The organism is Pantoea sp. X-Soil-MYKO-1785, from assembly GCF_059730675.1.
Window position 1 is genome coordinate 287998 of sequence record NZ_AP036000.1, and the last position, 461373, is coordinate 749370.

Consider the following 461373-nt stretch of genomic DNA (forward strand, 5'->3'; position numbering starts at 1 on the left):
TCCGATGCGATTCAGCGTGACGGAACTCAGCGTACAGTTCAGGCAATTCGTCAGGCAGGAGAAGGTTCCGGCACAGATAGTCAGGCAGGAAAGGGTGCAGTTGCAGCGCAGCATCGTTCAGGCACAAAAAAGGCGACCTCACGGGGTCGCCTTTTTACTGCGCAGGGCATTTAGTCGTGGGCCACGGCGCTTTCGATGGTCATGCGTACATCGCTGGTGACCAGATCGGCCAGAATGTGCCATGTTGCCAGGGTCTGCGCGACATCTGCATCACCGCTGTCGCTGATATAACCTTCATCGCGCAGCGTCAGAACCAGTGAGGTGAAGACCGCTTTATCGAAAAACTCCGGCGCGTTGATACCGTGCAGCACTGACAGACGTTGCGCCAGTGTGCGGCTCTCTTTCTCCAGCGTCCCGCGGTTAATGGCCGGTTTGGCGCTGAGAATAGAGAAGGTAATGGCATAGCGCTGGAGCGTTTCACGCACGCCGGCCGCCAGCAGTTGCAGCGTACGGTAGCGCGCCGCGGTAAAGCGCAGCTGACCAGCCTCAAGCGTAATCAGTCCCTGACGCGCCAGCTCCTGACAGAGTTCGGTCAGCAGTTGCGGCAGCTCATCGGTCTGCCAGCGCAGGAACAGTTCGCTCTTCAGCATCGGGTAGATCAGACTCACCTGGCGCAACAACTCGGCTTCGCTCATGGTCTGATGCTGCTGCACAATAGCGGCAATCAGCGACGGCATCACCAGCATGTGGTGAATGTTGTTGCGATAGTAGGTCATCAGCACCGCCTGCTCACGTGGCAGGATGATGATGTCGCCAATGCTGTCTTTCTCGCTCTCAAACTTATTCATGCCCATCGCATGATCCAGCAGCGCCTCTGCGGAGAGATCGGGCACCGTGGCGTTGGCTGAATAAGGCACGTTACGCAGCAGCTGGGTATAGCACTCAAGCTGCTCAATCAGCTGTTCGCGGGTTAGTGAGCGCTGACGTGAGGCGAGTAGCGCGGTGACGCACAGGTTCATGGCGTTGGCCGCACCCGCTTCATTGATACGTACCATTAAGCTCGCCGCAATGTCGTTCACGGTAGGGGTTAACCAGCTTGGACGCTGCGGTTCGATAGGATCGATCGACTCACGCCATTCCGGCACCCGCTTGTTGAGATAGTTAACCAGCGGCAGCGGTTCGCCAAAGTTAACGTAGCCCTGGCCGAGGTTGCGCAGCTTACGTAAGCCATGCAGCATCTGCATGAAGCCCTCTTTCTCTTTCGCCGCACCGCGTAGCTCTTTGGCGTAGGTACCCACTTCCATCACGTGCTCATAGCCGATGTAAATCGGCACCAGGGTGATTGGGCGATTACCGCCGCGCAGCATTGCCTGCAGGGTCATGGCTAAGGTGCCGGTTTTCGGATCGAGCAGGCGACCGGTGCGTGACCGTCCTCCTTCAACAAAATATTCAACTGAGTAACCGCGGGTGAACAGCTCACCGAGATACTCACGGAACACCGTGGCATACAGTTTGTTGCCTTTGAAGGTACGACGAATAAAGAATGCGCCCAGACGACGGAAAATCGGGCCGGCTGGCCAGAAGTTGAGGTTGATACCGGCGGCAATGTGCGGCGGCACCAGTCCCTGATGATAAAGCACGTAAGAGAGCAGCAGGTAATCCATGTGGCTGCGATGGCAAGGCACATAGACGATTTCATGGCCATCCTGCGCCAGCTGACGGACTTTTTCGCCGCCATTAACGTTGATGCCCTGATAGAGCCGGCTCCAGAGCCAGCCCATGACGCGGTCGGTGACGCGAATCGCCTCATAGGAGAAGTTCGCCGCGATCTCTTCCATCATCTCAACCGCATTTTGCTGCGCTTTTTCATGGGAGATTTTTTTGCTGCGCGCTTCGTCTTCTACCGCTTTTTCAATCGCTTTGGATTGCAGCAGACGATTAAACAGATCCTGACGTGCCGGTAAGCGTGGGCCAACTGCCGCCAGCCGCTGACGGGCGAAATGAATGCGCGCCACCCGGGCCAGTTTCTGGGCGATTGATTGGTCGGTGCCGTGTTCGGTTGCCATACGGCGCAGCGAAACAGTCGGCGAGAAACGGACAAAACTGTCGCGTCCATGCCAGATTACCGCAAAGAATTTCTGCACACCGTTCAGCACCCGCAGGTGCGGCGTATCTTCGCCCTGAACCTCACGGCCTGGCGCCCGGCCAAACATCACCGTCACCGGCAGCATCTGGATATCCAGCTTGGGATTATTGCGGTGCAGGTCCAGGTAATCGTGAAAGATTTTCACCGATTCAACGCTGGGGACAAAATAGGGGAACACACGCGGGCCATCGTGGATAAAAACGTGGCGCGGCAGCAGCGAACCATCAATCTCCAGCGGAGAAAGCGGGTCGGGCAGATGATGCCGCAGGCACTGCGCGCGTAAAGTCAGTAAGTCCGCCTTCGAATCGTAAGGCAAAACGTACATAATGGGCCGGGTCGGGTCCAGACCATGTTCAGAAACGGGATCGGCCGGAATGGCCTTACTCTTTACCAAAAAGGACAATGGTAAATTCAGTAATTTGTAATAAAGTTTACGCCAACCTGACATAGACAACATGAAGCCTCTTGTTAGCAAAGCGCCGCAAGCATACCAGAAAGCGCAGCGAAGATCTGTGGTGGTGCCAATTGCACGCAGCCCAGACATTGACGTCAATCCGATGAAAGGGTTCCACTTACTATGGCAAATAATGCCACCGGTTTTGTAAGAATAGTGAAAGCCGCAGGTTATTCATGGCAGGGCCTGCGCGCCGCCTGGCAACACGAAGCCGCTTTCCGCCAGGAGGCGCTGGCCGCGCTGGCCGCCATTATTGTCGCCTGCTGGCTGGATGTCGATATCGTCTCCCGCATTCTGATGATTGGCGCTGTGGTGCTGGTGGTCATTGTCGAAATCCTCAACAGCGCCATTGAGGCGGTAGTGGATCGTATCGGTCAGGAGCGCCACCCTTTGGCCGGACGGGCCAAGGATATGGGCTCCGCGGCGGTGCTGATCAGCATCTTACTGGCACTGTTTGTCTGGATCGCGCTGCTTTGGTCGCATTTGCGATAAGCCTTCCACAACGCGTCAGATGGCGCGTTTTGCCTGAGAATCGGTTTCCATTTCACCAATACCTGTATATACTCACAGCGACTGTATAAACAACCAGGGGGCGGGATGAAAGCATTAACCAGCAGGCAGCAGCAGGTCTATGACCTGATTCGCGACCATATTACTCAAACGGGCATGCCGCCTACGCGTGCAGAAATTGCCGCGCAGCTGGGTTTCCGCTCGCCGAACGCGGCAGAAGAGCATCTTAAGGCACTGGCACGTAAAGGGGTGATTGAGATTGTTTCTGGCGCCTCACGCGGTATTCGCCTGTTGATGGAAGAAGAAGCGTCTGAAGGTCTGCCGTTGATTGGCCGGGTTGCTGCCGGTGAGCCGATCATGGCGCAGGAGCACATCGAAACCCATTACAAAGTGGATCCGGGCCTGTTCAAACCTTCTGCTGATTTTCTGCTGCGCGTCAGTGGAATGTCGATGAAAGATATCGGGATTATGGATGGCGACCTGCTCGCAGTACATAAAACCCAGGACGTGCGTAATGGCCAGGTTGTGGTGGCCCGCATTGATGATGAAGTAACGGTTAAACGCTGGAAGAAGCAGGGTGCTATTGTGCATCTGCTGCCTGAAAACAGTGATTTTGAGCCAATTATCGTCGATACGCGCGCTCAGTCGCTGACGGTCGAAGGTCTGGCGGTCGGTGTGGTTCGCAACGGCGAATGGCTCTGAGTCTGACATAACCACGCATTCGTAGCGTCTGATGCTATTCTGTCTGCCCTAATTTTGTCGCTGCTGCTCCCCTCTCTGCAGCGGCACCGAGCACGGAACTGCGAATGCGTTTTTTAACGGCTACCGACAAAAACCTCTGGCGGCTGGCGCTGCCGATGATCCTTTCTAACATCACCGTTCCTTTACTGGGAGTGGTCGATACTGCTGTCATTGGTCACCTCGACAGCCCGGTCTATCTTGGCGGGGTTGCGGTCGGTACGACAATCACCAGTTTCCTCTTCATGCTGCTGCTGTTCCTTCGAATGAGTACCACCGGCCTGACGGCGCAGGCTTTTGGTGCCGGCGATAAATTGGCACTGGCACGTGCGCTGACCCAGCCTTTAATCATTGCGCTGCTGGCTGGCGTGCTGTTCGTCTGCCTGCGTTCGCCAATCGCTGCGTTGGCGACCGATCTGATTGGCGGCGATGCCAGCGTTCTGCAACAGGCGACGCTGTTTATTCAGATCCGCTGGCTGAGTGCGCCCGCCACTCTGGCAAATCTGGTGATCCTTGGCTGGCTGCTGGGCGTGCAGTACGCGCGTGCGCCGGTCATCCTGCTGGTGATCGGCAATCTGGTCAATATTGTACTCGATCTGTGGCTGGTGATGGGCCTGCACTGGGGTGTGGCAGGCGCGGCAACCGCGACCGCACTGGCAGAGTATATAACGCTGGCCGTCGGTGCGGTGATGGTCTGGCGGGTATTGAAACTGCGTGGCATCACCCCGGCAATGCTGAAGCAGAGCTGGCGCGGTGACATGAAGCGGCTGCTGCGTCTTAATCGCGACATTATGCTGCGTTCGTTAATGCTGCAGCTCTGTTTTGCCTCGCTGACGGTGCTGGGCGCACGCATCGGTCCGCAGGTGGTGGCGGTGAACGCGGTATTGCTGATGTTTATCACCTTTACCGCCTATGCGCTGGATGGTTTTGCCTACGCGGTTGAAGCCTTCGCCGGTGAGGCGCATGGTGCGAAGGATGGCAGCCGGCTGCTGCGCGTCTGGCACTCTGCCTGCCGACAGGCGCTGGTGGTGGCCTTGCTGTTCTCATTGATTTATGCGTGTTTCGGTTCGCACATCGTGGCGCTGCTGACCTCGATCGAACAGCTGCAACAGGCGGCCGATCGCTATCTGATATGGCAGGTGATCCTGCCGCTGGTGGGGGTCTGGTGTTATCTGCTGGATGGCATGTTCATCGGTGCAACCCGCGGCCGGGAGATGCGTAACAGCATGGTGGTGGCGGCACTCGGTTACTTCCTGACGCTACTTAGCGTCCCGCTGCTGGGCAACCATGGCTTGTGGCTGGCAGTTAGCGTTTTCCTGGCGCTGCGTGGTCTGTCGCTATGGCTGATCTGGCGTAAACACTGGCAGCAGAACAGCTGGTTTAACGCCTGATAGCCGGCCTCTGACGCGCTCAGGCTACAGATTATTCTGTATTGTTTCGGCAAACCTAAAATCTTCTACTATAATTAACCGTAAGCAGCGCAGTGAACCAGCGCTTTATATCGTCATTTTGTTTTCTTTCAAGATAAATGATGTAACCAAAGGATGACATAGAGGTCTGCCATGAATAAAGATCAAGCGAGCGGCAACTGGAAGCAATTCAAAGGCACAGTGAAAGAGAAATGGGGCAAGCTGACCGACGATGATATGCAGGTTATCGAAGGCAAACGCGATCAGCTGGTCGGAAAAATTCAGGAACGTTACGGCTATGCCAAAGAAGATGCAGAGCGCGAAGTAACAGACTGGGAAAGTCAGAACAAAGATTACCGCTGGTAATCACACAGATTTACGGATAAAGCTCCTACCCCCCGGTACGCTCATACCGGCACCCGCACAAGGATGTGCACATTACCCGCGTTTTCCCCGCTTTTTACCTTCACTTTGATGATCGTGCTGACAACTTTCATGATGGGTGCAGGCTTCGACTTCGACACAATTCTCACATAATCCATGTGCTTCAATCACGCTGTGACGCAGAGCAAATTGCGCCTCTCCAGCCAGCGTCGCAATAATCTTCTCTACTCCCTGCGCCTGCTTTTCGGTTACTGCCGCACAGCGATCGCACACCAGCATTACTGATGTGTGTGCCGGTGCCTCGAAATGGTGACACATCACATAGCTGTTATTGGACTCTACCCGGTGGATAAAGCCCTGTTCCAGCAGGAAGTCCAGCGCCCGATAGACCGTAGGTGGCTTGGCCTGAGGTTCGCTAACCCGAAGTTGATCCAGCAGATCATAAGCGCTGATCGATCCTGGCTGCTCAGCCATTAATCGTAACACTTCAGCCCGCTGCGATGTCAGACGCACACCGCGCTGCAGGCACAGTTTTTCCGCCTGGGTCATTATTTGCTGTGACGTCATGTTTGACATGGAAACTCTCCGCTGGATAAGTGATGTTATTTTATCACACAAATTTTTGCGGCGCAGAGGTTGGTTGTTGCCTGATAAAACAGCAAATTCTGCTCGGACGTCGATCAAAAACGCGAGTTCATCCGCAGGCGAGGCCGCTATCAGCCCCAAATCAGATCCACTCGTCGACCGGCTAAGGTGGCCTTTGTCGCGCTTTTGCTTTGCATCTCACTGAGTTAAGAAGTAATGTTCAGAAAGACTTAAGAAATGTCTGGTATTATTTTATTTATTATCGGGTATTTTGAACAAAAATAATGTTTTACTGATTGGAAAACGTCCAATCCTTTGAATTAAGCGACTGTTTCCTTTGAATTCACAGCAATAACGCGTTAGCCAGGGTTCACAATAGGGCTAACAAACTATTCAGTCGTTGAATGTTTCAACGGCACTTTCTCAGGTGATGGCAGGCAAATGGTGAAAAAATCCGCTCAACGCTCAGCGCTGAAGTACACCGCTGTAGTGAATGCGCTTTTCCTTTCTTCTTCCGCCATGGCGGCGGGGACCTGGTACGATGCACGCAATGACGCCATGGGCGGAACCGGCGTTGCATCTTCTCTTTATGGCTCAGCCGTGCTGGCCAACCCGGCTTTAATGACACGAGCCAAACCCGACGATAGCGTCAGTATTATTTTCCCTTCCGCCGGTATTCAGGTCACCGATAAAGATCACCTGATCGACAAAGTGGATGACATCACCGATACCGTTGATCGCTACCGCGAGGTGATCGGTAACCTGACCTTCGCCGATTATCTGCGGGGCTATCCTGAAGTGCGCGCTGCCTCAGGCGATGTCGCCAATCAGCTCAGTGATTTGCGCGGCAACAAAGCGGACGGCAACGCCGGGGTGGCGCTGGCGGTCACTATTCCCAACGAGACGCTGCCTTTCGCCTTTATCACCAAAGCCTATGGAACAGCACACGTGCGGGCCAACGTGGTCCAGAGCGATATCGACTATCTGCGTGGTGTTGCTAACGGCACGGTGCTTCCTCGTCCGGGCGACCAGAATAACCTGCGCTCCAGCGCCAACGGTTTAGCGGCGCTGGTCACCGACTATGGCGTCGCACTGGCACATGAGTTCACCATTGCCGGTCAGCCGGTGTCGGTGGGCGTCACGCCGAAAGTGCAAAAAACCTGGCTGTATAACTACACCGCCAGCATTTACAACTATGACAAAAGTGACATCAACAATAGCCAGTATCGCAGTACGGATACCGGCTTTAACGTTGATGCCGGTCTGGCGACCACGTTTGCTGAAAACTGGACGCTGGGCATCACCGGACAAAACCTGGTATCCCGCGATCTGCAGACCAAAGAGGTCAACGGCTTCCGCGATACTTATCAGATCCGTCCACTGGTCACCACCGGTCTGGCCTGGGATAAAGGCCCGTTCACCGTGACCGGCGATGTCGACCTGACCGAAACCAAACGCTTCAAAACGCAGGAAAACAGCCAGTATGCGGCGGTGGGTGCGGAATATCGGGTGCTCGACTGGTTACAGCTGCGTGCCGGTTATCGTGCGGATATGCGTTCGAACGATGAAAATGTCGCAACCGCCGGTTTCGGCCTGTCACCGTTTAACAAAGCGGTGCATCTGGATCTGGCTGGCTCGGTTGGAGCGAATAATACCTGGGGCGCGATGATGCAGCTGGGCTTCAATTTCTGATCTTCTTTCATGCCGCAGTTCGGGGCGGGCGATGCACTATCGCCCGTCCTTGTGTTATCCTTGCACAGAATTCAATCACCCTCATTTACCGGATTGCCTGCGCTTCATGACCGATACTTTTTCTTCGCAACGTTTCTCGATTGCCCCGATGCTCGACTGGACCGATCGCCACTGCCGCTATTTTCATCGTCAGCTGACCGGCGATACGCTGCTCTACACCGAAATGGTGACCACCGGCGCGATTATTCATGGTAAGGGCGATTACCTGGCCTATAGCGAGGATGAACATCCGGTCGCCTTACAGCTGGGTGGCAGCGATCCTGCGGCGCTGGCGCACTGCGCCCGTCTCGCAGAGCAGCGCGGTTACGACGAAGTGAATCTGAACGTCGGCTGTCCCTCTGACCGGGTGCAGAATGGCCGCTTCGGGGCCTGCCTGATGGCAGAAGCCGATCTGGTCGCTGACGGCATCAAAGCGATGCGTGATGTGGTGTCGATTCCGGTGACGGTAAAAACGCGCATCGGGATTGATGAACAGGACAGCTATCAGTTTCTGACCGATTTTGTCGGGACAGTGGCCGAGCGCGGCGGATGCGAGACGTTTATCATCCATGCGCGTAAAGCCTGGCTGTCTGGCCTCAGCCCGAAAGAGAACCGCGAAATTCCACCGCTTGATTACCCACGGGTTTATCAGCTGAAGCGGGACTTCCCACACCTGACGCTGGCGATTAACGGCGGTGTGAAAACGCTGGAAGAGGCGCAAACCCACCTGCAGCATCTTGATGGCGTCATGATGGGGCGTGAAGCCTATCAAAATCCTGGCATTCTGGCGCAGGTAGATCAGCAACTGTTTGGGCGTCAGCATCCGGCGGCCGATCCGGTGGCGGTGGTCCGCGCCATGTACCCCTATATTGAAGCCGAACTGGCGAAGGGCACTTATCTGGGCCATGTGACACGTCATATGCTCGGTCTGTTCCAGGGGATCCCGGGAGCACGCCAGTGGCGACGCCACCTGAGTGAAAATGCCCACAAACCTGGCGCGGATGTGCGCGTACTGGAAGCCGCACTGGCACTGGTGGCGGATAAAATTCCGCAGGAAGCCTGATCGACCTGTACCCAAAGAGACCAGCCGGCAATGGCTGGTTTTTTTTACGCCAGGTTTTGGTTATTTTGACTGTTCACCGGTTAATCAGACTGGCCTGTTATCAGCAAAAACAATCGCTTACAGATTGGCACGCTTCTTGTAAAGATCGTCACAATGAGTCTCAATAAGGAGCGCTAACGTGGAAATTTTATTTGTATTGGGTTTTTTCCTGATGCTGTTGCTAACCGGTGTTTCATTGCTCGGCGTACTGGCTGCGCTGGTGGTCGCCACGCTGGTAATGTTCGTCGGTGGACTGTTTGCACTTGTTATCAAAGTGTTGCCGTGGCTGGTGCTGGCAGTGGTCGCTGTCTGGCTGCATCGCGCCTTTTTCGGCGATCGTAATACGCGAGAATGGCGTAAGCTAAAGCGTAAGATCAATAACTTAGACCGAAAAGGCTGGCGTTAATTGCGGAGATGATCACAATTTGACGTTGTGCTTAGACAATACCTGCATTTAAACATATTTTTTACTTATGTTTTCTGGCAGGATAGTTGTCGTTGAGTCGAAACGAATTCATCGCCGCTGTCCCTACACCAGCGCGAACGAAAATAAAAAAAGAGAAGGGCTTCCTGCGGGAAGCCCTTTTTGTATGCTGAACGGGGTACCGGCTATCAGGGAATCAGCAGGCTCGACCCTTGGGTGGCACGGCTTTCCAGCATCTGATGCGCTTTACCCGCCTCCTTCAATTCAAACTTCTGCTGTTCCGGCACCTCCACTTTAATCGCGCCACTGGCCAGCAGCGAAAAGAGTTCGGCACTGGCGGTTACCAGCTCCTGACGGTTAGTGATGTAACCGAACAGCGACGGGCGGGTAACAAACAGCGAGCCTTTCTTATTCAGGATGCCCAGATCGACCCCGGTCACCGGGCCGGAAGCGTTGCCGAAACTCACCATCAATCCGTGACGACGCAGCGAGTCCAGCGACGCTTCCCAGGTATCTTTACCGACCGAGTCATACACCACGCCGACTTTTTTCCCCTGGGTGAGTTCGCTGACGCGTGCGGCGATATCCTCTTCGCGATAGTTAATCGTTGCCCAGGCGCCGGCATTCTTCGCCAGCGTCGCCTTTTCAGCTGAACCGACGGTACCAATCAGGTGCGCGCCCAACGCTTTTGCCCACTGGCAGGCAATCAGGCCGACACCGCCAGCGGCGGCATGAAACAGGAAGGTCTCATCCGCTTTGACTTTATAGGTCTGGCGCAGCAGATACTGAGTGGTCAGCCCTTTCAGGAAACTGGCGGCGGCCAGCTCAAAACCGATCGCATCGGGCAGGTGCATCAGCCGATCTTCTGCCACGTTGTGCGCTTCACTATAGGCACCGAGGGCTGCCTGACAATAGACCACCCGATCGCCGGGCTTAAACAGCGTCACGTCACGGCCGACCCGGGTAACGACACCCGCCGCCTCAGTACCGAGACCGGACGGGAAGGCTGCCACCGGATAGAGGCCGCTGCGCAGATAGGTATCGATGTAGTTAATGCCGATGGCGCGATTTTCTACCTGCACCTCATTACCGGCAGGATCGGCAAGTTCAAAATCAGCCCACTGTAGAACGTCCGGACCGCCGTGCGCGTTGAACTGAATACGCTTTGCCATTCTGACTCCTGTGATTGTTTCATCATGAGGGTGAGGCGCGCACCCCAACTGAGGTATACTTGCGCGTCCCCACAGAACATCGGTAATGCATTCACTATGGCAGGAAATAAACCCACCAACAAATCGAACGAAACGCAGGATCGCCAGCTGGAAGGCGTGAAAATGCCCCCGCATTCGCTGGAAGCGGAGCAATCGGTGCTCGGTGGGTTAATGCTGGATAACGAGCGCTGGGACAACGTCTCCGAGCGCGTGGTCGCCAATGATTTTTTCAACCGCTCGCATCGGCTGATTTTTTCCGAGATGCAGCGGTTGCTGGAAAACAGCAAGCCAATCGACCTGATCACCCTCTCTGAATCGCTGGAAACCCGCGGCGAGCTGGAGATGGCAGGCGGCTTTGCTTACCTGGCCGAACTGGCGAAAAATACCCCCAGCGCGGCTAACATCGGCGCTTATGCAGACATCGTGCGTGAACGTGCAGTAGTGCGTGAGATGATTTCGGTCGCCAACCAGATTGCCGATGCCGGCTACGATCCGCAGGGCCGCAACAGCGAAGAGCTGCTGGATTTCGCCGAATCCAACGTTTTCAAAATTGCCGAAGCGCGCGCCAGTAAGGATGCCGGCCCGAAAAATATTGAGCAGATCCTTGAGGCGACCGTCTCACGTATCGAATCGCTTTATCAGACGCCGCACGATGGCGTCACCGGCGTGGATACCGGCTATCAGGATCTCAATAAGAAGACCGCGGGCCTGCAGCGCTCTGACCTGATTATCGTCGCCGCGCGTCCTTCAATGGGTAAAACCACCTTCGCGATGAACCTGTGCGAAAACGCCGCGATGCTGCAGGACAAACCGGTGCTGATTTTCAGCCTCGAAATGCCCAGCGAACAGATCATGATGCGTATGCTGGCGTCGCTGTCGCGGGTCGATCAGACCCGTATTCGTACCGGCCAGCTGGATGATGAGGATTGGGCGCGTATCTCCGGTACCATGGGCATCCTGCTGGAGAAGAAGAACATGTACATTGATGACTCTTCTGGCCTGACGCCGACCGAAGTGCGCTCGCGCGCCCGCCGTATCTACCGTGAAAACGGTGGCTTAAGCATGATTATGATCGACTACCTGCAGCTGATGCGCGTGCCTTCCCTGTCGGATAACCGTACGCTGGAGATAGCCGAGATCTCGCGCTCACTGAAAGCGTTAGCCAAAGAGCTGAATGTGCCGGTGGTGGCGCTGTCGCAGCTTAACCGCTCGCTGGAGCAGCGTGCCGATAAGCGGCCGGTGAACTCGGATCTGCGTGAATCGGGCTCGATCGAGCAGGATGCGGATTTGATCATGTTTATCTATCGCGATGAGGTTTACCACGAAAACAGCGATCTTAAAGGGATCGCCGAGATCATCCTCGGTAAACAGCGTAACGGCCCGATCGGCACGGTGCGGCTGACCTTTAACGGCCAGTGGTCGCGTTTTGATAACTACGCTGGCCCGCAATACGACGACGAATAATCTCTTCTTTGTGCTGTCATGCACGATCTGTGCATGACAGCCCCCATCATCAGAAAATAGTGTTGGACAACCCCGCCGATTATCGGGTTATCTGTAACAAAGCGACGCCAATAACGCTGTGGAAACGGAATGACTCACGTAGACGATTACGACCTTAAAATCCTGACTTTATTACAATCTAATGGCCGCCTGACCAATCAGGAATTAAGCGATCTGGTCGGCCTGTCGGCTTCACAATGCTCACGCCGCCGGATTAACCTGGAACAGGCCAATCTTATTCTTGGTTATCACGCCCGGCTGTCGCCGGATGCGATTGGACTGGGTATGGTCGGGCTGATTGAGGTGCGCTTAATTAACCATACTGCTGAATATGTCGACAGTTTTCATCGGATGGTGGAGCAGGAAGAGGCGATCGTCGACGCCTACAAAACCACCGGCGATGCCGACTATCTGTTGAAAGTGGCAGTAGCCGATCTCAATTCGCTCAGCGCCTTAATCAGTCAGCTGGTCGCTGGCCACCAGAGCGTTTCTCATGTAAAAACCTCGGTAGTGCTGGGACGAATGAAAGAGAACGGGCTGATGATGACTCCTGAGCACAAGACGCGCTAAAAAGGTGCGTATTGTGCCGTTTTGGTGCAAACTCGCGGCAAATAATGCAAAGAACGCGCACCAGAACAGATATTTGTGCATGAATTAACGGTTTTACCGAAACTTTTATCACAAAAACCTGCAATAAAGCGCCTTAGTTATCAATGGGATAATCGCTGGCACCATACCGGTGGCCGTCAAAGGCTGCCGGTATGGTGCGTTTTTTGCATCTGAACTGCATCATTTGCACTGAGATAACCCACATGGATAACGTTGCAGAACCCTCCCGCATTCCCCATTCCCGCATTGAAGATGCGCTGGCGATTGTGCTTGGTACCCTGATGGTCTCGTTCGGCGTCATTATGCTGAAACAGGCGGGCGCGCTGACCGGCAGTACTGCAGGCATCGCTTTTCTGATCAGCTACCTGTCGCCGTTATCCTTCGGCAGCGCCTTCTTTCTGATCAATATTCCGTTCTACTGGCTGGCGGTAAAACGCATGGGCTGGGAATTTACCCTGAAAACCTTTTGTGCCGTTGGGCTGGTGTCGTTGTTTACCCATCTGCATCCGCTGTTTGTCCATTTTTCCGCCCTCGATCCGTTCTATGCGACATTGTTCGGTAACGTCATCATGGGAATCGGGTTTATAGTGTTGTTTCGTCATAAAGCCAGCCTGGGCGGCATCAATATCCTGGCGCTGTGGCTACAGGATCGCTTTGGCATTCGCGCCGGCAAGCTGCAAATGGCGGTGGATACCTGCGTGGTGCTGGCCTCCCTGTTTGTGGTGAGCGTACCGATTCTGCTCGCCTCGATTGGCGGCGCGGTTATTCTTAATCTGATTATCGCGATGAACCACCGTCCAGGACGCTACCTGGTTTAATGACACTCTGTTACCCGAAGACCACTCATGGAGACCTACACCGTGTTTCAAAACGTTGATGCCTATGCTGGCGACCCGATTCTGTCGTTGATGGAAGCGTTTAAACAAGACCCACGCGAACACAAAGTTAACCTCAGTATCGGGCTTTACTATGACGAGCAGAGCATCATCCCGCAGCTGAAAGCGGTTGCGACTGCTGAACAGCAGCTGCACGCTGAGCCACAGCAGGCGTCGCTCTATCTGCCAATGGAAGGGCTGAACAGCTACCGCAGCGCGATTGCGCCCCTGCTGTTTGGTGCCGACCATCCGATGCTGCAGGCGGGCCGGATCGCCTCTATTCAGACGGTGGGCGGCTCTGGCGCGTTGAAAGTGGGTGCGGATTTCCTTAAACGTTATTTCCCACAGTCAGCGGTCTGGGTCAGCGATCCGACCTGGGAAAACCACGTGGCGATTTTCAACGGTGCCGGTTTCGAGGTGAATACCTATCCGTGGTATGACGCGGAGACCCACGGCGTGCGGTTCGATGCGTTTATCAGCGCGCTGAAAACCCTGCCGAAGCAGAGCATCGTTCTGCTGCATCCGTGCTGCCATAACCCGACCGGTGCCGATCTGACCGATGCGCAGTGGGATCAGACCGTTGAGGTGCTGAAAGCGCAGCAGCTGATCCCGTTCCTCGACATTGCCTATCAGGGCTTCGGTGCGGGTATGCAGCAGGATGCGTATGCACTGCGCGCCGTAGCTGCCGCGGGCCTGCCAGCGCTGGTCAGCAACTCCTTCTCGAAAATTTTTTCGCTGTACGGTGAGCGCGTCGGCGGCCTGTCTATTGTCTGCGACAGCGCAGAAGAAGCCGGCCGGGTGTTGGGCCAGTTAAAAGCGACCGTGCGCCGCAACTACTCCAGCCCACCGAATTTTGGTGCTCAGGTCGTGGCGCGAGTGTTAAATGATGATGCTCTGAAAGCGAACTGGCTGGCGGAAGTTGAAGCGATGCGCGTACGCATTCTGGCGATGCGTCAGTCGCTGGTAGAGGTGCTGAGCACCGCACTGCCAGGCAAAAACTTTGACTACCTGCTGAAGCAGCGCGGTATGTTCAGCTATACCGGCCTGAGCGCGCAGCAGGTTGATCGCCTGCGCAACGAGTTCGGCATCTATCTGGTCGGCAGCGGCCGGATGTGTGTCGCCGGCCTGAACAGCAAAAATGTGCATCAGGTCGCGGAAGCATTTGCTGCTGTGATGTAATCGCCGTTACGCTGTGTAAAGACCGCCGACCCTGTTCGGCGGTTTTTTATTTGCCCGCAGGGTTTACCTTTCGCCGACATGCTGCACACTTAAACGGGAGACCGTTTCAGGAAAAAGCTATGTGGCATCAACAAATTCTGACGCTTAGCGCGAAACCACGCGGATTTCATCTGGTCACCGATGAGATCGTCGATGCGCTTTCCGCACTGCGTAACATCAACACCGGCCTGTTGCATCTGCTGTTACAGCACACCTCGGCCTCGTTAACCTTAAACGAGAATTGCGACCCGACGGTGCGCAGCGACATGGAGCAGCATTTCATGCGGCACGTTCCGGAAGATGCGCCGTATCAGCACGACTACGAAGGACGTGACGATATGCCGGCGCACATTAAATCATCGACCTTAGGGGTATCATTGCTACTGCCGGTTCAGCGCGGACGTCTGGTGCTGGGCACCTGGCAGGGGATCTGGCTGGGCGAACACCGCATTGATGGCGGTGCGCGGCGAATTGTCGCCACTTTACAAGGGGAATCGTAATGACGAATTCAGACTTACTGACCTATTGCATGAGCAAGCCGGGCGCGGAACAGAGCGTCCACAGTGACTGGAAAGCCACGCAGATTAAAAGCAACGGCGTACTGTTTGCCATGGTGCATGAGGTGAAAGGGCGTCCGGCGGTTTCACTGAAATCGACCCCGGCGCTGGCGGAATTACTGCGTGAAGAGCATAAAGACATTTTTCCCAGCGAGCATCTGAACAAATCTCACTGGAGCACGCTGTATCTTGATGGCTCCCTGAAAGATTCGCAGATCTACTATCTGGTTGATGCCTCATTTGATCAGATTGCGACGGTCAAATAAGCGGCAATAAAAAACCCTCTTCCGGCTGGAAGAGGGTGACAATGTGCAGCGATTATGCGGCGGACTGATTGCGCAAGGTGTTGATATCAATTACGAAACGATATTTCACATCACTTTTCAGCATACGTTCGTAGGCTTCGTTGATCTGATCCATCGCAATCAGTTCGATATCTGAGGTGATGCCGTGCTCACCACAGAAATCGAGCATCTCCTGCGTTTCGGCAATGCCGCCAATCAGTGAACCGGCGATGCTGCGACGCTTGAAGATCAGGTTAAATACCTGCGGAGCAGGGTGATCGTGCTCCGGTGCGCCGACCAGCGTCATGTTGCCATCGCGCTTCAGCAGGGTAATGAACGGGTTGAGATCGTGTTGTGCCGCCACGGTATTCAGAATGAAGTCGAAGCTGTTGGCGTGCTGTGCCATCTGCTCCGGATCTTTCGAAATCACCACTTCATCTGCGCCCAGGCGTTTACCGTCTTCAATTTTAGACGGCGAGGTGGTGAACAGCACCACATGCGCGCCCATCGCATGAGCAATTTTGACGCCCATATGGCCGAGACCGCCCAATCCCACGATGCCTACTTTTTTGCCGGGACCGACATTCCAGTGACGCAGCGGTGAGTAAGTGGTGATACCGGCACACAGCAGCGGCGCAACGCCAGCCAGTTCCAGGTTTTCAGGGATGCGCAGCACAAAGCTCTCATCCACCACCATCGCCGTTGAGTAACCGCCATAGGTAATGGCGCCGGTTTCGCGATCTTCACCGTTATAGGTGCCGACGAAGCCATTTTCACAATACTGCTCTAACCCTTCCTGACAGCTTGGACAGCTGCGGCAGGAGTCGACCATACAGCCGACGCCGACCAGGTCGCCCACTTTGTACTTCTGAGTTTGTGGACCCACAGCGGTGACGCGACCCACGATTTCATGGCCTGGCACCACCGGGAAAATGGTGTTCTTCCACTCATTACGTGCCTGATGCAGGTCTGAGTGGCAGACGCCACAGAACAGGACCTCAAGCTGTACGTCATGAGCACGAAGCTCACGCGGCTGATAATCGAACGGTGCCAGTTTGGATTTAGCATCCTGAGCAGCATACGCATGCGTAATATTCATGGTGTCTCCAGTTTCGATGTGTCGTGCGTGTTGTTCGGTGAAGTGCGGCAGCAGTGTGCTGCAGCGAAAACAGGGCGACGCGCAGGGCGTGCCAAAGAGGAACCGCTTAAGGATAGTCAGCGTAGCGAAAAGCGTATATGCCTATAGATGTCTGAATCTTGCCTGATTCTGCATTTCTCTGGCTGAATGAGCAGCCGGTAAAAAAAAGGCCCGCACGAGGCGGGCCTGACAGATTACTTGTTCAGCAACGGCTTAAGGAAGCGTGCGGTGTGTGATTTTTCACACTCCGCCACGGTTTCTGGCGTGCCGGCCACCAGAATTTCACCGCCGCCGCTGCCGCCTTCCGGACCGAGATCGACAATCCAGTCGGCCGTCTTAATCACGTCGAGATTGTGCTCAATCACCACGATGGTATTGCCCTGGTCGCGCAGCTGATGCAGCACTTCCAGCAGCTGCTGGATATCGGCAAAGTGCAAGCCGGTCGTTGGCTCATCAAGAATATAGAGCGTCTGACCGGTGCCGCGTTTCGACAGCTCACGCGCCAGCTTAACGCGCTGCGCTTCACCACCGGAAAGGGTGGTCGCGGACTGGCCGAGGCGGATATAAGAGAGACCCACATCGATCAGCGTCTGCAACTTACGCGCCAGTGCCGGTACCACATCGAAGAACTCACGCGCTTCCTCAATGGTCATTTCCAGCACTTCGTGGATGCTCTTGCCCTTGTACTTCACTTCCAGCGTTTCGCGGTTATAGCGTTTGCCTTTGCACTGATCGCACGGCACATAAATGTCCGGCAAAAAGTGCATTTCGACTTTCAGTACGCCATCGCCCTGACAGGCTTCGCAGCGTCCGCCACGCACGTTGAAACTGAAGCGGCCCGGGTTGTATCCACGCGAGCGCGCTTCCGGCACGCCGGCAAACAGTTCACGCACCGGCGTGAAGATGCCGGTGTAGGTGGCCGGGTTAGAGCGCGGTGTCCGGCCAATCGGACTCTGGTCGATGTCGATGACCTTATCGAAATGCTCGAGGCCGGTGACCTCGCGATAGGCCGCCGGTTCCGCGATGGTGGCGCCGTTGAGCGCACGCTGGGCAATCGGGAACAGGGTATCGTTGATTAGCGTCGATTTACCTGAACCCGATACGCCGGTGATGCAGGTAAACAGACCGACCGGCAGCGTCAGCGTCACATCCTTGAGGTTGTTGCCGCGTGCGCCCGTCACCTTCAGCACTTTGGCCGGATCGCCTTTAACCCGCTGCGGCGGCACGGCAATTTCGCGTTTGCCGCTGAGGAACTGGCCGGTCAGTGACGCTTCCTGCGCCATGATCTCATCCACGGTGCCTTCGGCCACCACCTGGCCGCCATGTACGCCCGCGCCGGGACCGATATCGATCACGTGGTCAGCCGCCCGAATCGCATCTTCATCGTGCTCAACCACAATCACCGTGTTACCGAGATCGCGCAGGTGAATCAGGGTGCCGAGCAGGCGCTCGTTATCGCGCTGGTGCAGACCAATAGAAGGCTCATCCAGCACGTACATCACGCCCACCAGGCCTGCACCGATCTGGCTGGCCAGACGGATACGCTGCGCTTCACCGCCGGAAAGTGTTTCAGCCGAACGGGACATCGACAGGTAGTTCAGGCCGACGTTCACCAGGAAGCTCAGGCGATCGCTGATCTCTTTCAGCACTTTTTCCGCGATTTGGGCGCGCTGGCCGCTGAGCTTCAGGTTTTCAAAGAACGACATCGCATGGCCGATACTCATCTCCGAGATGGTCGGCAGCGTGGTGTTTTCCACGAAGACGTGGCGCGCTTCACGACGCAGACGCGTCCCATCGCAGGTGGCACAGGCCCGGTTGCTGATAAATTTCGCCAGCTCTTCACGCACCGCTGATGATTCGGTCTCTTTGTAACGGCGTTCCATGTTGTTCAGCACGCCTTCAAACGGATGGCGACGCACTGAAGTGTCACCCCGATCGTTGATGTACTTAAACTCAATGGTCTCTTTACCGGAACCGTACAGGATCACTTTCTGCACGTTATCCGGCAGGCTGCCGAACGACGCTTCGATATCAAAATCGAGATGTTCCGCCAGTGAGCGCAGCATCTGGAAATAGTAGAAGTTACGGCGATCCCAGCCGCGGATTGCACCGCCCGCCAGCGAGAGTTCCGGGTTCTGCACGACCCGATCCGGGTCGAAATATTGCTGCACGCCCAGCCCGTCACAGGTCGGACAGGCGCCCGCCGGGTTGTTAAACGAGAACAGGCGCGGTTCCAGCTCGCTCATGCTGTAGCCACAAATCGGGCAGGCAAAGTTGGCAGAGAACAGCAGCTCTTCAGCCGCGCTGTCATCCATATCCGCCACGATCGCCGTGCCGCCAGAGAGATCCAGCGTGGTTTCAAACGATTCGGCCAGCCGGGTTGCCAGATCGGCACGCACCTTAAAACGATCGATCACCACTTCAATGGTGTGCTTCTTCTGCAGTTCAAGCTTGGGCGGATCGGAGAGATCGCACACTTCACCGTCGATACGCGCACGGATGTAGCCCTGCGTCGCCAGGTTCTCCAGCGTTTTGGTGTGCTCGCCTTTACGATCTTTCACCACCGGAGCCAGCAGCATTAAGCGGCGGCCTTCCGGCTGAGAGAGTACCTGATCAACCATCTGGCTGACGGTCTGCGCCGCCAGCGGCACATCGTGATCCGGACAGCGCGGCTCACCGACGCGGGCAAACAGCAGGCGCAGATAGTCGTGGATCTCGGTGATGGTACCGACCGTAGATCGCGGGTTATGTGAGGTTGATTTCTGCTCAATGGATATGGCGGGCGACAAACCTTCGATATGATCGACGTCCGGTTTTTCCATCAGCGAAAGAAACTGGCGCGCATACGCAGAGAGCGACTCCACATAGCGGCGCTGACCTTCCGCATACAGCGTATCAAACGCCAGTGAGGATTTACCTGAGCCCGACAGGCCGGTAACCACAATGAGTTTGTCGCGTGGGATGGTCAGGTTGATGTTTTTCAAATTATGGGTGCGGGCACCACGAACTTCGATCTTATCCATTCACCTTTCCCGGATTAGCAGCACTCACCGCGCCTTGCCGACACGGCCAGAATAAACGCATCATTATGGCACAAAAAATAGACTGAATAAATATCCAGTACTCTTTGCCTTTTGGCGGCGGATGATTAAAATTGGAACCCCGCTCTAAAGTGGGAAACAGTCAGCAGGACGTGTTAGAATTGATCGTTTAGACTTTCAGCATTAACTCATCGGGAGACAGCAACATGGCCAGTCGTGGCGTTAACAAAGTGATTCTTGTCGGGAATCTGGGTCAGGATCCGGAAGTACGTTATATGCCAAATGGTGGCGCTGTTGCCAACATTACGCTGGCTACGTCGGAAAGCTGGCGCGACAAGCAGACCGGTGAAAACAAAGAGATCACTGAGTGGCACCGTGTGGTGCTGTTTGGCAAACTGGCTGAAGTCGCGGGTGAATACCTGAAAAAAGGGTCTCAGGTCTATATCGAAGGCCAGCTGCGCACCCGTAAATGGCAGGATCAGGGTGGCCAGGAGCGTTACACCACCGAAGTGGTGGTTAACGTCGGCGGCACCATGCAGATGCTGGGCGGCCGTCAGCAGGGCGGTAACGCCGGTGCATCAGCAGGCGGCGCGCAGGGCGGCGGTAACAACAACGGTTGGGGCCAGCCACAGCAGCCGCAGGGCAGCAATAATCAGTTCAGCGGTGGCGCGCAGTCCCGTCCGCAGCAGCAGCCTCAGAGCGCACCTGCCAGCAACAACAACGAACCGCCAATGGATTTTGACGACGATATCCCGTTCTGATCCGCGTAACAGCGTGACGTTGATAGCGAACAGGCCCGGTTTATACCGGGCCTTTTTATTGCCTGTCATAGCGGCTGCACATACAGATCAGCCGCGGGACGCCCATTCGGTCAGGATTGCGTCACAACTCAGCACGCGCGGCACGTTGCCGGGTATCAGCAGCGACGACCACACTTCATTATGCTGGCCTATCAGCTGTTCCGCGCTCACCCAGCGGCGATCGGCGGTGGTATGCGCATCCGCCGCCACGGTGATGCGATAGCCGGCACTGGCACCGACTTTAATGGTGGTGTCCAGGCAGTAGTCTGTGGCACAGCCGCAAACCACAAATTCCTTCACCGCCAGCGTCTGAAGCAACGCAGCCAGGCCGGTCTGCCAGAAGCTGTCACAGGCCGTTTTAATGATAAAATGCGCGCCGGCAGGCTGGTGGATCTCGGGTAACAGCGCAAAAGCATGACTGCCTTCAGGCAGACTCTCTTCGGTGTGCTGGATAAACACCGTGACATCGGCCCGTTCAGTCAGACGATTTATCTGTGCCACTCGTCCCTCCCTGTCAAAACGCGGCGTAGCGAACACGCCATTTTGCATATCTATAACCAACACCACCCGCTGTGCCATGCTTGATCCTGTCGCGATGGAAAAAAGCAGTGTTGCCCGGGGCGCGCTAGATGGATAGCAATATTTTGCATTTTATCGCCCATCACAGGCATGCTGAACCATCTGTCGGTTAAATGAGGAGAGTGAAGTGGAGGGCGTTCCGGCTATTTTTCCCTGCGAGACAGATCGCGCGCAGTTTCAGCAGCTGTCTGAGTTACCCGGTGTGGAACTGTATCAGGCTCACATCTCTCGCTACGCCTTTGAACCGCATACGCATGAAGCCTTTGGTATCGGCACTATAGAAGCTGGCGCGCAGCGCTTTCGCTATCGCGGCACCCAATACACCGCCCCCAAAGATTCGCTGGTGATGATGAATCCGGATGAACTGCATACCGGGGAATCCGCCTGCGCCGAAGGCTGGCGTTATCAGATGATCTATATCCAGCCACAGTTAATGGATGAGCTGACCGGCGATCGCGGCTGGTGGTTTAATGAGGCGCTGCTGACTGATTCCCGCCTGGCCCAGCCGCTGTCGCGCACCCTGGCGGCACTGTGGCAGGCGGACTCGGTGCTGGCACGTCAGGGATTGCTGTCGGAACTGTTGTTGCAGATTCGGCCGCTGGCGCGGATGGCGTCGTCCGCCCGGCTTCAGCCAGCGCATCGCTTCGATAAGGTACGTGATTATCTGCGGGAAAACCTGGCGCAACCGGTGCGTCTTGAGGAGCTGGCGGCGCTGGCAGCGTTATCGCCCTGGCACTTTTTACGTGCCTTTCGTCAGCATTATCATGTGACGCCGCATCAGATGCTGATGGCCTTTCGGCTGTATGATGCCAAACAGCGGCTGGCGCAGGGGGAGAGTGCAGCCAGCGTGGCGGCCGCGGTGGGACTGACCGATCAGGCACACCTGACCCGCGCCTTCGCCAACCGGTACGGCATTACTCCGGTCCGCTATCAGAAACAGGTGCGCCAGGCCTGAGAATCGCAATCTGCTACAAGCCTTTCCTGCCTCATTTCGCCACACTGCGCCAGACAAACGATTAAGGGAAAAATTATGCTCGCTGGCGTACTGTTTGCTGTAACCGCAGGTCTGATGTGGGGACTGATCTTTGTTGGCCCGTTGCTGGTGCCGGACTATCCCGGAGCGTTGCAATCGGCTGGCCGCTATGTCGCCTTTGGCCTGATTGCGCTGCCGCTGGCGTGGCATGACCGCCGTCGATTGCAGCGGCTGGTTGTGGCTGACTGGCGGGAAGCGGTAAAGCTTTCGCTGGTGGGCAACCTTCTTTATTACGCCTTTCTCGCCAATGCCATTCAGCGCACTGGTGCGCCGGTCTCGACCATGATTATCGGTACGCTGCCGGTGGTGATCGCCGTCACCGCGAACCTCTGTTACGGTCACCTTGAAGGGCGCCTGCCGTGGCGGCGGCTGTTTCCTGCCTTGATACTGATGGCGGCCGGGCTGGTGTGCGTGAATGCTGCCGAGTTGCAGGCCCATGGCAGCACGCTGGACCCTGGCCGGTATCTCACCGGGATTGTGCTGGCGATGCTGGCCGTGGTGTGCTGGACCTGGTATCCATTGCGTAACGCGCGCTGGTTGCGCACGCATCCTGAACATCGGCCTTCTACCTGGGCTACAGCGCAGGGGCTGGTCACGTTGCCGATGGCGCTGGTGCTGTATGCGCTGGTCAGCGCTCAGCTCGCCTGGCAGCAGCCTGACTTCACGCTGCCGTTTGGGCCGCATCCTCAGGTCTTCATTCCGCTAATGCTGGCAATTGGTCTGCTCTGCTCCTGGCTGGGGACGCTGTGCTGGAATGCCGCCAGCCAGCGTTTACCCACCGTATTGATGGGGCCATTGATCGTTTTTGAAATCCTCTTTGGCCTTTTGTGGACTTTTCTCTGGCATCAAAGCTGGCCGCCGCTGCTGACCGTGGCCGGCATAATTTTTCTGATGGCGGGCGTGCTGTGGGCGATGCGGATAAAACCGCAACCGCTGGTGGTGGCGATCAACGAGTAACGCTGCCAACGGATAATCTTTGTTCTGTCGCGCGATCAGCGGTCCGTGCGGCTTTTTAAGATTAAGTCGCATTCCGATTCGAACGATTTTGCACCCATTTTCACTACGTAATCGATTTCATAGCTCCCACCAGTCCGGACAGACCGCGTCATCTTTCCGCTGCTGACGACAAGCCCAGGCTAAAAAACAGCCAGGGCGGGTCAGAATCAGATCCTTTTTGTTGTATAACGCCGGGGCGGTGGTTGAAATTCATCCATTAATGAGGCGAATTTCGGCCAGATAATGGCGATTATGTGATTAACCCCCTGCTGTTATTGCCCTATGGACCTGAAGAACGGCGACTAAAAACCACTATTAACTTCATTCATTGATAAAAGAGTAAGAGAATTCCGCCGCTGCGTTTTTATTTAAAGGTTAATGTCTGGCATCATTGATGCGCACTCAGGGTGCAAAATGAGTAGGCACATCACGTTAGTGATAAGCATCAATAAACTATTTATCCTGGATTAATCCTGGGGAAAGTTTTGTCAGATAACACTACTGAGCAATTAAAGCGTAACCGCAAAAATGGCGATTAGATCCATCATTAACTTAAAGGGGGAGAGGGTATTCTTTGCGTGATGTTTAAGTCGGCTTAATGAACCTGACTGTAATTAGTTCCGAAGATTAGCCGAGCTTACCGAACAAATGAGAGATCCCAATCCCGTCGAAACGGGATTGGGAGAGGGGAAAGGTGCGTAGAATGCGAGACTTTTGCTGTTGTGAATCAATTTTACCGCAAAAAAAGAAGCTTAGCCGTGAAGCCATTCATTAGTTATAAATGGAGCGGAAAAGGGTGCCGCAATTGTCCTGTTAAATGATCTTCATCTCTTCTGGTAAGAACAAATCTCAGCGTTAAGTCTAAAAAGCGCGGTAGCATTGGGTTTAACGGTTCTCTGTGCCTGACGGATAATGGTAAACACTGCGGCTGATATCTAATAAACGGCAGCTGCGACGGGTGCCGATGTCGAAAGTGCTCTGCAGGAAGTCGACGGCCTGACGTTTCTCATTCGTGGTAAAGAAGTTCTTCAGGACGCTTTGCAGCATCTCCTTATCCGAGTTCAGGGTTTGCAGTTCACGGGTGAGATTCTGTAGTTTTTCCTCCAGCTCTTTGATTTTTCTGCCTTCTTCAGAAGACAGCCCAGAAAACTTCTTCTTCCAGCTGTAGAAAGTTGCTTCAGAGATACCCAGCTCTTCGCATATCTCTCTGACTTTTACGCCCGATTCAGAAGCTTTAATGGCATTTGTGATTTGATCTTCGCTGTATCGTGACTTTCTCATAAATGCTCTTACCTTTCTTATCGATTAATGGATGAGAATGACTTTAATAATTCCTGGCACTGTAAGTTTCTATTAATGCAGTATTAAAGTGTGCGTATTGAATTGCGAAGGTTAAATTAAGATATTTAGAATAAATATCATCATGGGATAAATCTTATTTTATTCCGATCAGGGGGGCGCGCCTTCCTGGAGGCGGTTTTTTGTTATAAATTCATCGCATCCCAAATACGAAAAAATTCTACGTACGTTGGATATTTAGCATAACCGACTTGATTAATTCAGCGGTTATGTCTCATGAAGATTGCACTATTTTCAGCCTGAAATCGTTTCCAGACGAACCGATTCGCGCCAAATATAATAAGAATTATCCTGAAGTTATTCTCCGGATCATGATTTGATTCTCAATTTTCGGACCAGTTTGGTTTGAAGTCTTACATTTTCGCCAGGCCCACTGAGCGCTTATTAATTCGTTACAGGGATGTTGTACCGAAGCGGTTGTAGTTGAGTAATACTAAGGAAGAGTCGATGAAATTGAGCGTAATGTCGAATGCCGCCTGGATGATGTCTGAGAAGATCATCTCCGTGTTTGGCGTCATCTTTGTGACTTCTTACGTGGCGAAATCCTTTGGCCCAACGGTGTTTGGCCAAATGGCGTTTTCAACCTCACTATTTGCAATGGTGCAAACCGTGGCAATCTTTGGCACCGAAACCATTCTGTTTAAGCGTGTCAGTAAAAATGCGTCGAAAGGCTTACGCCTGATGACCATCGCGCGAACCCTGCGCATGGTGCTATTACTGCTCACCTCGGTGCCAGTCTTAATCTGGGTCTGGTACAACATGCAGGAAAACTTCCTGGCATTTGCACTGGCCTCATTTGTTGCCTCAGTTTTTGTCACTCAGGATACGTTCAGCGTTTACAACAATGCGCGTCTTGCCTCGCGTCTGAACACCATTGCCAATGCGGTCGGCATGCTGCTGAGTTTCGCTATCAGCTTCACCGTCGCCTGGCTGCGTCTCAATCCGCTGTGGCTGACGCTGTCGATTGTGGCGGTGACGCTGGTGCCTTACCTGATCAAGCGGCACAACTTTTATCAGGAACATCAGGATCAGATGCCGCCGCGTGAAAAGCGCACCGCCTATCTGCGCTACCTGATGTATGCCGGCCTGCCGCTGGCGATCTCCAGCATCTTTATTTCTGTGCAGGTTAAAGCGGCGCAGATGTTCCTGGCAGGCACCGCCCCGGCGCGCGATCTCGGGCTGTTTGCCGCGGCCAATACCATTTCCGCCTCGTGGATTTTCATCCCGGTGGCGCTGATTACCTCCTGCTTCACTGAAATCTTCAGAGAACGTGGCGAGGTGGCGATCAAGCTGGCCGCGCGGCTCAATGGCTACGTTATGGGTGTTTCATTGCTGATGCTGCTGGTCATTTCGTTATTCGGCGAACAGATCATTATCGCGTTGTATGGTCCGGAATTTACACAGTCAGGAAGTCTCATAACGTTGCTGTCGATAGCGACCAGCTTTTCGGCAATGGGGACAGTAGCTTATCGCTACATGGTTAAGGAGGGAGGGTTTAACTATCTGCTGAAGAAAATCATTTGTCTGATGGTCATCAGTTTGCCGCTCTCATGGTGGTTGATTCAGGGCCACGGCATCATGGGAGCCGCGTGGAGCGTTTTCCTTTCAGAGCTTTTGTCCCTGACCGTCATGAATTACTTCTTTAAAAACGGCGTCATTCAAAAGATTCAAGTTTCCTCACTCAACTACAAAACCTACAAATGAGGTCCGATATGCTCAAGTTGAAAGAAGAACTCAGAAGAAGTGTGCAGTACTTTATTAAGAAGATGCCCTGGGCGTACCAGGACCGCATCTACTACTTCCACAAGTTCAGAAAGCTGCCCAATCTGCGTCAGCCAAAAGTGTTCAACGAAAAGGTGTTGTACCGTAAATTTGTCTATGGCGATTACCAGAACTATGGCCGCCTGTCGGACAAATATTCGGTGCGTGAATTTATTGCCGAAAAAATCGGTAATGAATACCTGATTCCGCTGGTACACGAAACCACTGACCCGACCACGCTGAACAGCTTACCGTGCTGGAAAGGGACGGTGATTAAGCCGAACCACGCCTCCAACATGGTGGAGATTCTGCTGGAAGAGCCAGACGCGCTGCGCAAACAGCAGATTATTCACGACTGCTACCGCTGGCTGAAGACCGACTTCGCTAACGAAGCACGTGAGATCCACTATCGCTACATCAAGCCGCGTATCCTGGTGGAGAAATACATCGGTGATGGCAAAAGTGCGCCGATCGATTACAAGTTCCACATGTTCAACAAGCGTGATGGCAAGTTCGAATATGTGCTGCAGGTGATCTACAACCGCTGCCAGCCGCTGCTGTCGATGAACTTCTACGTGAATAACCTCAATGAGGCGTTTCACAAGATTCGCGATACCGGTCTGGATGTCTCGCCGATTCTGCCGTCACTGCAACATGCGCTCGATCTGAGCAAAAAGCTGGCCAGTGATTTCGATTACGTGCGGGTCGATTGGTATATCCATGACGAACAGATCTATTTCGGTGAACTCACTTTCACGCCGGGTGCAGGCCTGGTGACCGGATTGGATCGCGGTTTAAACCAGATGATGGGAGATATGTGGATTCAGGACCGCCGCGGAACGCAGAGACCGGGCGTCACAGTGCAGGATGTTAATATCCCTGCCATGTTGAAGAAAGTTTAAGCACACACAGCAATGTAAAAAACCCCGCTAAGCGGGGTTTTTTATTGGCAAAAATCAGGCGATCAACGCAATAGTGTCAGGGTGTCATTCGATCAGGGCATCGGCCATTCAGCAGGCGCCTGACTCATCACGTCGATGAAGGCGTGCTTAGAGATTTCCATGAAGTTATGCACGTTTTCCATGCTCAGGGTAATCCCCATCAGACCGGTGACGAACCAGCAAGTCATGCCTAAACCAATCCCGCCACACATGAACGCCATCACATGGTGACTATCCTGACGCAGTTTGGTTTTCAGGGTGCTGGCGAAAAACATCATTACGGCGCTCAACAATTCCCAACGCATAACAAGAAGACTGGTGGTTAACGTAGCCATCGGCCGGACCTCAATATCAGTAAGTATTCCTGACAGTTTGCGGACATCACCGGCGGCGGAAAAGCGTGTCAGGAAGTGCTTTAGCGCCGTCAACCCAGGTTCATAGTGTGACTTGGCTCACATTATATCACCCGATTTGAAATTTTGAACAAAATTTGACACTGGTATGGCAGGAAATTGTTGCAGATATGAACAGCGAGAAGGGCAAATCAGAGAGGCGATCAGGCACGCCCGAAGACGGGCGTCCTGACAGTTAACGGACCGGGCAGCACTCGCCGGTGGTGCGCTGGGTAAAGCTGGCCATGCTGTCATTGCAGCCGAAGCTAAGCAGGCGAGGGCGCTGAATCGCCTGACGGCGCATGGTGTGACGGTAGGCGGTAGGCGTCTGCGAAAACTGGCGGCGAAACACCCGCGAGAAAGTCTGCTGCGAGTCATAGCCGTACTGCATCGCGATATCAAACACCGGGCGTTGGGTCTGAGACAGCGCTTCGGCTGCCAGCGTCAGGCGGCGTTCACGGATATAGCCGCCAAGCGTCTGTTTGGTGACGGTACGGAACATCCGCTGCAGGTGCCATTTCGAATAACCCGATTTTGCTGCCACTTCATCAATGGACAAACTTTTGTCCAGATTCTGGTCAATCCAGTGCGTCAGGGAATGAATGATCTCTTCTTGCATCATGGCCTCATCCTTCTGGTGCTTAATAAGCGGTAATGGGAGTTTAGTCGTTTTGATGGGATGCGAGTATAATTCCTCAAGTTAACTTGAGGTAAAGAGCCAGATGAAAAAAGATCGCAACTACCCCAAACCGGTATTAACGCCGGGCGAAGTGGCGCGCCGCAGCGGTGTCGCGGTGTCAGCGCTGCACTTCTATGAAACCAAAGGGCTGATATCCAGCACCCGTAACGGCGGTAATCAGCGGCGTTACAGTCGTGATGTGCTGCGACGCGTGGCTATCATCAAAATTGCGCAACGCATCGGTATTCCGCTGGCGACCGTCAGCGACAGCCTTGAGCATATTCCGGCCAATAAGCGGATGTCTGCCCCAGAATGGGACGCCCTGACTCAGCACTGGCGCGAAGAGCTGGATAAGCGTATCGAAACCCTGACCCGGCTGCGCAACGACCTGGATGGCTGCATCGGCTGCGGCTGTCTGTCGATGCGCGACTGTCCGCTGCGCAATCCTGGCGATCGGCTCGGTCAACAAGGGTCGGGAGCGGTGCTGCTCGACCCGGAACAGGACGGCAACCATCCGGACCCGGAGTGACGTCTATACTGGTGGAAGGTCAACACACAGGGAATCATGATGATCACCGTTCACCATCTTGAGCAGTCACGTTCACATCGGGTGCTATGGCTGCTGGAAGAGCTGGAAGTGCCGTATCAGATCAAACGTTATCAACGCGAGCCGACCATGCTGGCGCCCGACGCGCTGAAAAAAGTGCATCCGCTGGGCAAATCACCGGTGATTACCGATGAAAACCGGGTGGTGGCGGAATCCGGGGCGATTCTCGAATATCTGGAACAGAAATATGACCACGAGTTCCGGCTGAAACTCAGTGACGAAGAGTCGTTGTTGCAGTCGCGCTACTGGCTGCACTACGCCGAGGGTTCGCTGATGCCGCTGCTGGTGATGAAGCTGATCTTCGGACAGATGGGGAAAGCGCCGGTGCCCTGGCTGCTGCGCCCGGTTGGCGCGGCGTTTGGCAAAGGGGTGCAGAAGGCCTGGCTCGATAAACAGCTGCAACCGCATATGAAAATGATTGAGCAGCATCTGGCGGCTAATCCGTGGTTCGCCGGTCAGCGCTTCAGTATCGCCGACATTCAGATGAGCTTTCCGCTGCTGGCCCTGGCGCAACGTGTCGGGATGGAGCAGATGCCAGCCAGTCAGAAGTGGCTGCAAACCGTCCAGCAGCGCGCCGCCTGGCAGCGGGCTATCGATCAGGGCGGTGAACTCTCTCTGCCAGGTTAATCCTCCCTCTGCTGGCACTCCGTTTTTTTTTCGTGCGGTGCTGCCAGCCGTTCAGCGTTTAAAAATGCCTGTAACTTCAACGCCTCAGCCGATGCGGCCAGCCGCTGCCTGGCTGAAAACGGCCGTCACCACCTGATCTTTATGCTGATTAATGTCCTTCCGCCAGTTGAAAATGTGCCGGTAAACGCCGGATAATCGTTTGCCTTTTTATCTGGCGGTCCTTTGACTGCCAACTATCTGCGGCAAGGTAAACGTTTGCCTGGCGGAATTACTCCATCAGCGCAGCCGGATTACCCGCTTATTTCAGGGACAGCGACGGTCGCAGAGCGATCCACACTACAAAAAATCTTTGAGGCTCAACTATGTCAATTGAATCACGCCCGGCCAGTGGAAAACTGGACGCCTGGTTCGCGATCTCGGCGCGCGGCAGCAGCGTGCGTCAGGAAATTCTGGCCGGACTGACTACTTTTCTGGCGATGGTCTATTCGGTGATTGTGGTACCAGGCATGCTCGGTAAAGCCGGTTTCCCGCCAACCGCGGTATTTGTCGCCACCTGCCTGGTGGCCAGTTTCGGCTCGATCCTGATGGGGCTGTGGGCTAATCTGCCGATGGCGATTGGCTGCGCCATTTCGCTGACCGCCTTTACCGCCTTTAGCCTGGTGCTGGGCCAGCACATCAGCGTACCGGTCGCGCTCGGCGCGGTGTTCCTGATGGGGTTGCTGTTTACCCTGATCTCGGTGACCGGCATTCGGGCGTGGATCCTGCGCAACCTGCCAATGGGCGTGGCGCATGGCACCGGCGTCGGAATTGGATTGTTCCTGCTGCTGATCGCGGCGGATGGCGTCGGTCTGGTGGTAAAAAACCCGGCACCGGGTTTGCCGGTTGCGCTGGGTCAGTTTGCTACTTTCCCGGTGATCATGACGCTGCTGGGACTGGCGGCGATTTTTGGCCTGGAAAAACGGCGGGTACCGGGCGGCATTCTGATGACGATTATCGCCATTTCGCTGCTCGGGCTGATCTTCGATCCGGCGGTGAGCTACAAAGGATTGTTTGCTCTGCCGAGCCTGCGTGACGCCAGCGGTCAGTCGCTGGTGTTCAGCCTCGACATCATGGGCGCGTTGCAGCCGGTGGTGCTGCCGAGCGTGCTGGCACTGGTAATGACCGCAGTATTTGACGCCACCGGCACCATTCGCGCGGTGGCGGGGCAGGCCAATCTGCTGGATAAGCAGGGCCAGATTATCAATGGCGGTCGCGCCCTGACGACCGATTCGGTCAGCAGCCTGTTTGCGGGCCTGGTCGGCGCGTCACCTGCGGCGGTGTATATCGAGTCAGCGGCCGGTACTGCGGCGGGCGGCAAAACCGGCCTGACCGCCATTGTGGTCGGCCTGCTGTTTATGGTGATCCTGTTTATGTCACCGCTGGCCTGGCTGGTACCGGCTTACGCTACCGCACCCGCGCTGATGTATGTCGGTCTGCTGATGCTGAGTAACGTGGCGAAAATCGACTTTAATGATTTCGTCGACGCGATGTCCGGCCTGTTAACCGCGGTGATTATCGTACTGACCTGCAACATCGTCACCGGCATCATGATCGGTTTTGCCTCACTGGTGGTCGGCCGCATTTTTGCCGGCGAATGGCGCAAGCTGAACCTCGGGACGGTGCTGATCGCCGTGGCGCTGGTGACGTTTTACGCCGGCGGCTGGGCGATCTGACTGTTCAACCGGGCGTGCAGCAGTGCGTCCGGTATTTTTCACTTTTTTCCCGCCAGCCGCACGCGTAGCTGACCCTTCAGGCTTCGGTTTGTTTTACACTTTAGCGCTCAACAATGATTGAAAGATAACGACGCGCCTAAGGAAAGCATGGAAATCTTTTTTACTATTCTCATCATGACGCTGGTGGTGTCGCTCTCTGGCGTCGCTGCCCGTATTTTGCCCTTTCAGATCCCGTTGCCGCTGGTGCAGATCGCCGCTGGCGCACTGCTGGCCTGGCCCACTTTTGGTCTGCATGTAGATTTTGACCCGGAACTTTTTCTGGTGCTGTTTATCCCGCCGCTGCTGTTTGCTGACGGCTGGAAAACGCCCATCAGCGAGTTCCTGCATCATGGCCGCGAGATTATTGGCTTAGCGCTGGTGCTGGTATTGATTACCGTGGTCGGCATTGGCTATCTGATCTACTGGATGGTGCCCGGCATTCCGCTGATCCCGGCCTTTGCGCTGGCGGCGGTGCTGTCTCCGACCGATGCCGTGGCGCTCTCCGGCATTGTCGGCGAAGGGCGTATCCCAAAGAAAATCATGTCGATAGTGCAGGGCGAAGCCCTGATGAACGACGCGTCAGGTCTGGTATCGCTGAAATTTGCGGTCGCCGTCGCGATGGGCACCATGGTATTTACCTGGGGCGGTGCCAGCGTCGAATTCCTGAAAGTGGCGATTGGCGGTCTGATCGCCGGTGTAGCGGTCTGCTGGCTGTACGGTAAATCGCTGCGCCTTCTCAGCCGCTGGAGCGGTGACGACCCGGCCACCCAGACCGTGTTGCTGCTGCTGCTGCCGTTCGCCTCTTACCTGATTGCGGAACATCTCGGCGTGTCAGGTATCCTGGCGGCCGTCGCGGCGGGGATGACCATCACCCGTTCCGGCATTATCCGTCAGGCACCGCTGGCGATGCGCCTGCGCGCCAATAGCGTCTGGCAGATGCTGGAGTTCGTGTTCAACGGCATGGTGTTCCTGATGCTGGGCCTGCAGCTGCCCGACATTCTGCAAACCTCGGTGGATCAGGCCAATGCCGATCCCAACGTCGAGCTGTGGATGCTGTTCGCTGATATCGGGCTGGTCTATCTGGCGCTGATGCTGGTGCGTTTTGGCTGGCTGTTTATCATGCAGCGCTTCAGCAAACGCCTGCTGAAGAAGAAGCCGCTGGAGTTCTCCAACTACTCGCTGCGTGAACTGCTTATCGCGTCCTTTGCCGGCGTCCGCGGGGCGATTACCCTCGCCGGTGTGCTGTCGATTCCGCTGTTCCTCAGCAACGGTGATCCGTTCCCGGCGCGTTATGAGCTGGTGTTTATCGCCACCGGGGTGATCCTGTTCTCACTGCTGGTCGGAGTGGTGATCCTGCCGATTCTGCTGCGCGGTATTGATACCATTGATAAAGGTGCGCATCGTCGTGAGCTGCAAAATGCCCGCGCGGTAATGGCCAGCGTGGCGATTGAGAGCCTGCATAAGATGGAAGCGCGACTGGAAAAAGAGTCGGACCAGAACATCGATCCGGAACTGCTGAAAGAGGTGAGTCTGCGGGTGATCGGCAACTTACGCCGCCGCGCTGAAGGGAAAAACGACCTTGAGCACGCGCTGTTCGCGGAGAACCTGGAGCGCCGCTTCCGCCTGACCGGCCTGCGTGCCGAACGGGCCGAGGTCTACCATCTGCGCGCGACCCAGCAGATCTCCAATGAGACGATGCAGAAACTGCTGCACGATCTCGACCTGCTTGAAGCATTACTGATCGAAAAAGAAGAGTAAGCCTCTGCCGGCCCGCTGCACCGCCTGTGCAGCGGGCCGCCGGTTCAGACCGACAGGCGCGGTGCCTGGTCTGGCCAGTGTTCGCGGCAGCAGGCGATCCACGCCTGGGCGCTGCGCGACAGATAGTTACCTTCACGCCAGATCAACCCAAGACTCCACTTCAGCTCCGATTCCAGCGGTAGCCACAGCAGTGACTGTTTATCCAGTCGCTGACAGATGGGTTCCGGCAGGATCGCCAGCCCCATCTCCGCCTGCACCATCGCCGCCAGAAAATCCCACTGACCGCTGCGAACCGCTACCGTTGGCGTCAGATTCTGACGCTGAAACGCCTGCATCAGCTGTCGGTTCAGCGAAAACTCCTCATTAAAAATCAGCAACGGATGCTGCGCCAGTTCGGCCAGCCCAATCTGGCGGCGACTCAGCCACTCTGGCCGACGCGGCAGCAGCACGCACAGCGGGTGATGCATCAGCGGCAGAGTATTCAACGGCAGTTCTGCATCGACCGGCAGCGCCGTCAGGGCGATATCAAGGCTGCCGGCCAGCACCGCCTGCTGCACGGTCAGGCCGCCGAACTCAGAGATTTTCAGCTTCACGCCGGGATAACGACGGCGAAAGGCGGAGATCGAACCGGCAATCTGCATGCCGACCATTGGCGGAATACCGAGCCGCAGTTCACCGGTCTTCAGCTGGTTAATGTCGCCGATCTCCGCCTCAAGCTGATGGAACTCCTGCAGAATCGCCACGCCACGCTGATAGACCGCCTGGCCGCTGTCGGTCAGGTGCAGGCGACGGCCATCGCGCAGGATCAGGGTACAGCCCAGCTCTTCTTCCAGCTGGCGTAGCATCTTGCTGATGGTCGGCTGGGTGACGAACAGTTTTTGCGCCGCGCGGGTGAAACTCTGCTGGCGTACCACTTCGGTAAAGTAACGCAGGGCACGAACGTCCATAACTATTCCTTTTCGGCATGATTCCAATAATATTAATTCATTTTTTTCACCTTCTGTTGGCGATTTATACTGTCCTCCTGAATTTAAACGGGGAGAAAAGGCGATGGCATTCGCAATCAGTTCACGCAGACCCAGCCGGCTGCACTGGCTCAGCCTGCCGCTTCAGCTGGGGTTGTACATCGGCGTCTTTGTCGCCTGCGAGCAACTGGTCAACTGGCTGCACCTGCCGCTGCCCGCCAATATTGTCGGCATGGTGCTGATGCTGGTGCTCATCGTCACCCGGATCGTGCCGCTGAGCTGGGTTAAAGCGGGCTCCCGCTGGTTACTGGCCGAGATGCTGCTGTTCTTTATTCCGGCGGTGGTGGCGGTGGTGAATTACGGCGACCTGCTGCGGGTGGACGGCTGGCGCATCTGCGTGGTGATTGGCGTCAGCACACTGCTGGTGCTGGCCTCGACGGCGCTGGTGGTTGATCGGCTCTACCGCTATGAAATCGCGCGCGCTGCACGTAAGCAGGCCAGCGATGCGTGATCTGATCATCAGCCTGTTGTGCGTGGCGGTGACGCTGCTGGTCTACGCGCTGAATAAACGGCTTTATCGCCGCTGGCGCACGCTGCTGCTGATGCCGCTGGTGATGACGCCGGTGGTGCTGGTGGCGCTGCTGCTGCTGACCCACATCAGCTGGCAAGACTATATTGCTGAAAATCACTGGTTACTGTGGCTGCTGGGTCCGGCGACGCTGGCGTTTGCGGTACCGGTGTATGAGAACGTAGCCATCATTAAACGCCACTGGCTGTCGCTCAGCGCCGGGGTGCTCACCGCCACGGTGGTCGCGGTGTGCAGCTCAGTGTGGCTGGCGCGTCTGTTAACGCTGCCGGAGTCGATTCAGCGCAGCCTGGCGGTGCGCTCCATTACCACGCCGTTTGCGCTGGCGGCAGCCGGGCCGATAGGCGGTCAGCCGGATCTGGTGGCGCTGTTCGTGGTGATCACCGGCGTGTTTGGCATGGCGGTCGGCGATGTGCTGTTTCTGCGGATCGCCATTACGCAGGGCGTGGCGAAAGGGGCAGGATTAGGCGCCGCCTCGCACGGTGCCGGTACCGCCCGCGCGTATCAGATGGGCCCGCAGGAGGGCGTGGTGGCCAGCCTGGTGATGATGCTGTCCGGCGTGGTGACCGTGGTGCTGGCCCCGCTGATTGGCCACCTGATGTGGGCGATACCGGCCTGACCGGCGTGTCGTGCGGCCAGCCGTGGCGCGACACCGGACCGGTGACACGTATTTTTACGTAAAGCTTGCTAAATAATGTTGTCTCCGCGTTTCAGACTGTTAACCTTGCGGCCGAATTAATTGTCCTTCACGGAGTGGAATCATGTTTAAGCAACTTGTTACCGGGAGCGCACTGGGCCTCGTTTTACTGAGCGGCGCAGCTCAGGCAATCGAAGGCAGTGTTGACGTCAGCGAGCACAACACCAACCTGAATGTCGGTCTCGGCACCACAACCCCAGGCCTGTTTCTGAAAGGCAACTGGCTGCGCAGCGACCATGACGGCAGCACCTACGGTGCCGGTCTGGGCTACAACGTTGATTTCGGACCTCTGCGTCTGGCGCCGACCGCAAAAGCGATCTTCACCCATCCTGAAGATGGAAAAGATGGATTTGCGGTGGCGCTGGGTGGCGCAGCGCAATACAACTTCAACAGCATGTGGGGTCTGTATGGCGAGTATTACTACGCGCCAGAATCTTTCACCGATCAGCTCGACAGCTACCAGGAAGCGGGCGGTGGCCTAAGCTTCACTCCGATTTCACTGCTTAACCTGCGCGTCGGTTATCAGTACATCGAGCTGAACAACAAAGATGGCCGTAAAGATAACGTGCTGGTCGACGGTCCGTACGTCGGCGCATCGCTGCGTTTCTGATTCTGCTGATGCAGAAAAAGGGCGGCACCCTGTGGGGGGCCGCCCTTTTTTTATCTCGCGCTTAACTGAAAACTAGTGCGCTCTGCCCTGATCGATGCCGGAGCCGGTCTGCGAACGGATAAACTGCATCCGGAAGCGTGAACGCTCCTCCGCGCCCTGCTGCGAATGATCGGTCACTGAGAACAGCCAGGTGCCGATAAACGCAATCGCCATGGAGAACAGCGCCGGATACTCATACGGATAGATCGGCTTAGCATGACCCAGCACCTGTACCCAGACCGTCGGTCCGAGGATCATCAGCAGCACGGCGGTAAGCAGCCCCAGCCAGCCACCGACCATCGCCCCGCGCGTGGTCAGCTTTGACCAGTACATCGACAGCAGAATAATCGGGAAGTTACAGCTGGCGGCTATCGAGAAGGCCAGTCCGACCATGAACGCGATGTTCTGCTTCTCAAACAGAATGCCCAGCGCAATCGCCACCACGCCCAGTACCAGCACGGTGATTTTAGAGACCCGCAGCTCATCACGTTCGCTTGCCTGACCTTTACGGTAGACGCTGGCGTAGAGGTCATGCGAGACCGCCGAGGCACCGGCCAGCGTTAAGCCCGCTACCACCGCCAGAATGGTGGCAAAGGCCACCGCCGAAATAAAGCCGAGGAAGGTACTGCCACCCACCGCGTTAGCCAGATGTACCGCTGCCATATTGGTGCCGCCAATCAGCGCGCCGCTGGCATCTTTAAAGGCTGGATTCGCGCCGACCAGCAAAATCGCACCGAAGCCGATAATAAAGGTCAGGAAATAGAAGTAGCCCATAAAGCCGGTGGCCCAGAACACGCTTTTACGCGCCTCTTTGGCATCGGCCACGGTAAAGAAACGCATCAGAATATGCGGCAGGCCGGCGGTACCAAACATCAGTCCCAGACCGAGTGACAGCGCCGAGATCGGATCCTTCACCAGCCCGCCCGGTTGCATAATCGCAATCCCTTTCGGATGGACCGCCATCGCTTCGGTAAACAGCGTATTGAAGCTAAAGCCGGTGGTCTTCATGACCATCACCGCCATAAAGGTGGCACCAAACAGCAGCAGCACCGCCTTGATAATCTGCACCCAGGTGGTGGCCAGCATGCCGCCAAACAGCACATACATCACCATCAGAATGCCGACCAGTATTACCGCCACGTGGTAGTTGAGGCCAAACAGCAGCTGAATCAGTTTACCGGCACCGACCATCTGGGCAATCAGATAGAGCGCCACCACCACCAGCGAGCCGCAGGCGGAGAGGGTACGGATCGGTTTCTGCTTCAGGCGATACGAGGCGACGTCGGCGAAGGTGTAGCGCCCCAGATTACGCAACCGTTCGGCAATCAGAAACAGAATCATCGGCCAGCCGACTAAAAAGCCGAGCGAGTAGATCAGACCGTCATAACCGGAGGTATATACCAGCGCCGAGATGCCAAGGAACGAGGCGGCAGACATAAAGTCGCCTGCCATCGCCAGCCCATTCTGAAAGCCGGTAATATTACCGCCCGCGGTGTAATAGTCGCTGCGCGAACGGGTACGCTTCGACGCCCAGTAGGTAATGCCCAGCGTGGCCCCGACGAAAATCACAAACATGACGATCGCCTGATAGTTAACCGCCTGACGCTGCACCGCGCCGGTAATCGCATCGGCGGCCAGCGCCGAAAACGGCAGCAGCGCCGCCAGTATCCATAAGCAGAGACGCATCATGATTTCACCTCGCTCAGGATCGCTTTGGTCAGCCGGTCAAACTCGCCGTTGGCGCGCCAGACGTAAATGCCGGTCAGCACAAACGACATGACAATCAGTCCGACACCGATCGGAATACCGCGGGTCACGTTGGTTCCTGGGTACAGTGGCGTACCGAGCCAGCCAGGAGCAAAGGCGATCAGCAGGATAAAACCGACATACAGCACCAGCATGATCAGTGATAGCAGCGTGGCGAACGCCTGGCGCTTACCGACTAATTCATGAAAGCGGGGATTACGTTCAATCTGTTGATAGATTGCATCCTGTTTCGAAAGGGCGTCATTCATCACATTTTCTCCAGAGGTCTTGCAGGCATAAACCTCACGCCAGAGCGCGGGTTCGGCTGGTAATTTTATTTGTGACTACAGAAACACACTGCGTAGGGCGGGCAGGGCGGGAAATGATCTTCCCGCCGGATAAGGTGCGCTTAAGGCATTTTGATCGACTGTTTCTCCTCAAGCAGTTTTTCCACTACGCCAGGATCGGCGAGAGTAGAGGTATCGCCGAGATTGCTGGTATCACCGGTGGCGATTTTGCGCAGAATACGGCGCATGATCTTGCCGGAGCGGGTCTTCGGCAGCGAGTCGGTCCAGTGCAGTACATCCGGGGTGGCAATCGGGCCGATCTCTTTGCGTACCCAGTTACGCACTTCGGTATAGAGTTCGGGCGACGGCTCCTCGCCGTGGTTCAGGGTGATGTAAGCGTAAATCGCCTGGCCTTTAATGCTGTGCGGTATACCCACCACGGCGGCTTCAGCAATTTTCGGGTGCGACACCAGCGCCGACTCAATCTCGGCGGTGCCAAGACGGTGGCCGGAAACGTTGAGCACGTCATCCACACGACCGGTGATCCAGTAATAGCCATCCTCATCACGACGCGCGCCGTCGCCGCTGAAGTAGACATTTTTAAAGGTGGAGAAGTAGGTTTGTTCAAAGCGCTCATGGTCGCCATACAGCGTACGGGCCTGACCCGGCCAGGATTCGGTGATCACCAGATTGCCTTCACAGGCGCCTTGCTGCGGCTGGCCTTCATTATCCACCAGCGCCGGTTGTACCCCGAAGAACGGTTTAGTGGCCGAACCCGCCTTGAGTTCGGTCGCGCCCGGCAGCGGGGTGATCATGAAGCCGCCGGTTTCAGTCTGCCACCAGGTATCGACGATTGGGCAGCGGCTGTTGCCGATTTTCTTGTAGTACCACTCCCAGGCTTCCGGGTTAATCGGTTCGCCGACTGAACCCATGATGCGCAGGCTGCTGCGGTCGGTACCCTCGATCGCTTTATCACCTTCGGCCATCAGAGCGCGGATCGCGGTAGGCGCGGTATAAAGCAGCGTCACCTTATGTTTATCCACCACTTCCGCCATGCGGCTCGGGGTTGGCCAGTTCGGCACCCCTTCAAACATCAGGGTCGTCGCGCCACAGGCCAGCGGACCGTAAAGCAGGTAGCTGTGGCCGGTGATCCAGCCGACGTCGGCGGTACACCAGTAGACGTCGTCCTGATGGTAATCGAAGACAAATTTAAAGGTGGTTGCCGCGTAAACCAGATAGCCGCCGGTGGTGTGCAGCACCCCTTTCGGCTTACCGGTCGAGCCGGAGGTATAAAGAATAAACAGCGGATCTTCCGCTCCGACTTCGGCTGGAGAATGGTTGGTGCTGGCATTCAGCATCAGCTCATGCCACCAGCGGTCACGACCTTCGACCCAGCCGATATCATTGCCGGTGCGCTGGAACACCACCACGTTTTTCACGCTGGTGACGTTAGGGTTTTTTAACGCATCATCGACGTTCTTCTTCAGCGGAATGCTGCGACCGGCACGCACTCCTTCGTCGGCGGTAATCACCAGCGAGGCGCTGGAATCAACGATCCTGCCAGCCACGGCTTCCGGCGAAAAGCCGCCGAAAATCACCGAATGGACAGCACCGATACGCGCACAGGCCAGCATCGCCACGGCGGCTTCAGGCACCATTGGCATATAGATCGCCACCACATCGCCTTTCTTTACCTTGAGCAATTCCAGCACGTTGGCGAAACGACAGACTTCAGCATGCAGCTGGCGGAAGGTCAGGGTTTTGCTCTCACTGGCGTCGTCGCCTTCCCAGATAATCGCCGGGTGGTCGCCACGGGTCTGCAAATGCCGGTCAAGGCAGTTTGCCGCCAGATTGAGCGTGCCATCTTCGTACCAGCGAATGTCAATGTTGCCTGGCGCAAATGAGCAGTTTTTCACTTTGCTGTAGGGCTTGATCCAGTCGAGGATTTTGCCCTGTTCGCCCCAGAACGTATCTGGATCGGCGACAGATTGCTGATACATCGACTGATACTGTTCAGCGGTGATCAGCGCGTTTGCTGCAATATTCTCTGGAACAGGATGTTTATGTATTTGGCTCATGGCGGATCTCCTTGAAGTTGTTAATGATATGTCAATCAATGGTTAATTAAAGCCCACCATGAGGCTTTGTTTCTTTTTTGCGCCGTAGATCACGCCCTCAACAGCGCACACAGTAAGGGGGTCATCAAGCAGGAATCAGCGATAAGTCCCTGCTTGATATAGGGAATAAAGGTGTAACTTTTTGTGTTTGGCTGTGTTTAAAAAGCGAGCAAACGCGCCGGGCGAGTTTTTGCGCAATCCTGCATAGCTATGCGTTAATTCATCGAACTAATACTTTTCATAACAGCAGGTTAGGGATTTGCGGCTGGCGCAGCATTTTATGCTACTCAGATGGTGAAGTTTTAAACGAAGACGCCAAGGGTTGCATTTACCACAGTGAAAATGGTACTTATCTCGCCCCTGTTCTGCAGGTATCAACTCAGACCGCGTCTGAAAATGGGTATGGGAATCATCAGATTTTCGTGCGAGGCGCTGTCTCCAAACACCCTCTAATTTACCGGGCTTTTTGCTCACTTCCCTGTGTGTATTGTCTTCTGCACCTTCGCAGTAGAGAGAAACGGGTTTTGACTGAGGAAATTACGCGTTATGAAAGGTTTTAAAATCAGCCTTGCCTGGCAGATTCTGATAGCCCTGGTGCTTGGCATCGTTGTGGGTGCCGTGCTGCATAATCAGCCAGACGATCGTGAATGGTTAGTCACCAATATTCTCAGCCCGGCGGGCGACATCTTTATTCACCTGATAAAGATGATTGTGGTACCGATCGTGATCTCATCACTGATCGTCGGCATTGCCGGCGTCGGCGATGCCAAAAAGTTGGGGCGCATCGGCGTCAAAACGATTCTCTACTTTGAAGTGATCACCACCCTTGCCATTGTGGTCGGGATTACCCTGGCCAACGTATTTCAACCCGGCACCGGCATCGATATGTCAACGCTGGCAACGGTGGACATCTCTAAATACGAAGCCACCACCGCAGAAGTGCAGGGCGGTCCGCACAGCCTGGTCGCCACCATTCTGTCGCTGATCCCGCAGAACATTTTCGCCTCGATGGTGAAAGGTGACATGCTGCCGATTATCTTCTTCTCGGTGCTGTTTGGCTTAGGCCTGTCATCGCTGCCGTCAGAACAGCGCGATCCGCTGGTGAACCTGTTCCGTGGCATCTCTGAAACCATGTTCAAAGTGACGCACATGATCATGCGTTATGCGCCGGTCGGCGTGTTCGCCCTGATTGCCGTCACCATCGCTAACTTCGGCTTCGCCTCGCTGTGGCCGCTGGCTAAGCTGGTGCTGCTGGTCTATGCGGCGATTCTGTTCTTCGCTTTTGTGGTGCTGGGCGGGGTTGCGCGCTTCTGTAAGCTGCGTATCACCACGCTGATGCGCATTCTGAAAGATGAGCTGATTCTCTCGTACTCCACCTCCAGCTCAGAGACGGTATTGCCGCGCATCATGCAGAAGATGGAAGCCTACGGCGCGCCGAAAGCGATCACCAGCTTCGTGGTGCCGACCGGTTATTCGTTTAATCTTGATGGCTCAACCCTGTATCAGAGTATCGCCGCCATCTTTATCGCTCAGCTGTATGGCATCGATCTGTCGCTGAGCGACGAGATTATTCTGGTGCTGACGCTGATGGTCACCTCGAAAGGCATTGCTGGCGTACCAGGCGTCTCCTTCGTGGTGCTGCTGGCGACGCTGGGCAGCGTTGGTATTCCGCTGGAAGGGCTGGCGTTTATTGCCGGTGTCGACCGTATTATGGACATGGCGCGTACTGCCCTGAACGTGATTGGTAACGCCCTGGCGGTACTGGTCATTGCCCGCTGGGAAAACCAGTTCGACGCCGAACAGGCGAAAGAGTATGAACTGCAACTGCGCACTCAGACCGCCAGTTAATCGCACTACTTAATAAAAAAGGCTCAACGAAAGTTGGGCCTTTTTTGTTTTCCGGGCAATGCAGATAACGGCAGCCACGCGTCTCAGCTGCACACCGACCCCGGGAGCTTTTTCAAAGCGACACAAAAGTCCGAAGGAAGAAAAGGTTCACCCGATGAGTAAAGCGTCCCGCGGCAGGGAATGCGCGGGCCGAGCGTTAAAGTTTGGCCTTTTTTATTCTGGTGCAATGCAGAGAACAGCATCATCACGTCTCAGCCGCACACCGACCCCGGGAGCTTTTTCAAAGCGACACAAAAGTCCACAGGAAGAAAAGGTTCACCCGAAGAGTAAAGCGTCCCGCACCAGGGAAGGTGCGGGCCGAGCGTTAAAGTTTGGCCTTTTTTATTCTGGCGTAATGCAGAGAACAGCATCATCACGTTTCAGCCGCATACCAAACCCGGGAGCTTTTTAAAGCGACACAAAAGTCCGAAGGAAGAAAAGGTTCGCCCGAAGAGTAAAGCGTCCCGCGGCAGGGAAGGCGCGGGCCGAGCGTTAAAGTTTGGCCTTTTTTATTCTGGCGTAATGCAGAGAACAGCATCATCACGTTTCAGCCGCATACCAAACCCGGGAGCTTTTTAAAGCGACACAAAAGTCCGAAGGAAGAAAAGGTTCGCCCGAAGAGTAAAGCGTCCCGCGGCAGGGAAGGCGCGGGCCGAGCGTTAAAGTTTGGCCTTTTTATTCTGGCGTAATGCAGAGAACAGCATCATCACGTTTCAGCCGCACACCGAACCCGGGAGCTTTTTCAAAGCGACACAAAAGTCCACAGGAAGAAAAGGTTCACCCGAAGAGTAAAGCGTCCCGCGGCAGGGAAGGCGCGGGCCGAGCGTCAGGGATGACGAATGCGTCTTTACGATCGGGTGAATCTTTTCTGACCTTGCACCCGGTGTAAAGCGCGCTTCTGGCGGTCGTCTTTACGATCGGGTGAATCTTTTCTGCCCCTGCCCCCGGAGTAAAGCGCGCCATGACAAACGCCTTCACCATCGGCTGAATCTTTTCTGACCTTGCACCCGGCGTGAAGCAAGCGCGTTCCTGGCACGATCGGCTGAATCTTTTCTGCCCCTGCATCCGGTGTAAAGCGCGCCATGGCAAACGCCTTCACGGTCGGATGCATCACTCATCCCCATCACCTAACCTGAAGGGGACGCCCGCCCGCCAGAATCCTCGCTTTATTTGATCCCTCTTCGCATCCATGCAAAAAAGATCTCACCCACGAATTAATCATTCGTTATGATGGGCCATCTATTGAATAAATTATTCCTATGCGGAGCCTGTTATGAAAATTGACCTCAGCCAGATGATCACCGAAGGCCGTAATCCTGCCAGTCAGAACATTGACGAGCTGTCGACCGAAGCGATGTTGCGCGTCATTAATGACGAAGATAAGAAGGTGGCACTGGCGGTTGAAGCGATTGTGCCGCAGATAGCCGACGCGGTTGACGCCATCAGCGCTGCGTTTCAGGCCGGTGGACGCCTGATCTATTGCGGTGCAGGAACGTCCGGGCGACTGGGTATTCTGGATGCCAGCGAGTGTCCGCCGACCTTTGGTACGCCGCGGGAACAGGTGGTTGGACTGATCGCCGGCGGCCATCGGGCGATTCTACAGGCGGTAGAAAATGCTGAAGATAACCGGGCGCAGGGCGCACAGGATCTGCGGGATATCAACTTCAGCCGCGAGGATGTGCTGGTCGGTATCGCGGCCAGCGGACGCACGCCTTACGTCCTTGGCGCGCTGGAGTATGCCGGTCAGCTCGGTGCCACCACCGTCGCTCTGACCTGTAATCCCGACAGCCCGATGTCGCAGGCCGCGGCGATTGCCCTGACGCCGGTCGTGGGACCCGAAGTCGTCACCGGCTCGTCACGCATGAAGGCGGGCACCGCCCAGAAGCTGGTGCTTAACATGCTGACCACCGGGGCAATGATCCGCAGCGGTAAAGTCTACGGCAACCTGATGGTAGATGTTGAAGCAACTAATCAGAAGCTGGTACAGCGCCAGGTGAACATCGTCAGGCAGGCAACCGACTGTGATGAGGCCACCGCCAGCACTGCACTGAACGCCTGTGGCGGGCACTGCAAAACGGCCATTCTGATGGTACTGGCCGGGCTGAGCGCTGATGAAGCGCAGGCGCTGCTCGCACAGCATCAGGGCTTTATCCGCCATGCCCTTCAGGCAGCGGGAGCACGCTGATGGCGAAAATTACCGATGCACTATTACGCGACATTTTGCAGGCGGTCGGCGGGGCGCAAAATATCGCCAACTGCGGCAACTGCATGACGCGACTGCGGCTGACGCTCAATCAACCTGAACGGATCGATCTCACCCGGCTGAAAAGCCTGCCGGGTGTGCTGGGGGTGATCGACAGTGACGCCCAGTTGCAGATTGTGCTCGGCCCCGGCAAAGCGCAGACCGCAGCAGAAGGGATGCAGACCTTACTGGCACAGGGTGAAGCACCTGCGCTCAGCGAACTGGCCGCACAGCACAAGCAGCAGATGAAGGCTAAACAGACCAGCGGCCTGCATCAGTTTCTGTCGCGCTTCGCCACTATATTTACCCCACTCATTCCCGGCTTTATCGGCGCGGGCTTACTGCTGGGATTTGCCACTCTGCTTGAACAGAGCCTGCACCTGAATGCGCCGGGCGAGCACGCGCCCTGGCTGCTGCACAGCGTGGCGTACATGAAAGTATTCGGCAAAGGACTGTTCACCTTCCTCAGCATCCTGATCGGCTATAACGCCCAGAAAGCCTTTGGCGGCAGCGGGGTGAATGGCGCGATCATCGCCTCACTGTTTGTTCTCGGCTACGTCCCGACCGCCACGGTCGGCTACTACAGCGGGATGGAAAGCTTTTTCGGCCTGACTATCGACCCGCGCGGCAATATTATCGGCGTGCTGCTGGCGGCCATTATCGGGGCGTGGATTGAAAAGCAGATCCGCAAAATCATCCCGGATAATCTGGATATGATCCTCACCTCGATGTTTACCCTGCTGATCACCGGTGCGATTACTTACCTGCTGATTATGCCGCTGGGTGGCGAACTGTTTAAAGGGATGTCCTGGCTGTTCATCCACCTGAATAACAACCCCTTTGGCTGCGCGCTACTGGCCGGGCTGTTCCTGATCGCGGTGATGTTTGGCATTCATCAGGGCTTTATTCCGGTCTACTTCGCGCTGATGGAAACCCAGGGATTCAATTCACTGTTCCCGATACTGGCGATGGCCGGGGCAGGCCAGGTCGGCGCTTCGCTGGCGCTGTGGTGTAAGGCAGAAAAAGGGGCGCTGCTGCGGGCGCAAATCAAAGGGGCGATTGTGCCAGGGCTGCTCGGGGTAGGCGAACCGCTGATTTACGGCGTCACGCTGCCGCGGCTCAAGCCGTTTATCACCGCCTGTGGCGGCGGGGCGCTGGGCGGTTTCTTTATCGGCCTGGTGGCGTGGCTGGGCTTACCGATCGGCATGAACACCGTGTTTGGCCCGTCGGGTCTGGTCACGCTGCCGCTGATGACCTCCAGCCAGGGCATTTTTGCCGGCATGGCAATCTATCTGGTGGGGCTAATGGTGGCATGGGTCGGAGGATTCCTCCTGACCTGGTGGTTCGGTACCCGTAATGTGGATCTCAGCTGAGCCGGGAATACCGCCGGGTCGCTACCCTCCAGTGACGCTAACGAATGACATGACGCGAAAATGTGAAAGCCGCTGCAAAGCGGCTTTTTTATTACCACTAATTTAACAGAATCGCTAAAGAGAGTAGGAAAGCATGCCGAAAACATAAAAAAAGGTAATCGTTATTTATTCGCCCAACGCTTCCGCGCTGACAGCATCACCCCCAGCGTGCAGGAGAGTGGGTCTTCAAGGACTTTTGAGATGCGTAACAACCAGCCCGTTTCCCAGCGTGAATATCTGTTCGATGATCATGCAACCCTGATGTCGACCACCGATCTCAATAGTTACATCACCTATGCTAACGATGCGTTTATTGAGGCGAGCGGCTTTTCTACCGAAGAGATCAACGGCCAGCCACACAATATGGTGCGTCACCCGGATATGCCGGCAGAGGCGTTTGCCGATATGTGGGCCACGCTGAAACAGGGCGAACCCTGGACGGCATTGGTGAAAAACCGCCGTAAAAATGGCGATCACTACTGGGTGCGCGCCAATGCCATTCCGGTGGTGCGCGACGGGAAGGTGCAGGGGTATATGTCGGTACGCACCAAGCCGGGCGCGGAAGAGGTGCGTCAGGCGGAGGCGCTGTATCAGGATTTCCAGGCAGGGCGTGCGAAAGGACGACGCTTTTATAAAGGCCTGGTGGTGCGCAGCGGCTGGCGGCGACCCGCCTCTATCCTGAAAACGCTGCCGCTTCGCTGGCGCATTCGCAGCACCCTGCTGGCCTTACTGCCGCTATCGGTGGCCGGCGTCTGGGCGCTGGGCGTCACGCCGGCGGCGCTGGGTGGCTTCACGGCGGGGATGGTGGCGCTGCTGACGCTGGCCAGCCTGTGGCTGGAGCAGCAGATCTCACGGCCTATCGAACGGATGTGCAAACAGGCGCTGAGCGTGGCGACCGGGGCCAGCCATAAGGTCGATCAGATGGATCGGGTTGATGAAGTCGGCGTCACGCTGCGCGCCATTGGCCAGCTTGGATTAATGTTCCGCTGGCTGGTGGATGATGTCAGTGGGCAGGCGATAAACGTGCTCAGCGCCAGCGATGCCATCGCCCGCAGTAACAACGAACTGAGCCGCCGTACCGAACAGGCCGCCGCCAACGTGCAGCAAACCGCCGCCACCATGAATGAGATGACCGCGACGGTGAAAAGCAACACCGAAACCGCCCATGAAGTGAACACCCTGTCGTCCGATACCAGTAACGCGGCGATAAAAGGCGGCGACGTAATGAAAGAGATGATGCAGATGATGGGCGAAATTGCTGACAGTTCAAAGCGCATCGCCAACATTACCAGCGTGATCGACGGCATTGCTTTCCAGACCAATATCCTGGCGCTCAACGCCGCGGTTGAAGCGGCGCGGGCGGGCGAGCAGGGTAAAGGGTTTGCGGTGGTGGCAGGCGAAGTCCGCAGCCTGGCGCAGCGCAGTGCTAAAGCCGCCAGCGAGATTAAAACGCTGGTAGAGACCAGCGCCAGCCGGGTCAGCTCCGGCAATCAGCACGCCAGCGCAGCCGGCCGGACGATGCAGGATATCGTCTCGCAGGTGCAGAACGTCACCACACTGATTGCGCAGATCAGCGCGGCCACCGCCGAACAGGCCACCGCGCTGAGCGAAGTCAGTAGCGCGGTGGAAGATCTGGATGACATCACCCACCAGAACGCTGCCCGGGTAGCCGAAAGCGCCGAAGCATCCGGCCGCATGACGCATCAGGCCAACCGCCTGGTGGAAGCGATCAGCGTATTTCGCTAAGAGGCCAGCGCCTGGCTGGCGTCGCGTCCGGCACGCAGCGCGCCAGGTGACTGACCGACAATGCGCTTGAAGGCGCGACTGAAAGCCGCAATCGAGCCGTAGCCGAGATGAAAGGCAACGGCTTCCACCGCTTCACCGTTATTGACAATGCGCTGCACCGCCAGCCGCATCCGCAGCTCGGTCAGGTAACGCAGCGGCGTCATGCCGGTGGCGTTAAGAAAGCGCTCGGCAAATACCGAACGTGAGCAGCCCGCCACGCGGGCCAGCCGCGCCACCGTCCAGTTCTCGCCCGGTTCGCGGTGCATGGCGGCAATTGCCTGACTGAGCCGCGGATCGCGCATCGCCTGTACCAGTCCGCTGCTTTTACCGCAGCCATTCTCCACCCAGCCACGCACAATCAGCGCCGCTACCACATCCGCCAGACGCGAAAGGATGCCAGCGAATCCCGCCTGGCGGGTACGCGACTCGCGTTCCATCGCCTCCAGAATCGGCCGGATCTCCGGGTACTGCGACAGCAGGGTGCTCACCAGCATCACATCCGGCATGGTATTAATCAGCGGCTGCATGCCGCCGAGTTCAAACGCCATACAGGCGCTGAACAACAGCACGCTGTGTTCGTCGTCACCGGCATCGGCCGGGGCGGTGATGGCGCAGACGCTGTCGCAGATCGGTTTGCTCGCCATATTGGCGACACACTGACACTCCACCTCTTCGCTGGAGATCAGGCTGTGCGGTTTGCCGTGCGGCACTAACAGCGCATCGCCACTGTTAAGCTGGAATACCTCGCCGGAGGCGCTGCGCACCTGCAACGTGCCGCGTCCGACAAAGTGAAACTGCGCCCGTCCCGGCGCGTTGTCAAAGCGCAATCCGAACGGAGCACTGACGGCAATGCGCTGATAGTTAACCCCATACAGCCGCATTCCCATCAGCAGTTCACTGGTCAGGTCTTCATAATGGCTCATACGATTCCAGACGAATTATCAAAAATGACGGTGTAAGCATCATAGATCGTCTGGCGGCTGCCCACTATCATCACACTTACTTTTTTTTGCATCCGGAGAAGCAGCATGAGTCTGACAACCGAAGTGGCTGATGAGGTTTCCTCGCCCGCCCGTCCCGCGTGGGGCGCGGTATTTGCAATGGCGTTTGGCGTATTCAGCCTGATCACCGCCGAATTTTTACCGGTCAGTTTACTGACGCCGATGGCCCAGAGCCTTGGCGTCTCCGAAGGTCAGGCGGGTCAGACCGTAACCATTACTGCACTGGTCGCGCTATTTACCAGCCTGATCACCGCCAGCGTCACCCGACGGCTTGATCGCCGCATTGTGATGCTGGTGTTTTCACTGCTGCTGATCGCTTCAGCGCTGATGGTGGCGCTGGCCGGGAACCTGACAACCATCCTGCTGGCGCGCGTGCTGCTGGGCATGGCGATTGGCGGCTTCTGGACGCTGTCGACCGCGATTACCATGCGGCTGGTGCCGGCCGATCAGGTGCCGCGCGCGCTCTCCATCGTCTTTAGCGGTATCTCGCTGGCGACCATTATCGCCACGCCGCTCGGCAGTTATCTCGGTGGGCTGGTCGGCTGGCGCAACATCTTTATGCTGACTGCCGGTCTGGGAGCGGTGGCGCTGTTGTGGCAATTTTTCACCCTGCCCGCGATGCCGGCAGAGAATAAGGCGCGCAGCGGCGGGGTGCTCGATCTGCTGCGGATCGGCGTGATGCGCTGGGGCATGCTGGCTGTCATCATGATGTTTACCGGCCACTTCGCCTTCTTTACCTATCTGCGCCCGTTCCTCGAAGGCGTCGCTCAGCTGAATCTCAATCAGCTGTCGCTGGCGCTGCTGGCCTTTGGCGTGGCGAACTTTTTCGGCACCTCGCTGGCTGGCTACCTGGTGACCCGCAGCGTCTCGCTGACCCTCAGCGGCATGGCGCTGCTGATGAGCCTCACCGCGCTGCTGCTGGTGAGCTTCGGCGACGTCGGCTGGCTGGTGGGCGTGGGTGTGGCGGTATGGGGCATGGCGTTTGGTTCGATGCCAACCGGCTGGTCAACCTGGATTTCGCGCGCGGTGCCGGATGATGCCGAATCAGGCGGGGGTTTACTGGTGGCGACTATCCAGCTGGCGATCACCGTCGGTGCCGCAGCGGGTGGCTGGATGTTTGATTTGCGCGGAGCGGGTGGCGTATTCCTCGCCAGCGGGGTGCTGATGCTGCTGGCGGCGCTGACTATCTTCAGCCGGGTGCGGCATCACGGATAATCGATCAAAGGCAGCTATTTGTGCTGCCTTTTTTATTGGCTGTGGATTATTAACCTTTTGAGCAATAACTATGCGAAATGTGCTTTTCATCATCAGTTTTATTGAAAGAGATAAGCAAAAGTCTCCGCTTTTTACTGATCAATATTCGGCCTAATATATCTATCAACAAGGCAACACGCCTTACCTGATAAAACGTAATCGAGGAATTGACCATGAAATCTATCAAAACTTTTGCAGCAGTTATCGCCCTTTCAGTTTTGCCATTCGCCAGCTTCGCCCAGTCTGTGACCGCTATCGACTCTACGCTTGATGGCGCTGAAGCGAAAATCGCTGCTCAGGCGCAGGAACACGGTGCTTCATATAAAATCACCGAAGCTTACACCAACAACGGCGTTCACATGACCGCTGAGCTGCTGAAATAAGCTGCGCATTCTCCGCTTGTGCTGACAGGACGCCCCCGGGCGTCCTGGCGGCGTTGGTTGCTGACCAATAATAATCCTGTCACTTTCCCACCGAAATAATTATTATTCTCAAAAACATCCTCATCTGATCGCGGTTCAGATGCTTTCTGGTTGCAATGTCGGGCTTTCTTTTCACCGTGTCTGCGGTGGATTTAATATGGAGAAGTTATGAAAGCGATAATCAATACGCGCTGGGCGCTGCGTCCTCTGATGCTGGCAACAGCACTGTTTTCTGCGTCAGGCTTATCGGCGGTGCAGGCAGATGAACTTAATCAGCCGATCGGCAAAGGCGTGTACGAACTGGCCTTCAGCCCGAAAGATAACGCGGTTTTTGTCTCCACGGCGCAGAACAGCAGCGGTAACGGCGGCACGGTTTTCCGTCTCGATCCCACTACGCTGGCGGTGCAGCAGTCGATTAATAGTGACCTGAAAGCGTTTGGCGCAGCGATCAATCCGCAGACTAACGTGCTTTACATTGGCAATACCGTTGAAGGGTCACTGACCGCCATTGATGCCAGTAGCGGAAAAGTGATCAACAGCCTGCTACTCGATGGCCGCAAGCGCAGTGAAACGGTGCGTCCGTTGCAGCCGCGTCAGGTAGCCGTCGATGTGAAAACCAATCGTGTCTATGTTACCGGACTGGGTCGGCAGAGCGTGGTCTGGGTGGTGGATGGCAGTACGCTGCAACTGATCAGTACCGTGCCGAATACCGGCAAAATGGCGACCGGTCTGGCGGTAGATTCCGCGGCGCAGAAAGTTTACGTCACCAACGGCGACGGTGAACTGGTTACCCTTAACGCCCGCACCAACGCGATTGAGAAGAAGCAGAAGATCGACGGCGATAAAGAACACTTTTTCCTGAACATTGCGCTGGATACGCGCGGTCAGCGTGCCTTCCTCAGCGATTCAAAGCAGGCTCAGGTGCTGGTGGTTGATTTGCGCACTCAGCAGGTGATCCAACGGATTGACGTGCCGGAATCGCTGGCGGTGCTGTTCAACCAGGATCGCAATGAGCTTTATGTCACTCACCGTAAAGCGGGCGAAGTCAGCATCATTGACGCCAGCAACTACCGCCTGAAGCGGAGCGTGAAAACCCCGGGTCTGCCGAACAGCCTCGCCTTGTCCGCCGACGGTAACACCCTGTATGTCAGCGTCAAGCAGCCAGGTTCGCGTAAAGCGCCGCCAAAAGATCCCGACAGCGTCATGCGTATTGCCTTGTAAAAAGTGATTGCCGCTTAGCGGCGCAGGGGCGTTTAGCCCCGGTGTTGTGTTATCTGAAGCCATCCTGACGGGTGGCTTTTTGCGATAAAAAAGCCCGCAGACGCGGGCTTTACTGTTCAGAGGTGAAAGGCAACGCTTTTTCCAGTTGGAAGTTCCACATTCAGGCTGAGTTTCCCCCCCATCGCCTCGATATAACGTTTGAGCGTGGCAATCTTAATGTCATTCCCGCGTTGCTCAATCTGAGCAATAGCAGGCTGACGCACACCCATTGCCTCTGCGAGAGTCTTTTGTGATAGCTGAAGCTCTTCACGTATCAACTGAAGACCGACTTCTAATACCATCTCGTCAGACATTTCTTTGATTCGGGCCTGACTCTCAGGTGAGAAGCCAGCAATAACCTCATCCAGGGTTCTCATTATCTACTCTCCTTCTCCTGTTCAGCGAGCCAGGCTGAGAATTCATCATCAGCAATGCGTATCATTCTGTTATAAAAGTGCTTGTCCTGCGTTTTGTCGCCTGCACACAGCACGATAGCCTGACGGATAGGATCAAAGGCATAAAATGCACGGATTGGCTTACCTGAAAACTGTACACGAAGTTCCTTCATATTCCTGTACCGCGAGCCTTTTAGCGTATCAGCATAGGGGCGAGGCAAGTCAGGGCCATATACTTTTAACTTTCCCAGGTCCGCTAACATTTTTTCCTGCAGCGCCTGCTCCTGCTCACGTAACCACGTTTCAAAGCGCTGGCTTAAAAGTACCGTCCACATGACATACCTCCCTGTATCAGTCATGACGTATACGCTAAACAATATAAGCTGTAGCTTATAAATACAAGCTGGCTAATCACCCTGACAGGTGGCTTTTTGCGATAAAAAAGCCCGCAGACGCGGGCCATGAGTTGAGGTCATTCCCGCCCGAGGCGGGAACCGATCACGCTAGCGGCAGCGACGCTATCCTCAATCGATCAGACCTCTTCTGACGCTTCGCGCATCATCTCATCGTGAGGGATATCATCCAGAATCTGCTCAAAGCTGCGCAGACGCTTGTAGATCGACATCAGTTCAACCAGCGTTGACCATGAGGCGATCAGGTACTGGAATGAACCACGTACCTGGTCAAACACGTTAGTAATCTGGTTCAGCAGGCCCAGCGTAATAGTGCCCGCTACAATCGACGGAAACAGCAGGAACAGGCCAAATACATTATCCACCTGCAGATAGAGAATGCGGGTGATGTTGAAGTAGAGATAGTGAAAGTAGAGGCGGAAGTAGTTGAACCGCACCCGACCGAACAGTTCCTGCACCGTCTGTGGCCGGGCGCGGTCTGCATTATCCTCGCCATACACCAGCTCTTTACGGTAAGCCGCTTCCACCCGCTGATTACGAAACTCCAGTCCGGGTAGCTTAATGCCGACTACCGCCAGTAAACCGGTGCCGAATACCGACCACAGTATGGCGGCAATCACCAGCGCATACGGAATATTACCGAGGAACGGCACATCTTTGACATGGTGCGACAGCGCCACCAGCACCGGCAAAAAGGCCACTAAGGTCATGATCGCCTGAATAAAACTGACGCCCCAGTCTTCCAGCGTAGAGGCGAACCGCATGGTGTCTTCCTGCACACGCTGCGCGGCGCCTTCGACATGACGCAGTCGCTGCCAGTTGTGCATGTAGTAATTGTTCATGGCGGTACGCCAGCGGAATACCCAGTGGCTGATAAAGAACGAATTGAGCACGCCAATCACTACCGCGATCAACGCGATGCCGAGAAAGGCGCGCACTTCGTGATAAAACTCAACGATCTGCACCGATCCAGCTTTCGTCAGCGCCTTCTGAATTAAGTCATAAAACGGCCCGTACCAGGCGTTAACCGCTACGCCGACCTGCACCCCAAACCAGGTGACAAAAATAATCAGCGCCGAACCCCAGACAGACCAGCGCTGCCACGGATGATTGTCAATCAGCCGCCAGGCGAGGGCAAAAAGGGCCACCATGACCCAGTAATAGAGATAAAACCACAGCTGGCTGGCGGCAATAAACCGCGCGGCGCTGGTCGGTAACGGCTGTTTCATCGCTGCGTCAAAGGTAGGCCACATGCCGGGCAGATGCGCGGCAAAACCAAACCAGGCAAAAATCGCTAATAAGCTCCAGAGGGCCGCTGAGCTGAAAAACAGCGCTGGCCGCGGGAAAAAAGACTTAAACATAGGCACTCCGCTGTTGTGTGTTGCTTGTTATAACGTTTTGCCTGCCTGATGTCTGTAGTCTGTTGTTTCTGCTGATGACAGAAAAGAAATGGATGTTAATGAAATTGTGCGGTTTTGTTTCCAGGAACTAAATCTTTATCGACAGTGGTGTTACACTAGCGCGCATTGTTACCGGTAACAATGAAGCTGTAACCCTTAATCCGCAAATAAAAATCATAACAACGCACCCATTTACCCTTTCATACCGCCCCTGGCGGGAATGAGGCAATGTCATGTCAGAACAAAAAAAGGGTCATTCACGCAGGGATTTTTTGCTGAAGACTATTACCCTGGCGCCAGCAATGGCGGTAGGCAGTACGGCGATGGGCGCACTGTCGCTGTCGCTGCCGCTGGCGGCACAGGCGGCTGAGACCCCGGCCGCGCCCCAGCAGGCGCGTGACTACCAGCCAGCCTGGTTCACCGCCGAAGAGTTCGCCTTTATCTCTGCCGCGGTTGCACGTCTGATCCCGCGCGATGAGCGCGGCCCGGGTGCGCTGGAAGCCGGCGTACCAGAGTTCATTGATCGCCAGATGAATACCCCATACGCCACCGGCTCCAACTGGTATATGCAGGGACCGTTTAATCCCGACCTGCCAAAAGAGCTGGGCTATCAGCTGCCGCTGGTGCCGCAGCAGATCTACCGCCTGGGCATTGCTGACGCCGATGGCTACAGCAAACAGCAACATGGCAAGGTGTTCGCGCAGCTGAGCGGCGAGCAGCAGGATGCCTTACTGCAGGCGATGGAGAGCGGCAGCGCTGAATTCAGCCAGCTGCCGGCCAAAACTTTCTTTGCGTTTCTGCTGCAAAACACCCGCGAAGGCTTCTTTAGCGATCCTATCCACGGCGGTAATCAGGGAATGGTGGGCTGGAAGCTGATCAACTTCCCTGGCGCACGCGCCGATTTCATGGACTGGGTAGAGCGCGGCGAACGTTATCCGTTCCCGTCAGTGTCGATTCGCGGGGAGAGAGCGTAAGCATGGCAAACGAAATGAAAAAAGTGGATGCGGTGATCGTCGGTTTCGGCTGGGCAGGCGCGATCATGGCGAAAGAGCTGACCGAAGCGGGTCTCAACGTGCTGGCACTGGAACGCGGACCGCATCGCGATACCTATCCTGACGGCTCTTACCCGCAGTCAATTGATGAGCTGACCTACAACGTCCGCAAAAAACTGTTCCAGGATCTCTCTAAAAGCACCGTCACCATTCGTCATGATGCTTCGCAGACCGCGGTGCCTTATCGCCAGCTGGCAGCGTTTCTGCCGGGCACCGGCACCGGCGGTGCCGGCCTGCACTGGTCCGGCGTCCATTTCCGCGTCGATCCGATTGAACTGCGGATGCGTAGCCATTACGAAGAGCGTTACGGCAAGAACTTCATTCCGCAGGGCATGACGATTCAGGACTTTGGCGTCAGCTATGACGAACTGGAGCCGTTCTTCGACAAGGCGGAAAAGGTGTTTGGTACCTCAGGCAGCGCCTGGAGCATCAAAGGCCAGGTGGTGGGGAAAGACAAGGGCGGTAACCCGTTTGCGCCCGATCGCTCAGATAACTTCCCGCTGCCCGCCCAGAAGCGCACTTATTCGGCGCAGCTGTTCGCCCAGGCAGCAGAATCGGTCGGCTATCACCCTTACGATCTGCCGTCCGCTAACACCTCCGGCCCATACACGAATCCCTACGGCGCACAGATGGGCCCGTGCAACTTCTGCGGTTTCTGTAGTGGTTATGCCTGCTACATGTATTCCAAGGCGTCGCCTAACGTCAATATCCTGCCTGCGCTGCGTCAGGAGCCAAAGTTTGAGCTGCGCAATAACTCTTATGTGCTGCGGGTTAACCTTAGCGACGACAAAAAGCGCGCCACCGGCGTGACCTATGTTGATGGTCAGGGCCGCGAGCAGATTCAGCCCGCTGACCTGGTGATCCTCTCCGCCTTCCAGTTCCACAACGTGCACCTGATGCTGCTGTCGGGCATTGGGCAGCCTTACAACCCGATCACCAACGAAGGCACCGTCGGCCGTAACTTCGCCTATCAGAACCTTTCGACGCTGAAGGCACTGTTCGACAAAAACACCACCACTAACCCATTTATCGGTGCGGGTGGCGCGGGCGTCGGGGTTGATGATTTCAATGCCGATAACTTCGACCACGGTCCGCACGGCTTTGTCGGGGGATCGCCATTCTGGGTTAACCAGGCGGGTACCAAACCGATCTCCGGCCTGCCGGTGCCGGCGGGTACGCCGAACTGGGGCAGCCAGTGGAAAGCCGCGGTGGCCGACACCTATACCCATCACCTGTCGATGGATGCCCACGGTGCGCACCAGTCCTATCGCGCTAACTACCTTGATCTCGATCCGAACTACAAAGATGCCTACGGCCAGCCTCTGCTGCGTATGACCTTTGACTGGCAGGAGAACGACATCAAAATGGCGCAGTTCATGGTCGGCAAGATGCATAAAATCGCCGAAGCAATGAACCCGAAAATGATCATTGGCGGCGCGAAAAAGCCGGGCACCCATTTCGATTCGACCGTTTATCAGACCACCCACATCAGTGGTGGGGCGATCATGGGCGACGATCCGAAAACCAGCGCGGTAAACCGCTATCTGCAGAGCTGGGATGTGCCGAATGTGTTTGTGCCAGGCGCTTCCGCCTTCCCGCAGGGACTGGGCTACAACCCGACCGGCATGGTGGCGGCGCTGACCTACTGGTCAGCTAAAGCGATTCGTGAGCAGTACCTGAAGAACCCAGGTCCACTGGTGCAGGCATAAGGAACATGGCGATGAAAAATGGCATTCTGGCCCTGATTTTGGGCACCCTGACCTTCGCCGCGCTGGCGGACGACAACCGCGACGAGCTGGTGAAACGAGGTGAGTATCTGGCGCGTGCCGGTGACTGTGTTGCCTGTCACACCGCGAAAGACGGCGCGGCGTTTGCGGGCGGCCTGCCGATGGCTACGCCGATTGGCACCCTCTATTCCACCAACATTACGCCCGATCCGGCAACCGGCATTGGCGACTACAGCTACGACGACTTCCAGAAGGCGGTGCGTCATGGCGTGGCGAAAAATGGCGATACGCTCTACCCGGCCATGCCGTTTCCCTCTTACGCGGTGGTCAGCGATGAGGACATGAAGGCGCTGTATGCTTACTTCATGCACGGAGTGGCGGCGGTGAAGCAGCCGAATAAAGAGAGCGACATTCCGTGGCCGCTGTCGATGCGCTGGCCGCTGGCGATCTGGCGTACGGTGTTTGCTCCTGAGGTGAAGGCGTTCCAGCCTGCTGCACAGGAAGATCCGGTGCTGGCGCGCGGCCGCTACCTGGTGGAAGGTCTGGGGCACTGTGGTGCCTGCCACACGCCGCGTAGCGTCACCATGCAGGAGAAGGCGCTGACCAACGAGGAAGGCAGTGACTATCTGGCTGGCAGCAGCGCGCCGATTGATGGCTGGACCGCCAGCAATCTGCGTGGCGACAACCGTGATGGACTGGGTCGCTGGAGTGAAGACGATCTGCGGCAGTTCCTGCGCTATGGCCGCAACGATCAGACCGCCGCATTTGGTGGCATGACCGAGGTGGTTGAACACAGCCTGCAGCATCTGAGCGACGCGGATATCACCGCCATTGCGCGTTATCTGAAGTCGCTGGGCGCGAAAGATCCGCACCAGACGGTGTTCAGCGTCGATGACGCCACCGCCAAAGCGTTGTGGAAAGGTGATGACAGCGCGACCGGTGCAGCCACCTATGTCGACAGCTGTGCCGCCTGCCATAAAACCGACGGTAGCGGCTATCAGCGCTTCTTCCCGGCGCTGCGTGGCAATCCGGTGGTGCAGGCCGATGATCCGACCTCGCTGATCCATATCGTGCTGGTGGGCGGACAGTTGCCTGGCGTACAGGGCGCGCCGTCGACCATCACCATGCCGGCGTTTGGCTGGCGTCTGAACGATCAGCAGGTTGCCGACGTGGTCAACTTCGTGCGTAACAGCTGGGGCAACAAGGCGTCTGAACCGGTCAGCGCGAAGCAGGTCGCTGCGCTGCGTAAAGATGAGAAAGATCGTCTGGGCAGCGCCGATATCCGGGTACTGGAAGGCAAATAATCGGCAGTAAAAAAAGGCCGTCATCATCAGGATGACGGCCTTTTCTTTTAGATATTCTCCAGATCGATACCGCGCGTTTTCGGCCCGTAAATCCCTACCGACAGCATCACCATCACCATGCTCAGCACGATAAAGGTAATCACACCTGGCGTGCCGGCATACTGCAGGATCACTCCAATCAGAATACTGCTGAACACCGTAGAGAGGCGGCTGAAGGAGTAGCAGAAGCCGACCGCCCGCGCCCGAATATGGGTCGGGAAAATCTCGGTCTGATAGGCGTGGAAGCTGAAGGTCAGCCAGGCGTTGGACCAGGTGATCAGGAACCCGCAGGCGATCAACAACAGCGGATTGGTCTGGAAGGCGAACAGCGTACCGAACACCACGGTCATCAGCGACGACAGCACGATCTGCCATTTATTCTCCAGCTTATCCGCATAGCGGCTGCAGATCAGCGATCCCAGCGGATAGGCCAGGGTGATAAAAAAGGCATACAGCAAACTGTGGGTCACCGTGGTGCCGCTGCCCGACAGCAGCGCAGGCAGCCAGTTACCGAAACCAAAAAAGCCGATCGCCTGGAAGAAGTTCATCACCACCAGCATCAGGGTGCGCTGGCGATATGCGGGTGACCAGATTTCACGAAAACGCCCCCGTTTTGGCAACTGTGCCGCGGCGTCATCGGGCGGAAAGGGCGCGCCGGGCGTCAGGCCGCAGCGTTGTTCCATGGTGGATAACACCTGGTGTGCCTGCTGATGACGGCCCTGCTGTGCCAGCCAGCGCGCCGATTCGGGCAGGTTCTTGCGGATAAACCAGATCACCAGTGAACAGACGGCACCGGCGATCACCACCCAGCGCCAGCCTTCGAGGTTCAGCAGCGTTTGTGGCACCAGCCACCATGACATCAGGGCCACGGCGGGCACCGACAGAAACTGCACAAAAAAGGAAAAGGCGAACGCCCGGCTGCGCAGATGGCTGGGCACCCACTCCGACAGATAGGTATCGATAGTCACCAGTTCGACCCCGAGACCGATACCGACCAGCAGGCGAAACAGGATGATCATCTCCGCGCTCTGCTGAAACGCCATCAGCAGTGAAAACAGCCCGTACCACAGCAGCGCGCACATAAAGGTCAGACGGCGGCCAAAACGGTCGGCGTAAGGAGCCAGCAGGCTGGCACCGATAAACAGACCGAGAAAGGTGGCGGAGGCAAACGCCGCCTGATCGGAAAACCCGAACACGCCAGCGCCGCCGGTGTGAAACAGTCCGGCCGCCAGCAGGCCGGAGCTGATATAGCCGGTTTCAAACAGATCGTAGAGTTCGAAAAAGCCGCCGAGCGCCAGCAGCGTGATAAACCGCCATAATCCGGCGGAGGAGGGCAGCGCATCAATGCGGCCGGCTAAGCTGGAACGGTCAGCCGATGCGGTGGCAATCGGCGTGATCCCGGTGGTGCAGGTGGTTGTCATGTCAGGTTAAACCTCGGGCAGTGTTTGCAGGTGTCGCAGGGCTGATGCTTATTAAAATAGTTAACCCTTAGCACGCGAAGAAATAGCAGAATAATCAATTCGCCTGCGGTTGCCGAGAGGGATGATGGTGAGTTTTTAGCAACGTATGTTGCACTTTTCGCCGTCCGTGGCGATGTGCCTCAAGGCAGTTGCGGATAGATGCCCGGGCCGATCGGCAGTCCCAGCCAGTACCACACCACCAGCAGCGCTATCCAGCTGATAAAAAACACCAGCGGATAGGGGAAGATCAGCACGTAATAGGTGCCGAGCTGCGCATCCTTCTGGTATCGCTGCAAAAAGGCGAGAAACAGCGGCAGGAACGGTGACATCGGCGCCAGCGGCAGCACCGCTGAATCGGCAATACGGAAAATCATCTGCGCAAAGGCGGGATGAAAGCCGAGCAGCATAAACATCGGTACAAACACCGGGGCCAGAATCGACCAGATAGCCGAGCCGCTGGCGATAAACATACAGAGAAACGCCGACAGGAACATCAGCCCGAGAAAGGCTGGCGCTCCGCTGATTCCCGCGCTTTCCAGCACATCTGTCAGGCCAATCGCCATAAACTTGCCCATGTTGCTCCAGTTAAAGAACGCCACGAACTGCGACAGCGGAAACACCATCACGATAAAGCCCGCCATCCCTTTCATCGGATCGACCAGCAACTGCGGAATATCGTCCGGGCGGCGGATCTGGCGGGTGACCACGCCATAGGCAATCGCCACCACAAAGAAGAACAGGATGATGATCGGCACAATGCCCTGAATAAACGGCGAGGGAATGATCGCCCCGCTGGTGGGGTTACGCAGCGGGGCATTCTCCGGCACCACCAGCAGCGCCATCAGGGCGATAAACAGCAGCGCAGCAATCCCGGCGGCCCGCAGGCCACGGTTCTCCAGCGGCGTGAGCGGGGCCAGCCTTTCACCGTTACCCTGCCACTGTGGCAGGCGCGGCTCGACAAATTTATCGGTCAGCAGCGCCCCGACAAAGGTCAGGACAATCACCGAGGTGGCCATAAAAAACCAGTTATCGATGACGCTGACGTGTACCGTATCGCTGACCGCTTTGGCCGCTTCGGTACTGATGCCGGAGAGCAGCACGTCGGTGGTGACGATTAGCAGATTGGCGGTAAAGCCTGACGCCACACCGGCAATTGCCGCCAGCAGTCCCGCCACCGGATGACGTCCCACCGCCAGAAAGATCAGCGCGCCGAGCGGCGGCATCACCACCAGCGCGGCATCCGAGGATATATGGCTGAAGAAGGCGATAAACAGCACCATGTAACTGGCGTAGCGACGGCTGACGCGCGACGCCATCTTCACCATCAGCGACTGCAACAGGCCGACTTTTTCCGCCAGACCGGCCCCAATCACCAGCGCCAGAATCGATCCCAGCGGAGTAAAGCTGCTGAAGTTCTTGATGATATTCGGCAGGATCCACTGAATACCGGCGACGCTCAGCAGGTTATTTACCCGCACCAGTTCGCCGTTGCTGGGGTTTTTTACCGCCAGATCCAGCGCGCTGATAATGGCGGTGGCCACCATCAGCACCACAATCAAATAGACAAACAGTAAAAACGGATTGGGGACTTTATTTCCCACCCGCTCAACCCAGCTAAAAAGTCGCCCAGGGCTGCGGTTCTCTGATGTTGCTTCCATAGTTTCTGGTCTCGTCTTGTGTCCCGTCATCCACGGCAGCGCGCGCGATACCGGACGTTGAGTAAGGCGTCCGGCAATACATTCACCTGCGGCACGGCGGAATCAGAGAAGGTGTTTGCAATAATATTTTTTATAGCGGTCCGCGCCGGTGACGCGGCCGTTGGCTCATTCGGCCAGTTTTGTTGGTGTGATCCCGGCAGGGATCGGGCAGTGATAAGGTTGTGTGGCGCGGACCCGGTTGAACTCGGCCTGACAGCGGGCCAGCGCCGCCGGATCCTGCAACAGCGTGACGACGGTGGCGGCCATCACTTTGCCCGCCAGCAGCATCCCCTTGTGCCCAATGCTGGTGCGACCCTGCGCCACCAGCTGCCAGGTATGCAGCGGCGTACCGAAGGTGAAGCAGGGCGCAAAGCACTGTGCGGTCGGTGTCACCCAGCTGACATCCCCGACATCAGTCGAGCCATACAGCAGTTCACGGGTCACTGCATAGGGCGCTACCTGATCCATAAACAGCTTGTCACCCAGTTGCTCAACCCAGGCCTGGCCGGCTTCGCCGCCGGTACGGGCTGCGTTGAGTCGCGCATTGCGCAGATCGTCGGCGGTCAGGGTGGCGCGTATCTCTGCTGCGAACGCCCGCTCCTCGTCGCTGTAAGCGGGCAGACCAAACTGATGCAAATAACGCTCCATCACCGCTTCCAGCGCGCGATTAGGCACATAGTCGGAGCAGGCTTTATCAAAACGCACCGTCAGAGTGGTGTCGGTCATCAGCGCGGCCCCGCGGGCGACATTGATTACCCGCTGATAGATATCCTGCGCCTGCTGCAGTTCCGGCGCGCGGATCAGGTAGAGCACTTCCGCGTCGGCCTGCACCACGTTCGGCGAGACGCCGCCGCTGTTGGTGACCGCATAGTGCAGCCGCGCTTCCTGCACGATGTGCTCACGCAGAAAGTTGGCGCCGGTGTTCATCAGGGTGACCGCATCCAGCGCGCTGCGACCGAGGTGTGGTGAGTTAGCAGCGTGCGCCGCCACCCCTTTGAAGCTGAACGCCGCCTGGATATTGGCGAGGGTGCGCAGGTTAAACATCCCGCTGAAGCCTTCGGGATGCCAGGTCACCGCAGCATCGACATCATCAAACAGCCCTTCACGCACCATAAAGGTTTTGCCGGAGCCGCCTTCTTCGCCGGGACAGCCGTAAAACCGTACCGTTCCGCCGGTTGCATGCTGCTGCATCCAGGCTTTTACCGCGCTGGCCGCCGCCACGCCAGCGGTGCCGAGCAGGTTATGGCCGCAGCCGTGGCCGTTGCCGTTGGCCTCCAGCGGTTGCGGTCGGGCGCATCCGGCCTGCTGGCTCAGACCCGCCAGCGCATCAAACTCCCCGAGGATGGCGATCACCGGTTTACCGCTGCCGAAGCTGGCGATAAAGGCGGTATCAAGGCCGCCGACGCCGCGCGCCACGCTGAAGCCCTCATCTGCCAGCGCATCGGCCAGCAGGGCGGACGAGCGGGTTTCGGCAAAGCGGGTTTCCGGTGTGTCCCAGATGGCATCGCTGAGGGCGCTGAAGCGTGCCTGATGACGGTCGATATAATCAGCAATGAAGGTTTCCATCATCGGCCACCGCCAAACTGCGCCTGATTCAGCGCCAGGGTTGCCAGCAGGGCGATCGCCACCGGCATCACCTGCTCATCAAAGTCGAACTTCGCGTTGTGGTGTCCCGCCGCCAGATCGCAGCCGAAAATGGCGTACGAGGCCTGACCGCCGTGCTGCTTGACCCGCTCCATCATGTAGGTGGCATCTTCCGAACCGGCCGCCTGGGCTTTGCGATCGACCACCGAATCGAAAATCCCGAGCGCATCTGCCTGCTGGTGGATGAAGTCCACCCACGGCTGGGTCGGCGTGGAGCTGCGGGCAGCCCCCATCAGCTGCACCTGATGTTCAACGCCATACATCGCCGCCGCGCCGGCAATGACCCGCAGCGCCTGCTGGTAAATGTCATCGTTAACCTGATTGGTAATGCCGCGGGTTTCGACTTTCAGCAGCGCACAGTCAGGTACCACGTTACGACCGGTACCGGCCTGCAATACGCCAACGTTAACCCGGGCCACCCCGCCGCTGTGCTGGGTAAGACCGTGCAGCGCCAGCGTGGCCTGGGCCGCCGCCAGCAGGGCATTGCGACCCTCTTCCGGGCGGCCACCGGCATGCGCGCCGACGCCGGTAAAATTGACGTCGAGTTTGGTGGTGGCGAGGAAACTGTCGCTGCCGCACACCAGTTCACCCGCCGGCACGCCGGTGCCGAGGTGAATGGCAGTAAACAGATCCACATCATCCACCACGCCTGCCGCCACCATCGCTTTGGCACCGCGCACGCCCTCTTCGGCGGGCTGGAAAATGAGTTTAATCGTGCCGCTCAGCTGATCTTTCATCGCCATTAATACCGACGCCAGACCGAGGCCGATGGTGGTGTGACCATCATGACCGCAGGCGTGCATCATGCCGGGATTGCAGGAGGCGAAGCCTTCACGCTGTGGCAGGTGATCTGCGGCCTGGCTCTCGTTGAGATCAAGCGCGTCCATGTCGACCCGAAAGCCGATAACCGGACCGGGACGGCCGGTATCCAGCGTCGCCACGATGCCGCAAAATCCGCCGGAGAAGTGGCTGATCCACTGCGGTAAAGCCCCCTGTTGCAGCGCCCGGGCTTCCTGCTGCTTCAGCACGTCTTCGCTGGGTAAGCCCATGCGCGCGTCGGCATCTATCACCTCACGGCCCAGTTGCAGTTGATAACCCAGCTGGTGCAGTTCGTCAGCCACCCGGGTGGCGGTGCGGAACTCGACCCAGCCAGATTCGGCATAGTGGTGGAACTCCCGTCGCCAGCTTTTTAACTGCGCCAGCCGGGCACTGATATGGTCGGAAAGGGTATTCATCGGCAGGATCCTTACTGTTGGTTTTTTACGCACTGCTTCGAATCTACACAATGGTAATAACCGGCATAAGATGCGAATATCTTGTGACTGATAAACAACGGTTATCACAAAATCTATGTCTGCCAACCTCAAGCTTCATCAGCTGCGCGCCTTTGTCGACGTGGCGCGCCAGGGCAGTATCCGGGCGGCGAGCCGTCTTTCCGGGCTTTCGCAGCCAGCATTAACCAAAGCGATTCAGGAACTGGAGCGTGAACTTGGCGCACGGCTGTTTATCCGTCGTCAGCAGGGCGTGGTCTTAACCGACATCGGTGATAACTTTTTTCGTCATGCCAGTCTGGTTCTGGCCGAGCTGCGGGTGGCGCAGGAGGATATCCAGCAGCGGCTGGGGCTGGGCGGCGGTCAGGTGAACATTGGCGTCGGCGGCAGCGTGGCACGCACCATCATGCCGCAGGTGATTAACCAGTTTCATCGTGAATACCCGCTGGTGAAGGTGCGCATCGTCGAAGGGCAGCTGGTGTCGATGGTACATGAGCTGCGGCAGGGTGCGCTCGATTTCACCATCAATACTTACGATCAAAGCCATCTCGATCAGGAGTTGATGTATGAACGCATGATGGAGCGTGAGTACAAAGTGGTGGTGCGTAAGGGCCATCCGCTGGAAAAAGCCCGTTCGCTGGCCGAATTACAGCAGGCTGACTGGACCATGCCGACGCCCAAGGGCAGCTATTATCGCCTGCTGCACGATCTGTTCGACGAACGCGGCATGGCACCGAAAATCGTGGTGACCTGTGAAACCTTTATGGCCTGTACCAGCCTGGTGGCGCAAAGCGATTTCATCAGTATTTTATCGGTGGATGTGATCGACGATCCGATTCTCGGCCGGTCGCTGGTGGCGCTGACGCTGGATGAGCCGTTGCCCAAAGCGATGTTTTATCTGATTCAGCGTAAGGATACTGCGCTGACCCCGATGAGCAGTTATATGGCGCAGTTATTTCGCCGTTATTGCCAGCGCTGAGCGGCAGCGTTCTTTCATCGTCTACACTTGGTGTATTCGCGTAAACGTGAGTTCAACCCACAATCGGAGGTGACGATGCAAGTCTGTCCATATCTGTTTCTCTATGGTCGCTGTGAAGAGGCAATCGGGTTTTACCTGCAGGCCACAGGCGGGAAACTGCTGGAGAAAATGACCTTTGGCGACATGCCAGAGCAGGGCGAGCAGGTCGGCGATCAATCCGCGCCGCCACAGCCGCCGGAAAAAATCATGCACGCACATCTGCGCATCGGTCAGGGAGAGTTGATGCTGAGCGACGGTAACACCCAGAAGCCGCCTGCGTCCGATCATGCTGGTTACGCGGTCAGCCTCGCCACCACTGACGCGGAGCAGGGTAAAACCTGGTTTGAGAAACTGTCAGTGGGCGGTAAAGTGACGACCCCGTGGCAGGAGACGTTCTGGTCGAATGGATTTGCGATGTTTATCGATAAATTCGGCATTCCATGGCGCATTAACGTGGTGAAACCGCAGGAATAATTGCGTGGATTAGCCGATCGGCGCCGGCAACAGCGGCGCCGTTTTCAGGTCACAGTCACTGTGGCCAGCTTTGCAGCCAGCCACGTGCTTATCAGAAGTTGTAACCCGCTACCAGATAGTAACCCCAGCCGGTCGATTTCACTTCAAACGGACCGTTGCCGAAATTCAGCTCCTGCCCATCCGCCCACTGACCGCCATTGTGGAAATAACGCGCCACGGCCGAAAAGTGCCAGTGATCGTAACCCAGCGACAGGATGTGACTGGAGGCGATAGAGTTGCTGGTGCGCGACGATCCGCCTTTCTCGTTAAGATCGGAGCCCCAGTCAAAGTTGGTAAAGCCTACATAGCCAAGGTTACCGCCCCACAGCGTGGTGATCGGCACGAAATATTTCACCTTGAAGCGATAGCCATCCCAGCTGTTTTCATTCGCGGCGCCGTAGTTTTCCCACTGGTATTTGGCATAAACGTTGAGTGACAGGCCCACATCGCTGTGGGTATCGATATCGGTGCCCAGACCCATGTACCAGGTGTTCTGGCGGTTATCGCTGTTACGGCCCATGTCGTAAATGTAGTTATTGGCGAAATACCACTCTTTGAACGGTCCAAACGCCAGGCTGGTACCGGTCAGTTTGTCGATTGAGAAGCGCGGTTCAATCTCCATAAACATCGGAGAACCGTGGTCAAAGATACCGTTGGCGTTGCTGTTACCGACGCCGAAGAAGTTGGTCAGATCGAGATAACCATAAAAATCGAACCAGTCTTTTTTGGCAAACGCTTCATATTCCAGATAAACGTCGTTGTTGAACTGTGGCCCAAAGCGGGTGTGGTAGCTGCCCACCACGTTTACGCTCTGATGCCACCAGTCGGACAGGTATTGCGGATCGCTATCAGCGGCTTGCGCAACACCTGTCCAGGAACATGCCAGCACGGCACCTGCTATCAACGTTTTGAATTTCATTATCATTAACCACATGCTTTTGACCGCTGCACAGCAGGCGCAGTCAGAGAGAAGTCGATCCCTGGGTGGGGAGTGAGTTATTCAGGACAAAACAGCCAGTTTTCAGCTCGCGTAGCGTGCCTGCAACACAGCGATAGAAAATAGATTTTGCTCACGTTTGTCAAAAAGTGTTGCATTACAATTCAGTGAAAATGTGATGCGCTTCACAATAATGGCAGTAAGCGAACGGAACCAGGCAACCGTTTACGTTGTCTGGTTCGTGATCAAATGGGCGGGATCAGGGAAAAGTGACGCGGACCTGCAAACCACAAATGGCACCCTGTGGCGTCAGGCAATTGGAGAGGGCGACCTGAATCTGATGCTTCTGCGCGACGCTGCGCACAATCGATAAGCCGAGGCCGCTGCCCTGCGCCTTAACGTCAGGCGAACGGGTGAATCGGTCAAAGGCGCGTTCAATAAAGGCTTCCGGCATTCCCGGTCCGTTATCGACGATATCGACCACCGTCCGGCCCGCCACCCGATGCAGCAGAACATCCACCAGGCTGCCTTCCGGGGTGTGCAACATGGCGTTACCAATCAGGTTATCAAACAGGCTGCGCAGTTCAGACCGACTGGCCTGCAGACGATACTGGGTCGAACCATTAAAGCCGATATCAATGCCGCGTTTATCCGCCACCACCATTAACTGTTCAATGCTCTCTTTCAGCAGATCTTCCAGTTCAATTTGCTCAATGCTGGCGACCACACTTTGATCTTCCTGACGTGACACGTTCAGTAACTGGGTTACCAGATGCCGGGTGCGCGTCACGCCCGCTTCGAGCTGACTGAACTGCCGGCTGGCCTCGCCAGGCTGAATATGCTGCCGCAGGTTCTCCAGCTGCAACGTGACAGCGGTGACCGGCGTACGCAGTTCATGGGCGGCATCTTCGAGGAACTGCCGCTGCGACGACCAGGCCTCACGCAGCTTGTTCAGCAACGAGTTATACGCGGCGACCAGCGGCAGGATCTCATCCGGCAGCCCTTCGGGTGAGACATTGTGCGGATGGTGCGTCTCCTGCGCCGCAATCTGCCGCGAGGCGACCTGCAGATCGCGGGTGATCTTGCGGACCACCAGCCAGATCACCAGCAGCGATAGCGGCATCATCAGGATCAATGGAATGATCGCCGCCAGCGCCCGTTTTACCATCAGCGCTTTCATGTAGCTGAGATTGTGCATCACCTGAATGGTCTTGATCTCACTGCCAGGCTGGCCCGGTCGGGTGTAGATGCGCCATTCACAGTCATCACAGTGCCCTACGTCTACATCACGGTAACCGCGCTGGGTTTGCAGCGGCGCGTGCAGTTCCGGCCATGAGCTGGCGCGCAGCCGGCCCTGGTTATCCCACAGCTGTACCACAAAGGCGCTCTTGGCTTTATCAGGCGTGATCAATGGTGTCAGCGCCGGCATCTGTTTGTTGGTGGACCAGGCATCAGCGATTTTCGACAGCTGATCGTCCTTCATGGTGCCCATCATATCGCCGTAGCAGCTGAAGAAATACCAGGTGACGCCGCCGATCATCAGCAGATGAATAATCAGCAGCGTACTGAGTAATTTATTGCGCAATGAGCGCATAAAGGGGAACGATTTCATATTGCCGGCACCCGCCAGCCCAGTCCGCGGACGTTACGAATCGCGTCGTTATCCAGTTTGCGCCGCATCCCGTGAATCAGCACATCGACCGCGTTGCTGCTCACTTCGTCGCCCCAGCCGTAAATGCGATTCTCCAGCTGCTCGCGAGAAAGAATGGCACCCGGACGCTCCAGCAGAGCATAAAGCAGGGCATATTCACGCGCGGTCAGCTGCTCGCGCTGGCCCTTATACAGCACTTCACGGGTCATCATATCCAGCTGCACGTCGCCACTGCCGAGCACCGAGTCGGCCGCACCGTGGCGACGTCGGGTAATCGCCCGCATCCGGGCCAGCACTTCCTGTAAATCGAACGGTTTAAGCAGGTAATCGTCAGCGCCGCTGTCGAGCCCCTGCACCCGCTGCGCCACGGTATCGCGTGCCGTCAGAATCAGCACCGGCGTGGAATCGCCGCGCCCGCGCGCCCGGCGCAACACCTGCAATCCGTCATCACGCGGCAAGCCGAGATCCAGCAACACGCAGCTGTAGCCGCCTTCGCTCCAGGCATTATGGGCAAAAACGCCATCGCGTACCCAATCTACCGACCAGCCCGCGCCCTCTAAAGCCTGCTGCAGGTTCGCGCCGATCATTTCATCATCTTCAACCAATAACACGCGCATGGCTGATCTCCTCTGGAAAGATGGGAGCAGTTTATGCCCGGATAGTTAGCACAGAATTATCCGCCTTCATACTTCGCACTACAGCCGCGTTGGCTGCACTTTTTCGCCCTGGTCACTGACTGATGTCAGCTCCCAGGGACTCCTGCGTTTGCCGCCTTGCTGTAGCACGAATTATTTTGGCGGAAACCGCCTTCATTCTTCGTACTAGAGCCGCGTTGGCTGCACTTTTTCGCCCTGGTCACTGACTGATGTCAGCTCCCAGGGACTCCTGCGTTTGCCGCCTTGCTGTAGCACGAATTATTTTGGCGGAAACCGCCTTCATACTTCGCGTTACAGCAGCGTGGCTGCATTGGTCGGCTTGCTGCAACGTGAATTACTCTGGCGTTATTTAACACAAATTTGCCTGACGGACCCGGCCGTGACTTAACGCAAATTATTTAAATTGTGGCCGCTATGGCTTAACGAATAATAGTTAAATCGACGCTGGCGTGATTTAACACAAATTATTTTACCGGAAGGCCGGTGTCACTTAATGCTTATTATTCAAATGCGTTGTTACCGTTTCCTGACGGGTAAATGCCAGCCGCAGGTCCGAATCTGGCGGTTGCTAATTCTGCGCTAATTTTCTGCTAATTAAGGGATAAATTTAACCGGGTAAAGTGGGTTCACTGCACATCAGCGTAAACCAGGAGGAACCCATGAATCAGCGCGAGTTTATTCGCAGTTTGCTGGAATGGATAGAGAACAATCTAGGACACGATCTGCATCTGGATGAGGTGGCGCGTCGCTCGGGCTATTCCCGCTGGCATCTGCAACGGCTGTTTCGCCAGCATACCGGATTTTCACTGGCTGAATATATTCGCCAGCGGCGCTTAACTGAATCTGCGCTGACGTTGCTGAGCAGCAATGAAGCGATATTGCAGGTCGCGATGAACTATGGCTTCGATACCCAGCAAGCCTACACCCGCACCTTCAAAAACTATTTTATGGTGACGCCAGGCCAGTTACGCCGCCAGCGGCGGGTAGAGCCGGATCGGTTACTGTTTCCACTGGCGATGGCCAGTTGAGGTCGGCGATGACCTTCCCGCCAGGTGAAAAGTGCGGGAAGGTCGATGCGCGCCGCGCCGCTGTCTGATTTCCCCCTTCTTTTTTGCCGATCCGTCGCCGTAAGCTGCCCCGAACATGCTAGTTTGATGCCAGAATCCTCAGGCTATCGGAGCGGTAACGCATGGAAAACAGTGCCAATTTAACCGCCATGCTGGTGTTTGCGCGGGTGGTGGAACTGCAGAGTTTCAGTGAGGCGGCGCGGGCACTTGGCTGGTCCAAATCCCATGTCAGCCGGGAAATTGCCCGTCTGGAGCTGCGGCTGGGCATCCGGCTGTTGCAGCGCACCACCCGGCGGCTGTCACTGACCGAACTCGGCCAGGCTTACTATCCCTACTGCGTACGCATGCTGGCGGAAGTGCAGCGGGCAGATGCGTTTGTCCAGCAGCTGCATCAGCAACCGGCCGGCAACGTGCGGCTACAGGCCCCGGTGACCTACGGCTGTCAGTGCGTGGTGCCGGTGCTTAATCGCTTTCTGCGCCGTCACCTGCATATCAACGTTGATCTGGATCTGACCGATCGTAATCGCGATACGCTGGACGATCAGGTTGATGTGGCGATCGTCATTCGATCCCGGCCACCGCAGCAGGGCAATTTCCGGGTGCTCAGCGATATTGAGTGGGGCCTGTATGCGGCACCGGGTTATCTGGCGCAGCGGCCCGCTATCGACCATCCTGAGATGCTGCCGCGTCACGATCTGCTGCTGTTTCACGGGCCGGCACACACCGCCGCGCTGCCGTTCCGACGCGACAAGCAGCGGCTGGCGCTGGATGTCCGCAGCCGTTTTCGCGCCAACAACAGCATGGCGCTGCTGAATGCGGCGCTGGCGGGCAGCGGCATCGCCTATCTGCCTTCCTATATGGCGCAGGAGGCGGTGAGCCGCGGTGATATTCAGCAGTTGCTGCCGGAGTGGCAGATGGATCGGCTTCAGAGCTATCTGCTGCTGCGTGAGACGCTGCAACCCGCTTCGCCGGTCAGTTTATTATGCGATACGCTGATCGCGGCGCTGGTCAGCGGCTGATTGTTGCAATACGGCAACAATCAGCGCCACTAAGTAACTATCGCGCCGCCACTGTTGTTATCTGACGCGCCTGGTTAGCCTGTATCCCTGATTAATGACGGGATATCTTTATGCAACAGACAGCAGAAAACGCAGAATTTCAGCACTGGAAGCGCAACTTATGGGTCTGTGTGCTGGGCTCTTTCAGCACCATTGTGGCCATGACGCTGTTGCTGCCGTTTTTACCGCTCTATGTTCAGCAACTTGGCGTGCAGCAGCCGGCCGCCATTGCACGCTGGTCGGGGCTGGCCTACGGCGCTACCTTCTTCAGCGCAGCGCTGACCGCGCCGCTGTGGGGCCGGCTGGCCGACCGCTATGGCCGTAAGCTGATGCTGATCCGCGCCAGTCTCGGCATGGCCATCGCCATGTCGCTGATCGGTATGGCGACTGCACCCTGGCAGCTGGTGGCGCTGCGTCTGCTGGCGGGCCTGCTGGGCGGTTACGCCTCCGGCTCGACCATCCTGGTAGCGGCACAAACCCCCAAAGGGCAGACCGGCTGGGCGCTGGGCGTGTTGTCCTCCGGAATTATGGCTGGCAACGTGGTCGGGCCGCTGCTGGGCGGCGTGCTGCCGCCGCTGATCGGTATTCGCCAGACCTTCTGGTTAACCGGCGCGGTTATTTTTCTCGCCTTCCTGGCGACCACCTTTCTGCTGAAAGAGCAGCCGCGTGCTGCCGCCTCGCCCGGTAAAAATCCAGCCTCAGCACCCGCGACACCGCCGGTGAACCAGCGACTGGTGCGGCTGATGTGGCTGTCAGGCATGCTGCTGATCTTCGCCAGTATGTCGATTGAACCGATTATCACCCTCTACGTCGGCGAGTTTGTGCAGGGTAATCACCAGATTACGCTGATCGCCGGGCTGGCGATGTCGGCGGCCGCGCTGGGAACGGTGATTGCCGCGCCGCGCCTCGGACGGCTGGCGGACCGCATTGGTCACTGGCGGGTGCTGACGGCGGGTTTATTGCTGAGTGCGCTGCTGCTGATCCCGCAGGCGTTTATTACCGCCGCCTGGCAACTGGTGCTGCTGCGTTTTCTGATGGGAATGGCGCTGGGCGGGCTGCTGCCGTGCATCACCGCCATTATCCGGCATAGCGTGCCGGGATCGCAGGTCGGTCGGATGCTGGGCTATTCGACGTCGGCCCAGTATATCGGCCAGGTAACGGGCCCGCTGTTTGGCGGCCTGGTCGGGGGAACGTTTGGCATGCGGCCGGTATTTCTGGCCACCAGCGCGGTAATGCTGCTGTGCGGATGGCTCAACTGGCGCGCGATGAAAAAGTAGCGCGATCAAAAAAGGCGGACCGAAGTCCGCCTGAAGTCAGCCCCTGAGGAGGGGGGTTATTTCTGGTCTGGCAGGGCGTAGGCAATCACATAATCGCCCAGTTTGGTGCCAAACGAACCGTGACCGCCGGCTGCGATGACAACGTACTGCTTGCCATTCACTTCATAGGTCATTGGCGTGGCCTGGCCACCGGCTGGCAGACGGGCCTGCCATAACAGCTCACCAGTATCGGTGCTGAAAGCACGCAGGTAGTTGTCAGCGGTCGCGCCGATAAAGAACACTTTACCGGCGGTGGTGATAGGACCACCCAGCATCGGCATACCCATTTTGAACGGCAGTGGCACTGGCGCACTGTCACGTACCGTACCAATACGCTGTTTCCACACCACGTCGTTGGTCTTCAGATCCACCGCAGAGATGTAACCCCACGCTGGCTGTTTACACGGCAGACCAAATGGTGACAGGAACGGATTCAGCTCAACGCCGTACGGTACGCCGTACTGCGGCTGAACGCCGGTTTCAGTACCGGAACCACCCTCAGCGCCTTTCGGCGGTTCGATCGGGTTGCCTGGACCACGCGGTACCAGCTTCGAGACAAACGGCAGCGCCATCGGGTTAGCAATCGCGATCTGACGATGTGGATCGACGGCAATCCCGCCCCATTCGAACATTCCGAGGTTACCCGGGAACACCAGCGTTCCCTGCTCAGACGGCGGGGTGAACGGACCTTCATAGCGCAGGCGCTTGAAGATCACGCGGCACACCAGCTGGTCATACATCGTTGCGCCCCACATGTCCTTGTCCGTCAGATTCTGTTTCGGACGGAAGGTCAGCTCAGAGTAGGGCTGAGTGGCAGAGACGTGGTCGCCTTTCGCCGCACCCTGAGGCACCGGCGTTTCCGGGGCCGGAACGACCGGTTTACCGGTGCGACGATCCAGCACAAAGATGTTACCGGTTTTCGCTGGCGCATAAATCACCGGTACGGTGTTGCCATCTTTATCGGTGATATCAGCCAGCGTCGGCTGCGACGGCAGGTCCATATCCCACAGGTCGTGGTGAACGGTCTGATAAGCCCATACCAGCTTGCCGGTGGTGGCGTTCAGCGCCAGCACGCTGCTGGCATAACGTTCCTGTTCTGGCGTGCGGTTACCGCCCCAGATATCCGGTGTAGAGACGCCCATCGGCAGATAGACCGTATCCAGTTTCGGATCGTAGACCGCCGGTGCCCATGAGTTCGGGGAATTCATGGTGAAGGTGTGCTCATCGGCCGGAATTGCGTTCGGATCTTTCGCGCCCGGATCGAACACCCACAGCAGTTTACCGGTATTCACATCAAAGCCACGGATCACGCCTGACGGCTCGCGGGTTGAGTAGTTATCGGTGACTGCGCCCGCCATCACGATGGTGGTGTTGGTAATCACCGGCGGTGACGTCGGCTCATACTGACCTGGGGTAGTTACAGGCTGTTTGTGTTGCAGATCCAGCTCGCCGTTAACGCCGAAGGACGGGCAACGTTCGCCAGTTTCCGCATCAAGCGCAAACAGACGACCATCGTTGACCGGCAGGTAGATGCGGCGTGAGCACAGCGCAGGCTGGCTGTTGGCTGCATCGGCAGCGGCCGGAACTTCATGATAAGAGACACCGCGACAGGTCACGTGCTGGAACGTCGGGTTGACCTTCATGCCCGGATCAAATTTCCACTTCTGCTTGCCGGTGGCCGCGTCCAGTGCAAACAGGATCTGGTGTGGCGAACAGAGGTAGAGCGTGTCGCGGATCTTAATCGGCGTCACTTCATCGGTGATTTCACCCGGATCGTTAGCGGTTTTTAAGTCGCCGGTCTGGAACTGCCAGGCGACCTGCAGCTCTTTGACGTTCTGGTGATTAATCTGTTTAAGCGGAGAGAAACGGGTCCCTTGCTGATCGCGAGCATAAGCCGGCCAGTCACCGTCCGGAATGTTGCTCAGCGGCTGTGCCTGCGGCGCGTTGTCAGCGGTTTCTGGCAGCGTACCGTTGATGACCTGCGGATCGTTAAACACCGCATAAGCCAGCACGATAGCACTGGCAACCAGCGCCACGGCCATTGCACCCAGTGGGCCTTTGCCAACGTTGTGCAGGCTGCGCCAGACAAACGGCAGCACCAGCCAGACGCCGAAGATCACCAGTACATCGGTACGCGGTGCCAGTGCCCAGAAGTCAGTACCGACTTCCCAGACACCCCATGCCAGCGTAGCCAGCAGCAGCAGGGCGTAAACCACCAGCGCGGCGCTGTTACGACGCCACAGCAGGAAAGCGGTGATCAGCATCGCTGCACCGCCGACGATGTAATACCAGGAACCACCAATGGCGGCTAACCAAATACCGCCAATCAGCATAAACGCGCCCGTCAGCACTGCGAACAGCACCGTCAGGAAACGAATTACGCCAAAAGATGAGGAGTTTTTCCCCATAATATCGACCTCGTTTCGTTGCCATAAAACACACGAAAACAACCAGATAGGTTGTTCTCAGTTATCAAGTACAAATGATGAAGGGTGTTCTTAAATCACTCTTCCACTAAGTCAGACGATCCCTTTGTGTTAAATGTTATAGCAAAAATAGATCAAGTTTTGATTTTTTTAGCTCAAAGCGCTTCACATATGAAGTAATACGACATTTTATGAGGGTTTATGAGACGTTAAGCGCACCGCCATGTGCCCTTAACGCCGGAAGGCAGGATTTGTGCATCAGCAGCTAATAAGTTCGCCATCCGAGCGTTGTTGTTGCCAGCCGCTGATATTTATCTCAGCAAATTGCTCCGCAGTTAAACAAGGCGACTCACTGCGCACGATCACTTCCGCGCCTTTTTCCCGAAACGCAGCCATAAAATAAGGAAAGGTGAATTTTTGATAATTGTCGTTAAAGAACGATTCGCTTAAAACAATACCGGAAAATGGGAACGATTCCATTAATCGCCAGTCGGCACCGGGTGGAGCAAAGTCATACAGCCAGAAACTAAATTTCTTTGCCAATTCAAGCAATGCCGCGCCGTGCGCCACTAAACTACGATAATTAATTCCGACCCGCACCCGCGCATCCTGTAAATGCAAATAGGCATCCGGCACCGCAATCATTCCCTGTAATCGAATATCCCCGACCGGAATAACCATTAATGCTGCTTCAGTGGCAATGTGATTGTGTAATGAAATAATGTTGTGGCTATTAAGTATATTGCTGCTGTCCTGGTTGGGTTGAAGATAAGGAACGCTATAGCAAATGCCAGCGACGTGTCGCTCAACATGATGGATAGGTTCCGTAACATAGGGGTTATATAAGCTATTTTTCATTATCTCTATGAAATGCAATATAAAAGGTGTTGTTGATAATCAGGGATATAAAAATTCGCACTTTTCTGAATGCGTGAATAAATATAGATCAACTGCATATTCTAAATCACCTCTTTATACGCTGGAAAAGTAAATAAAGCCGCTATGAAAGAGAAAATTATTCCTTTGGCATCTGATGATTTCCTGGAATATATTCATCAGTCAGGACCAATAGGCGGATAATAATCATGCCCGTATCAACGGACTGTCGCCAGGCTCAACCCGTTGGCCGCACCGGCAGTGAAGGCCGGCACGGTCAGTCACCGCACCCTGAAGCCCATCGCGCAATCAGGCCAGGTTGTCGGCACCCTCAACACCGCGCAACGACGCGGGAATCATCACTTTAAATGGAACAGAACATGGGATTTATGGCACCTGCTGCAGAAGAGTCGCTGTGGCGACACCGGACGTTTGTCGCGTTCTGGCTGGCCCGCACCTGCTCGTCATTTGGATTTCAGATGTTTTCAGTGGCGATCAGCTGGCAGATTTACGCCCTGACCAACAGTGCGCTGGCGCTAGGCATGATCGGATTGATGCAGTTTATGCCCTCGGTGCTGCTGACATTACCTGCCGGACACCTGGCCGATCAGTACGATCGGCGTCGTATCGTGCTGTTCGGCCAGCTGGTGGAGTTTGCCGCCCTGCTGGCGCTGGTGGTGCTGACGCTGTTTCATTCAGTCGATAAAACCGCCTTGTGGGGGCTGGTGTTTATGATTGCCGTCGCCAAAGCGCTGGAGTGGCCCGCCATGTCCTCGATGCTACCGTCACTGGTGCCGCCCGGCATTCTGGCGCGCGCTATGGCGATGAATTCAGTCGGCGGACAGGCGGCGGTGATTGTCGGACCGACCCTTGGCGGCCTGCTCTACGTGGCAGGCCCGGAAGTGGTGTATGGCGTCTCCGGGCTGTTCTACTTTATCTCGCTGACGCTGGTCAGCCTGCTGCGCTATCAGCGTCCCAGTCAGCCACGGCTGCCGATGAACATGAAGAACCTGTTTGCCGGTATTCACTTCATCCGTGAGCGCAAAGATGTGCTGGGGGTGATCTCGCTTGACCTGTTTGCGGTGCTGCTGGGCGGGGCCACCGCGCTGCTGCCGATCTTTGCTAAAGACATTCTGCATACCGGCCCGTGGGGATTAGGCATGCTGCGCGGTGCGCCGTCGGTGGGTGCGCTGCTGGTGGGTATCTGGCTGAGTCGTCACAAGCTGGATAAGCATGTCGGGATGATTATGTTCGGGTCGGTGGCCGGGTTTGGTGTCGCTACGCTGGTGTTCGCGCTCTCCAGCCAGCTGTGGTTGTCGTTGCTGGCGCTGGCCGCGCTGGGCGGGTTTGATATGGTCAGCATGGTGATCCGCGGAGCGCTGGTGCAGCTCGATACGCCGGATGCGATGCGCGGGCGGGTCAATGCGGTTAACGCCATTTTCATCAACACTTCTAATCAGCTGGGCGAATTTGAGTCGGGACTGCTGGCGGCCTGGCTGGGTGCAGTACCGGCGGTGGCGATTGGTGGTATCGGTACGCTGGTGGTGGTGGCGCTGTGGATGAAATTGTTCCCGCATTTACGCCGGCGTCAGAAGCTGGAGAATGAGGTCGATCCGGTCTAATCACTGGCGTTGGGATTAGGTGAGGGGGGTTTGTGCGGTGGTGGACCACGGCGCAGGCTCAGGGAACATACGCCGTTCGCAAAGACGCAAGAAACGCCATCCCTGGGCCGCGATGCTTTGTTGCAGGCGTATGTTCCCCTCGCTTTGAGTTTGTTTGTGTCCAGAACCTATCTGCGCCCCTTGAGAGTCTTTAAATAAGGCAGGAAAATCTGGAGGTAAAATGATCTCCGTAAGCGAAGTGGTAACTGGCCCGAAGGCCAGTTCAGGAAGCGACCAGTCATACTGCCATTCAAATCACGGGGTCAGAGGGGGAAGCTGACCCGCAGGTGGGGCCATCAGGCCCCGGTTTTTCCCAGGTTGGCGTCAAATGTTAGCCAGCTTTCACGCATATCCACTACGCTGCGGGTTTTGCGGGCCTCATCGATTTTTATGGCGGTGAGGCCCGCTTCCAGCGCGTCCACCACTGAGACCTTCAGCGGCGTTCCCTGTTTAATGTGTTTCACGATCTCTTCCGCCATTAACGCATCAGCGCCGTAGTGGCCATCGTATGCATTGCCGTTGTAGGCGGTATCGACCTCTTTCTCGCCGCTGCGCGCATTGTGAACGCGGAAGTAGTTACGGACGAAATCGCCCTCAGCCATGCCGTCAGTGCCGATCACGCAGAAGCGACGGAACTCATCCGGCACGTTAAGGTTGGCGTGGAAGGCGAGGGTGGCACCACCGGCATACTCAATCAGCGCGGTCTGGTAATCGACAATGTCGGCATCGCTGTCGAATACCGCGTCGGTACTGGACCAGCCGCTGGGCTTAATGTGATAGACCTCTGAGTCGGCGGTCACCGCGCCCTGTGGCGCATGGGCTGGCGTGAAGGATTTGCGGCCGCCAAAGCTGGCGACCCGCACCGGGCGCTGCTGCATTAAGCCCTGATAGAGGTCGATGTCGTGGCAGCACTTTTCCAGAATATAAGGGCCGGCATATTTTTCCAGCCGTCGCCAGTCGCGCTGGAAGAAGGCGCCGTGATAAGGCTTGATATGTTCTGTGGCTTCAATTGAGGTGATCTCGCCCAGCCGGCCGGCGTCACGCGCCGCCAGCAGATCGTGATAGAGCGGTGAATAGCGCAGTACCAGACCGACCAGAATGCGCGCCTCGCCATACTGACGCACCAGCTTCGCCATCTCCATGGTCTGCTGTTCGTTGATCACCACCGGTTTTTCAGTAAACACGGTGTAGCCCGCAGCCAGCGCCTGGCCGACATGCTCAAGGTGCAAAAAGTTGGGTGAACCGACCAGTACCACATCCATCCCGCCGTGCTGCAGCAGGGCTTCAATCGAATCGAACGACTGGCCGGGATCGATAGCAAAACTGTGCAGATTGGGCAGTCCGGCGGGGGCCGGATCGTAATAACCTACCACGGAGAAGGCGTCGTCGGCGTTGTTGAACTCTTTGATAACGTGGGACAGACGAAAGCCGAGACCGATAATGCCTACTTTCATGTTAAACCCCTGATCCTGAAATCGGATAACGCAGAACCCGCCCAAAGCCAGGCGTGGCTGTTGATAATCTGACCACCAACTTATTACGATGGAAAAACTAATGTCAATATCAGCCTGCATGTTTTGCGAAGGCGTTTTTTGTTATCTTTATGTAAAACAAAGCAAAAAAGGCTATCTTTAATTGCCATATTTATTTGTTATTGCGATTTAAGTTTTTTTACCCTATCGTTCGCTGATTATGGCGACAACTCTGAATCAGTGGAGGCGGGAGGAAGCGCGTGCACTCACACTATCTCCTTGGCATTGATGGCGGCGGCACCCAGTGTCGTGCGCGGTTAACCGACCTTCACGGTACGGTGCTGGCGGAAGCCACTGGCGGACCCGCCAACGTCTGGTCGCAGTATGAGGCGGCGCTGAGCTGCGTCACACAGCTGATCGATCAGGTATTTTTACAGGCCGGCTTAGCGCCGCAGGCGCTGGCGCAGACCTCGCTGGTGGCCGGATTAGCCGGTGCCAACGTCGCGTCGGTGCAGGCGCGCCTGTCTGACTGGCAACCGGACTGTGCCGCGTTGCAGGTGGTCAGCGATGTGGAAATCGCCTGCGCAGGTGCGCACGCGGGCCAGCCTGGTGCGGTATTTATCATCGGCACCGGCAGTCAGGGCGCGGCCTGGGATGGCGAACGCTTTACCCTGCTGGGCGGCTGGGGCTTTGCGCTTTCCGATCAGGGATCGGGCGCTGAGCTGGGCCGCCGGGCGCTGCGTCTGGCGCTGCTGGCCCATGAAGCGATGGTCGAACACAGCCCGCTGACCCATCAGCTCATGGCGCAGTTTGATCACAGCCCGGAAACCATGCTGTTGTGGACCCGCACCGCCGCGCCTGCTGACTGGGCGCGCGTGGTGCCGCAGGTGTTTGCTGCGGCCGACGCCGGTGACGGCCATGCGCAGACGCTGCTGCAACAGACCGCGGCTGATATTGGCATGATGGTGCGTCGTCTGACCGCGCTGAGCAGTGGACGCGTGGCGCTGATGGGCGGACTGGCCGTGCCGATTTACCGCTGGCTGGCAGCCGATATTCAGACCCGGCTGGTCACGCCGCTGGGTGACGCGCTGAGCGGGGCACTGACGCTCGCCCGGACGCAGGCTGGCGGTGTGCCGGAGCCCCGCTCGATCCCTTTATCCCGTCACTGACCTGAAGCCTGTTGCCCAGCGTCAGTGCGTCAACCCGAGGAATTTATGACCGCTCCCAACGTGACCGCGCGCATTCTGCGGTTGATTGTTGAAAACGCGCCGATTAGCCAGTCCGATTTGAAAGTACGCAGCGGACTGAGCATGTCGACGGTTTCGCAAGCGACCAATCGGCTGCTGGCACAAGAGATTGTGCAGGAGCTGGGACTGCGTCGCGTGTCGATGGGGCGGCCAAAAACCCTGCTCGGACTCAATCCCGATCGCGCCAGCGTGATCGGCATCCAGCTCAATGCAGAACGCAACCTGATCGTCATGACCGATCTCAGTGGCAACCTGCTCGGTGAACAGCAGATGCCGCCGGGCACCCTGACGCCACGTCAGCTTGGCGATGCGCTGGCGAAATTCCTGCGCGGCGTGGAAGAGAAGCGGGTCGGAGCCATCGGGCTGGCCTTATCGGGGCTGGTGGATGCCGAAAATGGCTACTGCATCCGCTCAAAGGTGCTCGACTGGGATAACGTTCCGATTGCCCGCCAGCTGGAGGAACGCTTTTCGCTGCCGGTGTTTATCGAAAATGATGCCAACGCGATGGCGATGGCGGCGCTGGTGTTTGGCCAGCTTGGCACCGCGCAGTCGGCGGTGATTGCCACCTACGGTAAAGGGATCGGCGCCGGGATTATCCTCAATCGTCAGCTCTATCGCGGTCGCCACGGTAAAGCGGGTGAGATTGGCAACGGGCTGGTCGGTGATGGCTCGCTGCGCCTGCTGGAAGATGTCGCTTCTTCGCGCGCTATTTTGCAACGGGTGGCGGCAGACGAACCGACCACGCTGACCTTACAGGCGCTGGATCAGCGTCCGACGCCTGAGGTGCTGGCGGCGCTGGAAGAGGCGGGCCGTGAACTGGGTATCTCGCTGGCTAACCTGTCGGTGGCCTACGATCCGGACGTGGTCTATCTGGCGATGGAGCCGCATATGGCGTCACGCATTTTGCTCGATCACATCACCCAGAGCTTTCAGGCTTACCGGCTGAAACTGACGCCGCACATGACGCCGCTGCAGTTTCTGACCGAATCCAACCGGATGTGGGCACTCGGTGCGGCGGGCTTTGCAGTTAACCGTCTGCTGGATCTGCTGGCCGCCCAGGCGGATGAAGAGCCGGTCACCTGAGTGCTCCTGCCAGCAAAACGGGCGCCGAAGCGCCCGCTAACCTTACCCTGCGCGCCCTAACGCAGGCGTAATCCCTGCTGATCGAACAGCAGGCAGTGCGCGGCGGAAATCCCCAGTTCGACCTGCGTCCCCAGTTCACGCTGATGCGCCTCACGCTCTTCCACCACCAGCATCTGCTCCCGACCAATATCGAGATAGAGATAGTTGGTGTGGCCGAGCATTTCGCCAAACGACAGCTCACCCTGAAAACGCAGCGCTTCCGGCGTCTGGCTGGCGGGCTGGAAGTGTTCCGGACGGATGCCGAGCGTCACGGTTTGTCCCTCGTGGCACGGGGCGGCAATTTTCAGCACCAGGCCATCAATCTTCAGCTCCGGCAGCCGCAGCTGCACTTCACCTTCACCGACCGCGGCGATCTCCGCCTGCAGGAAATTCATCTTCGGCGAGCCGATAAAACCGGCAACAAACAGGTTGTCTGGATCGTGATACAGCGTCAGCGGCGCGCCAACCTGCTCAATCCGGCCCTGGCGCAGCACCACAATCCGGTCCGCCAGCGTCATCGCTTCCAGCTGATCGTGGGTCACATAGATCATGGTGTTACCCAGCGAGGCGTGCAGCCGGGCGATCTCAATCCGCATCTGCAGGCGCAGTTCGGCATCAAGGTTAGAGAGCGGTTCATCGAACAGGAAGATGCGCGGATGACGGATAATCGCCCGGCCAATCGCCACGCGCTGACGCTGCCCGCCCGACAGCGCGCGCGGCAGCCGGTCAAGCAGTTCGGTCAGATGCAGACGGGCGGCCGTCTGCTCGATCGCCTGGGCGATCTCCGCCTTCGACTTCTCCATCACCTCCAGCGGATAGGCGAGGTTACCGCGCACCGTCATGTTGGGATAGAGCGCATAGGACTGAAACACCATGGCAATGCCGCGCTCGGTGGCGGGCTGCCGGGTCATGTCCTGCTCCTCAATCAGCAACTCTCCGCTGCTGATCTCCTCCAGCCCGGCGATCATCCGCAGCAGCGTCGATTTGCCGCAGCCGGATGGCCCGACAAAGACCACGAATTCCCCGCTGTTAATCGTCAGATCGATGCCATGAATCACGTTAACGTGCTCGTAAGACTTCTTCACATTCTGCAAGCGCAGGCTGGTCATCGGACTACCTCACTCAGAGTAACTGGCCCATGTAAATGGCGTTGCTGCGCAGGATCGGGGTGAAACCCATGCGCTGATAAAAGGCGCAGACCTGCTCGTTTTGCAGGCTGACGCCAAGGTGAACGCCGCTGACGCCCGCTGCCCGCAGCGCCGCCAGTTGGTGCTCAATCATTTTGCGGCCCCAGCCACCTTTTTGCGCCGCCGGCAGCAGATTGATATGCAGATGAGCCGGCCAGCGGCTCACCAGCGCCTCAGCCGCAGCGTCAGGGTGGCGAATGGCGTCGAGTATCTTGTCGTCGAGCGGCGCGTCGGCGCTGCGTTGCTGATATTTCTGCTGTAACTGTGGCCACCATTGCGCAGCTAACTGCGCTTCAAAGGCACGGGTATCCGGCGCTGCCACCACATAGCCCAGCACTTCACCGTCTATCTCCAGCACAAAAGCAAAATCCGGGGCGAAACGCGCATAGGGCACGGCAAACCGCTGGCCGGGATAGTCAGGATCAGAGTAGAGCGCACGCGCATCCCCGCCGGCATCCGCCGTTTCCAGGCAGATGCGGTAGAGCGCCGGATAGTCCGCCGGGGTCGCCGGACGAATGACACCTTGATTCGCCATGGTGAATTCTCGTGAGTGGATGGAGGGGACCGTCACTGACGCGGTCCGCCGATGAAAAGTTACGTTAATGAAAGTGGACTTAGTTTTCAAGATAGAATAATTACCTTATTGCACTAACCCCGGCGGTTCAGCAATCTTTACCGGTTTCTCGTTTCACAACTGTGATCGCCAACACGCCCGGCGCACGCCGCTTGCCTCGCTCCTGACCGCCAGAAAAAACGACAAACTGTGAGCGTGATAGGATTTTCATATGTTTTATCAGGGGGTTATTTTGCGACAATCGGTCTGGAAGATCGTGCTGAGGAAGCGCCGGTTCAGGCTGTTCCGCCGCGGTGGCCAGCCGGCTGTCCAGCGAAGTCTGCTGTTTTTACCCGCAGGTCGCTGTTTATTTGCGCGTGCTCACAGCGTTGCAATTTCACCGGCGGGCTGTTTGACTTTATTTTTTTATTAAAGTAAGTATGAGTGAGTGCATTTTTTATGCGGCTTCAGTCTGCAGGATGGCAGGCGGTGAGATGAAGGGATGCCGATGCTGGTCTGAAGAAGGTGAGCATAATGTCTGTTTCCTCAGTTGGTTCGTTCCGGGTTCGCAGTCTGGGTCGGCTTTTGGCGGCGGGCTTGCTGGCAGGCAGCGTTGCCCACGCCGCGCAGGCTGCCGTTAGCCTGAATGAGTGGGATATCTATAACTATCCGCAGCAGACCGCGGCGGTGGATGAAGGTATCAAAGCGTTCACGCAGCAGAATCCGGGCATCGTGATTAACCGTTCGGTTCACTCGTTTGAAGATACACGTATTCCGCTCAAGCTGGCGCTGACCGCCGGCGACGGTCCGCAGATTGCCCAGGTAAACCAGGGCGGCGGTGATATGGGATCGCTGGTAAAAGATAAGCTGTTGCTACCGCTGGATAGCTACGCCAGCGCCGATGGCTGGACCACGCGCTTCCCCGACTCGATCCTCAAGCGTAACCGCTGGTCAGACAGCGGCGAGTTCGGCAGCGGCAAACTGTACGGCGTTGCCAGCCTCGGCGAGATGGTCGGGCTTTACTACAACAAGGCTCTGCTGGATAAAGCCGGCATTGCGGTTCCCAAAACGCTGGCCGAGCTGGAAAGCGCGATGGCGAAGCTGAAGCAGCAGGGCACCGCGCCGATGATGCTCGGCCTGCTGGATGGCAACATGGGCCAGCAATTGCTCAGCACGCTATGGCAGGCGCAGATTGAAAGCCATGACCGCAAGACGCTGGATAATCTGATCTACGACGTTGGCGGCAGTTTCAAAGATGACAAACTGGTCAAGGCCGCCAGCATGATGAAGAGCTGGACCGATAAAGGTTACTTCTTCCCTGGCTTCCAGGGTATCGGTCACGATGATGCCGCAACGCTGTTTCAGAACAATCAGGCGGCGTTCCTGGTGAGCGGCACCTGGTATCTCGGCCAGTTTAAAGATAACAAAGATATCCACTTTGCCGCGATGCCGGCCGGCGAGGGGGTGAAACAACCGCTGATGGTCGGTGGCACCGATCTGGCCTTCTCGGTGACCAGCACCGCGAAGAGCAAAGAGCAGCAGGATGCGGCGGCGAAATTCATCAATTTTATGGTGTCAGATGCGATGGCTGATCGCTGGCTGAAGGTCGGCTTCCTGCCGGCCAGCACCAACAAAGCGGCGAAAATGCCGGCGGACAATCCGCTGCTGGCCGAAGCGTATCAGGTGTGGCTGACGCTTAATGACTATGACGGTTTAGGCCACTACGTAGACTGGGCAACGCCGACCATGAATGCCGAACTGAATCAGAACGTCCAGTTGCTGCTGGCCGGCCGTCAGACTGCCGATCAGATGGTCACCAATTTCGACAACAACTATCAGCGTTACCTGAAAACCCTGAAACATTAAGCCGGTGGCCCGGCGCATCGCCGGGCCTGAGCGTCGTTCTGAGCCACGAGTACGGTTATGTTGAATTTAAGCGGTTGGCGTAATTTCCTTTATGTTCTGCCGGCGGTGCTGGTCTATGCGGTATTTCTGCTGTTGCCGCTGCTGGCCTCGCTCGGTATCAGCTTTACCGAATGGGACGGCACCTCGCTGCCGGTATTCAGCGGCGTCAGCAACTATCTGCGGATGTTCAGCGATCCGGTGTTCTGGATAGCGCTGGGCAATAACGCCATCCTGATGCTGTTCTACACCCTGTTGCCGATTAGCATCGGTCTGCTGCTGTGCAGTTTTTTGTATGACACGCGCAACAACAGCGAACGCAGCGTGCTGCGCATCCTCTTCTTTCTGCCTTATATCATGCCGATGGCGGTGCTGGGCGTGGTGTGGCGCTGGTTATATAACCCGGCGTTTGGCCCGATCGATCAGCTGTTGCGCGCCATTGGCTTACCGCAGCTGGCGATGTCATGGCTGGGCGATTTTACCTGGGCGCTGCCGGCTGTCGGCCTGGTCGCCACCTGGTACTTCTTCGGTTTCTGTCTGGTGCTGTTTATGGCGGGCCTGCAGCGAATGGATCCCTCGCTGCTGGAAGCGGCCGACCTGGATGGATCGTCGCGTCGTCAGAAGTTTATGCGGATTACCCTGCCGGCCCTGCGGCCTGAGGTGCGGATTGCGCTGCTGCTGACGGTGATTGCCAGCCTGAAAGCCTTTGACCTGGTCTATGTGATGACCCAGGGCGGACCGGGCACCTCCACCATGGTGACCAATATCTTTATGTACAAGCAGGGTTTTGACCTGCACTACTTTGGCTATGCATCGTCAGTGGCGGTGTTCAGCATGCTGATTGTGTTAGGGATTAACTACCTGATTCACCTGGCCTTAAAGGAGCGGTACTGATGCGTAGTACGCCGGTGATTTCACGCGCGCTGATCTGGATGGTGGCGCTGATGACCATTCTGCCGTTTCTGATGGCGCTGATGACCTCGTTTAAAACCCAGATGGAGCTGTTTCAGGGGGTATTCACGCTGCCCGCCTCGCTGAATTTTAAAAACTACCTCACTGCCTGGCAGCAGGGACATTTTAACGTCTACTTCCTCAACTCGGTGCTGGTGGTGATCCCGGTGGTGCTGTGCAGCGTGCTGCTGGGGATTCTGGCCGGGTTTGGCTTCGCCTGGCTGAAGATCCCCGGTAAAAAAGCGATCGCGGCGATGCTGGCGCTCGGCATGGTGTTGCCGAGCGAGGCGTTTATCATCCCGCTCTACCATGAGCTGCGCTGGATGGGGCTGACCAATACCTATCTGGCGCTGATTCTGCCGCAGATTGCCCTGTCGCTGCCGTTTACCACCCTGATGATCGCCAGTGCCTTTCAGCAGGTGCCCAAAGAGCTGGTGGAAGCGGCGGTGATGGATGGTGCCTCGCGGGTCAAAATTTTGTGGGGCATCCTGGTGCCGGCCATCTGGCCGACGCTCTCGACGCTCGGGCTGCTGCTGTTTATCTGGACCTGGAATGAGTTTTTAATCCCGCTGATTCTGGTCAACAAAGATGAGCTGCGTACTTTACCGATCGGCATGATGTTCTTTCAGAATAAAAACACCATCGACATTCCGGTGCTGATGGCGGGCGCGATGATTGTCATCCTGCCGCTGGTGGCGGTGTTCCTGATTTTCCAGCGCAAGTTTATCAGCGGCGTGACCGAAGGCGCCGTGAAGTAATCTGTGATCGCCGGCACGGAACGGGGCAGTGGCGACCAGACAAAGGTTTGCGGCACCGGAACGTGCTGCAATTGTTCCTCCTCACTCTTGCGGGAGACGCATGATGCACCTTTCCCTTGCCGATTTTCATCCTGCCGCCGACGGCGAAACGCTGGATACCGCGCTATTGCAACGCGCGATGGATCAGATTGCCGCCGCCGGCGGAGGCCGCCTGACGCTGCCTGCCGGGCGCTACCGCAGCGGCTGCCTGAATCTGCCCTCTGATTTTGAACTGCACCTGGAGGCGGGGGCGGTGTTGATCGCCAGCCAGCGGCTGGCCGATTACCAGCCGGTCCAGGCGCTGAGCAGCGCCGAGAAGTCACACAACGTGCTGCTCTACGCCCTTGGTCAGCGCAATATCACCCTGAGCGGCACCGGCCGCATTGATGGCGAGGGCGAAGCCTGGTTTGCCACCGAACGTGATGAGCAGGGCTATCGTCTGCCGCGCGCCGACCGACCGCGCATCATCGTTTTTGAAGATTGCGAGCAGGTGAGGCTGCAAGATTTTACCATCGTGCAGGCCCCGATGTGGACCGTACATCTGGTGAGCTGCCGTCATGTGCATATCGACCATCTCACCATTGATAACGCCATGACCATGCCGAACACCGATGCGCTGGACATCGACAGCTGCGAAGCCGTGTTTGTCAGCAACAGCTACCTCAGCGCCGCCGATGATGCTATCTGCATTAAAACCACCCACAAGCCTGCGGCGCTGCGACGTCCGGCCCGCCAGATTATGATCACCAACTGTCTGCTACGCAGTTACAGCTGCGCCTTTAAAATCGGCACCGAAAGCTGGGATGATGTGGAAGATGTGACGGTCACCGGCTGCACCATTTTCGATTCCAACCGCGCCATCGGCATTCTGTCACGCGACGGCGGGGCGATGCGGCGGCTGCTGTTCAGCAATCTGACCTTTGCCTGCCACCATGCGCCGCCGTGCCACTGGGGCAAAGCCGATCCGCTGTTTATCTCGGTGCGCAGTCGCGATCCGGCGATTGCGCCGGGCCGCGTAGAGCAGGTGCAGTTCACTAACGTGACGGGCGTAGCGGAAGGGGCGATTAACCTGCATGCGGCGCAGCCGGGCGCGATCCGCGACGTGTTAATCAGTCAGGTGCAGTTGCGGCAAAGTGTGGCGCCGGTGGCGCAGGGGCAGTATGACATCCGGCCGCCGTGTAACCCTGACTCACCGACCGGCATGGGGCTGGATAACGCCTATAAGCTCGATCCAAAAACCGGTGAGGCATATGGAGTTGAGCGCTATCCCGGCGGATTGCCGGGACTGTTTGCGCGCGGCGTTGAGAATCTGCAGCTGCACAACCTGGCCATCGTGCGGCCGGAGCCGTTACCGCCAGGCTGGCACCCCGACAGCGTGGTAGCGCTGCCGGAATAACTCACAGCGCGGCGGCGATGGCACTGCCGAGCTGTTCGGTGCTGGCGCTGCCGCCGAGGTCGCGCGTCAGGTGCTCACCTGCGGCCAGCGTACGCTCAATCGCCGCTAACACCGCATCACCTGCCTCTTTATAGCCCAGATGCTCCAGCATCATCGCGCCGCACCAGATCTGTCCAATCGGGTTGGCGATGCCTTTACCAGCAATGTCTGGCGCAGAGCCGTGCACCGGTTCAAACAGGCTTGGGAAGTGGCCTTCCGGGTTGATATTAGCGGAGGGGGCGATGCCGATGGTGCCGGTACAGGCCGGACCGAGATCCGACAGGATATCGCCAAACAGGTTACTGGCGACTACCACATCAAACCAGTCCGGATGCAGCACGAAATTGGCGGTGAGGATATCGATATGATACTTGTCGACCTTCACCTCGGGGAACTGGCCAGCCATCGCCTCAACCCGGCTATCCCAGTAAGGCATGGTGATCGCAATACCGTTCGATTTGGTGGCGGAGGTCAGGTGTTTTTTCGGGCGGCTCTGCGCCAGCTGGTAAGCAAATTTCAGGATGCGATCGACGCCGGTGCGGGTCATTACCGTTTCCTGGATCACCACCTCACGATCGGTGCCCGGGAACATGGTTCCGCCCACGCTGGAGTATTCGCCTTCGGTATTTTCGCGCACTACGTAGAAGTCGATATCGCCCGGCTGACGGTTGGCCAGCGGCGCTTTAACACCGGGCATCAGGCGCACCGGACGCAGATTGACATATTGATCGAACTCGCGGCGGAACTGCAACAGCGAGCCCCACAGGGAAACGTGGTCGGGTACCACGTCCGGCCAGCCAACCGCACCAAAGTAGATAGCATCAAACGCTTTCAGCTGCGGAAACCAGTCGTCAGGCAGCATCTTGCCATGCTGCTGCCAGTAGTCGGCGCTGGCGTAGTCAAACCACTCCCAGCGCAGCGGAATATTGAATTTTTCCGCCGCCGCATTCATTACGCGCACGCCTTCCGGCATCACTTCTTTGCCGATACCGTCGCCAGGAATTACCGCAATACGATGGATTTTATTAGTCACAGGGCACCTTTCCGGTTGATGTTCGAATTGTGCAGGCAGTATAACTGTCGATTCCGGGGAAATAATGAGCCTGAAACGCAATCCAGTGTTGAATCAAAGTAGAGAATCACGCACCTCAACCGACGACCTCGCTTTCTTCGTACGGCTTGCCGCACTGGACAGCCTGACCGCCGCCGCCCGTGAACTCGGGCTGTCGCTGGCGGCCGTCAGCAAACGACTGAGCCAGCTGGAGCAGCGGCTCGGCGTGCAGTTACTGCGCCGCACCACCCGCCGGCTGGAGCTGACGCCGGAAGGGCGGCGCTATCTGGCGGGCGCGCGTCCGTTGCTGGACCAGCTGGCGGCGCTGGAAGAGGCGGTGAGCGGCGAAACGGCGCAGCTGCGCGGCACGCTTAACATTAACGCTTCGTTTGGTTTTGGCCGCCGTCATATCGCTCCCTGCGTGTCGGCATTTGCCGCGCTGCATCCGCAGCTCTCCCTGTCACTGCAGCTCACCAGTCAGCCGCTTAATTTTCTGGATGCGCACATGGATATCGATATCCGGGTCGGCGAACCGCCTGACTCCCGGCTGGTGGCGCGCAAGTTACGCACCAATCCGCGCATCCTCTGCTGCTCTCCGGCCTACGCCGCCCGGCATGGTCTGCCGGAGACGGTGCGCGATCTGGCGCAGCACAACTGCATTCTGCTGCGTCAGCACGACAGCGATTTCACCCTGTGGCGGCTGACGCGCGGTGAGCAGAGCGTCAGTCAGAAGGTGCGGGGCAGTCTGATTACCAATGATGGTGAAGTGGCGATGCGGCTGGCGATGGATGGACACGGCATTCTGCTGCGTTCATGGTGGGATGCGCAGCACAGCATTGCCGCAGGCGATCTGCTGCCGGTGCTGCCGGACTGGCAGGCACCGGATGGCGATATTTTTGCCGTCTGGCAGGCGCAACGGCAGTTGCCCGCACGCATCAGCGCCTTCGTCACCTTTCTGCAACAGCATTTGCAGGTCGGGCCGTGATCTCTGACAGCGTAGTCGTCGACGGCCGGAGATAGCCTGCGACACGCGGCGCTGAGCCAGCACCTGTTTACCGCTGCGTTTACATCTTTTTTACTAATGAGTATGATTCTCATTCTTTTTATTCTGTGTCTTCCCGCCGTGCTGCGGCCTGATGGAAGCCGTTCGCCCCTTACTGGAGTTAAGAATGAAAACCTTATTCAGCCCGCGCAAAGCGGCACTCGCCCTGGCGATTGTCACCACCTTCAGCCTGACCGCGTGTCAGTTGCCGGCCCGAAAAGCAGACGCCAGCACGCCGGTTACGGTAGAAACCACCGGCCAGGGCCATCTGACCCAGCGCGAACTGGGTGAAGGCCTGTATGAAATGGCTTACCTGCCGGCAAAAAATGCGCTGTATGTAGCCAGTGCGCAGGGCTTTAAAGACGTCAGCGGCGGGATGATCTATCGGCTGGATGCCACCACGCTGAAGACCACCGGCGAAGGACATTATGACCTGAAGAACTTCGGTCTGATCAGTGCGCCTGATGGCAGCGTGCTCTACACCACCAATTCGCTGGATGGCGGCATCTCGGCCATCGATCCGGAAAGTGGCAAAGTGCTGAAACGCCTGATGTTCAGTGAGAAAAATGAAAAAGGGCTACCGTTCGGCGCGCGTGAAATTTTCCTGCACGACGGGCTGCTGTATGTCGGCGGCGTCGGCGATCCCGGCCTGATCTGGGTGGTCGATGCGAAAACCCTGACGCTGAAAACCCGGATTAAAAATGCCGGCAAATGGGTCACCGGCATCATCTATTCTCCGGTCAGCGATCGGATTTATGCGGCCAACGGCAGCGGCGAAATCCTGGTGATCAATCCGCGCAATAACAAAATTGAACAGCGCCTGACCGCGGGCGATGGCAAAGAGTATCTGTTCCTTAATATGGCCGAAGATCCGGCGACCGGCCGGCTGTTTGTCACCGATAATTCAAAAGCTAAAAATACGCTGGTGTTTGATGAGCGCAGCGGCAAGGTGATTAAGCGTCTGGATCTCGGGGATTCACTGGGGATTAAATTTAACGGCAAGCGCAATGAGATCTACATCAGTCAGCGTGAGTCGAAGAAAGTGCTGCAGCTGGATGGCACCAGCTATGCGGTGAAAAACAGCTGGTCGTTTGACAGTCATCCCAACAGCCTGCTGGTATCACCCGATGGTCAGACCCTGTATGTGACGGTGAAGCAGGGCTTTAATCCGGATCACAGCAGCCAGGGAGCGGACAGCGTGGTGCGGATCGGACTGGAATAACCGATGCAGGCGGCAGGGCTGCCGCCTGAAAGTTCAGGGACGCCGCAGCGTCCCTTTTTTATTTGTCGATACCCTGAACCAGGATCGCGCGATAGTTCGCCCCTTTCAGGCGATGCACTTTGGCCGCCTGATATTCCGGGCTGTCATACCACGCGTGTGCTGCTTCACGGCTCGGGAATTCCAGAATCACCACGCCTTCCGCTTCCTGACCTTCCAGCGTTTCCAGTTCGCCATAAAAAGCCAGCGGGTTGATCGGATGATCGCCGCGTGCCTGGCCCGCTTTCTCGGCGTAGATCGCCATTTCGTCCTGGTTCAGGGTGTTATCACGAATAAATACAACGTATGCACTCACAGAGTGTCTCCTTAAGCTTTTTTATCCTGGGTCTGGGTATCAAAGTCAGATGCATCATGACGCTCATGCAGCTGATCGGCCGGGTCGCCCATTACACGGTTCACCTTGCGGCCACGGATCACGGCAGGACGCTGAGCAATCTCTTTCGCCCAGCGCACCACATTTTTATAGGACTGCACATCAAGGAATTCGGCGCCGCCATACTGGTCATTCAGCACCAGATTGCCGTACCACGGCCAGGTCGCGATGTCAGCGATGGTGTAATCCTCACCGGCGAGATAGCGATTGTCAGCCAGCTGACGATCCAGCACGTCGAGCTGACGTTTGGCCTCAAGGGTAAAGCGGTTGATGGCGTATTCGATTTTCTCTGGCGCATAGTGATAGAAATGGCCAAAACCGCCGCCGAGATAAGGCGCTGAGCCTTGCAGCCAGAACAGCCAGTTGAGCGTTTCGGTACGTTGCGCCAGATCTTTTGGCAGGAAGTAGCCAAATTTTTCCGCCAGATAGAGCAGGATATTGCCCGATTCAAACACCCGAATCGGCGGCGTGGTGGAGTGATCACTCAACGCCGGGATTTTGGAGTTAGGGTTAACCTCAACAAAACCGCTGGAGAACTGATCGCCTTCGCCGATGCGGATCAGCCAGGCATCATATTCGGCATCAATCACGTTAAGCGCCAGCAGCTCTTCCAGCAGGATGGTTACTTTCTGGCCGTTCGGCGTGCCGAGCGAATAGAGCTGCAAAGGATGCTTGCCGACCGGCAGCGCTTTTTCATGGGTAGGGCCAGCGAACGGGCGATTGGTTTTTGCGCCGTTGCCTTTTGCTTCGGGATCCCAGCTCCAGACTTTTGCGGGCTGATATGCATTTTCCGACATAGTGAAGGTTCGCCTTGTGGTGTGATGTTTGTCTGGAGTGTAGCAGGTGGATAAAAGCCGGTTTAACTCTGCTGGCGGTGATCGCGGCCAGGTGAATGACCGGCGATGCGGGGGGTAGGCTGCGGGAATTGCGATAGACGAAAGGGTAAACCGTGCCCGCCGCGCAGGCGGCGAGGCGGGCAGAGAGGCGGCAAAGCGCGGCCGGCTGCGGCTGCGCAAGGTTATTTGCTGAGTAACTCGCGTTCGATCAGTTCGCGGGTCTGCACTGCCTGAACCTTCATCTTTTCCGGATAACCAAACAGCGAGGCGGCGATAATCGGCTCGCCACCCACTTTGTAACTGCGTGTGGCAAAGTTAGTGTCGCGCAGCGTCTGGAACAGGGTATCGAAATCGACTTCGCCTTCGCCGACGCCGACGTGCTGGTGAATCGTGGCATCAACGCCGGGCGGGTTAACGATGTAGCGGCAATGTTTGGTGTGGTTCATGGTGTCAGCGATCAGCATGTGCGACAGATCGTCTCCGGCATACTCCAGCATCGGTTTTACATCGCCTTTGCCTTTGTCATAGAAGAAGGTGTGCGGCGCACTGTAGATATACTTGACGTTATCGCTGCGAAACGACTTCACGATATCCACCGTTTCATTGTTCTCTTCGCAGAAATCCCACGGGTGCGCCTGAATCTCGACCCGGATCCCCTCACGTTCGATAATCGGCAGTAGCTCCTCCATCGAACGATAAAACATCTCTTCACAGATCTCCGGCTCGTTAGGCGTGCCGGAGAGTTCGGTGTTGATCACCTGCACGCCCATCTCAACCGCAATTTCAATCATCCGTTTCCAGTTCTTCACCGCGGCCTGGCGGCGCAGTTCGTCCGGACCGGACCAGCGATAGACCACGATAAACGAGGAGATCTCCAGCCCGGTGTCACGCAGCGCGTTTTTATATTCAGTCATGATTTCGCGGCTGGCTTTGGGATGCTTATAAAACGGGTTGATCTGCGGATGCGGCGACTGTTCGATATATTTATACCCCCAGTCAGCCACCTGATGGACCATACGGGTGATGCCGAGGTCTTTAATCACATCCACATCAAAAGCGATTTTCATCTGTCTGCTCCGGAAATATTAACGTTACTGTTCTTCATTAAAAGTGACGCCGATCTGCTGCCTGATATTGTCTATCGTAGCCAGGGTAGTAATCGCCTGGTCGAGCGGATGGATCGGCGAGTCAGTCAGGTTCTGCCCGATACACCAGGCGAAGTGGTTGATTTCATGACACAGCTGCAGATAGCGGTTGGCGGGTTCTTCCCAGTACAGGCTGTGGCGACCCTCGCTGGAGGTGAGGCGAAAATTGCCTGGCGCATAGAACTGCCCCTCCAGCACCAGGCTGGCTTCACTGCCGGCAATCACCGCGCCGCCGGGCGTGTTGCTGAACAACGTGGTATTCAGCAGCGAATGCATGCCGTGGCGATGTGTCAGCAGCATTGAGGTCTGACCGTTTACGCTGCCACCGGGCACCGGCTGGCCTCTGGCAATGATGCTGTCGGGCGCGCCACCGCCGATAAACACGCTGAGCGCCACCAGATAACTGCCGAGATCGAGCATCGGCCCACCCGCCAGATCGTGGTTAAAGATGCGGTGATCCGCGGTAAAAAATTCGCCGTGGTCGGCAATCAGGGTGTGAACCTCGCCGAGCACGCCATCCGCCAGTAACTGCCGGATGACGTCATATTTCGCTGCGAAGTTGCACCACATTGCTTCGATACACAGCAGATTGCGGGCCGCAGCGGCCTGCTTCAGCTGGGTTGCCTGCTGCGCATTCAGCGCCAGCGGTTTCTCAATCAGCAGGTGCTTTCCCGCCGCGATAGCGCGCAGGCCATCCGGAAAATGGTGATTATGCGGCGTGGCGATATAGACCGCGTCGACATCCTCACGCGCCAGCAGCGCATCCATGCTGCTGGTGGCATAAGCAATTGACCACTTTTCGGCAAACGCCTGGGCTTTAGCCGGATTACGGCCCGCCACAGCCGTCAGTTGCTGGTCGGTATGGTGGCGCAGCGCCTGCGCAAAATGGTCGGCAATCCAGCCGGGGCCGATAATGCCCCAGCGCAGCGACGGCAGGGTTCGGGCATCGGGTAAGCGTGGGGTGGGAAGCGTTGAGGGAAACATACCCATTCCTTCTTTTACGTGCAGGGTCCAGTCAGAACCCCACTATAGAAAGCCTGCTGCCACCGCTCTAATCATTTGATGATGCGATTCCATCAGGGAAGTTAACGCCAGATTTTTACCCGTTTTAGCAAATGCACGTTTTAAAAAGAATCAAAAAAGAAATGAAAATTTCATTTTGCGAAGGTGATCAAAGTAATGACGTATTTTCTATCAAAAAAATGAGAGAAAATACGCCGGGTGGTGACAGGATTAATTGCTGTCGCACCACGGCAGAGAAACGCTGAAGGGGAACCGCCCGTTTCGGCAATTGAGGATCGATAGCGGGAGAAGAATGATGTCAAAAGTAACCATGACGGCAATTGCAGACGCGGCAGGCGTAGGAGTGGCGACGGTCGATCGGGTGCTGAACCGTCGGGCACCGGTGCGCGGCGTAACCGAGCAGAAGGTGCTGGCGGCGGCCCGACAGCTCGGTTATCGGCTGCCTGCGGCGTACAGTCTGCCCGCGACACAACCCGCTACGGCTCAGCTGCGCTTTGGTTTTATCCTGCTGCCGGCCCGTTATTCATTTTATCAGCAGCTGGGTGAGGCGCTGCAACAGCGGGCGCGCGGGCATCAGCCAGCGGGCAGCGAAACCGAATTTTGCTGGCACGACATTCACGAAGTGGAGGTGGTCGCCCGCTCTCTGCGCCAGCTCGCGCAGCGGAACGATGTGATTGGCCTGGTGGCGCTGGATCATCCCTTAATCCGTCACGCTATCCAGGATGTGTCGCGGCTGGGCGTGCGGGTCTACGCTCTGTTGTCAGATTTTTCGCCCTGCGAGCACGCCGGTTTTATTGGCATTGATAATCAGAAGGCAGGGCGAACCGCCGCCTGGATGGCGCAACATCTGCTGCGTCAGCCGGGCTGCGTCGGCGTATTGCTTGGCGACCACCGCTTTACCTGTCAGGAGAGCAGCGAGATCAGCTTCCGTTCCTATCTGCGTGAAGCGGGCGTCAGCCAGCGGGTGCTTGAACCGTTAAAAACCCATGAATCAAATGAAGGTGGCTATCAGGCCACCCGGCAGTTACTCGAGCAGCATGATGATTTGGTGATGATTTATGCGCCCTGCGGCGGTATTGAGGGGGTGGTGCAGGCCCTGCGAGACAGCGGCCGCCGACAGATTGATTTGCTGTGCCACGGTCCGCTGCCGGGCGATGAGCTGGCGCTGATTGACGGCACCATCTCGCTGATGCTGCGGCACCGGATTGATGTGATGGCCGATGCGGTGATTGCCACCTGCCTGAACGGCGGGAGCGAACAGCGCGATCACTTCGCTCAGGTGACCGTACCGTTCGAACTGGTGACGCGCGAAAATCTGTAAAACGGCAGTCTTAATCTGCGTATGATAAAAACCTATCATAAAATGAAGGTGTTAAACGCGATCGCTATCAAAAAATGAAACTTTCATTGTTGTCTGTGATGAAATTTTTATTTGATACTGCCAGCAGTTCTCATCGCACAGGCAGGTATCATGACCCTACACATTGCAAACGCGCCCTGCAGCTGGGGCGTAGACGATCCGAATAATCCATGGCTGCCGCCCTGCCAGAAAGTGCTGACGGAGGCCGCGCAGGCGGGCTACCGCAGTATCGAGCTGGGTCCCTGGGGCTATCTGCCAACCGATCCCGATGAGCTGACGCGGCAGCTTAATTACCATGGCCTGTCGCTGGTGGCGGGCACCATTTTTGATGATTTAGTCAGTGAAGCGCATTTTCCGGCGCTGGTGACGCTAACCCACAACCTGTGCCGCAACCTGGCGCAGGTCCCGACTGCAACAAAAACCGCAGGCGTTAACGCGCCGCCGCCTTATCTGGTGATCATCGATTTTGGCAATCCGCAGCGGGCGAAATATGCCGGCCAGTCGGAAAAATCGCCGCGGCTCGACGATGAGGCGTGGCAACGCATGATGCAGCACATCACCATTCTGAGTCAGATCGCCTGGCAGGAGTATGGCGTGCGGGCGGTGATCCATCCGCATGCGGGCGGCTGTATTGAGTTCGCTGATGAACTGGCGCGGCTGGTGAACGATATTCCGCATCAGGTGGCCGGTTTATGTCTCGACACCGGCCATCTCTACTATGCCGGGATGGACCCGATTGACGCGCTGCAACGTTACTGGGCGCGCATCGACTACCTGCATTTCAAAGACGTTCATCATCAACGGTGGCGCGACGCCATTACGCGCGGACTCGACTTCTTTAGCGCCTGCGCTGAAGGCGTGCTGTGCCCACTGGGGCAGGGCGTGATCGACTATCCGGCGGTGCGCGCTCTGCTGGCAGAGCGTGACTATCAGGGCTGGATCACCATCGAACAGGAGCGAGACCCGCGCCAGGCCGACACCAGCCTGGCTGATGTTACCGCCAGCCTGCACTACCTGCGCTCAATCGGATTCTGAGGAGAGCATCATGATTAACGGTAAAAAAGCACTGAATCGCTCGTTGCGCTGGGGCATGGTTGGCGGCGGCGGGACCAGCCAGATTGGGTATATCCACCGTTCAGCGGCGCTGCGTGACGGCAACTTTTCGTTGCTGGCGGGCGCGTTTGATATTGATGCCGCACGCGGGCGTGAATTTGGCAATGCGCTTGGCGTGGCGTCAGAACGCTGTTATCCCGATTATGCCAGCCTGTTTGCCGCAGAAGCCGAACGGGAGGACGGGATTGAAGCGGTCTCGATCGCCACGCCCAATAACACCCATTTCGCTATCTGTCGCGCGGCGCTGAACGCCGGACTGCACGTGGTGTGCGAGAAGCCGCTCTGCTTTACCGTCGAAGAGGCGGATGAGCTGGAACAGCTGAGCCGGCAGAAGCAGAAGGTGGTCGGCGTGACCTACGGCTATGCCGGGCATCAGCTGGTCCATCAGGCGCGCGAGATGATCGCCGCCGGTGTACTGGGTGAGATCCGCATCGTCAATATGCAGTTTGCTCACGGCTTCCACAACGAGGCGGTGGAGTTACAGAGTGAAAGCACCCGCTGGCGGGTCGATCCGCGCTTTGTCGGCCCGAGCTATGTACTGGGCGATCTCGCTACGCATCCGCTGTTTATTGCAGAAACGATGCTGCCGCAGCTAAAAGTGACGCGGCTGCTCTGTTCTCGTCAGAGTTTTGTCGCCACCCGCGCGCCGCTGGAAGATAACGCCTTTGTGATGATGGAATATGACAACGGCGCGGTTGGCACGCTGTGGGCCTCGGCGGTGAATGCCGGCTCAATGCACGGCCAGAAGATTCGGGTGGTGGGCGCCAAAGCCAGCCTGGAGTGGTGGGATGAGCAGCCAAATCAGCTGCGTTATGAAGTGCAGGGCGAACCGGTGCGGATTCTGGAGCGCGGCATGGGGTATCTCAGTCCGCGCGCGCGGGAGGAGGACCGTATCGGCGGTGGTCATGCCGAAGGGCTGTTCGAAGCCTGGTCGAACCTTTACCGCCGCTTCGCGCTGGCAATGGACGCCAGCGATCGTGGCGACAGCGCCTTCCTGCAGGATTTCTGGTATCCCGATGTGCATGCCGGATTGATGGGCGTGCGCTGGGTGGCGCAGTGCGTGAAATCAGCGGATGCCGGTGCGGTGTGGGTTGAGTGCTGAGGCAAGGCGTGGAGTAAACCTTCGGAGCCGGGTTCACCGCGCTGAAAAGCAAAAACCCGCCAGAGGCGGGTTCTTTAAAGATGGTGCCCGAACCCGGAAAAAAATGCCGGGAGCATTTTTTCATCGCACGCTGGCGTGCAGACCCGCAGGGCGAGCCACAGGGAAGTGGCGAGTACATCGAACCTTCGAGGCCGGGTTCGCCGTCCTGAAAAGCAAAAACCCGCCAGAGGCGGGTTCTTTAAATATGGTGCCCGAACCCGGAATCGAACCAGGGACACGGGGATTTTCAATCCCCTGCTCTACCGACTGAGCTATTCGGGCAACGGGGCGCATTAAACCGTAAAGGCCGCCGGGCGTCAACGGCTTTCACCAAAAAACCACGGGAAACGTGACTGATTGCCTGATTTTCAGTCAAAGCGGGTAAAACCTCAGGCCAGCGCGCCGTTTTTACGGCACAACGCAATGCTGTAAACATCTTCCGCCAGCCGCTGAGCCGTGGCGACATCCTGCACGTTGCGCTTCACCAGCAGCTTGCTCAGGCAGCCTTCCAGAATCAGCTCCATCTGATCGGCCACCATGCTCGGGTTATCCAGCGCCTGGTCTAGCAGAATTTCATGCGTAAACTGCCATGATGCGCGCTTCTGCTGTTCCGCCAGCTGATGAATTGGCTGATCCGGCTGCGGATAGAAACTGCAGGCGGCGATAAACAGACAGCCGGGGAAGCGGCCTTTGCTGACGTGTTCACTTAACACTTCATAACGCGCCATTAGCTTCTGCTCCGGCGACAGCGTCTCATCCAGCATGATCTGACGCCGCCACGTATCAATCTGCTGAGCGTGATAGCGCAGCGCATCGTAGAGCAGGGCGTCACGATCGGGCCAGAACAGCCGGAGCTGATCGAGAGAAAGGTCGGTCTGGCCCGCCAGGGTTTCCAATGAGAGGGTGGCGGCGAGGCCGTTCTGTTCAAGCACATTCAGTGCATGCTCGAGTATTTGTTCACGCTGCAAGTGACTCTCCTCTGGTATGCAGGCCCGGCTGTTCACCGGGCACAAGCCTGACTCCAGTGTTGTTTACGGGGTGAGTTTCTGCAAATGCGCCCGGAAATCGGCGGCATTGAGAAACCCGGTAATGCGCGAGTCAGCGATCTCGTGGCCTTGCGCATCAAAGAATAAAATGGTCGGTAATCCCAGCACCTGAAGATGCTGCAACAGCGCATTATCGCTGGCGCTATTGGCGGTCACGTTGGCCTGTAACAGCTGCACCCGGCTCAGGCTATCGCGTACCGCGCTGTCGCTAAAGGTGTATTTTTCAAACTCTTTACAGGCAACACACCAGTCGGCATACAGATCGACCATGGTGATGCGGCCGTTGGCCTGTTGTAACGCCGTCTGCAACTGCTGCGGAGTCTGAACGGTCTGGAACGGCAGGTGGGCGACAGCCTGCTGCTGCTGCGCTGCGCTGCCAAATGCCCAGTCCTGTAGCGGACGGGCGCTGATCAGTGCGGCGGCCAGCACGATAATCTGCACCACGCGCCACTTGCCGCTGCTGGCGCGCAGGCTGACGCTGAACGCCCAGCCAAAGAAGGCCACGCCCAGCAGGCTCCACAGCCGCAGTCCCCACAGGTCGCCCAGCACCCGCTCCATCAGAAAAACCGGCAGCGCCAGGATAACAAAACCAAAGCCCTCTTTTACCGTCTGCATCCACGGTCCGCTCTTCGGCAGCAGCTTATTGCCAAACAGGGTGACGGCGATCAGCGGTAAGCCCATCCCGACCGCATAGAGCCAGAGGGTGCCGGCACCGGCCCACAAATTACCGCTCTGGGCGATATACAGCAGAATAGCGCTGAGCGGCGCGGTGGTGCAGGGGGAGCAGATTAAACCGGCCAGCGCGCCCATCAAAAATACCCCTGGCAGCGAGCCACCCTGCTGGCGATTGCTCCACAAGGTTAAACGGGTTTGCAGGCCGGCTGGCAGTTGCAGCGTAAACAGACCAAACATCGACAGCGCCAGCACGATAAATAGCACCGACAGCGCCGACAGCACCCACGGATGTTGCAGAGCCGCCTGGAAACGCAGACCGGCAGCGGCCACCACCAGACCCAGCAGGGTATAGGTCAGCGCCATGCCCTGCACATATACCATCGCCAGCGCGAACAGCCGGCCGATCGAATAGTGGCGCTGGCCGCCGAGAATAATGCCGGAAATCAGCGGGTACATCGGCAGCACGCAGGGCGTGAAGGCGACGCCAATACCGATCAGCAACGCCCACAGCGGCGAAAACGGCAGCGGAGTGGCGGGTGCAGGCGCGGTATTCACCGGCGGCGCAGCAGTGCTGGCCGCTACCGGACTCAGCGGCACGGTGCGGGTTTCGGGGGGATAACAGAATCCGGCGGCGGCACAGCCCTGATAGGTGACGCTGAGCGTGGCACCACGGGCGGCCTGCTGTAGCGTCACCGGCACCGTCAGATCCTGCCGATAGATCTCGCTCTTGCCGTAGAATTCATCTTCATGTGGCTGACCGGCGGGCAGCGTCAGCGGTGCCAGCGTGGCGTTGGCCGGCGTGAGGTGGATCTGCTGACGATAGAGGTAGTAACCCGATTTTACTTTCCAGTGCAGGTTGAGATGCGCCCCCTGCTGGTCGAAATCAAAACCAAACGCCTGATCGACCGGGACAAAGCGGCTGCTGGCGGGGTTGGAAAAAAGCGATGCGTGCGCCTGCAGGCTGATAAACAGCACCAGCAGCAGCGTAATTAAGCGAGAGATGCGTGCAGCCATGACAAGTATTCACTGTCTCCATGTTGAACCGGAAGCGCCAGCAGTTCAGGCACATCGTAGGGATGCGCCTGCCTGAGCAGATCTAACAGTGCCTGCTGGTGATCGCTATCGCATTTCAGCAGCATCTGTACTTCGCTGCTCTGTTCGAGCTGGCCCTGCCAGACGTAATACGAGGTGGCACCCGGCAGCAGCGTAACGCAGGCCGCCAGTCTGGCCTCAAGCGCCAAGGCGGCCAGACGTTGCGCCGTCGCCTGATCGGGCGCGGTGCAAAGGACAACGATGGCATTCATCGTAATGCTCCTGTTTAAAAGAGCCCGATGATAGCACGCTCAGCCAGCGACGCGGTTATCGGGCTATAACAGCATCCCGCCAAAGACAAAGCCCGCCATCACCGACAGCGTAATGGCGATCACGCCGGGAATAATAAAGGCATGGTTGAAAACAAACTTGCCAATCCGGGTCGATCCGGTGTCATCCATCTCCACGGCCGCCAGTAAAGTCGGGTAGGTCGGCAGGACGAACAGCGCCGAAACCGCGGCAAACGAGGCGATGGCGGTAAGTGGCGACACGCCCAGCAGTAAGGCGGCAGGCATCAGCGCCTTAGTGGTCGCCGCCTGCGAGTAGAGCAGCATTGAGGCGAAGAACAGCACCAGCGCCAGCATCCATGGGTAGGTTTTCAGCATATCGCCGGCCACCATCTGGATCTCTGCCAGGTGGGCTTTAACAAAGGTATCGCCCAGCCAGGCGACACCCATCACGCAGATACAGGCACTCATGCCGGACTTGAAGGTGCTGGCGCTGAGGATCTCGCTGGTATCCAGCTTACAGGTCAGGCTGATTAGGGTGGCGATAGTCAGCATAAACACCACAATCGCTTCATTACGCGGCAGCAGCGGGTTGGCGATCAGCCCAACGCTGGCGCTGGTGAGAGTGGCGTAGACCACCACGGCGATGATGCCGAGCAGAAACAGCAGCACCGATTTTTTCGCGCCCGGCGTGGGCTGGTAGACGCTGGCACCGCGCAGCGTGACGTCACCTTTTGCCAGCCGCGCCTGGTAGATCTGATCATCCTTCAGCTCTTTGCCGAGGAAGTTGGTCACCAGCGCGGCCAGAAACAGGCCGACCATGGTCGAGGGGATGGCGATAGCCAGCAGCGTAATGTAGCTGATGCCACGCGGCTCAAGCAGAGTGGCGAAGAACACCACCGCGGCTGAAATGGGCGAGGCGGTAATGGCGATCTGTGAAGCGACCACGGCGATTGACAGCGGGCGCGAAGGGCGGACGCCTTGCTCTTTCGCCACTTCAGCGATCACCGGCAGCGTCGAGAAGGCCGTATGACCGGTACCCGCCAGCAGCGTCATCAGATAGGTCACCAGCGGTGCCAGCAGCGTGACGTGACGCGGATGGCGGCGCAGCAGCCGTTCGGCGAGGCTGACCAGATAATCCATCCCGCCAGCCACCTGCATGGCCGCGATAGCCGCAATGACCGCCATGATAATTTCGATCACGTCGAACGGAATCATTCCCGGCGGCAGGCCAAAGCCCAGCGTCAGGATCAGCACGCCCATGCCGCCAGCGAACCCAATGCCAATGCCGCCAAGGCGCGCACCCAACCAGATCGCCAGTAAGACGACCAGCAGCTCAACCACAAACATGCATCACTCCTGAGTATTTAACCTGAGAAAATCAGTTGTGCTGTTTACCAAAGAAAAAGGCACACCGTGTTGATCGCGGTGTGCCTTTAGTCAACCAGCGTCGGTTAAACCTTACTGCTCGTTTTCGTCGGTATAACGTTTTGCTTTATAAACCGGATACATCAGGTTCTGGACCGAGAAAATATCGTCCAGCTCGCTTTCGGTCAGCAAGCCGCGTTCCAGCACCACTTCACGTACGCTTTTACCGGTTTCGGCGCAGATTTTGCCGACGATATCGCCGTTATGGTGGCCGATATACGGGTTAAGGTAGGTGACGATGCCGATTGAGTTAAACACGTAGGCTTCGCATACCGCGCGGTTGGCGGTAATGCCGTTGACGCATTTCTCCAGCAGGTTGTAGCAGGCGTTGGTCAGGATGCTGATCGATTCAAACAGCGCCTGGCCAATCACCGGCTCCATCACGTTCAGCTGCAGCTGACCGGCTTCGGAAGCCATGGTGACGGTAATGTCGTTGCCGATCACTTTGAAGCAGACCTGATTAACCACTTCCGGCACCACCGGATTGACTTTGGCTGGCATGATCGACGAACCGGCCTGTAACTCCGGCAGGTTGATTTCATTCAGGCCAGCGCGCGGACCGGAAGAGAGCAGGCGCAGGTCGTTACAGATCTTAGAGAGCTTCACCGCCAGGCGTTTCAGTGACGAGTGCACCATCACGTAGGCACCGCAGTCTGAGGTCGCTTCGATCAGATCTTCCGCCGGCACCACCGGCAGGTTGCTGACTTCCGCCAGACGCTGCACGGCAAGGTGCTGATAACCGTCCGGCGTATTCAGGCGGGTACCGATGGCGGTCGCGCCGAGGTTCACTTCCAGCAGCAGCTCGCCGGTGCGCAGAATGCTTTTGGTCTCTTCATTCAGCAGCACGCTGAAGGCGTGAAATTCCTGACCCAGCGTCATCGGCACCGCATCCTGTAACTGGGTGCGGCCCATTTTGAGGATGGTCTGGAACTCGTCAGCCTTACGCTCAAAACCGTCGGCCAGCTGGCTGATGCCATCCAGCAGCTTCAGCAGCGAACTGTACACCGCGATGCGGAAACCGGTCGGGTAGGCGTCGTTGGTCGACTGACATTTGTTGACGTGATCGTTAGGGTTGAGGTACTGATATTCGCCTTTCTGGTGGCCCATCAGTTCCAGACCGATGTTTGCCAGTACCTCATTGGTGTTCATGTTGACCGAGGTGCCGGCACCGCCCTGATAGACATCCACCGGGAACTGATCCATGCAACGGCCATTATTGAGCACTTCATCACAGGCCTGAATGATGGTATCGGCAATGTTGCGGGGGATCGTTTGCAGCTCTTTGTTGGCCATTGCCGCCGCTTTTTTTACCATCACCATCCCGCGGACAAATTCGGGTATGTCGCTGATTTTACTGTTGCTGATGTAAAAATTTTCAATCGCACGCAGAGTATGAACGCCATAATAGGCATCCGCCGGCACTTCGCGCATACCTAACAGGTCTTCTTCGATACGAATGTTGTTCGCCATGATAACCTTCTTGTTGTCGCCGCTAACCATCACAGATGATGTGTTTATTTTGTCGTGGTGCACCCGTACCGACATTTTATCCGTCTTCATACTGGTGAGCACGATCATATTCTGATGCATCAGAAATGCACGCATGCAGATCACTTAACGCTGCCGTCAGGTTAACGATATGTGAAACAGGTTACAAAATTAACCCTGCGGGATAAATTTGACAGGATCGGTTGAAAATGGTGACACGGGTGCCCATCTCTTTTCTTATCATCATTAAGATGAACGCTTTCTGCTGAGCGGCGCGCTGCCGATCGGCCCACACTTACAGGAGAGTACGGTGCGCTGGATACCGTTATTAGTCTTTTTTGTCCTGGCCTGGATTGAAATTTCACTGTTTATTCAGGTCGCCCACGTCATGGGCGTGCTGCTTACCATGCTGCTGGTGGTCTTCACCTCCTGCATCGGGGTGTCGCTGGTCAAAAATCAGGGCATGAAAAACTTCATGCTGATGCAGGAGAAGCTGGCGCGTAACGAGAGCCCGGCGAAAGAGATGATCAAGAGCGTGTCGCTGATCATCGCCGGTTTTCTACTGCTGCTGCCCGGCTTCTTTACCGACCTGCTGGGCCTGCTGCTGCTGTTGCCACCGGTGCAGAAGCATCTGACGCTGAAGCTGATGCCGCATTTGCGCGTCTGGCGCGGTCCGGGAGCCGGACCCGACAGCGGCTATACCATGGATGGCGAATTCGAGCGCAAAAATAGCGATCGCCTTGAGCACCATGACGATCCGAAAGATCGCTAATGGCGTTATCGCCACGTTAAAACGCAACCTTCGGGTTGCGTTTTTTGTTTCGGCTGGCGATCTTTTTGCCGATTGCTCAAAAAGCCATCACTCATCTCATCTGCGTAAAAAATTTGTTGTCTGCCCCCTTGAAAGGAGATGGTAGCGGCCCTATCTCTCAGGTCACGAGGCCGGAAGCCATGCAGCCCGGTGTTCAACCCCAAAACTGAATGATTGGACTTCTCAAAGGAGAGCTATCAAATGAAAATTCGTCCATTGCACGATCGCGTTATCGTCAAGCGTAAAGAAGTTGAAGCTAAATCAGCTGGCGGCATCGTGCTGACCGGTTCTGCAGCCGGCAAATCCACCCGTGGTGAAGTGCTGGCTGTCGGCAACGGCCGCATCCTTGAGAGTGGTGACGTTAAGCCGCTGGACGTGAAGGTTGGCGACATCGTGATCTTCAGCGAAGGTTACGGCGCGAAAACCGAGAAAATCGATAACGAAGAGGTGCTGATCATCTCTGAGAGCGACATCCTGGCGGTTGTTGAAGCGTAATTTTTTCGCGTAATTCACTGAACGAAACGAATTTAAGGGATATTTAAAATGGCAGCTAAAGACGTAAAATTCGGTAATGACGCACGCGTAAAAATGCTGCGTGGCGTGAACGTACTGGCAGATGCAGTAAAAGTTACCCTGGGCCCGAAAGGCCGTAACGTGGTTCTGGATAAATCTTTTGGTGCACCGACCATCACTAAAGATGGTGTTTCTGTAGCACGTGAAATCGAACTGGAAGACAAGTTCGAGAACATGGGCGCGCAGATGGTGAAAGAAGTTGCCTCTAAAGCGAACGACGCTGCGGGCGACGGCACCACCACCGCTACCGTACTGGCGCAGTCTATCATCACCGAAGGCCTGAAAGCCGTTGCTGCGGGTATGAACCCGATGGACCTGAAGCGCGGTATCGACCAGGCGGTTATCGCTGCGGTTGAGAAACTGAAAGCGCTGTCTGTACCGTGCTCCGACTCTAAAGCGATTGCGCAGGTAGGTACCATCTCTGCTAACTCCGATGAAACCGTGGGCCAGCTGATAGCTCAGGCGATGGAGAAAGTGGGTAAAGAAGGCGTGATCACCGTTGAAGAAGGCACTGGCCTGCAGGACGAGCTGGATGTGGTTGAAGGTATGCAGTTCGATCGCGGTTACCTGTCACCTTACTTCATCAACAAACCAGAAACCGGTGCGATTGAACTGGAATCTCCGTTCATCCTGCTGGCTGACAAGAAAATCTCTAACATCCGTGAAATGCTGCCAGTGCTGGAAGCCGTGGCGAAAGCCGGCAAACCACTGCTGATCATCGCGGAAGATGTTGAAGGCGAAGCGCTGGCTACCCTGGTGGTTAACACCATGCGCGGCATCGTGAAAGTGGCTGCGGTTAAAGCACCAGGCTTCGGCGACCGTCGTAAAGCCATGCTGCAGGATATCGCTATCCTGACCGGTGGTACTGTGATTTCTGAAGAGATCGGCATGGAGCTGGAAAAAGCGGCTCTGGAAGATCTGGGTCAGGCAAAACGCGTTGTGATTAACAAAGACACCACCACCATCATCGACGGTGTGGGTGAAGAAGCGACGATTCAGGGCCGTGTTACCCAGATTCGTCAGCAGATCGAAGAAGCAACCTCTGACTACGACAAAGAAAAACTGCAGGAGCGTGTCGCTAAACTGGCAGGCGGCGTTGCCGTTCTGAAAGTGGGCGCAGCAACTGAAGTTGAAATGAAAGAGAAGAAAGCCCGCGTTGAAGATGCCCTGCACGCAACCCGTGCTGCGGTAGAAGAAGGTGTGGTTGCTGGTGGTGGTGTGGCGCTGGTTCGCGTTGCAGCTCAGCTGGCCGAGCTGCGTGGTCAGAACGAAGATCAGAACGTCGGTATCAAAGTTGCACTGCGCGCAATGGAATCTCCACTGCGTCAGATTGTATCTAACGCCGGTGAAGAGCCATCTGTAGTCGCTAACAACGTGAAAGCGGGCGACGGTAACTACGGTTACAACGCGCAGACTGAAGAGTACGGCAACATGATCGACTTCGGTATCCTGGACCCAACCAAAGTAACCCGTTCTGCTCTGCAGTACGCGGCTTCTGTGGCCGGTCTGATGATCACCACCGAATGTATGGTCACTGACCTGCCAAAAGGCGACGCACCTGATTTAGGCGGCGGCGCTGGCGGTATGGGTGGCATGGGCGGTATGGGCGGCATGATGTAATTTGCCGTTGACTGCTTAAGTCATCAGGAACCCCCGATCGGAAACGGTCGGGGGTTTTTCTTTTGGGGCGGAAAATAGTATAAGTAGTGGCGCAATCGTTCGTCTTTCCTCTTGATATGTCACGCTGTCTGCTGCTGCGCCGCCGGATCCACTGGCTTAAACCAGCCCATCAGGATCGGCATGCTTGTCAGCCTGCAAGCGGCATGAAATATTGAGACGATATAACGGGATAAGGGCAATGAATGTGCAGAAAGAAAAAACTTTTTTCTGCTACGCTGCCACCCGACTCTGATGATAATAAATGGGGATTACAATGCGGATTAACCTCTTGCTCGGACTGACGGCTGGCGCGTTATTGCTGGCGGGCTGTAGCAGCTCTACTCAACTCTCCTCGGCAGGCCAGCGCGTGACTTTTACCGATCAGCAGCCCGGCAGTGAGTGTCAGCTTCTGGGGAATCTCACCGGCTCACAGAGTAACTGGCTGAGCGGGGCAGGCGGTGAAACCAGCGCGCTGCGCGGTGCAGCAAATGACCTGCGCAACCGTGCAGCGGAAATGGGCGGTAACGTGATTTACGGCGCAACCAGCCCGACGCAGAACCTGCTGTCCGCGTTCGCACCACTCGACAGTAAAATGTCTGGCCAGGTTTACAAGTGCCCGTAAGGTGAATCCGGCATCATGCCTTCTTCAGACGGCCGGCCTTGCGCCGGCCGTTTTTATTCCTGACGCAGCTGTAGATCCAGCGGCGTTTTACTCGGCTCGCCGCCAATTTCCCGCGCCAGCTTCGGCACCAGATAGCCGGAAACCTGTGACAGTAAGGCCCTTACCAGCTGACGGGCTTCATCATCTGAGACAAAGAAATGGGCGGCACCCTGCACCTTGTCCAGCACGTGCAGGTAGTAGGGCAGAATGCCCGCATCGAACAGCGCATTGCTCAGCGTTGCCAGCGTCCGGGCATTGTCGTTGACGCCGCGTAGCAGCACGCTCTGATTGAGCAGCGTCACGCCTGCACGCTTCAGCTCTCTCATCGCCTCACGCAGCGCATCGTCAATCTCCTGCGCGTGGTTGATGTGCGTCACCATCAGCACCTGCAGCCGTGTTTCACTGAGCATCTGGCAGAGTGCGTCGGTAATCCGCGCCGGGATCACCACCGGTAAACGGCTATGGATACGCAGCCTTTTCAGGTGCGGGATTTTCTCCAGCGCCGCAATCAGCCAGGCGAGTTCATGATCTTTTGCCATCAGCGGATCGCCGCCGGAGAAGATGATCTCATCCAGCTCCGGATGCTCGGCGATATAGTCCAGTGCCGCCTGCCAGTTACGCTTATTTCCCTGATTATCCTGGTAAGGAAAATGACGGCGGAAGCAGTAGCGACAGTTGACCGCACAGCCGCCTTTCACCAGCAATAAGGCGCGGTTTTGGTATTTATGCAGCAAACCAGGGACAACGTTGCTTTGTTCATCCAGCGGATCGGTGCTATAACCTGGCGCATCGATGAATTCCTGGCGTTGAGTCAGTACCTGAAGCAGCAGCGGGTCGTGCGCATCACCTTTCTTCATCCGGTTGATGAATGCACGGGGAACGCGCAAGGCGAAAAGACGCCGCGCCTCCGCCCCGTCGGCCAGCTCAGTGTGCTGATCCAGGGCTAAAATCCGCAGTAATTCATCAGGTTCAGTGACAACATCAGCAAGTTGCTGCAACCAATCTTCTCTGGAAGGTGTTTTTAGGGTTACAATGTGTGCCATTTTTTTGGCTTAGTACCAGTATCAATTTTCGTAGAGGGCCTTCATGGCGACTTATTCTAGCAACGATTTCCGTCCCGGTCTTAAAATCATGTTCGAAGGCGAGCCGTATGCCATCGAATCCAGTGAGTTCGTTAAACCGGGTAAAGGTCAGGCATTCGCGCGCGTTAAAATGCGTCGCCTGCTGACGGGTTCTCGCGTTGAGAAAACTTTTAAATCCACCGACTCCGCCGAAGGCGCAGACGTGATGGATACCAACCTGAACTACCTGTACAACGACGGTGAGTTCTATCACTTCATGCACCCGGAAAGCTTCGAGCAGTTCCAGGTTGAAGAGAAAACCGTCAGCGATGCCGCAAAATGGCTGCAGGATAACGCTGAATGTATCGTTACGCTGTGGAATGGCCGTCCAATCGCCGTTCAGCCGCCGAACTTTATCGAAGCCGAAATCGTTGAAACCGATCCTGGTCTGAAAGGTGACACCGCGGGTACCGGTGGTAAGCCAGCCAAGCTGTCTACCGGCGCAGTGGTGAAAGTGCCATTGTTCGTGCAAGAGGGCGAAGTGGTCAAAGTTGACACCCGCTCTGGCGAATACGTGTCACGCGTAAAATAAGTGCCGCAGGCGCATCTCAGATGCGCCTTTTTCTTGTGTGAGTGAAAAATGAAAAAACTGGCAAAATTAATCGCATTCGCGTTGCTGGTCTCCTCTGCGCTGAGCGCCTGCAACACTTTCCACGGTTTTGGCGAAGATGTCTCCCACTTAGGTGGTGCCATTTCGCGTGCGGCAAACTGACTGTTAACCTTCGTCTATTTTGTGGAGTCGTCAGCGGCAGTCGGCGGAAATCCGGCTATGCTTAAAACGCTGTACTTTTACATCCATCAAAAAGGACATTGTTATGTTAAAGAAAAGTATTTTCACTTTCTTCTCTGTACTGGTGCTCTCTTCACTGCTGACGGCTTGTAATACCACACGTGGCGTGGGCGAAGACGTAGAAGCGGGTGGTCAGGCGATTCAAAACAGCACGAAGTAACCCGTTATTCCAACCGGTACGAAACCTTTTTCGTACCGGCTGTTCGCGTCCGCACTATTTCTGTTTTACCCAGATTAACTCGTCAACCGGGAAGCCATCCCGACGCGCCTGATCGACCAGCTTCTCTTTTACGCCTGGCTCCAGCTGCGGCGTGCGCGACAGAATCCACAGATAGTGACGATTCGGTCCACAGACCAGCGCATAGCGGTAGTCCGAATCAAGAGCAATCACGTTATAGCCGCCGTAGAAGGGGCCGAAAAAGGAGACTTTCAACGCCGCTCGTTGCGGGTCGCCGGTAAAGTAGGCCTTGCCGACGCTCTCCTGCCAGCGCTGTTTCTTCACGTTGTAACCGCGATTGATCACTTTCAGGCCGCCATCTTCACGCGGGCTGTAGTTCGCCGTCACCTGTTCAAGACCGCGTTCGAAAGGGTGATTCAGACGGGCAATTTCGTACCACTGGCCGAGATAGCGCTGGCTGTCAAAGTTTTCGATCACCGTGACGTTCTTTGGCGGCGTGGTGCTACAGGCGACAGAGAGAAAGGCGCTCAGGCTGGCAACAACGGTTTTCCATGGAGACATAGTGGGATTCCTTTGTGATTTAACTGCTTAAGTATAGAAGCCGAAACGCTGTTTTTGGCAGCGCGGGCGCGAGATTGTTTGCCGCAGGCATTGCAGGTAGACTTCCATCCCTTATTTGTATCAGGAGTCATCACCATGAGCGAAACGGCAAGCTGGCAACCAAGCGCATCCATCGCCAATTTGTTAAAACGCGCGGCGATTTTAGCCGAAGTGCGTCGTTTCTTTGCCGATCGTGGCGTACTGGAAGTCGATACGCCAGCGATGAGTCAGGCAACCATTACCGACATTCATCTGGTACCGTTCCAGACACGGTTTGTCGGACCCGGTGCCGCGCAAGGGCGCGATCTCTGGCTGATGACCAGCCCGGAATACCACATGAAACGCCTGCTGGCCGCGGGCAGCGGGCCGATTTACCAGATGGCACGCAGCTTCCGTAATGAAGAAGCGGGCCGTCACCATAACCCGGAATTCACCATGCTGGAGTGGTACCGGCCGCACTACGACATGTATCGTCTGATGAACGAAGTTGACGATCTGATGCAGCAGGTGCTGGAGTGCGACAGCGCGGAATCGCTCTCTTATCAGCAGGCGTTTATCCGTCATCTGGAGATTGATCCGCTGTCGGCAGACAAGGCCCAGCTGCGTGAAGCGGCGGAAAAGCTGGGTGAAGGCGAACTGGCGCGGGCGGAAGAGGATCGCGATACCCTGCTGATGCTGCTGTTTATGCTGGGCGTGGAACCGAAGATTGGTCAGGATAAGCCTTGCTTCGTTTACCACTTCCCGGCCAGCCAGGCGGCGCTGGCGGAGATCAGCACCGAGGATCACCGCGTGGCAGAACGTTTCGAGGTCTACTACAAGGGCATCGAACTGGCGAACGGTTTCCGTGAGCTGACTGACAGCCGCGAACAGCGTCAGCGCTTCGAGCAGGATAACCGTCGGCGCGCGGCGCGCGGCCTGCCACAGCATCCGATTGATACTAACCTGCTGGATGCACTGGCGCACGGTATGCCAGCCTGTTCCGGGGTGGCGCTGGGCGTTGATCGGTTGATTATGCTGGCGCTGAAAGCGGAATCACTGAGTGAAGTGATCGCCTTCCCGGTCGATCGCTGTTAATCATTCAGGAACAACGGCAGCTGACTTGACAGGGAAGGGGTGGCCCGATCGAAGAGCAAAGCGTCCGAGCCAGGATGGCGAGGCCGACCGGCAGGGATGCCGGCCTTCTTTGCGATTGGCTGGACCACCCCTGACCGGGCGCTGACTGTTATGTGCTGTGCTACTGGCTACTGTCCGGGAATTCCTGAATCGTTACCGGCAGCGTCAGCTTCTGATCATTTCGCAGTACCTGCACATCAATCACTGACCCCGGGCGAATCTCAGCCACCTGGTCCATCGTCTCCTGGGCGGAAACCGCAGGCTTGCCGTTGACGCTCAGCAACACATCATTGGCCTGAATACCGGCTTTATCGGCCGGACCGTCCGGGGTCACCACGCTAACGATAATGCCCTGAACCCGATCCAGATTGCTGCCCTGACCGTGCAGCGGCGGCAGTTCGCGGCCGGTAATGCCGATGTAGCCGCGAATTACCCGGCCATCACGAATCAGCTTATCCATAATTTTTGAGGCCAGCGCGGTTGGAATAGCGAATCCAATGCCTTCCGGCGTTTCGCCGTCATTGCTTTTGTCGAAGGTCAGGGTGTTGATGCCCATCAATTCGCCCAGCGAGTTGATCAGCGCGCCGCCAGAGTTACCCTGGTTGATCGAGGCATCGGTTTGCAGGAAGTTCTGCCGGCCCGACGAACTTAAGCCAACCCGTCCGGTGGCGCTGATAATGCCCTGGGTAACCGTCTGGCCGAGATTGTAGGGATTGCCGATCGCCATCACCACATCGCCGATATGGGCCAGACGTTTAGAATTGATCGGGATAACCGGCAGGCTGGAGGCGGTGATTTTCAGCACCGCCAAATCGGTCATTGCGTCTGAACCGACCAGCGTTGCTTCGAAGAAACGGCCATCCTGCAGCGCCACAATAATCTGGTCAGCATTGTTGATGACGTGCTTATTGGTCAGGATGTAGCCTTTTGCGTTCATGATCACCCCGGAACCCAGGGTGGTGATGCCACGATTGTTATTACCGTGCGCGCTACGGTTATAGACGTTGACGACCGCAGGCACGGCGCGGCGCACCCCCTGATTAAAGCTAAAGGGTGTTTCGTCGTTACTGTCATCGTGGTTATAGAGGGCGTCGCTGCCCATACGCAGTGCAGGCAGTGCTGCGAGCAAAATACCCGCCACAATCAGGCCCAGCACCACGGCACGCAAAAGTTTAAGAAACATGGTGTTAAATCACGCCAGGGGAGATCGCTGGGCAGAATAGCATGAGAGCGGCGGACACACACGTGCTTGTGTCCGCCATAATGCGAGGTTTATCTCAACAACAGATAGATACTCTCATCACCGCGGACCACATTCAGCGCCAGTACCGGCGGTTTCCCTTCCAGCACTTTACGCATTTCAGCGATCGACTGAACGCGATTGCGGTTAACGCCAACAATCACATCATCTTTTTGCAGACCAACCTGTTCAGCCGGCGTGCCTTTCTCAATGGTATCGACCTTAACCCCTTTGTCACCGGTTTTGGTCTGGCCATCACTCAGGGTGGCACCCTGCAGCGCAGGCGACATCAACTGGGCACTGGCGGTGGTTTGTGCGCTTTGCTCCAGCGTAACGGTGACCGTGACTGGCTTACCTTCACGCAGCAAACCGAGTTTAACCTGCTCGCCTGGCGCGGTGGTGCCGATTTTCACCCGCAGTTCGGCAAAGCTGGTGATCGGTTTGTCATTCACTGAAGTAATGATATCGCCGGATTTCACGCCCGCTTTCTGGGCTGCTGACTGCGGCAACACTTCTGAAACAAACGCACCGCGCTGCGCATCGACGTTAAACGCCTTGGCCATGTCGGCGGTCATTTCGGTTCCTTTAATGCCGAGCTGGCCGCGCTTCACTTCACCATATTTGATCAGCTGCTGTGCGAGGTTGATCGCCATGTCGCTGGGAATGGCGAAGCCGATGCCGATATTACCGCCGCTTGAGGCCAGAATCGCGGTATTGATCCCAATCAGTTCGCCGTTGAGATTAACCAGCGCGCCGCCTGAGTTGCCACGGTTAATCGCAGCATCGGTCTGAATGAAGTTTTCCAACCCTTCCAGATTCAGGCCGCTACGGCCCAATGCCGAGATGATACCGGAGGTTGCAGTCTGACCCAGCCCAAACGGGTTGCCGATTGCTACCGCAAAATCACCCACTTTCAGCTGATCGGAGTCGGCCACTTTAACCTGCGTCAGGTTTTTTGCGCCCTGGATCTGAATCAGCGCAATGTCAGTCTGCTCATCATGACCGATCAGTTTGGCTTCATATTCACTGCCGTCGCCCAACTGCACGTTGATCTTATCCGCGCCGTTGACCACGTGGTTATTGGTCAGCACGTATCCTTTGGCCGCATCGATGATGACGCCCGACCCCAGTCCTTCAAACGGCTGTGGCTGATTATTGCCGCCGGGCATCTGGCCAAAGAAGCGTTTCAGTGGCTCAGGAATATCCTGCGCCTGATCGGCCGATTCGGTACCTTCAACGTGAACGCTGACCACGGCGGGCAGCACTTTCTCCAGCATGGGTGCCAGGCTTGGCAGCGGCTGGCCGGCAATTTGTGCTGGCAGCGTCGCCATCGCGTCTGGCGCGGCGGCAAGGCTCATCCCAATACTCAAGGCTAATGCGCTAAACAGTCGTGCTTGTTTTTTCATTGCTACAACGCTCTCGCTGCAAAAAGTGGGGGGAATTACTCAGTGTGACAGTCGTTTGAGGTCAGGGTTCGCAAAAACCGTGGGCGCAGACCGGCTGCGCCCCAAAAAGATTAGTCGCGGGCAGGGCGCTCGCCGCGCAGTAAACCAGATGCCCCTTCAGAGTAGTCGCGCGGCATCTGTACCGGGACCTGGTCGTTATCGGCTTCAGCCTCAGTCAGCTGATAAGCAAATGGATTTTTCTCGCCTGGCAGGTCAGGCAGCAGATCATTCGACCCTTTCGCCATATGCTGGTAGAGCTGACGATAGTCGCGCGCCATGTTGTCCAGCAGTTCCGCGCTTTGCGCGAAGTGGTTAGTCAGTTCCTGACGGTAATCCGCCAGTTCCGCTTTCGATTTTTCCAGTTCGTACTGCATGCTGCGCTGCTCACGCAATTTCCTGTTGCCAAAACGCATGGCTACTGCGCCGACAATAATGCCTACCACTAAACCAATTAGCCCGTATTCCCAGGTCATAATGACTCCCGTGTTATTTCCGTTGTTCCGTAGGGCATTGCACCATTCCAACTAGTAGCCACTATACCCGTTAATCTTATGGATGTGGAACTCTGGAGCGGCATGGCTTAGTGTAGAACGGCCTTTTTTTCGACAACTGCTGTATGAATCAGACAAAATTCAGGGACTCTGAGAGAACAATGCAAACCTCATCTCCGCTTGCCCGCTATGAGCAGGCGCTGTCGCAGGGCGAATTCAAGCCCGATGACGTACAACGTGAAGCCATTACCCGTTTAGACGCGCTGCAGCACGCACTGGCCGCACGTCAGCAAACTGCTGCGCCTGCGACATCTGGCCTGCTGGGCCGCCTGTCGAAACTGATCGGCAAAGAGAAAAACGACCCCCTGCCACCGCTGCGCGGTTTATATATGTGGGGCGGTGTGGGTCGCGGGAAAACCTGGGTAATGGATCTGTTTTTTCAGTCTATTCCTGGCAATCGCAAACTGCGGCTGCACTTTCATCGCTTTATGCTGCGGGTACACGAAGAGCTAACGCAACTGCAGGGACAGAGCGATCCGCTGCTGATCATCGCCGACCGCTTTAAAGCCGAAACCGATATCCTCTGTTTCGACGAGTTTTTCGTGTCTGACATCACTGATGCGATGCTGCTTGGCACCCTGATGGAAGCGCTGTTTGAACGCGGTATCGCGCTGGTTGCCACCTCCAACATTCCGCCAGACGATCTCTATCGCAATGGGTTACAGCGTGCGCGCTTCCTGCCGGCGATTGAGCAGATCAAAACCCACTGCGATGTGATGAACGTTGATGCCGGCATCGATTACCGGTTGCGGACGCTGACCTCGGCTCATCTGTGGAACTACCCGCTGAATGACAAGACCCACGCTGAAATGGGGCGGATGTTTCAGGCGCTGGCAGGCGGTAAACCGGAACAGGCACCGGTATTGGAGATTAATCATCGCCAGATGCCGACGCTCGGCGTCAGCGACGGGGTGCTGGCGATCAACTTCACCACGCTGTGCGGCGAAGGACGCAGCCAGCATGACTATATTGCGCTCTCGCGTCGCTTCCACAGCGTCCTGCTGCACGATGTGCCGGTGATGATTTACAAGACCGAAGATCAGGCGCGTCGTTTTCTGGCGCTGGTCGATGAATTCTACGAACGTCATGTGAAACTGGTGGTAGCAGCGGAAACCTCGCTGACCGAGATTTATCAGGGCACGCGGCTGAAATTTGAATACCAGCGCTGCTTGTCGCGCCTGCAGGAGATGCAGAGCGAGGAGTATCTGCGCCTGCCGCACCTGCCGTGAGAATAAAGCAGATAAATAGTGAAATAGGGTTCGATTTTTGTAACTGACTTCTCTATAATCTTGCGACCCCACGTTACAGCAAAGGATTTTTTTCCCAAATCCTCTGTGTTCCAGTAACTCTATCCGAAGGGGTGGCTTGCTGGTCAAAATGGTCGTGTGAGCCTCAATCGTTTACTTAAGCGTTTGGGATTTCACCAACGTGTAACTTAATTTGGGTAAGCTTTTCGATGAAAACTTTTACAGCTAAACCAGAAACCGTCCAACGTGACTGGTTTGTAGTTGACGCAACGGGCAAAACTTTGGGTCGCCTGGCGACTGAACTGGCGCGCCGTCTGCGTGGTAAGCATAAAGCGGAATACACTCCGCACGTTGATACGGGTGATTACATCATCGTTCTGAACGCAGAAAAAGTTGCTGTAACCGGCAACAAGCGTACTGACAAGATTTACTATCACCACACTGGTCACATCGGTGGTATCAAACAGGCGACCTTTGAAGAGATGATTGCTCGCCGTCCTGAGCGTGTGATTGAGATCGCGGTTAAAGGCATGCTGCCGAAGGGCCCGCTGGGTCGTGCTATGTACCGTAAACTGAAAGTTTACGCAGGCAACGAGCACACCCATGCGGCACAGCAACCGCAAGTTCTTGACATTTAATCGGGATTAAAGGCAATGGCTGAAACTCAAAACTACGGCACTGGTCGCCGCAAAAGCTCTACCGCTCGCGTATTTATTAAGCCGGGTAGCGGTAACATCGTTATCAACCAACGTTCTCTGGAACAGTACTTCGGTCGCGAAACTGCCCGCATGGTAGTTCGTCAGCCGCTTGAGCTGCTGGACCTGGTTGGTAAATTCGATCTGTACGTCACTGTTAAAGGTGGTGGTATTTCTGGTCAGGCTGGTGCGATCCGTCACGGTATCACCCGCGCTCTGATGGAATATGACGAATCTCTGCGTGCGGAGCTGCGTAAAGCTGGCTTCGTTACCCGTGATGCGCGTCAGGTTGAACGTAAGAAAGTCGGCCTGCGTAAAGCACGTCGTCGTCCTCAGTTCTCCAAGCGTTAATTGTTGCTGCTTCGGCAGAGACAATTGGCACAAAAAACCCGCTTCGGCGGGTTTTTTGCTTTGTGCCGCACCGCCGGTGCCGGCGGGAAAACGTTAACGGCGCTCCCAATTTCCCCGCAAAGATTCATTCCACGCCCACAAGCTGCCTAAAATCTGGTAAACTCTGTGTCACTTTGCGCCCGCAGGCCGGTGCGTTATGCGTCTCCCCGCCGTCGGGATATCAGTATACGACGCAGCTAACGTGGGTTGCGTGCGAGTTCTATGAGCAAGTGAGTCGCCGGATGGTTGGCTATTCGCAGTAACTTTTTGTGAACAAACTTGGAGGTTTTCATGGCTGTCGCTGCCAACAAACGTTCGGTAATGACGCTGTTTTCTGGTCCTACTGACATTTTCAGCCATCAGGTACGTATTGTCCTGGCGGAGAAGGGTGTCAGCGTAGAGATCGAGCAGGTCGAAATGGATAACCTGCCGCAGGATCTGATTGACCTCAACCCGTATCGCACGGTGCCGACGCTGGTAGATCGTGAGCTGACGCTGTATGAATCACGCATCATCATGGAATATTTAGATGAGCGTTTCCCGCATCCACCGCTGATGCCGGTTTATCCGGTTGCCCGTGGTGAAAGCCGTCTGATGATGCACCGCATTGAGCAGGACTGGTACAGCCTGATGAGAACCGTTGAGAACAGCAGCGGTCAGGAAGCCGAAGCCGCACGCAAACAACTGCGTGAAGAGCTGCTGGCGATTGCGCCGCTGTTTGGTCGCACACCGTTCTTCATGAGCGAAGAGTTCAGCCTGGTCGATTGCTATCTGGCTCCGCTGTTATGGCGTCTGCCGTCAATGGGCATCGATTTGATCGGCTCCGGTTCAAAAGAGCTGAAAGGCTACATGAATCGTGTCTTCGAGCGTGACTCTTTCCTCGCTTCATTAACTGAAGCTGAACGTGAAATGCGCCTGCAAGCCCGGGGCTGATTTATGGAAATGTCGCAACTTACCGCACGTCGCCCCTATCTGCTGCGCGCCTTCTATGACTGGTTGCTCGACAACCAGTTAACGCCGCACCTGGTGGTCGACATTAACCTGCCCGGTGTGCAGGTGCCGCTCGAGTATGCGCGCGATGGTCAGATCGTGTTGAACATTGCGCCGCGCGCCGTGGGCAATCTCGATCTGGCTAACGATCAGGTGTCGTTCAACGCCCGTTTCGGCGGCGTTCCGCGTCAGGTTAACGTGCCGATGGCGGCGATTCTGGCAATCTATGCGCGTGAAAACGGCGCTGGAACGATGTTTGAACCTGAACCGGCTTACGAACTGGCCTCTCAGGAGACGTCAGACGGTCAGGAAGAGACCATGATGTCCGTGATTGATGGCGATCGTCCTGACGATGCCAGCGATGACGAGACACCGCCTGATGACGATCCACCACCGCGTGGCGGACGCCCTTCATTGCGCGTGGTAAAATAACATCCGATACCCGTCCTCAGGACGGGTATTTTTTTGCCGGTTGTTAAGGGCAATAAAAAATCCGGCTGCCTGCGCAAGCCGGATTTTTTGTTACGTTAACGCGCGCGAATTAATAGACGTCGCGCAGGTAACGCTTCTCTTTCTTCAGCTGATCGATGTAATCCGCCGCACGTTCACTGGACAGCCCGCCGAACTGACGCACCACTTCATACAGCGCGCTGTCGACATCTTTCGCCATGCGTGACGCATCACCACAGACGTAGAAATAAGCCCCTTCCTGCAGCCAGGCGTAAAGCTCTGCGCCCTGCTCCAGCATGCGGGTCTGTACGTAGATCTTCTTCTCCTGATCGCGTGAGAACGCCAGATCCAGCCGGGTCAGCAAGCCGCTGTCGTGCCAGCCGGTCAGCTCGTCGCGATAGATGAAATCATGTTCCTGATGCTGATCGCCAAAGAACAGCCAGTTTTTGCCCTGGGCGCCGGTTGCCTGACGCTCCTGCAAAAAGGCGCGGAACGGAGCGATACCGGTGCCCGGTCCCACCATGATCAGCGGGGCGCTGTTATTAGCCGGCACGCGAAACGCTTTGTTTGGCGAGATGAAGATAGCCGGCTTTTCACCGCGGCGTACGCGTTCGGCCAGATAGGTTGAACAGACGCCGCCACGGTTACGGCCGCCACTGTGATAGCGAACGGAGGCGACGGTCAGGTGTACCTGGTTAGGATGCGCCTTCGAGCTTGACGAGATGGAGTAGGCACGATGCTGCAACGGACGCAGCAGCGCGACAAATTCCGGCACCGGCAGCGAGCGGGTCAGCTCAAGCTGCAGCAGGTCGAGCGTATCTTTGCCCCACAGCCACACGCCGAGCGCATCTTTATCGTCGTGCTGCAACACGTGACGCAGTTCCTGGTTGGTGGTGTTCTGCCCAACCCACTCGATCAGCTTGCGCGACGGTTCTGAGATTTCAAACTGATAGGTCAGCAGATCGCCGAGGCTGCGGTCAAAACCGGGTACCGGCGTCTGGTAATCGGCATTCAGCTGCGTCAGCAGCAGGCTGACCAGCGACGGTTCGTTGACCGGGATAACGCCCAGCGCATCGCCCGCTTCATATTTCAGGCCGCTGTCGGTCAGATCAAACTCGAAGTGACGAATATCCTTCGCCGACTGCTCGCCTGACAGACGCTTGTTGGTGATCAGCGCCGCAGCGTAAGGATTTGACTTGTTGCTGCCCGGGATCACCGGCGCTTCTGGTGCGCTCTCCAGCACCGTGCCGCTGCTGCCTGCGCTGGCGGCAAACTGCGGCATCGAACTGTTCAGCCATTCGCTGGACGGCTCTTCGTAGTCGATGTCGCAATCAATACGATCGACCACGCGTTTCGCGCCCAGCTGCTCCAGCCGCATATCAATGAATTTACCCGCCTGGCAGAAGCCATCGTAGCCGGTATCACCAATCGCCAGCACCGCAAAGTGCATCTGCTCCAGACGCGGGGCGGTGCTGGCGGAGATGGCATCCCAGAACAACTGGGCATTGTCCGGCATTTCGCCTTCGCCATAGGTCGACGTAACGATCAGTACGTGACGCATGGTGACGAACACGTCGAGATCCACATCGCCCAGCGCCTGAACTACCGGCACCAGGCCTTTAGCTCGTGCTGATTTGGCGGCGGTTTGCGCCAGCGCTTCCGCGTTGCCGGTTTGCGAACCGTAGAGAATATGCAGTTGGGTGGTGGCGGCGGCACCGGTACCTGCCGCAGGCTGCTGCTTGTCTTCTAACACCAGTAAACGGGAGTGAAGACCGGCGAGGAAGCCTGCCAGCCAGTATTTCTGATCGCCATTAAAGGGTGCATCTTCTGGAATATAAGGAATTTTCATGGGTACTTTTACTCAATCCCGTTCTCACCCTTCATAAGCGACGCCGCTATCGCAGAGAGCCGCTCCACTTTCCACGCCGCCTGACGCGGCGGCGGGAAGAGTGGTGCTTCCTCTGCGTGTTACCACGCTTAATCCGGGTAATATCAATGAATAATATTCAGGTTCAATCAGGTCAGTCGCCCTGTCAGGACAGTTTTCCCACCGCCGCGGCAATTTCAGGCAATGCTGCACGCGCAAACAGCTCTTCAAAATCAGGCAGATGTCCCAGCACTTCGCGGTTACAGGCGTCCTGATACATGATCCAGCCATATGTCGCCAGGCTGTCCATCGAGCGGATGTTACGTTGCGTCAGCGCAGCTTTGTAATCGGACATCCGTTTGGTGCCGATCAGGCTGGCCAGTTCATCATCGCTGTAGCTTTCAATCGCTGAGCGGGCATGACGTTGCAGTTTGCTGACCAGCGAAAAGTCTTCGGTCATCAGCAGGTTGCGAACCGCTTTTTCTACCGCCGGATCTTCAACCGGCGTGCCTTTTGGCAGTTTGCCCAACGCCAGTTGCTGCGCGAAGCTCAGCACGGTGTAATTGTTGAGCAGAACAAACATCTCCAGCGTGTCGGTCGCGCCATAAGCCGGTACTGCGCCGTTGGCGATGGTTTTACCCTGACGCCAGGCGGCTTTAAACTTCGCTACCTGATGGCCAGCCAGCGCGGTCGACAGCTCTTCCAGCAAGTCTTTGCGGGTTTTGGCTTTGAGGATTTCTCCGCCGTCCTGGTAAAGCAGCAGCGAGCGCGGCATGACGTAGACAAAGTGGTGACACTCGGTTTCCCAGTTCTCCAGCAGCCACGCTGCACGCGGAGACTGCGTTGCCTCCAGATGCCAGTTCAGCATGGTCAGCACGGCCTGCTTGTGGACCTGCGCCATCTCATCCTGATCGGCGATTGAACCGAACAGCACTGAATCGCCGGCAGCATGGCTGGCCAGTGATCCATAGGGATCGTACTGATAGGCGAAGCCGCCGCTCATGCCATTACCGAACCCTTTACCGAAGGTGCCGAGGTTAAGAATGGCGCCGTTGGTCATGTACTCGCAGCAGAAATCGCCGACCCCTTCAACCACCGCCGTGGCACCGGAGTTACGCACCGCGAAACGGTCACCGGCCTGACCCTGCACAAACAGGCGTCCACCGGTGGCACCGAACAGTGCGAAGTTACCGATCAGCACGTTGCCATCGCCGTCCTGTGCGCCGCCGCCTGGCGACATCACCACCAGTTCACCGCCACACTGTCCTTTGCCAACGCCATCGTTGCAGGTGCCGTAGTGCCGCATCTGCATGCCATCGTTGCAGAATGCGCCAAACGACTGACCAGCGGAACCGGAGGTGGAAATTTTCACGCTCTCCGGTGCCAGGTAGTGACGGCCACGGTCGTCGGCCAGCACCGCCGGCATCGCCTGCAGTTGCTCTGCGCTCAGCTGATGGTTCAGCATCCGCTCAATATCGATCGCCAGCTGGCCGCCGACGCTCTTGTTGCGGTTGTTGAGTACCACGTTATCGCCCAGCGTGACGTCAGGCTTACGCTGTTCAACCAGCGCCAGCTTCAGTTGCTCTACCCAGCCATCATCCAGCTCGAAATCTTTTTCCAGGTAAACCGGATGTTCGATTTTCAGCTCCGGCACCACGGTCAGCATGGCGCGTAAATCAAGCTTGCCGACTTCCAGCGGGTGATCCATCAGGTGCAGCAGGTCAGCGCGACCGCGTGCTTCACGCAGCGAGCGTAATCCCATCCGTGCCAGAATCTCACGCACTTCATGCGCGACATTGAGGAAGTACTGCGCCAGCTGGCGTGGATCGCCATCAAAGGCTTCGGCATTGGTGGTTAAGCCCGCCGGGCATTTGACGTTACAGTTTTTCGCCATCACGCATTTCAGCATCATCAGGGCGGTCGTACCGAATTCAAAACTGTCGCCGCCCAGCAGCGCTGATTTCACCACGTCGCTGCCGGTTTGCTGAGCGCCTGAACAGCGCAGCAGCACTTTGTCACGCAGGCCGTTAGCGCACAGCGCCTGATGTACTTCCGCGATGCCGATTTCGGCTACGCGGCCGGTATATTTCAGGCTGGTAACAGAGGCCGCACCGGTGCCGCCGGTGTTGCCAGCTACGTTGATGACGTCCGCACCCGCTTTGGCAACGCCAACCGCGATGGTGCCAATGCCTTCCGACGAAACCAGTTTGACGATCACCCGTACCCGCGCGGCTTTACAGTCATGGATTAGCTGCGCCAGATCTTCAATCGAGTAAGTATCGTGATGCGGCGGCGGTGAGACCAGCTCAACGCCAGGCGTACCGCCACGAGCCGCGGCGATTTCCACCGTGACTTTAGCCGCCGGTAACTGGCCGCCTTCGCCAGGCTTGGCGCCCTGACCAATTTTAATTTCCAGCTCTTCCAGCATCGGATCGGCGAGGTAGGCCGCCCAGACGCCGAAGCGACCCGAGGCCAGCTGTTTGATGCGTGACGCACGGATGGTGCCGTGACGCGAGTAGTGTTCGCCGCCTTCACCGCAGTTGCTCATGCCGCCGACCATATTGGTGCCGTGTGCCACCGCCTCATGGGCTGGTGCCACCAGCGCGCCGTGACTCATCGCACCGGAAGCAAAGGTGCGGGTGATTTCACAGGCGGGCTGAACCTCGCTGAGCGGCAGTGAGGGCAGGGTAGTGAAAATACGCGACAGATAATCGGCTGCTTTGCCGTAAGCGGTCACTTTCAGGCCGCCATCGACCACTTCACTGCTTTCGATATCGTCGTTAAACCGCAACTTCAATGCGCGTGACAGGTTCTGCAGACGCTCATGCTCTGGCTTCAGGCCGGCAATCGCATCGGTCAGGCGCAGCATAAAGTGATTCAGGCTGCCATCCACCGCTTCACAGACCAGGCCGCGGATCGCAAAGCCGTTGTTGGTCAGCGAGTAGCGGCCCAGCTTGCGGCGGAACTCCGCTTCACTGTCGATGTGGGTCAGGTCAGCCGGGAAAGTCAGAATATCGCGCAGCGCCGCCGGGCGACGTTTACGCTCTTCATACATCAGGCTTGAGAACTGACGGTAATCGGCGGTGATGGTGAAATTGTTGATCACCTCATCCGGGATACGCTCGAAGCTGCTGTCTTTAAAGGTTTCCGGCTTGATGCCAAAGGCGTTGTCGAGCTTCGCCAGCGTCATCAGGCGGATAAAGTTATCCTCTTCACGCGCTTTATCGGCGAAGCGGATCGGCTCTTCAGTCATATCAATAAAGGTGCGCACCGCAATGGTGCCGTACGAGTGACCGGCGCCTTCGGCACGTTCTTTGAACAGACCGAGCAACGGCACTTCAGATTCACCCTGAATTTTCAGGGCGCTCTGATGCCAGTCGACCGCCATTTGCGCGATAGTAGCGAAACCCGCGCCGCCCACTGGGGTTTTGATATTCGGGAAGTACTTTTTCAGCACCGGATCGTCAGTGTTGAGGAAGTTAGGCTCAAAGAACTCGCCGCTGCTGTAGCTTTCAACGGTACACAGGCCCACTTTGCCCATGGTTTTCATCAACGCTTTTTCAGCCGCTTTGGCATAGCGTTTAAAGGCTTTATTGCCTTCTTCACCTTCACCGAACTTCTCTTCAGCGCGCATCTGTACGCCGAGCGGATAGATAGCCGAGGCACCAAAGCCCAGCGTGGCGGCAATGTGGTGCGACGAAATGCTCTGGCCGCTCTCCACCACCAGTGACACATCCAGACGCAGACCTTCCTGCACCAGACGCTGGTTGATGGCAGAGACCACCAGCAGCATCGGAATTGCCGCCTGTTTAGAAGAGATATGGCGATCGGTCAGGACCGCGATGCCGCCCTGGCTGCGAGCGAAATCGACCACCTGCTGCGCCAGATCGTCAATCGCCTTCTCCAGCGCGTTGGCGTTGGCGGTGGTGCTCAACAGATCTTTGCCAATTACCGGCTCATACAGCATCTCAAAGCGGGCGTACGGCGCGACATCCTGCTCACGTAAACGCAGCATATCGAGATGGCTCAGGATCGGCGAAGGCACCACAATCTGACGGCCTTTGCTGCGACCGAGATGCGGTTTAGCACCCAGCGCGACCCGCAGCGTCATGCCATCCACTTCACGGATAGAGTCCAGCGGCGGGTTAGTGACCTGGGCGAAGCGCTGAGAGAAATAGTGCGCCATGCCGCCTTCATGATCGGACAGACCGTTAATTGCGTTGCCGTAACCCATGGCGGAGATTTTCTCTGCGCCGGTGTTCAGCATCGGGTCCATCATGAACTTGAAGCTTTCCTGGTTGTAGTAGTAGGCCACAAAGCGCTGATAGGTTTTCAGGTCGCCGCGATAGCGCAGCGGTGAACCTTGCTGCTCAGCCGGAATGGCGGGCAGGTCTTCCAGTCCGACGCGCGCCTGGCGCAGCAGAGCCGGATAATCTTTTGCGGCGGCCAGTTTTTCCAGCGCCTGCAGCGTGGTATAGCTGCGTTTTTCGCGATGATCGAAGTAGAGCATGCCACCGGCTTCAATACGGCCGCGACGCAGCACGCTTTCCGGCGGGAAGGCGATCTGGCCCGCTTCAGACATCGCACCGATATACTCTGCAGTTTCTACTGAACGCAGCGGACGCAGGCCGAGACGGTCGAGACGCGCCCCAATCACTTCGCCATTACCAAAAATTAACGCGGCCGGACCGTCGTTCTTCTCTTCATACAGCGAGAAGTATTCCAGCATCGCGCGCACCTCCGGCGATAACGCACTGTCGTTTTCCCAGGCAGGCGGCATCATCGAAACCACTGCGGTGATCAGATCGAGGTTATCTTCCATCAGGCGACTGTGGATGCTCTGATCGAGACGCGAACTGTCAGACTGGCCTTTCGGCCGCACAATTTTCTTGCCGCGTGCCAGCGCCAGCGCTGATTCGGCGATGCGGTTTTTACGGTCGGTATTCAGTTCACCGTTGTGCGCCATCAGGCGGAACGGCTGCGCCATGGTGGTGTGCGGATCGGTATTGGTAGAGAAGCGGGTATGGAAAAACAGCCCACGCACCTGATGATCGGGATCGGTCAGATCCTTGAAGTAAGGGATCACTTCATTGGAATTCAGACGGGCTTTAAATACCTGGGTGCGTGAAGAGAGCGACAGCGGATAGAGACCGCCGAATTCACTCTTGGTAAACGCCCGGGCTTCGATGGTTAACAGGGCGCGGTAAATGCGTTGTTCGAAGTCGTTTTGATCGGCCACGTCCTGCGGCGCAGTGAAAATCCACTGCAGAATCGGTAACTGGAACTGCGCTGCCGCCGGACGCGTCACGCTGCTGTCGAGCGGCATGTCACGCTTCATGATCACCGGCAGATTAAAGCTGCTCAGCGTTTCATCGACCAGACGTTCTGCGTTAGCGCGCAGGTCGGCATCTTTCGGCACGAAGAAGTTGCCGACGCCGAAGCGTCCCGCTTCCAGCGGCTGGCCGGTAATTTTACGGAAGAAGTGCAGGGAGAGATCAACGTTGACCCCGGCGCCGTCGCCCACGCCTTCCGCCGACATCCCGCCGCGATGCGGTACGGTGCACAGGGCGCTGTGCGCCATCTGCAGAATCTCATGGGTCTGCTCGCCGTCCTTACGCGTTATGAAACCTACACCACAGCTATCACTGCCGGCTGTTGGATCATACAAGCCATAGGAATGAGGTTTGTTAGTGGACATTGAGGGTCTCCTTAAACTGCTTTTGACATTACCTGCACTGTTTCAGGGTCTGAGCGCAACTGAGGCGCACTTCATTTTCATCGCCATGCTCTGTCGAGCGCGCGTCATAGCCCTGAGCATTTCTCTCCAGACATCGGTGAAACGTCCTTAGTTGAGCTGCTCTTCGATTTCCGGTCTCTTAAAGGAGATGACTTAAACCACGCGGGAGTCTTCTTGTTGCATAGATATGCCGAGACACTGGCCCGTCAGGAAAGCTTTCAGCGGATTTCCAACTTATCGGGAAAGCGTAATCAGGTCAAATGAGGGGCTCAGCCGAGGTTATTGTGCTGTTTTTGATACTAAGGTTATGAATTAAAAAGATAAATAGGTTTAAATTGTGGTGCTTTAGCCGGTAGCGATCGCGCGATAAATGTGAACTGACTCACTGTAGTGCAGCCGTCATATCTCTGCACCATGCTGGTGAGTGGGGCTTTAACAGCATTTAATGCTGTTCCGTACCGGTGTTGCACAGCATGTATCTGTTTTTCTTATGTCCGATTATTTGAATGAAACAGCCAGGGGTTATAAGAAAAATTAATCAGGCTGGATATGATTAAAACAGCATTAAAGATGAATGAGTATTCATAAAAAGAGGCAAACCTGGGCAACAGAACGTCGACAGGATATTGAAAAAACACCGGGCAGAGGAGGCACCGTTTTGATCGGCGGCCTTACAGATTATTCATTTGGCACACGCAGTCAAGGGTTTTAAGCCGGTTGTCATAAACGTCGTCGAACGGCCGGCTCGATGCGCCATAACGGTGCATTACATCGCTTATCTTCCGCTGCGTGGCTGCGACGCTGGCCGGTTAATTACGCTATGATGAGCCTGTTTCTCTTCCAGGGAGTTTTTATGAAACAAATTCGGCTGTTGGCACAATATTACGTGGATTTGATGGTGAAGCTTGGCCTGGTGCGGTTCTCGCTGCTGCTGGCCTCGGCGCTGGTGGTGCTGGCGATGATTGTCCAGATGGCGGTCACCATGGTATTGCGCGGGCACGTTGAGAGCATCGACATGGTGCGATCGGTGTTCTTCGGGCTGCTGATCACCCCGTGGGCGGTTTATTTCCTGTCGGTGGTGGTCGATCAGCTGGAGGAGTCGCGACAGCGGCTGGCGAGGCTGGTGGATAAACTGGAAGAGATGCGCACTCGCGACCTGGAACTGAATCAGCAGATGAAAGAGACCATCACCCAGCTGAATCAGGAGATCACCGACCGTAAAAAGGCGGAGCAGGCGCGTGAGCAGGTGATGGACAAACTACGTGAGGAAGTCACCCGGCGCGAACAGGCGCAGATTGAGCTGGAGCAGCAATCCTCCTTCCTGCGTTCGTTTCTCGATGCGTCGCCGGATCTGGTGTTCTATCGCAATATCGACAAACAGTTCTCCGGCTGTAACCGCGCGATGGAACTGCTGACCGGCAAAAGTGAAAAGCAGCTGATCGGCCTGACGCCACGCGATATCTACGATGATGAAGCCGCCACCAAAGTGCTGGAAACCGATGAGAAAGTGTTCCGCCACAACGTCTCCCTGACCTATGAACAGTGGCTGCAATATCCGGACGGGCGTAAAGCCTGTTTTGAGATCCGCAAAGTGCCTTATTACGACCGGGTCGGCAAACGCAGCGGACTGATGGGATTTGGCCGCGATATAACCGAGCGTAAGCGCTACCAGGACGCATTAGAGAACGCCAGCCGGGAGAAGACCACCTTTATCTCTACTATCAGCCACGAGCTGCGTACGCCGCTTAACGGCATTGTCGGGCTGAGCCGTATTCTGCTCGATACCGATCTGAATCAGGAACAGCTGAAGTACCTGAAAACCATCCATGTTTCAGCCATCACACTGGGTAACATCTTCAATGATGTGATTGAAGTAGACAAAATTGAGCGGCGTAAAGTGCAGCTGGATAATCAGCCGCTCGACTTCACCAGCTTCCTCGCTGATTTAGAAAACCTCTCCGGCCTGCTGGCGCAGCCAAAAGGGCTGAAGTTTATTCTCGCGCCACAGCTTCCGTTGCCGCACATGATCTCCACCGACGGCACCCGCCTGCGGCAGATTCTGTGGAACCTGATTGGTAACGCCGTCAAGTTCACCCAGCAGGGCGAGATCGTGGTACGGGTGGCGTATCAGCCGGATGAAACGCTGCGCTTTGAGGTGCAGGATTCCGGTATGGGCATCCGCCAGGAGGAGCAGGACAAAATCTTCGCCATGTATTATCAGGTGAAGGACCAGCACGGTGGCAAACCGGCAACCGGCACCGGCATTGGGCTGGCGGTATCCCGTCGGCTGGCCCAGGCGATGGGCGGCGATATCCGGGTGCAAAGCGCGCCGGGGCAGGGCTCCTGCTTCACCGTTGAGATTAAAGCGCCCCGCATAGCGGAAGAAGTGGAAGACGAAGGCGTGGATGACAGCCTGCCACTGCCGGCGCTGCACGTACTGCTGGTCGAAGATATCGAACTGAACGTCATTGTGGCGCGCTCGGTGCTGGAGAAGCTGGGCTGCAGCGTGGAGGTGGCGATGACCGGCAGCGATGCGCTGGCGATGTTTGACCCGCTGGAGTTCGATCTGGTGCTGCTGGATATTCAGCTGCCCGATATGACCGGCCTGGATGTGTCACGGGCGATTCGCCAGCAGCATCAGAACATGCCGCTGCCGCCGCTGGTGGCGCTGACCGCCAACGTGCTGAAAGATAAAAAAGAGTACTTTGATGCCGGAATGGATGATGTGCTGAGTAAACCGCTGGCCGTACCGGCGCTGACCGCTATCATCAAAAAATTCTGGGATTATCAGGCGGAGTCGGAGGAGGAGACGGCGCGTGAAGCCACAGATAAAAGCCAGACGCTGCTGGATATTCCGATGCTGGAGCAGTATCTCGATCTGGTCGGGCCGAGCCTGATTACCCAAAGCCTGACGATGTTTGAAAAGATGATGCCAGGCTATCTTGAAGTGCTCGAATCTAATCTGATGGCGCGCGATCAGAAAGGCATCGCCGAAGAGGGGCACAAAATCAAAGGCGCGGCGGGATCGGTAGGATTACAGCATCTGCAGCTGCTGGCGAAACAGATTCAGAGCCCGGAACTGCCAGCCTGGTGGGATAACGTGGTTGAATGGATTGATGAGCTGAAGCATGAGTGGCGACACGATGTGCAGGTATTGCGCGACTGGGTGGCGGAGCAGGAAGCGTCGTCGGCCAGAAAAAAATGACCCCAGCCGAGGCCGGGGTGCGCGAATACTGCGCCAACACCAGGGAAAAAGTAGCGGCTGCTATGCTTTGAGTAATAAATGCAGCCGCGTGGTATTGGTTAACTCTGCCATCACCTTAGCAAATTCATCTGGACCTGTTAAAAGATTCATTAAAATGTGTGATGTTGAGCAGCGTTTAAATACAGAAAACATTAATTTGGCAACACAGTCAAGTAAGGAATCATTTTCCGCGTCGTATTGCGGATATTTTAATCAGTTATCCCACTTTTTGTGCGCTTTTAACCCGGCGCGAGCCGGGTTGCTGACCCGGTCAGGTGTTAAAGCGAAGCGGAAGGTGAATCAGGGCCACTGTTGCTGCTAACGCGCTGATATTGCTCATCCCCCGCCTGAAATGGCGTGATTTATCCAAAACGTTTTGGAAAGGGAAAAAAGATTTCGCTGATTTACGCTGTGGTCCATCAGGTCAGACCCCGACGAGTGGCTAAATCTTAAGCAATGCGCGGTGAATGGCAGCAAGATTCTGGTAAAAAATTTACCTGTTATCAACGCAGATTCAGCCAATTAGTGAAAAAAAGCGAAGACAGAAAAACAAGATAGTTAAGTATCGTAAATCATTAAAATTAATGCTTAGCGCAAATTATTAAATGTTTATCTGGAAAGGAGATTAGCGGAGGCGGCGAATGGAACCGATTCCTTTCTGACGGAAGTGCTTGAACTATTTCGATCTGTTGCCGCTTTTTAATGCAAAATGGATGCCTGTTGTCTGGAAACTGCATCGTCGTTTTCACCGATAAAGGCGATCCAGGATTTTTTTGCGTATTGATTACGCGGGTAATTGATTAACGCCTGAAACAAGTATGGGAAGATTGCATGAGTAAGCATAAAGGAAGCACCGGGCAACGTATTAAACGGATTGCTGTGCGTATCATTCTGGCGTGGCTGGGCATCTGGCTGGCAGGGATTTTACTGTTTTCATTTTTGCCGGTGCCGTTCTCCGCGGTTATGGTTGAGCGTCAGCTGGGTGCCTGGCTACGCGGTGACTTCAGCTATGTTGCCCATTCGGATTGGGTCGGACACGATGAGATTTCGCCGTGGATGGGACTGGCGGTGATTGCCTCAGAAGATCAAAAGTTTCCGACCCATTGGGGATTTGACGTCGCGGCGATCGAGTCAGTACTGGATAACAGCGATAGCCGGATGCGTGGCGCATCCACGCTGTCGCAGCAGACGGCAAAGAACCTGTTTTTGTGGGATGGGCGTAGCTGGGTGCGTAAAGGGCTGGAAGCGGGCCTGACGGTTGGCATTGAGACGGTCTGGACCAAACGACGTATTCTGACCGTCTATCTGAATATCGCCGAATTCGGGCCGGGGGTGTTTGGCGTGGAGGCGGCGTCACAGCGCTATTTCCACAAGCCAGCCAGCCGGTTAACGGCTGCTGAAGCAGCATTGCTGGCGGCGGTGCTGCCTAATCCGATCCGCTTCCGTGCCGCAGCACCGTCGGGCTATGTACGGCAGCGGCAGCAGTGGATCCTGCGTCAGATGCGCCAGCTGGGCGGGGAAGGATTTTTACAGCGTAACCGGCTGGACTAAGATTAATCCTCGTCAAAACCCGCTTCAAACAGCTCAATGACCGCGGCCAGCGCCGGGATCTCTTCCGGTCCGCTGGCTTCTATTTCAATGTGGCCGCCCTGGGCTGAATCGAGCATCAACAGCGCAATCACGCTGCTGGCTTCGGCTTCGGTGCCGGCTTCATTGCGCAGCAGCACTTCGGCGTCAAAGCTCTGTACCAGTTCAAACAGCTTCATTGCCGGTCGGGCATGCATACCCAGTTTATTTTTGATTTCGACAGTTTGCTTAACGGTCATGATTTACGCTTTTCCAACGTACGGTGGCGTGACTGTACATTCTTGCCGCGTGAACGGAAGTAGTCCGCCAGCTGCTCTGCAATGTAGACCGAACGATGTTTCCCGCCGGTACAGCCGATAGCGACAGTGAGATAACTGCGGTTGTTGGTTTCCAGCATCGGCAACCACAGTTCCAGATAACTGCGGGTCTGGTAGATGAAGTTGTGCACTTCAGTATGGCGATCGAGAAAGGCAGCTACCGGGCGATCGAGGCCGGTCATTGGACGCAGCTTAGGATCCCAGTGCGGATTCGGCAGGAAGCGCACATCAAACACATAATCGGCATCAATCGGGATGCCGTGCTTGAAGCCAAACGACTCAAACACCATTGTCAGCTCACGTTCACGCTTGCCCAGCAGCCGGGTACGCAGCATCTCAGCCAGCTCGTGAACCGACATTTCTGAGGTATCAATGATCAGATCGGCGCGCGAACGCAGCGGCTCCAGCAAATCACTCTCTTCATCAATGGCACTTTCCAGCGACAAGTTTTTACTGGAGAGCGGATGCAGACGGCGGGTATCGCTGTAGCGGCGAATCAGGGTATTTCGATCGGCATCAAGAAACAGCAGCTGGGGCGAAAATGAGTCGGGCAGGTTATTCAACGCGGTTTCAAAAATCTCAGGGGATTCAGGCATGTTGCGTACGTCAATGCTCACCGCTGCCGAGATGTTACGTTCCGCCAGCGAGTTCGCCAGCTCCGGCAACAGCACCACCGGCAGGTTATCAACGCAGTAAAAACCCATATCTTCCAGTGCGCGTAGCGCCACTGACTTTCCCGAGCCTGACCGACCGCTTACGATCATCAGCACCATGACCTTCTCTCCCGTTTTAAAACCGGCACGTGGCCGGTAAAGACGCTTTACTGCTCTGACTGGCCTTCTGTGATAATGGCATAGAGCTCTTCATCACTTTGCGCGGCGCGCAGACGACGACAGACGGTTTTATCCGCCAGACGCTTCGCCACCAGTGAAAGGGTGTGCAGGTGAGTTTTGCACTGGTCAGCCGGTACCAGCAGAGCAAACAACAGATCGACCGGCTGATTATCAACGGCATCAAACGCAATCGGCTGTTCAAGGCTGATAAACACCCCGACCGCACGTAGCGTATCCTCTTCCAGTTTACCGTGCGGAATGGCAATGCCATTGCCAATGCCGGTACTGCCCATGCGTTCACGGGTGAGAATCGCTTCAAAAAGCGTCTGGTGCGGCAGGTTGAGCTGCTTAGCGGCCAGTTCGCTGATAATTTCCAGCGCGCGTTTTTTGCTCTGGCAGTGTACGCCGCTGCGGGTGCAGTCGGACGAAAGCACTGTGCTCAATTCCAGTGTTAGATCGTTGTTCATTATCGTTTCACTTGCGAGTTAACCTGGCCATTTACCCGCAGCGTATCATGATGCTGGCGGTAAATGGCGCTTGCTTAGATGACAAAACGGGGCGGATTATCCGCCCCATCCTGTCGGCTCTGCGCGGCAGGCGCGCGTAGCTAGCGTGAAGGTTAGTGTTTTTTCAGTTTATCTTTGTGTTTGGTCAGCTGACGGGTGAGCTTGTCGATCAACCCGTCAATCGCCGCATACATATCTTCCGCTTCGGACGTGGCGTGCAGCTCGCCACCGTTTATGTGCAGCGTTGCGTCAGCCACCTGAGTAACCTTCTCCACCTTCAGCACAATATAAACCTGATTGATATGTTCGAAATAGTGTTCCAGTTTGGCAAATTTACCGCTGACGAAATCGCGCAGTGGTGCGGTGATTTCAACATTTTGCCCGGTAAGGTTCAGCTGCATAGGTCTTCCTTCTCATTTCTGTCAAACCAGCTGTTTGCGCTGGTTCGATGGCGGGATGGATAAAGACTCGCGGTATTTGGCGACGGTACGACGTGCCACCATGATCCCTTGATCAGATAACATGGAGGTAAGTTTACTGTCGCTCAAGGGTTTGGCTGGATTTTCCGCCGAGATTAATTTTTTCACCAGCGCGCGGATGGCCGTCGATGAGGCTTCGCCGCCACCTTCGGTATTCACGTGACTGGAGAAAAAGTACTTCAGTTCAAAAATACCACGCGGACTGTGCAGATACTTTTGCGTGGTCACGCGGGAAATGGTCGATTCGTGCATCTCAACCGCCTGGGCGATATCGGCCAGCACCATCGGCCGCATAAACTCCTCGCCCTGTTCAAAGAAAGCCTGCTGCTGCTCGACAATACAGCGTGTCACTTTCAGCAGCGTATCGTTGCGGCTTTCCAGACTTTTAATCAACCAGCGCGCTTCCTGCAGATTGCTGCGAATGAACTGGCTGTCGCTGTCGTTACGCGTCGCCCCGCTCATGGCGGCATACTGCTGATTGATCTTGAGGCGCGGAACGCTGTCAGCGTTTAGCTCAACCGTCCAGCGGCTGCCGACTTTACGCACCAGTACGTCGGGAATCACATATTCCGGTTCGCCGGTATTAATTGACTGACCCGGGCGCGGGTCCAGCGACTGAATTAAGGTCATCGCCTCTTTCAGCACCTCTTCTTTGAGGCGCGTCACCCGCATCAGGCTGCGAAAATCGTGGTTGGCCAGCAGGTCCAGATGTTCGCTGACGATCAGCCGGGCTTCCGTTAGCATTGGCGTTTCGGGCGCATATTGCGACAGCTGCACCAGCAGACAGTCACGCAGATCGCGTGCACCGACGCCAATCGGATCAAAGCGCTGAATACGTTTCAGCACCGCTTCCACTTCATCGGCCTCAAGCTCATCGTTGCCAATGCTGTCGAGGATCTCGTCAAGCGAAACGGTGAGGTATCCGGTTTCGTCGATCGCATCAACAATCGAGGTGGCAATGGCGCGGTCAGTATCGCTAAACGGCGTCAGCTCAACCTGCCACATCAGGTAATCCTGCAGCGACTGGGTTGTTTCGCCCTGATAAACCGGTAACTCATCATCCTGATAATCGGTCCCGGTACCGGATGGTGTGCCAGCGGTGTAGATTTCATCCCAGGTGGCGTCCAGCGGCAGCTCGTCAGGCATCTCTTTCTGCTCAAGCGCTTCACGGGTATCCAGCGCTTCGCCTTCGGGAGCCTCACGAGAGTCGATTTCATCATGCAGATCGGTTTGTTCAAGCAGCGGATTACTTTCCAGTGCCAGCTGTAACTCTTGCTGGAGTTCAAGCGTAGAGAGTTGCAGCAGACGAATCGCCTGCTGCAACTGCGGTGTCATCGCCAGCTGTTGGCTGAGCCTGAGTTGCAAACCTTGCTTCATAGACAGGATGGTAGTTCCCAGGTAAACATCAGTATTTACGACACCTTATCAGAGTCTGAACTCTTCACCCAAATAAACCCGCTTAACCTGCTCATCTGCCAGAATTTCATTCGGCGTACCGTGCGCGATCAGGTGGCCCTGACTGACGATATACGCCCGTTCGCACACCGCTAAGGTTTCGCGCACGTTATGGTCGGTGATCAGCACGCCAAGGCCGCTGTCACGCAAATGTTCGATGATTTTCTTGATGTCGATGACCGAGATGGGGTCAACGCCCGCAAACGGTTCATCCAGCAGGATAAATTTGGGGTTAGCCGCCAGCGCGCGGGCGATTTCGACCCGGCGACGTTCACCGCCGGAGAGCGCCTGACCCATGCTGTCGCGCAGGTGCTCAATGTGAAACTCTTCCATCAGCTCGTTGGCGCGATCCTGACGCTGCTCTTCGGTGAGGTCGTCACGGATTTGCAGAACTGCCATCAGGTTATCGTAGACGCTGAGGCGACGGAAAATTGAGGCCTCCTGCGGCAGATAGCCGATACCGCGACGCGCACGGGCGTGCAGCGGCAGGATACTGATATCTTCATCATCAATAATAATGCGGCCAGCGTCGCGCGGCACAATGCCAACCACCATGTAAAAGGTGGTGGTTTTACCGGCACCGTTGGGGCCCAGCAGGCCGACAATCTCGCCGGACTTTACCTGCAGACTGACATCTTCTACCACGCGACGGCCTTTATATGCCTTCGCCAGGTTTTCTGCGATTAATGTGGCCATAGCTATCAGTTACTCTTCTTTCCGCTGTTGGACGAACCTTTATCCTGCAGTTGCGACGGCACCAGCACGGTGGTGACGCGCTTATTCTGGCCCTGGCTGTACGCCTGCATTTTCTGCTCTTTCACCAGATAGGTAATGCGATCGCCCTTGATGTTGCTGTCCTGCTGCTCAATGAAGGCGTTGCCGGTCAGCTCAACAAAGTCGTTAGCCAGTTCATAGTGCAGTTTTGCCGCATGGCCCTGCACCGGCTTGCCGCTGTCCTGCATCTGGTAAAAGGTGGCAGGATTGCCGTACGCATCGACGATGGTTTTCTTGCTGTCGCCGCCCGGACGGGTTACCACCACTTTATCGGCGGTGATTTTGATCGAACCCTGAGTGACGATAACGTTGCCGGTAAAGGTCGCGACATTGCCCTGCAGATCCAGCGCCTGGTTCTGCGAGTCAATATTGACGGGCTTATCCGAGTCACCGGTCAGGGCCAGCGCAGGTACGCTGCTCGCCAGCAGCACGCTGGCGAGTAAAAGCTTAAGGCTATTTTTGTTCATTTTGAATTTCATAAGAAGTTTTGACCTTTTCGATTAACTCGGCGTTTTTTGTCCGTAAATTGCCGCGCATTTTCATGCCGGTGGAGTTAAAACTGCGGCCATACAGCGTCACCTGGTCGTCAGAGGTAACGTCCTGAGTGACAAGGTTAACCTGCGCATTGTCGGTTTTGACCCGGTCAAGCTGGGAATCCTGCGTCAGCGTATTCAGTTCAACATGACCATACAGATAAAGCATACGATCTTTGGTGAGCTTTGCCTTGTCCGCACGGAGTGTCCAGGTTGGCACTTTATTTTCGTCGTAGGTGGTCATCACCGGATTGTCGAACCAACTCAGTTCCTGATCCGAAAAGTAGGTCACTTTATCGGAAACCAGTTTATACGACAGCGCACCCTGCGGGTTGTAAACCACGGTGTGGGAATCCGCACTGGTATAGGTCGGTGCCTGATTATTGGTGGCAACCGGCGTATCCTCATCCTGGTTGGTAAGATTCCAGCCGATTAAAACCAGTGCAATCAAGGTCAGAATCAGCGTCATCCAACGCCTGCTTTTACTCATACTGATTGCCCTTTGGCATCCTCAAATTTATCCTGCGACATTAAGATCAGGTCGCAAACTTCACGTACCGCGCCGCGCCCGCCGGCAATGCGCGTCACGTAGTGCGCCCGCGGCAACAGCACCGGATGGGCATCCGCAACCGCCACGCTTAACCCCACTTTTGCCATCACCGGCCAGTCGATCAGGTCGTCGCCAATATAGGCGACCTGGTGATCGGAAAGAGACAGTTTATCCAGAAGTTCGCCATAGGCCAAAAGCTTATCCGATTGTCCCTGATAAAGATGACGAATGCCGAGCGTTTTACAGCGATCTTCCATCAGGCGGGCATTACGGCCGGTAATAATAGCCACTTCTACATCTGAGGTCAGCAGGCAGCGGATACCGTAGCCGTCGCGCACATTGAACGCCTTCAGCTCTTCGCCACTGTTGCCCATGTAGATCACCCCGTCGGACATGACGCCATCGACGTCGCAAATCAGCAGGCGAATCTGGCGGGCGCGGTCCATTACCCCGGCGCTGACCGGGCCATAGCAGGTTTCAATCGGGGGAGTTGCCAGTTGCATTGTCTTTTCCTGTTCAGACTACGCCAGCGCGCAGCATGTCATGCATATGTACCACACCGAGCAGATGGTCGTCATCGGCGACCAGGATCGACGTAATATTTTTGGTTTGCATCAGGTTGAGCGCTTCAACCGCCAGCATGTTTGGCCGTACGCGGATGCCGCCTGGCGTCATCACTTCACCAATAGTGGCGCGCTGGAAATCGATACCCATATCGAAGATGCGGCGCAGGTCACCATCGGTAAAGATGCCTTCAATCTTCATCAGATCGTCGACTATTACCGTCAAGCCGAGGTTTTTGCGGGTAATTTCCAGCAGTGCATCACGCAGCGATGCATCACGCGTGACGTGCGGCAGTTCATCGCCGCTGTGCATGATATCGGCCACGTGCAGCAACAGTTTACGCCCCAGCGCACCACCGGGATGGGAGAGCGCGAAGTCTTCAGCGGTGAAGCCGCGCGCCTCCAGCAGCGAAACGGCCAGCGCATCGCCCATGACCAGCGTGGCGGTGGTGCTGCTGGTCGGGGCCAGACCGAGCGGGCACGCTTCCTGCGGGACGCTGACGCACAGATGCACATCGGCAGCCCGGGCCATTGCGCTTTCTGGCCGGCCGGTCATGCAAATCAGGGTGATATTCTGCCGCTTTAACACCGGAATCAGCGCGAGAATTTCATTCGACTCGCCGCTGTTGGAGATGGCAATCACCACATCATTGTTGCTGACCATGCCCAGATCGCCATGGCTGGCTTCCGCCGGATGAACAAAAAAGGCGGGGGTGCCGGTGCTGGCAAAGGTGGCCGCCATTTTTTTGCCGATGTGGCCTGACTTGCCCATCCCCATCACCACCACTTTACCCTGGCAGGCATAAATCCGGGCGCAGGCGCGGGCGAAATCGTCGTTAATGTACTGATCGAGCTGCTCCAGACCTTCGCGCTCGATGCGCAATACCGCTTTGCCTGCGCGCTGGAAATCAAAAACTGCCGGTTGCTGATATGACATGATCAGTCTGTCCTTGTTAGCCGTCCATAAACGCTGGCTGTACCCACAGCAGCGTCACCCAGACGAAGAAACCACAGAGTAAAAGTGCGCCTGCCGTACGGCCAACGCGTCGGCGACGTAACAGGCAGAGCAGGGCGAACAGTACGCTGACGCCCAGCATCACCCAGTAATCACGGGCGAACGCGTGGTAATCGATGCTGCCAGGATGCATCAGCGCCGGCAGGCCGAGTACGATAGCAATATTATAAATGTTGGCACCGATCAGGTTACCGATCGCGATATCATCTTCGCCTTTCAGCGCGCCAGCGATCACCGTCGCCAGCTCGGGCAGGCTGGTCCCGACCGCAATCAGCGTCAGGCCCATCACCAGTTCACTGACGCCAAAATAGTCGGCAAACACCGTGGCATTATCGATCACCATCCGGGTCGACATTGGCAGGATAATCAGGGCGACCGCCAGCCAGAGAAACGCTACCGTATTGCCGCTCTCTTCGCGCGGTAATTCCGCCAGCTGTTCACGGGTCAGGGTGTCGTTGTTATCGCGTTCCGCTTTACGTGCAATGCGGATCACCACCATCAGATAGATCGCGGCGATGACGATCAACCCAATACCATCCAGTCGGCTAAGCTGGTTATCAAACAGCATAAAACCGCTGAGCAGCGTCACCAGCAGCATTAAAGGGAGTTCACGACGGATCAGATTAGAGTGTACGCTGAGTGGGTGCATTAACGCAGCGGCACCCAGGATCAGTAAAATGTTGGTAATATTCGAGCCCAGCGCGGTACCGACAGCAAGATCCATCTGGCCATGCTGCGCGGCGGAGAAGGAGAGAATCATCTCTGGCAGCGAGGTGCCGATGCTGACGACGGTCATGCCAATGATCAAGGGCGGAATACCAAACGATCGACAGAGTATCGAGGCGCTAAACACCAGACGATCGGCACCATAAGCCAGTAAAAGCAAACCGATAATCAGCAGTGCAGAAGCTACGAACATGAAAAATCCTTGCGTAAAAACCCCAGTCCGGTACGCCTTGTCCGGCGGGTTTCAGGTTCTGTGCGATATAACAGGCGCTGATTTTGACCGTCTGAAAGGCAAAAGTAAATTTAATGGCCGTTTTCGCCAAATGTTAGCGATAAGTTTCTGTAAAGCTATCGTGAATCAGGACCGAACAGGCTACCATCGTAACCCATGTTTACGCCCGATCCTTATAAGAGGTAATAATGATCCAGCAGCAGACGAATCTGGTTGAGGTTCGTGGCGTGAGTTTTTCGCGCGGAGATCGCCAAATCTTCGATGACATTTCGCTGACCGTACCGAAAGGCAAAGTGACAGCGATAATGGGACCTTCGGGGATCGGTAAAACCACTCTGCTACGCTTGATTGGGGGTCAGCTTCAGCCGACCCGTGGCGAAATCTTTTTCCGTGGCGAAAACATCCCGTCATTATCACGCGCTAAGTTGTATGAGGCGCGTAAAAAAATGAGCATGCTGTTCCAGTCAGGCGCGCTGTTTACCGATTTAACGGTGTATGAAAATGTCGCCTGGCCGCTGCGTGAACACACTCGCCTGCCGGCCCCGTTACTGCACAGCACGGTGTTAATGAAGCTGGAAGCGGTCGGTCTGCGTGGCGCAGCTCAGCTGAAACCAGCTGAGCTGTCGGGCGGTATGGCGCGACGCGTTGCGCTGGCGCGTGCCATTGCCTTAGAGCCTGAACTGATTATGTTCGACGAACCTTTTGTCGGACAGGACCCGATTACCATGGGCGTGCTGGTTAAGCTGATTGATGAACTTAACCACGCGCTGGGACTGACCTGTATTGTGGTGTCACACGACGTCCCGGAAGTGTTAAGTATTGCGGACTACGCCTATATCGTGGCCGGACAGAAAATTATCGCACACGGCACCACGCCGGAACTGCGAGAAAATAACGATCCGCGTGTCCGCCAGTTTATTGATGGAGAAGCGGATGGTCCGGTTCCATTCCGTTTTCCTGCCGGCGACTATCTCGCTGATTTAACCGGCTCAGGGAGTAACTAAACTGATGGTGTTGAAGGCGCTGGCGACATTTGGACGTCAGGGAATTGAAACGTGCGCCAGTTTTGGCCGCGCAGGGTTAATGCTGTTTCATGCGCTGGTGGGCAAACCAGCGTTCCGCAGACACACGCCGCTACTGATTAAACAACTGTATAGCGTCGGCGTGCTGTCGCTGCTGATCATCGTGGTTTCCGGTCTGTTTATCGGCATGGTGCTCGGCCTTCAGGGTTACCTGGTCTTAACCACTTACGGCGCGGAAACCAGTCTTGGCATGCTGGTGGCGCTGTCGTTGCTGCGTGAACTGGGGCCAGTGGTGACCGCGCTGCTGTTCGCCGGACGGGCAGGGTCCGCACTGACCGCCGAAATCGGCCTGATGAAAGCCACCGAACAGCTCTCCAGTATGGAGATGATGGCGGTTGACCCGTTACGGCGGGTGGTGTCGCCGCGTTTCTGGGCCGGTTTTATCAGCATGCCGCTGCTGACGCTGATTTTCACCGCGGTAGGGATCGCCGGTGGGGCGCTGGTCGGCGTGAGCTGGAAAGGAATCGATCCTGGTTTCTTCTGGTCGGCGATGCAGAATGCGGTTGATTTTCGTACCGATGTCGTTAACTGCCTGATTAAAAGCGCGGTGTTTGCTATCACCGTAACGTGGATAGCGCTGTTTAACGGCTATGATGCGATTCCAACCTCTGAAGGGATCAGTCGCGCGACGACGCGCACCGTGGTGCACGCGTCACTGGCGGTGCTCGGATTGGATTTTGTGCTGACAGCACTGATGTTTGGGAATTGATGCAATGCAAAGCAAAAAAAGCGAAATCTGGGTTGGCATTTTCATGATTATGGCGTTACTGGCCGCGCTGTTTCTTGCGCTGCGCGTCGCCGATTTAAAGTCGATGGGCACCGAGCCGACGTGGAAGCTCTACGCGACCTTTGACAACATCGGCGGCCTGAAAGCCAGCTCACCGGTAAAAATTGGCGGCGTGGTGATTGGCCGGGTAACCGATATTGAGCTGGAACCGAAAACGCTGCTGCCGCGTGTCACCATGGACATCAGCGATCAGTACGCCAACAAAATTTCAGACACCAGTTCGCTGGCGATCCGCACGCAGGGACTGCTGGGGGAACAATTTCTGGCGCTCAATTTAGGCTTCGACGATCCTGAACTGGGTTCGTCGATGCTGAAAGATGGCGACACGCTACGTGACACCAAGTCGGCGATGGTACTGGAAGACCTGATTGGTCAGTTCCTCTACAAGAGCGGCGACAACAAACAGAATAATGACAGTAAGGATGCGCAGGGCAGTGAAAATGCCGCGCCTGCGGAACCGGCTCAACCTTAAAACAAGAGGGTATACTATGTTTAAACGTTTACTGATGATTGCCATGCTGGTGGTGGCGGTGCCGCTGACGGCCAATGCGGCGGCCGACCAGAGCAATCCCTACAAACTGATGAACGAAGCGGCGCAGAAGACCTTCACCCGTCTTAAGAATGAGCAGCCGAAAATCAAGCAGGACCCGAACTACCTGCGTGACATTGTGCGTCAGGAACTGCTGCCATATGTGCAGATTAAATATGCCGGCGCACTGGTGCTGGGCCGCTACTACCGCGACTCTACACCGGCACAGCGCGAAGCCTATTTCAGCGCCTTTGGTGATTATCTGGCGCAGGCTTATGGCCAGGCCTTAGCGCTGTATCACGGTCAGACCTATCAGATTCAGCCTGAACAGCCGTTAGGTGACGCTAAAATTGTCGCGATCCGCGTTTCGATTATCGACCCGAATGGCCGTCCTCCGGTTCGCCTCGACTTCCAGTGGCGCAAGAACAGTCAGACCGGCAACTGGCAGGCGTATGACATGATCGCCGAAGGCGTCAGCATGATCACCACCAAGCAAAATGAGTGGAGCGATCTGTTACGGACCAAAGGCATTGATGGCCTGACCGCGCAGCTGAAATCATCCGCAGCGCAGCCGATTACGCTGGATAAACAGCAATAATGCGCGAATCGTTAAGCTGGCAGCGTGAAGCCAGCACGCTATTACTGAAAGGCGAGCTGGACCGCGATACGCTGCTCAGCCTGTGGCAGCAGCGCGACACGCTGATTAAAGATGTTGATATTATTGATGTCGCCGCGCTGGAGCGGGTCGACTCCTCCGGGCTGGCCCTGCTGGTGCATCTGCGCGAAATCGCCCGATCCCAGGGCATTACGCCCCGGTTTGCCGGCATCAGCGATAAACTGCAGTCGCTGATTACCCTTTACAATCTGCAACAGATTATTGTTTCTGCGGATAAAAGCGCCTGATTTCCGGTCGTTACGCTAAGCCCCTGTTTTACACAGGGGCTTTTGCGTATTTAAGAGTCAGCCGCTTTCCTCTAAGATGTCTCCCTTATTATTATCAGGTGAAGTTAAGCGCAATGGAAAACAGTGAAATTCAGGCCGTGCTGATGGCAGCATTGCCTTTAGATGAAGTGCATGTGATGAGCAATGATGGCAGCCACTTTCAGGTTATCGCCGTAGGCGAACTGTTTGGTGAGCTGAGCCGTGTTAAGAAGCAGCAGGCTGTTTACGCGCCGCTGATGGAGTTCATCGCGGACAACCGCATTCATGCTGTCTCCATCAAAACCTATACTCCCGCTGAATGGGCGCGTGACCGTAAACTCAACGGTTTCTGATCCGTCAGCCTGGTGAACTCGCGGTGCGCGAGTCCAACCTTTAGCTAGTTAATTGAGAGCCGTGTTAATGGACAAATTTCGTGTGCAAGGCCCCACCCGCTTAAGTGGTGAAGTAACCATTTCCGGGGCGAAGAACGCCGCGCTGCCTATTCTGTTTGCTGCCCTGCTGGCTGAAGAGCCGGTCGAGATCCAGAACGTGCCGAAGCTGCGCGACATCGATACCACCATGAAGCTGCTGAGCCAGCTGGGTGCGAAGGTGGAGCGCAACGGTTCTGTGCATGTCGATGCCAGCGCGGTAGACGTATTCTGTGCCCCTTACGACCTGGTGAAAACTATGCGTGCCTCGATCTGGGCGCTGGGTCCGCTGGTGGCGCGTTTTGGTCAGGGACAGGTTTCCCTGCCGGGTGGCTGCGCAATTGGCGCGCGTCCGGTCGACCTGCATATTACCGGCCTTGAGCAGCTGGGTGCCGAGATCAAACTGGAAGAAGGCTACGTTAAAGCGTCCGTCAACGGCCGTCTGAAAGGCGCGCTGATCGTGATGGATAAAATCAGCGTCGGTGCGACCGTCACCATCATGAGCGCCGCGACGCTGGCAACCGGCACGACGGTGATTGAGAATGCCGCCCGTGAGCCAGAAATTGTCGATACCGCCAACTTCCTGAACACCCTCGGCGCAAAAATCAGCGGCGCAGGCACCGATAAAATCACCATCGAAGGCGTTGAACGTCTGGGTGGCGGGGTTTATCGCGTACTGCCAGACCGTATTGAGACCGGCACCTTCCTGGTAGCGGCCGCCATTTCAGGTGGCAAAGTGGTCTGTCATAAAACGCAGCCCGATACGCTGGATGCCGTCCTGGCGAAACTGCGTGACGCGGGTGCGGATATCGAAACCGGTGAAGACTGGATCAGCCTGGATATGCATGGCAAGCGGCCAAAAGCGGTTAACGTCCGCACCGCACCGCATCCGGGTTTCCCAACCGATATGCAGGCGCAGTTCACGCTGCTTAACCTGGTCGCAGAAGGCACTGGCCTGATCACCGAAACTATCTTTGAAAACCGCTTCATGCACATCCCGGAATTAATTCGTATGGGTGCGCACGCGGAAATTGAGAGCAATACCGCGATTTGTCACGGCGTTGAAACGCTGTCTGGCGCGCAGGTAATGGCCACCGATTTACGTGCGTCTGCCAGCCTGGTACTGGCGGGTTGCATCGCGGAAGGCACCACGCTGGTCGATCGTATCTATCATATCGATCGTGGCTATGAACACATCGAAGATAAACTGAAAGCGATGGGTGCGAATATTGAGCGCGTAAGCGGCGACGAATAATCCCGCTTCGCGGCAAGACCATGAGCCAGCTCCGGCATCCGGAGCTGGTTTTTTTTCGCCGGGTAAGAACTAAAGATCGCTGTGATCGATAGGTTGATCGGGCAGCGATCGGATCCGTTTCTTACGATCCAGCAGGCAATGCGTATCGGCATCGTAGTAGCGGCTGGGCCAGATCTCGGCGGGATGGATAGCAATCGCCTCGGCAATCAGCCACTCACCCTTGGGCCACGGTCGCGACAGCGCATTGGCCAGGGTTGATGAACTCAGGCCTGCCGAGCGTGACAGCGCGGCCAGCGTCGTGCCGCGCTTGTGTAAGGCGGCGATAATGTCGGCGGGATGCCAGTCTTCAATCCTTTTCTGCATAAACCTGTTCTCCTTTTCCGTGTTATTGCGTCACCCAGACGGGTGCCGGCTTTCCTTTTTGCAATGTTATCTGGAAAGTTAGTGGGATTTATAGCAAATAGCTTCCATATGTTTCCAGTAAAATTTGGATCTTAAGCCAGATCTGCGTGAACCCGCGCAAAAGAGGTGCAACCAGAGAAAGAAGCGTGAAAGAAGTGGGAGCAGATAAACAAAAACGGAGCCAGGGCTGGCTCCGTCAGGGATTAGAAATCGCGTTGAACGGACATGTGCGCCAGCGACTCCAGCGCGCTGCGCCACGGCGTTTCCGGCAGGATTTTCAATGCTTCAATGGCCTTATCCGCTTCCTGTTCCGCACGCTTGCGCGTCCATTCCAGCGAGCCGCACTGATTCATTGCTTCCAGCACCGGCTCCAGCAGATGCCGGCCATTGCCTTGTTCAATTGCTTCTCTGATCATCTTCGCCTGATCCGGCGATCCGTGCTGCATCGCATGCAGTAACGGCAGCGTCGGTTTCCCTTCGCTCAGATCGTCGCCGGTATTTTTACCCAGTGTTTCACCGTCGGCACTGTAATCCAGTAAATCGTCAATTAACTGGAAAGCGGTACCCAGATAACGTCCATAATCCTGCAGCGCTTTTTCCTCTTCCGGTGTGGCTTCCGCCAGAATCGCGGACGCCTGCGATGCCGCTTCGAACAGGCGCGCAGTCTTGCTGTAAATCACGCGCATGTAGCTCTCTTCCGTGATGTCAGGATCGTTCACGTTCATCAGCTGCAGCACTTCGCCTTCAGCAATCACGTTTACCGCTTCCGACATCAGCGCCAGAATGCGCAATGAGCCCATGCTGGTCATCATCTGGAAGGCACGGGTGTAGATAAAATCACCGACCAGCACGCTCGCCGCATTGCCGAACGCCGCATTGGCGGTGGCTTTGCCACGACGCATATCGGATTCATCCACCACATCGTCATGCAACAGCGTGGCGGTATGGATAAATTCGATCAGCGCCGCATTGGTAACGTGCAGATCGCCCTTGTAACCCATGGCGCGTGCGGATAGCACGGCGATCATGGGGCGGATACGCTTGCCCCCACCACTGATGATGTAATAGCCCAACTGGTTGATGAGCGAGACATCTGAATTCAGCTGGTCGAGGATGGTCTGGTTAACGGCAGCCATATCCTGTGCGGTTAATTCATTAATCTGTTCTAAGTTCATTCGTCTTTTCAGCTATGACTCGTTTCTCTGCCATGGTAAGTGCTTTTACCCAGCCAGCGTTCAGGTAATCTGTTACTGATTGTACTTGAATTTTCTGGTTGAGGAACGTTTGCGTTCGGCCTGTGTTTTTTTTCTGCAAGAGAGTGCAAAGTGCTCTTGTCTTCTCCTGGAGTTTTGCGTAGAATTCGCGCCCTATTGTGAATATTTAGCGCGCCGCCTGATGAACTAAAAGGCAAGCGCAGAAGCGGAGTTTTATATGTACGCGGTTTTCCAAAGTGGTGGTAAACAACACCGAGTAAGCGAAGGTCAGACCGTTCGCCTGGAAAAGCTGGACATCGCAACCGGTGAAACCATTGAGTTTGACCAGGTTCTGATGATTGCCAATGGCGAAGACGTGAAAATCGGCGCGCCACTGGTTTCAGGCGGTATGATCAAGGCGGAAGTTGTTGCTCATGGTCGTGGCGAGAAAATTAAGATCGTTAAGTTTCGTCGTCGTAAACACTACCGTAAGCAGCAAGGCCACCGTCAGTGGTTCACTGATGTGAAAATCACTGGCATCACTGCCTAAGAGGAGATCTGACAAATGGCACATAAAAAGGCTGGTGGTTCGACTCGAAATGGTCGTGACTCCAACGCAAAACGTCTGGGTGTAAAACGTTTTGGTGGTGAATCCGTTCTGGCGGGTAGCATCATCGTTCGTCAGCGTGGCACCAAATTCCACGCCGGTAACAACGTAGGTTGTGGTCGTGACCACACCCTGTTTGCTACCGCAGACGGCAAAGTAAAATTCGAAATCAAAGGTCCGAACAACCGTAAATACATCAGCATCGTTGCTGAGTAAGGTTGTCGTGACGCAGACGTTTAACGTCTGAACGCACGAATTAAAGGCCCCGCAACTGCTGCGGGGCTTTTTACATTCTGCGCTCGGTTGCCGTGAAGGTAACGCATCACAAAAGATTGCTGTACACTTTATGTACGCACTGGCGAAAGCCAATCCTGATTTATCCGCCGCTGGTCAGCGCAGAAGACCCTGGCGGACCCGTTTGCAGAGTGCTGCAGACGATTGTGTGACGGAGATAGAAAATGAAGTTTGTTGATGAAGCGACAATTTTGGTCGTCGCCGGCGATGGCGGTAATGGTTGCGTCAGCTTCCGCCGCGAAAAATATATCCCGAAAGGCGGCCCGGACGGGGGTGATGGTGGTGACGGCGGTGACGTTTACCTGATCGCTGACGAAAACCTTAACACCCTGATCGATTATCGTTTCGAAAAGTCTTTCCGCGCCGAGCGTGGGCAGAACGGCCAGAGTCGTGACTGTACCGGCAAACGCGGCAAAGATATTGTGGTGAAAGTGCCGGTCGGCACCCGGGTGATCGACCAGGGCACCGGTGAGACCTTAGGCGACATGACGCGCCACGGCCAGAAACTGATGGTCGGCAAAGGCGGCTGGCATGGCCTGGGCAATACCCGCTTCAAATCGTCGGTTAACCGCAGTCCGCGTCAGAAAACCATGGGTACGCCCGGTGAAAAACGCGACCTGCAGCTGGAGCTGATGCTGCTGGCCGACGTCGGGATGCTGGGCTTACCAAACGCCGGTAAATCGACCTTTATCCGTGCCGTCTCGGCAGCCAAACCGAAAGTGGCGGACTATCCGTTTACCACTCTGGTCCCGAGCCTTGGCGTGGTCCGTATGGACAGCGAGCAGAGCTTTGTGGTGGCCGATATCCCTGGCCTGATCGAAGGCGCAGCCGAAGGCGCGGGTCTGGGTATTCGCTTCCTGAAGCACCTCGAGCGTTGCCGCGTGCTGTTGCACCTGATCGACATCGATCCTATCGATGAAAGCGATCCGATTGAAAACGCGCGCATCATTCTCGGCGAGCTGGAAAAATACAGCGATAAGCTGTTCAACAAGCCGCGCTGGCTGGTGTTCAATAAAATTGACCTGCTGAGCGAAGAAGAAGCGCAGTCACGCGCTAAAGCGATTGCTGACGCGCTGGGCTGGGAAGGGAAGTATTACCTGATCTCGGCTGCCAGCCGTACCGGTGTCAACGAACTCTGCTGGGACGTGATGAGCTTCATCAACGCCAACCCGAAAGAAGCCGAGCTCGAAGAGAAACAGCCGGAGAAAGTGGAGTTCATGTGGGATGATTACCACAAAGAAGCCATTGAAAACGCGGTTGAAGTGGAAGATGAAGAGTGGGATGAAGACTGGGATGATGAAGACGACGAAGGCGTCGAAATTATCTATCAGCGCTAACGCTCTGCGCGCATCACCGGCTCACCGCTGATGCGCGATGCTCCCTTTTCATCCTGAAAGGGGAGCATCACACCGTTGTTAGCTCATTACCGCCACGCCCAGCCGGGCGCTGCAACACAGCTGATCGCGACCGTTACGAATCTCAATCTGCCAGCTCTGGCTGCGCTTACCCAGATGCAGCGGACGACAAATTCCGCGTACCACACCGCTTGATACCGCACGATGATGGCTGGCATTCACTTCCACGCCCACCACGCTGCTGCCTTCCTCAACGGCCAGATAGCCCGCAACCGATCCCATTGACTCCGCCAGTACCACGGACGCGCCACCGTGCAGCAGGCCAAAAGGCTGATGCGTTCGGGCATCGACCGGCATGGTCGCTTCCAGATAATCATCACCGATTACGGTAAAAATGATCCCCAGATGTGCCACCAGCGAGTTCTCACCCAGCGCATTCAGGGCAGTAAGATCGATAGATCGTTTCCAGATCGCTGACATTATCAGGCTCCCAGGGTTGCACCGCCATCCACCACAATATCCTGTAAGGTGACGTGGCTGGCAAGATCGGAGGCGAGGAACAGCACGTTAGCGGCAATTTCCTGCGGCTGTGCGATCTTTCCTAACGGAATACCGAGTTTGAATTGGTCCGGGAAGCCCGCGATCATCTCCTGCTCACCGGTCGGCGTATGCCACAGGCTGCGCTGCATATCGGTATCGGTTGAGCCGGGTGAGACGATATTGCAGCGAACGCCATACGGCGCCATCTCCAGACCCACCGTCAGGCAGAGGCTGCGCAGGGCGGCTTTTGAGGCACCATAGGCGGACATGCCAATCCGCGGTGCGTGCGCTGAGTTGGAGGCGATGGTGACAATCGCGCCCGCCCGCTGCTGCCGGAACACCGGCAGGGTTTGCTGAAACAGGTTGAACGCGCCACCGGCATTAACGTTAAGGCAGGCCTGCCAGTCGGTGAACGACAGCTCATCGGTAGCGCCAATTCGCAGGATACCGGCCGCGTTCACCAACACATCAATACGCGGCTGCGTCGCCAGCAGACGCTGGCAGAGCGAACTCACCTGATCAGGATCGGACACGTCCAGCGTATGGCAGGGAAACGGATAGTCGTGGCCGTGAAAACGCTGATCGAAAGCTTCGACCTGCGCACCCGCCTGATGAAACGCCAGCGCGGTATGATAGCCAATCCCCTGGCCGGCACCGGTTATCCAGACAATTTTTTCGCTGAAGTCAAACGAATGGCTCATTGCGCAGGCTCCCGGGACAGCAAGGCCCACCAGCCATCTATGCTCGGATTTTTGGCCAGGCTGACAAAGTCGATGTCGCTGTGCACCTGACGCCAGCGCGCCGCCAGCGCCATCACCCGCACCGAATCCAGACCGTAATCGATCAGGTTTTCATCATCTTCCGGCACGTCGTCATCTTCCAGCAGCGGCAGGATCAGCGCACGCAGATCGTCTTTGCTCAGCGGCAGCGGCATCAGGTCGGCGGTCATCACCACTTTACCACTGCGGCCAGCGGTGTAGGTCAGCGCCATCATATGCTCATCGCGGCTGAAATCCGCCAGCGCATCGGCCACCATAAACGGTTGAATGTTGCGCATAAATGCGTCGGTGGCGGTGGTCAGGCAGCCGATATGGGCATAGACGCCGGTAATGATCAGCTGATCGCGGCCCATCTCCTGCAGGATCGACTCAAGCGGCGAGCGATGGAAGGCGCTGTAGCGCCATTTGGTCAGCACATGATCGTCGGCATCCGGTGCCAGCGCGTCCACGATCTTCTGCTGATCGGGGTGCTTATTCAGGCCCGGACCCCACATGTCGTTGAGCAACGCACGATCTTCATCGCTCTGCGCATTCGGCTGCGCGGTATAGAACACCGGAATCCCCTGCGCTTTACAGTAGTGGCGCAGGCGGGCAATGTTGTCGACGACCTGCTCCACCAGCGGGCTATTCTCGCCCCAGAAGTTGAGGAAATAACGCTGCATATCGTGGATCAGCAGCGCCGCACGGCCCGACTCCAGTGCCCATTTTACCTTGTTGGTCGGCAATTCAGTGGCGGCTGGCAGCGGATAAGAGGTCAGTTTTGGAATGGCCATAGAAAAATCTCCGGACAGGTCAGGCTTGCGCTTGTTGATCGGCAAGTTGTTGGCGCAGACGTTTTTTATCCACCTTGCCGACGTGGGTCAGCGGCAGGGCATCTACGCAGGTAATACGGTCGGGCAGTTTGAATTCCGCGACCCCAAGTTCACGCAGGTGACGACGCAGCGCTACCGGTTTCACCGGCTGACGCGCCACGATGAAGGCACAGCTCTTCTCACCCATCAATTCATCGTTCATCGACACCAGTGCTGCGTGGATCACATCAGGATGGCGTTGCAGCAGGTTCTCGATCTCTTCCGCCGCGATCTTTTCGCCGCCGCGGTTGATCTGATCTTTCTCACGCCCCTGAACAATGATGTTGCCTTGCGGGGTGATCTCAATCAGATCGCCAGAGCAGTAAAAGCCCTGTGAATCGAAGCTGGCGGCATTGTGTTCCGGGCTGTTGTAGTAGCCGCGGAAAGTATAAGGCCCGCGCGTCATCAGACGGCCAATGGCGCCGGTCGGCAGCGGATTACCCTGTTCATCGGCCACCCACACTTCATCATCCGGCGAGATCGGGCGGCCCTGGGTGGTCAGAATGGTGGTTTCATCATCATCGAGCCGGGTGTAGTTCACCAGGCCTTCTGCCATGCCAAACACCTGCTGCAGTTTGCAGCCTATCTCAGACTGAATACGTGCCGCCAGGGTCTCGCCCAGCTTCGCGCCACCGACCTGAATGCGTTGCAGCGAAGCCAGTGCGGCATTGCTGCCCCATTCCTGAATCGCCTGCAGCCACAGACTAACGGCTGGCGGGACCAGACCGGTATCGGTTACCTGATGCTTTTCAATCAGCGGGAAGCAGAGCGTAGCGCTGGGATCGGCTGCCAGAATAACCTGTCCGCCCGCGTAGAAGACCCCCAGCGCGCCCGGTGAGCTCATCGGAAAATTATGCGCAGCGGGCAGGGCGATCAGATAACGGGTGTCGGCGGTCACCCCACAGATAACGTCACTTTCGCGGATGCTGTAATAGTAGTCGTTATGGGTGCGCGGGATCAGTTTCGGCGTGCCGGTGCTGCCGCCGGAGAGCTGGAAAAAAGCCACTTCATCACCGGCGGTCGGCGTCGCAACGAAATCACCTGCCGGTTCGGCCAGCAGGCTTTCAAGGCTGTTTTCAGCCTGAGCATCACCACGCAGGACCACCTGCTGCAGCTGGGTATGATCGTGGCACAGCTGGCTGATAAAACTGTCATCAGCAAACAGCGTATGGCTGCGATCGGCAATCAGCAGGCGCGGCGAAATCTGGCTGGCGTACGCCGTCAGCTCAGTACGCTGATGGCTGAACAGCGCGTTAACCGGCGCGACGCCAATTTTAAACAGCGCAAACAGCGTCAGGTAAAATTCGGCCACGTTGCCGAGCTGCACCAGCGCGGTATCTCCCGATTTGAGGCCACGACGCTGCAACGCTGCTGCCAGATTGTCACTTAAGCGGGCCAGCTGACGGTAGCTGAACTGCCGATCGCCATCAATCACCGCCACGCTGTCGCTCTGTTGGTGGCGTTCGAGGATATCGGTCATCGGCAGATCGAGCCAGTAGCCTTTTTCGCGGTAACGCGCGGCCAGATCGTCAGGCCAGCGGCTGTAGGAAATGGTCATACAGGGTCCTTTATTGCAGTCCAAAAGCGCGAAGCATGGTGTCAAGTTTGACGCCGGTTTCACGCCATTCTGATTCTGGTTGGGAGTCAGCAACGATGCCCGCGCCAGCAAACAGCCGCACGCGTGGCCCATTGACCGTGCCGCAGCGAATCGTCACCACCCATTCGCCATTGCCCTGGTCATCGCACCAGCCGACGATGCCGCCAAACAGCTGGCGCTCAAACGGTTCGAGTTGCTGTATCAGCTGCTGGGCGCTCTGATGCGGGAAGCCGCTCAGTGCCGGCGTTGGATGCAGCAGGCAGGCCAGCGACAGCGCATTTTCGCGCGGGTCGAGCACTTCACCCTTAATCAGGGTGGCGAGATGCCATAAGGTTGCGGTGGTGATCAGCGACGGCACCTCCGGCACCGACAGCATCCGGCTGCGCGGCTGCAGCGTGTGGCGCATCGCATCGGTTACCAGCTGATGTTCATGGCGATCTTTATCCGAGCGCATCAGGCTCTCACCTGCGGCCTGGTCACGCTGCGGATCGGCATCACGGCGGGCCGAACCGGCCAGCGGACAGGAGCTGAAATCCCGTCCCTGTTTGCGGATCATTAATTCCGGGCTGGCCCCGACCAGCGCACCCCCTTCCGGCAGCGGCAGATGAAAGTGATAGCTGTTAGGGTTCTGCGCCACGATGCGCTGCATCAGCGCCGCGGTATCCACCGGCTGTTCAGCCGTGATATCCATCAGCCGCGACAGCACCACTTTATCCAGATCGCCACGCTGCGTTGCGGCTACTGCCTGCGCTACCATATTGGTGAAATTAGCATGATCCGGCACCGCCGTGCGGCGACGCACCTGCGGCAAAGTGGCTTCGGGTGGTAAGGTAACCGCATGCAGATCGTCGCGGTTAAAGGTCTGATACGATTCGGGGATAAACAGTGCCGATGGCTGATTGACGTCAAACGGGATCGCACCCACCAGAATAGGGTGAGTAATGCCCTGTTTTCTGGCTGAGGCAAAATGGTGCTGCAATTGTTGCTGAAAATCCCCTGTCAGTGTCTCACCTGCGGTTACCGGGGTGGTCAGCGTGGTGAAGCAGCCTTGCGTGGTCAGGCTTTTCCAGGGAGAAGTAAACAGGAAGCCGCGGCACAACGCGGAGAAATCCTGCAACAAGGGATGTTCAAACGTCAACGATTCCACCATAATTTTCACCTATAAATGATAAGATAATTAATAATGATTATCATTTGTATTGTGGCCCAGTAACCTACGTTGATTAGCCGGAAGTGTCAATAAATACGCGGTGTTTCGGCTGCGTTTTCCTGCTAAATCAGCACAAACAGCAGGGCAAATAGCCAGTATAAAAGTGGACTGAAATTTATGACTAAACGTGGTGTAAAGGCGGCGATAGCGCTGTTTTTCTTCTGTATCAGCTTTGCAGTGGCGGCACAGAACGGCTGGCCGCGCACGGTGGCGGGCGCGAAAGGCAGTGTGACGCTATCAGAGGCGCCGACCCGCATTGTCTCGACCAGCGTCACCCTGACCGGCTCGCTTCTGGCGATTGATGCGCCGGTGATCGCCAGCGGCGCAACGGCACCCAACAGCCGGCTGGCCGATGGGCAAGGGTTCTTCCGTCAGTGGGGCGAGGCGGCAAAACAGCGCGGCGTAAAACGTCTCTATATTGGCGAGCCAAATGCCGAAGCGATTGCGGCGGAAGCGCCGGACCTGATTGTGGTCAGTGCCACCGGCAATGACTCAGCGATCAAACTGGTCGATCAGCTGACCGCCATCGCGCCGGTGCTGGTGATCAACTACGACGATAAAAGCTGGCAGCAGCTGGTGACGCTGCTGGGCGAGGCAACCGGCCATGAAACACAAGCCGCTGCCCGGATAAGCGCGTTCGATGCGCGTGAAAAAGCGCTCCGCTCAGCGTTGACGCTGCCGCCGCAGCCGGTTTCCGCCATGGTCTGGAACGGTGACGGTCGCGCAGTTAATCTGTGGACTGAGGCGTCCGCGCAGGGGAAATTGCTGCAACAGCTGGGATTCACCCTGGCCACGCCACCTGCCGACATGCAGCACGGTCACAGCATGGGGCAGCGTAAAGACATCATTCAGCTGTCAGGGGAAAATCTGGCTGCCGGGCTGAATGGACACTCGTATCTGCTGTTTGCCGCCGAACCGAAAACCGCAGAGCAGGTGATGAAGAATCCTTTCCTGGCCCAGACTCCGGCGGTGCGTAGCAAAGCGGTCTACGCGCTGGGGCTGGATACCTTCCGTCTGGATTACTACAGCGCCAGCAATCTGCTGAACCGACTGGAGGCGCTGTTCGTTAAATCATGATGATGTTTCCGCCTGCCCGGGTGCAGGCGGTTGATAACGGCGCAAACGCGCCATCAGCAGCCACATCACAACACCCAGCACGGTGGCGGCCAGACCCAGCAGGCCTGCCGCCTGCTGCGGCGGCAGCAGTGACCCCATCGCCCCGATCATCGCCGCGCCAAGCGCATCACCGGTAACATTCTGCGCCGTCCACAGGCTGTTGATCCGCCCAAGCAGCGCATCCGGCGTTAGCGTCTGGATCAGGGCATACTGCACCAGGCTGTTAATAGCACTGAAATAACCAAACGCGGCGAGGCAGACCAGACTCAGGCTGAACCACGGCATCAGGCTGAACAGGCCCAGCGCCACAAAGGCGGCAATGGCGCTGGCCAGGATCAATCGGCCCGGCTGCGACGACTGCGCCAGCCGGCCACTGGTTAAGGCACCGACCGCCGCCCCAAGTGGAACGGCGGCATACATCAGCCCCAGCTGCTCCAGTCCGACCTGCCAGTGCGGAGCCAGCGCCGGGTAGAGCACCCGCACCGCACTGGCTAAGGTGACCAGCGCGCCAACCAGCGCGGCCATGCCGACGATCGGGCTGGCGAACAGAAAACCAATCCCGGCGGATAACGCGGTCAGCGGATGTTCACGCGGTTGCGGTGGCGGCGCAAGCGTCGGCAGTCGCAGCAGGGTGAGCACCGTCAGCAAGGTGCCGATCGCCGCCAGACCGTAGTTCCAGGCCACGCCAGCATGGGCGATCACCAGGCCGGCAATCGCCGGCGACAGGATAGCGCCAAAGCGAACCGTCAGCATGGTGATAGCGCCCGCTTTCATGATATTTTCGCGCCCCACCAGCGCCGGCGTGGCAGCCAGCAGAGCGGTGACGCCAATCGCACCAAAAAAGCCATCCCACAGGCCCAGCACAAATACCGCGATCACCGAGGGCGCGGGCAGCAGGGCATTGACACACAGCGCGACAAAACCGAGGCCGCAGGTGGAACGGGCAAATAAAATCAGGCGTCGGCGTTCGTAGCGATCGGCCAGCACGCCACCGGTCAGCAGGCCGATAAACATGCCGGCACCGGCCAGCGTGACCGCCAGTCCGACCAGCAGCGGGGATTGCGTCAGCTGTTGAATCTGTACCGGTACCGCGACAGCCAGCATGCCAAGCGCGACGATAGAGATAAATCGGGCGATAAACACGGCGCGGAAGGCGGGATGGGTTTTCAGCAGGCTGAGATCGATAAAGTGGGAGGGTTTGTTCATAACGTCGCCTTTTTGCACCCATTTTCCTCGTCATTGAGTTTACGAGTCATGGTAACATACAAAAAACGCGTAAGAACGATAACAAGTATCATTATCATAAAGGTATCCGCTGCGATGCCATTGAATTCGTGAAGGTTTAAACGTTATGCGTCAATTCCATGTAATAGCAGGTTCAGGGATGCTGCTGTTGCTGCTCTTCGCGCTTAGCCTGATGCTGGGTGCCAAATCCATTGCCTTTCATGATGTCAGCCAGGCGCTGCTGACCGACTGCTCCAGCGCGAACTGCATTATTGTGCGTGACGCCCGACTGCCGCGCACCCTGGCCGGGCTGCTGGCGGGTGTTGGCCTCGGCGTGGCGGGCGCGCTGATGCAAAGCCTGACGCGCAATCCGCTGGCCGATCCCGGTATTCTGGGTATTAATGCCGGGGCTGGCTTCGCGGTGGTGCTGGGCATTGCGCTGTTCGGTGCCGATTCGCCGGCCGACTGGCTGGGCTTTGCCTTTAGCGGGGCGCTGCTGGCGTCGTTGCTGGTGGCGCTGACCGGCGCTATCGGTGGTGGACGGGTTAATCCGGTACGTCTGACGCTGGCCGGGGTGGCGCTGGGCGCGGTGTTAGAGGGCTTAACCTCTGGCTTATCGCTGCTTAACCCTGACATCTACGATCATCTGCGTTTCTGGCACAGCGGTTCGCTGGATATCCGTAATTTCGCCATGCTGCGCACCACCTTTCCTGCGGTGGCGATTGGCAGCCTGCTGGCGCTGCTGCTGGCACGCTCGCTCAACAGTCTCAGCATGGGCGGTGATATGGCAACCGCGCTCGGTACCCGCGTTGCCCGCACCCAGCTTATTGGGCTGCTGGCGATCGCCCTGCTGAGCGGCGCCGCCACTGCCGCAGTGGGGCCGATTGCCTTTGTCGGATTAATGACGCCGCATCTGGCACGCTGGCTGTTCGGCAACGATCATCGCTGGATGCTGCCTGGCACCATTCTCATCACGCCCTGTCTGCTGCTGGCGGCTGATATTCTCGGCCGGGTGCTGGTGCCGGGTGAGCTACGCGTGTCGATTGTGACCGCGATTCTCGGCGCGCCGATGCTGATTGTGCTGGTGCGCCGCAAGATCGGCAGAGGTGCGGTATGAGACGCGTAACGATTAATGCCTTCTGGCTGCTGCTGGCGTGTCTGGCACTGGCTTTTCTCGGCGTGACGCGCGGCACTTTGCCGATCACCGCTGCCCAGCTATGGCAGGTGTTCAACGGCGAGGCGGCGCGCAATATCCAGCTGATCGTGCTGGAGTGGCGTCTGCCGCGGGTGATGATGGCGCTGCTGATTGGTGCCGCGCTCGGCGTAAGCGGCGCAATTTTTCAATCGCTGCTGCGCAATCCGCTCGGCAGTCCGGATATTCTCGGTTTCAATACCGGTGCCTACAGCGGAGTGCTGGTGGCGCTGGTGCTGTTCCAGCAGAACATGGAAGGCATGACGCTGGCGGCGCTGATCGGCGGATTGCTGACGGCGGGCGTGGTCTGGCTGTTTAGCTGGCGCAACGGCGTCGAGACGTTTCGGCTGATCATTGTCGGCATCAGCGTGCGTGCGCTGCTGATGGCGCTTAACAGCTGGCTGATCATCAGCGCCTCACTCGAGGCGGCACTGAGCGCTGGCCTGTGGAGCGCCGGCTCACTGAACGGCATCAGCTGGGCGAAAACCACGCCGGTTATCACCGTGCTGCTGCTGGCGCTGCTGGCAACCGCACTGCTGGCGCGGCGCATGCGACTACTGGAGATGGGCGATGACACCGCCTGCGCGCTTGGCATAGCGGTTGAGCGCAGCCGCATTCTGCTGATGCTGACCGGGGTGATCCTGACGGCGGCCTCGACCGCGCTGGTCGGGCCGATCTCGTTTATTGCGCTGCTGGCACCCCAAATCGCCCGACGGCTGTGCGGCGGAATCAAAGGCGCATTACCGCTGGCGGCATTATGTGGCGCACTGCTGTTAACCGCCGCTGACTACGCCGCGCAGCACTTTTTCCTGCCCTATCAACTGCCGGTTGGTGTGATTACCGTGAGCCTGGGCGGACTTTATCTGATTGCTCTACTGGTGCGGGAGGCGCGACGCCAATGACAGTAACGACACGTTTGCAGGGCAACGCACTGACGCTCGGCTATGACAAAAAAATCGTGGCGGAGAATCTCTCGGTGACAATCCCTGACGGGGAGCTGACGGTGATTATCGGCCCCAACGCCTGTGGTAAATCGACGCTGCTGCGCACCCTAAGCCGGTTGGCATCGCCTTTACAGGGCGAGGTATTGCTGGATGGTAATGCGATTGCCCACTATGCCACCAAAGAGGTGGCGCGTCGGCTCGGGCTGCTGCCGCAAAGCTCCAGTGCTCCGGCCGGCATCAGCGTCAGTGAGCTGGTGGCGCGCGGGCGTTATCCTCACCAGCCGCTGTTTGGCCGCTGGCGTCAGGAAGATGAAGTGGCGGTGCAGCAGGCGATGCTGGCGACCGGCGTGGCCGATCTGGCACAGCAGCAGGTCGATACCTTGTCCGGCGGTCAGCGGCAGCGGGTCTGGATTGCGATGGTGCTGGCGCAGCAAACGCCACTGCTGTTACTCGATGAACCCACCACCTGGCTGGATATTGCCCATCAGATCGAGCTGCTGGAGTTAATGCAGGATCTGAATCAACAGCATGGCCGGACGCTGGTGGTGGTGCTGCACGACCTCAATCAGGCGTGCCGCTACGCCAGCCATTTGATCGCTATGCGGGACGGTAAGATTATTGCCGAAGGTAAACCGGCCGACATCGTGACGCCGGCGCTGATTGAAACCATTTACGGTCTGCGCTGCATGATTGTTGACGATCCGGTGGCGCACACCCCGATGATTGTGCCGCTGGGGCGCGCAGCCAGCTGATTCGGCCTTCCCCGGGGGGAAGGCGCGAGTCGGTCGGGGATTAAAACGTCGCCAGCAATTGCTGCAGGCGCGGCCCAATCTGTTCAAATATTCGCGGCGAAATAATCTCGACGTGGGCGCAATCCAGCGGCCATATGTCCAGTTCAGCAACGTAAGGTGACCAGGCGCGACCGGCATCCTGACCGGGCTGTTGCGTCTGTTCCGCCAGGAACAGGGTCGCCCGGCCGTTGAAGCGTGCGCTGCGGGCCGTGGCCAGCAGTCGCACCGAGCTGGCGTAGTTGGCTTCGATGGTGGTAAACAGCGCCTCCATCCCTTCTCCCGCCTGCTGGCGCTGTGCTGCAATAAACTGCTCGCGCTCCCGGTTAACCTCTGCCAGTACCGCCGGATCCAGCACGTTTTCCCCGCGCTTCTCATCCCAGTTCTGCGTCTCTGGTGGCCAGGTATCCAGCAGGCCGAGGAAGGCAACGGTTTCGCCTGCGGCTTCCAGCCGCGCCGCGATACCCTGCGCCAGTGTCCCGCCCAGCGAATAGCCGAGGAAATAGTAAGGACCGTGCGGCTGCTGCTGGCGTATCGTCGCCAGGTGCGCCTCACACACCGCATCGAGATGCGTTGCCTGATTGAGCGGGCTGGCGAGGTCTGGCGACTGAATGCCAATCAGCGACCAGCGTGCATCGAGATAGCGTTGCAGCACGCTGAACTGCCAGGCAAAACCTGAAGCCGGATGGAAGCAGAACAGCGTCGGCCCGCTGCCGCGCCGCAGCGGCAGCACCGCTTCAAAGCCGGCACGGCTGGCCTCAGCCGATTCACTGCTCAGCAAGGCTGCCAGTTTTTCCACCGTGGAGGCGATCATAATCTGGCCGACCGACACCGGCTGATTGAGGCGACGACGCAGCTGTGCCGCCAGCCGCATCGCCAGTAACGAGTGGCCGCCGAGGGCGAAGAAGTCATCCTGCGCGCTGACCGACTCCCGCTCCAGCAGCATGGCGAACGCCTGCGCCAGGGTGGTTTCCAGTCCCGGATGCGGGTCCCGACCCGCTTCCGCTGTCTGTGTCTGCGGCAGCGGCAACGCTTTACGATCCAGCTTGCCGTTGCTGCTGAGCGGCAACGCCGCCAGCTGGACAATAGCGACCGGTACCATGTGCGCAGGCAGTTGCGTCGCCAGCGCCTGACGCATCGCTGCGGCATCAATCGGCTGATCCGCCACCACATAGCCGACCAGCTGGCGCGCATCCCCTTGCTGGTGGTCTGCGCCGCCCAGCACCAGGGCGTGCGTCACCGCCTGCTCCACGCCGGGCAGGGCAGCCAGGGCATGATCGATCTCATTCAGTTCAATCCGCTGTCCGCGGATTTTAAGCTGGTCGTCGCTGCGGCCGAGATATTCGACTGCGCCATTGGCCAGCCAGCGCGCGACATCGCCGGTACGGTACATCCGGCTGCCGTCGCCATAGGGGTCAGCGACAAAACGACTGGCGGTCAGGTCAGGGCGATCAAGATAGCCATGCGCCAGCTGCACGCCGGTCAGATAGAGATCGCCAGCCACGCCAGGCGGCACTGGTTGCAGACGGGCATCCAGAATCCGTAAACCGGTGTTCCAGACCGGGAAGCCAATCGGTACGCTGGCACCTTCGACCGCCGCCAGTTCCTCACCCGATGCCGGGTAATAGCTGACGTCGACCGCTGCTTCGGTCGGACCGTAGAGATTGTGCAGCGCGACCTGAGTCAGCGTTTGCCACTGGCGTGATAGCTCAGCCGGTAACGCTTCGCCGCTGCAGAACACCTGGCGCAGGCTGGCGCAACGTGCTACGGCGTCCGCATCCTGTAGCGTGGCGACAAAGGCCGCTAGCATCGACGGCACAAAGTGAGTGGTGGTAACGCGATAGCGGGCAAACAGCTGTTGCAGCGCCTCCGGATCGCGATGGGCATCCGGTGGGGCCATCACCAGCTGTGCGCCGACCATCAGCGGCCAGAAGAACTCCCAGACAGAGACATCGAAGCTGCTCGGGGTTTTCTGCAATACCACATCACTGCTGCCGAGTGGATAGTGATCCTGCATCCACAGCAGGCGGTTAACGATCGCCTGATGGCTGACCAGCACTCCTTTTGGCCGACCGGTTGAGCCGGAGGTATAGATAATGTAAGCGCCATCCTGCGGGCGTGGCTGCTGGCCGATCTCTGACCTGTTCGGGGTTAACAGCGCGTCATAAAACAGCGGCGTGATCGGCGTAAGGGCGGCCAGTCGTCCGGCCAGCTGATGACAGGTGACCAGCGTTTTCGGCGCGGCGTCTTCCAGCATCATCTGCAGACGATCGTCGGGATAGCCGGTATCGAGCGGCAGGTAAGTGGCACCCGCGCTGACGATGGCCTGCAGCGCCAGCGACAGGAAGATCGATCGCGGCAGAGCGACGGCAACAATATCGCCCGGCATCACTCCCTGTGCAATCAGCTGCTGCGCCAGCGCCGCCACCTGCTGCTGCATCTGTTGATAAGTAAGCTGATGGGCCTCATCCGCCAGCGCCGGGGCCAGCGGGGTACGCAGCGCCTGGCTTAACAGCAGGCTGCTCAGCGTTTCTGCCGGCAGCGGCATCGCCGTCTGATTAAGGGTGGCTAACTGCTGATGTTCAGCCGGCGTCAGCATATCCAGCTCGCCACACGGGCGATCGGGATCGGCGGCCAGCTGCGACAGCAGCAGATCAACGCGGCTGGCGTGTTGTCTGAGGATTGCTTCGCTGTAGCGCTGGGCGTTCGCCAGCAGCTCCAGCGTCAGGTCGCCCTGTTCGCTCAGGTAGATCGCAATCTCCAGATCGCGTACCGGGCCGGAGGCGAGCTGATGCGTCACGCCTTCAATGCCGGCAAAGTCGAGCTGGTAATCAAACATCTTGAGGTTGATCACCGGTCCGTAGAGCGGATCGCTGTCGCCGAGGCGGCCCAGATCGCGCTGCACCTGCTCGGCATCGTAGCGCTGATGACGACGCATTTTTTTTATTTCACCCGCCAGGCGCGCTGCCAGTGCGCTCAGCGGCTGGGCCGGATCGTTGTGTATCGCCATCGGCAGCACATTGATTACCGGGCCGGTGGCACACAGCGCGGCTGAACCGATGCGGCGCATAAAGATGAAACCGGCGGCAAAGTCGTTTTGCCCGCTGAGACGCGACAGCCACAGCGAGACCAGCGCAATGGCGGTGTCGGCCGCGCTGAGCTGCTGCTGCTGGGTATGCGCCAGCAGGGCCTGAAAGTTATTGCTGTCCAGCGCAACACTATGACGTAGCAGATCGGTACTGGCACTCTGGCCCGCCAGCGGCTGGTCGGAGAGCGACGCGGGCGCGGGAAGCTGTGCGCCTTTTTCGCGCCAGAACTGCGCATCACGCTGCCAGCCAGCAGATTGCTGGTAGCGTTGATACTCTTCCACCACCTCACTGAATGGCGTAAACGGGGTCGGCTCAGGCGTTTCATCACGCTGCCAGGCGCTGTAGAGATTGGCGATACGGCGGGTCAGGGCGGTAAAGCTGAAGCCATCGACCACCAGATGGTGATAACGCTGATACCAGTACCAGTGCTCATCACCCAGCCGCAGCAGGCTGTGGTGGTACAGCGGCGCGCCGCTGATCACCCGCAGGTCACCAGACATATCCTGCTGCATCAGCGCACGAGCCGCGGCGACCGGATCGGCCGAATTGCGCAGGTCAATCACCTGCGGCTCAGCAAAGTGCTGCGGCGCAGGCCACTGCTGTGGTTCACCGTCCTGCTCGCCAAACGCCATATTCAGCGTATCCGCTTCCTGCATGCCGGCAACGATAGCTTTGGCCAGCAGCGCACTGTTGAGCGCGCCGCGCAGTTCGACAAAATGCGCCACCGCGTAAGCATTGGCGTGTGGGGATAACTGGTCTGCGATCCAGATGCCGGGCTGAGCGGCAACCAGCGGTAACGTTTTCTGTTCAGTCAGATTCGGGTTCATGGTGATCTCAGACATCGTCACTCCGGCTGGCGGTGACCGGGCGGATATCGTGCCAGTTTTCATTCAGCCAGCTGAGGCAGATCGCCTGTGGCTGGGGACCAAATACCGGCTGCCAGCCAGACGGAATCGCCCGGAAGGCGGGCCATAAGCTGTACTGTTGCTGGTTATTGATCAGTACATGACAATCCTGCTGCGGATCGTCGAACGGATTGAGATGTTGCATGTTGGTCTCCTGCCCGTGCTATCCAGGCGAGATATCGCCCTGATCCTGCACGTCGCCGCTGACCGCGATCGGCCTCGGGTGTGAAAGAGGGGCAATAGGCGAATTACGGGTATTGCCACATTGCTTTTAATCCGGCCAGCAGGCCGCCGCGCCAGCAGAGCGCGTCGTGACCGCCTTCAAACTGCTGATAGCAGACCTGATGTCCGGCCGCGATTAAATCACGCTCAAATTGTTGATTTGCTGCCAGAATCAGCCGCTCACGTCGGCCTGCTTCAAGATAAAAGCGGCGCGGCGGTGCCTGCAGCAAACCTTGTTGTAGTTGTTGCGGTAGCCAGCCGTTGGGGTTACCGCGCGCCGGCCACCAGAAAGAGCCGGAAAGGCTGATGGCGGCACCAAAGGTCTCTGGCCAGCTTAAGGCGGCGTAAGCTGCGGAAAGTCCGCCAAAACTTTGTCCCGCCACCAGCGTGCTGTCGCCCTGCACCCGACAGGAGACGGTTTGCTGAATCAGCGGCAGGAGTTCGTGCTGCACCGCCAGCCAGAATTCGGCATTACAGGTCAGCTCGCGGCTGCGGTGTTCGCGATCGATAATGTCGATCATCGCATAAACTGCCGGCGGCAGTTCGCCTGCCGCGGTGAGTTGCCGCAGCGGACCGGCAATCGGCATGGTCTGCGCCCAGAACTGCCCATCCAGCAATAACGCCAGCGGGCGGTCGGCGGCAGGGGCCTCACCGCTGCAGTAAAGCCACACCGTGCGTTGATTACCCAGTCGTTCGCTGCGCCACTGCAGCGGTTGCAACGGAATAGCCGCCGGCTGGCCGCGATCAACATCGTGCCACACCGATTGAACGGGCGCCTGCGGCAGGTGCAGCGGTGAAACCCGCAGGCCGCGTCCGCCAGCCCAGTTGCGCAACGGGTTGAGCGGGTCCGCCTGCGCTGACGGGAATTTGCCGCTCCACCATTGACGCAGCGTCTGCATATCAGTCTGGCCGTCGAATTTCTCGGCCAGGCGATCGGGTATCAGGCAATAGCTGCCGCGCCAGTCAGCGGGCAGGGTGGTTTGCCACCACCAGACATCGGTATGGGGAACGCGTGTTAAGGAGGAGGGGGCGGCGGACTGATGGTGATCGGTCACGCCGGTGATGTTGATCCAGACGCGGCGGATCGCCGAGTGGGACTCATCACCGTGGGGATCACGCCAGAAGAAGGTGACCTGACAGGTGCCCTCTTCGCCGGGTTCAATCAAGGGAATGCCCTGTTGCTGCTGCTGTTGCCACCAGGCGTCACTGCCGGTCACTTCATTTAACCACGTCATACGCGCCATCAGTCGATCACTACACTTGATTAGGGGTGATGCATGTTATGAATAATACTATTGATAATTATTTTCATTTGCAATAGGGTGTTTCCGCTCTACAGGGAGCGCGCGCATCCTCTCTGCCGTATCGGGCTTCAGACCGGGACGAGGGTCTGTTGAAGATGGTCCGGAGAGAACTGGAATGCGTTGCAGGCAAGGTACTTACCTTTTCACCGGCGCGCCGGCAGTGGCCTTTCGCTGGCAATCCAGGAATAAAAAAATGAAAAAGTTATCCCGGCTTTCGTTAGCCATTATGATTGAACTTGGCGTCACCACCTCTCTCATTTCTACCGGCGCAGCAGCAGCTGCTACTGACCCGGGCATCACCAGCAACGCATCCGATACCGCCAGTGACAACACCATGATGGTGACCGCCGCCGAGCAAACGCTTCAGGCACCCGGTGTGTCGACCATCACCGCCGACGAAATCAAAAAACATCCGCCTGCTCGCGACGTCTCTGAAATCATTCGTACCATGCCCGGCGTTAACCTGACCGGTAACTCCACCAGCGGCCAGCGTGGGAATAACCGTCAGATCGATATCCGCGGCATGGGGCCGGAAAACACCCTGATCCTGGTGGATGGCTTGCCGGTAACCAGCCGCAACTCGGTGCGTCTGGGCTGGCGCGGCGAGCGTGACACGCGCGGCGACAGCAACTGGGTTCCGCCTGAGATGATTGATCATATCGAAGTGATTCGCGGTCCGGCGGCGGCCCGTTACGGTAACGGCGCGGCTGGTGGGGTGGTGAATATCATCACCAAAAAAGCGCTGGATAATCAGTGGCACGGCTCGTGGAGCGCCTATTACAACGTACCGCAGCATAAAGATGAAGGCGCCACCCGACGCACTAATTTTAGCCTCGAAGGGCCGTTAGGCGACGACTTCAGCTTCCGGCTGTATGGCGGACTGGCAAAAACCCAGGCCGACGCGTACGACATTAATGAAGGGCATGCTGCCCAGCGAACCGGCTCCTATGCTGGCTCCTATCCGGCTGGCCGTGAAGGCTCGGTCAATAAAGATGTCCATGCCTTACTGCGCTGGGCTTTTGCGCCGATGCAGGCACTGGAGTTGGGTGCCGGTTACAGTCGGCAGGGCAACCTGTATGCCGGTGATACACAGAACACCAACACCAACGCGCTGGTAAAAAGTAAATACGGTGATGAGACCAATCGCCTTTATCGGCAGAACTTCTCGCTGAAGTGGACCGGTGCCTGGGATAACGGCATCAGTACCAATACCTATGCGCAATATGAGAACACCCGCAACTCGCGCCTGAATGAAGGGCTGGCAGGTGGTACCGAGGGGATCTTCTCCAACAGCGACTTCAATACCATTCAGCTGGACGATGTACTGCTGCACAGTGAGGTCAGCATTCCGTTTGAATGGCTGGTCAATCAGACGGCCACCTTCGGCACCGAGTGGAACCAGCAGCGGATGAAAGACCCGTCATCGACCACCCAGGCGACCAGCAATGGTTCCATCCCAGGCATCGCCACCACCGGTCGCAGCCCCTATTCTCAGGCTGAAATCTTCTCACTGTTTGCAGAAGACAATATTGAACTGACCGACAGCACCATGCTGACGCCCGGCCTGCGTTTCGATCATCACTCCATCGCGGGTAACAACTGGAGCCCGTCGCTCAATCTGTCACAGGGATTAGGCGATGACTTCACGCTGAAAATGGGCATCGCCCGCGCCTACAAAGCGCCGAGCCTGTATCAGACCAACCCTAATTATCTGCTGTACAGTAACGGCCAGGGCTGCGCCTCTAGCGCCGGTGCCTGTTATCTGATGGGCAATGACGATTTGAAAGCGGAAAACAGCATCAATAAAGAGGTGGGGCTGGAGTGGAAGCATGAAGGCTATCAGGCCGGTCTGACCTGGTTCCGCAACGATTACCGCAATAAGATCGAGGCCGGCACGCTGCCAACCGGCACCGCCTCGAACGGAACGACCGACATCTATAAGTGGGAAAACGTGCCGAAAGCGGTGGTGGAAGGGCTGGAAGGGACGGTTAACGTGCCGTTCTCAGATAGCGTGAGCTGGAACAATAACTTCACCTACATGCTGCAGAGTAAGAACAAAGAGACCGGCGATCGTCTGTCGGTGATCCCGGAATACACGCTTAACTCGACGCTGAGCTGGCAGGCAACGCAGGATCTGTCACTGCAAACCACGCTGACCTGGTACGGCAAACAGGTGCCGAAAAAGTATGACTATAAAGGCAATCCGGTTACCGGCAGCGCCACCGATGAGGTAAGTCCTTACTCAGTGGTCGGCATGAGCGGCACCTATGACGTCAACAAATATGCCAGCGTCACGGTGGGGATCGACAATCTGTTCGATAAGCGCCACTTCCGCGAAGGCAATGCGCAGACTACCGGTAACGCCAACACCGGCGCGTATCTGTACGGTGCCGGTGCCAACACCTTTAACGAGTCGGGCCGTACTTACTATATGAGTGTGAACACCCGCTTCTGATGGGTTTAGCCATCACCAGACCCGGATGAATCCGGCCGAAGAGATAAGCTCGACGCGCAGGGAACAGGGGCAGAGTAGGGACGCGTCCCGTGCCATGCCCAAAAACGCCAGGCGTGGGCCGACGTCGGGCGTATTTCAGGGATGAGGCAGGTAATCGCACAGGCCGGACGGTCAGGGATGGGCTTAAGCGTTTTTCCGAGCTGCCCCTGTTTCCAGTGCAGGCTCGGTCTCATCGCTGACGGGGCCAGACTTTATTAACAAACGCAGCAGGTTAATCGCCTGCTGCGTTTTTTTTCGCTGCTTAATCAGTTGTTCTGATTAATATCCCGGTAGAGCCGGCTCTCAAAACGCACCAGCGGAATACGGCGGGTACGCTGATCTTCCGGTGGAACCGCATAGCCGGAAAGGAACTGTACAAAGGCGACTCGGGTGCCACTTGAGGTGGTGATAAAGCCCGCCAGGTTATAAACCCCCTGCAGTGAGCCGGTTTTCGCTGAAACTTTGCCATCCAGTCCCGCTTCATGCAGTCCGCCGCGGTACTGCAGCGTGCCGTCATAACCGGCCAGTGGCAGCATCGAGATATAATCCAGCGTGCTGTCATTTTTCGCAATGTACTGCAGCACCTGCATCATAGTTTGCGGCGAAATCAGGTCATGACGCGACAGGCCGGAACCATCGACCTGAATGCTGTTGCCCATGTCGATATTGGCTTTGGCTTTCAGGATCCGGCGAACCGCATCCTGGCCGGCGCGGAAGGTCCCAGGCACGTTGAAGTAGTGATGACCAATGGTGCGAAACACCGTGTCGGCAATCATGTTGTCAGACTTCTTCAGCATGGTATGCAGCAGCGTGTGCAACGGTGCCGACTGGGTGGAGGCCAGTACCGTGCCCGGCTCGGTGACCAGAGACTGACGCACCAGATGCCCGCTGTAATCGATATCTGCCGCACGCAGTTCCGCTTTCAGGATCTCGCCAGCCCAGGCAGCGTCATCCTGAACCGCAAACGCCAGCGGCAGTGGTTCGGCACGTTGACGCATGCAGCCGGTCAGGGTGTAGCGGTTCAGCTCACCCGGCACTACGTCGAGTTCGCAATATTGTCCTTCGCCACTGTTGCGGCCAATGGTGCGCACCTGGCTGTACATATGCGCCGGGTAATAGGAGGCGATACGCACAAACGCATTCTCGCCCGGCGTGTTAGCGCTGTAGAGCGAGACAGAGAAACAGTTTTTATCGACGATAGCCGCACCCGGCGGGGCGCTGAAGCATTGGGTCAGGTCGTTCCACGGCCAGCCTGGTGCCATGTCATGACTGGCAAACACCGAGGTATCAATCACCAGATTGCCTTTAATATGGGTGATGCCCTGCTTCTTTAACCCGGCCACCATATTGCGCAGATCCTGCCGGCTTAAGGTGGGATCGCCAGCAAAACGCGCCACTAAATCTCCGTTCAGCGTGCCATCAACCAGCGCGCCTTTGGTCTCAAAGGTGGTCTGAAAACGGTAGTCTCCGCCCAGTTCCAGTAACGCCGCCAGCGCCGTCACTACCTTCATGGTACTGGCGGGCAACGCCATCTGTTTTCCGTGGTAATCAATAATCGGGGTTGATGCACCCACTTTCTGCACCATCAGCGCCAGATTGGCGCCGTCTGGCAGATACTGCATGTATTCATCAACTGGCGCTGCTTGTGCCTGCAGCATAAATGCACAGGTTAATCCGGTAACAAGTCGTGAAAATCGCATAATCTCGCGGTAACTGGCAGGTGAAGCCGTCAATACTACGTCGCTGGACGGTGGAAAGTAAACGATGACCCGCAGGGAACTCTGGGGTAAAATACGTATCAAATTGCAAAACCCTTTTCTGGCCTGGAATACTGTCCGGGTCAGGATTCTTTTGTTTGCAAAACCGGCTAATGCGTCGCAGAACGCTTTTTTCTGCAGTCACCGGTCAGGATGACACCGTTAAACAGGATAGATGACGAGGAGCTTAAATGAATCAGATTCCGATGACGTTAAGAGGCGCAGAAAGACTGCGCGAAGAGCTGAACGAGCTGAAAACCGTGAAGCGTCCGCGCATTATTGCCTCTATCGCTGACGCGCGCGAGCATGGCGACCTGAAAGAGAACGCGGAATATCATGCCGCACGTGAAGAGCAGGGCTTTTGTGAAGGCCGCATTCAGGAGATTGAAGCCAAACTCTCCAATGCACAGGTGATTGACGTCACCCAGATGCCGAAAACCGGCCGGGTCATTTTTGGCGCGACGGTAACGGTTCTGAATATCGATACCGACGAAGAGTCGACCTATCGTATCGTGGGTGATGACGAGGCTGACTTTAAGCAAAATCTGATTTCGGTAAATTCACCGATGGCGCGTGGCCTGGTGGGTAAAGAGGCAGATGACGTGGCGATTATCAAAACCCCTGGCGGCGATGTCGAATACGAAATCCTGAAGGTGGAATACCTTTAAGATGTTGCTACGCTTTGAAATGCGTTAAAGCACAATGTAAAGAAAGGAAAAAGGCCGCATTGCGGCCTTTTATCTGAGGTAAGAGCATGGCACTTTCTTTGCCCACTTAACGTGGCAGAGAAATCTTGCTCTCTTTAGACGGGCGATACAGCACCAGCGTTTTGCCGATCACCTGTACGTTGCTGGCACCGGTTTCACGCACGATCGCCTCAACGATCAGCTGCTTAGTTTCACGATCTTCTGAGGCGATTTTCACCTTAATCAGTTCGTGATGCGACAGAGCCTGCTCGATTTCGGCCAGCACGCCTTCAGTCAGGCCATTGCCACCCAGCATAACCACCGGCTTGAGCGGATGGGCGAGGCCCTTGAGGTGCTGTTTTTGTTTGGTACTTAGATTCATCGTAGTTTTTTACTTACTCAGGGATTGAAAACGGTTCATTCTACCGCCATCTCGGGTATATCACCAAATCGACGCAACCCATTGCGTGCAGGTTTATCGCTACGATGACGATTTAGTTGGAAATATTATGACGGGTAAAAAGCGTTCGGCCAGCTCCAGCCGCTGGCTTCAGGAACACTTTAGCGATAAATATGTGCTTCAGGCGCAGAAAAAAGGGTTGCGTTCGCGCGCCTGGTTTAAACTTGATGAAATACAACAGGGTGACAAGCTTTTCAAACCCGGCATGACCGTGGTAGATCTGGGTGCTGCACCCGGTGGCTGGTCACAATATGTGGTACAGCAAATTGGGAACAAAGGGCGCGTTATTGCCTGTGATATCCTGCCTATGGATCCGATTGTCGGTGTCGATTTCCTTCAGGGTGATTTTCGTGAAGAATCGGTGATCAATGCGCTGCTTGAGCGCGTTGGCGATCAGAAAGTTCAGGTTGTCATGTCAGATATGGCACCGAATATGAGTGGTACACCTGCCGTAGATATTCCCCGGTCGATGTATTTAGTCGAGCTGGCGCTGGAAATGTGTCGGGATATCCTGGCACCCGGCGGCAGCTTTGTAGTGAAAGTGTTTCAGGGAGATGGCTTCGATGAATACCTGCGGGAAATTCGCTCCCTGTTTACGAAAGTGAAAATTCGTAAGCCGGACGCTTCACGGTCACGTTCACGTGAAGTGTACATTGTGGCGACTGGGCGCAAACTATAACCAGATTGCTGGAGTAGTCCGCAGTTTTGCTGCGATTCCATGTATGAAGGATCTATAGTACCCTACGCTATCTGTTAACACCGTTGTAATATGAGGTTAATCCCTTGAGTGACATGGCGAAAAACCTGATTCTCTGGTTAGTCATCGCGGTCGTGCTGATGTCAGTATTCCAGAGCTTTGGGCCCAGCGAGTCGAATGGCCGTAGGGTTGATTATTCAACCTTCCTGTCGGAAGTGAACCAGGATCAGGTCCGCGAGGCACGTATTAACGGGCGTGAAATTAACGTTATTAAAAAAGACAGCAATAAATACACCACCTACATTCCTGTCAATGATCCCAAGTTGCTCGATAACCTCTTGACCAAAAACGTCAAAGTGGTTGGCGAACCACCGGAAGAGCCAAGCCTGCTGGCGTCGATCTTCATTTCGTGGTTCCCGATGCTGCTGCTGATCGGGGTGTGGATCTTCTTTATGCGCCAGATGCAGGGCGGCGGCGGCAAGGGCGCGATGTCCTTCGGCAAGAGTAAAGCCCGCATGCTGACCGAAGACCAGATTAAAACCACCTTCGCCGACGTTGCAGGCTGTGACGAAGCGAAAGAGGAAGTTGCCGAACTGGTGGAATATCTGCGGGAGCCGAGCCGTTTCCAGAAGCTGGGCGGTAAGATTCCGAAAGGCGTACTGATGGTCGGTCCTCCGGGTACCGGTAAAACGTTACTGGCGAAAGCGATTGCCGGTGAAGCGAAAGTGCCTTTCTTTACCATCTCCGGTTCTGACTTCGTTGAAATGTTTGTCGGCGTCGGTGCATCTCGTGTGCGTGACATGTTCGAACAGGCCAAAAAAGCGGCACCGTGCATCATCTTCATCGATGAAATCGATGCGGTGGGCCGTCAGCGTGGCGCCGGTTTAGGCGGTGGTCATGATGAACGTGAACAGACCCTGAACCAGATGCTGGTTGAGATGGATGGTTTCGAAGGTAACGAAGGTATTATCGTTATCGCCGCAACTAACCGTCCTGACGTGCTTGACCCGGCGCTGCTGCGTCCAGGCCGCTTCGACCGTCAGGTGGTAGTGGGCTTGCCAGACGTACGTGGCCGTGAGCAGATTCTGAAAGTGCATATGCGCCGTGTGCCACTGGCGACTGATATTGACGCGGCAATCATTGCGCGCGGTACGCCTGGCTTCTCCGGTGCCGACCTGGCTAACCTTGTCAACGAAGCGGCGCTGTTTGCTGCCCGTTCGAACAAGCGTGTGGTGTCGATGGTTGAGTTTGAGAAAGCGAAAGACAAAATCATGATGGGGGCAGAACGTCGCTCCATGGTGATGACGGAAGCGCAGAAAGAGTCAACCGCGTATCACGAAGCCGGTCACGCGATTATTGGTCGACTGGTGCCTGAGCACGATCCGGTGCACAAAGTGACCATCATTCCACGCGGCCGTGCGCTGGGTGTGACCTTCTTCCTGCCTGAAGGCGACGCGATCAGCGCCAGCCGTCAGAAACTGGAAAGCCAGATTTCGACGCTGTACGGCGGTCGTCTGGCAGAAGAGATCATCTATGGTGCTGAACATGTTTCTACCGGTGCGTCGAATGACATTAAAGTCGCGACCAACCTGGCACGTAACATGGTGACGCAGTGGGGCTTCTCAGAAAAACTGGGTCCACTGCTGTATGCCGAAGAAGAGGGGGAAGTGTTCCTCGGACGTTCAGTCGCGAAAGCGAAACATATGTCCGATGAAACAGCCCGCATTATCGACCAGGAAGTTAAGCACCTGATCGACAGCAACTACCAGCGTGCTCGCCGCATTCTGGGTGAGAACATGGACATCCTTCACGCGATGAAAGACGCGCTGATGAAGTATGAAACCATTGATGCACCGCAGATCGACGACCTGATGGCGCGCCGCGAAGTGCGTCCGCCAGCGGGCTGGGAAGACCCAGGCAGCAGCAACTCTGACAGCAACGGCACGCCAAAGGCGCCGCGTCCGGTCGATGAACCGCGTACGCCAAACCCAGGCAACACCATGTCAGAACAGTTTGATAAATAAGACGTTACCTCGTCAGACAAAACCCCGGCTGGTCCGGGGTTTTTTACATCCAGATATTGATCAGCAAGGAGTGATTCGCCATGAAGTTGTTCGCCGGTGATTCCCATCTCGATTTATCATTTCCCCATGTGATGGGTATTTTGAATGTCACGCCCGACTCCTTTTCCGATGGCGGTAAACATAACGCGCTGGTCGATGCGCTCACCCACACCAATGAGATGGTCAATGCCGGCGCGACCATTATCGATGTCGGCGGTGAGTCGACCCGTCCGGGGGCCGATGAGGTCAGCGTCGAGCAGGAGCTGGAGCGGGTCATCCCGGTGGTCGAAGCGATTGCCCAACGTTTTGAGGTCTGGATCTCGGTCGATACCTCTAAAGCTGAGGTGATCCGCGAATCAGCGCGAGTGGGCGCTCACATCATTAACGACGTGCGTTCGCTCTCAGAGCCGGGTGCGCTGGAAGCCGCGGCAGCGACCGGCCTGCCGGTCTGTTTAATGCATATGCAGGGTGAACCACGCACCATGCAGCAGGCGCCGCACTATGAAAACATCCTGCACGAAGTGGACACTTACTTCGCGCAGCAGATCGCGCGTTGCGAAGCGGCGGGAATTAAAAAAGAGCGGCTGATACTCGACCCGGGCTTCGGTTTCGGTAAAAATCTTAGCCACAACTATGAACTGCTGGCTCATCTCAGCGATTTTCACCATTTCGGCCTGCCGCTGCTGGTGGGCATGTCGCGCAAATCGATGATAGGTCAGTTGTTGAATGTCGGTCCGTCACAGCGTTTAACCGGCAGCCTGAGCTGTGCGGTGATCGCCGCGATGCAGGGCGCACAGATTATTCGCGCCCATGATGTTAAAGAGACGGCCGAAGCGATGCGCGTGGTCGAAGCGACCCGAAGAGCAAAAGGATAATCATGAGTAATCGTAAATATTTCGGTACAGATGGCATTCGTGGCAAAGTCGGTGAAGCGCCAATCACCCCTGATTTCGTCCTTAAGCTGGGCTGGGCCGCAGGGAAAGTGCTGGCGCGTCACGGTTCGAAAAAGATCATTATCGGCAAGGATACCCGCATCTCCGGCTATATGCTGGAGTCGGCCTTAGAAGCCGGTCTGGCGGCTGCGGGCCTGACCGCCGCCTTTACCGGACCGATGCCGACCCCGGCCATCGCCTACCTGACCCGCACGTTCCGCGCTGAAGCGGGGATTGTGATTTCGGCGTCGCATAACCCGTTCGACGATAACGGTATTAAATTCTTCTCCTCCGAAGGCACCAAGTTGCCGGATGACGTGGAAGAAGCGATCGAACTGGAGATGGAAAAACCGATTACCTGTGTCGAATCCGCCTTACTGGGCCGCGCCAGCCGCATCGTTGACGCCGCCGGACGTTACATCGAATTCTGTAAGGGCACCTTCCCAAGCGAACTCAACCTTAACGGCCTGAAAATCGTGGTCGACTGCGCCAACGGGGCCACCTACCACATAGCACCGAATGTATTGCGTGAGCTGGGCGCTACGGTGATTGCCATTGCCACCCAGCCGGATGGGATGAACATCAACAAAGAGTGCGGCGCTACCGATTTGAAGCTGCTGCAACAGCGGGTGCTGGCAGAGAAAGCGGATATCGGTCTGGCTTACGATGGCGACGGCGATCGCATCATGATGATTGACCATCTGGGCGAAAAGGTGGATGGCGACCAGATCCTCTACATCATTGCGCGCGAAGGACTGCGTCAGGGCCAGCTGCGCGGCGGCGTGGTCGGTACGCTGATGAGCAATATGGGACTGGAGCTGGCGCTTAAGCAGCTCGGTATTCCGTTTGCCCGGGCAAAAGTGGGTGACCGCTACGTGCTGGAGAAGATGCAGGAGAAGGGCTGGCGGCTGGGGGCAGAAAACTCGGGCCATGTGATCCTGCTGGATAAAACCACCACCGGCGACGGCATCGTGGCAAGTTTGCAAGTACTTACTGCAATGGTACGCAACCATATGAGCCTGCACGATCTGTGCAGCGGCATGAAAATGCTGCCCCAGGTGCTGGTCAACGTCCGCTTCACCGGCGCAAGCGATCCATTACAGAGCGACGCGGTAAAAACCGTGACGGCAGAAGTGGAAAAAGCGCTGGCCGGTCGTGGCCGGGTGCTACTGCGCAAGTCAGGAACCGAGCCGTTGATTCGGGTGATGGTGGAAGGCGAGAATGAGGCGCAGGTAACCGAGCTGGCAAACCGTATCGCCGATCAGGTGAAGGCGTTTTAATCAGCTGACAGGCGGTTGGCAGGTTGCCGAACCGCCTGTAAAATCACCGGGATGGCGTTTTTTTCTGCAATCGGTTGGGGTGATGAAAATTGCACTTGCAGAGGTATCCGCCTTTGGTTAGTATTCACACCCGCTTCTGATGGGTGATGACGAGACTCCCCATCAATACTGGTTGAAGCTTTAACTGTACGATTATCGTGCAAGGAACAGGTTGAATATGTACGAAGCTCTTTTAGTTGTTTTCCTTATTGTAGCTATCGCCCTCGTGGGTATGATCATGCTGCAGCAAGGCAAAGGCGCTGATATGGGAGCCTCATTCGGTGCAGGCGCATCCGGTACGCTGTTTGGTTCTACGGGTTCAGGTAATTTTATGACGCGTACAACCGGCATCTTAGCGGCACTGTTCTTCATCATCAGCCTGGTTCTCGGTAACCTGAACAGTAATAAAGCCTCGAAAGGAAGCGAGTGGGAAAATCTTTCTGCGCCGGCGCAGTCTTCTCAACAGACTGAACAGCCAGCTCAACCGGCCACGCCGGGCAGCGATATTCCTAAGTAAGTTCGTCAACACAACGAATCGTTGTGGTCAGTGTAGTGCCGTGGTGGTGGAATTGGTAGACACGCTACCTTGAGGTGGTAGTGCCCGATTGGGCTTACGGGTTCAAGTCCCGTCCTCGGTACCAAATCTTAGTATTACTTGCATTTTATGCAGGTTTGGCGTATTATTCGCCACATTTTCGGACGCGGGGTGGAGCAGCCTGGTAGCTCGTCGGGCTCATAACCCGAAGGTCGTCGGTTCAAATCCGGCCCCCGCAACCACTTTCCCTTTGAGTTCTTTTTCAAATATACTGTGTGCATCGACGGACGCATTCACGGCTCATTTTTGAAAGAAAATTCTTTGGATGGAGTCCGAGCCGCGATGCGGCGTACAGGGTCCAGTGATTAAAAGCCCCGAATATTCGGGGTTTTTTGTTATTAGCGAATCGTAATACTGGGCTATAGGCCCTTTTTTTATGTCTTGGGGGTGGGCTTGTCCACATTAGAGCAAAAATTGACAGAGTTGGTATCGGCTCCGGTAGAAGCGCTGGGCTACGAACTGGTTGGAATTGAATTCGTTCGTGGTCGCACATCAACCCTGCGCATCTATATTGATAGTGAAGATGGCATCAATGTCGATGATTGCGCCGATGTCAGCCACCAGGTAAGTGCCGTAATGGATGTCGAAGATCCCATTACCGTACCTTACAACCTAGAAGTCTCCTCACCGGGACTCGATCGTCCTCTGTTCACCGCAGAACACTATGTCCGTTTTATGGGCGATGAAGTGAGTCTGGTGTTGCGTATGGCCGTTCAGAACCGCCGTAAATGGCAGGGAATCATCAAGTCAGTTGATGGCGAGATGATCACGGTGAACGTTGAGGGTAACGATGAAGTGTTCGCACTGAGTAATATTCAGAAAGCGAACCTGGTCCCCCACTTTTAAAAGTCCGGATTGAGGCTAACCAGGATGAACAAAGAGATCTTAGCTGTTGTAGAAGCCGTTTCTAACGAAAAAGCCCTGCCGCGTGAGAAAATCTTCGAAGCGCTGGAGAGCGCGCTGGCGACTGCGACCAAGAAAAAGTACGAGCAAGAAATTGACGTACGCGTCAGCATTGATCGCCGAAGTGGCGATTTCGATACTTTCCGCCGTTGGGAAATCGTAGAAGAGGTGACGCAGCCGACGCGCGAGATCACGCTGGATGCGGCCCGCTTCGAAGATGAAGCATTCAATCTGGGCGAATATGTCGAAGATCAGATTGAATCGGTCACCTTTGACCGTATCACCACCCAGACCGCTAAGCAGGTTATCGTGCAAAAAGTGCGCGAAGCTGAGCGCGCAATGGTGGTTGATCAGTTCCGTGAGCAGGAAGGCGAAATTATTACTGGCGTGGTGAAGAAAGTTAACCGCGACAATATTTCCCTCGATTTAGGCAGCAATGCCGAAGCGGTTATCCTGCGCGAAGATATGCTGCCGCGTGAGAATTTCCGCCCAGGCGACCGTATTCGCGGCGTGCTCTATTCGGTTCGCCCGGAAGCCCGTGGCGCGCAACTCTTCGTGACGCGTTCCAAACCGGAAATGCTGATTGAACTGTTCCGCATTGAAGTGCCAGAAATTGGCGAAGAAGTGATTGAAATTAAAGCCGCTGCTCGTGATCCGGGCTCGCGCGCTAAAATTGCAGTCAAGACCAACGACAAACGTATCGATCCGGTGGGTGCCTGTGTGGGCATGCGTGGCGCGCGTGTTCAGGCGGTTTCCAGTGAACTGGGCGGCGAGCGTATCGATATCGTGCTGTGGGACGACAACCCGGCGCAGTTTGTTATCAACGCCATGGCTCCGGCTGATGTGGCGTCAATCGTGGTTGATGAAGATAACCACACCATGGATATCGCTGTAGAAGCTGGCAATCTGGCTCAGGCGATCGGCCGTAACGGCCAAAACGTGCGTCTCGCTTCACAGCTGAGTGGCTGGGAGCTGAACGTAATGACCGTCGATGATCTGCAGGCCAAACATCAGGCTGAAGCACACGCAGCAATCGATATGTTCACCAAACATCTCGACATCGACGAAGAGTTCGCCACCGTACTGGTGGAAGAGGGCTTCTCTTCGCTGGAAGAACTGGCATACGTGCCAATCAACGAGCTGTTGGAAATTGACGGCCTCGACGAAGAGACCATTGAAGCCCTGCGTGAACGAGCAAAAAATGCGTTAACCACCCTGGCACTGGCGAAAGAAGAGAGCCTTGGTAACCAGCAGCCCGCTGAGGATCTTCTGAATCTTGAAGGTCTGGATCGTGCTCTGGCTTTCCGCCTGGCGTCGAAAGGCGTTTGCACGCTGGAAGATCTCGCTGAGCAAGGTGTTGACGATCTGACGGATATTGAAGGCATGTCTGATGAGCAAGCCGGCGCGCTGATTATGGCCGCCCGTAATATCTGCTGGTTCGGCGATGACGCGTAATAACAGGAAGGAACAGCATGACAGATGTAACCGTAAAATCGCTGGCCGCAGAAATTCAGACTCCGGTCGATCGCCTGGTACAGCAATTTGCTGATGCGGGGATCCCTAAGTCTGAAAATGACGCAGTGACCCAGCACGAGAAAGAAACCTTATTGTCTCACCTGAATCGTGAGCACGGTCAGGTCGGTTCAGCTAAGCTGACGCTGCAGCGTAAAACGCGCAGCACCTTGAATATTCCAGGCACCGGGGGTAAAAGTAAGTCGGTGCAAATCGAAGTCCGCAAAAAGCGCACATACGTGAAAGGTGATGCAGAGTCTGAGCAAGCTCAGGCCGAAGCAGAAGCCGAGGCGCAGCGTGAAGCGGAAGAGCAGGCGCAACGCGAGGCTGAAGAAAAAGCCCGTCGCGAAGCTGAACAGAAAGCGCAACGTGAAGCCGAAGAGAAAGCCAAGCGCGAAGCCGCTGACAAGGCCAAACGTGCAGCAGCGGAAAATGAGAAAGTGACAAATCAACCTACCGACGAAGTGACCAAGGCTGCGCAGTCCGATAAAGCCCGTCGCGAAGCTGAAGCTGCCGAACTGAAGCGTAAAGCTGAAGAAGAAGCCCGCCGTAAGCTTGAAGAGGCTGCCCGCCTCGTAGCAGAAGAAGCCCGCCGTCTGGCCGAAGAGAAGTCAGCTGAATGGGAAAAACCGGAAGAAGAGGATAAAGGCGACTATCACGTCACCACTTCGACCCATGCCCGCCAGGCTGAAGACGAAAATGACCGTCAGGTTGAAGCGGGCCGTGCGCGTGCGCGTACTACCGCTAAAGCTGCGCGTCCGGCGAAAAAAGGCAACAAACATTCTGAAGCCAAAACTGACCGTGAAGAAGCGCGTGCGCAGATTCGTGGTGGTAAAGGCGGTAAGCATCGCAAACCAAGCGCCTTGCAGCAGGGCTTTAACAAGCCAGCCCAGGCGGTTAACCGCGATGTGGTGATTGGCGAAACCATCACCGTAGCCGAACTGGCTAACAAAATGGCGGTGAAAGGTTCTCTGGTCATCAAAGCGATGATGAAGATGGGCGCTATGGCGACTATCAACCAGGTTATCGATCAGGAAACTGCACAACTCGTTGCCGAAGAAATGGGCCACAAAGTGACCCTGCGTCGTGAAAACGAGCTGGAAGAAGCGGTAATGGACGATCGTGATACCGATGCAGCGCAGGAATCTCGCGCACCGGTTGTGACCATCATGGGCCACGTCGACCACGGTAAAACCTCACTGCTGGACTACATCCGCTCGACCAAAATCGCCTCTGGCGAAGCGGGCGGCATTACTCAGCACATCGGTGCATACCACGTTGAAACCGATAACGGTATGGTCACCTTCCTCGACACCCCAGGCCACGCCGCGTTTACCGCGATGCGTGCACGTGGTGCGCAGGCGACTGACATCGTTATCCTGGTAGTGGCAGCAGATGATGGCGTGATGCCACAGACTGTCGAAGCTATTCAGCACGCCAAAGCGGCCAAAGTGCCGGTTGTGGTTGCGGTGAACAAGTGTGACAAGCCTGAAGCCGATCCGGATCGCGTTAAAAACGAACTGACTCAGTACGGTATCATTCCGGAAGAGTGGGGCGGCGAAAACATGTTCGTCAACGTGTCTGCGAAAGCGGGTACCGGCATTGACGATCTGCTTAACGCTATCCTGCTGCAGGCGGAAGTGCTGGAACTGACCGCTATCCGTGAAGGTATGGCGAGCGGCGTGGTAATCGAATCGTTCCTCGACAAAGGTCGTGGTCCGGTTGCGACCGTGCTGGTACGTGAAGGTACGCTGAACAAAGGCGACATCGTGCTGTGTGGCTTCGAGTATGGCCGCGTTCGTGCAATGCGTGACGAACTGGGTCGCGAAGTGATGGAAGCGGGTCCGTCTATCCCGGTTGAGATTCTGGGTCTGTCTGGCGTGCCGGCTGCCGGTGATGAAGCGACCGTGGTCCGTGACGAGAAGAAAGCGCGTGAAGTGGCACTTTATCGTCAGGGCAAATTCCGCGAAGTTAAACTGGCTCGCCAGCAGAAATCTAAGCTGGAGAACATGTTTGCTAACATGACCGAAGGCGAAGTGTCTGAACTGAACATCGTGCTGAAAGCCGACGTTCAGGGTTCTGTGGAAGCGATCTCCGACTCCCTGCTGAAACTCTCCACCGACGAAGTGAAGGTGAAGATTGTCGGTTCAGGCGTGGGCGGGATCACCGAAACCGATGCGACGCTGGCTGCAGCATCTAACGCCATCCTGCTCGGCTTTAACGTCCGTGCCGATGCGTCTGCGCGTCGCGTCATCGATGCAGAAAGCCTGGATCTGCGCTACTACTCCGTCATCTATAACCTGATTGACGAAGTGAAAGCGGCGATGAGCGGTATGCTGGCTCCGGAATACAAACAGCAGATCATTGGTCTGGCTGAAGTCCGCGACGTGTTCAAATCACCGAAATTCGGTGCAGTGGCAGGTTGTATGGTGACCGAAGGCAACATCAAGCGTCACAATCCAATCCGCGTCCTGCGTGACAACGTGGTGATTTACGAAGGCGAGCTGGAATCTCTGCGTCGCTTTAAAGATGACGTCAACGAAGTGCGTAACGGCATGGAGTGCGGTATCGGCGTGAAGAACTACAATGACGTCCGTGTCGGCGATATGATTGAAGTCTTTGAAGTGATTGAAGTTAAACGCACCATCGCGTAAGTCACTGCTGATGTGATGCAATTTGGGAGGCCATTGGCCTCCCGAATTATTTGGGAGAAATAATGATGGCGAAAGAATTTGGTCGCCCGCAGCGCGTTTCACAAGAGCTGCAAAAAGAGATTGCGATGATCCTGCAGCGTGAGATCAAAGATCCGCGTCTCGGCATGATGGTCACCGTCTCCGGTGTTGAAGTGTCACGTGACCTGGCCTACGCCAAAGTGTTCGTGACCTTCCTGAATGATAAAGATGAAGAAGCGGTAAAAAATGGCCTGAAAGCGCTGAAAGAAGCTTCAGGTTACATCCGCATTCTGCTCGGCAAAGCGATGCGCCTGCGTATCGTGCCGGAGCTGACCTTCTTCTACGACAACTCGTTGATCGAAGGGATGCGCATGTCTAACCTCGTCAGCAGCGTCGTGAAAAACGATGCTGAGCGCCGTGGCTCTGACGCCACCGGTGAAGACGAGGAGGCGTAATGAGTCGTCCGCGTCGTCGCGGTCGCGACGTCCATGGCGTGTTGTTGCTGGATAAGCCACAAGGCGTTTCGTCGAATGATGTGCTGCAGAAAGTGAAGCGTATTTTTAACGCCAACCGTGCAGGACATACCGGCGCGCTTGATCCGCTGGCGACCGGCATGCTGCCGATTTGCCTGGGTGAAGCAACCAAGTTTTCACAGTATCTGCTGGACTCCGATAAGCGTTATCGGGTGATTGCTCGCCTTGGCGAGCGCACTGATACCTCTGATGCCGATGGCAACGTGGTGCAGACGCGCCCGGTGAGTTTCAGTCAGGCAGACCTGGATACGGCACTGGACAGTTTCCGCGGCGAAACGCTGCAGGTGCCGTCAATGTTTTCTGCGTTAAAGCATCAGGGCCGTCCGCTGTATGAATATGCGCGTCAGGGCATTGAGATTGCGCGCGAGCCGCGTCCGATCACCGTCTACGAATTGCAATTTATTCGCTGGGAAGGGGATGAACTGGAGCTGGAAATTCACTGCTCCAAAGGGACCTATATCCGCACTATCATTGATGATCTGGGCGAGAAGCTCGGCTGCGGTGCGCACGTTATCATGCTGCGTCGGGTGCAGGTTGCACGCTACCCGTATGAGCGGATGGTCACGCTGGAACAGCTCAACAGTTTACTGACTGAGGCGACCGAAGCCGGTATTCCGCTGGAAACCCAGCTGGATCCGCTGCTGCTGCCGATGGACAGTCCCGCTGCAGACTTCCCTGAAGTGAATTTGTTGTCTGCCGTCGCGGCGTACTTCAAACAGGGACAGCCGGTGCAGGCCAGCAACGTGCCGGCGCAGGGACTGGTCCGGGTCACCGAAGGCGAAGCGCGTAAATTTATCGGCATGGCGGAAATCGCCGACGATGGCCGCGTGGCGCCCCGGCGTTTAGTGGTTGAGTATCAGGATTAAGCGGCGTGACGTTTTTTCGCTGATAGTGCAATTGCGTTGCTATCGGGCGAAGAGTAGAATAGCGCGGCTTTAAAGCGGGATGCTGAATTAGAGATCGGCACCCATACATTCATTTTTTACTGGAGTTTATTATGTCTCTAAGCGTAGAAGCTAAAGCAGAGATCGTTGCTAAATATGGCCGTGGTGCTAACGACAGCGGTTCAACCGAAGTTCAGGTTGCCCTGTTGACTGCGCAGATTACTCATCTGCAGGGTCACTTCTCTGAGCACAAAAAAGACCACCACAGCCGCCGCGGTCTGCTGCGCATGGTATCTCAGCGTCGTAAGCTGCTGGACTACCTGAAGCGTAAAGACGTTGCACGCTACAGCAGCCTGATCGAAAGCCTCGGTCTGCGTCGCTAAGTCTGAAAAATCGGGTCGTCGGCGCGTCATGCAGCGTTTTTGCACCGTACGTGACCTGCGATCGGATTTGTGCGAGTTTCGCGAAAAGGGGGCCTTTATGGCCCCTTTTTTCGAGCAATCGGCAGCAATCCGGACCAAACTCATGTATTGTTGCTTAGTGTGATCTTTGTTTGCAGAGTTTCGCGCGGCTAATGAGAGGCTTTACCGCAGGGGCGGTTAAGGGTTGTCATTAGTCGCGAGGGATGCAACTAAAGATCGGTAATCAATGGCAGGCTACAGATAGCCGTGCCCCGAAGTTAAGGACTTTGATTTTGCTGAATCCGATCGTACGCAAATTCCAATATGGTCAACATACCGTCACGCTGGAAACCGGCATGATGGCTCGCCAGGCGACTGCCGCTGTGATGGTGAGCATGGACGATACCGCAGTGTTCGTTACCGTTGTCGGCCAGAAAAAAGCGAAACCAGGTCAGGACTTTTTCCCGCTGACCGTTAACTATCAGGAGCGTACCTACGCTGCTGGTCGTATCCCAGGCAGCTTCTTCCGTCGTGAAGGCCGCCCAAGCGAAGGCGAAACCCTGATTGCGCGTCTGATTGACCGCCCGATTCGCCCGCTGTTCCCGGAAGGCTTTGTTAACGAAGTTCAGGTTATTGCTACCGTGGTTTCCGTAAACCCACAGGTTCACCCGGACATCGTAGCGATGATTGGTGCTTCTGCTGCGCTGGCGCTTTCAGGCCTGCCATTCAACGGCCCAATCGGCTCCGCGCGCGTCGGCTACATTAACGATCAATACGTGCTGAACCCAACCGCCGATGAGCTGAAACAGTCTCGTCTGGATCTGGTGGTTGCCGGTACGCAGAATGCCGTTCTGATGGTGGAATCTGAAGCTGAGATCCTGTCAGAAGAGCAGATGCTGGGTGCGGTGGTATTTGGCCACGATCAGCAGCAGGTTGTTATCGAAAACATCAACGCGCTGGTCGCTGAAGCGGGCAAACCTCGCTGGGACTGGCAGCCAGAAGCCGCAAATACCGCGCTGATTTCTCGCGTGGCTGCGCTGGCTGAAGCGCGCATCAGCGATGCTTACCGCATCACTGATAAGCAGGAGCGTTACACCCAGGTTGGCGTGATCAAAGACGAAACCATCGCAGCCTTGCTGGCTGAAGATGAAACGCTGGATAGCGCTGAAATTGGCGATATCGTGCACAGCCTTGAAAAGAATGTGGTTCGTACCCGCATCCTGAACGGTGAACCGCGCATCGACGGTCGTGAGAAAGACATGATTCGTGGGCTGGATGTGCGTACTGGCGTACTGCCACGTACTCACGGTTCTTCGCTGTTCACCCGTGGTGAAACGCAGGCGCTGGTAACCGCCACGCTGGGCACCACCCGCGATGCGCAGAATCTGGATGAGCTGATGGGCGAACGTACCGACAGCTTCCTGTTCCACTATAACTTCCCTCCGTACTCTGTCGGTGAAACCGGTATGGTTGGTTCGCCTAAGCGTCGTGAAATTGGTCACGGTCGTCTGGCGAAGCGCGGCGTGTTAGCCGTGATGCCAAAAGCGGAAGAATTCCCGTACACCGTTCGTGTGGTGTCGGAAATCACCGAATCCAACGGTTCTTCATCAATGGCTTCTGTCTGTGGTGCCTCACTGGCGCTGATGGATGCAGGCGTACCGATCAAGGCTGCTGTTGCCGGTATCGCGATGGGTCTGGTGAAAGAAAACGAGAAGTTTGTGGTTCTGTCTGACATCCTGGGCGACGAAGATCACCTGGGCGACATGGACTTCAAAGTAGCCGGTAGCCGTGAAGGTATCACCGCGCTGCAGATGGACATCAAAATCGAAGGCATCACGCGTGAAATCATGCAGGAAGCGCTGAACCAGGCCAAGGGTGCGCGTCTGCACATTCTGGGCGTCATGGAACAGGCTATCAGCACTCCGCGTACTGAGATTTCTGAATTCGCACCACGCATTTACACCATCAAAATCAGCTCCGATAAGATCAAAGATGTGATCGGTAAAGGCGGCTCAGTGATTCGTGCACTGACCGAAGAGACGGGCACCACGATTGAAATCGAAGACGATGGCACTGTGAAAATTGCTGCGACCGATGGTCTGAAAGCGAAAGAAGCGATTCGTCGTATTGAAGAGATCACCGCAGAGATCGAAGTGGGCCGCATTTACAGTGGTAAAGTGACCCGCATCGTTGACTTCGGCGCCTTCGTCGCTATCGGCGGTGGTAAAGAAGGTCTGGTACACATTTCTCAAATCGCCGATAAGCGCGTTGAGAAAGTAACCGACTATCTGCAGATGGGTCAGGAAGTTCCGGTTAAGGTGATGGAAGTTGATCGCCAGGGCCGCGTCCGTCTGAGCATCAAAGAAGCGACAGAATCTAAGCCGCAGACTGAAGAAGCTGCAGCGGTGAGCACACCTGACGCTGAATAAGTCGTTGCTGATTTGCCCCTCCTTGCCTGGCAGGGAGGGGCGTTTGTGTCATCGCGAGGGCGGGAATCCTTGTGCACAGCAGGCGGATGACAGGATGGTTATCCCAATGTTTGTATTCGGGAGTGGGAAATGAAGCCTTTTCTGCGCTGGTGTTTTGTTGCGACAGCTTTGACGCTGGCAGGATGCAGCAACTCCAATTGGCGTAAGAACGAAGTTCTTGCAGTACCTTTACAGCCCACACTGCAGCAGGAAGTGATTCTGGCGCGCATGGAACAAATTCTTGCCAGTCGCGCCCTCACCGATGATGAACGCGCACAGCTGTTATATGAGCGCGGAGTGTTGTATGATAGTTTAGGTCTGCGGGCATTAGCGCGGAACGATTTTTCGCAAGCGCTGTCTATAAGACCAGATATGCCAGAAGTGTTTAACTACTTAGGCATATATTTAACGCAGGCGGGCAACTTTGATGCCGCCTATGAAGCGTTTGATTCTGTACTTGAGCTTGATCCAACTTACAACTATGCGCATTTAAACCGTGGTATCGCCCTCTATTACGGCGGTCGATACAAGTTAGCGCAAGATGATCTGCTGGCGTTTTATCAAGACGATCCTAACGATCCTTTCCGCAGTCTGTGGCTCTATCTCGTTGAACGTGAGATGGATGTCGACAAGGCAAAAGTCGCGCTTCAACAGCGTCACGACAAAGCGGTCAGAGACCAATGGGGATGGAATATTGTCGAGTTCTACCTGGGTGACATCAGCGAAAAATCGTTGATGGAAAGTCTCCAGGCGGACGCAACGGATAACACCTCGCTCGCTGAACATCTCAGTGAAACCAACTTCTATTTAGGTAAGTACTACCTAAGTCTGGGGGAGAAGGACGACGCGAAAGCGTTGTTCAAACTGGCGGTGGCCAACAACGTCAATAACTTTGTTGAACACCGATACGCATTGTTGGAACTGGCGCAACTCGGCCAGGCACAAGACGATTTATCAGAATCTGACCAGCAATAGCTGACGAACTTTAATTGCCTGTAAAACCTGTCAAGTCATCATCTTCAGGGATGAGGGCTTTTCTGTTCGTCAAAACTTCTAATTTGAGCCGGTTCACACTTTTTGATGAAAATGACTGAAAGTTTTCACGACGAGTTATGTAGACTGGCCGCCGCAATCTAAGAGGCACGTGTACTACATGACTGATATTCAAACCACTTTTGCTGACCTTGGCCTGAACGCCGACATCCTTGAATCACTGAATGGCATGGGCTACGTTAAGCCATCCCCAATCCAGGCTGAGTGTATTCCTCACCTGCTGGCGGGCCGTGACGTGTTAGGCATGGCGCAGACCGGGAGTGGTAAAACCGCGGCGTTCTCTCTGCCGCTGTTACACAACATTGATCCTACTGTTAAAGCGCCACAAATCCTGGTGCTGGCACCGACCCGCGAACTGGCGGTACAGGTTGCTGAAGCAGTTACCGAATTCTCTAAACATATGCGTGGCCTGAACGTGGTTGCCCTGTACGGCGGCCAGCGTTATGACGTGCAGCTGCGCGCCCTGCGTCAGGGACCTCAGGTTGTGGTAGGTACGCCTGGTCGTCTGCTTGACCACCTGAAACGCGGCACGTTAGATCTGTCTAACCTGCGCGGCCTGGTGCTGGACGAAGCGGATGAAATGCTGCGCATGGGCTTCATCGAAGACGTTGAAACCATCATGGCGCAGATCCCAGCCGATCATCAGACCGCGCTGTTCTCGGCAACCATGCCGGAAGCGATTCGCCGCATCACTAAGCGTTTCATGAAAGACCCACAGGAAGTGCGCATTCAGTCAAGCCTGACCACGCGTCCTGATATCAGCCAGAGCTACTGGACCGCTTACGGTCGTAAAACAGACGCGCTGGTTCGCTTCCTTGAAGCGGAAGACTTTGATGCTGCCATCATCTTCGTGCGTACCAAAAACGCAACCATGGAAGTGGCGGAAGCACTGGAGCGTAGTGGCTACAACAGCGCCGCGCTGAACGGTGACATGAACCAGGCACTGCGTGAGCAGACGCTGGAGCGCCTGAAAGATGGTCGTCTTGACATCCTGATCGCGACCGACGTTGCGGCCCGTGGCCTTGACGTTGAGCGTATCAGCCTGGTAGTTAACTACGACATTCCGATGGACGCAGAATCTTACGTTCACCGTATCGGCCGTACCGGTCGTGCGGGCCGTGCGGGTCGCGCCCTGCTGTTCGTTGAGAACCGCGAGCGTCGTCTGCTGCGCAACATCGAACGCACAATGAAGCTGACTATTCCTGAAGTAGAGCTGCCAAACGCAGAACTGCTGGGTCAGCGTCGTCTGGCTAAATTTGCGGCTAAAGTCCAGCAGCAGCTGGAAAGCAGCGACCTGGATCAGTACCGTGCGCTGCTGGCTAAAATGCAGCCAGAAGAAGAGATGGATCTGGAAACGCTGGCAGCGGCACTGCTGAAGATGGCACAGGGCGAACGTCCTCTGATTCTGCCACCAGAAGCACCGCGTCCGGCACGTCGCGAATACCGCGATCGTGACGAGCGTGATGGCCGTCGTGACAGCCGCGAAGCGCGTGACTCACGAGGTCCACGTGAAAGCCGTGATGGCGACCGTCCACGTCGTGAACGTCGTGACGTTGGCGAAATGCAGCTGTATCGCATTGAAGTGGGTCGCGATGATGGTGTTGAAGTTCGTCACATCGTTGGTGCGATTGCTAACGAAGGCGACATCAGCAGCCGTTACATCGGTAACATCAAGCTGTTCGGCACTCACTCAACCATCGAGCTGCCGAAAGGCATGCCAGGCGATGTGCTGCAGCACTTCACCCGTACGCGTATTCTGAACAAGCCGATGAATATGCAGCTGCTGGGTGATGCACAGCCGAACGAAGGCCGTGGCGATCGTCGTCCAGCCGGTGGTGAGCGTCGTGGTCCTGCTGGTGCAGGCGCGGGCGCAAACCGTGAAGGTGGTCGTCGCTTCTCTTCTGAACGCCGTGAAGGTGGTCGTGAAGGCGGACGCAGCTTCAACCGTGAAGGCGGTCGTGGTCCACGTCGTGAAGATGGCGCTGCCGCAGCACCACGTCGTCGTGACGTATAACAGACGTTAAGTCGTGATAAAAAGGGAAGCCCTCGGGTTTCCCTTTTTTTATGCCTGTCAGGCGCCGCCGCTGATCATCACGCGCTCGCCGCTGACGTAGGCTGACTCCTCAGAGGCGAGAAACAGCGCCACCTGGGCGACATCTTCCGGCAGGCCAAACCGTCCCAGCGGTGTAGCCGCCAGCAGTTGCGCCTTGAGCTGCGGGCTGATCTTCTTGGCTGCCAGCAAACCCTCGGTCAGGATCATCCCCGGCGCTAATGCGTTGACCCGAATATTTTTTGCCCCCAGCTCCCGTGCCAGACCCTGGGTCAGGGTATCAATCGCCCCTTTGGTGGCGGCCCACAGCACCGAGCCAGGAGTACTGTTTTTGCTGTTGAGGGCGCTAAGGTTAATGATGCTGCCACCGTGCGGCGGAAAGTGGTGAATCGCCTGCTGACACACCAGCATGGTGCCGAGCAGATTAACGTCGATCTGCTGGCGCATTACCTCCAGCGTCAGGGCTGCAAAGTCACCGTGATGGAAACTGCCGGCATTATTGACCACGATATCCGGTGCCCCGAACTCCGCCACGGTGGTGGCAAAAAGCCGCTCAACCTCGCGCGGTTGTGAGATATCCGCCTGTACCGCCACCGCCTCGCTGCCCAGCGACAGGATATCGCTCACCACATCGGCCGCACCCGGCTCGTCCTGGCGATAGTTGACCACCACGCGCGCGCCAGCGGTGGCAAAAGCGATGGCGATCGCCGCGCCAATGCCTTTTGACGCGCCCGTCACCAGCGCTATTTTGTTTTCCAGAGCTTTCATAATATTGTTCTCTGTCGTAATGATTGCGTCGGTAGACTATGCGCGCTGGTGCCGGATGTGGGTAGCGCAATCCTGCAAGCTTTTTGCACGATCCTGCAAAGATGAGCGCGCAAGGCAGGCGCCGGGATTAACTTACGTTAAGATCTGCCGCATCTGAATCCGGAGTGGAACGGGACGGGAGGAGTGATGACAGAAGCCCCTGAGTGGCAAACGCTGGCGCAGCTGATCGATCGTCACGCGCCGAGTGATGGCCGGCACACCAGCGCCATTGACTGCCTGTTTTTTGGCCGTAGTTCAGCCCCCAGTGAGCCGGTGCACATTGCCCAATGGGCCAGTTTTGCGCTGGTGGCGCAGGGCGGTAAAGCGCTGCATATCGGCGATGAGATCCTGCATTACGGGCCGGGCGATCTGCTGCTGGTAACGCTGGATATGCCGGTCCGCGGCTGCGTCACCGTAGCCACGCCGGAAAAGCCCAATCTGGGTATCGGCATCACCATCAATGAAACCCGGCTGATGCGTTACCTCGAGCAGTTTCCGCCGGTGCTGCCGCTGTCGCAGGCACGCAGCGAGCGGGGCATTACGGTGCATAAGATGTCACCGCTGCTGGTCGATGCGGTGATACGGCTGGTGCGCTTGCTCGATCATCCGCAGGATATCGCCGCGCTGGCGCCGTTGATTGAACAGGAGATCTTCTATCGACTGCTGACCGGGCCGGAAGGACCGCGCATTCTGAATATGGCGCTGGCAGAGCGCCCCGGCAACCGGGTGGCACAGGCGGCGCGCTGGCTACGGGAAAACTTCCACCGACCGCTGAAAATTGATCAGCTCGCCAGCAACGTCGGGATGAGCGTCTCATCGCTGCATCATCACTTCAAAGCGGTGACGGCGATGACGCCGATGCAATACCAGAAGCAGCTGAGGCTGAATGAGGCGAGACGCCTGATGCGGGTGGAAAAGCTGGATGCAGGGACGGCGGGCTATCGGGTAGGGTATCAGAGCGCTTCGCAGTTCAGCCGGGAGTACAGCCGCTTTTATGGTCGATCGCCGGCGCGTGACAGTCGGCAACTGGCGGTGGGTGCCGATGGCTTGCCTCCACCGCCGGCAGAATTACAGACTGCGGGCCGCTTCCATCGCAATAGCGAATGAACGCAGACGCGCCTCAGTATCGAAAATCTGGCCGTTGACCATGATCTCGTCAGCCTGAGTTTCGCGCATCAGCGAAGCCAGACCGTGACGCACTTTGTCGCTATCGCCGACCAGCGACATGCTCAAGGCCTGCTGCACGCCATACTGTTCTGACGGTGACCAGAGATTATCCATGTTCTCAACCGGTGCGGGTAACGGGCCCGGCTTACCGCGGCGCAGGTTAATAAACTGCTGTTGCTGCGAGGTAAACAGGAAGCGCGCATCACGTTCGCTGTCGGCAGCCACCACGTTGATACAGACCATGGCGTAAGGTTTTTCGAGACGCGCCGACGGCTGGAAGTTTTCACGGTAGACGTGCAGCGCCTGGAACAGCTGGTCGGGCGCGAAATGCGAAGCAAAGGCGAACGGCAGACCCAATTTGGCTGACAGCTGGGCGCTGTAAAGGCTGGAACCAAGCAGCCAGACCGGGATTTTCAGCCCCAGACCGGGCACCGGTTGTACCGCCGGCTGTTCGCCCGGTTCGGCATCGAACCAGCCGATCAGTTCGGCCACATCATCCGGGAAGGTATCGGCGTGCATGCTGGAGAGATGGCGACGCAGCGCCATCATCGTACGCTGATCGGAACCGGGCGCGCGGCCCAGGCCTAAATCGATACGGCCGGGATACAGCGAGGCCAGGGTGCCAAACTGCTCGGCAATCACCAGTGGCGCATGGTTAGGCAGCATAATGCCGCCGGAGCCGAGCTGCAGCGTGTCGGTATTCGCCGCCAGATAACCAATCAGCACCGAGGTCGCGGCACTGGCAATGCCGGTCATATTGTGATGTTCAGCCAGCCAGTAGCGCTGGTAGCCCAGCTTTTCAGCCTGACGCGCCAGCGCCAGCGAAGTGTGGAACGCCTCACGTGCGGTCGCGCCCTGGGGGATCGGCGCCAGATCCAGCACGGACAGACGAAGAGGTTTTTTCTCAGACATGGCTACTCCCGTTAGATGGCGCAGACGTCAGATTCTGCACCATTTAGTATTACGCATCATTCCTTATATTAAAACTGCTAACCTCAGCAGGAATATAGCCGGTATGTGCTTTTACTCAGGATGCCAGCGTCATGCCCGCCAGTTTGCGCCAGTAGCCATTACAATCGTTGCCTTTCGCCACCATCAGCGGTGCCTGACCGTTTTCATTGGCGCGGAAGCGATCGATCTCCGCCAGGGTTCCGCTATCCTGCGGCGAGAACCGTACGCAGTCGACCCAGCGATGCATGCCCGGCAAATCGTTGCCGAGGTTATAGCAGTAGCCGCTCATGGTCTGAATGCCGTTGAGCACGAACACCTGCTGACCTTCCTGCGACAGCACGCGACGCCCTTCCGGATACTTGATGCAGCAGGTTTCACAGGCGTCTTTGGCGCGATTCTCTGAACGCGCGGTAAAGCAGCGCGCCGATAACGCCAGCGGCAGATGGCCGTAGCCCAGCACTTCGACCTGAAACTGCTGCCGGATACCCCGTTCTTCGCACTGTTGCAGCAACTGCAGCAGCCAGTCGCGCGACATCTCAACCGGCATGCACCAGCGTGTCATGCCTTCTTTCACCAGCAGCTGCAGCGTCTCGGCGTTATAAACATTCAGCGTCGGCCCGGCAACAAACGGCAGCTGGCGCTCGGCGGCCATGTTCACCGTGCCGATATCATTGGCTTCGATCAGAAACTCGCCATTTTCAACGTAGCGCTTCAGCTCTTTCAGTTCCGACGGCGATTGCAGCAGCGCCAGGGTGCTAAGCACAACCTGTTTGCCACTGGCGGCCAGTTCGCGCGCCAGCGTCATCCAGTCGGCATAACTGGTGGCGCGTCGTTTGCTGCACACCGCTTCACCGAGATAGATGATATCCGCGCTGCTGCGGGCCGCCTGCTGATAAAAGTTTTCCAGTGTTTCAGTTGGCCAGTACCAGAGCACCGGTCCGAGGGCATATTGCATCATGACTCCTTATTGCCATTCGCGGTGATAGGCACCCAGCGTGGTCTGCGTTCCTTCTGACAGATCGCCCAGCGTCTTCATCCACTCTGGCGTCACGCCGAAATGTTCCGGCTGTGCTTTACAGCGATCGATTGCCTGACGCCAGACGCGCGCCACGTCAGCCACGTAGGCCGGGCTGCGCTGGCGGCCTTCAATTTTCACCGAGGCGATGCCGGCACGCAGCAGCTCCGGCAGCAGCTCCAGCGTATTGAGGCTGGTGGGCTCTTCCAGCACGTGATAGCGCTGATCGTTAACCTGATAGCGACCTTTGCATAAGGTGGGGTAGCCCGCGCTTTCGTCAGGTGCATAGCGATCGATCAGCACCTCATTCAGACGTGACTCCATGCCCTGCGGCGTCTGCTGCCAGCGCACGAATTTCGCGGGCGAACAGGCACCGGCGCTGTTAGGGGATTCACCGGTCAGCCACGAAGAGAGGTAGCAGCGTCCTTCGGCCATAATGCACAGGCTGCCGAAAGCGAACACTTCCAGCGGCACCGGAGTTGAGCGGGCGAGCTGTTTTACCTGATGAATTGACAGCACGCGCGGCAGCACCACGCGGTGTAAGTTGAAGTGTCGATGGTAAAAACGAACCGCCTCAAGATTGGTGGCGGAGGCCTGCACCGACAGATGGCGTTCAACCTGCGGATAGCGGGATGCGGCATATTCCAGTGTGGCAATATCCGCCAGAATCAGCGCATCTGCACCGTTTTGTGCCGCCACGTCAATCGCCCGCTGCCAGCGTCCCATGCCATCCGGATGAGCAAAGGTATTGATCGCCACATGCAGTTTACGCTGATGCTGATGCAGATAGCGCGCGGCCTCAGCCAGCTTTTTATCGGTGAAGTTCAGGCCCGCAAAGTGGCGCGCATTGGTGTCATCTTTCAGTCCCACATACACGGCATCGGCACCGTTCTCTACGGCGGTGCGTACTGCGGGTAAATTTCCTGCCGGGCAGAGCAGTTCCATCGGTAATCCTCTCGACATGCAGATGGGCAACGAGTCTAGGCATCTGCTGGCAGGCAAATGTTGATTTGGGGCAGTGAAATTCCAATTGATCATCGCCGATGATGTTTTTTTAATCGGCCGTCAGTGGTTTTTATTGATCTCAGAGGAGGCGCGCAGAAAAGGATGTGGCAATATACGTAAAATTTTCTGAAGGGAGTGAAGAAAGTGTTAGAGCGGTTACATGCCCATATTGTGAAAAAGGCGCCAGAAATCTTAGGCTTACCCGCATCGCTTACCCCATTCCCGGTTAAAAAGTTGCTTTTGCAACAACTCCTAAACTGGCAATTTCGCCATGCTTTGGCCGAAGGTGAGTTAGACTTTCTCGAAGGACGCCTGCTCGGGATCGACATTGCGGATGTCAGTCTGCAATGGATAACCACGATGCAGGATGGCCGACTGGCGGTATTGCAGCACGCCGAAGCGGATGTCTGGTTTCGGGGCAATGCCAATGACTTGTTGCTGGTGGCAGCACGTAAAGCAGATCCCGACATGCTGTTCTTTCAGCGCCGTCTGGCGATTGAAGGCGACACCGAGCTGGGACTGGAGGTGAAGAACGTAATGGATGCTATTGAACTCGACGCCATGCCCACCGCATTACGCACGGCAATTCAGCAGATGGCGAATTTTGTTGAAGCCGGAATGAAACAGGACGCGAAGGCCACACAGGCGCGCGCGGGTGTTGCATGTTAATACGTACCGAGATTGGCGTTGATGCCGCAGGCATCGACAGTTTGCTGAGGCGCTGTTTCAGCACCTCAGCCGAAGCTGAACTGACCCAGGCGTTACGTGAAGATGGCCTGCTGACGCTGGGCGTGGTGGCGACCGACGAGGAAGGACAGGTGCTGGGCTATGCTGCATTCAGTCCGGTTAGCGTACAGGGCGACGATCGCAACTGGGTCGGACTGGCCCCGCTGGCGGTGGACGAAAGCCTGCGCGGTCAGGGCATTGCGAAACAGCTGATTTATGAAGGGCTGGATACGCTGAATGAGTTCGGCTATAGCGCGGTAGTGGTGCTGGGCGATCCGGCGCTGTTTAACCGCTTTGGCTTTGAGCCTGCCGCCCGTTATGGCCTGCACTGCCGCTGGCCCGGCAGCGAAGCCGCTTTCCAGGTCTACCGTCTGGCGGATAACGCCTTCGACGGTGCCGAAGGCCGCATTGAATACGCTGAACCCTTTAACCGTCAGCCTTAACCGGCGTCTCCAGCCAGCTTTCCAGACTGACCGGCTGGCTCGCCACCAACAGCAATTTCTGCTGGCGGGTCAGTTGCTTCACCTGATACTCCAGTCTGGAGGCGCTGGCGCGATCGCCCGCTTCACAGTGAAAAACCAGATCCAGCGGGCCTTTGCCGCGCAGCGCCCGGGCACCGCGTCCACGCTGATGCTGATCCACCCGGCGCGGAACGTCGGTGGTGATGCCGGTGTAGAGGCTCCCTTTCGCCGTACGGACGATATAGAGTTGCCAGCGCTGACTCATCGTAATGGATTCCATAAAAACAGTGCCGGGCAGTGTAGCGCGCTTCGCCGCCTGTCGCTATCCGGTGCGCCGTCAGGAGATCACCTTGTCCGACCATGCCCATCTTGTTCGCTACCTCAGAAAACAGCACGTCCTTTCCCTTTGCTGTACCGCCGATGATGAGCTGTGGTGCGCCAACTGTTATTACGTCTTCGACGAAGCACGCATGGCGTTCTGGATCATGACGGAGCCGGATACCCGTCACGGACTGCTGGTGATGAAAAATCCGCAGGTGGCGGGCACGGTCAACGGCCAGCCCAGAAGCGTGCTGCTGATCAAAGGGGTGCAGTATCGCGGCCACATCGTGCGGCTGAACGACGAGGCAGAGCGCGTGGCACGCAACGCCTACCAGAAGCGGTTCCCGGTAGCGCGTAAAGTCTCTGCGCCGCTGTGGGAGATTCAACTGGATGAAGTGAAGATGACCGACAATGCGCTGGGCTTCGGCAAGAAAATTGCCTGGGTACGGCAAGAGGTAAGGCAGGATTAGCGGCCCCTCTCCGGCAGGAAAGGGGCGCAGCGGGTTAAATCGCTTCGAGGATCCGCAGGGATTCGCGATTAAACGCCGGCAGATCGTCAGGCGTCCGGCTGGTCACCAGCTTATCGTCGTCAACCACCACTTCTTTATCGTGGAAGTCAGCACCCGCGTTCACCAGATCAATGGCAATCGCCTTAACGCTGGTCATCTTGCGGCCACGCACGCCATTGGCGCTGATCAGCAGCTGTGGACCATGGCAAATCGCAAAGATAGGTTTGCCGCTGGCGACAAATTCTTTGGTAAATGCGACAAAGCGATCGTCGCCGCGCAGGGCATCCGGTGAATGACCGCCGGGCAGCAGCAACGCATCAAACTCGGCCGGGCTGACGTCATCAATACTGCGATCGATAGTCACTTCCGCTTCGCCTTGTTTCCCTTTGACTACGTTACCCGCTTGCTTCTCGATGGTGATCACCTCATAGCCAGCGCCTTTGTAACTTTCGGCCGGTGAGGTAAATTCTGAGTCTTCAAATTCATCAGTAATCAAAACCGCAACTTTCTTACTCATCTTTTCCTCCTTAAACGGTGAAGCGCGGGATGCGCTTTCGTGATTAACCTGTTAAGCCTGGACGCTCCATGTCAGAACGCAAGCCAGACCGCGTAGATCAGCTATCTTTTAACCTGTGAGCAGTGAAATAAGGACGAATCTGAAATGAATCGCGTATTACTGACTGGGGCCACCGGATTAGTCGGATCGCATCTGCTGCGCTTGCTGATTGAGGACCCGCGGGTCGATGAAATTATTGCGCCGACCCGGCGGGCCTTACCCGCAATGCGCAAGGTGGTTAATCCGGTTGAAGCGGATCTCACCGACGTGCTTGGGCCATTGCAAACTTCGCTGGATACGGTGTTCTGCTGTCTGGGCACTACCCGCAAGCAGGCAGGCAGCAAGCAGGCCTTTATCCACGTCGATTACACGCTGGTGGTCGACAGCGGCCTGAGCGGACTGCGTTTAGGGGCGAAGCAGATGCTGGCGATCAGTGCACACGGTGCCAGCCGTCACTCGCCGTTTTTTTATAATCGGGTCAAAGGTGAGATGGAAAATGCGCTACGGCATCAGGGTTGGCCGCGCCTGACGCTGGTGCGGCCCTCGTTACTGCTGGGCGATCGGGCGCAGACGCGCCCTGGAGAGAGTCTGATGGCACCGCTGTTTGGCCTGCTGCCGGGCAACTGGCGATCGGTCACCGCACGTGACGTGGCGCGCTGCCTGCATCAGCAGGCCTTTACGCCGGGTGGCGACAGCGTAACCATCATTGAGTCGGGAGATATTCCGCGTCACTCAGCGTAGCTGCCAGATACGCTGATTGCGGCTGCCGCGCCACAGCAGCCGCAGATCTTTTTCCGCCTCGACAAAGCGGCCATCAATCAGCACGTCGAGATAGTCCAGCACCTCGCGCTGGGCACCATTCAGCTCCTGCATCTGGTAACCGGTCCACAGCCAGATATCTTTATCGGGGCACGTCTGCCGCACCCGTTTCACCAGCCGGCGAATGTGCGGCACGTTATGCGGATGCAGCGGATCGCCGCCGCTCAGTGACAGTCCCTGACGCGGGATGCGGGTATCCTGCAAATCTGCCAGCAGTTGCTCTTCCATCGCCAGGGTAAAGGGAACGCCCGAATCGAGCCGCCAGGTACTCTGGTTGTAGCAGCCGCGACACTGATGTTCGCAGCCGGCGACAAACAGGGTACAGCGCGTGCCCGGCCCGTTCACGATATCCACATCGTAATAGCGATGGATACGCATCATCCCAGCGGGCCCTCGAGATGTTTCACCCGACGCTGCACTTCCTGCTGTTTACCGGCGTTGAACGGTCGCGCATCCGGGCTGCCGAGATAGCCACAGACCCGCCGCGTAACCGAGACGCGGGCCGGATCGTGATTGCCGCACTGCGGACAGGTAAAGCCGCGGCTGGTGCAGGTAAACTCGCCGTTGAACCCGCAGTCGTAGCACTCGTCAATCGGGGTGTTAGTGCCGTAATAGGGCACGCGGTCATAGCTGTAATCCCAGACATCTTCCAGCGCCTTCAGGTTGTGCTGAATGTTGGGGTATTCGCCGTAACAGATGAAACCGCCATTCGCCAGCGGTGGATAGGGCGCTTCAAAGTCAATTTTGTCGTACGGATTCACCTTCTTCTCAACGTCGAGATGGAAGCTGTTGGTGTAGTAGCCTTTATCGGTGACGCCGGGCACCACGCCAAACTCCGCCGCATCAAGCCGGCAGAAGCGATCGCACAGATTTTCACTCGGGGTGCTGTAGAGACTGAAGCCGTAGCCGGTCTCGTCTTTCCAGCGGTCGGTCGCGGCGCGCAGATGGGCGATAATCTCCACCCCTTTAGCGCGCAGGGCCGCATCATCATACGGATGCTGCTTGCCACCGCTTAGTGCGTTCAGGGTTTCATGCAGGCCGATATAACCCAGCGACAGTGAGGCGCGGCCGTTGCGGAAAATCGGTCCGATCTCATCATCGGCGTTCAGGCGAACGCCACAGGCCCCTTCCATATAGAGGATTGGCGCCACCCGCGCTTTGGTTTTCTCCAGGCGCGCCACGCGGGTCATTAATGCCCGCTTCGCCAGCAGCAGACGTTGATCCAGCAGTGACCAGAAGCGCGCTTCATCACCCGCCGCCTCCAGCGCAATACGTGGCAGATTAAGGCTGATCACCCCGATATTATTGCGGCCTTCATGGATCTGCTCGCCGTTCTCTTCATACACCCCGAGGAAGCTGCGGCAGCCCATCGGCGTCTTAAAGGAACCGGTGACCTTCACCACCTGATCGTAATTGAGAATATCGGGATACATGCGCTTACTGGCGCACTCCAGTGCCAGCTGCTTGATGTCGTAATTAATGTCGCCTGCGCGCCGGTTGACCCCTTCACGAATGCTGAACACCAGTTTTGGGAACACCGCGGTTTTGCGGTTCTTGCCCAGACCGGCCAGCCGGTTACGCAGAATCGACTGCTGGATCAGCCGGGCCGCCCAGTCAGTGCCCAGCCCGAAGCCAAAGGTGACAAACGGCGTCTGACCGTTGGCGGTATGCAGGGTATTGACCTCGTACTCCAGCGACTGGAAGGCGTCGTAACACTCTTTTTCGGTGCGCTGCTGCGCGTATTGCTCCGCTTCAGCGATCTGCCACTCCACAGCGATGGCGTGATGGCGGCGATAGCTCAGCTCAACAAACGGGGCGAGCACCTCATCAATCCGGTTGATGGTGGTGCCGCCGTAGATATGGCTGGCGACCTGGGCGATGATCTGGGCGGTAACGGCGGTCGCAGTGGCGATCGATTTAGGCGGCTCAATCTCGGCATTGCCCATTTTAAAGCCGTTGGTCAGCATCCCTTTCAGATCGATCAGCATGCAGTTAAACATCGGGAAGAAGGGCGAATAGTCGAGATCGTGATAGTGGATCTCGCCGCGCTCGTGGGCCAGCACCACATCACGCGGCAGGATCTGCTGTTGGGCATAGTGCTTCGCCACGATCCCGGCCAGCAGATCGCGCTGGGTCGGGATCACTTTGCTGTCTTTATTGGCATTTTCGTTCAGCAGGGCGGCGTTGGTCTGATCGACCAGCCCGCGAATGGCGTGATGTAACTGGCTCTGGCGATCGCGCGCGACGTCACGATCGTGGCGATATTCGATATAGGTCCGGGCCAGCTGCGGATAGGGACCGGCCATCAGTGTCTCTTCGACCGCACACTGGATCTCGCGGATGTCGACTTCCTGACGCTCTGCCAGCAGCGTACTGACGCGCTGCGCCACCTGCGCGCACCAGGCCGCATCGTCCACATTTGCCGCACGCGCGGCAGCGGCCACGGCTTGCTGAATACGTTGTGCATCAAAGCCTGTCCGGCATCCATCACGCTTAATCACTACCGTCGCCATTCTCCCTCCAGAGACTACATATGGGTGTTTGCAGGATTCTAATACCTACATGTAGTGATTGTTGCGAATTATTCCACCGAATTTTGACCTGAAACAAGGAACGGCGAAGCGGGCAGAAAAAAGCGCCGGATGTTAACTATTCCGTCGTCAGTTCAAATTTCTTAATGTATTAACTTGCTTAAGCGCGCGAAACAACTTTAATCAGGGTTTGCCCGTGATAAGTCATTGACTCTACAAGGATGCCCGCCAATGTGGTTACGCCGTTCTCTGATTGCTGGTTACAGTGCGATAAGTTGCGTTATGAGTGTGGCGCTGGTCTCTCCGGCGCTGGCTGAAAAGCTCCCCTTAATGCCCTGGCCGCAGCGGGTTGAGCAGCCAGCCAGCGGCGGCACGCTGAGCCTGACGCCGCAGCTGACACTGCAGATTAGCGGCGATCATCTGGCGGGGGCCGAGGCGCGCTGGCTGGAACGCATCGCTAATCAGACCGGCTGGCCGCTGTTGCCCGCCCGTCAGCCGGTGGCGCAGCCGACCATCCGTATCGTGATTGAGAAAACAGTCGATCCGCTGCCGCTGCCCGACAGTGATGAACGTTATCACCTGCAAATTGATGGCAGCGGGGTGCTGCTCCGTGCCCCCAGCCGGTTCGGCGCGATGCGCGGCATGGAAACTCTGCTGCAGCTGATTCAGAACGGCGATCGGGGCACCACGCTGCCTTATGTGACCATTGATGACCAGCCGCGATTCCCCTGGCGCGGAATACTGATCGACAGCGCTCGTCACTTTATGCCAATTGAAACCCTCCGGCGGCAAATTGATGGCATCGCCGCCGCCCGGATGAACGTCTTTCACTGGCATCTGACCGACGATCAGGGCTGGCGTTTTGCTTCCAGCCACTATCCTCAGCTTCAGCAGAAAGCCAGTGATGGCCGCTATTACAGCCAGCAACAGATGCGTGAACTGGTGCAGTATGCCGCCGATCGCGGTGTGCGGGTGGTGCCGGAGCTGGATCTGCCGGGCCACGCCTCGGCGCTGGCGGTGGCGATGCCGGAGCTGATCAGCGCGCCGGGTCCCTATCAGATGGAGCGCGGCTGGGGAGTGTTTAAACCGCTGCTGGATCCCAGCAATGAGCAGGTCTATCAGGTGATCGACACGCTGGTTGGCGAAATGGCTGCGATCTTTCCCGATCCGTGGCTGCACATTGGCGGCGATGAGGTCGATCCGACTCAGTGGAACCAGTCTCCGCAGATCCAGCAATTTATGCGCGATCGCGGGCTGAAAGATGCTCACGCAGTGCAGGCCTGGTTCAATCAGCGGGTTGAGAAGATCCTTGAGAAGCACCAGCGTCAGATGATCGGCTGGGATGAGATCGCCCATCCCGATCTGCCGCGCAGCATTCTGATCCAGTCGTGGCAGGGCCAGGATGCGCTGAGCGAGGTCGCCAAAGAGAACATGCGCGGCATCCTTTCTACCGGCTTCTATCTCGATCAGCCGCAGCCCGCCAGCTATCACTACCGCAACGAAATCTATCCGCAGGGACTTAACGGCCAGGATAAGCTGCAGCCGGGTGAACAGGCGCAAAGCTGGGCATTTACCCTGCCGCGTCTGAAAGGCAGTCCGGTGCAGGGCAGTTTTACCCTGATTGAGGGGCAGCAGGGCTGGCGTGGCTTTATCGACTTTGCCGGCAAAGCGCGGCGAATGGTCAGCCAGATCGACTGGCTATCGACGCAGCAGGTGCGTTTTCAGGTCGACAGCTGGATGGGGCCGTTGCAGCCGGTGGTGACGCTGCAGCCGCAGACGCAGGCGCTCAGCGGCTATGTGCGGGTGGGGAACGTGCGTTATCCGGTCAGCGGCAAAAAGCTGGCGCAGGCACCGGCCGGGATTGCGCCCACGCTGCCGACACCGCAGCAGATGCAGCAAAATCTGCTGGGCGGGGAGGCGGCGCTGTGGGCCGAGAATATCAACAGCCAGATTATTGATACCAAACTGTGGCCGCGCGCCTTTGTGGTCGCCGAGCGTTTGTGGTCCGCTCAGGACGTTACCGATAGCGATGAGATGTATCAGCGGCTGGCGGCGATGGATCGCTGGAGCAGCGTCTCTGTCGGCACTCAGCAACACGCCCAGGCGGAACGTCAGATGATGCGGCTGGCCAACCGCAGCGATATCGCGCCGCTGCAGGTGCTCGCCGAGGTGCTGGAACCGGCGCAGTACTACACCCGACAGCACCTGAAGTTTCAGGCCGGCCATTATGATTACCATGAGCCGTTAAACCGGCTGGCGGATGTGCTGCCCGCCGAGAGTGAGGCGGCGCGCCAGCTGGAGCATCAGGTCGCCGCGCTGATCGCCAACCGCACCGATCCGACGGCGGCGGCGGCGATTCAACATCAGCTCCAGCGCTGGCAGGCGAATACCGCGCAGGTGATGCCGCTGCTGAATGCTAACTACCTGCTGAAGCCGCTGGCAGCCAGTGCGCAACAGGTGGACGCGTTGAGCCGGATGGGGATTTCGCTGGTGAACGCCTGGGCCCGTAACCAGGCCTTTGGGGCCAGTGAAGTGGCACAGATGCACGCCACGCTGGACGCGGCGGCGGAAGTGCAGGATGAGACGGTGATTGCGCTGGTCAGGCCGCTGGAAACGCTGCTGCGCGCCTTTAAGTAGTCGGGCGCGGCCTGAAGCGGCCGCGCACTATTATGATGCCGGACCGCTGACCGAATGACGGCGCACCAGCGTCGGGCTGAACATGTGGGTCACTTCCGGCAGTGGCTGGTCATTGGCCAGCGCCAGCGCCAGTTCGGCGGCCTGCTGCGCCATGGTGACGATGGGATAGCGTACGGTGGTGAGACGCGGGCGCACGTAGCGTGATACCAGCACATCGTCGAAACCAATCAGTGACATCTCTTCTGGCACCCGGACGCCGTTATCGCTCAGCACCGCCAGTGCGCCGGCGGCCATCGAGTCGTTGTAGCAGGCAACCGCGGTGAAATTTTTGCCGCGTCCCAGCAGTTCGGTCATCGCCGTTTCGCCGCCCACCTCATCCGGTTCACCCCAGGTCACCAGCCGATCGCTGCACGGCAGGCCATGCTCTTTCAGGGCATCGTAGTAACCCTGCAGGCGATCTTCGGCATCGGAAATGGTGTGGGTCGAGCAGATAAAGGCGATATTCTGGTGACCCAGCTGGATCAGATGGCGGGTCGCCAGCCAGGCGCCGTAGCGATCGTCGAGCGCAATACAGCGCTGCTCGAAGCCTTTGATCAGCCGGTTAAGCAGCACCATACCCGGCACCTGTTTCATTAACTGTTCCAGTTCTGCATCCGGAATTTTCTTGGCGTGCACCACCAGCGCTGCGCAACGGTGGCGCATCAGTTGTTCAATCGCCTGCCGCTCTTTTTGCTCATTGTGGTAACCGTTACCAATCAGCAAAAAGTTGCCGGTTTTTCCTGCGACTTCATCGACCGCTTTGACCATCGCGCCAAAAAACGGGTCCGACACATCACCGACAATCAGCCCGAGGGTTTCGGTCGACTGCTGCGCCAGCGCGCGCGCATTGGCGTTTGGGTGATACTGAAGTTGCTCCATCGCCTGGCCGACGGCCTGGCGCGAGCTGTCGCTGGCCTTGGGAGAATTATTGATTACACGGGAGACTGTGGCGACAGAAACGCCAGCCAGTCGGGCAACATCCTTTATGGTAGCCATGCGTTTACCTGCTTCCGGGGAAAACGTTTACACATCGCATCAGTGTTACGGAAAAGGGCCGCCACATCAAGCCAGCAGAATGCCAGCGTCGTCGCAAAAGAGGGCGAAATCGGGCCATCCGGCACGCCTTCTGCTGAAGCGGTACGCCATGCTATGCTGATTATCCCCAAATCTCTGCCGTGAAAAACAACGATGAAAACCAAAGTGCCACACCTGGCGCACTGGGGCGCCTTCACCGCCGTCACTGAAAACGATCGCCTGATTGGCTGCGAGCCTTTTTTCGCCGATGCCGATCCGTCCCCGATGATCCACACCATTCCTCAACTGGTCTACTCCGATAAGCGTATTCGCCAGCCGATGGTGCGTCGCTCGTGGCTGAAGTCACGTGAAAACAGCGATCGCACGCTGCGGGGCCGGGAAGATTTTGTGGCGGTCGACTGGGACACCGCGCTGGATCTGGTGGCGGATGAAAACCGCCGTATCCGCGAGCGCTACGGCGCATCGGGCATTTTCAACGGTTCCTACGGCTGGTCATCGGCCGGACGGGTTAACCATGCCCGCACCCTGATCCGCCGCTTCTACTTTCAGGGCGGTGGCGGCGTCGACCAGCAGGGCAACTACAGCTGGGGCGCGGCGCAATTTTTCCTGCCGTATGTTATTGGCACCTATATGCCGCTGACCGGTCGCGTCACCGACTGGCCGGAAGTGGTGGAACATGCAGAGATTTTTGTCGCCTTTGGCGGACTGGCGCTGAAGAACGCCCAGGTCGCGTCGGGCGGAGCCGGGCAGCACAGCCTGAAACCGGCGCTGCAGCAGCTGGCGGCCAAAGGCACGCCGGTGATTAATATCAGCCCGATGCGCGATGACTGCCCGGCCTTCCTCAACGCCGAGTGGGTCCCGATTCGCCCGAATACCGACGTGGCGCTGATGCTGGCGCTGGGTTATGAGATTACCCAGCGCGGCGCGGTGGACGAGGCGTTTCTCGCCAGCCACTGCACCGGCTGGCCGCAACTGCGCGCCTACCTGCTGGGCGAAACGGACGGCGTGGCGAAAACCGCCGGCTGGGCCAGCCGCATCACCGGTATCCCGGCCGATCGCATCGTACAACTGGCGCAGCAGCTGATCGGCAAACGCAGCTTTATCACCTGCTCTTATTCGGTTCAGCGCGCCCACCGCGGTGAGCAGCCGTACTGGATGATGATCGCCCTGTCATCGATGCTCGGTCAGCCAGGCCTGCCGGGCGCGGGCTTCTCCTTTGGTCACGGGTCGATGAACAGCGTCGGCAATCCGCGCCAGGACGGCCCGGCACCGATGATGAGTACCGGACCCAACCCGTCTGGCCTGTCGATTCCGGTGGCGCGTATCAGCGATATGCTGCTCAATCCCGGCCAGCCTTACACCTTCCAGGGCGAGACGCTGCACTATCCTGACATCCATATGGTGCACTGGGCGGGTGGGAATCCGTTCCATCACCATCAGCAGCTCAACCGGCTGGTGGCGGGCTGGCAGCGACCTGACACCGTGGTGGTGCAGGACATTGTCTGGACTCCGGCGGCGCAGATGGCCGATATCGTGCTGCCCGCCACCACGACGCTGGAACGCAACGACATTGGCGGATCGTCACGCGACCGCTTTGTGCTGGCGATGCATCAGGCGATCAAACCGCAACATCAGGCGCGCAACGACTTCGATATCTTTGCCGATCTGGCGGAGCGTCTCGGCTACCGCGACACCTTTACTGAAGGGCGCAACGAGATGCAGTGGATTGAACATCTCTACCAGCAGTGTGCGGTGGCGCACCAGCGCAAAGGCATCAGCTTCCCTGAGTTTGAGGCGTTCTGGCAGCGCGGCTTTGTGGAGATCCCCGAGGGCGGCAAACCTTACGTGTTTATGGATGCTTTCCGCGCCGATCCGCAGGCCAACCCGATCAACACCGCCAGCGGCAAAATCGAGCTGTTCAGCCAGACGATTGCCGACTACCAGCTTGACGATTTTGCCGGCCATCCGGAGTGGCGCGAGCCGCAGGAGTGGCTGGGTGCGCCGATCGGCCGCGACTATCCGCTGCACATGATCTCGATTCAGCCTGCTGACCGGCTGCACAGCCAGCTGGATGGCACCGACACCGTGCAGGGCAATAAAACCGCCGGTCACGAAACGCTGTATATGCATCCGCTGGATGCGGCGGCGCGTGACATCGTCGACGGTGACGAAATCGAGGTGAGCAATGCGCGCGGCGTAATGCTGGCCGGCGTCCGGCTGACCGAGGGGCTGACCCAGGGCGTGGTGATCATCGCCACCGGTGCCTGGTTTGATCCCGGCTTCGGTCAGGCGTGGCAGCCCTACGATCGCGCCGGCAATCCCAACGTTCTGACGCTCGACATCGGCACCTCGTCGCTGACCCAGGGACCTAACGCCATGAGTTGTCTGGTCGAAATCAAAAAACATCCGGATTGCAAAATAGCGTAAGGATCTCATGGCTGGTTACACTTTGCCGGTAACTGTTGCGTTTGAGCGATGGCAGCCGATCGATCCCGCTTGCTACAGTCAGGGTCCCAGAGGTATTGATGGGTGAACATCAATAGATTTTCTTGATTACACCAACCTGCGCAGATGCGCAGGTTTTTTTTGCCCGGCATTTAGCGGCTGATAACGAACTGATACACAGTTTTCCTGTTAACCGGTCAGCGCTTTCTTTATAACTGCTCAATTACGCCCTCTTTTATCTCTTTAGCGCAGCGGATTGCCATGCCCCGGATTAAAAAACTACTGGGAAAAGACCAGATTAAAGCCCCGTTTAACCCTTTTCGCTTCCGTCTTATCTGCCTTGGTGTGCTGGCCTGCATGGTGGTGTTGCTGGCGCGCGTCGCGGACCTGCAGTTCCTCAATCAGCCGATGCTGGAGCACGAAGCCGATCAGCGCTCGCTGCGCACCGTCACGCTGCCAACCAGCCGTGGCACACTGCTGGATCGCAACGGCGAAGCGCTGGCGCTCAGCGTACCGTCACGCGATGTGATCGCCGATCCGTTACGCGTGCTGGAGAGCAATCCCGACTTCACCAGTGCCAAGTGGGCCTATCTGGCTGCCGCCCTGAATACCCGACCGGAGGTACTGGCGGCGCAGATCACCGCCAATCCAAAACGCCGCTTCCTCTATCTGGGACGTAAAATCGAACTGGGTATCGCCAAAGATATTAAAGAGCTGAAGCTGAAAGGCATCAGTGAGGTCTACGACGACAGCCGTTTCTATCCGATGAGTGAAGCGTCTGCGCCGCTGATTGGCATCGTCGGGGCGGATAATGTCGGCCTGAACGGACTGGAGAAGGGCTTTGACAAAGTGTTGCAGGGCGAGCCGGGTAAAGAAGTTTATCGCCAGGACGCCGCCGGCAATATCATCGCGATGATCAACTATCAGCCGCCGACGCAGCCGCCGACGGTGCAGCTCAGCATCGACAAATACGATCAATACACTCTCTACAGTAAACTGCGCGACGGCGTGCTGCTGAATAAGGCGGACTCGGGCGCAGCGGTGCTGGTGAAGATCGACACCGGCGAGATTCTGGCGATGGCCTCCTATCCGTCGTTCAACCCGAATAACTACGATGGCGCCACGCCGGCCCAGATGCGTAACGCGGCGATTAACGACAGTTACGAACCCGGCTCGACGGTAAAGCCGCTGGTGGTGATGGAAGGGCTGGAGCGTCATCTGGTGCGGCCGGACTCGGTGATTGATACCACGCCCTACCGGGTCAACGGCCACCTGATCCGCGACGTTGGCCACTGGCCGCGCCTGACCATGACCGGCATCCTGCAGAAGTCGAGCGACATCGGCGTGTCCCATATTGCGCTGGCGATGCCGGCGGAAGCGCTGGTGAATACCTATCATGCGTTTGGTCTCGGTAAACCGACCGGCCTGGGCTTAACCGGCGAGAGCGTCGGTTACTTCCCGCTGCACCGCACCCGCTGGGCGGACATCGAACGAGCGACCTTCTCGTTTGGTTACGGCCTGCGCGTCACGCCGCTGCAGATTGCGCGTGAATACGCCACTCTCGGCTCTTACGGCGTCTACCGCCCGCTGTCGATTACCCGGGTCACCCCGCCGGTGCTGGGCAAGCAGGTGGCGAATCCGGAAACGGTGAAAGAGGTGGTACACATGCTGGAGAGCGACGTGTTGCCGGGCGGAACCGGGGTGAAAGCCGCGGTGCCGGGCTATCGTCTGGCGACCAAAACCGGTACCGCTGAGAAGATGGGCAACAGCGGCAAATATGATGGCGGCTACGTCAACTATACCGCCGGTATCGCGCCCGCCAGTCATCCGGAAGTGGCGCTGGTGGTGATGATTAACCATCCGACCGCCGGCGATCACTTTGGTGGCTCGGTGGCTGCGCCGGTATTCGGCAACATCATGGGGCCGGTACTGAAGCACATGAACATCGCGCCGGACGCTATTTACAGCGCGACCGCAGCGAACAACTAAGATAAATCTGAGAAAAATCAGAGTGTAAGTGCGGCGAGGCAGATATTCACACCTCGTTGCATTTCCCCGAATTCGGTTGCGTTTTCCCTCTGTTGCGGCGGCACGAAACAGTGCGAGGATAGAGGTCCCAGAGGTATTGATGGGTGTGAAAACAACACCGCTTCGGCAGTGATTACCCTGTTATTGCACCAACCCACGCAGATGCGTGGGTTTTTTTTTGCCTGCGACAGGCCGCGCGCGTCGTCCGTATTTTCCCGCCTGCGCGAGCCGTCAACATCATCATCGTTCTTAACGAAACCCTTACCGTTTGCCGATAGAACGGCGCGTAACATTTCGCCGATAATGCCCGCCGTGAAGCCCCGGCTGGTGGTTTTCATGCTGGCGAATTCGCGGCAGCGCCATCAGCCACTGCAGGTGGCTCACTTCATATTCCGCACCCGCCGGGATGTTCTTTTTCTGTTTATCTGAAGAGTTCGATGATGACTCACCACTCACGCTCCGCGCGTTCCGGCTGGCTGAAATGGCTGCTTTTATTGATTGTGGCGGCGACCATCGCTGGCGTGGCCTGGCGTCTGTTGCCCCTCGGCAAAGCACCGGGCGGGGCGATGCCGCCTGGCGGACGCGGTGCGCCCGGCAGAATGGGCGGCGGCGCGACCCTGGTACACAGCGGCGTCGCGACCCGTGCCGATGTGCCGGTCTGGCTGAATGCGCTCGGCACGGTGATCCCCAACGCCAGCGTGACGGTCACCAGCCGGGTCGATGGTCAGCTGCAACAGGTCTTCTTCACCGAAGGTCAGAAGGTCAGCGCTGGTCAGCTGCTGGCGCAGATCGATCCGCGCAGCTACCAGGCGACGCTGAATCAGTATCAGGGCGAACTTAATCAGAACCAGGCGCTGCTGAAAAGCGCCGAACTGACGCTGGCACGCTACCGCAAGCTGGCGGCGCAGGACTCGCTGTCGCGCCAGGATCTGGATAGCCAGATCGCCACGGTAGGGCAGTATCGCGGTGCAGTCGCCGCCGATCAGGCGCAGATCGCCAGCGCCAGACTGAGTATCGAATATGCCCGCATCACCGCGCCGATCGCTGGCCGGGTCGGACTGCGTCAGGTCGACCCGGGCAACATGGTACAGACCTCCAGCAGCACCGGCCTGGTAACCATCACCCAGATGCAGCCAGCGGCGGTCACCTTTAGCGTGCCGCAGAGCGAAATCCCGACGCTGGTGAGCGCCCTGCATCAGAGCCAGAGCCTGCCCGCTACGCTGTTTGACCAGGATAACCAGCATCTGCTCGCCAACGGCGAGGTGAAGTACATCAGTAACCAGATCGATACCGCCACCGGCACCGTAGAACTGAAAGCGCTGTTCGCCAACCAGGATGAGTCGCTGTTTGCCAACCAGTTCGTCAATCTGCGGCTGCAGACCCGGGTGCTGAAAGGCGTAACGGTGATCCCGGCTCAGGCACTGCAATTAAGCAGCGACGGCAGCTTTGTCTTCGTCATCAATCAGGACAACAGCGTCACGCGTAAAGCGGTCACCACCGGTCCGGCGGTTGACGACGATCATCAGGCGATCCTCAGCGGCGTTGCGCCGGGCGATCGGCTGGTCACCGAAGGAATCGATCGGCTGACTAACGGCAGCAAGGTTTCACTGGCGGATGAGACGCCTGCACCGGCAAGCGCTGAGGCCAAATGAATCCGTCACGGCTGTTTATACTGCGTCCGGTCGCCACCATCCTGCTGATGGTCGGCGTGCTGATTGCCGGCATTTTTGCCTATAAGTTTCTCTCCACCTCGGCGTTGCCGCAGGTCGACTATCCGACCATTCAGGTCACCACGCTCTATCCCGGTGCCAGTCCGGATGTGATGGCGTCGTCGGTGACCGCGCCGCTTGAGCGCCAGCTGGGCCAGATGGCCGGACTGAGTCAGATGACCTCCGCCAGCGCCAGCGGCTCGTCGGTGATTACGCTGAAATTCAGCCTCGATCTGTCACTGGATGTCGCCGAGCAGGAGGTGCAGGCTGCGATTAATGCCGCCGATAGCCTGCTGCCTGACGATCTGCCCAATCCGCCAACCTATAAAAAGGTTAACCCGGCGGACAGCGCGGTGATTACGCTGGCGGCCAGTTCCGACACGCTGCCGCTGACGCAGGTGCAGGATCTGGTAAATACCCGGGTGGCGCTCAAGCTGTCGCAGATTTCTGGCGTCGGGATGGTGACGCTGGCGGGCGGACAACAGCCGGCGATTCGGGTCCGGATCAACCCGAAAGCGCTCGCTGCCCACCATCTGACGCTGGAAGCGGTCAACACGCTGATTGGCAACAGCAACGTCAACGGCTCCAAAGGCGGCTTTGACGGCAAATATCACTCGGTAACCATTGATGCCAACGATCAGCTGCGCACCGCCGCTGAGTACGGCAACCTGATCCTCAGCTATGAGAATGGCGCGGCGCTGCGGCTGAAGGATATTGCCCTCATTGAGCAGGGGCCGGAGAACAGTTTTCAGTCGGCGTGGGCCAATAATCGGCCAGCGATTGTGATCAACGTGCAGCGTCAGCCCGGCGCGAACGTGATTCAGGTGGTGGACAACATCAAGGCGCAGCTGCCGGTGCTGCAGGCGGCGCTGCCGGATGGGGTGAAGATGACTATCCTGTCCGATCGTACCCAGACCATTCGCGCCTCGATCAGCGACGTGCAGTTTGAACTGATGCTGTCGATTGCGCTGGTGGTGATGGTGACGTTCCTGTTCCTGCGCAACGTGGCGGCGACGCTGATCCCCAGCGTGGCGGTGCCGCTGTCGCTGATTGGGACCTTCGGCGTGATGTATCTGGCGGGCTTCAGCCTCAACAATCTGTCGCTGATGGCGCTGACCATCGCCACCGGTTTTGTCATCGACGATGCGATTGTGGTGGTCGAGAACATCTCCCGGCGGCTGGAGCAGGGCGAATCCCCGCTGGAAGCGGCGCTGAAAGGATCACACCAGATTGGTTTTACCATCATCTCGCTGACCTTTTCGCTGATTGCGGTGCTGATCCCGCTGCTGTTTATGGGTGACGTGGTCGGGCGGCTGTTCCGCGAGTTTGCCATCACCCTGGCAGTGGCGATTCTGGTGTCGATGGTGGTATCGCTGACCCTGACGCCGATGCTGTGTGCTTATCTGCTGCGCCACATTCCACCAGAGCGGCAGTCCACTTTTGCCCGCAAAGGCGGCGTGCTGTTTGATCGCCTGATTGGCGGCTATGACCGGCTGCTGACGGTGGTGCTGAACCACCAGAAACTGACGCTGCTGGTGGCGCTGGCGACGGTAGCCCTGACCGCACTGCTCTATCTGGTGGTGCCGAAGGGCTTCTTCCCGACTCAGGATACCGGTCTGATTCAGGGAGTGACCGTCGCGTCGCAGGATGTCTCTTTCAGCGCGATGGCCACCCGGCAGCAGGCGCTGTCGGCGCTGATCATGAAAAACCCGGCGGTGGAAAGCGTCTCTTCGATCATCGGCATTGATGGCACCAACAGCAGCCTTAACAGTGGCCGCCTGCAGATCAACCTCAAGCCGTTTGCCGCGCGTGACGTCAAGGCGGATGAGGTGATTAAACAACTGCAGCAGGCCACCGCCGGCGTGACCGGGATTCAGCTCTATCTGCAACCGGCGCAGGATCTGACGGTTAACGATCAGGTCTCACCGAGCCAGTATCAGTTCACACTTGACGACGCCGGCAGCGAGAACCTGGTGAAATGGTCACCTGCGCTGGTGGCGGCCCTGCAGCAGCGGCCAGAGTTTAACGGTGTAGTGAGCAACCTGCAGGATCAGGGACGTGTCGCCTTTGTGGAGCTGAACCGCGACAAAGCGGCGCGCTACGGCATCACGGCGGCGGACGTGGACACTGCGCTTTACAACGCCTTCGGTCAGCGGCTGGTGTCGACCATCTTCACCCAGTCGAATCAATATCGGGTGGTGCTGGAAGTCGCGCCCGCCTGGCAGCAGGGTCCGGCATCGTTTGATGATATCTATCTGCAACCGTCCGACAGCACGGACAGTTCGGACAGTTCGGATAGTTCGGACAGCAGCACGACAACCTCCGGCAGCAGCACCGCTTCGACCACCAGCACCACGGCCAGCAGCGGGATGGTAAAACTGACCTCAATTGCCACGATTCACCAGCGAACCGGCGCGCTGATGCACATGCGGCTGAACCAGTTCCCGGCGGTGATGATCTCCTTCAACCTCAATCCCGGCTATTCGCTGGAGCAGGGGCAACAGGCGATCGCGGCAGTGCGGCAGCAGCTTGCGCTGCCGCAGAGCATTACGCTGCGCTATCAGGGCGAAACCTCGGCGTTCCAGAGTGCCACCAGCAACACGCTGTGGCTGATTCTGGCGGCGCTGATCACCATGTATGTGGTGCTCGGCATTCTGTATGAAAGCTTTATCCATCCGGTCACCATCCTCTCGACGCTGCCGTCGGCGGCGGTCGGGGCGCTGTTGACGCTGCTGCTGGCCGGCACCGAATTCAGCCTGATTGCGCTGATTGGCGTGATCCTGCTGATCGGCATCGTCAAAAAGAACGCGATTATGATGATCGACTTTGCGCTGGAGGCGGAACATCAGCAGCATCTCAGCCCTCGCGAGGCGATCCACCAGGCCTGCCTGCTGCGCTTCCGGCCGATTCTGATGACCACCATGGCGGCGCTGCTCGGCGCACTGCCGCTGATGCTGGCGTCCGGGTCCGGCGCAGAACTGCGTCAGCCGCTGGGGCTGGTGATTGTCGGCGGACTGATCGTCAGTCAGCTGCTGACGCTGTTCTCCACGCCGGTGATCTACCTGTGGTTTGATGCGCTGGCACAGCGCGGCAAGCGCTGGGTGAAACGCCGTCAGCAACCGGCGCGGAGCGGACAATGAATCTGACCCGGCTGTTTATCTTCCGCCCGGTGGCGACGCTGCTGCTGACGCTGGCGATTCTGCTGCTCGGTGTACTCGGCTATCGTCTGCTGCCGGTCGCGCCGCTGCCGCAGGTCGATTTCCCGACCATCATGGTCAGCGCCAGCCTGGCCGGTGCCAGTCCGGAAACCATGGCGGCGACCGTCGCCACGCCGCTGGAGCGTTCACTCGGACAGATTGCCGGTATCACCGAGATGACCTCCAGCAGCTCGCAGGGTTCCAGCAGCATCATTCTGCAGTTTGAACTGGATCGCGATATCAACGGCGCGGCGCGTGACGTGCAGGCGGCGATCAACGCGGCGCGCAGCCTGCTGCCGAGTGCGATGGCGTCATTGCCGACCTACCGCAAAGCCAATCCGTCCGATGCGCCGATTGTGATGCTGGCGCTGATCTCTGCCACCCGCACGCCCGGTGAACTCTACGATCTGGCCGAGAGCAAAATCGAACAGGCGATGGGCCAGGTTAACGGCGTGGGCGAAGTCTCGCTGATGGGCAGTGCCCTGCCGGCGGTGCGGATTGATCTGCAACCGCTGAAGCTGACCCACTATGGTATTTCGCTGGATACGGTGCGCAGCGCGGTGGCGAACAGCACCACCAATCTGCCCAAAGGCGTGCTGCAGGGCAGCGGGCAGTCATGGCTGGTCGACAGCAATGGTCAACTGGATAAGGCGGCCAGCTATCGCGATCTGATCGTCAGCTATCAGCAGGGCAAAGCGGTGCGGCTGCACGATGTCGCCACGGTTTACGACTCGGTGGAAGATCGCTATCAGGCCGGTTTTCTCAATGCCACGCCCTCGGTGATGATCGGCATCAAGCGTCAGGCAGGCGCCAACATGCTCGACACCATCGACGCCATAAAAGCGCAGTTGCCGCAGCTGGAAAAAGATCTGCCGGCGGATACGCAACTGCGCATCGTCGTCGACCGCTCGCCCGGCGTGCGCGCCTCGCTGTATGACACCGAAGAGACGCTGCTGATTGCGGTATTGCTGGTGATCGCGGTGGTGTTTGTTTTTCTGCGCAATCTGCAGGCGGTGATCATTCCGGCGCTGGCCTTGCCGGTATCGCTGATCGGCACCTGCGCGGTGATGTATCTGCTTGGCTACAGCCTCGATAACCTGTCGCTGATGGCGCTGATTATCGCCACCGGTTTCGTGGTTGACGATGCGATCGTGGTGCTGGAGAACATTACCCGCCACATTGAGCGCGGGTTGAGTCCGCTGCGGGCGGCGCTGCGCGGGGCGCAGGAGGTGAGTTTCACCGTACTGTCGATGACCATCTCACTGATCGCGGTGTTTATTCCGATCCTGCTGATGGGCAGCATCGTCGGACGACTGTTCCGCGAATTCGCCGTTACCCTCACCGTGTCGCTGCTGATCTCGCTATTTGTCTCACTCAGCCTGACCCCGATGCTCTGTGCCCGGCTGCTGAAGCCGAAACCGCCGCGCAGCCAGCAGCCGCACCCGCTCTACCAGGCGATTGAGAACCTGCTGAATCGCCTGCTGGCCGCCTACGCGCGCGGGCTGGCGTGGGTGATGCGTCATCAGAAACTGACGCTGCTCAGCCTGCTGCTGACCGTGCTGCTCAACCTGTTTCTCTATTCGGTGGTACAGAAGGGCTTCTTTCCGAATCAGGATACCGGGCTGTTGATGGGCGCACTGCGCGCCGACCAGAACATTTCATTCCAGGCGATGAAGCCGAAGATGCAGATGTTCACCAAAATCATCGAGGCCGATCCGGCGGTAGAGAGCGTCATGTCGTCGATGGGCAGCGGGATGTTCGGCGCGCGCAACAGCGCCAACTTCTTTGTCCGGCTGAAAGATTTCGATCAGCGTGATGCCACCGCCACCGAAGTGGCGAACCGGCTGAGCCGTAAAACCAGCCAGCTGGCTGGCGCACAGATGTTCCTGATGGCGGCGCAGGACCTGCACATTGGCGGACGCAGCGCCAACGCCACTTATCAGTACAGCTTACAGGCTGACGATCTCGATCTGCTGCGCAGCTGGACGCCGAAAGTGCAGGCGGCGCTGGCGGCGATCCCCCAGCTCAACAGCGTTGATTCGGATTCGCAGACCGGCGGCCAGGAAGTGGAACTGACCATCGATCGTGATCGCGCCACCCGGCTTGGGGTCAACGTGCAGATGCTGGATACGCTGCTGAATAATGCCTTCAGCCAGCGGCAGATCGCCACGCTCTATCACACCCTGAATCAGTATCACGTGGTGATGTCGTTGCAGGACAGCGACACCGCCAATCCGGCGATGCTGCAACAGCTGTATGTGATTAACGACAGCGGCGATCGTATTCCGCTGTCGGCCTTTACCCGCTTCAGCGGCGGCAACGCCCCGCTGGCCGTGACGCATCAGGGCCAGTCCGCCACCAGCACCGTGGCTTTTAACCTCAATGATGGCGTCTCGCTCGAGCAGGCGCAGGGGTTGATCAAGCAGGCGATGGCGAAGCTGGGCCTGCCCGCCACCATCCAGGCCGGTTTTGCCGGGACGGCCGCCGCCTTTTCTCAGCTCACGGCCACCATGCCGTGGCTGATTCTGGCGGCGCTGGCGGCGGTCTATATCGTGCTCGGCGTGCTGTATGAGAGCTATATCCATCCGCTGACCATTCTGTCGACCCTGCCGTCAGCGGGCGTCGGCGCGCTGTTACTGCTGCTGCTGACTAACACCCAGCTGACGGTGATCGCGCTGATTGGCATCATTCTGCTGATCGGCATCGTCAAAAAGAACGCCATCATGATGATCGACTTCGCCATCAGCGCCGAAAGAGAGCAGGGCATGACGCCGCAGCAGGCGATTACCCAGGCCTGTCTGATGCGCTTCCGGCCGATCATGATGACCACGCTGGCGGCCTTTTTTGGTGCCTTACCGCTGGCACTTGGCAGCGGCGGCGATGCCGATCTGCGCAGTCCGCTCGGGATCGCCATCGCGGGTGGTCTGGCGCTCAGCCAGCTGCTGACGCTGTTCACCACCCCGGTTATTTATCTGTGGCTCGATCGTCTGAGCCGTGCCACTCAACGTCAATGGCGTCGTCTGCGCCATGCGGAATCCTGATTGATGAAACCCATTATCCCGCTTGTTCTGATGCTGCTGCTGAGCGGCTGTACTGTTGGTCCCGACTACCAGCGCCCCGCGATGGCGATACCGATTCACTATAAAGAGGCCAAAGGCTGGCAGCAGGCGACGCCGCGCGATCGGCAGGGCAAAGGCGAATGGTGGGCGGTTTATCACGACGCCACCCTGAGCGGCCTGCTTAGCCAGGTGAGTATCTCGAACCAGAACGTCGCCAATTATGCGGCGCAGTACCGTCAGGCGCAGGCGCTGGCGAGCGAGTCACGCGCCGCGCTGTTTCCGTCACTGGGTTATGACAGCAGCGTGACGCGCAGCGGCAGCCACGCCACCAGCAGCAGCGCCCGCACCACCAGCAGCAGCCATCAGGCCGAACTGAGTGCCAGCTGGGAGCTGGATCTGTGGGGCAAACTGCGTCGCACGCTGGAAGAGAATCGCGCCAGCGCGGCGGCCAGCGCGGCGGAACTGGCCAATATCACCCTTAGCGCCCAGTCTGAACTGGCGCAGGACTATTTCCAGCTGCGTTTTATCGACCAGAAAATTGCGCTCTATCAGCAGAGCGTGGCGGCCTACCAGCGCTACCTAAAGGTGATCACTAACCAGTATCAGGCTGGCACGGCGTCGCTCGCTACCCAGGCACAGGCGCAGATGCAGCTGGAGAGCGCCAGCGCCTCGGCGCAGGATTATCAGTGGCAGCGTGCCCGGATGGAACACGCCATCGCGCTGCTGGTGGGCAAAGCGCCGGCGGACTTCAGCCTGCCTGCCGCGCCGTTGCACGCCACGCTGCCCACGGTGCCGGCCGGGCTGCCAAGCCAGCTGTTGCAACGCCGTCCTGATATCGCCTATGCCGAACGTAACATGGCGGCCGCTAACGCCGCGGTTGGCGTGGCGGTGGCTGGTTACTATCCGGATCTCACCCTCAGCGCCAGCGGCGGCGTCAGTTCATCGGCGCTGCATTCGCTGTTCTCATTGCCCAACCGCGTCTGGTCGCTGGGGCCGGCGCTAAGCGGCACGCTGCTCGACTTTGGTGCCACCTCGGCGCAGGTTGATCAGGCACGTGCCAGCTGGGATGCCAGCGTCGCCAGCTATCGTCAGACGGTATTAGCAGCGTTACAGGAGGTGGAAGATCAGCTGGTGGAACTCAACACCCTGCAGGGCGAGATTGCGGCCCAGCAGCGCGCAGCCGTGGCGGCTCAGACATCAGCGCGGGTGACGCGCAATCAGTATGAGGCCGGGATGATCGACTATCTCGACGTGGCCACCACCGAAAACAGCAGCCTGACCGAGCAACAGAGTTTACTGACGCTGCAAAGCACCCAGTGGGTCAGCAGCGTGGCGCTGATTGCCGCGCTGGGCGGAGGCTGGCAGACACCCTGATCGCGGCGGATAATTCTGTTGTCGAACTGCGTCAAATCCTGCATCGTGAGGGGCTATTTTTCACGATGCTAAGGAGCAGGCATGGTATTCACATTATTGCGTCTGGTATTTCGCCTGTTATGGCGGGTCGAACTGCGCGGCGACGTCGCCGAACTGCATAAGCAGAAGGTATTGATCACGCCGAACCATATGTCGTTTCTCGACGGCATATTGCTGGCGTTATTTTTGCCGATTAAGCCGGTTTACGCGGTCTATTCAACCATCAGCGAAAGCTGGTTTATGCGGCTGGTTAAACCCTTTATCGACTATGTGCCGCTCGATCCCACTAAGCCGATGGCGCTGAAACAGCTGGTGCGGCTGATCGACAGCGGCCGCCCGGTGGTGATCTTCCCGGAAGGACGGATCACCGTGACCGGATCGCTGATGAAAATCTACAGCGGGGCCGGATTTGTCGCGGCGCGATCTGGCGCTAACGTGGTACCGATGCGGATTGAAGGGGCGGAGTTTACGCCGTTTGGCCGGCTGGCGGGCGTATTCAAACGCCGCCTGTTTCCGCGCATCACCCTCAGCATTCTGCCGGCGACCCGTATCCCGATGCCGGAAGCCAAACGCGCCCGCGATCGGCGGATACTGGCGGGCGAACATCTGCATCATGTGATGATGGAAGCCCGCATGGCGGTACGCCCGCGTGAAACTCTGTTTGAAGCCTTTCTCGCGGCCCGTTCACGCTACGGTGCCTTCAGGCGCTGCATCGAAGATGTCAATTTCAAGCCCGACAGCTATAACGGCTTGCTGAAGAAATCGCTCGGCGTCGGCCGTATTCTTGAACGCTACAGCCAGCCGCGCGAAGTGGTCGGGTTGCTGCTGCCAAACACCACCGTCACCGCGGCGGCGATTTTCGGTGCCTCGCTGCGTGGCCGGGTACCGGCGATGCTCAACTACACCGCGGGCGTCAACGGCATGCGGGCTGCCCTGACTGCGGCGCAGATTAAAACCGTCTTCACCTCGCGTCAGTTCCTCGACAAAGGTAATTTGTGGCATCTGCCGCAGGGACTCGACGAGGTGCAGTGGATCTATCTGGAAGATCTGAAAGATACGGTGACGCTACAGGACAAACTGTGGATTGTCGGCCATCTGCTGATGCCTCATCGCGCTCAGCTGCCCCAGCAGCCGGAAGACGCGGCGATGGTGCTGTTCACCTCTGGCTCAGAAGGCAACCCTAAAGGGGTGGTGCATTCGCATAAAAGCCTGCTGGCGAACGTCGAACAGATTCGCACCGTGGCCGACTTTACCCCGCGTGACCGCTTTATGTCGGCGCTGCCGCTGTTCCACGCCTTTGGCCTGACCGTCGGCCTGTTTACGCCGCTGATGACCGGCGCGCAGGTGTTTCTCTATCCCAGTCCGCTGCACTACCGCATCGTGCCGGAGCTGGTCTATGACCGAAACTGCACCGTACTGTTTGGCACTTCGACCTTCCTTGGCAACTATGCCCGCTTTGCTGCCCCTTACGACTTTGCCCGCCTGCGCTATGTGGTGGCCGGGGCCGAGAAGCTGCAGGAAAACACCCGCCAGCTCTACATGGAAAAATATGGCATTCGCATCCTCGAAGGCTATGGCGTAACCGAATGTGCGCCGGTGGTGGCGATTAACGTGCCGATGGCGGCGAAAGCGCACAGCGTGGGGCGGATTCTGCCGGGGATGGATTCGCGACTGATGTCGGTGCCGGGCATTGAGCAGGGCGGACGGCTGCAGCTGCGCGGCCCGAACGTGATGAAAGGCTACCTGCGGGTTGAAAATCCAGGCGTGCTGGAAGTGCCGGTCGCCGACGATGGCGAAGGCAATCTGGAAGCGGGCTGGTATGACACCGGCGATATCGTCAGCTTTGATGAGGGCGGTTTCTGCCAGATTCAGGGACGCGCCAAACGCTTCGCCAAGATCGCTGGCGAGATGGTGTCGCTGGAGATCGTCGAGCAGATCGCCCTGAAAGCGTCGCCGGACAAACAACATGCCGCCTCGCTGCGGCCGGATGGTCAGCGTGGCGAGGCGCTGGTGCTGTTTACCACCGACAGCGAACTGGCACGTGATGGCCTGCAAAAAGCCGCCCGGGAGCTGGGCGCGCCGGAGCTGGCGTTGCCGCGTGATATCCGGGTGATGAAGCAGTTGCCACAGCTCGGCAGCGGCAAGCCGGATTACGTGACGCTGAAAAAACTGGCTGAAGAGGAGCAGGCATGAACATCGAACGGGATGCGCCGCTGATGTCGCGCGGCATGATCGCGGTGATCGTCGCCCAGTTCTTTTCGGCCTTTGGCGATAACGCGCTGCTGTTTGCCACGCTGGCGGTGCTGAAAAGCCAGTTCTATCCCGACTGGAGCCAGCCGGTGTTGCAGATGCTGTTTGTCGCGGCCTACATTCTGCTGGCCCCGTTTGTCGGGCAGGTGGCCGATAGCATGGCGAAAGGGCGGGTGATGATGATCGCCAACAGCCTGAAACTGCTGGGCGCGCTGGCGATCTGCTTCGGCTTCAACCCGTTCCTCGGCTATACCCTGGTGGGAGTCGGCGCTGCGGCCTACTCACCGGCGAAATATGGCATCCTCGGTGAAATCACCCACGGCGGAAAGCTGGTGAAAGCCAACGGGCTGATGGAAGGTTCAACCATCGCCGCCATTCTGCTCGGCTCGGTGGCGGGCGGTATGCTGGCTGACTGGCACCTGCTGGCCGCGCTGGGACTCTGCGCCGTCACCTACGGCGTCGCGGTGGTGGCCAACCTGTTTATCCCGAAACTGCAGGCGGCGCGTCCGGGGCAAAGCTGGCAGATCGCCGCCATGCTGCGCAGCTTTTTCCGTGCGGCAGCGGTGCTATGGCGTGACGCCGAAACGCGTTTTTCACTGCTCGGCACCAGCCTGTTCTGGGGCGCGGGCGTCACGCTGCGTTTCCTGCTGGTGCTGTGGGTGCCGGTGGCATTGGGCATCAACGACAACACCACGCCGACCACCCTGAATGCGATGGTGGCGATCGGTATCGTGCTGGGTGCGGCCGCGGCCGCAAAACTGGTGACGCTGGAGACGGTGCGCCGCTGTATGCCTGCCGGGGTGCTGATTGGCGTCATGGTAGTGGTCTTCTCGTTACAGCATACCCTGCTGAATGCCTATCTGCTGCTGATGGTGATTGGCGCGCTGGGGGGCTTCTTCGTGGTGCCGCTGAACGCGCTGTTGCAGGCGCGCGGTAAAGAGAGCGTCGGCTCAGGGAATGCGATTGCGGTGCAGAATCTCGGGGAGAACAGCGCGATGCTGCTGATGCTGGGGCTCTATACGCTGGCGATTAAAGCCGGTGCGCCGGCGGTGGCAACCGGTATCGGTTTTGGCGTGCTGTTTGCGCTGGCCATCGCGCTGTTGTGGCTATGGCGACCGGCTAAGCGCTAATCCGCTGGCCGCCTCTCGCCGTGAGCAGGTAGAGAGGCGGCTACGCGGCCGTTGTCAGTTAGCGACGAACGGCAATGGCCTCAATTTCAATCTTCACATCTTTCGGCAGACGCGCTACTTCGACACAGGACCGGGCCGGGAACGCCGCCTGATGCTCGGTGAAGAACGCTTCATAGGCCGCATTCACCGTAGCGAAATCATTCAGATCCTTGACGAAAACTGTGGTTTTCACGATATCTCCGACCCGCAGGCCAGCCGCTTCAACAATCGCTTTTACGTTGTCCAGTGACTGACGCGCCTGGGCGGTCACATCATCGGCCACCAGGCCAGTGGCGGGATCGACCGGAATCTGGCCGGAGGTGATGATCATGCTGCCGAGATCGACACCCTGAACATAAGGGCCGATAGCGGCAGGGGCTTTTTCGGTACTGATTTCACGAGACATTATTGCTCCTTGAATAAGACAGTAGGGCGGTGAGCCCGCCGGTGCTGACCATTATAGGGTTGGCCGGAACGATTACCAGTGACCCAGCACCACATGGCGCGCGAACTCTTTTTCACAATATTTGCACTTCAGGTGGACATCATCGGCGCGCTGCTTGACCGCAAAACTGGAGAAGACCGGCTCGCTGCGGCTGATGCAGTTGCTGTTCGGGCAGGTCAGCACCCGCTCAACGTGCTCCGGCAGCGTCGGGGCGATCTTCGCCACCACTTCATAGTCGTCGATGCGATTGACCGTGGCATGCGGCGCATAGACCGCCAGCTGATTGACCTGATCGTCGGTCAGAAAGGTGTTCTCAATCTTGATCAGATCTTTTCGCCCCATCTCACCTGACGGCAGATTCAGGCCGATGGTGATGCGCTGATCGGTTTCGGTCAGGCGAAACAGGGAGAGCAACTTAAAGCCGACCTGCGCCGGGATATGGTCGATGACCGTGCCGCGCTTGATCGCTTCGACCTGCAATTTGTTGTCGTGTGTCATCTGAGGATCTCCTTACAGGGCGAGTTCGCTGTTTAATACCAACGCCAGCAGAGCCTGACGGGCGTAGATGCCGTTCCCGGCCTGCTGGAAATACCAGGCGTAAGGGGTTTTATCGACATCGGTAGTAATTTCGTCGATGCGCGGCAGTGGATGCAGCACTTTCATGTTGTCGCGTGCCGTCGCCAGGTCGGCAGCCCGCAGAATAAACTGCGCTTTGACGTTGGCATATTCCGACGGATCGAGACGCTCTTTCTGCACCCGCGTCATGTAGAGAATGTCGAGCTGCGGCATCACCTCTTCAAAGCTGTCGTGCCGTGACCAGACAATGTTTTTCTCATCCAGCATATCGGTGATGTAAGCCGGCATTGCCAGCGCATCAGGGGCGATAAAGAAGAAGCGGTTGCCGTCAAACTTCGCCAGCGCCTGGGTCAGGGAATGGACGGTGCGGCCATATTTCAGGTCGCCGACCATCGCCACATTCAGCTGGTTCAGGCGACTCTGGGTCTCCTGAATGGTGAAGAGATCGAGCAGCGTCTGGGTCGGATGCTGGTTGGCACCGTCACCGGCGTTGAGAATCGGCACGCCGCCGGAGAACTCGGTTGCCAGGCGCGCGGCACCCTCCTGCGGATGACGCATCACAATCGCATCGACATAGGTGCCGATCACCGAAATGGTGTCGGCCAGGGTTTCGCCCTTTTTCCCCAGTGAGGTGTTGCTGCCGTCGGCAAAACCCACCGCCGATGCGCCGAGCCGATGAATCGCGGTTTCAAACGACAAGCGGGTGCGGGTTGAGGCTTCAAAGAAGCAGCTGGCGATCACGTTGTGCTTCAGCAGTTCCGGCTGCGGATGCGCTTTGAGCTGTGCGGCGGTATGCAGCACCAGTTCCAGCTCGTCACGGCTGAGGTCGTTGATCGAAATAATGTGCTTGCGATATAGCGGGTTAGCCATAGCTTTCTCCTCTGCGCGGCCGGATTGCGGACAAAAAAAAGCCCCTGCTTAAGGGGCTTTTTTATGATCGGGTCGATGACCGAAAGAAACAGCGGCGCCGCCTGCGGTCAGGCGTGATTGAGCGTCAAATTGTCCGCTGCGCTGTAGCATATTTCCTCCGGCAAATTGTGGCGAATTATACCGATTCGCGGCCGGGCAGCAAGGAAAAATCGTGCGCGAGGTAATCGTTTGCGGCACCACCAGCACGGCCTGCCCGGCCTCTCTGACCGGCGCGGATGCAGGCCGGCAATCTGGCGCAGCTGTCAGCGCTGACCGAGCGTCGCCACCATCACCGCTTTGATGGTGTGCATACGGTTTTCCGCCTGATCGAACACGATGCTGTGCGGCGATTCAAAAACTTCGTTGCTTACTTCCATCCCATTATGCAGATCGTACTGTTCCGCCATCTGCCGGCCCAGCGTGGTCTGATCGTCATGGAAAGCGGGCAGACAGTGCAGGAACTTCACCTCAGGATTGTGGGTCAGATCGAGCATCGCCCGGTTGACCTGATAATCACGCAGCAGGGCGATGCGCTCTTGCCACACCGCTTTGGCTTCGCCCATCGAAACCCAGACGTCGGTGTAGATGAAGTCAGCGCCGTTGACGCCGTCGGCAATGTTATCGGTGAGGGTAATTTTACCGCCGGTCTGCTGCGCGACTTTACGACACTGTTCTACCAGCGCGGTTTCTGGCCAGCAGCTTTGCGGTGCCACCAGCCGCAGATCCAGCCCGACCAGCGCCGCCGCTTCCAGCATGGTGTTGCCCATGTTGTTGCGCGCATCGCCGACGTAGACCAGCGTCATCTGGCTGAGCTTTTTGCCCGGCAGGTGCTCCTGCATTGTCAGCAGATCGGCCAGCAGCTGGGTGGGATGAAATTCCGTGGTCAGGCCGTTCCACACCGGCACGCCAGCGTGCTCAGCCAGGGTTTCCACCAGCGCCTGGCCGTAACCGCGATACTGAATGCCATCGTACATCCGGCCCAGCACCCGCGCGGTATCGCGCATCGACTCTTTATGGCCAATCTGGCTGCCGCTTGGGCCGAGATAGGTAACGTTAGCACCCTGATCGTAAGCGGCAACTTCGAAAGAGCATCGGGTACGGGTCGAGTCTTTTTCGAAGATGAGCGCGATGTTTTTGCCTTTCAGGGAGGGGACTTCACTGCCACTCTTTTTAGCGCGTTTTAATTCAGCCGCAAGGCTAAGCAGATAATCTATTTCGGCCGGGGTAAAATCCAGTAGCCTGAGGAAATGGCGCTGATATAGCTGACTCATACAACACTCCGGTAACCATATAAAGTGAATTAAAATTCAATCTAACCGTATGAATATGCATTTTCAAGCCCGGTGAGAATAAACTTTTCGTTTTGTGTAGTGGCGCGACAGGCAGTGTGGGAAAATAATTGTTTATTGCCGAACTCAGAGAGGACATCGTCATGGCATATGAAGCATTATTGGAAGAGCAGCGTGAAGAGACGCGCCTGATCATTGAAGAGCTGCTGGAGGATGGCAGCGATCCCGATGCGCTTTATACCATCGAGCACCATCTCTCGTGCAACAACTTCGATTCACTGGAAAAGGCGGCGGTTGACGCCTTTAAGCTGGGTTATGAAGTGACCGAGCCGGAAGAGCTGGAACTGGAAGATGGCACCACCGTAATGTGCGTTGACATCATCAGTGAATCGGCGCTGAAGCCAGAGCTGATTGATGTGCAGGTTGAGCAGCTGGTGAACCTGATCGGTAAATACAATGTCGACTACGACGGCTGGGGCACCTACTTCGAAGATCCGGACGCCGAAGATGAAGATGACGAAGACGCTATCGACGATGAAGATGATAACGGCATTCGCCACTAAGTCGCGCAGGGCGGGGAATTCTCCGCCTCTCTTCTTTTCCAGCCTCGTTTTAACACCATGAACTACGCACCGTTACTTGAACCGATTTATCAGTTTCTGCACTGCCGTACGCCACAAGCCTGGATTGATGAGGCGCGTAAACCCGAAAATCTGACCCTGTTATTAACCGATCACCTGGTGTGTGAGCTAAAAGCCGCGCAGACCGCAGTCTGGTTGATCCGCAAATATGTGGCTGACAAACCCAGCGGGGAGGCGGTTCTCGGCTGGCTGAAACCGTATGAAGATTTTATCTTCCGCGAAGATGGCGACAGCGACTTTATCAACGCCCATAAAAACCTCACCAAACGCATTATTGTTCGCAATGAACTGCCGTGGGCGGATGAGCTGGTGGAAAAGATGGTGCTGCTGATTAAAGAAGAGCTGCATCACTTTTATCAGGTGTGGGAAATTATGCAGTCGCGCGGGCTGGTCTATCAGAAGATCACCTCCAGCCGCTACGCGAAATCGCTGCTGCGTGAGGTTACCACTCATGAGCCGGAAACGCTGGTCGATAAGCTGATCTGCGGTGCCTATATTGAAGCGCGATCCTGCGAGCGTTTTGCCAGTCTGGCACCGTGGCTGGATGCGGAGCTGGAGACCTTTTATATCTCACTGCTACGGTCGGAAGCGCGCCACTATCAGGACTATTTAGCCCTGGCTGCCCGCATATCCGCGCGGGATATTACCCCACGGGTACAGGCTATTGGAGCAACCGAAGCATGGTTAATCAGCGAACCGGACAGCGAGTTACGTTTTCATAGCGGGGTACCGGCGTTCTGATAAGAGTAAACGGCGCTGTTACGACGGCCGTTTATTTTTTTAATTTAACCGGGTTGATTTCATTAATAATAGAACTTCAAACGTTAATTATTAAGTTAATACGGTTCCGTTACGTCCGCTGAATATTATTTGAGTCATCCCTCACAGAATGTTTTTTCTCTTCTGATCTTTCTCCCCGGAATACGTATATTGCCCTTGCCGAATTAGGGTTGTTATTATTTTAAGCAAAACCTGATTCATGATTTCTCTTTGCCAAAGAGGGGTTGTGAATCAGGTTTTTTTTTGCACCGGGCACAGCCGGTAAACAGGTCAGATACCTTATTCCGGACTGCCGATTTTGCTAACCAGCTTTAAATGGAAGGAGTCATAAAATGAGGGTAAGGACCTGTATTCTGTTATTTATTCCACTGTTATTTCAGCCTGCGCTGGCGCGGGCGGACAATTCCAGCGCGCTATCGCTCTCTGATAATGCTTTCCTGCACGATTCGCAACTTGATCTCAGGCTGCGCAATTACTGGAAGTATCTTAAGGAAAACGAAGCGCAACCGACCGCGGTTCATAACGCCTGGGGACAGGCGGCAGGTCTGGATTTTCGTTCCGGCTATCTGTGGGACTGGCTGGGCTTTGATGCCACCTACACCCGTGCGATCAGGCTGGGTGCCAGCGACAACTTTGCCTCGCGCGGTGTGCTGTACGACAGCGGCGGCAACCGGCAAAAAGCTGACGCACACGGCTTTAGCAAGTTTGGCCAACGCTATCTGAAAGTAAAGCTGGGCGACGAGCAGGCGGGATTCGAGGCGAAAGCGGGCTGGCAAACGTTCAACGATTTTGGCGTGCTGACCAACACTAACCGTTTGTCGCGTAACAGCTATTCAGGCTATAGCGGCGCGCTGAACGGGCAGAATCTGCGGCTGGATTTGGCTTACGTCACCAAAGCTCTTCGCCATGATTCACCGGACAGCCTGGCGCTGCAAACCCAGGACCAGCGGACCATTGCGGCAATCTATACCGGCGCCCTGAGCTATAAAACCGATCGCGGACGGCTCGCCTACGCTTTTGGCGAAGCGGAAGCCTACCAGCGGCGTCATGTTATCGAAGCGAGTTACACCCTCTCGCCACACTGGCGTCTCTCCTCACAAATTTATGGCAGTCAGGCGCTGGCAAATTATAAAAGCATGGCCGCCAGCAAAAGATCGTTCGATGACCACGCCTGGCATTATGTCGGCGAAGCAGACTGGATCAACAATGGATGGACACAAAAATTCGCCGCTGGCTGGACCTCGGCACCTAAAAAGAATGCGGTGGGATATTATGCGCGTCCTTTAACAAAAAATACCCGCGGGCGTTTTAACGCGCTGACCGCTGTCGGCAAAGATTATACCCGTGATAAAGAACTGGCACTGGTGTCGCAAACGGAATATGAAATTTTAAAAGGCGTATTTAGCGGCTTTCAGATTAACTATGGACAGTTTAATTACCGGGATACGCGTATACGCTCCGGGGAAATTGTGCTCATCAACCGCTTCATCGAACCCCATCCCGCCCTGAAAAACTTGTCGATTTCTTCGCTGTTCGGTTATGGCTGGTCATACAAAAACAGCAAAGAAACACCGGTTTTAAATACGCAGGGAAAATACCGGCGCTCTCCCAACCTGTCTGCGGCGATCGCGGTTGAGTATAAATTAGACCTGTTAAAATAAGGAAAATATGATGAAGAATATATTGAAAGCATTGCTGATGCTTGTGGTGGTTGGCGCTGGCGCAAGCGAATCCTTCGCCGCTGATGTGACAATCTATCTTACGCGGCATGGCAAAACCATGTTTAACACGGTTCATCGTGCGCAGGGGTGGTCAGATACACCGCTGACGCCAGCGGGCGTGGAGGTGGCTGAACAGCTGGGACGTGGCCTGAAGACGCTGCCGTTTATCGCCGTCTGGTCCAGCGATTCTGGCAGGGCGAGACAAACCGCGCAGCTTGTCATGCAGGCATGGGAAAGGCCGCTGCCGCTGAACGAGCGCAAAGAATTACGGGAAGTGGGCTTTGGGCTGTATGAGGGCGATCTGGATGAGAATATGCTGACCGATGCCGCCCATCTGCTCGGCTTTGCCTCTGAGGCGGCGCTGATGAAAGCATCTGGCGAAGGCACAATTCGCGCCGATCGTATAATAGACGCTATCCGCCAGGCGGAAGCGTCCGGTACGCCAGCGCTTAAAGGCGTTAAGTCATCAGGGATGGCCGAAAGCTATCAGCAGGTGTCGAAGCGCATGGTGGATAGCCTGACCGAGATAGCGCAGCAGGCCCAGAAGCAGGGGGGCGGTAACGTTCTGGTGGTGTCGCACGGCCTGGCGATTACTTCGTTACTGATGGCGCTTGGCGATACCTCGTTGAACGAGCAGCTGCACAATGCGAGCGTGACCCGGCTGCGCTATACCGACAGCGGCGAGTTCGTGATTGAATCCATCAACGACATGAGTTACGTCGAGCGCGGCTCATAACATTCGCAGCATGCGCACTTCACAGTCCACGTGGCCGGTGCAGCCCATAGCGCCGTCGATGTGGCTAAAGCCCAGCGATTCATACAGCTTGATCGCTCTGGTCAGGCTGGCGGTGGTTTCGAGGTAGCAGCGGTGGAAACCCTGTTGGCGCGCATGTTCCATCGCTCTTAGCGCCAGTTCGCGCGCCAGTCCCTGTCCACGCACGGCGGGCAGGAAATACATCTTCTGCAGTTCGCAGATATCGGGGGCACTACAGGCGAGCGGCGCCACGCCGCCACCGCCGACCACCTTGCCCTGATACTCCACCACCCAGTAGGCGCTCTGTTCAGCACTGTACAACTCAAACAAATGGTCGAGCTGCGGGTCGGATACGGTGTATCCCTTGTCAGCAGTCAGGCCGAACTCCGCTGAAACGTCGCGGATAACCTGGGCGATATGCGGATTGTCGGCGGCAGTAATCGGCCGCACCTGCAGATCAAGGCGCGTGGTGGTGGGTGTCGTCATCATCTCTTCCGGATTTGTACGAGGTCAATAAAAAAGCCGGGCAAGCCCGGCTTTATGAATAAGCTGTCAGCTACGACGCTTACAATGCCGCAATTACCGCCTGCTGTTCAATCAGTTTTGCTTTTGATTGTTGCAGTTCGGCGACGCGTTCACGCTCTTTTACCACCACCGCTTCCGGGGCGCGGGAGACAAAGCCTTCGTTGGCCAGCTTGACCTGAATCTTGTCGATTTCGACCTCCAGTTTAACCAGCTCTTTCGCCAGTCGCTCCAGTTCGGCCGTTTTATCCACCAGGTCGGCCATCGGGATCAGCAGCTCAGCGCCTTCAACGATTTTGGTCACCGAGACCGGGCCTTTCTCGCCCGCTGGCAGAATGGTCAGGCTTTCCAGACGCGCCAGGCGCGACAGGAAGTTGCGGTTCGCTTCTACCCGACGCAGTGCCGCCGGTGAGCAGTCACGCAGCAGCACATCCAGCGGTTTGCTCAGCGCGATGTTCATTTCGGCACGAATATTACGCACCGCCACAATCGCTTGTTTCATCCACTCAATATCCGCTTTCGCTTCGGCATCCTCTTTCGCCGCTTCAAACTGCGGGAAAGGTTGCAGCATGATGGTGTCGTCGCTGATGTTTTTCAGTCCCTTCACGCGCTGCCAGATGGTTTCAGTGATAAACGGAATAATCGGGTGGGCCAGACGCAGCAAGCCTTCCAGCACGTTCACCAGCGTATGGCGGGTGCCGCGCAGTTCCGCTTCGTTACCGCTGTTCATCACCGGCTTGGTCAGCTCCAGGTACCAGTCACAGAACTGGTTCCAGGTGAAGTCATACAGCAGGTTAGCGGCGATATCGAAACGGTAGCTATCGAGCGCGTCACGGTAAGCTTTCACCGTGCTGTTGAACTCGGTGAGGATCCAGCGATCCGCCAGCGACAGCGTCATTTCGCCGCCGTTCTGGCCGCAATCCTGATCTTCGGTGTTCATCAGCACAAAGCGGCTGGCGTTCCACAGCTTGTTACAGAAGTTGCGATAACCTTCCAGGCGCTTCATGTCCCAGTTGATGTCGCGACCGGTTGAGGCGAGGGCGGCAAGGGTGAAACGCAGCGCATCGGTGCCTGACGGCTCAATGCCGTTCGGGAACTGCTTCTCGGTGCGTTTGCGGATCTTCTCGGCCAGCTGCGGCTGCATCATGTTACCGGTGCGTTTTTCCAGCAGCGCTTCCAGCGAAATGCCGTCAACCATATCCAGCGGGTCAATCACGTTGCCCTTGGATTTTGACATCTTCTGGCCTTCTTCATCACGAATCAGACCGGTCATGTAAACGGTTTTAAACGGCACCTGCGGTTTGCCATTTTCATCTTTGATGAAGTGCATGGTCAGCATGATCATGCGGGCAATCCAGAAGAAGATGATGTCGAAGCCGCTGACCAGCACGCTGGTCGGGTGGAAGGTGCGCAGCGCTTCGGTGTTTTCCGGCCAGCCAAGAGTGGAGAACGTCCACAGGCCAGAGGAGAACCAGGTGTCCAGCACGTCATCATCCTGACGCAGCGCCACATCGGCGGCCAGGTTGTTTTCAGCGCGAACTTCTTCTTCGGTGCGGCCAACATAGACGTGACCGTCGTTGTCGTACCAGGCCGGGATACGGTGACCCCACCACAGCTGACGAGAGATACACCAGTCCTGGATATCACGCATCCAGGAGAAATACATGTTTTCGTACTGCTTCGGTACAAACTGAATGTCACCGTTTTCAACCGCTTCGACCGCCACTTTCGCCAGCGGGGCAGTGCGCACGTACCACTGGTCAGTCAGCATCGGTTCAATCACCACGCCACCCCGATCGCCATAAGGTACGGTCAGGTCGTGCGGTTTGATCTCTTCGAGCAGGCCAAGCTGATCGACAGCAGCGACGATCGCTTTACGTGCCGCAAAACGCTCCATCTTCTGGAACGCGGCCGGGATCTCATCCGAGCAGGCATCGCTGACTTCGCCGTTGGTGTCATACACCTGGGCGCGCTCGCGGATATCGCCGTCAAAGGTCAGGATGTTGATCATCGGCAGCTTGTGACGACGACCGACTTCGTAGTCGTTAAAGTCATGTGCCGGGGTGATCTTGACGCAGCCGGTGCCTTTTTCCATGTCAGCATGTTCATCGCCAACAATCGGGATCAGACGGCCAACCAGCGGCAGCATGACAAATTTGCCAATCAGATCTTTGTAGCGCGGATCTTCCGGATTGACCGCCACGCCGGTATCGCCCAGCAGGGTTTCCGGACGAGTGGTGGCGACCACCAGATAATCTTTACCGTCAGCCGTTTTCGCGCCGTCGGCCAGCGGATAGCGGATATGCCACATTGAGCCTTTGCTCTCGCGGTTTTCCACTTCCAGGTCAGAGATGGCGGTGCGCAGCTTCGGATCCCAGTTCACCAGGCGTTTGCCACGGTAAATCAGGTTCTCTTTGTACAGGCGGACGAACACCTCTTTCACCGCGTTGGACAGACCTTCGTCCATGGTGAAACGCTCGCGCTCCCAGTCAACGGAGTTGCCGAGACGGCGCATCTGACGGGTGATGGTGCCGCCGGATTCCGCCTTCCACTGCCAGATTTTGTCAATGAACGCATCACGGCCGTAGTCCTGGCGCGTTTTGCCCTCTTCAGCCGCAATCTTGCGCTCAACCACCATCTGCGTGGCGATGCCCGCGTGGTCGGTACCGGCCTGCCACAGGGTATTTTTGCCCTGCATGCGCTGGTAGCGAATCATGGTATCCATGATGGTTTGCTGGAAGGCGTGACCCATGTGCAAGCTACCGGTGACGTTCGGCGGCGGGATCATGATGCAAAAGCTTTCCTGGCTGGTATCGCCATTCGGTTTGAAGTAGCCCTGCTTTTCCCAATGCTCGTAAAGCGGCTGCTCGATATCTTGCGGGTTATATGTCTTTTCCATTTCTGCTATGTCGTTTGCGGCTGTGGCGGCGTTGCCGTATTCAATTGGAAACCAACGCTGCGGTACGCTTTATAGCGGTCGCGCGCCAGCTGTTTGAGAGATTCTTCGTAAGGAACGAAGTCTATCACTTCATGGAAAGCAGTAGCAAAATCTGCGAACTGTGGCAGCAGGCTAATTAACAGGTCGCGTGGCGAACTGCCGCGACGCTGCGGCCAGGCCAGTTCAACCGGCGCGCCGTAGCGCGGGCCTTCACCGGCGAGGTTATGCGGCACGAAGGCGTTCGCCGGACGTTGCCACAGCGCTTCGTCGAGACGAATCGCCTGCTGCTCATCTTCACAGGCGATCAACACCCGCTTTCCGGCCCGCCAGCGTGTTTCCGCCAGATTGCACACCAGCGCTTCGATGGCGCTCAGGCCGTCGCTCGGTGCATCGGTTTCCAGCACGTAGAAGGTTGCGTTTTTCATCAGTTTGCTCGTCAGAAGATCAAGGGCGGAATCTCATCCGCCCTTGTAGTCAGCATTGCGGCGATCAGTCGTCGCCGTTCAATCCTGCCCGATTCAACAGAAACTGCGACAGCATCGGCACCGGACGCCCGGTGGCGCCTTTGGCTTTACCTGAACGCCAGGCCGTACCGGCGATGTCGAGGTGCGCCCAGTTATATTTGCGGGCAAAGCGCGCCAGGAAGCAGGCGGCGGTAATCGCTCCGCCAGGCCGGCCGCCAATGTTGGCCATGTCGGCAAAGTTGGACTCCAGCTGCTCCTGATACTCGTCCGCCATCGGCAGGCGCCACGCGCGGTCGCCCGACTGCTCAGAGGCGCTGATCAGCTCATGCGCCAGCGGATTGTGGTTCGACAGCAGACCGCTGACGTGGTGGCCCAGCGCAATCACGCAGGCACCGGTCAGGGTCGCGACGTCAATCACCACTTCCGGATCGAAGCGTTCAACGTAGGTCAGCGCATCGCACAGCACCAGCCGGCCTTCAGCATCGGTATTCAGCACTTCCACCGTCTGGCCAGACATGGTGGTCAGCACGTCGCCCGGACGCATCGCCCGGCCATCCGGCATGTTTTCACAGCCGGCCAGCACGCCGACCACGTTGAGCGGCAGGTTAAGCTCGGCGACCATGCGCATCACGCCATACACCGAGGCCGCGCCGCACATATCATATTTCATTTCGTCCATGCTGTCGGACGGCTTAATCGAGATGCCGCCGGAGTCGAAGGTCAGGCCTTTACCGACCAGCACAATCGGCCGCGCGTCGGCATCCGGGTTGCCTTTGTACTCAATCACCGACATCAGCGATTCGTTTTGCGAACCGGCACCCACCGCCAGATAGGCGTTCATGCCCAGCTCTTTCATCTGCTGTTCGCCGATGACACGGGTGGTGACATTTTTGCTGAAGGCATCCGCCAGCTGACGCGCCTGTGAGGCAAGATAGGCGGCGTTACAGATGTTTGGCGGCATATTGCCGAGATCTTTCGCCGCTTTCATGCCGGCAGCCACCGCCAGACCATGCTGAATCGCGCGTTCACCGCTGGTCAGTTCACGGCGGGTCGGCACGTTAAACACCAGCTTACGCAGCGGACGGCGCGGCTCGGCCTTGTTGCTTTTCAGCTGATCGAAGTTATACAGCGCCTCTTTTGAGGTTTCGACCGCCTGACGCACTTTCCAGTAGGTGTTACGGCCTTTGACGTGCAGTTCAGTCAGGAAGCAGACCGCTTCCATTGAGCCGGTATCGTTCAGCGTGTTGATGGTTTTCTGAATCACCTGCTTGTACTGACGCTCGTCCAGCTCGCGCTCTTTGCCGCAGCCAATCAGCAGAATACGCTCAGACAGGATGTTTGGCACATGATGCAGCAGCAGTGTCTGGCCCACTTTTCCTTCCAGCTCGCCGCGGCGCAGCAGGGCGCTGATATAGCCGTCGCTGATTTTATCCAGCTGTTCGGCAATCGGTGACAGACGACGCGGTTCGAAAACGCCAACGACAATGCAGGCACTGCGCTGTTTTTCCGGGCTTCCGCTTTTTACACTGAACTCCATGCACTCTCCTGAATCTTAAAGACAACGGCCGCTGCTGCCGCTAGAATGTAGCGCGCTCATGACCCATTTATTCATCACGGCAGCATGACATTCTGCCGCTGGAGGTCATAATGAATCAGGGTGACAAGATGTTGTTTTTCCACCACCCAAGCGCGTTTGTCATACAATTTTAGCTACGATGACGGCCATTGATGAAGAAAAATGGCAAATAAGCGTTGAAACTAGCGATTTTCCTGCAAAAAGACAAGTTTTCACAGGCGTACTAAGCGTGATCATCATTAGATATCTGGTTCGGGAAACGCTCAAAAGCCAGCTGGCTATCCTCTTCATCCTGCTATTGATCTTCTTTTGCCAGAAGTTAGTCAGGATTTTAGGAGCCGCGGTGGATGGCGAAGTGCCGACAAACCTCGTTCTGACACTGTTAGGACTCGGCGTGCCTGAAATGGCACAACTTATACTGCCCTTAAGTCTGTTTCTGGCGATCCTGATGACGCTGGGACGACTCTATACGGAAAGTGAAATTACCGTCATGCACGCCTGCGGCCTGAGTAAAGCGGTGCTGGTCAAGGCGGCGATGGTGCTGATGCTGTTTACCTCGCTGGTGGCGGCGGTGAACGTTATCTGGCTCGGTCCCTGGTCATCCCGTTATCAGGATGAAGTGACCCAGAACGCCAAAGCCAACCCTGGCACGGCGGCGCTGGCGGCCGGGCAGTTCCAGACCTCCAGCGATGGCAGCGCCGTGCTGTTCCTTGAGGATGTCAAAGGCAACCAGTTCGGCAACGTGTTCCTGGCGCAGTTACGGCCAAAAGGCAACGCGCGGCCTTCGGTGGTGCTGGCTGACAGCGGTCATATGGAACAGCATAAAGACGGTTCGCAGGTGGTGACGCTGGATAAAGGTACCCGTTTTGAGGGCACCGCGCTGCTGCGTGACTTCCGCATCACTGACTTCACCAATTATCAGGCGCTGGTGGGCTATAAAGAGGCCACGCTGGACCCGAACGATGCGGAGCAGTCGAGCTTTACCGGCCTGTTCGGTAACGACTCGCCGACCTTCCGCGCCGAGCTGCACTGGCGTATGACGCTGGTGTTTTCGGTGCTGGTGATGGCGCTGATGGTGGTGCCGCTCAGCGTGGTCAATCCACGTCAGGGCCGGGTGTTGTCGATGCTGCCGGCGATGCTGCTCTATCTGATCTTCTTCCTGCTGCAAAGCTCGCTGAAGTCGAGCGGAGCGAAAGGGCGGCTCGATCCGGCCGTCTGGATGTGGGTAGTGAATATCAGCTATCTGCTGCTGGCGGTGCTGCTTAACCTGTGGGATACGGTGCCGATGCGTCGGGTTCGTGCCCGCTTTACACGCGGAGGATCGGTCTGATGTTTCGCGTACTTGACCGCTATATCGGCAAAACCATCTTCAATACCATCATGCTGACGCTGTTCATGCTGGTGTCGCTCTCCGGCATCATCAAGTTCGTCGATCAGCTGCGTAAAACCGGTCAGGGCAGCTATAGCGCGCTCTCGGCCGGTTATTACACGCTGCTTAGCGTGCCGAAAGATATTGAGATCTTCTTCCCGATGGCGGCGCTGCTGGGCGCGCTGCTGGGGCTGGGGACGCTGGCACAGCGCAGTGAGCTGGTGGTGATGCAGGCCGCCGGTTTCACCCGCATGCAGGTGGCCTTGTCGGTGATGAAAACCGCGATTCCGCTGGTGCTGCTGACCATGGCGATTGGCGAATTTGTTGCGCCCTCGGGCGAGCAGATGGCGCGTAATTACCGGGCGCAGCAGCTGTATGGCGGGGCGCTAGTGTCGACGCAAAACGGTCTGTGGGCGAAAGATGGCAACAACTTCATCTACATTGAGCGCATCAAAGGCGACAATGAGATTGATGGCGTCAGCATCTACAGCTTTAACGATCAGCGTCGGCTGCAGAGCGTGCGCTATGCCGCGACCGCGACCTGGGATGCGGCGAAAAAACACTGGGCGCTGTCCCAGGTAGATGAGTCGAACCTGACCGATCCGAAGCAAATCACCGGTTCGCAGAGCCTCGGCGGCGAGTGGAAAACCAACCTGACGCCGGATAAGCTGGGCGTGGTGGCGCTCGACCCGGACGCGCTTTCGATTCGCGGCCTGTATAACTACAGCAAGTATCTGAAGCAGAGCGGCCAGGAGTCCGGGCGTTATCTGCTGAACATGTGGAGCAAAATCTTCCAGCCGCTGTCGGTGGCGGTGATGATGCTGATGGCGCTGTCGTTTATCTTTGGTCCGCTGCGCAGTGTGTCGATGGGCGTGCGGGTGGTTACCGGCATCAGCTTTGGCTTTCTGTTCTACGTGCTCGACCAGATCTTCGGCCCGCTGAGCCTGGTTTACGGTCTGCCGCCAATCATGGGGGCAATTCTGCCGAGCTTCGCCTTCTTCGCCATCAGCTTGTTTATGCTGATCAAGCGGCGCTAAGCGAGTACCGCAATTGAAAAAAGGCCGCGTTTGCGGCCTTTTTTGTTTTTTAAGCTGCAGGCGAATACTCCCATCGCTTTACGTTTGGCATCTTTCCGGGAGTAGCGGTCTCAGCGGCGGGAAGCGGCTTCAGGCCACGCTATTTATCCAGCCTGACAACGCGGGCAGGGCTGCTGGCAGCTGTGACAGCAGATAGAGAATCAGGCCAATGGTGCCGCCCACCAGCGTGCCGTTGATGCGAATAAACTGCAGGTCTTTGCCGATATTCAGCTCGATCTGCTGCGACATATCGCGTGCATCCCAGCTCTTCACGGTGTCGCTGATGTGGCGCGTCAGAAAGCCAGCAAATTCCGGTGCCACGCTGCGCGCTGCCTGTTCGAGGTGCTGATTCATTGAGTCGCGCAGCGCCGGATCGGCGGCCAGGGTTTCGCCCAACCACAGCGCCGCGCCGCGCACTTTCTCCTGCACCCGCGAATCGTCGCTGCTGAGGTCCGCTTTCAGCCAGTTACGCATATCGTTCCACAGCTCGCCGATGTAGCGGTTAAGCGTGGCATCCTCTTTCAGCCAGCTCTTGATCACCTCGGCGCGCTCCGCCATCTCCGGGTCGGTTTGCAGTTTGACGATCAGCCGATCCACCGCCCGGTTAAAGCCGAGACGCAGCTCGTGGCCCTGATCCAGCGCCACATCATCCAGCAGCGAGTCGACCGCGTTCGCCACCAGTTCAGCACTGTGTTCGCCCAGCCACTCGGTCGGTAACATTTTGGCTTTGATCGGATGTTCACGCTTCAGCCAGCGCACCAGCTGCTGCGCAATGAACTCACGGGTGGAGGGCTTATGCAGCAGCGCCAGCAACTGTTCGATCGCCGCGTCCAGCAGCGCCTGATGACGATTATTTTTGGTCAGGCTCTCCAGGATCAGGGCGCTGGTCTGCGTCAGATCGACCTTATCAATGGCGCGATGCACCGCGCGGCGCATAAAGTTCTGAATACGCGCGTCATCGGTCAGATCGAGAAAGCCGCGCATCACCTGCAGCAGATGCCGGCCGATGCGGTCAGCATTGCCGGGCGCATTCAGCCACTGCGCCAGCAGGTGCGACGGATCGTGACGGCGTATCAGGCTGAGCAGCGAATCGGTATCGAGAAACTTCTCCTGCACGAAGCGGCCGAGATTCTCACCGATACGATCTTTGTTGCGCGGAATAATCGCGGTATGACGCGAGATAAAGGGCACCGGCACCCGGCGAAACAGCGCCACTACCGCGAACCAGTCGGCCAGCGCACCGACCATTGCCGCTTCCGCTATCGCTTTCACGCCGCTGACCCAAAAGCCGGGCGGCAGAAACAGGGTGATGATGAAGGTCGCGGCGGCCAGTAACAGCAGCAGCAGCGCCAGACGTTTTGTCCGTTTCAGTTCGTGTTGTTTATCCATATCCTGATCTTAGCAGAGCGCGTTATCAGCGGCGACGGCCACCCAGCAGGCTGCCGAGCACGCCGCGGATGATCTGTTGGGTAATCTGTCGGGTCGCGCTTTTCGCCATGGTCTGCACCACGCCATCGTGCTTACCGCCGCGTGGTCCGGTGCGGCCAAACAGAATCTCTTTCAGTCCACCAAGAATTCCCTCGTCGACCGCCACGCTGCTGCCTTTGGCAGGCGGTGCGTTGCGCTGTTCGCTGCTGGCCTGAAAGCCCTGTTGCAGCCGTTCAAACGCTGATTCACGATCGACGTCGCTGTCATATTTGCCGTACAGCGGTGAGTGGTTGATCAGCCCGTTGCGTTCATCGGCGGTCACTGGTCCCATGCGCGAGCCGGGCGCAATCACCATCGCCCGCTCTACCACCGACGGGCTGCCTTTGGCATCGAGAAAAGAGATCAGCGCTTCGCCGGTGCCCAGCGCCTGAATCGCTTCCACGCTGCTGAATGCCGGGTTGGCGCGCAGGGTGTCGGCCGCCGTTTTAACCGCTTTCTGATCTTTCGGCGTGAAGGCGCGCAGGGCGTGCTGCACCCGGTTACCGAGCTGTCCCAGTACCCGATCCGGAATATCCGCCGGGTTCTGGGTGACAAACCAGACGCCGACGCCTTTGGAGCGAATCAGCCGCATCACCTGTTCGATTTTTTCCAGCAGCACCGGCGGCGCGTCGTTAAACAGCAGATGTGCTTCATCGAAGAAGAACACCAGCTTCGGCTGATCGAGGTCACCGGCTTCCGGCAGATGTTCATACAGCTCAGACAGCAGCCACAGCAGACTGGTGGCGTAGAGCTTCGGCATCTGGTAGAGCTTCTCTGCCGACAGAATATTGATGAAGCCTTTACCCTGAGCGTCGACCCGCATCCAGTCGGCGATATCCAGCATCGGTTCACCGAAGAAGTGCTCCGCGCCCTGTTGCTCCAGCGTCAGCAGTCCGCGCTGAATCGCCCCGACCGAGGCGCTGTTAATGTTGCCGTATTGCGTCTGGAAGCTTTTAGCGTTGTCACCGATGTACTGCGTCATGGCGCGTAGATCTTTGAAATCCAGCAGCAGTAAGCCCTGATCGTCGGCGATGCGGAAAATAATCTGCAATACGCCGCTCTGTACTTCATTGAGGTTCAGCAGCCGCGCCAGCAGCAGCGGGCCGAGATCGGAGACGGTCGCCCGCACCGGGTGGCCTTTTTCACCGAAGATATCCCACAGCACCACCGGATTGGCCTGCGGCTGCCAGTCGGTGACGCCAATTTTCGCCAGTCGCTGCTGTAACTTTTCACCTGACTCGCCTGCCATCGCGACACCGGTTAAATCGCCTTTCACATCGGCCATAAATACCGGCACGCCAATCGACGAGAACGATTCTGCCAGCTTTTGCAGGGTGACGGTTTTACCGGTACCGGTCGCGCCGGTTATCAGTCCGTGGCGATTGGCCATTTGCGGTAACAGATTGAGCTGAACGTCGGGCGTCCGGGCAATCAACAGGGGCGAAGTCATGATTTTCCACTCTCAGGCAACGGGTTATGCCTGAAGAATAGCAAGCGGGGCGGGGAAAAGCGGAGAAGATTTCACCGAAAAGCAGCCCGTTGCTCCGCAGCGCAACGGAGCCGGTTACTTCTGCACTTCTTCGAAATTGAGCAGGCTGACACCGATGCCCTGCTGCACGTTGCGGATGTTGCTGCGCACCGCCACCTGAGTGGCGCCCTGCAACATCACCACAAACGGCGACTGCTGCTGCACCTGGGTTTGCAACTGCACGTAGCGGCTGCGGCGTTTGACCGCATCGCTCTCACCGGCTGCGGCGCGGGTGGCCGCGCTCAGTTCAGGAATGGTCCAGCCGACGCGCCACGCCAGGGTTTTGCCGCCGCCCGGCACGTTATAGGCAAAGGTGCTGGCGTTGGTATTAGGATCGACGTAGTCCGCGCCCCAGTAAGAGAAGATCGCCTGGAAGTCACGGCTGCGCATTTTGCTCCACAGCTCCGATTCCGCCACCGGCTGGATATCCAGATTCACCTCCGCCTTCGCGAAGCTGGCCTGCAACGCCTGCGCCACGTCGATATACGGCGGCTGATTGACCACCGTCAGGGCAATGTGGGTGCCAGGCCTGATGCCGGCCTGTTGCAGAATCGACCGGGCTTTGTTCAGATCGTAATGGAACGGCGTGCGGGTAATCGCGCCATCAAAGCCCTCCGGCAGGAAGCTCTGATGAATGCGGTATTGCCCCTTTAACAGCTGATTCGCCAGACTGTCATAATCGACCAGCCAGCGTGCTGCCTGCCATAACGCCGGATTGGCCAGCGCCGGTTGCTGTGGGCTTTGGGTATTAAAGCCGAGGTAGTAAATCAGGCTGGAGGGGAAGGCATCGACCCGGACATCCTTCACGCCTTTTACGGCAGCGATCTGATCCGGCCCGAGCTGGTAGGCGACATCCACATCCCCCTGCTGGATCAGCAGGCGGCGGGTTCCCGGTTCGGCGACGCCTTTCAGCAGCACCCGCTTCAGATGCGGCTGTTGCGTACTGTACTGATTGGCTTCCAGCACCAGCGCCTGCAGCGGCACAAACTGTTTGATGGCATAGGCGGCACTGCCGGCGGAATGCGTTTTCAGCCAGCCATTGCCGTAGTCGTTGTTGGCAGCATGCTGTTGCGCCAGTTTGCTGTCGACCAGCGACGCCACCGGCGCGGTGAGCAGCCGCAGCGCCAGATCGCTGCCGATTTGTGCCGGCCAGCGCAGCTCAAGCTGGTGGTCGTTAATCACCGTAAACTGCTGGTCGATATTGTCCGGCGTCCAGCCAAACTCGCCCAGAATAAACGAGGGCGCTTTATTCAGCTTCACCGCGCGGGTTAACGAAAACACCACATCCTGGGCGGTCAGCGGATTGCCGCTGGCGAAATGGGCTTGCGGATTGAGATCGAATACCAGGCTATGCGGGGTATTGCCCGGCTGCCAGCGACTGGCCGCCAGCGGAGATAACTGCTGCGGATCCTGATGATTCGGTTCCAGCAGTGTTTGATAAATGTTACGCAGGCTGCTGGTGCTGATGGTTTCAAAACTTTCGGCCGGGTCAAAGCTGATAATGCCATCGAGCGGCACCGCAATCACCAGCGTATCGGCGGGCGTGGCGGCGTGCACCGGGTGAACCAGCGCCACTGCGGTCAGCAGTGACAGGAGCGTTTTGCGCATAAAAGGATATCCTGAGTCGTTGATTCACCTACTCTATCTGGCGCGGTAAAAACTCAAAATGCCGGTTTGTTCTGAGCTTTGCACAATTATTGCCACGCCAGCTCGGGCATATGTCCAAATAACGATAATGACCTGCCGTGATTATTCTGGCGTAATTTTGTCCATTATTTAAATCATCCGGCTTACGCGCTGCCGATCACAATTTGCGCATGCGCTGATTGTCTGGCAATGAAAGTAAATATAATGTTGCCAATGAGAATAATTCTCTTGTATGGAAGTATGATATTTTTTTATCGGTTATTTGGCGTGATGATGACCAACCGAAAATAATAGCCGGTCGTTACGCGGTAAAAACCCGCGATTACCCGACAATTGTGTGGTTTTAGTATAAATTTCCTCGATCTAAAACTTTTACCTGCCTGTAACCTAAACGCAACACCATGATAAATTTTCACTAAAACACATTTTAAATTCAATTTTTACATTCAGACACATTTATATCCCTAAGATTGCCAGGTTATTAACCGATATGTTCCGTTATTCACATAAAAATTATTATACCCAACTCGTAGGTTCTGCAGGCGTCTGTGCTGTGCGCGTTAATTCTCTGAAGTGACTGGTGACCTGCCAGCCGCTCGCGCTGCCAGCCTTTCTGTTGCATAGCGTATCAGTCGGGTATTTAGCAGATGAGAGTCGTGCGGATATGCTGTTACAAAAACCCACCACCAGGCGTAAATTTTTGCTGGGCTCATTACTGGCGCTGCCATTAAGTGAGCTGGTCTTTAAAGGTATTACTGCTGCGCAGGCCGCAGAGATGGCCGCCCCGGAATTAGCTGACTATAAACCGATCTTTTTCTCTGCCGATGAATGGCAGTTTATCCTTGCGGCCACCGATCGTTTGATTCCGGCGGGCGGCAAAGGTAAAGCGCCAGGCGCGCTGGAAACCAACGTGCCGATCTTTATCGATCAGCAGCTGCACAGCGAAGAGTTTGGCAGCGAAATCTACCTGCAGGGCCCGTTCAACACCCAGGCGCCCGCCACCATGGGCTATCAGATCCCGTTCCGTCCGCAACAGATGTATCAGACCAGTATCCGGCTGATTAATCAGTGGTCGCAGAGCACTCACCAGAAAGCGTTCCATGCGCTGACGCTGGAAGAGAAAGATGCGGTGCTGACTCAGGTAAATAAAAACGGCATCGACTTTGCGGCACTGGGCGAACCCAATCTGAAGGCGTCTCAGTTCTTCAGCCAGCTGCTTTCCGATACCAAGCACGGCTACCTCGCGGACCCGATGTACGGCGGCAATAAAGGCATGAAAGCCTGGATCGCTATCGGCTTCCCGGGCGCGCGTGCCAGCTTCACCGAATGGGTGAAACAGCACAACGTTCCGTATCCGCTGGGTCCGGTCAGTGTTAAAGGCGAGCGCGCGTAAGACGCATTCCGAATAAGGGTTTTGAAACAGGATTATCATGGCACAGGTTACTAAAAAAGAAGTCGACGTCGTCGTCTGCGGCCTCGGCTGGGCCGGCTCGCTGATGAGCATCGAACTGGCACTGGCAGGACTTGAAGTGCGCGCACTGGAGCGCGGCGGCGATCGTGATTACGACGAGTTCGCCTATCCAAAACCGGCGGATGAATACGCCTACGCGGTGCGCAACAAAGTGTTCGCCACCCCGGCAGAAGTGGCGGTTACCGTCCGCTACAACAGCAGCCAGACGGCGCTGCCAACCCGTAAATGGGGCGCGTTTGCACCCGGCACCGGCGTTGGCGGTTCCGGCCTGCACTGGACGGCAGTGCTGATCCGTCCGACACCGACCGATATCAAACTGAAGACCTATGTCGATGAGGCTTACAAGCCGGGCATTCTGCAGGATGATATGCGGGTGATGGACTTCCCGTTCAGCTGGGAAGAGATCGAGCCTTACTACTATAAATTCGAACTGATTTGCGGCCAGTCGGGCAACACCGGCAACCTGCGCGGCCAGATCCTCGAAGGCGGCGATCCGTTTGAAGGTCCGCGTTCGGAGCCTTATCCGCTGCCGGCGCTGGATGACACGCTGAACAACGTGATGTTTAAAGAAGCGGCGAAAAAGCTCGGTTACCATCCGTTCCCGAACCCGTCAGCCTGCGTGTCACGCGCGTGGAAAAACCCGTACGGCAACCAGATCGCGCCGTGCAACTACTGCGGCTACTGCAGTAAATATCCGTGCCTCAACTACTCCAAAGCCTCGCCACAAACCGCGGTAATGGATTCGCTGAAGCGTATGCCGAACTTCTCTTACGAAGTGAACGCGGAAGTGATCAAGGTAGTGCTGAACGATGATAAGAAAACCGCCAAAGGGGTGATCTACATCGATGCACAGGGCAACGAGTGCTTCCAGCCAGCCAAAATTGTGGTGCTGAGCAGCTTCCAGCTCTACAACGTGCGCCTGATGCTGCTGTCCGGCATCGGCAAACCGTACAACCCAATCACCGAAGAAGGTGTGGTAGGGCGTAACTACGCCTTCCTGTCGAACGGCGGCGCGACCCTGTTCTTCAAAGATAAAAACTTCAACCCGTACGCCACCGCAGGCGCGACCGGCCAGATGTTTAACGATATCTCGCCAGGCAACTTTGATGGTCCTTCGCTCGGCTTCCTTGGTGGCGCGAAGATCCACAGCTCACAGGCGACCGGCACCCCGATCAGCACCGCGCTGCCAAAAGGCACGCCAACCTGGGGCCTGGGTTACAAAGAGGGGCTGGAAGAGTGGTACGGTCATTCGATGAAGATCAGCATCACCACCACCTGCCAGTCTTACCGCGATATCTATCTGGATCTCGATCCGAACTACAACGATCACCGTGGCCTGCCGCTGCTGCGCATGACCTTCAACTGGAAAGAGAATGAGTTGAAGCTGCAGCAGCACCTGAAAGGCATCGTCGGCAACATCGCCAAAGAGCTGAATCCGGACAGCATGAGCATGAGCTTCCTGCCGATGGGCGCGGACTTTGACCTGACCAAATATGTCTCTACCCACAACGTGGGCGGTGCGGTAATGGGCGATAACCCGAAAACCTCGGCGCTGAACAAGTATCTGCAGAGCTGGGACGTGCATAACGTGTTTGTGCCGGGCGGCAACGCCTTCCCGCAGAACTTCCAGGCGAACCCGACCGATACCATCGGCGCCATTACGCTGATGGCGGCACAGGCGATCAAAGATCAGTATCTGAAAAATCCCGGCCCACTGGTACAGGCATAAGCGCATGAAAAAGCTGAAACTGACATCCTTTTTATTCGCCAACGCAGTGCTGTTGGCCAGCGGTTTTGCCCTGCCAGCGCAGGCTGAAGATGAGGCGCAACTGATCAAGCAGGGTGAATATCTCTCCCGGCTGGGCGATTGCATGGCGTGCCACTCGTTACCTGGCAAACCGGATTATTCGGGCGGGCTGGCGATTGAGTCCAATCTTGGCACCATCTTCTCCACCAACATCACGCCGGATAAAAGCCACGGTATCGGCAACTACAGCGAACAGCAGTTCTCTGATGCGGTGCGTAAAGGGGTATTACCGGACGGATCGCGGCTCTATCCGGCAATGCCATACCCGGATTACGCCAAAATCAGCGATGCCGATATGCACGCGCTGTATGTCTACTTTATGAAAGGCGTCCAGCCGAGCGCGGAACAGTCGCCGGAAACCAAACTGAGCTTCCCGTTCAGCCAGCGCTGGGGCATGCGCTTCTGGAACTGGACGTTCACCTCAGATAAACCGTTCCAGCCGATTGGTGGCGCTTCTGCCGAGATCAATCGCGGCGCTTACATCGTCGAAAGTCTGGGTCACTGCGGCAGCTGTCATACGCCGCGCGGTCTGGGCATGAACGAGAAAGCGCTGGATAGCGGCGACGACAAATTCCTGGCGGGCGGTAGCCTGAATAACTGGGATGTGCCGTCACTGCGCGGTCTGCCGCGCTGGAGCGAGCAGGAAGTGGTGGATTACCTGCAGACCGGCCGCAACGATAAAGCCGCGGTCGGCGGTGAGATGACTTCGGTGGTTGAGCACAGCAGTTCGCACATGACCGACGCCGATCTGAAAGCGATTGCCGCCTACCTGAAATTCCTCGGCGGCAACCCGCCGCTGCAGGCCTACGACGTTAAGGCCCAGCAGGCAACAGAAGCGAAGCTGACCGCGGCGAAGAACCTGAGCGAAGGCGAGCGTCTCTATCTGGACAACTGTGGCGCCTGCCACTTTGTTACCGGCAAGGGCGCAGCAGGGATCTTCCCGGAGCTGGATCAGGCGACGATCGTGAATGCTAAAGATCCAACCGGATTGATCCACACCATCCTGGCCGGTGCGCAGCAGCCTTCGACCGCGAAAGCGCCGTCGAAACTGGCGATGCCAGGCTTTGGTCAGCGTCTGAGTGATGATGAGGTGGCGCAGCTGGCAACCTTTATCCGTCAGGGCTGGAGCAACAATGCGCCAGCAGTGAGCAAAGATCAGGTCGCTGAAGTGCGGAAAACGCTGAAGTAAAAACGCTGAAGTGAAAACGCTGAAGTGAAAATGAAAAGGGTGCCCCGCAACGGGCACCCTTTATTGTTGTTCAGTGGAAAGTGCGTACCACTTCCAGCACGCCATTAATCACGAACTGCACGCCCATGCAGACCAGCAAAAATCCCATCAACCGCGAGATCGCCTCAATGCCGCTTTTGCCGACGATTCTCATGATCGCCCCGGAACTGCGCAGCGAAACCCATAAAATCAGGCTCACCAGCAGAAAGGTCAGCACCGGCGCGGTATTCACCACCCAGACCGGAAAATCGATGCCGCTTCTCACCGTCGAGGCGGAAGAGATGATCATCGCAATGGTGCCCGGTCCGGCGGTGCTCGGCATAGCCAGCGGCACAAAAGCGATATTGACCGGCTCTTTGGCGTGATCCAGCTCATCCTGCTTCTGCTTTGCTTCCACCGACTGACCGGCCGGTTTCACCGGGAACAGCATCCGAAAACCAATAAACGCCACGATTAACCCGCCGGCAATCCGCAGGCCAGGGATCGAGATGCCGAAGGTATCCAGCACCGCGTTGCCGGCATACCACGCCACCATCATGATGGCGAAGACGTAGATTGAGGCCTGTCTGGACTGGCGGTTGCGCTCCTCAAAGTTCATCTCACCCGCCAGGCCAAGAAACAGCGCCACGGTGGTGAGCGGATTGGCGAGCGGCAACAGCACCACCAGCCCCAGACTGACCGCTTTGATTAACTCCAGCATGTTAAAGCCATCCGTGAGTGATTAGTGTTTCGGGCGCTCCAGCGCTTCGATTAATTCCGGGAAGAAATCCTGCAAAATTTCCGGCGTCATCAGTTCCGGGTACTGCATCAGATGTTCGCGGATACGTTCGTTGACGTCCGGCAGCAGGCGCTGGGCGGCGGCGCTGGCGGTGATTTTGTGTTTCTTCATCGCGCGCAGCAGATCAGACGGCAGCGAATCTTCATCATCCGCATCGTCGATCATCTCCAGCGCATCCAGCTCGTCAAACATCTCCATCAGCGCTTCGGTTTGCGGCGTGCGTGACTCATATTCACGCGGATGTTCATCTTCGAGGAAGCGCAGCATGGCGCGCATCGGGGTGCCGTCTGGCGTGGCCGGTGGCTCGGCGGCAAACCAGCTCAGCAGCTGGTGCATGGTGATCTGGTGGACGCGGAAGCCGCTGTCGACCAGCTCATCGGCCAGCAGCTCGGCGGTTTCATTTTCAATCAGACAGATATGAGTGCGGTTTGGCTCGTACTGATCCAGCCACTGGTAGATCTCTTCAATCACGCCATCGTCATACTCGAATTTTTTGGTGAAATAGCTGTCGTCCTGGTCGTGAACGCAGGCCTGAATCCGATCGGGGTCGAAGTAAAGTGCGATGTTGATGCCTTTCATGCGTGCTGTCCTGTAGAAATCAAAACAACACTATAGCGCTCAACGTGCGGATAAGGGAGTGTCGGGGTTCACAGCGTGAAGCGCAGAGAGGAGTGGACCGGCTAATGCTCCCCACTTTGTCGATTCAAGCGGGGAGACAGCGGCGCTGCGGCTTTATCAGGAGATAAAGTTTTTGCCCTGTTTTAAGACCACGTCACAGGCTTTGGTTTTCAGCTTCTCGCCCATCGGCGAGCTGCTCAGGCTCTGCAGATTGAGCTGCTGGCCGTTGCCGGTATTCAGCAGACCCGCCACACCCTGGGTGTAGTCAGTCTTCTGTTCCTGCGCGGTGGTGGTGTTCAGACCGAGTTTGCTCAGCACCTGATCTTTAACCGACTGCACATTGTTTTTCACCACGTTGTGCTCGACGCAATACTGCATCACGCCCGCCGCGTTGGTCATGCTGTTAGCGCTGACCGCTTTGTCGCCACCGTTCAGCAACCCGGTCAGGGAAGAGAGTGACAGACCGCCATTCTGCTGGGTGGTGCCGGAGGTGTTACCGTTGTTCTGCTGGCTGAGCTGCGATGCTGCACTGCTCAGTTGATCCTGCCAGCTGGCGGCTGATGCACTGCCCGCCACCAGAAGTGCCGCTAATCCCCATCCCCACGCACTGCGTTGTGCTTGTTTCATCTCAACCTCTGTCTGTAATTGTATGGCTTCTTCAGCCTTGCTAAGAGCCGCTGGCGAGGAGAAAGTTCCTGAATTTATCCATTAATAAGGCCTTTGGGAATATTCTGTAATTGCTGGGTAAATAGAAGTTTCGCACAGGAATGGGTTATTTATCTGCCAGTTTTGCTGGCTTGGATAATATGATTTCACGCTCTGTAATATTTTTTAATATCTATTTATATTGCTGTTATCTTTCGCCGGATTATTCCTGGTTAACGTAAATTTTACCGCTGGGCTTAAATATTTATATTTACGCTGAATGCTTTTGCTGGGTTATTGTTTTTGGTGAAGGCTGATTGCAGGCAACATCCTGTTTTTATGGTTATTTTCATCTTTTATCTGATGTCATAGACTGGCAGGGAAGGCGGTTAAATAACCCGATCGGCACGCCATTATTAGCACTTTTACTGCAATCAATGTTTTATTCCGCCTTGCGAAATCCGTGAGAGTGTTCATGCTTAATCACTGTGTCAGGCAGTTGTGGCGATTATTTAAAATTCTTGAGTTAACGGGAGAGAATATATGGCGGGGCAGCCAGAACACAATAATGATGCTGAGGTAACGCTGAAGCTCGCTGAAGAGCAGATAGCGCTGACAAAGCAAACCGTTGTCGATGGACATGTCCGCGTAACCCGTTCCACAACCGAGCATGACGAGGTGATCAGTACACTGCTTAACCGGGAGAAGGTTGAGGTTGAGCATGTAGCGAAAGCACAACGCGTCGAGACGATGCCCGAAATCAGGGAAGAGAACGGTGTACTGATTGTCCCGGTAGTAGTAGAAGAAGAGATTGAAGTAGTCAGAAGACTGGTGCTTAAAGAGGAGATTCACATCCGAAAAGTGCAGGAGAGCGTTCCTTTTCAGGATGTGGTTACCCGACGTGAGCAGCAGGTGAAAGTAGAGAGAGACGACGATCGGTAATAAACAGCTAACAAGAGAGGAATCTATCATGGCACAAGAAAAAATCGTAACACTGTTCGATTCTGCGATTCAGGCAGAGGCCGCGAAAAGAAATCTCGTGAAAGCAGGCTTTTCTGATCGGGACATCAGTCTTATCAGTGGAGAACGTTTGCAGCAGGAAGGCCAGTCAATTAAGCACCCGAGTATCTGGCAGCGCCTGTTTGGCCACACCGTCGATAAAGAGCAGGCGGATGTCTACACCAGAGCGATGGATAAAGGCGGCGTGGTACTGACGCTGCGTACCGAAGAAGAGAAGCTGGCGCGTGCCATGACCATTCTGCACTCGCATGACTCGGTGGATGTGCCATCGCGGATGCAAAGCACCGTTGATAACGGCGCACCTGCAGCAGGTATTAATCCGACTGCCGGTAAGCAGTTTGCCGGAGAGACCAACGATCGTTTGGTTAGCGATCAACAGGCTGAGCCACGACGCACCTCACTGACCGGTGATGAGAGCGAAGAAGACATTCTGCGTCTGGCCGAAGAACAGATTGAAGTCGGTAAGCGTCTGGTGAGTGAAGGTTCAACCCGGGTCCGCCGCTACACCGTGACGGATCAGGTCTCTGAAGATATCTCGCTGCACGAGCAGCACGCTGACATCTTCCGTCGTTCGGTGAATGAACCGGCGCTGGCAGGTGAAGTGGACTGGTCAGAGAAAACCGTCGAAGTGGCTGAAACCCACGAGCAGCCGGTGATTAACAAAACGACCCATGTGAAAGAAGAAGTGGTGGTGCGTACTGACGGCAGTGAACGTACCGAGACCATTAATGACACAGTACGTCGTCAGGAAGTGGACATCGACCATGCGCGGGCTGGACTGGATAACGAACTGTCACCAACCGGAACGGCAGGGGTGAAACCCGCTACCGCAGCAGGTGTAGGCACGCAGTCGCCAGGCGTAGCCACCGAGCGCGATCACAAAGCCGGCCTGACTGAGAAGGTGAGTGAGAAAGCCAGCGAAGCGAAAGACAAGGTTGAGAATAAGCTGAAACAGCGTGATTACGACCATTCGCATTGAGGTGCTCATCCTGTCAACAATGAGTGCTAACGGGCATCGCTGATGCCCAATGCTGAGCATGCAGAAGGGGTCAACTGTGAGGTTGGCTCTTTTGTTTTGGGTGTTGACCGGGGATTGAGAACGGGGTCCGGGAGCAGGGCTGGTGCGACTTTCTCGTATGGAGAATGTCGGAGAAGAATTACTCAGATGTGTGAGCAAGGGGAATGTGACGGGAGCGGTTTCAGTATGATTTAGCGTTGATGGGACGGGACAGTGCTGTTCAGCGAGCAGACCATCTCGCCGGCCGACGTCTGACCGCGCGGGCCATGCTACGCTACGCTGTTTTTTTCGCCGCTTAATGCACATCCCGGATGAATAGTGTTGCGCATGGTGGCCGTAACGGTATAATCCCCAACGTTTTCCGCATCCTCTTCAGTGCCGAAGTGGCGAAATCGGTAGACGCAGTTGATTCAAAATCAACCATCGAAAGATGTGCCGGTTCGAGTCCGGCCTTCGGCACCAATAGAATGCAATCAAGTCACCTAAGGGTGGCTTTTTTTGTTTCTGGGGTTTGATAAGTGCCGGGCTTTATGCTGTTTCTAAGATAAGTTTATATCAAGCTGCTTGTGAGTTCAGAACCGAATTTATATGCAGAATCAAGAATAGTTGTATGCTTACGCATACGCATACGCATACGCATACGCATACGAACGTATTTATTTTTGCTCTTACAGATATCAAATTGCATTCTGCAAAAGCAGAGTCAAGAAATATAGGATTTCTTGATTTGTAATAAAGAGAGTCGTCTTCAGCTTTGCAGGTAAGGAGCCCCAATGGTGTTAGCGGTTAATTCTGAAAAATAAAACTTCGAATATATCCAGCATTCATTTCACCGCGGAGCGTGTGAACCACTCCGCGGTATATTCAGTTTACTCCTAATGCCTTATAAACCGCATCTACAGGTTCAGAGTAAAAACTGACCTGGAATTTGGTAAACAACTCGGCTGGCACAGTCGGAATATCTACTGCGGAAGACATCGGCAGAAGTACCTTTTTCGCGCCGCTGTCGAAGGCGAGTTGTAAGCTAGCCGCCAGATCCTGAACAGGGTTGATTACTCCACCGAGCGTCATGCTACCTAAGACGACTATTTGTTCCTGAACGGGTTTCGCCAGTAAAACGGAACAAAGGGCAATAAGTGCCGCCAGACTGGTCGCGGTACTTGGTCCAGTATTATGCAATTCGACTACGTGCAGGTGGTACTCATGTTCAGAAAATTTTGCTGTTGCGCTAACGCGGCTGAGGTTGCCTTTGAAATAGTCAAATCCAACCCGGATAGCTTCCTTTGCCGAGGTGCTTGATCCCAGACCGGAAACGCTATGCTTACCATTGCCTGCGGTCATCTGAGTTTCGAAGCGGTACAGACCCGTCATGCCACTTTCCGCTTGCGTCACTAAATGCACTACGCCTGGCTTTGGCATGCCAGCAGGAATTAATTCGCTGCCGCCCTGTTCTGGCACGCTGACGAAGAATTCTTCCAGCGTCTCGTTATCGATGTAGCTGAAATTCACATCGAAGAACTCCAGACCGCCCAGCTTTTTAAGCTGTTCTTTGACTCGACGACGGGCTTCCATGGCGTAGGTCAGGCAAACACGGACATCTTCTTTACTGTAAGAACCATTGGGATGAAGAAGTTTCAATAGACCAGAAACCGTGCGCCTTACCGCGATAACATCTCGCTGGTTGAGGTTATTACCCAGCTTATAGAACTTATCAATCGCATCGGAGAAGCTGCGTTTGCGCATTTCCCGCATGTATTCGGCGAGATAATCTGTGATAAGGCCGTAGCGGTTGGTAAAGAATTCCGGGCGCATTTTCGGGATTTCCCAGCCGGGTATATAGGCATGGAAGCGGTCGAAAAACGCCGTGTCGATCATCGCGGCAGGGAAGGGGGCTAACAGATGGCTGGTTTTGACTAACGTCTCAACGCTCTGATTGATGTTGCCGACGAACACCATCGACGCTTTGCCTTCAATCGAATCTCTGCCGCGTGAAAACGAGCCAGACGCCATGTAATCCTTCATGATTTGCACGCCGTCTTTGTCTTTGAAAGTGATCCCTGCCACTTCATCAAACGCGACCACATCCCACATACCGACCAGGCCAATCTGGCGGCTGGCCATGTTGTAAAACAGGTTTGCTACCGTGGTTTGTCCGCCGGAAACTAGCAGTGAGTTTGGCGAACACTCTTTATAGACGTGGCTTTTACCGGTACCGCGTGGGCCCAGTTCGCAGACGTTATAGTTATTTTCCACGAAAGGGATCATGCGGGTGATCAGGTGCCATTTAGTTCGCTGCTCAATGTTGGCCGGTTCCATACCCACGGAACGTAGCAGGACATCAATCCACTGGTCGCGGTTGAAGTGCGTACGTGCGGTAAATACCTCTTCCATGTCCATATTGGGCATCTGGATAGGTTTAAGCGTCATCAGAGAGAAAGGGGACGTCTTCTGTCCTTCCTCAAAGAAGTAGTTCACGGTGATCATGCACCAGATGCCACCGGTCAACAGCTTCTCGTTGTCCTTGACCATCTGCGGTGGAACCAATGCATCTTTAATGCCGAGGTTGGAGAGCTGGGCTTCGTAAACGTCTTTCTTCTGATTGAGCTTTACCGATACTTTATCAATGATCTTGTAGGATCCCCGCTCACGAATGAGCGATTTCACCTTCTCCGCTTCATCAGGGCGGACGTAGTTATCAGCCAGAATGCGCTTAACGTTCTGCAACCCTTGCTCGACGATCTGGTCATCGTCGGAAGCGCAGTACATACCGAGCAGATACTCCAGCACATAGACCGGGACGTTAGCCCCTTCCTTGAGCTGCTTGGTCAGATCTTTACGCACTACCCGACCGCGAAAATGCTGATTCAGTAAGGCGTCCAGATCGTAACCTTCTGCGACGAGTTCCCCTTCGGAGACGGCTGGAACGGGTAAGTCATGATGGGTTTGCATATCGCCTCACTTAAAAGAAATCATCCTGAAATGCCAGATCGATAATCACAGGGTACTTCTGGTAACCCGTTTCTGTTTGTGCATCTTCCAGTATCAGCCAGTACTCATTACGGCGATTGAAATTCGCGCCAATCAGCTTCAGCGTAACGTCACGCACGCGTTTTTCCATTGTGTTGTTATCGCTGTCAAAGCAGATTCGCTCTTTACCGGATACCACATTATTGGCGTTGTCGACGATGAAGATATTCAGGGTACGCGGTTCGTATAACTCACCTACCGGATGGGTTTGCAGCAGGCTGACTTTATCAATGTTATTGACGAGTTTGATCAGCGGATGGTAGTTCACGATGTCTACCGGACGACGCTGAGGTTGCTTTTCTGCAGCGGTTTTCTGCAGCGCTTTCACCTGCAATACGGGAACACAGACTTCCTGAAGCATGGCACCACCGTGGACAAACCGCGCTCCACCTGAGAAATGGAAACGCTGGATCCCTTTCGGAATCAGGAACTCGCTGCTATCGCTGACGCCTGCGGTATCCGTCACTTTTCCTTTCCAGCAAAAATCATCGGCAGGGAGCTGATGACCGATAATAAAGCGTTTATGGTTTTTAATCGTATTGTCTGGCTTGATCTGCAGCGTGGTTTTATCCTGCTCGGAAAGGGGCTGCTGCTGGAACAGGAAACCATGGTCCGCCGTGACGATAATGCGTGTACCATGAAGACGGTTTATTACACGGGTCACTAAATCCTTCAGTTCAACCACCGCGTTGCGGCACGCTTCGAAGGTCTTCTCTTCCGTAGATGCGCTGTCACCCATGGCATCAATGGTGTTATGCCAGATATAGACGACTTCGTAATCGCGAATAAGATCCCGTCCTTCCTGATTTTTCCATTTCAGCAGAACGTCCGATTTTACTGCCATCCCTTTATATTTCTTCAGAATGGAATCGCGATTAGGCGTACCTGAGGTAGACAGCCCGTCTGCATAAACGATATCGCCATTACCCGGTTGGTAGCACATCTCGTCATGTGGCAGCAATGCCGCCATTCCCAGCTGGGTATAGCTGGGTAACACGCCTAATTGGGAACGCAGTTCGGCAGTAAAGCGCTTCTCGGTATTGATCTGGTTGCCCAGCTCTTCTGCCACTTCATAACGCAGCGCATCGGAGATAATCACGAACACACGCTTGATTTGTGGATTGTTAAACTGTGGCTTAACCACCTCATTGTAGAAGTTCTGCTGCCGTGGAACGCCCGCGATACGCCACTCCTGCATACGGTTTTCGGCTTCCAGAACCTTATTCCAGCTCCGGCTTAATTCTGCCAGGTACCAGTTGGAATACAGCGCTTCGATATAGTCATCCAGGCTTTTCAGGATCATTGCGCCTTTGCTGTGAACCAACAGCGCGTATTCGTTAAACAGGCGGTAGGCTTGGTCAAAGCGGAACAGCTCTTCGCAGTACGCTTTCCAGAACGTTGCGCTGTCCTGATAGTGGAAACCATCAATATGACGATTGCGCAGATTCAGCAGCCGCTCAGCCTGACGAAGTGCATCATAAATAGCGTAGTATTCCTGACGCGTCTGGCACCAGTATTTGCTCTGGCGTACAGACAGAAGCTTCTTGAAGGCTTCACGGTCAAGCGTGGTGCTCTCTTCCAGAAGCTGCGTCACCAGCGCATGAATAATGGTCTGTTCAATGCTCAGTGTGGTTTCGCACTCGTGCAGATCATATGGCGAGCTGAGACGATACTGGTCTTCTGGTCGCAGCGCATCTTGCATCTGTTGTGCGCAGTAATCATAGGCTTCTTTGTAGCGACGGTCGGCACGCCAGGTGACCATAAAGGCCAGCGCGGATGCTTTGCCTGACGGCGTGGTCAGCACGTTTTTTTCCAGCCATTCGCGTTTCTGCGGATCAGCCTGCGCGGAAAGATCGGTACAGAACAGCTTGAGGATCAGGTTCTCCAGAGAAGGCTGTTCGGCCTGGTAGCCCATTTCCTGATTCAGAGTGTCCCACAGAACGCCTTCCAGGTCGTGGCGTTTCAGCATTGCCAGCGTGTTTTCCAGGTCGCTGTCGTCATCTTTTTGCTGATGAACGTATTGGGTAATCAGGCTGAACAGAATCTCTTCCGTTTTTGCGGTTTTTACGCCAGCGATGACCGCAACCATCTTCTTATCAAGAGAAGCTTCGTTTTCCTGCTCAGTGACCAGGCCTTTTAAGGCAGCAAGACGTTTAGTGCTGAAAAATGCCTTCCGGCGTTGAATATGCTCGCGTAGGCCAAGCTGCGGAATGCCTAACATATTCAGCGTGATGGCGGCGAAATCGGCATGGAACTCCGTACTATAAAGACGAATATCCAGCAGCCAGTCGAACTCTTTGGGAGGAACATCGTGGGGGAACCATAGCAAAAACTGCTGTTCAGGCTCATCAATTTCAATGCGCTTTTTAACCGCCAGCTGCGACTGGTCGGACATGTCGAGCAGCGTGACGTTCTCCAGTTCGAGATTACCCAGCTCTTCGAGGAAACGCTTATCGGGATCGTGCCAGAAAACGATGCGATGATCGGCGAATTTTGCTTTAAGGCCGGCAATAAATTCCTGATTTTGCAAGCTCACAATCCCATGTTGATTCGGTAGATTCGAAGATGTCTGAACGCCTGGAAACCGTGTTCCGCGTTCTGACACAAGGACGCATTTTATCATGAACTGGAGGTGACGGATGCCTGAATAAGGCCAGTTTCCCGTATCGAGATCACCACCGGGCTAAAGCCCGGTGGTGTGGGAAGGAATGCTATCTGACTTACATCACCTCAGGCGCATTGCCGGTAATGGCTTTTACATGTGCCAGCAGATCGCCAAATTTACCGTAGTTAACCTTAACGCCGTCGTCGAGATCAATACTGATTCTCATATCAGCATAGTGACGCAGGCGATCGTCGAAGCTGCGCAGTTCGTTGAATTTCGTGCTCAGATTGTCGCGATCGCGCTTCAAACGGGTGGCTTCGCCGCCGGAGGCACCATCGACCTGTTCGTTCAGGCGATCGATATTGGCCTGGTAGCGTGCCAGCAGCGGCACCACATATTCGGTACGCATTCTCGCCAGCGTCGCGTCGTTGTAGCGATGCAGATAGACCAGGCACTCGAACGCTTTCTCTTTACCGGAGCTGAACAGCCAGTAGATCGGGCGCTTTTTATACATCTTCAGATGATCTTTCCAGAACCGGGTGGAAAGATAGCGACGGATGGTATCCAGCGCAGATTCGCCTTTTTTAGGACTGATCGCGTATAAACAGAGACTTTCGGCGATAAATTCGAGATTTTCCTGCAAATGTTCTTCGCCCCAGACGGTGCGGACAAACTCTTTGATGCGAGAGGTGACGTCATCGTCAAACCATTCGTCATCCATCAGCGGCAGGATGCCGTCATTGTCCGCAGGGAAGGTTTTGTATGCGCCTTCAGCGACAAGTTCGGCAAATCCTTTGTTGCCTTCATGGGCGTAGACTAGGCCTTCGCGATCGAGGGAGTAGCGTCCCATTTGGCAGCCGATGATGAATGACAATAATTCTGTTAATACATCACATTGTAAACGATTATCTTTATCTATCAGTTCACCGTTATATCTATAGTGTTTGTTAGAAAATAGAGTTATATTCGATAGTTGAACTTCTGGTGAAATTTCCTCTTCCAAATAATATGCCTTAATCAATAATGTATTTATTTCTTCTTCAGCCTTCTTGACATTCAAAATTTCATTTTCTTCCAGCGTTCTTTGGGCGTGATAAGCGTATCTTAAGTCTAATCCTTTTGTGTTTATTAGGCTGGGTGCTTTGAAGTCAATAGATATTTCTTTTTTATCCCAATCATTTTTTGTTATTGAAATTAATTTCTTGGTGTTCTGTATCAAGATGTCCTTCGGGCATGAGGATGGTAATGGAAATGTTCTAACATCCTTCACTTGAATATCAATCGTAGGGTTTAGTATAGGGAATATTTTATGCGCCACATTAGAGTTTAGTGCAGATAGACAAAATAATAATATATTTTCATCTTTAATAAAAACAGATGAACCTACCATATCAAAAGTGGCATCACTTGGTAAGATACGGAATGCAGGAGGTGTATTCATTGATGATACTCGACTCCATGTAATTCCGGTCTCATACCATAATTCTTCAGGAATTATTCTACATCTTGCATCTTTCCTATAATGTGTTCTTGCTTCGTCGGACCAATCAACAACTGTATCAATATTCCCGTACCATTTTCTAAACTCTCCGCCTTTTGCGTACTGAAACCATTTTTTCTCTATACCTACTGATTCAGACTTTACTTCCCAGTGAAGTCTTGTGTATAACTCATTATCAGCAGTTTTGTTCTGCCCATTAGATATTGAATTGTTGCCAATATTCTGATGTGAAAAAAGGCTTCTTATTTTTGTACTAACCCAGTAAGCAATAGGTGAGCCAGGAACTCTTTTTAGTTCATCTTGTGTTATGCCATTGAAACGATTTTTTTTATCTATTAAAGCGGATTTTTTTTGTTCTTCATTTCCATTGATTAAACGGTAAAATACGGGGTGATATTGTTTGGTATGTTTATTATTGATAACCCATGCAGTGGTCTGTACTACCTCTCCAGAAATCTCTCCAAATGCTCTTGCCCCCAGATGTGCCATCGTAATAAAGGTTTTATTGTCTAAGAGCCAGCCGCGTAGTGTTTCGTAGCTGGATAAAAACATCCATGACTGCATATTCACTTGTGCATTAAATCCATTTTCTTTAAGCAAAGAAAATGCATGCTGCATAAACATTGCAAACAAATCAGACTTACTGTCCGGGAAATTATTTTTGGCAAACCCTTTCAATTCACCATTCATTCCCTTGCCACCCATATACGGCGGATTCGCCACTACCGCATCATACCGCTGCGCCAGGATCCATGCTTGTTGAATATACGGAATAAATGCTTTCGCTGCCGTTTTCTGCTGGAAATCTCCTTCCTGCTCCAGGCGATACAGCGCATCGAGAAACGCCTTCAACTCCGCTTCTTCCTCCTGCGGAACCTGAATCAGCGAGCCCAGCGTTTTGGCGTTCACAAAGCGTTTCAGCGTGCGCATCAGCAGCTGATATTCCGCGCTGTCGGTATGGGCTAATGCGGTACTTTCGGCAAACATATCTCCCATGCTGCCGGTCTGGTCCTGCTGGTGGAAGTTCAGCTGCTGCCACAGCTTAGCAATATCCAGATGCAGGCTTTCCTGCAGGGAAACAATATTCAGGCGCACGTCGCGGGTGAATATCCGGCGGTCATCCTGACGGGCCATCATTAATAATGCAAAGCCGGAAAGCTGGGCAGCACGGTCGTCAATGTCGAGACCAAAAATATTATTTTCCAGAATCAGCTGTGGAATATCACGGGCGCGATAGCCGCGCTCTTCGTAGATATTTTTCAGCACGTTATAGGCTTCAATCAGAATATGCCCTGAGCCGCAGGCCGGGTCGAGCACCTTAATGCTTTCCGGTTCAATGCTGGCAGGCGTAATGGCTGCCAGTTGTGCCTGCACTTCTGGCGTCTGTTCGGCTGGCTCAATGTAGTAGTCCATTTTGCTTTTCAGCGGCGAGTCTGGGTAGGTGTGCAACCACTGGCGGCCGACGGAGTTTTGCACCAGATACTGTACAATCCAGTTTGGGGTAAACAGCTGGGTGGCGGCAGGAATATCTTCGCTCTTTACCACCTTACCGATAACGGCATCTTTTTTCTCAGAAATATAGAACTGATACAGCCAGCCGATAACCTCAACTTCTTGCCAGTCTTCTTCCGGAATACCGTCCACCAGACCGCGCAGAATCGAGTCAGTACGGGTCAGGTTATCCGGCAGTAGAAGTTCAGCTTCATCGTCGACCGCTTCAAACAGGAACGGCATCGCGCGGTGCAGGGCGTGGCACTGGGCCAGCAGCAGGTCACGGTAGATGGCTTCGTCCTGGTTACCGGACAGCTTCATTTCGACCAGCTGTGCCTTTTTCTCCGGCAGTAGCGCTTCCGCCACTTCCGGCACATGGTCCAGCACTTCAAAGCCGGTTGGATTATCCGGGTGCGAGAGCATGCGGAAACCGTGGTCAAGATAACCCTGGATCTCCATATAGCGAATGGCGCACAGGCGGTTGAACCAGGTGTAGGCACAGTGCTCAACCAGCACGTCAAAGCCCTGCTCGCGGGCGCGTTTTACCAGGTGATCGCGGCGGGTGAGGGTGGACTTGGGGTAGTCGAACTGACCATAGCGCACGGTTTCGCCGACGATCTCGGCATCAGCAATCTGCAAAGTGCCTTTTTTATCGACGGAAATCCCCAACGTGGTCAGCTTCTGGATCACCGCATCGCGGAACTGGTTACGGGCCTGTGGAGCGTATTTTTTGATGTTATTGGTATTCATAGAAAATCCTGCAAAGGGCAGCAGAGCGCTGCCCTGAAATGGGGGTTACTGAAGACGAATCCGGTCACCTGCCTCAATGGCTGTCAGTAGCGCAGAGCGAAGCTTATCAAGCGCTTTTTCCACCTGCTCGGCGGTTTCCAGCACTTCACTACCGGTGGCTTTACGCATCTCGCTGGCGACATTCACCAGATGCGTTTTTTTCGGTACCGGTTGGATTACGGGCTTTTCTACCACAACATAGGTCTGTTGTGACTCTGCCGCATGTTTAGCTTCACTCGTTGCCCGAAGTTGGGCTTCCTGTTTTTTACGCAGCTCGTCGATCCACTGATTAATCTTCTTCTCGGCATCCGTTTGCAGCGCCATTGTCTCTTGCTGTTCCGCCAGAATTTCCGGGATCGACTGGCTGACCTCGGCACGTTTTCTGGCTTTTTGCATCGGCAGCAGAACGCTGTTTTGTAGCTCTGACGTGGAGTGCGCTTCCTGCAAGCGTTGGCGACTCTCTTCGATACGGGCGTCAATACGCTCCAGGGCGTGCTGGCGGTGTTGTTCGACTAACTGATGGTTGACGTTTTGGACCTGTTCAATCAGCGGCGTGATGCGATTGAGGTGCTTATAAGGCTCCGGCATCTGCCAGATGCTTTCCAGCTCACCCAGCGCTTTTACCGCCACGGCGTCTTTTTCCAGCGCGCTGCGGTTGGATTTAAAGCTGCCATTCAGTGCAGCCCCCAGCTTTTGCCAGGTGGCGAACTGCTTGCGGTAGAAATCGACCAAATCTTCACGATCTTCACTGAAATCCAGAAGCTCATTGGCCTGACTGGTGACTTTCTCAATCAGGGCAAAATCTTCTTTTTCGCTGAGAATGGAATTCAGCAGGCGCAGGCCTGACTCAATCTCTTCTTTTCCTGGATTGTTTCCACCTTCCGCTTTCGCTCTGAAGACATTCAGCTCTTGCTTCCAGTCGTCGAAGACCTGACGGATATGTTCGACCAGTGCGGGTTCTTCACGTTCGCTAAACGGCTGTTGGGCAATCTCCGCCATGGTTTGTGCGGCTTTGCGAATTTGTGATTCGTCGTGACGACGAATTTTGTGCAGACGTAGCTCGCTGTGGCGACGGCTGTTATTGAACAGCTCCCAAACTTGCTTACGCTCGATATTGTTATTCTGCTGGCTAAAGCTGAATTTGCCTTTACGTGCCAGGCGAGCAACCAACAGCTTCACTTCTTCTTCTGGCCATCCATAAGGTCGACGAGCAAAGTGGTTCAGGACATCGCGTAAATAGACCGGTTTATTGTACTCGATGTTCATACTGACCCAGGTTTCCACTTCCCGCATCGCCTCGGGATTAGATTCCTCCAGCTCGCCAAGATCCAGCTCTGTATCATTCTCTACTGTAAGCAGCGCATGGATTTCACGTGCGATATCGCCGTTGAACGGCTTCAGCATTTTTAGCTTGGCAAACGTGTTTTCAATCACATAGCGGCAGGCTTCATCCACGATGCTGGATGGCGTCGAAGATTTCTTCGGTAAACGCTCGCCAATCGCCCAGACGTCTGCTTCGGCAATAAGCGACTCTAGCTGGACGCGCAGCATTTTTTCGCGAACGCTGTTCTCGCGGGCTTTTTCTGAAAGCAGGCTGGCCTGTTCCGGGCGTTGTCCGGCGTTGTCCTTGAGGAATTTTTCGGTCTGAACGACTAAATCAATGTCGGTCCAGGTGCGCCCCTCCTCTGGGAGGCGAATCAAAATACAGCCATCACCTTCCGAAGTATAAGGACGGCAGGCGGCATCGCTGTTATAGAACGTATAGGTCGGATCTTTGGGGGTAAGAATTTTTACCACCAGATCGTTAAGCATTGCGCCGTCTAACGGGTGTCCGTTCAGGAAGCGGCTGATGTCGAAGTCCTGCTTATTTGCCGGATAGCGATATTTGCGGTTTTTCAGAATGTCATCAAAGATGATCGAAGCCAGTTTTTTGTTGATCGCAGAGAAGTCGACTTCAACATTGCGGATCTCGTTCTCGATCTCTTTTTCTTCGTTGGTCAGGAACACGTATTTGTCTTCGACACGAGCAATCAACATTTCCCGTTCCAGCTTGTTCAGGCTTGTTTCAACGCGACGGCGCAGATCGACTTTATCAGCATCGATTTTATCAATGGAAAGGGTGACCAGATTATCGAGTGTACTTTTCAGCACATCGACATAGCGGATCAGGAACAGCGTTTTCAATAAGTTGCCATCGAACTCATCAAGAATGCCATTCTGACAGGCCTGAGTGATGGTGCGGCTGACGGCCGGTTCCAGGAAGCTCTCAATCGCGGCATAAAAACGCCAGAACGGCACCAGAGAATCCAGACCTTGCGGGGCGATTTGCTGCGCCGCAGTCTGGAATGCTTCTAACTGTGAGCGTTCACCCATGGCTAACTGTTTACCGGCGGCACCTTTGGTCCGAATAGACTCAAAAACTTTCTGCAGAATTTGGTAGTGCCACGGGACAAACGGGTAGTTATCAATAAATTCTTCTTCGCTGGTGTAGGGGCGCAAAGAAGCGGTGGTTGTAGGATCAAAGGCAAGCTGGTTGCGCAGAATGTCGCCTTTTTCCTGCCAGACTTTCGCCAGCGCGGGTTTTGCAGTATCGGTTTTCACCAGCAAACGTTTTTGGATAACTTCGGATGTGTTGGAGCTTGAAAGCTGTAAACGGGTAGAGAAACGGCCCTGAATTTTAGAGAAGTCTTGTCCATCGCGGCTGCTCATCCCACCGATGGCCGCATTGATATCTGCCTGGGAGGTAACAATAACCCATGCGCGTCCACCGCAGATCACACCCAGGTTTTCAGTGATAGTCTGTAGCTTTAGCATCATCTGCGTATTTTTACCGATGAACTGACCGACCTCATCCACCATGAAGAGGATGTTTTTGCCGTTTTCATCCAGCCACTCTTTGACCCATTGGCAAAAATTATTGATATCTAATGGGAAGTTCTTATCCAGCTGTTCCACCCATTGACGCGAGGCGTCAACGCTTTGGCCGGTGGCCTGGCTTAGTGCTTCTGCCATTTCATCGCTGATGAAATAGTAGGAATCGCGCTCTTTTTCCCAACTTGACTCAGTGATAGTGGCGAATGCAGTTTTAAACGCTTCGTATTGTCCGCGTTTAGCCAGTTCACGCTCCAGATGGGCGATGTGCGGAAAATCAGCGCAGTAGCCAACCCGTTCGTTAAACACCTTCAGGAAGACTTTAAGGATGGCGTCTTCTTTGTCATCGACGTTAGCACGAGAATCAATATTGAACAGAATCACTTCCGTTGGATGATGGACCGCTTTGTTGATATCAGCGAGGAACAGAGCATCTTTGATTTTGTCTTCAAAGAAGGCGTATGCATTACGTTCCGTACCGTTATGGCTGACTTTGCGGTTAGACAACAGATACGACAGGATCTTGATAAAGTGCGACTTACCAGAGCCAAAGAACCCTGAAACCCATACGCCAATTTTGTTTTCCATGCGTACGCGCTCCGGACCGGTTGCCGGAACATAAGATTCGAAGAAATGGCGAAGATGTCCTTCCAGTTCACGGGTGATGACGTATTCATCAAGCTCAATCCAGGCACTGGCATCGTCCGTCTGTTCGGCTTTCACAACGCCATTGATGTTTCGGTCCAGACGTTTCTCAAAGATCTGTTCAATATTCATTGCTGTGCTCTTTAACGAGGATTCAATGTCGCCGCAGGCCCGCTTTCGGGTACCAGCCTGAAGGCGCGATAATAATTTCGGGAATCAATACCCGCTAGGGGAGAGAGATCGTGTCCGCTATAGGTTCCTGGATAAAACATCAACAGAGGGGTAAAACCCATCACGTCCTGCAAGGCGCTCATCAGCTCATGGCCACGAACCAGCGGCCAGGCATTCCCCAGCCCTGTCAGAATGACAAATTCCTGATTTTGAAGATCGACTTTTTTTGCTATGTAATCCGCGATCTTTTTCTGATTCAATAAGCCAACGAGTTGTTTTTTCAGCGCTTCGGTACCTACTTTCACTTCCTGCTGACAAACACGCTCAAATAACCCACGTTCAGTGAGCATGTCGACGATGATCTGAAAGATGTTGAGGTGCGCGAACTTGTGGTCCTTTTCCAGATTACGCAACAGATACTTCAGGTGTTCACGCACCTGAAGCTCATTCTGAGCAGGATAATCAAAAATCCAGAACCCAATCTCATTACCGGAGCCGTTGTTTTTGAGAAAGCGCTCTTCGCTAATGCGGCTCTGAACCTGTGACAGGCGGTATTCAAGCACGGGATCGATCACCGTTGCCCCTCCAGAATAGAAACCAATTCCTGTTGCCCGAGGCGCTGCAAGGTCGCCTGAGTTTCTGGTAAAAGAAAGACTGACTGGAGATTACGTCGGCGTGGCGTATCCAGATAACCTGCCTCAGCCAGTGCTTTAACCAGGTTGTTACCCATTTTTTTGATGGATGAATCTGAGTAACTAGTGAGTACGGGCTGCTGGCGAAGATGGTTAGCCACAAACTTATCCCAGCTATCCATAGGCAGCTTTTCTTTAAACTGTCTACGCAGGTCGTTCACCACTTCAGCTAGGAAGCCTTTAACAACCGGTGAATGGAGGACCAGAGCGACAAACAGTAATTGCTGACGTTCACGCTCGCTCCCTTCCGCAATAAGTGACCATGCCGTTTTATCAAGCGTATTCAGGCGTAGTCTTATCGTCGTGGCATAACGCTTCGCTGTATTGGCTGAGGAGGCTTGTAGAATGTTATAACCCACGATCTGCTCTTGCCAGGTCTGTTCATCGGGATTGGTAAGCATAAGCTCAGCGATGATTCGACTTTCCCTGCTCATCAGTGGCCCGCCTAGCAGGTCTCCAATCCATGCCTTGTCGTTTTTCATCGTCATATCTACCCTCTGAAGACTGCTATGCAGCTCGCAAAAAAACAAACGATGATTGTAATGGGGTAAGGGGCGGGATGCCATGAGAAATGGCAATATGTCAGAAGGTTCGGCCAGGGTGATGCGGCATAAGCTTGTCTCGTTTTCATCATCCAGATCTTGATGCTAATTTAGCGGATCCAGGGGCAGCTTATGTACCCGACCCAGACTGGTAGGGTCAGGATAAGTACCGCTATGTTAGGCTTTGATCCTCTGCATGTGTAGATGAAAGATTGCTCTCTTCAGAGGGGTTAAGCTCATAGTAAATCGCTAGTTGTCGCAGGTTCGATATCTCAAGGTTGATAACGGGCTTTCCTGATCGATCTTTTCTTTCAGAGACATCTGGGTTTAACAAAAAGACCCGAAAATATCTCACATTTTCTGTTGCCAAAATTTCTTCAACATAATGGCCGAACCGCCCTTTATCCATAAGGTTCTTATCGATATATAGACGAATAGGTTTATCGTCATGTTTATCGAAGAAGTTAATAAGAAAACCACGACCATAGCGTTTAACTAAAGAGCCACCGCCGAAAATGACACCTGCGTATTGGTTTGTTAGCCCTTTCTGAATATGCGTTATATATTCATGGAAATAAACCTTCCCATAGTTTTTGACTCTTAGCCTTAATGCTCTGAACTCGTCGTATGTAAGAGTTTCCTTGGCTTCTTGCCAGGTGTCTACCAGCCGCTGTAGCTGGTTAGTTCGTGTATAACGGCTCCACTTGAGAGCTCGATCGCTAGACAAATCATCGCCTTTGACGAGATTGTTTACCTGTGAACGTGCTGTAAGCTGTCCTGATTTCTTTTGCTCAGAATCTTCATCATCAGTACAAGGATCGAAGCAATTGATAAAATCATTTAGCTTCTGCCAAGCTTTTCTTTCGTTGTAATCAGTCTCTGTCTCATCAGGCTGACGGACCTGATCCGTTTCCTCAGTAAATTGCATCCATTCACATCCCTGATGGTGGGGATGTGGAGAACGAAAATGTGCAACCTTGAATTTTTTTCCGTCTTCCGCTTTGACATGATAGTTGACGCCACTAATGGTGACACTGCAGTTGTGATCGCTGCAGGAGAAAGTGAATCGTTGTCTGTCGTTCGGCTTTCTTGAAAAGAATTCTGTTCTTGCTTCATCAATGGATACACATCTTTCTAACTCATGGCAATAAGCAAAAATTACTTTGGTCTTTGACATTTCTCCTCCATGATGTTTTAGGTAAAATCACTTTATCTTTATGAAATGACTGTTTTTAAAAGTTTTAACCAGATCTTTCTTCATCTGTTTAACTAGCTCATCAGCATACGCTTCTGCTATTTCTTTCCCTTTCGATTTCGTAACGATAAGCAGAGATGTGACGTCGTTTTCCCTTCCGCAGTTGGCACAAACAACAAAGCTATGACTCGGAGGCGTGTAACCCTCGCAAGGTAAGGCAAACTGCTCCGAACGACAGAATGCACAGCGTAGTCGGATCGTTTTTTTGAGATCTTCCATCATCCCATTAGACCAGGTAGAGAACCAGCGAGACCTCCAACAATAGAGCCAACCAAAGGGTGTTCTAAAAATTTAGCAAGACGGCTTTTGGCTTCCTGCTTTTCTTCGTCAGAAGCTGAAGATAACTCGATCTGCTGAAGTAATTGGTTAAATACATTGTGAATGTTTTGTGTATTACCATTACCAACCTGCGCTGGCCCATGAACATTTAGCGTCGCGATTTGCATGCTGACTCCTAACTCGTAAGAACGGTTTTTCCCATGTTTTACTGATATAGCCCGGCTCTGGCCTTCTTCTGTCAGGGATACATGTTCAAAATCTCCATAGTCCTTACGTAGAAGAGAACGGAAATGGCAGATGTTGATGATTTTGAACAGATACTCTTCCGACCAGTGATGCCGCTCGTCAATAGCAATGCGATCGTTCTGGCCCATATCAAATCCAAATGAAACAGTTTTGATCGTTTCACCGAGGTTTTCCATGTCATCGTTCATATATGTTAAAAGAGTATCTATATCTGACTGAATTTTCTCTGCATCCATTTTTTACCTTATTTTTCGATATTTAGGAAACAAGCATTGTGTTAAGCAGAACGCTCGCCTTGATAATTAATGCAACAATCTCGAAAGCCATTTGAAAATCTTTACGATTACTTTTGTCTTAGAATTCTGTTGATTTGAAGTAACAGTCTTACTCGGAATGTTTTGAGCTGGTGATGCCGGCTGAGAAGCTGATGTTATCGTCGGTGCCACATAATGCGTTGATGATTTATTAGGCACAATATGCTGAGTTTGCGCTCTTGCTGGCGATGCAGTCTGTGTAGAAGCCCGTAACTTGCTGAGGATTGCCTGGTTTACAGTCGTTGCATTAGTGCTCATAGGCTTAGGAGTTGAAATGGTGCTCTTACCCTTAATGCGCTCCAGGGCTTCCTGGTTTCTGCTAGTAGAAGTTAATGTTTGTCGACTATCGTTTGGCCCAGCAAGACGCCAACGGGCATCTGTTTCTGAAAGAACGGTCATTTGACCGATAGTCGTTACTGTAATTGAGATATGTGAATATTTGTATTTCCCGCTAACGTAAGGCGGTTCCATAAGACCGACTACACTAATCCATTTCCCGATCCATGAGGCATCGGGTTTTGAAGGTATAGCGCTAATGCCTTCACTCCATATTGATATTTTAAAGATATTACCGCGCCAATCTCCGAAATTAACAAAGATGTATGGTTTGCCATTTCGGGTCTTATTGAGTTTGACGTCAATAATCTTTCCGATAACTTCAACTTTATCACCAACTCGCTGAAGGCAGGCACTGTACTCTAGGGCTGATAATACTGTGTAGGCACCGATGTAACCGGGCTTAAGTCTGCTGCTTGGTATATCCCCATTCATACAAATAGTTGCTAGGGATACGGGAATGTTTCTGCCAGCAATGAAGTCATTAAGGGAAGGTGTTTTTTCCATCGCGGAAGCGCAGACTGCGGCAAAATTCTTTACATGGGGGGAAAGCTGTTGAATGCCCGAAAGCATCCCTAAGATGGAAGATGAACTAGGATCTACAAAGTCATTAGCTCGGAAAATGATTGCATCCAGTTCCGAATTTGATTTATCCCAAATGGACGGATCGATTTGCAAGGCTTTAAGAGCTAGCCAGAGCGTAATGAGTGAGAAACGGTCCAGAGTGTGATTGAACGGATTCGTTGCTTTACGGCGAGGATGCTGAAAATTGACATGTCCCAGCTCCGAGCTTCCTAATGTCTTAATCTCATCAACGAACATTCCGTCATAGTCGATTAACTGGACGGTTGCACCTCCGTCGGAAACCATCAGGTTTCCGGTCTGGAAATCACCATGTGCTATTTTTTCTTTTTCAAGGTAGGCAGCAAGTGATTCAATCGATGCAGATAGTTTCGCTATTGCTTGCGCAGAACGCCTGTTGACCTCCAGGAATTCTCCAAGTGTCTCTCCCTTGGCCCATGCCATTTTGACAATAGGGTAAGATATTCCTTCGACTTTGATCCCTTGGGGCTGAAACTGGAAGTCGAGAAAATAGGGGGAGCGAAGGCTAGAAATTTTCCTCGAGATAGCCTCGTAACGGTGTTCTAAAGCCTTTGACTCTCTATGAAAACAACGAACGGCGTATTTCTTAACACCTGATTTGATCGTATAGGTCAGCGCAAAGCCACCGCTGATGGCCAAGGGTAGACCCAACCCTGTCGTGGCAACGGAGCCAGATTTCAATTCAGGATCGATTAACAGCTTACTATGTAGCTGAAACGCTTGGTTGTATTGTTCAAGAGACGGGTAAGGCATCTTTCTTTCCGCGTTAAAACGATAGTACAAGCAGCGTTGAGTCGTCGATATGCATACGTTTTGCTGCACGCTCTCTCAGAACTAACTCTGCAAGCTGTTCCTCAGTTTGCAGCGAAAGTAATTCGATAAAACCAGAATCCTCTGCCAGCGCTTGTTTCAGTGCCCATTCGCCGAGCGCATCTGTCATACAGAGGAGTTTGGGTTGGGTGAGTTTTTCAAGGTAAAAAGTTTTCCCATGCCGTGTCCAGAAAGTGCTTCCACCGACGAAATCGTTATGAGCGGACAACGTAGCAAGGAGTGTTGGCCGCTCATTAAATTTATCTGGATTATCGAAAGGCCATGCGCAAATGAGTTTCCCGCAATCAACCAGCATGGTGATGCTATCTCCAATAGCAAGAATTTCTACCGCCTGATGCTCTTCAAATTCCTCTACACCTATTAGTGTCGCAAAACTGCCTCTTTCGAATGCCGCTTGCTTGGACCAGGACATAGAAGGAAAGTCATGCGTGGCAGAATATTCCGCTAAAGCAGAAGCTACCCATTCAGGATTTACTTTCGGATCTGAAATAAATTTACGAGCAAGAAGATCGGCCCATAACTTTGAGCTGAAGGACTCGCTCGCGCCATCACATAGAGCCAGCCTTCTCTCATCTTCGGAGAAGGCAAATTTATCTTCATTCGCCTCAGGGTATCCAGGATCTTTTGGAACTGTCCCTAAGAACTCCAGTTTCATTGCTGAATCAACGCAGCTGAGAAGCGCGAGTTCCGATGTCGAAGAAATCGACGAGTTCGGCAGCCTCAGCATTGAACATAAATCCACGAGATTCGATACCGACCGTATGACCTTTTTCCTGCGCGAAACGCACCAGATGTTCCGGAAGAGGGCTGGACATACGGAAAAGCAGCTTAGCGTAGGCATCCGGTAAGCCAGCGTCAGAGGAGGGGAATCTGATTGGATCATTTCCGAGGGAACTGACATGGATATTAAGAATCAGAACTTCACCGTCATTGGTGCGAATTTGTCGTAGATGATTGGCAATCTCTTCCGGGTCACCGTCGTTTGATTCGCCGTCAGTCACATGCAGGATAGTCGGAGGATAGCAATCCGGATGGGCATCACACCAAGTCACCAACTCTTCGGCGGCTCTGGTCAGGGCTTCACGCATAGGCGTGCCGCCGCTAGCAATAGGATCGAACCATACTGGAAACTTAATTGCTGTCTCGATGATTCCGCCTGCTCCATCATCCATCTTACGTTTGCGATCTTCTACTCTGGCTGGATTCTGTTCGAGAGCAGAAATTGGATTGAGAACTTGTCCTCCCAGCGGTCCAGAGAAGCCATTAAAAACCCCTTGACCACCATAACCTAAAACACCAATTTCGAAATAGTCACGCACCCCTTCCGACTTTGTACAGCGAGTGATTAGGTTCATTAAAGTTCGATTAAGCGCATCGGCGACAAACTCAGCCTTGCTTCGACCGGAGGACATTTTGTCTGACATCGAGCCAGACTGATCGACGACGAAAAGAAATGCTGCAGGGTTATTACGACTGATCTGAGCTTCGTAAGCCATATGTCTTTTTCCTCTTTGAGATTATTCCTATCGTATCAATTTGTTAGACAATTGCGAGAAATGCCCGAAGAACAGTTGAAATTTTTAGTCGGGTCTTGACAAAAATCACACTAAGCCATGCTCTTGAGAGGGTGATTAACATACCGTGCTAATTATTAGAATTTTAATAGTTAGAATTTTTCAAATGATCCAGCCTGCTTATTGATCGCTACAAGTAATGGCGTATATCCAGTCCGCACATTGCGGACATACCTTTTCACCATTCCAACAGATATGGCACCAGCAGCGTTGCCAGTTTTGTATCGTCGTTTTACAGGCTAACAGACGTGGCTTAATCGCTCTGACTGAGGAGTGCGCAGTATGTGGTGATTTTTTACCACCCGTCATACAGCCACAGTGACCTGCTCCCCGTTGATTAGTACACCCCGATGTTAGTAATGCCTTCATAAGCCGCATGAGGATATCTCTATGAAGAAGCGTTTTTCCGACCAACAGATCATCAGTATTCTCCGCGAGGCTGAAGCCGGGATTTCTGCCCAGGAACTCTGCCGCAAGCACGCTATTTCAGACGCCACCTTCTACACCTGGCGCAAGAAGTATGGCGGCATTGAAGTCCCTAAGGTGACGCGGCTTAAATCGCTTGAAGAGGAGAGCGCCCGACTCACGAAGCTGCTTGTCGAAACCATGCTTGATAAGGAGGCGCTTCAGGTAGCTCTCGGGCGAAAGTACTGACGACAGACCCGAAGGGGGACGTTGTGGTGTTGATGTGTGATGCGACCGGTCTGTCGCAACGTCGTGCCTGCAGACTTACCGGTTTGTCTCTGTCGACCTGCCGTTATGCTGCTCAGCGTCCATCTGTTGATGCTCATTTGTCAGGGCGTATTACTGAGCTGGCGCTTGAACGCAGACGTTTTGGCTATCGGCGCATCTGGCAGTTATTGCGTCGTGAGGGCCTTCACGTCAATCACAAGCAGGTATATCGCCTTTTCTACGTTAACGGACGAAGCGTAAAACGCAGGCGACCGAACGGTTTCCGCTTCTGCGCCCGAATGCGCCGAATGTGACCTGGTCGATGGATTTCATTATGGACGCACTGGCCACCGGTCGCAGGATCAAGTGCCTGACCTGCGTGGATGATTTCACAAAGGACTGTCTGACAATTACCGTGCCTTCGGGATTTCAGACGTGCAGGTCACGCGTATTCTGGACAGCATTGCGCTGTTTCGCGGCTATCCGGCGACGATAAGAACCGACCAGGGGCCGCAATTTACCCGCCGCGCACATGATCAATGGGCCTTTGAACATGGCGTGGAGCTGCGGCTTATCCAGCCGGGCAAGCCGACCCAGAACGGATTTATTGAGAGTTTTAACGGATGCGTTCGCAATGAATGCCTGAATTAGCACTGGTTCAGCGATATTGTTCACGCCATGAAAACGATTAATAACTGGCGGCAGTATTATAACGAGTGCCGTCCACATTCGTCGCTGAATTACCAGATATCATCTGAATTTGCAGCGGGCTGGAGAAATAGAAAATTAGAAGTTAATCAAACTGACATTACTAACTAATCTTGTATCTAAGTCTGGGGGCTGGTCACTAGAATAAAATTTAGTAGCGTTACGTGCAGCCAGAACAGGTAAAAAAGCCTCACGTAAAAAACCCTGACACTTATTTTATTGCGCACCTTGCTGGTGCGCCTCTTATTATTTCCTGCCAGATAAACCTGACGCTTTATATTCAAATGGTTTTATAAATGGCGTATTTTCGCTGTTTTAAGCTGGACTTCCCGTCTCTTTCCTGATGATATATACAGGTATTTAGCGCGGCACGGATGTGCGCCAACACACCGGCGCCGCTAATCACAATCACTATTTCAAAGGAATAGTAATCATGACTGACGCCCATTCTATTGCACAACTGTCTGAACCAGAAGTATATCCGGAAAATAACCACCAATTAACTGTTGGCTATGCAAGTCGCTATCCGGATTACAGCCGGATACCCGCCATCACAATGAAAGGACAATGGCTGGAAGCTGCTGGCTTTGCCACTGGCACAGCAGTAGACGTAAAGGTAATGCAAGGCTGTATTGTGCTCACCGCCCGGCATAACGACAGTGAACTGATGCAGTCGATGCGCCAGGTGTGCAGGCTGTCAGCGCGGAAACAAAAGCAGGTGCAGGAGTTTATTCAGGTCATTGCCGGTAAACAGAAAGTCGTCTGAATGAGTAACCGCTCCCGACATCGCATCGGGAGCGGTTAACTATCAGGACGCGATCACTTCAACCAGCACATCAGTTGCCCAGCTTTCTTCACTGTTGACCACATTTCCCTCCTTGCAGGACAGCGCCATATTGCCTGACCGGAAAGAAACGCTATCGTTGAAGTCAACGTTATACCACTTTGATGCAAAGTTAATGCGCCAGTTGCCCATTCCCTGAACAAAATGGATCTTTAATGTCTGACCACATTTATCATCGGGATAAATTGAGGTTCATTTAATCTGTTAGGCTTATGACACACTCGATATCCTGAAATAGTTATCCTGCTTTATATCGAATGTTGGATCTCTTATTCCACTCAGGACTTAAACACCTGCGTCTGATGCCACTCAATAAACTGATCTGCAGGCCACAGCATTTTATCTTTAGGCAGATGAAGTCTTTGCCCCTCAAGTGACCAGAAAAGCTGCTCCACCATCGGACTACGGTTGATTCCACCTGATATCTGAATCCTGAGATCTTCATCAATGCCGATGGCACCTTTGTCGAATGCAGAGTGGTGTACAGAACAGAGCGCCAGTCCGTTATTAACTTCACATGGTCCGCCATATTGCTTCCAGCGTATATGCGCAGCCTCCAGCCCAACCAAAGCTCCGTCCAGTCTTAAATCATACCCACAGATAGCACATTGCGAATGGTAAGCCCGTAAAATCATGTCACGAAAGCGAGGGTCGCGTGCTCTCATCAGCGTAACTAAATCGAAGCCCAGCAGTTCGGCCAGCTTTATCTGCAGGCTTTCCGGAAATCGCTCGGTCAGAATCTGCTGTGCCAGTTTATCGATCAGGGCTGGATTTTTTTGCAGAGTCTGGAAGCTGTCTTCATCAAACCCACCGGCAACCTGGTTTTCGATTAACTCTCGTTTTGTCGGCTGGATGTTCCCTTTACGTGGTTTGCAACCCTCGCTGTTTTCCAGCGTCCAGAATCCATCAGTCCTCAATCGCCAGAAAGGCATATTCGGGTAGTAATCCCGTCTTTTAGGACCAAACTCGATCAGTAATCGGGTTAACGGTTCGTGAATCTCATTGCCGTAATCAAAGAGTCGGGAATGGCCTTTCCTGTATTGAGATAAGACGTAGAGGAGCAAAAGAGGCTTGTGCGGTGCACACTGGTCACCTTTGCGCCAGACAGCGACATCGGAAATAGCGGCTTGTAGCGTTTTACCTGAGGTCATAATCGAGGGTAAGCAGAGAAAAATTACTGCGATCATGCTCTTAAAAACGAGGAGATTCAATGGGCGTAGCTCAGTCACTCAGCGTGCTGCATATGTTTTCAACCGTACCGGGTTTGGGTATTAGTCAGGCACCTGATTCGCGATCGCTGGAGCGCGTATCCATCTCAAAATTCTATCGGCCAGATAAGGTTGGGGTGCCGCCAGACGCGGCGTTAGCCAAAGTGTCTGAGCTAAAGCACAAGTTCAGAATGTGCCCGAATAAATGAACATCCACAGCCGGACGTCATCATAGCGGCTGGCCGACAAAGACAAGCCTGTCAGAATACAGGCACGACGTTGCGTCAGACTCTTTGTCTGACACCTTACTTTTATTACTTACCGCTACTGGCCTGTCGCAGACCCACCCGCCACGGTTTCCTGAACCGGCTACTGTGAAAGTTTACTGTAAATATTATTGGTTCGAATGACATGCCCATGCTTAATTGCGAAATATGATAATCATCGCAATCACTCCTCGATCTTTCCCTGAAAAATAATTTATATAAACGCTCTTATATGGAGTGGTTGTCCCGGATGAAGATAATGAAAGTAATATTGTCTTCAGAATATTAAACAAAGTGATTTAGTTATAACAACCTTGTAATAATCATTGTAAATCTATACCCCTTTTGTCCTCATTAACTTTGTAATGAGTCTGATTTTCACTATAAAGGTTGGAAAATCGCCTGTAGCATTATCAATCAACTAGCCTGAATAAGGGATGCTTATGGCGCTACATGGAAAGTTTGTAATTAATGATGCTTACTACTCACCCTTATTCTTTCCGGGCGTGGGAACGTTCTTAGCGTTCTATGGCAATGGTGCTTACCGCAATCGTGGAGCCTGTGGAATGATTTCCGGAGAGGGGCCGGTACCAGCAGGAAAATACTGGATTGTTGACCGTCCTCAGGGAGGGCTCAAATCACAATTAAATGCCGGTGTCAGGGATATTTATAACCACTTTGCCAGTGGCGCTACGTTCAGGCATTCCGAATGGTTCGCAATATGGCGGGATGATGGGACGATCGATGATTACACATGGGTAGAGAACGTCAAGCGAGGTAACTTTCGTTTGCATCCGGGCGCACTATCCGAAGGATGTATTACGCTTCCGCATGACTCTGATTATGCCATGTTACGTAACGCATTACTGAGAACGCAAAAGATAGCGGTTCCTTGTATGAAGCAACTAATGGCCTACGGAACGATTGAGGTAATTGCCAATGGCAAAAGATGCCCTTAATCTTTTTATCAAAATAGCGCTGTTTACTGCAATTATGCTGATCGTAGCTAAAGTGGTTCCCTATGATGGTTTAGTTGATGCTATAACGGCGTTATTTGATTTTCAAAGCGCACAGAGATTTACCCATTTCATTCTGGGTGAGCCTGATCCGGAGTCCTGGGAAGCGTTACAGGTTTACTTTAGTCTCTTAATAAACACACTGATCGGTGTTCCTGTCATGAGCGTGGTTCTCACTGTTTTTAAGGGCGTGACGCATAATATTGAGCTGGCTCGACTTCCTGAAGAGTGGGCTTTTTCAACATTACGCCGGTTAGCAAAGATATTCACGTTCACATGCATTTTTTGGATGCTGTTCCGCTGCCTGCCTTATCACGTTTTTTTTCCAGAAGAAGAGGTGTTTTCAGCATTTATTCTGGCGACATTGGTAGTCTTAAACCTGCTATTGACGATTGCCTGCTACAGATTAATCACCAAGAAAATGACATTCAAAAGGAGTTTGTAAAATGCCTATTCCCGCGTATATGTGGCTTAAAGATGACGGCGGCGCTGACATCAAGGGATCTGTAGACGTTAAAGATCGTGAAGGAAGTATTGAAATTGTTGGCTTTAGTCACGGCCTGAATGCTGCATTGTTATTTTTGATCCGGATTACTCAGCTAACTAAATCAAACCAGATAAAAAATGATCCCTATTACCTCTGCTGTGTCCTGAAGTACCTTCTTATCCGGCCTGGGGTTTTCCCTGCCTGCATTAATTCAATGAGGGTATTCATTGCAGGTAAGGTGTGCGTAAAATATTTTTTATAATCGCCGCAGAAGTAATTCTTGTTTGGCAGTCCATTCAGGGAGATCTCAAATCGATGTTTCGGACAGCCGCCATGGCACATGGAGCGCACTGAGCAGGTCAGACATTCAACGCTTATGTTATTCAGCTTGTCGCTGCCGAAGGTGACGTTCTGCGGTGAATTGACCAAATCGGCAATATCTGTTTGATGAATATTGCCCAGTTTGTGCTGCGGATAGACAAAGTGATCGCAAGAGAACAGATCGCCATTCGCTTCCAGCACTACGTTGCCACCACATTTTTCAGCGCTAACACAGGAGCCGATGCCACCGGTTAATTGCGTCAGCGTCTGCTCGAAATTCATCACAAATACCTCACCGAGGTCATGCCGCAGCCAGTGGTCGAATATTGTATTGAGAAAACCGCCATACGCATTGGGCGGCACCGACCATTCAGTAACCCGGCACTGGCCGCTGAAATCAGGAGCGATTAGCGTCAGGCCATCCGGCCCGGCAACACTGGCTTGCCTCTCAACCAGAGGGATGAATTGCATATACCGGCTGCCGGCACGCTTCAGGGCATGGTAAACATCAAGCGGACGTTTGACATTTTCAGCGTTGACCACCGTCAGAGTGTTAAATTCGACCTCATAGCGTTTTAACAACGCCATCCCTTTAATGACCTGATCATACGTACTGCTTCCGGCACGGGTGAGTCGGTGCGCATCATTACTGCGTCGATCGCCATCCAGCGAAACGCCGACCAGAAAATTATGCTGCTTCAGAAAACGCGCCCATTCCTCGTCCAGCCGCGTTCCATTGGTTTGCAGAAAGTTATTAATCCGCTTGTTGCCACGGTAGCGCGCCTGTAACGCCATCGCTCTTTCAAAATAATCTATCCCCATCAGCGTGGGTTCACCTCCCTGCCAGATGAAATCCACCACCTCCGCCTGCTGTGCAGCCAGATGCTGACGGATATAGCGTTCGAGTGTGTCGTCATCCATCTTCCAGTGGCTTTTTCTCTCCGGGTATAGCTGTTCCTTTTCCAGATAGAAGCAGTAACTACAGTCAATGTTGCATACCGATCCGGACGGTTTAGCAATCAGCTGAAAAGTGGTAAAAGGGCGGTTCATGGTGCTTCCTCAGGCGGGTGTTAACGCGTTATTAGTGATCCCACCCGACAGCTTTACTGCACTGGTTTAGCCGTGCATCACGGTGTCAACCGGCCCAGGGTTGTGTCAGGGCCTTTTCCCACTGTCCGGTAGGTTACTTATCTCATTGAACCGTCGACAGAGCCTGTAACGGACTCTCCTGCCAGCCATAACGCACCGCCTTAAACTGCAGGCTGGGTTTACCAGCAGGTGGCGTCAGTGCTTTGGTGTACAGCAGCCATGTTTTGCCGTCCCAGCTATAGCCAATAGAGGCATTTTCTGTCCGGTTGGTGAGGTAAATTTTGTTATTAACCGCATCCTGCGTGGCAACCGGCGGTAAAGTGATTTGCTGTTCACCCTGAGCGTTGAGAAGGTCACTGACCATCAGATCTTCTTTCACCAGATTCATGTCGTTACCGCTATCGCGCCAGTTATCCATCGCCTGGCGAAACGCGGTGAGCTGCTGCTGATAGTCAGGGTCCTGCGCGAGATTACTAAGCTGCCACGGATCGCGTTGCAGATCGTAAAACTCTTCGGTCGGGCGGGGTGCAAACCAGCTTTGCTGCGCTTTCGTCAGCTGATGCGCTTGTTCGGCTTTCACCAGCGCGCGCATGGTCATTTGTGCATCGCGGAAGGGAATGCTGATCGCGCCGGGGGTATTATCCATGTTGCGAACATACTGATAATGCTTATCGCGAATAAACAGCGAACGCATGTTGACGTTATCCATACGTCCACGAACACCGTAAACAAACTGACGGGCCGGAGCATGGCTTTTGGATAAATCAATGCCCTTCATATAGTCCGGCACGTCAGCGCTGGCGTAGCCAAGAATGGTCGGGGCCAGGTCTTCAAATGAAATTAATCGTTGGTCGACGCTACCCGCAGCCGGCCAGCCAGCCGGGCGGTATTTTTCAGGAATGTGGATCATCAGCGGTACGTGCGTTCCGGAATCATAACCTTCACGCTTTTTCCGGGGTAAACCGTCGCCATTATCTGCGGCAAAAATAACGATGGTGTTATTCCACAGCTTATCCTGCTTCAGCGTATCAATCAGATTACCCACCTGCATGTCCATCACGTGGATATTGTCATACAGGGTTGCCAGCTCTTTGCGGGTTTCCGGCGTGTCCTGATACCATGGCTCTATATTCACCCTGGCCGGATCGGTGGCGGCGTACTGATAATGTGAACGAACCTCGTCCCAGACTTTGGTTATATACTCAAAACCTTTCGGCACGTTATCTTTGGTAAATAAGGCAGATTCATGCGTGATTTGTGGGTTGAAATTCATAAAAAACGGCTTGCCCTGCAAATCATAATTACGCCACGCCGCCGGCACTAACAGATCCTTTATGTTGCTGTATTGACCATGCTGGCTCCAGAGCGAAAAGGGGCCAGTATCAGCGTGCCCTTTGGTAAATTGATAATCCGTTTTGGTATCGTTATAGGTAAAATATCCAGCACGACGCAGTAACTCCGGGTAACCCTTTATCCACGAAGGCGGAACGCCAACATAGCCTCCTCCAGGTCGGGTTGCGGTACGCATATGCTGCAGGCCGATTGTGTTAGGGAACGCACCGGTGATCAGCCCCGCCCGCGAAGGCGCAGAAACGCCAGCCATGGTAAATGCGTGAGTAAAGCGTACCGACTCTTTCGCCAGCGCATCAAGATGCGGCGTTCGCGCTACTTTGTCGCCGTAAACGCCAAGACGCGGGTTCATATCCTCGGTGAGAATCAAAATGATGTTTGGTCGAACGCTATTAATTTGCGCACTGAAATCATGCTCATTCGCAGAGGCGGCGGGGTGGAAGAGCACGCCTGAAATCATGGTAGCCAGTAACAGAAGTTTCACTGTTCTCTCCTTGTGATTCATAATTTTATTATCGCAATACCGTCTTATTAGCTGTAACAACGCGATTGTGAGTGTCTGACATCAACGGTAATCACCTGATAAATTGCTGGAAAAGTGCAAAAAAAAACCTGATTTATCGTTCTTCGTATAACAAGAAACGATAAATCAGGTTTCGCCCGATGGGTTCGGTAACGATCGTTTTCGACACTACTGACAGATATAAATATTATCAACGCATAAAATTATATTTTGAGAGCAACATCACTTAACGAAAGGCGATAAAAAAAGAGCTGCGTTTCTTATCACGTTTATGTCCAGCTGATTTAGCTCTCTTTTCAAAATAAATAACGCGTGCCTTTTATATTGTAAGTTAACGGGTGAGTTGCTGAGAAGTATTTCATCATGCTATCAATATTTCATGCCGGGAAAAAATTCGTAATCCCGACTTTACTATCGGTAAAAGAATTAATTAAGCAAAAGCGTTAATTTTTATATGGCTTCCATCGTATTCAGAATGTGGTTGTAAACTCTGCTGTTGATCATTTTTTGGAGCACGCTCAACTTCATTCTCAGCCGCCTGCCTGGAGCAATAAGAGTGTATCTGGCAGGGCCAGTGCCCGTTACAAAAGCATATCTGGTCGTGTTCTCTGACACTCTGTATGCCGATTGTATCAGCTCCAGCGGGTTGTAGGCGGTTTAACTCATTTCGGTGTCCTGAACTTCCTGTACTCATTAGCAGCGGAAACGCTGATCTCTCAACCGCAGCAGAGTTACCAATCATTCAGGTGCTAACCCGCTCCTCACAGAACCGGCTTTGAAAAGCCCATTCCTCTCAGCCTTTGAAACAGGTTCCAGATCTGACCATTGCGGGTTGCTTGCATCAGCAAAGGCTGGAGAATAACGGCATGACCCACGCCCGGACCCGGAGTTCATCATGAACAGTACCGTCTATGACGCTTTCCGCTGCCTGGAGCTGCTCGCTTCAGCGGCCCGGCCGCAGGGCATTCGTGAAATGGGACGTGAACTGGCGCTCGACTCGGCCAAAATAACGCGCCTGATGAAAACGCTGCTGGCGCTGGATATGGTGCATCGCGATGCGCGGCGCAAATACAGCCTCGGCATCGGTATCCATCGCCTCTCGGCCTACGCTATCCATAATTCAGCGTTTTATAATGCGGTAATCGGCATTCTGGAAGAGAGCGGCAACCCGGCTATTTCTATTGTTATCGGCGTCCTGAGCGGCACCAATGTGGTCTATATCATCCATACACGCGGGGGAGAAAGTATTGCCCGTGCTATCGGGAATTATCAATCCTATCCGGTGCATGACTCGGTGATTGGCATCAAATTATTATCAGCGATGAGTAATGAGGAAATTATCAGCCAAATCGGTATTCATGATTATCGGCTACTGAAAAACGATATCGAACAGGCACGCCGCCATCAGGTGTTCGCCAAAGCCTATGGTCAGCATGATTACCGACTGGCATGTAATATCCCCGGCATGCCAGCGGCCATCGCCTTATCCAATATCAACAGTGAAAAGATGGACGTTGAGATGTTAAGTTTGTACCTGATATCAGCCGCGAAAAAAATCAGTGGCGAACCACTGACTATATTAAATCAATAATTTACAGCGCTTCGCCGTTTCGGCAACCGACTGCCCGGGCCTGTACAACGACGAACCTATCCCGACGCTGTCATAGTGAACCAGATAGTCAGGCGCATTATCCACCGTTATCCCGCCGACCGCTGAAAACCGTACCGGCTGAGAAAGCGGGCCTTTGATCAGTTGCGGATAATTAACCGGCAATGCGCAGGCCGGAAATATTTTCATCACCTCCACGCCCAGTCCGGCAGCAAGGAAAATTTCACTGGCGCTAAACACTCCGGCATAAATCGTTAATCCCTGCTTTTTCGCTTCGGCTATCAGCTGCGGATTAAGATTGGGTGTGAGAATAAACCGGGCTCCGGCGGCAAGGCTTTCATCGACCTGGCGGCTGGTAACCACCGTTCCTGCACCAATATTCAGGTGAGGACCGAAGTGCTTAACCGCTCCCTGAATACTGGATTGCCAGTCAGGCGAGTTAGTGGTGATTTCTACCTGGCTGATGTCATTATCCAGCAGGCAGCGGATATGTTGATTAACCTCTTCAGGACGAATGCCGCGCAATATAGCGATAACCTGTGAGCTAATAGCCATGACGGAATACCTCATTCAGTCCGGCTATTAAGGCGGTTTCCGCCGGCAGAAATTCTGCCGGCTGGTTTAGTGCCTCACAGGCCAGCCGGTAATGCGCTAACAGGCTTTCACTGCCGATAAAACAGATCGTCTCCGGGTCAGTCGCCCCGGATAAAAGTTCATGGCCAATCAGTAACCCGGATAGCCATGCCGCAGCCGCCTCTGCCGCGAGGGCCTTAAGGATATAACGCCCGCGACAGCGGAAAAGCTCGCTAACCAGATCGGTTTGCTGATGCTGAATACTCTGCGCCGTTTCAATACCGCTTAGAAATGCTTGATCTGACCAGCATTGCTCGGGCAATCCCTTGCCCAGCACCGAGTGGTTAAGCAATAGCGCATACAGCTCACCGGTCATCAGCGTTTGTAATCGGGTCACCTGCTGCTGCTGACGATCGACTCGGAGCCACTTGCTGTGGGTGCCGACAGCGGCAAAGTTCTGCGCAGCAGAGAGCATCAACCCGCCGGCCAGCTGCATCTCTTCGCCGCGGCAGATTTCATTCACCCGTCGGTCACAGATACCCGGGCGCAGACTCAGCGGGTTCGGGATGATCCCCGGCAGCGGCTGGCCTTTACCGAAAAGCGCGTTGAAGCTAAGCGGTAAACTGAGATAGCCCGCGTCAGCGAGGCCGATATTGCTGCCAATCATGCCGCACAATATAACCGGCAACTGTTCATCGTAAGCCTCGCTGAGCCGTAACAGCTGCTGCTGCAATATTAACGGCAAGGCATCGCGCTGGCATTTACCGACGCCGCAGTCCGCCTCGACCGTTTTGATAACCCGGCTATCTCGTACGCTCAGCGCCCGAAAATTACTGGTGCCCCAGTCGACCGCGATATAGTTCATGCCTGCCTCTCCAGTACCGCCAGCGGCAACGCATCGGTCAGTTCTTTCAGCTCCTGACGGGTAATCTCATCCAGGCTTTTTGCCGGTTCGCGGACGTAGTCACTGCTAAAAATCCCCGCCTGGTGCAGCACGGTTTTATGAATAGCCACGCCGATACCGGGCTGGACACCGTAGCGAAGAAAGGGCAGGTAACGGTAAAAATGGTTCTGGGCGGCTTTTCGATCCTGATGCCAGTAGTGAAGAATGGTATTAATCACGTCCGGGAATTCGCAGGCGGGCATCGTGCCGGTTATTCCCCGGCAGAGCTCTTCAAACAGAAAGCCGGCATTCAGTCCGCCAAACAGGCCGACCCGATCGCCTAATGCCTGTTTCAGTGCGCTGATTTTTAGCGTCGTCGGCGGCTGCTCAACTTTGATGTACTTAATGGTCGGGAAATCATTGCAAACACCGACCAGCGTTGTCACCGGCATGGTCACGCCGGTCATCAGCGGTGCATCCTGAATCATGATACCAATGCTGCACGCCTGACTGATATCCCGCCAGAAGCGGTAGAGTTCTTCCGGACCGGGTTTAACCACGGCGGGTGGATTAACCATGGCGATATCGGCACCCCAACGCTGTACCCGGTTGATCTCATCAATCGCGACGGCTGAAGAGGCACCGCCCGCCGCCGCCACCAGCGGCAAATCGCCGACCTGTTTTTTGACGCAGTAAAAAAGCGCCTGCTTCTCATCCTGGGTCAGGGCATAGCCTTCAGAGGCGTTACCAAACAGCGCCAGGCCATCAACACCCTGCTGCAACAGAAAGCGGACCAGCCGTTCAACCGAGGCAAGATCCAGCTCGCCTTGTTCAGTAAACGCGGTGGCCAGAATAGGTACGTTACCTTTTAGCATGTTGCCTCCGTCAGATGTTTGCGCAGACCATCTTCATCGATTTCAATCCCCAGTCCGGCGCCCTGTGGTAACTGATATGCGCCTTGTTCACAGACCAGCGGCTGTTTAAGTAACTGATTAGCCACGTTGAAAACCGGAGGCTGGAACTCAAGCATGAACAGATTAGGAATAGCGGCAGCGGCATGGATTGAGGCGGCGATACACGGCCCCTGACCCACGCTCAGATGAGGTGCTACACGCAGGTTCCAGGTTTCCGCCAGCGCGGCGATATGCATCAGTTCACTGATACCGGTACGGCCAACATCAGGTTGCAGGATGTCTGCGGCGCGTTGCTCAATCAGCGGCTTAAACTGGTAGCGGGTGCGTTCCGTTTCACCCAGCGCAATGGCTATCGGGCTTTTGGCGCGCAGTTCACGATGACCGGCAACATCTTCTGGCAGCAGCGGCGCTTCAAGGAAGCCAACACCAAGCGCATGCAGGCGCTGTGCGAGTTCACTCGCTTCGGTAACGCTGTAATTCCAGTGGGCATCAACGAACAGCTGTGCTTCCGGGCCGAGCGCGTCACGGATAACTTTTACATTGTGGATGTCTTCGCTGACGCCATAACCCAATGCCAGCTTAAAGGCGTTGAACCCCTTTTCCTGCCAGCGTCTGGCCAGCACCGCGCGGGATTCCAGATCCGGTTCCGGCAAGCCGGAGACATAGCAAGGAATGGTCTCGCGGTAGGCTCCCCCGAGCAGTTGATAAACCGGCAAATTGAGGATCTGGCCTTTAAGATCCCACAGTGCGATATCCACGGCGGCCAGCGCATCAATATGGTAGCCAGTGATATGGCCGCGATCGCGCATCGCATCGTACATCCGTGAATTCAGCACGGCGCTATCGAACGGCGAACGACCAATAATTAACGGCCTGAACAGCTGATTGATCAGTTCAGCAATCACCTGCGGCACCACCGGTGCCAGCGCCTCGCCCCAGCCGACGTGGCCGTCGCGGGTGGTAATCTTTACCAGGCAGGTTTCCATTTTGCGGGAATAGACGCAGCGGTATTCAGGGCGATAATAATAATCCGCTTCATCGCCAGTGGCGTTGCCGCCCAGATAGATCTGGTCAGCGGCAATTTTCAGCGGAAAGCACTCAACCTGACTGATTTGCATATTAACTCCGGTTCAGATTAATCAAGGATTTTGCCGGCGGTCTCTTTGGCGAACCACACCGCAATAAAAGAGACGAGGGCAGTGATCATCACGTACCAGGCGGGAGAGAGCGGATCGCCGGTCCAGGCAATCAGGCTGGCTGAGGCCAGAGGCGTTACGCCACCAAACACCGCCACCGTCAGGTTGTAGGCGACGGCAATGCCGCCGTAGCGAATCGCAGTGGGGAACAGTTCCACCATCGCTGCGCCGCAGCCGCCGTTAAACATGGCGACAAAGACGCCCAGCAGGCTCATGGCCGCTATCGACGTCATCACCGAGCCTTGCGTCATCAGCAACATGGCGGGATAGGTCAGCAGGATGAAGCCGCCACATCCCATCAGCATCAACGGACGGCGTCCCCAGCGATCGGAAAGATAGCCGGTAAGCGGCATACAGACAGCGACACTGAGCAAGCCCAGCGTGGTGATGAGATAAGAGTCGGTGCGGCTGTAATGCAGGTGGGTGGAGAGGTAGCCCGGCATAAAGGATTGCAGCACCCAGCTGCTGACCGCTTTAACCACCACAAAGCCAACGCAGAAAAGCAGGGCGCGACCGGATGAGCTGAGCGTTTTGCGCAGCGGCGATTTCTCGATCTTTCCGCTGGCCTGCAGTTTGTGAAACGCAGCTGAGTCTTCCATATTGCGACGCATGTACAGCCCACCCAGGCCGAGCGGGGCGGCAAGCAGAAAGGGAATGCGCCATCCCCAGTCGTTCATTGCGGCGTCGCCTAACGTATGGGTCAGCAGCAGTACCAGCCCCGAGCCACACACGAAGGCCATAAAGCTGAAGTTTTCGCTCCAGCAGGTGAGCGTAGCCCGCCGGTTCGGTTCGGCGCTTTCGGCCAGGTAAGTGATGACGCCGGAACTTTCACCGCCCGCAGCAAAGCCCTGCACCAGTCGGGTTATCACCAGCAGGATAGGAGCGATAATGCCTGCCTGGTGCCAGGTCGGCAAAATCCCCATCACAAAGGTTGAGAGTGAGGTAATCACAATCACCGTGACCAGCACTTTGCGCCGGCCCAGACGATCGCCCATTGAGCCAAAGAACAGCCCGCCCAATGGACGCATAAGAAAGCCGGAACCGAACACGGCGAAAGACTTTAACAGCGCGGTCGCCGGATCGGCGCTGACAAAAAAGTTGCTGGCGATAATGGCCGCCAGGGTGCCGTACAAGCCAAAGTCAAACCACTCGATAAAGTGACCTATCCCGGCAGACATCATAATTTTGGCGGTGCGTCTGGGCGAACGTTTAACTGTCGTCGGCGCGACCTCAATACCGTACTGGCGGGCTGAATGATCCATACGCTCTCCTGAAGGTAATAACGATGACCACATCGGGTGGCTGTGGGAATGAGCGTATGAGCTTTAGGCGGAGCATGCTGGAACGGGCGAGGATTGCGTGAGATGGAGCAAAGATTGAATCGTTTTTTTGCTTCACATAGTGAAGCAATGAACAGTGGGCCGGTTAAATGCGGGTATCTGCCCGGCTTCAGCCCGGTTAACTAACCTGTTAATGAAAGAAGCGGCCAGCGCAGCAGAGGACTCTTTTCTCCGCCACGCTGGCCGTTGCGATTCAATGTCAGCGGCCACTTTTCAATTACCTGACATCACGCCATCTTCAGCCGCTGCAGCCGTTTCTCGCGGCGGATTTTGCGCTCTTCCATTACCGCCACCATCGCCATCAGGCTGATACAGGCGATAGCGGCGGCGTCCAGCGCGGCAAAGGTGCCAGCCCAGCCGGTCAGACCGAAAATCAGCGTGCCGTCGGCGATCATGCCCAGACCGGGTTTGGCGAAGCTGTCGCCAATCAGAACAGGTTGCTGAACAGTCTGGCGGAATCACCCGCTGAAAAGTCACCCATTATCCTGCTTAGAGAGCTGAAAGCGATAGGTTGGCAGCCACGTTTTTAGCGAGCTAAACGTCCTTAACGCATGCTATCTTTTTTAAACCAGGGTTTTCGGGTTTCGATATCTACGGCTGTCAGACGAAACGTGTCGTTATTATATTCATCTTTAGTACAATTTAATTCGTAAAATCCCCAGTAGCCAGGGTTGGAGAAATAGAGCGTGTATTTGTCGCTATTGAAGCCAAAGTACCGCTCATCCTCCCTTTTTATTATTAATTTTCCACACTTCGCCTCATCACGCCATTCAAATCGGGTTGCGTGATCTAAAACTGATGAGAGAATATTTGCTCCCCAATGTGGAATCGCGAAAAGCACCAGTGAGACAGCCAGGAAGAAAGCGATTAACGTTGCGGTCTGATAACCTTCGGTTTTATCAGCCTGAGTAATGAATATCAGGTAGCTTACTGGCTGGAGCAGCAATGCCAGTGCCATAATTGAAAAAACAAACTTCCAGATGAATTCTGTATAAGGTACAGAGGAAATACTTAGTGCGCTGAATTGGGTAAAGTAGCTCGATGCCAGTGCATTAGTTAAGATAAAACAAAGCGGTAAGAAAAACCAGAGCGTCAGCCTGATTTTTCGAAATGAAAGATTTCCATTTTTCTCTAAATCATAAAAAGTCAGAATGCCGCCCGCAAGTGTTAATAAAATGAAGGTAAGAAACAGAAACCTGCCGGTAAAAACGAAGCCCAGCGGCAGCACTATATAAGTTAACCCAAATACTAACCACGAGAGTAACGACAGTGTACCGGCGACTTTCTTCAGAGTGCGATTCTCATATTTAAAAATAAAGGTATGAAATATTGCTAATGCTCTGTGAGGCAGAAAAATCACCGATGAAATGATAATTATCAAGCCTGCTGAACCCACTAGTTCCTTAAGGTTTTTTTCAAGACCGGAAGATCCTATGATAGTGACTAAAGTAAAGAAGATAATCAGATCTAATCTGTATTGCTGGGTGACTCGCTTTAGTTCTCGCAAAAATGGCATATTACTTCCCTGTTAATTTAACCCTGGTAGATAATATTCTATAGAATGCACGATGAAAACGGGGTAGTGATAAAATTCATTATCTTTTGACGGAGGATATCAGTTATTCAGCAGGATAAGTGAAGCCCGATGAGTAAGAATATAGTAATAAAAACGTAATGCAGCGAATCAGCCGTCATCAGCTTTAAGCAGTTAAGGGCCGCTTATCGCAGCCCTGGAACTATTAATGCAGACAGCACTGCTTATATTTTTTACCGCTGCCGCACGGGCAGGGATCGTTACGTCCTGGCAGCTTTTCAACCGAGATCGGCTTCTGCGGCTCCGGCACCGCTTCAGGCTGGGAGATCCAGTGATCGTGCAGCGCCAGCGCAGCAGGGCGGATTGCCTCAATGCTGGCTTCCATCTCGTCCGGCGTCATCGCATCCAGTTTTTCGAGGTTCTCTTCCACGCCGTGTAAGGCGATGGCGTCCAGCGCCGGTTGCAGATCCTGCGGCAGGGCAGACCAGTCGGTCAGCGACACGCCGCGCATGTAGCCGAAGCACCACTCTTCAACCACGGTAAATTCCAGACCTTCCATCTCACGGATGCCAAACAGCGGTTCGAACTGCTCAGGGAATTCAGACAGCCGGTCAGCCACATCATTCATGTGCTGAAAACAGAGCTCCATAAAACGCGTCATTTCACGTTCGTTGCTCCATTTTGGGATCTGCTTCTCGCCGCCCCACAGCGCCACCAGCCATTTGCTCGGTTCGACGGTGGTCGGTCCGGACAGCACGGCGGTCAGCAGACCGTCCAGCTCGGAGACATCCAGAATCGACGCTTCGCTGCCATATTTTTCCAGCATATCTTCCAGCCATTGCAGCTCTTTCTCGGACAGTGGGCCTTCTTTCATGCGGTTGCCTCCCGGGCATTTCAAAAATGTGAGCACGGCGTTCAAGCCATAAAGCCGCAGCAGTGTACACCCTTGCGCGCCGCAACACAGCTAGCCTCAGGCGGAGCAGGCGGTTTCAGTGACCAGCGCTGTGGTCCTCAACCCGCCGGTGGCACCGCTTTTAGTCGGTTTAGCGCGCTATAGCTGACTGTCGCCGGGTGATACCTTTTTGCGCGACAGCGGGTCTGTTACATCATCAATGAACTTAATCACCTGATTGTTATAATAAAAAATGAGAACAGGTTTTTTCGCCGGCCGGTTGAGGGCGCTACGCACCTGGCGGGATCTCCACCGCCGCGCCTCAGGCGGACTCAGAATCATAGCCCGGCTGTGGCCTGTCATCATCCTGAGCCTCACCGGCTGCGGCACTCTGTCGCTGACCCCGGCCCCGGTCGGCGATCGATCGCTGGATCAGGCCTTTGCTGCGGTGAACCAGGCGTGGTATCAACAGGGAAGCCAGACACAGAATGTCGCCTGGGTCACCGATCCGGTCGCGGGAGAGCAAATAACCTATCAGGTCGGCTACATTGGCGGCTATGCCAGCTTTATCGGCTACGATAAAGCCGGTGGCAATGCGATGGTGGTGCTGCAAAACGCCTTTAACTGGAGCAACTATTCAGGCATTGCGGTGTTGGTCGATCCGGCAACTCAGGATAGAGTGGTCGGACAGTAACCGGTGCGTGGTGAAACCAATAGCGTCGTCTTTACTTACACTTAGCTTTGACGCGAGGGGAACTGTATCGCTATAAAGATTGTCTTTAGCCTGTCTACCGTCACTAAAATCAATTTAACGTGGAAATCATTATGCGCAGGACTCAACGTGTACTTTTCTCAATGGGATTACTGGTTGGCTCGCTGAGCCTGATCCCTGCTGTGCAAGCCGCCGGTGAAGCAACGGATACCGTTCCGCCGCCGCCACAGATTCAGCCTGCCAATCCTGACGCCCAGTCGCAGCCTGGCGCGGCTAACACTCAGCCGGATGCCGGTGCCGCGCAGACTGATGCGCCGTCCAGCTCACAATCGAACGATGGCATTACGCCGACCACGCCGTCGCCGTCAACGGGCGGCCAGCCGAACTACGATCTCAATACCATTATCATCGACTACAAACAGTACAAAGTCGGCGACACGGTGCCAGAGAAGTACACTGATAAAACCTACACCATCGTTGAGTGGCAAAAACGTAATCTGCCTGCGCCGCAGGAGAATACCCACTGGGCCTATATCAACGCCAATTACATCCTGATCACCAATGACACCGGCAAAATCGTCATGGGTAAATCGGGTGACATCTTCTTCCGCGGTTAAAATAAGCGGAAAAAAATAGCCGGTCAGCACGACCTAATGCTGGTCAGTTAAGATTAGATTTGTAAAAGGCTGTCACGGTCAAACGTGGCAGCTTTTTTCCCGGGCGAGCGAGCCGCAGTGCGGGCCAGCGCACCTCTGCTGCTGCCGGGCCGTCCTCGCGCCGCTCGCGCGGTACCTTCGGCTTTGACGTCGTGCCGACGAACCGTTCGGGATCGGCCCTCCCTGGCCGGCCCCGAACTGCCCACGCTTCCCGGCGTGGACTTCTGGCTCACCGTCACGCCTCAGCGCTGTGGATAGCCCTTTCAGCAGCAGAGACGCTCAGGCCTCCACTCTCGTGCCCTTTTTTAACAATACACACTGAAGTTTCAGAACAGGCCGGTGCCGGGCAGGGGCAGGCAATCCGCAGCGCTGAACAGAATGAGTCTGCCAGGAGAGCCCGCAGGACGCGGGCGAAAGGCGGGGCGGCACAGGATGTGCCATCCCCGGCGGTCCGTCAGGCAGGCGAATGAAGTGAAGGAACCGCGCAGCGGCGCGAGGACCGCCAGCCCCTGAGCGGCACCAGACTGCGTTATCACCTGCTGCTTAACTGACTGGCATTACGGTCAGCACGACCGGCTTTTTATTAGCTGAAACGCTCAGCACCAAAGCTTGCCAGCATTGGATGTTTTTCGCCGCTGACCATCTCGTCCGCCAGTAATTCCCCGACAATCAGCGCCAGCGTGGCTCCGGAGTGGCTGAACGCCACGTAACAGCCCGGCACCGTTTGCAGTTCACCCAGCACCGGATCGCCATCGCCCGGAATCGGCTTCAGGCCAATCTTCCAGCTCTCAGCTTTGAGCGGCCGATCGCCACGCAGTAACCGGCTGGCTTCCTGCGCCAGCTGCGCCACCACCTGCTGATCAATCCGGTATTCCCCGTCGGCCAGCGGCTCGATATCAGCTTCATACCAGTCGTGATCGAGCGCAAAACGGTTGCCGGGATTGGGGCGAACCGCGGCGCGCGGGGTGTTCAGCACCGCTTTCAACGGCTGGGTGGCCGGTTCGGTGATCACCAGCATCGAAACCGGCGAACCGTTAGGGATAGTCACACCGAGCGGTGCCACCACATCCGGCGTCCAGGGGCCGCAGGCAACCAGCACCGCATCGGCGTGCAGCTCGCCTTTATCACTACGAATGCCGCAGGCCCGGCCCCGATCGGTGATCACGCTGGCTTTTCCGGCGTGCTCTACCACTTCGCCGCCCAGCGCGCGGAACTGATTGACCAGATAATCCACCAGATGCGGCAGGCTGACCCAGCCTTCACCAGGATTAAATATTGCCTGGGCCGCCAGCGCATCGGGATCGACCGCTGAATCCGCCTGCGCCACGTTTTCAGCCGTGATCAGCTGAGAATCGTAGCCGTGGGCTTTTTCATAGGCGTGACGCGCCTCCGTTGTGGCAACGTCGTTATCCGACCAGCAGATCCCGCCGTCAAACCGCAGCCAGTCGAGTGTCGGATGGCGGGCAAACAGGGTTCGATAGCGATCGATGCCGGCCATGCGTAGCGCATGATAAGGTTTCGACCGCTCGCCCGCTGAGTTGAGCCACGACAGTGAGCGTCCGGAGGCACCGGAGCAGAGCGCGGCTTCGGTCACTAAGGTTACCGCTGCCCCGCGTTTCGCCAGCTCCAGCGCCGTTGATACGCCCAGCACGCCACCGCCCAGCACCACCACTTTCATTTCAGTTTTTACCGCCATTATCAGGTTCCTTACTCAGTTACAGCACTTCAGAGAGAAAACGTTGCAGGCGCGGCGACTGCGGCGCATCGAAAATAGCGGCTGGCGGCCCGGCTTCAACAATCTCGCCTTCGTCCATAAACACCACCTGATCCGCCACTTTGCGGGCAAAGCCCATTTCATGCGTCACCACCACCATCGTCATGCCGCGACGACAGAGATCGGCCATCAGCGTCAGCACGCCTTTCACCAGTTCGGGATCGAGCGCCGAGGTCGCCTCATCAAACAGCATCACCTCCGGATCCATCGCCAGCGCGCGGGCAATCGCCACCCGCTGCTGCTGGCCGCCGGAGAGATCGCGTGGCCGGTGATCGGCGCGCGGTCCCAGACCAACCTCTTCCAGCCGCTGACGGGCAATCGCCATCGCCTGCGCTTTGGGCAAGCCTTTAACGCGCCACGGGGCCAGCGCCACGTTCTCCAGCGCGCTGTGATCGGGAAACAGATTGAAATGCTGAAACACCATGCCAATCCGCAGTCGCAGTGCGTCCGGTTTGTCGCGTAGCACCGAGCGGTCGGCCAGCAGCACATCGCCCGATTTCGGTTCATGCAGCCGGTTAATGCCGCGCAGCAGGGTCGATTTACCCGAGCCGGATGGCCCGATAATGCAGGTGGTGCTGCCGGGCGCGACCCGCAGCGAGACGTTACGCAGCACCTCAATCGGGCCATAGGCGAGGGTCAGATCGCGCAGCTCCAGGCTGGCTCCGTGCCAGCTGGCGCTGGTTGTGCGGTTATTCATGGTTGCCTCCGGTCAGCGGGTGAGTGGCCAGCGCGCCGTTGGGCTGTCTGACTTCCTCCACCTCTTTTAAACCACTTTGCGGCGTGGTCAGGCGACGGCGGCCGGTGCGGTAACGCACATCCACGTAGTTGACCATGTGGGTCAGCGGCACGGTGATGATCAGATAGAACAGCCCGGCCAGCATCAGCGGCGACAGATTGCCGGTCAGCACCGCCGCATCCTGGCCGACGCGAAACAGCTCACGCTGGTGGGTCATCAGCCCCAGCAGGTAGACCAGCGACGAGTCTTTAATGATGGCGATGAACTGATTGACGATGGCGGGCAGCACCCGGCGGATCCCCTGCGGGATCACCACCAGCCGCATCGCCCGGCCATAGCTCATCCCCAGCGCGCGACAGGCTTCCATCTGGCCGCGTTCAACGCTCTGAATGCCGGCGCGGAAAATCTCGCCCATGTAGGCGCTGGCAATCAGGCTGAGGGCGAAGATCCCCAGCGGGTAGGGCGTCGGACCGAACAGCTGATAGCTGAATCGCGCCAGGCCCTGACCAATCAGCAGGATGGTCAGAATCGACGGCAGACCGCGAAACAGATCGGTATACAGCCGGGCGGGCAGGCGCAGCCAGCGCGAGGGCGAAATGCCCATCAGCGCCAGCAGCAGGCCAAACAGCGTGCCAGTCAGGGTGGCCGCCAGCGAGATAATCACCGTGTTCACCAGCCCGGTGGTCAGCATCTGCGGCAGCACTTCCCTCATTGAGGAAAAATCAAAGAAGGTGCGGGAAATAATCGTGAGCAAGTCCATCGCCGTCTCCATGCAGTGCGGGGCATTCCCCGGTTAACTCAGGACGCGAACGTCCGCCGCTTTACTGACCGCCAGGCAGATACTGTTTGGGCATTGGCGAGCCGGGAAACCACTTCTGATAGAGCCGCTGCCAGGTGCCGTCCTGCATCGCCGCTTTAATGGCGCTGTCCAGTGCGGCCTTAAAGGCGGGTTTGCCTTTGGCGATGGCGATACCGGCCGGAGCGTCAAAAGAGGGGATATCGGCAGCAGAGACCAGCTTAAAGCGGTCGGCGTAGCTTTTGGCGGCTTCATAGTCGAGGAAGATGGCGTCGAGCGTGCCATTATTGAGCGCCGAGACCGCGCTGTTGTTATCCGGGAAGCGCACGAGGTCGGTCTGGGTGAAGTGTTCGACCGCGTAGTTCTCCTGCAGCGTGCCCTGAACTACGCCGAGCCGCCGTTTTGCCAGACTGGCGACATTCTTTACGCCGCTGTCGCTGCGGGTCAGCACGGTGAGAAAGCCCGCCAGATAGCCAGTAGTGAAATCGACGGTTTTTTCACGTGCCGGGGTGATGCCGATCGCCGCGACCGCCGCATCATACTGACCGTTGGCGACCGCCGGCATGATGGCGGAGAAGTCCTGACCGATAAAATCGACCTTATCGATTCCCATGCGATGGGCGACATTTTTAAAGAATTCGACGTCAAAGCCGGTGAACTGACCGCTGGCATCGGTGAAGGTATAGGGTCTGGAATCGCCGACGCTGGCGACGCGTAGCTGGCCCGGTTCGATCAGGCCGTAGGGATTGTCATCGCTGGCAGCCAGCGTAGAGAACGAAAGTGCACAGAGTGCGAGCAGGGTGCTGAACGTCTTGTTGAACACGGTGCCGAACAGCATGCCGGGCCGTTTGCCCGATTGAGTTTGCGATTTCATAGCTCATCCGTTTTGCAGGTTTAAACATCAGAGACTGTTGAGCCGGTGATTATTTTTGAGACCGGTCTCAACGAAAGTGACACCTTGTGGACGTGGGCGTTGTGAGACCGGTCTCAAGGGGTTACAATGAGTTTAAGCACAGCCTTTTTTCGGCGTCAATCTTCCTGTCATCAACCTGTGATTCAAAATAATTATGACCAGCCAGAAATTACGTTCTAAAGCACCCACCGTGGCGGATGTGGCGCGCGCGGCAAAGGTTTCCAAGGCCCAGGCGGCGCGAGCGCTTGGGGGCTATGGCGCGGTCAGTGATGAGGTGCAGGCGCGGGTAAACAGCGCCGCTGCCGCACTGGGCTACCGTCCGAATGAACTGGCGCGCAGCATGAATACCGGGCGCTCTAACACCATCGGTGTGATTGTCGGCGATATTGAAAATCCCCACTTCGGCCTCGCCCTGCGCGGCATGGCGGATGTGGCGCGTACCGCCGGTTACCATCTGCTGCTCAGCAACAGCGACGAAAAGCTGCCGGCTGAACAGGATGCGGTGCGGGTGATGCTGGAGAAGCGGGTCGACGGCATTATCGTGGCCCCCAGTTGTTCAGAGCGCGATCAAAACAGCCATCTGCTGCAGGTGCTGGAAGAGGGTCGGGCGCTGAAACTGTTCGATCGTGCAGTTACTGGCCTGGATGTCGAAGCGATCTGCTGTGAATTTACCGCTGTGGCGGCTGATGCCACCAGCCGGTTACTGCAGGCTGGCCACCGTCATATCGCCTATGTTACCAGCATGGCGCTGGCCGGCGACTACCGTGCGCCAGCTGATTTTGGCCTGACGCCGGTTGCCCAGCGCGTCGGTGGCATGATGCAGGCGTTTGCCGCGGCAGGCGTGGAATTTGATCCGTCACTGGTGAAAGTGAATGCGCTGGATGAAGCGCAGATCGCCCGCATCGTGGCTGAGCTGTGGCAGCGCCCGCAGCCACCCAGCGCGCTGGTGGCCTCTGACAGCGTGGTAGCGATGTGGCTGCTGCGTGAAGTGACGCAGCGCGGGCTGCGCATCCCGGAGGATCTCTCCTTTGTGATGTATGACAACTTTCCGTGGAGCGAGATTGTGACGCCGCCGCTGACGGTAGTGGCGCAACCGGTGTACCAGATGGGGCGTGAAGCGGCACGCCGACTGATTGCCGAAATTCGTGGCGAAGCGGCCGGTCCGATGCCGCGCTTTGATGCCCGGCTGGTGCTGCGGGAATCGATTGCTGCGCCAGCCAGCGACAGTAAGCCACGCGCCAGACGCTAATCCGGCCAGCCCAGCACCCGGCGCAACTGTCGCACCGCCGCGGTGATCTGCGTGCTGCTGCTGTTGCCATAGCCAATCACCAGGCCGCGCTGTGCCGGTTCAGTCAGATAAAAGGTCGAGAGTGCCGCAGGCGCGTAGCCAGCCTGAATCAGCCTGTTGGCTATCGCCACGTCATTCTGATGCGCCTCGATTGGCAAGACCAGATGCATTCCGCTGTCGCCACCCAGTAAGGGTATCAGCTGGCCCGCGGCCTGCTGCAGTTCACTGCGCAACAGGGCCTGACGCTGGCGATAGAGGCGGCGCATTTTACTCAAATGCCGGCTGTAATCGCCGCTGAGAATAAAGCGTGCCAGCGCCTGCTGCTCCAGCGGATTACCGCCACGTAGCAGCTGATGCAGCGCCGGTCGCAGATTACTGACCAGCGGCGCGGGCAGCACCATAAAGCCGATACGCAGGGCAGGGAACAGCGTCTTGCTGAAGGAGCCGAGATAGATCACCGGCGCGTTATCGGTCATCCCCTGCATGGCGGCAATCGGCTCGCCGTGGTGCCGGAAGTCGCCATCATAATCATCTTCGATAATCCACGCCTGCTGCTGCCGCGCCGCCGAAATCAGCGCCAGCCGCCGGGCTGCGCTCATCACCGCGCCAGTCGGATACTGATGGGTTGGCGTGGTGTAGATCAGGCGCGGTGGGGACTGTTGCCAGTGTTGCGGCTGCGGAGCCAGGCCCTGCTGATCGATGGGAATCGGAACCACGCGCAGATCGCCGGCTTGCATGGCCGCTTTGGCCCCACGATAGCCTGGATCTTCAACCCAGCCGTGGTCACCCGGATCGCTCAGCAGAGTGACGCACAGCATCAGCGCCTGTTGCGCTCCTTCGGTAATCACAATCTGTCCGGCATCACACCGAACACCGCGCGTGATACGCAACTGCTGCGCCAGTGCGGCACGCAGTTCAGGATCACCCAGCGGGTCGCCATAACCCAACTGGCGCGGTGGCGTGTGGTTCAGCACATGATTAAGCGCCCGACGCCAGGCGGCTAACGGAAAATGATTCAGCGCCGGAATGCCGGGGCGCAGCGGCAGCGTTCCGGTATCGAAACGCTGGCTGAGCTGAAGGGCATCAAGCCGTTTTGCCAGCGGCCAGTGAGCCAACCCGTTGTCATCTGGCCGGGCTGTCGGTAACGCCAGCAGGCTGACGCGGCTACCCTGTCGATCGCTCATCAGATAGCCCTCCGCCTGCAGATGGGTCCAGACGTTAAGCACCGTATTACGTGAGACCTGTAGCTCAGCGGCCAGTTGCCGGGTGGCAGGTAACATCGCGCCGGCAGCCAGCTGGCCCTGCAAAATGCCCTGTTTAATCCGCTGGTAAAGCTGCTGCTGCAGCGTGGTTCCGGCGGCTGGCGTTAACGGTGCCAGCAGTAAAGGATGGCTCTCCGGCTTCATAGCGCGCTCCCGTGGATCTATCATTTTCAAACATTGTGGTACTTTTTAACCCACCATGATAGTGGCAATCTGCAGGCATCATCTGAAGCCTGGAGGCGATATGTCACAACACACTAATCAGTATGGTCAGCCGGTCGGGGTCGATTTACCGGACTGGCAACCCCGTCCTTTTCCGCAGCCGCAGGTTTTCACTGGCGAAGTTTGCCGGCTTGAGCCGTTCAGCATGGCGCGCCATGGCGACGCGCTGTTCGATGCCTACGCAGCGGCGCAAGATGGGCGCGACTGGACCTATATGTTTGTCGGGCCGTTTGATAACCGGCAGGTGTGGCAGGATCATGCGGTGCAGCTGGAGTCCAGTCGTGACCCGCTGCACTTTGCGGTCATCGATCTTGCCAGCGGGCAGGCGGCAGGCAGCCTGGCGTTGATGCGAATTCAGCCGGAACATGGCGTGATCGAAGTCGGACATGTGGCGTTTTCACCTCATCTGAAGCGGACCCGCATTGCGACGGAAGCCCATTTCCTGCTGATGCGTTACGCCTTTGAGACGCTGGGTTATCGGCGCTATGAGTGGAAGTGTGATAGCTGCAACGCGCCATCACGCCGGGCGGCAGAGCGTCTTGGTTTCCGCTACGAAGGCGATTTCCGACAGGCGATTGTTTACAAAGGCCGCAGTCGCGATACCAGCTGGCTGTCGATCATTGATGGCGAATGGCCGCAGGTGAAAAAGGGCCTGCAGCGCTGGCTGGCCAGCGACAACTTTACTGCCGATGGCCAGCAGCGCGAAAAGCTGGAAACATTGCGCGAGCTGCCCTGACCGGTCGCGGCTAATTCAGATAAACAGGGTTTTGACGGCCGCCACCAGCAGGGTGGTGGTCATCACCATTAACAGTCGCTTAATCCAGCGCGTGTCGTTTTTCACGGTCATCACTTCATCTCTGAGATTCTCGACCGTTCGGGTTAAACTGATGAGGCCTGCCTCCAGCTTATCGACTTTGATTTCAACCTGGTTAAGCCGGATACCCAGCTTATCGACTTTTCTTTCAACGTGCCCCAGACGCTCATCCATCTGGTCAACTTTGCGTTCCACATTGCCAAGTCGCTCATCCATCAGGTCAACTTTTCGGTCAACCTGATCGACTTTGCGTTCAACATTGCCGAGTCGCTCATCTATCTGTTCAACTTTTCGGTCAACCTGATCGACTTTGCGTTCAACATTGCCAACCCGCTCATCGATTTGTTCGACTTTTCGGTCAACCTGATCGACTTTGCGTTCAACATTGCCAACGCGCTCATCTATCTGTTCAACTTTTCGGTCGACCTGATCAACTTTGCGTTCAACATTGCTAACGCGCTCATCTGTCTGTTCAACTTTTCGGTCGACCTGATCGACTTTGCGTTCAACATTGCCAACGTGCTCATCGACCTGATCGACTTTACGTTCAACATTGCCAACGCGCTCATCTGTCTGTTCAACTTTTCGGTCGACCTGATCGACTTTGCGTTCAACATTGCCAACGTGCTCATCGATCAGTTCAACTTTTTGTTCGACCTGATCGACTTTTTGCTCAACGTGGCCGACGCGCTCATCGACCCGGTCGACTTTTTGTTCAACCCGGCTGAGTTGCTTATCGTCTGGCTGGTCCGGTTTTCCCTGCTGCATATCCGTAAAGATCTCCACCATCGCCTCCGCTTGCTGCTCATCGATCCCTGCCCGCTGCAGGGCTTTAAAGGCCTGGTGGGTCTTCATCATGGTGCTTGTCATGTCTGCCTCTCTCCCGGCAATACGGCGATAGCGAGAGGATGACAGATCACACAAAGGGGACCACTAAGCCGGTTGTACTTTGCGCGCCTTTCCGAAAAATATCAATTAGTTCAACAAGTAACGTGCAGTGGATTGCGAGCGGTCTCGCAACCTTCGGCGTCTGATGCGGGAAGATCTCCTCTGCGTGAATCCGCAGAGGAGAAGAGAAAAGCAGGCGTTATGGCTGAGGCACGATCTTGATTTCCACCATGCCAATGCCCAGTTTGCGTGGGTCCTGACCGGTGATATTGCCGATATTACTCAGTTGTGGTTCCGGCGGCGCAATGGTCAGTTGGTGCGTGGCGGTCGGGTTGTCAAAATGCAGCGTATGGGTAGAGAAGGTTTCACCCAGCGACAGCAGTTGCTGCTGATCGCCAACCCGCACCGGGATCTGGCGGTGGACGTTAGCTCCATAAGCGCGAGCGGTAATCACCAGGTCAAACTTCGGCGGTAGCGGATCGACGTACTCTATCTTCACTTCCGGCGCGAGATTAGCGTTAGACCAGCGACCCCAGCTTTCCGGTCGGGAAATGCCGCTAAAACGTTTGATGCTCTGCGGTGCACCAGGTACGTCGAGCCTGAAGCTGTCGGCGCTGTAGCGAATGTCGTTATCTTCGATGCGGATCTGCGCCAGATTGCGCTGGTAAGCCGCATCGCTGGTCGGTGCGGTCGGGAATTTCACTTTGCCTTTCCACTGCGGCTGATCGATATGCGTTACCGCAGGCGTTGCACCGAGCTGGCCCATTGCCACGCAGAGATCGCCGGACAGCGCCAGCGACGGCTGCCAGAGTCGTGCCATTTTGAAACAGCGATCGACCCACAGAAACTTATCGGTTGAGGTGAAATCAGCCAGCTGATAGCGCAGCGGTGCCGAATATTCCCCTTCCGGCATCGGCTCGACATGCTTATCACTGATGCGGAACAGAATCGGTAACCGGAAGGTGGTGCCCGAGAAGCTGAAGGTATTTTTCACCTGATCGACGGTAAAGCTGTCCATCATCTTCGGGAAATTCCATAACTGGATAATATCCGGCTTCCAGCTCATTACTTTACTTTTCATATCTTCAAACTGGGTCGAAAGCGAAACGCTGCTCAGGCTGCTGCGGCCAAGACCAATCGCGTTATCGCCGCCGAGAATATCCAGCAGCGTTGCGCCGTTATCCAGCGTGCTGCGGCGCGCATCCATCACTTCTGCCTGCGGTTTATCGCCGCGGATCACCATAAAGAGATCGTGGCGCGGCTGCTTAATCAGGTACTGGTGGGCGGTGTTATTCATCGCCAGATGATCGGAGGTCACCACAATCACCGTCTGTTTAAACCACGGCGAGGCTTTAATCCGGTCAATCAGGCGCGCAACGTGCTCCTGCGAACAGGCCACCGCGCTAAATGACTGGTTTGGTTTGCCATCAAAGCTGTAACTCTTGCGCTCACAGCTGCGGGAGATAAAGCCGTCGGGATGATGGGTATCGACCGTCAGGGTGAACAGCGCAAAGGGTTGGTTGGCTTTTGACAGTTCCTGATATTTTTCAAACACCTCGTCCATCACCGTATCGTCGTAATAGCCCCAGTTATTGCGATAGGTCGGATCGGCAACGCGGCTTTTCAGCTCCTGCGCGCCGTAAAGGTTAGCTGGATCAAAGCCGTGTGATTTCAGGAACACATCTTTGCCGGCGAAGCGCAGGTCAGCGCCCTGAATAAACCAGTTTTGGTAGCCGGAGTTTTTCAGAATGTCGCCGAGGCAGACGTTTTGCGGGTAGAAGCTGGAGAGCGAGGCGGAGGCATTGCCGTCAAACGGCGCAAACAGCGGAATGCCGCACATTGAGGCGACCATGCCAGCAATAGTGTAATCGGTGCCCGGCAGCTGCTCAGTCTGGCTGAAATCGATGCTTTGCTCTTTCAGGCGGCTGAGCTCCGGTGCCAGGCCGGGAAAAGCGTGCTGATCAAAATAGGTGCGCTCCAGGCTTTCGCCGTAGATATAGACCACGTTGAGGTGCGGCTGCGCAATGCGGTTACGTGGCACTTTGTAGAACGCATCGAAGTCGGAATCGGCCAGCTGGGTGTGCGACACAATCAGGGACGCCACCTGACGAAATGCAGGTGTGGTCTGCACTGAACCCAGCGCGCAGGCCGCCGCCAGCAGCGACCAGCCGATATGATGTGGCCGCTCACGCCGCCGCAGTATCCATGACAGCAGGCAGAACAGCAGAAACAGCACGATGATCAGCCCTATGCCCGGCACCACATATTTACTGATACCGGCACCGGTCAGACTGTTGGTCAGGGTATAGAGCACGGCATCATTGATGCCGTCGCCGGTGAAGTAGTTGCTGGCGTAAAGCGTTGCATTCAGCACCACAAACAACACCAGCAGGATTAACACCACAAAGAACCAAAATTTGTTACGCCCGGCTTTACAGGAATAGATAGCAATAGCGGCCAGAAACAGCCCAAGTGACGCTAATTCGGACAACGGCAAATCCTCTGTTGATATGAGTACGCGGCGCTTCAGACTGCCGGCCACCTTCGGGGGGATAGTTTTTCGACAATCTATATTGGCTGTAACCCGGCTGCAACACATCCAGCCAGATTTGTGCGGTGAGGATCATATTGGTGACAGAGAGCATCGGCGGGGAGTTTATCAGGCCTGACGGCGGCTGGCGCGCACCGTCAGCAGAGCAAAGCGGACTGTAATTTCAGAGTTTGCCGGTCAGGTATTGCGCCTCACCATCAGCAAAGCTCCAGTCGCCTTTGTCATTGGTGATAAAGCTGATCATTAAATCGTTGCCCTGCACGCCACAGCTTTCGCGCAGCTCACGCGCCAGCTCCGCCATAAAGCGCTGTTTCTGTTCGCTGCTGCGCGGGCTGGTGTAGACCCGCACCATCACCAGATTATCGCTGCGGCTGAATCCCAGCCCGGTATCCTGAAACACCATCTGGTAGCGCTTGTTTTCCTGAACAATCTGGTAACGATCGCGTTCCGGCACCTGAAATGCGGTGAGCACGGCCCGGTGTGCTGCATCCAGCAGCGTACGTAGTTCGGATTCTGAACGACCCTGAATAACATCAAATTGCAGCAGTGGCATCGGCTTGTCCTCGCGGTGAGTGTGATCATCTGTTGTGTCCATAGTGACTGCTTTATCCGCCGCGAAAAAGCGCGTAGCCTGAACTGATTATTCACTATATTGAACAATCATAATGAAAGAGATGAAGACCGACGCGCTGTGGGATCACCTGCACTGGCTGACGGTGCTGGCTGAGCAGGGCAGTTTTACCCGGGCCGCAGAGCGGCTTGACGTCAGCAAAGCGGCGATGAGTCAGAAAATCAAAGAGCTGGAGCAGATGGCGGGCGTGCTGCTGGTACAGCGCACCACCCGCAGCGTGCGTCTGACCCCGGCGGGTGAAAAGCTGGTGGAGGAGTTGCGCGAGCCGTTTGCCCGCATCGAACAGAGCTTTTTCAGCGTGCGTGATACAGCCGGTCCGGTCCGGGGACGGGTGCGCATTACCGCGCCGGTGGCGTTTGCCCGTCAGCAGCTGGTGCCAATCATTGGTGAGTTTCTGCGTGACTATCCGCAGGTTCGCCTGCAGCTCGACGTAACGGACCGCATCGTGTCGCTCAGCAGTGAAGGGTTCGATCTGGCGATACGCCACAGTGACACGCTGCCGGAAACCCACGTGGCGTTGCCGCTGTGTGAGACGCGCACCCTGCTGGTGGCGTCACCGGACTATCTGGCGGCGCAGGGTACGCCGCTGATGCCGCAGGATCTGGCCCGGCATAACTGCCTTTACTATCCACGCGGGGCGGAATCACCGCGCTGGAGCTTTGTGACCGCCGGCGATAATGAGCGGATCCAGGTGCGGATTCAGGGCTGTTTTGCCACGAATAACAGTGAGTCGATCCGCGATGCGGCGCTGCAGGGATTAGGTATTGCGATGCTGCCGGACTTCAGCGCCAGAGCGGCGCTGAAGTCTGGTTCACTGCAACAGGTGCTGTCTGAATGGCAGGCGGTCGACGCGTTCGCCGCCCACCTGTGGATTGTCCGTCCCTGGGCGGCGCAGGTGCCGCGCGCGGTCACCACCTTCGCCCACTGGCTACGCGCGCGCTTTGACGGTTAGCGGCAGTGCCAGCGTTGGTGCAGTCTGCTGCATCATCTCACCCATCAGGCTGCGGCGATTGTACAAACCGAGCCGCAGGTTAAAGTCGAGATGCAGCCGTTCGTTTCCGGTTAACTTGATGATCGGCGGCGGCGTTTGCGGCCGTTGCTGAAACAGCACCGAATGGGCGAAGGCGCTGCTGCTGTCGGCGTGCAGGCGCTGATAGAAGTAGGCGTTAGCCTCCCCTTTACGCAGGTAGAGATTGGCCCGCCGGTATTCGCGCATCGCCACCTGTTGGGCCAGTGACAGCAGCTGGCGTGACGGATTGTCAATGTTCTGCACGATCATCGGGAAATCATCGCGCTTTTTCAGCTCCTGAAAATAGTTCTGAACGCCGACGTTTTTCACCGGCGCCAGCTGTTTCAGCCACTCGCGGATAAACGGATTTTGCGGCGCAGCGGCGACAAACCAGCTTTCGATCACCGGCGCGAGGAAATTCAGGGTCGATTGTTCGCGGTAGTAGCCGATTAGATCCATCGACCGCTCCTGATGCACGCGATGGACCCAGGCGAGATCTTCAAATAACAGGGTACTGCAATCTATGCCGATGCCGCCGTAACGGTGAATCAGTTCGAGACGAATGATTTCACTTTTATGCGCCAGCGTCAGATCGGAAGAGATAAAGTCAAGATCGGGCAGCCACTGCGACAGGGTGTGCTGAGTAATCAGATAAACCTGGTGATCGGGATTATCCCGCCGGATTTTACTGATATTCAGCGCCATCGAGGTGGGCAGCTGATCGTTATGCCAGTACATCCAGACAATCTTCGGAATTTCCGGCAAGCTTTTCTGCTGCGATATCAACACCACATTCTCTTCCTGCCCCGGATCATATTCCGGTGCGCTAAAGACGCTGTGTCGTTTTTTATTCCATAACATCTGGCTACTGAAAGATAGTCTTTTCCAGTTACGCCAGATCTTATGCGCAGGTCGTTGGCGATGTAAAGTCATGGTGCACCTGTTGTTTTTATTTTCCCGTCATATTGCCGCCCCTGCGCACCCCATAATTAACGCGATGGCGGGGCGATGCAGTCTGGCGGCAATCTCAATCAGTGCGGGAATTATTAAAGGGTTTCCCTGATGGTGGCGCAGTGAAAAAGCGCGCGATAGTTTCCTCACGGCTGTTTAAATTGCACTGCACCTTTTTAATAAAACATTCTTTACTTATAAGCTATTTCTTTTTTTGACTTTCGGATAATACGGAAATAATTCGGGCAGCCGATGAAAATAATAGATTAAGCGGACTGTATTATTTATTTAATCACTCTTTTTCGCCGGTATAAGGAAAGTCTGAATCACCTATCGGAGTCATCGCCGCTGCTGCGGCCTGATGGCATGTTCGGCAGCGGATTGGGCTTAAACTGTCGCGTTAGCCCGGCTCATCAATCGCTGACAGCGTGCCGCGCGTTGACGATTGTCTACGCTTAAGAGGATCTTACTGAGAAAGGAGCGCGCATGCAGAATGATTCTCACGGTTTACTGGCGGTAGATAAACGCGGCAATCGCGTCCTGTTTCTTAACCCGGAGACCTTTGCGGTCGAGCGGGAACTGAACGCCTTTCCACCGCGACCGCATGAACTGCTGATGCTGACGGCGTGGGGCAAAGCCTATGTGCCGATTTATGGCGATGGCGTTCACGGCGACAATCCACATCCGGGCCATAAAGTGGCGATAATTGATTTACAGCATCGGCAGATCAGCGGCTTTATCGATCTGTCGCCCCTGCGGGCGCCGCACAGTGGTCAGCTGGGTCGCGATGGCAAAGTCTATCTCTGCTGTGAGCAGAGTGCCGCGGTGACGGTGATCGACCCGCTCACCGATCGGGTAGAAAAAGTGATTCCGATCCCTTCCCATAATGCACATCGCCTGACGTTGTCACCCAGCGGCCGCAAGCTGTTTACCGACAACGAAGAGGACGCCACCATTACGGTCGTCGATCTGTGCGAAGCGGAAGGGCGGATCATCGATACCATTCTGCTGCCGGGGCCGATTGCCGGCATCGCCGCCTCACCAAAACATCCGTACCTGGTTGCCAGCGCCGCCGACGCGCCGCTGCTGTATGTTATCGATCGGCAAAGCCATCGGATTCGCCAGCGTCTGGCACTGCCGGGTCATCAGCAGCCTTGTCAGGTGGTGCGTTTTAGCGCGGATGGGGAACAGCTGGTGGCGATTGGGGACGGTGAGCCGCTTGTGACCCTGTTTGACGATCTGCTGAATCCGCTGGGTGATATCGCGGTCGGCAACCTGCCGATGGATGGCTGCTTCAGCCCTGACAAGCAGTTGCTGCTGATCGCTAATCAGGGCGATGGCACCCTGAGCGTGATCGATCTGGCCCAGCGGAAAGTGATTGCTACGCCGCGAGTCGGCACCGGTTGCGAAGTACTGAGCTACTATGCGCGCGATCAGATAAACGGACGATGATAAATCGCCGAGCTCCAGTGGCGGCTGCTGGCGTGCTTTTCCGCCTGCCAGCCACGTTTGCGCAGCTCGCGGGCAATCATCTTGTTCATGATGCCGTGTCCCAGCAGCAGCACCGTGCCGTGGCGGGCATGTTCAATTAACCGATCGGCCGCCCGCGACGCACGATGGCGGGCATGCTGCAATGACTCTGACTGGCCGGCATAACCGCACAGCCACAGCAGCCGCAGCAGCGCCAGCCAGATCAGCGTGGGAAGCTGGAGCTGGCTGCCCGGTAGCAGCGGCACGGCCACCTCGCTGAATAGCGCGTCGACCTCATGCGGCTGTAAACCGAGCTGGTGCAAGGAAGAACGCGCGCGTGGCAGCGGGCTGCACACCACCACCGTCGCCTGACGCGCAATAGACAGGCTACGCGGCGGCGGTCCGTCGCTGACCTGTGACAAATCGTAAGCTTCGCACCAGTCCGCCAGCGCCTGCACGTTGTGCCGTCCGCCAGGCTGGTGATTGGGCTTACCGTGCCGCATGAGAATAATCGTCATAACTCTCCTGTCTCGCTTTCCCTTCAGGGTAAAGCATTGTCTGCATTTGCCAATCCCCGGATCTTTTTTCGGAGAATCACCAGGCTGTCATGCCACCGTAACCGTGCAGTGCGATAACGGGGCGCGATGAAAGGGGCCGGCATTTTGATTTAGCTTAATGTTAAGAGAAAATGCTATTTTGCCCGCTGTGGTGTATTTTTTATGCGCGATTATTCACGGTTAACTCGCTGAATTTGCGATAAAAAGCTGTGGTGACCTGACGTGATAATGAAGTTTATCTAACAAATCATCAGAAGATCTATTGATTTATCTACGCGCGTAGATACACTGTGTCTCCAGTGATTGCTCACGGTGCACGATGCACAGCAGGCGCCATTGATTGTGAAGTTACATTCGCTTCGTTAAAGCGACCGGTCGAAAAAGATCGGCGAAAGCGAGCGAAGAGTCAGATTCCAACACCAGGGAATCCATTAACCTTTCATCATGGTTAGTCAACTGAACGTCGCCACCGGGATGTTCCGCTTACACGCAGGGAACCGACCCATGGACGGGCGTTTATCGATCTGCATACTCATTCAGGGACAGGGTTATGACGGCACACAGCACCGTTAAGCAGCAGGCATCACTGCCTTCCTCCTCAGCCGCCGACGAGCGGTTTAATACCACATCTGGCCGCAAAGATTTCTGGCGCGCCACTTTCTCATGCTGGTTAGGTACCGCTATGGAGTACGCGGATTTCGCGCTCTATGGTCTTGCCGCCGGCATTATTTTTGGTGACGTTTTCTTCCCGGAATCGACCCCGGCGATGGCATTGCTCTCCAGCTTCGCGACCTGGTCGGTCGGCTTTGTTGCCCGCCCGATTGGCGCACTGTTCTTCGGCTGGCTCGGCGACCGCAAAGGGCGAAAAGTGGTGATGATCGCCACCATCATCCTGATGGGCGCCTCCACCACCTTTATCGGTTTAATCCCCAGCTATGCCTCAATTGGCGTCTGGGCACCGGCTTGTCTGGTGCTGCTGCGCTTTACCCAGGGCTTTGGTGCCGGCGCTGAACTGTCGGGCGGTACGGTGATGCTGGGCGAATATGCGCCGGTGGAACGACGCGGTTTGGTCTCTTCGGTGATCGCGCTTGGTTCCAACAGCGGTACGCTGCTGGCCTCGCTGGTCTGGCTGATCGTGGTGCAGATGGATCAGCAGAGCCTGCTCGAATGGGGCTGGCGCATTCCGTTCCTCAGCAGTGCGCTGATTGCGCTGGTCGCCTTATGGATTCGACGTCACCTGCGTGAAACGCCGGTATTTGAACGTAAAAAAGCGCAGATGGCAGCGGAACGTGCGGGCGTACTGGCGGCGCAGCCCGCGGTCGATTCGCGTCCTTTCTTTCAGCGTACCCGCGCCTTCTGGACCATGGTGGGTTTGCGTATCGGCGAGAACGGCCCCTCTTATCTGGCGCAGGGATTTATTGTCGGTTACGTCGCTAAGGTGTTGATGGTGGATAAATCGGTGCCGACCACCGCCGTTTTTCTGGCGTCGCTGCTAGGCTTTGTCATTATCCCTTGCGCGGGCTGGCTGTCGGACCGCTTTGGCCGCCGGATAGTTTATCGCGTGTTCTGCCTGCTGCTGATGTTCTACGCCTGGCCGGCCTTTACGCTGCTGGATAGCCGTGAGCCGGTGCTGGTCATTCCGGTGATTGTCGTGGGGATGGCGCTGGCATCGCTGGGTATTTTTGGCGTTCAGGCGGCGTGGGGCGTGGAGATGTTCGGCGTTCATCACCGCTACACCAAAATGGCGGTGGCCAAAGAGCTGGGATCCATTCTCTCTGGCGGCACCGCGCCGCTGATCGCCGCGGCGATGCTCTCTTACAGCGGTCACTGGTGGCCGATTGCGGTCTATTTCTCGGCAATGGCTACCGTCGGATTCCTGACAACCTTTGTCGCCCCCGAGACGCGAGGGCGGGATCTCAACCTGCCGGATGACGCCATCTAGCCGGACAAGCAAAAAAGTACAGCAGGCCGTGTAATGCGGCCTGCTTTGTTTATGGAGGAAAGTGATGTGGCTAAGTCGTTAACAGGAAAAGTCACCCGCAGTGAGGTCGCGAAAGCGGCGGGCACCTCGGTGGCGGTGGTCAGTTATGTGATTAATAACGGGCCGCGTCCGGTTGCCGATGCGACACGTCAGCGGGTGCTGGCAGCGATTCAGGCGACCGGTTACCGGCCAAACGCTGCGGCGCGCGCCCTGGCCTCCGGTAATACCAAAACCTTTGGGCTGGTGGTGCCCAATATCAGCAACCCGTTTGTCGCCTCAATGGCGCATGTGCTGCTGCAGGAGTCGCTGAATCACGGTCACGTGATGCTACTGGGCGATGCTGGCGACGATCGCAAGCGCGAGCTGGAGTTGATTCAGGGCCTGCTGAACCGGCAGGTGGATGGACTGTTTTATAACAGCGTCGATCGCCATCCCTACATCGAAATGATTAAAGCCAGTGGGACGCCGCTGGTGATGCTGGAACGGGTCGAGCCGCAGCCGGGCGTCAGTATGCTGCGGGTCAATGAGCGCCAGGCGGCCTGGCAGGTAACGTCACACCTGCTGAGCCACGGTTATCAGCAGGTTGGGATGATCAGCGGTCCGACAGAGATGCTCAACGCCCAGGATCGTATTCAGGGCTGGCGTGACGCGATGCAGGAGCATGGCCTGCCGGTTGATGAGTCGCTGATCTTTCCAGCCAGTTACAGCCGGGAAGGCGGTTATGCGGCGGCCCGCACCATGATGGCACAGCGTCGTGTGCCGCGTGCGCTGTTTGCCAGTAACGAAGGTCAGGCGCTTGGCGCGCTGCGCGCCTTCTCCGAACAGCAGATTCGCGTGCCGCAGGATGTGGCGCTGGTCTGTTTTAACGGCACTGAACACGCCGCCTTTCACGTCCCGACCTTAACCACCGTGCGACAGCCGCTGCGTGAGATGGCGCGGTGCGCTATTCAGATGCTGAAAGCGGGGCAGAACGAAGCACAGTTGAAAGAGTTTCCCCACTATCTTGAAATCGGCGAATCCTGCGGCTGTAAACCGCAACGCCAGAGTTAATCTTATAAGACCATGAAAAGAATAATTATTGATTGCGATCCGGGCAACGGAATCGCCGGTGCTAACACCGATGACGGGCTGGCGATTGCGCTGGCCCTGGCGTCTCCGGCATTGTCGCTGGAGTTAATTACCACCGTGGCGGGCAACACACCCTGTGAGCTGGGAACGCGTGTCGCCAAAGATCTGGTGACCCGGCTGGGCTTAGCCATTCCGGTGGTGCAGGGCGCGCAGCAGGCGCTTCAGGAAGATCCGATCCCCTGGCGTGAGGCGCTGGATAACCGGGTGAACCAGACAGGACTCAGCACGCTATGGCAGGATGTGCGCCAGCCCGCGGATTTACCGGCGGATGCGGGTGAGGCGGCAGACGCCATCGGCAAGCTGATTTGCGACAATCCGGGTGAGATTACGCTGGTAGCGATTGGCCCGCTGACCAATGTGGCGCTGGCGATGCAGCGCTATCCGGCGATGGCGGAAGCGGTGGCGGAGATTGTGATCATGGGCGGCGTATTCGCGCTGGATGATTACATCAAAGACACCAATTTTGGTCTCGATCCGGAAGCGGCGCATCAGGTATTGCACAGTGGTGCCACGCTGACGCTGGTGCCGATGGATGTCACCACCCAGACCTTGCTGACCCAGCAGGATCTAACGCGACTGACCGCGGTTGATCATCCGCTGACGCAGTTTGTGCGCGAAACCCTGCGGCCGTGGATCGACTATTCGATGCAGACCCGCCAGCTGGCTGGCTGCTGGATCCACGATGCGCTGGTGATCGCCTGGCTGCTGAATCAGCGGGTGGCATCCGGCATCGATTACCGGGTAGATATCGAACTGCGGGCCGGGCCGACGCGCGGTAAAAGCTGGCGTTATCGTCAGCCGCTGCGCGTTACCACCGGCATTGCGCAGGAGTGTGGCGCGTTAGTGCACGTATTGCATCGCGTTGATAATGCCCGGCTGTTGTCGATCATCGAACAGGCTTTCCGTCGCCTGAAGCCTGAAGCACGAAGCCTGAAGCCTGAAGCCTGAAGCCTGAAGCCTGAAAACCGGGGCGCAACCCGCCCCGTATCCTCCCTGAAACTCCTCTCTGACACGCTTATTTACAGCCTGAAGCAGCGGCTGACAATTACGTAGCACGCTAACCTTTCCGACATGATATATACAAATGGTTAACAAAGTTGCAACCGTTCTGCCGGTTGCGCCAACCTCTTTCCGGCCGCCGTGCCGAAGCCGCTCAGACAGGATAGTGACATGCTTAACTGGACTCCGACCCAGCGAAACGTGGCGTTTGCCAGTTTTGCCAGCTGGACGCTGGATGCTTTCGACTTCTTCATTCTGGTTTTTGTGCTCAGCGATCTGGCGCACTATTTTCACTCTTCGGTTTCGCAGGTCTCGCTGGCGATTATGCTGACGCTGGCGGTGCGGCCGATCGGGGCGCTGCTGTTTGGTCGTCTGGCGGAGCGCTACGGCCGCAAACCGATTCTGATGCTGAATATCGTGTTGTTTTCGCTGTTTGAACTGCTCTCCGCCTGGTCACCAACCTTTGGCGCGTTTCTGGCGTTCCGGGTGATCTACGGCGTAGCGATGGGCGGCATCTGGGGCGTGGCCTCGTCGCTGGCGATGGAAACCATTCCTGATCGTTCACGCGGGCTGATGTCCGGTATTTTCCAGGCGGGCTATCCGTGCGGTTATCTGCTGGCGTCGATTGTCTTTGGCCTGTTGTTTGCCACGGTTGGCTGGCGGGGCATGTTCCTGATTGGCGCCGTACCGATTCTGCTGCTGCCGTTTATCTATTTTAAGGTCCCGGAATCCCCGGTCTGGCTGGCGGCACGCCAGCATAAAACCAGCTCGGCGCTGATGCCGATCGTTCGTCAGCACTGGAAAATCTGTCTCTATATGGTGCTGCTGATGGCCTGCTTTAACTTCTTCAGTCACGGTACTCAGGATCTCTATCCCACCTTCCTGAAAGTGCAGCACCAGTTTGATGCCCATACCGTCAGCCTGATCGCCATCGGCTACAACATTGCGGCGATGCTGGGCGGCATCTGCTTTGGCTCGCTGTCTGAGCGTATCGGCCGTAAAAAAGCGATTATTCTGGCGTCCCTGCTGACGCTGCCGATTTTGCCGTTGTGGGCTTTTTCCAGCGGCTCATGGGCGATCGGCATCGGCGCATTCCTGATGCAGTTTATGGTGCAGGGCGCGTGGGGCGTTGTTCCAACCTATCTGACCGAGCTGGTTCCGGCCAACGCACGCGCCGTGTTGCCGGGCTTTGTCTACCAGCTGGGGAATCTGATCGCTTCGGTCAACGCCACGCTGCAATCACGTATTGCAGAAGCCCACGGCGGCAATTACGGACTGGGCATGGCGATAGTGGCGGGCACGGTCGCCGTGCTGATCTCTCTGTTGGTGGCGTTTGGTCGCGAGACGCGCGGCATCGAAATTTCCGGCGCGGTGGCCAGGCAGCCTGATTAACGCGCCTCGCAGACGTCGACCCAGCGGGCAGCGGTCAGCTCAGCCATCTGTTGCGGGCTGATACGCACGGCGCTATGGATGGCGCCCGCCGCGGGTAACACCTCGTCGAAACTGCGCAGCGAAACGTCGCAAAAAACGGTCAGCGGATTTTCCAGCCCGAAAGGGCAGACGCCGCCGACCGGATGGCCGGTCCAGTTAATCACTTCATCCACGCTGAGCATTCGCGCTTTGGCCCCCAGCGCCGCTTTCAGCTTGCGATTATCCAGCCGGGCATCGCCACGCGTGACGATCAGCACCACTTCATCTTTAACTTTCAACGACAGGGTTTTGGCGATCTGGCCCGGCATCACGCCGTGGGCGCGGGCGGCCATATCAACCGTTGCGGTGCTTTCGGCCAACTCAATAATCTCAATTTCAGGGGCGTGTTCGGCAAAGAACTGGCGTACTGACTCCAGGCTCATCTTTTTCTCCAGGCTGATCGAAGGCGTAAAAATTGCCACAAGCCTCGAAGCCTGTAAACGAGATAAAAGGAGATTTAGTGACAGAAGGCGTCGCGATCAGCTGCTGCTTAAGGTGCAGTTGCCGCATTGTGCTACATCGGGGATGCGGTAACGCTGGCAGCAGCTGCGACGAACCAGTTCACCGTTGCGGGGGATCATGGTGCGGTAGAGCGGATTATCGCTGCCATCCAGCAGTTGCTTGTTAAAGAACAGCGCCTGCTCCAGTTGAGCGACCTGCAGGTCCCCGAGCGCGTTTTTTAACTCGCCGAGGAACCATTGAAATGAGAAGCCCATGTTGTTCCAGATCAGTCGGGCATTGATATCGCCGTGGCGGGTAATGCTGTTCACCACCGGGATCAGATGCTGCTGTATCAGCCGATCGAGGCGCTGCTGCGCATTCAGATAGTGCGCGTCCTCATCCTCCTGCACCGCAATCCAGAACGCGGCGGGATGACCGTGCTGAAACTCCACCCGGATATGCTCTGGCGAGCAGTCGAGCGCGCGTGGCTCCTGCAGCAGGGCGATCATCAGCGGCGGCAGCAGCAGACCAAAATACCACTGCGCCCACAGTGACAGCACCGGTTTTGCTTCCCGTACGGCATCAGGATGATCGCGATAGAGATAGTCGCTGTAACGCTGAATCAGCGGCGTAAACACGGCGGGCTGTGACCAGTCGGCGAGCGTCAGGCAATCGTGCGCGGCCGGCTGATCGAGCTTAATCGACTGCTGCAGATAGTCGGGCTGCTGCAATAGCCGTTGCTGCAAACTTTCCGCCAGCGGACGGTCGTTTTGCCGGAAGATCATCGACTGGGAGCTAAAGCGATTTTCCTGAGCGGTTACGGTTGCCATGTCGACTCGCGAGAGAGTAGATAAGAAAGCAAATGATAATCGTTATTGATTCACTCTTCAAGCCGTACAAAACATCAGCAGGTTCAGGCGCGGGCCGCAGAAAGGAATTAAGTCAGGAACAGGAACTAATAGAATGAAAAACCGCTATAACGCCGTCACGGCATGATAATAGTCGGTCAGGAACCGGAATTACGCGTGTTCGCCGGACGGCGGGTGATGCGCTTTAGGTAAATCTTCCCAGGCGAGAATGGTATTTCTGCCCTGATTTTTAGCGACATATAATGCGCGGTCAGCGTTCGCCACCGCCTGATCAAATTCATTATCGTAAATAGGCGCAATGCCGGCGCTAATCGTTACATGAGTTGAAACTTTTTCATTAAAGCGGTGGGGAATTTCTAAATCGACCACATACTGACGAATGCGCTCCGCCAGTTTCATTGCAATGGAACTGTTGACGTTGGTCATCAGCACCAGAAATTCTTCGCCGCCATAACGGGTCACCACATCCCGTGAACGGACCGCATCGCGAATGGCCACCGAAACCCGCGCCAGCGCCTGATCACCCATCGCATGACCATAATTGTCGTTATAGGCTTTGAAATGATCGATATCCAGCAGCAGGACATAGTGGCTGCCGGCGTGGTTTTCCAGAATATTGTCGAGCCGGTTTTTCAGTCCGCGGCGATTATACAGGCCGGTGAGCGGATCGAGCATGCTGAGGTCGCTAAAGGCTTCTTTCTCCTGATACAGCTGGCGCATCAGGCGCTGGGTAAAGTGATCGGCGCGACGGCGCATCAGATGCTGTAGCGAGAAGCCAATCAGCGGCAGGGCGATGTTCAGCAGGATCAGCGGCAGGTGTTCACCGTTATCCAGCAGCAACACGGTGACCACCGGCGGGGTGATATGCAGGCAGAAGGCCAGCAGATGATCACTCAGGGCGATGGCGCTGATAAAAAAGACGCTCAGTAAACTGATAATCAGAAAGCCGCCATCAAAATAAAATACCTGATGAAACCGGTAGTTAATGTGCCAGGCCCACAGCGCACCCAGTATAAAGGCGACCGGATTTAATAGCGGTAATTTTAGTTTAGTGCGGACTAAACAAAGACATAATATAGCGCTACTAAAAATGGCAACGATAATTACCGGTAACGTCATTTCGCTCTTTTTTATCGGAGTCAGACAAAATAGCGAAATAACCACGTTAAGAAACAACAAAAGCATGAGCGAAAGCCGATATTTGCTGTGTTTCAGTTCTTCATATGATTGTAATTTCATTGTAAATACTCGTTACGGCCCTGAAATATCAGCGCGCAAACCGGCAAAGCGCTTTACCGGACAGTGAGCAAATTATTGCTGTTATTAATAGTGTTATCGGCCGCAATCTAGCATTTTCCAACTGGTCTGTCATCTTCCTGGCCGGGCCAGTTAAAAACAGGCTGCATAAGGCACAAAACTGTCATATGATAATGGGAATGCTTATCATTTGAGGTTTAAATCATGGGGATGGCCATTCTTGCCGCCTGCGGCCTGTGGGGATTTAGCTGGATGATGGGGAAGAAACTGGATAGTGCCTGGGGCGTTCTGCTGCCGTGCGCCGCGCTGCCATTGTTCGCCTTATGGGGACCGAGCTTCAGCCAGTGGCGCGGAGTGATGATCGTGGCGCTGCTGCTGACCCTTGTGATGCTGTTTAATCAGCACTTACGTCACTATATGCTGCTGCCATCGTGCCTGGCATTAGCAGGTGGACTGGCGGCGGTGTCGGTGAATTTTCATCTGAATTAAATATGACGTACAACAAGAGGAAATAGCGTTCAGAAGCGGGGCGATAACCGAAACGGTGAGGAAGCAAGCGTAAAGCAGGGAGATGACAACGTTGGTGCGAAGAGAGGGACTTGAACCCTCACGTCCGTTAAGACACTAACACCTGAAGCTAGCGCGTCTACCAATTCCGCCACCTTCGCATCGAGTTGTCTGTTCATATCACCGCAATGGTGCGAAGAGAGGGACTTGAACCCTCACGTCCGTTAAGACACTAACACCTGAAGCTAGCGCGTCTACCAATTCCGCCACCTTCGCGCAGTGCTCGCGATATGAAACTTGTGATTTTGGTGCGAAGAGAGGGACTTGAACCCTCACGTCCGTTAAGACACTAACACCTGAAGCTAGCGCGTCTACCAATTCCGCCACCTTCGCATACCCGTAACACCTTGAGAATGTTACAACCACGGAGGCGCATTCTAGAGATTTTACTCAATGCGTCAACAACTATTTTGTCGGGCTGAAACGATCGCTGTAAAAAGCAACGTTTTCAGCCCGGCAAAGCGGTTAACGGCGGGAAAAGTCTTTAGCGCGTTTTGGCACCGCGGCCGTAAACGGCGCGATAAACTTTGAAGCGGCCGGTTTGCGCCAGCACTTCGTGACTGCCAAAGGTTTCATCCAGCACCTGCGGATAGGGCAGGAAGGCGTTAGCCACGATGCGCAGTTCGCCACCGGTGTTGAGATGCTTCACCGCGCCGCGGATCAGCGTCTGTGCCGCATCCAGACTGGTCTGGGTGCCTTCATGGAACGGCGGGTTCGAGATAATCATGTCGAAACGACCCGTCACGTCAGAGAAGATGTTACTGGCGAACACGTCGCCTTCCAGACCGTTAGCGGCCAGCGTGGCTTTACTCGCCTCAATCGCCGCAGCGTGTACGTCGCACAGCCACAGACGGACTTTTGGCGAACGCGCCGGCAACGACGCGGCAAGCACACCCGCACCACAGCCGATATCCAGCACCTTGCCTTTGGTATGTGCGGTGAAGGTCGACAGCAACAGTGCGCTGCCGCTGTCCAGGCCGTCGCGGCTGAACACGCCCGGCAGGGTATGCACGGTCAGATCGTTCAGCTGATAGGTATGACCAAAAGCGCTGGCGTCGAAGGCCGGCTGGCGATCAAGACGGCCGTGATAGAGGCCACAGCGGCGTGCGCTGTCGATCTTCTCCAGCGTGACCCACTCTTCCAGCATCCCTTCGGCGCTGCGCACGCCGCTGCGGTTTTCACCCACCACAAACACATCGCAGCCCACCGGCAGCAGCGACAGCAGGTTTTGCAGCTGGAACTGCACTTCCGGTTTGTTCTTGGTCCAGAAATAGACCAGCGTATCGCAGCCCTGCACATCCTCTGCCTGCGCAACCAGTCCATAACGCGCCTGTTCGCCCATACGGTGGCTCAGGTTTTGCCAGTGATGATATTGCTGGGTATGCACCCGCGAAGAGGCGGTTTCCAGCTGAGCGGGCAGGTCATCCTGCAGATCGCCAGCAAATAAAACATGGCGGGCGGTAAATTCATCACTGTGGCGCAGAATGACTTCGCTGGCCGGGGTAAAAGCAGACATGTGGGGCTCCTGTAAGATCTGAGCGGGGATTATAGTGGTTTGTTGGCGCATGTTCGATGGGTTTGCTAGCATAGCGTCGCATTCAGGCAGCAGAACAGGTAACACCATGACGTCCAGGCGCGACTGGCTTTTACAGCAAATGGGAATTACGCAGTATCAACTGCGCCGCCCGCGCGTGCTTCAGGGCGAAATTGCCGTCACGCTGGCACCGGAGACGCAGCTTATTATCGTGGCTGAGACGCCGCCCGGCCTGCACGAACCGCTGATGCGCGACGTGCTGCATACGCTTAATCTGCAACCGACTCAGGTGATGAGCGTGACGCCGGATCAGCTGCAAATGCTGCCGGAGACGCTGCATTGCGCAGGATGGCTGCTCGGCGTTGAGAGCGAACAAACCTTTAACGGCGTGGCCTTAACCAGCGCCTCCTTCAATGAACTGATCAGCAGCGGCGCCGCCAAACGCGCCCTCTGGCAACAGATGTGTAACCATGACAGCCATCTCTTTTCTCACCCCTGACGATCGGGCGCAGGCCTTTGCTATTGAGTGTCGTAGTCACGCCTTTCCGTGGAGTGAACAGACCTTTGCCAGAAACCAGGGCGAACGCTTTCTCAATTTGCGGCTCGACGTTGACGGTCAGATGGCCGCCTTCGCCATCACCCAGGTGGTGCTGGATGAAGCCTCGCTGTTCAACATCGCGGTCGATCCCGCCTGGCAGCGCCGGGGATTTGGCCGCCAGCTGTTACAGCATCTGATTGATGAACTGATTAAACGCGACGTGCTGACGCTGTGGCTGGAAGTGCGGGCCTCGAATCTGCCTGCCATTGCGCTCTACCAGCAGCTGGAATTCAACCAGGTCAGTCGTCGCCCCAACTATTATCCCACTGCCAGCGGTCGTGAAGATGCCATCATCATGGCGCTGACGCTGTAGCAGTGTTAAGGAGCTTTGATGTTAGATAACTGGGACTGCATCCTGTTTGATGCCGACGATACCCTTTTTCACTTCGACGCCTATGCCGGTTTACAGCGTCTGTTCGCCGGCTACGACGTGCAGTTTACCGACCAGGATTACGCCGACTACCAGGCGGTTAACAAACCGCTGTGGGTTGATTATCAAAACGGCACCATCTCGGCGCTGCAGCTGCAAACTCAGCGTTTTAATCACTGGAGCGAAAAGCTCAGCGTAGCGCCGGAGATCCTCAACAGCGGCTTTCTCAGCGCGATGGGTGAGATCTGTACCCCGCTGCCGGGCGCGGTCAGCCTGATGAACCGGCTGCATGGCCGGGTGAAGATGGGCATCATCACCAACGGTTTTACCGCGCTGCAGCAGATACGGCTGGAACGTACCGGTTTTCGTGACTATTTTTCCGCGCTGGTGATCTCAGAGCAGGTGGGCGTGCCGAAACCGGCCGCAGAAATTTTTGATTATGCGCTGAAGCAGATGGGCAACCCGGATCGTCAGCGGGTGCTGATGGTGGGGGATACCCCGGAGTCAGATATTCTCGGCGGGATCAATGCCGGCCTGAAAACCTGCTGGATCGATCACGGCACCCGACCGCTGCCGGCACATATCCATCCGACCTGGCAGGTCAAATCGCTGAGCGAGCTGGAAACGCTGCTGGCCGGTTAACCCGGCACGCCTCGCAAATCCGTACGCTGAGCAGCAAAAAGGCCCGTCTGACGGGCCTTTTCAGTTGTATAAGCGCGCTGCCAGGCGATAAATGGCGTGCTACTCTTTTTTCTCTTCATCCTCATCGCGATCTTCTTTCACCGGCGTACTGGCAGTGAGCAGAAACGGCGATTGCTGCCAGCGGGTACGGCGATGGCGCAGCAGGGTCCGGGAGAGAATAATGCCGATTGCCAGCGCCAGCAGCATCATCAGGCGCAGAATGTTGGTGGTGTTATCCACCTGACGTGATTCGGTGACCAGCACGTGGGTATCGAGCGTAACGCGCAAAAAGCCAAGCGGGCCATCGTTGCCCGCCAGCGGCTGCACAATCTGATGATTGAAGTAGCTGCCGGCACGTTTGCCGTCCAGCGCCAGCCGGTCGCGCACGTTGATATTTTCACCGCTGTGCGCCACTAAGCTGCCGTCGCCGTCATACACCGAGGCGTCAAGGATGCGGCTGTTAGCGGTCATCTGATTGAGAATGGCTTCAATCTGGTTGCGGTTATTTTCGCTGTTGTCCATCAGCGGTTTCAGGCTGAACGCCACCTGACTGGTCAGAGTATGCGCCAGCTCTTCGACCTGTTCAGAACGCGCCATTTGATGACCGAGGCTGAACCAGGAGGCACCCTGCATCAGGGCCACCAGCAGCGCCATTGAGATCAGAACGATCACCGTGCGATGTAAGCGAAATTTTAGTGCGGTTTTAGCCATCAATAATCCGTGTCACGTCACAACAGAAAGCCTGGAGATTATGTTGCCAGAAGCGGCGCAGACAAGGTAGCCTCTTGCGTGGTTTTGTTGTCCCTACAGGAGCTGTGATGCCAAATCGTTTAACCTGGTGCGATCTGCCCGCCGATGTTTCCCTCTGGCCGGGTTTGCCCCTTTCCCTTAGCGGTGATGAAGTGATGCCGCTGGATTATCGCGCTGGCCGTACTGGCTGGCTGCTGTATGGCCGCGGGCTGGATAAGCAACGGCTGACCGATTACCAGCACCGGCTGGGTGCCGCCATGGTGATCGTCAGTGCCTGGAACGTGGATGAATATCAGGTGATTCGCCTGGCTGGCTCGCTGACACCGTTCGCCAGCAGACTGGCGCACGACGCCGGCCTGGACGTGGCGCCGCTTGGCAAAATCCCGCACCTGAAAACGCCGGGCCTGCTGGTAATGGATATGGACTCGACCGCTATTCAGATCGAGTGCATTGACGAGATCGCAAAACTGGCCGGCAGTGGCGAGCTGGTGGCAGAAGTGACCGAACGCGCGATGCGCGGCGAACTCGACTTCACTGCCAGCCTGCGTCAGCGCGTGGCGACCCTGCAGGGGGCCGATGCTAATATTCTGAAGCAGGTGCGCGATGCGCTACCGCTGATGCCGGGCCTGACTACCCTGACGCAAAAATTACAGGCGCTGGGCTGGCAGGTGGCGATTGCCTCGGGCGGCTTTACCTATTACGCCGAATACCTGCGCGATAAGTTGCATCTGTCGGCGGTAGTAGCCAATGAACTGGAAATTCGCGACGGCAAACTGACCGGCAACCTGCTGGGTCCGATTGTCGATGCACAATATAAAGCCGATACGCTGAAGAAGCTGGCGCAGCGTTTTGACATTGCGCCGGAACAGACCGTCGCGGTCGGCGATGGGGCCAATGACCTGCTGATGATTAAAGCCTCAGCGCTGGGCATTGCCTACCATGCTAAACCTAAGGTGAATGAGCAGACTGCGGTCACCATTCGCCATGCCGATTTGATGGGGGTGTTTTGCATCCTCACCGGCAGCCTGATCCATGAAGAGCGTTAACTGAGGTATTGATTTGGCCAAAGCGGCAAAACGCGCATTTGTGTGTAACGAATGCGGCGCAGACTATCCACGCTGGCAGGGGCAGTGCAGTGCCTGTCACGCCTGGAACACCATCACCGAGGTGCGGATTGCCGCCTCGCCTGCTGCGGCGCGTAATGAGCGTCTGAGCGGCTATGCGGGCAGTGCCGGTACCAGTCGGGTACAGAAGCTGTCCGAAATCAGTCTGGAGGCGTTACCGCGCTTCTCGACCAGCTTTAAAGAGTTTGACCGGGTGCTCGGCGGCGGCGTGGTGCCGGGCAGCGCCATTTTAATCGGCGGCAGTCCAGGGGCCGGTAAATCAACTCTGCTATTGCAGGTGATGTGCCGCCTGTCGGAAGGGATGAAAACCCTCTACGTCACCGGCGAAGAGTCGCTGCAGCAGGTTGCGATGCGCGCCCATCGTCTGGGATTACCTACCGAAAATGTCAATATGCTGTCGGAAACCAGCATCGAGCAGATCTGCCTGATCGCCGAGCAGGAGCAGCCGCAGCTGATGGTAATCGACTCGATCCAGGTAATGCACATGGCGGAGATTCAGTCTTCGCCGGGCAGCGTGGCGCAGGTGCGTGAAACCGCCGCCTACCTGACGCGCTTCGCCAAAACGCGCGGCGTGGCGATCATTATGGTCGGTCACGTCACCAAAGATGGCTCGCTGGCCGGTCCGAAAGTGCTGGAGCACTGCATCGACTGTTCGGTACTGCTGGATGGCGATGCCGATTCCCGCTTCCGCACCCTGCGCAGCCATAAAAACCGCTTCGGCGCGGTCAACGAGTTAGGCGTTTTCGCCATGACCGAGCAGGGAATGCGTGAAGTCAGCAACCCGTCGGCCATCTTCCTGTCGCGCGGCGAAGAGGTGACGTCCGGCAGCTCAGTGATGGTGCTGTGGGAAGGGACGCGTCCGCTGCTGGTAGAGATTCAGGCGCTGGTGGACCATTCGATGATGGGCAATCCGCGTCGCGTTGCGGTCGGGCTGGAACAGAACCGTCTGGCGATTCTGCTGGCGGTGCTGCATCGTCATGGCGGCCTGCAGATGGCGGACCAGGATGTGTTTGTCAACGTGGTTGGCGGGGTCAAGGTGACTGAAACCAGTGCCGATCTGGCGCTGATGCTGTCGATGGTCTCAAGTCTGCGCGATCGCCCGTTGCCGCAGGATCTGGTGATCTTCGGGGAAGTGGGGCTGGCAGGCGAAATTCGTCCGGTGCCCAGCGGTCAGGAACGGATTTCGGAAGCGGCGAAACATGGCTTTAAACGCGCCATTGTGCCGGCTGGCAATGCGCCGAAAAAACCGATCGATGGAATGCAGGTTTTCAGCGCGAAGAAGCTGGCCGACGCGCTGGCGATCCTCGACGATCTGTAATGCGGCTGGCGTCCGCTGATGGCTTGCCGTCAGCGGGCGAGGGCGGCGCGTTCAACCTTATACGCATTCACGCAGGAGGCACGACATGTCGTCGTTTGATTATCTAAAAACGGCCATTCGCCAGCAGGGCCACACGCTGCAACAGGTCGCTGATGCCAGCGGCATGACCAAAGGCTATCTGAGCCAGTTGCTCAACGCCAAAATCAAAAGCCCCAGCGCGCAGAAACTGGAAGCACTGCACCGCTTTCTCGGACTGGAGTTTCCGCGCCGTGATAAAACGGTCGGCGTGGTATTCGGCAAGTTTTACCCGCTGCACACCGGCCATATCTATCTGATTCAGCGCGCCTGTAGTCAGGTGGATGAGCTGCACATCATCATGGGCTATGACGAGCCGCGCGATCGCCAGCTGTTTGATAACAGCGCCATGTCGCAGCAGCCGACGGTCAGCGACCGACTGCGCTGGTTGCTACAGACCTTTAAATATCAGAAAAACATCCGTATCCACGCCTTTAACGAGGAGGGGATTGAGCCGTATCCGCACGGCTGGGACGTCTGGAGTCAAGGGGTCAGCGCGTTTCTCGGCGAGCACGGCATCGCGCCGGATTGCATTTACACCAGCGAAGCGCCTGATGCGGAGATGTATCAGCAGCACCTGGGGATTCGGACGGTGCTGGTCGATCCCGACCGATCTTTCATGAGCATCAGCGGCGCGCAGATCCGTCAGGATCCGTTCCGCTTCTGGGAATATATCCCGACCGAAGTGAAGCCGTTCTTTGTCCGCACCGTGGCGATACTGGGTGGGGAATCAAGCGGAAAATCGACGCTGGTGAATAAGCTCGCTAATATTTTCAACACCACCAGTGCCTGGGAATATGGCCGCGACTATGTCTTTTCGCACCTCGGTGGCGATGAAATGGCGCTGCAATATTCGGACTACGACAAAATCGCGCTCGGTCAGGCGCAGTACATCGATTTCGCGGTGAAATATGCCAACAAGGTGGCGTTTATCGACACCGATTTCGTGACGACCCAAGCGTTCTGCCTGAAGTACGAAGGGCGCGAACATCCCTTTGTTCAGGCACTGATCGACGAATATCGCTTCGATTTAGTCATTTTGCTTGAGAACAATGTGCCGTGGGTGGCGGATGGATTGCGCAGCCTGGGCAGTTCAGTCGATCGTCGCGAATTCCAGTCGATGCTGGTGACGATGCTGCGTGAAAACAATATCGATTTTGTTCATGTGCGTGAAGATGATTACGACACCCGTTTCCTGCGCTGCATTGAACTGGTGAGAGCGATGCTGGGCGAGAAGAACGCCCAGCCGTGATCGAACCAGGGGGACCGGCGCGTTCCCCCTGGCGGACAGATTAATAGACCATCACGACTTTGCCCCGCATATGGCCTTCCAGCACCCGCTGATGGGCCGCTTGCAGCGTTTCAACGCTTAAGCCCTGCAGCGTCTCACTCAGCGTGGTTTGCAGCTTACCTTCATCCAGCAAGGCGGCCACGGCATCCAGAATTTCACCCTGGCGCGCCATGTCCGGCGTGTTAAACATGCTGCGGGTGTACATCAGCTCAAAGTGCAGCGCAGCGCTTTTCAGCTTGAGCTGATCCATCGACAGCGGATGCTCGTTCTCAACGATGGTGCAGATGTGGCCCTGCGGCGCAATCAGCTTCGCCATGGTTTCCCAGTGACCGTCGGTATCGTTGAGGCAGAAGATATAATCGACCTGCTTAATCCCCTGTTTCTCCAGTTCACCCGGCATATCTTTGTAGTTAATCACCAGATCGGCACCGCGATCGCGGCACCACTGCGCCGAATCTTCGCGGGAGGCTGTTGCAATGACTTTTACCTTGCTGTGCAGCTTCGCCAGAGGGATCGCCAGCGATCCGACACCGCCAGCGCCGCCGACGATCAACAGCGTTTGATCCGCGGTCGCGGCGTTCAGATTCAGTCGCTCAAACAATCCTTCCCACGCCGTCAGTGCCGTTAGTGGGATCGCCGCCGATTGCGCCCAGTCGAGGCTCTTCGGCTTGTGGCCGGTGATACGTGAATCGACCAGCTGCCCGGTGCTGTTACTGCCGGCACGAGTCAGATCGCCGGCATAGTAGACTTCATCGCCCGGCTTGAAGTTGCTGACTTTGCTGCCAACTTCCAGCACTACGCCGCTGGCGTCCCAGCCGAGAATACGTGGTGCCTGCAGCCCGTTTTTGATTGCGCCTTTGTGAACTTTGGTATCGACCGGGTTCACCGAGGCGGCTTTGACCTCAACCCGCAGGTCGTACTCGCCTGGCGTCGGGGTTTCGGGGAAGATTTCAATGAAGTTCTCAGGACTCTCTGGATTAACAGCAATAGCGCGAATAGACATAGTGGATCTCCTGTGTTGTTACGCTAAGTGTAGAACCTGGATTTAGCGGTGATAAGATGGACAATCTTTCATAGAGTGTTCGTCTGAGGTGAACAATGGCGTTTCGTCAGTGGCAGGACATGGCGCTTTTCGCGCTGGTGGCGGAGTGCGGCAGTTTTACCGGCGCGGCGGAACGCGCCGGTTTGCCAAAATCGAGCGTCAGCCAGCGCATCAGCCAGCTGGAGCAGCGACTCGGCATCCGGCTGCTGAATCGCACCACCCGCCAGCTCAACCTGACCTTTGCCGGTGAGCGCTATCTGCTGCACTGCCAGGAGATGATGCAGGCCAGCGAACGTGCCGATCAGGCGATCGCCAGCCTGCGTGAAAACCCCAGCGGCCGGCTGCGCATCACCAGCCCGGCGGGCATCGGCGCAACCCTGCTGGCGCGCTGCAATGCGGAGTTTTTACGGCTCTATCCCGATGTGACGCTGGATATTTCGATCTCAGATGATATTCGCGATCTGGTGCAGGAGGGCTTTGATGTGGCGCTGCGCACCGGTCAGCCGCAGGAGTCATCGCTGATTGGCCGTCGGGTCGGTTACTGCCAGCGGCTGCTGGTGGCCTCGCAGCACTATCTTGATCAGCATCCACCCATTATTCATCCGCAACAGCTTTCTGCCCATCGCTGCATCGCCCATCGTGCCTGGAATGAATGGGTATTACAGCGGGATGAGGAATTTTATCGCTGGCTGCTGCCGCCCGCGCATCTGACCGATAATCTGATCTATGCCCGTGAGTCGGCGCTCGGCGATGCCGGTATCACGCTGCTGCCGCGTTTTCTCACTGATGGCATTATGGCGGACCCGCGGCTGGTGCCGGTGTTGCCGGATTGGCAGATGGAAGGAAATGAGCTGTGGCTGGTCTATCCGGGACGTAAACTCAATTCCCCGGCGCTGGCGCGCTTCGTGGAGTTCGCGCTGCACTCGCCGGTGTTCAGGGAGTTTTATCGTTAATCGAGCAATAAAAAAGGCGGCATTGCTGCCGCCCTTAACACTGTTCTGTTACTTAATTATACGCTTGTACTTGATACGCTTCGGCTCCAGCGCTTCGGCGCCGAGGGTGCGCTTCTTGTACTCTTCGTATTCGGTGAAGTTACCTTCGAAGAATTCGATGTTACCTTCATCCTGGTAGTCCAGAATGTGGGTCGCGATGCGGTCAAGGAACCAGCGGTCATGCGAGATCACCATCGCGCAGCCTGGGAACTCCAGCAGGGCGTTTTCCAGCGCGCGCAGGGTTTCGATGTCCAGGTCGTTGGTCGGTTCATCGAGCAGCAACATGTTGCCACCAACCTGCAGCAGCTTGGCGAGGTGCAGACGACCGCGCTCACCGCCCGACAGCTCACCGACGCGTTTACCCTGATCGACGCCTTTGAAGTTAAAGCGGCCGACGTAGGCGCGGCTTGGCATTTCGGTATTGCCGATACGCATGATGTCCTGACCGCCGGAGACTTCTTCCCACACGGTTTTGGAGTTATCCATGCTGTCACGGAACTGATCCACTGACGCCAGTTTGACGGTATCGCCCAGCACGATGCTGCCGGAATCAGGCTGTTCCTGACCGGACATCATGCGGAACAGCGTCGATTTACCGGCGCCGTTCGGACCGATGATGCCGACAATTGCCCCTTTCGGTACCGAGAACGACAAGTCGTCGATCAGCACGCGGTCACCGTAGGATTTACGCAGGTTGCTGACTTCCAGCACTTTGTCACCCAGACGTGGGCCAGGCGGAATAAACAGTTCGTTGGTTTCGTTACGCTTCTGGTATTCGGTGTTGTTCAGCTCTTCGAAGCGCGCCAGACGGGCTTTGCCCTTGGACTGACGGCCTTTAGTGCCCTGACGAACCCACTCCAGCTCTTTCTCAATTGACTTGCGGCGGGCCGCTTCAGAAGAGGCTTCCTGTGCCAGACGCGCATCTTTCTGCTCCAGCCAGGAAGAGTAGTTACCTTCCCACGGGATGCCTTCGCCACGGTCCAGTTCCAGAATCCAGCCGGCAACGTTATCAAGGAAGTAACGGTCGTGGGTAATCGCCACTACGGTGCCTTCGAAGTCGTGCAGGAAGCGTTCCAGCCAGGCGACAGATTCAGCGTCCAGGTGGTTGGTTGGTTCGTCGAGCAGCAGCATGTCTGGTTTTTCCAGCAGCAGGCGGCACAGTGCGACGCGGCGACGCTCACCGCCGGAGAGAGTGGCGATTTTCGCCTCCCAGTCTGGCAGGCGCAGCGCATCTGCCGCACGCTCCAGTTGGGTATTCAGGTTGTGGCCATCATGTGCCTGGATGATCTCTTCCAGACGGCCCTGCTCAGCGGCCAGTTTGTCAAAATCCGCGCCCTCTTCGGCATACAGCGCATAGACTTCGTCGAGGCGTTTTAACGCGCCAACCACTTCAGACAGCGCCTCTTCAACGGACTCGCGCACGGTATGTTCGAGGTTAAGCTGCGGCTCCTGCGGCAGGTAGCCAATCTTGATGCCTGGCTGCGGACGCGCTTCCCCTTCGATATCTTTATCGATGCCGGCCATGATGCGCAGCAGGGTGGATTTACCCGCGCCGTTCAGGCCGAGTACGCCGATTTTGGCGCCCGGGAAGAAGCTAAGGGAGATGTTCTTCAGGATGTGTCGCTTCGGCGGAACAACTTTGCCGACGCGGTGCATGCTATAGACGAATTGAGCCACGTTGTATTGAGCCTCTGGGTCTGTTGGTCATTTGGATGATGTCGAAGTTTAGCCTTTTTCACCGTCTAATCACAGCCGGGGTGCGGCGAATATTCCGATGCGTGCCGCAGTTCGGGATAACTGTTTGATTTCCGCGCAACCCCGGCACTATGCTGCTTTTTTGCCTTAAAAACCGGGAGAGTGACGATGAGAGTATTGATCGCAGCGGATGAACACGCCTGGGGCGGACTGATTCCGGCTATTCGCCAGCGGCTGCCGGACGTGGAGTTTGTCGCCTCGGCAGGCCACGCCGCCGAAAGCCTTGCCGGCTTTGATGCGCTGATCCCTGGCATGTGCAAAGTGAACGCGGCGCTGCTGGCGACCGCCGATCGCTTAGCGCTAATCCAGCAGGCGGGCACCGGGCTGGAGGGGATCGACATCGCGGCGGCGAAACAGCGCGGCATCATGGTCGCCAATGTGCCGTCCGACAGCTCAGGCAATGCCGATTCGGTGGCGGAACTGGGTATCTGGATGATGATTGGCCTGGCGCGTCGCTATCACGAAATCGCCGATTGCCTGGCGCAGCAGCAGCTGGGCCAGCCGGTCGGCCTGGGATTGAAGGGCAAAACGGTCGGACTGGTCGGTTTAGGTGGCATCGGCAAAGCACTGGCAGCGCGGCTCAGGCCGTTTGGCATGCGGATGATCGGCGTCAGGCGTGAAGCCGATCCGGCTTTCGCTCACCAGCACGGCCTGGCGTGGCTGGGTGAGATGACACAGCTGCCGCAGCTGTTGCAGCAGGCCGATTTTGTAGTGCTCAGCCTGCCGGATAATCCGCAGACCCACCAGATTATTGACGCCACGGCGCTGGCGCAGATGAAACCGCAGAGCTTTCTGATCAACCTTGGCCGGGGTGGATTAATCGACAAAGCGGCCTTTCTTAATGCGCTGAAAAACCGGTCGCTGGCCGGGGCCGGGCTGGATGTATTCTGGCAGGAGCCGCCCGATCCGCAGGATGAGCTGTTTCGCTATAACGTCATCGCCACGCCACACATTGGCGGCGTCACCGATATCTCACTGGCGGGCAACCTGACCGGAGTGTGTGACAACCTGCGCCGCCTGCGTGACGGCGAAACGGTAGTAAACCGCTGGGCGTGAACTTACGGCAGGCGCAGCGGAATCGCCTGTTGTGCCAGCCAGTCCTGCAGCGCCTGATCGGGCGCTGCGTCACTGACCAGCAGATCAAAGCGGCGCAGTTCGGCAATGCGGGCCGGCAGCACTTTGCCATATTTACTGCTGTCAGCCACTAAAATGCACTGGCGCGCCCGCAGCATCGCGTGGTGCTTCATCGCCAGCTCATTGGTGTTGTAGCAGGTCGCTCCCTGATCTTTGTCGATCCCGGCCGCCGAGATAAACGCCAGTGTCGGACAGAGATCGTCGAGGATCGAATGCCCGCCGATCGGTGTGAACAGCGCATTATCCGCGTGGAACTCGCCGCCGCTGAGGATCACATTGCAGGCCGGTTTCTCCTTTAACGCCAGGAAGGTGTTCATGGCGCAGCAGATTGCGGTAAACGGCAGGCTGTCAGGGATCGCATCGACGATATAAGGCAGGGTAGTGCCGCAGTCGAAAAATACCGTGTCATTTTCGCCGATCAGGCTAGCCGCAGCCTGGGCCAGCCGCTGTTTTCGGGCGGCATTCTGACCGTGCTGATCGGTAACAAAGTAGTGGCTGGCGTGGCTCTTCGGGTCGCTGACGATATAGCCGCCCAGCAGCACCACGCTGGAGGCGGGCTCGCTAAGATCGCGGCGAATGGTCATTTCTGACACGCCAAGCAGCTGGGCTGCGTCTTTCAGATGCAGCTTATCGGTGCGTTTAAGCGCCTGAGCCAGCTTGTGGATACGTTCGTCGCGCCGGGTTTCCATGGTCATCTCTGTCTGTTCAGTTTCCTGCTGGGCTGATTGAGGGGGCCGGAAACCGGCGTAATCATCGCGACAAACCTGACAGATTTTAAGGCGTTGCGTCCTCTTCGGCAGGCTGGTTTTCAATCTTACCTGCAACGGCTAAACCCCGCAAACCTCACGCGTTACCGTCCGGCGATGATTTCTCCCCGGCCAGGCGGCGTCCGCTACACCAATCTGTGCCATGTCTGATTGTTACAATCGTAACACGGCGATCGGCCTTTATTCGCCGTATATGGTGAAATTCATCCCTTCAGGATGTGGTTTTTATCACATATTTAACTTTTAATAATTGTTATTGTTAATTTAATAACATTTGATGGTTAAAAAACATCCGGGAGAAAACAGTCATGGATATCGCGGTCATCGGCTCAAACATGGTCGACCTGATTACCTATACCAACAGCCTGCCGAAAGCGGGCGAAACCCTTGAAGCACCCGATTTTGCCCTTGGCTGTGGCGGCAAGGGGGCTAATCAGGCGGTGGCTGCCGCCCGAATGGGTGCGAAAGTGATGATGGTCAGCAAAGTGGGCGACGATCTGTTTGCGCCCAATACCGTGGCGAATCTGCAACAGCAGGGCGTCGATACCCGCTTCGTCACCACGGCAGCGGGTACTTCAAGCGGCGTGGCGCCGATCTTTGTCGACGATCGGTCGCAGAACCGCATCCTGATTATTAAAGGTGCCAACCAGCAGCTGAAGCCGGCCGATATTGACGACGCCGCTGAGGCGCTGAAAGGCTGCCAGCTGATCATCCTGCAGCTGGAGATCCCGCTGGAAACGGTCTATTACGGCATCGATTTTGCCCGTCAGCATCAGATCAAAGTGATCCTGAACCCCGCGCCGGCGGTGGCCGATCTCGACATCCAATACGCCTGCAAGTGTGACTTCTTTATGCCTAACGAAACCGAACTGGAGATCCTCACCGGACTGCCGGTTGCCAGCGATGAGGACGTAATCGCCGCCGGGCGATCGCTGCTGAAGCGCGGTCTGAAAAACCTGATTATCACGCTGGGCAGTCGCGGCTCGGTATGGATGAGCGGCGATACGGTGCACCGGGTGGCGGCAACGCCGGTCCGGGCGGTCGACACCAGCGGTGCCGGCGATGCCTTTATCGGCTGTTTTGCTCAGCTGCTGATTAAAACCGGCGATATCGCGGCTGCCATGGCCCAGGCTTCGGCCTATGCCGCCTGCAGCGTGACCGGACGCGGCACGCAGCGCGCCTATCCCGACGCAGAGAGTTTTCAGCGCTTTCTTAATCTTCAGTGAGGTGATGCTATGCAACAGAAAATAGTTCAGCAATCCGATGGCTACCTGAATAAAACGCCGCGCTTTCAGTTCATTCTGCTGTCGTGCCTGTTTCCGCTGTGGGGCTGCGCTGCCAGCCTTAACGATATCCTGATTACCCAGTTCAAAAGCGTCTTCGCATTAAGCGATTTTGCCAGCGCGCTGGTACAGAGTGCCTTTTACGGCGGCTATTTTCTGATTGCGATCCCGGCGTCGCTGGTGATCCGTAAATCCAGCTACAAGCTGGCGATCCTCACCGGGCTGGCGCTCTACATTCTCGGCTGTGTGGCGTTTTATCCCGCCTCACACATGGCGACCTATACCATGTTTCTCGCGGCCATCTTTGCTATCGCCATCGGCCTGAGCTTTCTGGAGACCGCGGCCAATACCTACAGCTCAATGATCGGTCACCGCGACCACGCCACTCTGCGGCTCAACATCAGCCAGACGTTCTATCCGATTGGTGCGCTGATGGGCATCGTGCTGGGTAAGTATCTGGTGTTCCAGGAAGGAGACAGCCTGCAGAGCCAGATGGCGACCATGACCGCCGAACAGGCGCATGCGTTTCGCCTGACGATGCTAGAGCATACGCTGGAACCCTACAAATATCTGGTGATGGTATTAATAGTGGTGATGCTGCTGTTTATGTTTACCCGCTATCCGCGCTGCAAACCGCAAAGTAACCAATCATCGCTGCCTTCACTGGCGGAGACCTTTCGCTATCTGGCGACCAACCGTCACTTTAAACGCGGCATCGTGACGCAGTTTCTCTATGTCGGGATGCAGGTAGCGGTCTGGTCGTTCACCATTCGTCTGGCGCTGACGCTGGGCGCAGCCAATGAACGTCATGCCTCAAACTTCATGATCTACAGCTTTATCTGCTTCTTTATCGGCAAGTTCGTGGCGAACTTCCTGATGACCCGTTTCCGCGCCGAAAAAGTGCTGATCGCCTATTCGGTGCTGGGGGTGCTGACGCTGGCTTATGTGATGCTGGTACCTGACTTTACCGCCGTTTACGCCGCGGTGTTCGTCAGCGTGCTGTTTGGTCCCTGCTGGGCGACCATTTATGCCGGAACGCTGGCGACGGTCGACAATAAATATACCGAAGTGGCGGGGGCGTTTATCGTGATGGCGATTGTCGGCGCAGCATTCGTGCCCGCGCTGCAGGGGCTGGTCTCTGACGCGGTTGGCTCAATGCAGCTGGCGTTTGGCGTCTCGCTGCTCTGCTTCGCCTGGGTAGGCTGTTACTTCTATGGCGAGCTGCGCCACAAGAAACAGACCGTGTCCGGCGGTCGTCTGGTGGAGGATGCATCATGAAAACCCGTTTACCGTTGCGCCGTGAGCAGTTTCATTTTACCCCTGAGGTTCTGCTGCAGAGCGATGACTTTCGGGTGGAACTGTTCCGTTATCCGGCGGGGATTGAAGCGGTGCGGATCCATAACCGGCGCGGATCGGTAACGGTGCTGCCGTTCTTTGGTCAGATGATCTGGGATGCGCAGTTTGACGGGCATCCGCTGACCATGGGCAACAGCTTTAAGCAGCCGCTGCCCGGTCATTCAATCATCGACACCTACGGCTGTTTCGCTTTCCACTCGGGGCTGCTGGCTAACGGCTGTCCGTCGCCCGAGGACGACCATCCGCTGCATGGTGAAATGCCCTGCGCCCGGATGGACAGCGCGTGGCTGGTGCTGGACGCGGATACGCTGTCGCTGGAGGGGGAGTGTGAATATGTCAAAGGCTTCGGCCATCACTATCTGGCCGCACCGGCGGTACGCCTTCACGCCGATCGGCCGCGGCTGCAGATTGAGATGACGGTGACCAATCTGGCCGGCGCGCCGATGCCGTTGCAGTATATGTGTCATCTCAACAGCGGCTGGATTGCACAGGGACGTTTCCGGCAGTCGATCCCGGATCGGGCCTTCCGGCTGCGCACCTCAATACCGGCCCATCTGCGGCCAACACCGGCATGGCGCGACTACACCGCCCGGCTGGCGCAGGATCCGCAGGCGTTGCAGCAGCTCGATCTGCCGCAGTTGTGCGATCCGGAGATTGTCTTTTTCGCCGACGATCTGCCGCAGTATGGCGATGAGGTGCAGTTTGAGCTGCACGCGCCAGCGGGATACGCCATGATGACGCGCTTCTCTACCGCCCAGTTTCCGCACGCCACCCGCTGGCTGCTGCACAATGCCGACCAACAGGTCGCGGCCTATATCCTGCCGGCCACCTGTCGGCCGGAAGGGTTTCTGGCGGCGCAGCAGGCGGGCAGCTTAATCACCCTCGCCAGCGGCGAACAACGCCACTTTTCCGTCGAGACCGGATTGCTGTAAACCCGATGCGCGGCCTAAATCGCCACCAGGCCGCGCACGCCATCGGCTTCCATGCTGTCGCCGCGGCCACGCTGCACGATTTCACCGCGCGACATCACCAGATAGCTGTCCGCCAGTTCAGCCGCAAAGTCATAAAACTGCTCGACCAGCAGGATCGCCATATCCCCGCGCTGCGCCAGCTGACGGATCACCGCGCCGATCTCTTTGATCACCGACGGCTGGATCCCTTCGGTTGGCTCATCCAGGATCAACAGCTGCGGCCGGCAGGCCAGCGCCCGGCCGATCGCCAGCTGCTGTTGCTGGCCGCCGGACAGATCGCCGCCGCGCCGCGACTTCATGGCAAACAGCACCGGAAACAGCTGGTAGATCTCATCCGGCACCTGGCGGGCCTGCGCAGCCGGAAAGCGGGACAAACCGAGCAGCAGGTTCTCTTCCACCGTCAGCCGCGGAAAAATCTCCCGCCCCTGCGGCACGTAAGCAATGCCGGACTGCACCCGCTGGTGCGGTTTACGGCCGTTGAGTTTCTGCTGCTGCCAGTGGATCTCACCGGATTTAGCCGGGATTAACCCCATCAGGCATTTCAGTAACGTGGTTTTACCCACGCCGTTGCGGCCCAGCAGGCAGGTGATCTCACCCACTTTTACCTCAAACGACAGGCCACGCAGAATATGACTGCCGCCATAATATTGATTCAGTTCAGTAACCTGTAACATCTCAGCGCCCCAGATAAACGTCGATAACCTGCTCATTGGCCTGCACCTCACGCAATGATCCTTCGGCCAGTACCTGACCCTGATGCAGCACCGTCACGTGGTCGGCAATGGTTTCGACAAAGCCCATATCGTGCTCCACCACCATCAGCGAATGTTTACCCGCCAGGTTGCGGAACAGCTCGGCGGTGTAGTCCGTTTCAGCGTCGGTCATGCCCGCCGCTGGCTCATCCAGCAGCAGCAGGTGCGGCTCCTGCACCAGCAGCATGCCAATCTCCAGAAACTGCTTCTGGCCGTGCGACAGCAGGCCCGCGCTACGCTGTCGTTCTGCGCCGAGCCGCAGCAGCTTCAGCACCTCATCGATCCGATCCTGCTGCTCGCCATTGAGGCGCGCGCGCAGACTGGCCCACACCGTTTTTTCGGCTTTCAGGGCGATCTCAAGATTCTCGAACACGGTTAACGCTTCAAACACCGTTGGTTTCTGGAACTTACGGCCGATGCCGGCACGGGCGATCTCAACCGGCGACAGGCGGGTAAGATCGCTGTCCTGATCGTAGATCACCCGCCCGGAATCGGGCCGCGTCTTACCGGTGATCACATCCATCAGCGTGGTTTTGCCCGCGCCGTTGGGGCCGATCACGCAGCGTAGTTCGCCGACGCCGATCTGCAACGAGAGATCGCTCAGGGCGCGGAAGCCGTCGAACGAGACGCTGATCTTCTCCAGTTGCAGCAGCGGATCGCGCTGCGCCCGATGGCGATCCGCCGGATGAGGTTGAGTAAACAGTGCGTCAGTCATGTTTCCTCCGGCGCAGCAGGCCAATCACGCCGTGCGGCAGAAACAGCGTCACCAGGATGAACATCAGGCCGAGGAAAAACAGCCAGTATTCCGGGAAAGCGACGGTGAAAAAGCTGCGCGCGCCGTTAACAATCGCGGCACCCAGCAGTGGGCCGATCAGCGTACCGCGCCCCCCCAGCGCCACCCAGATGGCGGCTTCAATCGAGTTGGCTGGCGACATCTCGCCGGGATTAATGATCCCGACCTGCGGTACGTAAAGCGCCCCGGCCAGTCCGCACAGCATCGCCGACAGGGTCCAGACAAACAGCTTAAAGCCGCGCGGATCGTAGCCGCAGAACATCAGGCGGTTTTCGGCGTCGCGCACCGCAGTCAGCACCCGGCCAAACTTGCTGCGTGCCAGTGCGAAACCGATCGCCAGGCTCAGCAACAGCAATCCTACCGTGGCGATAAACAGGCCGATGCGGGTGCCGGTCGCGCTCACTGAAAAGCCGAGCAGGGTGGTAAAGCCGGTGAAACCGTTGTTGCCGCCAAAGCCGGTTTCATTACGGAAAAACAGCAGCATACCGGCGTAGGTCAGCGCCTGGGTGATGATCGAGAAGTAAACGCCTTTGATGCGGGAACGGAAGGCAAAAAAGCCAAATACCAGCGCCAGCAATCCCGGTGCCAGTACGCTGAGGCACAGCGCCCAGGCGAAGTGCCCGGTTCCGCTCCAGAACCACGGCAGCTCACGCCACGACAGAAAGGACATAAACGCCGGTAAGCCTTCACCTGCCGCCTGGCGCATCAGATACATGCCCATCGCATAACCACCGAGAGCAAAAAACAGGCCGTGGCCCAGCGACAGTAATCCGGCGTAACCCCACACCAGGTCGAGGGCCACTGCCACCACCGCGTAGCAGAGGATTTTGCCAATCAGCGTCAGGGTATAGGTGGAGATCGCCAGCGGATGGCTGGCGGGCAGCAGCGCCAGAAACGGCATCACCAGCAGCGCCAGGGTGACCAGCAGGCCGATGCTGAGGGTCAGGCGCGGCGCTTTGCGCGCGGCGCGGAGCGTAATCGGTTGCGTCATCAGTCAGTCACCCTTCCTTTTACCGCAAACAGTCCCTGCGGACGTTTCTGGATAAACAGTACGATAATCACCAGAATCAGAATCTTGCCGAGCACCGCGCCGATCTGCGGTTCCAGCACTTTATTAAGAATGCCGAGGCTGAAGGCGGCGACCACGGTGCCCGCCAGTTGACCGACGCCGCCCAGCACCACCACCAGAAACGAGTCGATAATGTAGCCCTGTCCCAGTTCTGGCCCGACGTTGCCGAGTTGCGACAGCGCCACACCGCCCAGTCCGGCAATACCAGACCCCAGACCAAACGCCAGCATATCGACCCGGCCGGTCGGCACGCCACAGCAGTCCGCCATGGCGCGATTCTGCGTCACGGCGCGCACGTTCATGCCAAGACGGGTGCGATTCAGCAGCAGCCAGGTGAGTGCCAGCACAAACATCACAAACAGAATCACGGCGATGCGGTTCCACGGCAGCACCAGGTTAGGCAGTACCTGCAGTCCGCCCGACAGCCACTGCGGATTTGCCACTTCGAGGTTTTGCGCCCCGAACAGCATCCGCACCGCCTGAATCAGCATCAGGCTGATTCCCCAGGTCGCCAGCAGCGTTTCCAGCGGGCGACCGTAAAGATGGCGGATCACCGTGCGTTCCAGCGCCATTCCGATGGCGGCCGTCACCATAAACGCCACCGGCAGCGCCAGCAGCGGATACCAGGCCAGGTAGTGCGGCGCAAACTGTTGGAACAGGCTCTGTACCCACCAGGTGGCATAAGCACCGAGCATCAGCATTTCACCGTGCGCCATATTGATTACACCCAGCAGGCCGTAAGTGATCGCCAGTCCCAGCGCCGCCAGCAGCAACACCGAGCCCAGCGACAGGCCGCTGAACGCCTGACCCAGCAGATCGCCCCACATCAGGCGTTTCTGAATCTGTTGCAGGCTGTCGGCGGCGGCGGCACGCACCGTGGCATCCGGTTCGTTCGCCGGCTGGGTTAAGCGTTGCAGGCTGGCCTGCGTATTCGGATCGCTGGATTCGCCCAGCAGCTTAACTGCCTTCAGCCGCACCATCGGCTGGCCATCTGCCAGCTGCAGGTTGGCCAGCGCCATCGCCAGTGCGGCATGCACCCGGCTATCTTTTTCGGCGGCCAGCCGCTGCTCAATCAGCGACAGCTGATCGGCCGCACCGTCATTTTGCAGCTGCCGGGCGGCGTGCAGCCGCAGTCCGGCATCGTCGCTCACCAGCTGATGCGCCGCCAGCGCGCCGTTGACCAGCACCCGCAGCCGGTTGTTCATAAACAGTTTTTTCAGCTTGCCGTTCGGCTGTGGCTGGGCATCCAGCGGCAGCAGCCTGCTGCCCTGCTGGCTGAACGGCTGTTTATTCTGGTCGATGACCACGCTTTCGGCGTTCAGCGCTTCCAGCAGCGGTAACCGGCTGCTGTCTGGCGCGGCGGCCCACTGTTGCAGCAGCGTCGCCTGCTGGCTACGGCTGGCAGCGGCGAAGTCTGCCGCCGGTCCGGCGCTGGCAAACAGCGGCAACAGCAGCAGCAGGCTGAAAAGGCAGCGGCAAAGGTTCATAGAGAGGACCTCGTTAAATGGATGGCAGCGGACGACCTGATTTGCCGTACGCCATCAGCGCAACGGGCAGGTGCGTCGCAGGCGCCGGCCGGCAGAGCCGCAGACCGGCGCGTCACGCGCTTACTGCGCGGCTTTCACCGGGTGGTCGGGCTTCTTATCATTACCGGCGATGTACGGGCTCCATGGCTGAGCGCGCACCGGCTGATCGGTCTGCCACACCACGTTGAACTGACCGTTCTCTTCCACTTCACCGATCATTACCGGCTTATGCAGATGGTGGTTGGTCTGATCCATGGTCAGGGTAAAGCCGTCTGGTGCTTTGAAGGTCTGACCGGCCATCGCCGCCCGGACTTTATCCACGTCGGTGGTGCCGGCTTTTTCTACCGCCTGCGCCCACATATGAATGCCGACATAGGTCGCTTCCATCGGATCGTTGGTGACCACGCTGGCGGCGTTCGGCAGGTTGTGGGCTTTGGCATAAGCACGGTAGTCAGCGACAAATTTAGCGTTGGTCGGGTTATCGATTGACTCAAAATAGTTCCACGCCGCTAACTGACCGACCAGCGGTTTGGTATCGATACCGCGCAGCTCTTCTTCCCCGACCGAGAAGGCCACGACCGGAATATCGGTGGCTTTAATGCCCTGATTAGCCAGCTCTTTATAGAAGGGAACGTTAGAGTCGCCGTTAATGGTGGAGACCACCGCTGTTTTGCCGCCGGCAGCAAACTTTTTGATGTTTGAGACGATGGTCTGGTAATCGCTGTAACCAAACGGGGTGTAGACCTCTTCGATATCTTTATCCTGGACGCCCTTACTGTGCAGGAAGGCACGCAGGATCTTGTTGGTCGTGCGGGGATAGACATAATCGGTGCCGAGCAGGAAGAAGCGTTTAGCGCTGCCGCCATCCTCGCTCATCAGGTATTCAACCGCCGGGATCGCCTGCTGGTTGGGCGCTGCGCCGGTATAGAACACGTTAGGCGACATCTCTTCGCCCTCATACTGCACCGGGTAGAACAGCAGGCCATTCAGCTCCTCAAACACCGGCAGCACCGATTTGCGCGATACCGAGGTCCAGCAGCCAAACACCACCGCCGCCTTATCCTGGGTCAGCAGCTGTCGTGCCTTCTCGGCAAAAAGCGGCCAGTTAGAGGCGGGATCGACTACCACCGGCTCCAGCTTTTTCCCCAGCACGCCGCCTTTGGCGTTGATCTCATCGATGGTCATCAGCGCCACATCTTTGAGCGGCGTTTCCGAAATCGCCATGGTCCCGGACAGGGAGTGCATGATGCCGACCTTAATGGTGTCAGCCGCCTGCGCGCCCCAGGCGAGACCGATGCTGGCAACGGTAGCGGAGAGAGCAAAAGCCTTGAGCAATGAACGTCTTTTCATCGTGTTAAAACCCCTCAATGTTGTGTTTGTTATTCAATGGGTTGAAGCCGGGCCTGCTGGAGTCGGTGCAAGGTGATTTTCCTGACTTCCGCCTTGCTGACGGCGATGTGGTCGGTCAGGATGCGTTGTGCCTCCTCAGTCTGTTGCTGAAAAATTGCCTGTAAAATCTGTTCATGCTCCTGATAGGTGGCGGTTATCCGATCGTCAGAGGTGAAGTCGAGACGGCGGATAATGCGGATTTTCTCCGTCAGTTCGGCGTGAATACGCGCCATTTCCGGATTACCCGCAGCGGCCACCAGCGTCATGTGAAACGCCTCATCGTGCTGCGATACCGTCAGGCCGGCGGTCAGTCGCTCCGCCTGGCACCAGAAGCGCGTCAGCCCGGTTAACAGGGCGCTGCACTGGGCGGCGGGCAGGGCGCACAGCCGTTTTACCGCTTCACACTCCAGCACGGTTCGCAGGTCATACAGCGCTTCGAACCAGGCGAAATCGAAGTTCCTGATCTGCCAGCCGCTGCGGAACCAGACTTCAACAAAGCCTTCGCGTTCCAGCCGGAACAGCGCCTGACGTACCGGCGTGCGGCTGACCGCCATCCGCCCGGCAATTTCACTTTCACTGAAGCGATCGCCGGGCATCAGGCGAAAGGCGAAAATCTCCTCCTTCAGCGCCTGATAAACCCGTTCCGCCAGCGCTTCCGGGCGGGCTTTCGGGGAGGGAGACTGCATCGTCATGGTGACTCCTTATTCCAGCCACAGCAGGGTTTCGCCCGGACTGACCGGACGGCCCGCCTGGCAGGTAATGCGTTTCACCTGACCACTCTGGGGAGCGACAATCGCCAGCTCCATCTTCATCGCTTCGACGATAACCAGCGTCTGACCGGCGCTGACCGTTTCACCCGGCTGCACCAAAACTTTCCAGATGTTGCCGTTCATATCGGCCTGCACCGCCAGCGCGCTGTCATCCTGCTCAGCGATCGGGGGCGGCGGGTCCAGCGTCGGCGGCGCGCTCTGCTCTTCCTGCGCCCATAGCGTCACCTCCTGCTCAAACGCGGCGGCCTGACGCTGGCGGAATGCGTCGATATCATCAGCGTTGTCCGCCAGGAACTGCTGGTGGGCAGCAAAATCAAACAGCGTCTCTTCGATCCGCAGGCTGGCACGGCCTTCGCGGAAATCTTCCCGCAGCTGCGTCAGCTCGGCTTCACTCACCGGATAGAAACGCACCTGATCGAAGAAGCGCAGCAGCCACGGCTGTCCGGCGGCAAACTGGGGATTTTTCAGGAAGCTGTTCCAGATCGGTAACGTCCGGCCGACCAACTGATAGCCGCCGGGTGAGTCCATGCCATAGATGCACATGTACATGCCGCCGATGCCGACCGTGCCTTCGGCGGTGAAGGTGCGGGCCGGGCTGTATTTGGAACTCAGCAGACGATGGCGCGGATCGATCGGCACCGCACAGGGCGCGCCGAGATAGACGTCGCCCAGTCCGAGCACCAGATAGCTGGCGTTGAACAGGGTGTCGCGCACCTGTTCACGCTGGGTTAAGCCGTTGATGCGCTGAATAAAGTCAACGTTGTTCGGCAGCCAGGGAGCGCTGTCGCGAACTGTTTCCTGGTAGCGTGCTACCGCGCCGAGGGTGGCGCTGTCTTCAAACGCCATTGGCATCCACACCACCCGCGACGGCACTTTCAGCGTGCTGACATCGCCCAGCGTCGCCTCCAGCCCCAGCAACAGCGACATCAGGTCAGACTGGCTGATGATGCGGCTGTCGTAGCGCACCTGCAGTGAACGCACGCCGGGTGACAGCTCTTCTACGCCGGGCACCGCTCGTTCGCTCAGCGCCATCATCAGCAGGTGAACGCGCAGTCGCAGCGCCAGATCCAGCACGTTGTCGCCATATTCAATCAGCACATATTTGTCACCGGCCTGACGGTAGACCGCTTGCGGCGTGGTTGCGGTGGCGTCAATCGCCGCCAGGATGGTCGCGGAGCCGCTGGCGGTTTCAGCCAGCGACGGCACGGCAAACGTCGGTGCATGGTGAGGACGCAGGGTGGCGATCATCTGCTGCTGCGCCTTTTCCCGTGCCAGCGCGTCATCGGCACCGATCGGATGGAAACGAATGCGATCGCCTGGTTTAACCTGACCGACTTTCCACAGTTCGGCTTTGGCGATGGTCACCGGACAAACGAATCCGCCGAGGCTCGGGCCGTCGTGCGTCAGGATCACCGGAAAGTCACCGGTAAAATTGATGGCGCCAATGGCATATTCACAGTCGTGAACGTTAGAAGGGTGCAGGCCCGCCTCGCCGCCGTTGGCGCGGGTCCAGCCCGGTTTCGGACCGACTAACCGCACGCCGAGACGGTTGGAGTTGTAATGTACCTGCCAGTCGCTGGCAAAGAATTCGTCGATGGCGGCCTGGGTGAAGAAGTCTGGTGCGCCGTGCGGCCCGTAGAGCACGCCGATGCGCCATTCGGTGCCGTAGTGCGGAATCAATGCGGCATCGAGCGCCTGAGGGGCGCTGACCGGCGGCGGAGTGGTGCAGGCTGCCAGCGCAGGCCGCGAGATCGGCAGCATATCCGCGACCCGCAGCGTCCGTCCGGCATGGCCGCCAAACTGACCCAGTGAGAAGGTGCTGCGGCTGCCGAGATATTCCGGTACGTCGAAACCGTTGCGTACCGCGAGGTAGCCGCGGCAACCCTGCTGCGCGCGGCCCAGCGCCAGGGTTTGTCCCGCTTTCACCGTCAGCGGCTGCCAGTTGCTGACCGATTCGCCATCCAGCGTGGCGGCGCAGTCAGCACCGGTCAGCGCCACCGTCGCATCTGCGTGGAAGCGCAGCGTCGGGCCCTGTAAGGTAAACTCGAGGCCAGCCGCCGATTCGTCGTTGCCGACAATCCGGTTCGCCAGACGGAAGGCGAAATCATCCATCGGACCGGACGGCGGAACGCCGATATCCCAGTAGCCGAGGCGGCCCGGATAATCCTGAATCGAACTGAAGGTACCCGGCTGCAGCACTTCAATCACCGGGGCGGCCGGGGTGAAACTGTCGAGAAAGCGTGTCCAGACCGTGCCGCTGTGAAAGGCCTCAGTCGCCACGATCTGGCGCAGGTAGTCGAGGTTAGTGGCGATGCCGTGCAGCTGGGTGGCATCCAGCGCCTGCTGCATCTTTGCCAGCGCCGCCTCGCGGCTGTCGGCGTGTACAATCAGCTTCGCCACCATCGGATCGTAGAAGCTGGAGACTTCGCTGCCGGTTTCAATGCCGCTGTCGATGCGTACGCCAGCAGGAAAGCTGACGGCGGTTAACCGGCCGGGGCTGGGCTGGAAGTTTTTCAGCGGATCTTCCGCGTAGAGTCGCACTTCAATGGCGGCACCCTCGGGAGCCTGCTGCAGGCGCGGCCAGTCAATCTCATCGCCCGCCGCCACTTTTAGCATGCACTCGACCAGATCCAGCCCGGTCACGCATTCGGTAACCGGATGCTCAACCTGCAGACGGGTATTCACTTCGAGAAAGTAAAACGCTTCCTGAGTGACGTCGTAGATGTACTCCACCGTGCCGGCGCTGCGGTAATTGACCAGCTGGCCCAGCCGGACCGCCGAGGCCAGTAGCGCGTCACGCGTGGCCGATGACAGGCCCGGCGCCGGGGTCTCTTCCACCACCTTTTGATTACGGCGTTGCAGCGAGCAGTCGCGCTCACCCAGCGCCACCACGGTGCCGCGGCCGTCGCCGAAAATCTGCACTTCAACATGACGCGCGCGATCGATGCAGCGCTCCAGAAAGACGCCCGCGTCACTGAAAAACTGTTCGCCGAGACGGCGTACGCTCTCCCAGGCGCTGGCTAACGCGGCGGCATCGGCGCAGCGCGTCAGACCAATCCCACCGCCGCCGGCGGTACTCTTCAGCATCACCGGATAGCCGATCTGTTCGGCGGCCTGTAACGCCGCTTCCAGTGAATCCAGCAGCGGCGTGCCGGGCGTCATTGGTACACCGGCTCGCGCGGCCAGTTCACGGGCGCGGTGCTTCAGGCCGAACTCACCGATCTGCTGTGCCGTCGGGCCGACAAAGGCGATCCCCGCCTGCTCACAGGCTTCAGCGAACGGCAGGCTCTCGGACAGAAAGCCGTAGCCCGGCCAGATAGCGTCAGCACCGCTCTGCTGTGCCGCTGCCAGAATTTTGTCGATGCGCAGATAGCTGTCGCTGGCTTTGTCACCGCCCAGCGCAATCGCCACATCGGCCTGCTTAACGTGCTGCGCATTACGGTCGGCATCGGAGTAAACCGCCACGCTTTTCACGCCGAGGCGCTTCAGGGTACGGATGGCGCGACAGGCAATTTCGCCGCGGTTGGCAATTAATACGGTGCTGAACATGGTCAGAGACTCCCTTGTGTCGCCAGCCAGTTGCGCCAGCCGCCAGTTTCGGTAATTTCCAGCGCTTTGTTCAGCGCCGACCCTTCACAGATAAAGCCTTTCACTACCCGACCGTCTGCCAGCGTCAGGCTGCCGATACCCAGCGGCGGCGGGATTTCTGCCACGAACTCGCCAAAGCGCGCCAGCGGAATATCCCATAGCTCGACGGTGATGGCGGCTCCCCGTTCGTCGCGCATCAGGCCCGGTTTTTTGATCGCGCCGTCCAGCAGGGCGAACAGCCGATAGTGAGCAGCGGTTTGCGTCTCCTCGACCCACACCGCATCCCGGCTGGTCAGCTGGAAGTTGAGCGGCATACCGGTGAGGTGGGCACCGACCACCGCAACGCGCACGTGATCGGGTGAAGGCGGCAGCGCGCGCGATCGGGTTGGCTGCGGCTGGCCGGTGGCACCAAGCGGCAGCGCCAGTTGCTGCTGCCAGCGCAGTCCGAACTCAGCCAGTGCGCGATCGTGCCAGGCGGGTGCGATCAGCGTGATGCCCGCCGGTAAATCGTCATTGCGGAACGGGCCGGGCAGCGCCAGCGCGGCGAGGTCGGCCAGATTGGTGAAGTTGGTATAGGTGCCGAACTGCGAGTTGTAGTGCACCGGCTCCTGAGCCATTTCCGTCAACGTGTGGATGGTGGGCGACGTTGGCACCACCAGCGCGTCAAACTGCGCCAGGGTCTGCTGGATCTGTCGCGTCAGTTCGGCCCGCAGGTACTCCGCCTGATAAGCCTCAACGGCGCTGTATTTCAGGCCGCTGGCGACGATGCCGTGCACCACCGGGTCCATCTCAGCCGGACGTTGCAGCATCTCGCCGACTGCGGCGGTGCGCTCGGCCACCCAGGGACCGGAATAGAGCTGCTCAGCCAGCTGGCGGAACGGAGTGAAATCAATCGGATGCAGCGTCACGCCCGCCACCAGCAGCGCTTCCAGCGCCCGATCCCAGGCCGCTTCGGCCGCCGCATCATCAAAGAATTCGGGATTGGCTGGGACGGCAAAATGCGGATGAGCAGGCAGGCTGGCCGGAGCGGTATGCGGATTAACGCGCGAATAGGCGTCACCGGCGTCGTAACCCCCGGCGAGGCTGGCGACGGTAAAAGCGTCTTCCACCGTCAGCGCGAACACCGACAGGGTGTCATTCAGCCGGCAGGCTGGCACCACGCCGCGCGCTGAGAACCAGCCTTTGGTCGGTTTCAGACCGACAATATTGTTAAACCCGGCCGGGACCCGACCCGATCCGGCGGTGTCGGTACCAAGAGAGAAGCCGACCAGCCCGCGCGCCAGTACTGAAGCCGAACCGGAGCTGGAGCCGCCACTGACGTAGTCGGCATCAAAGGTGTTAGTGACCGCGCCGTACGGCGAGCGGGTGCCGACCAGGCCGGTGGCGAACTGGTCAAGGTTGGTTTTGCCGATCACCACCGCACCGGCGGCTTTCAGCCGGGCGACCACCGTCGCGTCATTGTCAGCGATGTAGGTGAAGGCCGGACAGGCGGCGGTGGTCGGCCAGCCGGCGACATCGGTGTTGTCCTTGACGGCGAACGGGACGCCAAACAGCGGCAGCGACGCCGGATCGCGTTGAAACTGTGCCAGCAGCGGTTCCAGCTGCGCCATCAGCTGCGCCGGTGTGGCAAGATAGAGCCAGGCGTTATCCTGCGGATCCAGCGCCGCCAGATGGGCCTCCAGCAGTGGAATGATCTGCTGTGGGGCCAGTTGCAGCCGTTGCTGCCAGTCGTGAAGGGTCAAGCCAAAGGTCGAAGCCATACGATGAATTCCAGCTGGTATACAAGATGGAGTTCAACAGAGCAAAGGCTGTGCCATTTTTTTAACGCTCTGATTCAATGGGTTATCAGGGTTGGTCATAAGAATTTGTGATGATTATTTGCACAATTGCGGCGCAAGGGGCGGGCGATAGCGGTGCGTTTAATCCTGCCGTGCGTAAATTTTGTGAAGAACATGGCAAGAGCCGGATGGCCTGGTTAGCATGAAGGGAGTCTGGCAACTCGCCGGCGCCCAGCAACAGAGGAGATTTACGTGGTGAAGTGGCGTAACTGGATGGTAGGGATCTGCCTGGTCGGCACGGCCAGCAGCGCATGGGCCGATTCGCTTGATCAACAACGACAGCGTTATCAACAAATTAAACAGGCCTGGGACAGCAACCAGATGGCCACGGTGGATCAACTGTTGCCAACGCTACAGGATTATCCGCTCTATCCTTATTTGCAATATCGGCTGCTGGCGCAGGATCTCGATCAGGAGACCAGCCTGGCAGTACAAAACTTTATCCGCCAGTACCCAACGTTGCCGCCGGCGCGCTCGCTCAGCACCCGTTTTATCAACGTGCTGGCGCATCGTCAGGACTGGCAGGGCGTGCTTAATTTCAGCCCGACCGAGCCGAAACCGGTGCAGGCGCGCTGTAACTGGTACTACGCCAAATGGGCCACCGGCCAGCAGCAGGCGGCCTTTGACGGCGCCAAACAGATCTGGCTGCGCGGTACGGCGCTGCCGAATGACTGCGATAAACTCTTCTCGGTATGGCAATCCTCTGGCCAGCTCTCACCGATCACCATTCTGGAACGTATCCGGCTGGCAATGAAAGCCGGTAACGACAGTCTGGTGAGTTATCTGGCGAAAACGCTGCCGGCTGATTACCAGACCATGTCTGACGCGATCCAGGCGCTGCAGCAGGACCCGCTGACGGTCAGCACCTTTGCCAGCGCCGTCGGGCCAACAGACTTTACCCGCCAGGCAACGATCTACGCCTTCACACGGGTCGCCCGTCAGGATATGGAAAATGCCCGCAGCCTGATCCCGATTCTGGTGCGGGCGCAGAAGATGGGGCCGGAAGATGAGCAGGCGCTGAAAGAGATTGTGGTGTGGCGCATGATGGGCAGCGATCTGACATCGGAACAGGCGCGCTGGCGTGATGCGGTGGTAATGAGCAGTGAATCGACCGCGCTGGTGGAACGTCGGGTTCGGCTGGCCCTGAGCCAGCACGATCGACGCGGCCTGAATACCTGGATCGCCCGTCTGCCGCTGGAAGCCAAACAGAAAGATGAATGGCAGTACTGGCAGGCCGATCTGCTGTTTGAGAAAGATCGCAAAGAGGAAGCGGAAGAGATCCTGCGCAAGCTGATGCAGGCTCGCGGTTTCTATCCGATGGTGGCGGCGCAGCGGTTAGGCGTCGATTATCGGTTGCAGATTGATGAAGCGCCGAAGCCCGATAGCGCAACGGTGCAGGGCGCAGAGCTGGCCCGGGTGCGTGAACTGATGTACTGGGGACTGGATAACCTGGCGCGCAGCGAATGGGCCAACCTGATTGCCAGCCGCCCGCACAGTCAGCAGCAGATGCTGGCGCGTTATGCTAACGAGCAGGACTGGTGGGATCTCAGCGTGCAGGCCACCATTACCGCCAAAATGTGGGACAGCCTGAAAGAGCGCTTCCCGCTGGCGTGGCAGAGCGTTTATCAGCGTAATACTCAGGATAAGCAGATCCCGCCGAGCTACGCGATGGCCATTTCACGTCAGGAGAGCGCGTGGAACCCGAAAGCGCGTTCACCGGTCGGGGCCAGCGGCCTGATGCAGATTATGCCGGCCACCGCGGCGCATACCGTCAAGATGTACAACATGCCGGGCTATTCCAGCGTCAGTCAGCTGCTGGACCCTGAGACCAATATCCAGATCGGCACCCAGTATCTGGAATATGTCTACCAGCAGTTTGGTCAGAACCGCATCTTCGCCTCGGCGGCTTACAATGCCGGCCCTGGCCGGGTGCGTAGCTGGCAAAAAACCAGTGGCGGTAATCTCGATGCAGTGGCGTTTATTGAGACCATTCCGTTCTCAGAAACCCGCGGCTACGTGAAGAACGTGCTGGCGTATGACGCCTACTATCGTCACTTCATGGGCCAGCCTGACAAGATCCTGTCAGATGGCGAGTGGAATCGCCGTTACTAGCTGTGCTAAGCTTCCGTACTCTTTAGCGAGTACGGAAGCCTCTTCATGACCCAACCTGATTCTCCCTCCACCGAGGATAGCTGGCATCGCTTTGTCGGGCTGATGCAGCAGGCCTTTGCAGACGGCCATGCACTGCCGCTGATGCAGCTGATGATGACGCCTGATGAGCGCGAAGCCTTTGGCACCCGTCTGCGGATTATTGAAGAGCTGATGAACGGCGAGATGAGCCAGCGCGAGCTGAAAAACGAGCTTGGCGTCGGCATCGCAACCATTACACGTGGCTCAAACAGCTTGAAAGAGGCGCCACCGGAGCTGAAACGCTGGCTGGAGGCGCATCTGGGTCGCGGCTGATTACTGCTGATAAAGCGGATGAACAAACGGGCAGAGCGCCAGAATCAGTGCCTGATGATAGACGCTGGAGCGGCTGAGCAGACCCTGAGTAAAGGCACCAATCGCGCCGCCTTGCTGTTTAATATTCTCAATGCCGGTTAACCGTGCCATCTCTTCGCCCAGTTCGCGGCCTTCACGTAACCCAGCCAGCACCACCGGCGGTAGGGTGAAGCTGGCCGAACGGGATTCTCCCCGCTGTTTCTGATTTTCCACCACCATCCAGGCGAAGGCGCAGTCATCTTCAATGCCGGCCTCGATGGCCACCCAGAACGCCGCTTCAGGTCGGACCTGTCGTGCATTCATCACGCGCTGGCGTGCGCCAGTTCGCGTTTCAAGGTGGGTTAACGGCTGTGCTGCAACGCCACTCTCGACCTCGACCCCTTCAATATGGCAGGATCCCTCGCCGAAAACGTCGTTGAATGCCTGCGCAATCGCGCGAATCTTCGCTGGGTTGGTGGTGGCTGCGACAACATGGTACATAATTGATTGAACCCTTAGGTGATTAAGAGCCGATCCCATCGGGCTATTTTATTTGTCAGTCTGACCCAGGGCAGTGCTCACAATCCTCACGTACTGCGGGTACGCGCCGGTTGTTTCGCGCTGTCGGTGTCCAGTCTGGCTGCAATAATGACGCCTGATGGGGAGAGACTCTAAGGCGATTTTTGTCGCAGTATAACGGAAACTAAGCATGCTACAGGTCTATCTTGTTCGTCACGGTGAAACGGTATGGAATGCGGAACGCCGCATTCAGGGTCAGTCCGACAGTCCGCTGACGGAAAAAGGTGAGCAACAAGCCCATCAGGTGGGAGAACGCGTCAAAAATCTGGGCATTACGCACGTCATCGCCAGCGATCTCGGGCGTACGCGCCGCACTGCTGAGATCATCGCTGATGCCTGTAATTGCGTGGTGACGCTCGATCCCCGACTGCGCGAACTCAACATGGGGGTGCTGGAGAAGCGCCCGCTGGATGAGTTAACCGCCGAAGAAGAGCAGTGGCGCGCTACGCTGGTTAACGGCACGGAAGGGGGACGCATCCCGGAAGGGGAGTCGATGACTGAGATGGCGACGCGGATGCATCAGGCACTGAACGCCTGTCTCGATCTGCCGGCCGGCAGCCGGCCTTTGATTGTCAGCCACGGCATGGCGCTGGGCGTGCTGGTCAGCACCATCCTCGGCCTGCCAGCGCATGCGGAACGTCGCCTGCGGCTGCGCAACTGCTCGATCTCACGCGTCGATCATCAGCAGAGCGCCTGGCTGGCAGAGGGTTGGGTGGTGGAAACCGCCGGGGATATTTCCCATCTGGATGCGCCTGCGCTTGATGAGCTGCAACGCTAACCACGGTGAAGCGCTTCTGCCGTCGTGATGACGGCAGAAGCGTTTAGTTGCCGGCGGGCTGGCGACGAATCGGAATCAGGTATTCACACCGGATTTCGGTTGGCGGCTCGCTGAGTTTCTTGCCCCCGTGGGTGTAGAAACGTTCAATATCCTGTCCCTGACGGCGGGTCAGTCCCAGCGTTGGCATACAGGTGCCGTACAGCAGCAGGATAAACTCCTGCAGCTCGACGCGTGGCCCGGTGTAGGTGAACTGCACATAGTCGCCCGCTTCGAGGATCACGCTCTGACCGGAGTGCAGGTTCATTGCGCTGTCGGCCGGCACCGCCGTGGTGTAAAGAATTTCCTGCTCGTCATCTTTGTCCTGGCTGGCACGCACCTGATGCAGGCCATACAGCACCGGCGGCACCGTGTCGGTTTCCAGCAGGAACTGCTTCCAGAAGTGGATGCGCATTTCGTCGCGGTAACTCGAGATCTGCTCCAGCGTACAGGTATAGTTCTGGGTTTGCCCCACCAGCACCGTTTCTGGCAAGGTGACAAAGGTCGGTTCAGGCTGCTTCTCATCGCTGAGGCGAATCGGCGGACGAATACCGAATGAGTTCCACTCCGAAGAGCGACGATACCAGGCCGGCGTCTGGTTAAACTGCTTTTTAAACGCACGGGTAAAGGTCTGCTGCGAGTCGAAACGATACTGCAGGGCGATGTCCAGAATCGGACGGCTGGTCAGGCGAAGCGCGACCGCGGCTTTTGACAGACGCCGCGCACGAATATAAGCGCCTATCGCGTGGCCGGTGACGTCCTTGAACATTCTTTGTAAATGCCATTTAGAGTAACCGGCTTTCAGGGCAACGTTATCCAGTGAAAGGGGTTGATCCAGATGGCTCTCCAGCCAGACAAGCAAATCGCGAATGATACCGGCTTGGTCCATAAAACATCCTCATACTCTGGTGGTGCAGCTAAACGCAGTCGTCGAATAATAGCACTAAATGCTCAAAAGGCGTGGGCAGCTTTCTCGGGAAGATTGTGCTACATCAGTGCGGGCTTAAACCCGTTTTGGTTTGGTCATTAACTCGATTGACAGTACATTACAGTCTCATCTATTCAATTTGCAATGGTAACTCCATGACAATATCTCGCCTTATGATCGCCGCATTTGCCGCCTTAACCTTTTCAAGCCCGCTGCTCGCCGAGGAGATAGGCTCGGTAGATACGGTGTTCAAGATATTTGGGCCCGACCACAAGATTGTCGTTGAGGCCTTTGATGACCCCGATGTTAAAAATGTAACCTGTTATATCAGTCGGGCGAAAACCGGCGGTATTAAAGGCGGATTGGGTCTGGCGGAAGATACCTCTGATGCAGCAATCTCCTGCCAGCAGATCGGTCCGGTCGAGTTGAGCGACAAGATTGCGCAGGGCAAAGCGCAGGGCGACGTGGTGTTTCGCCAGCGCACCTCGCTGATCTTTAAGAAGCTGCAGGTTGTACGCTTCTTCGATAAAAAGCGCAACGCCTTAGTCTATCTGACCTACTCCGATAAAGTGGTGGAAGGCTCGCCGAAAAATGCGCTGAGCGCGGTACCGATTATGCCCTGGCACTAAGGCAAAAAAAAACGCCCGTCAGGGCGTTTTTTCTTGGCGTAGCAGTTAGTCCTGCAGATCACCGCAGAAGCGATAACCTTCACCATGAATGGTGGCGATAATCTCTGGCGTGTCCGGCGTCGATTCGAAATGCTTACGGATCCGGCGGATGGTGACGTCAACGGTACGGTCATGCGGCTTGAGGTCGCGACCGGTCATTTTTTTCAGCAGGTCTGCACGGGTCTGGATCTTGCCTGGATTCTCGCAGAAGTGCAGCATGGCGCGGAATTCACTGCGCGGCAGCTTGTAGTGTTCACCGTTCGGGTTGATCAGTGAGCGGCTGTTGATATCCAGCTCCCAGCCGTTGAACTTATAGCTTTCAACCTGACGACGCTCTTCGCTTGGCAGCGCCAGATTCATGGTGCGTGACAGCAGGTTACGGGCACGAATCGTCAGTTCACGCGGGTTAAACGGTTTAGTGATGTAGTCATCAGCGCCAATTTCCAGACCGAGAATTTTATCAACCTCGTTATCACGGCCGGTCAGGAACATCAGGGCGACGTTAGCCTGTTCGCGCAGTTCACGGGCCAGTAACAGGCCGTTTTTACCGGGCAGGTTGATGTCCATGATCACCAGATTGACGTCATTGTCGGTCAGCACCTGATGCATTTCTGCACCATCAGTCGCCTCATACACCACATAACCTTCTGCCTCAAAAATGCTTTTGAGGGTATTACGCGTGACCAGTTCGTCTTCAACGATGAGAATGTGCGGGGTCTGCATGTTTAGCTACCTAAAATTTGCCAACAAATTGAAAACAGGGCGTACAGCGGTATGGCGTTCTTCATCATCGAGAGCGGCGGACCGTGCTGAACCGTTGTATGGAATACTATTTTGATAAGCCATCTATCAACGTCAACAACAGGATTAGCTCAGCCAGTCAGGATGAAAATTGCATGCCCCGTGAGAGAATAATAATGGCGCATATCCTAACTGCATTAACAGCAACCTAACAGCACCAACTACAACCGATAAGCATAAAAACAACGCTTCGTTGACTTATATCAAATGCAATTGTAGCACGTTAACACTTTTGTGAAAAACTTCTCGTAGATTGCCTGCTTAGCTCACAAAAAGCAGCATTTTTGCTACATTTATGGCGAACAATTCGCCAACTAAAACCGACTGGAAATCATATTTTATCTTATTGAATTAAATGGGTTTTATGCGAGTTTTGTCAATAATGGATGTTTGAGCCAGAAACGGCCACCGATCAATGATTTTAACCAGTTTTAACATCCTGTTTTCTTGTTATCAGTGGGCGTCTTAATCATTAACAGCCGTGTTAATATGGCGTTATGTCAGCAAACCAATGGAATAAACATGCTTTTCCCCCTGATTCTCGTCTCGCCTGCCCGGGCTGAAAATATTGGCGCTGCGGCGCGTGCCATGAAAACCATGGGCTTTAGCCAGCTGCGGATTGTCGCCAGCGATGCCTGGCAGGATCCGGCTGCTCGCCGGGTCGCTCACGGTGCCGGTGATATTCTCGATAACCTTCAGACCTTCGCGACGCTGGCCGAGGCGTTAGCTGACATTGATTTCTCCGTGGCGACCACCGCACGCAGCCGGGCAAAGTTCCGCTACTACGCCACGCCTGAACAGGTTGAAACCCAGCTACTGGAAAAACGGCAGTGGGTAAACAGCATGGCGCTGGTGTTTGGCCGCGAAGACAGCGGGCTGACTAACGAGGAGCTGGAGCAGGTTGATCTGCTGACCGGTATCCCGATGGCAAATGACTATCCGTCGCTGAATCTGGGTCAGGCGGTAATGGTCTACTGCTACCAGCTGGCGAAGCTGAATCAGGTTGCGGCACCGGCGGTACCGGTGGCCGATGGGCAACAGCTGCAGGCGCTGCGTCAGCGTTTTCACCAGTTGCTGCAGACGCTGGAAGTCAGTGATGACGAGAAAATGGCCGACTGGATCGATCAGCGTATTGGCCTGCTGGAACAGCGCGACAGCGCGATGCTGCATCGCCTGCTGCACGACATAGAAAAAAAACTTATAGATAAATCCTCGGCAAAAAGCTGATTCCATAGCAACAGATCGTAGAGAATTTTAGCAAGGCAAACGATCGCACAGCATTTTGCGCTTTCACAGGCAGCTGTGCGCAGTGATGGAAATATGCGCTTCGGACAAATTCGTTGACTTAACGTGCGCTTTGCTTTACTTCTGAAAGCCAGACGGACAGACAAAAACAGACAGAAAATAAATCCTAATGCGTAAAATCAGCCTGAACACCACAATTATTACCACCACCATTACCACAGGTAACGGTGCGGGCTGACGCATACAGGAAAAAACAGAAAAAAGCCCGCACCTAAACAGTGCGGGCTTTTTTTTCGGCTTAAATTCAGGAGAGTTTATAACATGCGAGTGCTGAAATTCGGCGGGACCTCGGTGGCGAATGCGGAACGGTTTCTTCGCGTCGCCGACATTCTGGAAAATAATGCGCAACAAGGACAGGTTGCAACCGTGCTCTCTGCGCCAGCAAAGATTACTAACCATCTGGTGGCGATGATTGAAAAAACCATCAGCGGTCAGGATGCTTTGCCGAATATCAGCGATGCCGAACGCATCTTCAGCGAGCTGCTGACGGGTCTGGCTGCCGCCCAGCCCGGCTTTGACTACGATCGCCTGAAAACCCGCGTTGATCTTGAGTTTGCGCAACTGAAACAGGTGCTGCATGGCATCAGCCTGTTAGGGCAATGTCCCGACAGCGTCAATGCGGCGATCATCTGCCGTGGTGAAAAACTCTCGATTGCGATCATGGAAGCGCTGCTGCAGGCGCGGGGTCACGACGTCAGCGTGATCGATCCGGTAGAAAAACTGCTGGCGGTCGGTCACTACCTCGAATCGACCGTGGATATCGCCGAATCGACCCGTCGCATCGCCGCCAGCCAGATTCCAGCGCACAACATGATCCTGATGGCCGGCTTCACCGCCGGTAACGAGCGTGGTGAACTGGTAGTGCTGGGGCGCAACGGCTCAGACTATTCAGCGGCGGTGCTGGCAGCCTGTCTGCGCGCCGACTGCTGTGAAATCTGGACCGATGTGGATGGCGTCTATACCTGCGATCCGCGTCAGGTGCCGGATGCGCGTCTGCTGAAGTCGATGTCCTACCAGGAGGCGATGGAGCTCTCTTATTTTGGTGCCAAAGTCCTGCACCCGCGTACCATCGCCCCCATCGCCCAGTTCCAGATCCCCTGCCTGATTAAAAATACCGCCAATCCGCAGGCACCCGGTACGCTGATCGGCGGCCACGGCGAGCTGGATGAGAATCCGGTCAAAGGCATCACTAACCTGAATAATATGGCGATGGTGAACGTCTCCGGCCCTGGCATGAAAGGCATGGTGGGCATGGCGGCCCGGGTATTTGCCGCGATGTCACGCACCGGCATCTCAGTGGTATTGATCACCCAATCCTCTTCCGAATACAGCATCAGCTTCTGCGTGCCGCAAAATGAGCTGGCGCGGGCGCGTCAGGTGCTGGAAGAAGAGTTTTATCTTGAACTGAAAGATGGCCTGCTTGATCCGCTGGATATCATTGAAAACCTGGCGGTGATTTCGGTGGTCGGTGATGGCATGCGCACCCTGCGCGGCATCTCGGCAAAATTCTTCTCCGCGCTGGCGCGCGCCAACATCAACATCGTGGCGATTGCTCAGGGCTCTTCCGAGCGCTCAATCTCGGTGGTGGTTAACAACGACGAAGTGATCACCGGGGTTCGCGTGGTGCACCAGATGCTGTTCGCTACCGATCAGGTGATCGAGGTGTTTGTGGTTGGCGTCGGCGGGGTTGGCGGCGCGCTGCTGGATCAGCTGCATCGTCAGCAGGCGTGGCTGAAGCAGAAGCATATCGATTTGCGGGTCTGCGGCATTGCCAACTCGCGCGCGCTGTTAACCCACGTACACGGCATCGATCTCAGCAACTGGAAAGCGGCGCTGAGCGAAGCCAAAGAGCCGTTCAACCTCGGCCGTCTGACTCGACTGGTGAAAGAGTACCATCTGCTCAATCCGGTGATCGTCGACTGTACCTCCAGCCAGGCGGTGGCCGATCAGTATGCGGATTTCCTCAGCGAGGGCTTCCACGTGGTGACGCCGAACAAAAAGGCCAATACCTCGTCGTGGAATTACTACCAGCAGATGCGCGCGGCGGCCGCGAAGTCACGGCGTAAATTCCTCTACGACACTAACGTCGGCGCGGGTTTGCCGGTGATCGAAAACCTGCAGAACCTGATGAATGCCGGTGATGAGCTGCTGCGCTTCTCCGGTATCCTCTCCGGCTCGCTGTCGTTTATCTTCGGTAAGCTGGATGAGGGCGTGTCGCTGTCGCAGGCGACCAACATGGCGCGGGAGATGGGTTTCACCGAGCCCGATCCGCGTGACGATCTCTCTGGTACCGACGTGGCGCGCAAGCTGCTGATTCTGGCGCGTGAAGCGGGTCATCAGCTGGAGCTGAGCGACATTGAGATTGAGCCGTTGCTGCCGGACAGTCTGACCGCCATTCAGGATGTCGAACAGTTTATGCAGCGCCTGCCCGAGCTGGATAATGCGTTTGCCGCGCGAGTGGCACAGGCACGCGATGAGGGTAAAGTGCTGCGCTACGTCGGTGTGATTGAAGAGGGCGGCGTCTGTAAAGTGAAGATCGACGCAGTCGACGGCAACGATCCGCTGTATAAAGTGAAAAACGGTGAGAATGCCCTGGCATTTTACAGCCGCTACTATCAGCCGATTCCGCTGGTACTGCGCGGATACGGTGCAGGAAATGATGTGACGGCAGCCGGTGTTTTTGCTGATCTGCTGCGTACGCTGTCGTGGAAGTTGGGAGTTTAATAATGGTAAAAATTTATGCACCGGCCTCGATTGGCAACGTCAGCGTCGGCTTTGACGTGCTGGGCGCGGCGGTTTCGCCGGTGGATGGTTCACTGCTGGGCGACTGCGTTTCGGTCGAGGCGGCCGATCGTTTCACCCTGACCAACGCGGGCCGCTTTGTCAGCAAGCTGCCGGCCGATCCCAAAGAGAATATTGTTTATCAGTGCTGGCAGCGGTTCTGCGAGGCGGTAGGTAAAGAGATTCCGGTGGCGATGACGCTGGAGAAGAACATGCCGATCGGCTCCGGGCTGGGGTCGAGCGCCTGTTCGGTGGTTGCTGGCTTAATGGCGATGAATGAATTCTGCGGCAAACCGCTCAGCGACAGCCAGCTGCTGAGCCTGATGGGGGAGCTGGAAGGGCGGATTTCCGGCAGCGTCCATTATGATAATGTGGCGCCGTGCTTCCTCGGCGGCATTCAGCTGATGCTGGAAGAGAATGGCATTATCAGCCAGCCGGTGCCGGGCTTTGATGACTGGCTGTGGGTGATGGCCTATCCTGGCATTAAAGTCTCTACTGCCGAAGCGCGAGCGATTCTGCCGGCGCAGTACCGCAAAGAGGACTGCATCAAGCACGGTCGCCTGCTGGCGGGCTTCATTCATGCCTGCCATACCCGCCAGCCGCAGCTGGCAGCTAAACTTATGCAGGATGTGATTGCCGAACCTTATCGCACCCGCCTGCTGCCCGGCTTTGCCGAAGCGCGCCAGGCTGCGCAGGACATTGGCGCACTGGCCTGCGGTATTTCCGGCTCCGGTCCGACCCTTTTCGCCGTTTGCAATCAGATGGAAACGGCACAGCGGATGGCTGACTGGCTGAGCCAGCACTATCTGCAGAATGATGAAGGCTTCGTCCATATCTGCCGTCTTGACACGGCTGGCGCACGACAATTGGGATAACGCATGAAACTCTACAATCTTAAGGATCACAACGAGCAGGTCAGCTTCGCCCAGGCGGTGAAACAGGGTCTGGGTTCGCAGCAGGGACTGTTTTTTCCGCTCGAGCTGCCAGAGTTTGAACTGACCGACATCGACGCGATGCTGGAGATGGATTTTGTCAGCCGCAGCAGCAAAATTCTCTCGGCCTATATTGGTGACGAAATTCCACCTCACCAGCTGGCCGAGCGCGTCCAGGCCGCCTTTGCTTTCCCGGCACCGGTTAAAGCGGTCAGTGAAGATATCGCCTGCCTTGAGCTGTTCCACGGTCCGACGCTGGCGTTCAAAGATTTCGGTGGCCGTTTTATGGCCCAGATGCTGGCTTACGTCAGCGGCTCAGATGAGCAAATCACCATCTTAACCGCCACCTCCGGTGATACCGGCGCGGCGGTGGCTCACGCCTTTTATGGCATGAAAAACGTGCGGGTAGTGATCCTTTATCCGCAGGGCAAAATCAGTCCGCTGCAGGAAAAACTGTTCTGTACCCTGGGTGGCAACATCGAAACCATCGCCATTGACGGCGACTTTGATGCCTGCCAGTCGCTGGTGAAGCAGGCGTTTGACGACAGCGAACTGAAGCAGGCGATTGGCCTGAACTCCGCAAACTCGATCAACATCAGCCGTCTGCTGGCGCAGATCTGTTACTACTTTGAAGCAGTCGCTCAGCTGCCACAAGAGAAGCGCAATCAGCTGGTGGTGTCGGTGCCGAGCGGCAACTTTGGTGATTTGACCGCCGGCCTGCTGGCAAAATCGCTGGGACTGCCGATCAAGCGCTTTATTGCCGCCACTAACGCCAATGATACGGTGCCGCGCTTCCTCGGCAACGGCGAATGGCAGCCTAATCTGACGGTCTCTACCTTGTCGAATGCGATGGATGTCAGCCAGCCAAACAACTGGCCTCGAGTCGAAGAGCTGTTCCGCCGTAAGACCTGGCGCTTAACCGATCTGGCCTACGGAGCGGTTTCAGATGAAACCACCCGTGCCGCGATGCGTGAACTGGCCGAAATGGGCTATATCTCTGAACCGCATGCTGCAATTGCCTGGCGTCTGCTGCGCGATCAGCTGCAGGAAGGGGAGTATGGCCTGTTCCTTGGCACCGCGCATCCGGCGAAATTCAGAGAGAGCGTGGAAGAGATTCTGCAGCAGACGCTGACGCTGCCGCCAGAGTTAGCCGAGCGGGCAGAATTGCCGTTGCTGTCACACCAGATGCAGGCCGATTTTGCCGCGCTGCGGGCGTTTTTACTGAAATAAGTGCGAACCCGTTTCCGCCTGTGGCTGCCGTTGCTGGCACCCACAGGCGCTACGGATGCTTACTGTTCTGCGCGTTTAAATACCAGCTCAGTCTCGCTGCTGCTGGCGGCATCAAAACGGTAACCCTCCAGATCAAACTGCTTTAGCTGCTCCGGTCGGGTCAGGCGCTGCTGAATCACATAGCGACTCATCAATCCCCGCGCTTTCTTGGCGTAGAAGCTAATCACTTTATAACTGCCGTTCTTCTGATCGAGGAACACCGGCTTGATCACCTGAGCCTGCAGCTTTTTCGCTTTAACTGCTTTGAAGTACTCGTCTGACGCGAGGTTAATCAGCACCCCGTCACCCTGTTCCGCCAGCGCCTCGTTCAGCGTTTCAGTCAGTAAATCGCCCCAGAAGCTGTAGAGATCTTTGCCCGCCGGATTGGCCAGCCGGATGCCCATCTCCAGCCGATAGGGCTGCATCAGATCGAGCGGACGCAGTACGCCATACAGGCCTGACAGCATACGTAAATGCTGCTGTGCAAAGTCGAAATCCTGATCGCTGAAGGTCTCTGCCTGTAAACCGGTATACACATCGCCTTTGAAGGCCAGAATTGCCTGACGGGCGTTGTCCGGGGTGAAATCAGGCTGCCAGCTGTTGAAACGCTCGGCGTTGAGGTGGGCCAGTTTGTCGCTGATCCCCATTAACGAGGCGATGTTGGCGGGTGACAGATCGCGCGCAATCTCAATCAGCTGTTGTGACTTTTCTAACAGGGCCGGCTGGGTAAAGCGTGGGGTCGCCAGCGGACTTTCATAATCCAGCGTCTTGGCGGGCGAGATCACCATCAACATAGTTGCTTCCTCGGTTAACACCTGGTTTTACAGGACATTGGCTGTGGGTATAGCCGCGCAGTGTAACAAAAAAGGCGTAAAGAATGACGAATCACACCGATTTGTGCAGGCAAGGGTAAACGGCATTCCCTGACCTTGCGCCACCGGTGCCGCGTGATATTATCGCAACAGCCTTTTTTCACCCTGACAGTTAACTAAGAGAAAAGAACATGACGGACAAACTTACTTCCCTGCGTCAGCTCACCACCGTGGTAGCCGACACCGGTGATATTGCAGCCATGAAGCTGTACCAGCCGCAAGACGCTACCACCAACCCTTCTCTGATTCTCAACGCCGCACAAATCCCTGAATACCGCAAACTGATCGATGAAGCGATCGGCTGGGCGCGTGAGCAGAGCAGCAACAAAGAAGAGCAGTTGCAGCTGGTTTCTGACAAGCTGGCGGTTAACATTGGTCTGGAAATTCTTAAGCTGATCCCGGGCCGCATCTCGACTGAAGTTGATGCCCGTCTCTCTTACGACACTGAAGGCAGCATCGCTAAAGCCCGCAGCCTGATCAAACTGTATAACGATGCCGGCATCAGCAACGACCGCATCCTGATCAAACTGGCTTCGACCTGGCAGGGTATCCGCGCGGCGGAACAGCTGGAAAAAGAAGGCATCAACTGTAACCTGACGCTGCTGTTCTCCTTCGCTCAGGCGCGTGCCTGTGCCGAAGCGGGCGTGTTCCTGATTTCACCGTTTGTTGGCCGTATCCTCGACTGGTACAAAGCCAACACCGATAAGAAAGAGTACGCGGCACACGAAGATCCAGGCGTGGTTTCCGTCTCTGAAATCTACAACTACTACAAGCAGCACGGCTATGAAACCGTGGTGATGGGCGCCAGCTTCCGTAACGTCGGCGAGATCATCGAGCTGGCTGGCTGTGACCGTCTGACCATTTCCCCTGCGCTGCTGAAAGAGCTGGCAGAGAGCGAAGGCACGCTGGAGCGTAAACTGAGCTACAGCGGCGAAGTGAAAGCGCGTCCGGCCAAAATGACCGAATCTGAGTTCCTGTGGCAGCACAACCAGGACCCAATGGCGGTGGCGAAACTGGCCGAAGGTATCCGCAATTTTGCCGTTGATCAGGGCAAACTTGAGAAAATGCTGGCAGAACTGCTGTAATGACTCACCGTGACGGCACCGTCCGTCACGGTTTCCCTTTTCCGTCACTTTCGCTTTGTATTATCCTTTCTGTTCTTCCCCTTTTTTTCTGCCGCACTGCGGTACATCACAGCGAACATTATCATGAACACACTACGCATAGGCCTGATCTCGGTGTCCGATCGCGCCGCCAACGGCATTTATCAGGATCAGGGTATTCCGGCGCTGGAAAGCTGGCTGAGCAGCGCCATCAGTACGCCGTTTGAGATTGAATCACGGCTGGTGCCGGATGAGCAGCCGATGATTGAGCAGGCCATCTGTGAACTGGTTGATGAACGTTTTTGCCATCTGGTGCTGACCACCGGCGGTACCGGGCCGGCACGACGTGACGTCACGCCGGACGCCACCTTAGCCGTCGCCGACCGTGAAATGCCCGGTTTTGGTGAGCAGATGCGCCAGATCAGCCTGCAGTTTGTGCCAACCGCGATTCTGTCGCGTCAGGTCGGGGTAATTCGTAAACAGTCACTAATCCTTAATCTGCCTGGCCAGCCAAAGTCGATCAAAGAGACGCTGGAAGGATTAAAGGATGAACAGGGCAAGGTGAAGGTGCACGGCATCTTCGCCTCCGTACCTTATTGTTTACAGTTACTGGAAGGGCCGTATGTTGAAACGCACGCCGACGTGGTAGCAGCTTTTCGGCCTAAAAGCGCGATACGTGAGATAAATAACTAAATATTCCGCATTTCAGGCATAAGCTACAGCCTGACTGGTGTGGCAAAAGATTGACGGTATAGTAAGCCCAGCTTTACAACCTTTTTCTTTTGCCTGTGGAATATTATGAATAAGACATCGGTTCAGCGCCTGACTGGCAAAGATTACAAAACGCTGGCGCTGGCCGCTCTGGGCGGCGCGCTGGAGTTCTACGACTTCATTATTTTTGTCTTCTTCGCCACGGTGATCGGCGAGCTGTTTTTCCCGGCCGATCTACCGGAATGGCTGCGTCAGCTGCAGACCTTTGCCATCTTTGCGGCAGGCTATCTGGCGCGTCCGCTGGGCGGCATTATCATGGCGCACTTTGGCGATAAGGTCGGGCGTAAAAAGATGTTCAGCCTGAGCATTTTGCTGATGGCGTTACCGACGCTGATGATGGGCGCATTACCGACTTATCAGACAATTGGTATCGCCGCGCCGTTGCTGATGCTGCTGATGCGCATGTTGCAGGGGGCCGCGATTGGCGGCGAAGTGCCGGGTGCCTGGGTGTTCGTCGCTGAGCATGTGCCCTATAAACGCATCGGCATCGCCTGCGGCACGCTGACGGCCGGACTGACGGTCGGTATTCTGCTGGGCTCGGTAGTGGCGACGCTGATCAATACCGCAATGTCACCGCAGGCGATTCATGATGGCGGCTGGCGTATCCCGTTCTTCCTCGGCGGCGTGTTTGGGCTGGCTGCAATGTACCTGCGTCGCTGGCTGCATGAAACGCCGGTGTTTGTTGAGATGCAACAGCGCAAAGCGCTGGCCGAAACCCTGCCGCTGAAAACCGTGCTGGCGAATCATAAAAAATCGATTGTGATCTCAATGCTGCTGACCTGGTTGCTCTCGGCCTGCATTGTGGTGGTAATCCTGATGTCGCCGGTCTGGCTGCAGAAGCAGCAGGGCATTGCGCCGGCGCTGACCCTGCAGGCCAACAGCATCGCCACTATTATGCTCTGCTTCGGCTGTATTATTGCCGGAATGGCGGCGGACCGCTTTGGTGCCAGCCGTACGCTGTGTGTGGGCAGTCTGCTGCTGGCGCTCTGCAGCTGGCAGTTTTATCACCTGACCGCACTCTATCCACAGCAGCTGTTCCTGCTGTATGGGCTGGCCGGGCTGAGTGTCGGGGTAGTCGGGGTGGTGCCGTTCGTGATGGTGCGGGCTTTTCCGCCCGAAGTGCGGTTTACCGGACTCTCTTTTTCCTACAATCTCTCCTATGCGATCTTTGGCGGGCTGACGCCGATTTGTGTTTCGTTACTGATGAACGTCTCAGCGATGGCACCTTGCTGGTATGTGATGGCGCTGGCGCTGGTAGGGCTGGTTACCGGGATCTGGCTGCGGCGTGATATCAGCCATGAGACTGGCCTGCATGAAACGGTGAAACACGCGTAGTGGTAACACGCGGAGCCGGGCTCCGCGTGTTAAGGGATCAGGCTGGTTTTGCGCCAATCGGCAGAATGGTACGGTCAAAGGTTTCGTTCAGCACTTCACCCATCGCCAGATAACAGGCACTGGCACCACAGATGATACCGACCCAGCCAGCGTACGGCACCAGTGCCGGCAGCTGCATCAGATGCGCTACCGCCAGCAGCGCAAACAGCACCGTAAGCGAGGCAAAGACAAACTGCAGCATCCGCGCACTCTTCAGCGTCCCGACGAACATGAAGAGCGTGAAGAAGCCCCACAAAGCCAGCCAGGCACCGAGGAAGCGTGAGTCGGTGGCTTTTGTCAGGCCCATGATCGGCAATAGCAGAATCGCCACAAAGCTTAGCCAGAACATGCCGTAAGAGATAAAAGCGGTCATGCCAAAGGTATTGTTCTTTTTGAACTCAAGCATTCCGGCCAGCACCTGGGCAATCCCACCAAAAAAAATGCCGGTGGCTAAAATTGCCACATCCATGGCGAATAAGCCCGAGTTGTGCAGGTTCAGCAGGATCGTTGTCATGCCAAACCCCATTAAGCCCAGTGGGGCAGGGTTAGCCAGTGTTGAATTTGCCATAGTTCCTCGGCGGTAAAATGATCGTTGATGATAAAAAAAGGTCTCACTCCCGCTGCGGGAGGTGAGCAGAGCGCCGCATCATATTCAGTGTCCAGCCTGCGGTCTTTGATCCCAGCCGGGCCAATGTTGAAAAATTTTTTTTGGTTTAACCCTTGATGCGCATCGAAGCGGCCCCATTTACTTGTCATCGAGCGTTGTGAACGTTGGAAAAAAAGCATGTGCTGGCAGGTTGAATGCAAACAACTCGCCCACATAAAAGGTTCACAACCCAAATTGGCAACGAATTTAAGTGGGAGATGTTTAGATGGGTAAGATTATTGGTATTGACCTGGGTACAACCAACTCTTGTGTTGCGATCATGGATGGCACTAAAGCACGCGTGCTGGAGAATGCCGAGGGCGATCGCACCACGCCTTCAATTATTGCTTACACGCAGGACGGCGAAACTCTGGTCGGTCAACCGGCTAAACGTCAGGCAGTGACCAACCCGCAGAACACCCTGTTCGCGATTAAGCGTCTGATCGGTCGTCGTTTCCAGGACGAAGAAGTGCAGCGTGACATTAAAATCATGCCGTACAAAATCACCAATGCAGACAACGGTGATGCCTGGCTGGAAGTGAAAGGTCAGAAAATGGCACCGCCGCAGATCTCTGCTGAAGTGCTGAAAAAAATGAAGAAAACCGCCGAAGATTACCTCGGTGAGCCAGTGACTGAAGCGGTGATTACCGTTCCGGCCTACTTTAACGATGCGCAGCGTCAGGCGACCAAAGATGCCGGCCGTATCGCAGGTCTGGAAGTTAAGCGTATCATCAACGAACCAACGGCAGCGGCGCTGGCGTATGGTCTGGATAAAGGCCAGGGCAACCGCACCATCGCAGTTTATGACCTGGGTGGCGGTACCTTCGATATCTCAATCATTGAGATCGACGAAGTTGACGGCGAAAAAACCTTCGAAGTACTGGCAACCAACGGTGATACTCACCTCGGTGGTGAAGACTTCGATAGCCGCCTGATCAACTACCTGGTGGCTGAATTTAAGAAAGATCAGGGTATCGATCTGCACAACGATCCGCTGGCGATGCAGCGTCTGAAAGAAGCGGCAGAAAAAGCGAAAATCGAGCTTTCTTCTGCTCAGCAGACCGACGTGAACCTGCCGTACATCACGGCGGATGCGACCGGTCCTAAGCACCTGAACATCAAAGTGACGCGTGCGAAGCTGGAATCACTGGTAGAAGATCTGGTTGCTCGTTCTATCGCGCCGCTGAAAGTTGCGCTGCAGGATGCGGGTCTGTCCGTTTCTGATATCAACGACGTTATCCTGGTCGGTGGTCAGACACGTATGCCACTGGTTCAGGCCAAAGTAACGGAGTTCTTTGGTAAAGAGCCACGTAAAGACGTCAACCCGGATGAAGCGGTTGCAGTAGGTGCAGCGGTTCAGGGTGGTGTTCTGGGCGGCGACGTGAAAGACGTGCTGCTGCTGGACGTTACCCCACTGTCACTGGGTATCGAAACCATGGGTGGCGTGATGACCTCGCTGATCAGCAAGAACACCACTATCCCGACCAAGCACAGCCAGGTGTTCTCAACTGCTGAAGATAACCAGTCAGCCGTGACCATTCACGTGCTGCAGGGTGAGCGTAAGCGCGCCAATGACAACAAGTCACTGGGCCAGTTCAACCTCGACGGTATCCAGGCTGCACCGCGCGGTATGCCGCAGATCGAAGTCACCTTCGACATCGATGCCGACGGTATCCTGCACGTGTCAGCGAAAGATAAGAACAGCGGTAAAGAGCAGAAAATCACCATTAAAGCCTCTTCTGGTCTGAACGATGAAGAGATCGAAAAAATGGTGCGCGACGCGGAAGCGAACGCCGAATCTGACCGTAAGTTCGAAGAGCTGGTACAGACGCGTAACCAGGGTGACCAGATTGCCCACAGCACGCGTAAGCAGCTGGATGAAGCGGGCGACAAACTGACCGCGGACGATAAAGCGCCTATCGAAGCTGCGCTGGCCGCACTGGAAACCGCGCTGAAAGGCGAAGATAAAGCGGAAATCGACGCCAAAATGCAGGCGCTGATGGAAGTGTCCGGCAAACTGATGGAAGCTGCACAGCAGTCTCAGGCGGGTGCGGCGGATGCCGGCGATGCGTCAGCGAAGAAAGATGACGACGTTGTCGACGCTGAGTTCGAAGAAGTGAAAGACAACAAGAAATAATTGCCCCTGACCGGGCGCGACGGTTGGCCTGACAGCCGTTGAAACCAGCACGGGCGTAGGAGTTCACTCCACGCCCGTGCGATCATGTTAAGGGCTAAATAAATATGGCGAAGAGTGATTACTACGAGATTTTAGGCGTCGCCAAATCCGCAGACGAGCGTGAAATCAAAAAGGCTTACAAACGCCTGGCAATGAAGTTTCACCCGGACCGTAACCCCGGTGATAAAGAGGCCGAAGCCAAATTCAAAGAGGTCAAGGAAGCCTACGAAATCCTGACCGACGCGCAGAAGCGGGCGGCTTACGATCAATATGGCCACGCAGCCTTTGAACAGGGCGGCATGGGCGGCGGTGGATTCGGTGGCGGCGGCTTTGGTGGCGGCGGCGCAGATTTCAGCGATATCTTTGGCGACGTTTTCGGTGACATCTTTGGTGGTGGCCGCCGTCAGCGCGCAGCCCGTGGCGCCGATTTACGCTACAACATGGAGCTGTCGCTGGAAGAAGCGGTACGCGGCGTGACCAAAGAGATCCGCATTCCAACGCTGGAAGAGTGTGACGTCTGCCACGGCAGCGGCGCGAAAGCGGGTACCCAGCCTCAGACCTGTTCGACCTGTCACGGTGCTGGCCAGGTGCAGATGCGCCAGGGCTTCTTTACCGTACAGCAAGCCTGTCCGACCTGTCATGGTCGCGGCTCGGTGATTAAAGATCCGTGCAATGCCTGTCATGGTCATGGCCGGGTAGAAAAGTCGAAAACGCTGTCAGTGAAAATCCCTGCCGGGGTCGACACCGGTGACCGCATTCGCCTGAGTGGCGAAGGTGAAGCGGGTGAGCAGGGCGCACCGGCCGGCGATCTCTACGTTCAGGTATCGGTGAAGAAACACCCGATCTTCGAACGCGAAGATAACAACCTTTACTGTGAGGTGCCGATCAACTTTGCGATGGCGGCACTGGGCGGTGAGATTGAAGTGCCAACGCTGGATGGTCGCGTGAAGCTGAAAGTGCCGTCTGAAACCCAGACCGGCAAACTGTTCCGCATGCGCGGACGCGGCGTGAAGTCGGTACGCGGCGGCGCGGTCGGCGATCTGCTGTGCCGGGTGGTGGTGGAAACCCCTGTCAGCCTCAATGAGAAACAGAAAGCGCTGTTGCGTGAACTGGAAGAGAGCTTTGGCGGACCGAGCGGTGAACACAACAGCCCGCGCTCCAAAAGCTTCTTCGACGGCGTGAAAAAATTCTTTGATGACTTAACCCGTTAAGCTTATCCCCCCTATGAAGCCAGCGCTGCGTCGCTGGCTTTTTTTTGCCTGTTGCCATAACTCGTCTTTTCCGAGTGATATCCGCTAAATAATCTGTTTTTTTCGAGCTATCATTGTCGGTATTCTTAGCGCTTTGATTGATCTCTGGATAAGGACTTTGCGTGTGAATATCAGACTAAAAAAAATCCTGAATAGTGACGCTACCGGAGGCGTGGTGCTGATCCTGGCCGCCGCGCTGGCGATGATCCTCGCCAATAATGGCGCAACGCAGCAGGGTTATCGCGATCTGCTGGCAATTCCGGTGCAGTTCCGCTTTGGCGAACTCGATATCAGCAAAAACCTGCTGCTGTGGATTAATGACGCGCTGATGGCGCTGTTTTTCCTGATGGTCGGACTGGAGGTTAAACGCGAACTGGTGATGGGTGCGCTGGCGAAACGTGACCAGGCGGTCTTCCCCTTAATTGCCGCGCTGGGCGGCATGGTGGCCCCGGCAATACTGTTCCTGCTGTTTAACGGCGCTGATGTTGAGACGCGCAGCGGGTGGGCGATCCCGACCGCCACCGATATCGCATTTGCGCTGGGTATTCTGGCGCTGTTAGGCAGCCGGGTCCCACCGGCCTTAAAGATCTTCCTGATGGCGCTGGCGATCATTGACGATCTCGGGGCGATTGTGATTATCGCGCTGTTCTATACCCACGATCTGTCGGTCGCGTCACTGGGTGTCGCGGCCGCCGCGATTGGGGTGCTGGCGCTGATGAACCTGCTCAACGTGCGTAATACCGGCCTCTATCTGCTGGTGGGCATGGTGCTGTGGACCGCGGTGCTTAAGTCGGGCGTACACGCCACGCTGGCCGGTGTGGTGGTGGGCTTCCTGATCCCGCTGGCGAAGAAAGAGGGACATTCACCGGCAATCCACCTGGAGCATGCGCTGCATCCGTGGGTGCGCTGGCTGATCCTGCCGCTGTTTGCCTTCGCTAATGCCGGCGTCTCGCTGGACGGCGTCTCCTTCGACAGCCTGTTCTCGCTGCTGCCGCTCGGCATCATTGCTGGTCTGCTGATTGGTAAGCCGCTGGGTATCACGCTGTTCTGCTGGCTGGCGGTAAAAATGGGCCTCGCCCGGCTGCCTGAAAATACCCACATCAAGGATATCGCAGCGGTCGGGGTGTTGTGTGGCATCGGCTTTACCATGTCGATCTTCATCGGCTCGCTGGCTTATGGCGACACCAACGCCGAACTGATCACCCTGGCGAAGCTGGGTATTCTGATCGGATCGATTCTCTCGGCGCTGCTGGGCTACCTGATTCTGTGGCGGCGTCTGGCACAGCGTGCTGGCTGAGCAGAGGGTAGCGAGGAATGATGTCGCACATTAACTACAATCATCTCTACTACTTCTGGCACGTCTGCCGGACCGGATCGATTGTTGGTGCCGCTGAGGCGCTCTCTCTGACGCCGCAAACCATCACCGGACAGATCAAGGCGCTCGAGGAGCGCCTGCAGGGCAAGCTGTTCCGCCGGCAGGGACGCGGGCTGGTGCCGACCGAGCTGGGGCAGCTGGTGTTCCGCTATGCGGACCGGATGTTCATGCTCGGCCAGGAGATGCTGGATATCGTCAACTATCGCAAAGAGTCGCATCTGCTGTTTGATGTTGGCGTGGCGGACGCGCTGTCTAAGCAACTGGTGAGCAAGGTGCTGGAGACGGCGGTGGTGGCCGAAGAGAAGATCCATCTGCGCTGCTTTGAGTCGACCCATGAAATGCTGCTGGAGCAGCTCAGCCAGCACAAGCTGGATATGATTATCTCTGACTGTTCGATCGATTCGACCCAGCAGGAGGGGCTGTTTTCGCTCAAGCTTGGCGAGTGTCCGGTCAGTTTCTGGTCAACGCTGCCGCTGCCCGAGCCGCTTTTTCCCGCCTGTCTGGAGACGCGCCGGCTGTTGATTCCAGGACGCCGTTCGATGCTGGGACGTAAAATTCTTAACTGGATTAACAGTCAGGGATTGCAGGTCGAGATTCTGGGCGAGTTTGATGATGCGGCGTTAATGAAAGCCTTCGGGGCCGGGCAGAACGCCATTTTTGTTGCTCCGGTGCTGGACCGGCAGGATGTCTGGCAGCGTGAGGTGATCGCAGAGGTCGGGCGGCTGGAGACGGTATTAGAGGAGTATCACATCATCTTTGCTGAGCGAATGATTCAGCATCCGGCGGTACAGCGCATCTGTCATGCCGACTTTAGCGCGCTGTTTCCTCGCCCAATTACAGACGAAAAAAAACCGGCGTAGAAGCCGGTTCTTTCAACAAAGCGATGAACAAGCGGCGATTAAGCCAGTTTGTTGATCTGTGCAGTCAGGTTTGCTTTATAACGTGCAGCTTTGTTTTTGTGGATCAGACCTTTAGCAGCCTGACGGTCCACGATTGGTTGCATTTCATTGAATGCGTTCTGCGCAGCAGCTTTGTCGCCTGAAGCGATCGCCGCGTATACTTTCTTAACGAAGGTACGCATCATAGAGCGGCGGCTAGCGTTATGCTTACGGCGTTTCTCAGATGTTACGGCGCGTTTCTTAGCTGATTTGATATTAGCCAAGGTCCAACTCCCAAATGTGTTCTATAGAGACAAATCAAAGGCCGAGGACTATGCCCTTCCAACCTGATTTTGTCAATGGATTTGTGCAAATAAGCGTCGCTCTATGAGCAGCACTCGGTTACGTATTTGATGGCGCAAGATTCTACCAGCTTCGCCTCGCTGAATACAGTATTTCGCGACAAAATTCTTATCCACGGCCTCCACGCCAGTAAATGCGCACCGTTAAGCATGAAAGGCGTGCTGACGGGTTAACCTTAACCGGTTTCAAGGGTATAATCCGCCGATTTCCACCGGTTTGAGTCAGCCATGAAGTTTATCCGCGGTATTCATAATCTTAACGAGCAGCATCGCGGCTGCGTTCTGACCATTGGTAATTTCGATGGCGTGCACCGCGGTCATCAGGCGCTGATGTCCCGCCTGTGTGAAGAGGGACGGAAGCGTAATTTACCGGTGGTGGTGATGGTTTTTGAACCGCAACCGCTGGAACTGTTTGCTGGCGACAAAGCCCCGGCGCGTCTGACGCGTCTGCGTGAAAAACTGCGCTATCTGGCTGAGGCCGGTGTTGATAAAGTGCTGTGCGTTCGCTTTGATCGCCGTTTTGCGGCGCTGTCGGCGCAGAGTTTTATCAGCGAATTATTAGTCGAAAAACTCGACGTGAAGTATCTCGCGGTGGGTGATGACTTCCGCTTCGGCGCTGGTCGCCAGGGCGATTTCCTGTTATTACAGAAAGCCGGTGTGGAGTATGGCTTTGATGTCGTCAGCACCGAAACCTTTTGTGACGGCGGCAAACGTATCAGCAGCACCGCCGTGCGTCAGGCGCTGGCCGCGGATGACTTAGCGCTGGCGCAATCACTGTTAGGCCACCCTTTTAGTATTTCAGGTCGTGTGGTGCACGGTGATGCACTGGGACGCACGCTGGGTTTTCCGACCGCTAACCTTCCTCTGCGCCGCAGCGTTTCGCCGGTGAAAGGCGTTTATGCGGTTGAGGTTCATGGCCTGACGCCTGAGCCGATCCCCGGCGTGGCCAACATTGGCACCCGTCCGACGGTAAAAGGTTTACGCCAGCAGCTTGAAGTTCACCTGCTTGACATCAATATGAATCTATATGGCCGGCACATTGACGTGGTGCTGAAGCAGAAATTACGAAACGAGCAGCGCTTTGCCTCACTGGAGGCGTTGAAAGAACAAATTGCGAAAGATGTGGTAACGGCCCGGCAGTTCTTCGGGCGTTAACCTGAGCGAAAAACGGAATCGAGAATCTGATGAGTGACTATAAATCTACCCTGAATTTGCCGGAAACGGGATTCCCGATGCGTGGCGATCTGGCCAAACGCGAACCGGGAATGTTGCAACGCTGGAATGCTGACAACCTGTACGGCATCATCCGCGAAGCCAAAAAAGGGAAAAAAACCTTTATCCTGCATGATGGCCCTCCGTATGCGAACGGCAGCATTCATATTGGTCACTCTGTAAACAAGATTCTGAAAGACATTATCGTCAAGTCGAAAGGCATGGCGGGCTATGACTCGCCGTACGTGCCGGGCTGGGACTGCCACGGTCTGCCTATCGAACACAAAGTTGAGCAGATGATCGGCAAGCCAGGCGAGAAGGTCAGCGCCGCCGAGTTCCGCGCAGCGTGCCGTAAATATGCCGCCGAGCAGGTTGAAGGCCAGAAAGCGGACTTTATCCGGCTGGGCGTGCTGGGCGACTGGGATCGTCCTTACCTGACGATGGACTTTGCGACCGAAGCCAACATCATTCGCGCGCTGGGTAAAATCATCGACAACGGCCACCTGCACAAAGGCGCCAAGCCGGTGCACTGGTGCCTTGATTGCCGTTCTGCGCTGGCAGAAGCGGAAGTAGAATACTACGACAAGACTTCCCCTTCGATTGACGTGATGTTCAACGCCATTGATGCCGACGCGGTGCGTCAGGCCTTTGGCGCTGCGCAGGTTGAAGGCCCGATTTCACTGGTGATCTGGACCACTACGCCGTGGACGCTGCCGGCTAACCGCGCTATCTCGCTGAACGCGGAATTTGACTATCAGTTGCTGCAGATCGACGGTCGCGCGCTGATTCTGGCGAAAGATCTGGTCGAGAGCGTGATGAAGCGCGCGGGCGTCAGCGAATGGCGCGTGCTGGGCGAATGCAAAGGCGCGGCGCTGGAGCTGCAGAAGTTCCAGCATCCGTTCCTGGCGATTCAGTCGCTGGTAGTGCTGGGCGATCACGTGACGCTGGAAGCCGGTACCGGTGCGGTACACACCGCGCCTGGCCACGGCCCGGATGACTATGTCATCGGCCAGAAATATGGCATCGAAACCGCCAATCCGGTCGGTCCGGATGGCAGCTATCTGCCAGGCACCTATCCGACGCTGGATGGGGTCAACGTATTTAAAGCCAACGACATGATCGTTGAGCTGCTGAAAGAGAAAGGCGCGCTGCTGCACGTGGAGAAACTGCTGCACAGCTATCCGCACTGCTGGCGTCACAAAACACCGATCATCTTCCGTGCCACGCCGCAATGGTTCATCAGCATGGATCAGAAAGGCCTGCGTGCGCAGTCGCTGCAGGAGATCAAAGGCGTGCAGTGGATCCCGGACTGGGGCCAGGCGCGTATTGAATCGATGGTGGCTAACCGTCCTGACTGGTGCATCTCGCGTCAGCGTACCTGGGGCGTGCCGATGGCGCTGTTCGTCCATAAAGAGACCGAGCAGCTGCATCCGGATACCCTGTCACTGATGGAGAAAGTGGCGCAGCGCGTTGAGCAGGATGGCATTCAGGCGTGGTGGGATCTCGATCCGCGCGACCTGATGGGCGACGATGCCGATCACTACGTTAAGGTGCCTGACACGCTGGACGTCTGGTTTGACTCCGGTTCAACCAGCTATTCGGTGGTCGATGCGCGTCCTGAATTTGGCGGTCACACCCCGGATATGTATCTGGAAGGCTCGGATCAGCATCGCGGCTGGTTTATGTCTTCACTGATGATCTCGACGGCGATGAAAGGCAAAGCGCCTTATCGTCAGGTACTGACGCACGGTTTCACCGTGGATGGTCAGGGCCGTAAGATGTCGAAATCGATCGGCAACACCGTGTCGCCGCAGGATGTGATGAACAAACTGGGCGCTGACATTCTGCGTCTGTGGGTCGCCTCTACCGATTACTCTGGCGAAATGGCGGTTTCGGATGAGATCCTGAAACGCTCTGCCGATGCCTATCGTCGTATCCGCAACACCGCACGTTTCCTGCTGGCTAACCTCAGCGGTTTCAATCCGGCCACCGACCTGGTGCAGCCGGAAGAGATGGTGATAGTGGATCGCTGGGCAGTCGGTCGTGCACAGGCGGCACAGGCCGATATCACCGCCTCCTACGAAAACTACGATTTCCATGAAGTGATTCAGCGACTGATGCAGTTTTGTTCGGTGGAGATGGGCAGTTTCTATCTCGACATCATCAAAGACCGTCAGTACACCGCCAAAGGCGATAGCCTGGCACGTCGCAGCTGTCAGACCGCGCTGTGGCACATCGTTGAAGCGCTGGTGCGCTGGATGGCACCGATCATGTCGTTTACTGCGGATGAGATCTGGGGCTACCTGCCGGGCGAACGCGCGCAGTACGTCTTCACCGAAGAGTGGTACCAGGGCCTGTTTGGCCTGGCGGACAATGAAGCGCTGAACGACGCCTACTGGGCTGAGCTGCTGCAAGTGCGCGGCGAAGTGAACAAGGTGATTGAGCAGGCGCGTGCCGACAAACGCATCGGTGGTGCACTGGAAGCAACGGTGACGCTGTATGCCGAGCCGGAGCTGGCAGCCAAACTGCAGGCGCTGGGCAATGAGCTACGCTTTGTGCTGCTGACCTCAGGCGCACAGGTGGCGGATTACGCCCTGGCGAACGACGAAGCGCAGCAGAGCGAATTGCTGAAAGGTCTGAAAATCGCCCTGCATAAAGCGGAAGGAGAGAAATGTCAGCGCTGCTGGCATTACACTACCGACGTCGGTCAGAACCCGGAGCATGCTGAGGTCTGCGGTCGTTGTTACACCAACGTAGCCGGTGACGGTGAAGAGCGTAAATTTGCCTGATGCGTAAACCTATTTTCTCAACCGGATTGCGCTGGCTGTGGCTGGTGCTGGTGGTAATTGTTGTCGACTTCGCCAGTAAGCAGTGGGTGATGAACAACATGATGCTGCACGAAACGCGGCCGCTGATACCGTTCCTGAACCTGTTCTACGCCCATAACTACGGTGCGGCGTTCAGTTTCCTGGCGGACAAAGGTGGCTGGCAGCGCTGGTTCTTTGCCGGCATCGCGCTGGCAATTGTGGTTTCGCTAGTGGTGATGATGTATCGCAACCGCGCCAGTCAGAAGATCGCCAACATCGCTTATGCGTTGATCATCGGCGGGGCGATAGGCAACCTGTTCGATCGCTCATATCACGGCTTTGTGGTCGACTTTATCGATTTCTACGTCGGTAACTGGCACTTCGCTACATTTAATATCGCTGACTGCGGCATCTGTATTGGTGCGGCGTTGGTGGTGCTGGAGGGCTTTCTCAGCCCTGCCAGCAAACAGGCAAAACAGAAAGGGTAAGTGATGAGTGAGTCTGTACAGCGCGACAGCGCGGTGTTGGTGCATTTTACGCTGAAGCTGGAAGATGGCTCGACGGCGGAATCGACCCGTGCCAACGGTAAGCCGGCGCTGTTTCGTCTGGGTGATGGCAGCCTGTCGGCCGCGCTGGAACAGGCGTTGCTTGGGCTGACAGCCGGTGAAACTAAACAGTTTACCCTGGCGCCGGAAGAGGCGTTCGGTAGCGTCAGTCCTGATCTGATCCAGTACTTCTCCCGGCGTGATTTTATCGATGCGGGCGAGCCGGAAGTGGGTGCCATTATGCTGTTTACCGGCATGGGCGGCAGCGAAATGCCAGGCGTGATCCGTGAAGTCTCGGGCGATTCCATCACCGTCGATTTCAACCATCCGCTGGCGGGTCATCGCGTGCAGTTTGATATTGAGGTGCTGGACATTGATCCGGCGCTGGAGGCGAACGATGCAAATCCTGTTGGCTAATCCGCGCGGTTTCTGCGCTGGCGTTGATCGGGCAATCAGTATTGTCGAGCGCGCACTGGAAATGTACGGTGCGCCGATCTACGTGCGTCATGAAGTGGTGCACAATCGCTACGTGGTTAACAGTCTGCGTGAGCGTGGTGCGATCTTTATTGAAGAGATCAGCGAAGTGCCGGATGACGCGATTCTGATTTTCTCTGCGCATGGCGTTTCTCAGGCGGTGCGCGCAGAAGCCAAAGCGCGCAATCTCACCATGCTGTTTGACGCAACCTGTCCACTGGTGACCAAAGTGCATATGGAAGTGGCCCGCGCCAGCCGTAAGGGTGTGGAAGCGATTCTGATTGGTCACGCTGGTCATCCGGAAGTAGAAGGCACCATGGGGCAGTACAACAACCCCAACGGTGGAATGTACCTGGTCGAGTCGCCGGAAGATGTGTTTAAGCTGACGGTTAAAGACGAGAGCAATCTCAGCTTCATGACCCAGACCACGCTGTCGGTGGATGATACCTCTGACATCATTGACGCGCTGCGTCAGCGCTTTCCGGCGATTATCGGGCCGCGCAAAGATGATATCTGCTACGCCACCACCAACCGCCAGGAAGCCGTACGTACTCTGGCGCGTGACGCAGAGGTGGTGCTGGTGGTCGGCTCGAAGAACTCGTCCAACTCTAACCGTCTGGCGGAACTGGCACAGCGTGCCGGTAAGCTGGCGAAGCTAATTGACTCGGCAGATGATATTCAGGAAGAGTGGGTCAAAGGCGTTGAGTGCATCGGCGTCACTGCGGGTGCCTCTGCGCCGGATATTCTGGTGCAGCAGGTGATCCAGCGTTTGCGTGAGCTGGGCGGCGAAGCGGCGATTGAGCTGATTGGCCGGGAAGAAAATATCGTCTTCGAAGTGCCGAAAGAGCTGCGGGTCGATGTGCGTGAAGTGCAGTAACGCAGGCTAACCGGACGCGAATAATGCCAGCGGGCTTCCACCTGCTGGCATTTTTTTTGCGCAAAGCCGCGCTCTGATGATTCCCGATCCCGGCATAATCTGCGCTGTCGGCGACTGACTAGCCAGTAAATAATCCGATTGCCACACCAGTCGCTGCCACCACCAGCAGTAAAAGCATCGCTTTTACCGGTGACAACCCACGTTTTGCCATTAAATACCAGGTTCCGATAACCACTATAAGCGGCAACAGCTGAGGGAAAATACCATCCAGCATAGGCTGCAGCTGAATATTCACTCCATCCCGGGTAACAAATTCCATCCCGGTTCCCAGCCTGACGTAGCTGGCCGCCACGCCGCCCATAACAAACACGCCTAACAGCGACAGCGCTTCCCGCAGGCGGGTTGATTTGCTGCTCACCAGCATCTCTACCGAGGTGGAGCCCATATGGTATCCCTTGAGAAACAGGAACCACGTACCGGGAAGAATGATCCCCAGCCAGGCAACGGCGTAAAAGAGCGGGCCGAGAATACTGCCGCCGGCAGCCAGTGCCATACCGATACTGAGCAGAATCGGTATCAGCATTCCGGGGATCATTGAATCGCCAATGCCGGCAACGGGTCCCATCAGGCCGACCTTAAGCGTGTTAATGGTTTCGCCATCAATCGGTTCGCCGTTGGCGCGCTTTTCCTCCAGCCCCAGCACCATCCCGTTGACGATAGCCCCGATTTGCGGCTCGGTATTGTAAAAGGAAGCATGACGTTTCAGCATCTCTTTGCGCTGCTGGAGATCAGGATAAAGCTTTCTGGCGACCGGCAGCATACTCAGGCAGAAGCCAAATGAGGCCAGACGTTCAAAACTCATGGAGGAGAGGTTATACATCATCCAGCTGCGCCAGCAGCGGCGCAGATCCTGGCGGGAAAGTTTACGTGGTTCCATCAGAATTCGTCCTCATCATCGACCGGTACGGTTGCACCTGCTGGCTGCGGCTCCGGCTTATAGTTGTAGTGAATCAGCGCCAGCAGCGCGCCCACAATGACCAGCGCAACCATATTCAGCTTCAGGAATACGATGCAGATAAAACCGACCAGAAAGTAGATCAACATGCTGTAACGTTTGATGATCTGCTTCAGCAGGATGGCGATCCCGACCGCAGGCAGAATGCCGCCCAGCACGTTCATGGTCGACAACACCATCTTTGGCAGGCTGTCCATCACCACGTTGATATACTGCGCGCCAAAATAGACGGCGATAAAGGTGGGCACAAAGCGCATCAGGAACAGGCTAGCCTGCGGCCAGATCGCGCTGTTAAGGTAAATGCCGCGCTCGTTGCCGTTTTCCAGTGCCACATCGGCCCGGTGATTCCACCAGGAATTGAGCACCAGCATGAGGTTAAACAGCACCGTGCCAGCAATGCCGATGGTCGCTGCCAGCGCAACGGCCACTTCCGGTCCTTTGCCAGACAGGATCCCCAGTGCGATAGCCGGATAGGCGACAAAGTTAAGATCGGCTGGCATCGAACCGCCGGGGGTGACCATCGCAATATAGACCGCCTGAACGGCCACGCCGATCAGGATACCGGATTGCATATCGCCCAGAATAAGTCCGACCAGCATGCCTGACACCAGCGGGCGGGAAAGCAGATACCAGCCGCCGGTCACGCCCAGCAGCCATGGGCTGCTCAGTGCGCCGAGATAACAGAGAATCCCGATTAACGTCGCTTCAAAAGCCATCACGTTTTCCTTATTTTATTTTTTGCCGCGCATCCTGCCAGCGACAGGCGCTGGCATCCGGCACCAGACGAAACTCAATCTGATGACCGCGCCGGGCCAGATAGTCAAAAGCAGCAACTTCCTCTGGACTGACAGCCTGATTTGGCCCGATGGTAATGGTATTGGCGCGAGTGCTCATCGGGCCGACATTAATTTTCTGACTGGCATTTTGCAGATCGATTCCCGCTTCCTCGATGCGCTGCAGCGTCACCGGCGACTTCCCAATCACAAAATAGCGTTTTTCACTGGCGATTATTTTCGGAAGCTTTTCAATCGCAGTTGCCGTGTCAAACAGCCAGACTTTGATATCCTGTATCGCGCCTTTCATCACTGCAGAGAGCAGTGGATCGGCAGCGACGGCATCGTCGATGGCGATAATGCCGTCGCACGGCAGCTCTTTAGCCCAGCGGGTCACCAGCTGACCATGAATCACCCGATCGTCAATCCGTACAAAAGAAATACTCATTGTTTCTCCTTAAAAATCATCTGATTGCTGATTTTCACTTTGTCGGGCTATCACCAGCGATGCGCCAGCCTGTTCCAGTAGCGTGGCGGCAGCCTGGTTGACATCGTTCAGTGAGGTGATCTCATCGCTTAACAGCAGCATGGGAAAGTTAACCCCGCCCAGCACGGCCATCGGTGGCGTGGTTTCAGGATTGAAGGCATGGTGACAGGCGATATTCCATGGCGTTCCGCTCTGCAAATCGCACAGCACCAGTACACCGTCTGCCTGGTGGCTGGCGTGGCGTAGCACCTCACCAAATGCTTCACGGAAGCCAGTAATTCCGCTGGCTTCGGTCAGCATCACCGGAAAGACGTGCGGCAGATCGCCATACACCATGCTGGCGCTGGCCAGCATGCTCTCCGCCATCGGACCGTGCGTTGTCAGGATGACATGAATCATAGGTTAACCCCTTACCCAGGCTTTCATGGTGGCCAGCTGTTCGCCTGCGCTGCTGCCATGAGGTGAAATGCGATATGTCCCCACCGCAGCCGGAACAATGAAGGTTTCCGCATAGTGCACCACAAAGGGCGCGAAGGCGTTATGCGGGCTGTCAATCAGCGCTTCGCTACCCTCAACCAGATTGAGGACATTGACGTTACCCTGCGTGTGGTGAATAACCGGTTTGCTGAACCAGTGCCGACGGGTTTCTATAAATTCGCGGCTGTGCAATCCGGTACGCTCTTCTGACCAGCCATCACCTTCCGCAACGGGCGTAAACTGGTTGATCAGATGCTCGCTGACCCATTGCGTATCCCATTGCCAGTCAATCACCTGTGCCCCGTGATCCAGATGCACCGGTCGTGGCAGGCCGTCTGACCCCAGTCGGTCCCAGTCCCATAATTTGAAGGTAAAAATGTACGGTGTGGCGCTGATTTCGAGCACCATGGTGCCCGCACCGGCGCAGTGCACGGTGCCAGCCGGGATCAGGAAATGATCGTGTTTGCGGACCGGAAATCGGTTTATAAATTTGCCGTCATCAAAGCTTTTTTCACCGCGCTGTGCGGCAGCCAGATCGTCCAGCATCGCCTGCGGATCGACACCGCTCCGGGTACCGAGGCAGACTTCGGCGCCCGGCCGGGCATCCAGCAGATAGTAGCTTTCGTCCTGGGTATAGTGCATGCCGAAGTGCTGCTGAATATATTCCGTCAGCGGATGTACCTGAACGCTAAGATTCTGGCCGTCCACCGTATCCAGCAAGTCGAAGCGGATGGGAAATTCGGTACCAAAGCGGGCGTGAACCTTTTCGCCCAGCAACGCACGCGGATAGAGCAGCACCAGATCCTGAGACGGGATCTCGACCCGCACCTCATCAAACCGCAACAGCATGCTGTTCTCTTCAGGTACGCAGTCAAAACACCAGGCGTAGTTTGGCTGTGAGCGATCAAGATCGAAGCGGTGCTTCATCCATTGTCCCCCCCAGACGCCAGGATCGAAGAAGGGAACCACACGAAACGGTCGCTGAGTGGTTTGCTGCAGGCCCGCGCGCAGCGCCTCACCGGTAATCAGGGCGGGATCGTCCTGCCGGTTAGTCTCCAGCAGGTAATCGGCCCGTTTTAGCAGCGGCGTTTTATGGCGATCGAACACCCGCCATTCGATAAAGAAAGCCCGCTTGTAGCGGCGCAGGAGATCTTCATCTTGATTATTCGCGCCCCAGTTACCCAACTCACCGCTGCGAAAACGCTGCTGAATTTCCCAGCGAGCCAGATCGCAATAAATCAGTACATCACCGGGGTGGATCAGTGCTGCGCCTGGGCCGTAGATGACGATTGTGCCTTCACCGATCGCCTGCACGTTTTGCTGCAGCTGCGTCAGCTTATCGGCGCAAAAAAAATCCCCCAGCTGATGGCAGGAGAGGACGCCGAATACGCGATCGCTTGTCAGGTTGGCCGCCAGTAAATCGTGCAGATGCGCCTCACTGTGGCGCGCAGTTTCAACATTGATCAGCAGCGCTGGCTGAAGATGGGTGATCAACTGCTGTTCAATCTCGGCCAGCCGAACGCCGGGATAGCAGTCAATAACAATCACGGTTTTACGCTGCGCCGGCAGGCGGGCCGCAACGGTTTTCCGGACCGCAGACCAGCTACGCCATGCCTGGTGATCAAAACCTTCGACCCGCACTTCCGGGAACTTATCATAATGTGTCTGTTTCATTGAGACTCCCTGTTATCGGCAGTTGAGATTAATCGATTAACCGGGAGGTTAACTGCGATTAACCTGGCACTCTGGCGATAAAAACGCGGCTTACGGCGGAGGAGTGGAGAAATGTTTTGCAGAAATAATGCCATCAAAAGGTTATTCGATTAACCTTGGGCACACTCTCTCTATTGAGGAAAAAGAAGATGGCTTCTGTCACGCTGGCGCAAGTCGCAGAACGGGCCGGTGTCTCCACTGCCACCGTATCAATGGTGCTGCGCAACCGGGGACGTATCTCAGATGCCACCCGCCGGCGCGTATTAAAGGTGCTGAATGAGCTGGGCTATGTTTATAACCAGACCGCCGCGAATTTGCGTAACCGCACCAGTAATCAGGTCGGCCTGCTGCTGCATGACATTACTAACCCTTTTTACGCTGAAATGACGGCAGGATTGGGCCAGGAAATGGAGCGTCATGATTTGCTGCTGTTTTTGGCCAATAGCGAAGAGTCGGGCGAGCGGCAGCAAAAATTTGTTGATTCGCTGATGCGTAATAACGCCTGTGGCATGGTGCTGTGTGCCGCCAAAGAGACGCCGCCACTCTTTTTTGAGACGCTGAAACGGCGCAATATCCCGACGATCATGGTGGTCCGCCCGCTGAATGATGGGGCATTCGATTTTGTGGGCACCGACAATTTCCAGGGCACGCAGCTGGCAACGCAGCACTTACTGCGGCTGGGGCATCGTCATATTGCCTTTATCGGCGGCAGTGAAAATTCGATCAGCCGCGCGCAGCGAATCGGCGGCTACAGCAGCACTTTGCTTGAGCACCGTATACAGCCCAACAGTCACTGGGTCGTGACGTCACTGGCCAGTCAGAGCGATGGTGCCCGCGTTTCTGAGGCGTTATTTAAGCGCTACCCGGAAATCACCGCTGCGGTTTGTTATCAGGATATTGTCGCCTTAGGCGTGATGCAGACACTGCGTAAAATGGGTCGCCTGCCGGGCAAGGATTTTTCGCTGGTGGGCTTCGACGATATTCCGGAAGCTTCGCTGGTGCAGCCTGCGCTGACCACCGTTTCGGTGGCGGCGAAAGAGATTGGACGGCAGGCGGGAAAGTTACTGTTTAGCCGGATTCAGGGAAACGACGAACCACCTAAGCGCATTATTCTACCGCCAGTGCTGCGGATCCGTGAAACCTGAGGCGCAGGCTGCACAACTGTTTTTCTGATAACCCTGCTGGCGTTACTCAAATTTCTAATTATCGGCGATTTTCGCTGGCGACGTTATTCGGGGCTGGTTAACCTGATAACGTTTACGTCATTTATTAACCTTAAAGAGTCATACTATGCATGATGCACAAATCCGCGTGGCTATCGTGGGAGCGGGGGGCCGCATGGGGCGGCAACTGATTCAGGCTGTGGTGGATTCGGATGCGGTTTGCTTAGGGGCGGCGCTGGTGCGCCCGGGATCTTCGCTGACTGGCACCGACGCGGGTGAGCTGGCCGGAGCGGGCCGGTTGGGCGTTCAGGTGGTGGATAATCTGGCTGCCGTGGTGAATGATTTCGATGTGCTGATCGACTTTACCCGTCCTGAAGGCACGCTGGATTATCTGGCTGTCTGCCGTGAGCACGGTAAAGCGTTGGTGATTGGCACCACCGGGTTTGATGAAGCTGGTAAAGCGGCGATCCGTGCGGCCGCAGAAGAGATTGCGATCGTGTTTGCCGCTAACTTCAGCGTTGGCGTTAACCTGGTGCTGAAGTTGCTGGAGAAGGCCGCCAAAGTGATGGGCGACTACGCGGATATCGAAATTATTGAAGCTCACCATCGCCACAAAGTGGATGCGCCTTCTGGCACCGCGCTGGCGATGGGGGAAGCGATTGCCGATGCCATGCAGTGGAAACTGGATGAGCATGCGGTTTACAGCCGTGAAGGTTACACCGGCGAACGCCAGCCGCAGACCATCGGCTTTGCCACGGTGCGGGCAGGGGATATCGTCGGCGAGCATACGGCAATGTTTGCAGATATCGGCGAGCGGGTAGAGATAACCCACAAGGCTTCAAGCCGGATGACCTTTGCAAATGGCGCGGTTAAGGCGGCATTTTGGTTGAAAGATAAGAAATCTGGCCTGTTTGATATGCGTGATGTGCTGGATTTATCGATGTTGTGAGTGTTGTGAACCATCGTGATGTGGTTATTTCAATCGGTAATCACTTGATTGAAAAGGGGCAATGTTTTCATTGCCCTTAATTTTATCAAAAATAAGCCTCTGTGATAAAATACCTTCCGTAATCGTTATTTGTTGTTATTTTCTGTGATCTTTTCCTGCCGCTTTCGCTATTTTTGACCATTTGGTCAAAAATAACCGTCTTCTGCTGGCTGTTTCGCTTTTTTGCCGTCTGGCAAACGATTATTCCGCCGAGTTTTCCTCTCTTTTTGCCGCTTATGCGCGGTTTCACGTTCAGAAGGCAGATAATAGCGAAAAAATTCCGACTCAGGGTAGACAAGTACCAGGTCGATCATTAGAATGCGCGCAATTTGCCAAAAATCGACAATTCAGGCGGTTTTTGCATTGATTCAGGCCACTATTTTGAATTAATATGCAGATATTGTGACTGTTTATTCCCTGGAGGATGTTTTGATTAAGTCAGCGCTCTTGGTTCTGGAAGACGGAACCCAATTCCACGGTCGGGCCATCGGGGCAACAGGGTCGGCAGTGGGGGAAGTCGTTTTCAATACCTCAATGACCGGTTATCAAGAAATCCTCACTGATCCCTCCTATTCCCGCCAAATCGTCACTCTCACTTATCCTCATATCGGCAATGTCGGTGCCAATGCCGCCGACGAAGAATCCAGTCAGATTCACGCTCAGGGCCTGGTTATTCGCGACCTGCCGCTGATTGCCAGCAATTTCCGCAGTGAAGAGGGCTTATCCGCCTACCTGCAGCGCAATAACATTGTGGCGATTGCCGATATTGATACCCGTAAGCTGACTCGCTTACTGCGCGAGAAAGGGGCGCAAAACGGCTGCATCATCGCCGGTGACAACCCGGATGCGGCGCTGGCGCTGCAAAAAGCCCAGGCGTTCCCTGGCCTGAAAGGCATGGATCTGGCGAAAGAAGTCAGCACGGCCGAAACTTACAGCTGGCAACAGGGCAGCTGGCAGCTGGAAGGAGGACTGCCAGAACAGTCATCAGCCGATGCGCTGCCTTACCACGTGGTCGCCTACGACTACGGCGCCAAACGCAACATTCTGCGGATGCTGGTGGATCGCGGCTGTCGCCTGACGGTGGTGCCGGCCCAGACGCCTGCGGAAGAAGTGCTGAAGCTGAATCCGGATGGCATTTTCCTCTCCAACGGTCCCGGTGACCCGGAGCCGTGTGACTATGCGATCACCGCCATTCAGGCCTTCCTGAACACCGATATCCCGCTGTTTGGTATCTGCCTCGGCCACCAGTTGCTGGCGCTGGCCAGCGGTGCCAGGACCGTCAAGATGAAGCTGGGCCACCACGGCGGTAACCATCCGGTGAAAGATCTCGATAACAACCGCGTGATGATTACTGCGCAGAACCACGGATTCGCAGTTGATGAAACCGATCTGCCCGCTACCCTGCGTGTGACCCACATTTCGCTGTTTGACAAGACCGTGCAGGGCATTCACCGCACTGACAAGCCGGCTTTCAGCTTCCAGGGCCACCCTGAAGCCAGTCCTGGACCGGGCGATGCCGCGCCGTTGTTTGACCACTTTATTGAATTGATTGACGCATTCCGTTCGAAAGCGAAGTAATCAGGAGCTAATCATGCCAAAACGTACAGACATAAAATCCATCCTGATTCTTGGCGCCGGTCCGATTGTGATCGGCCAGGCCTGCGAATTTGACTATTCCGGTGCGCAGGCGTGTAAAGCGCTGCGTGAAGAGGGTTACCGCGTCATTCTGGTCAACTCTAACCCGGCGACCATTATGACTGACCCGGAAATGGCCGATGCGACCTACATCGAGCCGATTCACTGGGAAGTGGTGCGTAAAATCATCGAAAAAGAGCGTCCGGATGCGGTACTGCCGACTATGGGCGGCCAGACGGCGCTGAACTGTGCGCTGGAACTGGAACGTCAGGGCGTGCTGGCAGAGTTTGGCGTCACCATGATTGGTGCCACTGCCGATGCGATTGATAAGGCCGAAGACCGTCGCCGTTTTGACGTCGCGATGAAAAGCATCGGGCTGGATACGGCCCGTTCAGGCATCGCGCACACCATGGAAGAAGCGCTGGCAGTGGCTGAAGATGTCGGCTTCCCGTGCATTATCCGTCCTTCGTTCACCATGGGCGGCACCGGTGGCGGTATCGCGTATAACCGCGAAGAATTTGAAGAGATTTGCGAACGCGGTCTCGACCTCTCTCCCACCAATGAGCTGCTGATTGATGAGTCGCTTATTGGCTGGAAAGAGTATGAGATGGAAGTGGTGCGCGATAAGAACGACAACTGCATCATCGTCTGCTCGATTGAAAACTTTGATGCGATGGGCATCCACACCGGTGACTCGATCACCGTAGCACCTGCCCAGACGCTGACCGATAAAGAGTACCAGATCATGCGTAACGCCTCGCTGGCGGTGTTGCGTGAAATCGGCGTCGAAACCGGTGGCTCCAACGTGCAGTTCTCGGTCAACCCGAAAAACGGCCGACTGATTGTGATCGAGATGAACCCGCGCGTCTCGCGTTCTTCGGCGCTGGCTTCGAAAGCCACCGGCTTCCCGATTGCCAAAGTGGCGGCCAAACTGGCGGTCGGCTTTACCCTCGACGAGCTGATGAACGACATCACCGGTGGCTTAACGCCGGCGTCGTTTGAACCGTCGATTGACTACGTCGTCACCAAGATCCCACGCTTCAACTTCGAAAAATTTGCCGGTGCTAACGATCGCCTGACCACCCAGATGAAATCGGTGGGTGAAGTGATGGCGATTGGCCGCACTTTCCAGGAGTCGATGCAGAAAGCGCTGCGCGGTCTGGAAGTCGGTGCCAACGGCTTTGACCCAAAAGTTCATCTCGACGATCCGGAAGCGCTGACCCGCATCCGTCGCGAACTGAAAGATGCCGGTTCCGACCGCATCTGGTACATCGCTGACGCATTCCGTGCTGGCATGTCCGTCGACGGCGTGTTCAACCTGACCAACATCGACCGCTGGTTCCTGGTGCAGATTGAAGAGCTGGTGCGGCTGGAAGAGCAGGTCGCACGTGAAGGGGTGAACAGCCTCGACTATACCTTCCTGCGTGCCCTGAAGCGTAAAGGCTTTGCCGATGCACGCCTGGCAACGCTGGCCGGTGTGGCCGAAAGTGAGATTCGTAAGCTGCGTCAGCAGTTCAACCTGCATCCGGTTTACAAGCGCGTCGATACCTGCGCCGCAGAATTCGCCACTGATACCGCCTACATGTACTCCACTTATGAAGAAGAGTGCGAAGCGAATCCGAACCGCGACCGTGAAAAAATCATGGTGCTGGGTGGCGGGCCTAACCGTATCGGCCAGGGCATCGAGTTCGACTACTGCTGCGTTCACGCGGCGCTGGCGCTGCGTGAAGACGGTTACGAGACCATTATGGTCAACTGTAACCCGGAAACCGTATCGACCGACTACGACACCTCTGATCGCCTCTACTTCGAACCGGTCACGCTGGAAGATGTGCTGGAGATTGTGCGCATTGAGCAGCCGAAAGGTGTCATCGTCCAGTATGGCGGCCAGACGCCGCTGAAACTGGCACGCGCACTGGAAGCGGCCGGCGTGCCGGTTATCGGCACCAGCCCGGACTCGATTGACCGTGCTGAAGACCGTGAACGTTTCCAGCAGGCAGTCGATCGCCTGAACCTTAAGCAGCCAGCTAACGCCACGGTAGCGACGCTGGAGCAGGCGGTTGAGAAAGCGGCCGGTCTGGGTTATCCGCTGGTGGTGCGTCCTTCGTATGTGCTCGGCGGTCGCGCGATGGAGATTGTCTACGACGAAATCGACCTCAAGCGCTACTTCCAGACGGCGGTCTCGGTCTCTAACGATGCGCCGGTCCTGCTGGATCGCTTCCTTGATGACGCGGTAGAAGTAGATGTCGATGCGATTTGCGACGGTGAGCGAGTGCTGATTGGCGGCATCATGGAACACATTGAGCAGGCTGGCGTGCATTCCGGCGACTCCGCCTGTTCGCTGCCCGCCTACACCCTGAATCAGGAGATTCAGAATGTGATGCGTCAGCAGGTTGAGAAACTGGCGTTTGAACTCAACGTGCGCGGTCTGATGAACGTGCAGTTCGCGGTCAAAGACAACGAAGTTTACCTGATTGAAGTCAACCCACGTGCGGCCCGTACCGTGCCGTTCGTCTCCAAAGCGACCGGTGTGCCACTGGCAAAAGTGGCGGCGCGCGTGATGGCCGGCAAAACGCTGGCCGAGCAGGGCGTGACCGAAGAGGTGATCCCACCTTACTACTCGGTGAAAGAAGTGGTGTTGCCGTTCAACAAGTTCCAGGGTGTCGACCCGATTCTTGGTCCGGAAATGCGCTCCACCGGTGAAGTGATGGGGGTTGGCCGGACCTTCGCTGAAGCCTTTGCCAAAGCGATGCTCGGGGCGCAGAGCAACATGAAGAAGTCAGGCCGTGCGCTGCTGTCGGTGCGTGAAGGTGATAAGAAACGTATCGTCGACCTGGCGGCCAAGCTGCAGAAGTTTGGTTTCGAACTGGATGCGACCCACGGTACGGCGGTGGTGCTGGGTGAAGCGGGCATCAATCCGCGCCTGGTCAACAAGGTGCATGAAGGGCGTCCGCACATTCAGGATCGCCTGAAGAATGGCGAATATACCTACATCGTCAACACCACCGCGGGACGTCAGGCGATTGAAGATTCGAAGCTGATTCGCCGCAGCGCACTGCAGTATAAAGTGCACTATGACACCACGCTGAACGGCGGTTTCGCCACGGCGATGGCGCTGAATGCCGATCCGACCGAGCAGGTTATCTCGGTGCAGGAAATGCACGCGCAAATCAAAGCGAAATAATCGTCGTAACGGCTCCTTCGGGAGCCGTTTTTTTAGCTTAGGCTGGCCCTGAAATGCCTATCATAAACAGACGCATTTGAATTAAAGTCACTGATTTGACTTATTATTTTAGCTTTCGGTGCGAATATTACCGTTTCGCACATTTTTATAAATGAAATCCTTCCTGTTCAGATTTTTCATCAGTACTATGCCTGCCGCTCATTACCAGAGCGGATTCAGGACATAAATAAAATGAAAATGCGTACTTTTTCTCTGAGTGCAGTGGCTGCACTGATGGCAATGCTTCCTTTCGCCAGCCAGGCGGAAATCACCCTGTTAAAACAGGACCCGCAGGCGGGCGATCCGCTTAGCCGGCTGAACTTTACCGTGGGCGGCAGTATTCGTGCCCAGGTTAATCACCAGACTGGCGTGAACGACAAATCTTACAAGCGCGACGGCTTTGACGGCGGTACCCGTTTCCGTTTTGGCGCTGACTATTATCTGTTTGATGATGTCAGCTGGATCAGCTACTACGAGCTGGGCGTCAACGTACCCGCCGTATTCGACTGGGATCGCCACTACGCAGATGGCGCGAATAACACCACCCGTCGCCAGCTTTACACCGGCCTGAAAAGCAAGACCTGGGGCCAGCTGACCTTTGGCCAGCAGAACAGCGTTTATTACGATACGGTCGGCGCGAAAACCGATATCTGGGATTACGACATGATTGGCCAGGCACCGGGCAACGGAATCAACGGTGACTATGACGGATCTTACCGTTCGCGTAAGCAGCTGAAGTATAAAAACACCTTCGGCGATGTCGATCTCTACGCTTCTTATCTGTTCGAGGATAACGAATATCTGCCGGGTAACGGCCTGCGCTACAAGCGCAAAGGCGGCGGCTCGCTGGGGCTGGATTATCACATTACCGACGATCTGAGCTGGGGCACGGCGTGGAACTATACGCATGCGGCGATGCGTAACCCGGACAACGGCGACAGCAAAGACTATGACCAGAACATTCTGGGTACCGCAATGAGCTGGACACCAGGCAACTGGACCCTGTCAGCAGGCGGTGGCTGGTATCAGAACTTCATGACCACCAAGCGCAAAGATGTGCATGACTACTTTGCTGGCGACGCGTGGGGCATTGAGTACTTTGCCGGTTATAAAGTCCCGGTGGCGCAATATGGTCTGAAAGCGGTGCAGCCTTACGTGATGGGTGACCGTATCGAATATGCTAACGGCCGTAACTACCAGCGCATCGATAACGGACTGGGCGTGACGCTGTTCCTCGACTACGGTTTCCGCGTCGATTACGAACACGTCTTCACCTCCAGCACCGATAACCTCGGTGATATGAATCTGGTGCGTCTGCGCTACGACTTCTGATTATGCTGACGGCTCCTGCGGGAGCCGTTTTTATTTGTCTCTCTTCCTTTTCTACCAGCATAAGCCGGATCTCTGGCGTGCTGCGGCCAGCCATCGTCATTGCACGGTGAAAAACTCTGCATCAGTGCGAAAAAGCGGTGGCAAAAAAGCTTTACTCAAATAGACCTTTCTCGCTATCGACGAAAGTTTCGCCTTTACGTATGATGGCGCCAATTTTTTCCAGTGAGTGGTTAACATGATTAGTCTTATCGCGGCATTAGCAGCAGATCGCATTATTGGTATGGAGAACGCCATGCCGTGGGACCTGCCTGCAGATTTGGCGTGGTTTAAGCGCAATACGCTGAAAAAGCCGGTGATTATGGGCCGGCTGACCTTTGAATCTATTGGCCGTCCGCTGCCGGGCCGGCTGAACATCGTGGTCAGCAGCAAGCCGGGCAACGCCGAAGGCGTCACCTGGGTCACTTCGCTGGATGCCGCATTGCAGGCCGCTGGTGATGCTGAAGAGGTGATGGTGATAGGCGGTGGCCGGATTTATGAGCAGATGCTGCCGCGTGCCGACCGTCTCTATCTGACCCACATTGATGCAGAAGTGGAAGGTGACACTCAGTTCCCGGACTACGAGCCGGATGAGTGGCAATCGACCTTTAGCGAATTCCATGACGCTGATGCTCAAAACTCGCACAGCTACTGTTTTGAGATCCTCGATCGCCGTCGTTAAGCCGGCGCGCAATAAAAAACGCCCTGCATATGGTCAGGGCGTTTTTGTTTGTCTGGTTAGCTGGCGGATTGCTGGGTGATAACCTCATCCGGCAACGGTTGCTGACGATTTGAAGGCTGCACATAGTAGCGCTGGCTTTCCCAATGCAGCAGGGTCAGCGTGCCGCCCCAGCAGCAGCCGGTATCCAGACCAATAATTCCTTCTGGCGTTCCTTTGCCTTCCAGCGAGGCCCAGTGACCAAACACAATGGTGTAGTCGCGCGCCACCGGCCCCTCAATGTTGAACCACGGCTTTAACGGCGGCAGCGCCGACTCCGGCGCATCTTTGCAGATCATATCCAGCTGACCATTCGGGAAGCAGTAGCGCATCCGGGTGAGGGCGTTGGTGCTGAAGCGCAGGCGGGCCAGCCCGGTAAGGTCTTCGCTCCAGTTGTTCGGCATATCGCCATACATCGCGTCCAGGAACAGCGGATAGCTGTCACTGGCGAGCACCGATTCGACTTCACGCGCACACTTTTTCGCGGTTTCGATATCCCATTGCGGCGTAATACCGGCATGGCCCATCACCAGCTTGTGCTCTTCATCGACCTGTAACAGCGGCTGACGCCGCAGCCAGTTGATCAGCTCATCCGCATCGTCCGCTTCCAGCAGCGGCGTCAGGCGATCTTTCGGCTTGTTACGGCTGATGCCCGCGTAGACCGCCAGCAGGTGCAGATCGTGATTGCCCAGCACCAGCCGCACCGCATCGCCCAGTGATTTCACGTAGCGCAGCACCTCAAGCGAACCTGGGCCGCGCGCCACCAGATCGCCGGTCAGCCACAGGGTGTCCTGCTGAGGATCGAAATCGACCTGCTGCAGCAGCGCACGTAATTCGTCGTAGCACCCGTGAACGTCGCCAATCAGGTATGTGCTCATAGACTCTTATCCAGTATGAAAATTTGCCCGACGAGGCGGGCAACAGGCGTGCAAATCAATGAATGTGAGTTTGAATTGCGAGGCGGAAAACCGGGATCTCGACGTGAAAGGTTTCACCCTGTTCGTCGATCATCACGTAGTGACCCTGCATGGTGCCCATCGGGGTTTCAATCACTGCCCCGCTGGTGTACTGAAATTCATTGCCGGCCGCGATATGCGGCTGTTCGCCGACCACGCCTTCGCCCTGAACTTCGGTTTCCCGGCCGTTACCATTGGTAATCAGCCAGTAGCGTCCCAGCAGTTGCACCGGTGAACGGCCGAGGTTGCGAATGGTAATGGTATAGGCGAAGACGTAACGCTCGTCATCCGGTGAGGATTGCGAGGCGACGTACTGGCTTTGCACATGAACCGAGACGCGGGCCGTTTCACTCATCACTTACTCCTGCGATTTTCCCAGATGGTTCGCCAGCCAGTTTGCCAGCTGACAATATTGCGCGACCGAAACATTTTCAGCCCGCAGGGTTGGATCAATCGACAACTCTTCCAGCGCACCGGCGGTCACCATGTGACTCAGGCTATTGCGCAGCGTTTTACGACGCTGGCCAAACGCTTCAGTGGTCACGCGGCTCAGGATACGCACGTCGCTGACCGGATGTGGCGGCTCGGCAAACGGCACCAGGCGTACCACGGCAGAATCAACTTTCGGCGGCGGCGTGAACGAGTGCGGAGGAACTTCCAGCACCGGGATCACCTGACAGTAATATTGCGCCATCACCGTCAAACGGCCGTAGGCTTTGCTACCCGGACCGGCGACCAGACGGTTGACCACTTCTTTTTGCAGCATGAAGTGCATGTCTTTGATCGAACCAGTATAGCTGAAAAGATGAAACATCAGCGGGGTCGAAATGTTGTACGGCAGGTTGCCAAATACGCGCAGCGGCTGGCCTCTTTCCTGCGCCAGCGCGGCGAAGTCGAAGGTCATGGCATCCTGCTGGAAAATGGTCAGCTTGGGTCCAAGGAACGGGTGGGTTTGCAGGCGCGCAGCGAGATCGCGGTCCAGTTCCACCACCGTTAAGCTGTCGAGGCGTTCGCCCACCGGCTCGGTTAAGGCACCCAGGCCAGGACCGATCTCCACCAGCGCTTCATCGCGCTGCGGGTGGATTGCGGAGACAATGCTGTCGATAATGTACTGATCGTTCAGGAAGTTCTGCCCGAAACGTTTACGGGCGTAGTGCCCCTGATGGACGCGATTATTCATTACTGCTCTTGATCATAGTGATGGCGAGGTTAAGCGCCGTGATGAAGCTGCCCGGCTCAGCCTGACCCAGTCCGGCGAGTTCAAGCGCGGTACCGTGGTCAACTGAAGTCCGGATAAAGGGCAGGCCAAGGGTGATATTTACCGCCCGGCCAAACCCCTGAAATTTTAGCACCGGCAGGCCCTGATCGTGATACATCGCCAGCACCGCATCGGCATGTTGCAGATATTTGGGCTGGAACAGCGTATCCGCCGGTAGCGGGCCGGTTAACTGAATACCCTGCTGACGCAGTTCATTCAGCGCCGGGATGATAACGTCGATCTCTTCCCGACCCATGTGGCCGCTTTCGCCCGCGTGGGGATTTAGCCCGCAGACGTAAATATGCGGCTCGGCAATGGCGAATTTTTGCTGTAAATCGTGATGCAGAATGGTGATGACTTCATGCAGGCACTCGCGCGTTACCGCGTCAGAGACGGCTTTCAGCGGCAGATGGGTGGTAGCCAGCGCCACCCGCAACGCTTCGGTTGCCAGCATCATCACCACCCGATGACCACCGGCGCGATCGGCAAAGAACTCAGTATGGCCGGTGAAGGCGATACCGGCGTCATTGATCACGCCTTTGTGTACCGGGCCGGTAATCAGGGCGGAAAATTCACCGCTCAGACAGCCGTCACAGGCACGCGCCAGCGTGGTCAGCACATAGTCGCTGTTGGCCACGCAGAGTTCGCCTGGCGTAACCGGCTGTGCGGTATCGACCGGCAGGATGGTCAGCGTACCAGCCTGCTGCGGCTGTGCCGCCACACCAGGCTGGTAAGCCCGCAGCGTCAGCGGCAGGCCAAGCTGCGCTGCACGCTGCTGCAGTAACGCCGGTGAGGCGCACACCACCAGTTCAACTGGCCAGTCCTGCTGGGCCAGTTGCACCGTCAGATCGGGACCAATCCCGGCGGGTTCGCCGGGCGTGATCACCACGCGGGTGTTACTTTGCATTGTTATCCAGAATCTTCACGTAGGCGCTGGCGCGTTGTTCCTGCATCCAGGTCTGCGCTTCTTCAGCAAACTTGCGGTTGAACAACATGCGATAGGCACGCTCTTTCTGGGCCGCATCAGTTTTATCCACCTGACGGGTATCCATCAGCTGAATCAGATGCCAGCCGAAAGAGGAGTGGACCGGCTGGCTGGTCTGGCCTTTTTGCAGGCGCAGTAGCGCATCGCGGAATGCCGGATCAAAGGCTTCCGGTGAGGTCCAGCCGAGATCGCCGCCCTGGTTGGCTGAGCCGGGATCGTCAGAGTACTGTTTGGCGGCGGCGGCGAAGGTGGTTTTCCCGCTGCGGATATCAGCAGCAATCTGCTCTAGCTGCGCGCGCGCCTGGTTGTCAGTCATAATTGGCGACGGCTTCAGCAGGATGTGACGGGCATGCACTTCGGTGACCGAGACGTTTTTGCTCTCACCGCGCAGATCGTTCACCTTCAGAATGTGGAAACCGACACCGGAACGAACCGGACCGACGATGTCGCCTTTTTTCGCGGTTGCCAGCGCCTGCGCAAACAGGGTCGGTAACTCTTCGATTTTGCCCCAGCCCATGTTGCCGCCTTTCAGCGCCTGCGAGTCAGCCGAGTAGGTGACCGCCATTTTGCCGAAGTCAGCGCCGTTTTTCAGTTCACCCACCAGCTGTTTGGCCAGGGTTTCCTGCTCATCGACCTGCTGTTGCGTCGGGTTTTCGGGCAGTGGCAACAGGATATGGCTGACGTTCAGCTCGGTGCCCTGGCTGTTCTGCGAGGCAATCTGCGTTGACAGCGTATCCACTTCCTGCGGCAGGATGGTGACGCGACGGCGCACTTCGTTGTTACGCACTTCCGCAATCAGCATCTCTTTGCGGATCTGCGAGCGGTAGGTGCTGTAGTTCATGCCGTCGTACGCCAGACGGCTACGCAGCTGATCGAGGCTCATGCGGTTCTGCGCAGCGATGTTCTGAATAGCCTGATCCAGCTGCTGATCGCTGATCTCAACACCCGCTTTTTCGCCCATCTGCAGAATGATGTTGTCCATGATCTGACGTTCCAGAATCTGGTGACGCAACGTTTTGTCATCTGGCAACTGCTGACCTGCCTGCTGGGCCTGAGATTTGACGGTGCTCATCATACCGTCCACGTCGCTCTCAAGAACCACGCCGTTATTGACCACGGCTGCAACTTTATCAACCACTTGTGGTGCTGCGAACGCGGTGTTGGCACTCATCGCCACACCAAGAATCAGCATTCTCCAGTTCTTCATACTTTATCCATTGTTGGTTCCGCACTGCGGGATTGCCTGTCAAACATCACAACATCAGAAAGCGCGCTGGTAAGGAATGATGCCCTGACGCAGCATTTGGTTGGTGCCTAAGCCATAGTTGGAACTCAGACCACGCAGCTCAATGTTGAATGAGATTTGGTTGTCGTACTTACTGTCGTTATTTTCCCAACCGTTAATTTTGCGCTCGTAGCCCAGGCGAATCGCGTAACAGCATGAGCTGTATTGCAGGCCAACCAGTTGCGATGCCGGACGCGTGTTGCGGGTATCGTAATAGTAAGCGCCTACCACAGACCATGCATCGGCGATTGGCCAGCTGGCGGTAGTGCCGACCTGAGAAATCCCGTTTTTATAGATGGGGTTATCCACCAATCCGCTATTATTCAGCGCGGTCGCCACGTATTCCGGGCTGCTGTAGCGATAGCTCAGCTGCACCATACGATCGGCGTCACGACGGTATTCCAGCACGGCATTTCCCTGGGAGACGTTATCGAGTTTGGTGTCGTACTGCACACCACCCCGAACGCCCCAACGATCGCTGACTTTCCAGTATGTATCGCCAGCCCAGATCAGGCTGCCGGTATCATCTTCTTCACTGGTCTGATTGACGCCAGTGCGTGAAGGGGTAAACGAGTAGATTTGACCCACGGAAACGTTAAAACGTTCAACCAGATCGTTATCATAAATACGTGAGGTCACACCGGTGGCCACTTCATTGGCCGAGGCGATGCGATCCAGGCCGCTATAAGTACGGTCACGGAACAGACCGGTGTAGTCGGTTTGCAGCTGGGTTGAGTCGTACGGATAGATATTGCTCTGGTCGCGATACGGAATATAGAGGTACTGCACCCGTGGTTCCAGCGTCTGGGTATAGCCCGCTGCCGAACTCATGTTGCGGTCAAACACCATCCGGCCGTCGACTTTAAACTGCGGCAGGGTACGGTTTACTGACTCATCGAGCGCGCCACTTTTGTTGCCGCGTAATCTGTTAGCGGGGTTGTTATAAAAATCGACATTAGTCTGCTGATAATGGGTCGCCAGCAGCTTCGCTTCGGTATCCAGGCTGGCCCAGCCGTTGGAGAGCGGCAGGTTGAGCGTCGGTTCAACATGCAAACGGGTCGCTTCAGGATAGCGATCGCTGACGTTAGTGAATTTCACTGCCTGGGCATAGATGCGGCCGTCAAACGGACCGATATCGTTCTGATAGAAGTTCAGGTCCAGCTGCGGCATTGCACGGTAGACGTTGCTGGTGGTATCGCCAAATACCTGGAAATCTTTGGTCGAGAGCTTGGCGTCCCAGTTGGACTCCGCGTAGCCGATGCTGAATTTCTGCGTGGCGTAGTTGTTGGTCGAACTGTAATACTTTGAGTCGAGATCGTTGAAGTAGTACTTATCGCTGACCTTGGTGTAATCCGCGCTGAAGCGCCAGTTTTTGTCATACACACCGGCGTGACGCCAGTAGAATAACCAGCGGTCAGAACTGTCGTCGTCGGCAATGCCACGCACCGCTTTGTCTTTATCGTACTGTTTGTCCGAACCGAGGTAATCGAATTCAACCAGGCCCGCGCCTGCCACCGTCAGGTAACGGAATTCGTTTTCGAACTGCATGCCGCGCTTGCTCATGTAGTGCGGCGTAATGGTGGCATCGGCCTGTGGCGCAATGTTCCAGTAATAGGGCAACATGAACTCAAAGCCGTTGTTGCTGCCATATTTTGCATTCGGAATCAGGAAACCGGAGCGACGACGATCGCCGATCGGTAACTGCAGATAAGGGCTATAGAACACCGGTACCGAACCGAGTTTGAAGCGGGCATTCCAGATTTCCGCCACTTCTTCTTCCCGGTCCTGGATCACTTCCGATCCCACCACGCTCCAGCTGTTCGAGCCTGGCAGGCAGGAGGTGAAGCTGCCGTTTTCCAGAATGGTGTAGCGGTTGTTACCGCGCAGCTTCATCTGGTCGGCGGTGCCGCGTCCCTGACGATCCACCATCTGGTAGTCGCCATTCCAGACGTTGGTATCTTTGCTGTTGAGGTTTGACCAGGCTTTCGGACCTTTCAGGATGACCTGATTGTCGTCGTAGTGCACATTACCGAGGGCATCGACGGTGCGTAGCGGCGTGGTCTGGCCCTCCTGCTGACGCTGATGAAGCTGCACTTCATCAGCCTGCATCCGGCTGTTGCCCTGTTCAATGTTCACATTGCCGGTGAAGACCGCATCGTTGGGGTAATTTCCCTTTGCGGCGTCGGAGTGAATGGTCACCGGCAGCTGGTTAGTGTCACCACTCACCAGCGGGCGGTTATAACTCGGCACGCCTAACATACACTGCGACATTAAATCGTCGGCAAAGGCTTGCTGGCTAATGGCTGAGCCGATCAGAGTGGCCAGCAGGGTAGGTATATGTTTTTTCATACGCGGTATCGAGAATTCCATGAAAACTGGCATCATGCCGACAATCGGGTCAGAGACTAACTTACTGCCCGGCGTTGTGCCAGTGTTAATCCTTTTCTGTCCGCGTTGCCGTTAGGCGCTGAGATAAATGACAGGTATGATAATGCAATTTTCAGCTGCAAGCATGGCGAATTGAGGAGTTTATGCGCTACTGGGGAAAAGTTGTGGGTCTGGCGCTGGGATTACTTTCCGGCGCAGGCTTTTGGGGTATTGTGATCGGTTTGATCATTGGCCATATGATTGACAAAGTTCGCGGCGCACAAGGCAAGGCTTACTTCTCGAATAATCAAACCCGACAGACGCTGTTTTTCAGCACCACCTTTCAGGTGATGGGCCATCTGACCAAGTCAAAAGGGCGCGTCACCGAAGCGGATATCCAGATTGCCTCGCTGTTAATGGAGCGGATGCAGCTGCACGGTGAGTCACGAACCGCTGCCCAGCGCGCGTTCCGCGAGGGCAAACAGGCCGATTATCCGCTGCGCAGCAAACTGCGTGAATTGCGCAGCGCCTGTTTTGGCCGCTTTGATCTGATTCGGATGTTCCTTGAGATTCAAATTCAGGCCGCCTTCGCGGACGGTTCGCTGCATCCTAATGAGCGCCAGGTGCTGTATGTGATTGCGGAAGAGCTGGGGATTTCACGCGGTCAGTTCGATCAGTTCCTGCGGATGATGGAAGGCGGTCAGCAATTTGGCGGCGGCCAGCGTTCTGCGGGCGGTTTCCAGCAGGCGCAACGCGGACCGACGCTGGAAGATGCCTGTAGCGTGCTGGGCGTAAAGAGCAGCGATGATGCCACCACCATCAAACGCGCCTACCGTAAACTGATGAGTGAACACCATCCCGATAAGCTGGTAGCGAAAGGCCTGCCGCCGGAAATGATGGAGATGGCCAAGCAGAAAGCGCAGGAAATTCAGGCCGCTTACGACCTGATCCGCAAAGAAAAAGGCTTTAAATAGTTGCCGCTTAGCGTGACGTCTTGCCCCGGAGGCAGACGTCACGGTCGCAAGGGCAGACGGAGATTAAAAGTCAGCGGGCTGACGGAAGGTCATGGCGTTACCAAATGCGGGATGGGTAATTGTCAGTGACCCGGCGTGCAGCAATAAGCGCGGCGCCATCGCTTTAGCCTCTGGATGAGCATAAAAATTGTCGCCCAGAATCGGATGGCCCAGCGCCAGCATGTGTACCCGCAGCTGGTGTGAACGGCCGGTGATCGGTTTGAGCAAGACGCGTGCGCTGTTATCAGCCCGGTACTCCAGCACCTGATATTCGGTCTGCGCGGCTTTGCCGGTCTCGAAGCAGACTTTTTGCTTCGGACGGTTTGGCCAGTCACAAATCAGCGGCAAATCAACTACCCCTTTCTCCGCGGCCGGATGGCCCCAGACGCAGGCCACATAGGCCTTTGCGGGTTCACGCTCACGAAACTGCCGTTTCAGCTCGCGTTCTGCGGCTTTGTTCAACGCCACCACAATCACGCCGCTGGTGGCCATGTCCAGCCGATGCACCGATTCCGCCTGCGGGTAATCACGCTGGATGCGCGTCATCACGCTATCTTTATGTTCGTCCAGCCGGCCGGGCACCGAAAGCAGGCCGCTGGGCTTGTTAACCACCATGATGTGCGCATCCTGATAGAGGATGTGCAGCCAGGGTTCACGCGGTGGATTGTAGGGTTCCATGGTTCTTTCCAAAAATAAGGGGCCCTGCGGCTGAGATTGTTTACAAAGTCTGGCCCGATTAGCTGTGATAGCCTGCCAGCGCAGGAAACACGGGCAGATCGGAAAGAGACAAAAGCTGTCATCCCTGACCAGCCCGGCCCGCACCGTCGATGGCGCGGGACGCTTTCCTTCTCTGCCCGGGTTGCTGCATCCTGAGTTTCTCAGTTGCGGCCAGATTCATCCCGGCCCCTGAGCTTACTGGTGAGTCACCACAATCAGGCGCAGCGCGTCGAGACGCCAGTTAGCCTGATCGAGACTTTCCAGCACCTGCTGACGGTTACTTTCCAGCGCCTCAATTTCATCCTCACGGATGTTCGGATTGACCGCTTTCAGCGCGTCAAGACGGGCCAGTTCCGCTCCCAGCTTCTCGTTCGCTTCGACGCGGGCGGCATCAATCACCGCGCGTGCTTCGCTGACCACTTTCTCTTCACCCTGGGTCAGAATGGCATGCACATCCTGCTGTACCGCGTTAACCAGCTTGCTGCCGGTGTGGCGATTGACGGCATTCAGCTGACGGTTAAAGCTTTCGAACTCCACCTTGCCCGCCAGGTTAGTGCCGTTACGATCCAGCAGCAGACGGATTGGCGTCGGCGGCAGGAAGCGGGTCAGCTGCAGATGCTTCGGCGCCTGCGCTTCGACCACGTAGATCAGTTCAACCAGCAGCGTGCCGACCGGCAACGCCTTGTTCTTCAGCAGCGAGATAGCGCTGCTGCCGGTGTCGCCCGACAGGATCAGGTCGAGGCCGTTACGAATCAGCGGATGTTCCCAGGTAATGAACTGGGTATCTTCGCGTGACAGCGCCTGATCGCGGTTAAAGGTGATGGTACAGCCATCTTCCGGCAGGCCAGGGAAATCGGGCACCAGCATGTGATCGGACGGTGTCAGCACGATCAGGTTATCGCTGCGATCTTCCTGATTGATACCGACGATATCAAACAGGTTGAGCGCGAAGTTCACCAGACCGGTATCGTTGTCCTGCTCGCCGATGGCGTTAGCCAGCGCCTGGGCAGCGTCACCACCGTTGGAGTTCAGCTCCAGCAGGCGATCGCGCCCCTGTTCCAGCTGCAGTTTCAGGGCATCATGTTGCTTACGGCAGTCGGTGATAAAGGCGTCGAAGCCGTCACTGTTTTCTGGCGCGGCCAGATAGTCGATCAGCTGCGGATGCACGCTGTCATAAATGGTGCGGCCGGTCGGACAGGTGTGTTCAAACGCGTCCAGCCCTTCGTGATACCAGCGCAGTAATACCGCCTGCGCAGTTTTCTCCAGCCACGGCACCAGAATCTGAATATCGTGCGCCTGGCCGATACGATCGAGACGACCGATACGCTGCTCCAGCAGATCCGGATTGAACGGCAGATCAAACATCACCAGACGGCTGGCAAACTGGAAGTTACGGCCTTCTGAACCAATTTCCGAGCACAGCAGCACCTGAGCGCCGTTCTCTTCCGAGGCGAACCACGCGGCGGCACGGTCACGTTCAATGATCGATAGACCTTCATGGAATACCGCCGCCCGGATACCTTCGCGCTCACGCAGCACCTGCTCCAGCTGGAGTGCGGTGGCGGCTTTGGCGCAGATCACCAGCACTTTCTCTTTGCGGTTGCTGGTGAGGTAACCCATCAGCCACTCGACCCGCGGATCGAAGTTCCACCAGGTGCCGCTGTCGCCTTCAAATTCCTGATAAATCTGTTCCGGGTAGAGCAGGTCACGCGCACGTTCTTCTGCGCTTTTGCGGGCGCCCATAATGCCGGAGACTTTAATCGCAGTCTGATACTGCGCCGGCAGCGGCAGACGAATCTGGTGCAGTTCGCGTTTCGGGAAGCCTTTGACGCCGTTACGGGTGTTACGGAACAGCACGCGGCTGGTGCCGTGGCGATCCATCAGCATTGAGATCAGCTCCTGGCGCGCGTCCTGCTTGCCGTCGCGATCGCTGTTGGCAACCTGCAGCAGCGGCTCAATGTCCTGTTCGCCGACCAGATCGTTAATCCGGTTCATCTCTTCCTGCGAAATCGGCTGGTCAGCCAGCAGCGAGCTCACCGCATCGGCGATGGGGCGGAAATGCTGCTGTTCTTCAACAAAGGCGTCAAAGTCGTGGAAGCGGTTAGGATCGAGCAGGCGCAGACGGGCGAAGTGACTCTCCATACCCAGCTGTTCCGGGGTTGCGGTCAGCAGCAGTACCCCGGCGGTTTTTTCCGCCAGCTGTTCAATCACCTGATATTCACGGCTCGGCTGGCCTTCTGACCACGCCAGATGATGCGCTTCATCCACCACCAACAGATCCCACTCGGCATCGGCCAGCAGTTCAAGACGCTGCTTGTTGCGGCGCACAAAGTCGAGCGAACAGATAATCAACTGTTCGGTTTCAAACGGGTTGTCGCTGTCGTGCTGGGCTTCGGTATAGCGATCGTCATCAAACAGTGCAAAACGCAGGTTGAAACGGCGCAGCATTTCGACCAGCCACTGGTGCTGCAGGGTTTCCGGCACCACGATTAACACGCGGTCGGCACGTCCGGCCAGCAGCTGCTGCTGAATGATCATCCCGGCTTCAATGGTCTTGCCGAGGCCGACTTCATCCGCCAGCAGCACGCGTGGCGCGTGGCGACGACCGACGTCGTGGGCGATATGCAGCTGATGCGGGATCAGGTTGGTGCGCATACCGCGCAAGCCGCTGATCGGCAGGCGATATTGCTCACTCTGGTATTTGCGGGCGCGGAAGCGCAGGGCGAAACGATCCATCCGGTCGAGCTGGCCGGCAAACAGGCGATCCTGCGGCTTGCTGAACACCAGCTTACTGTCGAGCATTACTTCGCGCAGCATTACGTCGCTTTCATCGGTATCAAGACGCGTGCCGATATAGGTCATCAGGTCATTTTCGTTGCGTACTTCGTCGACTCGCATCTGCCAGCCTTCATGACTGGTGATGGTGTCACCCGGATTGAAGATGACGCGGGTAACCGGCGAATCGTTGCGGGCGTAGAGGCGGTTTTCCCCGGTGGCCGGGAACAGCAGGGTGATCATGCGGGTGTCGACCGCCACCACCGTGCCCAGTCCCAGTTCACTTTCCGTATCACTAATCCAGCGCTGACCTAATGTAAAAACCATATATTTTTAGCTCGAATTTTTAACGTTTTTGAAGGGGTTCCCGGATACTCAGGCAATAGCATTTCATCCAAACGAAAAGGTCTGGAGGGTCTCTCTTAGCGCGGTGAGTTTCAGGAAGGGCGCTATGGTACTGGATGGCAGGGCATTCGTCACCTGTCAAAAAAGACCCAACTGCCCGGTAATCAGTGTAGCAAAATCCCCTCCGACGAAGGGTAAAATGCCGTCGGCAACCGGTTGTAGCTGCTTACTGACGTAATGATCGTAATCCAGTGGCGTGGTGCGAGCCTCCAGCGGCTCCGGGCCTGCCGTCGCCATCACGTAGCGAATCCGGCCACCGTTCTGGTACTGCAACGGCCGGTTTAATTTGCGATTCTGCTCATCCGCCAGCCGGGCGGCGCGCACGTGCGGCGGCACATTTCGTTCATACTCTTTCAGCGGTCGGCGCAGACGTTTCTTGTAAATCAGCCGATCGTCGAGCTCACCGGCCAGCAGCTGCGCCACGGTGGTGCGAATATAGTCCTGCCACGGCTCACGGCGAAAAATACGGCTGTAGAGCTGCTGCTGAAACTGCTGCGCCAGCGGCGTCCAGTCGGTGCGCACCGACTCCAGTCCCTTAAACACCATGCGTTCGCCCGCCGCTTCGCGGATCAGTCCGGCATAGCGTTTTTTACTGCCCTGTTCGGCGCCACGGATGGTGGGCATCAGAAAACGGCAGAAGTGGTTTTCATACTCCAGCTCCAGCGCGCTGGTCAGCCCCTGAGTCTGCTGCAGATGGTCACGCCACCAGGCATTTACTTTTTGCGTTAGCTGCTGACCAATCGCCGCGGCGTCCTGCTCGCTGTGGGCGGATTTCAGCCAGACGAAGGTCGAGTCAGTATCGCCGTAAATCACATCATAGCCTTCTTCCTCAATCAGCGTGCGGGTCTGCTGCATAATGGCATGGCCACGCAGGGTAATCGAAGAGGCGAGTCGTGGATCGAAAAAGCGGCAGGCGCTGGTGCCGAGCACGCCATAAAAGGCGTTCATGATAATCTTTAACGCCTGCGACAGCGGCTGGTTGCCCTGCTGTTTGGCGGCTTCACGGCCCAGCCAGATCTGCTCGACGATGGCGGGCAGGCAGTGGGTATGACGGGAAAAGCGCGCCTCGCGAAAGCCTGCTACCGAATCGGCATCGTCAGGATGCGCCAGCCCTTCCACCAGGCCAACCGGATCGATCAGAAAGGTACGGATAATCGACGGATAAAGGCTCTTGTAATCCAGCACCAGCACCGAGTCGTAGAGTCCCGGCCGTGAATCCATCACGTAGCCGCCGGGACTGGCTTCCGGAGCCACATCGCCGAGGTTCGGCGCGACAAATCCGCTGCGGTGCATCCGCGGAATATAGAGATGGCTGAACGCCGCGACGGAGCCGCCGTGACGATCGACCGCCAGGCCATTCACCGCCGCACGCTCCAGCAGAAACGGCATAATCGCCGTTTTGTGGAAAATCCGGGTGACCAGCTCGCAGTCTTTCAGGTTATAGCGCGCCAGAGCCGGTTTATCATTGGCGAAGCGCCAGTTGATCTCCTCCATGCGCTGCCACGGGTTATCGATCGCCTTGCCTTCTCCCAACAGTTGCTGCGACACCGATTCCAGACTGAATGACGGGAAATCCCAGAAGGCGGATTTCAGCGCATCGATGCCGTCAATGATCAACCGACCACTGAGCTGGGCGAAAAAAACGCCGGGCTTGAAGCCGTGCTCACGCCACTCCAGCGTCGTCTGCTGACGGCCCAGACGCAGCGGAATAGCGTAGCGATCGGCATGTTTCTGCAATACCCGCAGGTCAAACTGCACCACGTTCCAGCCAATGATCACATCGGGGTCGTGCTGCGCGAACCACTGGTTCAGCGCCTCAAGCAGCTGCGGCCGCGTCTCCAGATAGATCAGCTCAAAATCGAGCGCGCTGGCATCGCCGTTGGGCGGGCCCAGCATATAGACCTGGCGCTGGCCGCAACCCTCCAGCCCGATGCAGTAAAGCTCGCCGTGCTGGGTGGTTTCAATGTCCAGCGAAACCCATTTCAGTGGCGGCCGATAATCGGGATGCGGTTTCAGCCGGGCATTTACCACGCTGTCGCCCTGCGGCTCGCCGTCAAACCAGACCGGCGCGGTAATAAAGCGCTCCATCAGGTAGCGCTCGGGCGGGCGGATATCCGCTTCATAGATCGGAATGCCCTGTTCACGCAGCAGCTTTTCGATGCGTTGCAACTGGCGATTCTGCCGGCAGTAGATGCCGGCCACCGGGCGCTGGCGGAAATCTTTCAGTTCAAGCGGCTGGATACGCAGCTGACGCTCATCTTTCAGCAGCTCACTGACCTGAGACTGAAACTCACGCGGAATAAACGCGACCGACTCCTGAGCCGGCAGCACCACGCGCTGGGCGCCCTGATCGGTGGCGAGCCAGAGCACAATTTCACTGCCTTGCGGCGTGTCGCGCCAGTGGCGGGTAAGCAGAAAACCTGCGCGGGGCCTATTCACATCGTCTCCAGACTCAGGATTTTTGAACGGTGATAAAACCCGCTCAGTATAACATGGATATTTATACAGTTCCCGCGCCGGGGTTTTGTCAATATTGTCCTACAATTCTTGCCTTGACGCTGTGCGGCTGGCTCAGGACAATCCAGCCTTCTGCTTTTTCTAAGGAAGTTTATGGAAGCCTGGGTTCAACACCTGTTTACGCAGTCGCTGGAGTGGGCGCTGTTTGCGGTTGCGCTGGTGACCTTTCTGGAATCACTGGCGCTGGTCGGGCTGTTGCTGCCGGGAACCGTGCTGATGGCGAGTCTGGGCGCGCTGGTTGGCAGCGGACAAATTGGCCTCTATCCGGCCTGGGCGGCTGGTTTTGCCGGTTGCCTGATTGGCGACTGGGTCTCTTACGGCATCGGCTGGAAATTTCAGGGACCGCTGCATCGCTGGAAGTATCTGCAAAAGTACAAAGGGCTGCTGGATAAAACCGAACACGCGCTGCATCAGCACAGCATGTTTACCATTCTTGTCGGACGCTTTGTCGGCCCGACGCGCCCGCTGATCCCACTGGCGGCCGGTATGCTGGAATTGCCGGTACGTAAATTCCTGCCGCCGAATCTGATTGGCTGCCTGCTGTGGCCACCGCTCTATCTGCTGCCCGGCATTCTGGCTGGCGTGGCAGTCGATGTGCCTGAGGCGGCGCAGGGCGGTAACTTCAAGTGGCTGCTGCTGACGGCAGCGATAGTGGTGTGGCTGGGCGGCTGGTTAGGCTGGCGCTGGTGGCGTAGCGGCAAGAGTCAGGATTGGGCGACCGCCTGGCTGCCGCCGGAACGACTGCGCTGGCTGGGACCGCTGGGGCTGGTGATCGCCATTGCCGCCTTTGTCGGCATTCAGTTCCATCCGATGATGCCGATTTTCCGTCATCTGCTGTGGCAGGTCTTTTTCGAATAATCATCGGTTAGCGGCGCGGGATGCCCAGTACATCAGCCTCCCGCGTCTCGCCCGACAGCAACTGTTGGGTCGCGCCGTCCCAGTAAACCCGTCCATCAACAATCACCACGCTGCGCGGTGCGATCTGTTGCGCATCTTCCAGACTGTGCGACACCATCAGCAGCGTGATGTTGCGGGCTTCGCACACCGAGCGCACCAGCTGCAGCATTTCGCTGCGCAGCGCCGGATCCAGCGCCGAAAAAGGCTCATCCAGCAGCAGTACCGGGCGATCGCGCAGCAGACAACGCGCCAGCGCCACCCGCTGACGCTGGCCCCCCGATAGCTCGCCCGGCAGTCGCGCCAGCAGACCGCCCAATCCCACCTGATCGGCCAGCGCAGCCAGCTGCTGGCGCTGCTCTGCGTTGAGCTTCAGTCCCGGGTGCAGGCCCAGCGCCATGTTCTGCTGCACGCTGAGGTGCGGAAACAGGTTGTTCTCCTGAAACAGCATCGATACCGGCCGCCTGGCGGGCACGCTGTGGCTATGATCCTGGCCATCAATCATCAGCGTGCCCTGGCGGATCGGCAGAAAACCGGCGATCAGGCTGAGTAAGGTACTTTTTCCGGCACCGCTTGGCCCGAGGATCGCCAGCCGCTCGCCACGTTCGGCATGCAGGCTGAAGCGCATCGGCAGATGCTGATAAAGGTAAGTGAGATTATTCAGTGTCAGCATGGCGGCCCGGTAATTTTTCCATCAGGGTGAACAGCAGCAAACAGAGCAGCAGCAGCAGCAGAGCGGTGACTGCGCCGTCGGCACCACGATAGGCACCAATCTGTTGATAAAGGTAGAACGGCAGGGTGCGGAAGTCGGCGTTGCCAAACAGCGCCACCACGCCAAAATCACCGATCGACAGCACGCAGGCAAACGCCAGCGCCTGTGCCAGCGGACGTTTCAGCGCCCGCAGTTCAATCAACCGCAGTCGGTTCCAGCCGTGGATATCCAGTGAATCGCATAGCCTGCCGTAGCGCTCGGCGAGATCACGCATCGGGTTTTCCAGTACTTTCAGCGCATAGGGAATGGCGATCAGCGCATTGGTAAAGATCACCAGCCCGTCCGCCGACGCCGGCAGGCCAACGGTGGCGTTAAACAGCAGAAAGAAGCCGGTCGCCAGCACAATGCCGGGCATTGCCAGAATCAGCATGCCGCTGGTGTCGATCAGCTGTGCGGCGAGCGGGCGCTGACGCAGACGCAATTCGCGACTGCTCCACAGCAGCATCAGCGTCAGTATTACGCACAGCAGGCCGGCACCGACCGCGATGCGCAATGAGGTCAGGGTCGCCTGCCACAGCGCTGGCTGGGCCAGCGCGCCGCGCAGCCCGCCGTGCAAGCCATCCACCACTACCGCCGCCAGCGGCGGCAGCAGCAGCAGTAACGCCAGCATAATCAGCAACCCATCCGTTAGTTGAGCCAGACGAGAATCCTGTGGATCGCGCCAGCCGTGCAGCTGGCTGGTACCGGCAGGGAGCGCTTTACTGAACCGCTGGCTGAGCAGCACCAGCGTCAGACAGCAGCTGAGCTGAATCAGCGCCAGCAAGGCGGCTCGACCGGGATCGTAGTCGTAACTGAGCGCCTGAAAGATCGCCAGTTCAATGGTGGTGGCCTGGGGGCCACCGCCCAGCGACAGCACGGTGGCGAAGCTGGCGAAGCAGAGCATAAAGATGAGCGCGCCGGTCGGCAGCAGCTGACGACGCAGCCATGGCCACTCCAGCAGGCAAAAGTGGTGCCAGCCGCGCAGATCAAGCTGTGCGGCCAGTTGACGCTGCTCGGCCGGAATACTCTCCAGCGCCTGCAGCATCAGACGCGTCGCCAGCGGCAGGTTAAAAAAAACATGCGCCAGCAAAATGCCCTGTAACCCATAGGGTGAGAAGTGATAGTCAATGCCCAGCAGCTGACACATCTGCGCCAGCCAGCCGACGCGGCCATAGACCGTCAGTAGGCCAAACACCGCCACCAGCACCGGCAGCACCAGCGTCATGGCACACAGACGCAGCAACAGCTGACGACCGGGAAAGCGGCGGCGATAGAGGGCGCGCGCCAGCGGCACTGCAGGCAGCAACGACAGCAGGGCGGAGAGCAGCGCCTGACCAAAGGAGAACGCCACAACGTGCTGCAGGTACTCATCCAGCAGCACGCTACGCCAGTCGGTGACCGGCGCGGCATTCCACAGCGAGATAAAGGCGAACAGCGCCACGCTGATTAACAGCAGCGTGGCGAGCGACCCGGGGATCAGCCAGCGCGGCATTAGCGGCTGACGGCGCGTTGCCACTGGCTAATCCAGCCAGAGCGCTGGCTGGCTACCTCTTCCGGCGAATAGTGCAGCGCGGTGGCGGGCACCTGCAGCGTGGCGAAGCCAGCAGGCAGGGTGGTTTTGATCGCCGGATACATCCAGTTGCCGGTCGGGATGGTGTTCTGGAACGCCGGCGAGACCATAAACTGCATGAACTGCTGCGCCAGTTTCGGCTGTTTACTGCTGGCTAACTGCGCAGCAACCTCGACCTGCAGATAGTGGCCTTCGGCAAACGGTGCGGCGGCGTAGTTCTCTTTTTTCTCTTCGATGATGTGATAGGCCGGCGAGGTGGTATAGCTCAGCACCAGATCGCCTTCGCCTTTCAGGAACAGACCGTAGGCTTCACTCCAGCCCTTGGTGACCGTCACGGTTTTCTGCGCCAGCTTTTGCCATGCCTGCGGGGCCTGATCGCCATAGACTTTCTGCATCCACAGCAGCAGACCTAATCCCGGGGTACTGGTACGCGGATCTTCATAGATGACCCGCCATTTTTCCGGGCTCTCTACCAGCTCTTTCAGGCTTTTCGGCGGATTTTTCAGGCGGGTTTTGTCATAGACGAAGGCGAAATAGCCATAATCAAACGGAACAAAGGTGCTGTCGTGCCAGCCACCCGGCAGCGTCAGCTGCGCGGTATCGACCTTGCTGGCGGCAAACAGACCGGTTTTTTGCGCCGCCTGCAGCAGGTTGTTATCCAGTCCCAGCACCACATCCGCTTTGCTGTTTTTGCCTTCCATTCGCACGCGATTCAGCAGCGACACGCCATCTTCCAGCGTGACAAATTTCAGTTCGCAATCGCACTGCGCTTCAAAGGCTTTTTTGACCGCCGGACCGGGGCCCCAGTCAGCGGAGAAGGAGTCGTAGGTGTAAACCGTCAGAACCGGTTTGGCAGCCAGTACCGGGGTGGAAAGTAACAGCAGCAGTGGCAGAACTTTGTTAAACACTTTGCGCTCCTTCAGGAGAATAGGGGATGAGTCGCAAAGGATCTGAGCAGCAGGCCTCTCAAATCCCTACGTCGGTATTAACCGAATCAGGTTCGACGGGTCTCTCTCAGCCGTTTGCGGTCAGCAGGCGGCACCCCGTTGAGAACGTCACATTCTAGTCATTTCAGCGTCAGCGCGAAAGCGTTACAGCGCGGGCGGCGCAAACCAGGCAGATTTAAAATCGAACCAGCCGAGGGTATTCATCCGCACGCCGCGCATGCTGCGCTGACCTTCAAGCAGCAGCCAGTGGTGGAACAGCGGATGCAGACCGGCCTCTTCCACTAACCGCTTGCTCCATTCGGCCAGCGGCAGCGCTTTTTCACGCCAGCGGGCGGCATCAGCGTGCCAGTCGATCGGCAAACAGTGATGCAGCAGCGGGATCTCATACAGCTGGGCAAACAGTGAAAAGGCCAGTGGCAGCGTGAAGTTCACGCTGCCGAGCCAGATATCGCTGTCGGCCTCGCCCTGATGCCAGCATTCGTAACTGACTTCACGCGTCTCCAGCGTAACGCCGTGCTGCGCCAGCAGCGGACGCAACGCATTGGCAATGCCTTCGTGCTCAACGTGCTGACTGTACCAGGTGAGCGTCAGGTGAGTCAGGCCGGGCGGCTTTTCGACCGGGGTAAGATCGCGGCGGTGATGCCAGCGCGGCAGCAGGCCATAGGCCGGAAACCAGTAACGCTGATAGCCGACGCCGGCGTGGTTGAGCAGGGCGATGGGATTGAACAGATAGCTGACCCAGCGCCGTATCGTCTCGTCACGGCCTTTTTCCGAACGCTGATCAAACAGCAAATAGTAGCAGCCTTCTTCCAGCCGGCTCTCTTCCTGGATCTCATCCGCGCCGTCGCCCTGCAGGCGCACACCTGCGTAGACCAGCTCATCGCTGATATCCGGCAGTACCCAGATAGAGACGTCATCAATCAGCGCGCGAAAGCCAAAATAATCATCAAAGGCTTCTATCTTCAGCTGACTTTCCTGATTGCGGATCACGCTGTAAGGGCCGGTGCCGATCGGCTGGCGGGCAAAGTCGCGCTGCGTGGGCCACTCGCGCGGCAGGATCATCGCACTGACGCTGGCCAGTAACCAGGGTAACCAGTCGTCGGGCTGGCTTAAGGTGATATCCAGCGTCCACGGAGCGGGCGAGTCGAGCTGTTGAATATGGGAAAACAGCGGCTGCTGACGCTGACGTTCCAGCGTGGCGATAACATCGGCCATCTCCAGTTCGCGACCATGATGAAAGCGAATCGCCGGTCGCAGAAAAAAGCGCCAGTGGAGCGGGGAAGTCTGCTGCCAGTGATGGGCAATATCGGCCTCTATTTCCCCATTTTCCTCATTTATGCGCGTCAGGCCATTAAAAATCTGGCGGGCAATATGGGTTTCGGAGCGGCGCAGGGCGGAGCCCGGCAGCAAATTCAGCAGCGGGCGGTAGTAAAGCACCCGCAGAATGTGTTTTCCCTGACGGAAACTGCGGCCAAGGTGAGCGCCAATCATCTGCCTGACCTGATTCTTATCGCCGACCAGTTGCACCAGCTGATCGATGCGATCCTGATCCAGCAGATCCTCAGCGCGCTGCTGCTGTAGCGCCAGCCCGGTGTAGCAGAAGGTCAGTTGTGAGCGCTTACCGCGTCCGGCTTCGGCCTGCCAGATTAACCAGCCGGCCGCCTGCATCCGGTTGAGTAAGTTGCGCATATGCCGGCGTGAACAGTGCAGCAGGTCAGCCAGTTCGCTCAGGGTGATCTCCTGCGTCTGCCCCTGGCAGCTTTGCCACAGGCGTATGAACTGCTGCTTCAGGCGAGATGAGAACATAAAAGAGGAACTCCCGGTGAAAAGCGCTCTGTTTTTCTTGCCGCATTTTAAGGGCAAACTTTGCTCTATGGGAAGAGCGGGAGGCATTCAGCTATGAATGGCGTTCGACCCTCATGCCGCTGTTCAGCGGGATGCTTTTCTGAGTAGGGTGCAATTACACCGCCAGCAGATGATCTCTGCTGGCTTTTTTCATGCTGCACGGTATCGTCTACCCTTCTTCTCTTCCCCTGTTCATCCTGTAAGGGATTTCGGTATGAAATCGCTGTTAACGCGGCAGCGCCGCATCAATCCGGTCTACCTCGCTTTTATGGTCGCCTCGTTCATGCTGGGCGTGGCGGGCGCATTGCAGGCACCGACCCTCAGCCTGTTTTTAACCCGTGAGGTGCAGGCCCGCCCATTCTGGGTCGGGCTGTTTTTCACTATCAATGCGGTGGCCGGTATCGTGGTGAGTATGCTGGTGGCAAAGCGATCGGACAGCGTCGGCGATCGCCGCAACATCATTCTGTTCTGCTGCCTGATGGCGCTGGTTAATGCGCTGCTGTTTGCCTTTACCCGCCACTATCTGACGCTGATTACCCTTGGGGTGCTGCTCTCGGCGTTAGCCAGCGTGTCGATGCCGCAGCTGTTCGCGCTGGCACGTGAATATGCCGACCAGTCAGCGCGGGAAGCGGTGATGTTCAGTTCGGTGATGCGGGCACAGCTGTCGCTGGCGTGGGTGATCGGACCGCCACTGTCGTTCGCTCTGGCGCTGAATTACGGTTTCGTGACGCTGTTTATGGTGGCGGCGGCGCTGTTCCTTATCTGCATCGTGCTGGTGTGGTTTACCCTGCCGTCGGTGCCGCGCGCTGAGCCACTGCTGCAAAGCGGCGGCCTGCCGTTAAGCGGCTGGCGTGACCGGGATGTGCGGCTGCTGTTTCTGGCCTCGGTGACCATGTGGACCTGCAACACCATGTACATCATCGACATGCCGCTCTACATCAGTACCACGCTGGGATTGCCGGAAAAGCTGGCCGGTTTGCTGATGGGGACCGCGGCCGGGCTGGAGATTCCGGTGATGCTGCTGGCCGGGCATTACGCACGGCGTATCGGCAAGCGGCGGCTGATGCTGCTGGCGGTGGCGGCAGGGGTGCTGTTTTACCTTGGGCTGGTGCTGTTCAACTCGCGCACCTCACTGATGGTTTTACAGCTGTTTAATGCGGTGTTTGTCGGGATTATCGCCGGTATCGGGATGTTGTGGTTTCAGGATTTAATGCCGGGGCGACCCGGCGCTGCGACAACGATGTTCACCAATTCGATCTCGACCGGCATGATTCTGGCCGGGGTTATTCAGGGAACCTTAAGTGAGCGGCTGGGACATGAAGCGGTCTACTGGCTGGCATTTGTGCTGGCGATAGCGGCTTTTATTATGTCAGCGCGGGTACGCGACGTTTAAAGCAGCAGGGCGACGGGATGCCGCCCTGCTTTGACTCTATCAGCGCAGGAAGGCGGGCTGGTTCTGCTCATATTGCGAGATCGACGCTTCGTGTTGCAGCGTCAGGCCGATACTGTCAAGGCCGTTAATCATGCAGTGACGGCGGAAGCTGTCGAGTTCGAACGGATAGACTTTATCCCCCGCAGTCACCGTCTGCGCTTCCAGATCGACCGTAAAGCGAATGCCCGGTTGCGCCGCCACCAGTTTAAACATCTCATCCACTTCCTGTTCGCTTAACTTGACCGGCAGCAGCTGGTTATTGAAGCTGTTACCGTAAAAAATATCCGCGAAGCTCGGCGCAATCACCACGTGAAAACCGAAATCGGTCAGCGCCCAGGGCGCATGCTCACGTGATGAGCCGCAGCCAAAGTTTTCACGCGCCAGCAGAATGCTGGTGCCTTTGAACTCCGGCTTGTTGAGCACAAAACCGGGCGTCGGCACGGTGCCGGCATCATCTTCAAAGCGCCAGTCGTGAAACAGGTGCTGGCCGAAACCGGTGCGGGTTACTTTCTGCAAAAACTGCTTAGGGATAATGGCATCAGTATCGACGTTAGCCGCATCCAGCGGCGCAACGATACCGGTGTGCTGGGTAAATTTATTCGCCATCGGTTAAGCTCCTGTCGTCAGTTGACGGATATCGGCAAAATGGCCGGAAACGGCGGCAGCGGCTGCCATCGCCGGGCTGACCAGATGGGTCCGGCCACCGCGGCCCTGACGACCTTCAAAATTACGGTTGCTGGTTGAGGCGCAACGCTCGCCTGGATTCAGACGGTCATTATTCATCGCCAGACACATTGAACAGCCTGGCAGACGCCATTCAAAACCAGCGTCGAGGAAGATTTTATCCAGACCTTCGGCTTCAGCCTGAGCTTTGACCGGACCGGAACCTGGCACCACCATGGCAATCACGCCAGGCGCGACTTTGCGGCCTTTGGCGATGGCGGCGGCAGCGCGCAGATCCTCAATGCGTGAGTTGGTGCACGAGCCGATAAACACCTTATCAATCGCCACATCGGTCAGTTTAATGCCTGGCTGCAGGTTCATGTAGGCCAGGGCTTTCTCCGCCGAGGCGCGCTCGACCGGATCGGCAAACGAGGCCGGATTGGGAATGACCTGATCAACGGCGATCACCTGGCCTGGGTTGGTGCCCCAGGTGACCTGCGGTGCAATCTGTTCGGCATGCAGCGTGACGACCGCGTCATATTTCGCCCCTTCATCGGACTTCAGGGTACGCCAGTAGGCTACAGCCTGTTCCCATTTCTCACCCTTCGGCGAGAACTGACGGCCTTTCAGGTAGTTAAATGTAGTCTCATCCGGCGCAACCAGGCCCGCTTTGGCACCCATCTCAATCGCCATATTACACAGGGTCATGCGGCCTTCCATGCTCAGCGCTTCAATCGCCGGACCGCAGAACTCAACCACGTGACCGGTGCCGCCCGCGCTGCCGGTTTTGCCGATGATCGCCAGCACGATATCTTTGGCGGTGATGCCGGTCGCGGCTTCGCCCAGCACTTCAATCTTCATGGTTTTCGCCCGACCCTGTTTCAGCGTCTGGGTGGCAAACACATGCTCGACTTCTGAGGTGCCGATACCAAAGGCCAGCGAGCCAAACGCGCCGTGCGTGGCGGTGTGTGAGTCGCCGCAGACGATGGTCATGCCCGGCAGGGTCATACCCTGCTCAGGGCCGATAACATGAACGATGCCCTGGAACGGGTGATTCAGGTCATACAGCTGCACGCCAAATTCAGCGCAGTTTTTCATCAGCTCCTGCATCTGAATACGCGCCATCTCACCCGACGCATTGATGTCTTTGGTCTGGGTTGAAACGTTGTGATCCATGGTGGCGAAGGTTTTTTCAGGCTGACGGACTTTACGTCCGTGTGCGCGCAGCCCATCAAACGCCTGTGGCGAGGTCACTTCATGGATCAGATGACGATCGATATAGAGTAATGGCGTTTCATCTGGCGCTTCGTGGACGACATGTGCATCAAATAACTTCTGGTATAAGGTTTTCATTATTTTATTTTTCCTCGGCGATAAAGCGGGCAATGATGCTGCCCATCTCATCGGTGCTGACCGCAGGGCCGTCGCCGGCTAAATCTTTGGTGCGGTAGCCCTCTTCCAGCGCCCGGCTGATGGCGCGCTCAATGCTATCGGCGGCGTCATCGGCATTCAGGCTGTAACGTAACAGCAACGCCAGTGACAGGATCTGCGCCACCGGGTTGGCGATGTTCTGACCCGCAATGTCTGGTGCAGAGCCACCGGCCGGTTCAAACAGACCAAAACCCTCTTCATTCAGGCTGGCGGAAGGCAGCATGCCCATTGAGCCGGTGATCATCGCGCACTCATCAGAGAGAATGTCACCGAACAGGTTAGAGCAGAGCAGCACGTCAAACTGCGACGGATCTTTGATCAGCTGCATGGTGGCATTGTCGATATACATGTGGCTCAGCTGGACATCCGGATAATCTTTAGCCACCTCGTTGACGATCTCGCGCCACATTACCGAGGTCTGCAACACGTTGGCTTTATCGATTGAGGTCACTTTATGACGACGTTTGCGCGCCGACTCAAACGCGATGCGGGCGATGCGTTCGATTTCGAAACGGTGGTAAACCTCGGTATCGAATGCCCGCTCGTGCGGACCGCTGCCTTCACGGCCCTTCGGCTGGCCGAAGTAGATGCCGCCAGTCAATTCACGTACGCACAGAATGTCGAAGCCCCGGGCGGCGATGTCGCTACGCAGCGGGCAAAAAGCTTCCAGTCCGCTGTAGAGTGCCGCCGGACGCAGGTTGCTGAACAGACGGAAGTGTTTACGCAATGGCAACAGCGCGCCGCGCTCAGGCTGAGACGCCGGCGGTAAGTGTTCCCACTTTGGCCCGCCAACCGAACCGAACAGAATAGCATCGGCCTGCTCACAGCCTGCGACGGTGGCGGGCGGTAACGGCTCACCGTATTGATCGATGGCGATGCCACCCACCGCGTATTCGCTGGTAGTGATGCGCATGTCGAAGCGTTGACGAATCGCGTCTAACACCTTCATTGCCTGCGCCATCACTTCCGGGCCGATACCGTCACCCGGTAAAACTGCAATATGGGAAGAGCTGGACATAGTTATACCGTTTCCTTCTGATCTTTAAATTTGCGCTGCAATTCTTGTTCAACCTGTCTGGCACGCCAGATGTTATTCAGGGCGTTAACCATCGCTTTGGCGGACGATTCGACGATATCAGTCGCCAGACCGACACCGTGGAACTTACGGTTGTTGTAGCTCACCACGATATCTACCTGACCCAGCGCATTTTCGCCGTGGCCCTTGGCGGTCAGTTTGTAGTTAACCAGTTCTGCATCCAGCTGGGTGATGCGATTGATCGCCTGATAAACCGCGTCAACCGGACCATTGCCGGTGGCGGCATCTGATTTGATACTCTCGCCGCAGCCCAGATTGACCGAGGCCGTGGCGGTGATGCTCGAACCGGTCTGGACGTTAAATTCGTTCAGCTGGAAATATTCCGGCTCTTCATTCTGTTTATTGATGAAGGCCAGCGCTTCCAGGTCGTAATCAAATACCTGACCTTTTTTATCAGCCAGCTTCAGGAAGGCGTCGTACAGGGTATCCAGATTGTAATCGTGCTCGGCATAGCCCATCTCTTCCATACGGTGTTTAACCGCCGCACGGCCAGAACGTGAGGTCAGGTTGAGCTGGATTTTGTGCAGGCCAATCGATTCAGGGGTCAGAATTTCATAGTTCTCGCGGTTCTTCAGCACGCCATCCTGGTGAATACCAGAGGAGTGGGCAAAGGCGTTGGAGCCAACCACCGCTTTGTTGGCCGGGATCGGCATATTGCAGATCTGGCTGACCATCTGGCTGGTGCGGTAGATTTCCTGATGATTGATATTGGTGTGGACGTTCATGATCTGCTGGCGGGTTTTGATCGCCATGATCACCTCTTCCAGCGCACAGTTACCGGCACGTTCACCCAATCCATTCAGCGTGCCTTCAACCTGGCGGGCGCCCGCCTGCACCGCAGCCAGCGCATTACCGGTCGCCATGCCCAGGTCATCATGGGTATGCACTGACAGAATCGCTTTATCGATGTTCGGCACGCGCTGAATCAACTGGCTGATGATGTGGGCATATTCACCCGGCAGGGTATAGCCGACCGTGTCCGGGATGTTGATGGTGCGGGCACCGGCATTAATGGCCGCTTCGACCATCCGGCACAGGTCGTCAATCGGGGTACGGCCACCGTCTTCACAGGAAAACTCAACATCGTCGGTGTAGTTACGGGCGTGTTTCACCATCTTCACTGCACGCTCAATGACCTCGGGCAGCGTGCTGCGCAGTTTGGTGGCGATGTGCATCGGTGAAGTGGCGATAAAGGTATGAATACGGAAGGCGTCGGCAACCCGCAGTGATTCGTAGGCGGCGTCGATATCTTTTTCTACACAGCGTGCCAGACCGCAAACCCGGCTGTTTTTGATGGTGCGCGCAATGGTCTGTACAGATTCAAAATCACCGGGTGAGGAAACCGGAAAACCGACTTCCATTACGTCCACGCCCATGCGCTCCAGCGCTAACGCAATCTGCAATTTTTCTTTCACACTCAGGCTGGCCTGTAATGCCTGCTCACCGTCGCGCAGAGTGGTATCGAAAATAATGACTTGCTGGCTCATCGTATTCATCCTTATGCATTTCTTGCCTTGCAACGAGCATAAAAAAACCCGCGACAGGCGCGGGTTTTTAACTTTCAGCAGGTTTGAATCAGTGTTTGATTCCGCCCACAAGTCTACCGCGCAAACTGAATGCGTTTAGTAGTAGACCGAGTAGGCGAGAAGAACGAAACATGGATTCAAACCTCATAAAATTTTGTGCTGCACATATTGGTACTGGAATCCCTGTGGGATGTCAACCTTCAATGCAGGGCTATTTCAGCGGGTAAATAAGGAAAATATTCTGTCAGATATCGGTCAGCCAGCGTATTGAACAACTGCGCACGCAGCGCGGGTTAAAACGGGCGATTGGTAACGGAAAGGACTCTGCTGATGCTTGATTAATTGTTTGATATTTAAGTATTTTAAAATTAATCCCTCAGTCTGAATGACCGGATTTATTTTCGCTGCTTTAGCATAATCGTGTGAACTTTAATGATTTTTAGGTTAATTACGCCAGAAAAGAAATGCCACAGCAAATTGTGGGCTGCGGTAAGCGGCAATAACTTTTCGCTATTTCTTAGATCACGCTGAAAATAATTTCATCGCCAGCATTTTCCTCTGCGGTTGTGCGACGTAATTAGTGTATTCCGCGCAGCCCTTTCTTATCGCGCAGAGCCTTTACGTTGGTGCCGTTTAATTTGCGCGAGTTTGCGGTTTGCCTGCCAGGTTAACTGCGGTTATGGTAAACGTCCTACTCTCAAAACAATGAACTCAACAGATTTCTCTGTATCAGCAGGGCGGAACGCGTTCCGTCCTGCTGGCATAAACATAAGGTTTTGATCTTACATTGGCAAAGCAGGTGCCTGGATGACGTAACGCACCCCGCGCGTTAACGCAGCCTGGCCCTCACGCCTGGAGGCAGAAGATGGAGATGTTGTCAGGAGCCGAAATGGTCGTCCGTTCGTTAATCGATCAGGGCGTTAAGCAGGTATTCGGTTATCCGGGTGGCGCGGTGTTGGATATTTACGACGCGCTGCAAACGGTCGGGGGAATCGACCACGTACTGGTGCGTCATGAGCAGGGCGCGGTGCATATGGCTGATGGCCTGGCGCGCGCGACCGGCGAAGTCGGCGTGGTGCTGGTGACGTCAGGGCCCGGTGCCACCAATGCGATTACCGGTATCGCTACCGCGTACATGGACTCAATCCCGCTGGTGATCCTGTCGGGACAGGTGCCTTCGTCGCTGATTGGCTATGACGCCTTTCAGGAGTGCGACATGGTCGGCATTTCGCGTCCGGTGGTGAAACACAGTTTCCTGGTGAAAAACACCGAAGAGATCCCGACCGTGCTGAAAAAGGCGTTCTGGCTGGCGTCGAGCGGACGTCCGGGCCCGGTGGTGATCGATCTGCCAAAAGATATTCTTAATCCGGCAAATAAGCTGCCTTATCACTGGCCGGATGAAGTGAGCATGCGCTCTTATAATCCAACGATTCAGGGGCATAAAGGGCAGATTAAACGCGCCCTGAATACGCTGCTGGCGGCTCATAAGCCGGTGATCTACGTCGGTGGCGGCGCGATTACCGCAGGCTGTGAGGCGGAACTGCTGCAGCTGGCGGAGAGCCTGAATATCCCGGTCACTACCTCGCTGATGGGGCTGGGCGCGTTTCCTGGCACTCACCGTCAATGCGTCGGCATGCTGGGGATGCACGGCACCTACGAAGCCAACATGACGATGCACAATGCCGACCTGATTTTTGGCGTCGGGGTTCGCTTTGATGACCGTACCACTAACAACCTGGCAAAATATTGCCCGGATGCCACGGTAATGCACATCGATATCGATCCTACCTCCATCTCGAAAACGGTGGCGGCCGATATTCCGATCGTGGGCGATGCCCGCCAGGTGCTGCAGCAGATGCTGGAGTTGCTGGCCCAGACTGACAGCAAGCAGCCGCTCGACAGCCTGCGTGACTGGTGGCAATCAATTGAAAGCTGGCGCAGCCGTCAGTGCCTGGAATTTGATCGCAGCAGTGCGAAAATCAAGCCGCAGGCGGTTATTGAAACCATCTACCGCCTGACCAAAGGCGATGCCTATGTTACCTCTGACGTCGGCCAGCATCAGATGTTCGCGGCGCTGTACTACCCGTTCGATAAGCCGCGTCGCTGGATCAACTCTGGCGGTCTCGGCACCATGGGCTTTGGTCTGCCTGCTGCGCTCGGCGTGAAAATGGCGCTGCCGGATGAGACGGTTATTTGCGTCACCGGCGACGGCAGTATCCAGATGAACATTCAGGAGTTGTCGACCGCGCTGCAGTACAATCTGCCGGTGCTGGTGCTGAGCCTGAATAATCGTGTTCTTGGCATGGTGAAGCAGTGGCAGGACATGATCTACTCCGGCCGTCACTCCCAGTCTTATATGGAATCGCTGCCTGATTTTGTTCGTCTGGCTGAAGCCTATGGGCATGTCGGCATCGCCATTGAGCATCCGGCGGAGCTGGAAGAGAAGCTGACGCTGGCGCTGGAAACGCTGGCGCAGGGACGGCTGGTGTTTGTGGATGTCACCGTCGATGGCAGCGAGCACGTTTACCCGATGCAGATTCGTGGTGGCAGCATGGATGAGATGTGGTTAAGCAAAACGGAGAGGACATAACTATGCGTCGCATTTTATCGGTTCTGCTGGAGAACGAATCCGGCGCATTATCCCGCGTGGTCGGCCTGTTCTCACAGCGCGGCTATAACATCGAAAGCCTGACCGTGGCGCCAACGGACGATCCGACGCTGTCGCGCATGACGATTCAGACCGTCGGCGATCAGAAGGTACTGGAGCAGATCGAAAAGCAGCTGCACAAGCTGGTTGATGTGCTGCGCGTAACCGAACTGGGGCAGGGCGCCTACGTTGAGCGTGAAATCATGCTGGTGAAAATTCAGGCCAATGGCTACGGTCGGGAAGAGGTGAAGCGCAACGCGGAGATCTTCCGTGGCCAGATTATCGACGTGACCCCAACGCTGTATACGGTTCAGCTGGCCGGCACCAGCGACAAACTGGACGCATTCCTGAATACCGTGCGCGATGTGGCGGAGATTGTCGAAGTGGCGCGCTCGGGAATCGTCGGCGTGTCACGCGGCGATCGCATCATGCGTTAATCACGCAGCGTAATCACTCAGGATGACTCTAACCCGGCGAAATGCCGGGTTTTTTTTATTTTTTATGCGCCAGACCAGCTACATTCAGAAAAGCATTTGCTCCGCGCACTTTTCTGCTGTTAGATGATAACCATGAGTTGTCCATAGCTTAACTGCGGCTATTTTTTGTCGTATGAACGGCTTCGATTGAGGGTTATCGTGAAACTGGATGAAATTGCGCGTCTGGCAGGCGTGTCGCGTACCACGGCCAGTTATGTCATTAACGGCAAAGCGCGGCAGTATCGTGTCAGCGACAAAACCGTTGAGAAAGTAATGGCGGTGGTGCGTGAGCACAATTACCACCCTAACGCGGTGGCGGCGGGGCTGCGTGCCGGGCGCACGCGCTCCATTGGCTTAGTGATTCCCGATCTGGAAAATACCAGCTATACCCGCATCGCGAATTATCTTGAGCGTCAGGCACGACAGCGGGGTTATCAGTTGCTGATCGCCTGTTCGGAAGATCAACCGGATAATGAGATGCGCTGCATTGAGCATCTGTTGCAACGGCAGGTCGATGCAATCATCGTTTCTACCTCATTACCGCCAGAACACCCGTTTTATCAGCGCTGGATCAACGATCCCCTGCCGATCATCGCCTTAGACCGCGCCCTCGATCGTGAGCATTTCACCAGCGTGGTGGGTGCCGATCAGGATGATGCCTATATGCTGGCTGCGGAATTACGTCAGCTTGAGGTTAAAAATGTGCTGTTTCTCGGCGCGCTGCCCGAGCTTTCAGTCAGTTTTCTGCGTGAAATGGGCTTCCGCGATGCGTGGAAAGAGGACAACCGTCCGATTGACTACATCTACTGCAACAGTTTTGAGCGTACCGCTGCGGCGGCGCAATTTGAAAAGTACCTTGAAGATCACCCGATGCCGGAGGCGCTGTTTACCACCTCATTTGGCCTGCTGCAGGGCGTGATGGATGTGACGCTGAAACGTGACGGGCGGCTCCCGACCGAGCTGGCTATCGCCACATTTGGCGACCACGAATTACTGGACTTTCTTGAGTGTCCGGTGCTGGCGGTGGGGCAGCGCCATCGTGACGTCGCCGAGCGGGTGCTGGAATTAGTTTTAGCCTCTTTAGACGAACCGAGAAAACCAAAACCGGGTTTAACCCGCATCCGGCGTAATTTATACCGTCGCGGCCAATTAAGCCGCAAAGTTAAATGAGTGACGGGCAGTATTAAGCTGCCCGTCTGTTTTAAATTGCCGCTTCTGGCCGATTATAAAAGCGCTTAGAGGTAAAAAAGCGTAAATTCTGCTCACCGAAACTAACAAATCAAAAAGCTTTATTTTTTATTAATTGTTTACAACTTCAGCAAACCCTCTTTTCCCGTCCCGCCTCAAGCCGCTGGGCTTCCTTTCGGAAATCCCCTAAAATGCCGCCGCTGTCTCAGAAACTGCGATAAATATTTTGCGCTTTACATTGTTTCATTTTTAGCCGTTTTTCCCCGTGCCGCTATTTTTATTCAGGTATTCATCAGCTTAATTTTTATTTTTGTCTTTTATTTGAATATATCCTCGCCAGAGGCTAATTCAGCGGCCTGCAAATAGTGATATTGAGCTGCCGCTCCGGCTTGACAAGGATTTCATCGGGTCCTTAAACTCGTTTCGTGGTAAAAAGTGGGATAAAGTGGCGTAAATGGGTGACCAGGGGGTAAGGCTGGCATGTTCCGCGGAGCAACGTTAGTCAATCTCGACAGTAAAGGGCGGCTCGCAGTACCAACGCGATATCGCGATTTACTGAACAGTGAGTCTCAGGGGCAGATGGTCTGTACCATCGACCTCCACCAGCCATGCCTGTTGCTTTATACCCTGCCCGAATGGGAAATCATTGAAAAAAAGCTGGCCCGCTTATCCAGTATGAACCCGCTTGAGCGCCGCGTGCAGCGCCTGTTGCTGGGCCATGCCAGTGAGTGTCAGATGGATAATGCAGGCCGCTTGTTGCTGGCGAATACGCTTCGCCAGCACGCGAAATTAACTAAAGAAGTGATGCTGGTTGGACAGTTCAACAAGTTTGAACTGTGGGATGAACAGACCTGGTATCAACAAGTCAGGGACGATATTGACGCAGAACAGTCGGCTCAGGAACCTTTGTCTGAGCGGTTGCAGGACTTGTCGCTATAGCTATGCAGGAAAATTTTAAACATACCACCGTGCTGTTGGATGAGGCGGTTAACGGCCTCAATATCAGGGAAGACGGGATTTACATCGACGGCACATTCGGTCGTGGCGGTCATTCGCGCTTAATTCTTTCGCAGCTTGGCGCGAAGGGAAAGCTCATCGCTATCGATCGTGACCCGCAAGCTATTGCCGCGGCCGCTGAGATCACCGATCCGCGTTTCTCGATTATTCATGGTCCTTTTTCCGCGCTGGCGGAGTACGTTTCTGAGCTGGGATTAGTCGGCAAAATTGACGGCATTTTACTGGATTTAGGCGTGTCGTCGCCGCAGCTGGATGATGCTGAACGCGGCTTCTCCTTTATGCGCGACGGACCACTGGATATGCGAATGGACCCGTCGCGCGGCCATTCTGCCGCTGAGTGGTTGCTCCATGCCGAAGAGGCCGATATCGCCTTCGTGCTGAAGACTTATGGTGAAGAGCGTTTCGCTAAACGTATCGCCCGCGCCATTGTTGAGCGCAACCGCGAGCAGCCGATGACCCGCACCAAAGAGCTGGCTGAGGTGATCGCCATCGCCACGCCGGTGAAAGATAAATTTAAGCATCCGGCGACGCGCAGCTTCCAGGCGATTCGTATCTGGATCAACAGTGAGCTGGAAGAGATCGACATTGCGCTGAAAGGCGCGGTTGAGGTGCTGGCGCCGCAGGGACGTCTGTCGGTAATCAGCTTCCACTCACTGGAAGATCGGCTGGTGAAGCGCTTTATGCGCGATCAGAGCCGCGGGCCGCAGGTCCCCGCCGGCTTGCCGATGACGGAACAGCAGTTACGTGCGCTGGGCGGACGAGAACTGAAGCTGCTGGGCAAACTGTCGCCGGGCGAGGCTGAAGTGGCTGAGAACCCACGTGCCCGCAGCTCGGTGTTACGTATCGCGGAGAAGACCGACGCATGATCGGCAATGAGCGCCACAGCCTGCCTGGCGTGATTGGCGGCGATCTGCTGCGAAAAGGCAAGATTCCAGTGTTGCTGCTGATCGCCGTGCTGGTTTCTGCGGTACTGGTGGTCACCACCACGCACAAAACTCGCTTGCTGACGGCGCAGCGTGAACAGCTGGTACTGGAGCGGGATGCGCTGGATATCGAATGGCGCAACCTGATCCTCGAAGAAAACGCCCTGGGCGATCACAGTCGTGTTGAACGAATCGCAACCGAGAAGCTGCAATTGCAGCACGTTGATCCTTCACAAGAAAATATTGTGGTGCAGAAATAAGGACCTCAGATAGCGAATGAGCGGCGCAGGCAGAACGCTGAAGTTGAAGAAACCGGAAGATAAGGCCAGCTTTGTAAGCTGGCGTTTTGCGTTGCTGTGCGGCTGTATTTTGCTGGCGCTGGGAGGATTACTGTCGCGTGTTGCCTGGCTGCAGGTGATTAATCCTGACAAGCTGGTGAAAGAGGGCGATCTACGCTCGCTGCGCGTTCAGGCGGTGCCGACGTCACGCGGCATGATTAGCGACCGCGCCGGACGACCGCTGGCGGTGAGCGTGCCGGTTAACGCTATCTGGGCCGATCCCAAAGAGCTGCATGCCGGCGGCGGCGTCACGCTGGACAGCCGCTGGAAGGCGCTGTCGGATGCGCTTTCGATTCCGCTCGACCAGCTGGCCGCGCGGGTTAATGCCAATCCCAAAGGCCGCTTTGTCTATCTGGCGCGCCAGGTTAATCCGGCCATCGGCGAGTACGTCAAAAAACTGAAACTGCCCGGTATCCATCTGCGTGAAGAGTCACGCCGTTACTACCCGGCGGGGCAGGTCACGTCTCATCTGATTGGTTTTACCAATATCGACGGTCAGGGCATTGAAGGGATTGAGAAAAGTTTTGATAAATGGCTGACCGGTGCGCCGGGCGAACGAACGGTGCGTAAAGACCGTTTTGGTCGGGTCATCGAAGATATCTCCTCGGTTGATAGCCGCGCCGCGCATAACCTGACCCTGAGCATTGATGAGCGCTTACAGGCGCTGGTTTATCGCGAACTGAATAACGCCGTCGCCTTTAACAAAGCTGAATCGGGCACTGCGGTGCTGGTGGACGTGAATACCGGCGAAGTGCTGGCGATGGCCAACAGCCCGGCTTACAACCCGAATAACCTCAGCAACACGCCGAAAGATCTGATGCGTAACCGCGCCATTACCGACATCTTCGAGCCGGGCTCTACCGTCAAGCCGATGGTGGTGATGACCGCGCTGCAGCGCGGCGTGGTCAAAGAGAACAGCGTACTGAATACCGTGCCGTACCGCGTCAATGGTCATGAGATCAAAGACGTGGCGCGCTACAGCGAACTGACCCTGACCGGGGTCTTACAGAAATCGAGTAACGTCGGGGTTTCACGTCTGGCGTTAGCGATGCCTTCCTCAGCGCTGGTAGATACTTACGCGCGCTTTGGGCTGGGCAAACCGACCAATTTGGGGCTGGTCGGGGAAAGCAGTGGCTTATACCCTCAAAAACAACGGTGGTCTGACATAGAGAGGGCCACCTTCTCTTTCGGCTACGGGCTAATGGTAACGCCGTTACAGTTAGCGCGAGTCTACGCAACCATTGGCAGCTACGGTATTAACCGCCCGCTGTCGATCACGAAGGTCGATCCCCCTGTCGCGGGACAACGCGTTTTCGATGAGTCACTGGTTAAAACCGTGATGCACATGATGGAAAGCGTGGCGCTGCCCGGTGGCGGTGGGGTGAAAGCGGCGATTAAAGGCTATCGCATCGCCATCAAAACCGGTACCGCCAAAAAGGTCGGGCCGGATGGACGTTACGTCAACAAATACATTGCTTATACCGCAGGTGTTGCGCCTGCCAGTCATCCTCGATTCGCGCTGGTGGTGGTGATCAACGATCCCCAGGCCGGCAAGTACTACGGTGGTGCGGTTTCTGCGCCGGTATTTGGTGCCATCATGGGCGGCGTACTGCGCACCATGAACATCGAGCCGGATGCCTTACCGACCAATGACAAGAACGAGATGGTGACTAACAGAAGTGAGGAATCAAGTGACAGATCGTAACCTGCGCGACTTACTCGGCCCATGGGTGCCAGGCGCGCCGGCGCGTCCACTGCGTGACATGACACTGGATAGCCGTACTGCGGCATCCGGCGATCTGTTTGTCGCTGTTGCAGGCCATCAGGCTGATGGACGCCGTTTTATTCCGCAGGCGATTGCACAAGGCGTTGCCGCCGTTGTGGCCGAAGCCGAAGGAGAAGCGGCCGACGGTGAAATCCGTGAAATGCACGGCGTACCGGTTATCTATCTGACGCAGTTGCATCAGCGTCTTTCGGCCTTAGCCGGACGTTTCTACCAGCAGCCGGGCGAAAAACAGACGCTGATCGGCGTCACCGGCACCAACGGAAAAACCACCACCACCCAGCTGCTGGCGCAGTGGGCCAGCCTGCTGGGCGAAACAAGTGCAGTGATGGGAACGGTGGGTAACGGATTGATCGGCCAGCTTACGCCGGCGGAAAACACCACCGGCTCGGCGGTCGATGTTCAGCATCTGCTGTACGATCTGGCGGAACAAGGTGCCACGCTGACCGCGATGGAGGTTTCTTCCCACGGGCTGGTTCAGCACCGTGTTGCGGCATTGCCGTTTGCGGCCGCCGTGTTCACCAATCTCAGCCGCGATCATCTCGATTATCACGGCGATATGCAGCGCTATGAGTCCGCCAAATGGCTGCTGTTCTCTGAGCATCAGGTTGGTCAGGCGATTTTGAACGCCGATGATGAAGTCGGTCGTCGCTGGCTGGCCAGCCTGCCTGATGCGGTTGCCGTGACGATGGAAAATAATTTACAGCCTGGCTGTCGCGGGCGCTGGCTGAAAGCCGACGCGGTGCAGTATCACGATAATGGCGCGCATATCCGCTTCAGCTCCAGCTGGGGTGAAGGCGAGATCGACAGTCGTCTGATGGGAGCATTCAACGTCAGCAACTTACTGCTGGCGCTGGCGACGCTGCTGGCGCTTGACTATCCGCTTGACGCCCTGATCAACGCAGCAGCGAAATTGCAGCCGGTCAACGGCCGGATGGAAGTATTTAGTGCTGCCGGCAAACCGACGGTAGTGGTTGATTATGCCCACACCCCGGATGCGCTGGAAAAAGCGCTGGAAGCCGCACGCCTGCATTGCACAGGAAAACTGTGGTGCCTGTTTGGCTGCGGCGGCGATCGTGATAAAGGCAAACGTCCGTTAATGGGCGCCATCGCTGAGCAATTCGCTGATGTGGTGGTGATCACCGATGACAATCCGCGCAGTGAAGATCCGCAGGCGATTGTGAAAGATATTCTGACCGGCCTGCTGGACCCGGGTCGCGCCCGCGTGGTCTCAGGCCGCGCACAGGCGGTGACCAACACCATCATGCAGGCGCAGCCGGACGATATCGTGCTGGTGGCGGGTAAAGGCCACGAAGACTACCAGATCATCGGCAATCGCCGGCTGGATTACTCCGATCGCGCCACGGTAGCGGCGCTGCTGGGAGGCGCGGCATGATCCCGGTTTCCTTACGTACGCTCGCTGAAATCACCGGCGGCACGCTGTATGGCAGTGATTTAACCGTTGCTGACGTCACCACCGACACCCGTAAAGTGACGGCAGGCAGCCTGTTTATCGCGCTGGTCGGCGAACGTTTTGATGCCCATGACTTTGTGGGTGATGCGATTGCTAACGGCGCGCAGGCGCTGCTGGTGAGTCAGCATTTACCTGTCGCCGTTCCGCAGGTGGTGGTTGAGGACACCCGACTCGGCTTTGGCAAGCTGGCGGCATGGGTACGCCAGCAGGCGACAGCCCGGGTCGTGGCACTGACCGGCTCATCCGGGAAAACCTCGGTCAAAGAAATGACCGCAGCGATCCTGCGCCAGTGCGGTGAAACCCTGTATACCGCCGGTAACCTCAACAACGATTTTGGCGTCCCGATGACGCTGCTGCGTCTGACCAAAGATCATCAGTACGCGGTGATTGAGCTGGGTGCTAATCATCAGGGCGAGATCGCTTACACCACCGAACTGGTGCGGCCGGAGAGCGCGCTGGTCAACAACCTGGCGGCGGCGCATCTGGAAGGGTTTGGCTCGCTGGCAGGCGTCGCTAGAGCCAAGGGCGAAATATTTATGGGATTGCCGGCCAACGGCACGGCGATCCTCAATGCGGATAGCAATGACTGGCCGAACTGGCAGGCGCACCTGCAGGGCCAGACGGTGTGGCGTTTTTCGCCGCAGGCGGCCGGATGTGATTTCTCTGCCCGTGATATCAGCATTGCGCATGATGGCACCCACTTTGTGATGGTGACGCCGCGCGGTGAGGTGGCGATTACGCTGCCGCTGCCGGGACGGCATAACGTCGCCAACGCGCTGGCGGCGGCGGCCCTGGCGCTGTCGGTTGATGCTCCGCTGAGTGCGATACAGCAAGGGCTGAAAACGCTGCAGTCGGTGCCGGGCCGCCTGTTCCCGATACGTTTATCTGCCCACCAGCTGCTGCTGGATGATAGCTATAACGCCAACGTCGGATCGATGACCGCTGCGGCGCAGGTGCTGTCAGAAATGCCGGGTTATCGGGTGATGGTCACCGGCGATATGGCGGAGCTGGGTGAAGAGACCGAACAGTGTCACCGTGAAGTCGGGCTGGCGGCGCGTGCTGCCGGTATCGATAAGGTCCTGAGCGTGGGAAGCGTCAGCCAGTTGATCAGCGAAAGCAGCGGCGTTGGCGAACATTTCAGCGATAAAACCGCGCTGACTGAACGTTTACGTCAGCTGTTGTCCGAACACAAAGAAATCACTGTATTGATTAAAGGCTCGCGTAGTGCCGCCATGGAGCAGGTAGTACAGAGCTTACAGGAGAAAGGAACATGTTAGTTTGGCTGGCCGAGCATCTGGTCGCTTTTTATTCGGGCTTTAACGTCTTTTCGTATCTGACGTTTCGCGCCATTGTCAGCCTGCTGACCGCGTTATTTATCTCTTTGTGGATGGGACCGCGCCTGATTGCCTGGCTGCAGAAATTGCAGATTGGACAGGTAGTCCGTAACGATGGCCCGGAATCGCACTTCAGCAAGCGCGGGACCCCGACCATGGGCGGCATCATGATCCTCACCTCAATTACCATTTCGGTGCTGATGTGGGCTTATCCGTCAAATCCGTATGTCTGGTGCGTGCTGGTGGTGCTGATCGGCTTTGGCATCATCGGTTTTGTCGACGACTACCGCAAAGTGGTGCGCAAAGATACTAAAGGCCTGATCGCCCGCTGGAAATATTTCTGGATGTCGGTGATTTCGCTCGGCGTGGCGTTTGCCTTGTACGTGGCCGGCAAAGATACCCCCGCGACGCAGCTGGTGGTGCCGTTTTTCAAAGACATCATGCCGCAGCTGGGGCTGTTTTATGTGCTGCTGGCCTACTTTGTGATTGTCGGCACCGGCAACGCCGTCAACCTGACCGATGGCCTTGATGGGCTGGCAATTATGCCAACGGTATTTGTTGCGGCGGGCTTCGCGCTGGTGGCCTGGGCAACCGGGAACGTGAAGTTTGCCGAATATCTGCACATTCCTTATTTGCGTCATGCCGGTGAGCTGGTGATTGTCTGTACCGCCATCGTCGGGGCAGGGCTGGGGTTCCTGTGGTTCAACACCTATCCGGCTCAGGTCTTTATGGGCGATGTGGGTTCGCTGGCGTTAGGCGGCGCACTGGGCACCATTGCAGTGCTGCTGCGTCAGGAGTTTTTACTGGTGATCATGGGGGGCGTATTCGTGGTTGAAACGCTGTCGGTGATCCTGCAGGTGGGATCGTTTAAGTTGCGCGGCCAGCGTATTTTTCGCATGGCGCCGATCCATCACCACTATGAACTGAAGGGCTGGCCGGAACCGCGCGTCATTGTGCGCTTCTGGATTATTTCGCTAATGCTGGTGCTGATTGGCCTGGCCACGCTGAAGGTGCGTTAATCATGGCTGACTATCGGGGAAGAAAAGTGGTCATCATCGGGTTAGGCCTGACCGGTCTCTCCTGTGTTGATTTCTTTTTAGCGCAGGGCGTAACGCCTCGCGTGATGGACACCCGTGTGTCGCCGCCGGGGCTGGATAAATTGCCGGCGCAGGTGGAACGCCATCTGGGTGGCATTAACGGCGACTGGCTGCTGGATGCCGACCTGATTGTCGCCAGCCCGGGCGTCGCGCTGGCCCATCCTATTCTGAGCGAAGCGGTAGAAGCCGGCATTGAAATCGTTGGTGACATTGAGCTGTTCTGCCGTGAAGCCCAGGCACCGATCGTGGCGATTACCGGCTCCAACGGCAAAAGCACCGTGACCACGCTGGTGGGTGAGATGGCGAAAGCGGCCGGCTGGCAGGTCGGCGTGGGCGGCAATATCGGCTTACCGGCGCTCAGCCTGTTGCAGTCACCGGCACAGCTTTATGTGCTGGAACTCTCCAGCTTCCAGCTGGAAACCACCCACAGTCTGAAAGCGGCGGCAGCGACGGTACTTAACGTCAGTGAAGATCATATGGACCGCTATCCGCTGGGCATGCAGCAGTATCGTGCCGCCAAACTGCGCATTTATGAAAATGCGAAGGTCTGCGTCGTCAATGCCGATGATGCGCTGACCATGCCGGTACGCGGCGCAGATGCGCGTTGCGTCAGCTTTGGCATTGACTTCGGTGACTATCATCTCAATAAGCAGCAGGGCAATGTCTGGCTGCGGGTGAAAGGCGAGAAGGTGCTGAACACCGCTGAAATGAAGCTGGTGGGACAACACAACTACACCAACGCGCTGGCGGCGCTGGCGCTGGCCGATGCGGTAGGACTGCCGCGCGCTTCCAGCCTGGCTGCATTAACCCAGTTTAATGGCCTGGCGCATCGCTTCCAGCTGGTGCATGAGCATCAGGGCGTGCGCTGGATCAACGATTCTAAAGCCACCAACGTCGGCAGCACCGAAGCGGCGCTGAATGGCCTGCAGGTCAGCGGCACCCTGTGGCTGCTGCTGGGCGGCGACGGCAAATCAGCCGATTTCTCGCCGCTGACGCCTTATCTGCAGGGCGACAAGGTGCGGACCTACTGCTTTGGCCGCGATGGCGATGCGCTGGCGTCGCTGCGTCCGGAAATAGCTGTGCGCACCGAAACCCTGCGTCAGGCGCTGGAACAGATTGTCCCGCAGCTGCAGTCAGGCGATATGGTGCTGCTGTCACCGGCCTGTGCCAGCCTTGATCAGTTCCGCAACTTTGAACAGCGTGGCGAACAGTTCGCGCAACTGGCGAAGGAGCTGAGCTGATGCATATTCCTGGCGCGGGTCTGGCGCGTTTCTTCTCTGGTCGCCTGAAAGATTGGGTCATGGGGTCGCGCGAGAGTGATGACACCTCGCTGGTGCTGTATGACCGCACGCTGCTGTGGCTGACCTTAGGTCTGGCAGTGATTGGTTTTGTGATGGTGACTTCTGCCTCGATGCCGGTCGGTCAGCGTCTCAACGATGATCCGTTCTATTTTGCCAAGCGTGATGCGTTTTATATCGCGCTGGCGGTCGGCATGGCGCTGGTCACGCTGCGGGTGCCGATGGATTTCTGGCAGCGCTACAGCAACGTGATGTTGATGGCCTCTGTCGCCATGCTGCTGATTGTGCTGGTGGTCGGCAGTTCGGTTAACGGGGCCTCGCGCTGGATCGCCCTCGGCCCGCTGCGTATTCAGCCCGCCGAATTATCCAAACTGACCCTGTTCTGCTATCTCGCCAGCTATCTGGTGCGCAAAGTGGAAGAGGTGCGTAACAACTTCTGGGGCTTCTGTAAGCCGATGGGCGTGATGGTGGTGCTGGCGGTGCTGCTGCTGGCGCAACCGGACCTCGGTACCGTGGTGGTGCTGTTCGTCACCACGCTGGCCATGCTCTTCCTGGCCGGTGCCAAACTGTGGCAGTTCCTGGCCATCATCGGCTCCGGCATTTTTGCCGTGGTGCTGCTGATTATCGCCGAGCCGTACCGTATGCGCCGCGTCACATCGTTCTGGAACCCGTGGGAAGATCCGTTCGGCAGCGGCTACCAGCTGACCCAGTCGCTGATGGCATTTGGCCGCGGTGAATTCTGGGGCCAGGGGCTGGGTAACTCGGTGCAAAAACTGGAATATCTGCCCGAAGCGCACACCGACTTTATTTTCTCGATTATCGGTGAAGAACTCGGCTACATCGGTGTGGTTATGGCGCTGTTAATGGTATTCTTCGTCGCTTTTCGTGCGATGTCGATTGGCCGCCGTGCACTGGAGCTGGATCAGCGTTTTTCTGGCTTTCTGGCCTGTTCAATTGGCGTCTGGTTTAGCTTTCAGGCCCTGGTTAACGTCGGCGCGGCAGCCGGTATGCTGCCGACTAAAGGTCTGACCCTGCCGCTGATCAGTTACGGTGGGTCGAGTCTGATTATTATGTCGACCGCCATCGTCTTTTTGTTACGCATAGATTATGAAACGCGTCTGGCAAAAGCGCAGGCGTTTACCCGAGGTGGTCGATGAGCAGTAAGCGATTGATGGTGATGGCAGGCGGAACCGGTGGGCATGTCTTTCCCGGTCTGGCTGTTGCCCATCATCTGATGGAGCAGGGCTGGCAGGTCCGCTGGTTAGGCACTGCCGACCGTATGGAAGCAGATTTAGTGCCGAAGCACGGTATCGACATCGATTTCATTCGCATCAGCGGACTGCGCGGCAAAGGCGTTAAGGCGTTACTGCTGGCCCCGCTGCGCATCTTCAACGCATGGCGTCAGGCGCGTCGCATCATGAAAGCCTGGCAACCGGATGTGGTACTGGGGATGGGCGGCTATGTCTCCGGACCGGGCGGCTTAGCGGCCTGGAGTTGCGGTATCCCGGTGGTGCTGCATGAACAGAACGGCATTGCCGGCCTGACCAACAAATGGCTGGCGAAGATCGCCACCAAAGTGTTGCAGGCATTTCCCGGCGCGTTCCCCCGGGCGGATGTGGTCGGCAATCCGGTGCGTACCGACGTGCTGGCGCTGCCACTGCCAGCTGAACGGCTGGCCCAGCGCAGCGGCCCGATTCGGGTGCTGGTGGTTGGTGGCAGTCAGGGCGCGCGGGTGCTGAACCAGACGCTGCCGCAGGTTGCCGCTGAACTGGGTGATCAGATCACGCTGTGGCACCAGACCGGGAAAGGCGGTTTGCCGGTAGTTGAAAAAGCCTATCAGCAAGTCGGCCAGACCCAGCACAAGGTGACCGAGTTTATTGATGATATGGCCGCAGCCTATGCATGGGCTGATGTGGTGGTTTGTCGCTCCGGCGCCTTAACGGTGAGCGAAGTGGCTGCTGCCGGTTTACCGGCGATTTTTGTGCCGTTTCAGCACAAAGATCGCCAGCAGTACTGGAACGCGCTGCCGCTGGAGAAAGCGGGCGCGGCCCGAATTTTTGAGCAGCCGCAGTTTACGGCGGAGGCGGTAGCGGATCTGCTGCGCCACTGGGATCGCCCGACATTACTGACGATGGCCGAACAGGCCCGTCAGGTTGCGATCCCCGATGCGACCGAGCGGGTCGCGCAGGAAGTGGCTCGCGCCGCAAAGTAATCATTCCGGTCAGCGCGTCTGACCCGTGCTCGGGTTGAGCACAAACTGATAGAGCAGGTAATTGAGAGCGATGAATACACAACAATTGGCAAAACTGCGAACTATTGTGCCCGAGATGCGACGCGTCCGGCACATCCACTTTGTCGGCATCGGCGGTGCTGGCATGGGCGGTATTGCCGAAGTGTTAGCAAATGAAGGCTACCATATCAGCGGTTCAGATCTGGCCCCTAACCCGGTGACCCAGAACCTGATTGCGCTGGGTGCCACCATTTATTTCAACCATCGCCCTGAGAATGTGACCGACGCCAGTGTGGTGGTGGTCTCCAGCGCCGTTGCGCAGGACAACCCAGAGCTGGTGGCTGCGCGCGAGCAGCGCATCCCGGTGATCCGTCGGGCCGAAATGCTGGCTGAGCTGATGCGTTTCCGTCATGGCATCGCCGTTGCGGGTACCCATGGCAAAACCACCACCACGGCGATGGTGTCGAGTATTTATGCCGAGGGCGGTCTTGATCCGACCTTTGTTAATGGCGGCCTGGTGAAAGCGGCAGGCACTCATGCGCGCCTGGGCAGCAGTCGTTACCTGATTGCGGAAGCCGATGAGAGCGATGCATCGTTCCTGCATCTGCAGCCGATGGTGGCAATTGTCACCAACATCGAAGCCGACCATATGGATACCTATCAGGGCGACTTCGAGAACCTGAAGCAGACTTTTATTAACTTCCTGCACAACCTGCCGTTTTATGGCCGTGCCGTGATGTGCGTGGATGATGTGGTGATCCGTGATCTGATCCCGCGGGTGGGACGTCAAATCACCACTTATGGCTTCAGTGATGATGCGGATTTCCGCATTGAAAATTACTATCAGCGCGGTTCACAGGGCCACTTTACGCTGGTCCGTCAGGACAAACCGCTGCTGCAGATTACCCTGAATGCGCCGGGTCGTCATAACGCACTTAACGCGGCAGCAGCAGTGGCGGTGGCCAGCGAAGAGGGCATTGATGACAATGCGATTCTGGCCGCGCTGGAGAGTTTCCAGGGCACCGGCCGCCGTTTCGATCTGTTGGGTGAGTTCCCGACCGAACCGGTTAACGGTCAGGCGGGCAGTGCGATGCTGGTGGACGATTATGGCCATCATCCGACCGAAGTGGATGCGACAATTAAAGCGGCACGTGCCGGCTGGCCGGATAAAAAGCTGGTGATGGTGTTTCAGCCGCATCGCTACACCCGTACCCGCGACCTGTTTGATGACTTCGCTAACGTGCTGTCACAGGTTGATGTCCTGCTGATGCTGGACGTCTACTCTGCCGGCGAGACGGCGATTCCTGGTGCTGACAGTCGCTCGCTGTGCCGTGCGATTCGCAATCGCGGCAAGGTTGATCCGATTCTGGTGCCTGAGCATGACGCATTGCCAGAAATGCTGGCACCGCTGCTGTCTGGCAACGATCTGATTCTGGTGCAGGGGGCCGGCAACGTCGGCAAGGTTGCCCGCAAGCTGGCGGATTGCAAGCTCCAGCCGGAACGTAAAGCGGAGGATCGTCATGGCTGACAAAGTTGCCGTATTGATGGGTGGGACGTCCGCCGAGCGCGAAGTGTCGCTGATGTCTGGTCAGGCGGTGCTGGCCGGGCTGCGTGAAAGCGGTATCGACGCGCACGCTGTCGACACCCGCGATGTCTCGGTACTGACGCTCAAAGAGCAGGGCTTTACCAAAGCGTTTATCGCTCTGCATGGCCGTGGTGGCGAAGATGGCACGCTACAGGCGGTGCTGGAATTCCTGCAGTTGCCTTACACCGGCAGCGGCGTGATGGCGTCAGCGGTCACCATGGACAAGCTACGCACCAAGCTGCTGTGGCAGGGGCGCGGTTTGCCTTCCGGGCAGTTTGTCTGGCTGACGCGCCAGCAGTTCGATGCCGGACTGGATGCAGAGACGGAAGAGGCCATTGCTGCGCTCGGGCTGCCGTTATTCGTCAAACCCGCCTGTGAAGGTTCCAGCGTGGGGATCAGCCGGGTCAATGCGCTGAGCGCCTTACCTGACGCGCTGGCGACCGCTTTTGAGCACGACGATAACGTACTGGTCGAGGCGTTTCTCAGTGGCGCGGAGTACACGGTGGCGATTGTGGGCGATCGCATCCTGCCCTCTATCGAAATAAAGAGCGCCAGCGAGTTCTATGACTATGAAGCAAAATATATTTCTGACGATACTCAGTACATCTGTCCGGCCGATCTGAGCCCGGCGCGTGAAGCTGAGTTGCAGCAACTGGTGCTGGCGGCCTGGCATGCGCTTGGCTGTCGCGGCTGGGGCAGGGTGGATGTGATGGCCGATGGTGCGGGCAATTTCCAGCTGCTGGAAGCCAATACTTCACCGGGCATGACCAGCCACAGCCTGGTGCCGATGGCGGCGAAACAGGCCGGCATGAGTTTCGCGCAGCTGGTTGCGCATATTCTGGAGTTGGCCGACTGATATGTCACAGGCGGCGATGAGAGTTCGAAACCGTGAACCGCAGGAGCGTATACGCACCGGGCGCAGTAACGGAGCCCGACTGTTCGGCATCGTTTTTTTGCTGATCGTGATAGGCATTATGATTTCTGGTGGGTTGGTGGTGCTGAAGTGGATGAACGATGCATCACGCCTGCCGTTATCGAAACTGGTGGTGACCGGGCAAACCCATTACACCACCCACGATGACATTCGCCAGGCGATTCTGTCACTTGGCGCGCCGGGCACGTTTATGTCGCAGGACGTGGATATTCTGCAGCAGCAGATTGAGCGGCTGCCGTGGATTAAGCAGGTCAGCGTGCGTAAACAGTGGCCGGACGAACTGAAGATTCATCTGGTGGAATATACACCGGTGGCGCGCTGGAACGATCTGCATATGGTGGACGCGGATGGCGTCTCCTTCAGCGTTCCGGCTAACCATATCGGCAAAGAAACCCTGCCGATGCTGTATGGACCGGAAGGCAGTGAGAAAGAGGTGCTGGCGGGTTATCACAGCATGGACGATGTACTGAAGGCCAGAAAGTTTACCCTGAAGGTCGCGTCGATGACGGCCCGGCGTTCATGGCAGCTGGTCACCAGTGACGATGTGCGCATCGAACTGGGGCGCAGCGACACCATGAAGCGTCTGAACCGCTTTATTGAGCTCTACCCGGTACTGCAACAGCAAGGTCAGAACGAGAGCAAACGTATCAGCTACGTGGATTTACGATACGACTCGGGCGCCTCTGTTGGCTGGACGCCGGTCGTGATGGAGCCACAGGACAGTAATCAGCAACAGAACCAGGCACAGGCTAAACAACAATGATCAAGGCAACGGACAGAAAACTGGTAGTTGGACTCGAAATTGGCACCGCGAAGGTTGCCGCCCTGGTTGGGGAAATTCTGCCCGATGGTATGGTCAATATTATTGGGGTGGGCAGCTGCCCGTCCCGCGGTATGGATAAAGGTGGCGTGAATGACCTTGAGTCGGTGGTGAAATGCGTACAGCGCGCCATCGATCAGGCTGAGCTGATGGCAGATTGCCAGATTTCCTCCGTCTACCTTGCGTTATCGGGCAAACATATTAGTTGTCAGAACGAAATCGGGATGGTTCCGATTTCCGAAGAGGAAGTGACTCAGGATGATGTAGAGAACGTCGTACATACCGCTAAGTCGGTGCGTGTGCGTGACGAGCATCGCATCCTGCATGTTATTCCTCAGGAATACGCCATCGATTATCAGGAAGGCATCAAAAATCCGGTCGGTCTTTCCGGGGTGCGGATGCAGGCAAAAGTGCATCTGATCACCTGCCACAATGATATGGCGAAAAATATTGTCAAAGCCGTTGAACGATGTGGCCTGAAAGTTGACCAACTGATTTTTGCCGGCCTGGCATCCAGTTTTGCCGTCCTGACCGAAGACGAACGTGAGCTGGGCGTCTGTGTTGTCGACATTGGTGGCGGTACAATGGACATTGCCGTATATACCGGCGGTGCTTTACGGCACACTAAGGTTATTCCTTATGCAGGCAACGTGGTCACCAGCGACATCGCCTATGCGTTTGGCACACCGCCAACCGATGCGGAAGCGATCAAAGTACGTCACGGTTGCGCGCTGGGATCGATTGTTGGCAAAGATGAGAACGTTGAAGTGCCGAGCGTGGGCGGACGTCCACCGCGCAGCCTGCAGCGTCAGACGCTGGCCGAAGTGATTGAGCCGCGTTACACCGAGCTTTTGAATCTGGTCAATGACGAGATTCTGCAGTTACAGGAACAACTGCGTCAGCAGGGCGTGAAGCATCATCTTGCGGCAGGCATTGTCCTGACCGGGGGTGCCGCGCAAATTGAAGGACTGGCGGCCTGTGCGCAACGCGTATTCCATACGCAGGTGCGTATCGGACAACCGCTGAATATTACCGGCTTAACTGACTATGCGCAGGAGTCGTACTACTCCACCGCGGTGGGACTGTTGCATTACGGCAAAGAGTCGCACATGAACGGCGATGCAGAGACCGAAAAACGGGTTTCCGTAGGCAACTGGTTCAAGCGCATCAATAGTTGGTTGAAAAAAGAGTTTTAATTTTTGTGAAAGGGGATCATGCTGTTTTGTTTAGTGATCTCCAGGCGACAGGCACATAACGGAGAGAAATCATGTTTGAACCTATGGAATTAACCAATGACGCGGTGATTAAAGTCATCGGCGTCGGCGGTGGCGGTGGCAACGCCGTAGAGCACATGGTACGCGAGCGTATCGAAGGTGTGGAATTCTTTGCTGTGAATACCGACGCGCAAGCGCTGCGTAAAACAGCTGTCGGCCAGACGATTCAGATCGGTAATAACATTACCAAAGGTCTGGGTGCGGGTGCGAACCCGGAAGTCGGCCGTAACTCTGCAGAAGAAGATCGCGAAGCACTGCGTTCTGCGCTGGAAGGGGCAGACATGGTCTTCATCGCAGCCGGCATGGGCGGCGGTACCGGTACCGGTGCAGCGCCTGTGGTAGCGGAAGTGGCGAAGGATCTGGGTATCCTGACCGTAGCCGTTGTCACCAAGCCGTTCAACTTCGAAGGCAAGAAACGCATGGCGTTTGCTGAGCAGGGGATCGCGGAACTCTCTAAGCATGTCGATTCACTGATTACTATTCCAAACGACAAGCTACTGAAAGTTCTGGGTCGCGGCATCTCCCTGCTGGACGCCTTTGGCGCAGCCAACGACGTGCTGAAAGGCGCGGTTCAGGGTATCGCCGAACTGATTACCCGTCCGGGTCTGATGAACGTCGACTTTGCTGACGTGCGTACCGTGATGTCTGAAATGGGTTACGCCATGATGGGTTCAGGCGTTGCCTGTGGTGAAGACCGCGCTGAAGAAGCGGCTGAAATGGCGATCTCCAGCCCACTGCTGGAAGATATCGACCTGTCTGGCGCGCGCGGCGTGCTGGTCAACATCACGGCTGGCTTCGACCTGCGTCTGGATGAGTTCGAAACCGTGGGTAACACTATCCGCGCCTTCGCCTCTGACAACGCGACAGTGGTGATCGGTACTTCACTGGATCCAGAAATGAATGACGAACTGCGCGTCACCGTGGTGGCAACCGGTATCGGCATGGACAAACGTCCGGAAATCACCCTGGTGACCAATAAGCCAGCCAGCCAGCCGGTTATGGATCATCGCTATCAGCAGCACGGTATGTCACCGCTGCCGCAGGAGCAGAAACCGGCGGCTAAAGTGGTTAACGACCAGGCTGCGCAATCAAACAAAGAGCCAGACTACCTTGATATTCCGGCGTTTTTGCGTAAGCAAGCCGACTAGGATTAACCCTATAATTGGGTTCTCCCGCTCTTTGTGCTAAAGTGTCTGCCCGCTGGTAAAGTATACTGGCGGTCGGAAAGGTAATATTGCGAGATAATACGATGATCAAACAAAGGACACTAAAACGTATTGTTCAGGCGACTGGTGTCGGTTTACATACCGGCAAGAAAGTCACACTGACATTACGCCCTGCGTCGGCTAATACCGGGGTCATCTATCGTCGCACCGACTTGAATCCACCGGTAGATTTTCCGGCTGATGCAAAATACGTGCGCGACACCATGCTGAGTACCTGCCTGGTGAATGATGAAGGCGTGCGTATTTCAACGGTCGAACACCTTAATGCCGCCCTGGCGGGTCTGGGGATCGATAACATTATTGTTGAAGTCGATGCACCAGAAATCCCGATTATGGATGGCAGCGCAGCACCGTTTATCTATCTGCTGATGGATGCGGGTATCGAGCAGCTCAACAGCGCGAAGAAATTTGTGCGCGTTAAGCAGACCGTGCGTGTGGAAGAGGGTGACAAATGGGCTGAGATCAAACCGTACAACGGTTTCTCGCTCGACTTCACCATTGACTTCAAACACCCGGCGATCGATTCCAGCTCGCAGCGTTATGCGATGAACTTCTCTGCTGACGCCTTTGTTCGTCAAATCAGCCGGGCGCGTACATTTGGCTTTATGCGTGAAATCGAATATCTGCAGTCTAAAGGCCTGTGCCTGGGCGGTAGCTTAGATTGTGCGATAGGTCTGGATGATTTCCGCGTACTGAATGAAGAAGGCCTGCGTTTTGAGGACGAGTTTGTCCGCCACAAAATGCTGGACGCTATCGGCGACCTGTTTATGTGTGGTCATAACATTATTGGCGCCTTCACCGCGTTCAAATCGGGCCATGCGCTGAACAACAAGCTGCTGCAAGCGGTTCTGGCTAAGCAGGAAGCCTGGGAATGGGCAACCTTCGAAGACGAAGCTGAACTGCCGCTGGCATTCAAAGCACCGAATCTGGTTCTGGCTTAATTACCTCAGAACGTGAAACGGCTGGTTATGCTGACACCCTCTCCGGTCAGCGGCGCCAGCCGTTTTTTTATGGTTCCCGCCCCTGCTGCTGCTGTCGAGCCTGCTCGTACCGCGCCGCCTGTTTTGCTGAATTGCTGAACAATCGCGCGCAATTTCTCGCACCGCCACTTTAATCCCAGGTGTGGATGCCCCACATTAGTGATACTATCTCTGGCGCTTTTACAGGCTGAATACCGCTGCCGCTCGCGGCGGGCGAACGAAAACGGAAGCGCAACAGAGCATGCGCGATGGAAAGGTTGTGATCGGAATTCTTCTGCGCTGGCGACAATTAGGTAGACGCTATTTCTGGCCTCATCTCCTGTTAGGGATGGTCGCGGCCAGTCTCGGCTTACCTGCCTGTGCGCAAAGTTCTGAACTCAATGCTTCATCTGAATCGCCGGCCAGTAGCCTGTTCATGGGCAACGCCGCGCGGTTTGATCATCTGATTCGCCTGCAGGAAACGGCACGCCGCCCCAGTTTCAATGTGGATTACTGGCACCAGCACGCCATCCGCACCGTTATTCGTCATCTCTCTTTCACGCTAACCCCCCAGGCGCAGGCGGAACAACAAACTCTGCCGCTGGCGGCACAAAAGCTGGCGCTGATCGATTCGCTGCATGACTTACTGACGTCACACTCTGCGTTGCGCGCTGTGCCGCAGACAACCCCGACTCCACCGCTGTTTACGGCTGTCACCCACTCATGGGTTGAATGGCATGCCCGCGTTCATGGCATCCGCGCCGGACCCACCCGATTGTCCTGCTAATATTTTTGGTTTTATTCACTCTGTTTAGATTTTGCAGACCGGAATGATCCGGCTGAATTGAGAATATATTTATTATGTTAATCAAAATGTTAACCAAGGTTTTTGGTAGCAGTAACGATCGTACTCTGCGTCGCATGCGTAAAGTGGTGGATGTCATCAACAAGATGGAGCCGGACTTTGAAAAGCTCTCTGATGATGAACTGAAAGGCAAAACCGAACTGTTCCGTGAGCGCCTGAAAAAAGGCGAGACGCTGGAAAGTCTGATTCCGGAAGCCTTTGCTACCGTGCGTGAAGCGAGTAAGCGCGTGTTCGGCATGCGTCACTTCGATGTCCAGCTGATCGGCGGCATGGTACTGAATGACCGCTGCATCGCCGAGATGCGTACCGGTGAAGGTAAAACCCTGACCGCCACGCTGCCAGCCTATCTGAATGCGCTCTCCGGTAAAGGGGTGCACGTGGTTACCGTCAACGACTATCTGGCACAGCGTGATGCTGAGAATAACCGTCCGTTGTTTGAGTTCCTCGGCCTGACCGTCGGCATCAATATGTCGGGTCTGCCAGCAGTAGCGAAGCGTGAAGCTTACGCCGCTGATATTACTTACGGCACCAACAACGAATATGGCTTCGATTACCTGCGCGACAATATGGCTTTCAGCCCGGAAGAGCGCGTGCAGCGTAAACTGCACTACGCACTGGTGGATGAAGTTGACTCCATCCTGATCGATGAAGCGCGTACCCCGCTGATCATTTCGGGGCCAGCGGAAGACAGCTCTGAGCTCTATACCAAAGTAAACAAAATCATTCCGCACCTGATTCGCCAGGATAAAGAAGACACTGAAACCCATCAGGGTGAAGGCGACTTCTGGGTGGATGAAAAAGCCCGTCAGGCGCACATGTCTGAACGCGGACTGGTTAAGGTGGAAGAGCTGCTGGTCAGCCAGGGCATTATGGAAGCCGGCGAATCACTCTATTCACCGACCAACATTATGCTGATGCACCACGTTACCGCGGCGCTGCGCGCCCATGCGCTGTTTACCCGCGATGTGGATTACATCGTGAAAGATGGCGAAGTGGTGATTGTTGATGAGCACACCGGCCGTACCATGCAGGGTCGTCGCTGGTCAGACGGACTGCATCAGGCGATTGAAGCCAAAGAAGGGGTAGAGATCCAGAACGAGAACCAGACGCTGGCCTCTATCACTTTCCAGAACTACTTCCGTATCTACGAAAAGCTGGCCGGTATGACCGGGACCGCGGATACCGAAGCGTTCGAATTCAGCTCTATCTACAAGCTCGATACCATTGTGGTACCGACTAACCGTCCAATGGTGCGTAAAGATCTGGCCGATCTGGTCTACATGACCGAGAAAGAGAAGATCGACGCGATCATCGAAGATATTCGTGAACGTACCGCCAACGGCCAGCCGGTGCTGGTCGGGACCATCTCGATTGAGAAATCGGAAGTGGTCTCTAACGAACTGACACGTGCCGGTATTAAACACAACGTCCTGAACGCCAAATTCCACGCCCGCGAAGCGGAAATCGTGGCACAGGCGGGTCAGCCGGGCGCGGTTACCATCGCCACCAACATGGCCGGTCGTGGTACTGACATCATGCTGGGTGGCAGCTGGCACGCCGAAGTGGCCGAGCTGGAAAACCCGACCGAAGCACAGATCGAAGAGATTAAAGCCGCATGGCAGATTCGCCATGACGCGGTACTGGCGTCCGGCGGTTTACACATCGTCGGTACTGAGCGCCACGAGTCGCGTCGTATCGATAACCAGCTGCGTGGTCGTGCAGGCCGCCAGGGCGACGCCGGTTCTTCCCGTTTCTACCTGTCGATGGAAGATGCGCTGATGCGTATTTTCGCCTCGGATCGCGTCTCTAACATGATGCGTAAACTGGGGATGAAGCCGGGTGAAGCGATTGAGCACCCGTGGGTGACCAAAGCGATTGCCAATGCACAGCGCAAAGTTGAGAGCCGTAACTTCGATATTCGTAAGCAGCTGCTGGAATATGACGATGTGGCCAACGATCAGCGTCGTGCCATCTACAGTCAGCGTAACGAACTGCTGGATGTGTCAGACGTAAGCGAAACCATCAACAGCATCCGTCATGACGTCTACAAAGCGACCATCGATACCTACATTCCGCCGCAGTCACTGGAAGAGATGTGGGATGTGCCAGGGCTGGAAGAGCGCCTGCGTACTGACTTCGATCTCAACCTGCCGATTGCGGAATGGCTGGACAAAGAGCCCGATCTGCATGAAGAGGTGCTGCGTGAGCGCATCATGACCCATGCGATGGAAAACTATGCCGCCAAAGAAGAGGTGGTGGGTGCTGAGATGATGCGTAACTTCGAAAAAGGCGTGATGTTGCAGACGCTGGATTCGCTGTGGAAAGAGCATCTGGCGGCGATGGATTATCTGCGTCAGGGCATCCATCTGCGTGGCTACGCGCAGAAGGATCCGAAGCAGGAGTACAAACGGGAATCGTTCGCCATGTTTGCCGCCATGCTGGAATCACTGAAATATGAAGTGATCAGTACGCTGAGCAAGGTCCAGGTGCGGATGCCGGAAGAAGTTGAAGCGATGGAGCAGCAGCGTCGTGAAGAGGCTGAACGTCTGGCCCAGCAGCAGCAGCTGAGCCACGTTGAAGAAGAGACGCTGGCGGCCGAAGCACTGGCGCAGCAGAGTGGCGAACGCAAAGTCGGACGCAACGATCCCTGCCCATGCGGTTCAGGTAAAAAATATAAACAGTGTCACGGCCGCCTGGCCTGAGACTAACCGCTGATGAAAAAGGGGCCTCTGGCTCCTTTTTTTTGGCTGCCGCACGCCCGCGACAGAAGCTGAGTTTCGCGGTTGCGGCAGGTTAAAGCGGTTAACTTCCGCCACACCCTGTTTTAAACTCACCGCTCATTCACCAACAATTCCGGGATATTCTTCATGAAGCACCTGCAGGTCGCGGTTGGTATTATCCGCAATGCCGATAAACAAATTTTCCTTGCCCAGCGCGCGGCAACGTCCTATATGGCCAATAAATGGGAGTTTCCCGGCGGCAAGATTGAAGCGGGTGAGAGCGCCGAGCAGGGTCTGATTCGCGAATTGCAGGAAGAGACCGGCATTGAAGTCACCGAAGCGCGTCCGATTGGTCAGGCTGACCATAGTTATGAGGATCTGCGGGTAACGCTGCATTTCTTTCTGGTCGAAGGCTGGAAGGGTGAGCCGTGGGGCAAAGAGGGACAGCCGCAGCGTTGGGTTGATCAGCAGGCGCTGGTCGCCGAAGAGTTTCCTCCGGCGAATCATCAGCTGATTGCCCGCCTGATTGCTGGCGAGTTCTGACAGGATGGGGCAACTCACCCCATCCGGCAATTAATGGTCTTCTTCGCTCCAGTTATCGCTGTCATTCAGATCGCCGCTGCTGGGAATACGTTTTTCTTCAGCGGCCCATTCACCTAAATCAATCAGCTGGCAGCGCTTGCTGCAAAACGGCCGCCACGGGCTGAGTTCATCCCAGATAACATCTTTGCCGCACTGAGGACAGGCGACGGTCATAACTTCTTGCTGCATATTCACCTCTAACAACAGGCCAGTTGAAAGTTGAGTCGGGCCGGCACTTCACCACGCTCACTATCAAGCGGCATAAAACGAATGGCATAACGGCTTTTATGGCCGGAGACCTGCGGATAGAGCGCATCCTCCAGCGACAGCTGCAGGCGGAGCAGGTCGGCGCCTTCAGCATTGTCCTGATAAAAGCCATTCAGGCTGGTCTGGTTGCGAAATGCCCCGGACTGACGGATCAGGTCGAGGATCAGCGCCAGCGCGTGATGCAGCGGTACCAGCGTCTGCATCCAGGCTTCTACCTGGGCATCACGCGCCTCCTGGGGTAAATGCAGCCAGATATGCAGGCCGGGTAAATCAAAACTGCAGCAGCCGCCAGGAATGCTCAGGCGTTGACGCACCAGCGCAATCAGACGATCTTCCCGCAGTTGTTGGCCCATCCGCGGCGCATTCATCAGCTGGGTTGACTGCATTTTTAACTTTTCACGCAGGGCATCCACCAGCGTCATATCCACGCCGGGCACATCAGCCCAGGCACGTAATTTCTGCTGCTGGCGCTCCAGCTCTTTCAACAACTCGGTACGCATATCGCCCCGCTCGAAAATATCGAGCAGTTCGCCGATCAGACGAAAAAAGGTCAGGGCATTAACAGTTTTATCCAGCGGGGTAGTCTCATCCAGCTGGTTAATCAGAAACTCAACCCGTAACCAGGTTCGCATTTTTTCATTCAAAGGATGTTCAAACAGAACGGGTGTGCTCATGGTGTTAATCCTGTTTCGTTGCCGCCAGCCTGAGGTAGCGCTGATGGAGTCCGGCAACCTGTGGCAATGCATCTTCAGGCTCGCCACTGTTATCAATAATGTCATCGGCACAGGCGAGGCGTTGCTGCCGCGTGGCCTGTGCCGCAAGAATACGTTGCACCTGAGCGAGTGAAAGCTGGTCGCGTTGCTGAGTGCGGGCTATTTGTGTCGCTTCGTCGACATCAATCACCAGTACCCGGTCAGCCTGGTGCTGTAACTGATTTTCCACCAGCAACGGCACCACCCACAGCACGTAAGGTGAAGAGGCTGCGGCGATCAGCTGTTGGGTGCGGGCATTAATCAGCGGGTGCAGCAGCGCGTTTAACCAGCTTTTCTCTTCCGGCGTCTGAAAAATAATATCGCGTAACCGTGCACGATCCAGGGTGCCCTGTTCGGTCAGGATCACAGCACCGTATCGTGCCTCTATCGCCTGTAAAGCCGGCGTCCCAGGCTCAACCACTTCGCGCGCAATCAGGTCAGCATCGATAATGTCGACCCCGAGCGCAGCGAACTGTCTGGCAATCGAGCTTTTACCGCTGCCGATTCCCCCTGTCAGCGCTATGGTGTAGGGCCTATTTCCCATCTGACTTCTCTTTTGGACACAGGTTCATGTTAATGGTCTGGATCAGTAACGCAAAAATGCGGGCCAGATCACAACGATAATGCTCAGCTAAATTTTACGGATTGTAGCGTAAATAAAGTGAAATTCGCAGTCTTGTCGCCGGACGGCAGGCGCGTATCATAAGGTCACTGGAGCCGTGCTGGCTTCGCGAACTGCGGTTCGTTGCCACTCACCAGGACATGACACATGCGTATTGAAGAAGATTTGAAACTGGGCTTTAAAGACGTTCTGATTCGCCCAAAACGTTCCACGCTGAAAAGCCGCTCGCAGGTTGAGCTGGAGCGCAGTTTTACCTTTAAGCACTCCGGCCTGAGCTGGAGCGGTGTCCCGATCATCGCCGCCAATATGGATACCGTTGGCACCTTTCTGATGGCAGAAGCGCTGGCCAGCTTTAATATCCTGACGGCGGTGCATAAACATTACAGCGTTGATGACTGGCGAGCGTTTATTCAGCGCGTGCCCGCGTCGGTACTGAACGCGGTAATGGTCTCTACCGGCACCTCTGAAGCGGACTTTACCAAGCTGAACGCCATTATGGCCTTGTCAGAGAAATTACAGTTTATCTGCATTGACGTGGCTAACGGCTACTCGCAGCATTTTGTCGATTTTCTGCAGCGTGCCCGCGAAGCGTTTCCTGGCAAAACCATCTGTGCCGGTAATGTAGTCACCGGGGAAATGGTGGAAGAGCTGATTCTGTCTGGTGCCGATATCGTCAAAGTGGGCATTGGCCCTGGCTCAGTCTGCACCACGCGGGTGAAGACCGGCGTGGGCTACCCACAGCTCTCGGCGGTGATTGAGTGCGCTGATGCGGCGCACGGACTGGGTGGACAGATTGTCAGTGACGGTGGCTGTGCGGTGCCGGGTGATATTGCTAAAGCCTTTGGCGGCGGTGCCGACTTTGTAATGCTGGGCGGTATGCTGGCAGCACACGATGAATGTGAAGGCAAGGTCATCGAAGAGAATGGCGAAAGCTTCATGCTGTTTTATGGCATGAGTTCAGAGTCGGCAATGAAGCGTCACGTGGGTGGCGTTGCGGAGTATCGTGCGGCGGAAGGAAAAACCGTGAAGCTGCCTTTGCGCGGACCGGTAGCCGATACGGCACGCGACATTCTGGGTGGCCTGCGTTCAGCCTGTACCTACGTCGGGGCAGAGCGTCTGAAGGAACTGACCAAGCGCACCACTTTTATCCGGGTGACTGAGCAGGAAAACCGGGTGTTTAACCGATAGTCTGTTCGGTTGTCAGCGATTAAGCGTCGGAGAGTGATCGACAGTGGCTGATGGTTGGTTAATACAATCAGGCACCGATCCTGGTTTCCGATACTGGCGCATCAGCAGTAGTCCATCGATGTTCACGCATCGACAGCCATTAACCTGCTGTCGTTCAACAGACTTCATCGGTGACTCAGCTGATTTCACAGTAAAGGGCGCATAACGCGCCCTTTACTGCATCACATCACCCAGCCCGAACACCGGCAGGTACATCGCAATCACCAGCGTACCGACAATGCCGCCTATCACTACCATCATCATTGGCTCCAGTGAGGCAGCCAGCGCGTCAGCACGTTGCCGGGTCTCTCCTTCATGCCACTCAGCCAGTCTGGCCAGCATCAAATCTAACGCACCCGCTTCTTCACCGACGCGAATCAACTGACCACAAAGTGCAGTAAACAGCGGATGCTGCCCCAGCGCCTGATGCAGCGGTTTTCCTGCGGCGATATGCTGCTGCAGCGCAGCAATCGCTTCCCGCCACAGCAGGGAGGAGAGGGTAACCTCTACAGCGGCGAGTCCCTGTAACAGCGTAAGTCCGGCATGCTGCGTCAGCTGCAGGATGGTGTAGATCTGCGTCAGCTGCGAACCGCGCCACAGTCCGGCAAGCAGCGGAATGCGGAGAAAAAAACGCTGCTCCCGTCGCTGCCAGCCAGCGGAACGTCGTCGCAGCTGTTGCCAGCCAGTCAGCGCCAGCAACAGCACGCTGGCTAACCACAGTCCCCACTGCTGCAACACAGCGGAGAGCTGCATCACCGCGGCGGTAAACGCCGGTAGCGGTGCGTCAAACGAGGCATACACTGTGACGAATTCCGGCAGCACAAACAGCAGCATGCCACAGCTGACAGCTATGGCCACCAGCAGAATGAACAGCGGATAGCGCAGCGCCTTCACCACCTGTTGCCACAGCTGTTGCTGCCGGGTCTGCTGTTGTGCCAGTTCGCTGCAGCAGACATCCAGCTGGCCGGTCAGCTCGCCGACCTCCATCAGGGCCGGATAGAGCGGCGGAAAGATTTGCGGCCACTCACGCAGCGCCTGTGAAAAAGGCTGACCGCTCAACACCCGATGATGCAGCGCCAGCATCAGTGCCCGCCAGCCGGCGTGCGGATGCCCCTCCGCCAGCAGAACCAGCCCCTCCGCCAGCGGTAAGCCCGCTTTAAGCAGGGTTGCCAGCTGGCGTATCAGATCGGTTTTATGCTGCCACGTCCAGGCAGAACGTCGCCAGACCTTTTCGCATTTCCAGCTGACCGGCAGGAGATCGCGCTGTGCCAGCATCAGCAGCAGATTCTCACTGTCGATAGCCAGCAGCTGGCCGCTTTGCAACGCGCCCTGACTGTCAACTGCCTGCCAGCGAAACAGCGCCGGATTAGCCATCTTCCAGCCCGATAACCCGTTGCATCTCTTCCAGCGAGGTATCGCCGCGGCTCACCGCTTCGAGACCGGAGGCAAGCAGAGTACGCAGTCCCTGCTGCTTTGCCAGGCTGAGCAGATTCTCAAGCGGCATCTCTGCCGCAATGGCGTTTTGCAGTCTGGCGTTCATCGGCAGCAGCTCAAACAGCGCCAGCCGGCCAAAATAACCCGAGAAACAGTGATCGCAGCCGGGCGCGTGCCAGGTCTGCAGCGTGCCGGGCCAGAGTTCGGAAGGATAGTGCGCCACCGCCTGCGCCGGCTGACGGCAATGCGGGCAGAGCCTTCGCACCAGACGCTGCGCGACGATCAGCCGTAGCGCCGATCCCAGCAGATAGCCAGCAATGCCCATCTGGCGTAAGCGGGTCAGGGTCTCGGCAGTTGAATTGGTATGTAGCGTGGAGAGCACCAGATGCCCGGTCTGCGCGGCCTTAACCGCAATCTCGGCGGTTTCTGCATCGCGGATTTCGCCGACCATAATCACGTCCGGGTCCTGGCGCAACAGCGCACGCAGTACGCGATGGAAGTCGAGCCCGGTTTTACTGTGAATCTGGGTCTGGTTAATGCCGGGCAGCGGGATTTCAATCGGGTCTTCGACGCTGCACAGATTTTTATCTGGTGTATTCAGCGCACTCAGCGCGCTGTAGAGCGTGAAGGTTTTGCCGCTGCCGGTTGGCCCGGTCACCAGGATCAGTCCCTGCGGCTGGGCCAGCGCCGAGCACATCAGGCGTAACTGTGCGGCGGGAAGCCCCAGCTTATCCAGCGACAACGCCGCGTTTTCACTCTGCAGCAGCCGCACCACCGCCTTTTCACCGCCATGGATCGGCAGGGTAGCGAGGCGAAACGAGGCCGGTTTGCCCGCAATCTCCAGGCTGAACTGACCATCCTGCGGTAACCGACGCTCGGCAATATCCAGTCCGCCGAGGATTTTCAGGCGCGCCAGCAGTGCCGCGGGCTGGGTGGCGGGCAGCGAGGAGAGCGGATGCAGGACGCCGTCAATCCGCAGCCTGACCCGCAGACCCTCCCGCCAGGGCTCAATGTGAATATCTGACGCGCGACGTTCCAGTGCCTGTTGCAGTATCTGCTGTGTTGCCTCAACGGCTGACTCTGCCGGTGCATCTTCGCGGGCTGACAGCGGCGTTGCGGCGTGCTGCAGCTGATCGAGACGCGCCTGCGGCCAGCACTCAATCTCAATCTGACACTGGCTGGCGAAATTAAGCGCTTCAGCCAGCCCGTGCGGCACGCTTTTCGCCACGGCGACCCGCAGTTGACTGGCATCATGCTGCAGCACCAGAGCGCGGTAGCGCTGGCATAATGCCGCAATCGCCGCATCAGGCTTGTTCATCATTTGCCCCTTTGTCGGCAAAGCGGAACTGGGCAAGGCAGTTGTCGCGCAGGCTGATGTTGCTGCTGGTACAGCTCCGTTGCCAGCTGATGCTGCCTTCCGTGCTGTCCCATACCGGCAGCATCTCAACGCTTAAGCCCTTCAGATTCTCCTGACCGGTCAGGGTGATGATGCCTTTGGTCACGCTGAGCGCTGAAACGTAGCGTGAGCTTCTGACGGCAGGAATGCCGTGCTCGCCAGCCTGACACTGCGCCGGATCGCCGCGCTCCATGGCGCAGAGTTCTACTGCCGTTTTGTACGGCACCATGGTTTGCAGCATGTCGGTAAGTGCCGCGCGCTGCAGATAGTTTTGATAAGCGGGCAGGCCAATGGCGCTTAAGATCGCCACGATACCCACCACAATCATCAGTTCAACCAGCGTAAATCCGCGTTGATAATTCATCACATCGCCTCCTGATTAAGAAAACGTCAGACTAAAAAGGCGGGCAGCAGAATCACAGTCGCAGAGTGAAACAATGGAAAAGGGGGCGAGAACATATTTATGGCTTGCAGTGCAGCCGAAAAGGTCATGGAAGGGGGATCGCAAAAAACGCCGTGCGGGAACACGGCGCGGTCTCTTACTGTTGCTGAAAACGCATCGATAAATCGAGAGCGCGCACATGTTTGGTCAGCGCGCCCACGGAGACATAATCGACGCCGGTCTGCGCAATCTGAGGCAAGGTGGCTTCCGTAACGTTGCCAGAGACTTCCAGCAGCGCCCGCCCCTGATTACGCTCCACCGCGGTCCGCATCTGATCCAGGCTGAAGTTATCCAGCATGACGATATCCGCCGCTGCGTCCAGCGCCTGGTCCAGCTCCTCCAGAGATTCGACTTCAACTTCTACCGGCACATCCGGCTGCAGCCACTGCGCCTTTTCTACTGCCTGACGGATCGATCCGCTGGCAATAATGTGGTTCTCTTTAATCAGATAGGCATCGGACAGGCCGAGGCGATGGTTACTGCCGCCACCGCACAGTACGGCATATTTCAGCGCGGTACGCAGCCCGGGCAGGGTTTTTCGCGTGTCCAGCAGCTGCGTCTGGCTATTCGCCAGCAGCGCTACATAGCGGCTGACCTCGGTGGCAACGCCAGAAAGCGTCTGGACAAAATTGAGCGCGGTACGTTCAGCGGTCAGCAGCAGTCGCGCCGGGCCGTCGATGTCGAACAGCGGCTGATCAGGCTCGATGCGGTCGCCATCTTTCACATGCCAGGTCAGGGTCGCGTGCGAGCCAAGCTGAATAAACACCTCTTCGACCCAGCGTTTACCACAGAAAACACCCGCCTCACGGGTAATCACCTGCGCGTGGGCCTGCGTTTCGGCAGGTAACAGCTGAGCAGTGATATCACGATCGGCGTCAATTTCGCCGCCAAGATCTTCCTGTAAAGCACGCGCGACAGCCTCAGGGATGTCACCTTCAATGCGTCTAATCAGCGCCTGGCGGCGACTGTCCGGATCATAACCACGCGAAGACATATGCGATCAACTCCAAAAAAGGGATGATGAGTGAGGCGTTCACAATAGCCTGAACCGCCGCAGCGTACCAGAGATGAACAGAATTTTGTTTAGTATCCTTAACAACAGCTGTTCGGGTCGCAGTTTGATGACGCATTAAGACGCAAGAAACCCTTACTATTCATGCTATTCTCAGCCTGATTGAACAAGGAAATGCAGCATGAAACTTGAAGATGGCTGGCTGACCGGGGTGCGTCAGGTCCCCTCGCCGCATTGCAATGATCGACCCGACGACGAGGCACCTTCGCTGCTGGTGATCCACAATATCAGCCTGCCGCCGGGCGAATTTGGCGGCCCGTGGATCGATAAACTGTTCACCGGTACGCTGCCGCCGGATGCCCATCCCTATTTTGCAGATATCGCCAGCCTGCGCGTGGCGGCGCACTGCCTGATTCGCCGGGAGGGGGAGATTGTGCAGTATGTGCCGTTTGATAAACGCGCCTGGCATGCAGGCGTGTCGCAGTTCGAAGACCGGGAAAACTGCAACGACTTCTCGATTGGCATTGAACTGGAAGGAACGGATAACCAACCCTATACCGAGGCGCAATATCGGGCACTGCAACAGGTTACACAGGTGTTGTTGCAGCACTACCCCATCACGCCTGCGCGCATTACCGGACACAGTGATATCGCGCCGGTGCGCAAAACCGATCCCGGACCTGCATTTGACTGGGACTACTATAAGCAGCTGTTAACGCAGCAAAAATCGTGATTTTTGCGGAGTCAGTATGACGTTGTTTACCTTGTTATTGGTTTTAGGCTGGGAGCGCCTGTTTAAGCTGGGCGAGCACTGGCAGCTCGAACATCGGCTGGAGCCGTTTTTTTCGTCGTCGCCAGCATTTCTCGATGATGCGCACCCTGCTGATGACGGTGCTGGTGATGGCCGTGACGGCACTGGTAGTCTGGAGCCTGAAGGGGCTGCTGTTTGGCGTGCTGCAACTGCTGTTCTGGATCGTCATCGGGCTGTTATGTATCGGGGCGGGATCGGTTCGTCTGCACTATCACACCTATCTGAAAGCGGCCAGCCACGATGATGCCGCTGCCCATCAGGCGATGGCGGCAGAGCTGACTCTGATCCACGGTGTGCCGGTTGAGTGCAGCGAGCGTGAATTCCTGCGCGAACTGCAGAATGCGCTGATCTGGATTAACTTCCGCTTCTACCTCGCGCCGATGTTCTGGCTGGTGGCAGGCGGCGCATGGGGACCGGTGCTGCTGGTGGGTTATGCTTTCCTACGCGCCTGGCAGGGCTGGCTGGCAAAACAGGGCACGCCGATGGCGCGTGCGCAGTCGGGTGTGGATGGCATACTGCACGTGCTCGACTGGATCCCGGTGCGGCTGGCAGGTGTCGCTTACGCCTTGCTGGGACACGGCGAGAAAGCGTTGCCGGCATGGTTTGCCTCGCTGACCGACCGTCATCGTTCGCAGTATCAGGTGCTGACCAGCCTGGCCCAGTTCTCGCTGTCGCGCGATCCACACACTGATAAAGTGGAAACGCCACGGGTTGCCGTGGCGTTAGCGAAACGAACGTCGCTGGTGCTGGTGGTGGCTGTTGCGTTGCTGACGATTTACGGCACGCTGGTGTGATCGGCGGGCGGCACGCCAAAGTCAGGTGTGCCATCTGCCCGCCAGTCAAAGTACTTCAGCCGGGTATGGCGATTCGGGTCCCATAACGGGTCGCCTTCAATTTCGGTGTAGTTACGCGCGTGGTAAACCAGCACGTCGCGTCCCGCCTCATCCTGGGTAAAGCTGTTGTGGCCCGGTCCATACTGATGATTATCCCAGCTCGATACAAACACCGGCCGCGCAGATTTCTGCCAGGCGGTGACGTCGAGCGGATCGGCATCGATCGCAATCGACAGTAAACCCAGACAGTAATTCTCATCGGTGGCGCTGGCAGAGTAGGTTACGAACAGCCGATCGCCATGGCTGATCACCGCCGCGCCTTCGTTAACGCTAAACCCGGCACATTCCCATTCATATTCCGGTCGGCTCAGCATCACCGGCGTGCCTTTCAGCGTCCAGGGGTTAAGCAGCTCTGCCAGATAGAGGTTGGAGTTACCCGGAATAGCCGGATCTTTTTGCGCCCACAGATACCAGTTCTTACCCTGGTGCACGAAGTGGGTGGCATCAAGTGAGAAGCTGTCGAACTGGCTGAATACCCGGCGGCACGGCAGCCATTCGCCCTGCAGCGGATCGGCTGCATCACACACCAGCGCGTACATCCGATGCTGAAACAGACCATCTTTGATGTCGCGCGTCGGAGCCGCGGCGAAGTAGATCACCCACTGGCCATCAATAACGTGCAGTTCCGGCGCCCAGATCAACTCGCTGCAGGGGCCGCTGTCCGGTTTGCGCCAGACCACCACCGGTTCGGCGCTGCGCAGGCCATCCAGCGTATCGGCTCGCCGGATCTCCAGCCGGTCATATTCCGGCACCGAGGCGATAAAATAGTAGTGCTGATCATGACGCAGGATAAACGGGTCGGCGCGCTGTTCAATAAAGGGATTAGGCCAGGTAGTGGTCATTTTACTTCTCCGGTTTGCGGGACAACCCCGTCGCGTGGGCGAGTAGTCTGTAAGTCTCGGAAATTTTCGCGGCGCAGCGCGAGATCCTGCTGGATAGTGATCATCATTTTACGGTCGACCTTCATCAGGCGCACTACACCCGCAGTAATCAGATAGCCAACGCCAGGGATCACAGTAAACAGCAGCATGATGCCGTTGATCGCTTCCGGCGACTGCTGTTTCGCCCCGGCATTGTAGCCGTAGATCGACAACAGGAAGCCAACCATCGCCCCGGCGACCGCCAGTCCCACTTTGAGAAAGAACAGGTTACCGGAGAAGCTGATACCGGTGATGCGTTTGCCGGTTTTCCATTCGCCATAGTCATCGACATCGGCCATCAGCGACCAGTGCAGCGGCGACGGAATCTGATGCAGGATGTTCAGCACAAAGTAGGCGATCACCACCATCAGCGTGGCGTGCGGATCGATCCAGTAAAATGCGCTGGAGAACAGCGCCAGTGCAATGTTGGTCCAGAAGAAGACCTTGAGCTTACACCAGCGGTCGGTCAGCACTTTTGCCAGCGTACTGCCGAACATCATGCCAATCACGCCGAGGCTGATAAACAGCGTGGCGAAGTGGGTCGATTGTCCCATTACCCAGGTCACGTAATACATGGTGGCGGCCATGCGGATAAAGCCGGGACAAACGTTGCAGAAGGTCAGCAGCAGAATGCGCACCCACTGGTCGTTTTTCCAGACGTCGCGCAGATCTTTCTTCAGATCGTCATTGCTGGGGACAGCAGGATGAATACGCTCACGCACCGTGGCAAAGCAGAACAGGAACATCGCCAGGCCGATGGTTGCCAGCACGGTCATCGCCATCTGATAGCCCCGCGCCTTGTCTTCGCCGCCAAACCATTCCGCCATCGGCAGCAGCGACATCGACAGGATCAGCGTTGCGATGCCGACCATCACGAAACGGTAAGACTGACAGGAGACGCGCTCACCGGGATCGTTGGTAATTACGCCGCCCAGCGAGCAGTAGGGAATGTTGATGGCAGTGTAGGTCAGCGACATCAGGAAGTAGGTGACGAAGGCCCAGATCACCTTGTTATGGTAGGTCCAGTCCGGCGTGGTAAACATCAGCACGCTGAACAGCACATACGGGACGGAAACCCACAGCAGCCACGGGCGGAAACGACCCCAGCGACTCTGGGTGCGATCGGCAATCGCGCCCATAATCGGATCGGTTACCGCATCCAGTACCCGCACCGACAGCAGCAGCGTGCCGACCAGCGCCGGGGCTAAACCGAAAACATCGGTATAGAAGTAGTTAAGGAACAGCATGATGGCACCGCCAATCATGTTGCATCCGGCATCGCCCATGCCATAACCCAGTTTTTCTCGAAACGAGAGGGCTGCACCTTTCATGGTTCTCTCCTGCGCATCCGGTGTGAACAGGAATTATTGTCGCTAAATCAGAGAGATGACTGGGAATAAATCGCCGTGAAGATGGACAAATCAGGTGCGCGGGGAGAAGTGTGAGCTGGATCGGTCTTTGGCAGCCTAAGCTGGCGGGGGAGAGTAGCCTGCTGCGACAGCTCTCGGTGTCGCAGCAGGAAAGTGCTTATCAGGCTTTCTGCGTCTGATTCTTAATGAAGTAACCGATGCCCAGGATGACCAGCCAGACCGGGATCAACCAGACGGAAATCGCCATGCCCGGCGTGTTTGCCATCAGGACCAGAATCGCCGCCAGGAAGATCAGGCAAATCCAGTTACCCACCGGATAGAGCAGCGCTTTAAAGCGGGTGGTGACCCCTTGCTGATCTTTCTTACGACGGAATTTCAGGTGGGCCAGGCTGATCATCGCCCAGTTGATCACCAGCGCAGAAACCACCAGAGACATCAGCAGGCCGAAAGCCTCGCCCGGCATCAGGTAGTTAATCAATACGCACAGCGCAGTCGCGACGGCGGAGACCAGAATGGTCAGCACCGGCACGCCGCGGCGATCCACTTTCAGCAGCGCTTTTGGCGCGTTGCCTTGCTGCGCCAGGCCAAACAGCATGCGACTATTGCAGTAAACGCAGCTGTTATAGACCGACAGCGCCGCAGTCAGGATCACCACATTCAGCGCATTGGCCACCATCGCATCACCCAGTTCATGGAAGATAAAAACGAACGGGCTGACTTCGGCGGTAACCCGGGTCCACGGCATCAGTGACAGCAGCACCGCCAGCGAACCGATATAGAAAATCAGGATGCGCCACAGCACCTGGTTGGTGGCTTTGGGAATGCTGGTTTCCGGATTATCGGCTTCTGCGGCGGTAATCCCCACCAGTTCCAGACCGCCAAACGAGAACATAATGATCGCCATTACCATCACCAGCCCACCGAGGCCGTGAGGGAAAAATCCGCCCTGTTCCCACAGATTGCGCACCGTTGCCTGCGGGCCGCCGCTGCCGCTGAACAGCAACCAGCCGCCGAACAGGATCATGCCAATCACCGCGACCACTTTGATGATGGCGAACCAGAATTCCATCTCGCCAAACACTTTCACGTTGGTCAGGTTGATGGCGTTGATCATCACAAAGAAGATGGCGGCTGAGGCCCAGGTCGGAAAGTCAGGCCACCAGAACTGGATATATTTGCCGACTGCGGTCAGCTCCGCCATCGCCACCAGTACATAGAGTACCCAGTAGTTCCAGCCCGATGCGAAGCCAGCAAAATTGCCCCAGTACTTATAAGCGAAGTGGCTAAAGCTGCCGGCAACCGGCTCTTCCACCACCATCTCGCCTAACTGGCGCATGATCAAAAAGGCAATAAAGCCGGCAATGGCATACCCCAGAATAACGGCCGGCCCGGCGGACTCAATGACCGATGCACTGCCGAGAAACAGGCCGGTCCCCACCGCACCACCCAGCGCGATGAGCTGAATATGGCGGTTCTTCAGGCCACGTTTCAGCGCTTCGCCTTGCTGTTGTTCCATACAAACCTCGTGATGTTTTTATTCTTCGTTCGCAGCGCAAACCGCTGTAATGAAGTGGTTACATTAATGTATTGATTTTTTTACGGTATCTGGCCTGCCGTCTGCTGCCATGCGCTACCCTGGCGACAAGAATAGTGATAAGCGAATCGCTTTGCACCTGCTTTCGCTTTTTGTGCTGGGCATTGACTGAAAAAACAGCGTCCGGCTCACGTTGGTGTTGCCCAAATTTCTGCCATGAAATGTTACTTATGACGAATAGCTTTCGCTTATGGCTGCCGCTGCGTTTAACGGCTAAGCGGGTGTAAGGTTTGGTAAAAGTGAAAATATTTAACATTTACTTCCACGGTAATTTTTCATTTTTTTAACCGTAAGTTAGCGTCAGCACTGGCTTTAGCCATGGTGGAATGTCATCTGCACCGTATAGACACAAGGTGAATACTTTGTTACTTTACCGGCTCCTTTTGACAATTGGTATTACCAATTTACTCCGGACGATTGGCTTAATAAGAAGGGACGATGGCTTACAGTAAGATTCGCCAACCCAAGCTCTCCGACGCTATCGAGCAACAGCTCGAATCCCTGATCATGGAAGGGACGCTGCGTCCGGGAGAGAAGCTGCTCCCCGAGCGCGAACTCGCCAAACAATTCGATGTCTCACGTCCGTCTCTCCGCGAAGCGATCCAGCGCTTAGAAGCCAAAGGATTACTGCTACGCCGTCAGGGTGGCGGAACGTTCGTACAGGAGCATCTCTGGCAAAGCATGAGCGATCCACTCGTAGAGCTTCTCGCCGACCATCCGGAATCACAATTTGACCTGCTGGAAACGCGCCACGCCTTAGAAGGCATTGCCGCCTATTATGCGGCGCTGCGCGGCACCGAAGAGGATCTGCTGCGGATTCGCGATTGCCATCTGCAGATCCAGCAGGCACAGGACAGCGGCGACTTAGACGCCGAAGCGGACGCAGTGATGCAGTATCAGATCGCTGTCACAGAAGCCGCCCATAATGTTGTGCTTTTGCATTTGCTACGCTCTATGGGCCCTATGCTGGAACGAAACGTCCGTCAGAATTTTGAATTGCTCTACTCGCGCCGGGAAATGCTGGCGAAAGTGAGCGGTCACCGCGCCAGAATCTTTGAGGCGATTGTGGCTCGTGAGCCGGAAAAAGCGCGCGAGGCTTCACACCGTCACCTGGCGTTCATTGAGGAAATCTTGCTGGACAGAAGTCGGGAGCAGAGCCGTCGAGAACGCTCCCTGCGTCGTTTACAGCAACGTAAGGAATAACGTGCGACAAAGATCGTACGGACATGTGCGACGAGCCTGCCTGCATGTGCTGAAACAGGCTCCCGATTATTCAACGTATTAGACACAGATAAGGAACACACCCATGTCAGAACGTTTACACAATGACGTGGATCCGATTGAAACTCGTGACTGGCTACAGGCGATCGAATCGGTCATCCGTGAAGAAGGTGTTGAACGTGCGCAGTATCTGATTGATCAGGTACTGGGTGCAGCCCGCAAAGGCGGCGTGAACGTTGCTGCAGGATCTTCTGCAATCAGCAACTATATCAACTCTATTGCCGTTGAAGATGAACCGGATTATCCGGGCAACACCTCTCTTGAACGTCGTATCCGTTCCGCGATCCGCTGGAACGCCATCATGTCGGTGCTGCGCGCATCAAAGAAAGACCTGGAACTCGGTGGCCATATGTCCTCCTTCCAGTCTTCTGCCACCATTTATGAAGTGTGCTTTAACCACTTCTTCCGCGCGCGCAGTGAGAAGGATGGCGGCGACCTGGTTTACTTCCAGGGCCACATTTCCCCTGGTATTTATGCCCGTGCGTTCCTTGAAGGTCGTCTGACTGAAGAGCAGATGAACAACTTCCGTCAGGAAGTGGCCGGTAAAGGCCTCTCTTCTTATCCGCACCCGAAACTGATGCCGGAATTCTGGCAGTTCCCGACCGTTTCTATGGGTCTGGGTCCGCTGTCGGCTATCTACCAGGCGAAGTTCCTGAAATATCTGGAACACCGTGGCCTGAAAGATACCTCGGCGCAGACCGTGTACGCCTTCCTCGGCGATGGCGAGATGGATGAGCCGGAATCAAAAGGCGCAATCACCATCGCCACCCGTGAAAAACTGGATAACCTGGTCTTCATCATCAACTGCAACCTGCAGCGTCTGGATGGCCCGGTCACCGGTAACGGTAAGATCATCAACGAGCTGGAAGGCATCTTTGCCGGTGCTGGCTGGGAAGTGATCAAAGTCATCTGGGGCGGTCGCTGGGATGAGCTGCTGCGCAAAGATACCAGCGGCAAGCTGATTCAGCTGATGAACGAAACCGTTGACGGCGACTATCAGACCTTTAAATCCCGTGATGGCGCCTATGTGCGTGAGCACTTCTTTGGTAAATATCCGGAAACCGCCGCGCTGGTTAAAGATATGTCCGATGATGAAATCTGGGCACTGAACCGTGGCGGCCACGATCCGAAGAAAATCTACGCGGCGCTGAAAAAAGCACAGGACACCAAAGGCAAGCCGGTGCTGATCCTGGCGCATACCATTAAAGGTTATGGTATGGGCGACACCGCGGAAGGCAAAAACATTGCTCACCAGGTGAAGAAGATGAACATGGATGGCGTGCGCTATATCCGTGATCGCTTCAACGTGCCGGTAGCGGATGACAAGATTGAATCACTGCCGTACGTGACCTTCGACAAAGGCTCTGAAGAGTACAACTATCTGCACGGTCAGCGTGAGAAGTTGGGCGGCTACCTGCCGACGCGTCAGCCGAAGTTCACCGAGAAGCTGGAAATGCCAGCGCTGGAAGAGTTCGGTGCGCTGCTGGAAGAGCAGAACAAAGAGATCTCTACCACCATCGCCTTTGTGCGTGCCCTGAACGTGATGCTGAAGAACAAGTCGATCAAAGATCGTCTGGTTCCAATCCTGGCGGACGAAGCGCGTACCTTTGGTATGGAAGGTCTGTTCCGTCAGATCGGTATCTACAGCCCGAACGGCCAGCAGTACACGCCGCAGGACCGTGAGCAGGTTGCCTACTACAAAGAAGACGAGAAAGGCCAGATTCTGCAGGAAGGGATCAACGAGCTGGGCGCAGGGTCATCCTGGCTGGCGGCGGCGACCTCTTACAGCACCAATAACCTGCCGATGATCCCGTTCTACATCTACTATTCGATGTTCGGCTTCCAGCGCATCGGCGATCTGATGTGGCTGGCGGGGGACCAACAGGCGCGCGGCTTCCTGGTCGGCGGCACCTCCGGTCGTACCACGCTGAACGGCGAAGGTTTGCAGCATGAAGATGGTCACAGCCACATTCAGTCGCTGACCATTCCGAACTGTATCTCCTACGATCCTTCATATGCGTATGAAGTCGCGGTGATCATGCATGATGGTCTGGTGCGGATGTATGGCGAAGCGCAAGAGAACGTCTACTACTACATCACCACGCTGAACGAAAACTACCACATGCCGGCGATGCCGCAGGGTGCGGAAGAGGGTATCCGTAAGGGTATCTACAAGCTGGAAACGGTCGACGGCAGCAAAGGTAAAGTCCAGCTGCTGGGTTCAGGTTCTATCCTGCGTCACGTACGTGAAGCCGCGCAGATCCTGGCGAAAGACTACGGTATCGGCTCTGACGTCTACAGCGTGACCTCGTTCACCGAACTGGCGCGTGACGGACAGGATTGTGAGCGCTGGAACATGCTGCATCCGACAGAAGCACCGCGCGTGCCTTACATTGCTCAGGTGATGAACGATGCACCGGCCGTCGCCTCAACCGACTACATGAAGCTGTTCGCTGAGCAGGTTCGTAGCTATGTGCCAGCCAGCGACTATCGCGTGCTGGGTACCGATGGCTTTGGTCGCTCTGACAGCCGCGAAAATCTGCGTCATCACTTCGAAGTGGATGCATCTTATGTCGTGGTTGCCGCGCTGGGTGAGCTGGCTAAACGTGGCGAGATTGAGAAGAAAGTGGTGGCTGACGCGATCACCAAATTCAATATCGATGCCGATAAAGTTAACCCGCGTCTGGCTTAAGAGGTAATAGAGTAATGGCTATCGAAATTAAGGTACCGGATATCGGGTCTGACGAAGTAGAAGTCACCGAGATTCTGGTGAAAGTTGGCGACAAGGTGGAAGCCGAACAGTCGCTGATCACCGTGGAAGGCGACAAAGCCTCAATGGAAGTGCCTTCGCCGCAGGCTGGCGTGATCAAAGAGATCAAAATCGCCACCGGTGACAAAGTGGAAACCGGCTCGCTGATCATGATGTTTGAGGCAGAAGGTGCGGCAGAAGCTGCCCCGGCACCGGCCGCAGAGAAAAAAGCCGACGCGGCCCCGGCGCCAGCGGCTGCCTCTGCTACCGCCAGCAAAGATGTCAATGTGCCGGATATCGGCGGTGACGAAGTTGAAGTCACTGAGATTCTGGTGAAGGTTGGCGACAAAGTTGAAGCAGAACAGTCGCTGATCGTGGTGGAAGGCGACAAAGCCTCGATGGAAGTCCCGGCTCCGTTCGCTGGCACCGTGAAAGAGATCAAGATTGCCACCGGCGACAAAGTGAGCACCGGTTCGCACATCATGGTGTTTGAAGCGGAAGGCGCAGCGCCAGCCGCTGACGCGAAACCTGAAGTGAAAGAAGAAGCGGCAACGGCTCCGGCTGCGGCTGCGGGCGCAAAAGAGGTTAACGTACCGGACATCGGTGGTGACGAAGTAGAAGTCACTGAAGTGCTGGTTAAAGTCGGCGACAAAGTTGAGGCTGAGCAGTCCCTGATCGTAGTGGAAGGCGACAAAGCGTCAATGGAAGTGCCTGCGCCATTCGCGGGCACCGTGAAAGAGCTGAAAGTGACCACCGGCGACAAAGTCAGCACCGGCTCGCTGATCATGGTGTTTGAAGTGGAAGGTGCCGCGCCAGCCGCAGCACCGGCCGCCGCGAAGCAGGATGCAGCCGCACCGGCAGAAAAAGCCGAAGCGAAACCTGCCGCAGCACCGGCAGCAGCCAAAGCGGAGAGCAAAGGTGAGTTTGCCGAGAACGATGCGTACGTTCACGCTACCCCGTTGATCCGTCGTCTGGCGCGTGAGTTCGGTGTCAACCTGGCGAAAGTCAAAGGCACCGGCCGCAAAGGTCGCATCCTGAAAGAAGACGTGCAGAGCTACGTGAAAGAGGCGGTCAAACGCGCTGAAGCTGCACCTGCTGCTGCCAGCGGCGGTGGTCTGCCAGGCATGCTGCCATGGCCGAAAGTGGACTTCAGTAAGTTTGGTGAAATCGAAGAAGTCGAACTGGGACGCATCCAGAAAATTTCCGGTGCTAACCTGAGCCGTAACTGGGTGATGATCCCGCACGTTACGCATTTCGACAAAACCGACATCACCGACCTGGAAGCATTCCGTAAGCAACAGAACGCGGAAGCCGAGAAGCGTAAGATGGACGTGAAGTACACCCCGGTGGTGTTCATCATGAAAGCGGTCGCTGCGGCGCTTGAGCAGATGCCACGCTTCAACAGCTCGTTGTCAGAAGATGCGCAGAAGCTGACGCTGAAGAAATACATCAACATCGGTGTGGCGGTTGATACGCCGAATGGCCTGGTGGTTCCGGTCTTCAAGGACGTGAACAAAAAAGGCATCACCGAGCTGTCGCGTGAACTGATGGCGATTTCGAAGAAAGCGCGTGACGGTAAGCTGACGGCAGGGGACATGCAGGGCGGATGCTTTACCATCTCCAGCCTTGGCGGCCTGGGAACCACCCACTTCGCGCCGATCGTTAACGCGCCGGAAGTGGCAATCCTTGGCGTCTCCAAATCGGCGATGGAGCCGGTATGGAACGGTAAAGAGTTTACGCCGCGTCTGATGATGCCAATTTCTCTTTCCTTCGATCACCGGGTTATCGACGGTGCTGATGGTGCGCGTTTCATCACTTTGATCGGCAATATGCTGTCCGACATTCGTCGTTTAGTTATGTAAATGTGAAGAAGGCCGGCGAAAGCCGGCCTTCCTGTAACGATTCGTCGCACCGCGGTTGGCAGTTTGTTAACAATTCTGTAAACTCTTGCGGTGAAAGTCCCGGTGGAACAAGGGCATCATAAGAACGTCTGACCCGCCGGATATCAAATAAGAGGTCATGATGAGTACAGAGATTAAAACCCAGGTCGTCGTACTTGGGGCGGGTCCTGCAGGATACTCTGCAGCCTTCCGTTGCGCGGATTTAGGTCTGGAAACCGTACTGGTAGAGCGTTACAGCACCCTTGGTGGTGTTTGTCTGAACGTCGGTTGTATCCCATCTAAAGCGCTGCTGCACGTTGCTAAAGTGATTGAAGAGGCGAAAGCCCTTGAAGAGCACGGCATTGTGTTTGGTCAGCCATCGACTGATATCAACAAGATTCGCAGCTGGAAAGAGAAGGTGATCAACCAGTTGACTGGCGGCCTGTCAGGTATGGCAAAAGGTCGTAAAGTCAAAGTGGTTAATGGCCTGGGCAAATTCACCGGTGCTAACACCCTGGTGGTTGAAGGAGAAGGCGGCGCGACCACCATCAACTTCGATAACGCTATCATCGCTGCGGGTTCACGCCCAATCGAACTGCCGTTTATTCCACATGAAGATCCACGCGTCTGGGACTCAACCGATGCACTGGAACTGAAAGAAGTACCGAAGCGTCTGCTGGTTATGGGTGGCGGTATCATCGGTCTGGAAATGGCGACGGTTTATCATGCGCTGGGTTCAGAGATTGATGTGGTCGAAATGTTCGATCAGGTCATCCCGGCTGCGGATAAAGACGTGGTGAAAGTCTTCACCAAGAAAATCAGCAAGAAATTTAACCTGATGCTGGAAACCAAAGTGACCGCCGTTGAAGCAAAAGACGATGGCATTTACGTTTCGATGGAAGGTAAAAAAGCCCCAGGCGAAGCACAGCGTTATGATGCCGTGCTGGTTGCTATCGGTCGTGTACCGAACGGTAAGGGTCTGGATGCGGGCAAAGCGGGCGTGGAAGTGGACGATCGCGGCTTCATTCGCGTCGATAAGCAGATGCGTACCAACGTGCCGCACATCTACGCTATCGGCGACATCGTCGGTCAGCCAATGCTGGCGCACAAAGGCGTGCACGAAGGCCACGTCGCGGCGGAAGTGATCTCGGGTCTGAAGCACTACTTCGATCCTAAAGTGATCCCATCCATCGCCTATACCGAGCCAGAAGTTGCCTGGGTCGGCCTGACCGAGAAAGAAGCGAAAGAGAAAGGCATCAGCTACGAGACCGCCACCTTCCCGTGGGCAGCCTCTGGCCGTGCTATCGCTTCTGACTGTGCAGACGGCATCACCAAACTGATTTTCGACAAAGAAACGCACCGGGTTATCGGTGGCGCGATTGTCGGCACCAACGGCGGCGAGCTGCTGGGTGAAATCGGTCTGGCGATCGAGATGGGTTGTGATGCGGAAGATATCGCGCTGACCATCCATGCTCACCCGACCCTGCATGAGTCAGTGGGTCTGGCGGCGGAAATCTTTGAAGGCAGCATCACCGATCTGCCTAACGCGAAAGCGAAAAAGAAATAAGTCGCTCTGACTGATAGAAAAGCTCCCGATAAGGGGGCTTTTTTTTGCCTGAATTTTGGACTGGCGATTAACTGTGCATCTGGCTTAAGTCTGGGTGTAGAATTCGGTAGAATTATCAGGCTTGAAAAAGAAGTTAGTAATCAATCAGATAATTTTAGAGTGTTCCCCGCGCGAGCGGGGATAAACTGCCAGTTCTTAGAATTCGTAATGCGAAGGGCGGGTGTTCCCCGCGCCAACGGGGATAAACCGCAATCGCAGTTGCCGCTGCTCTGCGTGATGCCGTGTTCCCCGCGCCAGTGGGGATAAACGCTCATCGATGGCCATCACCGCTATTACGGCACGTGTTCCCCGCTTCTGCGGGGACTGACTACCTCAACCCGCACTCATCCTCTCCCACGAACGAAACACGTACCATCACACCCGCCGATCAACCGCCACCTGGTCGATAAACATCTGCGCCAGTACCGCAATCGCCGCATTGCCCGGTAATCTCTCTTCATTAATGCGCAGCTTCAGCGAGGTTGAACGTCGACGTCCCTGCAGCAGCGGAAGCGGGCGCAGCTCGCCGCTCTCCAGCAGGGCGGCAATGTTCTTCTCCGGCAACCAGCCATAGCCCAGCTGATGCTGCACCGCCTCAATAGCCGCCGACAGGGTAGTGAAGGACCAGTTCTCTGCCTGCTCGCCACTGACTTCTGACTGCTGCTGTTGCTGCCGATCGAGGATGGTAATGCAGGGCCAGCGCGCCAGCGTCGTCGCACTGAGCGGAGCCGGTTCGCTGTGCAGGGGATGATCGCGATGGGCGACGGCAATAAAATCGACGCTCATCAGACTCTCACCTGCCAATGACTGGTCGTCGCTGTCTGCCACCAGCCAGAGATCGGCCTGCTGTTCCGCCAGCCTGAGCGGCGTTTCGCTGCGGACGATTTCACTGAACCAGACGCGGACGTGCGGATAACGCTGCTGAAACTGGTGCAACACCTTAAACAGCAACGGTTTGGGCGCGATGGCGTCGACCATCAGGTCAACACGAGACGGCTCGCCGCGCTGCAATGCCGCCGCCTGCGCTTCCAGCCCGCTAAAACCGGTCAGCAGCGGCCGCGCCTGCGCCAGTAGCTGCTGGCCCTCCGCCGTCAGAACCGCCCGGCGTCCTTCCTGTTGCAGTAGCGCTACGCCCAGCCGCTGCTGCAGCAGACCAATTTGATAACTGACCGAGGACTGGCTGCGGTTATTTTTCTCTGCCGCCAGCGCAAAGCTTCCCTGTTTAACCACCGAGTCGAGAAGAAACCACTGTTCGAGTGTCGTTTTATGCATGGCAATCTATCTAAAATTTGAATGGATAGGTGCTAAAAATAGCGTTATTAATCGGTTTTGTAACGCGCAATAATCTCCTCAAGGCAAATAAATGAGGAAAACATCATGAGCACATTCGATAAAAACAACCTGTCTGGTCTGGTCGGCAAACACCTGGTTTATACCTATGACAACGGCTGGAACTATGAGCTCTATATAAAAAACGCCAACACCGTTGATTACCGTATTCACAGCGGAATGGTGGGGAACCGCTGGGTGAAAAATCAGCACGCTTATATCGTCCGTCTGGCACAGGATGTCTATAAAATCTCATGGACCGAACCAACCGGCACCGATGTCAGCCTGGCAGTTAACCTGACCGATAAAATTTTCCACGGCACCATCTTCTTCCCACGCTGGGTGATGAACAATCCGGAAAAAACTGTCTGCTTCCAGAACGAACATCTGGAAGAGATGGCGCAATATCGCGAGACAGGTCCGGCTTATCCGACTGAAGTGATTGATGAGTTCGCTACGCTGACCTTTATCCGCGATGCCGGCGAAAACAACGACAGCGTGATTGACTGTCCGGCCAGCGAACTGCCCGCCGATTTTCCTGCCAACCTGAAAAACTAACCTCGTTCAGAAGAGCCCATGCCGGGCTCTTCTGCTTCTCTTACCCTCGAACACCTTCTGCCGTCTGCTGCGAAACAGCAGCTGAAATTGCCAGCAACTCGCCAAAAATTATCTTCAGGCCGGCGTTCTATTCCTCGCCGTTATACATTTCAGATAAATCATTGCAGAGTAAATCCTGACCAGCAGGTCAGATCTGGCTAATGTTTTTCAGCGGCGCGATGGCGCGCTTTGCGGGCCGGTTTGCTGTCCGCAGGGGCGATGGCTGGCGACATGAAACCGGCGCGATCGGTTATGCATTTAATGTTGTATTTTTGTAAACAGATTAACAAACACCCGAAATCCTGCTATTCTGCCCTCCGCGAAACCGGGCACCTCAACCTGGACATCATAAGGCAAGGTTGTTCTCCATAAGTGAGCAAGGTGGTCGGAAAGCCCTACATAATGAGAGCGAGGATAACGTCGTGCTAGAAGAATACCGTAAGCACGTTGCCGAGCGTGCCGCCGAAGGGATCGTACCTAAGCCTTTAGATGCTTCCCAAATGGCCGCGCTGGTTGAACTGCTAAAAAATCCACCTGCGGGTGAAGAAGAATTTCTGACCGATCTGTTGGTCAACCGTGTTCCACCCGGCGTCGATGAAGCGGCGTACGTTAAAGCGGGTTTCCTGGCCGCTGTCGCCAAAGGCGAAGCCACCTCTCCTCTGATCTCTCCTGAAAAAGCGGTTGAACTGCTCGGCACCATGCAGGGCGGTTACAATATTCATCCGCTGATCGAGGCGCTGGACGACCAAAAACTGGCCCCAATCGCGGCCAAAGCCCTGTCACACACGCTGCTGATGTTCGACAGCTTCTACGATGTAGAAGAGAAAGCCAAAGCGGGCAACGACTACGCGAAGCAGGTGATGCAGTCGTGGGCAGATGCGGAATGGTATCTGTCACGACCAGAACTGGCGGAAAAGATTACCGTCACCGTGTTCAAAGTCACCGGCGAAACCAACACCGACGACCTCTCTCCGGCACCGGATGCCTGGTCACGTCCTGACATCCCACTGCACGCTTTAGCGATGCTGAAAAATGCCCGTGAAGGCATTGAGCCGGATGAGCCAGGTAACGTCGGCCCGATCAAACAGATCAAAGCGCTGCAGGAAAAAGGCTTCCCGCTGGCTTACGTCGGTGACGTGGTCGGTACCGGTTCCTCACGTAAATCCGCCACCAACTCGGTGCTGTGGTTTATGGGCGACGACATCCCGAACGTGCCGAATAAAAAAGGCGGCGGTGTGGTGCTGGGCAGCAAAATTGCGCCGATCTTCTTCAACACCATGGAAGATGCCGGTGCACTGCCGATCGAAGTCGACGTGAACAACCTGAACATGGGCGATGTCATCGACATCTATCCATTCAAAGGCGAAGTGCGTAACCACCAGACCAACGAATTGCTGGCCAGCTTCGAACTGAAAACCGAAGTGCTGATTGACGAAGTGCGCGCTGGTGGCCGTATTCCTCTGATCATCGGCCGTGGACTGACCACCAAAGCGCGTGAGTCGCTGGGTCTGCCGCACAGCACCGTATTCCGTCAGGCGAAAGATGTGGCGGAGAGCACCCGTGGTTTCTCGCTGGCACAGAAAATGGTCGGCCGCGCCTGTGGCGTTGAGGGTGTTCGTCCGGGCGCCTATTGCGAACCGAAAATGACCTCGGTGGGATCGCAGGATACTACCGGTCCGATGACCCGTGATGAACTGAAAGATCTGGCCTGCCTCGGCTTCTCAACCGATCTGGTGATGCAGTCGTTCTGTCACACCGCGGCTTATCCTAAGCCGGTGGATGTGAATACGCACCATACGCTGCCTGACTTCATCATGAACCGTGGCGGTGTGTCGCTGCGTCCGGGTGACGGCATTATCCACAGCTGGCTGAACCGTATGCTGCTGCCGGATACCGTCGGCACCGGCGGCGATTCACATACCCGTTTCCCTATCGGCATCTCCTTCCCGGCGGGTTCTGGCCTGGTGGCGTTTGCCGCAGCGACCGGTGTTATGCCGCTCGACATGCCGGAATCTGTGCTAGTGCGCTTCAAAGGTAAAATGGAGCCGGGCATTACGCTGCGCGATCTGGTTCATGCCATTCCGCTGTATGCCATCAAACAGGGTCTGCTGACCGTTGAGAAGAAAGGGAAGAAAAACATCTTCTCTGGCCGCATTCTTGAGATTGAAGGTCTGCCGGATCTGAAAGTCGAGCAGGCGTTTGAGCTGTCAGATGCGTCAGCTGAACGTTCCGCGGCCGGCTGTACCATCAAGCTGGATAAAGACCCGATCATTGAATACCTCAACTCCAACATCGTTCTGCTGAAGTGGATGATTGCTGAAGGCTATGGCGATCGCCGTACCCTGGAGCGTCGTGTTGAAGGCATGGAGAAATGGCTGGCGGATCCACAACTGCTGGAAGCGGATGCGGATGCGGAATATGCCGCCGTGATTGAGATCGATCTGGCGGATATTAAAGAGCCGATCCTTTGCGCACCAAACGATCCAGACGATGCTCGTCTGCTGTCTGATGTGCAGGGCGAGAAGATTGATGAAGTCTTTATCGGATCGTGCATGACCAACATCGGTCACTTCCGTGCCGCCGGTAAGCTGCTGGATAGCCATAAAGGCCAGTTACCGACCCGTCTGTGGGTGGCTCCGCCAACCAAGATGGATGCGGCGCAGCTGACCGAAGAAGGTTACTACAGCGTATTTGGTAAGAGCGGCGCGCGTATCGAGATCCCAGGCTGTTCACTCTGCATGGGTAACCAGGCGCGTGTGGCGGACGGTGCGACGGTGGTCTCCACCTCAACCCGTAACTTCCCGAACCGTCTGGGTACCGGCGCTAACGTCTACCTGGCGTCAGCCGAGCTGGCGGCGGTGGCCTCACTGTTAGGTCGTCTGCCAACGCCGGATGAGTATCAGCAATTTATGGCGCAGGTGGATAAAACCGCCAGCGACACTTATCGCTATCTGAACTTCGACCAGCTGACCCAGTACACCGATAAAGCTGACGGCGTGATTTTCCAGACTGCGGTCTGATGCACTGACCAGCAGCAAAAAGGGGCGATGATTCGCCCCTTTTTTTCGTCTGTACGACGGTAACCGGTGCGATGAAAAGCTGGATTTCGCCGGACAGCCTGCAATAATGCGCCACTTGTCACACTTTGCCGTTAAGGCAGCGCTGACACTGACAAGGTGACGCGATGATGTTGAGAGGAACGGGCGATGGAATATGAATTTTTACGCGATGTGACCGGCCAGATTAAGGTGCGCATGTCGATGGATCACGAAGCGGTCGGCCACTGGTTCAATGAAGAAGTCAGGGACGATCCCGGCCTGCTGGATGAAGTCGAAGCGGCGATCGAAGATGTAAAAGGCAGCGTGCGGCAATGGCAGCGCGTCGGCAGCGAATACACTATCCTGCTGGACGAGGAAGAGGTGATGATCCGCGCTAACCTGCTGGCGCTGGAAGATGACGGCATGGAGGAGGGGATGAACTACTACGACGAAGAGAGCCTCTCATTCTGCGGCATTGAAGATTTTCTGCTGGTGATCGCGGCTTATCGCCAGTTTGTGAATCAGTACGGCAATAAAAGCCGGGCGACCTGAGCCGCCCGGCCGGTTAACTGAGAGATGCCCCGCCACACAGCACCAGCTGCTGTCCGGTCATCGCCGCCGCGGCAGGGGTGAGCAGAAAATGCACCAGCCCGGCCACTTCCTGCGGCTGAATAAAACGGCCAATTGGCGGCAACCTCGGCGGTGAGCTGGCCCGATCCGGCTGTTGCAGCATCGGCGTGTCGGTTGCGCCAGGCGCCACAATATTGGCGGTAATGCCGCGCGGTGCCAGTTCTGCCGCCCAGCTGCGCACCATCCCGATCATCGCGGCTTTAGTCGCCACATACTGACTGCGTCCTGCCGCTCCGCCTGAGGTGCGGCTGCCCAGCAGCACAATTCTGCCGCCACTGGTCATCCGTGGCGCGCAGTGATTAGCCAGCTGCTCCGCCGCTGCGACATGCAGCTGCC

Annotated in this window: 392 protein-coding genes, 7 tRNA genes, 6 pseudogenes, 1 riboswitch and 1 other annotated feature (1 of these 407 only partly in view); of the genes and pseudogenes, 216 read left to right on the plus strand and 189 right to left on the minus strand. The window is 56.4% G+C overall.

Features of this window, described 5'->3' with window-relative positions; translation table 11 throughout:
- Positions 1-170 precede the first annotated feature (170 nt).
- Positions 171-2594: a glycerol-3-phosphate 1-O-acyltransferase PlsB gene (plsB, locus tag AC6I8D_RS01285; protein WP_497820633.1), complete on the minus strand. Its 2424-nt coding sequence runs from the start codon at positions 2592-2594 to the stop codon at positions 171-173.
- A gap of 129 nt (positions 2595-2723) precedes the next feature.
- Between plsB and AC6I8D_RS01290 the strand changes: the two genes are divergently transcribed.
- The 4 genes from AC6I8D_RS01290 to AC6I8D_RS01305 all read left to right on the plus strand — a co-directional run bounded on the left by AC6I8D_RS01290 (position 2724) and on the right by AC6I8D_RS01305 (position 5623).
- The gene (locus tag AC6I8D_RS01290; protein WP_312057378.1) at positions 2724-3092 is read left to right on the plus strand and encodes a diacylglycerol kinase; all 369 of its coding nucleotides are present in this window, start codon (positions 2724-2726) and stop codon (positions 3090-3092) included.
- Positions 3093-3197: 105 nt separating this feature from the next.
- A complete protein-coding gene (gene lexA, locus AC6I8D_RS01295) occupies positions 3198-3812 on the plus strand; it encodes a transcriptional repressor LexA (protein WP_031375523.1) in 615 nt (204 codons plus the stop codon).
- A gap of 104 nt (positions 3813-3916) precedes the next feature.
- The gene (gene dinF, locus AC6I8D_RS01300) at positions 3917-5239 is read left to right on the plus strand and encodes an MATE family efflux transporter DinF (protein ID WP_497819541.1); all 1323 of its coding nucleotides are present in this window, start codon (positions 3917-3919) and stop codon (positions 5237-5239) included.
- A 171-nt stretch (positions 5240-5410) separates the two neighbouring features.
- Positions 5411-5623 (plus strand): CsbD family protein, encoded by a 213-nt coding sequence (locus AC6I8D_RS01305; protein WP_159861694.1) that lies wholly within the window; start codon positions 5411-5413, stop codon positions 5621-5623.
- Positions 5624-5695: 72 nt separating this feature from the next.
- Here AC6I8D_RS01305 and zur read toward each other — a convergent pair whose 3' ends face one another.
- Complete coding sequence (zur, locus tag AC6I8D_RS01310) at positions 5696-6217, minus strand: zinc uptake transcriptional repressor Zur (RefSeq protein WP_072051006.1); 522 nt, start codon at positions 6215-6217, stop codon at positions 5696-5698.
- A 450-nt stretch (positions 6218-6667) separates the two neighbouring features.
- Here zur and AC6I8D_RS01315 point away from each other — a divergent pair, with 450 nt between their 5' ends.
- From AC6I8D_RS01315 to pspG, 3 genes are all read left to right on the plus strand, one after another.
- Positions 6668-7918 (plus strand): conjugal transfer protein TraF, encoded by a 1251-nt coding sequence (locus AC6I8D_RS01315; protein WP_312056315.1) that lies wholly within the window; start codon positions 6668-6670, stop codon positions 7916-7918.
- Between the two features lie 106 nt (positions 7919-8024).
- A complete protein-coding gene (gene dusA, locus AC6I8D_RS01320) occupies positions 8025-9020 on the plus strand; it encodes a tRNA dihydrouridine(20/20a) synthase DusA (protein WP_312056317.1) in 996 nt (331 codons plus the stop codon).
- Positions 9021-9198: 178 nt separating this feature from the next.
- Complete coding sequence (gene pspG / locus AC6I8D_RS01325) at positions 9199-9465, plus strand: envelope stress response protein PspG (RefSeq protein ID WP_069729440.1); 267 nt, start codon at positions 9199-9201, stop codon at positions 9463-9465.
- A 206-nt stretch (positions 9466-9671) separates the two neighbouring features.
- Here the strand turns inward: pspG and AC6I8D_RS01330 are convergent, their stop codons facing one another.
- Entirely contained in the window at positions 9672-10655 is a 984-nt protein-coding gene (locus tag AC6I8D_RS01330) for a quinone oxidoreductase (protein WP_497819542.1), read from the minus strand.
- 96 nt (positions 10656-10751) lie between these two features.
- On the opposite strand from AC6I8D_RS01330, the gene dnaB reads away from it, so the two are divergent.
- From dnaB to AC6I8D_RS01360, 6 genes are all read left to right on the plus strand, one after another.
- A complete protein-coding gene (dnaB, locus tag AC6I8D_RS01335; RefSeq protein WP_031375516.1) occupies positions 10752-12158 on the plus strand; it encodes a replicative DNA helicase in 1407 nt (468 codons plus the stop codon).
- Positions 12159-12287: 129 nt separating this feature from the next.
- On the plus strand, positions 12288-12767 hold the full coding sequence (locus AC6I8D_RS01340; RefSeq protein WP_312056322.1) for an Lrp/AsnC family transcriptional regulator: 480 nt from the start codon (positions 12288-12290) through the stop codon (positions 12765-12767).
- Positions 12768-13009: 242 nt separating this feature from the next.
- Positions 13010-13624, plus strand: coding sequence for a YitT family protein (locus AC6I8D_RS01345; RefSeq protein WP_159861699.1), 615 nt, complete (start codon positions 13010-13012; stop codon positions 13622-13624).
- 42 nt (positions 13625-13666) lie between these two features.
- Entirely contained in the window at positions 13667-14860 is a 1194-nt protein-coding gene (locus AC6I8D_RS01350; RefSeq protein WP_497820634.1) for an amino acid aminotransferase, read from the plus strand.
- A gap of 119 nt (positions 14861-14979) precedes the next feature.
- Positions 14980-15399 carry a secondary thiamine-phosphate synthase enzyme YjbQ gene (locus AC6I8D_RS01355; protein WP_312056324.1) on the plus strand — a complete coding sequence of 140 codons (420 nt, stop codon included), beginning with the start codon at positions 14980-14982 and terminating at the stop codon, positions 15397-15399.
- A complete protein-coding gene (locus tag AC6I8D_RS01360) occupies positions 15399-15722 on the plus strand; it encodes an MmcQ/YjbR family DNA-binding protein (RefSeq protein ID WP_312056326.1) in 324 nt (107 codons plus the stop codon). Before AC6I8D_RS01355 ends, AC6I8D_RS01360 begins: the two co-directional genes overlap by 1 nt.
- A 52-nt stretch (positions 15723-15774) precedes the next feature.
- Here the strand turns inward: AC6I8D_RS01360 and AC6I8D_RS01365 are convergent, their stop codons facing one another.
- On the minus strand, positions 15775-16839 hold the full coding sequence (locus AC6I8D_RS01365; RefSeq protein ID WP_031375512.1) for an NAD(P)-dependent alcohol dehydrogenase: 1065 nt from the start codon (positions 16837-16839) through the stop codon (positions 15775-15777).
- Between the two features lie 233 nt (positions 16840-17072).
- Positions 17073-19901 carry an excinuclease ABC subunit UvrA gene (gene uvrA / locus AC6I8D_RS01370; RefSeq protein ID WP_312056327.1) on the minus strand — a complete coding sequence of 943 codons (2829 nt, stop codon included), beginning with the start codon at positions 19899-19901 and terminating at the stop codon, positions 17073-17075.
- A 224-nt stretch (positions 19902-20125) separates the two neighbouring features.
- Here uvrA and ssb1 point away from each other — a divergent pair, with 224 nt between their 5' ends.
- Positions 20126-20680, plus strand: coding sequence for a single-stranded DNA-binding protein SSB1 (ssb1, locus tag AC6I8D_RS01375; RefSeq protein ID WP_031375511.1), 555 nt, complete (start codon positions 20126-20128; stop codon positions 20678-20680).
- A gap of 87 nt (positions 20681-20767) precedes the next feature.
- Here the strand turns inward: ssb1 and AC6I8D_RS01380 are convergent, their stop codons facing one another.
- Positions 20768-21298 carry an isochorismatase family protein gene (locus AC6I8D_RS01380; protein WP_312056328.1) on the minus strand — a complete coding sequence of 177 codons (531 nt, stop codon included), beginning with the start codon at positions 21296-21298 and terminating at the stop codon, positions 20768-20770.
- Positions 21299-21425: 127 nt separating this feature from the next.
- Here AC6I8D_RS01380 and AC6I8D_RS01385 point away from each other — a divergent pair, with 127 nt between their 5' ends.
- Together AC6I8D_RS01385 and AC6I8D_RS01390 are read left to right on the plus strand one after the other, a co-directional pair.
- On the plus strand, positions 21426-22253 hold the full coding sequence (locus AC6I8D_RS01385) for an AraC family transcriptional regulator (RefSeq protein ID WP_031375509.1): 828 nt from the start codon (positions 21426-21428) through the stop codon (positions 22251-22253).
- Between the two features lie 75 nt (positions 22254-22328).
- Positions 22329-23288: a DMT family transporter gene (locus AC6I8D_RS01390; RefSeq protein ID WP_312056331.1), complete on the plus strand. Its 960-nt coding sequence runs from the start codon at positions 22329-22331 to the stop codon at positions 23286-23288.
- 924 nt (positions 23289-24212) lie between these two features.
- On the opposite strand, the gene AC6I8D_RS01395 is transcribed toward AC6I8D_RS01390, so the two are convergent.
- A complete protein-coding gene (locus AC6I8D_RS01395) occupies positions 24213-24608 on the minus strand; it encodes a transposase (RefSeq protein ID WP_031375507.1) in 396 nt (131 codons plus the stop codon).
- A 525-nt stretch (positions 24609-25133) separates the two neighbouring features.
- Between AC6I8D_RS01395 and AC6I8D_RS01400 the strand changes: the two genes are divergently transcribed.
- Entirely contained in the window at positions 25134-26390 is a 1257-nt protein-coding gene (locus tag AC6I8D_RS01400; RefSeq protein WP_312056332.1) for an oligosaccharide flippase family protein, read from the plus strand.
- An 8-nt stretch (positions 26391-26398) separates the two neighbouring features.
- Entirely contained in the window at positions 26399-27349 is a 951-nt protein-coding gene (locus AC6I8D_RS01405) for an ATP-grasp fold amidoligase family protein (RefSeq protein WP_094122158.1), read from the plus strand.
- Between the two features lie 92 nt (positions 27350-27441).
- Here AC6I8D_RS01405 and AC6I8D_RS01410 read toward each other — a convergent pair whose 3' ends face one another.
- Together AC6I8D_RS01410 and soxS are read right to left on the minus strand one after the other, a co-directional pair.
- The gene (locus AC6I8D_RS01410) at positions 27442-27723 is read right to left on the minus strand and encodes a YjcB family protein (protein ID WP_046288557.1); all 282 of its coding nucleotides are present in this window, start codon (positions 27721-27723) and stop codon (positions 27442-27444) included.
- A gap of 253 nt (positions 27724-27976) precedes the next feature.
- Positions 27977-28402: a superoxide response transcriptional regulator SoxS gene (gene soxS, locus AC6I8D_RS01415; protein WP_031375503.1), complete on the minus strand. Its 426-nt coding sequence runs from the start codon at positions 28400-28402 to the stop codon at positions 27977-27979.
- Between the two features lie 100 nt (positions 28403-28502).
- Here soxS and soxR point away from each other — a divergent pair, with 100 nt between their 5' ends.
- The 4 genes from soxR to AC6I8D_RS01435 all read left to right on the plus strand — a co-directional run bounded on the left by soxR (position 28503) and on the right by AC6I8D_RS01435 (position 33202).
- Complete coding sequence (gene soxR / locus AC6I8D_RS01420; protein ID WP_312056333.1) at positions 28503-28988, plus strand: redox-sensitive transcriptional activator SoxR; 486 nt, start codon at positions 28503-28505, stop codon at positions 28986-28988.
- 39 nt (positions 28989-29027) lie between these two features.
- On the plus strand, positions 29028-29693 hold the full coding sequence (locus AC6I8D_RS01425) for a glutathione S-transferase family protein (RefSeq protein WP_312056371.1): 666 nt from the start codon (positions 29028-29030) through the stop codon (positions 29691-29693).
- A 362-nt stretch (positions 29694-30055) separates the two neighbouring features.
- On the plus strand, positions 30056-31405 hold the full coding sequence (locus AC6I8D_RS01430) for an NCS2 family permease (protein ID WP_312760388.1): 1350 nt from the start codon (positions 30056-30058) through the stop codon (positions 31403-31405).
- 147 nt (positions 31406-31552) lie between these two features.
- Positions 31553-33202, plus strand: coding sequence for a Na+/H+ antiporter (locus AC6I8D_RS01435; protein WP_312056335.1), 1650 nt, complete (start codon positions 31553-31555; stop codon positions 33200-33202).
- Positions 33203-33246: 44 nt separating this feature from the next.
- Here the strand turns inward: AC6I8D_RS01435 and AC6I8D_RS01440 are convergent, their stop codons facing one another.
- The gene (locus AC6I8D_RS01440) at positions 33247-34149 is read right to left on the minus strand and encodes a LysR family transcriptional regulator (protein ID WP_312760386.1); all 903 of its coding nucleotides are present in this window, start codon (positions 34147-34149) and stop codon (positions 33247-33249) included.
- 103 nt (positions 34150-34252) lie between these two features.
- On the opposite strand from AC6I8D_RS01440, the gene AC6I8D_RS01445 reads away from it, so the two are divergent.
- From AC6I8D_RS01445 to AC6I8D_RS01455, 3 genes are all read left to right on the plus strand, one after another.
- On the plus strand, positions 34253-34678 hold the full coding sequence (locus AC6I8D_RS01445; protein WP_312056338.1) for a CidA/LrgA family protein: 426 nt from the start codon (positions 34253-34255) through the stop codon (positions 34676-34678).
- Entirely contained in the window at positions 34671-35372 is a 702-nt protein-coding gene (locus AC6I8D_RS01450) for an LrgB family protein (protein ID WP_312760384.1), read from the plus strand. The genes AC6I8D_RS01445 and AC6I8D_RS01450 overlap by 8 nt, the downstream gene beginning before the upstream one ends.
- A 142-nt stretch (positions 35373-35514) precedes the next feature.
- Entirely contained in the window at positions 35515-36060 is a 546-nt protein-coding gene (locus AC6I8D_RS01455) for a YfaZ family outer membrane protein (RefSeq protein WP_031375496.1), read from the plus strand.
- Positions 36061-36132: 72 nt separating this feature from the next.
- Here the strand turns inward: AC6I8D_RS01455 and actP are convergent, their stop codons facing one another.
- The 3 genes from actP to acs all read right to left on the minus strand — a co-directional run bounded on the left by actP (position 36133) and on the right by acs (position 40210).
- A complete protein-coding gene (actP, locus tag AC6I8D_RS01460) occupies positions 36133-37788 on the minus strand; it encodes a cation/acetate symporter ActP (RefSeq protein ID WP_312760382.1) in 1656 nt (551 codons plus the stop codon).
- Positions 37785-38114 (minus strand): DUF485 domain-containing protein, encoded by a 330-nt coding sequence (locus tag AC6I8D_RS01465; RefSeq protein WP_312760380.1) that lies wholly within the window; start codon positions 38112-38114, stop codon positions 37785-37787. The genes actP and AC6I8D_RS01465 overlap by 4 nt, the downstream gene beginning before the upstream one ends.
- A gap of 140 nt (positions 38115-38254) precedes the next feature.
- On the minus strand, positions 38255-40210 hold the full coding sequence (gene acs, locus AC6I8D_RS01470; RefSeq protein ID WP_312056342.1) for an acetate--CoA ligase: 1956 nt from the start codon (positions 40208-40210) through the stop codon (positions 38255-38257).
- A gap of 585 nt (positions 40211-40795) precedes the next feature.
- Here acs and gltP point away from each other — a divergent pair.
- The 4 genes from gltP (at position 40796) to AC6I8D_RS01490 (ending at position 47536) form a co-directional block, all read left to right on the plus strand.
- Complete coding sequence (gene gltP / locus AC6I8D_RS01475) at positions 40796-42097, plus strand: glutamate/aspartate:proton symporter GltP (RefSeq protein ID WP_312056343.1); 1302 nt, start codon at positions 40796-40798, stop codon at positions 42095-42097.
- Positions 42098-43409: 1312 nt separating this feature from the next.
- Positions 43410-44321 (plus strand): N-acetylmuramic acid 6-phosphate etherase, encoded by a 912-nt coding sequence (murQ, locus tag AC6I8D_RS01480; protein ID WP_497819543.1) that lies wholly within the window; start codon positions 43410-43412, stop codon positions 44319-44321.
- Complete coding sequence (gene murP / locus AC6I8D_RS01485) at positions 44321-45751, plus strand: PTS N-acetylmuramic acid transporter subunit IIBC (protein ID WP_312760374.1); 1431 nt, start codon at positions 44321-44323, stop codon at positions 45749-45751. Before murQ ends, murP begins: the two co-directional genes overlap by 1 nt.
- Before the next feature lie 240 nt (positions 45752-45991).
- Entirely contained in the window at positions 45992-47536 is a 1545-nt protein-coding gene (locus tag AC6I8D_RS01490; RefSeq protein WP_312056346.1) for a methyl-accepting chemotaxis protein, read from the plus strand.
- On the opposite strand, the gene AC6I8D_RS01495 is transcribed toward AC6I8D_RS01490, so the two are convergent.
- On the minus strand, positions 47533-48498 hold the full coding sequence (locus AC6I8D_RS01495) for an AraC family transcriptional regulator (protein ID WP_497819544.1): 966 nt from the start codon (positions 48496-48498) through the stop codon (positions 47533-47535). The two genes, AC6I8D_RS01490 and AC6I8D_RS01495, sit on opposite strands and share 4 nt — an antisense overlap.
- Positions 48499-48603: 105 nt before the next feature.
- Here AC6I8D_RS01495 and AC6I8D_RS01500 point away from each other — a divergent pair, with 105 nt between their 5' ends.
- The 3 genes from AC6I8D_RS01500 to yncE all read left to right on the plus strand — a co-directional run bounded on the left by AC6I8D_RS01500 (position 48604) and on the right by yncE (position 51473).
- Positions 48604-49791 (plus strand): MFS transporter, encoded by a 1188-nt coding sequence (locus tag AC6I8D_RS01500; RefSeq protein WP_497819545.1) that lies wholly within the window; start codon positions 48604-48606, stop codon positions 49789-49791.
- 212 nt (positions 49792-50003) lie between these two features.
- On the plus strand, positions 50004-50213 hold the full coding sequence (locus AC6I8D_RS01505; protein WP_094122178.1) for a YdgH/BhsA/McbA family protein: 210 nt from the start codon (positions 50004-50006) through the stop codon (positions 50211-50213).
- A gap of 207 nt (positions 50214-50420) precedes the next feature.
- Positions 50421-51473, plus strand: a complete 1053-nt coding sequence (yncE, locus tag AC6I8D_RS01510; RefSeq protein ID WP_312760370.1) for a 7-bladed beta-propeller protein YncE — start codon at positions 50421-50423, stop codon at positions 51471-51473.
- Between the two features lie 116 nt (positions 51474-51589).
- On the opposite strand, the gene AC6I8D_RS01515 is transcribed toward yncE, so the two are convergent.
- The 3 genes from AC6I8D_RS01515 to sbmA all read right to left on the minus strand — a co-directional run bounded on the left by AC6I8D_RS01515 (position 51590) and on the right by sbmA (position 53681).
- Positions 51590-51889: a helix-turn-helix domain-containing protein gene (locus AC6I8D_RS01515; RefSeq protein WP_312760368.1), complete on the minus strand. Its 300-nt coding sequence runs from the start codon at positions 51887-51889 to the stop codon at positions 51590-51592.
- Complete coding sequence (locus tag AC6I8D_RS01520) at positions 51889-52242, minus strand: type II toxin-antitoxin system RelE/ParE family toxin (protein WP_312760366.1); 354 nt, start codon at positions 52240-52242, stop codon at positions 51889-51891. The genes AC6I8D_RS01515 and AC6I8D_RS01520 overlap by 1 nt, the downstream gene beginning before the upstream one ends.
- A 197-nt stretch (positions 52243-52439) precedes the next feature.
- Positions 52440-53681, minus strand: a complete 1242-nt coding sequence (gene sbmA, locus AC6I8D_RS01525) for a peptide antibiotic transporter SbmA (protein WP_312056350.1) — start codon at positions 53679-53681, stop codon at positions 52440-52442.
- A gap of 272 nt (positions 53682-53953) precedes the next feature.
- Here sbmA and AC6I8D_RS01530 point away from each other — a divergent pair, with 272 nt between their 5' ends.
- Genes AC6I8D_RS01530 through AC6I8D_RS01540 form a run of 3 tightly spaced genes read left to right on the plus strand, consistent with a single transcriptional unit; the run spans position 53954 to position 57803 of the window.
- Entirely contained in the window at positions 53954-54694 is a 741-nt protein-coding gene (locus AC6I8D_RS01530; RefSeq protein WP_312760364.1) for a gluconate 2-dehydrogenase subunit 3 family protein, read from the plus strand.
- Between the two features lie 2 nt (positions 54695-54696).
- A complete protein-coding gene (locus AC6I8D_RS01535) occupies positions 54697-56481 on the plus strand; it encodes a GMC family oxidoreductase (protein ID WP_312760362.1) in 1785 nt (594 codons plus the stop codon).
- Between the two features lie 11 nt (positions 56482-56492).
- Positions 56493-57803: a c-type cytochrome gene (locus AC6I8D_RS01540; RefSeq protein WP_312056352.1), complete on the plus strand. Its 1311-nt coding sequence runs from the start codon at positions 56493-56495 to the stop codon at positions 57801-57803.
- 47 nt (positions 57804-57850) lie between these two features.
- Here AC6I8D_RS01540 and AC6I8D_RS01545 read toward each other — a convergent pair whose 3' ends face one another.
- From AC6I8D_RS01545 to AC6I8D_RS01560, 4 genes are all read right to left on the minus strand, one after another.
- The gene (locus AC6I8D_RS01545; protein ID WP_312056353.1) at positions 57851-59263 is read right to left on the minus strand and encodes an MFS transporter; all 1413 of its coding nucleotides are present in this window, start codon (positions 59261-59263) and stop codon (positions 57851-57853) included.
- A gap of 179 nt (positions 59264-59442) precedes the next feature.
- Positions 59443-60960 carry a p-aminobenzoyl-glutamate transporter gene (gene abgT, locus AC6I8D_RS01550; protein WP_312056354.1) on the minus strand — a complete coding sequence of 506 codons (1518 nt, stop codon included), beginning with the start codon at positions 60958-60960 and terminating at the stop codon, positions 59443-59445.
- A gap of 165 nt (positions 60961-61125) precedes the next feature.
- A complete protein-coding gene (locus tag AC6I8D_RS01555) occupies positions 61126-62568 on the minus strand; it encodes a M20 family metallopeptidase (RefSeq protein ID WP_312760360.1) in 1443 nt (480 codons plus the stop codon).
- Positions 62565-63878, minus strand: a complete 1314-nt coding sequence (locus AC6I8D_RS01560) for an amidohydrolase (RefSeq protein WP_312760358.1) — start codon at positions 63876-63878, stop codon at positions 62565-62567. The genes AC6I8D_RS01555 and AC6I8D_RS01560 overlap by 4 nt, the downstream gene beginning before the upstream one ends.
- 115 nt (positions 63879-63993) lie before the next feature.
- Here AC6I8D_RS01560 and AC6I8D_RS01565 point away from each other — a divergent pair, with 115 nt between their 5' ends.
- On the plus strand, positions 63994-64893 hold the full coding sequence (locus AC6I8D_RS01565) for a LysR family transcriptional regulator (RefSeq protein ID WP_312056357.1): 900 nt from the start codon (positions 63994-63996) through the stop codon (positions 64891-64893).
- 75 nt (positions 64894-64968) lie between these two features.
- Positions 64969-65406, plus strand: a complete 438-nt coding sequence (yjdN, locus tag AC6I8D_RS01570) for a VOC family metalloprotein YjdN (protein ID WP_312056359.1) — start codon at positions 64969-64971, stop codon at positions 65404-65406.
- Between the two features lie 91 nt (positions 65407-65497).
- Here yjdN and AC6I8D_RS01575 read toward each other — a convergent pair whose 3' ends face one another.
- The 3 genes from AC6I8D_RS01575 to AC6I8D_RS01585 form a co-directional block, all read right to left on the minus strand.
- Positions 65498-66364 (minus strand): nucleoside-specific channel-forming protein Tsx, encoded by an 867-nt coding sequence (locus AC6I8D_RS01575; RefSeq protein ID WP_031377761.1) that lies wholly within the window; start codon positions 66362-66364, stop codon positions 65498-65500.
- Between the two features lie 277 nt (positions 66365-66641).
- On the minus strand, positions 66642-67994 hold the full coding sequence (locus tag AC6I8D_RS01580) for a sensor histidine kinase (RefSeq protein ID WP_497819546.1): 1353 nt from the start codon (positions 67992-67994) through the stop codon (positions 66642-66644).
- Complete coding sequence (locus tag AC6I8D_RS01585) at positions 67991-68650, minus strand: response regulator (RefSeq protein ID WP_312056362.1); 660 nt, start codon at positions 68648-68650, stop codon at positions 67991-67993. Before AC6I8D_RS01585 ends, AC6I8D_RS01580 begins: the two co-directional genes overlap by 4 nt.
- A 698-nt stretch (positions 68651-69348) precedes the next feature.
- Between AC6I8D_RS01585 and AC6I8D_RS01590 the strand changes: the two genes are divergently transcribed.
- The 3 genes from AC6I8D_RS01590 (at position 69349) to AC6I8D_RS01600 (ending at position 72091) form a co-directional block, all read left to right on the plus strand.
- Positions 69349-69717, plus strand: coding sequence for a helix-turn-helix domain-containing protein (locus AC6I8D_RS01590; protein WP_031377916.1), 369 nt, complete (start codon positions 69349-69351; stop codon positions 69715-69717).
- A 161-nt stretch (positions 69718-69878) separates the two neighbouring features.
- Positions 69879-70775 (plus strand): LysR family transcriptional regulator, encoded by an 897-nt coding sequence (locus AC6I8D_RS01595; protein WP_312056365.1) that lies wholly within the window; start codon positions 69879-69881, stop codon positions 70773-70775.
- 110 nt (positions 70776-70885) lie between these two features.
- A complete protein-coding gene (locus tag AC6I8D_RS01600) occupies positions 70886-72091 on the plus strand; it encodes an MFS transporter (RefSeq protein WP_312056366.1) in 1206 nt (401 codons plus the stop codon).
- A gap of 56 nt (positions 72092-72147) precedes the next feature.
- Here the strand turns inward: AC6I8D_RS01600 and AC6I8D_RS01605 are convergent, their stop codons facing one another.
- Positions 72148-74538, minus strand: a complete 2391-nt coding sequence (locus tag AC6I8D_RS01605; protein WP_497819547.1) for a glucose/quinate/shikimate family membrane-bound PQQ-dependent dehydrogenase — start codon at positions 74536-74538, stop codon at positions 72148-72150.
- Between the two features lie 276 nt (positions 74539-74814).
- Positions 74815-75414: a hypothetical protein gene (locus AC6I8D_RS01610; RefSeq protein ID WP_497819548.1), complete on the minus strand. Its 600-nt coding sequence runs from the start codon at positions 75412-75414 to the stop codon at positions 74815-74817.
- A 398-nt stretch (positions 75415-75812) separates the two neighbouring features.
- On the opposite strand from AC6I8D_RS01610, the gene AC6I8D_RS01615 reads away from it, so the two are divergent.
- Entirely contained in the window at positions 75813-77054 is a 1242-nt protein-coding gene (locus AC6I8D_RS01615; protein WP_497820635.1) for an MFS transporter, read from the plus strand.
- A 335-nt stretch (positions 77055-77389) separates the two neighbouring features.
- On the opposite strand, the gene AC6I8D_RS01620 is transcribed toward AC6I8D_RS01615, so the two are convergent.
- Positions 77390-78547, minus strand: coding sequence for a Gfo/Idh/MocA family protein (locus tag AC6I8D_RS01620; protein WP_497819549.1), 1158 nt, complete (start codon positions 78545-78547; stop codon positions 77390-77392).
- A 278-nt stretch (positions 78548-78825) separates the two neighbouring features.
- Between AC6I8D_RS01620 and AC6I8D_RS01625 the strand changes: the two genes are divergently transcribed.
- Positions 78826-79734 carry a glucosamine kinase nucleotide-binding domain-containing protein gene (locus tag AC6I8D_RS01625; protein ID WP_312057022.1) on the plus strand — a complete coding sequence of 303 codons (909 nt, stop codon included), beginning with the start codon at positions 78826-78828 and terminating at the stop codon, positions 79732-79734.
- A 45-nt stretch (positions 79735-79779) separates the two neighbouring features.
- Positions 79780-80895 carry an ROK family transcriptional regulator gene (locus AC6I8D_RS01630; RefSeq protein WP_497819550.1) on the plus strand — a complete coding sequence of 372 codons (1116 nt, stop codon included), beginning with the start codon at positions 79780-79782 and terminating at the stop codon, positions 80893-80895.
- Positions 80896-80951: 56 nt separating this feature from the next.
- Here the strand turns inward: AC6I8D_RS01630 and AC6I8D_RS01635 are convergent, their stop codons facing one another.
- On the minus strand, positions 80952-82043 hold the full coding sequence (locus tag AC6I8D_RS01635) for an ABC transporter ATP-binding protein (protein ID WP_497819551.1): 1092 nt from the start codon (positions 82041-82043) through the stop codon (positions 80952-80954).
- A 13-nt stretch (positions 82044-82056) separates the two neighbouring features.
- Positions 82057-82656: a GNAT family N-acetyltransferase gene (locus AC6I8D_RS01640; RefSeq protein WP_312057019.1), complete on the minus strand. Its 600-nt coding sequence runs from the start codon at positions 82654-82656 to the stop codon at positions 82057-82059.
- Between the two features lie 552 nt (positions 82657-83208).
- Between AC6I8D_RS01640 and AC6I8D_RS01645 the strand changes: the two genes are divergently transcribed.
- The 4 genes from AC6I8D_RS01645 (at position 83209) to AC6I8D_RS01660 (ending at position 87720) form a co-directional block, all read left to right on the plus strand.
- Complete coding sequence (locus AC6I8D_RS01645) at positions 83209-84540, plus strand: extracellular solute-binding protein (RefSeq protein WP_497819552.1); 1332 nt, start codon at positions 83209-83211, stop codon at positions 84538-84540.
- A 57-nt stretch (positions 84541-84597) separates the two neighbouring features.
- Positions 84598-85470, plus strand: a complete 873-nt coding sequence (locus AC6I8D_RS01650) for a carbohydrate ABC transporter permease (RefSeq protein ID WP_031377781.1) — start codon at positions 84598-84600, stop codon at positions 85468-85470.
- Entirely contained in the window at positions 85470-86285 is an 816-nt protein-coding gene (locus AC6I8D_RS01655; RefSeq protein WP_312760337.1) for a carbohydrate ABC transporter permease, read from the plus strand. The genes AC6I8D_RS01650 and AC6I8D_RS01655 overlap by 1 nt, the downstream gene beginning before the upstream one ends.
- 103 nt (positions 86286-86388) lie before the next feature.
- Positions 86389-87720 carry a glycoside hydrolase family 28 protein gene (locus AC6I8D_RS01660; RefSeq protein WP_497820636.1) on the plus strand — a complete coding sequence of 444 codons (1332 nt, stop codon included), beginning with the start codon at positions 86389-86391 and terminating at the stop codon, positions 87718-87720.
- A 1-nt stretch (position 87721) separates the two neighbouring features.
- On the opposite strand, the gene AC6I8D_RS01665 is transcribed toward AC6I8D_RS01660, so the two are convergent.
- Positions 87722-88792 (minus strand): tartrate dehydrogenase, encoded by a 1071-nt coding sequence (locus tag AC6I8D_RS01665; RefSeq protein WP_312760335.1) that lies wholly within the window; start codon positions 88790-88792, stop codon positions 87722-87724.
- 64 nt (positions 88793-88856) lie between these two features.
- On the opposite strand from AC6I8D_RS01665, the gene AC6I8D_RS01670 reads away from it, so the two are divergent.
- Complete coding sequence (locus tag AC6I8D_RS01670; RefSeq protein ID WP_497819553.1) at positions 88857-89795, plus strand: LysR family transcriptional regulator; 939 nt, start codon at positions 88857-88859, stop codon at positions 89793-89795.
- 184 nt (positions 89796-89979) lie between these two features.
- Positions 89980-91074, plus strand: coding sequence for a YncE family protein (locus AC6I8D_RS01675; protein ID WP_497819554.1), 1095 nt, complete (start codon positions 89980-89982; stop codon positions 91072-91074).
- A 58-nt stretch (positions 91075-91132) separates the two neighbouring features.
- Here the strand turns inward: AC6I8D_RS01675 and AC6I8D_RS01680 are convergent, their stop codons facing one another.
- The 4 genes from AC6I8D_RS01680 to AC6I8D_RS01695 all read right to left on the minus strand — a co-directional run bounded on the left by AC6I8D_RS01680 (position 91133) and on the right by AC6I8D_RS01695 (position 94469).
- Positions 91133-91426 (minus strand): DUF1330 domain-containing protein, encoded by a 294-nt coding sequence (locus tag AC6I8D_RS01680; RefSeq protein WP_312057012.1) that lies wholly within the window; start codon positions 91424-91426, stop codon positions 91133-91135.
- Positions 91427-91437: 11 nt separating this feature from the next.
- Positions 91438-92301 (minus strand): glutathione-dependent disulfide-bond oxidoreductase, encoded by an 864-nt coding sequence (yghU, locus tag AC6I8D_RS01685; RefSeq protein ID WP_497819555.1) that lies wholly within the window; start codon positions 92299-92301, stop codon positions 91438-91440.
- A gap of 221 nt (positions 92302-92522) precedes the next feature.
- Positions 92523-93407, minus strand: a complete 885-nt coding sequence (locus AC6I8D_RS01690) for a sugar phosphate isomerase/epimerase family protein (RefSeq protein WP_312760330.1) — start codon at positions 93405-93407, stop codon at positions 92523-92525.
- 24 nt (positions 93408-93431) lie between these two features.
- Entirely contained in the window at positions 93432-94469 is a 1038-nt protein-coding gene (locus AC6I8D_RS01695) for a Gfo/Idh/MocA family protein (protein WP_312760328.1), read from the minus strand.
- A gap of 334 nt (positions 94470-94803) precedes the next feature.
- Here AC6I8D_RS01695 and AC6I8D_RS01700 point away from each other — a divergent pair, with 334 nt between their 5' ends.
- From AC6I8D_RS01700 to AC6I8D_RS01710, 3 genes are all read left to right on the plus strand, one after another.
- A complete protein-coding gene (locus AC6I8D_RS01700; protein WP_497820637.1) occupies positions 94804-95829 on the plus strand; it encodes a LacI family DNA-binding transcriptional regulator in 1026 nt (341 codons plus the stop codon).
- A 150-nt stretch (positions 95830-95979) separates the two neighbouring features.
- A complete protein-coding gene (locus tag AC6I8D_RS01705) occupies positions 95980-96903 on the plus strand; it encodes a TIM barrel protein (protein ID WP_497819556.1) in 924 nt (307 codons plus the stop codon).
- A gap of 10 nt (positions 96904-96913) precedes the next feature.
- Positions 96914-98083 carry a Gfo/Idh/MocA family protein gene (locus AC6I8D_RS01710; RefSeq protein ID WP_312760324.1) on the plus strand — a complete coding sequence of 390 codons (1170 nt, stop codon included), beginning with the start codon at positions 96914-96916 and terminating at the stop codon, positions 98081-98083.
- A 245-nt stretch (positions 98084-98328) separates the two neighbouring features.
- On the opposite strand, the gene AC6I8D_RS01715 is transcribed toward AC6I8D_RS01710, so the two are convergent.
- The 6 genes from AC6I8D_RS01715 to aspA all read right to left on the minus strand — a co-directional run bounded on the left by AC6I8D_RS01715 (position 98329) and on the right by aspA (position 104060).
- Positions 98329-98404: transfer RNA gene (locus AC6I8D_RS01715), tRNA-Phe, on the minus strand.
- Positions 98405-98511: 107 nt separating this feature from the next.
- Positions 98512-99090, minus strand: a complete 579-nt coding sequence (gene dicD, locus AC6I8D_RS01720; protein WP_312057006.1) for a division control transcriptional repressor DicD — start codon at positions 99088-99090, stop codon at positions 98512-98514.
- Between the two features lie 63 nt (positions 99091-99153).
- A complete protein-coding gene (locus AC6I8D_RS01725; RefSeq protein WP_497819557.1) occupies positions 99154-100857 on the minus strand; it encodes a protein-disulfide reductase DsbD in 1704 nt (567 codons plus the stop codon).
- Positions 100833-101147 (minus strand): divalent cation tolerance protein CutA, encoded by a 315-nt coding sequence (cutA, locus tag AC6I8D_RS01730; protein ID WP_497819558.1) that lies wholly within the window; start codon positions 101145-101147, stop codon positions 100833-100835. The genes AC6I8D_RS01725 and cutA overlap by 25 nt, the downstream gene beginning before the upstream one ends.
- 63 nt (positions 101148-101210) lie before the next feature.
- A complete protein-coding gene (locus AC6I8D_RS01735) occupies positions 101211-102512 on the minus strand; it encodes an anaerobic C4-dicarboxylate transporter (RefSeq protein WP_312057004.1) in 1302 nt (433 codons plus the stop codon).
- Between the two features lie 111 nt (positions 102513-102623).
- Positions 102624-104060 (minus strand): aspartate ammonia-lyase, encoded by a 1437-nt coding sequence (gene aspA / locus AC6I8D_RS01740; protein WP_312057002.1) that lies wholly within the window; start codon positions 104058-104060, stop codon positions 102624-102626.
- Between the two features lie 328 nt (positions 104061-104388).
- Here aspA and AC6I8D_RS01745 point away from each other — a divergent pair, with 328 nt between their 5' ends.
- The 4 genes from AC6I8D_RS01745 to AC6I8D_RS01760 all read left to right on the plus strand — a co-directional run bounded on the left by AC6I8D_RS01745 (position 104389) and on the right by AC6I8D_RS01760 (position 107743).
- Positions 104389-104850 carry an FxsA family protein gene (locus AC6I8D_RS01745; RefSeq protein WP_031375471.1) on the plus strand — a complete coding sequence of 154 codons (462 nt, stop codon included), beginning with the start codon at positions 104389-104391 and terminating at the stop codon, positions 104848-104850.
- 240 nt (positions 104851-105090) lie between these two features.
- Positions 105091-105384 (plus strand): co-chaperone GroES, encoded by a 294-nt coding sequence (locus tag AC6I8D_RS01750; protein ID WP_022625257.1) that lies wholly within the window; start codon positions 105091-105093, stop codon positions 105382-105384.
- Between the two features lie 48 nt (positions 105385-105432).
- Positions 105433-107082, plus strand: coding sequence for a chaperonin GroEL (gene groL / locus AC6I8D_RS01755; RefSeq protein ID WP_497819559.1), 1650 nt, complete (start codon positions 105433-105435; stop codon positions 107080-107082).
- 313 nt (positions 107083-107395) lie between these two features.
- Positions 107396-107743, plus strand: coding sequence for a DUF4156 domain-containing protein (locus AC6I8D_RS01760; RefSeq protein WP_031375470.1), 348 nt, complete (start codon positions 107396-107398; stop codon positions 107741-107743).
- Positions 107744-107796: 53 nt separating this feature from the next.
- On the opposite strand, the gene epmB is transcribed toward AC6I8D_RS01760, so the two are convergent.
- Positions 107797-108825, minus strand: coding sequence for an EF-P beta-lysylation protein EpmB (gene epmB / locus AC6I8D_RS01765; protein ID WP_312056999.1), 1029 nt, complete (start codon positions 108823-108825; stop codon positions 107797-107799).
- A 43-nt stretch (positions 108826-108868) separates the two neighbouring features.
- On the opposite strand from epmB, the gene efp reads away from it, so the two are divergent.
- From efp to AC6I8D_RS01780, 3 genes are all read left to right on the plus strand, one after another.
- Positions 108869-109435 (plus strand): elongation factor P, encoded by a 567-nt coding sequence (gene efp, locus AC6I8D_RS01770; RefSeq protein ID WP_031375468.1) that lies wholly within the window; start codon positions 108869-108871, stop codon positions 109433-109435.
- Positions 109436-109483: 48 nt separating this feature from the next.
- Complete coding sequence (locus AC6I8D_RS01775) at positions 109484-109615, plus strand: entericidin A/B family lipoprotein (RefSeq protein WP_031375467.1); 132 nt, start codon at positions 109484-109486, stop codon at positions 109613-109615.
- A 103-nt stretch (positions 109616-109718) separates the two neighbouring features.
- A complete protein-coding gene (locus AC6I8D_RS01780) occupies positions 109719-109853 on the plus strand; it encodes an entericidin A/B family lipoprotein (RefSeq protein WP_497819560.1) in 135 nt (44 codons plus the stop codon).
- Between the two features lie 54 nt (positions 109854-109907).
- On the opposite strand, the gene AC6I8D_RS01785 is transcribed toward AC6I8D_RS01780, so the two are convergent.
- Positions 109908-110432 carry a lipocalin family protein gene (locus tag AC6I8D_RS01785; RefSeq protein WP_312759886.1) on the minus strand — a complete coding sequence of 175 codons (525 nt, stop codon included), beginning with the start codon at positions 110430-110432 and terminating at the stop codon, positions 109908-109910.
- Positions 110433-110567: 135 nt separating this feature from the next.
- Between AC6I8D_RS01785 and epmA the strand changes: the two genes are divergently transcribed.
- Entirely contained in the window at positions 110568-111545 is a 978-nt protein-coding gene (gene epmA / locus AC6I8D_RS01790) for an elongation factor P--(R)-beta-lysine ligase (RefSeq protein ID WP_031375464.1), read from the plus strand.
- Between the two features lie 160 nt (positions 111546-111705).
- Here the strand turns inward: epmA and degS are convergent, their stop codons facing one another.
- The 3 genes from degS to zapG form a co-directional block, all read right to left on the minus strand.
- Entirely contained in the window at positions 111706-112767 is a 1062-nt protein-coding gene (gene degS, locus AC6I8D_RS01795; RefSeq protein WP_312057679.1) for an outer membrane-stress sensor serine endopeptidase DegS, read from the minus strand.
- Between the two features lie 89 nt (positions 112768-112856).
- Positions 112857-114230, minus strand: a complete 1374-nt coding sequence (degQ, locus tag AC6I8D_RS01800) for a serine endoprotease DegQ (RefSeq protein WP_312055309.1) — start codon at positions 114228-114230, stop codon at positions 112857-112859.
- Positions 114231-114340: 110 nt separating this feature from the next.
- Positions 114341-114742 carry a Z-ring associated protein ZapG gene (gene zapG, locus AC6I8D_RS01805; protein WP_031375461.1) on the minus strand — a complete coding sequence of 134 codons (402 nt, stop codon included), beginning with the start codon at positions 114740-114742 and terminating at the stop codon, positions 114341-114343.
- A 179-nt stretch (positions 114743-114921) separates the two neighbouring features.
- Here zapG and zapE point away from each other — a divergent pair, with 179 nt between their 5' ends.
- The 5 genes from zapE (at position 114922) to sspB (ending at position 118574) form a co-directional block, all read left to right on the plus strand.
- Positions 114922-116049 carry a cell division protein ZapE gene (gene zapE, locus AC6I8D_RS01810; RefSeq protein ID WP_312055308.1) on the plus strand — a complete coding sequence of 376 codons (1128 nt, stop codon included), beginning with the start codon at positions 114922-114924 and terminating at the stop codon, positions 116047-116049.
- Positions 116050-116276: 227 nt separating this feature from the next.
- Positions 116277-116705, plus strand: a complete 429-nt coding sequence (gene rplM / locus AC6I8D_RS01815; protein WP_008925400.1) for a 50S ribosomal protein L13 — start codon at positions 116277-116279, stop codon at positions 116703-116705.
- A 15-nt stretch (positions 116706-116720) separates the two neighbouring features.
- Positions 116721-117113: a 30S ribosomal protein S9 gene (gene rpsI / locus AC6I8D_RS01820; RefSeq protein ID WP_031375459.1), complete on the plus strand. Its 393-nt coding sequence runs from the start codon at positions 116721-116723 to the stop codon at positions 117111-117113.
- A gap of 330 nt (positions 117114-117443) precedes the next feature.
- Complete coding sequence (gene sspA, locus AC6I8D_RS01825) at positions 117444-118085, plus strand: stringent starvation protein SspA (protein ID WP_031375458.1); 642 nt, start codon at positions 117444-117446, stop codon at positions 118083-118085.
- Between the two features lie 3 nt (positions 118086-118088).
- A complete protein-coding gene (gene sspB, locus AC6I8D_RS01830) occupies positions 118089-118574 on the plus strand; it encodes a ClpXP protease specificity-enhancing factor (RefSeq protein WP_031375457.1) in 486 nt (161 codons plus the stop codon).
- 109 nt (positions 118575-118683) lie between these two features.
- On the opposite strand, the gene AC6I8D_RS01835 is transcribed toward sspB, so the two are convergent.
- Together AC6I8D_RS01835 and AC6I8D_RS01840 are read right to left on the minus strand one after the other, a co-directional pair.
- Positions 118684-120441 carry a sulfite reductase subunit alpha gene (locus tag AC6I8D_RS01835; RefSeq protein ID WP_497819561.1) on the minus strand — a complete coding sequence of 586 codons (1758 nt, stop codon included), beginning with the start codon at positions 120439-120441 and terminating at the stop codon, positions 118684-118686.
- Between the two features lie 184 nt (positions 120442-120625).
- Positions 120626-126157 (minus strand): glutamate synthase-related protein, encoded by a 5532-nt coding sequence (locus AC6I8D_RS01840; protein WP_497819562.1) that lies wholly within the window; start codon positions 126155-126157, stop codon positions 120626-120628.
- Between the two features lie 892 nt (positions 126158-127049).
- Here AC6I8D_RS01840 and arcB point away from each other — a divergent pair.
- Positions 127050-129401: an aerobic respiration two-component sensor histidine kinase ArcB gene (gene arcB / locus AC6I8D_RS01845; protein WP_312055305.1), complete on the plus strand. Its 2352-nt coding sequence runs from the start codon at positions 127050-127052 to the stop codon at positions 129399-129401.
- 870 nt (positions 129402-130271) lie between these two features.
- The gene (mtgA, locus tag AC6I8D_RS01850) at positions 130272-130991 is read left to right on the plus strand and encodes a monofunctional biosynthetic peptidoglycan transglycosylase (RefSeq protein ID WP_312759879.1); all 720 of its coding nucleotides are present in this window, start codon (positions 130272-130274) and stop codon (positions 130989-130991) included.
- 2 nt (positions 130992-130993) lie between these two features.
- On the opposite strand, the gene npr is transcribed toward mtgA, so the two are convergent.
- The 11 genes from npr to AC6I8D_RS01905 all read right to left on the minus strand — a co-directional run bounded on the left by npr (position 130994) and on the right by AC6I8D_RS01905 (position 138971).
- Positions 130994-131266, minus strand: a complete 273-nt coding sequence (gene npr, locus AC6I8D_RS01855; protein WP_031375452.1) for a PTS phosphocarrier protein NPr — start codon at positions 131264-131266, stop codon at positions 130994-130996.
- Positions 131263-132117 carry an RNase adapter RapZ gene (rapZ, locus tag AC6I8D_RS01860; protein WP_003851114.1) on the minus strand — a complete coding sequence of 285 codons (855 nt, stop codon included), beginning with the start codon at positions 132115-132117 and terminating at the stop codon, positions 131263-131265. Before rapZ ends, npr begins: the two co-directional genes overlap by 4 nt.
- A gap of 47 nt (positions 132118-132164) precedes the next feature.
- A complete protein-coding gene (ptsN, locus tag AC6I8D_RS01865; protein ID WP_312055303.1) occupies positions 132165-132644 on the minus strand; it encodes a PTS IIA-like nitrogen regulatory protein PtsN in 480 nt (159 codons plus the stop codon).
- A 152-nt stretch (positions 132645-132796) separates the two neighbouring features.
- Positions 132797-133084 carry a ribosome hibernation promoting factor gene (gene hpf / locus AC6I8D_RS01870; RefSeq protein WP_312055302.1) on the minus strand — a complete coding sequence of 96 codons (288 nt, stop codon included), beginning with the start codon at positions 133082-133084 and terminating at the stop codon, positions 132797-132799.
- A 21-nt stretch (positions 133085-133105) separates the two neighbouring features.
- The gene (gene rpoN, locus AC6I8D_RS01875; protein ID WP_312055301.1) at positions 133106-134539 is read right to left on the minus strand and encodes an RNA polymerase factor sigma-54; all 1434 of its coding nucleotides are present in this window, start codon (positions 134537-134539) and stop codon (positions 133106-133108) included.
- Between the two features lie 48 nt (positions 134540-134587).
- Complete coding sequence (gene lptB, locus AC6I8D_RS01880) at positions 134588-135313, minus strand: LPS export ABC transporter ATP-binding protein (protein WP_031375449.1); 726 nt, start codon at positions 135311-135313, stop codon at positions 134588-134590.
- Positions 135314-135318: 5 nt separating this feature from the next.
- Positions 135319-135870 carry a lipopolysaccharide ABC transporter substrate-binding protein LptA gene (gene lptA, locus AC6I8D_RS01885; RefSeq protein ID WP_312055300.1) on the minus strand — a complete coding sequence of 184 codons (552 nt, stop codon included), beginning with the start codon at positions 135868-135870 and terminating at the stop codon, positions 135319-135321.
- Entirely contained in the window at positions 135845-136414 is a 570-nt protein-coding gene (gene lptC, locus AC6I8D_RS01890) for an LPS export ABC transporter periplasmic protein LptC (protein ID WP_312055299.1), read from the minus strand. The genes lptA and lptC overlap by 26 nt, the downstream gene beginning before the upstream one ends.
- Complete coding sequence (gene kdsC, locus AC6I8D_RS01895; protein WP_312055297.1) at positions 136411-136977, minus strand: 3-deoxy-manno-octulosonate-8-phosphatase KdsC; 567 nt, start codon at positions 136975-136977, stop codon at positions 136411-136413. The genes lptC and kdsC overlap by 4 nt, the downstream gene beginning before the upstream one ends.
- 13 nt (positions 136978-136990) lie before the next feature.
- Positions 136991-137974: an arabinose-5-phosphate isomerase KdsD gene (gene kdsD / locus AC6I8D_RS01900; RefSeq protein ID WP_312055296.1), complete on the minus strand. Its 984-nt coding sequence runs from the start codon at positions 137972-137974 to the stop codon at positions 136991-136993.
- Between the two features lie 16 nt (positions 137975-137990).
- On the minus strand, positions 137991-138971 hold the full coding sequence (locus tag AC6I8D_RS01905; RefSeq protein ID WP_312055295.1) for a calcium/sodium antiporter: 981 nt from the start codon (positions 138969-138971) through the stop codon (positions 137991-137993).
- Between the two features lie 227 nt (positions 138972-139198).
- On the opposite strand from AC6I8D_RS01905, the gene mlaF reads away from it, so the two are divergent.
- The 7 genes from mlaF (at position 139199) to murA (ending at position 144012) form a co-directional block, all read left to right on the plus strand.
- Entirely contained in the window at positions 139199-140014 is an 816-nt protein-coding gene (gene mlaF / locus AC6I8D_RS01910) for a phospholipid ABC transporter ATP-binding protein MlaF (RefSeq protein WP_312055294.1), read from the plus strand.
- A gap of 4 nt (positions 140015-140018) precedes the next feature.
- Positions 140019-140801: a lipid asymmetry maintenance ABC transporter permease subunit MlaE gene (gene mlaE, locus AC6I8D_RS01915; protein WP_031375442.1), complete on the plus strand. Its 783-nt coding sequence runs from the start codon at positions 140019-140021 to the stop codon at positions 140799-140801.
- 4 nt (positions 140802-140805) lie between these two features.
- Positions 140806-141351 carry an outer membrane lipid asymmetry maintenance protein MlaD gene (gene mlaD / locus AC6I8D_RS01920; protein ID WP_312055293.1) on the plus strand — a complete coding sequence of 182 codons (546 nt, stop codon included), beginning with the start codon at positions 140806-140808 and terminating at the stop codon, positions 141349-141351.
- 16 nt (positions 141352-141367) lie between these two features.
- Positions 141368-142006: a phospholipid-binding protein MlaC gene (gene mlaC / locus AC6I8D_RS01925; protein ID WP_031375440.1), complete on the plus strand. Its 639-nt coding sequence runs from the start codon at positions 141368-141370 to the stop codon at positions 142004-142006.
- Entirely contained in the window at positions 142006-142311 is a 306-nt protein-coding gene (gene mlaB, locus AC6I8D_RS01930; protein WP_497819563.1) for a lipid asymmetry maintenance protein MlaB, read from the plus strand. Before mlaC ends, mlaB begins: the two co-directional genes overlap by 1 nt.
- Before the next feature lie 113 nt (positions 142312-142424).
- Positions 142425-142682 carry a BolA family iron metabolism protein IbaG gene (ibaG, locus tag AC6I8D_RS01935; RefSeq protein WP_010251880.1) on the plus strand — a complete coding sequence of 86 codons (258 nt, stop codon included), beginning with the start codon at positions 142425-142427 and terminating at the stop codon, positions 142680-142682.
- 67 nt (positions 142683-142749) lie between these two features.
- Complete coding sequence (gene murA, locus AC6I8D_RS01940) at positions 142750-144012, plus strand: UDP-N-acetylglucosamine 1-carboxyvinyltransferase (RefSeq protein WP_031375438.1); 1263 nt, start codon at positions 142750-142752, stop codon at positions 144010-144012.
- A gap of 69 nt (positions 144013-144081) precedes the next feature.
- On the opposite strand, the gene AC6I8D_RS01945 is transcribed toward murA, so the two are convergent.
- On the minus strand, positions 144082-144375 hold the full coding sequence (locus tag AC6I8D_RS01945; RefSeq protein ID WP_497819564.1) for a helix-turn-helix domain-containing protein: 294 nt from the start codon (positions 144373-144375) through the stop codon (positions 144082-144084).
- 242 nt (positions 144376-144617) lie between these two features.
- Entirely contained in the window at positions 144618-145589 is a 972-nt protein-coding gene (gene ispB / locus AC6I8D_RS01950) for an octaprenyl diphosphate synthase (RefSeq protein WP_031375436.1), read from the minus strand.
- Between the two features lie 256 nt (positions 145590-145845).
- On the opposite strand from ispB, the gene rplU reads away from it, so the two are divergent.
- The 3 genes from rplU to cgtA all read left to right on the plus strand — a co-directional run bounded on the left by rplU (position 145846) and on the right by cgtA (position 147845).
- Positions 145846-146157, plus strand: a complete 312-nt coding sequence (gene rplU / locus AC6I8D_RS01955; RefSeq protein WP_031375435.1) for a 50S ribosomal protein L21 — start codon at positions 145846-145848, stop codon at positions 146155-146157.
- Positions 146158-146172: 15 nt separating this feature from the next.
- On the plus strand, positions 146173-146430 hold the full coding sequence (gene rpmA / locus AC6I8D_RS01960; RefSeq protein WP_031375434.1) for a 50S ribosomal protein L27: 258 nt from the start codon (positions 146173-146175) through the stop codon (positions 146428-146430).
- 242 nt (positions 146431-146672) lie between these two features.
- A complete protein-coding gene (cgtA, locus tag AC6I8D_RS01965) occupies positions 146673-147845 on the plus strand; it encodes an Obg family GTPase CgtA (RefSeq protein ID WP_031375433.1) in 1173 nt (390 codons plus the stop codon).
- Between the two features lie 78 nt (positions 147846-147923).
- Here cgtA and AC6I8D_RS01970 read toward each other — a convergent pair whose 3' ends face one another.
- From AC6I8D_RS01970 to AC6I8D_RS01990, 5 genes are read right to left on the minus strand one after another with little or no spacing between them, the layout of a single operon-like run.
- Positions 147924-148343 (minus strand): hotdog fold thioesterase, encoded by a 420-nt coding sequence (locus AC6I8D_RS01970; RefSeq protein ID WP_497819565.1) that lies wholly within the window; start codon positions 148341-148343, stop codon positions 147924-147926.
- A gap of 2 nt (positions 148344-148345) precedes the next feature.
- On the minus strand, positions 148346-149104 hold the full coding sequence (dhbA, locus tag AC6I8D_RS01975) for a 2,3-dihydro-2,3-dihydroxybenzoate dehydrogenase (protein WP_497819566.1): 759 nt from the start codon (positions 149102-149104) through the stop codon (positions 148346-148348).
- Complete coding sequence (locus AC6I8D_RS01980; protein ID WP_312055290.1) at positions 149101-149955, minus strand: isochorismatase family protein; 855 nt, start codon at positions 149953-149955, stop codon at positions 149101-149103. Before AC6I8D_RS01980 ends, dhbA begins: the two co-directional genes overlap by 4 nt.
- A gap of 19 nt (positions 149956-149974) precedes the next feature.
- Positions 149975-151591 carry a (2,3-dihydroxybenzoyl)adenylate synthase gene (locus tag AC6I8D_RS01985; RefSeq protein ID WP_312055289.1) on the minus strand — a complete coding sequence of 539 codons (1617 nt, stop codon included), beginning with the start codon at positions 151589-151591 and terminating at the stop codon, positions 149975-149977.
- A 10-nt stretch (positions 151592-151601) separates the two neighbouring features.
- Positions 151602-152780, minus strand: coding sequence for an isochorismate synthase (locus AC6I8D_RS01990; RefSeq protein WP_497819567.1), 1179 nt, complete (start codon positions 152778-152780; stop codon positions 151602-151604).
- A 177-nt stretch (positions 152781-152957) separates the two neighbouring features.
- Between AC6I8D_RS01990 and fepB the strand changes: the two genes are divergently transcribed.
- On the plus strand, positions 152958-153917 hold the full coding sequence (fepB, locus tag AC6I8D_RS01995; RefSeq protein WP_497819568.1) for a Fe2+-enterobactin ABC transporter substrate-binding protein: 960 nt from the start codon (positions 152958-152960) through the stop codon (positions 153915-153917).
- On the opposite strand, the gene entS is transcribed toward fepB, so the two are convergent.
- Positions 153912-155162 (minus strand): enterobactin transporter EntS, encoded by a 1251-nt coding sequence (gene entS, locus AC6I8D_RS02000; RefSeq protein ID WP_497819569.1) that lies wholly within the window; start codon positions 155160-155162, stop codon positions 153912-153914. The genes fepB and entS overlap by 6 nt on opposite strands.
- Positions 155163-155307: 145 nt before the next feature.
- Here entS and fepD point away from each other — a divergent pair, with 145 nt between their 5' ends.
- From fepD to AC6I8D_RS02015, 3 genes are read left to right on the plus strand one after another with little or no spacing between them, the layout of a single operon-like run.
- Positions 155308-156297, plus strand: a complete 990-nt coding sequence (gene fepD / locus AC6I8D_RS02005; RefSeq protein ID WP_497819570.1) for a Fe(3+)-siderophore ABC transporter permease — start codon at positions 155308-155310, stop codon at positions 156295-156297.
- On the plus strand, positions 156294-157274 hold the full coding sequence (gene fepG, locus AC6I8D_RS02010; RefSeq protein WP_497819571.1) for an iron-enterobactin ABC transporter permease: 981 nt from the start codon (positions 156294-156296) through the stop codon (positions 157272-157274). Before fepD ends, fepG begins: the two co-directional genes overlap by 4 nt.
- On the plus strand, positions 157271-158068 hold the full coding sequence (locus AC6I8D_RS02015; RefSeq protein ID WP_312055283.1) for an ATP-binding cassette domain-containing protein: 798 nt from the start codon (positions 157271-157273) through the stop codon (positions 158066-158068). The genes fepG and AC6I8D_RS02015 overlap by 4 nt, the downstream gene beginning before the upstream one ends.
- A gap of 40 nt (positions 158069-158108) precedes the next feature.
- Here AC6I8D_RS02015 and AC6I8D_RS02020 read toward each other — a convergent pair whose 3' ends face one another.
- The 3 genes from AC6I8D_RS02020 to fes form a co-directional block, all read right to left on the minus strand.
- On the minus strand, positions 158109-162035 hold the full coding sequence (locus AC6I8D_RS02020; protein ID WP_497819572.1) for an enterobactin synthase subunit F: 3927 nt from the start codon (positions 162033-162035) through the stop codon (positions 158109-158111).
- A complete protein-coding gene (locus AC6I8D_RS02025; protein ID WP_312055281.1) occupies positions 162028-162243 on the minus strand; it encodes an MbtH family protein in 216 nt (71 codons plus the stop codon). Before AC6I8D_RS02025 ends, AC6I8D_RS02020 begins: the two co-directional genes overlap by 8 nt.
- A 103-nt stretch (positions 162244-162346) precedes the next feature.
- Complete coding sequence (gene fes / locus AC6I8D_RS02030; RefSeq protein WP_497819573.1) at positions 162347-163564, minus strand: enterochelin esterase; 1218 nt, start codon at positions 163562-163564, stop codon at positions 162347-162349.
- Between the two features lie 253 nt (positions 163565-163817).
- Between fes and AC6I8D_RS02035 the strand changes: the two genes are divergently transcribed.
- Positions 163818-166079, plus strand: a complete 2262-nt coding sequence (locus AC6I8D_RS02035) for a TonB-dependent siderophore receptor (protein WP_497819574.1) — start codon at positions 163818-163820, stop codon at positions 166077-166079.
- A 305-nt stretch (positions 166080-166384) separates the two neighbouring features.
- On the opposite strand, the gene dacB is transcribed toward AC6I8D_RS02035, so the two are convergent.
- Positions 166385-167818 carry a serine-type D-Ala-D-Ala carboxypeptidase gene (dacB, locus tag AC6I8D_RS02040; RefSeq protein ID WP_312055278.1) on the minus strand — a complete coding sequence of 478 codons (1434 nt, stop codon included), beginning with the start codon at positions 167816-167818 and terminating at the stop codon, positions 166385-166387.
- 248 nt (positions 167819-168066) lie between these two features.
- Here dacB and greA point away from each other — a divergent pair, with 248 nt between their 5' ends.
- A complete protein-coding gene (gene greA, locus AC6I8D_RS02045; protein WP_031375419.1) occupies positions 168067-168543 on the plus strand; it encodes a transcription elongation factor GreA in 477 nt (158 codons plus the stop codon).
- A gap of 106 nt (positions 168544-168649) precedes the next feature.
- Here greA and yhbY read toward each other — a convergent pair whose 3' ends face one another.
- Positions 168650-168943 carry a ribosome assembly RNA-binding protein YhbY gene (gene yhbY, locus AC6I8D_RS02050; protein ID WP_010251809.1) on the minus strand — a complete coding sequence of 98 codons (294 nt, stop codon included), beginning with the start codon at positions 168941-168943 and terminating at the stop codon, positions 168650-168652.
- A gap of 127 nt (positions 168944-169070) precedes the next feature.
- Between yhbY and rlmE the strand changes: the two genes are divergently transcribed.
- From rlmE to AC6I8D_RS02135, 17 genes are all read left to right on the plus strand, one after another.
- A complete protein-coding gene (gene rlmE / locus AC6I8D_RS02055; protein WP_031375418.1) occupies positions 169071-169700 on the plus strand; it encodes a 23S rRNA (uridine(2552)-2'-O)-methyltransferase RlmE in 630 nt (209 codons plus the stop codon).
- Between the two features lie 113 nt (positions 169701-169813).
- Positions 169814-171742, plus strand: a complete 1929-nt coding sequence (ftsH, locus tag AC6I8D_RS02060) for an ATP-dependent zinc metalloprotease FtsH (protein ID WP_031375417.1) — start codon at positions 169814-169816, stop codon at positions 171740-171742.
- Positions 171743-171822: 80 nt separating this feature from the next.
- On the plus strand, positions 171823-172656 hold the full coding sequence (gene folP / locus AC6I8D_RS02065; RefSeq protein WP_031375416.1) for a dihydropteroate synthase: 834 nt from the start codon (positions 171823-171825) through the stop codon (positions 172654-172656).
- A 2-nt stretch (positions 172657-172658) separates the two neighbouring features.
- Positions 172659-173993 carry a phosphoglucosamine mutase gene (gene glmM, locus AC6I8D_RS02070; protein ID WP_312055276.1) on the plus strand — a complete coding sequence of 445 codons (1335 nt, stop codon included), beginning with the start codon at positions 172659-172661 and terminating at the stop codon, positions 173991-173993.
- Between the two features lie 217 nt (positions 173994-174210).
- Positions 174211-174549, plus strand: coding sequence for a preprotein translocase subunit SecG (gene secG, locus AC6I8D_RS02075; RefSeq protein WP_159860389.1), 339 nt, complete (start codon positions 174211-174213; stop codon positions 174547-174549).
- A 37-nt stretch (positions 174550-174586) separates the two neighbouring features.
- Positions 174587-174673, plus strand: a tRNA-Leu gene (locus AC6I8D_RS02080).
- A 59-nt stretch (positions 174674-174732) separates the two neighbouring features.
- Positions 174733-174809: transfer RNA gene (locus AC6I8D_RS02085), tRNA-Met, on the plus strand.
- A 211-nt stretch (positions 174810-175020) separates the two neighbouring features.
- Positions 175021-175473: a ribosome maturation factor RimP gene (rimP, locus tag AC6I8D_RS02090; RefSeq protein WP_031375413.1), complete on the plus strand. Its 453-nt coding sequence runs from the start codon at positions 175021-175023 to the stop codon at positions 175471-175473.
- Positions 175474-175497: 24 nt separating this feature from the next.
- On the plus strand, positions 175498-176985 hold the full coding sequence (nusA, locus tag AC6I8D_RS02095) for a transcription termination factor NusA (protein WP_031375412.1): 1488 nt from the start codon (positions 175498-175500) through the stop codon (positions 176983-176985).
- Between the two features lie 17 nt (positions 176986-177002).
- Positions 177003-179696, plus strand: coding sequence for a translation initiation factor IF-2 (infB, locus tag AC6I8D_RS02100; protein WP_233985456.1), 2694 nt, complete (start codon positions 177003-177005; stop codon positions 179694-179696).
- Between the two features lie 65 nt (positions 179697-179761).
- On the plus strand, positions 179762-180169 hold the full coding sequence (rbfA, locus tag AC6I8D_RS02105) for a 30S ribosome-binding factor RbfA (protein ID WP_497820638.1): 408 nt from the start codon (positions 179762-179764) through the stop codon (positions 180167-180169).
- The gene (truB, locus tag AC6I8D_RS02110; RefSeq protein ID WP_312759838.1) at positions 180169-181113 is read left to right on the plus strand and encodes a tRNA pseudouridine(55) synthase TruB; all 945 of its coding nucleotides are present in this window, start codon (positions 180169-180171) and stop codon (positions 181111-181113) included. The genes rbfA and truB overlap by 1 nt, the downstream gene beginning before the upstream one ends.
- Positions 181114-181244: 131 nt before the next feature.
- Complete coding sequence (gene rpsO / locus AC6I8D_RS02115) at positions 181245-181514, plus strand: 30S ribosomal protein S15 (RefSeq protein WP_003851063.1); 270 nt, start codon at positions 181245-181247, stop codon at positions 181512-181514.
- A 311-nt stretch (positions 181515-181825) separates the two neighbouring features.
- Positions 181826-183961: a polyribonucleotide nucleotidyltransferase gene (pnp, locus tag AC6I8D_RS02120; protein ID WP_069728795.1), complete on the plus strand. Its 2136-nt coding sequence runs from the start codon at positions 181826-181828 to the stop codon at positions 183959-183961.
- 129 nt (positions 183962-184090) lie between these two features.
- Positions 184091-184975 carry a lipoprotein NlpI gene (nlpI, locus tag AC6I8D_RS02125; protein WP_031375407.1) on the plus strand — a complete coding sequence of 295 codons (885 nt, stop codon included), beginning with the start codon at positions 184091-184093 and terminating at the stop codon, positions 184973-184975.
- Positions 184976-185080: 105 nt separating this feature from the next.
- Positions 185081-185137, plus strand: a complete 57-nt coding sequence (gene yrbN / locus AC6I8D_RS02130) for a protein YrbN (protein ID WP_098053093.1) — start codon at positions 185081-185083, stop codon at positions 185135-185137.
- A 16-nt stretch (positions 185138-185153) separates the two neighbouring features.
- Positions 185154-187067 (plus strand): DEAD/DEAH family ATP-dependent RNA helicase, encoded by a 1914-nt coding sequence (locus AC6I8D_RS02135; protein WP_497819575.1) that lies wholly within the window; start codon positions 185154-185156, stop codon positions 187065-187067.
- A gap of 57 nt (positions 187068-187124) precedes the next feature.
- On the opposite strand, the gene AC6I8D_RS02140 is transcribed toward AC6I8D_RS02135, so the two are convergent.
- Positions 187125-187871, minus strand: coding sequence for an SDR family NAD(P)-dependent oxidoreductase (locus tag AC6I8D_RS02140; protein WP_497819576.1), 747 nt, complete (start codon positions 187869-187871; stop codon positions 187125-187127).
- Positions 187872-188057: 186 nt separating this feature from the next.
- Here AC6I8D_RS02140 and AC6I8D_RS02145 point away from each other — a divergent pair, with 186 nt between their 5' ends.
- The gene (locus tag AC6I8D_RS02145) at positions 188058-189017 is read left to right on the plus strand and encodes an AraC family transcriptional regulator (RefSeq protein ID WP_312759836.1); all 960 of its coding nucleotides are present in this window, start codon (positions 188058-188060) and stop codon (positions 189015-189017) included.
- Here the strand turns inward: AC6I8D_RS02145 and AC6I8D_RS02150 are convergent.
- The 3 genes from AC6I8D_RS02150 to ubiU form a co-directional block, all read right to left on the minus strand.
- The gene (locus AC6I8D_RS02150; protein WP_312055270.1) at positions 188979-189989 is read right to left on the minus strand and encodes a luciferase-like monooxygenase; all 1011 of its coding nucleotides are present in this window, start codon (positions 189987-189989) and stop codon (positions 188979-188981) included. The genes AC6I8D_RS02145 and AC6I8D_RS02150 overlap by 39 nt on opposite strands.
- A gap of 115 nt (positions 189990-190104) precedes the next feature.
- The gene (locus AC6I8D_RS02155) at positions 190105-190983 is read right to left on the minus strand and encodes a U32 family peptidase (RefSeq protein WP_312055316.1); all 879 of its coding nucleotides are present in this window, start codon (positions 190981-190983) and stop codon (positions 190105-190107) included.
- A gap of 9 nt (positions 190984-190992) precedes the next feature.
- A complete protein-coding gene (gene ubiU, locus AC6I8D_RS02160) occupies positions 190993-191988 on the minus strand; it encodes a ubiquinone anaerobic biosynthesis protein UbiU (protein WP_312055269.1) in 996 nt (331 codons plus the stop codon).
- Positions 191989-192192: 204 nt separating this feature from the next.
- Between ubiU and ubiT the strand changes: the two genes are divergently transcribed.
- Entirely contained in the window at positions 192193-192717 is a 525-nt protein-coding gene (gene ubiT / locus AC6I8D_RS02165; RefSeq protein ID WP_497820639.1) for a ubiquinone anaerobic biosynthesis accessory factor UbiT, read from the plus strand.
- Complete coding sequence (locus AC6I8D_RS02170) at positions 192711-193217, plus strand: GNAT family N-acetyltransferase (RefSeq protein WP_312055268.1); 507 nt, start codon at positions 192711-192713, stop codon at positions 193215-193217. The genes ubiT and AC6I8D_RS02170 overlap by 7 nt, the downstream gene beginning before the upstream one ends.
- Here AC6I8D_RS02170 and AC6I8D_RS02175 read toward each other — a convergent pair.
- On the minus strand, positions 193201-193500 hold the full coding sequence (locus AC6I8D_RS02175) for a GIY-YIG nuclease family protein (protein WP_312055314.1): 300 nt from the start codon (positions 193498-193500) through the stop codon (positions 193201-193203). The genes AC6I8D_RS02170 and AC6I8D_RS02175 overlap by 17 nt on opposite strands.
- Positions 193501-193585: 85 nt before the next feature.
- Between AC6I8D_RS02175 and AC6I8D_RS02180 the strand changes: the two genes are divergently transcribed.
- The gene (locus tag AC6I8D_RS02180; protein WP_312759913.1) at positions 193586-194026 is read left to right on the plus strand and encodes a YhbP family protein; all 441 of its coding nucleotides are present in this window, start codon (positions 193586-193588) and stop codon (positions 194024-194026) included.
- Between the two features lie 34 nt (positions 194027-194060).
- Here the strand turns inward: AC6I8D_RS02180 and AC6I8D_RS02185 are convergent, their stop codons facing one another.
- The gene (locus AC6I8D_RS02185; RefSeq protein ID WP_312055267.1) at positions 194061-194582 is read right to left on the minus strand and encodes a type 1 glutamine amidotransferase domain-containing protein; all 522 of its coding nucleotides are present in this window, start codon (positions 194580-194582) and stop codon (positions 194061-194063) included.
- A gap of 144 nt (positions 194583-194726) precedes the next feature.
- On the opposite strand from AC6I8D_RS02185, the gene AC6I8D_RS02190 reads away from it, so the two are divergent.
- A complete protein-coding gene (locus tag AC6I8D_RS02190; protein ID WP_312055266.1) occupies positions 194727-195362 on the plus strand; it encodes an NAD-dependent epimerase/dehydratase family protein in 636 nt (211 codons plus the stop codon).
- Here AC6I8D_RS02190 and nrdG read toward each other — a convergent pair.
- Both nrdG and nrdD read right to left on the minus strand, forming a co-directional pair.
- Positions 195354-195821 carry an anaerobic ribonucleoside-triphosphate reductase-activating protein gene (nrdG, locus tag AC6I8D_RS02195; RefSeq protein WP_312055265.1) on the minus strand — a complete coding sequence of 156 codons (468 nt, stop codon included), beginning with the start codon at positions 195819-195821 and terminating at the stop codon, positions 195354-195356. The genes AC6I8D_RS02190 and nrdG overlap by 9 nt on opposite strands.
- Positions 195818-197953, minus strand: coding sequence for an anaerobic ribonucleoside-triphosphate reductase (gene nrdD / locus AC6I8D_RS02200; protein WP_312055264.1), 2136 nt, complete (start codon positions 197951-197953; stop codon positions 195818-195820). Before nrdD ends, nrdG begins: the two co-directional genes overlap by 4 nt.
- A 249-nt stretch (positions 197954-198202) precedes the next feature.
- On the opposite strand from nrdD, the gene AC6I8D_RS02205 reads away from it, so the two are divergent.
- Positions 198203-200608, plus strand: coding sequence for a beta-N-acetylhexosaminidase (locus AC6I8D_RS02205; protein WP_497819577.1), 2406 nt, complete (start codon positions 198203-198205; stop codon positions 200606-200608).
- 30 nt (positions 200609-200638) lie between these two features.
- Here AC6I8D_RS02205 and galR read toward each other — a convergent pair whose 3' ends face one another.
- On the minus strand, positions 200639-201643 hold the full coding sequence (gene galR / locus AC6I8D_RS02210) for an HTH-type transcriptional regulator GalR (RefSeq protein ID WP_312055262.1): 1005 nt from the start codon (positions 201641-201643) through the stop codon (positions 200639-200641).
- A gap of 192 nt (positions 201644-201835) precedes the next feature.
- Between galR and AC6I8D_RS02215 the strand changes: the two genes are divergently transcribed.
- Both AC6I8D_RS02215 and AC6I8D_RS02220 read left to right on the plus strand, forming a co-directional pair.
- Positions 201836-204109 carry a molybdopterin guanine dinucleotide-containing S/N-oxide reductase gene (locus AC6I8D_RS02215; RefSeq protein WP_497819578.1) on the plus strand — a complete coding sequence of 758 codons (2274 nt, stop codon included), beginning with the start codon at positions 201836-201838 and terminating at the stop codon, positions 204107-204109.
- A 279-nt stretch (positions 204110-204388) separates the two neighbouring features.
- Positions 204389-206116, plus strand: a complete 1728-nt coding sequence (locus AC6I8D_RS02220) for a penicillin-binding transpeptidase domain-containing protein (protein ID WP_312055260.1) — start codon at positions 204389-204391, stop codon at positions 206114-206116.
- Positions 206117-206133: 17 nt separating this feature from the next.
- On the opposite strand, the gene AC6I8D_RS02225 is transcribed toward AC6I8D_RS02220, so the two are convergent.
- Positions 206134-206493 carry a hypothetical protein gene (locus tag AC6I8D_RS02225; protein ID WP_497819579.1) on the minus strand — a complete coding sequence of 120 codons (360 nt, stop codon included), beginning with the start codon at positions 206491-206493 and terminating at the stop codon, positions 206134-206136.
- Positions 206494-206592: 99 nt separating this feature from the next.
- Between AC6I8D_RS02225 and AC6I8D_RS02230 the strand changes: the two genes are divergently transcribed.
- The 6 genes from AC6I8D_RS02230 to lplT all read left to right on the plus strand — a co-directional run bounded on the left by AC6I8D_RS02230 (position 206593) and on the right by lplT (position 218913).
- A complete protein-coding gene (locus AC6I8D_RS02230; RefSeq protein ID WP_159223201.1) occupies positions 206593-207807 on the plus strand; it encodes an efflux RND transporter periplasmic adaptor subunit in 1215 nt (404 codons plus the stop codon).
- Positions 207804-211004: an efflux RND transporter permease subunit gene (locus AC6I8D_RS02235; RefSeq protein WP_497819580.1), complete on the plus strand. Its 3201-nt coding sequence runs from the start codon at positions 207804-207806 to the stop codon at positions 211002-211004. The genes AC6I8D_RS02230 and AC6I8D_RS02235 overlap by 4 nt, the downstream gene beginning before the upstream one ends.
- Complete coding sequence (locus AC6I8D_RS02240; RefSeq protein WP_497819581.1) at positions 211001-214102, plus strand: multidrug efflux RND transporter permease subunit; 3102 nt, start codon at positions 211001-211003, stop codon at positions 214100-214102. Before AC6I8D_RS02235 ends, AC6I8D_RS02240 begins: the two co-directional genes overlap by 4 nt.
- 3 nt (positions 214103-214105) lie before the next feature.
- A complete protein-coding gene (locus AC6I8D_RS02245; protein ID WP_497820640.1) occupies positions 214106-215494 on the plus strand; it encodes an efflux transporter outer membrane subunit in 1389 nt (462 codons plus the stop codon).
- Between the two features lie 81 nt (positions 215495-215575).
- Positions 215576-217726, plus strand: a complete 2151-nt coding sequence (gene aas, locus AC6I8D_RS02250; RefSeq protein WP_312055255.1) for a bifunctional acyl-ACP--phospholipid O-acyltransferase/long-chain-fatty-acid--ACP ligase — start codon at positions 215576-215578, stop codon at positions 217724-217726.
- Positions 217723-218913 carry a lysophospholipid transporter LplT gene (lplT, locus tag AC6I8D_RS02255; protein WP_312759817.1) on the plus strand — a complete coding sequence of 397 codons (1191 nt, stop codon included), beginning with the start codon at positions 217723-217725 and terminating at the stop codon, positions 218911-218913. Before aas ends, lplT begins: the two co-directional genes overlap by 4 nt.
- Before the next feature lie 58 nt (positions 218914-218971).
- Here lplT and ridA read toward each other — a convergent pair whose 3' ends face one another.
- The 4 genes from ridA to argF form a co-directional block, all read right to left on the minus strand.
- Entirely contained in the window at positions 218972-219358 is a 387-nt protein-coding gene (gene ridA / locus AC6I8D_RS02260; protein ID WP_312055254.1) for a 2-iminobutanoate/2-iminopropanoate deaminase, read from the minus strand.
- Between the two features lie 72 nt (positions 219359-219430).
- A complete protein-coding gene (gene pyrI / locus AC6I8D_RS02265; protein ID WP_031375827.1) occupies positions 219431-219895 on the minus strand; it encodes an aspartate carbamoyltransferase regulatory subunit in 465 nt (154 codons plus the stop codon).
- A 12-nt stretch (positions 219896-219907) separates the two neighbouring features.
- Positions 219908-220843, minus strand: coding sequence for an aspartate carbamoyltransferase (pyrB, locus tag AC6I8D_RS02270; protein ID WP_312055253.1), 936 nt, complete (start codon positions 220841-220843; stop codon positions 219908-219910).
- A gap of 302 nt (positions 220844-221145) precedes the next feature.
- On the minus strand, positions 221146-222153 hold the full coding sequence (argF, locus tag AC6I8D_RS02275; protein ID WP_312759813.1) for an ornithine carbamoyltransferase: 1008 nt from the start codon (positions 222151-222153) through the stop codon (positions 221146-221148).
- Between the two features lie 161 nt (positions 222154-222314).
- Here argF and rraB point away from each other — a divergent pair, with 161 nt between their 5' ends.
- The 4 genes from rraB to AC6I8D_RS02295 all read left to right on the plus strand — a co-directional run bounded on the left by rraB (position 222315) and on the right by AC6I8D_RS02295 (position 226049).
- Positions 222315-222734 (plus strand): ribonuclease E inhibitor RraB, encoded by a 420-nt coding sequence (gene rraB, locus AC6I8D_RS02280; RefSeq protein ID WP_069728807.1) that lies wholly within the window; start codon positions 222315-222317, stop codon positions 222732-222734.
- Between the two features lie 57 nt (positions 222735-222791).
- Positions 222792-223553, plus strand: coding sequence for a tRNA isopentenyl-2-thiomethyl-A-37 hydroxylase MiaE (gene miaE, locus AC6I8D_RS02285; protein ID WP_312055251.1), 762 nt, complete (start codon positions 222792-222794; stop codon positions 223551-223553).
- 371 nt (positions 223554-223924) lie between these two features.
- A complete protein-coding gene (locus AC6I8D_RS02290) occupies positions 223925-225253 on the plus strand; it encodes an OprD family porin (protein WP_497819582.1) in 1329 nt (442 codons plus the stop codon).
- A gap of 7 nt (positions 225254-225260) precedes the next feature.
- Entirely contained in the window at positions 225261-226049 is a 789-nt protein-coding gene (locus tag AC6I8D_RS02295; protein WP_497819583.1) for a histidine phosphatase family protein, read from the plus strand.
- Here the strand turns inward: AC6I8D_RS02295 and AC6I8D_RS02300 are convergent.
- The 4 genes from AC6I8D_RS02300 to pepA all read right to left on the minus strand — a co-directional run bounded on the left by AC6I8D_RS02300 (position 226044) and on the right by pepA (position 231528).
- Complete coding sequence (locus AC6I8D_RS02300; RefSeq protein WP_497819584.1) at positions 226044-226556, minus strand: GNAT family N-acetyltransferase; 513 nt, start codon at positions 226554-226556, stop codon at positions 226044-226046. The genes AC6I8D_RS02295 and AC6I8D_RS02300 overlap by 6 nt on opposite strands.
- Positions 226557-226632: 76 nt before the next feature.
- Positions 226633-229488, minus strand: a complete 2856-nt coding sequence (locus tag AC6I8D_RS02305; protein WP_312055247.1) for a valine--tRNA ligase — start codon at positions 229486-229488, stop codon at positions 226633-226635.
- A 5-nt stretch (positions 229489-229493) separates the two neighbouring features.
- Positions 229494-229952, minus strand: a complete 459-nt coding sequence (locus AC6I8D_RS02310) for a DNA polymerase III subunit chi (RefSeq protein ID WP_031375818.1) — start codon at positions 229950-229952, stop codon at positions 229494-229496.
- A 64-nt stretch (positions 229953-230016) separates the two neighbouring features.
- Positions 230017-231528 (minus strand): leucyl aminopeptidase, encoded by a 1512-nt coding sequence (pepA, locus tag AC6I8D_RS02315; RefSeq protein WP_031375817.1) that lies wholly within the window; start codon positions 231526-231528, stop codon positions 230017-230019.
- A gap of 268 nt (positions 231529-231796) precedes the next feature.
- On the opposite strand from pepA, the gene lptF reads away from it, so the two are divergent.
- On the plus strand, positions 231797-232897 hold the full coding sequence (lptF, locus tag AC6I8D_RS02320; protein WP_312055246.1) for an LPS export ABC transporter permease LptF: 1101 nt from the start codon (positions 231797-231799) through the stop codon (positions 232895-232897).
- Entirely contained in the window at positions 232897-233973 is a 1077-nt protein-coding gene (gene lptG / locus AC6I8D_RS02325) for an LPS export ABC transporter permease LptG (RefSeq protein ID WP_312055245.1), read from the plus strand. The genes lptF and lptG overlap by 1 nt, the downstream gene beginning before the upstream one ends.
- 129 nt (positions 233974-234102) lie before the next feature.
- Here lptG and AC6I8D_RS02330 read toward each other — a convergent pair whose 3' ends face one another.
- The 3 genes from AC6I8D_RS02330 to AC6I8D_RS02340 form a co-directional block, all read right to left on the minus strand.
- Complete coding sequence (locus AC6I8D_RS02330) at positions 234103-235401, minus strand: DUF445 domain-containing protein (RefSeq protein ID WP_497819585.1); 1299 nt, start codon at positions 235399-235401, stop codon at positions 234103-234105.
- A 25-nt stretch (positions 235402-235426) separates the two neighbouring features.
- On the minus strand, positions 235427-236929 hold the full coding sequence (locus AC6I8D_RS02335; protein ID WP_497819586.1) for a helicase HerA-like C-terminal domain-containing protein: 1503 nt from the start codon (positions 236927-236929) through the stop codon (positions 235427-235429).
- Between the two features lie 114 nt (positions 236930-237043).
- Positions 237044-238615 carry an ABC transporter substrate-binding protein gene (locus AC6I8D_RS02340; RefSeq protein ID WP_497819587.1) on the minus strand — a complete coding sequence of 524 codons (1572 nt, stop codon included), beginning with the start codon at positions 238613-238615 and terminating at the stop codon, positions 237044-237046.
- 703 nt (positions 238616-239318) lie between these two features.
- Here AC6I8D_RS02340 and AC6I8D_RS02345 point away from each other — a divergent pair.
- The 3 genes from AC6I8D_RS02345 to AC6I8D_RS02355 are packed head-to-tail and all read left to right on the plus strand — an operon-like array spanning position 239319 to position 243121.
- Positions 239319-240047: a gluconate 2-dehydrogenase subunit 3 family protein gene (locus tag AC6I8D_RS02345; RefSeq protein ID WP_031375812.1), complete on the plus strand. Its 729-nt coding sequence runs from the start codon at positions 239319-239321 to the stop codon at positions 240045-240047.
- Between the two features lie 37 nt (positions 240048-240084).
- On the plus strand, positions 240085-241854 hold the full coding sequence (locus tag AC6I8D_RS02350) for a GMC family oxidoreductase (RefSeq protein ID WP_031375811.1): 1770 nt from the start codon (positions 240085-240087) through the stop codon (positions 241852-241854).
- A gap of 4 nt (positions 241855-241858) precedes the next feature.
- Positions 241859-243121, plus strand: a complete 1263-nt coding sequence (locus tag AC6I8D_RS02355; RefSeq protein WP_497819588.1) for a c-type cytochrome — start codon at positions 241859-241861, stop codon at positions 243119-243121.
- 70 nt (positions 243122-243191) lie between these two features.
- Here AC6I8D_RS02355 and AC6I8D_RS02360 read toward each other — a convergent pair whose 3' ends face one another.
- The 3 genes from AC6I8D_RS02360 to AC6I8D_RS02370 form a co-directional block, all read right to left on the minus strand.
- Positions 243192-243860 (minus strand): MarC family NAAT transporter, encoded by a 669-nt coding sequence (locus tag AC6I8D_RS02360; protein ID WP_312055240.1) that lies wholly within the window; start codon positions 243858-243860, stop codon positions 243192-243194.
- 21 nt (positions 243861-243881) lie between these two features.
- A complete protein-coding gene (locus tag AC6I8D_RS02365; protein ID WP_312055239.1) occupies positions 243882-244517 on the minus strand; it encodes a hypothetical protein in 636 nt (211 codons plus the stop codon).
- A gap of 156 nt (positions 244518-244673) precedes the next feature.
- The gene (locus AC6I8D_RS02370; RefSeq protein ID WP_497819589.1) at positions 244674-245183 is read right to left on the minus strand and encodes a YjjA family protein; all 510 of its coding nucleotides are present in this window, start codon (positions 245181-245183) and stop codon (positions 244674-244676) included.
- A gap of 561 nt (positions 245184-245744) precedes the next feature.
- Between AC6I8D_RS02370 and AC6I8D_RS02375 the strand changes: the two genes are divergently transcribed.
- From AC6I8D_RS02375 to AC6I8D_RS02385, 3 genes are all read left to right on the plus strand, one after another.
- Positions 245745-246143 carry a DUF2382 domain-containing protein gene (locus tag AC6I8D_RS02375; RefSeq protein ID WP_497819590.1) on the plus strand — a complete coding sequence of 133 codons (399 nt, stop codon included), beginning with the start codon at positions 245745-245747 and terminating at the stop codon, positions 246141-246143.
- 28 nt (positions 246144-246171) lie between these two features.
- Positions 246172-247200 carry a YsnF/AvaK domain-containing protein gene (locus tag AC6I8D_RS02380; protein ID WP_497819591.1) on the plus strand — a complete coding sequence of 343 codons (1029 nt, stop codon included), beginning with the start codon at positions 246172-246174 and terminating at the stop codon, positions 247198-247200.
- 416 nt (positions 247201-247616) lie between these two features.
- Positions 247617-247701 (plus strand) — tRNA-Leu (locus AC6I8D_RS02385).
- 402 nt (positions 247702-248103) lie between these two features.
- Here the strand turns inward: AC6I8D_RS02385 and brxL are convergent.
- The 11 genes from brxL to AC6I8D_RS02440 form a co-directional block, all read right to left on the minus strand.
- A complete protein-coding gene (gene brxL, locus AC6I8D_RS02390) occupies positions 248104-250188 on the minus strand; it encodes a protease Lon-related BREX system protein BrxL (protein ID WP_497819592.1) in 2085 nt (694 codons plus the stop codon).
- Between the two features lie 10 nt (positions 250189-250198).
- On the minus strand, positions 250199-252796 hold the full coding sequence (gene pglZ / locus AC6I8D_RS02395; protein ID WP_497819593.1) for a BREX-1 system phosphatase PglZ type A: 2598 nt from the start codon (positions 252794-252796) through the stop codon (positions 250199-250201).
- Positions 252797-252986: 190 nt separating this feature from the next.
- Positions 252987-256613: a BREX-1 system adenine-specific DNA-methyltransferase PglX gene (gene pglX / locus AC6I8D_RS02400; RefSeq protein WP_497819594.1), complete on the minus strand. Its 3627-nt coding sequence runs from the start codon at positions 256611-256613 to the stop codon at positions 252987-252989.
- Positions 256614-256658: 45 nt separating this feature from the next.
- Positions 256659-260300 carry a BREX system P-loop protein BrxC gene (gene brxC, locus AC6I8D_RS02405; RefSeq protein WP_497819595.1) on the minus strand — a complete coding sequence of 1214 codons (3642 nt, stop codon included), beginning with the start codon at positions 260298-260300 and terminating at the stop codon, positions 256659-256661.
- A gap of 11 nt (positions 260301-260311) precedes the next feature.
- Positions 260312-260914, minus strand: a complete 603-nt coding sequence (gene brxB / locus AC6I8D_RS02410) for a BREX-1 system protein BrxB (RefSeq protein ID WP_224266702.1) — start codon at positions 260912-260914, stop codon at positions 260312-260314.
- Entirely contained in the window at positions 260911-261513 is a 603-nt protein-coding gene (brxA, locus tag AC6I8D_RS02415) for a BREX-1 system protein BrxA (protein WP_497820641.1), read from the minus strand. Before brxA ends, brxB begins: the two co-directional genes overlap by 4 nt.
- Before the next feature lie 232 nt (positions 261514-261745).
- Positions 261746-262750, minus strand: coding sequence for a hypothetical protein (locus AC6I8D_RS02420; protein ID WP_497819596.1), 1005 nt, complete (start codon positions 262748-262750; stop codon positions 261746-261748).
- Positions 262751-263046: 296 nt separating this feature from the next.
- Positions 263047-263589 carry a hypothetical protein gene (locus tag AC6I8D_RS02425; protein WP_497819597.1) on the minus strand — a complete coding sequence of 181 codons (543 nt, stop codon included), beginning with the start codon at positions 263587-263589 and terminating at the stop codon, positions 263047-263049.
- 66 nt (positions 263590-263655) lie between these two features.
- Positions 263656-265359, minus strand: coding sequence for a serine/threonine protein kinase (locus AC6I8D_RS02430; RefSeq protein ID WP_497819598.1), 1704 nt, complete (start codon positions 265357-265359; stop codon positions 263656-263658).
- A 13-nt stretch (positions 265360-265372) separates the two neighbouring features.
- The gene (locus tag AC6I8D_RS02435) at positions 265373-266092 is read right to left on the minus strand and encodes a TerY-P anti-phage system serine/threonine phosphatase (RefSeq protein ID WP_497819599.1); all 720 of its coding nucleotides are present in this window, start codon (positions 266090-266092) and stop codon (positions 265373-265375) included.
- Positions 266093-266099: 7 nt separating this feature from the next.
- Positions 266100-266933 carry a TerY-P anti-phage system-associated VWA domain-containing protein gene (locus tag AC6I8D_RS02440; RefSeq protein WP_497819600.1) on the minus strand — a complete coding sequence of 278 codons (834 nt, stop codon included), beginning with the start codon at positions 266931-266933 and terminating at the stop codon, positions 266100-266102.
- 468 nt (positions 266934-267401) lie between these two features.
- On the opposite strand from AC6I8D_RS02440, the pseudogene AC6I8D_RS02445 reads away from it, so the two are divergent.
- Both AC6I8D_RS02445 and symE read left to right on the plus strand, forming a co-directional pair.
- Positions 267402-268502, plus strand: a pseudogene (locus tag AC6I8D_RS02445) (IS3 family transposase).
- Between the two features lie 322 nt (positions 268503-268824).
- The gene (gene symE / locus AC6I8D_RS02450) at positions 268825-269157 is read left to right on the plus strand and encodes an endoribonuclease SymE (RefSeq protein WP_497819601.1); all 333 of its coding nucleotides are present in this window, start codon (positions 268825-268827) and stop codon (positions 269155-269157) included.
- Between the two features lie 42 nt (positions 269158-269199).
- Here symE and AC6I8D_RS02455 read toward each other — a convergent pair.
- Positions 269200-269400 (minus strand): annotated as a pseudogene (locus AC6I8D_RS02455) (hypothetical protein); the annotation flags it as partial.
- A 113-nt stretch (positions 269401-269513) separates the two neighbouring features.
- Positions 269514-270386 (minus strand): phosphorothioated DNA-binding restriction endonuclease, encoded by an 873-nt coding sequence (locus AC6I8D_RS02460; RefSeq protein ID WP_497820642.1) that lies wholly within the window; start codon positions 270384-270386, stop codon positions 269514-269516.
- A gap of 766 nt (positions 270387-271152) precedes the next feature.
- Here AC6I8D_RS02460 and AC6I8D_RS02465 point away from each other — a divergent pair.
- The 3 genes and pseudogenes from AC6I8D_RS02465 to AC6I8D_RS02475 form a co-directional block, all read left to right on the plus strand.
- Positions 271153-271668, plus strand: coding sequence for a DUF2778 domain-containing protein (locus AC6I8D_RS02465; RefSeq protein ID WP_497819602.1), 516 nt, complete (start codon positions 271153-271155; stop codon positions 271666-271668).
- Complete coding sequence (locus AC6I8D_RS02470; protein WP_497819603.1) at positions 271649-272170, plus strand: hypothetical protein; 522 nt, start codon at positions 271649-271651, stop codon at positions 272168-272170. Before AC6I8D_RS02465 ends, AC6I8D_RS02470 begins: the two co-directional genes overlap by 20 nt.
- Position 272171: 1 nt before the next feature.
- A pseudogene (locus AC6I8D_RS02475) lies at positions 272172-272291 on the plus strand (type VI secretion system tube protein Hcp); the annotation flags it as partial.
- Positions 272292-272359: 68 nt separating this feature from the next.
- Here AC6I8D_RS02475 and AC6I8D_RS02480 read toward each other — a convergent pair.
- Positions 272360-273583, minus strand: coding sequence for an anaerobic sulfatase maturase (locus AC6I8D_RS02480; RefSeq protein WP_497819604.1), 1224 nt, complete (start codon positions 273581-273583; stop codon positions 272360-272362).
- A 142-nt stretch (positions 273584-273725) separates the two neighbouring features.
- The gene (locus AC6I8D_RS02485) at positions 273726-275456 is read right to left on the minus strand and encodes a sulfatase family protein (protein ID WP_497819605.1); all 1731 of its coding nucleotides are present in this window, start codon (positions 275454-275456) and stop codon (positions 273726-273728) included.
- Between the two features lie 934 nt (positions 275457-276390).
- Between AC6I8D_RS02485 and AC6I8D_RS02490 the strand changes: the two genes are divergently transcribed.
- Entirely contained in the window at positions 276391-277086 is a 696-nt protein-coding gene (locus AC6I8D_RS02490; protein WP_312055213.1) for a helix-turn-helix domain-containing protein, read from the plus strand.
- Here AC6I8D_RS02490 and AC6I8D_RS02495 read toward each other — a convergent pair.
- From AC6I8D_RS02495 to AC6I8D_RS02530, 8 genes and pseudogenes are all read right to left on the minus strand, one after another.
- Positions 277075-277659 carry a beta/alpha barrel domain-containing protein gene (locus AC6I8D_RS02495; RefSeq protein ID WP_497819606.1) on the minus strand — a complete coding sequence of 195 codons (585 nt, stop codon included), beginning with the start codon at positions 277657-277659 and terminating at the stop codon, positions 277075-277077. The genes AC6I8D_RS02490 and AC6I8D_RS02495 overlap by 12 nt on opposite strands.
- Positions 277649-278542: a 2-dehydro-3-deoxygalactonokinase gene (locus AC6I8D_RS02500; RefSeq protein WP_497819607.1), complete on the minus strand. Its 894-nt coding sequence runs from the start codon at positions 278540-278542 to the stop codon at positions 277649-277651. Before AC6I8D_RS02500 ends, AC6I8D_RS02495 begins: the two co-directional genes overlap by 11 nt.
- Positions 278539-279435 carry a dihydrodipicolinate synthase family protein gene (locus tag AC6I8D_RS02505; RefSeq protein WP_312055210.1) on the minus strand — a complete coding sequence of 299 codons (897 nt, stop codon included), beginning with the start codon at positions 279433-279435 and terminating at the stop codon, positions 278539-278541. The genes AC6I8D_RS02500 and AC6I8D_RS02505 overlap by 4 nt, the downstream gene beginning before the upstream one ends.
- Positions 279429-280592, minus strand: coding sequence for a mandelate racemase/muconate lactonizing enzyme family protein (locus AC6I8D_RS02510; RefSeq protein ID WP_497819608.1), 1164 nt, complete (start codon positions 280590-280592; stop codon positions 279429-279431). The genes AC6I8D_RS02505 and AC6I8D_RS02510 overlap by 7 nt, the downstream gene beginning before the upstream one ends.
- A gap of 17 nt (positions 280593-280609) precedes the next feature.
- Positions 280610-281851: an MFS transporter gene (locus AC6I8D_RS02515; RefSeq protein WP_244175125.1), complete on the minus strand. Its 1242-nt coding sequence runs from the start codon at positions 281849-281851 to the stop codon at positions 280610-280612.
- Between the two features lie 386 nt (positions 281852-282237).
- Positions 282238-282441: pseudogene (gene uhpT, locus AC6I8D_RS02520) on the minus strand (hexose-6-phosphate:phosphate antiporter); the annotation flags it as partial.
- Positions 282442-282554: 113 nt separating this feature from the next.
- A complete protein-coding gene (locus AC6I8D_RS02525; protein WP_312055208.1) occupies positions 282555-283526 on the minus strand; it encodes a hypothetical protein in 972 nt (323 codons plus the stop codon).
- 223 nt (positions 283527-283749) lie between these two features.
- Complete coding sequence (locus AC6I8D_RS02530) at positions 283750-284418, minus strand: YecA/YgfB family protein (RefSeq protein WP_312055207.1); 669 nt, start codon at positions 284416-284418, stop codon at positions 283750-283752.
- Between the two features lie 436 nt (positions 284419-284854).
- Here AC6I8D_RS02530 and AC6I8D_RS02535 point away from each other — a divergent pair.
- Positions 284855-285130: pseudogene (locus AC6I8D_RS02535) on the plus strand (serine hydrolase domain-containing protein); the annotation flags it as partial.
- A 131-nt stretch (positions 285131-285261) separates the two neighbouring features.
- Positions 285262-285765, plus strand: coding sequence for an RcnB family protein (locus tag AC6I8D_RS02540; protein ID WP_497819609.1), 504 nt, complete (start codon positions 285262-285264; stop codon positions 285763-285765).
- Between the two features lie 622 nt (positions 285766-286387).
- Here AC6I8D_RS02540 and AC6I8D_RS02545 read toward each other — a convergent pair.
- The 4 genes from AC6I8D_RS02545 to AC6I8D_RS02560 form a co-directional block, all read right to left on the minus strand.
- Positions 286388-287500 carry an NAD(P)/FAD-dependent oxidoreductase gene (locus AC6I8D_RS02545; protein ID WP_312057207.1) on the minus strand — a complete coding sequence of 371 codons (1113 nt, stop codon included), beginning with the start codon at positions 287498-287500 and terminating at the stop codon, positions 286388-286390.
- A 19-nt stretch (positions 287501-287519) separates the two neighbouring features.
- Positions 287520-288275 (minus strand): amino acid ABC transporter ATP-binding protein, encoded by a 756-nt coding sequence (locus tag AC6I8D_RS02550; protein WP_069728477.1) that lies wholly within the window; start codon positions 288273-288275, stop codon positions 287520-287522.
- Positions 288268-289074: an amino acid ABC transporter permease gene (locus tag AC6I8D_RS02555; protein ID WP_497819610.1), complete on the minus strand. Its 807-nt coding sequence runs from the start codon at positions 289072-289074 to the stop codon at positions 288268-288270. Before AC6I8D_RS02555 ends, AC6I8D_RS02550 begins: the two co-directional genes overlap by 8 nt.
- A 61-nt stretch (positions 289075-289135) precedes the next feature.
- On the minus strand, positions 289136-289948 hold the full coding sequence (locus tag AC6I8D_RS02560; protein WP_497820643.1) for an ABC transporter substrate-binding protein: 813 nt from the start codon (positions 289946-289948) through the stop codon (positions 289136-289138).
- Between the two features lie 229 nt (positions 289949-290177).
- Here AC6I8D_RS02560 and AC6I8D_RS02565 point away from each other — a divergent pair, with 229 nt between their 5' ends.
- Entirely contained in the window at positions 290178-291272 is a 1095-nt protein-coding gene (locus AC6I8D_RS02565; protein ID WP_497819611.1) for a LacI family DNA-binding transcriptional regulator, read from the plus strand.
- On the opposite strand, the gene pdxR is transcribed toward AC6I8D_RS02565, so the two are convergent.
- Positions 291269-292717: a MocR-like pyridoxine biosynthesis transcription factor PdxR gene (gene pdxR, locus AC6I8D_RS02570; RefSeq protein ID WP_497819612.1), complete on the minus strand. Its 1449-nt coding sequence runs from the start codon at positions 292715-292717 to the stop codon at positions 291269-291271. The two genes, AC6I8D_RS02565 and pdxR, sit on opposite strands and share 4 nt — an antisense overlap.
- A gap of 100 nt (positions 292718-292817) precedes the next feature.
- Here pdxR and AC6I8D_RS02575 point away from each other — a divergent pair, with 100 nt between their 5' ends.
- Positions 292818-293531 carry a GNAT family N-acetyltransferase gene (locus tag AC6I8D_RS02575; RefSeq protein WP_497819613.1) on the plus strand — a complete coding sequence of 238 codons (714 nt, stop codon included), beginning with the start codon at positions 292818-292820 and terminating at the stop codon, positions 293529-293531.
- Positions 293532-293546: 15 nt separating this feature from the next.
- Here AC6I8D_RS02575 and AC6I8D_RS02580 read toward each other — a convergent pair whose 3' ends face one another.
- The 3 genes from AC6I8D_RS02580 to AC6I8D_RS02590 all read right to left on the minus strand — a co-directional run bounded on the left by AC6I8D_RS02580 (position 293547) and on the right by AC6I8D_RS02590 (position 297601).
- Positions 293547-294467, minus strand: a complete 921-nt coding sequence (locus AC6I8D_RS02580; RefSeq protein WP_497819614.1) for a tropomyosin — start codon at positions 294465-294467, stop codon at positions 293547-293549.
- Positions 294468-294696: 229 nt separating this feature from the next.
- A complete protein-coding gene (gene opgB / locus AC6I8D_RS02585) occupies positions 294697-296988 on the minus strand; it encodes a phosphatidylglycerol--membrane-oligosaccharide glycerophosphotransferase (protein ID WP_497819615.1) in 2292 nt (763 codons plus the stop codon).
- Positions 296989-297211: 223 nt separating this feature from the next.
- Complete coding sequence (locus tag AC6I8D_RS02590; RefSeq protein WP_312057233.1) at positions 297212-297601, minus strand: tautomerase family protein; 390 nt, start codon at positions 297599-297601, stop codon at positions 297212-297214.
- Positions 297602-297713: 112 nt separating this feature from the next.
- On the opposite strand from AC6I8D_RS02590, the gene AC6I8D_RS02595 reads away from it, so the two are divergent.
- Positions 297714-298631 carry a LysR family transcriptional regulator gene (locus AC6I8D_RS02595; protein WP_312057215.1) on the plus strand — a complete coding sequence of 306 codons (918 nt, stop codon included), beginning with the start codon at positions 297714-297716 and terminating at the stop codon, positions 298629-298631.
- Here the strand turns inward: AC6I8D_RS02595 and AC6I8D_RS02600 are convergent.
- Positions 298608-299621 carry a glycosyltransferase family 32 protein gene (locus tag AC6I8D_RS02600; RefSeq protein ID WP_497819616.1) on the minus strand — a complete coding sequence of 338 codons (1014 nt, stop codon included), beginning with the start codon at positions 299619-299621 and terminating at the stop codon, positions 298608-298610. The two genes, AC6I8D_RS02595 and AC6I8D_RS02600, sit on opposite strands and share 24 nt — an antisense overlap.
- Before the next feature lie 504 nt (positions 299622-300125).
- Between AC6I8D_RS02600 and AC6I8D_RS02605 the strand changes: the two genes are divergently transcribed.
- Positions 300126-301091 (plus strand): beta-propeller fold lactonase family protein, encoded by a 966-nt coding sequence (locus AC6I8D_RS02605; RefSeq protein ID WP_497819617.1) that lies wholly within the window; start codon positions 300126-300128, stop codon positions 301089-301091.
- Here the strand turns inward: AC6I8D_RS02605 and AC6I8D_RS02610 are convergent.
- Entirely contained in the window at positions 301073-301627 is a 555-nt protein-coding gene (locus AC6I8D_RS02610) for a histidine phosphatase family protein (RefSeq protein ID WP_312057219.1), read from the minus strand. The genes AC6I8D_RS02605 and AC6I8D_RS02610 overlap by 19 nt on opposite strands.
- A gap of 589 nt (positions 301628-302216) precedes the next feature.
- On the opposite strand from AC6I8D_RS02610, the gene AC6I8D_RS02615 reads away from it, so the two are divergent.
- From AC6I8D_RS02615 to AC6I8D_RS02630, 4 genes are all read left to right on the plus strand, one after another.
- Positions 302217-303608 (plus strand): MFS transporter, encoded by a 1392-nt coding sequence (locus tag AC6I8D_RS02615; protein WP_312057220.1) that lies wholly within the window; start codon positions 302217-302219, stop codon positions 303606-303608.
- 66 nt (positions 303609-303674) lie between these two features.
- The gene (locus AC6I8D_RS02620) at positions 303675-304697 is read left to right on the plus strand and encodes a LacI family DNA-binding transcriptional regulator (protein WP_312759721.1); all 1023 of its coding nucleotides are present in this window, start codon (positions 303675-303677) and stop codon (positions 304695-304697) included.
- Between the two features lie 12 nt (positions 304698-304709).
- Positions 304710-305723 carry a nucleoside hydrolase gene (locus AC6I8D_RS02625; protein ID WP_497819618.1) on the plus strand — a complete coding sequence of 338 codons (1014 nt, stop codon included), beginning with the start codon at positions 304710-304712 and terminating at the stop codon, positions 305721-305723.
- Between the two features lie 222 nt (positions 305724-305945).
- A complete protein-coding gene (locus AC6I8D_RS02630; RefSeq protein WP_312057224.1) occupies positions 305946-307166 on the plus strand; it encodes an MFS transporter in 1221 nt (406 codons plus the stop codon).
- On the opposite strand, the gene AC6I8D_RS02635 is transcribed toward AC6I8D_RS02630, so the two are convergent.
- The 3 genes from AC6I8D_RS02635 to AC6I8D_RS02645 all read right to left on the minus strand — a co-directional run bounded on the left by AC6I8D_RS02635 (position 307163) and on the right by AC6I8D_RS02645 (position 309793).
- Positions 307163-307627 (minus strand): YbaK/EbsC family protein, encoded by a 465-nt coding sequence (locus AC6I8D_RS02635; RefSeq protein WP_312057225.1) that lies wholly within the window; start codon positions 307625-307627, stop codon positions 307163-307165. The genes AC6I8D_RS02630 and AC6I8D_RS02635 overlap by 4 nt on opposite strands.
- A gap of 96 nt (positions 307628-307723) precedes the next feature.
- Positions 307724-308515 carry a siderophore-iron reductase FhuF gene (fhuF, locus tag AC6I8D_RS02640; RefSeq protein WP_497819619.1) on the minus strand — a complete coding sequence of 264 codons (792 nt, stop codon included), beginning with the start codon at positions 308513-308515 and terminating at the stop codon, positions 307724-307726.
- A 189-nt stretch (positions 308516-308704) separates the two neighbouring features.
- Positions 308705-309793, minus strand: coding sequence for a GGDEF domain-containing protein (locus tag AC6I8D_RS02645; protein ID WP_312057228.1), 1089 nt, complete (start codon positions 309791-309793; stop codon positions 308705-308707).
- A gap of 222 nt (positions 309794-310015) precedes the next feature.
- Here AC6I8D_RS02645 and AC6I8D_RS02650 point away from each other — a divergent pair, with 222 nt between their 5' ends.
- Positions 310016-310300 (plus strand): DUF1435 domain-containing protein, encoded by a 285-nt coding sequence (locus AC6I8D_RS02650; protein ID WP_497819620.1) that lies wholly within the window; start codon positions 310016-310018, stop codon positions 310298-310300.
- 92 nt (positions 310301-310392) lie between these two features.
- Here the strand turns inward: AC6I8D_RS02650 and AC6I8D_RS02655 are convergent.
- The 4 genes from AC6I8D_RS02655 to rsmC all read right to left on the minus strand — a co-directional run bounded on the left by AC6I8D_RS02655 (position 310393) and on the right by rsmC (position 311894).
- Positions 310393-310479 (minus strand) — tRNA-Leu (locus AC6I8D_RS02655).
- Between the two features lie 28 nt (positions 310480-310507).
- Positions 310508-310594 (minus strand) — tRNA-Leu (locus AC6I8D_RS02660).
- A 30-nt stretch (positions 310595-310624) separates the two neighbouring features.
- Positions 310625-310711: transfer RNA gene (locus AC6I8D_RS02665), tRNA-Leu, on the minus strand.
- 151 nt (positions 310712-310862) lie between these two features.
- A complete protein-coding gene (gene rsmC, locus AC6I8D_RS02670) occupies positions 310863-311894 on the minus strand; it encodes a 16S rRNA (guanine(1207)-N(2))-methyltransferase RsmC (RefSeq protein ID WP_497819621.1) in 1032 nt (343 codons plus the stop codon).
- Between the two features lie 106 nt (positions 311895-312000).
- Between rsmC and AC6I8D_RS02675 the strand changes: the two genes are divergently transcribed.
- Genes AC6I8D_RS02675 through yjjG form a run of 3 tightly spaced genes read left to right on the plus strand, consistent with a single transcriptional unit; the run spans position 312001 to position 313522 of the window.
- Positions 312001-312411, plus strand: coding sequence for a DNA polymerase III subunit psi (locus tag AC6I8D_RS02675; protein WP_312057688.1), 411 nt, complete (start codon positions 312001-312003; stop codon positions 312409-312411).
- On the plus strand, positions 312383-312823 hold the full coding sequence (rimI, locus tag AC6I8D_RS02680; RefSeq protein WP_031376049.1) for a ribosomal protein S18-alanine N-acetyltransferase: 441 nt from the start codon (positions 312383-312385) through the stop codon (positions 312821-312823). Before AC6I8D_RS02675 ends, rimI begins: the two co-directional genes overlap by 29 nt.
- An 18-nt stretch (positions 312824-312841) precedes the next feature.
- On the plus strand, positions 312842-313522 hold the full coding sequence (gene yjjG, locus AC6I8D_RS02685; RefSeq protein WP_497819622.1) for a pyrimidine 5'-nucleotidase: 681 nt from the start codon (positions 312842-312844) through the stop codon (positions 313520-313522).
- A 99-nt stretch (positions 313523-313621) separates the two neighbouring features.
- Here yjjG and AC6I8D_RS02690 read toward each other — a convergent pair whose 3' ends face one another.
- A complete protein-coding gene (locus AC6I8D_RS02690; protein WP_312055317.1) occupies positions 313622-314272 on the minus strand; it encodes a YtjB family periplasmic protein in 651 nt (216 codons plus the stop codon).
- A 107-nt stretch (positions 314273-314379) separates the two neighbouring features.
- Between AC6I8D_RS02690 and serB the strand changes: the two genes are divergently transcribed.
- The 3 genes from serB (at position 314380) to nadR (ending at position 318080) form a co-directional block, all read left to right on the plus strand.
- Entirely contained in the window at positions 314380-315357 is a 978-nt protein-coding gene (serB, locus tag AC6I8D_RS02695) for a phosphoserine phosphatase (protein WP_312055318.1), read from the plus strand.
- A 13-nt stretch (positions 315358-315370) separates the two neighbouring features.
- Positions 315371-316753, plus strand: coding sequence for a DNA repair protein RadA (gene radA, locus AC6I8D_RS02700; RefSeq protein WP_031376046.1), 1383 nt, complete (start codon positions 315371-315373; stop codon positions 316751-316753).
- 85 nt (positions 316754-316838) lie between these two features.
- Positions 316839-318080 carry a multifunctional transcriptional regulator/nicotinamide-nucleotide adenylyltransferase/ribosylnicotinamide kinase NadR gene (gene nadR / locus AC6I8D_RS02705; protein WP_497819623.1) on the plus strand — a complete coding sequence of 414 codons (1242 nt, stop codon included), beginning with the start codon at positions 316839-316841 and terminating at the stop codon, positions 318078-318080.
- A 40-nt stretch (positions 318081-318120) separates the two neighbouring features.
- Here the strand turns inward: nadR and AC6I8D_RS02710 are convergent, their stop codons facing one another.
- Complete coding sequence (locus AC6I8D_RS02710; protein ID WP_312055320.1) at positions 318121-319122, minus strand: zinc-binding alcohol dehydrogenase family protein; 1002 nt, start codon at positions 319120-319122, stop codon at positions 318121-318123.
- Between the two features lie 95 nt (positions 319123-319217).
- Here AC6I8D_RS02710 and AC6I8D_RS02715 point away from each other — a divergent pair, with 95 nt between their 5' ends.
- Positions 319218-320114, plus strand: coding sequence for a LysR family transcriptional regulator (locus AC6I8D_RS02715; protein ID WP_497819624.1), 897 nt, complete (start codon positions 319218-319220; stop codon positions 320112-320114).
- A 48-nt stretch (positions 320115-320162) separates the two neighbouring features.
- On the opposite strand, the gene ettA is transcribed toward AC6I8D_RS02715, so the two are convergent.
- A complete protein-coding gene (gene ettA / locus AC6I8D_RS02720) occupies positions 320163-321830 on the minus strand; it encodes an energy-dependent translational throttle protein EttA (protein WP_072051008.1) in 1668 nt (555 codons plus the stop codon).
- A gap of 186 nt (positions 321831-322016) precedes the next feature.
- Here ettA and AC6I8D_RS02725 point away from each other — a divergent pair, with 186 nt between their 5' ends.
- The gene (locus AC6I8D_RS02725) at positions 322017-322964 is read left to right on the plus strand and encodes a 2-hydroxyacid dehydrogenase (protein WP_497819625.1); all 948 of its coding nucleotides are present in this window, start codon (positions 322017-322019) and stop codon (positions 322962-322964) included.
- Between the two features lie 2 nt (positions 322965-322966).
- Here the strand turns inward: AC6I8D_RS02725 and deoR are convergent, their stop codons facing one another.
- Positions 322967-323731 carry a DNA-binding transcriptional repressor DeoR gene (gene deoR, locus AC6I8D_RS02730; RefSeq protein ID WP_497820644.1) on the minus strand — a complete coding sequence of 255 codons (765 nt, stop codon included), beginning with the start codon at positions 323729-323731 and terminating at the stop codon, positions 322967-322969.
- Between the two features lie 386 nt (positions 323732-324117).
- Here deoR and rbsK point away from each other — a divergent pair, with 386 nt between their 5' ends.
- From rbsK to AC6I8D_RS02745, 3 genes are read left to right on the plus strand one after another with little or no spacing between them, the layout of a single operon-like run.
- Positions 324118-325035, plus strand: a complete 918-nt coding sequence (gene rbsK, locus AC6I8D_RS02735) for a ribokinase (RefSeq protein WP_497819626.1) — start codon at positions 324118-324120, stop codon at positions 325033-325035.
- A gap of 9 nt (positions 325036-325044) precedes the next feature.
- Positions 325045-326370 (plus strand): L-fucose:H+ symporter permease, encoded by a 1326-nt coding sequence (fucP, locus tag AC6I8D_RS02740; RefSeq protein WP_497819627.1) that lies wholly within the window; start codon positions 325045-325047, stop codon positions 326368-326370.
- A complete protein-coding gene (locus AC6I8D_RS02745) occupies positions 326367-327380 on the plus strand; it encodes an aldose 1-epimerase family protein (protein WP_312055325.1) in 1014 nt (337 codons plus the stop codon). The genes fucP and AC6I8D_RS02745 overlap by 4 nt, the downstream gene beginning before the upstream one ends.
- A 14-nt stretch (positions 327381-327394) precedes the next feature.
- Here AC6I8D_RS02745 and urtE read toward each other — a convergent pair whose 3' ends face one another.
- The 8 genes from urtE to atzF form a co-directional block, all read right to left on the minus strand.
- On the minus strand, positions 327395-328093 hold the full coding sequence (gene urtE / locus AC6I8D_RS02750) for an urea ABC transporter ATP-binding subunit UrtE (protein WP_497820645.1): 699 nt from the start codon (positions 328091-328093) through the stop codon (positions 327395-327397).
- 1 nt (position 328094) lies between these two features.
- The gene (urtD, locus tag AC6I8D_RS02755; protein WP_312055327.1) at positions 328095-328886 is read right to left on the minus strand and encodes an urea ABC transporter ATP-binding protein UrtD; all 792 of its coding nucleotides are present in this window, start codon (positions 328884-328886) and stop codon (positions 328095-328097) included.
- Positions 328879-329955 carry an urea ABC transporter permease subunit UrtC gene (urtC, locus tag AC6I8D_RS02760; RefSeq protein ID WP_312055328.1) on the minus strand — a complete coding sequence of 359 codons (1077 nt, stop codon included), beginning with the start codon at positions 329953-329955 and terminating at the stop codon, positions 328879-328881. The genes urtD and urtC overlap by 8 nt, the downstream gene beginning before the upstream one ends.
- Positions 329955-331520 (minus strand): urea ABC transporter permease subunit UrtB, encoded by a 1566-nt coding sequence (gene urtB / locus AC6I8D_RS02765; RefSeq protein WP_312055329.1) that lies wholly within the window; start codon positions 331518-331520, stop codon positions 329955-329957. Before urtB ends, urtC begins: the two co-directional genes overlap by 1 nt.
- Positions 331521-331640: 120 nt before the next feature.
- Positions 331641-332909 carry an urea ABC transporter substrate-binding protein gene (gene urtA, locus AC6I8D_RS02770; RefSeq protein WP_031376034.1) on the minus strand — a complete coding sequence of 423 codons (1269 nt, stop codon included), beginning with the start codon at positions 332907-332909 and terminating at the stop codon, positions 331641-331643.
- A gap of 29 nt (positions 332910-332938) precedes the next feature.
- Positions 332939-333640 carry a GntR family transcriptional regulator gene (locus AC6I8D_RS02775; RefSeq protein ID WP_031376033.1) on the minus strand — a complete coding sequence of 234 codons (702 nt, stop codon included), beginning with the start codon at positions 333638-333640 and terminating at the stop codon, positions 332939-332941.
- Positions 333641-333649: 9 nt separating this feature from the next.
- Positions 333650-337267: an urea carboxylase gene (gene uca, locus AC6I8D_RS02780; RefSeq protein WP_497819628.1), complete on the minus strand. Its 3618-nt coding sequence runs from the start codon at positions 337265-337267 to the stop codon at positions 333650-333652.
- Between the two features lie 2 nt (positions 337268-337269).
- Positions 337270-339066, minus strand: coding sequence for an allophanate hydrolase (gene atzF, locus AC6I8D_RS02785; RefSeq protein WP_312055331.1), 1797 nt, complete (start codon positions 339064-339066; stop codon positions 337270-337272).
- Between the two features lie 270 nt (positions 339067-339336).
- Here atzF and sltY point away from each other — a divergent pair, with 270 nt between their 5' ends.
- Positions 339337-341256 (plus strand): murein transglycosylase, encoded by a 1920-nt coding sequence (gene sltY, locus AC6I8D_RS02790; protein ID WP_312055332.1) that lies wholly within the window; start codon positions 339337-339339, stop codon positions 341254-341256.
- A gap of 45 nt (positions 341257-341301) precedes the next feature.
- Complete coding sequence (trpR, locus tag AC6I8D_RS02795; RefSeq protein WP_312055333.1) at positions 341302-341607, plus strand: trp operon repressor; 306 nt, start codon at positions 341302-341304, stop codon at positions 341605-341607.
- Here trpR and yjjX read toward each other — a convergent pair whose 3' ends face one another.
- Entirely contained in the window at positions 341608-342126 is a 519-nt protein-coding gene (gene yjjX / locus AC6I8D_RS02800; RefSeq protein WP_312055334.1) for an inosine/xanthosine triphosphatase, read from the minus strand.
- A 208-nt stretch (positions 342127-342334) separates the two neighbouring features.
- Here yjjX and gpmB point away from each other — a divergent pair, with 208 nt between their 5' ends.
- On the plus strand, positions 342335-342982 hold the full coding sequence (gpmB, locus tag AC6I8D_RS02805; RefSeq protein ID WP_312055335.1) for a 2,3-diphosphoglycerate-dependent phosphoglycerate mutase GpmB: 648 nt from the start codon (positions 342335-342337) through the stop codon (positions 342980-342982).
- A 43-nt stretch (positions 342983-343025) separates the two neighbouring features.
- Here the strand turns inward: gpmB and robA are convergent, their stop codons facing one another.
- Positions 343026-343907, minus strand: coding sequence for an MDR efflux pump AcrAB transcriptional activator RobA (gene robA, locus AC6I8D_RS02810; RefSeq protein WP_497819629.1), 882 nt, complete (start codon positions 343905-343907; stop codon positions 343026-343028).
- A 194-nt stretch (positions 343908-344101) separates the two neighbouring features.
- Here robA and creA point away from each other — a divergent pair, with 194 nt between their 5' ends.
- Complete coding sequence (creA, locus tag AC6I8D_RS02815; RefSeq protein ID WP_312055337.1) at positions 344102-344575, plus strand: protein CreA; 474 nt, start codon at positions 344102-344104, stop codon at positions 344573-344575.
- A gap of 45 nt (positions 344576-344620) precedes the next feature.
- On the opposite strand, the gene arcA is transcribed toward creA, so the two are convergent.
- On the minus strand, positions 344621-345337 hold the full coding sequence (gene arcA, locus AC6I8D_RS02820; protein ID WP_046289182.1) for a two-component system response regulator ArcA: 717 nt from the start codon (positions 345335-345337) through the stop codon (positions 344621-344623).
- A gap of 600 nt (positions 345338-345937) precedes the next feature.
- Here arcA and AC6I8D_RS02825 point away from each other — a divergent pair.
- The 5 genes from AC6I8D_RS02825 (at position 345938) to thrC (ending at position 351663) form a co-directional block, all read left to right on the plus strand.
- Positions 345938-346642 carry a tRNA/rRNA methyltransferase gene (locus AC6I8D_RS02825; protein ID WP_312055338.1) on the plus strand — a complete coding sequence of 235 codons (705 nt, stop codon included), beginning with the start codon at positions 345938-345940 and terminating at the stop codon, positions 346640-346642.
- 187 nt (positions 346643-346829) lie between these two features.
- Complete coding sequence (gene thrL / locus AC6I8D_RS02830) at positions 346830-346898, plus strand: thr operon leader peptide (RefSeq protein ID WP_071591720.1); 69 nt, start codon at positions 346830-346832, stop codon at positions 346896-346898.
- Positions 346837-346955 (plus strand) — a sequence feature (Thr leader region). Its footprint overlaps the gene before it by 62 nt.
- A 26-nt stretch (positions 346956-346981) precedes the next feature.
- Positions 346982-349444, plus strand: a complete 2463-nt coding sequence (gene thrA / locus AC6I8D_RS02835) for a bifunctional aspartate kinase/homoserine dehydrogenase I (protein ID WP_312759417.1) — start codon at positions 346982-346984, stop codon at positions 349442-349444.
- A gap of 2 nt (positions 349445-349446) precedes the next feature.
- The gene (gene thrB, locus AC6I8D_RS02840) at positions 349447-350376 is read left to right on the plus strand and encodes a homoserine kinase (RefSeq protein WP_031376023.1); all 930 of its coding nucleotides are present in this window, start codon (positions 349447-349449) and stop codon (positions 350374-350376) included.
- Positions 350377-350379: 3 nt separating this feature from the next.
- Entirely contained in the window at positions 350380-351663 is a 1284-nt protein-coding gene (gene thrC / locus AC6I8D_RS02845) for a threonine synthase (protein WP_312055340.1), read from the plus strand.
- A gap of 59 nt (positions 351664-351722) precedes the next feature.
- On the opposite strand, the gene yaaA is transcribed toward thrC, so the two are convergent.
- Entirely contained in the window at positions 351723-352496 is a 774-nt protein-coding gene (gene yaaA / locus AC6I8D_RS02850) for a peroxide stress protein YaaA (protein ID WP_312759415.1), read from the minus strand.
- Between the two features lie 209 nt (positions 352497-352705).
- Here yaaA and tal point away from each other — a divergent pair, with 209 nt between their 5' ends.
- From tal to AC6I8D_RS02865, 3 genes are all read left to right on the plus strand, one after another.
- A complete protein-coding gene (tal, locus tag AC6I8D_RS02855; RefSeq protein WP_069728450.1) occupies positions 352706-353659 on the plus strand; it encodes a transaldolase in 954 nt (317 codons plus the stop codon).
- A gap of 123 nt (positions 353660-353782) precedes the next feature.
- Complete coding sequence (gene mog / locus AC6I8D_RS02860; RefSeq protein WP_312055342.1) at positions 353783-354370, plus strand: molybdopterin adenylyltransferase; 588 nt, start codon at positions 353783-353785, stop codon at positions 354368-354370.
- 105 nt (positions 354371-354475) lie between these two features.
- Entirely contained in the window at positions 354476-355783 is a 1308-nt protein-coding gene (locus tag AC6I8D_RS02865; protein ID WP_497819630.1) for an MFS transporter, read from the plus strand.
- Between the two features lie 37 nt (positions 355784-355820).
- On the opposite strand, the gene satP is transcribed toward AC6I8D_RS02865, so the two are convergent.
- Positions 355821-356390, minus strand: a complete 570-nt coding sequence (gene satP / locus AC6I8D_RS02870) for an acetate uptake transporter (protein ID WP_497819631.1) — start codon at positions 356388-356390, stop codon at positions 355821-355823.
- 304 nt (positions 356391-356694) lie between these two features.
- Here satP and dnaK point away from each other — a divergent pair, with 304 nt between their 5' ends.
- The 4 genes from dnaK (at position 356695) to nhaR (ending at position 362129) form a co-directional block, all read left to right on the plus strand.
- Positions 356695-358605: a molecular chaperone DnaK gene (gene dnaK, locus AC6I8D_RS02875; protein ID WP_031376016.1), complete on the plus strand. Its 1911-nt coding sequence runs from the start codon at positions 356695-356697 to the stop codon at positions 358603-358605.
- 104 nt (positions 358606-358709) lie between these two features.
- Entirely contained in the window at positions 358710-359855 is a 1146-nt protein-coding gene (gene dnaJ, locus AC6I8D_RS02880; RefSeq protein ID WP_312055345.1) for a molecular chaperone DnaJ, read from the plus strand.
- Positions 359856-360018: 163 nt separating this feature from the next.
- Positions 360019-361191, plus strand: coding sequence for a Na+/H+ antiporter NhaA (gene nhaA, locus AC6I8D_RS02885; protein WP_312055346.1), 1173 nt, complete (start codon positions 360019-360021; stop codon positions 361189-361191).
- 20 nt (positions 361192-361211) lie between these two features.
- Positions 361212-362129 carry a transcriptional activator NhaR gene (nhaR, locus tag AC6I8D_RS02890; RefSeq protein ID WP_312055412.1) on the plus strand — a complete coding sequence of 306 codons (918 nt, stop codon included), beginning with the start codon at positions 361212-361214 and terminating at the stop codon, positions 362127-362129.
- A 38-nt stretch (positions 362130-362167) separates the two neighbouring features.
- On the opposite strand, the gene rpsT is transcribed toward nhaR, so the two are convergent.
- Entirely contained in the window at positions 362168-362431 is a 264-nt protein-coding gene (gene rpsT / locus AC6I8D_RS02895) for a 30S ribosomal protein S20 (protein WP_006117633.1), read from the minus strand.
- Between the two features lie 306 nt (positions 362432-362737).
- On the opposite strand from rpsT, the gene ribF reads away from it, so the two are divergent.
- From ribF to ispH, 5 genes are read left to right on the plus strand one after another with little or no spacing between them, the layout of a single operon-like run.
- Complete coding sequence (gene ribF, locus AC6I8D_RS02900) at positions 362738-363664, plus strand: bifunctional riboflavin kinase/FAD synthetase (RefSeq protein ID WP_312759409.1); 927 nt, start codon at positions 362738-362740, stop codon at positions 363662-363664.
- A 29-nt stretch (positions 363665-363693) separates the two neighbouring features.
- A complete protein-coding gene (ileS, locus tag AC6I8D_RS02905) occupies positions 363694-366510 on the plus strand; it encodes an isoleucine--tRNA ligase (RefSeq protein WP_312055348.1) in 2817 nt (938 codons plus the stop codon).
- Entirely contained in the window at positions 366510-367016 is a 507-nt protein-coding gene (lspA, locus tag AC6I8D_RS02910; protein ID WP_312055349.1) for a signal peptidase II, read from the plus strand. The genes ileS and lspA overlap by 1 nt, the downstream gene beginning before the upstream one ends.
- A 3-nt stretch (positions 367017-367019) precedes the next feature.
- Positions 367020-367490 (plus strand): FKBP-type peptidyl-prolyl cis-trans isomerase, encoded by a 471-nt coding sequence (fkpB, locus tag AC6I8D_RS02915; protein ID WP_312055350.1) that lies wholly within the window; start codon positions 367020-367022, stop codon positions 367488-367490.
- Positions 367471-368424: a 4-hydroxy-3-methylbut-2-enyl diphosphate reductase gene (ispH, locus tag AC6I8D_RS02920; RefSeq protein ID WP_497819632.1), complete on the plus strand. Its 954-nt coding sequence runs from the start codon at positions 367471-367473 to the stop codon at positions 368422-368424. The genes fkpB and ispH overlap by 20 nt, the downstream gene beginning before the upstream one ends.
- A gap of 118 nt (positions 368425-368542) precedes the next feature.
- Here the strand turns inward: ispH and AC6I8D_RS02925 are convergent, their stop codons facing one another.
- The 5 genes from AC6I8D_RS02925 to AC6I8D_RS02945 are packed head-to-tail and all read right to left on the minus strand — an operon-like array spanning position 368543 to position 372850.
- The gene (locus tag AC6I8D_RS02925) at positions 368543-369361 is read right to left on the minus strand and encodes a PTS system mannose/fructose/sorbose family transporter subunit IID (RefSeq protein ID WP_159222725.1); all 819 of its coding nucleotides are present in this window, start codon (positions 369359-369361) and stop codon (positions 368543-368545) included.
- Positions 369361-370155 carry a PTS mannose/fructose/sorbose/N-acetylgalactosamine transporter subunit IIC gene (locus tag AC6I8D_RS02930; protein ID WP_159222724.1) on the minus strand — a complete coding sequence of 265 codons (795 nt, stop codon included), beginning with the start codon at positions 370153-370155 and terminating at the stop codon, positions 369361-369363. Before AC6I8D_RS02930 ends, AC6I8D_RS02925 begins: the two co-directional genes overlap by 1 nt.
- A gap of 10 nt (positions 370156-370165) precedes the next feature.
- Positions 370166-370660, minus strand: a complete 495-nt coding sequence (locus tag AC6I8D_RS02935) for a PTS sugar transporter subunit IIB (RefSeq protein ID WP_316553809.1) — start codon at positions 370658-370660, stop codon at positions 370166-370168.
- Positions 370661-370669: 9 nt separating this feature from the next.
- Entirely contained in the window at positions 370670-371098 is a 429-nt protein-coding gene (locus tag AC6I8D_RS02940) for a PTS sugar transporter subunit IIA (RefSeq protein WP_159222722.1), read from the minus strand.
- A gap of 3 nt (positions 371099-371101) precedes the next feature.
- On the minus strand, positions 371102-372850 hold the full coding sequence (locus tag AC6I8D_RS02945; protein ID WP_497819633.1) for a class I mannose-6-phosphate isomerase: 1749 nt from the start codon (positions 372848-372850) through the stop codon (positions 371102-371104).
- Positions 372851-373038: 188 nt separating this feature from the next.
- On the opposite strand from AC6I8D_RS02945, the gene AC6I8D_RS02950 reads away from it, so the two are divergent.
- From AC6I8D_RS02950 to folA, 6 genes are all read left to right on the plus strand, one after another.
- Entirely contained in the window at positions 373039-374034 is a 996-nt protein-coding gene (locus AC6I8D_RS02950; RefSeq protein ID WP_497819634.1) for a LacI family DNA-binding transcriptional regulator, read from the plus strand.
- A gap of 145 nt (positions 374035-374179) precedes the next feature.
- A complete protein-coding gene (gene dapB / locus AC6I8D_RS02955; RefSeq protein ID WP_497819635.1) occupies positions 374180-375001 on the plus strand; it encodes a 4-hydroxy-tetrahydrodipicolinate reductase in 822 nt (273 codons plus the stop codon).
- Positions 375002-375469: 468 nt separating this feature from the next.
- Positions 375470-376618, plus strand: coding sequence for a glutamine-hydrolyzing carbamoyl-phosphate synthase small subunit (gene carA / locus AC6I8D_RS02960; RefSeq protein ID WP_312055353.1), 1149 nt, complete (start codon positions 375470-375472; stop codon positions 376616-376618).
- 13 nt (positions 376619-376631) lie between these two features.
- On the plus strand, positions 376632-379859 hold the full coding sequence (carB, locus tag AC6I8D_RS02965; RefSeq protein WP_031376005.1) for a carbamoyl-phosphate synthase large subunit: 3228 nt from the start codon (positions 376632-376634) through the stop codon (positions 379857-379859).
- 237 nt (positions 379860-380096) lie between these two features.
- A complete protein-coding gene (locus AC6I8D_RS02970) occupies positions 380097-381230 on the plus strand; it encodes a porin (protein ID WP_497820646.1) in 1134 nt (377 codons plus the stop codon).
- 235 nt (positions 381231-381465) lie between these two features.
- Positions 381466-381948: a type 3 dihydrofolate reductase gene (folA, locus tag AC6I8D_RS02975; protein ID WP_312055355.1), complete on the plus strand. Its 483-nt coding sequence runs from the start codon at positions 381466-381468 to the stop codon at positions 381946-381948.
- Between the two features lie 56 nt (positions 381949-382004).
- On the opposite strand, the gene apaH is transcribed toward folA, so the two are convergent.
- Genes apaH through lptD form a run of 6 tightly spaced genes read right to left on the minus strand, consistent with a single transcriptional unit; the run spans position 382005 to position 388817 of the window.
- Entirely contained in the window at positions 382005-382862 is an 858-nt protein-coding gene (gene apaH / locus AC6I8D_RS02980; protein ID WP_312055356.1) for a bis(5'-nucleosyl)-tetraphosphatase (symmetrical) ApaH, read from the minus strand.
- A 55-nt stretch (positions 382863-382917) separates the two neighbouring features.
- Entirely contained in the window at positions 382918-383295 is a 378-nt protein-coding gene (apaG, locus tag AC6I8D_RS02985) for a Co2+/Mg2+ efflux facilitator ApaG/CorD (RefSeq protein WP_312055357.1), read from the minus strand.
- A gap of 3 nt (positions 383296-383298) precedes the next feature.
- A complete protein-coding gene (gene rsmA, locus AC6I8D_RS02990) occupies positions 383299-384120 on the minus strand; it encodes a 16S rRNA (adenine(1518)-N(6)/adenine(1519)-N(6))-dimethyltransferase RsmA (protein WP_031376000.1) in 822 nt (273 codons plus the stop codon).
- On the minus strand, positions 384113-385105 hold the full coding sequence (pdxA, locus tag AC6I8D_RS02995) for a 4-hydroxythreonine-4-phosphate dehydrogenase PdxA (protein WP_497819636.1): 993 nt from the start codon (positions 385103-385105) through the stop codon (positions 384113-384115). The genes rsmA and pdxA overlap by 8 nt, the downstream gene beginning before the upstream one ends.
- Entirely contained in the window at positions 385095-386390 is a 1296-nt protein-coding gene (gene surA / locus AC6I8D_RS03000) for a peptidylprolyl isomerase SurA (protein WP_312055359.1), read from the minus strand. The genes pdxA and surA overlap by 11 nt, the downstream gene beginning before the upstream one ends.
- A 54-nt stretch (positions 386391-386444) precedes the next feature.
- Complete coding sequence (gene lptD, locus AC6I8D_RS03005; RefSeq protein ID WP_497819637.1) at positions 386445-388817, minus strand: LPS assembly protein LptD; 2373 nt, start codon at positions 388815-388817, stop codon at positions 386445-386447.
- 182 nt (positions 388818-388999) lie between these two features.
- Here lptD and djlA point away from each other — a divergent pair, with 182 nt between their 5' ends.
- Positions 389000-389809, plus strand: a complete 810-nt coding sequence (gene djlA / locus AC6I8D_RS03010) for a co-chaperone DjlA (protein WP_069728441.1) — start codon at positions 389000-389002, stop codon at positions 389807-389809.
- Positions 389810-389872: 63 nt separating this feature from the next.
- Here the strand turns inward: djlA and rluA are convergent, their stop codons facing one another.
- From rluA to polB, 3 genes are all read right to left on the minus strand, one after another.
- Positions 389873-390526, minus strand: coding sequence for a bifunctional tRNA pseudouridine(32) synthase/23S rRNA pseudouridine(746) synthase RluA (rluA, locus tag AC6I8D_RS03015; RefSeq protein ID WP_312759390.1), 654 nt, complete (start codon positions 390524-390526; stop codon positions 389873-389875).
- Between the two features lie 234 nt (positions 390527-390760).
- Complete coding sequence (gene rapA / locus AC6I8D_RS03020; RefSeq protein WP_312055362.1) at positions 390761-393667, minus strand: RNA polymerase-associated protein RapA; 2907 nt, start codon at positions 393665-393667, stop codon at positions 390761-390763.
- 156 nt (positions 393668-393823) lie between these two features.
- Positions 393824-396184, minus strand: a complete 2361-nt coding sequence (gene polB / locus AC6I8D_RS03025; RefSeq protein ID WP_312759388.1) for a DNA polymerase II — start codon at positions 396182-396184, stop codon at positions 393824-393826.
- A gap of 171 nt (positions 396185-396355) precedes the next feature.
- Between polB and AC6I8D_RS03030 the strand changes: the two genes are divergently transcribed.
- Entirely contained in the window at positions 396356-397120 is a 765-nt protein-coding gene (locus AC6I8D_RS03030; protein WP_312055364.1) for a DedA family protein, read from the plus strand.
- Positions 397121-397127: 7 nt separating this feature from the next.
- On the opposite strand, the gene thiQ is transcribed toward AC6I8D_RS03030, so the two are convergent.
- The 4 genes from thiQ to sgrR all read right to left on the minus strand — a co-directional run bounded on the left by thiQ (position 397128) and on the right by sgrR (position 402230).
- A complete protein-coding gene (gene thiQ, locus AC6I8D_RS03035; RefSeq protein WP_312759385.1) occupies positions 397128-397829 on the minus strand; it encodes a thiamine ABC transporter ATP-binding protein ThiQ in 702 nt (233 codons plus the stop codon).
- Positions 397813-399423, minus strand: coding sequence for a thiamine/thiamine pyrophosphate ABC transporter permease ThiP (thiP, locus tag AC6I8D_RS03040; protein ID WP_497819638.1), 1611 nt, complete (start codon positions 399421-399423; stop codon positions 397813-397815). Before thiP ends, thiQ begins: the two co-directional genes overlap by 17 nt.
- A complete protein-coding gene (gene thiB / locus AC6I8D_RS03045; protein ID WP_312055367.1) occupies positions 399399-400385 on the minus strand; it encodes a thiamine ABC transporter substrate binding subunit in 987 nt (328 codons plus the stop codon). Before thiB ends, thiP begins: the two co-directional genes overlap by 25 nt.
- Positions 400386-400430: 45 nt before the next feature.
- A riboswitch (TPP riboswitch) is annotated at positions 400431-400533 on the minus strand.
- Between the two features lie 35 nt (positions 400534-400568).
- Complete coding sequence (gene sgrR / locus AC6I8D_RS03050; protein WP_497819639.1) at positions 400569-402230, minus strand: HTH-type transcriptional regulator SgrR; 1662 nt, start codon at positions 402228-402230, stop codon at positions 400569-400571.
- A 253-nt stretch (positions 402231-402483) separates the two neighbouring features.
- Between sgrR and AC6I8D_RS03055 the strand changes: the two genes are divergently transcribed.
- Positions 402484-403662: an MFS transporter gene (locus AC6I8D_RS03055; RefSeq protein ID WP_312055369.1), complete on the plus strand. Its 1179-nt coding sequence runs from the start codon at positions 402484-402486 to the stop codon at positions 403660-403662.
- 39 nt (positions 403663-403701) lie between these two features.
- On the opposite strand, the gene leuD is transcribed toward AC6I8D_RS03055, so the two are convergent.
- From leuD to leuL, 5 genes are all read right to left on the minus strand, one after another.
- Positions 403702-404307 carry a 3-isopropylmalate dehydratase small subunit gene (leuD, locus tag AC6I8D_RS03060; protein WP_069728437.1) on the minus strand — a complete coding sequence of 202 codons (606 nt, stop codon included), beginning with the start codon at positions 404305-404307 and terminating at the stop codon, positions 403702-403704.
- Between the two features lie 3 nt (positions 404308-404310).
- Positions 404311-405717: a 3-isopropylmalate dehydratase large subunit gene (gene leuC / locus AC6I8D_RS03065; RefSeq protein ID WP_312055370.1), complete on the minus strand. Its 1407-nt coding sequence runs from the start codon at positions 405715-405717 to the stop codon at positions 404311-404313.
- Between the two features lie 4 nt (positions 405718-405721).
- Complete coding sequence (gene leuB, locus AC6I8D_RS03070; RefSeq protein ID WP_312055371.1) at positions 405722-406813, minus strand: 3-isopropylmalate dehydrogenase; 1092 nt, start codon at positions 406811-406813, stop codon at positions 405722-405724.
- A 2-nt stretch (positions 406814-406815) separates the two neighbouring features.
- On the minus strand, positions 406816-408378 hold the full coding sequence (gene leuA, locus AC6I8D_RS03075; protein WP_497819640.1) for a 2-isopropylmalate synthase: 1563 nt from the start codon (positions 408376-408378) through the stop codon (positions 406816-406818).
- A gap of 88 nt (positions 408379-408466) precedes the next feature.
- Positions 408467-408565 carry a leu operon leader peptide gene (gene leuL, locus AC6I8D_RS03080; RefSeq protein ID WP_193387671.1) on the minus strand — a complete coding sequence of 33 codons (99 nt, stop codon included), beginning with the start codon at positions 408563-408565 and terminating at the stop codon, positions 408467-408469.
- Positions 408566-409282: 717 nt separating this feature from the next.
- Here leuL and ilvI point away from each other — a divergent pair.
- The 22 genes from ilvI (at position 409283) to mutT (ending at position 435148) form a co-directional block, all read left to right on the plus strand.
- Positions 409283-411007, plus strand: coding sequence for an acetolactate synthase 3 large subunit (gene ilvI, locus AC6I8D_RS03085; RefSeq protein ID WP_312055373.1), 1725 nt, complete (start codon positions 409283-409285; stop codon positions 411005-411007).
- Between the two features lie 2 nt (positions 411008-411009).
- A complete protein-coding gene (ilvN, locus tag AC6I8D_RS03090; protein ID WP_312055374.1) occupies positions 411010-411501 on the plus strand; it encodes an acetolactate synthase small subunit in 492 nt (163 codons plus the stop codon).
- Positions 411502-411699: 198 nt separating this feature from the next.
- Positions 411700-412710 (plus strand): catabolite repressor/activator, encoded by a 1011-nt coding sequence (gene cra / locus AC6I8D_RS03095; RefSeq protein WP_312055375.1) that lies wholly within the window; start codon positions 411700-411702, stop codon positions 412708-412710.
- A gap of 498 nt (positions 412711-413208) precedes the next feature.
- On the plus strand, positions 413209-413667 hold the full coding sequence (gene mraZ, locus AC6I8D_RS03100; RefSeq protein WP_069728434.1) for a division/cell wall cluster transcriptional repressor MraZ: 459 nt from the start codon (positions 413209-413211) through the stop codon (positions 413665-413667).
- 2 nt (positions 413668-413669) lie between these two features.
- Positions 413670-414611 (plus strand): 16S rRNA (cytosine(1402)-N(4))-methyltransferase RsmH, encoded by a 942-nt coding sequence (gene rsmH, locus AC6I8D_RS03105; RefSeq protein ID WP_312759377.1) that lies wholly within the window; start codon positions 413670-413672, stop codon positions 414609-414611.
- Entirely contained in the window at positions 414608-414928 is a 321-nt protein-coding gene (ftsL, locus tag AC6I8D_RS03110) for a cell division protein FtsL (RefSeq protein WP_031375982.1), read from the plus strand. Before rsmH ends, ftsL begins: the two co-directional genes overlap by 4 nt.
- Before the next feature lie 16 nt (positions 414929-414944).
- Positions 414945-416711, plus strand: coding sequence for a peptidoglycan glycosyltransferase FtsI (locus tag AC6I8D_RS03115; protein ID WP_312055377.1), 1767 nt, complete (start codon positions 414945-414947; stop codon positions 416709-416711).
- Positions 416698-418185, plus strand: coding sequence for a UDP-N-acetylmuramoyl-L-alanyl-D-glutamate--2,6-diaminopimelate ligase (murE, locus tag AC6I8D_RS03120; RefSeq protein WP_497819641.1), 1488 nt, complete (start codon positions 416698-416700; stop codon positions 418183-418185). Before AC6I8D_RS03115 ends, murE begins: the two co-directional genes overlap by 14 nt.
- A complete protein-coding gene (gene murF, locus AC6I8D_RS03125; RefSeq protein ID WP_497819642.1) occupies positions 418182-419540 on the plus strand; it encodes a UDP-N-acetylmuramoyl-tripeptide--D-alanyl-D-alanine ligase in 1359 nt (452 codons plus the stop codon). Before murE ends, murF begins: the two co-directional genes overlap by 4 nt.
- On the plus strand, positions 419534-420616 hold the full coding sequence (mraY, locus tag AC6I8D_RS03130; RefSeq protein WP_031375978.1) for a phospho-N-acetylmuramoyl-pentapeptide-transferase: 1083 nt from the start codon (positions 419534-419536) through the stop codon (positions 420614-420616). Before murF ends, mraY begins: the two co-directional genes overlap by 7 nt.
- A gap of 2 nt (positions 420617-420618) precedes the next feature.
- Positions 420619-421935: a UDP-N-acetylmuramoyl-L-alanine--D-glutamate ligase gene (gene murD, locus AC6I8D_RS03135; RefSeq protein WP_312055380.1), complete on the plus strand. Its 1317-nt coding sequence runs from the start codon at positions 420619-420621 to the stop codon at positions 421933-421935.
- Positions 421935-423149 (plus strand): cell division protein FtsW, encoded by a 1215-nt coding sequence (ftsW, locus tag AC6I8D_RS03140; protein WP_312055381.1) that lies wholly within the window; start codon positions 421935-421937, stop codon positions 423147-423149. The genes murD and ftsW overlap by 1 nt, the downstream gene beginning before the upstream one ends.
- Entirely contained in the window at positions 423146-424204 is a 1059-nt protein-coding gene (murG, locus tag AC6I8D_RS03145; protein WP_312055382.1) for an undecaprenyldiphospho-muramoylpentapeptide beta-N-acetylglucosaminyltransferase, read from the plus strand. Before ftsW ends, murG begins: the two co-directional genes overlap by 4 nt.
- A 70-nt stretch (positions 424205-424274) precedes the next feature.
- Entirely contained in the window at positions 424275-425750 is a 1476-nt protein-coding gene (gene murC, locus AC6I8D_RS03150; protein WP_497819643.1) for a UDP-N-acetylmuramate--L-alanine ligase, read from the plus strand.
- Entirely contained in the window at positions 425743-426663 is a 921-nt protein-coding gene (locus tag AC6I8D_RS03155) for a D-alanine--D-alanine ligase (protein ID WP_497819644.1), read from the plus strand. The genes murC and AC6I8D_RS03155 overlap by 8 nt, the downstream gene beginning before the upstream one ends.
- Before the next feature lies 1 nt (position 426664).
- Positions 426665-427504: a cell division protein FtsQ gene (gene ftsQ, locus AC6I8D_RS03160; protein ID WP_031375972.1), complete on the plus strand. Its 840-nt coding sequence runs from the start codon at positions 426665-426667 to the stop codon at positions 427502-427504.
- Complete coding sequence (gene ftsA / locus AC6I8D_RS03165) at positions 427501-428757, plus strand: cell division protein FtsA (protein WP_003854739.1); 1257 nt, start codon at positions 427501-427503, stop codon at positions 428755-428757. The genes ftsQ and ftsA overlap by 4 nt, the downstream gene beginning before the upstream one ends.
- Positions 428758-428828: 71 nt before the next feature.
- Positions 428829-429983, plus strand: coding sequence for a cell division protein FtsZ (ftsZ, locus tag AC6I8D_RS03170; protein WP_009092127.1), 1155 nt, complete (start codon positions 428829-428831; stop codon positions 429981-429983).
- 101 nt (positions 429984-430084) lie between these two features.
- Positions 430085-431002, plus strand: a complete 918-nt coding sequence (gene lpxC, locus AC6I8D_RS03175) for a UDP-3-O-acyl-N-acetylglucosamine deacetylase (RefSeq protein ID WP_031376704.1) — start codon at positions 430085-430087, stop codon at positions 431000-431002.
- Positions 431003-431300: 298 nt separating this feature from the next.
- Positions 431301-431807 (plus strand): secA translation cis-regulator SecM, encoded by a 507-nt coding sequence (gene secM / locus AC6I8D_RS03180; RefSeq protein WP_497819645.1) that lies wholly within the window; start codon positions 431301-431303, stop codon positions 431805-431807.
- A gap of 74 nt (positions 431808-431881) precedes the next feature.
- Positions 431882-434587, plus strand: a complete 2706-nt coding sequence (secA, locus tag AC6I8D_RS03185; protein WP_031376702.1) for a preprotein translocase subunit SecA — start codon at positions 431882-431884, stop codon at positions 434585-434587.
- A gap of 165 nt (positions 434588-434752) precedes the next feature.
- Positions 434753-435148, plus strand: coding sequence for an 8-oxo-dGTP diphosphatase MutT (gene mutT, locus AC6I8D_RS03190; protein WP_069728429.1), 396 nt, complete (start codon positions 434753-434755; stop codon positions 435146-435148).
- A gap of 30 nt (positions 435149-435178) precedes the next feature.
- Here the strand turns inward: mutT and yacG are convergent, their stop codons facing one another.
- The 3 genes from yacG to coaE are packed head-to-tail and all read right to left on the minus strand — an operon-like array spanning position 435179 to position 436750.
- The gene (yacG, locus tag AC6I8D_RS03195; protein WP_031376700.1) at positions 435179-435376 is read right to left on the minus strand and encodes a DNA gyrase inhibitor YacG; all 198 of its coding nucleotides are present in this window, start codon (positions 435374-435376) and stop codon (positions 435179-435181) included.
- An 8-nt stretch (positions 435377-435384) separates the two neighbouring features.
- A complete protein-coding gene (gene zapD, locus AC6I8D_RS03200) occupies positions 435385-436128 on the minus strand; it encodes a cell division protein ZapD (protein ID WP_497819646.1) in 744 nt (247 codons plus the stop codon).
- A gap of 4 nt (positions 436129-436132) precedes the next feature.
- A complete protein-coding gene (gene coaE, locus AC6I8D_RS03205) occupies positions 436133-436750 on the minus strand; it encodes a dephospho-CoA kinase (protein WP_312055387.1) in 618 nt (205 codons plus the stop codon).
- 225 nt (positions 436751-436975) lie between these two features.
- Here coaE and AC6I8D_RS03210 point away from each other — a divergent pair, with 225 nt between their 5' ends.
- Positions 436976-438016: a GMP reductase gene (locus tag AC6I8D_RS03210; RefSeq protein ID WP_312055388.1), complete on the plus strand. Its 1041-nt coding sequence runs from the start codon at positions 436976-436978 to the stop codon at positions 438014-438016.
- Positions 438017-438229: 213 nt separating this feature from the next.
- On the opposite strand, the gene hofC is transcribed toward AC6I8D_RS03210, so the two are convergent.
- The 4 genes from hofC to nadC form a co-directional block, all read right to left on the minus strand.
- A complete protein-coding gene (hofC, locus tag AC6I8D_RS03215; RefSeq protein ID WP_497819647.1) occupies positions 438230-439429 on the minus strand; it encodes a protein transport protein HofC in 1200 nt (399 codons plus the stop codon).
- Complete coding sequence (gene gspE, locus AC6I8D_RS03220) at positions 439422-440807, minus strand: type II secretion system protein GspE (protein ID WP_497820647.1); 1386 nt, start codon at positions 440805-440807, stop codon at positions 439422-439424. The genes hofC and gspE overlap by 8 nt, the downstream gene beginning before the upstream one ends.
- Positions 440794-441249: a prepilin peptidase-dependent pilin gene (ppdD, locus tag AC6I8D_RS03225; protein ID WP_312055390.1), complete on the minus strand. Its 456-nt coding sequence runs from the start codon at positions 441247-441249 to the stop codon at positions 440794-440796. Before ppdD ends, gspE begins: the two co-directional genes overlap by 14 nt.
- A 175-nt stretch (positions 441250-441424) precedes the next feature.
- Positions 441425-442321: a carboxylating nicotinate-nucleotide diphosphorylase gene (gene nadC, locus AC6I8D_RS03230; RefSeq protein WP_312055391.1), complete on the minus strand. Its 897-nt coding sequence runs from the start codon at positions 442319-442321 to the stop codon at positions 441425-441427.
- 199 nt (positions 442322-442520) lie between these two features.
- Between nadC and ampD the strand changes: the two genes are divergently transcribed.
- Positions 442521-443072, plus strand: coding sequence for a 1,6-anhydro-N-acetylmuramyl-L-alanine amidase AmpD (gene ampD, locus AC6I8D_RS03235; protein WP_497819648.1), 552 nt, complete (start codon positions 442521-442523; stop codon positions 443070-443072).
- A gap of 16 nt (positions 443073-443088) precedes the next feature.
- Positions 443089-443944, plus strand: a pseudogene (ampE, locus tag AC6I8D_RS03240) (beta-lactamase regulator AmpE).
- On the opposite strand, the gene AC6I8D_RS03245 reads toward ampE, so the two are convergent.
- The 4 genes from AC6I8D_RS03245 to AC6I8D_RS03260 form a co-directional block, all read right to left on the minus strand.
- A complete protein-coding gene (locus tag AC6I8D_RS03245) occupies positions 443926-444885 on the minus strand; it encodes a glycoside hydrolase family 43 protein (protein WP_312055394.1) in 960 nt (319 codons plus the stop codon). The pseudogene ampE and the gene AC6I8D_RS03245 sit on opposite strands and share 19 nt — an antisense overlap.
- Positions 444882-446294 carry a glycoside-pentoside-hexuronide (GPH):cation symporter gene (locus AC6I8D_RS03250; protein WP_031376691.1) on the minus strand — a complete coding sequence of 471 codons (1413 nt, stop codon included), beginning with the start codon at positions 446292-446294 and terminating at the stop codon, positions 444882-444884. Before AC6I8D_RS03250 ends, AC6I8D_RS03245 begins: the two co-directional genes overlap by 4 nt.
- Before the next feature lie 199 nt (positions 446295-446493).
- Positions 446494-447849, minus strand: a complete 1356-nt coding sequence (gene aroP / locus AC6I8D_RS03255) for an aromatic amino acid transporter AroP (RefSeq protein ID WP_031376690.1) — start codon at positions 447847-447849, stop codon at positions 446494-446496.
- A 58-nt stretch (positions 447850-447907) separates the two neighbouring features.
- The gene (locus AC6I8D_RS03260; protein WP_497819649.1) at positions 447908-448183 is read right to left on the minus strand and encodes a hypothetical protein; all 276 of its coding nucleotides are present in this window, start codon (positions 448181-448183) and stop codon (positions 447908-447910) included.
- 182 nt (positions 448184-448365) lie between these two features.
- On the opposite strand from AC6I8D_RS03260, the gene pdhR reads away from it, so the two are divergent.
- The 4 genes from pdhR (at position 448366) to lpdA (ending at position 455404) form a co-directional block, all read left to right on the plus strand.
- A complete protein-coding gene (gene pdhR, locus AC6I8D_RS03265) occupies positions 448366-449130 on the plus strand; it encodes a pyruvate dehydrogenase complex transcriptional repressor PdhR (RefSeq protein ID WP_031376689.1) in 765 nt (254 codons plus the stop codon).
- A gap of 103 nt (positions 449131-449233) precedes the next feature.
- Positions 449234-451900 (plus strand): pyruvate dehydrogenase (acetyl-transferring), homodimeric type, encoded by a 2667-nt coding sequence (gene aceE, locus AC6I8D_RS03270; protein WP_031376688.1) that lies wholly within the window; start codon positions 449234-449236, stop codon positions 451898-451900.
- Between the two features lie 14 nt (positions 451901-451914).
- Positions 451915-453819 (plus strand): pyruvate dehydrogenase complex dihydrolipoyllysine-residue acetyltransferase, encoded by a 1905-nt coding sequence (aceF, locus tag AC6I8D_RS03275; protein WP_497819650.1) that lies wholly within the window; start codon positions 451915-451917, stop codon positions 453817-453819.
- A gap of 160 nt (positions 453820-453979) precedes the next feature.
- On the plus strand, positions 453980-455404 hold the full coding sequence (lpdA, locus tag AC6I8D_RS03280; protein WP_031376687.1) for a dihydrolipoyl dehydrogenase: 1425 nt from the start codon (positions 453980-453982) through the stop codon (positions 455402-455404).
- A 414-nt stretch (positions 455405-455818) separates the two neighbouring features.
- Here the strand turns inward: lpdA and AC6I8D_RS03285 are convergent, their stop codons facing one another.
- Positions 455819-456715 (minus strand): LysR family transcriptional regulator, encoded by an 897-nt coding sequence (locus AC6I8D_RS03285; RefSeq protein ID WP_497819651.1) that lies wholly within the window; start codon positions 456713-456715, stop codon positions 455819-455821.
- Between the two features lie 102 nt (positions 456716-456817).
- Between AC6I8D_RS03285 and AC6I8D_RS03290 the strand changes: the two genes are divergently transcribed.
- The 3 genes from AC6I8D_RS03290 (at position 456818) to yacL (ending at position 460959) form a co-directional block, all read left to right on the plus strand.
- Positions 456818-457330, plus strand: a complete 513-nt coding sequence (locus tag AC6I8D_RS03290; RefSeq protein WP_497820648.1) for a phenolic acid decarboxylase — start codon at positions 456818-456820, stop codon at positions 457328-457330.
- 461 nt (positions 457331-457791) lie between these two features.
- Positions 457792-460389, plus strand: a complete 2598-nt coding sequence (gene acnB / locus AC6I8D_RS03295) for a bifunctional aconitate hydratase 2/2-methylisocitrate dehydratase (protein WP_312055400.1) — start codon at positions 457792-457794, stop codon at positions 460387-460389.
- A gap of 186 nt (positions 460390-460575) precedes the next feature.
- A complete protein-coding gene (yacL, locus tag AC6I8D_RS03300) occupies positions 460576-460959 on the plus strand; it encodes a protein YacL (RefSeq protein ID WP_031376684.1) in 384 nt (127 codons plus the stop codon).
- A 13-nt stretch (positions 460960-460972) separates the two neighbouring features.
- On the opposite strand, the gene AC6I8D_RS03305 is transcribed toward yacL, so the two are convergent.
- Positions 460973-461373: the 3' portion of an SDR family NAD(P)-dependent oxidoreductase gene (locus AC6I8D_RS03305; protein ID WP_497820649.1), read on the minus strand. It continues 271 nt past the right edge of the window; the window shows 401 of its 672 coding nt (coding positions 272-672); its start codon lies beyond the right edge, outside the window; it ends in the stop codon at positions 460973-460975.

Coding starts and splice junctions, on each gene's coding strand:
- nrdG (WP_312055265.1), bottom strand. CDS start 195,821: ATGATGCGTATCCATCGCTATTACGATGTGGATATCGTGAACGGGCCG.
- rbfA (WP_497820638.1), top strand. CDS start 179,762: ATGGCGAAAGAATTTGGTCGCCCGCAGCGCGTTTCACAAGAGCTGCAA.
- efp (WP_031375468.1), top strand. CDS start 108,869: ATGGCGACTTATTCTAGCAACGATTTCCGTCCCGGTCTTAAAATCATG.
- AC6I8D_RS02935 (WP_316553809.1), bottom strand. CDS start 370,660: ATGAGTATTTCTTTTGTACGGATTGACGATCGGGTGATTCATGGTCAG.
- AC6I8D_RS01355 (WP_312056324.1), top strand. CDS start 14,980: ATGTGGCATCAACAAATTCTGACGCTTAGCGCGAAACCACGCGGATTT.
- ubiU (WP_312055269.1), bottom strand. CDS start 191,988: ATGGAACTGCTCTGCCCGGCAGGAAATTTACCCGCAGTACGCACCGCC.
- murP (WP_312760374.1), top strand. CDS start 44,321: ATGGCGAAAATTACCGATGCACTATTACGCGACATTTTGCAGGCGGTC.
- AC6I8D_RS02525 (WP_312055208.1), bottom strand. CDS start 283,526: ATGCCATTTTTGCGAGAACTAAAGCGAGTCACCCAGCAATACAGATTA.
- AC6I8D_RS02355 (WP_497819588.1), top strand. CDS start 241,859: ATGAAAAAGCTGAAACTGACATCCTTTTTATTCGCCAACGCAGTGCTG.
- ampD (WP_497819648.1), top strand. CDS start 442,521: ATGAAACTTGAAGATGGCTGGCTGACCGGGGTGCGTCAGGTCCCCTCG.
- AC6I8D_RS02305 (WP_312055247.1), bottom strand. CDS start 229,488: ATGGAAAAGACATATAACCCGCAAGATATCGAGCAGCCGCTTTACGAG.
- dinF (WP_497819541.1), top strand. CDS start 3,917: ATGCGTTTTTTAACGGCTACCGACAAAAACCTCTGGCGGCTGGCGCTG.
- AC6I8D_RS02300 (WP_497819584.1), bottom strand. CDS start 226,556: ATGATGACGACACCCACCACCACGCGCCTTGATCTGCAGGTGCGGCCG.
- AC6I8D_RS02425 (WP_497819597.1), bottom strand. CDS start 263,589: ATGGATGCAGAGAAAATTCAGTCAGATATAGATACTCTTTTAACATAT.
- folP (WP_031375416.1), top strand. CDS start 171,823: ATGAAGTTGTTCGCCGGTGATTCCCATCTCGATTTATCATTTCCCCAT.
- serB (WP_312055318.1), top strand. CDS start 314,380: ATGCCAAATCGTTTAACCTGGTGCGATCTGCCCGCCGATGTTTCCCTC.
- AC6I8D_RS02430 (WP_497819598.1), bottom strand. CDS start 265,359: ATGCCTTACCCGTCTCTTGAACAATACAACCAAGCGTTTCAGCTACAT.
- deoR (WP_497820644.1), bottom strand. CDS start 323,731: ATGGAAACCCGGCGCGACGAACGTATCCACAAGCTGGCTCAGGCGCTT.
- ispH (WP_497819632.1), top strand. CDS start 367,471: ATGCAAATCCTGTTGGCTAATCCGCGCGGTTTCTGCGCTGGCGTTGAT.
- AC6I8D_RS01450 (WP_312760384.1), top strand. CDS start 34,671: ATGCGTGATCTGATCATCAGCCTGTTGTGCGTGGCGGTGACGCTGCTG.
- AC6I8D_RS01380 (WP_312056328.1), bottom strand. CDS start 21,298: ATGGCACAGCGGGTGGTGTTGGTTATAGATATGCAAAATGGCGTGTTC.
- ilvN (WP_312055374.1), top strand. CDS start 411,010: ATGCGTCGCATTTTATCGGTTCTGCTGGAGAACGAATCCGGCGCATTA.
- degQ (WP_312055309.1), bottom strand. CDS start 114,230: ATGAAAAAACAAGCACGACTGTTTAGCGCATTAGCCTTGAGTATTGGG.
- sgrR (WP_497819639.1), bottom strand. CDS start 402,230: ATGTTCTCATCTCGCCTGAAGCAGCAGTTCATACGCCTGTGGCAAAGC.
- rimI (WP_031376049.1), top strand. CDS start 312,383: ATGACAGCCATCTCTTTTCTCACCCCTGACGATCGGGCGCAGGCCTTT.
- ftsW (WP_312055381.1), top strand. CDS start 421,935: ATGCATATTCCTGGCGCGGGTCTGGCGCGTTTCTTCTCTGGTCGCCTG.
- mog (WP_312055342.1), top strand. CDS start 353,783: ATGAACACACTACGCATAGGCCTGATCTCGGTGTCCGATCGCGCCGCC.
- AC6I8D_RS01530 (WP_312760364.1), top strand. CDS start 53,954: ATGTCAGAACAAAAAAAGGGTCATTCACGCAGGGATTTTTTGCTGAAG.
- AC6I8D_RS02555 (WP_497819610.1), bottom strand. CDS start 289,074: ATGGACTTGCTCACGATTATTTCCCGCACCTTCTTTGATTTTTCCTCA.
- AC6I8D_RS01305 (WP_159861694.1), top strand. CDS start 5,411: ATGAATAAAGATCAAGCGAGCGGCAACTGGAAGCAATTCAAAGGCACA.
- nlpI (WP_031375407.1), top strand. CDS start 184,091: ATGAAGCCTTTTCTGCGCTGGTGTTTTGTTGCGACAGCTTTGACGCTG.
- AC6I8D_RS01440 (WP_312760386.1), bottom strand. CDS start 34,149: ATGGACGTTCGTGCCCTGCGTTACTTTACCGAAGTGGTACGCCAGCAG.
- AC6I8D_RS02930 (WP_159222724.1), bottom strand. CDS start 370,155: ATGGCTTTTGAAGCGACGTTAATCGGGATTCTCTGTTATCTCGGCGCA.
- AC6I8D_RS01970 (WP_497819565.1), bottom strand. CDS start 148,343: ATGTCAGCGATCTGGAAACGATCTATCGATCTTACTGCCCTGAATGCG.
- leuA (WP_497819640.1), bottom strand. CDS start 408,378: ATGAGCCAGCAAGTCATTATTTTCGATACCACTCTGCGCGACGGTGAG.
- mlaE (WP_031375442.1), top strand. CDS start 140,019: ATGGTGTTGAAGGCGCTGGCGACATTTGGACGTCAGGGAATTGAAACG.
- AC6I8D_RS02135 (WP_497819575.1), top strand. CDS start 185,154: ATGACTGATATTCAAACCACTTTTGCTGACCTTGGCCTGAACGCCGAC.
- yjjX (WP_312055334.1), bottom strand. CDS start 342,126: ATGTACCATGTTGTCGCAGCCACCACCAACCCAGCGAAGATTCGCGCG.
- AC6I8D_RS01390 (WP_312056331.1), top strand. CDS start 22,329: ATGCTCGCTGGCGTACTGTTTGCTGTAACCGCAGGTCTGATGTGGGGA.
- AC6I8D_RS02365 (WP_312055239.1), bottom strand. CDS start 244,517: ATGAAAGGCATCAACATCGCACTTTACTTCGACCCCGATCGGATTCAG.
- AC6I8D_RS02240 (WP_497819581.1), top strand. CDS start 211,001: ATGAATCTGACCCGGCTGTTTATCTTCCGCCCGGTGGCGACGCTGCTG.
- AC6I8D_RS02330 (WP_497819585.1), bottom strand. CDS start 235,401: ATGGATAAACAACACGAACTGAAACGGACAAAACGTCTGGCGCTGCTG.
- mlaB (WP_497819563.1), top strand. CDS start 142,006: ATGCGCGAATCGTTAAGCTGGCAGCGTGAAGCCAGCACGCTATTACTG.
- AC6I8D_RS02340 (WP_497819587.1), bottom strand. CDS start 238,615: ATGCGCAAAACGCTCCTGTCACTGCTGACCGCAGTGGCGCTGGTTCAC.
- actP (WP_312760382.1), bottom strand. CDS start 37,788: ATGATGCGTCTCTGCTTATGGATACTGGCGGCGCTGCTGCCGTTTTCG.
- murQ (WP_497819543.1), top strand. CDS start 43,410: ATGAAAATTGACCTCAGCCAGATGATCACCGAAGGCCGTAATCCTGCC.
- mlaD (WP_312055293.1), top strand. CDS start 140,806: ATGCAAAGCAAAAAAAGCGAAATCTGGGTTGGCATTTTCATGATTATG.
- rapZ (WP_003851114.1), bottom strand. CDS start 132,117: ATGGTGCTGATGATCGTAAGCGGTCGGTCAGGCTCGGGAAAGTCAGTG.
- apaG (WP_312055357.1), bottom strand. CDS start 383,295: ATGAGTGAAACGGCCCGCGTCTCGGTTCATGTGCAAAGCCAGTACGTC.
- aspA (WP_312057002.1), bottom strand. CDS start 104,060: ATGGCGAACAACATTCGTATCGAAGAAGACCTGTTAGGTATGCGCGAA.
- coaE (WP_312055387.1), bottom strand. CDS start 436,750: ATGGGAAATAGGCCCTACACCATAGCGCTGACAGGGGGAATCGGCAGC.
- AC6I8D_RS01700 (WP_497820637.1), top strand. CDS start 94,804: ATGTCAAAAGTAACCATGACGGCAATTGCAGACGCGGCAGGCGTAGGA.
- AC6I8D_RS01610 (WP_497819548.1), bottom strand. CDS start 75,414: ATGAAAAATAGCTTATATAACCCCTATGTTACGGAACCTATCCATCAT.
- AC6I8D_RS03285 (WP_497819651.1), bottom strand. CDS start 456,715: ATGCATAAAACGACACTCGAACAGTGGTTTCTTCTCGACTCGGTGGTT.
- mlaC (WP_031375440.1), top strand. CDS start 141,368: ATGTTTAAACGTTTACTGATGATTGCCATGCTGGTGGTGGCGGTGCCG.
- AC6I8D_RS02925 (WP_159222725.1), bottom strand. CDS start 369,361: ATGGAACCACGTAAACTTTCCCGCCAGGATCTGCGCCGCTGCTGGCGC.
- AC6I8D_RS01705 (WP_497819556.1), top strand. CDS start 95,980: ATGACCCTACACATTGCAAACGCGCCCTGCAGCTGGGGCGTAGACGAT.
- pepA (WP_031375817.1), bottom strand. CDS start 231,528: ATGGAGTTCAGTGTAAAAAGCGGAAGCCCGGAAAAACAGCGCAGTGCC.
- pdxR (WP_497819612.1), bottom strand. CDS start 292,717: ATGAAGCCGGAGAGCCATCCTTTACTGCTGGCACCGTTAACGCCAGCC.
- AC6I8D_RS02235 (WP_497819580.1), top strand. CDS start 207,804: ATGAATCCGTCACGGCTGTTTATACTGCGTCCGGTCGCCACCATCCTG.
- AC6I8D_RS01785 (WP_312759886.1), bottom strand. CDS start 110,432: ATGTCTCCATGGAAAACCGTTGTTGCCAGCCTGAGCGCCTTTCTCTCT.
- AC6I8D_RS01580 (WP_497819546.1), bottom strand. CDS start 67,994: ATGAAATCGTTCCCCTTTATGCGCTCATTGCGCAATAAATTACTCAGT.
- AC6I8D_RS01410 (WP_046288557.1), bottom strand. CDS start 27,723: ATGGCTACGTTAACCACCAGTCTTCTTGTTATGCGTTGGGAATTGTTG.
- AC6I8D_RS01395 (WP_031375507.1), bottom strand. CDS start 24,608: ATGAGAAAGTCACGATACAGCGAAGATCAAATCACAAATGCCATTAAA.
- AC6I8D_RS01500 (WP_497819545.1), top strand. CDS start 48,604: ATGAGTCTGACAACCGAAGTGGCTGATGAGGTTTCCTCGCCCGCCCGT.
- lptC (WP_312055299.1), bottom strand. CDS start 136,414: ATGAGTAAAAGCAGGCGTTGGATGACGCTGATTCTGACCTTGATTGCA.
- AC6I8D_RS02015 (WP_312055283.1), top strand. CDS start 157,271: ATGACAGTAACGACACGTTTGCAGGGCAACGCACTGACGCTCGGCTAT.
- AC6I8D_RS01545 (WP_312056353.1), bottom strand. CDS start 59,263: ATGACAACCACCTGCACCACCGGGATCACGCCGATTGCCACCGCATCG.
- aas (WP_312055255.1), top strand. CDS start 215,576: ATGGTATTCACATTATTGCGTCTGGTATTTCGCCTGTTATGGCGGGTC.
- AC6I8D_RS02215 (WP_497819578.1), top strand. CDS start 201,836: ATGAAAACCAAAGTGCCACACCTGGCGCACTGGGGCGCCTTCACCGCC.
- AC6I8D_RS01405 (WP_094122158.1), top strand. CDS start 26,399: ATGCTCAAGTTGAAAGAAGAACTCAGAAGAAGTGTGCAGTACTTTATT.
- nrdD (WP_312055264.1), bottom strand. CDS start 197,953: ATGGCGACGGTAGTGATTAAGCGTGATGGATGCCGGACAGGCTTTGAT.
- AC6I8D_RS02470 (WP_497819603.1), top strand. CDS start 271,649: ATGGCAAAAGATGCCCTTAATCTTTTTATCAAAATAGCGCTGTTTACT.
- rlmE (WP_031375418.1), top strand. CDS start 169,071: ATGACGGGTAAAAAGCGTTCGGCCAGCTCCAGCCGCTGGCTTCAGGAA.
- AC6I8D_RS02725 (WP_497819625.1), top strand. CDS start 322,017: ATGAGAGTATTGATCGCAGCGGATGAACACGCCTGGGGCGGACTGATT.
- AC6I8D_RS01565 (WP_312056357.1), top strand. CDS start 63,994: ATGTCTGCCAACCTCAAGCTTCATCAGCTGCGCGCCTTTGTCGACGTG.
- AC6I8D_RS03115 (WP_312055377.1), top strand. CDS start 414,945: ATGAGCGGCGCAGGCAGAACGCTGAAGTTGAAGAAACCGGAAGATAAG.
- fepG (WP_497819571.1), top strand. CDS start 156,294: ATGAGACGCGTAACGATTAATGCCTTCTGGCTGCTGCTGGCGTGTCTG.
- epmB (WP_312056999.1), bottom strand. CDS start 108,825: ATGGCACACATTGTAACCCTAAAAACACCTTCCAGAGAAGATTGGTTG.
- brxL (WP_497819592.1), bottom strand. CDS start 250,188: ATGCAAACCCATCATGACTTACCCGTTCCAGCCGTCTCCGAAGGGGAA.
- gspE (WP_497820647.1), bottom strand. CDS start 440,807: ATGAACAAGCCTGATGCGGCGATTGCGGCATTATGCCAGCGCTACCGC.
- AC6I8D_RS03210 (WP_312055388.1), top strand. CDS start 436,976: ATGCGTATTGAAGAAGATTTGAAACTGGGCTTTAAAGACGTTCTGATT.
- miaE (WP_312055251.1), top strand. CDS start 222,792: ATGAACTACGCACCGTTACTTGAACCGATTTATCAGTTTCTGCACTGC.
- AC6I8D_RS02205 (WP_497819577.1), top strand. CDS start 198,203: ATGTGGTTACGCCGTTCTCTGATTGCTGGTTACAGTGCGATAAGTTGC.
- AC6I8D_RS02565 (WP_497819611.1), top strand. CDS start 290,178: ATGACCAGCCAGAAATTACGTTCTAAAGCACCCACCGTGGCGGATGTG.
- AC6I8D_RS02345 (WP_031375812.1), top strand. CDS start 239,319: ATGCTGTTACAAAAACCCACCACCAGGCGTAAATTTTTGCTGGGCTCA.
- AC6I8D_RS01435 (WP_312056335.1), top strand. CDS start 31,553: ATGGAAATCTTTTTTACTATTCTCATCATGACGCTGGTGGTGTCGCTC.
- AC6I8D_RS01465 (WP_312760380.1), bottom strand. CDS start 38,114: ATGAATGACGCCCTTTCGAAACAGGATGCAATCTATCAACAGATTGAA.
- zapE (WP_312055308.1), top strand. CDS start 114,922: ATGCAAACCTCATCTCCGCTTGCCCGCTATGAGCAGGCGCTGTCGCAG.
- murF (WP_497819642.1), top strand. CDS start 418,182: ATGATCCCGGTTTCCTTACGTACGCTCGCTGAAATCACCGGCGGCACG.
- AC6I8D_RS01650 (WP_031377781.1), top strand. CDS start 84,598: ATGTTGAATTTAAGCGGTTGGCGTAATTTCCTTTATGTTCTGCCGGCG.
- cgtA (WP_031375433.1), top strand. CDS start 146,673: ATGAAGTTTGTTGATGAAGCGACAATTTTGGTCGTCGCCGGCGATGGC.
- yacL (WP_031376684.1), top strand. CDS start 460,576: ATGGAATATGAATTTTTACGCGATGTGACCGGCCAGATTAAGGTGCGC.
- rpsO (WP_003851063.1), top strand. CDS start 181,245: ATGTCTCTAAGCGTAGAAGCTAAAGCAGAGATCGTTGCTAAATATGGC.
- symE (WP_497819601.1), top strand. CDS start 268,825: ATGACTGACGCCCATTCTATTGCACAACTGTCTGAACCAGAAGTATAT.
- fepD (WP_497819570.1), top strand. CDS start 155,308: ATGCGTCAATTCCATGTAATAGCAGGTTCAGGGATGCTGCTGTTGCTG.
- AC6I8D_RS02510 (WP_497819608.1), bottom strand. CDS start 280,592: ATGCAAATCAGTCAGGTTGAGTGCTTTCCGCTGAAAATTGCCGCTGAC.
- AC6I8D_RS01455 (WP_031375496.1), top strand. CDS start 35,515: ATGTTTAAGCAACTTGTTACCGGGAGCGCACTGGGCCTCGTTTTACTG.
- arcB (WP_312055305.1), top strand. CDS start 127,050: ATGAAACAAATTCGGCTGTTGGCACAATATTACGTGGATTTGATGGTG.
- yhbY (WP_010251809.1), bottom strand. CDS start 168,943: ATGAATCTAAGTACCAAACAAAAACAGCACCTCAAGGGCCTCGCCCAT.
- AC6I8D_RS02550 (WP_069728477.1), bottom strand. CDS start 288,275: ATGAATAACCGCACAACCAGCGCCAGCTGGCACGGAGCCAGCCTGGAG.
- AC6I8D_RS01630 (WP_497819550.1), top strand. CDS start 79,780: ATGACCGCTCCCAACGTGACCGCGCGCATTCTGCGGTTGATTGTTGAA.
- AC6I8D_RS01660 (WP_497820636.1), top strand. CDS start 86,389: ATGCACCTTTCCCTTGCCGATTTTCATCCTGCCGCCGACGGCGAAACG.
- zur (WP_072051006.1), bottom strand. CDS start 6,217: ATGTCAAACATGACGTCACAGCAAATAATGACCCAGGCGGAAAAACTG.
- mtgA (WP_312759879.1), top strand. CDS start 130,272: ATGAGTAAGCATAAAGGAAGCACCGGGCAACGTATTAAACGGATTGCT.
- nusA (WP_031375412.1), top strand. CDS start 175,498: ATGAACAAAGAGATCTTAGCTGTTGTAGAAGCCGTTTCTAACGAAAAA.
- AC6I8D_RS02635 (WP_312057225.1), bottom strand. CDS start 307,627: ATGAGCCTGGAGTCAGTACGCCAGTTCTTTGCCGAACACGCCCCTGAA.
- AC6I8D_RS02945 (WP_497819633.1), bottom strand. CDS start 372,850: ATGAAACAGACACATTATGATAAGTTCCCGGAAGTGCGGGTCGAAGGT.
- AC6I8D_RS01760 (WP_031375470.1), top strand. CDS start 107,396: ATGCGGATTAACCTCTTGCTCGGACTGACGGCTGGCGCGTTATTGCTG.
- leuD (WP_069728437.1), bottom strand. CDS start 404,307: ATGGCGAATAAATTTACCCAGCACACCGGTATCGTTGCGCCGCTGGAT.
- yncE (WP_312760370.1), top strand. CDS start 50,421: ATGAAAGCGATAATCAATACGCGCTGGGCGCTGCGTCCTCTGATGCTG.
- ribF (WP_312759409.1), top strand. CDS start 362,738: ATGAAGTTTATCCGCGGTATTCATAATCTTAACGAGCAGCATCGCGGC.
- AC6I8D_RS02580 (WP_497819614.1), bottom strand. CDS start 294,467: ATGATGAAGACCCACCAGGCCTTTAAAGCCCTGCAGCGGGCAGGGATC.
- fes (WP_497819573.1), bottom strand. CDS start 163,564: ATGGCGCGTATGACGTGGTTAAATGAAGTGACCGGCAGTGACGCCTGG.
- thrC (WP_312055340.1), top strand. CDS start 350,380: ATGAAACTCTACAATCTTAAGGATCACAACGAGCAGGTCAGCTTCGCC.
- AC6I8D_RS02310 (WP_031375818.1), bottom strand. CDS start 229,952: ATGAAAAACGCAACCTTCTACGTGCTGGAAACCGATGCACCGAGCGAC.
- AC6I8D_RS02375 (WP_497819590.1), top strand. CDS start 245,745: ATGGCGGGGCAGCCAGAACACAATAATGATGCTGAGGTAACGCTGAAG.
- AC6I8D_RS01560 (WP_312760358.1), bottom strand. CDS start 63,878: ATGAATACCCTTTCCGACCATATCAGTGCCCGGCTGGCGCAGTTAAAA.
- pdxA (WP_497819636.1), bottom strand. CDS start 385,105: ATGCAAAGTAACACCCGCGTGGTGATCACGCCCGGCGAACCCGCCGGG.
- AC6I8D_RS02515 (WP_244175125.1), bottom strand. CDS start 281,851: ATGATGTCTGCCGGGATAGGTCACTTTATCGAGTGGTTTGACTTTGGC.
- AC6I8D_RS01495 (WP_497819544.1), bottom strand. CDS start 48,498: ATGAGCCATTATGAAGACCTGACCAGTGAACTGCTGATGGGAATGCGG.
- AC6I8D_RS01540 (WP_312056352.1), top strand. CDS start 56,493: ATGAAAAATGGCATTCTGGCCCTGATTTTGGGCACCCTGACCTTCGCC.
- murA (WP_031375438.1), top strand. CDS start 142,750: ATGGACAAATTTCGTGTGCAAGGCCCCACCCGCTTAAGTGGTGAAGTA.
- robA (WP_497819629.1), bottom strand. CDS start 343,907: ATGGACCAAGCCGGTATCATTCGCGATTTGCTTGTCTGGCTGGAGAGC.
- AC6I8D_RS02140 (WP_497819576.1), bottom strand. CDS start 187,871: ATGAAAGCTCTGGAAAACAAAATAGCGCTGGTGACGGGCGCGTCAAAA.
- AC6I8D_RS02575 (WP_497819613.1), top strand. CDS start 292,818: ATGTCACAACACACTAATCAGTATGGTCAGCCGGTCGGGGTCGATTTA.
- epmA (WP_031375464.1), top strand. CDS start 110,568: ATGAGCGAAACGGCAAGCTGGCAACCAAGCGCATCCATCGCCAATTTG.
- rsmC (WP_497819621.1), bottom strand. CDS start 311,894: ATGTCTGCTTTTACCCCGGCCAGCGAAGTCATTCTGCGCCACAGTGAT.
- AC6I8D_RS01520 (WP_312760366.1), bottom strand. CDS start 52,242: ATGTGGACGGTACTTTTAAGCCAGCGCTTTGAAACGTGGTTACGTGAG.
- cutA (WP_497819558.1), bottom strand. CDS start 101,147: ATGAATGCCATCGTTGTCCTTTGCACCGCGCCCGATCAGGCGACGGCG.
- AC6I8D_RS03260 (WP_497819649.1), bottom strand. CDS start 448,183: ATGTTAAATATTTTCACTTTTACCAAACCTTACACCCGCTTAGCCGTT.
- apaH (WP_312055356.1), bottom strand. CDS start 382,862: ATGAGCACATACCTGATTGGCGACGTTCACGGGTGCTACGACGAATTA.
- AC6I8D_RS02370 (WP_497819589.1), bottom strand. CDS start 245,183: ATGAAACAAGCACAACGCAGTGCGTGGGGATGGGGATTAGCGGCACTT.
- leuL (WP_193387671.1), bottom strand. CDS start 408,565: ATGAGGTTTGAATCCATGTTTCGTTCTTCTCGCCTACTCGGTCTACTA.
- thrA (WP_312759417.1), top strand. CDS start 346,982: ATGCGAGTGCTGAAATTCGGCGGGACCTCGGTGGCGAATGCGGAACGG.
- AC6I8D_RS03030 (WP_312055364.1), top strand. CDS start 396,356: ATGGAAGCCTGGGTTCAACACCTGTTTACGCAGTCGCTGGAGTGGGCG.
- dnaB (WP_031375516.1), top strand. CDS start 10,752: ATGGCAGGAAATAAACCCACCAACAAATCGAACGAAACGCAGGATCGC.
- AC6I8D_RS02495 (WP_497819606.1), bottom strand. CDS start 277,659: ATGGCTATTAGCTCACAGGTTATCGCTATATTGCGCGGCATTCGTCCT.
- urtA (WP_031376034.1), bottom strand. CDS start 332,909: ATGAAAAGACGTTCATTGCTCAAGGCTTTTGCTCTCTCCGCTACCGTT.
- satP (WP_497819631.1), bottom strand. CDS start 356,390: ATGGCAAATTCAACACTGGCTAACCCTGCCCCACTGGGCTTAATGGGG.
- AC6I8D_RS01290 (WP_312057378.1), top strand. CDS start 2,724: ATGGCAAATAATGCCACCGGTTTTGTAAGAATAGTGAAAGCCGCAGGT.
- infB (WP_233985456.1), top strand. CDS start 177,003: ATGACAGATGTAACCGTAAAATCGCTGGCCGCAGAAATTCAGACTCCG.
- AC6I8D_RS02350 (WP_031375811.1), top strand. CDS start 240,085: ATGGCACAGGTTACTAAAAAAGAAGTCGACGTCGTCGTCTGCGGCCTC.
- AC6I8D_RS02505 (WP_312055210.1), bottom strand. CDS start 279,435: ATGCTAAAAGGTAACGTACCTATTCTGGCCACCGCGTTTACTGAACAA.
- aceE (WP_031376688.1), top strand. CDS start 449,234: ATGTCAGAACGTTTACACAATGACGTGGATCCGATTGAAACTCGTGAC.
- AC6I8D_RS01365 (WP_031375512.1), bottom strand. CDS start 16,839: ATGAATATTACGCATGCGTATGCTGCTCAGGATGCTAAATCCAAACTG.
- AC6I8D_RS02225 (WP_497819579.1), bottom strand. CDS start 206,493: ATGAAAACCACCAGCCGGGGCTTCACGGCGGGCATTATCGGCGAAATG.
- AC6I8D_RS02590 (WP_312057233.1), bottom strand. CDS start 297,601: ATGCCACTGCTGCAATTTGATGTTATTCAGGGTCGTTCAGAATCCGAA.
- dacB (WP_312055278.1), bottom strand. CDS start 167,818: ATGCGATTTTCACGACTTGTTACCGGATTAACCTGTGCATTTATGCTG.
- uca (WP_497819628.1), bottom strand. CDS start 337,267: ATGTTCAGCACCGTATTAATTGCCAACCGCGGCGAAATTGCCTGTCGC.
- AC6I8D_RS02650 (WP_497819620.1), top strand. CDS start 310,016: ATGGGGATGGCCATTCTTGCCGCCTGCGGCCTGTGGGGATTTAGCTGG.
- AC6I8D_RS01735 (WP_312057004.1), bottom strand. CDS start 102,512: ATGTTTGTGGTTGAGCTGCTGGTCGTCTTACTGGCGATCTGGTTGGGT.
- djlA (WP_069728441.1), top strand. CDS start 389,000: ATGCGCTACTGGGGAAAAGTTGTGGGTCTGGCGCTGGGATTACTTTCC.
- AC6I8D_RS02435 (WP_497819599.1), bottom strand. CDS start 266,092: ATGAAACTGGAGTTCTTAGGGACAGTTCCAAAAGATCCTGGATACCCT.
- AC6I8D_RS02605 (WP_497819617.1), top strand. CDS start 300,126: ATGCAGAATGATTCTCACGGTTTACTGGCGGTAGATAAACGCGGCAAT.
- AC6I8D_RS02645 (WP_312057228.1), bottom strand. CDS start 309,793: ATGAAATTACAATCATATGAAGAACTGAAACACAGCAAATATCGGCTT.
- AC6I8D_RS03155 (WP_497819644.1), top strand. CDS start 425,743: ATGGCTGACAAAGTTGCCGTATTGATGGGTGGGACGTCCGCCGAGCGC.
- thiQ (WP_312759385.1), bottom strand. CDS start 397,829: ATGCTGACACTGAATAATCTCACTTACCTTTATCAGCATCTGCCGATG.
- plsB (WP_497820633.1), bottom strand. CDS start 2,594: ATGTCAGGTTGGCGTAAACTTTATTACAAATTACTGAATTTACCATTG.
- argF (WP_312759813.1), bottom strand. CDS start 222,153: ATGAGTCAGCTATATCAGCGCCATTTCCTCAGGCTACTGGATTTTACC.
- AC6I8D_RS01345 (WP_159861699.1), top strand. CDS start 13,010: ATGGATAACGTTGCAGAACCCTCCCGCATTCCCCATTCCCGCATTGAA.
- lptB (WP_031375449.1), bottom strand. CDS start 135,313: ATGGCCACATTAATCGCAGAAAACCTGGCGAAGGCATATAAAGGCCGT.
- nhaR (WP_312055412.1), top strand. CDS start 361,212: ATGTCGCACATTAACTACAATCATCTCTACTACTTCTGGCACGTCTGC.
- dusA (WP_312056317.1), top strand. CDS start 8,025: ATGACCGATACTTTTTCTTCGCAACGTTTCTCGATTGCCCCGATGCTC.
- yjdN (WP_312056359.1), top strand. CDS start 64,969: ATGCAAGTCTGTCCATATCTGTTTCTCTATGGTCGCTGTGAAGAGGCA.
- AC6I8D_RS01400 (WP_312056332.1), top strand. CDS start 25,134: ATGAAATTGAGCGTAATGTCGAATGCCGCCTGGATGATGTCTGAGAAG.
- AC6I8D_RS02245 (WP_497820640.1), top strand. CDS start 214,106: ATGAAACCCATTATCCCGCTTGTTCTGATGCTGCTGCTGAGCGGCTGT.
- soxR (WP_312056333.1), top strand. CDS start 28,503: ATGAAAAAAGATCGCAACTACCCCAAACCGGTATTAACGCCGGGCGAA.
- AC6I8D_RS01905 (WP_312055295.1), bottom strand. CDS start 138,971: ATGTTCGTAGCTTCTGCACTGCTGATTATCGGTTTGCTTTTACTGGCT.
- AC6I8D_RS02155 (WP_312055316.1), bottom strand. CDS start 190,983: ATGCAATATGCCCTCGGACCGGTGCTCTGGTACTGGCCAACTGAAACA.
- rsmH (WP_312759377.1), top strand. CDS start 413,670: ATGCAGGAAAATTTTAAACATACCACCGTGCTGTTGGATGAGGCGGTT.
- AC6I8D_RS01775 (WP_031375467.1), top strand. CDS start 109,484: ATGAAAAAACTGGCAAAATTAATCGCATTCGCGTTGCTGGTCTCCTCT.
- zapG (WP_031375461.1), bottom strand. CDS start 114,742: ATGACCTGGGAATACGGGCTAATTGGTTTAGTGGTAGGCATTATTGTC.
- AC6I8D_RS02465 (WP_497819602.1), top strand. CDS start 271,153: ATGGCGCTACATGGAAAGTTTGTAATTAATGATGCTTACTACTCACCC.
- rbsK (WP_497819626.1), top strand. CDS start 324,118: ATGGATATCGCGGTCATCGGCTCAAACATGGTCGACCTGATTACCTAT.
- npr (WP_031375452.1), bottom strand. CDS start 131,266: ATGACCGTTAAGCAAACTGTCGAAATCAAAAATAAACTGGGTATGCAT.
- AC6I8D_RS01615 (WP_497820635.1), top strand. CDS start 75,813: ATGGGATTTATGGCACCTGCTGCAGAAGAGTCGCTGTGGCGACACCGG.
- gltP (WP_312056343.1), top strand. CDS start 40,796: ATGAAAGGTTTTAAAATCAGCCTTGCCTGGCAGATTCTGATAGCCCTG.
- ppdD (WP_312055390.1), bottom strand. CDS start 441,249: ATGAATTATCAACGCGGATTTACGCTGGTTGAACTGATGATTGTGGTG.
- pyrI (WP_031375827.1), bottom strand. CDS start 219,895: ATGACACACGACAACAAATTGCAGGTCGAAGCGATCAAGCGCGGCACG.
- urtB (WP_312055329.1), bottom strand. CDS start 331,520: ATGAACCTTTGCCGCTGCCTTTTCAGCCTGCTGCTGCTGTTGCCGCTG.
- AC6I8D_RS02715 (WP_497819624.1), top strand. CDS start 319,218: ATGGCGTTTCGTCAGTGGCAGGACATGGCGCTTTTCGCGCTGGTGGCG.
- dapB (WP_497819635.1), top strand. CDS start 374,180: ATGCATGATGCACAAATCCGCGTGGCTATCGTGGGAGCGGGGGGCCGC.
- murD (WP_312055380.1), top strand. CDS start 420,619: ATGGCTGACTATCGGGGAAGAAAAGTGGTCATCATCGGGTTAGGCCTG.
- uvrA (WP_312056327.1), bottom strand. CDS start 19,901: ATGGATAAGATCGAAGTTCGTGGTGCCCGCACCCATAATTTGAAAAAC.
- AC6I8D_RS02600 (WP_497819616.1), bottom strand. CDS start 299,621: ATGACTTTACATCGCCAACGACCTGCGCATAAGATCTGGCGTAACTGG.
- secG (WP_159860389.1), top strand. CDS start 174,211: ATGTACGAAGCTCTTTTAGTTGTTTTCCTTATTGTAGCTATCGCCCTC.
- AC6I8D_RS02480 (WP_497819604.1), bottom strand. CDS start 273,583: ATGAACCGCCCTTTTACCACTTTTCAGCTGATTGCTAAACCGTCCGGA.
- yaaA (WP_312759415.1), bottom strand. CDS start 352,496: ATGTTGATGGTGATCTCGCCCGCCAAGACGCTGGATTATGAAAGTCCG.
- AC6I8D_RS01620 (WP_497819549.1), bottom strand. CDS start 78,547: ATGAAAGTAGGCATTATCGGTCTCGGCTTTCGTCTGTCCCACGTTATC.
- kdsD (WP_312055296.1), bottom strand. CDS start 137,974: ATGTCATATCAGCAACCGGCAGTTTTTGATTTCCAGCGCGCAGGCAAA.
- AC6I8D_RS01515 (WP_312760368.1), bottom strand. CDS start 51,889: ATGAGAACCCTGGATGAGGTTATTGCTGGCTTCTCACCTGAGAGTCAG.
- lptA (WP_312055300.1), bottom strand. CDS start 135,870: ATGAAATTCAAAATGAACAAAAATAGCCTTAAGCTTTTACTCGCCAGC.
- AC6I8D_RS01605 (WP_497819547.1), bottom strand. CDS start 74,538: ATGGGGAAAAACTCCTCATCTTTTGGCGTAATTCGTTTCCTGACGGTG.
- AC6I8D_RS02690 (WP_312055317.1), bottom strand. CDS start 314,272: ATGGCTAAAACCGCACTAAAATTTCGCTTACATCGCACGGTGATCGTT.
- AC6I8D_RS02625 (WP_497819618.1), top strand. CDS start 304,710: ATGAAAAGAATAATTATTGATTGCGATCCGGGCAACGGAATCGCCGGT.
- rsmA (WP_031376000.1), bottom strand. CDS start 384,120: ATGAATAATCGCGTCCATCAGGGGCACTACGCCCGTAAACGTTTCGGG.
- trpR (WP_312055333.1), top strand. CDS start 341,302: ATGACCCAACCTGATTCTCCCTCCACCGAGGATAGCTGGCATCGCTTT.
- yjjG (WP_497819622.1), top strand. CDS start 312,842: ATGTTAGATAACTGGGACTGCATCCTGTTTGATGCCGACGATACCCTT.
- pglX (WP_497819594.1), bottom strand. CDS start 256,613: ATGAATACCAATAACATCAAAAAATACGCTCCACAGGCCCGTAACCAG.
- dhbA (WP_497819566.1), bottom strand. CDS start 149,104: ATGAGCCATTCGTTTGACTTCAGCGAAAAAATTGTCTGGATAACCGGT.
- ftsL (WP_031375982.1), top strand. CDS start 414,608: ATGATCGGCAATGAGCGCCACAGCCTGCCTGGCGTGATTGGCGGCGAT.
- greA (WP_031375419.1), top strand. CDS start 168,067: ATGAATCAGATTCCGATGACGTTAAGAGGCGCAGAAAGACTGCGCGAA.
- brxC (WP_497819595.1), bottom strand. CDS start 260,300: ATGAATATTGAACAGATCTTTGAGAAACGTCTGGACCGAAACATCAAT.
- dnaJ (WP_312055345.1), top strand. CDS start 358,710: ATGGCGAAGAGTGATTACTACGAGATTTTAGGCGTCGCCAAATCCGCA.
- fkpB (WP_312055350.1), top strand. CDS start 367,020: ATGAGTGAGTCTGTACAGCGCGACAGCGCGGTGTTGGTGCATTTTACG.
- urtD (WP_312055327.1), bottom strand. CDS start 328,886: ATGACTGACGCACTGTTTACTCAACCTCATCCGGCGGATCGCCATCGG.
- AC6I8D_RS01445 (WP_312056338.1), top strand. CDS start 34,253: ATGGCATTCGCAATCAGTTCACGCAGACCCAGCCGGCTGCACTGGCTC.
- rapA (WP_312055362.1), bottom strand. CDS start 393,667: ATGGTTTTTACATTAGGTCAGCGCTGGATTAGTGATACGGAAAGTGAA.
- ftsH (WP_031375417.1), top strand. CDS start 169,814: ATGGCGAAAAACCTGATTCTCTGGTTAGTCATCGCGGTCGTGCTGATG.
- rraB (WP_069728807.1), top strand. CDS start 222,315: ATGGCATATGAAGCATTATTGGAAGAGCAGCGTGAAGAGACGCGCCTG.
- brxA (WP_497820641.1), bottom strand. CDS start 261,513: ATGAAAAACGACAAGGCATGGATTGGAGACCTGCTAGGCGGGCCACTG.
- AC6I8D_RS02440 (WP_497819600.1), bottom strand. CDS start 266,933: ATGGCTTACGAAGCTCAGATCAGTCGTAATAACCCTGCAGCATTTCTT.
- fhuF (WP_497819619.1), bottom strand. CDS start 308,515: ATGGCAACCGTAACCGCTCAGGAAAATCGCTTTAGCTCCCAGTCGATG.
- AC6I8D_RS02290 (WP_497819582.1), top strand. CDS start 223,925: ATGAGGGTAAGGACCTGTATTCTGTTATTTATTCCACTGTTATTTCAG.
- abgT (WP_312056354.1), bottom strand. CDS start 60,960: ATGGAAGCAACATCAGAGAACCGCAGCCCTGGGCGACTTTTTAGCTGG.
- rluA (WP_312759390.1), bottom strand. CDS start 390,526: ATGGAACCCTACAATCCACCGCGTGAACCCTGGCTGCACATCCTCTAT.
- AC6I8D_RS02490 (WP_312055213.1), top strand. CDS start 276,391: ATGAACAGTACCGTCTATGACGCTTTCCGCTGCCTGGAGCTGCTCGCT.
- entS (WP_497819569.1), bottom strand. CDS start 155,162: ATGAACAAACCCTCCCACTTTATCGATCTCAGCCTGCTGAAAACCCAT.
- AC6I8D_RS03250 (WP_031376691.1), bottom strand. CDS start 446,294: ATGAAAGGTGCAGCCCTCTCGTTTCGAGAAAAACTGGGTTATGGCATG.
- AC6I8D_RS01640 (WP_312057019.1), bottom strand. CDS start 82,656: ATGGCGAATCAAGGTGTCATTCGTCCGGCGACCCCGGCGGACTATCCG.
- AC6I8D_RS01505 (WP_094122178.1), top strand. CDS start 50,004: ATGAAATCTATCAAAACTTTTGCAGCAGTTATCGCCCTTTCAGTTTTG.
- AC6I8D_RS01575 (WP_031377761.1), bottom strand. CDS start 66,364: ATGAAATTCAAAACGTTGATAGCAGGTGCCGTGCTGGCATGTTCCTGG.
- AC6I8D_RS02295 (WP_497819583.1), top strand. CDS start 225,261: ATGATGAAGAATATATTGAAAGCATTGCTGATGCTTGTGGTGGTTGGC.
- AC6I8D_RS02950 (WP_497819634.1), top strand. CDS start 373,039: ATGGCTTCTGTCACGCTGGCGCAAGTCGCAGAACGGGCCGGTGTCTCC.
- AC6I8D_RS01590 (WP_031377916.1), top strand. CDS start 69,349: ATGAATCAGCGCGAGTTTATTCGCAGTTTGCTGGAATGGATAGAGAAC.
- AC6I8D_RS02335 (WP_497819586.1), bottom strand. CDS start 236,929: ATGACTTCGCCCCTGTTGATTGCCCGGACGCCCGACGTTCAGCTCAAT.
- mraY (WP_031375978.1), top strand. CDS start 419,534: ATGTTAGTTTGGCTGGCCGAGCATCTGGTCGCTTTTTATTCGGGCTTT.
- lspA (WP_312055349.1), top strand. CDS start 366,510: ATGCGTAAACCTATTTTCTCAACCGGATTGCGCTGGCTGTGGCTGGTG.
- AC6I8D_RS03245 (WP_312055394.1), bottom strand. CDS start 444,885: ATGACCACTACCTGGCCTAATCCCTTTATTGAACAGCGCGCCGACCCG.
- mutT (WP_069728429.1), top strand. CDS start 434,753: ATGAAGCACCTGCAGGTCGCGGTTGGTATTATCCGCAATGCCGATAAA.
- AC6I8D_RS02545 (WP_312057207.1), bottom strand. CDS start 287,500: ATGGCGGTAAAAACTGAAATGAAAGTGGTGGTGCTGGGCGGTGGCGTG.
- aceF (WP_497819650.1), top strand. CDS start 451,915: ATGGCTATCGAAATTAAGGTACCGGATATCGGGTCTGACGAAGTAGAA.
- AC6I8D_RS01340 (WP_312056322.1), top strand. CDS start 12,288: ATGACTCACGTAGACGATTACGACCTTAAAATCCTGACTTTATTACAA.
- AC6I8D_RS01835 (WP_497819561.1), bottom strand. CDS start 120,441: ATGAAAATTCCTTATATTCCAGAAGATGCACCCTTTAATGGCGATCAG.
- AC6I8D_RS01490 (WP_312056346.1), top strand. CDS start 45,992: ATGCGTAACAACCAGCCCGTTTCCCAGCGTGAATATCTGTTCGATGAT.
- rplU (WP_031375435.1), top strand. CDS start 145,846: ATGTACGCGGTTTTCCAAAGTGGTGGTAAACAACACCGAGTAAGCGAA.
- secA (WP_031376702.1), top strand. CDS start 431,882: ATGTTAATCAAAATGTTAACCAAGGTTTTTGGTAGCAGTAACGATCGT.
- pdhR (WP_031376689.1), top strand. CDS start 448,366: ATGGCTTACAGTAAGATTCGCCAACCCAAGCTCTCCGACGCTATCGAG.
- AC6I8D_RS01710 (WP_312760324.1), top strand. CDS start 96,914: ATGATTAACGGTAAAAAAGCACTGAATCGCTCGTTGCGCTGGGGCATG.
- degS (WP_312057679.1), bottom strand. CDS start 112,767: ATGTTTCTTAAACTTTTGCGTGCCGTGGTGCTGGGCCTGATTGTGGCG.
- AC6I8D_RS02380 (WP_497819591.1), top strand. CDS start 246,172: ATGGCACAAGAAAAAATCGTAACACTGTTCGATTCTGCGATTCAGGCA.
- AC6I8D_RS01750 (WP_022625257.1), top strand. CDS start 105,091: ATGAAAATTCGTCCATTGCACGATCGCGTTATCGTCAAGCGTAAAGAA.
- AC6I8D_RS02940 (WP_159222722.1), bottom strand. CDS start 371,098: ATGATTCATGTCATCCTGACAACGCACGGTCCGATGGCGGAGAGCATG.
- AC6I8D_RS02775 (WP_031376033.1), bottom strand. CDS start 333,640: ATGACGATGCAGTCTCCCTCCCCGAAAGCCCGCCCGGAAGCGCTGGCG.
- leuC (WP_312055370.1), bottom strand. CDS start 405,717: ATGAAAACCTTATACCAGAAGTTATTTGATGCACATGTCGTCCACGAA.
- galR (WP_312055262.1), bottom strand. CDS start 201,643: ATGGCTACCATAAAGGATGTTGCCCGACTGGCTGGCGTTTCTGTCGCC.
- lptG (WP_312055245.1), top strand. CDS start 232,897: ATGTTTCGCGTACTTGACCGCTATATCGGCAAAACCATCTTCAATACC.
- lpdA (WP_031376687.1), top strand. CDS start 453,980: ATGAGTACAGAGATTAAAACCCAGGTCGTCGTACTTGGGGCGGGTCCT.
- AC6I8D_RS02360 (WP_312055240.1), bottom strand. CDS start 243,860: ATGCTGGAGTTAATCAAAGCGGTCAGTCTGGGGCTGGTGGTGCTGTTG.
- urtC (WP_312055328.1), bottom strand. CDS start 329,955: ATGACGCAACCGATTACGCTCCGCGCCGCGCGCAAAGCGCCGCGCCTG.
- groL (WP_497819559.1), top strand. CDS start 105,433: ATGGCAGCTAAAGACGTAAAATTCGGTAATGACGCACGCGTAAAAATG.
- AC6I8D_RS03055 (WP_312055369.1), top strand. CDS start 402,484: ATGAAATCGCTGTTAACGCGGCAGCGCCGCATCAATCCGGTCTACCTC.
- AC6I8D_RS02035 (WP_497819574.1), top strand. CDS start 163,818: ATGAAAAAGTTATCCCGGCTTTCGTTAGCCATTATGATTGAACTTGGC.
- lexA (WP_031375523.1), top strand. CDS start 3,198: ATGAAAGCATTAACCAGCAGGCAGCAGCAGGTCTATGACCTGATTCGC.
- AC6I8D_RS02500 (WP_497819607.1), bottom strand. CDS start 278,542: ATGAACTATATCGCGGTCGACTGGGGCACCAGTAATTTTCGGGCGCTG.
- AC6I8D_RS01585 (WP_312056362.1), bottom strand. CDS start 68,650: ATGCGCGTGTTATTGGTTGAAGATGATGAAATGATCGGCGCGAACCTG.
- murC (WP_497819643.1), top strand. CDS start 424,275: ATGAATACACAACAATTGGCAAAACTGCGAACTATTGTGCCCGAGATG.
- rpsI (WP_031375459.1), top strand. CDS start 116,721: ATGGCTGAAACTCAAAACTACGGCACTGGTCGCCGCAAAAGCTCTACC.
- AC6I8D_RS01990 (WP_497819567.1), bottom strand. CDS start 152,780: ATGGTGGAATCGTTGACGTTTGAACATCCCTTGTTGCAGGATTTCTCC.
- sspA (WP_031375458.1), top strand. CDS start 117,444: ATGGCTGTCGCTGCCAACAAACGTTCGGTAATGACGCTGTTTTCTGGT.
- AC6I8D_RS02675 (WP_312057688.1), top strand. CDS start 312,001: ATGACGTCCAGGCGCGACTGGCTTTTACAGCAAATGGGAATTACGCAG.
- AC6I8D_RS01655 (WP_312760337.1), top strand. CDS start 85,470: ATGCGTAGTACGCCGGTGATTTCACGCGCGCTGATCTGGATGGTGGCG.
- gpmB (WP_312055335.1), top strand. CDS start 342,335: ATGCTACAGGTCTATCTTGTTCGTCACGGTGAAACGGTATGGAATGCG.
- surA (WP_312055359.1), bottom strand. CDS start 386,390: ATGAAGAACTGGAGAATGCTGATTCTTGGTGTGGCGATGAGTGCCAAC.
- AC6I8D_RS02170 (WP_312055268.1), top strand. CDS start 192,711: ATGTTAATACGTACCGAGATTGGCGTTGATGCCGCAGGCATCGACAGT.
- ibaG (WP_010251880.1), top strand. CDS start 142,425: ATGGAAAACAGTGAAATTCAGGCCGTGCTGATGGCAGCATTGCCTTTA.
- AC6I8D_RS02530 (WP_312055207.1), bottom strand. CDS start 284,418: ATGAAAGAAGGCCCACTGTCCGAGAAAGAGCTGCAATGGCTGGAAGAT.
- AC6I8D_RS01980 (WP_312055290.1), bottom strand. CDS start 149,955: ATGGCCATTCCAAAACTGACCTCTTATCCGCTGCCAGCCGCCACTGAA.
- AC6I8D_RS02560 (WP_497820643.1), bottom strand. CDS start 289,948: ATGCTGTTCGGCACCGTGTTCAACAAGACGTTCAGCACCCTGCTCGCA.
- AC6I8D_RS02825 (WP_312055338.1), top strand. CDS start 345,938: ATGCTTTTCCCCCTGATTCTCGTCTCGCCTGCCCGGGCTGAAAATATT.
- AC6I8D_RS02220 (WP_312055260.1), top strand. CDS start 204,389: ATGCCCCGGATTAAAAAACTACTGGGAAAAGACCAGATTAAAGCCCCG.
- acs (WP_312056342.1), bottom strand. CDS start 40,210: ATGAGCCAAATACATAAACATCCTGTTCCAGAGAATATTGCAGCAAAC.
- hpf (WP_312055302.1), bottom strand. CDS start 133,084: ATGCAGCTGAACCTTACCGGGCAAAATGTTGAAATCACCGCACCACTG.
- AC6I8D_RS01330 (WP_497819542.1), bottom strand. CDS start 10,655: ATGGCAAAGCGTATTCAGTTCAACGCGCACGGCGGTCCGGACGTTCTA.
- AC6I8D_RS01840 (WP_497819562.1), bottom strand. CDS start 126,157: ATGTCCACTAACAAACCTCATTCCTATGGCTTGTATGATCCAACAGCC.
- rpmA (WP_031375434.1), top strand. CDS start 146,173: ATGGCACATAAAAAGGCTGGTGGTTCGACTCGAAATGGTCGTGACTCC.
- AC6I8D_RS02595 (WP_312057215.1), top strand. CDS start 297,714: ATGAAAGAGATGAAGACCGACGCGCTGTGGGATCACCTGCACTGGCTG.
- AC6I8D_RS01635 (WP_497819551.1), bottom strand. CDS start 82,043: ATGACCAGCCTGCGCTTGCAGAATGTGAAGAAGTCTTACGAGCACGTT.
- sbmA (WP_312056350.1), bottom strand. CDS start 53,681: ATGTTTAAGTCTTTTTTCCCGCGGCCAGCGCTGTTTTTCAGCTCAGCG.
- leuB (WP_312055371.1), bottom strand. CDS start 406,813: ATGTCCAGCTCTTCCCATATTGCAGTTTTACCGGGTGACGGTATCGGC.
- AC6I8D_RS02145 (WP_312759836.1), top strand. CDS start 188,058: ATGACAGAAGCCCCTGAGTGGCAAACGCTGGCGCAGCTGATCGATCGT.
- AC6I8D_RS02025 (WP_312055281.1), bottom strand. CDS start 162,243: ATGCAACATCTCAATCCGTTCGACGATCCGCAGCAGGATTGTCATGTA.
- AC6I8D_RS01945 (WP_497819564.1), bottom strand. CDS start 144,375: ATGCAGAAAAGGATTGAAGACTGGCATCCCGCCGACATTATCGCCGCC.
- yacG (WP_031376700.1), bottom strand. CDS start 435,376: ATGCAGCAAGAAGTTATGACCGTCGCCTGTCCTCAGTGCGGCAAAGAT.
- rplM (WP_008925400.1), top strand. CDS start 116,277: ATGAAAACTTTTACAGCTAAACCAGAAACCGTCCAACGTGACTGGTTT.
- AC6I8D_RS02175 (WP_312055314.1), bottom strand. CDS start 193,500: ATGAGTCAGCGCTGGCAACTCTATATCGTCCGTACGGCGAAAGGGAGC.
- AC6I8D_RS02710 (WP_312055320.1), bottom strand. CDS start 319,122: ATGTCTATTCGCGCTATTGCTGTTAATCCAGAGAGTCCTGAGAACTTC.
- ftsA (WP_003854739.1), top strand. CDS start 427,501: ATGATCAAGGCAACGGACAGAAAACTGGTAGTTGGACTCGAAATTGGC.
- soxS (WP_031375503.1), bottom strand. CDS start 28,402: ATGATGCAAGAAGAGATCATTCATTCCCTGACGCACTGGATTGACCAG.
- AC6I8D_RS02610 (WP_312057219.1), bottom strand. CDS start 301,627: ATGACGATTATTCTCATGCGGCACGGTAAGCCCAATCACCAGCCTGGC.
- AC6I8D_RS01695 (WP_312760328.1), bottom strand. CDS start 94,469: ATGTTTCCCTCAACGCTTCCCACCCCACGCTTACCCGATGCCCGAACC.
- ridA (WP_312055254.1), bottom strand. CDS start 219,358: ATGTCTCGTGAAATCAGTACCGAAAAAGCCCCTGCCGCTATCGGCCCT.
- ftsQ (WP_031375972.1), top strand. CDS start 426,665: ATGTCACAGGCGGCGATGAGAGTTCGAAACCGTGAACCGCAGGAGCGT.
- mraZ (WP_069728434.1), top strand. CDS start 413,209: ATGTTCCGCGGAGCAACGTTAGTCAATCTCGACAGTAAAGGGCGGCTC.
- ftsZ (WP_009092127.1), top strand. CDS start 428,829: ATGTTTGAACCTATGGAATTAACCAATGACGCGGTGATTAAAGTCATC.
- AC6I8D_RS02460 (WP_497820642.1), bottom strand. CDS start 270,386: ATGACCTCAGGTAAAACGCTACAAGCCGCTATTTCCGATGTCGCTGTC.
- AC6I8D_RS02970 (WP_497820646.1), top strand. CDS start 380,097: ATGCGTACTTTTTCTCTGAGTGCAGTGGCTGCACTGATGGCAATGCTT.
- truB (WP_312759838.1), top strand. CDS start 180,169: ATGAGTCGTCCGCGTCGTCGCGGTCGCGACGTCCATGGCGTGTTGTTG.
- nadR (WP_497819623.1), top strand. CDS start 316,839: ATGTCGTCGTTTGATTATCTAAAAACGGCCATTCGCCAGCAGGGCCAC.
- zapD (WP_497819646.1), bottom strand. CDS start 436,128: ATGAGCACACCCGTTCTGTTTGAACATCCTTTGAATGAAAAAATGCGA.
- fucP (WP_497819627.1), top strand. CDS start 325,045: ATGCAACAGAAAATAGTTCAGCAATCCGATGGCTACCTGAATAAAACG.
- AC6I8D_RS02745 (WP_312055325.1), top strand. CDS start 326,367: ATGAAAACCCGTTTACCGTTGCGCCGTGAGCAGTTTCATTTTACCCCT.
- yghU (WP_497819555.1), bottom strand. CDS start 92,301: ATGTCGGAAAATGCATATCAGCCCGCAAAAGTCTGGAGCTGGGATCCC.
- AC6I8D_RS01555 (WP_312760360.1), bottom strand. CDS start 62,568: ATGATGGAAACCTTCATTGCTGATTATATCGACCGTCATCAGGCACGC.
- AC6I8D_RS01430 (WP_312760388.1), top strand. CDS start 30,056: ATGTCAATTGAATCACGCCCGGCCAGTGGAAAACTGGACGCCTGGTTC.
- AC6I8D_RS02630 (WP_312057224.1), top strand. CDS start 305,946: ATGCTTAACTGGACTCCGACCCAGCGAAACGTGGCGTTTGCCAGTTTT.
- mlaF (WP_312055294.1), top strand. CDS start 139,199: ATGATCCAGCAGCAGACGAATCTGGTTGAGGTTCGTGGCGTGAGTTTT.
- atzF (WP_312055331.1), bottom strand. CDS start 339,066: ATGGCTTCGACCTTTGGCTTGACCCTTCACGACTGGCAGCAACGGCTG.
- pyrB (WP_312055253.1), bottom strand. CDS start 220,843: ATGGCTAACCCGCTATATCGCAAGCACATTATTTCGATCAACGACCTC.
- ileS (WP_312055348.1), top strand. CDS start 363,694: ATGAGTGACTATAAATCTACCCTGAATTTGCCGGAAACGGGATTCCCG.
- folA (WP_312055355.1), top strand. CDS start 381,466: ATGATTAGTCTTATCGCGGCATTAGCAGCAGATCGCATTATTGGTATG.
- ilvI (WP_312055373.1), top strand. CDS start 409,283: ATGGAGATGTTGTCAGGAGCCGAAATGGTCGTCCGTTCGTTAATCGAT.
- glmM (WP_312055276.1), top strand. CDS start 172,659: ATGAGTAATCGTAAATATTTCGGTACAGATGGCATTCGTGGCAAAGTC.
- AC6I8D_RS01670 (WP_497819553.1), top strand. CDS start 88,857: ATGAGCCTGAAACGCAATCCAGTGTTGAATCAAAGTAGAGAATCACGC.
- AC6I8D_RS02190 (WP_312055266.1), top strand. CDS start 194,727: ATGAATCGCGTATTACTGACTGGGGCCACCGGATTAGTCGGATCGCAT.
- AC6I8D_RS02540 (WP_497819609.1), top strand. CDS start 285,262: ATGCGCAGGACTCAACGTGTACTTTTCTCAATGGGATTACTGGTTGGC.
- nadC (WP_312055391.1), bottom strand. CDS start 442,321: ATGTCTTCGCGTGGTTATGATCCGGACAGTCGCCGCCAGGCGCTGATT.
- tal (WP_069728450.1), top strand. CDS start 352,706: ATGACGGACAAACTTACTTCCCTGCGTCAGCTCACCACCGTGGTAGCC.
- AC6I8D_RS01985 (WP_312055289.1), bottom strand. CDS start 151,591: ATGACCATTTCCTACAGCCGCTGGCCTGACGATCTGGCCGCGCGTTAC.
- rpoN (WP_312055301.1), bottom strand. CDS start 134,539: ATGAAGCAAGGTTTGCAACTCAGGCTCAGCCAACAGCTGGCGATGACA.
- AC6I8D_RS02185 (WP_312055267.1), bottom strand. CDS start 194,582: ATGAGTAAGAAAGTTGCGGTTTTGATTACTGATGAATTTGAAGACTCA.
- lplT (WP_312759817.1), top strand. CDS start 217,723: ATGAACATCGAACGGGATGCGCCGCTGATGTCGCGCGGCATGATCGCG.
- AC6I8D_RS01780 (WP_497819560.1), top strand. CDS start 109,719: ATGTTAAAGAAAAGTATTTTCACTTTCTTCTCTGTACTGGTGCTCTCT.
- AC6I8D_RS01535 (WP_312760362.1), top strand. CDS start 54,697: ATGGCAAACGAAATGAAAAAAGTGGATGCGGTGATCGTCGGTTTCGGC.
- AC6I8D_RS01600 (WP_312056366.1), top strand. CDS start 70,886: ATGCAACAGACAGCAGAAAACGCAGAATTTCAGCACTGGAAGCGCAAC.
- fepB (WP_497819568.1), top strand. CDS start 152,958: ATGACTAAACGTGGTGTAAAGGCGGCGATAGCGCTGTTTTTCTTCTGT.
- AC6I8D_RS02230 (WP_159223201.1), top strand. CDS start 206,593: ATGATGACTCACCACTCACGCTCCGCGCGTTCCGGCTGGCTGAAATGG.
- AC6I8D_RS02150 (WP_312055270.1), bottom strand. CDS start 189,989: ATGTCTGAGAAAAAACCTCTTCGTCTGTCCGTGCTGGATCTGGCGCCG.
- AC6I8D_RS02865 (WP_497819630.1), top strand. CDS start 354,476: ATGAATAAGACATCGGTTCAGCGCCTGACTGGCAAAGATTACAAAACG.
- kdsC (WP_312055297.1), bottom strand. CDS start 136,977: ATGCAACTGGCAACTCCCCCGATTGAAACCTGCTATGGCCCGGTCAGC.
- urtE (WP_497820645.1), bottom strand. CDS start 328,093: ATGTTACAGGTTACTGAACTGAATCAATATTATGGCGGCAGTCATATT.
- AC6I8D_RS01645 (WP_497819552.1), top strand. CDS start 83,209: ATGTCTGTTTCCTCAGTTGGTTCGTTCCGGGTTCGCAGTCTGGGTCGG.
- creA (WP_312055337.1), top strand. CDS start 344,102: ATGACAATATCTCGCCTTATGATCGCCGCATTTGCCGCCTTAACCTTT.
- AC6I8D_RS01690 (WP_312760330.1), bottom strand. CDS start 93,407: ATGAAAATCGCTTTTGATGTGGATGTGATTAAAGACCTCGGCATCACC.
- thrB (WP_031376023.1), top strand. CDS start 349,447: ATGGTAAAAATTTATGCACCGGCCTCGATTGGCAACGTCAGCGTCGGC.
- AC6I8D_RS01360 (WP_312056326.1), top strand. CDS start 15,399: ATGACGAATTCAGACTTACTGACCTATTGCATGAGCAAGCCGGGCGCG.
- ispB (WP_031375436.1), bottom strand. CDS start 145,589: ATGAACTTAGAACAGATTAATGAATTAACCGCACAGGATATGGCTGCC.
- lpxC (WP_031376704.1), top strand. CDS start 430,085: ATGATCAAACAAAGGACACTAAAACGTATTGTTCAGGCGACTGGTGTC.
- ssb1 (WP_031375511.1), top strand. CDS start 20,126: ATGGCCAGTCGTGGCGTTAACAAAGTGATTCTTGTCGGGAATCTGGGT.
- sspB (WP_031375457.1), top strand. CDS start 118,089: ATGGAAATGTCGCAACTTACCGCACGTCGCCCCTATCTGCTGCGCGCC.
- arcA (WP_046289182.1), bottom strand. CDS start 345,337: ATGCAGACCCCGCACATTCTCATCGTTGAAGACGAACTGGTCACGCGT.
- AC6I8D_RS01595 (WP_312056365.1), top strand. CDS start 69,879: ATGGAAAACAGTGCCAATTTAACCGCCATGCTGGTGTTTGCGCGGGTG.
- AC6I8D_RS02420 (WP_497819596.1), bottom strand. CDS start 262,750: ATGTCAAAGACCAAAGTAATTTTTGCTTATTGCCATGAGTTAGAAAGA.
- lptD (WP_497819637.1), bottom strand. CDS start 388,817: ATGAAAAAACATATACCTACCCTGCTGGCCACTCTGATCGGCTCAGCC.
- hofC (WP_497819647.1), bottom strand. CDS start 439,429: ATGGCTAATCCGGCGCTGTTTCGCTGGCAGGCAGTTGACAGTCAGGGC.
- carB (WP_031376005.1), top strand. CDS start 376,632: ATGCCAAAACGTACAGACATAAAATCCATCCTGATTCTTGGCGCCGGT.
- murG (WP_312055382.1), top strand. CDS start 423,146: ATGAGCAGTAAGCGATTGATGGTGATGGCAGGCGGAACCGGTGGGCAT.
- ptsN (WP_312055303.1), bottom strand. CDS start 132,644: ATGAACAACGATCTAACACTGGAATTGAGCACAGTGCTTTCGTCCGAC.
- AC6I8D_RS01315 (WP_312056315.1), top strand. CDS start 6,668: ATGGTGAAAAAATCCGCTCAACGCTCAGCGCTGAAGTACACCGCTGTA.
- AC6I8D_RS01675 (WP_497819554.1), top strand. CDS start 89,980: ATGAAAACCTTATTCAGCCCGCGCAAAGCGGCACTCGCCCTGGCGATT.
- AC6I8D_RS01425 (WP_312056371.1), top strand. CDS start 29,028: ATGATCACCGTTCACCATCTTGAGCAGTCACGTTCACATCGGGTGCTA.
- AC6I8D_RS01725 (WP_497819557.1), bottom strand. CDS start 100,857: ATGGCTGCACGCATCTCTCGCTTAATTACGCTGCTGCTGGTGCTGTTT.
- AC6I8D_RS02020 (WP_497819572.1), bottom strand. CDS start 162,035: ATGTCTGAGATCACCATGAACCCGAATCTGACTGAACAGAAAACGTTA.
- AC6I8D_RS02615 (WP_312057220.1), top strand. CDS start 302,217: ATGACGGCACACAGCACCGTTAAGCAGCAGGCATCACTGCCTTCCTCC.
- aroP (WP_031376690.1), bottom strand. CDS start 447,849: ATGGAACAACAGCAAGGCGAAGCGCTGAAACGTGGCCTGAAGAACCGC.
- dnaK (WP_031376016.1), top strand. CDS start 356,695: ATGGGTAAGATTATTGGTATTGACCTGGGTACAACCAACTCTTGTGTT.